This is a genomic window from Streptomyces boninensis (assembly GCF_048572725.1).
Taxonomy (GTDB): domain Bacteria; phylum Actinomycetota; class Actinomycetes; order Streptomycetales; family Streptomycetaceae; genus Streptomyces; species Streptomyces boninensis.
Genome location: NZ_CP183837.1, coordinates 8,562,212 through 9,011,376, shown reverse-complemented (window position 1 = coordinate 9,011,376; position 449,165 = coordinate 8,562,212). Strand labels below are relative to the sequence as shown.

At 71.6% G+C, this 449,165-nt stretch carries 397 protein-coding genes, 9 pseudogenes and 1 riboswitch (2 of these 407 running past the window's edge); of the genes and pseudogenes, 180 read left to right on the top strand and 226 right to left on the bottom strand.

The window, feature by feature from the left end:
- Nucleotides 1-166 carry the beginning of an N-acetyltransferase family protein gene (locus ACNNMR_RS40585; protein WP_419999746.1) on the bottom strand. 320 nt of this gene lie to the left of the window's left edge, so 166 of the gene's 486 nt are visible here — the first part of the coding sequence; it begins with the start codon at nucleotides 164-166; the stop codon falls past the left edge of the window.
- 105 nt (nucleotides 167-271) lie between these two features.
- Between ACNNMR_RS40585 and ACNNMR_RS40580 the strand changes: the two genes are divergently transcribed.
- Nucleotides 272-1,225, top strand: coding sequence for a M23 family metallopeptidase (locus ACNNMR_RS40580; protein ID WP_419999745.1), 954 nt, complete (start codon nucleotides 272-274; stop codon nucleotides 1,223-1,225).
- Nucleotides 1,226-1,383: 158 nt separating this feature from the next.
- Nucleotides 1,384-2,004, top strand: coding sequence for a class I SAM-dependent methyltransferase (locus tag ACNNMR_RS40575; protein WP_419999744.1), 621 nt, complete (start codon nucleotides 1,384-1,386; stop codon nucleotides 2,002-2,004).
- Here ACNNMR_RS40575 and ACNNMR_RS40570 read toward each other — a convergent pair.
- Nucleotides 2,001-2,906: a hypothetical protein gene (locus ACNNMR_RS40570; protein WP_419999743.1), complete on the bottom strand. Its 906-nt coding sequence runs from the start codon at nucleotides 2,904-2,906 to the stop codon at nucleotides 2,001-2,003. The two genes, ACNNMR_RS40575 and ACNNMR_RS40570, sit on opposite strands and share 4 nt — an antisense overlap.
- Before the next feature lie 162 nt (nucleotides 2,907-3,068).
- Between ACNNMR_RS40570 and ACNNMR_RS40565 the strand changes: the two genes are divergently transcribed.
- Entirely contained in the window at nucleotides 3,069-4,283 is a 1,215-nt protein-coding gene (locus ACNNMR_RS40565) for an ROK family protein (protein WP_419999742.1), read from the top strand.
- Nucleotides 4,280-7,150 carry a glycoside hydrolase family 2 TIM barrel-domain containing protein gene (locus tag ACNNMR_RS40560; protein WP_419999741.1) on the top strand — a complete coding sequence of 957 codons (2,871 nt, stop codon included), beginning with the start codon at nucleotides 4,280-4,282 and terminating at the stop codon, nucleotides 7,148-7,150. Before ACNNMR_RS40565 ends, ACNNMR_RS40560 begins: the two co-directional genes overlap by 4 nt.
- Here the strand turns inward: ACNNMR_RS40560 and ACNNMR_RS40555 are convergent.
- From ACNNMR_RS40555 to ACNNMR_RS40545, 3 genes are read right to left on the bottom strand one after another with little or no spacing between them, the layout of a single operon-like run.
- Entirely contained in the window at nucleotides 7,134-7,472 is a 339-nt protein-coding gene (locus ACNNMR_RS40555; protein ID WP_419999740.1) for an MmcQ/YjbR family DNA-binding protein, read from the bottom strand. The genes ACNNMR_RS40560 and ACNNMR_RS40555 overlap by 17 nt on opposite strands.
- Nucleotides 7,473-7,501: 29 nt before the next feature.
- A complete protein-coding gene (locus ACNNMR_RS40550) occupies nucleotides 7,502-8,362 on the bottom strand; it encodes a GNAT family N-acetyltransferase (protein ID WP_419999739.1) in 861 nt (286 codons plus the stop codon).
- A 46-nt stretch (nucleotides 8,363-8,408) separates the two neighbouring features.
- Nucleotides 8,409-9,050 (bottom strand): alpha-ketoglutarate-dependent dioxygenase AlkB family protein, encoded by a 642-nt coding sequence (locus ACNNMR_RS40545; RefSeq protein WP_419999738.1) that lies wholly within the window; start codon nucleotides 9,048-9,050, stop codon nucleotides 8,409-8,411.
- Between the two features lie 174 nt (nucleotides 9,051-9,224).
- Between ACNNMR_RS40545 and ACNNMR_RS40540 the strand changes: the two genes are divergently transcribed.
- Genes ACNNMR_RS40540 through ACNNMR_RS40510 form a run of 7 tightly spaced genes read left to right on the top strand, consistent with a single transcriptional unit; the run spans nucleotide 9,225 to nucleotide 16,254 of the window.
- Nucleotides 9,225-10,580: an aromatic prenyltransferase gene (locus ACNNMR_RS40540; protein ID WP_419999737.1), complete on the top strand. Its 1,356-nt coding sequence runs from the start codon at nucleotides 9,225-9,227 to the stop codon at nucleotides 10,578-10,580.
- Nucleotides 10,577-11,785 (top strand): 3-deoxy-7-phosphoheptulonate synthase, encoded by a 1,209-nt coding sequence (locus tag ACNNMR_RS40535; RefSeq protein ID WP_419999736.1) that lies wholly within the window; start codon nucleotides 10,577-10,579, stop codon nucleotides 11,783-11,785. Before ACNNMR_RS40540 ends, ACNNMR_RS40535 begins: the two co-directional genes overlap by 4 nt.
- A complete protein-coding gene (locus ACNNMR_RS40530) occupies nucleotides 11,782-12,405 on the top strand; it encodes an isochorismatase family protein (protein ID WP_419999735.1) in 624 nt (207 codons plus the stop codon). Before ACNNMR_RS40535 ends, ACNNMR_RS40530 begins: the two co-directional genes overlap by 4 nt.
- On the top strand, nucleotides 12,402-14,297 hold the full coding sequence (locus tag ACNNMR_RS40525) for an anthranilate synthase family protein (RefSeq protein WP_419999734.1): 1,896 nt from the start codon (nucleotides 12,402-12,404) through the stop codon (nucleotides 14,295-14,297). Before ACNNMR_RS40530 ends, ACNNMR_RS40525 begins: the two co-directional genes overlap by 4 nt.
- 13 nt (nucleotides 14,298-14,310) lie before the next feature.
- Nucleotides 14,311-15,150 (top strand): PhzF family phenazine biosynthesis protein, encoded by an 840-nt coding sequence (locus ACNNMR_RS40520; RefSeq protein ID WP_419999733.1) that lies wholly within the window; start codon nucleotides 14,311-14,313, stop codon nucleotides 15,148-15,150.
- Nucleotides 15,143-15,769: a phenazine biosynthesis FMN-dependent oxidase PhzG gene (gene phzG / locus ACNNMR_RS40515; protein ID WP_419999732.1), complete on the top strand. Its 627-nt coding sequence runs from the start codon at nucleotides 15,143-15,145 to the stop codon at nucleotides 15,767-15,769. The genes ACNNMR_RS40520 and phzG overlap by 8 nt, the downstream gene beginning before the upstream one ends.
- 29 nt (nucleotides 15,770-15,798) lie before the next feature.
- A complete protein-coding gene (locus tag ACNNMR_RS40510) occupies nucleotides 15,799-16,254 on the top strand; it encodes a PhzA/PhzB family protein (RefSeq protein ID WP_419999731.1) in 456 nt (151 codons plus the stop codon).
- Nucleotides 16,255-16,283: 29 nt separating this feature from the next.
- Here the strand turns inward: ACNNMR_RS40510 and ACNNMR_RS40505 are convergent, their stop codons facing one another.
- Entirely contained in the window at nucleotides 16,284-17,333 is a 1,050-nt protein-coding gene (locus ACNNMR_RS40505; RefSeq protein WP_419999730.1) for a methyltransferase, read from the bottom strand.
- 139 nt (nucleotides 17,334-17,472) lie between these two features.
- A riboswitch (cobalamin riboswitch) is annotated at nucleotides 17,473-17,601 on the top strand.
- Between the two features lie 62 nt (nucleotides 17,602-17,663).
- Here ACNNMR_RS40505 and ACNNMR_RS40500 point away from each other — a divergent pair.
- Genes ACNNMR_RS40500 through ACNNMR_RS40485 form a run of 4 tightly spaced genes read left to right on the top strand, consistent with a single transcriptional unit; the run spans nucleotide 17,664 to nucleotide 21,198 of the window.
- A complete protein-coding gene (locus tag ACNNMR_RS40500) occupies nucleotides 17,664-18,656 on the top strand; it encodes an ABC transporter substrate-binding protein (RefSeq protein ID WP_419999729.1) in 993 nt (330 codons plus the stop codon).
- A 37-nt stretch (nucleotides 18,657-18,693) separates the two neighbouring features.
- Nucleotides 18,694-19,734 (top strand): FecCD family ABC transporter permease, encoded by a 1,041-nt coding sequence (locus ACNNMR_RS40495; RefSeq protein WP_420000644.1) that lies wholly within the window; start codon nucleotides 18,694-18,696, stop codon nucleotides 19,732-19,734.
- Entirely contained in the window at nucleotides 19,731-20,528 is a 798-nt protein-coding gene (locus ACNNMR_RS40490; protein WP_419999728.1) for an ABC transporter ATP-binding protein, read from the top strand. Before ACNNMR_RS40495 ends, ACNNMR_RS40490 begins: the two co-directional genes overlap by 4 nt.
- Entirely contained in the window at nucleotides 20,521-21,198 is a 678-nt protein-coding gene (locus tag ACNNMR_RS40485) for a (2Fe-2S)-binding protein (protein ID WP_419999727.1), read from the top strand. The genes ACNNMR_RS40490 and ACNNMR_RS40485 overlap by 8 nt, the downstream gene beginning before the upstream one ends.
- Before the next feature lie 9 nt (nucleotides 21,199-21,207).
- On the opposite strand, the gene ACNNMR_RS40480 is transcribed toward ACNNMR_RS40485, so the two are convergent.
- Nucleotides 21,208-21,699: a DinB family protein gene (locus tag ACNNMR_RS40480; RefSeq protein ID WP_419999726.1), complete on the bottom strand. Its 492-nt coding sequence runs from the start codon at nucleotides 21,697-21,699 to the stop codon at nucleotides 21,208-21,210.
- A gap of 11 nt (nucleotides 21,700-21,710) precedes the next feature.
- Entirely contained in the window at nucleotides 21,711-22,340 is a 630-nt protein-coding gene (locus tag ACNNMR_RS40475; protein ID WP_419999725.1) for a class I SAM-dependent methyltransferase, read from the bottom strand.
- A 223-nt stretch (nucleotides 22,341-22,563) separates the two neighbouring features.
- Here ACNNMR_RS40475 and ACNNMR_RS40470 point away from each other — a divergent pair, with 223 nt between their 5' ends.
- Nucleotides 22,564-23,412: a calcium-binding protein gene (locus ACNNMR_RS40470; protein ID WP_419999724.1), complete on the top strand. Its 849-nt coding sequence runs from the start codon at nucleotides 22,564-22,566 to the stop codon at nucleotides 23,410-23,412.
- Here ACNNMR_RS40470 and ACNNMR_RS40465 read toward each other — a convergent pair whose 3' ends face one another.
- Both ACNNMR_RS40465 and ACNNMR_RS40460 read right to left on the bottom strand, forming a co-directional pair.
- Nucleotides 23,413-24,201, bottom strand: a complete 789-nt coding sequence (locus tag ACNNMR_RS40465; RefSeq protein WP_419999723.1) for a phosphotransferase enzyme family protein — start codon at nucleotides 24,199-24,201, stop codon at nucleotides 23,413-23,415.
- Nucleotides 24,201-25,058 (bottom strand): GNAT family N-acetyltransferase, encoded by an 858-nt coding sequence (locus ACNNMR_RS40460; protein ID WP_419999722.1) that lies wholly within the window; start codon nucleotides 25,056-25,058, stop codon nucleotides 24,201-24,203. Before ACNNMR_RS40460 ends, ACNNMR_RS40465 begins: the two co-directional genes overlap by 1 nt.
- Nucleotides 25,059-25,178: 120 nt before the next feature.
- Between ACNNMR_RS40460 and ACNNMR_RS40455 the strand changes: the two genes are divergently transcribed.
- Complete coding sequence (locus tag ACNNMR_RS40455) at nucleotides 25,179-26,282, top strand: epoxide hydrolase family protein (RefSeq protein ID WP_419999721.1); 1,104 nt, start codon at nucleotides 25,179-25,181, stop codon at nucleotides 26,280-26,282.
- 21 nt (nucleotides 26,283-26,303) lie between these two features.
- Here ACNNMR_RS40455 and ACNNMR_RS40450 read toward each other — a convergent pair whose 3' ends face one another.
- From ACNNMR_RS40450 to ACNNMR_RS40410, 9 genes are read right to left on the bottom strand one after another with little or no spacing between them, the layout of a single operon-like run.
- Entirely contained in the window at nucleotides 26,304-27,950 is a 1,647-nt protein-coding gene (locus ACNNMR_RS40450) for a PucR family transcriptional regulator (RefSeq protein ID WP_419999720.1), read from the bottom strand.
- A 49-nt stretch (nucleotides 27,951-27,999) separates the two neighbouring features.
- On the bottom strand, nucleotides 28,000-29,106 hold the full coding sequence (gene menC / locus ACNNMR_RS40445) for an o-succinylbenzoate synthase (RefSeq protein WP_419999719.1): 1,107 nt from the start codon (nucleotides 29,104-29,106) through the stop codon (nucleotides 28,000-28,002).
- Nucleotides 29,103-29,981, bottom strand: a complete 879-nt coding sequence (locus ACNNMR_RS40440; protein ID WP_419999718.1) for a GNAT family N-acetyltransferase — start codon at nucleotides 29,979-29,981, stop codon at nucleotides 29,103-29,105. Before ACNNMR_RS40440 ends, menC begins: the two co-directional genes overlap by 4 nt.
- A complete protein-coding gene (locus tag ACNNMR_RS40435) occupies nucleotides 29,978-31,105 on the bottom strand; it encodes a M20 family metallopeptidase (RefSeq protein WP_420000643.1) in 1,128 nt (375 codons plus the stop codon). The genes ACNNMR_RS40440 and ACNNMR_RS40435 overlap by 4 nt, the downstream gene beginning before the upstream one ends.
- Nucleotides 31,106-31,151: 46 nt before the next feature.
- A complete protein-coding gene (locus tag ACNNMR_RS40430) occupies nucleotides 31,152-34,451 on the bottom strand; it encodes a serine hydrolase (RefSeq protein ID WP_419999717.1) in 3,300 nt (1,099 codons plus the stop codon).
- A gap of 31 nt (nucleotides 34,452-34,482) precedes the next feature.
- On the bottom strand, nucleotides 34,483-35,235 hold the full coding sequence (locus ACNNMR_RS40425; RefSeq protein WP_419999716.1) for an ABC transporter ATP-binding protein: 753 nt from the start codon (nucleotides 35,233-35,235) through the stop codon (nucleotides 34,483-34,485).
- Nucleotides 35,232-37,166, bottom strand: coding sequence for a dipeptide/oligopeptide/nickel ABC transporter permease/ATP-binding protein (locus ACNNMR_RS40420; protein ID WP_419999715.1), 1,935 nt, complete (start codon nucleotides 37,164-37,166; stop codon nucleotides 35,232-35,234). Before ACNNMR_RS40420 ends, ACNNMR_RS40425 begins: the two co-directional genes overlap by 4 nt.
- A complete protein-coding gene (locus ACNNMR_RS40415; protein ID WP_419999714.1) occupies nucleotides 37,166-38,200 on the bottom strand; it encodes an ABC transporter permease in 1,035 nt (344 codons plus the stop codon). Before ACNNMR_RS40415 ends, ACNNMR_RS40420 begins: the two co-directional genes overlap by 1 nt.
- A gap of 12 nt (nucleotides 38,201-38,212) precedes the next feature.
- Nucleotides 38,213-39,778 (bottom strand): ABC transporter substrate-binding protein, encoded by a 1,566-nt coding sequence (locus ACNNMR_RS40410; RefSeq protein ID WP_419999713.1) that lies wholly within the window; start codon nucleotides 39,776-39,778, stop codon nucleotides 38,213-38,215.
- A 178-nt stretch (nucleotides 39,779-39,956) separates the two neighbouring features.
- Here ACNNMR_RS40410 and ACNNMR_RS40405 point away from each other — a divergent pair, with 178 nt between their 5' ends.
- On the top strand, nucleotides 39,957-40,565 hold the full coding sequence (locus tag ACNNMR_RS40405; RefSeq protein ID WP_419999712.1) for a response regulator transcription factor: 609 nt from the start codon (nucleotides 39,957-39,959) through the stop codon (nucleotides 40,563-40,565).
- A 22-nt stretch (nucleotides 40,566-40,587) separates the two neighbouring features.
- Here the strand turns inward: ACNNMR_RS40405 and ACNNMR_RS40400 are convergent, their stop codons facing one another.
- Entirely contained in the window at nucleotides 40,588-42,402 is a 1,815-nt protein-coding gene (locus ACNNMR_RS40400) for a sensor histidine kinase (protein ID WP_419999711.1), read from the bottom strand.
- Between the two features lie 115 nt (nucleotides 42,403-42,517).
- Between ACNNMR_RS40400 and ACNNMR_RS40395 the strand changes: the two genes are divergently transcribed.
- On the top strand, nucleotides 42,518-44,440 hold the full coding sequence (locus ACNNMR_RS40395; protein ID WP_419999710.1) for a serine hydrolase domain-containing protein: 1,923 nt from the start codon (nucleotides 42,518-42,520) through the stop codon (nucleotides 44,438-44,440).
- An 87-nt stretch (nucleotides 44,441-44,527) separates the two neighbouring features.
- The gene (locus ACNNMR_RS40390; protein WP_419999709.1) at nucleotides 44,528-44,995 is read left to right on the top strand and encodes a hypothetical protein; all 468 of its coding nucleotides are present in this window, start codon (nucleotides 44,528-44,530) and stop codon (nucleotides 44,993-44,995) included.
- Here ACNNMR_RS40390 and ACNNMR_RS40385 read toward each other — a convergent pair.
- Entirely contained in the window at nucleotides 44,940-45,557 is a 618-nt protein-coding gene (locus ACNNMR_RS40385; protein ID WP_419999708.1) for a TetR/AcrR family transcriptional regulator, read from the bottom strand. The two genes, ACNNMR_RS40390 and ACNNMR_RS40385, sit on opposite strands and share 56 nt — an antisense overlap.
- A gap of 80 nt (nucleotides 45,558-45,637) precedes the next feature.
- On the opposite strand from ACNNMR_RS40385, the gene ACNNMR_RS40380 reads away from it, so the two are divergent.
- Nucleotides 45,638-46,933 carry an MFS transporter gene (locus ACNNMR_RS40380; protein WP_419999707.1) on the top strand — a complete coding sequence of 432 codons (1,296 nt, stop codon included), beginning with the start codon at nucleotides 45,638-45,640 and terminating at the stop codon, nucleotides 46,931-46,933.
- A gap of 151 nt (nucleotides 46,934-47,084) precedes the next feature.
- On the top strand, nucleotides 47,085-47,468 hold the full coding sequence (locus ACNNMR_RS40375; protein WP_419999706.1) for a hypothetical protein: 384 nt from the start codon (nucleotides 47,085-47,087) through the stop codon (nucleotides 47,466-47,468).
- 54 nt (nucleotides 47,469-47,522) lie between these two features.
- Here the strand turns inward: ACNNMR_RS40375 and ACNNMR_RS40370 are convergent, their stop codons facing one another.
- The 9 genes from ACNNMR_RS40370 to ACNNMR_RS40330 all read right to left on the bottom strand — a co-directional run bounded on the left by ACNNMR_RS40370 (nucleotide 47,523) and on the right by ACNNMR_RS40330 (nucleotide 57,943).
- The gene (locus ACNNMR_RS40370) at nucleotides 47,523-48,677 is read right to left on the bottom strand and encodes a damage-control phosphatase ARMT1 family protein (protein WP_419999705.1); all 1,155 of its coding nucleotides are present in this window, start codon (nucleotides 48,675-48,677) and stop codon (nucleotides 47,523-47,525) included.
- Between the two features lie 48 nt (nucleotides 48,678-48,725).
- Nucleotides 48,726-50,567, bottom strand: a complete 1,842-nt coding sequence (locus ACNNMR_RS40365; RefSeq protein ID WP_419999704.1) for a glycoside hydrolase family 2 protein — start codon at nucleotides 50,565-50,567, stop codon at nucleotides 48,726-48,728.
- A gap of 46 nt (nucleotides 50,568-50,613) precedes the next feature.
- Entirely contained in the window at nucleotides 50,614-51,324 is a 711-nt protein-coding gene (locus tag ACNNMR_RS40360) for a cupin (RefSeq protein ID WP_420000642.1), read from the bottom strand.
- Between the two features lie 44 nt (nucleotides 51,325-51,368).
- A complete protein-coding gene (locus tag ACNNMR_RS40355; RefSeq protein WP_419999703.1) occupies nucleotides 51,369-52,307 on the bottom strand; it encodes a PmoA family protein in 939 nt (312 codons plus the stop codon).
- Entirely contained in the window at nucleotides 52,304-53,428 is a 1,125-nt protein-coding gene (locus ACNNMR_RS40350; RefSeq protein WP_419999702.1) for a Gfo/Idh/MocA family protein, read from the bottom strand. The genes ACNNMR_RS40355 and ACNNMR_RS40350 overlap by 4 nt, the downstream gene beginning before the upstream one ends.
- A 97-nt stretch (nucleotides 53,429-53,525) precedes the next feature.
- Nucleotides 53,526-54,863: an ABC transporter substrate-binding protein gene (locus ACNNMR_RS40345; protein ID WP_419999701.1), complete on the bottom strand. Its 1,338-nt coding sequence runs from the start codon at nucleotides 54,861-54,863 to the stop codon at nucleotides 53,526-53,528.
- Nucleotides 54,863-55,777, bottom strand: coding sequence for a carbohydrate ABC transporter permease (locus ACNNMR_RS40340; RefSeq protein WP_419999700.1), 915 nt, complete (start codon nucleotides 55,775-55,777; stop codon nucleotides 54,863-54,865). Before ACNNMR_RS40340 ends, ACNNMR_RS40345 begins: the two co-directional genes overlap by 1 nt.
- Nucleotides 55,770-56,693: a carbohydrate ABC transporter permease gene (locus tag ACNNMR_RS40335; protein WP_419999699.1), complete on the bottom strand. Its 924-nt coding sequence runs from the start codon at nucleotides 56,691-56,693 to the stop codon at nucleotides 55,770-55,772. The genes ACNNMR_RS40340 and ACNNMR_RS40335 overlap by 8 nt, the downstream gene beginning before the upstream one ends.
- A 209-nt stretch (nucleotides 56,694-56,902) precedes the next feature.
- Entirely contained in the window at nucleotides 56,903-57,943 is a 1,041-nt protein-coding gene (locus tag ACNNMR_RS40330) for a LacI family DNA-binding transcriptional regulator (RefSeq protein WP_419999698.1), read from the bottom strand.
- 134 nt (nucleotides 57,944-58,077) lie between these two features.
- Between ACNNMR_RS40330 and ACNNMR_RS40325 the strand changes: the two genes are divergently transcribed.
- Nucleotides 58,078-58,434, top strand: a complete 357-nt coding sequence (locus tag ACNNMR_RS40325) for a hypothetical protein (protein WP_419999697.1) — start codon at nucleotides 58,078-58,080, stop codon at nucleotides 58,432-58,434.
- Nucleotides 58,435-58,496: 62 nt separating this feature from the next.
- Nucleotides 58,497-60,041 (top strand): SulP family inorganic anion transporter, encoded by a 1,545-nt coding sequence (locus tag ACNNMR_RS40320; RefSeq protein WP_419999696.1) that lies wholly within the window; start codon nucleotides 58,497-58,499, stop codon nucleotides 60,039-60,041.
- Between the two features lie 27 nt (nucleotides 60,042-60,068).
- On the opposite strand, the gene ACNNMR_RS40315 is transcribed toward ACNNMR_RS40320, so the two are convergent.
- Complete coding sequence (locus ACNNMR_RS40315; RefSeq protein ID WP_419999695.1) at nucleotides 60,069-64,490, bottom strand: hypothetical protein; 4,422 nt, start codon at nucleotides 64,488-64,490, stop codon at nucleotides 60,069-60,071.
- A 138-nt stretch (nucleotides 64,491-64,628) separates the two neighbouring features.
- Here ACNNMR_RS40315 and ACNNMR_RS40310 point away from each other — a divergent pair, with 138 nt between their 5' ends.
- Together ACNNMR_RS40310 and ACNNMR_RS40305 are read left to right on the top strand one after the other, a co-directional pair.
- Complete coding sequence (locus ACNNMR_RS40310; RefSeq protein WP_419999694.1) at nucleotides 64,629-65,933, top strand: lipase/acyltransferase domain-containing protein; 1,305 nt, start codon at nucleotides 64,629-64,631, stop codon at nucleotides 65,931-65,933.
- A 45-nt stretch (nucleotides 65,934-65,978) separates the two neighbouring features.
- Nucleotides 65,979-66,875: an SDR family oxidoreductase gene (locus ACNNMR_RS40305; protein ID WP_419999693.1), complete on the top strand. Its 897-nt coding sequence runs from the start codon at nucleotides 65,979-65,981 to the stop codon at nucleotides 66,873-66,875.
- Between the two features lie 3 nt (nucleotides 66,876-66,878).
- Here the strand turns inward: ACNNMR_RS40305 and ACNNMR_RS40300 are convergent, their stop codons facing one another.
- Nucleotides 66,879-67,715, bottom strand: coding sequence for an enoyl-CoA hydratase/isomerase family protein (locus ACNNMR_RS40300; protein WP_419999692.1), 837 nt, complete (start codon nucleotides 67,713-67,715; stop codon nucleotides 66,879-66,881).
- Between the two features lie 137 nt (nucleotides 67,716-67,852).
- Here ACNNMR_RS40300 and ACNNMR_RS40295 point away from each other — a divergent pair.
- A pseudogene (locus tag ACNNMR_RS40295) lies at nucleotides 67,853-68,702 on the top strand (hypothetical protein).
- 31 nt (nucleotides 68,703-68,733) lie between these two features.
- Here the strand turns inward: ACNNMR_RS40295 and ACNNMR_RS40290 are convergent.
- Nucleotides 68,734-69,885 carry a magnesium and cobalt transport protein CorA gene (locus ACNNMR_RS40290; protein WP_419999691.1) on the bottom strand — a complete coding sequence of 384 codons (1,152 nt, stop codon included), beginning with the start codon at nucleotides 69,883-69,885 and terminating at the stop codon, nucleotides 68,734-68,736.
- Between the two features lie 120 nt (nucleotides 69,886-70,005).
- Between ACNNMR_RS40290 and ACNNMR_RS40285 the strand changes: the two genes are divergently transcribed.
- The 4 genes from ACNNMR_RS40285 to ACNNMR_RS40270 all read left to right on the top strand — a co-directional run bounded on the left by ACNNMR_RS40285 (nucleotide 70,006) and on the right by ACNNMR_RS40270 (nucleotide 75,391).
- A complete protein-coding gene (locus ACNNMR_RS40285; protein WP_419999690.1) occupies nucleotides 70,006-71,838 on the top strand; it encodes a KAP family P-loop NTPase fold protein in 1,833 nt (610 codons plus the stop codon).
- A gap of 143 nt (nucleotides 71,839-71,981) precedes the next feature.
- On the top strand, nucleotides 71,982-72,995 hold the full coding sequence (locus tag ACNNMR_RS40280; protein WP_419999689.1) for a superoxide dismutase: 1,014 nt from the start codon (nucleotides 71,982-71,984) through the stop codon (nucleotides 72,993-72,995).
- Complete coding sequence (locus tag ACNNMR_RS40275) at nucleotides 72,992-73,789, top strand: SAM-dependent methyltransferase (protein WP_419999688.1); 798 nt, start codon at nucleotides 72,992-72,994, stop codon at nucleotides 73,787-73,789. Before ACNNMR_RS40280 ends, ACNNMR_RS40275 begins: the two co-directional genes overlap by 4 nt.
- A 75-nt stretch (nucleotides 73,790-73,864) precedes the next feature.
- The gene (locus tag ACNNMR_RS40270) at nucleotides 73,865-75,391 is read left to right on the top strand and encodes a serine/threonine-protein kinase (RefSeq protein WP_419999687.1); all 1,527 of its coding nucleotides are present in this window, start codon (nucleotides 73,865-73,867) and stop codon (nucleotides 75,389-75,391) included.
- Between the two features lie 26 nt (nucleotides 75,392-75,417).
- Here ACNNMR_RS40270 and ACNNMR_RS40265 read toward each other — a convergent pair whose 3' ends face one another.
- The 6 genes from ACNNMR_RS40265 to ACNNMR_RS40240 all read right to left on the bottom strand — a co-directional run bounded on the left by ACNNMR_RS40265 (nucleotide 75,418) and on the right by ACNNMR_RS40240 (nucleotide 81,210).
- Entirely contained in the window at nucleotides 75,418-76,050 is a 633-nt protein-coding gene (locus tag ACNNMR_RS40265; protein WP_419999686.1) for an SMI1/KNR4 family protein, read from the bottom strand.
- An 18-nt stretch (nucleotides 76,051-76,068) separates the two neighbouring features.
- Nucleotides 76,069-76,581 (bottom strand): mycothiol transferase, encoded by a 513-nt coding sequence (locus ACNNMR_RS40260; RefSeq protein ID WP_419999685.1) that lies wholly within the window; start codon nucleotides 76,579-76,581, stop codon nucleotides 76,069-76,071.
- A 70-nt stretch (nucleotides 76,582-76,651) separates the two neighbouring features.
- Nucleotides 76,652-78,253, bottom strand: a complete 1,602-nt coding sequence (locus tag ACNNMR_RS40255) for a LuxR C-terminal-related transcriptional regulator (RefSeq protein ID WP_419999684.1) — start codon at nucleotides 78,251-78,253, stop codon at nucleotides 76,652-76,654.
- Nucleotides 78,254-78,335: 82 nt separating this feature from the next.
- Nucleotides 78,336-79,259, bottom strand: coding sequence for an alpha/beta hydrolase family protein (locus ACNNMR_RS40250; protein ID WP_419999683.1), 924 nt, complete (start codon nucleotides 79,257-79,259; stop codon nucleotides 78,336-78,338).
- A gap of 146 nt (nucleotides 79,260-79,405) precedes the next feature.
- Nucleotides 79,406-80,062 (bottom strand): response regulator, encoded by a 657-nt coding sequence (locus ACNNMR_RS40245; protein WP_419999682.1) that lies wholly within the window; start codon nucleotides 80,060-80,062, stop codon nucleotides 79,406-79,408.
- Nucleotides 80,059-81,210, bottom strand: coding sequence for a sensor histidine kinase (locus ACNNMR_RS40240; protein WP_419999681.1), 1,152 nt, complete (start codon nucleotides 81,208-81,210; stop codon nucleotides 80,059-80,061). The genes ACNNMR_RS40245 and ACNNMR_RS40240 overlap by 4 nt, the downstream gene beginning before the upstream one ends.
- Nucleotides 81,211-81,410: 200 nt before the next feature.
- Between ACNNMR_RS40240 and ACNNMR_RS40235 the strand changes: the two genes are divergently transcribed.
- Entirely contained in the window at nucleotides 81,411-82,304 is an 894-nt protein-coding gene (locus ACNNMR_RS40235) for an SDR family NAD(P)-dependent oxidoreductase (protein ID WP_419999680.1), read from the top strand.
- 232 nt (nucleotides 82,305-82,536) lie between these two features.
- Nucleotides 82,537-83,271, top strand: coding sequence for a hypothetical protein (locus ACNNMR_RS40230; RefSeq protein ID WP_419999679.1), 735 nt, complete (start codon nucleotides 82,537-82,539; stop codon nucleotides 83,269-83,271).
- A 3-nt stretch (nucleotides 83,272-83,274) separates the two neighbouring features.
- On the opposite strand, the gene ACNNMR_RS40225 is transcribed toward ACNNMR_RS40230, so the two are convergent.
- Nucleotides 83,275-84,921: a GAF domain-containing protein gene (locus tag ACNNMR_RS40225; RefSeq protein ID WP_420000641.1), complete on the bottom strand. Its 1,647-nt coding sequence runs from the start codon at nucleotides 84,919-84,921 to the stop codon at nucleotides 83,275-83,277.
- Nucleotides 84,922-84,963: 42 nt separating this feature from the next.
- Between ACNNMR_RS40225 and ACNNMR_RS40220 the strand changes: the two are divergent.
- Nucleotides 84,964-85,730 (top strand): annotated as a pseudogene (locus tag ACNNMR_RS40220) (SAM-dependent methyltransferase).
- Here ACNNMR_RS40220 and ACNNMR_RS40215 read toward each other — a convergent pair.
- Nucleotides 85,681-86,634: a DUF4436 family protein gene (locus tag ACNNMR_RS40215; RefSeq protein ID WP_419999678.1), complete on the bottom strand. Its 954-nt coding sequence runs from the start codon at nucleotides 86,632-86,634 to the stop codon at nucleotides 85,681-85,683. The pseudogene ACNNMR_RS40220 and the gene ACNNMR_RS40215 overlap by 50 nt on opposite strands.
- Before the next feature lie 125 nt (nucleotides 86,635-86,759).
- Between ACNNMR_RS40215 and ACNNMR_RS40210 the strand changes: the two genes are divergently transcribed.
- Entirely contained in the window at nucleotides 86,760-87,563 is an 804-nt protein-coding gene (locus ACNNMR_RS40210; RefSeq protein WP_419999677.1) for a VOC family protein, read from the top strand.
- Here ACNNMR_RS40210 and ACNNMR_RS40205 read toward each other — a convergent pair.
- Nucleotides 87,541-88,203, bottom strand: coding sequence for a phosphoribosyltransferase (locus ACNNMR_RS40205; RefSeq protein ID WP_419999676.1), 663 nt, complete (start codon nucleotides 88,201-88,203; stop codon nucleotides 87,541-87,543). The genes ACNNMR_RS40210 and ACNNMR_RS40205 overlap by 23 nt on opposite strands.
- A gap of 108 nt (nucleotides 88,204-88,311) precedes the next feature.
- Between ACNNMR_RS40205 and ACNNMR_RS40200 the strand changes: the two genes are divergently transcribed.
- Nucleotides 88,312-88,911 carry a carboxymuconolactone decarboxylase family protein gene (locus tag ACNNMR_RS40200; protein WP_419999675.1) on the top strand — a complete coding sequence of 200 codons (600 nt, stop codon included), beginning with the start codon at nucleotides 88,312-88,314 and terminating at the stop codon, nucleotides 88,909-88,911.
- On the opposite strand, the gene ACNNMR_RS40195 is transcribed toward ACNNMR_RS40200, so the two are convergent.
- Both ACNNMR_RS40195 and ACNNMR_RS40190 read right to left on the bottom strand, forming a co-directional pair.
- Complete coding sequence (locus ACNNMR_RS40195) at nucleotides 88,884-89,696, bottom strand: SGNH/GDSL hydrolase family protein (RefSeq protein ID WP_419999674.1); 813 nt, start codon at nucleotides 89,694-89,696, stop codon at nucleotides 88,884-88,886. The genes ACNNMR_RS40200 and ACNNMR_RS40195 overlap by 28 nt on opposite strands.
- Nucleotides 89,697-89,765: 69 nt before the next feature.
- Nucleotides 89,766-91,853: an alpha-galactosidase gene (locus ACNNMR_RS40190; protein WP_419999673.1), complete on the bottom strand. Its 2,088-nt coding sequence runs from the start codon at nucleotides 91,851-91,853 to the stop codon at nucleotides 89,766-89,768.
- Nucleotides 91,854-91,963: 110 nt separating this feature from the next.
- Between ACNNMR_RS40190 and ACNNMR_RS40185 the strand changes: the two genes are divergently transcribed.
- Nucleotides 91,964-92,752 carry a tyrosine-protein phosphatase gene (locus ACNNMR_RS40185; RefSeq protein WP_419999672.1) on the top strand — a complete coding sequence of 263 codons (789 nt, stop codon included), beginning with the start codon at nucleotides 91,964-91,966 and terminating at the stop codon, nucleotides 92,750-92,752.
- Here ACNNMR_RS40185 and ACNNMR_RS40180 read toward each other — a convergent pair.
- The 10 genes from ACNNMR_RS40180 to ACNNMR_RS40135 all read right to left on the bottom strand — a co-directional run bounded on the left by ACNNMR_RS40180 (nucleotide 92,749) and on the right by ACNNMR_RS40135 (nucleotide 105,323).
- Nucleotides 92,749-94,128, bottom strand: a complete 1,380-nt coding sequence (locus ACNNMR_RS40180) for an aspartate aminotransferase family protein (RefSeq protein ID WP_419999671.1) — start codon at nucleotides 94,126-94,128, stop codon at nucleotides 92,749-92,751. The genes ACNNMR_RS40185 and ACNNMR_RS40180 overlap by 4 nt on opposite strands.
- Nucleotides 94,125-96,011, bottom strand: coding sequence for a 1-deoxy-D-xylulose-5-phosphate synthase (gene dxs, locus ACNNMR_RS40175; RefSeq protein WP_419999670.1), 1,887 nt, complete (start codon nucleotides 96,009-96,011; stop codon nucleotides 94,125-94,127). The genes ACNNMR_RS40180 and dxs overlap by 4 nt, the downstream gene beginning before the upstream one ends.
- A gap of 24 nt (nucleotides 96,012-96,035) precedes the next feature.
- Complete coding sequence (gene hpnH / locus ACNNMR_RS40170; protein ID WP_419999669.1) at nucleotides 96,036-97,061, bottom strand: adenosyl-hopene transferase HpnH; 1,026 nt, start codon at nucleotides 97,059-97,061, stop codon at nucleotides 96,036-96,038.
- A gap of 6 nt (nucleotides 97,062-97,067) precedes the next feature.
- Nucleotides 97,068-97,736, bottom strand: a complete 669-nt coding sequence (locus tag ACNNMR_RS40165; protein WP_419999668.1) for a 1-hydroxy-2-methyl-2-butenyl 4-diphosphate reductase — start codon at nucleotides 97,734-97,736, stop codon at nucleotides 97,068-97,070.
- Complete coding sequence (shc, locus tag ACNNMR_RS40160; protein ID WP_419999667.1) at nucleotides 97,736-99,721, bottom strand: squalene--hopene cyclase; 1,986 nt, start codon at nucleotides 99,719-99,721, stop codon at nucleotides 97,736-97,738. The genes ACNNMR_RS40165 and shc overlap by 1 nt, the downstream gene beginning before the upstream one ends.
- Nucleotides 99,722-99,751: 30 nt before the next feature.
- Nucleotides 99,752-100,801, bottom strand: a complete 1,050-nt coding sequence (locus ACNNMR_RS40155) for a polyprenyl synthetase family protein (RefSeq protein WP_420000640.1) — start codon at nucleotides 100,799-100,801, stop codon at nucleotides 99,752-99,754.
- Nucleotides 100,802-100,857: 56 nt separating this feature from the next.
- Nucleotides 100,858-102,264 carry a hydroxysqualene dehydroxylase HpnE gene (hpnE, locus tag ACNNMR_RS40150; RefSeq protein ID WP_419999666.1) on the bottom strand — a complete coding sequence of 469 codons (1,407 nt, stop codon included), beginning with the start codon at nucleotides 102,262-102,264 and terminating at the stop codon, nucleotides 100,858-100,860.
- Nucleotides 102,265-102,418: 154 nt separating this feature from the next.
- Entirely contained in the window at nucleotides 102,419-103,360 is a 942-nt protein-coding gene (gene hpnD / locus ACNNMR_RS40145; protein ID WP_419999665.1) for a presqualene diphosphate synthase HpnD, read from the bottom strand.
- An 8-nt stretch (nucleotides 103,361-103,368) separates the two neighbouring features.
- Nucleotides 103,369-104,268: a squalene synthase HpnC gene (gene hpnC, locus ACNNMR_RS40140; protein WP_419999664.1), complete on the bottom strand. Its 900-nt coding sequence runs from the start codon at nucleotides 104,266-104,268 to the stop codon at nucleotides 103,369-103,371.
- Nucleotides 104,269-104,660: 392 nt separating this feature from the next.
- Nucleotides 104,661-105,323 (bottom strand): TetR/AcrR family transcriptional regulator, encoded by a 663-nt coding sequence (locus ACNNMR_RS40135; protein ID WP_419999663.1) that lies wholly within the window; start codon nucleotides 105,321-105,323, stop codon nucleotides 104,661-104,663.
- Nucleotides 105,324-105,408: 85 nt separating this feature from the next.
- Between ACNNMR_RS40135 and ACNNMR_RS40130 the strand changes: the two genes are divergently transcribed.
- Entirely contained in the window at nucleotides 105,409-107,592 is a 2,184-nt protein-coding gene (locus ACNNMR_RS40130) for an MMPL family transporter (RefSeq protein WP_419999662.1), read from the top strand.
- Between the two features lie 22 nt (nucleotides 107,593-107,614).
- Here ACNNMR_RS40130 and ACNNMR_RS40125 read toward each other — a convergent pair whose 3' ends face one another.
- Genes ACNNMR_RS40125 through ACNNMR_RS40095 form a run of 7 tightly spaced genes read right to left on the bottom strand, consistent with a single transcriptional unit; the run spans nucleotide 107,615 to nucleotide 114,643 of the window.
- Nucleotides 107,615-108,418, bottom strand: a complete 804-nt coding sequence (locus ACNNMR_RS40125) for an ABC transporter ATP-binding protein (RefSeq protein ID WP_419999661.1) — start codon at nucleotides 108,416-108,418, stop codon at nucleotides 107,615-107,617.
- Nucleotides 108,405-109,337 (bottom strand): ABC transporter permease, encoded by a 933-nt coding sequence (locus ACNNMR_RS40120; RefSeq protein ID WP_419999660.1) that lies wholly within the window; start codon nucleotides 109,335-109,337, stop codon nucleotides 108,405-108,407. Before ACNNMR_RS40120 ends, ACNNMR_RS40125 begins: the two co-directional genes overlap by 14 nt.
- A 58-nt stretch (nucleotides 109,338-109,395) precedes the next feature.
- Nucleotides 109,396-110,268 (bottom strand): glycosyltransferase family 2 protein, encoded by an 873-nt coding sequence (locus tag ACNNMR_RS40115; protein WP_420000639.1) that lies wholly within the window; start codon nucleotides 110,266-110,268, stop codon nucleotides 109,396-109,398.
- Nucleotides 110,269-110,288: 20 nt separating this feature from the next.
- Nucleotides 110,289-111,068, bottom strand: coding sequence for a CDP-alcohol phosphatidyltransferase family protein (locus ACNNMR_RS40110; protein WP_419999659.1), 780 nt, complete (start codon nucleotides 111,066-111,068; stop codon nucleotides 110,289-110,291).
- The gene (locus ACNNMR_RS40105) at nucleotides 111,046-112,110 is read right to left on the bottom strand and encodes an iron-containing alcohol dehydrogenase family protein (RefSeq protein WP_419999658.1); all 1,065 of its coding nucleotides are present in this window, start codon (nucleotides 112,108-112,110) and stop codon (nucleotides 111,046-111,048) included. Before ACNNMR_RS40105 ends, ACNNMR_RS40110 begins: the two co-directional genes overlap by 23 nt.
- Nucleotides 112,098-112,835 carry a sugar phosphate nucleotidyltransferase gene (locus ACNNMR_RS40100; protein ID WP_419999657.1) on the bottom strand — a complete coding sequence of 246 codons (738 nt, stop codon included), beginning with the start codon at nucleotides 112,833-112,835 and terminating at the stop codon, nucleotides 112,098-112,100. The genes ACNNMR_RS40105 and ACNNMR_RS40100 overlap by 13 nt, the downstream gene beginning before the upstream one ends.
- Nucleotides 112,832-114,643, bottom strand: coding sequence for a DUF5941 domain-containing protein (locus tag ACNNMR_RS40095; RefSeq protein ID WP_420000638.1), 1,812 nt, complete (start codon nucleotides 114,641-114,643; stop codon nucleotides 112,832-112,834). The genes ACNNMR_RS40100 and ACNNMR_RS40095 overlap by 4 nt, the downstream gene beginning before the upstream one ends.
- Before the next feature lie 312 nt (nucleotides 114,644-114,955).
- Here ACNNMR_RS40095 and galE point away from each other — a divergent pair, with 312 nt between their 5' ends.
- Nucleotides 114,956-115,948 carry a UDP-glucose 4-epimerase GalE gene (gene galE / locus ACNNMR_RS40090; protein WP_419999656.1) on the top strand — a complete coding sequence of 331 codons (993 nt, stop codon included), beginning with the start codon at nucleotides 114,956-114,958 and terminating at the stop codon, nucleotides 115,946-115,948.
- A gap of 168 nt (nucleotides 115,949-116,116) precedes the next feature.
- Nucleotides 116,117-117,061: a cation diffusion facilitator family transporter gene (locus ACNNMR_RS40085; RefSeq protein ID WP_419999655.1), complete on the top strand. Its 945-nt coding sequence runs from the start codon at nucleotides 116,117-116,119 to the stop codon at nucleotides 117,059-117,061.
- A 28-nt stretch (nucleotides 117,062-117,089) separates the two neighbouring features.
- Here the strand turns inward: ACNNMR_RS40085 and ACNNMR_RS40080 are convergent, their stop codons facing one another.
- Nucleotides 117,090-118,016: a phytanoyl-CoA dioxygenase family protein gene (locus ACNNMR_RS40080; protein ID WP_419999654.1), complete on the bottom strand. Its 927-nt coding sequence runs from the start codon at nucleotides 118,014-118,016 to the stop codon at nucleotides 117,090-117,092.
- A gap of 95 nt (nucleotides 118,017-118,111) precedes the next feature.
- Here ACNNMR_RS40080 and ACNNMR_RS40075 point away from each other — a divergent pair, with 95 nt between their 5' ends.
- Nucleotides 118,112-118,951, top strand: a complete 840-nt coding sequence (locus ACNNMR_RS40075; protein WP_419999653.1) for an AraC family transcriptional regulator — start codon at nucleotides 118,112-118,114, stop codon at nucleotides 118,949-118,951.
- Nucleotides 118,952-118,970: 19 nt separating this feature from the next.
- Here the strand turns inward: ACNNMR_RS40075 and ACNNMR_RS40070 are convergent, their stop codons facing one another.
- The gene (locus ACNNMR_RS40070) at nucleotides 118,971-120,395 is read right to left on the bottom strand and encodes a dihydrolipoyl dehydrogenase family protein (RefSeq protein WP_419999652.1); all 1,425 of its coding nucleotides are present in this window, start codon (nucleotides 120,393-120,395) and stop codon (nucleotides 118,971-118,973) included.
- 115 nt (nucleotides 120,396-120,510) lie between these two features.
- Here ACNNMR_RS40070 and trxA point away from each other — a divergent pair, with 115 nt between their 5' ends.
- Nucleotides 120,511-120,897 carry a thioredoxin gene (gene trxA / locus ACNNMR_RS40065; protein WP_419999651.1) on the top strand — a complete coding sequence of 129 codons (387 nt, stop codon included), beginning with the start codon at nucleotides 120,511-120,513 and terminating at the stop codon, nucleotides 120,895-120,897.
- Nucleotides 120,898-120,935: 38 nt separating this feature from the next.
- Here the strand turns inward: trxA and ACNNMR_RS40060 are convergent, their stop codons facing one another.
- Nucleotides 120,936-122,168 (bottom strand): lipase, encoded by a 1,233-nt coding sequence (locus tag ACNNMR_RS40060; RefSeq protein ID WP_419999650.1) that lies wholly within the window; start codon nucleotides 122,166-122,168, stop codon nucleotides 120,936-120,938.
- Between the two features lie 198 nt (nucleotides 122,169-122,366).
- Between ACNNMR_RS40060 and ACNNMR_RS40055 the strand changes: the two genes are divergently transcribed.
- Nucleotides 122,367-122,729 (top strand): 5-carboxymethyl-2-hydroxymuconate Delta-isomerase, encoded by a 363-nt coding sequence (locus ACNNMR_RS40055; RefSeq protein WP_419999649.1) that lies wholly within the window; start codon nucleotides 122,367-122,369, stop codon nucleotides 122,727-122,729.
- Here ACNNMR_RS40055 and ACNNMR_RS40050 read toward each other — a convergent pair whose 3' ends face one another.
- The gene (locus tag ACNNMR_RS40050; RefSeq protein WP_419999648.1) at nucleotides 122,730-123,278 is read right to left on the bottom strand and encodes a GNAT family N-acetyltransferase; all 549 of its coding nucleotides are present in this window, start codon (nucleotides 123,276-123,278) and stop codon (nucleotides 122,730-122,732) included. It lies immediately after the preceding gene.
- Between the two features lie 147 nt (nucleotides 123,279-123,425).
- Here ACNNMR_RS40050 and idi point away from each other — a divergent pair, with 147 nt between their 5' ends.
- Complete coding sequence (gene idi, locus ACNNMR_RS40045) at nucleotides 123,426-123,983, top strand: isopentenyl-diphosphate Delta-isomerase (protein ID WP_419999647.1); 558 nt, start codon at nucleotides 123,426-123,428, stop codon at nucleotides 123,981-123,983.
- Here idi and ACNNMR_RS40040 read toward each other — a convergent pair.
- Nucleotides 123,958-124,476: an ATP-binding protein gene (locus tag ACNNMR_RS40040; RefSeq protein ID WP_419999646.1), complete on the bottom strand. Its 519-nt coding sequence runs from the start codon at nucleotides 124,474-124,476 to the stop codon at nucleotides 123,958-123,960. The two genes, idi and ACNNMR_RS40040, sit on opposite strands and share 26 nt — an antisense overlap.
- 397 nt (nucleotides 124,477-124,873) lie before the next feature.
- On the opposite strand from ACNNMR_RS40040, the gene ACNNMR_RS40035 reads away from it, so the two are divergent.
- From ACNNMR_RS40035 to ACNNMR_RS40025, 3 genes are all read left to right on the top strand, one after another.
- Nucleotides 124,874-126,505 carry an ABC-F family ATP-binding cassette domain-containing protein gene (locus ACNNMR_RS40035; protein ID WP_419999645.1) on the top strand — a complete coding sequence of 544 codons (1,632 nt, stop codon included), beginning with the start codon at nucleotides 124,874-124,876 and terminating at the stop codon, nucleotides 126,503-126,505.
- A gap of 17 nt (nucleotides 126,506-126,522) precedes the next feature.
- On the top strand, nucleotides 126,523-127,287 hold the full coding sequence (locus tag ACNNMR_RS40030; protein WP_419999644.1) for an enoyl-CoA hydratase/isomerase family protein: 765 nt from the start codon (nucleotides 126,523-126,525) through the stop codon (nucleotides 127,285-127,287).
- A gap of 114 nt (nucleotides 127,288-127,401) precedes the next feature.
- Nucleotides 127,402-128,526, top strand: coding sequence for a DUF6528 family protein (locus ACNNMR_RS40025; RefSeq protein WP_419999643.1), 1,125 nt, complete (start codon nucleotides 127,402-127,404; stop codon nucleotides 128,524-128,526).
- An 18-nt stretch (nucleotides 128,527-128,544) separates the two neighbouring features.
- On the opposite strand, the gene ACNNMR_RS40020 is transcribed toward ACNNMR_RS40025, so the two are convergent.
- The gene (locus tag ACNNMR_RS40020; RefSeq protein ID WP_419999642.1) at nucleotides 128,545-129,174 is read right to left on the bottom strand and encodes a DJ-1/PfpI family protein; all 630 of its coding nucleotides are present in this window, start codon (nucleotides 129,172-129,174) and stop codon (nucleotides 128,545-128,547) included.
- Nucleotides 129,175-129,239: 65 nt separating this feature from the next.
- Here ACNNMR_RS40020 and ACNNMR_RS40015 point away from each other — a divergent pair, with 65 nt between their 5' ends.
- Nucleotides 129,240-130,112 carry an SCO6745 family protein gene (locus ACNNMR_RS40015; RefSeq protein ID WP_419999641.1) on the top strand — a complete coding sequence of 291 codons (873 nt, stop codon included), beginning with the start codon at nucleotides 129,240-129,242 and terminating at the stop codon, nucleotides 130,110-130,112.
- Between the two features lie 182 nt (nucleotides 130,113-130,294).
- Nucleotides 130,295-132,841 (top strand): Tex family protein, encoded by a 2,547-nt coding sequence (locus tag ACNNMR_RS40010; RefSeq protein WP_419999640.1) that lies wholly within the window; start codon nucleotides 130,295-130,297, stop codon nucleotides 132,839-132,841.
- 96 nt (nucleotides 132,842-132,937) lie between these two features.
- On the opposite strand, the gene ACNNMR_RS40005 is transcribed toward ACNNMR_RS40010, so the two are convergent.
- From ACNNMR_RS40005 to ACNNMR_RS39960, 10 genes are all read right to left on the bottom strand, one after another.
- Nucleotides 132,938-133,168, bottom strand: a complete 231-nt coding sequence (locus ACNNMR_RS40005) for a hypothetical protein (protein WP_419999639.1) — start codon at nucleotides 133,166-133,168, stop codon at nucleotides 132,938-132,940.
- A gap of 38 nt (nucleotides 133,169-133,206) precedes the next feature.
- Nucleotides 133,207-134,259 (bottom strand): prevent-host-death family protein, encoded by a 1,053-nt coding sequence (locus tag ACNNMR_RS40000; protein ID WP_419999638.1) that lies wholly within the window; start codon nucleotides 134,257-134,259, stop codon nucleotides 133,207-133,209.
- Between the two features lie 10 nt (nucleotides 134,260-134,269).
- A complete protein-coding gene (locus ACNNMR_RS39995) occupies nucleotides 134,270-135,031 on the bottom strand; it encodes a hypothetical protein (protein ID WP_419999637.1) in 762 nt (253 codons plus the stop codon).
- Nucleotides 135,032-135,036: 5 nt separating this feature from the next.
- The gene (locus ACNNMR_RS39990) at nucleotides 135,037-135,855 is read right to left on the bottom strand and encodes a carbohydrate ABC transporter permease (protein ID WP_419999636.1); all 819 of its coding nucleotides are present in this window, start codon (nucleotides 135,853-135,855) and stop codon (nucleotides 135,037-135,039) included.
- Entirely contained in the window at nucleotides 135,852-136,790 is a 939-nt protein-coding gene (locus tag ACNNMR_RS39985) for a carbohydrate ABC transporter permease (protein ID WP_419999635.1), read from the bottom strand. Before ACNNMR_RS39985 ends, ACNNMR_RS39990 begins: the two co-directional genes overlap by 4 nt.
- Entirely contained in the window at nucleotides 136,787-138,106 is a 1,320-nt protein-coding gene (locus ACNNMR_RS39980; protein ID WP_419999634.1) for an ABC transporter substrate-binding protein, read from the bottom strand. Before ACNNMR_RS39980 ends, ACNNMR_RS39985 begins: the two co-directional genes overlap by 4 nt.
- A gap of 37 nt (nucleotides 138,107-138,143) precedes the next feature.
- Nucleotides 138,144-140,597, bottom strand: coding sequence for a GH116 family glycosyl-hydrolase (locus ACNNMR_RS39975; protein ID WP_419999633.1), 2,454 nt, complete (start codon nucleotides 140,595-140,597; stop codon nucleotides 138,144-138,146).
- 182 nt (nucleotides 140,598-140,779) lie between these two features.
- A complete protein-coding gene (locus ACNNMR_RS39970; RefSeq protein WP_419999632.1) occupies nucleotides 140,780-141,505 on the bottom strand; it encodes a TSUP family transporter in 726 nt (241 codons plus the stop codon).
- Complete coding sequence (locus tag ACNNMR_RS39965; RefSeq protein ID WP_419999631.1) at nucleotides 141,502-142,080, bottom strand: TrmH family RNA methyltransferase; 579 nt, start codon at nucleotides 142,078-142,080, stop codon at nucleotides 141,502-141,504. The genes ACNNMR_RS39970 and ACNNMR_RS39965 overlap by 4 nt, the downstream gene beginning before the upstream one ends.
- A gap of 57 nt (nucleotides 142,081-142,137) precedes the next feature.
- Entirely contained in the window at nucleotides 142,138-142,551 is a 414-nt protein-coding gene (locus tag ACNNMR_RS39960; RefSeq protein WP_419999630.1) for a hypothetical protein, read from the bottom strand.
- A gap of 216 nt (nucleotides 142,552-142,767) precedes the next feature.
- On the opposite strand from ACNNMR_RS39960, the gene ACNNMR_RS39955 reads away from it, so the two are divergent.
- Nucleotides 142,768-144,429, top strand: coding sequence for a translation initiation factor 2 (locus tag ACNNMR_RS39955; protein ID WP_419999629.1), 1,662 nt, complete (start codon nucleotides 142,768-142,770; stop codon nucleotides 144,427-144,429).
- Between the two features lie 66 nt (nucleotides 144,430-144,495).
- Here ACNNMR_RS39955 and ACNNMR_RS39950 read toward each other — a convergent pair whose 3' ends face one another.
- Entirely contained in the window at nucleotides 144,496-146,628 is a 2,133-nt protein-coding gene (locus ACNNMR_RS39950; protein ID WP_419999628.1) for an NB-ARC domain-containing protein, read from the bottom strand.
- Nucleotides 146,629-146,823: 195 nt separating this feature from the next.
- On the opposite strand from ACNNMR_RS39950, the gene ACNNMR_RS39945 reads away from it, so the two are divergent.
- The 5 genes from ACNNMR_RS39945 to ACNNMR_RS39925 are packed head-to-tail and all read left to right on the top strand — an operon-like array spanning nucleotide 146,824 to nucleotide 150,448.
- Entirely contained in the window at nucleotides 146,824-148,419 is a 1,596-nt protein-coding gene (locus ACNNMR_RS39945; RefSeq protein WP_419999627.1) for a sensor histidine kinase, read from the top strand.
- Between the two features lie 44 nt (nucleotides 148,420-148,463).
- Nucleotides 148,464-148,895 carry a roadblock/LC7 domain-containing protein gene (locus ACNNMR_RS39940; protein ID WP_419999626.1) on the top strand — a complete coding sequence of 144 codons (432 nt, stop codon included), beginning with the start codon at nucleotides 148,464-148,466 and terminating at the stop codon, nucleotides 148,893-148,895.
- Nucleotides 148,896-148,897: 2 nt separating this feature from the next.
- Complete coding sequence (locus ACNNMR_RS39935; RefSeq protein ID WP_419999625.1) at nucleotides 148,898-149,272, top strand: DUF742 domain-containing protein; 375 nt, start codon at nucleotides 148,898-148,900, stop codon at nucleotides 149,270-149,272.
- Nucleotides 149,250-149,888 (top strand): GTP-binding protein, encoded by a 639-nt coding sequence (locus tag ACNNMR_RS39930; protein WP_419999624.1) that lies wholly within the window; start codon nucleotides 149,250-149,252, stop codon nucleotides 149,886-149,888. Before ACNNMR_RS39935 ends, ACNNMR_RS39930 begins: the two co-directional genes overlap by 23 nt.
- Nucleotides 149,885-150,448: a GAF domain-containing protein gene (locus tag ACNNMR_RS39925; protein ID WP_419999623.1), complete on the top strand. Its 564-nt coding sequence runs from the start codon at nucleotides 149,885-149,887 to the stop codon at nucleotides 150,446-150,448. Before ACNNMR_RS39930 ends, ACNNMR_RS39925 begins: the two co-directional genes overlap by 4 nt.
- A gap of 11 nt (nucleotides 150,449-150,459) precedes the next feature.
- Here ACNNMR_RS39925 and ACNNMR_RS39920 read toward each other — a convergent pair whose 3' ends face one another.
- Both ACNNMR_RS39920 and ACNNMR_RS39915 read right to left on the bottom strand, forming a co-directional pair.
- Nucleotides 150,460-151,644, bottom strand: a complete 1,185-nt coding sequence (locus ACNNMR_RS39920) for an acyl-CoA dehydrogenase family protein (protein WP_419999622.1) — start codon at nucleotides 151,642-151,644, stop codon at nucleotides 150,460-150,462.
- Between the two features lie 147 nt (nucleotides 151,645-151,791).
- Nucleotides 151,792-152,856, bottom strand: coding sequence for an oxidoreductase (locus ACNNMR_RS39915; protein WP_419999621.1), 1,065 nt, complete (start codon nucleotides 152,854-152,856; stop codon nucleotides 151,792-151,794).
- Between the two features lie 30 nt (nucleotides 152,857-152,886).
- Here ACNNMR_RS39915 and ACNNMR_RS39910 point away from each other — a divergent pair, with 30 nt between their 5' ends.
- Complete coding sequence (locus ACNNMR_RS39910) at nucleotides 152,887-153,840, top strand: FAD-dependent oxidoreductase (protein WP_419999620.1); 954 nt, start codon at nucleotides 152,887-152,889, stop codon at nucleotides 153,838-153,840.
- A gap of 49 nt (nucleotides 153,841-153,889) precedes the next feature.
- Here the strand turns inward: ACNNMR_RS39910 and ACNNMR_RS39905 are convergent, their stop codons facing one another.
- From ACNNMR_RS39905 to ACNNMR_RS39895, 3 genes are read right to left on the bottom strand one after another with little or no spacing between them, the layout of a single operon-like run.
- Nucleotides 153,890-155,947, bottom strand: coding sequence for a GTP-binding protein (locus tag ACNNMR_RS39905; RefSeq protein WP_419999619.1), 2,058 nt, complete (start codon nucleotides 155,945-155,947; stop codon nucleotides 153,890-153,892).
- Nucleotides 155,893-156,942 carry an EamA family transporter gene (locus tag ACNNMR_RS39900; RefSeq protein WP_419999618.1) on the bottom strand — a complete coding sequence of 350 codons (1,050 nt, stop codon included), beginning with the start codon at nucleotides 156,940-156,942 and terminating at the stop codon, nucleotides 155,893-155,895. Before ACNNMR_RS39900 ends, ACNNMR_RS39905 begins: the two co-directional genes overlap by 55 nt.
- The gene (locus ACNNMR_RS39895; RefSeq protein ID WP_419999617.1) at nucleotides 156,912-157,166 is read right to left on the bottom strand and encodes a hypothetical protein; all 255 of its coding nucleotides are present in this window, start codon (nucleotides 157,164-157,166) and stop codon (nucleotides 156,912-156,914) included. The genes ACNNMR_RS39900 and ACNNMR_RS39895 overlap by 31 nt, the downstream gene beginning before the upstream one ends.
- Before the next feature lie 74 nt (nucleotides 157,167-157,240).
- Here ACNNMR_RS39895 and ACNNMR_RS39890 point away from each other — a divergent pair, with 74 nt between their 5' ends.
- Nucleotides 157,241-158,170, top strand: a complete 930-nt coding sequence (locus tag ACNNMR_RS39890) for a LysR family transcriptional regulator (protein WP_419999616.1) — start codon at nucleotides 157,241-157,243, stop codon at nucleotides 158,168-158,170.
- On the opposite strand, the gene ACNNMR_RS39885 is transcribed toward ACNNMR_RS39890, so the two are convergent.
- From ACNNMR_RS39885 to ACNNMR_RS39820, 14 genes are all read right to left on the bottom strand, one after another.
- Nucleotides 158,142-159,425, bottom strand: a complete 1,284-nt coding sequence (locus ACNNMR_RS39885; protein WP_420000637.1) for a M14 family metallopeptidase — start codon at nucleotides 159,423-159,425, stop codon at nucleotides 158,142-158,144. The genes ACNNMR_RS39890 and ACNNMR_RS39885 overlap by 29 nt on opposite strands.
- Before the next feature lie 105 nt (nucleotides 159,426-159,530).
- On the bottom strand, nucleotides 159,531-160,754 hold the full coding sequence (locus tag ACNNMR_RS39880; protein WP_419999615.1) for an oxygenase MpaB family protein: 1,224 nt from the start codon (nucleotides 160,752-160,754) through the stop codon (nucleotides 159,531-159,533).
- 53 nt (nucleotides 160,755-160,807) lie between these two features.
- On the bottom strand, nucleotides 160,808-161,284 hold the full coding sequence (locus tag ACNNMR_RS39875) for a (2Fe-2S)-binding protein (RefSeq protein ID WP_419999614.1): 477 nt from the start codon (nucleotides 161,282-161,284) through the stop codon (nucleotides 160,808-160,810).
- 14 nt (nucleotides 161,285-161,298) lie between these two features.
- Nucleotides 161,299-163,584 carry a molybdopterin cofactor-binding domain-containing protein gene (locus ACNNMR_RS39870; RefSeq protein WP_419999613.1) on the bottom strand — a complete coding sequence of 762 codons (2,286 nt, stop codon included), beginning with the start codon at nucleotides 163,582-163,584 and terminating at the stop codon, nucleotides 161,299-161,301.
- Nucleotides 163,584-164,768 carry an oxygenase MpaB family protein gene (locus ACNNMR_RS39865; RefSeq protein ID WP_419999612.1) on the bottom strand — a complete coding sequence of 395 codons (1,185 nt, stop codon included), beginning with the start codon at nucleotides 164,766-164,768 and terminating at the stop codon, nucleotides 163,584-163,586. Before ACNNMR_RS39865 ends, ACNNMR_RS39870 begins: the two co-directional genes overlap by 1 nt.
- A 164-nt stretch (nucleotides 164,769-164,932) precedes the next feature.
- Nucleotides 164,933-166,375, bottom strand: a complete 1,443-nt coding sequence (locus ACNNMR_RS39860; RefSeq protein WP_419999611.1) for an aldehyde dehydrogenase family protein — start codon at nucleotides 166,373-166,375, stop codon at nucleotides 164,933-164,935.
- Between the two features lie 40 nt (nucleotides 166,376-166,415).
- A complete protein-coding gene (locus tag ACNNMR_RS39855) occupies nucleotides 166,416-167,189 on the bottom strand; it encodes an SDR family oxidoreductase (protein ID WP_419999610.1) in 774 nt (257 codons plus the stop codon).
- Complete coding sequence (locus tag ACNNMR_RS39850; RefSeq protein WP_419999609.1) at nucleotides 167,189-168,097, bottom strand: dihydrodipicolinate synthase family protein; 909 nt, start codon at nucleotides 168,095-168,097, stop codon at nucleotides 167,189-167,191. The genes ACNNMR_RS39855 and ACNNMR_RS39850 overlap by 1 nt, the downstream gene beginning before the upstream one ends.
- Nucleotides 168,098-168,108: 11 nt before the next feature.
- Nucleotides 168,109-168,900, bottom strand: coding sequence for an enoyl-CoA hydratase-related protein (locus ACNNMR_RS39845; protein WP_419999608.1), 792 nt, complete (start codon nucleotides 168,898-168,900; stop codon nucleotides 168,109-168,111).
- Nucleotides 168,897-170,084, bottom strand: a complete 1,188-nt coding sequence (locus ACNNMR_RS39840; protein ID WP_419999607.1) for a CaiB/BaiF CoA transferase family protein — start codon at nucleotides 170,082-170,084, stop codon at nucleotides 168,897-168,899. Before ACNNMR_RS39840 ends, ACNNMR_RS39845 begins: the two co-directional genes overlap by 4 nt.
- Nucleotides 170,081-171,442, bottom strand: a complete 1,362-nt coding sequence (locus tag ACNNMR_RS39835; RefSeq protein ID WP_419999606.1) for an FAD-dependent oxidoreductase — start codon at nucleotides 171,440-171,442, stop codon at nucleotides 170,081-170,083. Before ACNNMR_RS39835 ends, ACNNMR_RS39840 begins: the two co-directional genes overlap by 4 nt.
- A 13-nt stretch (nucleotides 171,443-171,455) precedes the next feature.
- Nucleotides 171,456-172,781 (bottom strand): MFS transporter, encoded by a 1,326-nt coding sequence (locus ACNNMR_RS39830; protein WP_419999605.1) that lies wholly within the window; start codon nucleotides 172,779-172,781, stop codon nucleotides 171,456-171,458.
- A gap of 104 nt (nucleotides 172,782-172,885) precedes the next feature.
- Complete coding sequence (locus ACNNMR_RS39825) at nucleotides 172,886-173,473, bottom strand: helix-turn-helix domain-containing protein (protein ID WP_419999604.1); 588 nt, start codon at nucleotides 173,471-173,473, stop codon at nucleotides 172,886-172,888.
- A gap of 89 nt (nucleotides 173,474-173,562) precedes the next feature.
- The gene (locus tag ACNNMR_RS39820) at nucleotides 173,563-174,810 is read right to left on the bottom strand and encodes an ROK family protein (RefSeq protein WP_419999603.1); all 1,248 of its coding nucleotides are present in this window, start codon (nucleotides 174,808-174,810) and stop codon (nucleotides 173,563-173,565) included.
- A gap of 44 nt (nucleotides 174,811-174,854) precedes the next feature.
- Here ACNNMR_RS39820 and ACNNMR_RS39815 point away from each other — a divergent pair, with 44 nt between their 5' ends.
- On the top strand, nucleotides 174,855-176,846 hold the full coding sequence (locus ACNNMR_RS39815) for a hypothetical protein (RefSeq protein ID WP_419999602.1): 1,992 nt from the start codon (nucleotides 174,855-174,857) through the stop codon (nucleotides 176,844-176,846).
- Here ACNNMR_RS39815 and ACNNMR_RS39810 read toward each other — a convergent pair.
- Nucleotides 176,843-177,451 carry a TetR/AcrR family transcriptional regulator gene (locus tag ACNNMR_RS39810; protein WP_419999601.1) on the bottom strand — a complete coding sequence of 203 codons (609 nt, stop codon included), beginning with the start codon at nucleotides 177,449-177,451 and terminating at the stop codon, nucleotides 176,843-176,845. The genes ACNNMR_RS39815 and ACNNMR_RS39810 overlap by 4 nt on opposite strands.
- A gap of 75 nt (nucleotides 177,452-177,526) precedes the next feature.
- Here ACNNMR_RS39810 and ACNNMR_RS39805 point away from each other — a divergent pair, with 75 nt between their 5' ends.
- The 4 genes from ACNNMR_RS39805 to ACNNMR_RS39790 all read left to right on the top strand — a co-directional run bounded on the left by ACNNMR_RS39805 (nucleotide 177,527) and on the right by ACNNMR_RS39790 (nucleotide 181,707).
- Nucleotides 177,527-178,183, top strand: a complete 657-nt coding sequence (locus ACNNMR_RS39805) for a CatB-related O-acetyltransferase (protein WP_419999600.1) — start codon at nucleotides 177,527-177,529, stop codon at nucleotides 178,181-178,183.
- Nucleotides 178,184-178,230: 47 nt separating this feature from the next.
- Nucleotides 178,231-179,415: a macrolide family glycosyltransferase gene (locus tag ACNNMR_RS39800; protein WP_419999599.1), complete on the top strand. Its 1,185-nt coding sequence runs from the start codon at nucleotides 178,231-178,233 to the stop codon at nucleotides 179,413-179,415.
- Between the two features lie 69 nt (nucleotides 179,416-179,484).
- A complete protein-coding gene (locus ACNNMR_RS39795) occupies nucleotides 179,485-180,108 on the top strand; it encodes a LysE family translocator (protein ID WP_419999598.1) in 624 nt (207 codons plus the stop codon).
- A gap of 117 nt (nucleotides 180,109-180,225) precedes the next feature.
- The gene (locus ACNNMR_RS39790) at nucleotides 180,226-181,707 is read left to right on the top strand and encodes a M1 family metallopeptidase (protein ID WP_419999597.1); all 1,482 of its coding nucleotides are present in this window, start codon (nucleotides 180,226-180,228) and stop codon (nucleotides 181,705-181,707) included.
- Here the strand turns inward: ACNNMR_RS39790 and ACNNMR_RS39785 are convergent.
- Nucleotides 181,704-182,747, bottom strand: coding sequence for a LacI family DNA-binding transcriptional regulator (locus ACNNMR_RS39785; protein ID WP_419999596.1), 1,044 nt, complete (start codon nucleotides 182,745-182,747; stop codon nucleotides 181,704-181,706). The genes ACNNMR_RS39790 and ACNNMR_RS39785 overlap by 4 nt on opposite strands.
- A 213-nt stretch (nucleotides 182,748-182,960) precedes the next feature.
- Here ACNNMR_RS39785 and ACNNMR_RS39780 point away from each other — a divergent pair, with 213 nt between their 5' ends.
- The 5 genes from ACNNMR_RS39780 to ACNNMR_RS39760 are packed head-to-tail and all read left to right on the top strand — an operon-like array spanning nucleotide 182,961 to nucleotide 187,396.
- Nucleotides 182,961-183,959 carry an ABC transporter substrate-binding protein gene (locus tag ACNNMR_RS39780; RefSeq protein ID WP_419999595.1) on the top strand — a complete coding sequence of 333 codons (999 nt, stop codon included), beginning with the start codon at nucleotides 182,961-182,963 and terminating at the stop codon, nucleotides 183,957-183,959.
- A complete protein-coding gene (locus ACNNMR_RS39775) occupies nucleotides 183,956-184,753 on the top strand; it encodes an ABC transporter permease (RefSeq protein ID WP_419999594.1) in 798 nt (265 codons plus the stop codon). The genes ACNNMR_RS39780 and ACNNMR_RS39775 overlap by 4 nt, the downstream gene beginning before the upstream one ends.
- Nucleotides 184,750-185,553, top strand: coding sequence for an ABC transporter ATP-binding protein (locus ACNNMR_RS39770; RefSeq protein ID WP_419999593.1), 804 nt, complete (start codon nucleotides 184,750-184,752; stop codon nucleotides 185,551-185,553). The genes ACNNMR_RS39775 and ACNNMR_RS39770 overlap by 4 nt, the downstream gene beginning before the upstream one ends.
- Nucleotides 185,550-186,314, top strand: a complete 765-nt coding sequence (locus ACNNMR_RS39765) for an ABC transporter permease (protein WP_419999592.1) — start codon at nucleotides 185,550-185,552, stop codon at nucleotides 186,312-186,314. The genes ACNNMR_RS39770 and ACNNMR_RS39765 overlap by 4 nt, the downstream gene beginning before the upstream one ends.
- Nucleotides 186,314-187,396, top strand: coding sequence for an amidohydrolase family protein (locus tag ACNNMR_RS39760; protein WP_419999591.1), 1,083 nt, complete (start codon nucleotides 186,314-186,316; stop codon nucleotides 187,394-187,396). Before ACNNMR_RS39765 ends, ACNNMR_RS39760 begins: the two co-directional genes overlap by 1 nt.
- Here the strand turns inward: ACNNMR_RS39760 and ACNNMR_RS39755 are convergent.
- Nucleotides 187,362-187,847, bottom strand: a complete 486-nt coding sequence (locus tag ACNNMR_RS39755; protein WP_419999590.1) for a hypothetical protein — start codon at nucleotides 187,845-187,847, stop codon at nucleotides 187,362-187,364. The genes ACNNMR_RS39760 and ACNNMR_RS39755 overlap by 35 nt on opposite strands.
- A 104-nt stretch (nucleotides 187,848-187,951) precedes the next feature.
- On the opposite strand from ACNNMR_RS39755, the gene ACNNMR_RS39750 reads away from it, so the two are divergent.
- The gene (locus ACNNMR_RS39750) at nucleotides 187,952-188,698 is read left to right on the top strand and encodes a MerR family transcriptional regulator (RefSeq protein ID WP_419999589.1); all 747 of its coding nucleotides are present in this window, start codon (nucleotides 187,952-187,954) and stop codon (nucleotides 188,696-188,698) included.
- Between the two features lie 9 nt (nucleotides 188,699-188,707).
- Here ACNNMR_RS39750 and ACNNMR_RS39745 read toward each other — a convergent pair whose 3' ends face one another.
- From ACNNMR_RS39745 to ACNNMR_RS39735, 3 genes are all read right to left on the bottom strand, one after another.
- On the bottom strand, nucleotides 188,708-190,180 hold the full coding sequence (locus ACNNMR_RS39745; protein ID WP_419999588.1) for a glycosyltransferase family 39 protein: 1,473 nt from the start codon (nucleotides 190,178-190,180) through the stop codon (nucleotides 188,708-188,710).
- Nucleotides 190,181-190,324: 144 nt separating this feature from the next.
- Nucleotides 190,325-190,999: a response regulator gene (locus tag ACNNMR_RS39740; protein ID WP_419999587.1), complete on the bottom strand. Its 675-nt coding sequence runs from the start codon at nucleotides 190,997-190,999 to the stop codon at nucleotides 190,325-190,327.
- On the bottom strand, nucleotides 190,996-192,375 hold the full coding sequence (locus tag ACNNMR_RS39735) for a sensor histidine kinase (protein ID WP_419999586.1): 1,380 nt from the start codon (nucleotides 192,373-192,375) through the stop codon (nucleotides 190,996-190,998). The genes ACNNMR_RS39740 and ACNNMR_RS39735 overlap by 4 nt, the downstream gene beginning before the upstream one ends.
- A 244-nt stretch (nucleotides 192,376-192,619) precedes the next feature.
- Between ACNNMR_RS39735 and ACNNMR_RS39730 the strand changes: the two genes are divergently transcribed.
- The 3 genes from ACNNMR_RS39730 to ACNNMR_RS39720 all read left to right on the top strand — a co-directional run bounded on the left by ACNNMR_RS39730 (nucleotide 192,620) and on the right by ACNNMR_RS39720 (nucleotide 194,216).
- Nucleotides 192,620-193,609: a peptidoglycan recognition protein gene (locus ACNNMR_RS39730; RefSeq protein WP_419999585.1), complete on the top strand. Its 990-nt coding sequence runs from the start codon at nucleotides 192,620-192,622 to the stop codon at nucleotides 193,607-193,609.
- Nucleotides 193,610-193,747: 138 nt separating this feature from the next.
- Nucleotides 193,748-193,951 (top strand): cold-shock protein, encoded by a 204-nt coding sequence (locus ACNNMR_RS39725; protein ID WP_419999584.1) that lies wholly within the window; start codon nucleotides 193,748-193,750, stop codon nucleotides 193,949-193,951.
- Nucleotides 193,952-193,994: 43 nt separating this feature from the next.
- Nucleotides 193,995-194,216: a hypothetical protein gene (locus tag ACNNMR_RS39720; protein WP_419999583.1), complete on the top strand. Its 222-nt coding sequence runs from the start codon at nucleotides 193,995-193,997 to the stop codon at nucleotides 194,214-194,216.
- 51 nt (nucleotides 194,217-194,267) lie between these two features.
- On the opposite strand, the gene ACNNMR_RS39715 is transcribed toward ACNNMR_RS39720, so the two are convergent.
- The 4 genes from ACNNMR_RS39715 to ACNNMR_RS39700 are packed head-to-tail and all read right to left on the bottom strand — an operon-like array spanning nucleotide 194,268 to nucleotide 199,981.
- A complete protein-coding gene (locus ACNNMR_RS39715; RefSeq protein ID WP_419999582.1) occupies nucleotides 194,268-196,439 on the bottom strand; it encodes a 3-hydroxyacyl-CoA dehydrogenase NAD-binding domain-containing protein in 2,172 nt (723 codons plus the stop codon).
- Nucleotides 196,440-196,475: 36 nt separating this feature from the next.
- A complete protein-coding gene (locus ACNNMR_RS39710; RefSeq protein WP_419999581.1) occupies nucleotides 196,476-197,690 on the bottom strand; it encodes an acetyl-CoA C-acetyltransferase in 1,215 nt (404 codons plus the stop codon).
- An 18-nt stretch (nucleotides 197,691-197,708) separates the two neighbouring features.
- The gene (locus tag ACNNMR_RS39705; protein ID WP_419999580.1) at nucleotides 197,709-198,851 is read right to left on the bottom strand and encodes an acyl-CoA dehydrogenase family protein; all 1,143 of its coding nucleotides are present in this window, start codon (nucleotides 198,849-198,851) and stop codon (nucleotides 197,709-197,711) included.
- Complete coding sequence (locus tag ACNNMR_RS39700; RefSeq protein WP_419999579.1) at nucleotides 198,848-199,981, bottom strand: CaiB/BaiF CoA transferase family protein; 1,134 nt, start codon at nucleotides 199,979-199,981, stop codon at nucleotides 198,848-198,850. The genes ACNNMR_RS39705 and ACNNMR_RS39700 overlap by 4 nt, the downstream gene beginning before the upstream one ends.
- Before the next feature lie 199 nt (nucleotides 199,982-200,180).
- On the opposite strand from ACNNMR_RS39700, the gene ACNNMR_RS39695 reads away from it, so the two are divergent.
- On the top strand, nucleotides 200,181-201,632 hold the full coding sequence (locus ACNNMR_RS39695; protein WP_419999578.1) for a sulfatase: 1,452 nt from the start codon (nucleotides 200,181-200,183) through the stop codon (nucleotides 201,630-201,632).
- Between the two features lie 39 nt (nucleotides 201,633-201,671).
- Here the strand turns inward: ACNNMR_RS39695 and ACNNMR_RS39690 are convergent, their stop codons facing one another.
- The gene (locus tag ACNNMR_RS39690) at nucleotides 201,672-202,634 is read right to left on the bottom strand and encodes an NAD(P)/FAD-dependent oxidoreductase (protein ID WP_419999577.1); all 963 of its coding nucleotides are present in this window, start codon (nucleotides 202,632-202,634) and stop codon (nucleotides 201,672-201,674) included.
- Between the two features lie 160 nt (nucleotides 202,635-202,794).
- On the opposite strand from ACNNMR_RS39690, the gene ACNNMR_RS39685 reads away from it, so the two are divergent.
- A complete protein-coding gene (locus tag ACNNMR_RS39685) occupies nucleotides 202,795-203,679 on the top strand; it encodes an NAD-dependent epimerase/dehydratase family protein (RefSeq protein ID WP_419999576.1) in 885 nt (294 codons plus the stop codon).
- On the opposite strand, the gene ACNNMR_RS39680 is transcribed toward ACNNMR_RS39685, so the two are convergent.
- From ACNNMR_RS39680 to ACNNMR_RS39670, 3 genes are read right to left on the bottom strand one after another with little or no spacing between them, the layout of a single operon-like run.
- Nucleotides 203,676-204,068, bottom strand: coding sequence for an MmcQ/YjbR family DNA-binding protein (locus ACNNMR_RS39680; protein ID WP_419999575.1), 393 nt, complete (start codon nucleotides 204,066-204,068; stop codon nucleotides 203,676-203,678). The two genes, ACNNMR_RS39685 and ACNNMR_RS39680, sit on opposite strands and share 4 nt — an antisense overlap.
- Nucleotides 204,055-205,560, bottom strand: a complete 1,506-nt coding sequence (locus tag ACNNMR_RS39675; RefSeq protein WP_419999574.1) for a sialate:H+ symport family MFS transporter — start codon at nucleotides 205,558-205,560, stop codon at nucleotides 204,055-204,057. Before ACNNMR_RS39675 ends, ACNNMR_RS39680 begins: the two co-directional genes overlap by 14 nt.
- Complete coding sequence (locus ACNNMR_RS39670; RefSeq protein ID WP_419999573.1) at nucleotides 205,557-206,495, bottom strand: dihydrodipicolinate synthase family protein; 939 nt, start codon at nucleotides 206,493-206,495, stop codon at nucleotides 205,557-205,559. Before ACNNMR_RS39670 ends, ACNNMR_RS39675 begins: the two co-directional genes overlap by 4 nt.
- A gap of 107 nt (nucleotides 206,496-206,602) precedes the next feature.
- Here ACNNMR_RS39670 and ACNNMR_RS39665 point away from each other — a divergent pair, with 107 nt between their 5' ends.
- Nucleotides 206,603-207,775 (top strand): saccharopine dehydrogenase family protein, encoded by a 1,173-nt coding sequence (locus ACNNMR_RS39665; protein ID WP_419999572.1) that lies wholly within the window; start codon nucleotides 206,603-206,605, stop codon nucleotides 207,773-207,775.
- A gap of 29 nt (nucleotides 207,776-207,804) precedes the next feature.
- Here the strand turns inward: ACNNMR_RS39665 and ACNNMR_RS39660 are convergent, their stop codons facing one another.
- The 4 genes from ACNNMR_RS39660 to ACNNMR_RS39645 are packed head-to-tail and all read right to left on the bottom strand — an operon-like array spanning nucleotide 207,805 to nucleotide 211,530.
- Nucleotides 207,805-208,104, bottom strand: a complete 300-nt coding sequence (locus ACNNMR_RS39660) for a YciI family protein (protein WP_419999571.1) — start codon at nucleotides 208,102-208,104, stop codon at nucleotides 207,805-207,807.
- A 26-nt stretch (nucleotides 208,105-208,130) separates the two neighbouring features.
- Complete coding sequence (locus tag ACNNMR_RS39655; RefSeq protein ID WP_419999570.1) at nucleotides 208,131-209,210, bottom strand: WD40/YVTN/BNR-like repeat-containing protein; 1,080 nt, start codon at nucleotides 209,208-209,210, stop codon at nucleotides 208,131-208,133.
- A 51-nt stretch (nucleotides 209,211-209,261) separates the two neighbouring features.
- Entirely contained in the window at nucleotides 209,262-210,167 is a 906-nt protein-coding gene (locus ACNNMR_RS39650; RefSeq protein WP_420000636.1) for a DMT family transporter, read from the bottom strand.
- Between the two features lie 37 nt (nucleotides 210,168-210,204).
- Complete coding sequence (locus ACNNMR_RS39645) at nucleotides 210,205-211,530, bottom strand: DUF4185 domain-containing protein (protein WP_419999569.1); 1,326 nt, start codon at nucleotides 211,528-211,530, stop codon at nucleotides 210,205-210,207.
- Between the two features lie 117 nt (nucleotides 211,531-211,647).
- On the opposite strand from ACNNMR_RS39645, the gene ACNNMR_RS39640 reads away from it, so the two are divergent.
- The 5 genes from ACNNMR_RS39640 (at nucleotide 211,648) to ACNNMR_RS39620 (ending at nucleotide 215,546) form a co-directional block, all read left to right on the top strand.
- Nucleotides 211,648-212,085: a GNAT family N-acetyltransferase gene (locus ACNNMR_RS39640; RefSeq protein WP_419999568.1), complete on the top strand. Its 438-nt coding sequence runs from the start codon at nucleotides 211,648-211,650 to the stop codon at nucleotides 212,083-212,085.
- Between the two features lie 2 nt (nucleotides 212,086-212,087).
- On the top strand, nucleotides 212,088-212,573 hold the full coding sequence (locus ACNNMR_RS39635; RefSeq protein ID WP_419999567.1) for a hypothetical protein: 486 nt from the start codon (nucleotides 212,088-212,090) through the stop codon (nucleotides 212,571-212,573).
- A 72-nt stretch (nucleotides 212,574-212,645) separates the two neighbouring features.
- On the top strand, nucleotides 212,646-214,184 hold the full coding sequence (locus ACNNMR_RS39630) for an amidase (RefSeq protein ID WP_419999566.1): 1,539 nt from the start codon (nucleotides 212,646-212,648) through the stop codon (nucleotides 214,182-214,184).
- Between the two features lie 9 nt (nucleotides 214,185-214,193).
- The gene (locus ACNNMR_RS39625; RefSeq protein WP_419999565.1) at nucleotides 214,194-214,487 is read left to right on the top strand and encodes a hypothetical protein; all 294 of its coding nucleotides are present in this window, start codon (nucleotides 214,194-214,196) and stop codon (nucleotides 214,485-214,487) included.
- 84 nt (nucleotides 214,488-214,571) lie between these two features.
- Nucleotides 214,572-215,546: a DUF3048 domain-containing protein gene (locus ACNNMR_RS39620; protein WP_419999564.1), complete on the top strand. Its 975-nt coding sequence runs from the start codon at nucleotides 214,572-214,574 to the stop codon at nucleotides 215,544-215,546.
- On the opposite strand, the pseudogene ACNNMR_RS39615 reads toward ACNNMR_RS39620, so the two are convergent.
- Nucleotides 215,543-216,454: pseudogene (locus tag ACNNMR_RS39615) on the bottom strand (IS5 family transposase). The gene ACNNMR_RS39620 and the pseudogene ACNNMR_RS39615 sit on opposite strands and share 4 nt — an antisense overlap.
- Nucleotides 216,455-216,490: 36 nt before the next feature.
- Between ACNNMR_RS39615 and ACNNMR_RS39610 the strand changes: the two are divergent.
- Both ACNNMR_RS39610 and ACNNMR_RS39605 read left to right on the top strand, forming a co-directional pair.
- Nucleotides 216,491-217,087: a class I SAM-dependent methyltransferase gene (locus tag ACNNMR_RS39610; RefSeq protein ID WP_419999563.1), complete on the top strand. Its 597-nt coding sequence runs from the start codon at nucleotides 216,491-216,493 to the stop codon at nucleotides 217,085-217,087.
- Between the two features lie 110 nt (nucleotides 217,088-217,197).
- Nucleotides 217,198-218,760 carry a serine/threonine-protein kinase gene (locus tag ACNNMR_RS39605; RefSeq protein ID WP_419999562.1) on the top strand — a complete coding sequence of 521 codons (1,563 nt, stop codon included), beginning with the start codon at nucleotides 217,198-217,200 and terminating at the stop codon, nucleotides 218,758-218,760.
- Nucleotides 218,761-218,794: 34 nt separating this feature from the next.
- Here the strand turns inward: ACNNMR_RS39605 and ACNNMR_RS39600 are convergent, their stop codons facing one another.
- Both ACNNMR_RS39600 and ACNNMR_RS39595 read right to left on the bottom strand, forming a co-directional pair.
- Nucleotides 218,795-219,817: a zinc-dependent alcohol dehydrogenase family protein gene (locus ACNNMR_RS39600; RefSeq protein WP_420000635.1), complete on the bottom strand. Its 1,023-nt coding sequence runs from the start codon at nucleotides 219,815-219,817 to the stop codon at nucleotides 218,795-218,797.
- Between the two features lie 62 nt (nucleotides 219,818-219,879).
- Nucleotides 219,880-221,400 carry a carboxylesterase/lipase family protein gene (locus ACNNMR_RS39595; protein ID WP_419999561.1) on the bottom strand — a complete coding sequence of 507 codons (1,521 nt, stop codon included), beginning with the start codon at nucleotides 221,398-221,400 and terminating at the stop codon, nucleotides 219,880-219,882.
- 95 nt (nucleotides 221,401-221,495) lie between these two features.
- Between ACNNMR_RS39595 and ACNNMR_RS39590 the strand changes: the two genes are divergently transcribed.
- Nucleotides 221,496-221,834 carry a hypothetical protein gene (locus ACNNMR_RS39590; protein WP_419999560.1) on the top strand — a complete coding sequence of 113 codons (339 nt, stop codon included), beginning with the start codon at nucleotides 221,496-221,498 and terminating at the stop codon, nucleotides 221,832-221,834.
- A gap of 39 nt (nucleotides 221,835-221,873) precedes the next feature.
- Here the strand turns inward: ACNNMR_RS39590 and ACNNMR_RS39585 are convergent, their stop codons facing one another.
- Together ACNNMR_RS39585 and ACNNMR_RS39580 are read right to left on the bottom strand one after the other, a co-directional pair.
- Nucleotides 221,874-222,860 carry a glutathione S-transferase family protein gene (locus ACNNMR_RS39585; RefSeq protein WP_419999559.1) on the bottom strand — a complete coding sequence of 329 codons (987 nt, stop codon included), beginning with the start codon at nucleotides 222,858-222,860 and terminating at the stop codon, nucleotides 221,874-221,876.
- Between the two features lie 91 nt (nucleotides 222,861-222,951).
- A pseudogene (locus tag ACNNMR_RS39580) lies at nucleotides 222,952-223,242 on the bottom strand (MFS transporter); the annotation flags it as partial.
- A 169-nt stretch (nucleotides 223,243-223,411) separates the two neighbouring features.
- Here ACNNMR_RS39580 and ACNNMR_RS39575 point away from each other — a divergent pair.
- Complete coding sequence (locus tag ACNNMR_RS39575) at nucleotides 223,412-224,068, top strand: class I SAM-dependent methyltransferase (RefSeq protein WP_419999558.1); 657 nt, start codon at nucleotides 223,412-223,414, stop codon at nucleotides 224,066-224,068.
- Here the strand turns inward: ACNNMR_RS39575 and ACNNMR_RS39570 are convergent.
- Complete coding sequence (locus ACNNMR_RS39570) at nucleotides 224,053-225,711, bottom strand: alpha-L-arabinofuranosidase C-terminal domain-containing protein (RefSeq protein ID WP_419999557.1); 1,659 nt, start codon at nucleotides 225,709-225,711, stop codon at nucleotides 224,053-224,055. The genes ACNNMR_RS39575 and ACNNMR_RS39570 overlap by 16 nt on opposite strands.
- A gap of 166 nt (nucleotides 225,712-225,877) precedes the next feature.
- Between ACNNMR_RS39570 and ACNNMR_RS39565 the strand changes: the two genes are divergently transcribed.
- From ACNNMR_RS39565 to ACNNMR_RS39540, 6 genes are read left to right on the top strand one after another with little or no spacing between them, the layout of a single operon-like run.
- Complete coding sequence (locus ACNNMR_RS39565; protein ID WP_419999556.1) at nucleotides 225,878-226,843, top strand: carbohydrate ABC transporter permease; 966 nt, start codon at nucleotides 225,878-225,880, stop codon at nucleotides 226,841-226,843.
- Nucleotides 226,840-227,745 (top strand): carbohydrate ABC transporter permease, encoded by a 906-nt coding sequence (locus tag ACNNMR_RS39560; protein WP_419999555.1) that lies wholly within the window; start codon nucleotides 226,840-226,842, stop codon nucleotides 227,743-227,745. The genes ACNNMR_RS39565 and ACNNMR_RS39560 overlap by 4 nt, the downstream gene beginning before the upstream one ends.
- On the top strand, nucleotides 227,742-229,205 hold the full coding sequence (locus tag ACNNMR_RS39555; RefSeq protein WP_419999554.1) for a sulfatase-like hydrolase/transferase: 1,464 nt from the start codon (nucleotides 227,742-227,744) through the stop codon (nucleotides 229,203-229,205). Before ACNNMR_RS39560 ends, ACNNMR_RS39555 begins: the two co-directional genes overlap by 4 nt.
- A gap of 43 nt (nucleotides 229,206-229,248) precedes the next feature.
- Nucleotides 229,249-231,141 (top strand): glycoside hydrolase family 2 protein, encoded by a 1,893-nt coding sequence (locus ACNNMR_RS39550; protein WP_419999553.1) that lies wholly within the window; start codon nucleotides 229,249-229,251, stop codon nucleotides 231,139-231,141.
- On the top strand, nucleotides 231,138-232,607 hold the full coding sequence (locus ACNNMR_RS39545) for a sulfatase-like hydrolase/transferase (protein ID WP_419999552.1): 1,470 nt from the start codon (nucleotides 231,138-231,140) through the stop codon (nucleotides 232,605-232,607). Before ACNNMR_RS39550 ends, ACNNMR_RS39545 begins: the two co-directional genes overlap by 4 nt.
- Nucleotides 232,608-232,621: 14 nt before the next feature.
- Entirely contained in the window at nucleotides 232,622-234,070 is a 1,449-nt protein-coding gene (locus tag ACNNMR_RS39540) for an ABC transporter substrate-binding protein (protein WP_419999551.1), read from the top strand.
- On the opposite strand, the gene ACNNMR_RS39535 is transcribed toward ACNNMR_RS39540, so the two are convergent.
- Both ACNNMR_RS39535 and ACNNMR_RS39530 read right to left on the bottom strand, forming a co-directional pair.
- A complete protein-coding gene (locus ACNNMR_RS39535; protein WP_419999550.1) occupies nucleotides 234,067-234,906 on the bottom strand; it encodes an alpha/beta fold hydrolase in 840 nt (279 codons plus the stop codon). The genes ACNNMR_RS39540 and ACNNMR_RS39535 overlap by 4 nt on opposite strands.
- Nucleotides 234,907-234,955: 49 nt before the next feature.
- A complete protein-coding gene (locus tag ACNNMR_RS39530; protein WP_419999549.1) occupies nucleotides 234,956-236,371 on the bottom strand; it encodes a sulfatase in 1,416 nt (471 codons plus the stop codon).
- A 118-nt stretch (nucleotides 236,372-236,489) separates the two neighbouring features.
- Between ACNNMR_RS39530 and ACNNMR_RS39525 the strand changes: the two genes are divergently transcribed.
- From ACNNMR_RS39525 to ACNNMR_RS39515, 3 genes and pseudogenes are all read left to right on the top strand, one after another.
- On the top strand, nucleotides 236,490-238,010 hold the full coding sequence (locus tag ACNNMR_RS39525; RefSeq protein ID WP_419999548.1) for a sulfatase: 1,521 nt from the start codon (nucleotides 236,490-236,492) through the stop codon (nucleotides 238,008-238,010).
- The gene (locus ACNNMR_RS39520) at nucleotides 238,007-239,470 is read left to right on the top strand and encodes an ABC transporter substrate-binding protein (protein WP_419999547.1); all 1,464 of its coding nucleotides are present in this window, start codon (nucleotides 238,007-238,009) and stop codon (nucleotides 239,468-239,470) included. The genes ACNNMR_RS39525 and ACNNMR_RS39520 overlap by 4 nt, the downstream gene beginning before the upstream one ends.
- Nucleotides 239,471-239,726: 256 nt before the next feature.
- Nucleotides 239,727-240,298, top strand: a pseudogene (locus ACNNMR_RS39515) (transposase); the annotation flags it as partial.
- A gap of 420 nt (nucleotides 240,299-240,718) precedes the next feature.
- Here the strand turns inward: ACNNMR_RS39515 and ACNNMR_RS39510 are convergent.
- The gene (locus ACNNMR_RS39510; protein ID WP_419999546.1) at nucleotides 240,719-240,934 is read right to left on the bottom strand and encodes a hypothetical protein; all 216 of its coding nucleotides are present in this window, start codon (nucleotides 240,932-240,934) and stop codon (nucleotides 240,719-240,721) included.
- Between the two features lie 202 nt (nucleotides 240,935-241,136).
- On the opposite strand from ACNNMR_RS39510, the pseudogene ACNNMR_RS39505 reads away from it, so the two are divergent.
- Together ACNNMR_RS39505 and ACNNMR_RS39500 are read left to right on the top strand one after the other, a co-directional pair.
- Nucleotides 241,137-241,415: pseudogene (locus ACNNMR_RS39505) on the top strand (PP2C family protein-serine/threonine phosphatase); the annotation flags it as partial.
- A 49-nt stretch (nucleotides 241,416-241,464) separates the two neighbouring features.
- Nucleotides 241,465-241,773, top strand: a complete 309-nt coding sequence (locus ACNNMR_RS39500; RefSeq protein ID WP_419999545.1) for a SpoIIE family protein phosphatase — start codon at nucleotides 241,465-241,467, stop codon at nucleotides 241,771-241,773.
- 16 nt (nucleotides 241,774-241,789) lie between these two features.
- Here ACNNMR_RS39500 and ACNNMR_RS39495 read toward each other — a convergent pair whose 3' ends face one another.
- On the bottom strand, nucleotides 241,790-243,205 hold the full coding sequence (locus tag ACNNMR_RS39495) for a sulfatase (protein WP_419999544.1): 1,416 nt from the start codon (nucleotides 243,203-243,205) through the stop codon (nucleotides 241,790-241,792).
- 116 nt (nucleotides 243,206-243,321) lie between these two features.
- On the opposite strand from ACNNMR_RS39495, the gene ACNNMR_RS39490 reads away from it, so the two are divergent.
- Entirely contained in the window at nucleotides 243,322-245,193 is a 1,872-nt protein-coding gene (locus ACNNMR_RS39490) for a hypothetical protein (protein ID WP_419999543.1), read from the top strand.
- Nucleotides 245,194-245,253: 60 nt separating this feature from the next.
- Entirely contained in the window at nucleotides 245,254-246,282 is a 1,029-nt protein-coding gene (locus ACNNMR_RS39485) for a LacI family DNA-binding transcriptional regulator (protein WP_419999542.1), read from the top strand.
- A 27-nt stretch (nucleotides 246,283-246,309) separates the two neighbouring features.
- Here the strand turns inward: ACNNMR_RS39485 and ACNNMR_RS39480 are convergent, their stop codons facing one another.
- A complete protein-coding gene (locus ACNNMR_RS39480) occupies nucleotides 246,310-247,782 on the bottom strand; it encodes a sulfatase (RefSeq protein WP_419999541.1) in 1,473 nt (490 codons plus the stop codon).
- A 143-nt stretch (nucleotides 247,783-247,925) separates the two neighbouring features.
- Here ACNNMR_RS39480 and ACNNMR_RS39475 point away from each other — a divergent pair, with 143 nt between their 5' ends.
- Together ACNNMR_RS39475 and ACNNMR_RS39470 are read left to right on the top strand one after the other, a co-directional pair.
- Entirely contained in the window at nucleotides 247,926-249,281 is a 1,356-nt protein-coding gene (locus tag ACNNMR_RS39475) for a M28 family metallopeptidase (protein WP_419999540.1), read from the top strand.
- A 21-nt stretch (nucleotides 249,282-249,302) separates the two neighbouring features.
- Nucleotides 249,303-249,572: a DUF1876 domain-containing protein gene (locus ACNNMR_RS39470; RefSeq protein ID WP_419999539.1), complete on the top strand. Its 270-nt coding sequence runs from the start codon at nucleotides 249,303-249,305 to the stop codon at nucleotides 249,570-249,572.
- Between the two features lie 18 nt (nucleotides 249,573-249,590).
- Here the strand turns inward: ACNNMR_RS39470 and ACNNMR_RS39465 are convergent, their stop codons facing one another.
- Nucleotides 249,591-250,475 carry a Gfo/Idh/MocA family protein gene (locus ACNNMR_RS39465; protein WP_419999538.1) on the bottom strand — a complete coding sequence of 295 codons (885 nt, stop codon included), beginning with the start codon at nucleotides 250,473-250,475 and terminating at the stop codon, nucleotides 249,591-249,593.
- Between the two features lie 31 nt (nucleotides 250,476-250,506).
- Entirely contained in the window at nucleotides 250,507-251,403 is an 897-nt protein-coding gene (locus ACNNMR_RS39460) for a LysR family transcriptional regulator (RefSeq protein ID WP_419999537.1), read from the bottom strand.
- Nucleotides 251,404-251,533: 130 nt separating this feature from the next.
- Here ACNNMR_RS39460 and ACNNMR_RS39455 point away from each other — a divergent pair, with 130 nt between their 5' ends.
- Nucleotides 251,534-252,847: an FAD-binding oxidoreductase gene (locus tag ACNNMR_RS39455; protein ID WP_419999536.1), complete on the top strand. Its 1,314-nt coding sequence runs from the start codon at nucleotides 251,534-251,536 to the stop codon at nucleotides 252,845-252,847.
- A gap of 37 nt (nucleotides 252,848-252,884) precedes the next feature.
- The gene (locus ACNNMR_RS39450; protein ID WP_419999535.1) at nucleotides 252,885-253,382 is read left to right on the top strand and encodes a nuclear transport factor 2 family protein; all 498 of its coding nucleotides are present in this window, start codon (nucleotides 252,885-252,887) and stop codon (nucleotides 253,380-253,382) included.
- A 59-nt stretch (nucleotides 253,383-253,441) separates the two neighbouring features.
- On the opposite strand, the gene ACNNMR_RS39445 is transcribed toward ACNNMR_RS39450, so the two are convergent.
- Together ACNNMR_RS39445 and ACNNMR_RS39440 are read right to left on the bottom strand one after the other, a co-directional pair.
- Nucleotides 253,442-254,914: an MFS transporter gene (locus ACNNMR_RS39445; RefSeq protein WP_419999534.1), complete on the bottom strand. Its 1,473-nt coding sequence runs from the start codon at nucleotides 254,912-254,914 to the stop codon at nucleotides 253,442-253,444.
- A gap of 195 nt (nucleotides 254,915-255,109) precedes the next feature.
- The gene (locus ACNNMR_RS39440) at nucleotides 255,110-255,949 is read right to left on the bottom strand and encodes a methyltransferase domain-containing protein (protein ID WP_420000634.1); all 840 of its coding nucleotides are present in this window, start codon (nucleotides 255,947-255,949) and stop codon (nucleotides 255,110-255,112) included.
- A 155-nt stretch (nucleotides 255,950-256,104) separates the two neighbouring features.
- Here ACNNMR_RS39440 and ACNNMR_RS39435 point away from each other — a divergent pair, with 155 nt between their 5' ends.
- Nucleotides 256,105-256,818, top strand: a complete 714-nt coding sequence (locus ACNNMR_RS39435) for an NPP1 family protein (protein ID WP_420000633.1) — start codon at nucleotides 256,105-256,107, stop codon at nucleotides 256,816-256,818.
- On the opposite strand, the gene ligD is transcribed toward ACNNMR_RS39435, so the two are convergent.
- Entirely contained in the window at nucleotides 256,819-257,829 is a 1,011-nt protein-coding gene (gene ligD, locus ACNNMR_RS39430) for a non-homologous end-joining DNA ligase (protein ID WP_419999533.1), read from the bottom strand.
- 47 nt (nucleotides 257,830-257,876) lie between these two features.
- Between ligD and ACNNMR_RS39425 the strand changes: the two genes are divergently transcribed.
- Nucleotides 257,877-258,953, top strand: coding sequence for an ATP-dependent DNA ligase (locus ACNNMR_RS39425; RefSeq protein ID WP_419999532.1), 1,077 nt, complete (start codon nucleotides 257,877-257,879; stop codon nucleotides 258,951-258,953).
- On the opposite strand, the gene ACNNMR_RS39420 is transcribed toward ACNNMR_RS39425, so the two are convergent.
- A complete protein-coding gene (locus ACNNMR_RS39420; RefSeq protein WP_419999531.1) occupies nucleotides 258,911-259,630 on the bottom strand; it encodes a TIGR03943 family putative permease subunit in 720 nt (239 codons plus the stop codon). The two genes, ACNNMR_RS39425 and ACNNMR_RS39420, sit on opposite strands and share 43 nt — an antisense overlap.
- Nucleotides 259,627-260,670 (bottom strand): permease, encoded by a 1,044-nt coding sequence (locus ACNNMR_RS39415; RefSeq protein ID WP_419999530.1) that lies wholly within the window; start codon nucleotides 260,668-260,670, stop codon nucleotides 259,627-259,629. The genes ACNNMR_RS39420 and ACNNMR_RS39415 overlap by 4 nt, the downstream gene beginning before the upstream one ends.
- Before the next feature lie 105 nt (nucleotides 260,671-260,775).
- Here ACNNMR_RS39415 and ACNNMR_RS39410 point away from each other — a divergent pair, with 105 nt between their 5' ends.
- Complete coding sequence (locus ACNNMR_RS39410; protein WP_419999529.1) at nucleotides 260,776-261,678, top strand: aminoglycoside phosphotransferase family protein; 903 nt, start codon at nucleotides 260,776-260,778, stop codon at nucleotides 261,676-261,678.
- Between the two features lie 17 nt (nucleotides 261,679-261,695).
- Here the strand turns inward: ACNNMR_RS39410 and ACNNMR_RS39405 are convergent, their stop codons facing one another.
- Nucleotides 261,696-262,097, bottom strand: coding sequence for a GNAT family N-acetyltransferase (locus ACNNMR_RS39405; RefSeq protein ID WP_419999528.1), 402 nt, complete (start codon nucleotides 262,095-262,097; stop codon nucleotides 261,696-261,698).
- Nucleotides 262,098-262,120: 23 nt separating this feature from the next.
- Here ACNNMR_RS39405 and ACNNMR_RS39400 point away from each other — a divergent pair, with 23 nt between their 5' ends.
- Together ACNNMR_RS39400 and ACNNMR_RS39395 are read left to right on the top strand one after the other, a co-directional pair.
- The gene (locus ACNNMR_RS39400; protein WP_419999527.1) at nucleotides 262,121-263,215 is read left to right on the top strand and encodes an enoyl-CoA hydratase/isomerase family protein; all 1,095 of its coding nucleotides are present in this window, start codon (nucleotides 262,121-262,123) and stop codon (nucleotides 263,213-263,215) included.
- Nucleotides 263,212-264,111, top strand: coding sequence for a hypothetical protein (locus ACNNMR_RS39395; protein ID WP_419999526.1), 900 nt, complete (start codon nucleotides 263,212-263,214; stop codon nucleotides 264,109-264,111). The genes ACNNMR_RS39400 and ACNNMR_RS39395 overlap by 4 nt, the downstream gene beginning before the upstream one ends.
- On the opposite strand, the gene ACNNMR_RS39390 is transcribed toward ACNNMR_RS39395, so the two are convergent.
- A complete protein-coding gene (locus ACNNMR_RS39390; RefSeq protein WP_419999525.1) occupies nucleotides 264,056-265,312 on the bottom strand; it encodes a cation:proton antiporter in 1,257 nt (418 codons plus the stop codon). The genes ACNNMR_RS39395 and ACNNMR_RS39390 overlap by 56 nt on opposite strands.
- 2 nt (nucleotides 265,313-265,314) lie before the next feature.
- The gene (locus tag ACNNMR_RS39385) at nucleotides 265,315-265,800 is read right to left on the bottom strand and encodes a cation:proton antiporter regulatory subunit (RefSeq protein WP_419999524.1); all 486 of its coding nucleotides are present in this window, start codon (nucleotides 265,798-265,800) and stop codon (nucleotides 265,315-265,317) included.
- 184 nt (nucleotides 265,801-265,984) lie between these two features.
- Here ACNNMR_RS39385 and ACNNMR_RS39380 point away from each other — a divergent pair, with 184 nt between their 5' ends.
- Complete coding sequence (locus ACNNMR_RS39380) at nucleotides 265,985-267,346, top strand: FAD-binding oxidoreductase (protein WP_419999523.1); 1,362 nt, start codon at nucleotides 265,985-265,987, stop codon at nucleotides 267,344-267,346.
- A 13-nt stretch (nucleotides 267,347-267,359) separates the two neighbouring features.
- On the opposite strand, the gene ACNNMR_RS39375 is transcribed toward ACNNMR_RS39380, so the two are convergent.
- Both ACNNMR_RS39375 and ACNNMR_RS39370 read right to left on the bottom strand, forming a co-directional pair.
- Nucleotides 267,360-267,821: a MarR family winged helix-turn-helix transcriptional regulator gene (locus tag ACNNMR_RS39375; protein ID WP_419999522.1), complete on the bottom strand. Its 462-nt coding sequence runs from the start codon at nucleotides 267,819-267,821 to the stop codon at nucleotides 267,360-267,362.
- Between the two features lie 350 nt (nucleotides 267,822-268,171).
- A complete protein-coding gene (locus ACNNMR_RS39370) occupies nucleotides 268,172-269,101 on the bottom strand; it encodes a LysR family transcriptional regulator (RefSeq protein WP_419999521.1) in 930 nt (309 codons plus the stop codon).
- A 70-nt stretch (nucleotides 269,102-269,171) separates the two neighbouring features.
- Between ACNNMR_RS39370 and ACNNMR_RS39365 the strand changes: the two genes are divergently transcribed.
- Both ACNNMR_RS39365 and ACNNMR_RS39360 read left to right on the top strand, forming a co-directional pair.
- Nucleotides 269,172-270,062 (top strand): SDR family NAD(P)-dependent oxidoreductase, encoded by an 891-nt coding sequence (locus ACNNMR_RS39365; RefSeq protein WP_419999520.1) that lies wholly within the window; start codon nucleotides 269,172-269,174, stop codon nucleotides 270,060-270,062.
- A 76-nt stretch (nucleotides 270,063-270,138) separates the two neighbouring features.
- The gene (locus ACNNMR_RS39360) at nucleotides 270,139-271,467 is read left to right on the top strand and encodes a family 43 glycosylhydrolase (protein WP_419999519.1); all 1,329 of its coding nucleotides are present in this window, start codon (nucleotides 270,139-270,141) and stop codon (nucleotides 271,465-271,467) included.
- A 1-nt stretch (nucleotide 271,468) separates the two neighbouring features.
- Here the strand turns inward: ACNNMR_RS39360 and ACNNMR_RS39355 are convergent, their stop codons facing one another.
- The 4 genes from ACNNMR_RS39355 to ACNNMR_RS39340 are packed head-to-tail and all read right to left on the bottom strand — an operon-like array spanning nucleotide 271,469 to nucleotide 274,465.
- On the bottom strand, nucleotides 271,469-272,281 hold the full coding sequence (locus ACNNMR_RS39355; protein WP_419999518.1) for a phytanoyl-CoA dioxygenase family protein: 813 nt from the start codon (nucleotides 272,279-272,281) through the stop codon (nucleotides 271,469-271,471).
- Nucleotides 272,282-272,315: 34 nt separating this feature from the next.
- Nucleotides 272,316-273,155 (bottom strand): alpha/beta fold hydrolase, encoded by an 840-nt coding sequence (locus ACNNMR_RS39350; RefSeq protein WP_419999517.1) that lies wholly within the window; start codon nucleotides 273,153-273,155, stop codon nucleotides 272,316-272,318.
- Between the two features lie 50 nt (nucleotides 273,156-273,205).
- Nucleotides 273,206-273,673 (bottom strand): MarR family winged helix-turn-helix transcriptional regulator, encoded by a 468-nt coding sequence (locus ACNNMR_RS39345; RefSeq protein WP_419999516.1) that lies wholly within the window; start codon nucleotides 273,671-273,673, stop codon nucleotides 273,206-273,208.
- 30 nt (nucleotides 273,674-273,703) lie between these two features.
- Nucleotides 273,704-274,465 (bottom strand): AraC family transcriptional regulator, encoded by a 762-nt coding sequence (locus tag ACNNMR_RS39340; protein WP_419999515.1) that lies wholly within the window; start codon nucleotides 274,463-274,465, stop codon nucleotides 273,704-273,706.
- Nucleotides 274,466-274,520: 55 nt separating this feature from the next.
- On the opposite strand from ACNNMR_RS39340, the gene ACNNMR_RS39335 reads away from it, so the two are divergent.
- The 7 genes from ACNNMR_RS39335 (at nucleotide 274,521) to urtE (ending at nucleotide 280,929) form a co-directional block, all read left to right on the top strand.
- Complete coding sequence (locus tag ACNNMR_RS39335; protein ID WP_419999514.1) at nucleotides 274,521-275,084, top strand: class I SAM-dependent methyltransferase; 564 nt, start codon at nucleotides 274,521-274,523, stop codon at nucleotides 275,082-275,084.
- 7 nt (nucleotides 275,085-275,091) lie between these two features.
- A complete protein-coding gene (locus ACNNMR_RS39330; protein WP_419999513.1) occupies nucleotides 275,092-276,183 on the top strand; it encodes a substrate-binding domain-containing protein in 1,092 nt (363 codons plus the stop codon).
- Nucleotides 276,184-276,266: 83 nt separating this feature from the next.
- Nucleotides 276,267-277,499, top strand: coding sequence for an urea ABC transporter substrate-binding protein (gene urtA, locus ACNNMR_RS39325; protein ID WP_419999512.1), 1,233 nt, complete (start codon nucleotides 276,267-276,269; stop codon nucleotides 277,497-277,499).
- Nucleotides 277,500-277,518: 19 nt separating this feature from the next.
- Nucleotides 277,519-278,406 (top strand): urea ABC transporter permease subunit UrtB, encoded by an 888-nt coding sequence (gene urtB, locus ACNNMR_RS39320; protein ID WP_419999511.1) that lies wholly within the window; start codon nucleotides 277,519-277,521, stop codon nucleotides 278,404-278,406.
- A 41-nt stretch (nucleotides 278,407-278,447) separates the two neighbouring features.
- On the top strand, nucleotides 278,448-279,494 hold the full coding sequence (gene urtC / locus ACNNMR_RS39315; protein ID WP_420000632.1) for an urea ABC transporter permease subunit UrtC: 1,047 nt from the start codon (nucleotides 278,448-278,450) through the stop codon (nucleotides 279,492-279,494).
- On the top strand, nucleotides 279,491-280,237 hold the full coding sequence (urtD, locus tag ACNNMR_RS39310) for an urea ABC transporter ATP-binding protein UrtD (protein WP_419999510.1): 747 nt from the start codon (nucleotides 279,491-279,493) through the stop codon (nucleotides 280,235-280,237). The genes urtC and urtD overlap by 4 nt, the downstream gene beginning before the upstream one ends.
- Nucleotides 280,237-280,929 (top strand): urea ABC transporter ATP-binding subunit UrtE, encoded by a 693-nt coding sequence (gene urtE / locus ACNNMR_RS39305; protein ID WP_419999509.1) that lies wholly within the window; start codon nucleotides 280,237-280,239, stop codon nucleotides 280,927-280,929. Before urtD ends, urtE begins: the two co-directional genes overlap by 1 nt.
- Before the next feature lie 13 nt (nucleotides 280,930-280,942).
- Here urtE and ACNNMR_RS39300 read toward each other — a convergent pair whose 3' ends face one another.
- Entirely contained in the window at nucleotides 280,943-281,506 is a 564-nt protein-coding gene (locus ACNNMR_RS39300) for a dihydrofolate reductase family protein (protein WP_419999508.1), read from the bottom strand.
- Nucleotides 281,507-281,569: 63 nt separating this feature from the next.
- On the opposite strand from ACNNMR_RS39300, the gene ACNNMR_RS39295 reads away from it, so the two are divergent.
- A complete protein-coding gene (locus ACNNMR_RS39295; RefSeq protein ID WP_419999507.1) occupies nucleotides 281,570-282,148 on the top strand; it encodes a disulfide bond formation protein DsbA in 579 nt (192 codons plus the stop codon).
- Between the two features lie 10 nt (nucleotides 282,149-282,158).
- Nucleotides 282,159-282,590, top strand: a complete 432-nt coding sequence (locus tag ACNNMR_RS39290) for a VOC family protein (RefSeq protein WP_419999506.1) — start codon at nucleotides 282,159-282,161, stop codon at nucleotides 282,588-282,590.
- A 7-nt stretch (nucleotides 282,591-282,597) separates the two neighbouring features.
- Here the strand turns inward: ACNNMR_RS39290 and ACNNMR_RS39285 are convergent, their stop codons facing one another.
- Both ACNNMR_RS39285 and ACNNMR_RS39280 read right to left on the bottom strand, forming a co-directional pair.
- On the bottom strand, nucleotides 282,598-283,557 hold the full coding sequence (locus ACNNMR_RS39285; protein ID WP_419999505.1) for a D-2-hydroxyacid dehydrogenase family protein: 960 nt from the start codon (nucleotides 283,555-283,557) through the stop codon (nucleotides 282,598-282,600).
- Nucleotides 283,558-283,575: 18 nt separating this feature from the next.
- A complete protein-coding gene (locus tag ACNNMR_RS39280; RefSeq protein ID WP_419999504.1) occupies nucleotides 283,576-284,481 on the bottom strand; it encodes an NADP-dependent oxidoreductase in 906 nt (301 codons plus the stop codon).
- 109 nt (nucleotides 284,482-284,590) lie between these two features.
- Here ACNNMR_RS39280 and ACNNMR_RS39275 point away from each other — a divergent pair, with 109 nt between their 5' ends.
- Complete coding sequence (locus ACNNMR_RS39275) at nucleotides 284,591-285,568, top strand: NAD(P)-dependent alcohol dehydrogenase (protein ID WP_419999503.1); 978 nt, start codon at nucleotides 284,591-284,593, stop codon at nucleotides 285,566-285,568.
- Here the strand turns inward: ACNNMR_RS39275 and ACNNMR_RS39270 are convergent.
- Nucleotides 285,558-286,526, bottom strand: coding sequence for a threo-3-hydroxy-L-aspartate ammonia-lyase (locus tag ACNNMR_RS39270; protein WP_419999502.1), 969 nt, complete (start codon nucleotides 286,524-286,526; stop codon nucleotides 285,558-285,560). The genes ACNNMR_RS39275 and ACNNMR_RS39270 overlap by 11 nt on opposite strands.
- 4 nt (nucleotides 286,527-286,530) lie before the next feature.
- Nucleotides 286,531-287,364 carry an ABC transporter substrate-binding protein gene (locus ACNNMR_RS39265; RefSeq protein WP_419999501.1) on the bottom strand — a complete coding sequence of 278 codons (834 nt, stop codon included), beginning with the start codon at nucleotides 287,362-287,364 and terminating at the stop codon, nucleotides 286,531-286,533.
- Nucleotides 287,365-287,486: 122 nt separating this feature from the next.
- On the opposite strand from ACNNMR_RS39265, the gene ACNNMR_RS39260 reads away from it, so the two are divergent.
- The gene (locus tag ACNNMR_RS39260; protein WP_419999500.1) at nucleotides 287,487-288,329 is read left to right on the top strand and encodes an alpha/beta fold hydrolase; all 843 of its coding nucleotides are present in this window, start codon (nucleotides 287,487-287,489) and stop codon (nucleotides 288,327-288,329) included.
- Nucleotides 288,330-288,360: 31 nt separating this feature from the next.
- Here the strand turns inward: ACNNMR_RS39260 and ACNNMR_RS39255 are convergent, their stop codons facing one another.
- The 8 genes from ACNNMR_RS39255 to ACNNMR_RS39220 all read right to left on the bottom strand — a co-directional run bounded on the left by ACNNMR_RS39255 (nucleotide 288,361) and on the right by ACNNMR_RS39220 (nucleotide 296,582).
- Nucleotides 288,361-289,098: an urease accessory protein UreD gene (locus tag ACNNMR_RS39255; protein ID WP_420000631.1), complete on the bottom strand. Its 738-nt coding sequence runs from the start codon at nucleotides 289,096-289,098 to the stop codon at nucleotides 288,361-288,363.
- Between the two features lie 347 nt (nucleotides 289,099-289,445).
- The gene (ureG, locus tag ACNNMR_RS39250; RefSeq protein WP_419999499.1) at nucleotides 289,446-290,201 is read right to left on the bottom strand and encodes an urease accessory protein UreG; all 756 of its coding nucleotides are present in this window, start codon (nucleotides 290,199-290,201) and stop codon (nucleotides 289,446-289,448) included.
- A 25-nt stretch (nucleotides 290,202-290,226) separates the two neighbouring features.
- On the bottom strand, nucleotides 290,227-290,949 hold the full coding sequence (locus tag ACNNMR_RS39245; protein ID WP_419999498.1) for an urease accessory protein UreF: 723 nt from the start codon (nucleotides 290,947-290,949) through the stop codon (nucleotides 290,227-290,229).
- A gap of 2 nt (nucleotides 290,950-290,951) precedes the next feature.
- Nucleotides 290,952-292,673 carry an urease subunit alpha gene (locus ACNNMR_RS39240; protein WP_419999497.1) on the bottom strand — a complete coding sequence of 574 codons (1,722 nt, stop codon included), beginning with the start codon at nucleotides 292,671-292,673 and terminating at the stop codon, nucleotides 290,952-290,954.
- Nucleotides 292,666-292,980 carry an urease subunit beta gene (locus ACNNMR_RS39235; RefSeq protein ID WP_419999496.1) on the bottom strand — a complete coding sequence of 105 codons (315 nt, stop codon included), beginning with the start codon at nucleotides 292,978-292,980 and terminating at the stop codon, nucleotides 292,666-292,668. Before ACNNMR_RS39235 ends, ACNNMR_RS39240 begins: the two co-directional genes overlap by 8 nt.
- Before the next feature lie 12 nt (nucleotides 292,981-292,992).
- On the bottom strand, nucleotides 292,993-293,295 hold the full coding sequence (locus tag ACNNMR_RS39230; protein WP_419999495.1) for an urease subunit gamma: 303 nt from the start codon (nucleotides 293,293-293,295) through the stop codon (nucleotides 292,993-292,995).
- Between the two features lie 142 nt (nucleotides 293,296-293,437).
- Nucleotides 293,438-294,223, bottom strand: a complete 786-nt coding sequence (locus ACNNMR_RS39225; protein WP_419999494.1) for a crotonase/enoyl-CoA hydratase family protein — start codon at nucleotides 294,221-294,223, stop codon at nucleotides 293,438-293,440.
- A gap of 16 nt (nucleotides 294,224-294,239) precedes the next feature.
- Nucleotides 294,240-296,582 (bottom strand): protein kinase domain-containing protein, encoded by a 2,343-nt coding sequence (locus ACNNMR_RS39220; RefSeq protein ID WP_419999493.1) that lies wholly within the window; start codon nucleotides 296,580-296,582, stop codon nucleotides 294,240-294,242.
- Between the two features lie 160 nt (nucleotides 296,583-296,742).
- On the opposite strand from ACNNMR_RS39220, the gene ACNNMR_RS39215 reads away from it, so the two are divergent.
- Both ACNNMR_RS39215 and ACNNMR_RS39210 read left to right on the top strand, forming a co-directional pair.
- The gene (locus ACNNMR_RS39215; protein ID WP_419999492.1) at nucleotides 296,743-297,138 is read left to right on the top strand and encodes a CU044_2847 family protein; all 396 of its coding nucleotides are present in this window, start codon (nucleotides 296,743-296,745) and stop codon (nucleotides 297,136-297,138) included.
- A 14-nt stretch (nucleotides 297,139-297,152) separates the two neighbouring features.
- A complete protein-coding gene (locus ACNNMR_RS39210; protein WP_419999491.1) occupies nucleotides 297,153-301,433 on the top strand; it encodes a trypsin-like peptidase domain-containing protein in 4,281 nt (1,426 codons plus the stop codon).
- A 22-nt stretch (nucleotides 301,434-301,455) separates the two neighbouring features.
- Here the strand turns inward: ACNNMR_RS39210 and ACNNMR_RS39205 are convergent, their stop codons facing one another.
- Nucleotides 301,456-303,477, bottom strand: a complete 2,022-nt coding sequence (locus ACNNMR_RS39205; RefSeq protein WP_419999490.1) for a beta-galactosidase — start codon at nucleotides 303,475-303,477, stop codon at nucleotides 301,456-301,458.
- A 145-nt stretch (nucleotides 303,478-303,622) separates the two neighbouring features.
- Here ACNNMR_RS39205 and ACNNMR_RS39200 point away from each other — a divergent pair, with 145 nt between their 5' ends.
- Genes ACNNMR_RS39200 through ACNNMR_RS39185 form a run of 4 tightly spaced genes read left to right on the top strand, consistent with a single transcriptional unit; the run spans nucleotide 303,623 to nucleotide 307,749 of the window.
- Nucleotides 303,623-304,918 carry an ABC transporter substrate-binding protein gene (locus ACNNMR_RS39200; protein ID WP_419999489.1) on the top strand — a complete coding sequence of 432 codons (1,296 nt, stop codon included), beginning with the start codon at nucleotides 303,623-303,625 and terminating at the stop codon, nucleotides 304,916-304,918.
- Complete coding sequence (locus ACNNMR_RS39195; RefSeq protein WP_419999488.1) at nucleotides 304,915-305,850, top strand: carbohydrate ABC transporter permease; 936 nt, start codon at nucleotides 304,915-304,917, stop codon at nucleotides 305,848-305,850. Before ACNNMR_RS39200 ends, ACNNMR_RS39195 begins: the two co-directional genes overlap by 4 nt.
- Entirely contained in the window at nucleotides 305,847-306,689 is an 843-nt protein-coding gene (locus tag ACNNMR_RS39190) for a carbohydrate ABC transporter permease (RefSeq protein ID WP_419999487.1), read from the top strand. The genes ACNNMR_RS39195 and ACNNMR_RS39190 overlap by 4 nt, the downstream gene beginning before the upstream one ends.
- 34 nt (nucleotides 306,690-306,723) lie before the next feature.
- The gene (locus ACNNMR_RS39185; protein WP_419999486.1) at nucleotides 306,724-307,749 is read left to right on the top strand and encodes a LacI family DNA-binding transcriptional regulator; all 1,026 of its coding nucleotides are present in this window, start codon (nucleotides 306,724-306,726) and stop codon (nucleotides 307,747-307,749) included.
- Nucleotides 307,750-307,785: 36 nt separating this feature from the next.
- Here ACNNMR_RS39185 and ACNNMR_RS39180 read toward each other — a convergent pair whose 3' ends face one another.
- From ACNNMR_RS39180 to ACNNMR_RS39150, 7 genes and pseudogenes are all read right to left on the bottom strand, one after another.
- Entirely contained in the window at nucleotides 307,786-308,823 is a 1,038-nt protein-coding gene (locus ACNNMR_RS39180; protein ID WP_419999485.1) for a rhamnogalacturonan acetylesterase, read from the bottom strand.
- Nucleotides 308,820-311,552, bottom strand: a complete 2,733-nt coding sequence (locus ACNNMR_RS39175; RefSeq protein WP_419999484.1) for a Tat pathway signal sequence domain protein — start codon at nucleotides 311,550-311,552, stop codon at nucleotides 308,820-308,822. Before ACNNMR_RS39175 ends, ACNNMR_RS39180 begins: the two co-directional genes overlap by 4 nt.
- A gap of 67 nt (nucleotides 311,553-311,619) precedes the next feature.
- The gene (locus tag ACNNMR_RS39170) at nucleotides 311,620-312,198 is read right to left on the bottom strand and encodes a hypothetical protein (protein ID WP_419999483.1); all 579 of its coding nucleotides are present in this window, start codon (nucleotides 312,196-312,198) and stop codon (nucleotides 311,620-311,622) included.
- 5 nt (nucleotides 312,199-312,203) lie between these two features.
- On the bottom strand, nucleotides 312,204-313,085 hold the full coding sequence (locus ACNNMR_RS39165) for a carbohydrate ABC transporter permease (RefSeq protein ID WP_419999482.1): 882 nt from the start codon (nucleotides 313,083-313,085) through the stop codon (nucleotides 312,204-312,206).
- Entirely contained in the window at nucleotides 313,082-314,083 is a 1,002-nt protein-coding gene (locus ACNNMR_RS39160) for a carbohydrate ABC transporter permease (RefSeq protein ID WP_419999481.1), read from the bottom strand. Before ACNNMR_RS39160 ends, ACNNMR_RS39165 begins: the two co-directional genes overlap by 4 nt.
- Nucleotides 314,083-315,393 (bottom strand): extracellular solute-binding protein, encoded by a 1,311-nt coding sequence (locus ACNNMR_RS39155; protein ID WP_419999480.1) that lies wholly within the window; start codon nucleotides 315,391-315,393, stop codon nucleotides 314,083-314,085. The genes ACNNMR_RS39160 and ACNNMR_RS39155 overlap by 1 nt, the downstream gene beginning before the upstream one ends.
- A 140-nt stretch (nucleotides 315,394-315,533) precedes the next feature.
- Nucleotides 315,534-316,571 (bottom strand): annotated as a pseudogene (locus ACNNMR_RS39150) (glycoside hydrolase family 43 protein); the annotation flags it as partial.
- 198 nt (nucleotides 316,572-316,769) lie between these two features.
- On the opposite strand from ACNNMR_RS39150, the gene ACNNMR_RS39145 reads away from it, so the two are divergent.
- From ACNNMR_RS39145 to ACNNMR_RS39105, 9 genes are all read left to right on the top strand, one after another.
- Nucleotides 316,770-318,704 (top strand): rhamnogalacturonan lyase, encoded by a 1,935-nt coding sequence (locus tag ACNNMR_RS39145; RefSeq protein ID WP_419999479.1) that lies wholly within the window; start codon nucleotides 316,770-316,772, stop codon nucleotides 318,702-318,704.
- 9 nt (nucleotides 318,705-318,713) lie between these two features.
- Nucleotides 318,714-319,802, top strand: a complete 1,089-nt coding sequence (locus tag ACNNMR_RS39140) for a family 43 glycosylhydrolase (protein ID WP_419999478.1) — start codon at nucleotides 318,714-318,716, stop codon at nucleotides 319,800-319,802.
- A 93-nt stretch (nucleotides 319,803-319,895) separates the two neighbouring features.
- The gene (locus ACNNMR_RS39135; RefSeq protein WP_419999477.1) at nucleotides 319,896-320,978 is read left to right on the top strand and encodes a glycoside hydrolase family 5 protein; all 1,083 of its coding nucleotides are present in this window, start codon (nucleotides 319,896-319,898) and stop codon (nucleotides 320,976-320,978) included.
- A gap of 125 nt (nucleotides 320,979-321,103) precedes the next feature.
- Nucleotides 321,104-321,598 (top strand): peptidoglycan-binding domain-containing protein, encoded by a 495-nt coding sequence (locus tag ACNNMR_RS39130; RefSeq protein ID WP_419999476.1) that lies wholly within the window; start codon nucleotides 321,104-321,106, stop codon nucleotides 321,596-321,598.
- 147 nt (nucleotides 321,599-321,745) lie between these two features.
- Entirely contained in the window at nucleotides 321,746-322,753 is a 1,008-nt protein-coding gene (locus ACNNMR_RS39125; protein WP_420000630.1) for a LacI family DNA-binding transcriptional regulator, read from the top strand.
- A gap of 126 nt (nucleotides 322,754-322,879) precedes the next feature.
- The gene (locus ACNNMR_RS39120; protein WP_419999475.1) at nucleotides 322,880-324,178 is read left to right on the top strand and encodes an extracellular solute-binding protein; all 1,299 of its coding nucleotides are present in this window, start codon (nucleotides 322,880-322,882) and stop codon (nucleotides 324,176-324,178) included.
- Between the two features lie 6 nt (nucleotides 324,179-324,184).
- Nucleotides 324,185-325,174, top strand: a complete 990-nt coding sequence (locus ACNNMR_RS39115; protein WP_419999474.1) for a carbohydrate ABC transporter permease — start codon at nucleotides 324,185-324,187, stop codon at nucleotides 325,172-325,174.
- Entirely contained in the window at nucleotides 325,171-326,007 is an 837-nt protein-coding gene (locus ACNNMR_RS39110) for a carbohydrate ABC transporter permease (RefSeq protein WP_419999473.1), read from the top strand. The genes ACNNMR_RS39115 and ACNNMR_RS39110 overlap by 4 nt, the downstream gene beginning before the upstream one ends.
- A 32-nt stretch (nucleotides 326,008-326,039) precedes the next feature.
- Complete coding sequence (locus ACNNMR_RS39105) at nucleotides 326,040-328,265, top strand: glycoside hydrolase family 3 N-terminal domain-containing protein (RefSeq protein WP_419999472.1); 2,226 nt, start codon at nucleotides 326,040-326,042, stop codon at nucleotides 328,263-328,265.
- Nucleotides 328,266-328,298: 33 nt separating this feature from the next.
- Here the strand turns inward: ACNNMR_RS39105 and ACNNMR_RS39100 are convergent, their stop codons facing one another.
- The 15 genes from ACNNMR_RS39100 to ACNNMR_RS39030 all read right to left on the bottom strand — a co-directional run bounded on the left by ACNNMR_RS39100 (nucleotide 328,299) and on the right by ACNNMR_RS39030 (nucleotide 346,785).
- A complete protein-coding gene (locus ACNNMR_RS39100; protein ID WP_419999471.1) occupies nucleotides 328,299-329,519 on the bottom strand; it encodes an alginate lyase family protein in 1,221 nt (406 codons plus the stop codon).
- Nucleotides 329,520-329,718: 199 nt separating this feature from the next.
- On the bottom strand, nucleotides 329,719-331,809 hold the full coding sequence (locus tag ACNNMR_RS39095) for a pectinesterase family protein (protein ID WP_419999470.1): 2,091 nt from the start codon (nucleotides 331,807-331,809) through the stop codon (nucleotides 329,719-329,721).
- A 107-nt stretch (nucleotides 331,810-331,916) separates the two neighbouring features.
- On the bottom strand, nucleotides 331,917-333,167 hold the full coding sequence (locus ACNNMR_RS39090; protein ID WP_419999469.1) for a right-handed parallel beta-helix repeat-containing protein: 1,251 nt from the start codon (nucleotides 333,165-333,167) through the stop codon (nucleotides 331,917-331,919).
- 81 nt (nucleotides 333,168-333,248) lie between these two features.
- Entirely contained in the window at nucleotides 333,249-334,556 is a 1,308-nt protein-coding gene (locus ACNNMR_RS39085; protein WP_419999468.1) for a pectate lyase family protein, read from the bottom strand.
- Between the two features lie 14 nt (nucleotides 334,557-334,570).
- Nucleotides 334,571-335,395 carry a rhamnogalacturonan acetylesterase gene (locus ACNNMR_RS39080; RefSeq protein ID WP_419999467.1) on the bottom strand — a complete coding sequence of 275 codons (825 nt, stop codon included), beginning with the start codon at nucleotides 335,393-335,395 and terminating at the stop codon, nucleotides 334,571-334,573.
- A gap of 100 nt (nucleotides 335,396-335,495) precedes the next feature.
- Nucleotides 335,496-336,845, bottom strand: a complete 1,350-nt coding sequence (locus ACNNMR_RS39075; RefSeq protein ID WP_419999466.1) for an ABC transporter substrate-binding protein — start codon at nucleotides 336,843-336,845, stop codon at nucleotides 335,496-335,498.
- Between the two features lie 109 nt (nucleotides 336,846-336,954).
- On the bottom strand, nucleotides 336,955-338,466 hold the full coding sequence (locus tag ACNNMR_RS39070; protein ID WP_419999465.1) for a family 43 glycosylhydrolase: 1,512 nt from the start codon (nucleotides 338,464-338,466) through the stop codon (nucleotides 336,955-336,957).
- Complete coding sequence (locus tag ACNNMR_RS39065; protein WP_420000629.1) at nucleotides 338,463-339,302, bottom strand: PmoA family protein; 840 nt, start codon at nucleotides 339,300-339,302, stop codon at nucleotides 338,463-338,465. Before ACNNMR_RS39065 ends, ACNNMR_RS39070 begins: the two co-directional genes overlap by 4 nt.
- 53 nt (nucleotides 339,303-339,355) lie before the next feature.
- Nucleotides 339,356-340,510: a Gfo/Idh/MocA family protein gene (locus ACNNMR_RS39060; protein ID WP_419999464.1), complete on the bottom strand. Its 1,155-nt coding sequence runs from the start codon at nucleotides 340,508-340,510 to the stop codon at nucleotides 339,356-339,358.
- A complete protein-coding gene (locus tag ACNNMR_RS39055; protein WP_419999463.1) occupies nucleotides 340,510-341,409 on the bottom strand; it encodes a carbohydrate ABC transporter permease in 900 nt (299 codons plus the stop codon). The genes ACNNMR_RS39060 and ACNNMR_RS39055 overlap by 1 nt, the downstream gene beginning before the upstream one ends.
- A complete protein-coding gene (locus ACNNMR_RS39050) occupies nucleotides 341,406-342,338 on the bottom strand; it encodes a carbohydrate ABC transporter permease (protein WP_419999462.1) in 933 nt (310 codons plus the stop codon). Before ACNNMR_RS39050 ends, ACNNMR_RS39055 begins: the two co-directional genes overlap by 4 nt.
- A gap of 103 nt (nucleotides 342,339-342,441) precedes the next feature.
- Complete coding sequence (araD, locus tag ACNNMR_RS39045) at nucleotides 342,442-344,157, bottom strand: L-arabinonate dehydratase (protein ID WP_419999461.1); 1,716 nt, start codon at nucleotides 344,155-344,157, stop codon at nucleotides 342,442-342,444.
- The gene (locus ACNNMR_RS39040; protein WP_419999460.1) at nucleotides 344,154-345,071 is read right to left on the bottom strand and encodes a dihydrodipicolinate synthase family protein; all 918 of its coding nucleotides are present in this window, start codon (nucleotides 345,069-345,071) and stop codon (nucleotides 344,154-344,156) included. Before ACNNMR_RS39040 ends, araD begins: the two co-directional genes overlap by 4 nt.
- Nucleotides 345,068-345,733, bottom strand: a complete 666-nt coding sequence (locus ACNNMR_RS39035) for a GntR family transcriptional regulator (protein WP_419999459.1) — start codon at nucleotides 345,731-345,733, stop codon at nucleotides 345,068-345,070. The genes ACNNMR_RS39040 and ACNNMR_RS39035 overlap by 4 nt, the downstream gene beginning before the upstream one ends.
- Nucleotides 345,734-345,951: 218 nt before the next feature.
- A complete protein-coding gene (locus ACNNMR_RS39030; RefSeq protein ID WP_419999458.1) occupies nucleotides 345,952-346,785 on the bottom strand; it encodes a pectate lyase in 834 nt (277 codons plus the stop codon).
- 152 nt (nucleotides 346,786-346,937) lie between these two features.
- On the opposite strand from ACNNMR_RS39030, the gene ACNNMR_RS39025 reads away from it, so the two are divergent.
- From ACNNMR_RS39025 to ACNNMR_RS39015, 3 genes and pseudogenes are all read left to right on the top strand, one after another.
- Nucleotides 346,938-347,957 carry a LacI family DNA-binding transcriptional regulator gene (locus ACNNMR_RS39025; protein WP_419999457.1) on the top strand — a complete coding sequence of 340 codons (1,020 nt, stop codon included), beginning with the start codon at nucleotides 346,938-346,940 and terminating at the stop codon, nucleotides 347,955-347,957.
- Between the two features lie 151 nt (nucleotides 347,958-348,108).
- Complete coding sequence (locus ACNNMR_RS39020) at nucleotides 348,109-348,765, top strand: glycoside hydrolase family 11 protein (protein ID WP_420000628.1); 657 nt, start codon at nucleotides 348,109-348,111, stop codon at nucleotides 348,763-348,765.
- Between the two features lie 49 nt (nucleotides 348,766-348,814).
- Nucleotides 348,815-349,201, top strand: a pseudogene (locus ACNNMR_RS39015) (polysaccharide deacetylase family protein); the annotation flags it as partial.
- A 41-nt stretch (nucleotides 349,202-349,242) separates the two neighbouring features.
- On the opposite strand, the gene ACNNMR_RS39010 reads toward ACNNMR_RS39015, so the two are convergent.
- The 3 genes from ACNNMR_RS39010 to ACNNMR_RS39000 form a co-directional block, all read right to left on the bottom strand.
- Nucleotides 349,243-350,262 (bottom strand): hypothetical protein, encoded by a 1,020-nt coding sequence (locus ACNNMR_RS39010; RefSeq protein WP_419999456.1) that lies wholly within the window; start codon nucleotides 350,260-350,262, stop codon nucleotides 349,243-349,245.
- Nucleotides 350,262-350,876 carry a SigE family RNA polymerase sigma factor gene (locus tag ACNNMR_RS39005; RefSeq protein ID WP_420000627.1) on the bottom strand — a complete coding sequence of 205 codons (615 nt, stop codon included), beginning with the start codon at nucleotides 350,874-350,876 and terminating at the stop codon, nucleotides 350,262-350,264. Before ACNNMR_RS39005 ends, ACNNMR_RS39010 begins: the two co-directional genes overlap by 1 nt.
- An 83-nt stretch (nucleotides 350,877-350,959) precedes the next feature.
- Nucleotides 350,960-353,851: a glycoside hydrolase family 3 C-terminal domain-containing protein gene (locus tag ACNNMR_RS39000; protein ID WP_419999455.1), complete on the bottom strand. Its 2,892-nt coding sequence runs from the start codon at nucleotides 353,849-353,851 to the stop codon at nucleotides 350,960-350,962.
- 199 nt (nucleotides 353,852-354,050) lie between these two features.
- Here ACNNMR_RS39000 and ACNNMR_RS38995 point away from each other — a divergent pair, with 199 nt between their 5' ends.
- From ACNNMR_RS38995 to ACNNMR_RS38975, 5 genes are read left to right on the top strand one after another with little or no spacing between them, the layout of a single operon-like run.
- On the top strand, nucleotides 354,051-355,733 hold the full coding sequence (locus ACNNMR_RS38995; protein ID WP_419999454.1) for a Tat pathway signal sequence domain protein: 1,683 nt from the start codon (nucleotides 354,051-354,053) through the stop codon (nucleotides 355,731-355,733).
- 6 nt (nucleotides 355,734-355,739) lie between these two features.
- Nucleotides 355,740-356,681: an ABC transporter permease gene (locus tag ACNNMR_RS38990; protein WP_419999453.1), complete on the top strand. Its 942-nt coding sequence runs from the start codon at nucleotides 355,740-355,742 to the stop codon at nucleotides 356,679-356,681.
- Nucleotides 356,678-357,655 (top strand): carbohydrate ABC transporter permease, encoded by a 978-nt coding sequence (locus tag ACNNMR_RS38985; RefSeq protein WP_419999452.1) that lies wholly within the window; start codon nucleotides 356,678-356,680, stop codon nucleotides 357,653-357,655. The genes ACNNMR_RS38990 and ACNNMR_RS38985 overlap by 4 nt, the downstream gene beginning before the upstream one ends.
- 19 nt (nucleotides 357,656-357,674) lie before the next feature.
- The gene (locus ACNNMR_RS38980; RefSeq protein ID WP_420000626.1) at nucleotides 357,675-359,681 is read left to right on the top strand and encodes a beta-galactosidase; all 2,007 of its coding nucleotides are present in this window, start codon (nucleotides 357,675-357,677) and stop codon (nucleotides 359,679-359,681) included.
- Entirely contained in the window at nucleotides 359,682-360,374 is a 693-nt protein-coding gene (locus ACNNMR_RS38975; protein ID WP_419999451.1) for a glycoside hydrolase family 12 protein, read from the top strand.
- Nucleotides 360,375-360,393: 19 nt separating this feature from the next.
- On the opposite strand, the gene ACNNMR_RS38970 is transcribed toward ACNNMR_RS38975, so the two are convergent.
- Together ACNNMR_RS38970 and ACNNMR_RS38965 are read right to left on the bottom strand one after the other, a co-directional pair.
- Complete coding sequence (locus tag ACNNMR_RS38970) at nucleotides 360,394-361,410, bottom strand: LacI family DNA-binding transcriptional regulator (protein WP_419999450.1); 1,017 nt, start codon at nucleotides 361,408-361,410, stop codon at nucleotides 360,394-360,396.
- A 642-nt stretch (nucleotides 361,411-362,052) separates the two neighbouring features.
- Nucleotides 362,053-363,486: an MFS transporter gene (locus ACNNMR_RS38965; protein WP_419999449.1), complete on the bottom strand. Its 1,434-nt coding sequence runs from the start codon at nucleotides 363,484-363,486 to the stop codon at nucleotides 362,053-362,055.
- 78 nt (nucleotides 363,487-363,564) lie between these two features.
- Between ACNNMR_RS38965 and ACNNMR_RS38960 the strand changes: the two genes are divergently transcribed.
- Together ACNNMR_RS38960 and ACNNMR_RS38955 are read left to right on the top strand one after the other, a co-directional pair.
- Entirely contained in the window at nucleotides 363,565-364,023 is a 459-nt protein-coding gene (locus ACNNMR_RS38960) for a MarR family winged helix-turn-helix transcriptional regulator (protein WP_419999448.1), read from the top strand.
- Nucleotides 364,024-364,153: 130 nt separating this feature from the next.
- Nucleotides 364,154-364,531: a hypothetical protein gene (locus ACNNMR_RS38955; RefSeq protein ID WP_419999447.1), complete on the top strand. Its 378-nt coding sequence runs from the start codon at nucleotides 364,154-364,156 to the stop codon at nucleotides 364,529-364,531.
- A 79-nt stretch (nucleotides 364,532-364,610) separates the two neighbouring features.
- Here the strand turns inward: ACNNMR_RS38955 and ACNNMR_RS38950 are convergent, their stop codons facing one another.
- Both ACNNMR_RS38950 and ACNNMR_RS38945 read right to left on the bottom strand, forming a co-directional pair.
- Nucleotides 364,611-365,129, bottom strand: coding sequence for a lytic polysaccharide monooxygenase auxiliary activity family 9 protein (locus ACNNMR_RS38950; protein WP_419999446.1), 519 nt, complete (start codon nucleotides 365,127-365,129; stop codon nucleotides 364,611-364,613).
- Between the two features lie 107 nt (nucleotides 365,130-365,236).
- A complete protein-coding gene (locus tag ACNNMR_RS38945) occupies nucleotides 365,237-365,668 on the bottom strand; it encodes a DUF3618 domain-containing protein (RefSeq protein ID WP_419999445.1) in 432 nt (143 codons plus the stop codon).
- 75 nt (nucleotides 365,669-365,743) lie between these two features.
- Here ACNNMR_RS38945 and ACNNMR_RS38940 point away from each other — a divergent pair, with 75 nt between their 5' ends.
- The 3 genes from ACNNMR_RS38940 (at nucleotide 365,744) to ACNNMR_RS38930 (ending at nucleotide 368,686) form a co-directional block, all read left to right on the top strand.
- Nucleotides 365,744-366,295, top strand: a complete 552-nt coding sequence (locus tag ACNNMR_RS38940; protein WP_419999444.1) for a MarR family winged helix-turn-helix transcriptional regulator — start codon at nucleotides 365,744-365,746, stop codon at nucleotides 366,293-366,295.
- Between the two features lie 149 nt (nucleotides 366,296-366,444).
- Nucleotides 366,445-367,245: a multidrug DMT transporter permease gene (locus tag ACNNMR_RS38935; RefSeq protein WP_419999443.1), complete on the top strand. Its 801-nt coding sequence runs from the start codon at nucleotides 366,445-366,447 to the stop codon at nucleotides 367,243-367,245.
- 277 nt (nucleotides 367,246-367,522) lie between these two features.
- Nucleotides 367,523-368,686 (top strand): hypothetical protein, encoded by a 1,164-nt coding sequence (locus ACNNMR_RS38930; protein WP_419999442.1) that lies wholly within the window; start codon nucleotides 367,523-367,525, stop codon nucleotides 368,684-368,686.
- Between the two features lie 139 nt (nucleotides 368,687-368,825).
- Here the strand turns inward: ACNNMR_RS38930 and ACNNMR_RS38925 are convergent, their stop codons facing one another.
- The 3 genes from ACNNMR_RS38925 to ACNNMR_RS38915 form a co-directional block, all read right to left on the bottom strand.
- Nucleotides 368,826-370,418 carry a bifunctional phosphatase PAP2/diacylglycerol kinase family protein gene (locus ACNNMR_RS38925; protein WP_419999441.1) on the bottom strand — a complete coding sequence of 531 codons (1,593 nt, stop codon included), beginning with the start codon at nucleotides 370,416-370,418 and terminating at the stop codon, nucleotides 368,826-368,828.
- An 18-nt stretch (nucleotides 370,419-370,436) separates the two neighbouring features.
- Nucleotides 370,437-370,892 carry a CBS domain-containing protein gene (locus ACNNMR_RS38920; RefSeq protein ID WP_419999440.1) on the bottom strand — a complete coding sequence of 152 codons (456 nt, stop codon included), beginning with the start codon at nucleotides 370,890-370,892 and terminating at the stop codon, nucleotides 370,437-370,439.
- A gap of 178 nt (nucleotides 370,893-371,070) precedes the next feature.
- On the bottom strand, nucleotides 371,071-371,910 hold the full coding sequence (locus ACNNMR_RS38915) for a PP2C family protein-serine/threonine phosphatase (protein WP_419999439.1): 840 nt from the start codon (nucleotides 371,908-371,910) through the stop codon (nucleotides 371,071-371,073).
- A gap of 412 nt (nucleotides 371,911-372,322) precedes the next feature.
- Between ACNNMR_RS38915 and ACNNMR_RS38910 the strand changes: the two genes are divergently transcribed.
- The 3 genes from ACNNMR_RS38910 to ACNNMR_RS38900 are packed head-to-tail and all read left to right on the top strand — an operon-like array spanning nucleotide 372,323 to nucleotide 374,218.
- Nucleotides 372,323-373,144: a SigB/SigF/SigG family RNA polymerase sigma factor gene (locus ACNNMR_RS38910; protein ID WP_419999438.1), complete on the top strand. Its 822-nt coding sequence runs from the start codon at nucleotides 372,323-372,325 to the stop codon at nucleotides 373,142-373,144.
- The gene (locus ACNNMR_RS38905; protein WP_419999437.1) at nucleotides 373,128-373,697 is read left to right on the top strand and encodes a DUF6328 family protein; all 570 of its coding nucleotides are present in this window, start codon (nucleotides 373,128-373,130) and stop codon (nucleotides 373,695-373,697) included. The genes ACNNMR_RS38910 and ACNNMR_RS38905 overlap by 17 nt, the downstream gene beginning before the upstream one ends.
- The gene (locus tag ACNNMR_RS38900) at nucleotides 373,646-374,218 is read left to right on the top strand and encodes a GNAT family N-acetyltransferase (RefSeq protein ID WP_419999436.1); all 573 of its coding nucleotides are present in this window, start codon (nucleotides 373,646-373,648) and stop codon (nucleotides 374,216-374,218) included. Before ACNNMR_RS38905 ends, ACNNMR_RS38900 begins: the two co-directional genes overlap by 52 nt.
- A 61-nt stretch (nucleotides 374,219-374,279) precedes the next feature.
- Here ACNNMR_RS38900 and ACNNMR_RS38895 read toward each other — a convergent pair whose 3' ends face one another.
- Nucleotides 374,280-374,831 carry a hypothetical protein gene (locus tag ACNNMR_RS38895; RefSeq protein WP_419999435.1) on the bottom strand — a complete coding sequence of 184 codons (552 nt, stop codon included), beginning with the start codon at nucleotides 374,829-374,831 and terminating at the stop codon, nucleotides 374,280-374,282.
- Nucleotides 374,832-375,165: 334 nt separating this feature from the next.
- On the opposite strand from ACNNMR_RS38895, the gene ACNNMR_RS38890 reads away from it, so the two are divergent.
- Nucleotides 375,166-375,402, top strand: coding sequence for a hypothetical protein (locus tag ACNNMR_RS38890; RefSeq protein ID WP_419999434.1), 237 nt, complete (start codon nucleotides 375,166-375,168; stop codon nucleotides 375,400-375,402).
- A 100-nt stretch (nucleotides 375,403-375,502) separates the two neighbouring features.
- Here the strand turns inward: ACNNMR_RS38890 and ACNNMR_RS38885 are convergent, their stop codons facing one another.
- The 4 genes from ACNNMR_RS38885 to ACNNMR_RS38870 form a co-directional block, all read right to left on the bottom strand.
- Entirely contained in the window at nucleotides 375,503-376,219 is a 717-nt protein-coding gene (locus tag ACNNMR_RS38885; protein WP_419999433.1) for an SIMPL domain-containing protein, read from the bottom strand.
- 117 nt (nucleotides 376,220-376,336) lie between these two features.
- Nucleotides 376,337-376,525, bottom strand: a complete 189-nt coding sequence (locus tag ACNNMR_RS38880) for a hypothetical protein (protein ID WP_419999432.1) — start codon at nucleotides 376,523-376,525, stop codon at nucleotides 376,337-376,339.
- Entirely contained in the window at nucleotides 376,522-379,104 is a 2,583-nt protein-coding gene (locus tag ACNNMR_RS38875; RefSeq protein ID WP_419999431.1) for an ATP-dependent Clp protease ATP-binding subunit, read from the bottom strand. Before ACNNMR_RS38875 ends, ACNNMR_RS38880 begins: the two co-directional genes overlap by 4 nt.
- A 54-nt stretch (nucleotides 379,105-379,158) precedes the next feature.
- On the bottom strand, nucleotides 379,159-379,908 hold the full coding sequence (locus ACNNMR_RS38870; protein WP_419999430.1) for a hypothetical protein: 750 nt from the start codon (nucleotides 379,906-379,908) through the stop codon (nucleotides 379,159-379,161).
- A gap of 105 nt (nucleotides 379,909-380,013) precedes the next feature.
- Here ACNNMR_RS38870 and ACNNMR_RS38865 point away from each other — a divergent pair, with 105 nt between their 5' ends.
- Complete coding sequence (locus tag ACNNMR_RS38865; protein WP_419999429.1) at nucleotides 380,014-380,433, top strand: CBS domain-containing protein; 420 nt, start codon at nucleotides 380,014-380,016, stop codon at nucleotides 380,431-380,433.
- Nucleotides 380,434-380,525: 92 nt separating this feature from the next.
- Here ACNNMR_RS38865 and snpA read toward each other — a convergent pair whose 3' ends face one another.
- A complete protein-coding gene (gene snpA, locus ACNNMR_RS38860) occupies nucleotides 380,526-381,197 on the bottom strand; it encodes a snapalysin (protein WP_419999428.1) in 672 nt (223 codons plus the stop codon).
- Nucleotides 381,198-381,325: 128 nt separating this feature from the next.
- Here snpA and ACNNMR_RS38855 point away from each other — a divergent pair, with 128 nt between their 5' ends.
- Nucleotides 381,326-382,273 carry a LysR substrate-binding domain-containing protein gene (locus tag ACNNMR_RS38855; protein ID WP_419999427.1) on the top strand — a complete coding sequence of 316 codons (948 nt, stop codon included), beginning with the start codon at nucleotides 381,326-381,328 and terminating at the stop codon, nucleotides 382,271-382,273.
- Between the two features lie 144 nt (nucleotides 382,274-382,417).
- Here the strand turns inward: ACNNMR_RS38855 and ACNNMR_RS38850 are convergent, their stop codons facing one another.
- On the bottom strand, nucleotides 382,418-382,927 hold the full coding sequence (locus tag ACNNMR_RS38850) for an ANTAR domain-containing protein (protein ID WP_419999426.1): 510 nt from the start codon (nucleotides 382,925-382,927) through the stop codon (nucleotides 382,418-382,420).
- A 77-nt stretch (nucleotides 382,928-383,004) separates the two neighbouring features.
- Between ACNNMR_RS38850 and ACNNMR_RS38845 the strand changes: the two genes are divergently transcribed.
- Nucleotides 383,005-383,589 carry a TetR/AcrR family transcriptional regulator gene (locus ACNNMR_RS38845; protein WP_419999425.1) on the top strand — a complete coding sequence of 195 codons (585 nt, stop codon included), beginning with the start codon at nucleotides 383,005-383,007 and terminating at the stop codon, nucleotides 383,587-383,589.
- A 21-nt stretch (nucleotides 383,590-383,610) separates the two neighbouring features.
- Here ACNNMR_RS38845 and ACNNMR_RS38840 read toward each other — a convergent pair whose 3' ends face one another.
- Nucleotides 383,611-384,771 carry a PAS domain-containing protein gene (locus ACNNMR_RS38840; RefSeq protein WP_419999424.1) on the bottom strand — a complete coding sequence of 387 codons (1,161 nt, stop codon included), beginning with the start codon at nucleotides 384,769-384,771 and terminating at the stop codon, nucleotides 383,611-383,613.
- A gap of 115 nt (nucleotides 384,772-384,886) precedes the next feature.
- Between ACNNMR_RS38840 and ACNNMR_RS38835 the strand changes: the two genes are divergently transcribed.
- Nucleotides 384,887-385,567, top strand: a complete 681-nt coding sequence (locus ACNNMR_RS38835) for an ANTAR domain-containing response regulator (protein ID WP_419999423.1) — start codon at nucleotides 384,887-384,889, stop codon at nucleotides 385,565-385,567.
- A 70-nt stretch (nucleotides 385,568-385,637) separates the two neighbouring features.
- The gene (locus tag ACNNMR_RS38830; RefSeq protein WP_419999422.1) at nucleotides 385,638-385,865 is read left to right on the top strand and encodes a DUF6458 family protein; all 228 of its coding nucleotides are present in this window, start codon (nucleotides 385,638-385,640) and stop codon (nucleotides 385,863-385,865) included.
- Nucleotides 385,866-385,961: 96 nt separating this feature from the next.
- Here the strand turns inward: ACNNMR_RS38830 and ACNNMR_RS38825 are convergent, their stop codons facing one another.
- Nucleotides 385,962-386,135: a hydrophobic protein gene (locus ACNNMR_RS38825; protein ID WP_419999421.1), complete on the bottom strand. Its 174-nt coding sequence runs from the start codon at nucleotides 386,133-386,135 to the stop codon at nucleotides 385,962-385,964.
- Nucleotides 386,136-386,170: 35 nt separating this feature from the next.
- Nucleotides 386,171-386,446 (bottom strand): WhiB family transcriptional regulator, encoded by a 276-nt coding sequence (locus ACNNMR_RS38820; protein ID WP_419999420.1) that lies wholly within the window; start codon nucleotides 386,444-386,446, stop codon nucleotides 386,171-386,173.
- 209 nt (nucleotides 386,447-386,655) lie between these two features.
- Here ACNNMR_RS38820 and ACNNMR_RS38815 point away from each other — a divergent pair, with 209 nt between their 5' ends.
- Both ACNNMR_RS38815 and ACNNMR_RS38810 read left to right on the top strand, forming a co-directional pair.
- Entirely contained in the window at nucleotides 386,656-388,047 is a 1,392-nt protein-coding gene (locus ACNNMR_RS38815; protein ID WP_419999419.1) for a peptidase C39 family protein, read from the top strand.
- Nucleotides 388,048-388,098: 51 nt separating this feature from the next.
- Entirely contained in the window at nucleotides 388,099-388,641 is a 543-nt protein-coding gene (locus tag ACNNMR_RS38810) for a GNAT family N-acetyltransferase (protein ID WP_419999418.1), read from the top strand.
- Here ACNNMR_RS38810 and ACNNMR_RS38805 read toward each other — a convergent pair.
- Complete coding sequence (locus ACNNMR_RS38805) at nucleotides 388,638-389,576, bottom strand: SDR family oxidoreductase (protein WP_419999417.1); 939 nt, start codon at nucleotides 389,574-389,576, stop codon at nucleotides 388,638-388,640. The two genes, ACNNMR_RS38810 and ACNNMR_RS38805, sit on opposite strands and share 4 nt — an antisense overlap.
- A gap of 132 nt (nucleotides 389,577-389,708) precedes the next feature.
- Between ACNNMR_RS38805 and ACNNMR_RS38800 the strand changes: the two genes are divergently transcribed.
- Nucleotides 389,709-390,596 carry a helix-turn-helix transcriptional regulator gene (locus ACNNMR_RS38800; protein ID WP_419999416.1) on the top strand — a complete coding sequence of 296 codons (888 nt, stop codon included), beginning with the start codon at nucleotides 389,709-389,711 and terminating at the stop codon, nucleotides 390,594-390,596.
- Here ACNNMR_RS38800 and ACNNMR_RS38795 read toward each other — a convergent pair.
- Nucleotides 390,539-391,402: a GNAT family N-acetyltransferase gene (locus ACNNMR_RS38795; protein ID WP_419999415.1), complete on the bottom strand. Its 864-nt coding sequence runs from the start codon at nucleotides 391,400-391,402 to the stop codon at nucleotides 390,539-390,541. The two genes, ACNNMR_RS38800 and ACNNMR_RS38795, sit on opposite strands and share 58 nt — an antisense overlap.
- Before the next feature lie 124 nt (nucleotides 391,403-391,526).
- Between ACNNMR_RS38795 and ACNNMR_RS38790 the strand changes: the two are divergent.
- Nucleotides 391,527-392,078 (top strand): annotated as a pseudogene (locus tag ACNNMR_RS38790) (glycoside hydrolase family 25 protein); the annotation flags it as partial.
- 336 nt (nucleotides 392,079-392,414) lie between these two features.
- Nucleotides 392,415-393,170 (top strand): 4'-phosphopantetheinyl transferase family protein, encoded by a 756-nt coding sequence (locus ACNNMR_RS38785; protein ID WP_420000625.1) that lies wholly within the window; start codon nucleotides 392,415-392,417, stop codon nucleotides 393,168-393,170.
- Here the strand turns inward: ACNNMR_RS38785 and ACNNMR_RS38780 are convergent.
- The gene (locus ACNNMR_RS38780; RefSeq protein ID WP_419999414.1) at nucleotides 393,158-393,397 is read right to left on the bottom strand and encodes a hypothetical protein; all 240 of its coding nucleotides are present in this window, start codon (nucleotides 393,395-393,397) and stop codon (nucleotides 393,158-393,160) included. The genes ACNNMR_RS38785 and ACNNMR_RS38780 overlap by 13 nt on opposite strands.
- An 88-nt stretch (nucleotides 393,398-393,485) precedes the next feature.
- Here ACNNMR_RS38780 and ACNNMR_RS38775 point away from each other — a divergent pair, with 88 nt between their 5' ends.
- The gene (locus ACNNMR_RS38775) at nucleotides 393,486-394,184 is read left to right on the top strand and encodes a hypothetical protein (RefSeq protein WP_419999413.1); all 699 of its coding nucleotides are present in this window, start codon (nucleotides 393,486-393,488) and stop codon (nucleotides 394,182-394,184) included.
- 146 nt (nucleotides 394,185-394,330) lie between these two features.
- Here ACNNMR_RS38775 and ACNNMR_RS38770 read toward each other — a convergent pair whose 3' ends face one another.
- A complete protein-coding gene (locus tag ACNNMR_RS38770) occupies nucleotides 394,331-395,185 on the bottom strand; it encodes a nitroreductase/quinone reductase family protein (RefSeq protein ID WP_419999412.1) in 855 nt (284 codons plus the stop codon).
- A 174-nt stretch (nucleotides 395,186-395,359) separates the two neighbouring features.
- Nucleotides 395,360-396,649, bottom strand: coding sequence for a LysR substrate-binding domain-containing protein (locus ACNNMR_RS38765; RefSeq protein ID WP_419999411.1), 1,290 nt, complete (start codon nucleotides 396,647-396,649; stop codon nucleotides 395,360-395,362).
- A gap of 74 nt (nucleotides 396,650-396,723) precedes the next feature.
- On the opposite strand from ACNNMR_RS38765, the gene ACNNMR_RS38760 reads away from it, so the two are divergent.
- From ACNNMR_RS38760 to sigJ, 3 genes are all read left to right on the top strand, one after another.
- Nucleotides 396,724-397,674: a DMT family transporter gene (locus ACNNMR_RS38760; RefSeq protein WP_419999410.1), complete on the top strand. Its 951-nt coding sequence runs from the start codon at nucleotides 396,724-396,726 to the stop codon at nucleotides 397,672-397,674.
- 68 nt (nucleotides 397,675-397,742) lie between these two features.
- A complete protein-coding gene (locus ACNNMR_RS38755) occupies nucleotides 397,743-400,160 on the top strand; it encodes a penicillin acylase family protein (protein ID WP_419999409.1) in 2,418 nt (805 codons plus the stop codon).
- 2 nt (nucleotides 400,161-400,162) lie between these two features.
- Nucleotides 400,163-401,071, top strand: coding sequence for an RNA polymerase sigma factor SigJ (gene sigJ, locus ACNNMR_RS38750; protein WP_419999408.1), 909 nt, complete (start codon nucleotides 400,163-400,165; stop codon nucleotides 401,069-401,071).
- A 101-nt stretch (nucleotides 401,072-401,172) separates the two neighbouring features.
- On the opposite strand, the gene ACNNMR_RS38745 is transcribed toward sigJ, so the two are convergent.
- From ACNNMR_RS38745 to ACNNMR_RS38730, 4 genes are all read right to left on the bottom strand, one after another.
- A complete protein-coding gene (locus ACNNMR_RS38745) occupies nucleotides 401,173-401,649 on the bottom strand; it encodes a carboxymuconolactone decarboxylase family protein (RefSeq protein ID WP_419999407.1) in 477 nt (158 codons plus the stop codon).
- A gap of 106 nt (nucleotides 401,650-401,755) precedes the next feature.
- Nucleotides 401,756-403,093: a carboxyl transferase domain-containing protein gene (locus ACNNMR_RS38740; protein ID WP_419999406.1), complete on the bottom strand. Its 1,338-nt coding sequence runs from the start codon at nucleotides 403,091-403,093 to the stop codon at nucleotides 401,756-401,758.
- Nucleotides 403,086-404,498: an acyl-CoA synthetase gene (locus ACNNMR_RS38735; RefSeq protein ID WP_419999405.1), complete on the bottom strand. Its 1,413-nt coding sequence runs from the start codon at nucleotides 404,496-404,498 to the stop codon at nucleotides 403,086-403,088. Before ACNNMR_RS38735 ends, ACNNMR_RS38740 begins: the two co-directional genes overlap by 8 nt.
- Before the next feature lie 103 nt (nucleotides 404,499-404,601).
- A complete protein-coding gene (locus tag ACNNMR_RS38730; RefSeq protein ID WP_419999404.1) occupies nucleotides 404,602-405,912 on the bottom strand; it encodes an SLC13 family permease in 1,311 nt (436 codons plus the stop codon).
- Nucleotides 405,913-406,081: 169 nt separating this feature from the next.
- Between ACNNMR_RS38730 and ACNNMR_RS38725 the strand changes: the two genes are divergently transcribed.
- On the top strand, nucleotides 406,082-406,798 hold the full coding sequence (locus ACNNMR_RS38725; protein ID WP_419999403.1) for a FadR/GntR family transcriptional regulator: 717 nt from the start codon (nucleotides 406,082-406,084) through the stop codon (nucleotides 406,796-406,798).
- 6 nt (nucleotides 406,799-406,804) lie between these two features.
- Here ACNNMR_RS38725 and ACNNMR_RS38720 read toward each other — a convergent pair whose 3' ends face one another.
- Both ACNNMR_RS38720 and ACNNMR_RS38715 read right to left on the bottom strand, forming a co-directional pair.
- Nucleotides 406,805-407,749: a M28 family metallopeptidase gene (locus ACNNMR_RS38720; RefSeq protein WP_419999402.1), complete on the bottom strand. Its 945-nt coding sequence runs from the start codon at nucleotides 407,747-407,749 to the stop codon at nucleotides 406,805-406,807.
- A gap of 112 nt (nucleotides 407,750-407,861) precedes the next feature.
- Nucleotides 407,862-408,335: a MarR family winged helix-turn-helix transcriptional regulator gene (locus ACNNMR_RS38715; RefSeq protein WP_419999401.1), complete on the bottom strand. Its 474-nt coding sequence runs from the start codon at nucleotides 408,333-408,335 to the stop codon at nucleotides 407,862-407,864.
- A 115-nt stretch (nucleotides 408,336-408,450) separates the two neighbouring features.
- Between ACNNMR_RS38715 and ACNNMR_RS38710 the strand changes: the two genes are divergently transcribed.
- The gene (locus ACNNMR_RS38710) at nucleotides 408,451-409,386 is read left to right on the top strand and encodes an NADP-dependent oxidoreductase (RefSeq protein WP_419999400.1); all 936 of its coding nucleotides are present in this window, start codon (nucleotides 408,451-408,453) and stop codon (nucleotides 409,384-409,386) included.
- A gap of 19 nt (nucleotides 409,387-409,405) precedes the next feature.
- On the opposite strand, the gene ACNNMR_RS38705 is transcribed toward ACNNMR_RS38710, so the two are convergent.
- From ACNNMR_RS38705 to ACNNMR_RS38680, 6 genes are all read right to left on the bottom strand, one after another.
- Nucleotides 409,406-410,476, bottom strand: coding sequence for a family 43 glycosylhydrolase (locus ACNNMR_RS38705; protein ID WP_419999399.1), 1,071 nt, complete (start codon nucleotides 410,474-410,476; stop codon nucleotides 409,406-409,408).
- Nucleotides 410,477-410,500: 24 nt separating this feature from the next.
- Nucleotides 410,501-410,668, bottom strand: a complete 168-nt coding sequence (locus ACNNMR_RS38700; RefSeq protein ID WP_419999398.1) for a hypothetical protein — start codon at nucleotides 410,666-410,668, stop codon at nucleotides 410,501-410,503.
- A gap of 139 nt (nucleotides 410,669-410,807) precedes the next feature.
- Nucleotides 410,808-412,181, bottom strand: a complete 1,374-nt coding sequence (locus ACNNMR_RS38695; protein WP_419999397.1) for a glycoside hydrolase family 6 protein — start codon at nucleotides 412,179-412,181, stop codon at nucleotides 410,808-410,810.
- A 68-nt stretch (nucleotides 412,182-412,249) separates the two neighbouring features.
- Nucleotides 412,250-414,100, bottom strand: a complete 1,851-nt coding sequence (locus tag ACNNMR_RS38690) for a rhamnogalacturonan lyase (protein WP_419999396.1) — start codon at nucleotides 414,098-414,100, stop codon at nucleotides 412,250-412,252.
- Nucleotides 414,101-414,179: 79 nt separating this feature from the next.
- Nucleotides 414,180-415,451: a pectate lyase family protein gene (locus tag ACNNMR_RS38685; RefSeq protein WP_419999395.1), complete on the bottom strand. Its 1,272-nt coding sequence runs from the start codon at nucleotides 415,449-415,451 to the stop codon at nucleotides 414,180-414,182.
- Between the two features lie 21 nt (nucleotides 415,452-415,472).
- Nucleotides 415,473-416,360 (bottom strand): hypothetical protein, encoded by an 888-nt coding sequence (locus ACNNMR_RS38680; RefSeq protein ID WP_419999394.1) that lies wholly within the window; start codon nucleotides 416,358-416,360, stop codon nucleotides 415,473-415,475.
- Between the two features lie 291 nt (nucleotides 416,361-416,651).
- On the opposite strand from ACNNMR_RS38680, the gene ACNNMR_RS38675 reads away from it, so the two are divergent.
- On the top strand, nucleotides 416,652-417,863 hold the full coding sequence (locus tag ACNNMR_RS38675; RefSeq protein ID WP_419999393.1) for a hypothetical protein: 1,212 nt from the start codon (nucleotides 416,652-416,654) through the stop codon (nucleotides 417,861-417,863).
- Between the two features lie 29 nt (nucleotides 417,864-417,892).
- Here ACNNMR_RS38675 and ACNNMR_RS38670 read toward each other — a convergent pair whose 3' ends face one another.
- Nucleotides 417,893-419,017, bottom strand: coding sequence for a M24 family metallopeptidase (locus ACNNMR_RS38670; protein WP_419999392.1), 1,125 nt, complete (start codon nucleotides 419,015-419,017; stop codon nucleotides 417,893-417,895).
- 251 nt (nucleotides 419,018-419,268) lie between these two features.
- Here ACNNMR_RS38670 and ACNNMR_RS38665 point away from each other — a divergent pair, with 251 nt between their 5' ends.
- Nucleotides 419,269-419,760, top strand: coding sequence for a hypothetical protein (locus ACNNMR_RS38665; RefSeq protein WP_419999391.1), 492 nt, complete (start codon nucleotides 419,269-419,271; stop codon nucleotides 419,758-419,760).
- A 240-nt stretch (nucleotides 419,761-420,000) separates the two neighbouring features.
- Here the strand turns inward: ACNNMR_RS38665 and ACNNMR_RS38660 are convergent, their stop codons facing one another.
- Nucleotides 420,001-420,144, bottom strand: coding sequence for an MFS transporter small subunit (locus ACNNMR_RS38660; RefSeq protein ID WP_419999390.1), 144 nt, complete (start codon nucleotides 420,142-420,144; stop codon nucleotides 420,001-420,003).
- Nucleotides 420,116-421,456, bottom strand: a complete 1,341-nt coding sequence (locus ACNNMR_RS38655; RefSeq protein WP_419999389.1) for an OFA family MFS transporter — start codon at nucleotides 421,454-421,456, stop codon at nucleotides 420,116-420,118. The genes ACNNMR_RS38660 and ACNNMR_RS38655 overlap by 29 nt, the downstream gene beginning before the upstream one ends.
- 130 nt (nucleotides 421,457-421,586) lie before the next feature.
- Between ACNNMR_RS38655 and ACNNMR_RS38650 the strand changes: the two genes are divergently transcribed.
- From ACNNMR_RS38650 to ACNNMR_RS38605, 10 genes are all read left to right on the top strand, one after another.
- Nucleotides 421,587-422,558 carry a 2-dehydropantoate 2-reductase gene (locus ACNNMR_RS38650; protein WP_419999388.1) on the top strand — a complete coding sequence of 324 codons (972 nt, stop codon included), beginning with the start codon at nucleotides 421,587-421,589 and terminating at the stop codon, nucleotides 422,556-422,558.
- A 183-nt stretch (nucleotides 422,559-422,741) separates the two neighbouring features.
- The gene (locus ACNNMR_RS38645; RefSeq protein ID WP_419999387.1) at nucleotides 422,742-425,492 is read left to right on the top strand and encodes a cellulosome protein; all 2,751 of its coding nucleotides are present in this window, start codon (nucleotides 422,742-422,744) and stop codon (nucleotides 425,490-425,492) included.
- The gene (locus ACNNMR_RS38640; RefSeq protein WP_419999386.1) at nucleotides 425,489-426,538 is read left to right on the top strand and encodes a LacI family DNA-binding transcriptional regulator; all 1,050 of its coding nucleotides are present in this window, start codon (nucleotides 425,489-425,491) and stop codon (nucleotides 426,536-426,538) included. Before ACNNMR_RS38645 ends, ACNNMR_RS38640 begins: the two co-directional genes overlap by 4 nt.
- Nucleotides 426,535-427,779, top strand: a complete 1,245-nt coding sequence (locus tag ACNNMR_RS38635) for a sugar ABC transporter substrate-binding protein (RefSeq protein WP_419999385.1) — start codon at nucleotides 426,535-426,537, stop codon at nucleotides 427,777-427,779. The genes ACNNMR_RS38640 and ACNNMR_RS38635 overlap by 4 nt, the downstream gene beginning before the upstream one ends.
- Nucleotides 427,776-428,747 (top strand): carbohydrate ABC transporter permease, encoded by a 972-nt coding sequence (locus ACNNMR_RS38630; protein ID WP_419999384.1) that lies wholly within the window; start codon nucleotides 427,776-427,778, stop codon nucleotides 428,745-428,747. The genes ACNNMR_RS38635 and ACNNMR_RS38630 overlap by 4 nt, the downstream gene beginning before the upstream one ends.
- Complete coding sequence (locus ACNNMR_RS38625) at nucleotides 428,744-429,574, top strand: carbohydrate ABC transporter permease (RefSeq protein WP_419999383.1); 831 nt, start codon at nucleotides 428,744-428,746, stop codon at nucleotides 429,572-429,574. Before ACNNMR_RS38630 ends, ACNNMR_RS38625 begins: the two co-directional genes overlap by 4 nt.
- An 18-nt stretch (nucleotides 429,575-429,592) precedes the next feature.
- On the top strand, nucleotides 429,593-431,545 hold the full coding sequence (locus ACNNMR_RS38620) for a glycoside hydrolase family 127 protein (protein WP_419999382.1): 1,953 nt from the start codon (nucleotides 429,593-429,595) through the stop codon (nucleotides 431,543-431,545).
- Between the two features lie 50 nt (nucleotides 431,546-431,595).
- Complete coding sequence (locus ACNNMR_RS38615) at nucleotides 431,596-432,678, top strand: LacI family DNA-binding transcriptional regulator (RefSeq protein ID WP_419999381.1); 1,083 nt, start codon at nucleotides 431,596-431,598, stop codon at nucleotides 432,676-432,678.
- 276 nt (nucleotides 432,679-432,954) lie between these two features.
- A complete protein-coding gene (locus ACNNMR_RS38610; RefSeq protein WP_419999380.1) occupies nucleotides 432,955-434,289 on the top strand; it encodes a proprotein convertase P-domain-containing protein in 1,335 nt (444 codons plus the stop codon).
- An 85-nt stretch (nucleotides 434,290-434,374) separates the two neighbouring features.
- Nucleotides 434,375-435,325 carry a helix-turn-helix domain-containing protein gene (locus ACNNMR_RS38605; protein ID WP_419999379.1) on the top strand — a complete coding sequence of 317 codons (951 nt, stop codon included), beginning with the start codon at nucleotides 434,375-434,377 and terminating at the stop codon, nucleotides 435,323-435,325.
- Between the two features lie 8 nt (nucleotides 435,326-435,333).
- Here the strand turns inward: ACNNMR_RS38605 and ACNNMR_RS38600 are convergent, their stop codons facing one another.
- Nucleotides 435,334-436,290, bottom strand: a complete 957-nt coding sequence (locus tag ACNNMR_RS38600; protein ID WP_419999378.1) for an NADP-dependent oxidoreductase — start codon at nucleotides 436,288-436,290, stop codon at nucleotides 435,334-435,336.
- A 71-nt stretch (nucleotides 436,291-436,361) separates the two neighbouring features.
- Here ACNNMR_RS38600 and ACNNMR_RS38595 point away from each other — a divergent pair, with 71 nt between their 5' ends.
- Nucleotides 436,362-437,357, top strand: coding sequence for a GlxA family transcriptional regulator (locus tag ACNNMR_RS38595; protein WP_419999377.1), 996 nt, complete (start codon nucleotides 436,362-436,364; stop codon nucleotides 437,355-437,357).
- Here ACNNMR_RS38595 and ACNNMR_RS38590 read toward each other — a convergent pair.
- The 7 genes from ACNNMR_RS38590 to ACNNMR_RS38560 all read right to left on the bottom strand — a co-directional run.
- Entirely contained in the window at nucleotides 437,336-438,343 is a 1,008-nt protein-coding gene (locus ACNNMR_RS38590) for a 1-aminocyclopropane-1-carboxylate deaminase (protein WP_419999376.1), read from the bottom strand. The genes ACNNMR_RS38595 and ACNNMR_RS38590 overlap by 22 nt on opposite strands.
- A 34-nt stretch (nucleotides 438,344-438,377) precedes the next feature.
- Entirely contained in the window at nucleotides 438,378-440,000 is a 1,623-nt protein-coding gene (locus ACNNMR_RS38585) for a hypothetical protein (RefSeq protein WP_419999375.1), read from the bottom strand.
- Nucleotides 440,001-440,002: 2 nt separating this feature from the next.
- Nucleotides 440,003-442,201, bottom strand: coding sequence for a hypothetical protein (locus tag ACNNMR_RS38580; protein ID WP_419999374.1), 2,199 nt, complete (start codon nucleotides 442,199-442,201; stop codon nucleotides 440,003-440,005).
- A 105-nt stretch (nucleotides 442,202-442,306) separates the two neighbouring features.
- Nucleotides 442,307-443,110: a xanthine dehydrogenase accessory protein XdhC gene (xdhC, locus tag ACNNMR_RS38575; RefSeq protein WP_419999373.1), complete on the bottom strand. Its 804-nt coding sequence runs from the start codon at nucleotides 443,108-443,110 to the stop codon at nucleotides 442,307-442,309.
- Between the two features lies 1 nt (nucleotide 443,111).
- On the bottom strand, nucleotides 443,112-445,487 hold the full coding sequence (gene xdhB / locus ACNNMR_RS38570; RefSeq protein WP_419999372.1) for a xanthine dehydrogenase molybdopterin binding subunit: 2,376 nt from the start codon (nucleotides 445,485-445,487) through the stop codon (nucleotides 443,112-443,114).
- Nucleotides 445,484-446,995 carry a xanthine dehydrogenase small subunit gene (locus ACNNMR_RS38565; protein WP_419999371.1) on the bottom strand — a complete coding sequence of 504 codons (1,512 nt, stop codon included), beginning with the start codon at nucleotides 446,993-446,995 and terminating at the stop codon, nucleotides 445,484-445,486. Before ACNNMR_RS38565 ends, xdhB begins: the two co-directional genes overlap by 4 nt.
- A gap of 354 nt (nucleotides 446,996-447,349) precedes the next feature.
- A protein-coding gene (locus ACNNMR_RS38560; protein ID WP_419999370.1) for an NACHT domain-containing protein crosses the window boundary here: on the bottom strand, nucleotides 447,350-449,165 show its 3' portion. It continues 1,721 nt past the right edge of the window; the window shows 1,816 of its 3,537 coding nt (coding positions 1,722-3,537); its start codon lies off the right edge, out of view; its stop codon occupies nucleotides 447,350-447,352.

The window sequence follows — 449,165 nt, the reverse complement described above, 5'->3', positions numbered from 1 at the left end:
AGGCGCCGAGGACGTACGACGCCCCGGCGGGCGGCAGCTCCGGCGGCCGGTCGCCGCGTTCACCCGGTTCGAGCAGCATAAATGCGCTCTCGGCGTCCAACGCAAGCTGCAGATCGAGCAGTTGAGCCGCGTCGGCGGCGGCCAGGGCGCGCACCGTGGCGGTCATGGGTACCTCTCAGCCGATTTCCTGAAGTCGCTTGTCGTATTGAATGCCCGCTCCTACATTTTCGCACCAGGCACCCCGCCACGGCCCCGGGAGAGGACCGCATCCATGCCGGACCGCAAGGCTCAAGGCCGCCATCGCCGCCCCCGCCCCAATACCGTGTCGCGGACCTCGCTGAAGGTGACCGCCGGCGGGGCCGGACTCGCGCTGCCGCTCATCGGCGGCGCCGTCGCGCACGCCGCCCCCGGCCAGCACGTCGGGGAGAGCAGCGAGGCGCGTACGCACACCCGCGGAGTGCCGCCGCTGCCCGCGCTGGTGCAGCGGCAGCAGGCGCCCGCGGAAGCCGCGCCGGCCGCCGCCCCGAAGGCCACGCCGCGCAGCACCAAGCCGTACGTGGTCGAGAGCGGCGACACCCTCTCCGGCATCGCCTCGGAGGAGAAGGTCCGCGGCGGCTGGACGGCGCTGTACGAGCGCAACCGCCGCACGATCGGGTCCGATCCCGACCTGATCATTCCCGGCCAGAAGCTCTCGGTCCGCGGCACCAGCCCGGCCGCCGAGCCGAAGCGCCCCGCGCCGAAGCCGGCGCCGCCCAAGGCGAAGCCCAAGCCCAAACCGGCGCAGGACAAGCCGGACTCCGGCGCGGCGCCGCAGGGTTCCGGCTATGCCGCCCCGATAGCGGGCGCCAAGATCGGCACCGGCTACGGCGTCCGCGGCAGCTCCTGGTCCTCCGGCTATCACACGGGCGCCGACTTCCCCGTCTCCATAGGCACCGGCGTGCGCGCGATCGGCGCCGGCAAGGTCGTCTCGGCCGGGTGGGGCGGGTCGTACGGCTACCAGGTCGTGATCCGGCACGCCGACGGCAAGTACAGCCAGTACGCACACCTGTCCGCGCTCAACGTCCGCGCGGGGCAGCAGGTGAACGCGGGCCAGCGGATCGCCCGTTCCGGCGCCACGGGCAATGTCACCGGCCCGCACCTGCACTTCGAGATCCGCACCGGTCCCGGCTACGGATCCGACATCAACCCCCTTGCCTACCTGCGCTCGAAGGGCGTCCGGATCTGAACACGCGTCCGTACCGGCGGGCAGATGCAGCGGACCCGGCCGCATCTCGGGCAGACGGGCACAGCTTGCCTGTTGGTCACAACGGTCTCCGCTCTCCAGGTGTGCGCTACCGCTCGTGCATCAGATAGGACGCGCCCGGGACCGGTTAGGTTTTCTCCATGGACGCATCCGCTTGGGACGACCGATATGCCGCCCACGATCTGGTGTGGGGCGGCGCCCCGAACCGCTGGGTCGCGCAGGAGACCGGCGAGCTGCCGATCGGCCGGGCGCTCGACCTCGCGGCGGGCGAGGGGCGCAACGCGATCTGGCTGGCGGAGCGCGGCTGGCGGGTCACCGCCGTCGACTTCTCCGCCGTCGCCCTCGACCGGGGCCGCAAGCTCGCCGCCGAGCGGCCCGCCGAGGTGGCGGCGCGGATCGCGTGGGTGCGCGAGGACGTGCTGTCGTACGAGCCGGCGCCCGGGTCGTACGACCTCGTGGTGCTCGCCTATCTGCAGCTGCCGGCCGATGAGCGGGAGCCGGTGTGGCGGCGGGCGGCCGCCGCGCTTGCGCCCGGGGGCAGCCTGCTGGTCGTCGGGCATGACTCGACGAATCTCACCGAGGGGATCGGCGGGCCGCAGGATGCGTCGGTGCTGTACACGCCCGCGGATGTGCTGGGCGCGGTCGCGGACGCGGGTCTGAAGACCGTACGCGCCGACCAGGTCCGCCGCCGGGTGGAGAAGGACGGCGTCGTGGCCGACGCGATCGATGTGCTGGTGCTGCTGCGGGCCGAGGCGAGCTAGGACAGAGGCTTGTAGAGCTTGCGGCCCTCGCCTGCGGTGAGGCTGCAGGTGATGGTCTCCATGCCGAGGCGGACGCCGCTGGCGCCGGGGAACTGGATCAGGGTGCCGCGGACGGTGCCGGACGGCTGCTGCCGGCCCTCGGCATTGAGCCGCGACTTGCAGAGCTTGTCGGCCTCCGCCTTGATCTCGCTGTCGGTGGTGGAGTCGCCGCTGAGCTTGGTCTTGTAGACGACCTCGGCGTCGTGGGCGCCGGTGCACGACTTCGGGTCGGCCTGGCCCTGCTTGCCGGAGGGGACGTTGAAGCAGTCGCCGACCTTGAGCATGTAGGCGGGGCGCGGGCCGGTCTTCGGGGTCGGCATGATCGACTCGAAGTTGGGGCTGGACGCGCCGTCGCTGGGCAGGTCGTCCGTGGGCGGGTCCTCGTCGCCGTAGGACAGGCTGTCGTCCGGCTCCGGCATCAGGCTCGTGGACGGCGAATCGGACGGGGTGGCGGTCTTGCTGCTGGACTGCTTCGCCTGTGGGTTCTTGCCGTCATCGTCGTCGCCGCCGAACGCGACGACGCCGCCGACGACGAGGCCCGCGGCCACCAGCGCGCCGATGACGACGCCGATGATCACCTTGCGGTTGCTGCCGCCGCCGGGTGGCGGGGGCGGCGGGAAGCCGGCCTGCTCAGGCGGGCCGAAGCCGCCGGATCCATAGCCGCCCTGTCCATAAGCGCCGCCCGGCTGGGCGGGCGGGGTGCCGTAGCCGCCGGGCTGGCCATAGCCGCCCTGCTGGCCGTAGCCACCGGGCTGCGGTGGCGGTGGCTGCTGACCGTATCCGCCCGGCTGTCCGTACCCTCCGGGCTGGCCATAGGGGTCCTGACCGGGCGGCGGCTGGTTGGGCGGCGGAGGAAACGTCATGAGTCAACCCTCCCCCGATCAGGCAATATTTCAAGCATCGTGACCGGACAGATACAGAACGCGAAGAGGACGGGCACATTCCTCTTTGTGGTGCTCAGGGCTTTCCACAAGGCTTTTGAAAGGGGTTGTGAAAAGGGTTGCGGCCTGCCTAGCGTGGTTTCCGTGATGCCCACCTCCCGGGACATCCGGGCCCGGAACCGGCGGCTCCTGCTGCAGCACATCGTCGCCCAACCCGCCGTCTCGCGACCCGCGTTGGCCGCCGCGACGGGCCTCAGCCATGCCACCGTCGGCACCCTCGCCGCCGAGCTGCTCGACCTCGGCCTGGTCGCCGAGTCCGGCCATGAGGAATCCGCGGGCGGCCGCCCCCGCGCGCTGCTCACCGCGGCCGGCGCGGACGGCCGGCTGATCGGCGTGGACGTCGCGGAGACCTACGTCCATGCCGAGCTCTTCGACCTCTCCCTCTCCGTGCGCGCCAGCGCCGCCGCCCCGCTGCAGCCCGCCGACCTCACCCCGGAGACCGTCGTCGACCGCATCGCGGCCGCCATCGATTCCGCCCTCGCCCGCGGCGGCGTGGAGCGCGGCTCGGTCCTCGGCGCGGGCGTCAGCATGCCCGGCCAGGTCGACCGCCCGGGCAGCGGCCTCGCCGCCATCGCCTATGCCGCCAACTGGGACTGGCAGGACGTCCCCCTGACCGCCCGCCTCGCCGCCCGGCTCCCGTACCCCGTCCACCTCGACAACCCGCTGCGCGCCTGCACCGCCGCCGAGCTCTGGTTCGGCGCCGCCCGCGGCCGCGCCGACGCCGTCGTGCTCAACCTGGGTACGGGCGTGGGCGCGGGCCTGGCCGTAGGCGGCGAGGTCTACCGGGGAGCGACCAACAGCGCGGGCGAGTGGGGCCACACCACGCTTGTCCTCGACGGCCGCCGCTGCCACTGCGGCGCCCGCGGCTGCGTCGAGGCGTATGTCGGCGCCGCCGGCATCATGCGTACGATCCGCGAACGCGCCCCGCGCTCCTTGCTCCTGAACCCGCACGACCAGACGGCCACCGTCGCCGCCCTGGGCCGCGCGGCCACCGCCGGCGACCCGGCCGCCGTGGACGTACTGTCCGAAACCGCCCGATATCTCGGCGCCGCCGCAGCGGACCTGGTCAACCTCCTCAACCCGGAGGTCGTCGTCCTCAGCAGCTGGGTGGCCGCCGCCCTCGGCGAGCCGCTGCTGCGCAAGGTGCGCACCGAGGTCCGCGCGCGGGCGCTCCCCCGCCCCGGCGGCGCCGCCGAGATCGTCCTGTCCCCCGTCCCGTCCAACCCCGTCAGCCTCGGCGCCGCCGCCTTCGCCCTGGAGGGCGCGCTGGCGCCGAAGTCCCGGAAAGGAACCCGATGACCGTCAGCTACTACGAGGACGTGTCCCCCGGCACCGGCGCGCTGCCGCCGCGCGCCTGGTCCCCCGGCTCGGACGCCGCCCGGCTCGACCTCGGCGGCGTGTGGGCCTTCCGCCTCTCCCCGGAGGCGGCGGGTACGGGCGAGGCGTTCCTCCGCGACGACTTCGACGCGGAGGGCTGGTACCGGATACGGGTGCCGGGCCACTGGGTGCTGCAGGGCCACGGATCGTACGGCTCCCCTGCGTACGCCAACGTCCGCTATCCCTTCCCGGTCGACCCGCCCCGCGTGCCGACCGAGAATCCGACCGGCGACCATCGCCACGTATTCGACCTGCCGGATGACTGGCCGGCGGCAGGCGACGCCGTGCTGCGCTTCGACGGCGTCGAGTCGTGCGCGCGGGTGTGGCTCAACGGGGAGGAGCTCGGCGTCTTCCAGGGCAGCCGGCTGCAGCACGAGTTCGCGGTCGGCGCGCTGCTGCGGCCGCGCGGGAACGTGCTCGCCGTGCGCGTCCACCAGTGGTCCGCGGGCAGCTACCTGGAAGACCAGGACATGTGGTGGCTGCCGGGCATCTTCCGCGAGGTGACGCTGCTGCACCGGCCGGCGGACGCGGTGCGCGATTTCGAGGTACGGGCCGACTACGAGCACGCGACCGGGACGGGCGTGCTGCGCGTCGACTGCGAGCCGGGCGGCCGGATCTCCGTACCGGAGCTGGGGATCGAGGCGGCGACAGCCGAGACGGTGCGGGTGCCGGTGGAGCCGTGGACGGCGGAGACGCCGCGGCTGTACGACGCGGTGCTGGCGACCGGCGGCGAGCGGGTGGCGCTGCGGGTCGGCTTCCGGACGGTGGCCGTCGAGGACGGCGTGCTGAAGGTCAACGGGCGTCGGATCCTCTTCCGCGGCGTGAACCGGCACGAGTTCCACCCGGAGACCGGCCGCACCCTCGACACCGAGACCATGCGCCGCGACCTGCTGCTCATGAAGCAGCACAACATCAACGCCGTCCGCACCAGCCACTGCCCGCCGCACCCCGCCTTCCTCGACCTCTGCGACGAGCTCGGCCTCTGGGTGATCGACGAGTGCGACCTGGAGACGCACGGCTTCGAGGAGGTCGGCTGGCGCCGCAACCCGGTCGACGACGACCGCTGGACGCCCGCGCTCCTCGACCGGGCCGAGCGGATGGTCGAGCGCGACAAGAACCACGCGTCGGTGGTGATGTGGTCGCTGGGCAACGAGTGCGGCAAGGGCCGCGGCCTCGCGGCGATGGCCGCGTGGATACGGGAACGCGACCCCTCGCGCCCGATCCACTACGAGGGCGACTGGTCGTGCGCGGACGTGGACGTGTACTCGCGGATGTACCCCGAGCACGCGGAGGTCGAGGCCATCGGGCAGCGCAAGGAGGCGCCGCTCGACGACCCGGAGCTGGACGCGCGGCGGCGGGCGATGCCGTTCATCATGTGCGAGTACGCGCATGCGATGGGCAATGGTCCTGGTGGGCTCCTGGAGTACCAGCAGCTCTTCGAGACGTACGAGCGCTGCCAGGGCGGCTTCGTCTGGGAGTGGATCGACCACGGCTTCGCGGACTCGCGCTACGGCTTCGCCTACGGCGGCGACTTCGGCGAGGAGCTGCACGACGGCAACTTCGTCTGCGACGGGCTGCTCTTCCCCGACCGGACGCCGTCGCCGGGGCTGCTGGAGTTCAAGAAGGTGATCGAGCCGGTGCGGATCGCCCCCGAGGGGGCGGGGGTGCGGATCACGAATCTGCATGACTTCGCCGGGCTCGGCCACCTGACGTTCGAGGTGGACGGCGGCGACGGCGAGACGCTGAAGGTGCCGGAACTGGCGCCCGGCGAGAGCGCGCTGGTGCCGCTGCCGGAGGCGGCCGCTGGGCTGCGGACCGTACGGGCGGTGCTGGCCGAGGATGCCGGCTGGGGCGAGCGCGGGCATGTGGTGGCTTGGGGACAGGTGCCTGTCGAATCCTCTCCGGCGACCGCGGTGTCTGAACCTGCCGCCACTGCCGTGCGCGATGGCGACCGGATCACACTCGGCCCGGGGCAGTTCGACGCCCGCACCGGCGCCCTGCTCCAGCTCGGCGACCTGCCGATCGTCTCCGCGCCGCGGCTGGACGTCTGGCGGGCGCCCACCGACAACGACGAGGGTCCGGTCTGGATGCCGGCGACCACGGCCGCCGGGCAGTGGCGGCAGCTCGGCCTCGACCGGGTGCAGCACCGCGTCGACGCGGTGGTCGCGGACGGGCCGGAGCTGACCGTACGCACCCGGGTGGCGCCGGCCGCCCGCGACGCCGGGCTCCAGGTCACGTACCGCTGGAGCGCGAGCGCGGCGGAGCTCCGGCTCGAGGTGGACGTCGAGCCGGACGGCACCTGGCCCTGCTCACTGCCGCGCCTCGGCATCCGTCTGGGCATCCCCGCCGCGTACGGCCACGCCTCCTGGTACGGCGGCGGGCCCGGCGAGGCCTACCCGGACACCCGGGCCGCCGCGATGACCGGACGCTGGGAGTCCACGGTGGACGACCTGCAGACGCCGTACGTCCGGCCGCAGGAGAACGGCGCCCGGATCGACGTCCGCGAGGCGGAGCTGCGGGCCGGAGCAGAGACCGAAGCAGGGGGCGGCCACGGTCTTCGTATCAAGGGCACCCCCTCCTTCTGGTTCACCGCCCGCCGCTGGACCAGCGAGCAGCTCGACGCCGCCGACCACCGCACGGACCTGACGCCGGGTGACACGGTCTGGATCAATCTGGACCACCGTCAGCACGGCATGGGCTCCCGCTCCTGCGGCCCGGGCGTGCTGCCGCAATACGAGCTCACGCCTGAGCCCGCCCGCTTCTCCTTCGCCTTCAGCCCTCTGCGCTGAGCAGCCGCGACGGCGCCGCCTGCTGCCACGAGTCGTAAAGGATCGTGCGCAGCTCGGCGGTGTCGTCCAGGGCGGATATCCGCACCCGGATCCAGGCGAAGCTCGCCTCATGCCCGGCGATCCAGAACTTCTCCGGCTCCGCCAGCACCAGCTCGTCCCGCTCCAGCTTGGGGCAGCGGACGGCGAAGGACGTCTCGTCCTCCGGGAGGGTGGCGAACATCTTCCCGGCGACCCGGAAGGTGGGCATGGACCAGGCGGTCTTCTCGGTGGTCTCCGGGAGGGAGAGGGCCACCTTCCGGACGTCGTCGGCGCTCAATGACATGAGAAAACGGTAACGTCCGCCACTGACAGTCACGCCGGTGCGGCCGTGAAGGTCAGGTTGAGGTGGTCCTCCACCGGCCGATAGCCGAGCCGCTGGTAGAGGGCGTTGCTGGTGGGATTGGCCAGGTCGGTGAAGAGCAGGACCTGGTCGACGCCGCGGTCCAGGGCGGCCTGTGTCACGGCCGCCGTGGCGGCGCCCGCGTAGCCGCGGCCGCGCAGCTCGCGCGGCGTGTAGACGGGTGCGACGCGCGCCATCCCGGCGACGGTGCGGGAGATGCCGCAGAGGGAGACGGGCTCGCCGTCGCGCTCCCAGAGCGTGTAACCGCCGTAGCCGATCCGGGAGTCGACGGCCCGCCCGGCCGTGGCCGTGCCCTCGACGCCGACGTTCTCGTTGAACGCCGCCACCCACTTCACCAGCAGCTCCCGGTCGCCCTCCCCGGCGACCCGCGCCCGCCCCTCGGGCATGGGGTCCGGCGGGACGAGCTCTCCGAGCCGGTAGAGCCGGTGCTTTTCGTGGACCGTCACCTCGTCCCCGGTGAGCTTGCCCCACGCGGCGCCGAAGGCCTCTGCGGCGGGACGGCCGGCGTTCACGCCGGTGACGGGGGTGCCGTCGGCGCGCAGCGCCTCGGCCAGCTCCGCCGCGGCCCGGTCCGGCATCCGCGACAGCACGGGCGGGTGCGGCAGCGTGTGCGCGTACGCCCCGGCGACCTCCCCGTCGTCGCCGTCGCGCCACCATCCGAAGCGGGGCGTCGCGTCCCCGAAGCGCCCGGGACTCTCGCGGACGGTCGCGGCGATCGTCAGCAGGATGGTGTGCGCGGCGGGGTGCGTACGCACATAGCCGCCGGCCTCGGCTTCGTAGGCATCGAGCTCTGTCGTCGTCGTCCAACCCATGACCAGATCTTGCTATGCGCGCCGCTGCCGCGCACCTCGATAACCGTCAATAACCGCTCACCCGCAAGGTGATGTTCAGCCGCCCGTCGAGCCCCAGGGCGGGCGGCGCGGTGCCGCGCCGGGTCCGTACGACCCCGTGATAGGCGAAGCGCGCCGCCTCGCCGAACACGAAGAGGTCCCCTGAGGCCAGCTCGACGTCCGTATACGGCTGCCCGCGCGACTCGGCGTTCCCGAACCGGAAGGTGCACGTGTCCCCGATGCTGAAGGACACGACGGGCGCATCCGTCTTCTCGTCGCTGTCCCGGTGCATGCCCATGTGGGCGCCGTCACCGTAGAAATTGATCAGCGCGATGTCGTACGCGGGCGCCCCCTCGAACCCCGCCGCGGCGACGGCCTCCCGCCCGAGGTCCCCGAGCCAGCCGGGGAACAGCTTGACGGCGGCCCCGTCCCCGTCGACGACGGTCCGCGCGTATCCGTACGGATACCAGTGCCACCCAAGACACACCTGCCGCGCCGTCATCACCCCACCACCGGGGAGCCGCACGGTGCGCAGCCCGGCGGGCGGCCGGGCCCAGTCGCGGCAGGCTGCCAGCAGGCGGGCCTGCGACTGCGGGCTCAGCCAGTCCGGGACGTGCAGCGCACCAGGCGCCACCTCGACGCGTTCCCGGGGGAACAGCCCGCCGTCCATGAGCGCCACCTCCACCGTCTCCGCGGCATTCTGCGGCCGCCATTGTGATCATGTCGAATGCGCCCGCGCCGCCCGCCGGCGCGGGCGGCGGCCGCGCGGCGGACCAGCGCCGCTCAAGCCTGCCCCTAGCCGGGGAAACCAGGATTCACCTGGAACCCACCGACACCTGGGGGCATGATGTCCGAACGGCCTGACCTTGCACGTCTGTACGCGGCCGCACAGGAAGCGGCCGAGCTGGTGGATGTCGCCTGCTCGCGCGACAAGCTGTGGCCGGTGCTGACCGCGTTCCAGGATGCGCACGGCTCCCCCGTTGTGTTCAATATGGTGGCCGGCGGGGGGCGTACCGGAGATCTGTCGTTCGACTTCATGGTGCCGCCGAGTGCCGGCGACCCGTATGCCATCGCGCTTGCGGCCGGCCTGGCCGAGGAAACGGATCACCCGGTCCGCGGCCTGTTCGCCGAGCTGCAGGAGCGGTTCTCCATATATGCCTTCGGCGTCGACTACGGCATCAATGACGGATTCAACAAGACGTACGCCTTCTTCCCCCTGGGTGAGCTGCAGGAACTGGCGGCGGTCGCCGAGGTCCCGGCCATGCCGCGCGGCTTGTCCGAGCAGGTGCCGGCCTTCGTCCGCTACGGGCTGGGCGACAAGGTGTCCGCCGTCGCGATCGACTATGCGCGCAGGACGTGGAACGTCTACTTCAACGGGCTCTCCCCCGAGCACGTGCGGCGCGATGCCGTCCGGGCCATGATGAGCGATTTCGGCCTCCCGGAGCCGAGTTCGCGATTACTCGACTTCGTCGAGACATCCTCGGCGCTGTACGCCACCTTCGGCTGGGACTCCGCCACGGTCGAGCGGCTCTGCTTTTCCGCACGGACCACGGATCCGGGCGCACTTCCCGCGCACCTCGAGCCGAAGCTCAAGAAGCTCGCCGCCGGCGCGCCGTACACCTATGAGGGCGATCGGGTGCTGGTCGTCGCCGGCGCCCGGTCGCGCAGCGAGGAGTACTACAAGGTGGCGGCCTATCACGAGATGTCGGCGGGTGCGCACGACAGGGTTCGCGCCGTGAGCACCGACGATGCCGCCGTGCGGCGCGCCAACCGCGCCATCGTCGAGCAGTACATGCACACCCTGGGCCAGGACCGGCTGCGCCGCCACGAGCTCTTCACCGAGGACGGCGTCGGCGGGCTGTGGACCACCGACACCGGCTCTCCCGTCGCCACCCACGGCCGGGACCGGCTCGCGGAGCACGCCGTCTGGTCCCTCAAGTGCTTCCCGGACTGGGAGTGGTACAACATCCGGGTCTTCGAGACGGACGACCCGAACCACTTCTGGGTGGAGTGCGACGGCCACGGCAAGATCCGCTTCGGGGACTATCCGGAGGGCTATTACGAGAATCACTTCCTGCACTCCTTCGAATTCGAGGACGGGAAGATAAAGCGGCAGCGCGAATTCATGAACGGGTTCCAGCAGTTGCGGGCGCTCGGCATACCGGTGCCCGAGATCAAGCGCACCGGAATCCCGACGTGAAGGACGTCATCCGCGACATCCGGATCCGCGGCGCGCAGCATCAGCCCGAATGGAGTGACCCGCTCCAGCTGAACCGGGTGGCCGAGGCGCTGGCCGCGCGCCCCGCCCTCGTACACCCCGACGACGTGGCCACCCTGCGCACGCTGCTCGGCACCGTGGCCCGCGGCGAGGCCCTGGTGGTGCAGTCCGGGGACTGCGCGGAGGATCCGCAGGAGTGCGGCCCGTACCACGTCGCCCGCAAGGTGGCGGTGCTGGACCTGCTCGCCGGGACGCTCGGGCTGATCACCGGGAAGCCCGTGCTGCGCGTGGGCCGGATCGCGGGCCAGTACGCCAAGCCGAGAACCAGCGCGACCGAGCTGGTCAGCGGCGTCGAACTCCCGTCGTTCCGCGGGCACATGGTCAACAGCCCGGAGCCGGACCACGAGAGCCGCCGGGCCGACCCGCTGCGCATCCTCACCGGCTACATGGCAGCCAGCGACGTGGTCGACCGGCTGGGCTGGCGGGAGCGCGGCGCGGGCCGCGATGTCGTGGGCCCGCGGGTCTGGACGAGCCACGAGGCGCTGCTTCTCGACTACGAGGTGCCGATGCTGCGGCTCGACGACGACGCCCGGCTGTTCCTCGGCTCCACGCACTGGCCGTGGATCGGCGAGCGCACCCGCCAGGTCGACGGCGCCCACGTGGCCATGCTCTCCCAGGTCGCCAACCCGGTGGCGTGCAAGGTCGGTCCCGCGATGGAACCCGACGAACTGGTGGCGCTCTGCGAGCGGCTCGACCCGTGGGGCGACCCCGGGAAGCTCACGCTCATCGCGCGGATGGGGGCCGACGGAGTGACCCGCCTGCTGCCGCGCCTGGTGCAGGCCGTACGCGCCGCGGGGCACTCGGCCATCTGGCTCACCGATCCGCTGCACGGCAACACCGTCACGGCGCCCAGCGGCGTCAAGACCCGCTTGGTGGACACCGTCGGCCTTGAGGTGTCCCGCTTTGTCGCCGCGGTACGGGACGCGGGCGGCATCCCCGGCGGACTGCACCTGGAGACGACCCCCGACGACGTCGCCGAATGCGCCGCCACCGAGACCGAACTCGCCTCGGTCGGCGAGCGCTACACCTCCTTCTGCGACCCCCGCCTCACCCCGACGCAGGCCATGTCCGTGGTCGCCTCCTGGCCCGCGGAACCGGCACTCACCGGGCAGGTGCCGATCCCATGACCGGCATCCCCGCCATCCTCGACTACCCGCTCCCCGGCGCGGCCGACCTGCCACCGTCCGCCGTGCCCTGGCAGGCCGAGCCCGCCAGGTCCGTGCTCCTGATCCACGACATGCAGCGCTACTTCCTCAAGCCGCTGCCCACCGGCCTGCGGCACAACCTGCTCCGCGGCGCCGCCCAGCTGCGCGGGCGCTGCGCCGCTCTCGGCGTCCCCGTGGCGTACACGGCTCAACCGGGCGGGATGTCCGACGAAGAGCGCGGGCTGCTCAAGGACTTCTGGGGCCCCGGCATGCGGACCACCGCCGAGGACCGCGAGGTCGACAGCGCCCTCGCGCCGGACGCCGCCGACTGGCTGCTCACCAAGTGGCGCTACAGCGCCTTCTTCAGGACCGATCTGCTGCAGCGGATGCGGGCCGCCGGCCGCGACCAGCTCATCCTGTGCGGCGTCTACGCCCACGTCGGCGTGCTGGCCACCGCCGTCGACGCCTTCACCCACGACATCCAGCCCTTCCTCATCGCGGACGCCACCGCTGACTTCTCCGCGGACTACCACCGCTCGGCACTGACCTACGCCGCCGAGCGCTGCGCCCGCGTCACCACGGTCAAGGAGGTGTTCGCATGACCGACCTGCTGGCCACGGCGCTGGACTCGCCATCGCGGCCGTACGCGCTTCTGCACCGGCCGGGCGCGGCCCCCGGGACCGTAGAAGTCCTCACGGGCGACGTGTCCCTGCCTGCCACCCTCGCCGGCATACCGCTGCCGGCCGCCGGCTCGGGCCCGCGGCACGAGGTCCTGGTCGTCGTGCCGTACCGGCAGCTCGCCGAACGCGGCTTCGCCTGCGCCGACGACGACGCCCCGCTGGTGGCGATGACCATCACGGACAGCCAGGAGCTGCCCCTGGCCGAGGCCCTCGACCGCATCCCCGACGTCCCGACCCCGCTGTCCGGCGGCGGCTTCGACATCGACGACGCGGCGTACGAGGACGTGGTGCGCCGGATCATCAGGGAGACGATCGGCAGCGGCGAGGGCGCGAACTTCGTGATCAAGCGGACCTTCGTCGCCGAGCTCACCGACTACGGACCGCGCCACGCCCCCGCCCTCTTCCGCCGCCTGCTGCGCCGGGAGTCCGGGGCGCACTGGACGTTCCTCATCCACACCGGCACCCGCACCCTCGTCGGCGCCTCGCCCGAGCGCCACATCAGCCTCCAGGGCGGCAAGGCCGTCATGAACCCCATCAGCGGCACCTACCGCTATCCGCCGTCGGGCCCCACCCTCGCGGGCGTGCTGCAGTTCCTCGGTGACCGCAAGGAGACGGACGAGCTGTACATGGTCCTCGACGAGGAACTGAAGATGATGGCCAGGATCTGCCCCGGCGGCGGCCGGGTGGTGGGCCCGTATCTCAAGGAGATGGCGAAGGTCGCGCACACCGAGTACTTCATCGAGGGGCACACCGGCCGCGACGTCCGCGACATCCTCCGCGAGACGATGTTCGCACCCACGGTCACCGGCAGCCCGCTGGAGAGCGCCTGCCGGATCATCCGGCGGTACGAGCCCGGCAGCCGCGGCTATTACAGCGGTGCGGCGGCGCTGATCGGGCGGGATGCCGGCGGCGGGCGGGTCATGGACTCGGCGATCCTCATCCGCACCGCCGACATCGACCCCGCGGGGCACCTCGGCATCGGCGTGGGCGCCACCATCGTGCGCCATTCCGAGCCGGCGTCCGAGGCCGCGGAGACCAGGGCGAAGGCCGCCGCCCTGGTCTCCGCTCTCGGCGGCGGGCAGGAGGCGGAGCGCTACGCCGACCATCCGGTCGTCCGGGAGGCCCTCGGCACCCGCAATGCCGCCATCGCCGGCTTCTGGCTCACCGACGCCGAAGTCCGCGCCGGGTCCCGCGCCGCGGCCCGGCCCGAGCTGGCCGGGCGCAGCGTGCTCGTCGTGGATGCCGAGGACACCTTCACCTCCATGCTCGATCAGCAGCTGCGGTCCCTGGGGCTGGCGGTGACGGTGCGCCGGTTCGATGAGCCGTATGCCTTCGAGGAGCACGACCTGGTCGTGCTGGGGCCCGGGCCCGGCGATCCGCGGGAGCTCGGGCACCCGAAGATGCGGCACCTGCACGCGGCGGTGGACCAACTTCTGCGCGAGCGCCGGCCGTTTCTCGCCGTCTGCCTCAGCCATCAGGTCCTCGGGCTGCGGCTGGGCCTGCCGCTGCGGCGCAGGGCGGTGCCCAATCAGGGCGTGCAGCGGGAGATCGATCTGTTCGGCGCGGCCGAGCACGTCGGTTTCTACAACACGTTCGCGCTGGTCGCCGCGGACGACTCGGTCGCCGTGGACGGCACCGGGCCGGTCCGGGTCGGCAGGGATCCGGCCACCGGCGAGGTGCACGCGCTCAGCGGTCCCGGCTTTGTGTCCCTGCAGTTCCACCCGGAGTCCGTGCTGACGCGAGGGGGGCCGCGCATCGTGGGCACACACCTGGCCGCGTTGCTCGCCCCCGCCCCGGTCGCCGGCCGGGCCTGAGGAGGAGACGAAGATGCACCCGTACGTCGTGGTTGACGCTTTCGCGCGGGAGCCGCTCTCAGGCAATCCGGTGGCGGTGTTCTTCGAGGCCGACGACCTGACCGCAGAGCAGATGCAGCGCATCGCGCGGGAGCTGAACCTGTCGGAGACCACCTTTGTGCTCAGGCCCCGGCAGCCCGGCACCGACGCCCACGTACGGATCTTCACGCCGGTCAACGAACTGCCCTTCGCCGGGCACCCGCTGCTCGGCACCGCCATCGCCCTCGGCGGCCGCGGCGAGGCCGGCCGGCTGCGGATCGAGACCGCCATGGGGATCATCCCGTTCACGCTCGACCGGGCGGACGGCCGCGTCGTCTCGGCCAGCATGCGGCAGCCCGTACCCCGCTGGCGGGCCTTCGACCGCGCCGACGAACTCCTGGCGGCCCTCGGCATCACCGCCTCGGCGCTCCCCGTGGACATCTACCACAACGGCCCCCGGCACGTCCTCGTCGGCCTGGAGAGCGTCGAGGCGCTGTCCAAGCTGGACCCCGACCACCGCGCGCTGGCCCGCTTCCCCGACATGGCGACCAACTGCTATGCGGGGCAAGGGCTTCGCTGGCGCAACCGCATGTTCTCGCCCGCATACGGGGTCGTCGAGGACGCGGCCACCGGCTCCGCCGCCGGGCCCATCGCCATCCATCTCGCCCGGCACGGCCTGATCGAGTACGGGCAGCGCATAGAGATCACGCAGGGCGTCGAGATCGGCCGCCCCTCCCCCATGGAGGCGCTGGTGCAGGGCGCGGGCGACGACGTCGCGTCCGTCACGGTCGCGGGTCCCGGCGTGACCGCCATCGAAGGGGTGCTTCATGTCTGAGACGACGGTCCAGGTGGCCTTTCCCGAGTTCCTCGTCCCCCCGGCGGAGCCGCTGGGGCTGCTGGTGTCCTGGCTCGACGCCGCCGTGGCCAACGGGGTGCGCGAGCCCCGGGCAATGGCGCTGGCCACCGCCGATGCGCGCGGCCGCCCCTCCTCGCGCACCGTTGCCTTCACCAAAGTGACCGACGCCGGGCTGGTGTTCATCACCCACGCCGACAGCCGCAAGGGCCGCGACCTCGCCGAGAACCCGTGGGCCTCCGGCGTCCTGTACTGGCGGGAGACCGGCCAGCAGATCACCCTGGCCGGGCCGGTGGTCCGGCTGTCCGACGCCGAGGCGGAGTCGCTCTGGTACGCGCGGCCGGTCTTCACGCATCCGATGACGACCGTCTCCCGGCAGAGCACGCCCCTGGACGGCCTCGACCACTTCGCGCGGCTGCGGGCGGAGGCGCTGCGGCTGGGCGAGCCGGAGCGGCCGCTGCCGCGGCCTGCCACCTTCGCCGGCTACCGGCTCGAACCGGCCGCCATCGAGTTCTGGGAGTACGGCACCGACCGGCTGCACGAGCGGCTGCGCTACGACCGCACCGACGGCGGCTGGGAGATCAGCAGGCTGCAGCCGTAATCCGCGATCCGCCTGGAGGCACGACCGCCATGTCACCCGCCCGCAATAGGCACGTCGTGGAGCGGTACCTGCGCTCCGACCGGGACAGCCGGCTCCGCCGGCACACCCTCTACACCGAGGACGGCACCACCGCCCTCTTCTACACCGACATCGGCCGGCCCATCGTCGTATCGGGCCGCGAGAATCTCAAGCGGCACGGCGAGCTGGCCCTTGAGGTGCTGCCCGACTGGCAGTGGTCCGATGTGCACCTGTACGAGACCCAGGACCCGTCGGTGATCTGGGTCGAGTGCGAAGGCGAGGGCACCATCCGCTTCCCCGGCTATACGGAGGGCCATTACCGCAACCACTTCATCCTCCGGTTCACGCTGCGCGACGGCCGCATCAGCAGCAGCCGCGAATACAGCAACCCGCTGGAGCACATGAAGTCGCTCGGCATCGCGACCCCGCGCATCCAGCGGGACTGGATCCCCTCCCAGCCCGCATAGCGGTGCGGGCTGGGAGGGGATCCAGCGGCTCAGGTCGCGGGCACCGCTTCGAGCACGCCCGCCTGCGGCGACGGCTCCGCGAAGCGCACGACCTCGAACCCGGCGGCCGTGAGCAGCTCCTCGTGCTCGGCGCGGGTGCGGTTCCGCCCGTTGAGTACGGTCATCATCAGCATGTCGACCGTCTTGCCCGGGTGCGGGTCGTTGCCGGCCGGGATCATCGGGTTGACCACCACGAGCCGCGCGTGCGCGGGCATCGCCTCGCGGCAGGTGCGCAGGATCCGTACGCACTGCTCGTCCGGCCAGCTGGCCAGCACGTGCTTGAGGAAGTACACGTCGGCTCCCGCCGGGACGGAGGTGAAGAAGTCACCCGCCTCGGTCTGCCAGCGGCCGGCCAGCTCCGGCACGTCGAGTACGTGCCCGGCCAGCACATTCTCCAGCTCGAACAGGGTCCCCGTCAGCTGCGGATTGCGCCGCAGCAGCGCGGCCAGCAGGCCGCCGCGCCCGCCGCCCACGTCGACGACGCTCTTGGCCTCCGAGACGTCCACCGCGCCGGCGACGTGATTGCTCAGCGCCTCGGAGACCGACGCCATGCTGGCGTTGAAGGCCTTGCCGAAGTCCGGGTGGGCGGCGACGTAGTCGTAGAACGGGATGCCGTGCTGGACCTCGAAGGCGGTGGTGCCGGTCCGTACGGCCTCGTGCAGGCGGCCCGCCGGCTCCCAGAAGGGGGGCTCCCCGTGCACGATGATGGTGTCGCGCAGCGACATCGGCACATCCGCGCGGAGCGGCTGGGCGAGCGTGGTGAGGTGGAAGCGGCCTTCGTCGTCCTCGCGGAAGACGCCCTTGGTGGCGAGGTAGCGCAGCAGCCGGTAGAGGTGCGGGGCGTGCACCTCGACGGCCTCGGCGAGGTCGGCCGCCGTGCGCGGGCCCGCCACCAGGTGGTCGGCGATGCCGAAGCGCGCGGCGGCGTTCAGGGCGGCCGAGTACACATAGCCATTCGCGAGTTCGAGCAGCGCGCCCGCCGCCTGCGCGGCGCCGGCCGCCGTCGGGGCTGCCGCGCCACCGGGTTCTGTGACTGCCATCGCTGGGTTCCTCTCTCGTGACGGGAGGTGCGCATCACAGCTTCCGCGGTACTCATCGCGTCCCACTTGAGCGCCAGGTGACCGGGGGCACGCGCCGTGGCCGCGGGCCGTATAGTGGCCCGCGACAAGGCGACGGCGGAACGAGGAAGCCGGTGTGAATCCGGCGCGGTCCCGCCACTGTGATCGGCGAGCTCAGCCCGAAACAGCCACTGCCCGCGCCGCGGGTGGGAAGGCCGGGTGCGGCTACGACCCGAGAGCCAGGAGACTCACGCGGTCGCCTCCTCACTGGAACTGGGGCGGATTTCCCCAGAGGAGGAAGGCATTTGCCGCATGACGGGCATACGCTCGCTCACCCTGCCGGCGGCCGCGACGGCCGCCGCCCTGCTGCTCTCCGCCTGCGGAAGCCCCGCCCCTGCGGGTGGCACCGCATCCGGCGCCCCCGCGAAGGGCTTTCCGGTCACGCAGACCAACTGCGGGGTGAAGACCACCTATCAGCGGCCGCCACAGCGCGCCGTCTCCATGAACCAGCACACCACCGAGATCATGCTGGCCCTCGGGCTGCAGAAGTCGATGGTCGGCACGGCCTATCTCGACGACAAGATCCTCCCCGGTTACCGGGACGCGTACCGCGGGATCAAGGTGCTGGCCGATGAGTATCCGTCGTACGAGACGGTGCTGGCGGCGGAACCCGACTTCGTCTACGGCGGTTTCAACTCCGCCTTCCACGAGGACGGCCGCTCCCGCGCGGCCCTGAAGAAGGCGGGCATCGCCAGCCGCCTCAATATCGAGGACTGCGCCGACGGACCGGTGACGATGACCACCATGGCGAAGGAGATCCGCGAGGTCGCCGAGGTCTTCGGCGTACGGGAGCGGGGCGAGCGGGAGCTGAAGAAGCTGAACGGCACCCTGAAGTCGGTGGCGGCGAAGGTCGACGGGGTGAAGCCGACGCGCGTCTTCGTCTACGACAGCGGCGACAAGACCGCCTTTACGGCGGGCGGCGCCGGGGTCGGCAACGACATGATCAAGCGGGCGGGCGGCGTGAATCTCTTCGCCGACCTGGACAAGTCCTTCGGCGATGTGTCGTTCGAGCAGGTCGCCGAGCGGGCGCCCGAGGTCATTGTGATCTACGACTACGGGGATCAGCCGGTCGCCGACAAGAAGAAGTTCCTGCTGGCGAACCCGGCGCTCAAGGACGTACCGGCCATCAAGCACAAGCGCTTCGCCGTGCTGCCGCTGTCCTCGACGCTGCTGGGCGTGCGCGCCCCGGCAGGCGTGGAGTCGCTCGCCCGGCAGCTGCATCCCGGGCGCTTCGACGGTGAGTGAGGCGACGCAGGCGCCGGTGGCCGCGGAGGTCCGTCCGGTGCCCGCGGGGCCGCGCCGCCGGGTCCTGCCGTACGCCGTCGTGCTGGCCGCGCTCGGCGGCCTCGTCGTCGTGGCGGCCACCGCGGGCCTGATGGTCGGCACGACCGGGCTGCCCGCCGGTGAGGTCTGGCGCATCCTGCTGCACCGGATCCATCCGGCGCTGGCCGACCCGGCGTGGACGCCGGTGCGGGAGACGATCGTCGTCGACGTACGGCTGCCGCGGGTGCTGATGTGCGCCGTGGTCGGGGCGGGCCTGTCGGTGGCGGGGATGGCGCTGCAGGCGCTGGTGCGCAATCCGCTCGCCGATCCGATGCTGCTGGGGGTGTCATCGGGGGCGACCGTCGGGGCCGTGCTGGTGCTGGTGCTGAACCTGACGTTCTTCGGCATGTTCTCGCTGCCGCTGGCGGCCTTCTGCGGTGCGCTGGCCGCGCTGATCGCCGTCTACTTCCTGGCCCGTTCCGGCGGGCGGATGACCACGGTGCGGCTGGTGCTCGCCGGGGTGGCCATGGCCGAGGTGCTGTCGGCCGTGGCCAGCTTCCTCGTCGTCACCTCCAACGACCCGCACAAGACGCAGTCGGCGCTGCGCTGGATGCTCGGCGGGCTGGCCGGCACCACCTGGACGATGGTGTGGATCCCGGCCGTGGCAGTGCTGGCCGGGACGGCGGTGCTGCTCGGCGTCAGCCGCCCGCTGAACCTGCTGCTGGCGGGCGAGGAGGCCGCCGCCGCCCTCGGTCTGGACGTGCACCGCTTCCGCGCGGCGATCTTCACCCTGGTCGCGCTGATGATCGGGGCGATCGTCGCGGTCAGCGGCCAGATCGGTTTCGTAGGCCTGATCCTGCCGCATGTGGTGCGGCTGCTGGTGGGCGCCGACCACCGGCGGGCGCTGCCCGCCGCCGCGCTGCTCGGCGCGGCCTTCCTGATCGCCGCCGACCTGGCGGCGCGGACGCTGATGAGCCCGGAGGAGATCCCGGTCGGGATCCTCACGGCGCTGGTCGGTGGCCCGTTCTTCCTGTGGCTGATGCGGCGGAGGGCAGCATGACGGTGGAGCCCGCGGTGCTGGAGATCGAAGGCGTGACGGTCGTGGTGAATGATCGTCCGCTGGTACGGGACGTGTCGCTGCGGGCCGCGCCCGGCGAGGTCATCGGCCTGGTCGGGCCCAACGGGGCGGGCAAGTCCACGCTCTTGCGCACGGTCTACCGTGCGCTGCGCCCGACCTCGGGCCGGGTGCTGCTGGACGGTGACGACGTGTGGCGGCTGCCCGCCAAGCACCTCGCCCGCCGCCTCTCCGCGGTCCTGCAGGAGACCGGCGGCGACTTCGAGCTCACGACGTACGACGTGGTGGCCATGGGCCGCACCCCGCACAAGCGCGCCTTCGCGGGCGACGACGCCGACGACCGCGCGATCATCCTCGCGTCGCTCGCGGAGCTGGACGCCGCCGACCTGGCGCGGGCGCCCTTCGACCGGCTGTCCGGCGGCGAGAAGCAGCGGGTGCTCATCGCGCGGGCGCTGGCGCAGCAGGCGGGGACGATGGTGCTGGACGAGCCGACGAACCACCTCGACCTGCGGCATCAGTTGGACGCCCTGCAGTTGGTCCGGCGGCTCGGCGTGACCACGCTCGTGGCGCTGCACGATCTCAACCTTGCGGCGGCGTTCTGCGATCGTGTGTGCGTGCTGAACGATGGCCGGTTGGTGGCGTCCGGGACGCCGGGCGAGGTGCTCACCGCGGAGCTGCTGGCGGCGGTCTACCGGGTGGCGGCCGAGGTCACGCCGCATCCGGACACCGGGGTCCCGCGGATCACGGCGCTCGGCGGATTGGACCGGGCCGATGCCTGAAGCGGACCGGGCAGCCGCCGCCGAAGCCCTCGCCGACATCGCGTCGTTGGGCCCGTTCTTCACCGTGGTCGTTGGTGGTGCGGCCGAAGGCTGGCACCCGGTGGCGGACACGTACCGGCGCGGCTTCACCGACCTGGTCGAGCGGACCGCCGCCCGCTACGAAACCGGGGAACTGCGCGTCGGCGCCTCCATCGTCCAGCTCGGCCACGCCGCCCGCCTCTGGTCGCCGGTGCTGGGCTGCGCCGTCGTGCACGGCATCGTGCCCGACCTGACGGGCCTGCAGCGCGCAGACAACGGTCCGGCGCTGCGGCTGCCGACGGCCGCCGGCTTCCCGGCGGCGACCGGGCCGGAGCTCGCGGCGCAGCTGTACGACGTGGTGCTCCGGCAGCACCTCGACCCGCTCGCCGCCGGCCTGCGGGTCAAGGTCGCGCCGCGGCTGCTGGCGGGGAACGCCGCCTCCGCGCTGGTCGGCTCGGCCCAGGCGCTCCTGGCTTCCCGCCCGGACCTCCGCACCCCGGTCACCGCCCTCACCACCGAACTGCTCAACACCGGCCAACTCCGCGGCACCGGCGACCTCCGCCCGTACGACCTGCGCTTCAAGCGCCGCAGCTGCTGCCTCTTCTATCGCACCCCCGGCGGCGGAAAGTGCGGCGACTGCTCGCTGCTCTGAGGAGGCTCATCAGCGGCCGGTCGCACCGTCGATGAGCTCGCGGAGGATGTCCGCGTGGCCCGCGTGCCGGCCGGTCTCCTCGATCATGTGGGTGAGGGCCCAGCGCGCGGTGGGCCCGGACTGGCGCCCGGGGACCGGCGCGCCGAGGTCGGTGCACTGGTCGAGTACGTCGTTGGCACGCTCGACGGCGTCCCGGTAGCGGGCGACGACATCGGCCACGCTGTCCTCCGGCGCGGCCCGGAAGGTCGCCGGCCAGCTGGTGACGTTGTCGCCGAGGAAGATCGCGCGCTCGACGCAGGTCAGGTGGTTGAGCAGGCCGAGGAGGTTCGTACCCGAAGGGACCGCGGCTGTGCGCACCTGCGGTTCGGGGGCGCCGTCGACCTTCGCGGCGATCGAGGTTCTGAGGTAGTCGAGGAATCCGCGCAGGACTTCGCTCTCGCTGCTTCCGGTACGGGGCGGCGGGGTGTCGCGGCGGCGGGTGCGGCGCGGGGTGCTGGGCATGGGGGGTCCTTTCAGGCGGTGCGGCGGATGAGGAGGACGTGGTCGGTGACCTCGGCGGTACTTCCGTCAGGGCCGGTCGCGGTCCGGCGGGGCGCGTCGGCGCGCTCGACTGTCCATGCCGCCGGGTCGAGGTCCATGTCCGCGGCGACGTCCTGCGGGCTCGGGTAGTGGGTGTCCGGGTCCTGGTTCCACGACCACGGCGCGGTCGAGCCGTGGTCGACGACCAGCAGCCGCCCGCCCGGGCGCAGGGCGTGTGCGGCCGAGCGCAGGACGGCCGCCCGGTCCATGTCGTAGGGGGTGTGCAGATAGTGGGCGGTGATCAGGTCGAAGGCGCCGGGCGGGAAGGACGCGTGCACATCGGCCCGTAGCGCGGTGACGCGATCGCCGAGGCCGTGCGTACGGGCCAGGGCGGCGAGCCGCTCGACCGCTACGGCCGAGATGTCGACGGCGGTGACCCGCCAGCCCTGGCGGGCGAGCCAGAGCGCGTCGCCGCCGGGGCCGCAGCCGAGGTCCAGCGCGTCGCCGCCGGGCGGCAGGGCCGGCACCGTCTCGGTGAGGCGGGCATTGGGCTGCGGACCGTCGGGCGCCGGTCGGGCCGCGTAGACGCCGTCCCAGAACGCGACCGCATCGTCGGTGCTCATCAAGACTCCTCACGTCGGGATGTGATCAGTCTTGGCAGGCACCCGTGGGCCTGGCACGGAATCTTGCGGTTTCGGCAAAAACGGCCTGACCGGCCAGGTTCCGGTAACCGGACCGCCGGACGATGTTCATCACCTGGCGCGCAACTGCGCTGTCGGCCCTCCTGTCTACATAAGTGAGCAAGAAGCAACACAAGCACACAGCCACCCGAAGGGTTACTTCCGTATGCGATTCCGTACCACCACCAGCACCATCGCCGCAGCTGCCGCCCTCGGCCTCGGCATGGCCGCCTTAGCGACGACGCCCGCCCACGCGGCCCCGGAGTCCACGGCCACCGTCGTGCACGAGGACAGCGAGCTCTGGTACAAGGCCGGCGCCGGCCAGCAGAACAAGCTGACGGTCGACGAAAAGACCGAGCAGCGCGGCGAGAACGAGTACTACTACATCCTCACCTTCCGCGACCAGCACGACATCGCCATCGACGCGAGCGCGGCGGAGGCGGACGAGTGCACGTATCCCACCGAGGGCGACCGCACCGCCGTGCAGTGCGCGGTGCTGATCCCGCAGAACTCCGATGACTCGGACAACTACGACATCGACCTCGGCGACATGGACGACACCGCCACGCTCGGCCCGGACAGCGACGCCTACGTCGGGGTCTACGGCGGCCCGGGCAACGACACCCTCACCGGCAACGCCGCGCCCACCTTCCACGGCGGCGACGGCGACGACAGCATCGACGGCGGCGGCGGAGTCTTCGGCTTCGGCTCGTACGGCGACGCCGGTGACGACACCCTCGTCAACTGCGCCCAGGACTGCTTCGGCGGCCCCGGCAACGACGAACTGACCGGCACCGACGAGGACAACACCCTCCACGGCGACGACGGCAACGATGTCATCCGCGGCGGCGGCGGCGCGGACGTCCTCTACGGCGGCAGGCACGACGACGAGCTGTACGGCGAGGACGGCGCCGACACCATCTGGGGCAACAGCGGCAACGACGTCCTGTGGGGCGGCGCGGGCACGGACACGCTGTCCGGCGGCCCGGGCCGCAATGAGGTCCACCAGGACTGATCAGCCGCCGAGCAAGGCGCGCGACCACTCATCCTCACGCGCCTCGATGTACTCGGCATCGCTGCGCCAGATGTCCCCGTGCCCCTCGCTCCACAGCCGCGTCCAGGGCTGCACGCCCAGGGCGCTCTGATCGCGCAGAAAGTCGTGCATGGAGCGGGTGCGGCGGCCCAGCAGCGGGACGAGACGGCGGCGTTCGGCTTCACCGAGGCCGTACGCGTCGGCGAAGACCCGCAGCCGGGCCGCCGCGTCGGGGCGCTGCCTGCCGGGATCCGCGGACAGCGGGATGAACCCGTGGATCGCGTACGCGACGTCCCACAGGCGGGTGCCAGGGCCCGCGGCGTCCCAGTCGATGAAGGCCCAGCGGTCCTCGCCGTCGGCCACCAGATTCCACGGGGCCAGGTCGTGGTGGGCGATGATGTCGCCGCCGTCGGGCGGGATGAGCACCTGCCATTGCGCGTCGGGCGGCGGCGTGAAGTCCTGGACGGCGTCGTGGAAGTCCCGGATCAGCCGGCCGATGCGAGCCAGTTGGTCAGCGGGATCCATCAGCTCGAAACGGTCCGGCCACACCATCTGCCCCGGCATGAAGGTGAGGACCTCGCGCCCCTGCTCGTCGATCCCCAACGGCCGGGGTGCCGCGGTGAATCCCGCCGCGTGCAGGTGGCCGAGCAGGGCGTGCACGGCGGGGGTCCAGGGGCCGCTCGGGCGGCGCACGGTGTCGCCGATACGGACGACGCCGTCGCTGACGTTGCCGCCGGACAGGGGCTGTTCGGCAGGTTGCGGCACGGACATCAGTTGATCGCGACCGACATGGGCAGATGCCACAGGTCCCGGTCGCCGGGCGGTGGTTGGGTCAGGAGCGCCATCGGGGTGATGTCGGCCTGCGGCCGGAGGCCATGCCCCGTGGCCCATTCGGCCAGGTGCGGGCGGTCGCCGTGGGCCTCCAGGCGGAAGGCGCCGCGGCTCGTGGCCGCGATGTCGTCCACGAGAGCGAGGGCTTCGGCGTTCCCCGTCGCGATGAGGGGGCCGATCACCAGCTTGTCCGAGCCGCGCCACGCACCGCCGTACGCGATGAGGCGGCCCTCGCTCTCGATCACCCGCAGCTGCTCGGCGTAGTCGAAGAGGCGCACCAGGAGCTGGGAGCGGTCGACTCCCATGGCCCGGGCGTCGAGTTCGAGGATGCCGGGCAGGTCGGCGGGCTCGGCCGGGCGGGAGCGGCCGGAGGCGGTCACGTCGGTGGGGTGGCCCACGTACATCGTGTTGGCGCCGGTCGCCGCGAAGCCGAGCTTTTCGTACAGCGGGCGGCCCGCACTCGTGGCGTACAGCGTCACCTGTCCCGAACCGGCCCGCTCCACCAGCCGCTCCATGACGCGCCGGGACAGGCCGCGGCCCTCGCAGCCGGGGTCGGTCATGACCATTCCGATCGCGGCCAGTTCCGCGCCGAAGCGGGTCAGCGCCCCGACCGAGAGCAGCTCGCCGCCCGGGGCGAACACGCCGTGCAGCTCGCCCACGTCGAAGAGCAGCCGCCAGGTGCGGTCCGGGTAGTACCAGTCCCTGCCGTACGCCAGATCCTGCACCGCGGCCAGCTCGGCGGTGGCCAGCCGACGGACGGGGAGCCGGGCCGGATCGGTGCTGCTCGGCAGGGGCATGCGGCGCTCCTTCGCTGACGGCGGCGTGGCATGGAGCGTAGCCGAACAGTTGACAGGGGTGCGGTGGAGGGCTTCGCTGTACGCCCGCATAATCGTGCGCATCGCAGCAGGGGGCAGCAGATGAGTGCAGAGATCGTGCCATATCGCGTCCACTTCCCGCAGGCCGAGCTGGATGGTCTGCGGGACAGGCTGGAGCAGACCCGCTGGCCGAGCCAGGTGCCGGACGTGGGCTGGGAGCGGGGTGTGCCCGTCGGGCATGCGCGGGAGTTGGTGGAGTGGTGGCTGGGCGGTTACGACTGGCGGGTCTGGGAGGAGCGGCTCAATCAGCACCCGCAGTTCACGACCGAGATCGACGGGCAGCGCATCCACTTCCTGCATGTGCGCTCGCCGCACGCGGACGCCTTCCCGCTGATTCTGCTGCACGGCTGGCCGGGCTCCGTGGTGGAGTTCCTCGATGTCATCGGGCCGCTGACCGAGGGCGGCTATGACCTGGTGATCCCGTCGCACCCGAACTTCGGCCTCACCGGCCCGGCGGGGGCGGGCTGGGACTCGCGCCGCATGGCCCTCGCGTACAAGGAGCTGATGGCGCGGCTGGGTTATGAGCGCTATGGCGCCCAGGGCGGCGACTTCGGCGCCTTCATCGCCCCTGACCTGGGGCGGGTGGATGCGGAGCATGTCGCGAGCGTGCATGTGAATGCGGCGACCGCGGGGTTCATTCCGCTCAGTGGGGTGCCGGAGGACGTCGAGCTCACCGAGGGTGAGCAGGTGCGGCTGGAGCGGATGAAGCGGTTCCTCAGCGACGGCAACGGCTACTTCCAGATCTCCGGCAGCAGGCCCCACACCCTGGGCTTCGGCCTGGCGGACTCGCCGGTCGGGCAGCTCGCCTGGATCGGGGAGAAGTTCCACGACTGGGCGCATCCGGCGGGCTCGATCGACGCCGAGAAGGTGATCACGCACGCGGCGCTGTACTGGCTCACCAACACCGGCGCCTCGTCGGCGCAGATGTACTACGAGAGCCTGCACTCCCAGAACTGGCCGACCCCGTCGAAGACCCCGACCGGCGTCGCCAACTTCGCCGAGGACATCGCGATCCGCCGGTTCGCCGAGTCGGTCAACACGATCGTCCACTGGGCGGAGTACGACGAGGGCGGTCACTTCGCCGCGCTGGAGGTCCCCGACGTCTTCACCGACGAGATCGGCGCCTTCTTCGCCAAGCACCGCTGAGCACGGCTGGGCCTCAGGGACTCACCCCGTACGGTCCCCGCCGAGCGGCAGCCGCAGCTGCAGCATCAGCGCGAAGCGGGACTCCGGGTCGCCGAGGTCGGTCTCCGCCACCTCGGCGGCGCGGCGGAGGCGGTAGCGGAAGGTGTTCTGGTGGACGTACATCGACGCCGCCGCGGTGGGCACGTCGCCGAAGGCGTTGAGCCAGGCGCGGAGGGTGTCCACCAGGTGCGCGTCGTGGTGGCGGTCGTATGCGAGGAGGCGGGCCAGCGGGCCGGTGGGCGGGTGGCCGCGTTCCGCGGAGAGGTCGGCCAGCTCCAGCAGGAGCGCCTCGATGTGGATGTCCGCCATGCGGGCCAGGCGGCGCGGGCCCGCGTTGGTGCGCAGCACGCGCAGCGCGCGGTCGGCGCCGTCGCGGGAGCGGGCCAGGCCCGCGCCGTCCTCGGCGGCCGGGCCGACGCCGATCAGCGGGTGCAGGCGGTCGCCGACGCGGGTGAGGAAGTCGGTGCCGACGCGGGCCGCGCGGTCCTCGGCGTCGGGGCGGCGGTGCGGGACCGGGAGGATGCCGTACGCGACGTCGCCGATGAGCGCCGTGGCGGCGCGCGGGTGGACGGCCGTGAGGTGCATGGCGAAGGCGTCGGCGAGGCGCTGGCGTTCGGCGGCGTGCTGGGCGTGCTCGGCGGCGGCGCCCTGTCGCGCGGGCGGGTCGGGGGCGGCCAGCGCGAGGACGACGCCGGCGTGCTCGGCGAGGCCGAGGCGGCCGAGGGCTTCGGCGGCGCCCGACCCGCCCTCCAGCGCGGTGGAGACGAGGTCGGCGCGCAGCCGGCGTTCGACATCGGCGCCCGCACGCAGCCGCAGCATGTGCAGCGCGACCAGCTTGGCCGCGTCGTGCAGCGCCTGGGTGCGCTGCCGGCTGAGCGGGGTGCGGACGGCGGCCCAGATGGAGCCGAGGATCTCGTCACCCGCCCGTACGGCGATGGCGGCCCGCGGGACGGAGAACTCGTCGGTCGGCACCGGGTCGATGAGCACCGGCCGGTCGTCGCGGTACAGGTCGCGGAAGACGCCGCGGCCCTCCAGGACGTGGGTGATGCGCTCGGGCACCTGCCGGCCGAGGATCGTCTCCACCCGGGAGCCGTCGGCCTCGTCCTGCCGGTTGGAGAAGGCGAGCACGCGGGAGCTGCGGTCCTCGATGGTGACGGGGGCGTCGAGGAGCGCGGCCACCGCGTTGGCGACGGCGAAGAGGTCGCCCGACGGGGTGCCGCCGAGCGTCTGCGGGCCGGCCTCGCCGATGTCGCCCTCGGCGAGCAGCGAGCGCAGCATGGCGGCGAGCTGGGTCCAGGACGCGCCGCGGGTGAGGGCGAGCAGCGCGACCCCTGCGCGTTCGGCGGCCGCGGTCACCTCGGCGGCGGTCGGCGCCGGCGCCCGTACGACCAGGGCCGCCGCATCGGCCGCGCCGAGCTCGGTGAGCAGCTTGGCGGTCTCGGCGGCGCCGTGCACGCCGACGCCGAGGACCAGCGCCTGCCGGGGCAGCACCGGCTCGTCGAGCGGATCGTGGATGACCACGCCGCCGATCGCGTCGGCCTGCTCCGGGTCGCCGTGGACGAGGTCGAGCAGCGTGGTGCCGAGGTCGTCCAGGACCCTTCCCAGGCTCGCGCGCGGTCGCTCGTACATCACCGGATTGTGGGGCTGCTCCATCAGCGGCGACAAGAGGTCAGCCGCATCACAGCGGGATCCACTCGGTGCTCGCGGTGACCTCGTCCAGCACGTCCTGACGCGGTACGACGCCCAGCCCGGGGCCGGTGGGGACCGTCAGATATCCCTCCTCGAGGACGAACGGATCGGTGATGTCCGTCCGGTAGTAGCGGTCGGATGCCGAGGTGTCGCCGGGCAGGGTGAAGCCCGGCAGCGCGGCGAGGGCGACATTCGCGGCCCGCCCGAGGCCCGTCTCGAGCATGCCGCCGCACCACACCGGCACCCCGTGCGCGGCGCACACGTCATGGATGCGGCGCGCCTCCAGATACCCGCCGACCCGGCCCGGCTTGACGTTCACCACGGAGCAGGCGCCGAGCGTGATGGCGGCCGCGGCGGCGCGCGCCGAGGTGATCGACTCGTCCAGGCAGACCGGCGTGGTCAGGGACTTGGCCAGCTGGGCGTGCCCAAGAATGTCCTCCTCGTCCAGCGGCTGCTCGATCAGCAGCAGGTCGTACGCGTCCAGGCGGGCCAGATGGCGGGCATCGGCCACGGTGTATGCGGCGTTGGCGTCGACCTGGAGCAGCAGGGCGTCGCCGAAGTGTTCGCGTACGGCCCGTACCGGATCGACATCCCAGCCGGGCTCGATCTTCAGCTTGATACGGACATAACCGGCGTCAAGATATCCGGCGACCACCTCCAGCAACGCGGGTACGGAATCCATGATGCCGACCGAAACCCCACACGGCACCCGCCTGTGGACAGCGCCCAGCTCCCGCGCGAGCGGCACGCCCCGGGCCCGCAGCTCGGCATCGAGAACGGCCATCTCCAGCGCTGCCTTCGCCATCCGGTGACCACGGAAAGGCGCCAGCGCGGGCGCGACGGCGGGGGCATCGAGATCCGGGCGCCCCGCGAGCGCCGGGATGAGGAAGCGGCGCAGCACGTCGGCGCAGGCCGCCGCGTACTCCGACGAGTAGCGCGGATCGACCATCGCCACGCACTCCCCCCAGCCCTCGCTCTCCGCACCCACCGCCCGCAGCAGCAGCGCCGTCCGCTCGCTCTGGCTGCCGAAAGAGGTGCGGAACGGCGCCACCAACGGCAGCCTGATCTCCCGGACTTCGACCCCGGTGAGCTTCACGGTGCGTCCTTTCGTACGAGGTGATACCAGCCGGCCCGATCGAAGCCGTCCACCCGCCAGCCCTCCGCGAGCAGCCCGCCGAGGACGTCCCGCAGGGCGGCCCGCCAGGCAGCCGCGCAGGCCGGGTCGGTGCGGCGCAGCCCCTCGATGTCCGCCGGGACGGCGACCAGGGCGCGCGGACCGACGGCGCTCCCCGGTGCCGGGCGGCCATCGGCCGTGATGCCGAGCGCGACCGCTGCCGGTCCGGTGTCGGATGTACGGTGCTCGCCATGGCAGGCCGCGACCACCGCCGGGTCGGCCAGCCGCCAGTCCACCAGCAGCCGGTCGGTGTCGTCGGCGCCGTTGATGCCGTCATCCATCCGCCCGTAGAAATTGGGCAGATACTCGGCCGGCACGGCCGCCAGCTTCCCGATGTTGAAGTAGGCATTGCGCCGGACCAGCGGATCAAACGTCCACGACACCTGCCCCGCCCCCCGCGCCAGCGCCCACGCGCGCTGGTGCGCCTTGAGCGCGAAGCCGACGCTGCGGCCGCGCATCCGGGCTGAGACGCCGGCGATGTGGCTGTGCAGGGTGCCGTGCGGCGGCGGGCCGAAGAAGCCGATGCAGGCGCCGACGAGCTCCTCGCCCTCGAAGGCGGCGGTGACGTAATTCCCGGCCTTGTCCATGGCGCGCAGCAGCTCCGTCGTCACCAGGCCGGCCTCGCCGCCCGGCTTCCAGATGCCGGAGAAGAGCTCGGCGACCGCCTCCAGGTGCGGCAGTGCGCTGATCGTACGGACGCCGCAGCCCGCCGCGGTGGCCGCCGCCTCGGCCGCTTCCACGGCGTCGGCCGCGAGCAGCGGGTCCGGGGCGGCGACCACGGTGGCGTCCCCCGTCATCGCCGGCCTCCGCCGGTCGCGGCGGCCTGCCCGGTGCGTACGGACGGTGCCGCCAGCAGGTCGTCGATCAGCGCCGCGACCAGGGCGGTACGGGGGGCGAGTTCGGCGACCAGGAGATGCTCGTCGTCGGCGTGCGCGCCGCCGCCCACCGCGCCGAGGCCGTCGAGTACGGGGGTGCCCACGCCCGCGGCGAAGTTGCCGTCCGAGGCGCCGCCGACGGCGGCCGAGGTGAGCGGCCCGATCCCGAGGCCGGCGGCCAGTTGCTGGGCGCGCAGGAAGAGGTCGGCCGAGGCATCCGCGGACATGGGCGGCCGGTTGGGCCCGCCCACCACCTCGACCTCCGCGCCGTCGAGTACGGGCCGCAGCCGCCGCATCGCGACGTCCACCCGCGCCTGCTCGGCGGCGTCCCAGACCCGTACGTCCACCGCGAACCGGCCCGCGGCCGGAACGGTGTTGGTGGTCGTACCGGCGCTCAGCAAGGTCGGAGTGACCGTCGTGCCCGCCGCCGGGTCGGCGAGGGCCGCGACCGCCTGGATCTGGTGCGCGGCCTCCATGCTCGCGTTCACGCCGCGCTCCGGCTCCAGGCCCGCGTGCGCGGCCCGGCCGCGGAGGTGCACGTCGTACCGGGAGATGCCCTTGCGCTGCGTCTTCAGCGCGCCGCCGTCGGCGGACGCCTCCAGCACCAGCGCCGCGGCGCACCCAGTCGCCTCGCCCTCGATCAGCTCCCGCGAGGACGGCGCGCCCAGCTCCTCGTCGCCGGTCACCAGCAGGGTCGCCCCGTCCGTGCTGGAGAGCGCGGCCAACGCGTGGAACGCCATCGCCAGACCCGACTTCATGTCGAAGCACCCCGGCCCGCGCATCACCCCGTCGCGCACCGCGAAGGGGTGCGTATCCAGCGACCCGATCGGCCACACCGTGTCGTGATGGGCAAGCACCAGGACCCGCCGCGGCCCGCCGCCCAGGCGCCAGCGCAGATGCGTACGGCCATCGAGGACCACCTGCTCAGGCGCGGCCCCCAGATGCGCCGTGCCCATCGCCGCGACCACCTCGGCGCTCCGCGCCACCGCCGCCCGGTCGGCCGACGGCGACTCGATGGTCACCAGCCGCTCGATGTCGGCGATCAGCGCGGGCAGCGCCTCCCGGAAGCGCCCGACCTCAAGGCCCGCCACGTCAGGACACCTTCGGGGTCGCGCGGACGCCATGGTGCAGATAGCGCTCGCCGGTGGACAGGGCGTAGAAGGTGACGGGCACCCAGGCATCGCTCCCTGGTGGCCGGACGAGATAGAGGTCATCCGTTACGGGCTCCATCACGAACTCCTGCACCGGCTCCGGCACCAGCTCGGCCAGCGGCCCGGTCGCGGTCTGCCGCAGCCGCGGGCCATCGGCGCCGTCGAGGACCTCCATCACGACGCTGGCCCGCTCGTACCGCCCCAGGTGCGGGCCCACCTCCACCTCGGGCCGCACGTCAGGCGGCTCGATCGGCGTCGGCATCGTGACCCCGGCGAGCTCGGCGAAGATCTCCCGGTACAGCTCCAGATGCAGATCCCGCGCGGCGCCCCCATTGGTGAGCAGAGTGACCGCAAGATCCGCCTCGGGCAGCACGCGCAGGAACGCCGACTGACCGAGGGTGTTGCCGTCGTGGCCGAGCAGCCGGTGTCCGTCCCACTCGAAGCGGATCCAGCCGAGCCCCCACGAGTCGCCGAGCGTGTGCTGGTCCGGCAGCTCGACCTGCTGCTCGGTCATCGCACGGGCGGCGTCCGCCGACAGCACCCGCGTGCCGTCGGGGGCCCGGCCGCCAGCGAGGTGCATGCGGGCGAAGGCCAGCACGTCGGCGGCGGTGGCGCTGATCAGGCCCGCGGGTCCGGCGGAACGAGGCAGGCCCCAGGCGGGGACCGGGCTCGGCTCCTCGTCGCCCGCGGCGTCGTGCCCCATGGCGGCGCGGAAGCGCAGCGCCTCCTCCGGGAGGGTGACCGTGTGCGCCAGGGCCAGCGGCGTGCACAGGCGGGCTTGCAGGGCGCGGTCCCAGCTGGTGCCGGTGAGCTTCTCGATGACGCGGCCGGCGAGGACGTAGCCCGAGTTGCAGTACGAGAAGGTGGCCCCCAGCGGGTGGTTCTGCGCGGCCTGGTCGAGCTCGGCCACGTATCGCTGCAGGCACTCGTCGCCGCGGCCGGTGTCGGTGAAGATGTCGCCGTCGATGCCGCTGGTGTGGGTGAGCAGGTGCCGCATGGTGACCTTCTGCGCGGCCCCCGCATCGGCGAGGCGCAGCTCGGGCAGCACGTCGGCTATGGGGGCGTCGAGGTCGAGGAGGCCTTCGTCGGCGAGTTGCAGGGCGAGGGTCGCCGTCCAGACCTTGGTGATGGAGCCGATCTGGAAGAGGGAGTCGGTGGTGGCCGGGACGCCGGTGTCCTTGTTGAGCACCCCGTATGCGACCTCGACCGTCTCGTCTCCCTGCTGGATGCCGAGGACCGCGCCGGGCACCCGGTAGCGGGCGGCCAGTGCGTCGAGCCTGGCCTGCCAGCGCGCGATGTCGAGGCGGGGACGGCCGCCGGTGTGGCGCTCCACCCAGTCGACGATGCGGCCGTTGAAGTCGGCGCGGTGGGACGGGGCGCCGTCGAGGAGGAAGAGGTGCGAGCCGCCCGGGTAGAGCACCATCTCGGCGGGGACGCCGCGCTCGCGCAGTGCGGTGAACCACTGCTCGGCCTGGCCGACCGGGCAGCGTTCGTCGGCGGCGCCGTGCAGGACGAGGGTGGGGGTGCGGACGTCCTCGACCCGGGCGTACGGGGAGAGGCCGGCGTAATGGGCGCGGTCCTGCCAGGGCGGGGCGCCGAGTTCGAATGCCGACAGGTAGTGGCCCGCGTCGGAGGTGCCGGCCATGCTGGTCAGGTCGCTCACCACGCCCCCGGCGACCGCGGCGGCGAAGCGGTCGTCGCGGCTGGTGAGATAGCAGGTCATGTAGCCGCCGTAGCTGTAGCCGGCGAGGGCGAGGCGGTCGGGGTCGGCGGTCTGCTCGGCGACCAGGGCGTCGAGCGGTTCGAGGAGGTCCTTGGCGTCCGCCGTGCCCCACTTGCCCTGGGCGGCGGTGTAGAAGGCCTCGCCGTAGCCGTCGCTGGCGCGCGGGTTGAGGGTCAGGACCGACCAGCCGCGGGCGACCAGCGCCTGGTGGTAGAGGTGGATGGGGTCGGCGGTGCCGTTCCAGGCGTTGTGAGGGCCGCCGTGGACGTCGAGCAGCAGCGGCGCGGGTCCGGTGGCGGCGGGGTCGCGGAGCAGCCAGCCGTGGACGGTGGTGCCGTCCGAGATGGTGAACTCGCGCTCCTGCGGGGTGAAGAGCTCGATGTCGAGGCCGTGTGCCGTGTGGACCTGCTCGCGGCCGGTCGCGAGATCGACGGTGGCGATCTCGCCGTACGAGGTCGGGGTCGCGAGGACGATCGCGGCGGTGTCGCCGACGGCGGACATGCCGGAGACGACCCGGCCGGCGCCGGAGACCAGCGCCCGCGGGTCGCCGCCGTCGGAAGCGGCCGCGTACAGGTGGGTGCAGCCCCGGTCGCGTACGCAATACAGGAGCCTGCCGCCGCTGACCGCGGGCAGCGCTCCGGGATAGCCGGGCCCGCCGGGCATCACATTGCGGTCGAGCCCGGCGGTCAGGTCGACGGTTGCGCCACCGTCCAGCGGCACCCGCAGCAGGCTCGCGTGCCCGAGTTCGGTGTCCGTACGGCCGACGACCAGCAGCGCGCCGCCGTCGGCGGTCCAGCCCGCGGTGGCGGCCATGCCCGCACCGCCGCCCACCAGCCGCGGCTCGTCCGCCCCGCCGACGCCGACGACGTACGCAGCAGACCGCCGCGTCAGATCGGCGTCCGCGTCACGCGCCGCCGTAAAGGCGAGGCTGCGGCCGTCCGTCGACCAGGCGGGCGCGCCCGCGTGCCAGTCGCCGCGGGTGAGCTGCCGGACTTCCCGGCCGTCGAGTTCCAGGACGTGCAGGTGGCTGCGGGCCGCGCCCAACCGGCCCGCGCCGTCCGCCTTGTGGTCGAGGCGCTCCGTCACCAGCGGCGGCTGCGGGCGGCCGGGAGCGGGCGGCCCCTCCCGGCCGTCCACCGGCGCGGTGAACGCGATCGCCGCCCCGTCCGGGCTCCACACCGGCGCGCCCGCGCCGAGGGGGAGGCTGGTCGCCTGCTCGGGCTCGCCGCCGTCGGCGGGCAGCAGCCACAGCTGGGCGGGACCGTCGCCGCCCCCGCGTACGAACGCCACCCAGCGCCCGTCGGGTGACCACGCGGGCGACGTATCCGCGGGCCCGCGGGTGAGCCGCCGCGCCGCTCCCCCGCCGGTCGGCACCGTCCACAACGCGCGCTCCGTCCGGTCGTGTTCGCGGTCCGCGGTACGCAGCACGTACACGATCCGCGTGCCGTCCGGCGACAGCGCGGGCTGCTCCGGCAGCGCGATGGCGTAGAGGTCGTCGATGCCCAGGCGTCGAGTCACGGTGTGCGGTCTCCTCGCGGATCGTCTTCGGTTACGGGAGGTCGGCGGGCTGCCGTCCAGGGACGGCGGCGAGCAGCTCGCGGGTGTATGGGTGCTGCGGGTCGGCGAGGACCAGGCCGGTGGGTCCCGCCTCCACGATCCTGCCCCGGTGCATGACGGCGACGTGGTCGCTCAAGTACCGGACCACGGCCAGGTTGTGGGAGATGAAGAGCATCGAGAGTGACAGCCGCCGCTGCACCTCGCGGACCAGGTTGAGCACGGCGCCCTGCACGGACACGTCGAGCGCCGAGGTGATCTCGTCGGCGATCACCACGTCCGGTTGTCCGGCCAGCGCGCGGGCGAGCGCGACCCGCTGCCGCTGCCCGCCGGACAGCTCCCCGGGCCGCGCTCCGGCCCGGTCCGGGTCCAGCTGCACCTGCTCCAGCAGCCGCGCGACTTCCGCGCGCCGCTCGGGGACGCCGCGCGGCATGGCCTCCGCGATGGAGTCGCCGATGCTCATCCGGGGGTCGAGCGAGGAGTACGGGTCCTGGAACACCATCTGCAGCGGCCGCCGCCGCCCGCGCCGCTGCCGCACGTCGGCGCCGTCCAGCAGAATGCGGCCGGCGGCGAGCGGCGCCAGGCCGACGGCGGCGCGGGCCAGCGTCGACTTCCCGGACCCCGACTCGCCGACCAGCCCGACCACCTGTCCGGACGGCACGGTCAGGTCGACGCCCGCGACGGCGGTGTGGCCGTGCCGCCGGTGCCCGTAATGCACGCTCACCCCGTCGAAGACGAGCTCGCTCATCCCGCACCTCCCGCAGCGCTCTCCTCCGCGACCCGGCCGGCCTTCTCGCGTACGGGATGCCAGCAGGCGACCCGGTGTTCCTTCCCGGCGAGGACCGGATCCGCACCGCGGCAGTGGTCGTCCGCGAAAGCGCACCGTGGTGCGAACGCACAGCCGGGCGGCATCCGTTCCGGCTCCGGCGGGCGGCCGGGGATCACGGCCAGCGGTCGGTCGCGGTCGGTCTCCAGGTCGGGTACGGCGGCCAGCAGGGCCCGCGTGTACGGATGCTGGGCGGCGGTGTGCAAGTCGGAGGCGGGCAGGTCCTCGACGATCCGGCCGGCGTACATGACCAGGATCCGGTCGCAGGTCTCCGCGACGACGGTGACGTCGTGGCTGATCAGCAGCAGGGCGGCCTGCTCCGCGGCGCGCACCTCGGCGAGCAGCTGGAGCACCTTCTGCTGCACGGTGACGTCGAGCGCGGTGGTCGGCTCGTCCGCGATGATCAGCCGCGGGTCGCCCATCAGCCCCATGCCGATCATGGCCCGCTGCCGCATGCCGCCGGAGAACTCGTGCGGATACTGCCGCGCCCGCCGCTCGGGCGCGGGCACCCGTACGGCGTCGAGCCGGTCCACCGCCCGCGCGAAGGCATCCTTGCGCGACAGGCCTTGGTGCTGCTCGGCGACCTCGGCCAGCTGGCGGCCGATGCTCCGTACGGGATTGAAGGAGGTCATCGGATCCTGGAAGACCATGGCGAGAGAGGTCCCCAGCAGCCCGCGCAGCTCCCGCTCAGGGGTGTCGAGCAGCGGCCTGCCCGCGAAGTCCAAGCGGTCGGCGGTGACCTCGCCGGGCCGCTCGACGAGCCGGGCGACGGCGAGCGCGGTGAGGCTCTTGCCGGAGCCGGACTCGCCGACGACGCCGACTGCCTCGCCGGGACGTAGGGCAAAGCTGACGCCGCGCACCGGGGTGGTCCAGCCGGACGGGCCCGGGAAGGAGACACGGAGATTCTCGACGGCGAGCACAGAGTCGTTGGTCTCCGTGTCGTGCGGTGCGGGTTGGGGCTCGGGGCGAGGGCCTGCGATGCGGCGCGAGAGGGTGCGTACGCCCAGCACCGCGGCCGCCGCTTCGCCGAAGAGATTGAACGCGAGGCCGGTGACCACCACTGCGACGCAAGGGGCGAGTGCGGGTGCGGGCGTCAGGTTGATCCGGTCGAGCCCCTCGCCCAGCAGCCGTCCCCAGTCGTAGTCGGGGGCCTGCACGCCCAGGCCCAGGAAGGAGAGTCCGGCGAAGGCCAGGAGGGCGCTGCCCGCGCCGATGGTGGCGTTGACGGCCAGGGGTTCGGCGATGTTGGGCAGGACGTGCCGTACTAGCAGGCGGAAGCGGCCGACCCCCGCGACGCGGGCCGCGGCGATGAAGTCCTTGCCCGCCACCGACGCGGCGAGGGTTTGGGTGAGGCGCGCGAAGGCGGGGGCGGTCGCGAGTCCGATGGCCAGCACCGCGCCCGTCGTCCCCACCCCGAAGATCACCGCGAAGAAGAGCGCCAGCAGCACCCCGGGGAACGCCACGGCGATATTTACGACCGACGTAATCATACGTCCGGCCCACCGTGGCAGCACCGACGGCGCGGCGCCGAGGACGATGCCGAGGCTCACGCCGATCGCCGTGGCGCCGACCGCGAGCAGCAAGGAGAGCCGGGTGGCGACCAGGACGCGGTAGAAGATGTCGCGGCCGAGGTTGTCCGTGCCCAGCAGATGCGCATCGGACGGCCCTTGCCCGATCGCGGCGGTGTCCACCGCGGACGCCTCGTCGCCCCACAGCAGCGGGGCCAGCACCGCGAGCACGACCACCGCGAGCAGCAGCACGGCGGCGCAGGCGCCGACGGGCGTACGGGCGACGGCGAGCCAGCGGGAGCGAGGACGGGCGCCCGGGCCAGGACCGGAGCGAGTCGCGGACATCAGCCCTCCCTGATCGTCGAGCGCGGGTCGAGCACCGCAAGCAGCACATCGACACCCAGGTTCACCGCCAGCACCCCGAGCCCGTAAACAAGAACCACGGTCTGCACCACCGGATAGTCCTTCTGCAGGATCGACTGCACGATGGTGGAGCCGAGCCCGGGCCAGGCAAAGACGTTCTCCACCAGCACCGTCCCCGCCACCAGCGCGGACAGCAGCAGCCCGCCAAGGGTGAGGGTGGCGGTGAGCGCGTTCGGCAGCGCATGCCGCAGATATACGAGCCGGGCGGGCAGCCGCTTGGCGCGGGCCGTACGCACATAGTCATTGCCGAGCACCGCCAGCATCTCCACCCGGCACAGCCGCGCCAGCACCGACGCCGGTCCGACGGACAGCGCCAGCACGGGCAGCACGTACGACGAGGGACCCCCGCGCCCGGCGACGGGAAACCACCCCAGCTGCACCGCGAAGACCCACGCCAGCACCACCGCCAGCAGAAACTCCGGGATCACCGCGAACAACACACTCACCGACGTGAACGCCAGCTCCCCACCCCGCCGCCGCCCGCCCCGGGTCAGCGCCGCCATGGCGACACCCACCGGGATCGCCACCACCAGCGCCGCCCCGAAGGCGAGCAGCGCCAGCTGCACCGTGTTGGGCAGCCGCTCGCCGATCGTCTGCGACACGGGCAGCCCGCTGATGGTGGAGGTCCCGAAATCACCGGTCAGCACGCCGCCGAGGAAGCGCAGATACTGCTCCCACAGCGGGTCGTTGAGCCCCAGCGCATCCCGCCGCGCCGCCACCAGCTCGGGCGACGCGGTCATCCCGAGCGCGGCCCGCACCGGATCACCCGGGATGAGATGGATCATCAGAAACGCCGCCGTCAGCAGCACCCACAGCGCCACCACCAGCCGGACAGCGCGCCGGACGCCGAAGCGCAGCCAGCGATTGCGGTGCCAGCCGGGCAGCGCGACGGGCGGGTCGGCGTCGGTGTCCGTGCCGGCGTCCGCGTCGGCCACGGGAGCCGTGAACGTCATCATGCGGCCGGCCCCCTACTCCGCCGCGTACATGCGGATCGAGGACGGCAGAATCGCCCCGTCGCTGAGCTCGAAGCGCGCCCCCTGCCCGAAGACGGGCGCGATGGAGTTGTAGAACGGCACCGCGTCAAGCCGCTTGATCAGCGCCGCCTCTGCCTGCTGCCACTGCGGACACCCGGCGGTGTCGACCTTCCCCGAGGCCTCCTTGACGAGCCCCTGGTACTCGGCGTTGTCGACCCCGGCGAAGTTCACGCCCTTGGGCGGCTTCGGCCCGGACATGAAAGGCACCAGCTGGGTAGGCGCGTTGACCCCGACCGGGCCCATGGTGACGTCCCAGTCGCCGCCGCCGAAGAGCGCGTTGTTGAGCGCGGGGCTGTCCACCGGCTTCAGCTTGACGTCGACGCCGAGGCTCTTCCAGGTCTTCTGGACCAGCTCCGCACCCGCGGCCATGGTCGGCCCGAGCTGGGTGCCGTAAATCAGCGTCACCTTCAGCTTCTTGCCGCGCAGCGCGGACTTGGCCGCCGCCTCATCGCGCTGCGGCAGCAGGCCGGCGACGGGCTTCCCCTCGCAGGGCATCGGATCCAGCGTGACCATGCCGCGGGACGGCTTCCCGGTGCCGCCGGTGAGCACCTTGCCGAGCCCGGACAGGTCGAGCGACTGGACCAGCGCCCGCCGCACCTTCTCGTCCGCGCCGGGACGGCCACCGTTCTGGTTGAAGAACAGCTCGCCGACCGGGGCCTCGACGTCCCTGTGGAACAGCTTCTTCGCCGCCAGCCGCTTCTGCTCGGGTCCGACCATCGCGGCGGCGTTGAGCTCGCCGGAGAGCAGCAGGTTGGCGGAGGTGGTTTCGTTGGAGACGATCCGGACCGTGACCTTCTCGGGCAGACCCTTCTGGTCCTTCTTGTACGAGCCCGGGCCCCACGCGTAATCCTTGCGCCGGGTCAGGGTGTAGTGGTCGCCGGTGACGGCCTCGCTCATGGTGAACATGCCGGTGCCGCTGCCCTTGCCGCCCTTGGCGAGGGCCTTGCGGTCCTTCAGGCCCGCCCCGCAGGCGATCGGCACCGACCCCGCATTGCGCAGCAGGAAGGCGTCGGGTGCGCCGCTGGTGAGGGTGACGGTGCGCTTGGCGTCATCGGCCTTGGCGGTGGTGCCCGGCTGGATCCGCACCCCGGCCAGCGGGGACTTGTTCTTCGGATCGCCGATGTAGTTGATGTTCGCGGCGACATCGGTCGCCGTCAGCGGCGAGCCGTCCGAGCACTTGACCCCCGGCCGCAGCGTGAAGGTCGCCTCCTTGGTGGTGGCCTCCCACTTCTGCGCGATGCCGGCGACCGGCTTGCCCTTGGCGTCGAGGTGGATCAGCGGGTCGTACAGGTACCGGTTGATGCCGATGGCGATCGACATCACCGTCTTGCCCGGGTCGAGCGTGCCCGGGTCGGACCCGTACGCCATGGTGAAGGTCTTGCCGTCGGCCAGCTCGCCCTTCCCCGTTCCGGTGCTGGTGCCTGACGTGCCGCCGCAGCCGGTCGCCACGAGCGTCGTGGCCACCGCCAGCACGGGCAGCACACTCCCGTATCTCCGCATGCGAACTCCCACCTCCGGGGCATCGAGAGCCGGTGATTCCGGGAAGGTAGGGCAGCGGGCGAGCACCCGGCTTCGTCGCGAATGCCAAGCCGGGCGGGTGCGGTTCGTCCGCGGCTACGAACGCCACCGGGCTGGGACCGCCAGGACGCCGCTCGTTACGATCTCGTCGGGAGGGATCGTGATCCGGATACTGCTGGCTGAGGACATGCACTTGATCCGTGGGGCGTTGGCGGCGCTGCTGGCGCTGGAGCCCGACATGGAGGTCGTGGGCGAGGTGGCCCGAGGGGATGCCGTCGTCCCCGCCGCGCTCGCGCACCGGCCCACGGTGGCCGTCGTGGATATTGAAATGCCCGGTACGGATGGGCTCACGGCCGCCCGGGAGCTGGGCGAGGCGCTGCCGGACTGCCGGATCCTCATCCTCACCGCTCTGGGTCGTCCCGAGGCCTTGCGGTCGGCGCTCGCCGCCAGGGTGGGCGGTTTCATGCTGAAGGACGCGCCGCCGGACCAACTCGCCGACGCCGTCCGCCGGGTGGCGGCGGGTGAGCATGTGATCGACCCGAAGCTGGCCGCTGCCGCGCTCACCGCCCAGGAGAGTCCGCTGACTGCGCGCGAGACGGACGTGCTGCGGCTGGCCGCGGATGGCGCCGAGCTCGATGAGATCGCCCGTGAGCTGCATTTGTCGCAGGGCACGGTGCGGAACTACCTGGGGGCGGCGGTCACCAAGCTCGATGCCCGCAACCGGCTGGATGCGGTGCGGATCGCCAGGGAGCAGGGCTGGCTCGCCTGACCTGGCTTGGCCCTGGCGGGGGTCATTCGCCGGCCGGTACGGGGGCGGGCCGCAGGGTCAGGGTCAGGACGTAGTGCCGGTCATCCGGAGCGGGGCCGGCCTCCAGGCGGGCCCCGTACGCGGCTGCGCGGTCGCGCAGGTTCCGCAGCCCGTTACCGCCCACGCCCGCGTCGCTGGTGTCCGCTCCTGCCGACACCGGCGCGGGCGCGGCCTGGCTGGTCACGCGCAGCAGCCCCGGGCCGAACTCGACCGCGCACCAGGGGCTCCCGGGCGCGTGCCGCAGGACGTTGGTCATGGCTTCCCTGAGCGCAGTGGCGAACAGCGGTCTCGCTTCCGCGGCGACCGCGTTCGCGTCGCCCCGTGCCCGTAACGTGATGCCTGCCGCGGCGAGGACGTCCCTGGCGGAGGCCAGCTCGTCGGTGAGGGTGAGTTCCGCGTGGTCGCCGGGGATCGTGCGGAGGTCGGCCAGGGCACGGCCCGCCTGGCGCGCCGCGTCGGCCAGGTGGCCGTCGGCTCGTCGCGGGTCGGGGTCGCGGGCGGCGAGCTCGCCTTGCAGCGCGATGGCGGAGAGCCCGTAGCCGAGCAGATCGTGTACGTCCCTGGCGATGCGGCGACGCTCTTGCGCCACGGCCTGGGCGGCCAGGGCCTCGTGGGCCTCGCGTACTTGGTGGACGAGGCCGGTGAGCAGGGCCAGGCCGTAGAAGACCAGGGCGATCACCACGATGTCCAGCACCACGACGGCGGTCGCGTGCACATCCGGCCGGTCCGGCCGGGCCAGATCCGCGGCCGCGGCCAGGGCGGTGAGCGCCGTCGCCGTCGTCCAGGCGAACCGTGCGGGGAGAAGGATCAGGACCGAAGCGGCGGCGAAAGCCACCAGCTGGGGGTAGGGGCCGTCGGGAACGGCCAGCATCCCCAGGGCGAGGGTGAGCTGAGTGCCGAGCGTCCAAGCCGCGTGGCGAGGGCGGTCGCCGAGCGGGCGGGGCAGGCAGTGGTACGCCTGCAGTGCGATGACGGCGACGAGCGCGGTCGCGTAGAGGGCGCCGCGCCAGCCCGGTATTTCCTCACCGAGGAGGAAGGCGACGCCTATGACCAGGTATTCGAGATGCGTGGCGATCACGATGGGCCAGGCGAGCCGGGGGGTCATCGCCCGCGCGGAGACGTCCGCCAGGCCGGCCGATTGCGTGGGCGATGCGGCCCGTACGCGCTCGGAGGCCTCCCGCGCCACCGCCACCAACTCCCGCGCGGCCTGCCGTCCGTGCCCGGCGAGACGGATGATCTCGGCCAGGGCGGCTCCCAGGACCCCGTCCAGATTCCGTCCCGTCCGCTCCCGCTCGGCGGCGACCCGGCCGGCGGCCAGGACGCCCTCGGTGGCGTGCAGTTCGGCATGGAGGTCGATGAGCTTGGTCAGCGCATAGATGATCAGGCCCTGGGCGAGGGCGTTGCCGATGCTGTTGAGCATGGCGAAGAGTCCCCCGTCGCCGGGGGCCAGCGGTCCGGCGGCCAGCACGACGAGGGTGAACAGGGCCCAGCGGATGCGGCGTTCGGTGGCGAGGAGCACGGAGGCGGCGAGGAAGCCGGGCAGGCCCGACCACGGTGCCAGCAGGATCTGCGCGGCGAGCGTCCAGGCCCCGCGCAGCCGTCGTGCCCAGGGGAGGCAGGTGATGAGCTGCACCGCCAGCATTAGGACCGCGGCCGGGCTTGGGAGGAGGTTGCCGGGCTCGATGGCGAAGCCGAACAGGATGACGGCGAGGATGACCGGGATGACCACCCGTCCTCGTACGGACTCCCCCGTCCCGCGCGCTCTGCTCCACCGCCGCATGCTCCCCCACCCGACCATGAGGTCACGTTAACCGCAGCGGTGTGCACCCCACCCACCGCACCCATGTGAAATACACATCCACCGGTGTGCCTCGCACTGCCGGAGCCCCCTGCCCGGGCGAGATCGTCAACGCATGAACACGAAGCCGATCCGAACCCTGTCCACGATGGCCGCCACGATCACGCTCGCCACAGCCGCGCTGCTCTCCGGCGCCACCCCCAGCGAGGCGGCCGCACCCGCCGACGTGGAGGCGCTTGTCGATGACGCGATTGCCGGCCACCTCAAGGACGACCGCATCCCGGGCGCGGCCGTCACCGTCGTCTCCGGTGGCAAGACGATCCTCAAGAAGGGCTACGGCGTCGCCGATGTCGACACCAAAGCCCCGGTCAACGCGGATCGCACCGGCTTCTTCCTCGGCTCCCTGGCCAAACTCTTCACCGCCCAGTCCGCCTCCCAACTCGTCGCCAAGGGCGACCTGGACGCCAAGACCGACGTGAACAAGTACCTGCGCAAGGTCGACGTCCCGAACACCTACCCAGGCCGCCCCGTCACCCTGAACCACCTGCTCACCCACACCGCGGGCTTCGACAGCGACCTCGTGGGCCGTAACAAGGCCGAAGCCGGCGATGTCGAATCGCTCGCCGACAGCCTGACCGAGCGGCGCCCGCCCCGGGTCCGCGCCCCGGGCAAGCTCACCGCGTACGACAACTACGGCTACGCCCTCGCCGGCCAACTGGTGGCCGACGCCTCCGGGCAGGACTTCCCCGGCTACGTCGACAAGCACATCCTGAAGCCGCTGGGCATGTCCAACTCCACCGTCACACAGCCGCAGCCGAAGCGGATCGCCACGCGCCTGGCCCGCGGCTACCGGCCCAGCGGCGACTCCGGCTGGACCGAGGACAAGGGCCAGTACGGCGCGTGGAGCCCGGCCGGGCCCGGAGCGGTGAGCACCGCCGCCGACATGGGCCGCTGGATGAAAGATCAACTCACCCGCGACTCGGCGGCCAACCGCCTGATGCAGCGGATGCACTACCGTCAGGACCCGCGCGTGCCCGGTCTCGGCTACGGCTTCGAGGAATGGCGGCGTGGCGCACACACCGGCTGGTTCAAGGACGGCGACATCACCGGCTTCCACTCCAACCTGCTTCTCCTCCCCAAGCAGGACCTGGGCATCTTCGTCGTCTTCAACGGCGACGGCACCGACGGACGGGCCAACTGGGACGGCAAGGACCTGATCAACAAGATCGTCGACGAACTCGCCCCGGGTGGCGCCGCGGCCGGAAGTCCGCACTCCACGGCCGCCGACCCCGACCTCTCCTCCTACACCGGCAGCTACCGCGCCGCCCGGGTCAGCCGCTCCAGCCTGATGGCGGTCGAGGGCCTCGTCGGAGCCGTCACCGTCGAGAAGGACGGCGACAAGGGCCTGCGCACCACCGGCCTTTCCCTCAACCCGGACCGCAGCGAGCAGCGGTGGACCGCACAGGGGAACGGCCTGTTCCGGGAAAAGGGCGGCGACGCCACGATCGCCTTCACTGAAGACGGCGACCTGGTCTCCTCCGCGATGCCCACCACGGCGTACGAAAAGCTCTCCTGGCGCCAGTCCCCGGCGCTGCACATGGGCCTGCTCGGGTCCGGCCTGGCGGTGCTGCTGGTGGGCGCGATCGCCTTCCCGGTGACGGCGGCGGTACGGCGCTTCCGCGGGCGGACGCCGCACCCCGTCACGGCACGGGCCGCACGGGCGACGGCGGCGATGACGGGCCTGCTGGCGGCGGCCTTCACCGCGGCGCTCATGGCGGTCGTCAGCGACGGCAACGCCATGATGGAGATGGTGCCGCTTGGTTCCCCGCTGTTGACCACCGTCACCGTCCTCGGGGCGGCCGTGGTGGCGGCGACCCTCGCCGTCGTAGCGGGCGCGGTCGCGGCCTGGCTGCGCGGCTGGTGGACCCTCACCGGCCGCATCCTGTTCACCCTCACAGCGGCCGGATCCCTCGCGGTGGCGAGCATGCTCCTCCAGTACCACCTGGTGGCCGGCGCCCTCGGCTGGCTCGCCGGCTGAGAGCTGCCGACTTCGGGCTATACACACCGTGTATAGTTCCCGTCGGGGATGCGATCGCACGGAGAACTGACCACTGACGGAGGACAGATGCCCCTGCCGCGCTTTCGAGTCGAACTGGCAAGCCCCGACGAAGGAATCCGCCGCACCACCCAGGTGCATGCGGACACCATCGAGGAGGCCCTGGTAAAGGCCCGGGAAACCGACGGATTGCGCGTGGTGGCGGCGGCCGAGGAGACCGCCGAGAGTGAGGCCCGGCTCGACAGAAACGCCCGCCGCCGCTACCTCAACACCATCGTCGAGTCCGGCCTCACGGCGCTCGGCAAGACCGTGCCCGAGCGCCCGACCGCAGAGTTCTCAGACGTCCTGTGCGACTTCTTCACCCGCGCCGTCGTCCTGCCCGGCCACTATCCCTTCGCCTCGGGAGACGGAGACGGAGACGGAGAGGACGGCCACCTGCTCGACCGGCACGACGATTCCGCCGTACTGGCCGAACTCCTCCTCAAGCATCTCGCCGGCCACGGCCTGGCCGTGACGCAGACGCGCGACTCTCGGTAATGCCCGGCGCCCGGCGGGCGGCGACCGCGTGGACGATCGCCGCCACGCCCGCGCGGTCGGTGGGCCGGGCGTCGACGGAGTTGTGGATGGAGAAGCCCTCCACGAGGGCGTCCAGGGCGCGGGCGGTCAGCGGGTCGAAGTGGCGGGCCAGGGAGCGGCGGCTGGCACCCATCCAGGAGCGCATCACCTCGCGCAGTTCGGGGTGCCGGGCGGCGAACGCGTACAGCTCGTAGCTGAGCAGCAGATTGCGGTCGGTGCCCCAGACCTTGCCGCAGATGATTTCTACGACAGCTTCCTCCGCGGCCTCCGGCGTGTGCGCCGCGTCGAGGAGAGCCCCGTAGCGCGATGAGACGGACTCGGCGAGGCGGGTGAACGCCGCCGTGAGCAGATGCTGCATGTCGTCGAAGTAGTACGTGAGCGAGCCGAGCGGCACGCCCGCCGCCTCCGCGATCTTGCGGTACGTCACCTTGATCGCACCATGCTCGGCGATGACGTCGAGGGCCGCGTCGAGAATGCGTTCACGCCGGTGCGGGTCGTTCGGGCCGCGGCTGGTGCCGGTCATCGCTGTCGTATGCCCCTTCTCTCCCCCGCACGCCACTGTGTACATTTGTACATTCTTCCGCACTCGCCTGGAGCCCGCTCGTGAACGACCGCGCCGTGCGCCGACGCCGTCAGGCCCTGTTCCTCTTCTTCTTCCTACCCGGCATCTCCATGTCGTCCTGGGTCACGCGCACCCCGGATGTCCGCGACCGGCTGGAGGTGAGCACCGGCCAGATGGGGCTGATCCTTTTCGGCCTGTCCGTCGGTTCCATGGCCGGCATCCTCTGCTCCGGCCGCCTCGTGTCGCGGTTCAGCACCCGGCCCGTGATCGCGCTGGGCACCGGGCTGATCGTCGCGAGCATGGTCGTCATAGCCGTCGGCAGCGCGGTGCCGTCCGCTCCGATGGTCGCCATAGGCCTGTGCCTGTTCGGGGCGGGCATGGGCGGCGGCGAGGTCGCGGTCAACGTGGACGGCGCCGACGTGGAACGCCTCACCGACACCACCGTTCTGCCCACCCTGCACGGCTGCTTCAGCCTCGGCACGGTCATCGGCGGACTGGCGGGCATGGCCGCCACGGCCGCCGCCGTACCCGTCGGCTGGCACCTCCTCGCGGTCGCCGTCATCGACACCGCCATCCTGGTCTACGCTCTGCGCTCCATCCCCGCCGGCATCGGGCTCAGCGAGGCCGGAGAGCCAGGCGAGGCCTCCCCGGCCGCGGGATCGGCGCAGCACTCCATGCACCAGGTCTGGCGGGACCGCAGGCTCCTCCTCATCGGCGGCATCATCCTCGCCATGGCGCTCGCCGAAGGCGCCGCCAACGACTGGCTGCCCCTGCTCATGGTCGACGGCCACGACCTCGACGCCGCCCTCGGCTCCCTCGTCTTCGTCGGCTTCGCCGCCGCCATGACCGTAGGGCGCTTCACCGGCACCTTCTTCCTCAACCGCTTCGGCAGGACGGCGGTCATCCGCGCCAGCGCCGCCTCCGGTGCCCTCGGGCTGACGCTCGTCATCTTCTCCGACAGCGCCGCCGTCGCCTCCGCCGCCGTCCTGTTCTGGGGCCTCGGCGCCTCGCTCGGCTTCCCCGTCGCCCTGTCCGCCGCAGGCGACTCGGGCCCCAACCCGACCGCCCGCGTCAGCCTCGTCGCCAGCATCGGCTACGTCGCCTTCCTGGTCGGGCCGCCGGCTCTCGGCTTCCTCGGCGACCACTACGGCCTGCGCTCCGCCATGGTGGTCGTCCTGGCCTTCGTCGCCACCGCCATCGCCCTCGCCCCCGCCGCCGGCGCCCGCAACACGGCCGTGCCCCAAGGTGGATCACCGCATGGCACACCTGCCCGGACGAGAGAGCCGGACGCCACGAATTCGGGCGGGGCAGTCAACGGCGACGCAGGGTCCGGGTGACGGCGATGCGGGTGAGCCAGCCAGTCCGGCGGTGAACAGCGTGATGCAGGGCCATGACGCCGGCTCGGGAGCATTCACCCGATCGGATGCGCGCGATCGTCCGAGCGTGCCGGGGAGGTAACACCAGCTTGAGCTGGTCGTTATCGCAGTCATGACCTCCTTCCGAAAGATCGTCACGGGTATTGCCACGATCGCCGTGGCCTTCGCCGGCATCATCACGACCGGACCTTCCGCAGTGGCCGACGGCAAGTGGTGCAACAACTCCGTCTGCGTCGAGACCTACGACTCCGGGACGTACCTGGGCAGGGCGGAGGTGTCGGTCACCAACACCAACCAGCCGAACCGCATCTCCGCACGGGTGTGGACCACTAATGGGTGGAGCGCCGACACCAAGGTCGAGGACGTCGCCAAGTTCCGCACCTACCGGGACCAGGTGTACCCCCAGCGCCACTTCCCGGCGGGCACCCGGCTGTGCGCGGAAGGCTTCCGGGGCGGATCGAGCGTCGGACTGCCCTGCGTGACGATCACCGACTGACCGACGCACACCGCGCCCCTGACCCATCCGGTGATCAGTCGGAGCAGGGCGCGGTCACGCCCGGACCTGCACCAAGGCATGGGTGCCGCTGGTTCGCCAGTCAGCTCCCGAGGCCTCGAGCTCGCCGAAGCGTTCGGCTATCACGCCGACGATGACGTCCGACTTCAGGGTGCGAAGCGCGGCTACCGGGCTGGGGAAGTACGCGGTCGTCCGGGAGAACGGCGTGACGGGGTCCCATGTTCGGTCCCCGACCAGGCGCCGGTAGTTGAGGTCGCCCTTGAGGATCGTCAGCGCGCAGCCGGCCAGGTCGTCGTGGAGCTCGGCGGGCATCTGGCTGAACTCCAGCGGCGCGCAGAAGAAGGGGTGAGCACGAACCCGGAGGAGGCCGGTCTCCACCGCAGTCCACAGTCGTTGTCCGACCTCGCCGGCTTCACCGGGTGCCGCGGCCAGACGGCGGATGTGCTCGAAGGTGTCGGGGGCGGTGGCATCGGAGACGTAGTACGGGTATGGCTTGACGTGCAGCACGACCCGCTCGGCGTGATAGCGCAGCAGGTGGTCGATGAGGACCAGGTCCGGGGTGAGTTCGCGGCCCACGTTGTCGGCCACTACGGCGATCGTCCCCGACGTGCCGACGGCGAGAAGGTGCCACAGGCGGGCACGGTCGTCGACGACCAGGCGCTCGTCACGAGGCTGCCCGGTGGGAGCGTCGCTGGAGACGGCGAAGCCGAGGTCGGCCTGGTTGCCCCAGAGCGACGACTGCAGCAATGCCGCTCCCAGGTCCTCCACCGGCTGTTCCTGCAGTTGATCGAGTGCCCGCAGCTCGGCGTCGACATCCTTGCCGTGCAGCTCCGCCTGCTTCGACGGAGCGAAGATGTCCACGCCGCGCCAAGGGCCGGGCTCGAAGTAGCCGGTGGCGGCAAGGAGCTTGCGGTAGAAGTACGACTCGGCCCACAGGAACGGCACCTCCAACCACGAGCGCCCGAGGTACTCCCGCGCCCAGGCCGCCCAAGTCTCGTGATCGTCCGCCTCATCGTCGAGCGGCGTGATCGCCCCTTGGGCGATCTCGGCCTCCAGACGGTCCAAAGCACGGTGCTGCCGCGGGCCGAGCGGGATAACGTCGCGGACCTGCTGAACGATCGCCGGGTGCCGCTTCGTCAGCACGCCCCGCGGGAAGGAACCTGGGACGCTACCGCTGATCTCAGCGGGCATTAGTCCCTCCGCCTGACGGCTAGAAGTCACCGGCGCCTCCAGTCGAGATTACGAACCCGGCGGCTGCTCGTACGCCGCGCTCCGCTGCTGCGCCGCCCGCACCCGGGTCACGTCGAGCTTAAGCGACCGGTCGAAGCGGTAGATGCCGTTCTCCTCCTGGAAGACGTCCGTGAGCTGGGTGTAGCAGTAGCCGAACATGTTCGGGTCGTCGAGCAGCACCCCCGTCAGGCCCGCGAAGCGCTCATGGAAGTCCTCCTCGTCGCGCGGCCGCTCCCCGTAGCCCCAGGAGACCTCGCGGTCTTCGCCGCGCGCCTCGGCCGCGGTGTCCGGATTCCACCAGATGCCGCCGAACTCGCTGCAGAAGTATGGCTGTCCGGCGTACGGAAAGGACCAGACGGCATCGTCCGGCCAGTCATCCATGTCCTGCGGATTGACCATCGGATCGTCCTTGTCGAGCCCGGCCATCAGCGCCCGGAAGGCCTCCGGGTCCTGCTCGTAGCAGTGCGAGTCGTAGACGTCGGTCTCCCGTACGCGATGGGCGTACCCCGAAGCGTCGATCACCGGGCGGGTGGCGTCGGCGGCCTTGGTGGCGCGGAAGAGCGCCTGCGTCACGTCATCCAGGACGCTCTGGCGGTCGCTCAGCACCTGCCGGGTCTCATTCAGCGGACACCAGCCGATGATCGACGGGTGCGAGTAGTCCCGCTCCAGCGCCTCCGCCCACTGCGCGACGAAGCCCGCCGTCGGCTGCTGATTGTCCTCGCCCACCGGCCCCACCGAGGCGCCCCAGTCGGCGAACTCGCCCCACACCAGATAGCCGAGCCGGTCGGCGTGGTGCAGGAAGCGCTCCTCGAAGACCTTCTGGTGCAGCCGCGCCCCGTTGAACCCGGCCGCTATGGACAGCTCGATGTCGCGGACGAGCGCCGTGTCGTCCGGCGCCGTCATCAGCCCGTCCGGATACCAGCCCTGGTCGAGGACGAGCCGCTGGAAGACCGGCTTCCCATTGATCAGGATCCGCTTCCCGTCGACCGCGACGGACCGCAGCCCGGCCGTGCACACGGCCCGGTCCACCACCGCCCCGGAGCCGTCGAGCACCTCCAGCTCCACCTCGTACAGATGCGGATCCTCCGGAGACCACGGCCGCCGCCGGTCCTCGGGTACGGACAGCACCAGCCGCGGCGCCAGGTCCAGATGCGCCGCCACCGACGCCTCGGCGACCGTGCCGCGCTGGTCGGTGAGGCGGGCGCGGATGCGGTGTCCCGCGCGATTCCCGGACAGCGGCAGCTCCAGGTGGAAGCAGCCGCCGGCGAGGTCAGGGGTGATGCGCGGGCGGCGCAGGTGGGTGGCGGCGACCGGCTCCAGCCAGACCGTCTGCCAGATGCCGGTGGTACGGGTGTAGAGGCAGCTGTAGTTGGCGTACCGGTCGGACTGCTTGCCGCGCGCCTGCGGGCCGCCCGCGGCATCCCTGGCCCGTACGACGATCACCGCCTCCTCCCCCGGCCGCGCCACCGCGCCGAGGTCCGCGGTGAACGGCGTGAAGCCGCCGCTGTGCCGGGCGACTTCGGTGCCGTTCACCCAGACGGTCGCGTCGTGGTCCACGGCGCCGAAGTGCAGCAGCGCCCCGCGCCCGGCCCACTCGGCGGGGATGGTGACGGTCCGCCGGTACCAGACCGCGTGCTGGAAGTCGGTGTCGCCGATCCCGGACAGCTCCGACTCCGGGCAGAACGGCACCGTGATCCGCTCCGGCAGCACCTCCCCCACCAGCCCCCGCTCCAGGCCGCTGTCGCCGGGGTCGCGGGCGAACTCCCAGGTGCCGTTGAGATTCAGCCAGTCCTCGCGGACAAAGCACGGCCGGGGGTACTCCGGGCGCGGCGGCTGCGGGGGTGCGGTCATGCGGTGTGCCTCCGGGTGGTGCGTTCGTCAGCGAGTGTTGCGTTCGTCAGCGAGTGGTTTCGTACGGGAGCGTGGCCCCCGGGATCTCGTATTCTTCGCGGCGGCCGCACATTCCGTAACCGCCGTGCCGCGAAGGACCCGACGTGTGGGCCGTGGAGTCGGCGAGATAGCCGGGATCGCCCGCCTCCAGTGCGTCCAGCTGCGCCCCCGTGCGCTGCGCGGTGGCCAGCGCGCCGGCCTCCCACAGCTCGCGGAAGCGCGGCACCTTGGCGCGGACGATCCGCGCCGCCGCCTGCTGGAATTCCCGGTACGGGCCGGCGTCCCCGGCCTGCAGCGACTCGCGCAGCGGCAGATAGCCCTCGATGGCGAGGTCGCGGCGCTTGCGGGCCGCGGCCGCCGTCTCGGGCCCGGTGCCTGCCGGGAGGCGGGCGGCGGCCGCGTACCGCTCGGGATCGGCGAGCACGTCGGCCGGGAAGGTGAAGACCGCGTCCCCCGCCTCCGGCAGCCCGCTGTTCTGCATCAGGACGGTGATCCGCAGGTCGCCGCCCTGCACCATGCGATGCACGGTGCCCGGCGTGAACCAGGCGACGGAGCCCGCCTCTAGGGGGATGTCGCGGTAGCCGTCGGGCGACAGCGTCTGAACGGCACCACGCCCGCCGGTGACGACGTAAGCCTCGGTGCACACGAGGTGCAGATGCGGGCTGCCGCCGCAGACCCCGTCGGCGGCCTCCCAGTCGTACGCGGACAGATGCGACATCCCGATCGCACCCGGCAGCGGGTTCGGGAGGCTTTGGCTGGGGGTCACCACGGGAGGCCCTTGAGGTGCGCGGCCGCCCGCTCGTGGTCCCAGGCGCCATCGGCGACCACGACCCGGTAGCGGTACGCGAACGACTCCCCCGGCGGCAGCGCGAACTCCTCGAAGAACGCCCACGAGAACGCCACCGACGGAATCGGCGTCGACCGCACGAACCAGTGCGAGGCGTGAATCGCCTCCGCATTCTCCGGCGCATGCTCGAAGAGCAGCGTGGAGTGCGCGTCCACGTCGTCGTGCTCGGCGGTGAAGCCAACCCACTGCGCGTCGGCGGCCGCCGTGCCCATGGTGTCCTGATCGCCGGCCGGGCCGTTGGGCGTGAGCACCTGCCCGCCGGTGAAGTCCCGCGCCCCGCGCCACTGCAGCCCGGTGTAACCCGCCATCTCCCGGCCCGCCGTGGTCGGCGACCCGAAGCGCAGCGGCTCGCCGTCGGCGCGGACGTTGGTGAGGTGGATCGACCAGTCGATCGCGTACGAACCGGCCTCCGCGTCCGCGGAGTGCACGGTGACCTCGCGCCGCTCGCGCGCCCACTCGGCGCCGCCGTTCTCCACCCAGGTGAGATCGGAGGCGAGCGCGACCCGGTCACCGGTGGCGTCGACGGCGCTGAAGCCGTCGTGCCGCATGGAGCCGACCCGCTCGGGGACGCGCTGATAGCCCTGCTCGGGGCCGAGGTAGCAGACGCCGCCCCAGAAGTTCTGCCCGGAGAGGTGGCTGGCGGTCATCTGCAGGCCCTTGTGCCAGCGGTGGTCGTTGGGGCGGTAGCCGGAGACCAGGTTGCCGGCGAGGGTGCGCAGGGGGTGGATGTAGGGCTTGCGGGCCTCGTACGGGTCGGGGTCGGGGCGGTAGACGTAGGAGAGGATCTCGGTGTCGCCTGCCGTGACGGTGACGCGGTCGCCGAGGGTGTGGACGGTACTGAGGGGCGCGGTCACTGCTGCTCCTTCTTCGGGGCCCAGTCGGGGTGGTCGCCGTGCATGGACGTGTAGTACGGGTCGCCGGGCGCGATCTCGCCCGCGTGCACCGGGCGGCCGGTGAAGGCCGACTTGTACAGGGCGGCGGCGAATTCGAGCGTACGGCGGGCGTCGGGGCCGCTGCCTGGTGGCCGGTCGCCGCGTTCGTACGCATCGAGGAGAGCGCCCAGTTGGGCGGCGTGGGAGCTGGGGACGTCGGCGGCCGGGGTGCGCCACTGTGCGACGCGTGGGTCGTCGGCCTCGATGCCGGGTCGGGGGGTGTAGGCCCAGCTGTCGTTCTTGTGACCGTAGAGGTGGGTCAGTTCGACGGTGGCGTCGGCGCAGTCGATGCGGATGCGGCTGACCTCGTCGGGCGACAGGACGCTGTTGACGACGGTGGCCATCGCGCCGCCGTCGAAGCGGACGAGCGCGGTCGAGACGTCCTCGCTCTCCACGTCGTGGACCAGCCGCCCGGCCATGGCGCGGATCTCGCTCCAGTCGCCGAGGAGATGGAGGAGGAGGTCGAACTGGTGGATCCCGTGGCCCATGGTGGGGCCGCCGCCCTCGGTCGCCCAGCGGCCGCGCCACGGCACGGCGTAGTAGTCGCGGTCGCGGTACCAGGTGGTCTGGCAGTGCGCGACCAGCGGATCGCCGAGCTCGCCGCCGCTGATCAACTGGCGGGCGTGCACGGCGCCTGATCCGTAACGGTGCTGGAAGAGGGCGGACGCGAAGCCGGGCGCGGCGTCCTCGGCGGCGGCGATCTCGTCGTATTCGGCGAGGGAGAGGGTGAGCGGCTTCTCGCAGAGCACCCAGGCGCCGGATTTGAGCGCGGCGATGGTCTGCTCGTGGTGGAGGGAGGGCGGGGTGCCTATGAGGACGAGGTCGGGGCGGGCGTCCTCGAGCATCGCGGCCAGGTCGGTGTAGCCGGTGACGCCCGGGCCTGCCGCCTCCTGGAAGGCGGCGAGGCGGGCGGGGTCGACGTCCACCGCCGCCACGAGTTCGGCGCGCTCGGAGTGGGCGCGCAGGGCGGGGAGATGGGCGCCGGTGACGATGCCGCCGGTGCCGACGGCGGCTACGCGGAGGCGGGAGGGGGTTGCTGGCATGTGGTGACTCCTTGCGCAGAAAGCGCTTGCTATCTCTGCGATCTTACGAGCAAGTGATCGATCACTCAAGGGGGTTTCAGGGCATTCCGGGTGCCGGTCAGCTGGCGGCTTCCACGGAGTCCCTGAGCTCGCCCACGAACGTCCTCGCCGCCTCGTCGGGGCCTGCCTCACCGGTCAGCACGCGCTGATATTGCCGCTTCAGCAGGGCGTCGATGTCGCTCGCACCCTTCGGCGTGAGCGGTGGCGTCTTGCCGACCTTGCCCGACATCTCGTCCGAGAAGGCGAGGAGCTCCTTGCCCGCCTTGTCCAGAGTGGGTTCGAGCGCCTTCCTCGCCTCGGGGTTGCCCGGTTCGCCTCGCTCCAGGCCGAATATCTTGGCGACTCGCGGATCGTTGGTAAGGAAGTCGATGAGGGTCGCCGCCTCCGCCGGGTGCTGAGTCCCCGACGATGCCGCCCAGTACATGGTGGGCTTGAGGTACTGGTAGCCCTTCGGCATTTCCGGGTCCCTGGGCCAGTCGGCCATCTCCAGGTCGAGCTTGGGCGCCGCCTCCTTGAAGGAGGTGAACTGGCCGGAGGGGATGAACCCCATGCCCTGCTTGTTGTTCACCAGGTTGCCCTGGTCCAGCGGGAGGCCGTCCATCTCGATGATGACCTTCGGCGGCGGTGCGGCATCGTTCTTGGTCCAGCCGAGGATGGTCTTCCAGTAGGACGCCAGCACGCTGGGCTTGAGGGTCACCTCACCCTTGGCGTCGAACAGCTGGTTTCCGCGCTGCCGGGCCCAGAGGTTGACGCTGAACGAGTCCGAGCCGGTGGGCCCGAAGCCGTAGGCCTTGCCCTTGGACGCCTTTCCCAGCCTGGCGGCCGCCTTGGTGAACTCGGCCCACGTCCAGTTGTCGGTGTCCGGGAGCTCGACCCCGTACTTCTTGAACAGCCCCTTGTTGATCAGAACGCTGTTGGTCGTGTTGCCGACCGGCACCGCATAGAGCTTCTTGTCGACCTGGCCCGACACCACCGCCTTGGGGTCCAGCTTCGAGGTGTCCAGGAACTTCTTCACCGTGGACAGGTCGAGCAGCGCACCGCGCTCGGCGTACGAGGAGAGATAGAGCTGATCGAACTGATTGACATCCGGCATGTCACCGCTGGCGGTGCTGGTGGCCAGCCGGTCCCAGTAACCGTTCCAGTCCGCGTACACCGGCTTGACGTTGATGTTCGGGTGTTCCTTCTCGAACAGCTTGATCGCCTTGAACGACGCCTGGTGCCGGGGGTCGGCGCCCCACCAGTTCCAGGTGATGGTCACCTTCCCCTTGGACAGCTTGGGGTTCTCCACCGGCTCCGCCGCCACGCCACAGGAGGCGAGTACCAGGCCGGCGACGGCCGCGGCGATGACGGTGCGGACGCCCTTGCGGAGTCGCGGGTTCACGGTCGTACCCCTCATCACTTGCCTCCCGTGGTCGCGATGCCGCGGAGCAGGAACCGCTGGCCGAACAGGAAGACCAGGAACACCGGGATCAGCGAGACGATGCTCATGGCGAACATGGCGCCGTAGTCCGAGGTGGTCGTCGCGTCGAGGAACGAGCGCAGCGCCACCGGCACGGTGTACTTGTCCGGTTCCGTGACGAAGACCAGTTGGGAGAAGAAGTCGTTCCAGGTCCACAGGAAGGTGAAGATGGCCGTGGTGGCCAGCGCCGGGACCATCAGCGGCAGCATGATCTGGGTGAAGATCCGGCCGTGTCCGGCGCCGTCGATCCGGGCCGCCTCGTCCAGCTCCTTCGGGATGCCGCGGATGAACTGGACCATCAGGAAGATGAAGAAGGCGTCCGTGGCCAGGAACTTCGGCACGATCAGCGGCAGGTAGGTGTTGATCCAGCCGAGCTGCGCGTACGCGACGTACTGCGGAATGATCAGCACGTGGATCGGCAGCATGATCGTGAGCAGCATGATCATGAAGGCCAGCTTGCGGCTGCGGAAGCGCAGCCGCGCGAAGGCGTAGGCGGCCATCGAGCAGGAGATCAGGTTCCCGATCACCGAACCGAGCACGACCAGGAAGGAGTTCATCAGGTACGTGCCGAAGGGGGTGCCGAGGGCGTCCCAGCCGTTCGGGTAGTTGTCCGTGTTGAAGGTGTCCACGAACAGCCCGAAGTTGCTGAATATCTCGTCCTTCGGGCGCAGCGAGCTGGCGACCATCCACAGCACCGGATAGAGCATCAGCAGGCAGACGGCGATCAGGGCCGTGTGCTTGAGCACGCTGCGGGTGCGCCGGCGGGCGGCGGACTCCTTGGGGCGTGCGGGCGCGGGCTCGGGCCGCGAGGCGGTGTCGGGCCTGCTGGAGATCTGCAGCGCGTCAGTCATTGTAGAAAACCCAATACTTCGAGGCCCAGAAGTTCAGGGCGGTGAAGGCGCCGATGATGAGCAGCAGCAGCCAGGCCAGGGCGGAGGCGTAGCCCATCCGGAAGCTGGTGAAGCCCTCCTGGTACAGGTAGAGCGAGAAGAACAGCGTCGAATCGCTGGGGCCACCCGTCGCATTGGAGACCACAAACGCCTGCGTGAAGGACTGGAAGCTGCCGATCAGGCCGAGCACGAGGTTGAAGAAGATGATCGGGCTGAGCAGCGGCAGGGTGATGGAGCGCAACTGCCGGAAGCGGGAGGCGCCGTCGGTCGAGGCGGCCTCGTACAGCTCGCGGGGCAGCTGGCGCAGGCCGGCCAGGAAGATCACCATCGGGGCGCCGAACGTCCAGACGTGCAGGATGATCAGCGTCCAGAGCGAGGTGTCCGGGTCGGCGATCCATCCGGCTCCCTCGTAGCCGAAGAGGCCCAGGAACTTGGTCACCATGCCTTCATTGCCGAAGATCAGCCGCCAGAGGATGGCGATGGCGACGCTGGCGCCGAGCAGCGAGGGCAAGTAGAGGATCGAGCGGTAGAGCGACAGGCCGCGGATGCCGCGGTCCAGCAGCAGCGCGATCGCGAGTGCGAAGGCCAGTTGCAGCGGCACGGACACGATCACGTACGTGAAGGTGACCTGGAGCGCCTGCGCCAGGCGCTCGTCCTCCAGCATCCGCTGGATGTTGTCCAAGCCGGTCCACTTGGGGTCCTGCAGCAGGTTGTAGTCCGTGAACGCCAGATACAGCGAGGCGATCATCGGCCCGATCGTGATGCCGACCAGGCCGATCAGCCACGGGGCGAGGAAGATCGCCGCGGCTTTGTTGTCCGGCGAGTCCTCGCGGGTACGCGACCGGCGCAGCGTACGGAACTCCCCCAGCGCGCTCATCCGGCACCTGCCGGGGCAGTCGAGCGGGGCACGTGTCCATGCATGCGGCTCTGCTCCTCCCTGAGGATCCAAGGGGCTCGAGGGGCGCGGCCCGTCTCCAGGGAAGTGAGGGGCCGGTTGACCGCGACACTAAGTTTGAGTGAACGATCACACAAGGGGTTGCGCGCAGATTTCCAACGTTGGAAGTAAGCGGTTGCTATTAGCGCCTATTAGGCGAGCCGCTCAGGCGCGGGACCGGTCGATTCGCGAAGAATGATCCGGCTCAGCTCCGCCGCCCTCACCGCCCCCTCCGGCGCCGCCACCCGCAGCCGCGCCAGCAGCCTGCGCACGGCCTGCCGCCCCTGCCGCTCCCGGTTCACGCTCACCGTGGTCAGGGTCGGCCGGAAGTACCGCCCGATCTCCCAGTCGTCCCAGCCGCAGACGCTGATGTCCCGCGGCACCTCGATCCCCATGCTCTGCAGCCCGGTGATGACCCCGAAGGCCATCTGGTCGGAGGCCGCGAACACGGCGGTGGCCCCGCAGTCCGCGATGACCCCCTTGGCCGCCTCCCACCCGGCGCGCATGCTCCAGTCCCCAGAGGCGATGGCGCGCGACTCAAGCCCGAGCCGGGCGAGCGTCTCCTCGTACACCGCCCGCCGCCCCGCCGCCGACGGCCACTCGTCGGGCCCGGCGACATGCGCGAAGCGGCGGTGGCCCAGGTCCGCGAGGTGCCGTATGAGATCGGCGGCGAGCGTCGCGTCGGCGAAGTCGCCGCGGGAGCGCATCTCGTCGTCGTAGACGCCGTCGATGACGATGGGCACGGTCTGCTCCGCGGGTGAGCGCTCGCCGAGCGAGGTGAAGGACAGCACCCCATCCGTCCCCTCGGGCTGCAGCAGTTCCTCCAGCCGCGCCGCCCGCGCCTCCGCATCGCCCTCCAGGCTGACGACATCCAGCAGATACCCGGCCTCATGCGCCTCCGCCGCCGCCCCCCGCAGCAGCTCCGGCGAGATCCGTTCGGTGCTGCCCGGCAGGATCAGCGTGAGCCGGTTCGAGCGGCGCGTGCGCATCGTGCGCGCGGCCTGGTTCGGCCGGTAGCCGAGCTCCTTGACCGCGGCCGCGACCTTGCGCGCCGTCTCCGGCCGTACGGTCGGATCCCCGCGCAGGAAGCGGGAGACGGTCTGGTGCGAGACGCCCGCGAGGCGGGCGACCTCCCAGATCGTCGGGCGCTTCTTGTCCTTGGCCCGCTGGGGCGCCGGCAGCTCCTCCGCCATGCGCGACACCTTTTCACGCCCGCCGTGCCACCGGAAGCCCCGCCCTCGATGCAATGTTCACTGTCGGGTAACTCCCCTTTCACGCATGCTGGTTAGCGTCAGACTTCCCGCCCGCACGCCACCAGGAGGGATTCATGGCACGCCGAGCAGCCGCGGCCCTCGTCCTCCTGTTCGCTTGCCTGTTCGCACCTGCGACGCTCGGGCACCTCGGGGCGATCCCCTCCTTCGCCGCCGAAGCCGCCCCCGGCGCCGAGTCGATGCCCGCACCCAAGCCCGCCCCCGCGGCGGCCGCGCTGACGGGCACCGCCGCCAGGACCGCCTCCTCCGGTACGGGCCCGGACGCCGCCGCGCCCCCGCCCGCCGCTCCGCTCACCGTCGAGCCCCGGAAGCCGCGCCCGCGCCCCGACCTGTCCAGAACGGCGAGAGAGGCAAGCCGCCCGACCGCCGGCGCCACGCCCACCCCCGCCACCCTGCAGACCTTCCGCCACTGATCCTTTCGCTCCCGCCCGGAACGCCCACCCGGAACCTGCACCACCGCGAGCGAAAGAGCACCATGCCCGCTGCAAAGCCGTCCTTCCGCCATGCCCTCCGCACCGACTTCCTCCCCTCCCTCGCCGTCTTCCTGGTCGCCGTCCCCCTCTGCGTGGGCGTGGCCGTCGCCTCCGGCGTCCCCGCCGAACTCGGCCTGGTCACCGGCATCGTCGGCGGCCTCCTCACCGGCCTGCTCCCGGGCAGCAGCCTGCAGGTCAGCGGCCCGGCCGCGGGCCTGACCGCGCTGGTCTTCGAGGCCGTCCAGGAGTACGGGCTGCCCGCTCTCGGCGCCATCGTCCTCGCCGCCGGCGCCCTGCAACTGCTCCTCGGCGCCCTACGCCTCGGCCGCCTCTTCCGGGCCATCTCGATATCCGTCGTCGAGGGCATGCTCGCGGGCATCGGCCTCATCCTGATCGCCGGGCAGCTGTACGCGATGGCCGACGCCGAGGCCCCGGCTGCCGGGCTGGCGAAGTTCACCGGCCTGCCCGGCCTGGCCGCCGACCTGGCCGGCTCGCCCCAGGCCCTGACCACCTTCGCGCTGGGCGCCGCAGCGATCGCTCTCATGGCCATCTGGCCCTCGCTCCCCGCCCGGATCCGGCTCCTCCCCAGCGCCCTCGCCGCCGTCCTCCTGACCTCCACCGCGGCCTTCGCCCTCGACCTACCGGCCCGTACGGTCGAGGTCAGCGGCCTCCTGAAGGTCATCCAGCCACCGGACGCCGCCGCCTTCGGCGCGCTCACCGGGGCGGCGGGCACGGTCATCGCCTTCACCCTCATCGCCTCGGCCGAGAGCCTCTTCAGTGCGGCGGCGGTGGACCGGATGCACGACGGACCGCGGACCTCGTACGACAAGGAGCTGATGGCGCAGGGCGCGGGCAACACGGTCTGCGGCCTGCTCGGCGCGCTGCCGATGACCGCGGTCATCGTGCGCAGCGCCGCCAACGTCCAGGCCGGCGCACAGACCAAGCTCTCCCACGTCCTGCACGGCGGCTGGCTGCTGCTCTTCGCCGCGCTGCTGCCCGCCGTCCTCGGCCTCATCCCGCTCGCCGCGCTCGCGGGCGTGCTGGTGTACTCGGGCTTCAAGCTGCTGCCGCTGGCGCACCTGCGCGTCCTGTGGCGCGAACACCGCGGCGAGGTCGTGGTGCTGGTGGCCACCGCGGCCGCCATCGTCCTGGTCAACATGTTCGAGGGCGTGCTGATCGGCCTGGCCATCGCGGTGGTGAAGACGGCCTGGGACAGCTCGCACGTCCACACGACCGTCGACCGCTCCGGCAACGGGCCGATCACCGTGCGCCCCGCCGGACACGCCACCTTCCTCCGGCTGCCGAAGCTGCTCGACACCCTGGAGTCACTGCCGACTGACCGCCCCATCATCCTGGAGCTCTCGGAGCTGCACCACGTCGACCACGCCTGCGGCGCCGCCCTGTCGACCTGGGTGGAACGGCACCACGCGGGCGGCGGCGAACCGGTCCGCCTCGTCACCACGCCTCGTACGCATGGGGTGGTGCCGGTGTCGGCCCAGCCACCCCCGCCGCCGGAGCCGGCCAAGGCCGACACGGGGCACAGTTGACGGCCTATGCAGCGGGGCCGGGGCGGCTCACGCGTCGAGGCCGTGCACCCGCAGGGCGATCCAGTGCTCCCGGATCAGCACGAGCACCATGTCGGGTGACTCCACCGCCAGTTCGGCGGGCTGCCCCGGGAGGGGTACGACGAGTGGCCGGTCCGGTCTGGCGGACCGGACGTCCCAGATGCGCAGCGCGCCGTCGTCGCAGGCCCCGACAATCAGGTCGGGGCCGTCGGCCCGGCTGAGCACGGCCCAGTGCTCGATGTCCCCGCGGTGCCCGCTGGGGATCGTGGTGCTGCGACGTCGGCGGCCGTAGAGCTGGGCGAGTACGATCTGCGTCTCCGCGATGCCGCCGCCCTCGCCCATGCTGTCCGGTCGCACGGCCACGGCGAGTTCGTACTCGCCCCGAGGTCCCATCACCGGCAGCGGCGGAGCAACCCGGATGCCCGTCGGGTAAGTAAGGGTGGCTGCCGCTCGCCTTCTGCGGCCGCGCAGCGTATGCAGGACGACGGTGCCGTTGGCGGTGGGCTCCGCGATCAGGATGTCGCCGTGGCGGGTGGCCAGCGGCACAGCGTCATCGCTCTGGTCACCGGGGCACGGAACGACGAAGTGGAACGTCTCCTGCCGGTGGTTTGCTCCTTCGGCACGCTGCCAGGCCCATACATGCGTGTACCCGTCCTGGTTGAGCGCCAGGACCGCCGCATTCCCAGGGGCGACGTGGGATCGCAGCAACGCCGGCTCCGCGTGCCACCGCAGCGGGTCGCCCAGCGACGGCCGCGCCGTGCCTATCGCCAGCTTCGGTCCCTCGAGGATCGTTCCGGTGTCCACGCGCATCAACAGTGGCCTCGCGGATCGCCCCTCCACCACTGCCACGTGAGGCGCCCCGTCGGGAGTGCGGAACGCCGTGAGTGCGGCCACCGGGAGGAACCCCTCCAGCAGCACCGTCTCCCCGCCGCCGAGGACATCGATGACGGACACGCCACTGCCCCCAGTGGCGGTGACTAGGTGCGGCCGCTCGCCGATGCCGCCCGGCAGCGGGGCGATGTGCCGCGCCCGCCGCTTGCCGTAGTCGGGCTGATCCGCCGGTCCCAGCCTGGCCGGATCCCAGAGCCGCACCATGCCGTCCCATCCCACCGATGCGAGGCAGACGCTGCCCGCCGAGGTGAGCGAGGCGAGCGCGTAGGACGTCCCGAGTTCCTCGGCCGGCTCAGTGGGGCCGCGTTTCCCCGGCTCCGGGTTCACCGCGATCTGCCTGCCGGAGCCGAGCTTGGGAACGCTCAGATCCTGGTCGCGGACTTCCTCCGACCTGTTGTTGAAGATCCCCCGCACCGCAAGGGCCAGCGGGTCGCTGACGCTGAGCCGCGCGTGGGTGCCTGCGGCCCCGAGCCACGCGGGCTCCCCGCCGCTGCCGGTGAACGCCGTCATCCCGCGGATCCGGCCGACCCGGCCGGGATAGGCCCCGTAGGCCGTGCGTTTGCTCAGATCCCAGACGCGGATCTCCCCGTCATTCGCGCCGGTCGCGGCGAAGTGGCTGCCATCCCGGGTCCCGAGGTGCACCGCCGTTTCCACGGGTCCGGTATGTCCGTACAGCGTGTCGATCTGCTCCAACGCGTCCAGATCCCACATCCGCACGGTGCAGTCCGCACCGGCGGACACCAGGACCCGGGGCCCGTCAGGCAGGGCCCGGGCCGCGAGCGCCGCGACGGGCCCGAAGTGGCCGGTGAGCTCCGACTGCGACCAGATGTCGGCCTGCCATACCCGGATGACCCGGTCCTCCCCCGACGAGACGAGGACCGGGCTGCCACCGCTGTCGCACGCCGTCAGGCACAGGACTCTGCCGCTGTGCCCGTGCAGCACGGTCAGCAGCCTGCCTTCGGGCACATCCCATACGTAGATCTCCTGCTCCACGCCCGCCGCCAGCAGGCGGCGCCCGCCGGTATCAGTCAGCGTGGCCAGGGCCGTCACCGTCGCCGGTGTGTCGGTGAGGACGAGTCGCGTCTCCCCGTTGTCGGGGTCCCAGACTCGGATCGTGCCGTCGCCACCGGCCGACGCCAGCAGCTCGCGGCCGTCCGGCCAGCCGACGGTGGTGATCGCCGTCACCGGACCGGAATGGCCGCGCAGGCTCAGGCTGAAGTCGTCGGACGGCGCCGAGGCCGCCACCACCCGTGCGGGTATCGGAGCCCGGCCGTCGAACAGCGCGAGCGCCTCGGGCTCGTCCAGCCATGCCGTCATGTGCAGCTTGCGCAGGCGCTCTTCCGCGGAGAGGTCGGCAAGCCGGTGCCACACGCGCAGGTAGAGGCGCGCCGCAGGGAGCGTGAAACGCTCCGGAACGGCCAGCAGGGCGGCCGCCGTGCGCGACGGATGGGTATGGGCGAGAAAGCCGCTGTCCTGGACCATGTCCGGCAGCGTTCCCGAGGCCCGGCCGTGAGCGGCCAAGTGGAGGCGGAGATACGGGTTGACCTGCGCCCACGCGGCGGATCCGCCGCCGTCGGCGGTCTTCAGCAGGGCGCGCGTGACGCGCAGTTGGGCATCGAGCGGGGACCGGCTGCGGAAGTAGTCGATGAGTGCCTGGTGGTACAGCCGGTAGACCGTCTGCCCGGCCTCGCCGGACTCCACCAGATAGAAACCCGCGTGTTCGAGAATCCAGGCGATGTCGCGGTCGGTGTAGCGCCGGCCGCTGCCCGCCAGCGCCGTGGCCAGCAGCGGCCACACCTCGCGGCGCGGCAGTCCCGCGCCCTCCGCCCATGCCAGCGGATACAGCAATTCCCGCACCCGCTCGGGGTCCGGGAACCGGCCGAGTTCCTGGTCGAGGACGTCACTGAGGCTGCCGGCCAGCGACGAGATCCGCGGCCCCGCGCCGACTCCGTCGGGGCTGTTCAGTACCGCCCGCGCGGCCACCCGGGCGTAAAGGAAGACACCGCCGCTCGCCTCCGCGATCCGGTCCGCCCAGGAGCGGGCCAGGCGCTCCTGGGCGCGCAGGGGCGACCCCGGCGCCTCCAGCAGCCGCCGGTACGCGTATGCCTCCAGGTCCCGGACGCGCTCCGGCTCGTCGTCCAGGATGGCGATCTCATCGGCCTTCAGCGGCCGCAGCAACGGGCCGTCGTTACGGGCCCGGGCCGCCGCGTCTCCGGCGCGCTCAGGCCGGGTGCCGACGATCACGCGTACTCCCGGGAGATCGGCCAGCGGACGAAGCAGGTCCGCAGCGATCGAGATGGCCTCGGAGACCGTGGCCTCGTCGAGACCGTCCACGACGACGGCTACCCGCCGACCCAGTTCGCCGACCTCCCGGACGACATCGACAGCGCGCCGCCGCTCCTCTTCCAGCGGCAGGTCCAGGCCGTCGGCGATCGCCCGCAGGCAGTCGTCCAGCGTCTTGTTCCGGCAGGACAGCGCCACATCGATGGAGTCCGGCTCGGGCAGCGCCGTCTCCGGCGTGCCGGTGAGCGCACCCTCCGACTCGGCGATGGCCCGCAGCTCGGGCACGGACAGGGTGGCGATCCGGCCCAGGATCGCCGACTTGCCGGTGCCGGGCGAGCCCGTCACCACGAACAGCCCTCGCTCGGCCCGTTTCAACCAGCCGACCAGCCGCTCGATCAACTGCTCACGGCCGCAGAAGAACCAACCGGTCTCACCGACCTCGATGCCACGCGCGGACAGCACGAGGTGCTGGTCGAGGTCGCCGGCGCGCAGCCGTCGCAGCCGCTTGGTCTCCACATCCTCGTCGGGGATGGACGCGCTCGGGTGCAGCGGATTGCGCAGTGCGGGTACGGGCGCGCCCACGGCCCGGTAGTCCGTCGCACCGTCCCGCGCCTCGAGCTCGTCGTGCAGCACGGCCGCCAGCGCATCAGAATGGATCAAGACGTCGTGCTCGGTCCACCTCCGGTCCTCGGGGCCGTGCCGGACCACCCGCTCCAAGGTCTCGGCGAAGACCCCGTCCTCGGCGCTGTCGTATCCGCTCGCCGAAGAGATCACCGCAAATCGGCGCCGGGGCCCGGCCCGGGTGGTGTGGTCCATCACCGAAGCGATCTCGGCGGCGATCCGCGTGGCGGCGGCGCCGCTCGCGCAGCAGTCGATCAGCACCAGCACTTCTTCGTAGTCGCGCTGGGCCAGGATCCGGCCCAGTCCCTCGGTGGGGAACGCGTTCACATGACTCAGCCCACCGCTGTCCGGGGAGTCCTCGGTGATCAGGAAGTGCTTGTCCGCATCAATGCGACCGTGCCCCGTCCAATAGAGCACCAGGCTCCGGCCGGAGCCGCGCCACTCGCCGAGCTGCTCGTTGATCCACGTGCACTTTCCGCCTCCGGCGAGCCCGTCCAGCTCCTGCTCGTATCCGAGGGCGCTCAGCAGGGCCCGGATACGCTCCACGCTTCCCGGGACATGGTCCAGCTTCATCCAGCCGGTTTCGCGGTAACCGCCCATCCCGACCGTCACGAAGTGCGCCTTGTGCTGCCTCAACTACGCCCCCGCTGTTGCCGGATCCCGGCTGTGCCAGAATCACCGTCGAGCTAGTCGCATCCTAGATCTCAGGGGGGATTGGTGGCACCTGGGCATACCGGGGACTTGGTCGTAGTACTGCCCGGCATCATGGGAAGCGTGCTGGCGCGAGACGGTCGGGAGGTGTGGAATGCCACCCTGGCGGTCGCCGGACGGCATGCCCTCGGCCGGCTCAAGGACCTGGACGGTCTTGCCCTGCCGCCCGGAATCGGGGACGAGGACCCGCGAGACGGCGTTGAAGCCGTGGCGGTGCTGCGGGGTCTGCATGTTCTGCCCGGCGTTTCCGCGGTCGACGGCTATGCGGCGTTGTTTACGTTTCTGCGCCGTAGGCTGGATTTCTCCGCCGGCAATCTGTGTGAATTCGCTTATGACTGGCGGGTTTCGGTCCGGCTCAACGCCGCACGTATGGGCCGCCGCGTGGAGGCGATGCTCGAGGAGTGGCGCCGACGCAGCGGCAACCCCGAGGCCGAAGTGGTCTTCATTGCCCACTCGATGGGCGGCCTGATCGCCCGCTATTACGTCGATGTGCTGGGCGGCAGCGCCATTACCCGGCGCCTCATCACGATTGGCACGCCCTACCGCGGCTCCATCAACGCACTCTCGACCCTCCAGTCCGGCGTCGCCCCCCGGCTCGGGCCGCTGTCCCGCCCCTTCACCCGACTCGCTCGATCCCTGCCGTCCCTTCATCAATTGCTGCCCACCTGGCCTTGCGTGGTGGCTCCGGACGGCAGCAGAACTGCGCTGGCGCCGGCGGATCTTCTCGCCGCGGACGCAGGGCATCTCGCCAGTGCCCAGCGCCTCCACCAGGAACTGGAACAGGCGGCCCCCCGGAACGCGCGCTACGAACTGCATATCTTCGGCGGCAGCCGGCAGCCGACCGCGCAGTCGGCGGTGCGGGACAAAGCCGACGAGTCCTTCCGGATCAGCCGCGCCCTCGACGGCGAGGACCACCGCGGAGACGGCACCGTGCCGCGCTTCTCCTGCTTCCCGCCGGATTTCACCGACGACACCGGGGTCCGCTACTTCGCACAGAAACACGGTGCCCTGCAGAACGAGCGCGCACTGCTGAACCAGATCGAGGCGATCCTGACGGCTCGCTCCCCGCGGTCCTTCCTCGACGGCAGGCTGGAACTCGGCATCGACACACCGGAAGTGGTCGAGGCCGGGGTATGCCCCGTCACCCTCGACGCCGACGCCGATGACCTGGCGCTTTCCGCCACGGCCCAGGACGCGGAATCGGGCGAGACCACCCGCGCGTACGCCCTCCGCAATCGCGGCGCCGGCCGCTACGACGCCCGCCTCGAACTGCCCGCCCCCGGAGCCTGGCGCATCACCGTGGGAGACGCCGCTCCCACCGGCGGCCGGGTCCACCCCGTCACATCCATCGTCCTCGCCGCACCTTGAAGTCGACTATGGAGGTTTACGGGCGGGTCAGGTATCGATGCGGCCATGACGGACGACGGCGCGACTCCCCCACCCGGCCTGCCCGCACCTCCCCCTGAAGGCACCGGCGCGCTGCCGCCGGGGACGTACGACGGTCACGTCGTCCTCGTGACCGGCGGCGGCACCGGGCTCGGCAAGGCGATCGCGGCCGAGTTCGGGCGGCTGGGGGCGGATCTGGTCGTGGCGAGCCGGAAGGACGAGCATCTCAAGGCCGCGGAGGCGGCGCTTGGGGCGCTTGGGGCACGGGTGCTGACGGTCGCCTGCGATATCCGGGATCCGGAGCGGATAGCCGAGGTCTACGACACGGCGGAGCGGGAGCTCGGGCTGCCGGACGTGCTCGTGAACAACGCGGCGGCGAACTTCCCGGTCCCGGCGGAGGACATGTCGCCGAATGCCTGGCGCTCGGTCGTCGACATCACGCTGAACGGGACGTACTTCATGGCGCGGGAGTTCGCGCGCCGGCACTTGGCGGCCAGGGCTTCCGGCTCGATCGTCAACGTCGGCGCCTCGTACGCCTGGACCGGCGGCCCCGGCTACGCCCACAGCGCCGCAGCGAAAGCCGGGGTGAAGAACCTGGTCGAGACGCTCGCCGTGGAGTGGGGGCCGTACGGGATCCAGGTCAACGGCCTTGTGCCTGGGCTGATGCCGCACGATGACATGACCGCGGACATCCGCGCGAATCTGGACCGGGTCCGGGATGCCGACGCCCGGCAACCCGCGCTGCGCGTGGGTGCGCCGCGCGAGCTCGGCTGGGCGGCGACCTTCCTCGCCTCGCCGTACGCGCGCTTCATCAGCGGGCACACACTGGTGGTGGACGGCGCGAACTGGCAGCGGCGGGATCTGGTGACGCCGCAGGTCGTGCCGATACGGGAGCAGTTGGGGCGGGGGCCGTTCGGTAGTTGAAATCTACCTTCCTTCGAAGTCCGGCGGCCGCCGTTCCCCCTTCGCCATGAAGCCCTCCCGTGAGTCCTCCGAGGTCAGGGTGACCGCCGCGGCGAAGGCGGAGTGCTCGAGCGCGGCGGCGAGACCCGCGTCCGCAAAGGCGTCGATATCGCGCTTGATGCCCTGCACCGCAAGCGGCGCATTGGCGGCGATCTCGACGGCCGCACCCCGCGCGGCCTTCTGCAGCTCATCGACCGCCGTCACTTCCTGCACAAGATGCAGCCGCTCAGCAGTAGCGGCATCGATACGACGTCCGGTAAGCGCCAGATACTTCGCCCACCCCGCCCCCGCCTCCCGCGCAATCCGCAGATCCCCACCAGCGTCGACAGCAACCCCCAACTGCGCCTCCGGCAACGCGAAGACGGCATCCTCGCCGGCGATCCGCACATCCGCCATCAGCGCCAGCTCAAAACCAAACCCCAGACAATACCCCTGCACCGCAGCCACGACCGGCTGCGGCAGCCCGGCAAAGAGCCGCATCCGCTCATGCGCCCAGCGAATCCCCTCGTGATAGTTGCGCGTACGCTCCGACCCCGACCTCCCGGCAATACCCCCGCCAGGCGCCCCGACGTCGATCCCCGCACAGAACGCCCGCCCCTCCGCCCGCAGCAGCACGACCCGTATCCGATCATCAAACCGAATCCGATCAGCCATCAACCCAAGCTGCCGAGTGGACTCCCAACTCCAAGCATTGAGCTTCCGCGGCCGACAGAGCGTAAGCACCCCAACCCCACCCTCCTCAACCTCCAGCCGCAGCCGCTCCTCCCCCTCATCGATGTCGGTACGGATGGTGTCGATCATCGGCGCCCTCCCCTCAAATCTGACGTACCGTCAGGTTAGCTTGCCTACTCCCTGTCGGCACCAGCAGACGGAGCTCCTTCTCTCTTCGGGATCTGGTTGACTCATCGATATGTGTCGAATCGGGTGGGGAGCGCGAGATGCCGCTGGAGTTCGGGCTGTGGCGGGTGGACGACAAGCCGGTGCGACTGGCTCAGCGGCCCATGCCACTTGAGTCGAGGCCAGCCGGACCGCACTCCGCGCGAGGTCGTGGCGCAGCTTCTCGACCACGGCTCGTGGGTTCAGGACCTCACCAATGAGCAAGTGAGGGGGATCTACGCGGCGTACGCCCGCAGCCGGGACCTGCCGGAGGAACTGGATGAGGCATATGCGCTGCGATTCGGCGGCAGCACCCCGGAAGCGTTGAACAGCACCCACGCCCTCACCGTGGTCGCGAGTGAGATGGACGCCGCCACTGAGCGGATCGTCACCTACCTGGCGACCGGATACGGGGTCCCCATCAACGTCCTGTTCTTCCGCTATTTCGTGGACGAGGGGCGCTCCTACCTGGCGCGTACCTGGCTACTTGACGACGTCGAGGACTCGGCACCGTCCCCGGGAAAGAAGGGGCGGGAGAAGCAGGAGCCATGGAATGGCACGGACTGGTTCTCTCGAACGCTCCGTTCGCTGCCGGTGGGAGCGCGGATCTTCACCCACATTCCCAAGGCGGGATACGTGGGCGTGGGCACGGTGTCCGGCGAGGCACAGCCCTTCGAGGACGCCGCCCTCACCGTTGACGGCGAGAGCCGGCAGATGACCGGCCTCACCCTGAAAGGCACCTACCGAGCCCACGACGGTGCGGCGGACGCGGAAGGCGGTCAGGACCGTCGCGAGTGGATCGTGCCCGTCGACTGGGCAAAAGCCGTGCCGCGCGAGCAAGCGTTGTGGCGGACCGGCTTCTTCGCTAATCAGAACTCCGCCTGCAAGCTGCGCGCCCACGGCATCGGCTGACAGCGTGGGATGCCGGACCGGCCCGGCCCGCCTACAACCAGTCACGCCGCTTGAAGATCAGATAGAGCACCACGCACACCACGGCCATCAGAAAGATCGAGAAGGGATATCCGGCCAGCCAGTGCGTCTCCGGCATGTGATCGAAGTTCATGCCGTAGACGGAGGCGATGAGGGTCGGGGCGAAGAGGATGGCCGCCCAGCTGGAAGCCTTCTTCAGTTCGTCGTTCTGGCGGTTGCTGGCTTCGGCCAAGGCCTTCATTTCCTCGTTCTGGGACTGGTTCACCAGGGTGGCGTTCACCGTCAGGATGTCGGTCAGGGCCTGGCGGAAGCCGTCCACGCGCTCGGCGACCGTCGTGGCGTGGTCGGCGACGTCGCGGAGGTAGCGCTGCAGTTCCTCGTCCGTGGCGTACTTTTCGAAGCCGGCCTGCAGGCCGCGGAGCATGCCGAGCAGCGGGCGGGTGGCGCGCTGGAATTCGACTACCTCGCGGGAGAGTTCGTAGGTGCGGCGGGAGGCGTTGGGGTCGCCGCCGAAGACCTGGGTCTCGATCTCGTCGATGTCGTTCTGGAGGCCGGCCACCACCGGGGCGTAGCCGTCCACGACGGCGTCGAGTATCGCGTACAGGACCGCCTCCGGGCCCAGCCGCAGCAGCTCCGGGTCGTCCTCCAGGCGGCGGCGGACCCGGCCGACGTCCGGGGACTGGCCGTGGCGGACGGTCAGGACGAAGCCGGGGCCGACGAAGAGGTGCAGCTCGCCGAAGTCGACCTCCTCGGAGTCGTCGAGGTAGCGGGCGGCGCGCAGCACGACGAAGAGGGTGTCGCCGTAACGTTCCAGCTTGGGCCGCTGATGCGCGACCACCGCGTCCTCCACCGCCAGCTCGTGCAGCCCGAACGCCTCGGCGGCGGCGTGCAGCTGCACCTCGGAGGGGCGGTAGAGGCCGATCCAGGCCATCGTGCCGTCGCCCTGCGGCAGCTGCTCGTACGCCTCCGTGAGGGTGGCGGGGGTACGGGTGCGGCGGCCGTCGCGGTAGACCGCGGCGTCGACCACGGACTTCTCCACCGGCGGCGGCTGGGTCGGGAAACGCGTCTCCATGGTGGTCTCGGGCGCCAGGTCCGCGGCGCCCTCCTGCTGGATCCGGGCGAAGCGCCGGCCGGGGCGCAGCGCACGGGGGAGCCGGTCGGCCATGGCGGGTTCCCTCCTGGGGTGGTACGGGCGGGCTGGGCGCGACGATAGCGGGTGTACGGGTGCCCGCGATGCGGCTGGAATGCGCATACGTGCGGGCCGGCTGCTCAATAGGCTGGTCCCATGGACCGCAGCGCGCCTCGCAGCACCAACTTGCCGTTCCGGCTCCTCAACGACGAGCCGGTCTACGACGCCCGGCACTCGGCCGGAGACCTGCTGGGCACCCGCCGGCGCGCCGGCGAGCTCGCCTCGCTGATCCTGCGCTCGGCCTGGACCACCCCGTTCACCATCGCCGTGGACGCCGACTGGGGCATGGGCAAGTCGAGCCTGATGCACCGGGTCAAGGCCGACCTCGAGTCGCAGCCGGGGGTGGAGTGCGTCTGGTTCAACGCCTGGACGTCGCACGGGGACGACGCCCTTGAGGCGCTCATCAAGTCGGTCCTGGAGCGCTTCGACCGCAGCGCGCTGCGTCGCGCGGCGCGCCGGGTGGGGCGCCAGGGCCGGGTGCTGGCGGCGGTGCGTGGGGCGCTGCGGGCGGTGCTGGAGCTGGTGCAGATGGGCTCCGCGGCGGACGACCTGTGGACCGCCTTCGCCGGCGACGCCAAGTCCCGCAATGACCTGCGGCAGGTCATCAAGTCCCTGGCCGCCGACTGGGTCGCCACGCCCGTACCCGAGACTGGGCGGCGGCCCATGCTGGTGGTCTTCGTCGATGACCTGGACCGCTGCGGCGATGAGACCGTGCAGGCGGTGTGCGAGGCCGTGAAGGTGTATCTGGATGTGCCGGGGCTGGTGTTCGTGCTCGGCTGTGACCAGGCGCGGCTGGCGTCCGCGGGGCAGGCGGGGGGCGGCAGTTACGGGGCCGTCGACTACCTCGAGAAGATCATCCAGAGCAGCTACCGGATTCCGGTGCCGACCGGGGAGGAGGCGCGCGTCCTGATCCAGGCGTACACCACGGAATCCGCCACGGACGCGGTGATCAGGGGCCCGCTGCTCGATGTGCTCGCGGAGCGTACGGGCCGGAATCCGCGGCGGATCAAGCGGCTGATCAACAGCTTTGTGCTGGAGTATCAGCTGGCGCCGCAATGGTGGGGGTTCGGGCCTGAGGCGCTGATTCATGTGGTGCTGCTGCAGCATCTGTATCCGGACTTCTACCGGGCGGCGGCGCGGCCCGGGGGCCGGGATATGGTGTCGGACTTTCTGGCGTACCGGCAGGCGCGGTCGGTGCTGCGGGGGGTGGCGGACATCGGCGCCGTCTCGTCGGTGGCCGAGGGCGACGCTCCGTCGCCGCACAACCCCGTCACCGAGCTCTTCAGCAGCCTTGAGCTGGCCGTACCGGCAATTAGCCCGGGCGCGGACTTGACGGATCACCTGTCCGAGCTCGAGGAAGCGCTACCGCCGGCCTTCACGCAACTGGTCACGGACGACGACTTCGTGACGGTGCTCACCGACATCGAGTCCATGGAGCAGGCGAACCAGCTGTGGCAGCACGTCCGCAGCACCGGCGCCGCACCGGCGGCTGGCCCGCCCATCTCACCGCCACCCTCTGCCCTCGACTCCGTGCAATGGGGCAGCGAAATCTGGCGGGCGGAGCGAGCCTGCCCCAATGGGCACCCGGTGACGGTCGAGGACGAGTGGTGTCCGGTATGCGCGTACCGGGTGGAGCAGGCGCCTGTGCCCCTTCCGAATCCGTACATCCCGGCCGGGACGACCACGCCGCAGGTCGGGTCGGGAAGTCCTTGGGACCCGTACGGCCAAGGTGAGACCGGCACGTACCCCGTTCCACAACAGCAGCCGCAGCCGGCAAGCGCCTACACCTACCCGGAGCCCGCGTCCTCGGCACCGGCGGACGAGGAGTCCGACACCCGAAAGAAGAAGAAGCCGCGCCGCAGCCCCAGTCCGCCCAGCCCGCCCCAGCAGCAAGACCCGTACGGCTACCCGGAGAAGCCCTCCTCCTGACGCCGGCCGGTCGGCCGGTCGGGTTGGGCGCAATCGGGCGAGCCCCAGCGACTGGCCGAAACCATACGCTGCCCACGGTGCCCCGGTGTGCTGGGGTGGTGGCTGACCGCAGCTGCGGAGTTTCCGGATGGAGGAATACGGCTGTGAGACCCACCGACGCCCCATCGCCCATCACCCGCCGCCGACTGCTCGCCGCCGGCGCCCTCGCCGCCGGAGCGGCCGCCTTGCCCGGGACCGCCGCGGCGGCCGCCCGTCCCCGGACCGCCACGGCGGCCACCCACGGCGACCGCCCCTGGCCCACCACCCTGCAGCTGCCGAACGGCTTCCGCCCCGAGGGCATCGCCATCGGCCCAGGCCCGTACGCCTACTTCGGCTCGCTCGCGGACGGCGCGATCTACCGGGTCGACCTGGCCACCGGGCGCGGGAAGGTGATCGGTCCGGCACCGGGCGCCCCGACCGTCGGCCTGAAGACGGACCGGCACGGCCGGATCTTCGAGAGCGGTGGCCCCAGCGGCCAGCTGCGTGTGGCTTCCGCGGCCGACGGCACCGTACTGAAGACGTACCAGGCGGGCAGCCCCGACGAGAACTTCGTCAACGACGTGGTCCTGACCCCCGACGCGGCCTGGTTCACCAACTCTTTTCAGCCGCTCCTGTACGGACTCCGCCTCGGCCGCCGCGGCGGGCTGCCGGACGACTTCGAGACGGTGGCACTCAAAGGCGACTGGAAGCAGGCGCCCGCGGGCGAGTTCACCTCGAACGGCCTCACCCGCACCCCGGACGGCCGCGGCCTCCTGCTCGTCAACCAATACCTGGACGGCGGCAGCCTGATGCGCGTCAACCCGGCGACCGGCATCGCCCGCCGCGTCGACCTGGGCGCGGCGCGGCTCCCGAACGGCGACGGCATGCTGCTGCTCGGCCGCGCCCTGTACGTCGCCCAGAACCGGCAGAACGCCGTCGACGTCATCGTCCTCGACCACGCGGCCCGCACCGGCAAGCTGGTCGACCGCATCACGGACCCGGGCTTCGACATCCCCACCACCCTGGACCGCTACCGCGACCGCCTCTACCTCCCCAACGCCCGCTTCTCGACACCGCCGACGCCGGACACGCCATACACAGCGGTGGCCGTCCGGCTGCCGTCGAAAGGGTCGTTGTGAGCGGCACCGAGGTTCCCGGGATAGATCCATCGACGCCGCATGCCGCGCGCATCTGGAATTACTGGATGGGCGGGAAGGACAACTACGCGGCGGACCGGGCAGCCGGTGACGCCGTCGCCGAGGTGTATCCGGACATCGTCACGATGGCGGTGCAGTCGCGGCAGTTCCTGATCCAGGTGGTACGGCATCTCGCCGGCACGGCGGGCATCCGGCAGTTCCTGGACATCGGCACCGGCCTGCCCACGATGCAGAACACCCACGAGGTGGCACAGCAGATCGCCCCCGAGTCGAAGATCGTGTATGTCGACAACGACCCGATGGTGCTCGCCCACGCCCACGCACTGCTGACCAACACCACGGCCGAAGGCGTCACCACGTACGTCCACGCCGACTATCACGACCCGGACGTCATCGTCCGCGAGGCAGCCAAGACGCTGGACTTCAACGAGCCCGTGGCCGTGATGTTCATGGGCGTGCTCGGGTACGAGCAGGACCTCGCCGTGCTGCGCTCCATCGTCGGCACGGTGATGGCGGCGGTGCCGTCCGGCAGCCACCTCGTGCTGTGGGACGGGACCGACACCGGTGAGGCCGTGGTCGAGGGCGGCGAGAAGCTGGCGGAGTCGGGCGGGGTGCCGTACGTGCTGCGGAGTCCGGCGCAGCTGGGCGAGTGCTTCGCGGGGCTTGAGCTGGTCGAGCCGGGGATGGTGCCGATCACGCTGTGGCGGCCGGAGGCCGGTGACGTCGGGGCGGCGGAGGCGATCGACGCGTACGGGGCGGTGGGGCGCAAGCCCTGAGCAGTGCGTCACAAGACCTGAGCGGTACGGGCACTTTGGGGCGCCTTGTCGGCCGCCACCGCTAGTCTCTTTGGCATGCACGGGGACCGGGGGCGATTGATCGACGGGCGGTTCGAGCTGCTCGAACGGCTGGGCAGCGGTGGCATGGGCACGGTGTGGCGGGCGCGCGACACCGCGCTGCGGCGCGAGGTCGCGCTCAAGGAGGTGCGGGCCGCCGATCCGGCGCTCGCCGCGGCCGACCCCGAGACCCAGCGGATGCTCAGGGAGCGGGTGTTACGGGAGGCGCGGGCGCTCGCGCGGCTCAGCCACCCGAACGTCGTCACCATCCACCACATCGTCGACGCCGACCCGCATCCGTGGCTGGTCATGGAGCTGGTGCCGGGCGGCAGCCTGCAGGACCGGCTGGCCGCCCGCGGTCCGCTGGACGAGGCTACGGCGGCGCGGATCGGCCTGGACGTCCTCGCCGCGCTGCGCGCCGCGCACGCCGCCGGGATCCACCACCGCGATGTGAAGCCGGGAAATGTGCTGCTGCGGGCGGACGGCAGCGCCGTACTCACCGACTTCGGGATCGCCGCGCTGCAGGGCTCGGACGCGCTGACCCGGCCCGGCGATGTGATCGGCTCCCCCGAATACATCGCCCCGGAGCGCATCCGCGGCGCCCCCGACCACCCGGCCGCGGACCTGTGGTCGCTGGGCATGCTGCTGTACGTCCTGGTGGAGGGCATCAGCCCCCTGCGCCGCGAGAACACCCTCGCCACCCTCGCCGCCGTCCTCGACGCCCCACTCCCGCCCCCGCAGCGCGCCGGCGCACTCGCCCCGGTGCTGCAGGCACTGCTCGTACGAGACCCGGCGCTCCGGCCGGACGCGGAGCGGCTGGCGGGCATGCTGCGCTCCGCCGTCGCGACGGCGGACGGCAGCGGCGCACGCGCCACTCCCCCGGCATACACCCCAACCGCACTCGACAGCCCCCGCCCCGCGCCGCCCGGCGGTCCGCGGCAGCGCACGGCGCTACTCGTGGCCGCGATCGCGCTGGCGATGGTGCTGCTCGGTGCCATGGCGGCTGGCTTCGTACTGTGGGCGGGCGGTAACGATGGCGGCAACGGGAGCGGCGACGACGCCAAGGGCAGCAACTCCCAACAGCCACGCGGCAAGGAGCCGCAGGACTCGAAACAGCAGACCACCCCGGCAGGCGATCAGCCCGACAAGTCCACACCACCGCCGAAGCCGAGCGACACCGAGCCAAGCGGCACCGGGCCCAGCGAGCCCTCACCCACCCGCACCGATTCCGACTCCCGCGGCTGGATCGCCGTACTCGACAGCGAGAAGAGCAAATCGGTCGCCGACAGCCAGCTGGCAAAGATCCGCAGCAGCGTGCCCGACGCCCGGCTGCTGCACAGCGACAACTACGCCTCCCTCAACCCCGGCAACTGGGTCGTCTACTCCCCCGGCACCTTCCCCGACGGCCACGCCGTCACCGCATACTGCAAAAAGATCAACCGCCCCTCCACCAGCCTCTGCTACGGCCGCTACCTCAGCAACAACAGCGCCGACCGCAACCTCTACTGCCCACCCGAGGGCGGCGGCATCTGCACCCGCCCCTGAGCCGCTGAGCTCGAGATTTGAGTGGGTTACGGCTCGTCGCGGAAGCTTGTGTACTCGTCGTTCATCAGGTCCCAGAAAGACCGGTAGCGGACCGCGCCTGGCAGCCAGTGGGCGAGATACCAGGCCTCCCACTCACCGGCTGGGGTGACAACGCTTGGATTGAGGAGGTATACGTCCGTGGCGTCCGGCGTATGACTGATTTTCAAGGTGTGGGGCAGGTACTCGGGTCGGATCGAGGCCGGGTCCTGGGCTTCGCCGTAGACAAAGTACTGGTCGTCATCGACCCGGAGGTCGGCATCGCCGTATCCGCTGGTCCAGCCGGCGATGAGGCCGGAATCGAGGTCCCGGGTCCATCCCACCTCCTGCGCTGCCAGAATTCTGTCTATGCCGTGAGTGGTGTTGAGCCAGCCGTTGCTCGTCAGCAGGAACTGTCGGTAGCTCATGGGCAGCCTGGCACCGAGGCGGTCCTCGAGTGCGTCGACTTCCTCGCTGGTGGCCCCCGCGGCACCCAGCCAGCGGGCCTTGCGTACCTCGTGGGGGAACGGTTCTGTGCGTTCTTGCTCATGCAGCACCGGATCGAGCCACTCGTCACTCCAGCGCTGCAGCAGATTCCGCCACGCGAAGGAGGGCCCATCGTCCTGGCCTTGTATCTCGCCCACGGCGGAAGGCTAGGGGTTCTAACGCCGCTCCAGCACCCCCCGGATGAACGCCGCCTGCCCCACATGCTCCAGATCGTCGCCGATCACGCTCACCAGGCGCACCCCCAGCGTGACCGCCGGCGTCCAGTTCTTGTCGACGACCCGGTCGAGGTCGTCGTCGGTGAGGCCGCGGACATAGGCCAGGGTCTGGTCGTGCACCGCACCGTGGTAACCAGCCAGCTGCTTGGCCGTCACGCCCCGCACCGCCGCGACCTCGTCCGGGTCGTGCCCGTAGCCCGTCGCCTCCGGCGCGAAGGGCAGGCCGAACTTCTCCTGCCAGCCCTTCGCCGTCCATGCCTGCTCCACCCCCGCGACCTCCGCGATGTGGTCGTCCTGCACCCGGGTCAGGTGCCAGACCAGCCACGCGATGGAGTTGGCACCGTCGTCGAGCCGGGCCTCGAGCTGCTCTGGGCCGAGGCCCGAGAGCACGGCGTCGACCTCTTCCTGGATCCGGTTGAAGTGGTCGACGAGCATGTCTGCGTTGGTGGCCATGGTGGCGACTCCTTGCACGTATGGCACGAGCTGTCCGGTACTCCCCCATCGTGCACCCCGCCACTGACAGTCACCCCGCATCCTCCTCCGCGCGCGCCACCAGCCGCGACAGCTCCACCCGCGAGCGGACCCCGAGGGCGGCGAAGACGTTCCGCAGGTGGTGATCCACCGTGCGCGGGCTCACCGACAGCAGCCGGGCGACCTCGCGGTTGGTGGCCCCCTCCGCCACCTGCCGGGCGATCCGCAGCTGCTGCGGCGTCAGCTGCGCCAGAACGGGCGGCAGGTCGGACCCGCCGTCTCCGGAGGCCCCGGACCGGCCGGAAGCCCCGGACACCCCGGCGGCCCCGCCCGCCGACGCCGATGTCGACACCGCCGCCCCCGTAGCCCGCAGCGCCCCCTCCGCCTGCCCGGCCCACACCCCCGCCCCGCACCGCTCGAACGCCACATGCGCATCCCGCAGCGCCTCCCGCGCCTGCCCGGGCCGCCGCTGCCGCCGCAGCCACTGCCCGTACTGCAGCGCGGTCCGGGCCCGCTCGAACTCCCCGTCCAAGTCCTCATGCCGGGCCAGCGCCTGCGCGAAATACGCCTCCGCCGCCGCATCCTCGCCGGCGTCCGCCGCCAGCAGCGCCCGGCACCGCAACAGCTGCGCCGACGCCTGCGGGTCGGGCCCCAGCTCGGCCCACACCGCGTAACCCGCCAGCGCGTCCGCCGCCTCCTCCCGGTCCGCGCCCCCGTCCGCGCCGGAGCTCAGCGCCGCCTCCACGAAGCACGGCACCGCCATCATCCGCACCGCGAAGTGCCCGCCCCGCGGGCCCGTACGCACCAGCGGCCGCAGCCGCGCCGCCGCCTCCGGCGCCCGGCCACGCGCCAGGTCGCCGCGCGCGAGCGCCCATTGCGTCAGCGTCCTGGCCTGCGCAAGCCCGTGCCGTACGGCGGTGGCGTCCGCCGCGGCGGCGAAGGCCGCGACCGCCTCGGCGTCGTCGTCCAGGGAGGCGACGAGAGCGAGGACGGCATGGTGGTGCGCGAGGAGGTTGGTCTCGCCCGCCTCCCGGGCGGCGTGGACCCCTTCCTCGGCGTGCGCCCGCGCGCGGACGTGCCGCCCTAGGCGAAGCTCCGCGTAGGCGAGGACCTCAAGGGCGCGCGGGACAAGGTCCGTACGGTTATGGGCCCGGGCGATCGCAAGAGCGCGCCCGCCCAGCTCACCCGCCGCCGCCAGATCGCCGAGCACCAGAGCCGCCGCGCCCGCAGGCAGCAGCCGCTCCGGATCGTCCTCCGACGACGACGCCGCCGACGCCGACACCGCCTCCTCCACGACGCCGCGTAACTCCCCGAACCCGGTACGGAAGTCCGGGCCGGGCCCCCCGACCACGGCCGTCATCCCGCGCAAATAGCGCTCCAGCAGCCCACCGCGCGCAGATCCCGGACGACCAAGCACCTCCCGATACGCGGCCGCATCCCCCATCGCCCAACACGCCTCCGCGGCCGCCAGCCGGGCCCGTAACGCCCCCTCGTGATCCCCGTCCTCCTCCAGCAGCCGCGCCGCCAGCAACAGCGAAGCCCGCGCATCCGCGACCGGCCCGGTGCGCAGCGCCAGCAGCCCATGCCCCAGCGCGGACCGCCCGCGCGCGGGGTCCGCGGGCCGCGGCGAGGACGCGCCGTTCGCTCGGGTCACGTCCGTCACGCTACGACCGCGGCCCACACCGCGCCAGGCCCGCGCGTCGGTGCGCGGGCCCGGCACCGTACTAAGGCGGAACTCAGCCCTCATGCGGGCAGTTGCCCCGGTACTCCTGGATCGTGGTGCTCCGCTGCGGGAGCGGGCACAGGAACTGCTCGTAGCGGGTGTCGTTGTCGATGAAGCGCTTCAGCCACGAGATGGAGTACTTCGCGATGGTGGTGTTGGAGGTGTTCGGCGTGAAGTGGCTGGCGCCGTTCAGCTCCAGGTAGGCCCGGTCGAGGCTCGACGGCAGGCTGGTGTAGAAGGGCTCGGAGTGCGAGGACACGGGGGCGATGGTGTCGCCGTCCGCGCCCACGACGAGCGTCGGGGTCTTGAGCTCCGGCCAGCTCTTGTCGGTGTTCCAGCCGGTGAGCGGGATCGCCGCCTGCAGGTTCGTACGGGACTTGGCGGCCTCCAGCGTGCCGCCGCCGCCCATCGAGTGGCCCATCACGCCGAGCCGCGAGGTGTCGATGCGGCTGCGGACGCTGCTGCGCTGGGTGAGGTAGTCGAGGGCGGAGAGCAGCTGCCGGCCGCGGCTGGCGGGCTGGTCGGCGGTGGTGTTGGTGTCGATCGTGAAGACGACGAAGCCCTGCGAGGCCAGCCGCGGGCCGAGCCAGGCGATCGACGACTGCAGCGCGGTGAAGCCGGGCGAGATGGCGATCGCGCCGAAGGTGCCGTCGGACGTCGACGTCGGGTAGTAGATCGTGCCGCCGCCGAAGCCGGTGACGCTCACGCGGGAGACCGTCGTCTGCGAGGTGGCGTAGTGGCCGCGCGGCGCCTCGATGCTGGAGGTGGTGGGGTCGGGGCCGCGTTCGTACGGATTCTCCGCGGACTCGGCGCCGAGTGCCTGGCTGGTGATCACGCCGCCGGTGGTCAGGAGCACGGCAAGGCCGGCGCCGATGAGGCGCCTGGTGCGGCGGCGCGCCCGGCGGCGGTGACTCGGGGTGGGGGTGGTGTGCTGCACGACGAGGTTTCCTCTCCTCGGGAGCGCAGCCGCGCAGGGGGACCGCGCGGCTCCGCTTCGGTCGCTGACAGCGGCAACCATGGCCCCGCTCCCGGTGCCCGCACATCGGCGAAATCACCGGTGTCGTACGCAGCGGTAACCTCCAACTACCCCGCCCCACCGGGCCGCAGATCCCGCGCCACGATGGCCGCCTGCACCCGGTTCGACACCCCCAGCTCGGTGAGGATCCGGCTCACATGCGCCTTCACCGTCGATTCCCGTAGCCGCAACTGCTTCCCGATCTCCGCGTTCGTCAGCCCGTCCGCCACCCGCTCCAGCACCTGCCGCTCGCGCGCGGTGAGCCGTCCCACGGCCTCCTGGGCGGCTCTCGTACGGGCCGAGTCCGGGCGGTGGAAGCGGCTGATGACCGTACGGGTGACGGCGGGCGAGAGCATCGCCGCGCCGCCGGCGACCACCCGCACCGCGCGCAGGATCTCGTCCGGCGGCGTGGACTTGAGCAGGAATCCGGCCGCGCCGGCGGCCAGCGCCCCGTACACGTACTCGTCCAGGTCGAAGGTCGTCAGCACCGCCACCGCGGGCGGCGAAGGCAGCGCCCGCAGCGCGCTGGTGGCCGCGATCCCGTCCATCACCGGCATCCGGATGTCCACCAGCGCCACGTCCGTGCGGCGGCCGCGGGCCAGCTCCACCGCCTCCCTGCCGTCGGCCGCCTCGCCGACCAGCTCGAGGCCGTCGTCGGTGGCTACGAGGTCGGTGAGTCCGGCTCGTACGAAGGCGTCGTCGTCGACGATCATCACCTTGATCAACGGGACACCGCCCCAGCCGCCGCCAGACCCGCTTCGGCGTCCTGCGGATGCGTGGGTACGGGCAGTTCCGCGCGCAGCTCGAAGCGGCCGTCCGCGCGGCGGTGGCTGAGCCGCCCGTGCAGCGCGGCCACCCGCTCGGCGATGCCGATGAGCCCGTAGCCGCGGTGGCCGGGTTCCGGGTCGGCGTCGGGCGCGGGGTTGGTGACGCGGATGGTCACCCGCGCTCGGTCCACGGCCACCGCCAAAGACACCGGCCGCCCAGGCGCATGCTTGCGCGCGTTGGTGAGCGCCTCCTGCACGATCCGATGCGCCGCGAGCCGCACCGCGGCCGGGAGCGGGGCGAGTTCGCCGAGCTCGGCCTCGACCGGCGTGCCCGCGGCCCGCGCGGCGGCGACCAGCGCGGGCAGGTCGTCGGCGGTCGGGGTGAGGGGTGCCGGTCCGTCCTCGTCGCGCAGCGCGCCGAGCAGGTCGCGCAGGTCGTCGAGGGCGTGCGCGCCGGTTTCGCGGAGCTGGCCGAGGCGTTCGCGTACGGGCTCGGGGACCTCGGTGGCGCGGCGCTGGAGCACGCCGGTGTGCAGCACCAAGAGGCTCAGCCGGTGGGCGAGGACGTCGTGCATCTCGCGGGCGATACGGGCCCGTTCCGCCAGTCGCACGCGGTCGTCGCGGAGCCGGTTCGCGGCTTCGAGGTGGTCGAGCTCGGCGGCGAGGGAGCGGGCGAGGTCGCGGTGGCTGCGGGCGGCGAGGCCGAACGCGACCGGCACGATCAGCACCGCGCACGGCAGATACGTCACCAAGGGCATGTTCACCAGCTCGCGGAACGGCCCGTACCAGGCCGGCACGAACGCCGCCGCGGTCAGCGCGATCGCGTACCGGGGCGGCTGCCGCACGGTCACCGCGTACAGCGCCACCAGCACCGGCCACACCTGACTCTCCAGCAGGAACCCGGCGAGCGCCATCGCCGCAACGGTCAGCGGCAGCCGGCGGCTGAGCAGCAGCGCGGCGCACAGCGCCACGGCCACGACGGTGCTGCCCGCCGGTCCCGATATCAGCCCGGCGTCCTCGGTGAGCGCCTCGCGCACCGACTTGTACGTCACGAAGACGAGCCCTGCGGCCTCCAGCAGGCGGCGCTTGCGCGGCGTCAGTGTCATGCCCCGCATCGTAAGCGGCCGGTGGGCGGCGGACATTCGACGAAAGTCGGGGGTCCGAGGCGGCGGGCCCGACCTTCGTCGGTGCGGTGGGGGCGACGTCCGGCGGATCCGGGCGGACGCCGGTCGCCGGAGGGTGAGGTGGACCGAGCGAACAACACGAGAGAGGTCCAGCAATGGCAAGAAACCGTTCCAGTGCGTCGATGTCCCGGCGGAGCATGCTCGGCGGCACGGCTGCGGCGGCGGCCGCGGCTGCCGCCGGTCCGGTCTTCGGTGGCACCGCGGCAGCGGCCGCGGACAAGCCGGGCGCCTCCGGCCGCCGTTACGCCGGGAAGACCGTGCTGGTCACCGGCGCGACCTCGGGCATCGGCCGGGCGGCGGCCATCGCCTTTGCCCGCGAGGGGGCCAAGGTCGGGTTCTGCGGGCGCAGGGAGCGGCTCGGCCGCGAGGTGGAGCGGGAGATCCGGGCGGCCGGTGGCGAGGCCACGTACTTCAAGGCGGATGTGCGCCGCCCGAAGGAGGTCGAGGCCTTCGTCGACCGGGTGGTGCGCACGTACGACGGCCTCGACATCGCGCTGAACAACGCGGGCATCCAGAAGCCGTTCACCGACCTGCACGAAGTCTCCGTCGAGGAGTGGGACGACGTCACGCTCACCAACACCCGCGGCGTCTTCCTCGCCATGAAGTACGAGATCCCGCACCTGCGGCGGCGCGGTGGCGGGGTGATCCTGGTGACCGGCTCCTCGAACCAGTTCCAGACCCGGGCCGGCCTCGGCTCGTACACGGCGAGCAAGAACAGCGTCACCGGCCTGGTGCAGGCCGCCGCGATCGAGAACGGCAAGCACGGCATCCGGGTGGTCTCCCTCGCCCCCGGCACCACGGACACGCCGATGCTGGAGGTGCACCGGCCCGACGGGCTCTCGGACGCGGACTGGGAGAAGGCGAAGGCGCAGATCGCGCAGGGGGTCGACGCGTTCAAGCGGATGGCGAAGCCGGAGGAGATGGCGACCGCCGCGCTTGCCCTGGCCTCTGCTGACCTCGGCTTCCAGACCGGCGCGACGGTGCTGGTCGACGGCGGGCAGCTGGCGGGCCTGTGACCGCGGAGTGGAGGGTGGCGCGGACCCGGTAGACGGTGGCTCGGAAGGCGTTCATGGGTTCAGCCTTTACGGCCGGTGTGAAGGCGGGATGAAGAGCCTCTGAAGAGTCCGGCAAAAGGGGCGAGGGGCCGGGCGGCCCGGGACGGGGGCCGGATGGCACTCGCCGCGGGGCGGGCAGGGAATGGAGCCTGGAACCAGCCCGACGATTTGCGACCAGCCGGTGAGGACGCTCATGCAAGCGACACTCGACGCGGCCGCTCTGGAGAAGCTCGTCTCCGCTGCCATGGCCGCGCCTCCGCCGCCCGGCGCGCCACGCGTGGCGGGGGCGCCCAGTGCTCCCGCCACGCCCGCCGGCGGCCGGCGGCAGCTGCGCCAGCCGTGGCGCTTCCGGCTCGACCCGGAGCCCGCCACGGTGCAGGTACGGGCCGTGCAGCCGCCGCTGCCCGGCGACCGGCCGCTGCATCTGTGCGTCGGCGCCGCCCTGTTCAACCTCCGCGTGGCCATCGCGCACCTCGGCTGGGAGCCGGTGGTGCGGCTGCTCCCGGCGCCCGCGCACCCGGACCTGCTCGCCACCGTCCGGCTCGCGGGCCCGGTGCGGCCCGGCACCCGCAACCGCCCCGACCTCTACGCCAGCGTCTGGCGGCGGCACTCCAGCGTCCTCCCGCTGTCCCGCTACCGCCGCCCGCCGTCGGCGGTCGTGGCGGAGCTGCGCGAGGCCGCGTGGGCGGAAGGCGCGGCGCTGTCCTTCGCGCCGGTGGGCGCTCCGCTGATCGCCGTGCTGGCCACCGACCAGGACGACCCCGCCGGCTGGCTGCGGGCCGGTCAGGCGCTGCAGCACGTGCTGCTCACCGCGACGGCCAACGGGGTGCGGGTCGCGCCGCTGGAGGCCCCGGGCCCCTGGCGCATGAGCGTGCCGGCGGCGGCCCGGCATCCGCTGGTGGCGCTGCGGCTGGGGTACGGGCCGTAACCCTCACTCCTCGTCCGCAGGCAGCGGCACCGACCACCTCAGCCGCGTCCCGCCCCCCGGCGGCCTCCCGATGACCATGTCGCCGCCCAGCTGCCGGGCCCGCTCCGCGAGATTGCGCAGGCCGCTGCGGCGGCCCCGGTCCGCGATGCCGATGCCGTCGTCGATCACGGTGAGGGTCAGCGAGCCGCCGTCCGACACCAGCGACACGTCCGCGGCGGAGGCCTCGGCGTGCCGGGCGACGTTGGTGAGCGCCTCCTTGAGGACCGCGACCGCGTGGTCGGCCACCGCGGCCGGCACGTCCGTGTCCACCAGGCCCTCGGTGCGCAGCGCGGGGGTGAAGGTCAGGGCCGGCACGGCCTCCTCGATCACCCGGGCGGTACGCACCCGCAGCCCGTGCAGCCCCGTCCCGGTGGGCTGCACCCGCAGCCCGAAGACCGTAGACCGAATGATCTTGATCGTCTCGTCCAGGTCATCGGCCGCCCGCAGCAGCCGCTCGTTGGCCTCGGGACGGTCCACGAACCGCACCAGGCTCTGCAGCGTCATCCCGGTGGCGAACAGCCGCTGGATCGCCAGGTCGTGCAGGTCCCGCGCGATCCGGTCGCGGTCGGCGAGCACGGCGAGCTGCTCGGCGTCGCCCCGCCGGTCGGCGAGCTCCATGGCGATGGCGGCCTGGCCGGCGAAGGTGAGCAGCGGCTCGATCTCGTACTCCCGGAAGACGGCGATCCGGTCGCGCCTGGCCAGCGCCAGCACGCCGCGGACGCCCGCGGTGGAGTTGAGCGGCACGGCGACGGCCGGGCCCATGCCCGTACTGGCGAGCGGGCCGTGGGCGCTGCGCGGGTCGGCGGCGAGGTCGGGGGTGCTGACCGGGATGCCGGCGGAGGCGGCCGCGCCGAGGAACGTGCCCTCTCTGGGGACGACTTCGGCCGGCGGGTCCGCCTCGTGCTCGGGGCCGCGCGCGTCCTTGACGATCGCCACTCTGAGTTCGCCGGAGTCCTCGTCGGGCACGGCGAGGACGGCGTGGTCGGCGTGCAGGATGCGGCTGGCGTGGTGGACGATCTGCTCCAGGACGCTGTGCTCGGCGGCGCCGGAGAGCAGCGCGGAGACGATCTCGGCATGCGCCTCCAGCCACTGCTGCCGGTCGCGGGACTGCTCGTACATGCGGGCGTTCTCGATGGCCACGCCCGCGGCCACTGCGAGGGTGGACAGCACCGCCTCGTCCTCGCCGTCGAACTCCTTGGCGCCGCGCTTCTGCGTCAGATAGAGATTGCCGAAAACCACCTCGCGCACTCTGATGGGCACGCCGAGGAAGGAGTGCATCGGGGGGTGGCCCGGCGGGAAGCCGTACGAGGACGGGTGCGCGCTGATCTCCTCCAGGCGCAGCGGCTCCGGGTGCCGGATCAGCTCGCCGAGGATTCCGTGGCCTTCAGGGAACTTCCCGATCGTCGCGATCTGCTCCTGGTCCATGCCCACGGGAAGGAACTGGGCGAGCCGCTCCTGCCCGCCCACCACGCCGAGCGCGCCGTATTCGGCGTCCACCAGCACCACCGCCGCCTCCACGATGCGGCGCAGCACCTGCGGCAGCTCCAGGCCGCGGCCGACCGACATCACGGCTTCCAGCAGCGTGTGTACGCGGTCCCGCGCACCCCGCATGTCGTCGATGCGTGACTGGAGTTCCTCGAGCAACTGATCCAGTTGCAGCCGAGGCAGCCGTGCCTCGCCGCCACTGCCCTCCACTTCATCACCCCCTCCGCGTGTTTTACGTTATCCGCCGCAAGTCGACTTAGGGCAAGGGAGATTGCAGTCGCATCCGATACCCTGCAGGTCGATCCAGCCGCCGTCCCCCAGGCTGAGGAGCTCTCATGCCCCGCCCGCGCGTACGACGTCGTCCTCGGCGGCAAGGACAACTATGAGGCAGACCGCGCTTTCGCCGCGAAGCTGCGGGAGACCATGCCGCAGATAGACCACCTGGCCACGCTCAATCGGCGGCTGTGGCCCAGGGCGTCAGCCCGGGCGCCCGCGTCGTATACGTGGACATTGACCCGATCGTGCTGGCGCACGGCCAGGCGCTGCTGGAACACCCCACCACCCGCGAGCTGATCGACCGCGGCCGCCCGGTGGCGGTGCTGCTGATCGGCCTGCTGCACCACCTGCACGACGACGAGGCTCCGCAGGGCATCGTGGACGCGTACCTGGACGCGGTGCCGGCCGGCAGCCATCTGGCGATATCGCACTTCTGCGATGTGGGGCCGGAAGCGCGGGAGCTGCAGGAGACGTTCCTGACGTTCCTCGGTACGGGCCGCTTCCGCACGATCGCGGAGATCTCCGGGTACTTCCGGGGGCTTGAAATGGCCGAGCCCGGCGTGGTGCCGCTGCCGGCGTGGCGGCCTGATGGCAGCCCGCCCGGGGAGCTCACGCTGGTGGACCGTCTGATGGCGGCGGGGGTGGCCCGGAAGCCGTAACGGGCTCGGAGTCGTCCGGGCCGTCGGGGGTGGCCTCCTGCTCGAGCGCGTGGCGCTCCTGCCAGATGCCGCTCAGTACGACGTACACCACGCAGGCGGCGATGATCCCCTCGGCCCAGAAGAACGCCGCGTAGTCCATCACCGAGCCGATCGGCGGCGACCCGGGGGCGGCGTTACGGAGCCCGACCAGGGCGAAGAGGCTGGTGGCCATCCAGCTGAGCGCCGCCCAGTTCATGCCGCCCTTGCGGCCGACGACGACCCAGGCGCCGCCGAGCACGGCCAGGGCGATCGCCCACATGGCGATCATCATGAACCAGGCGAGGATGAGAGTGCTGCGGCTGCGGGTGACTTCGGCTTCCATGAGCAGGATGTCGTCGCTGGTCCGCACGTTCTTCTGGTGCACCTCGAAGAACGGATCGGTCTCATGGAACGTGACCCGCAGCGGCACCCGCCGGTCCCCGTCCTCCACCAGAATGCCGAACCTGAACTGATAGCGATCGAAGGGATAGTCGGTGACCGTGCCGCGGCGGACCGGGAACGGCAGCCGGATCGTCCCGACGGGCTTGTCGGCCGGGAGTACGACCTCAGGATGCTCGGCCGCCGATGTGGTGATCACCAGCCGCCGCTTGGGACCGAGGTCGTTCTTCTTGGACTCCAGCTCGCTGCCCTCGGGGATCACCGGCGCGATCGACACCGTCATCACCCGGGTGGTGGGGTCGACGCGCTGCCCCGATACGTCGAACCAGATCGGGACGGTCTTCCCCCGCTCCCCGAGCACCCGCTCCACCTGTCGGCTGTCCCGCTCGTTGAAGTACAGCAGGATCCCGGCGGTGCAGAGCGCCGCGATCAGCGCCAGCACGCCGACGTGGACGGCGGTGCGGCGGCGGAGTGCGCGGCGGAGCATCCCCTCAGGATGATCGCGCGGGCCGCGGTCCCGGCGGACAACACGCCGATCGTCCGAGGCCCGCTGTCAGTGGCCGGTGCAATGCTGTGCAGGGTCAGGGAGGGCAATCCCGAGAGGGGACCCAGATGATCACCACAGACTTCTTACCGGGCGCGCCGAACTGGGTGGATCTCACCACCAGCGATGTCGACGCCGCCAAGGACTTCTATCGCGCCGTGTTCGGCTGGGAGTTCGTCTCCGCCGGCGCCGAGGCCGGGGGCTACGGGTTCTTCCAGCTCGGCGGCCGCACCGTCGCCGCAGTGGGGCCGTTCTATCCCGAGCAGAAGGCCGGCGAGCTGCCGCACTGGACGGTCTATTTCCGCACCGCCGACGTGGACGCCGCCGTCAAGGCGGTCGAGCAGGGCGGCGGCCGGATCCGGCAGGCGCCGTACGACGTCTTCAGCCTGGGCCGGCAGGCGGATGTCAGCGACCCGGCCGGCGCGGACTTCTCGCTGTGGCAGCCGCGCGACAAGATCGGCCTCGATGCGGTGAACGAGCACGGCATGTTCGCGTGGGCCGAGCTCGCCACCACGGACCGGCCGGCCGCGATGGACTTCTATCGCACCGTCCTCGACTGGCGCACGAGTGACTATGACATGCCCCCGATCGGCACGTACACGACGGTCGCCGCCGCCGGCGCCGCCGCCGAGGGGGGCGACCACGGCGGCATCATGGAGCTGCCGGAGGAGGCCCGGCGCGGCGGCGCCACGCCGGAGTGGCACCCGTATTTCGAGGTGCGCGACTGCGACGCCGCCTTCAGCCGGGCCTTGGAGCTGGGGGCCACCGAAATGATGGCCCCGAGCGACGTGGAGATGGCCGGACGGATAGCCATGATCAAGGACCCGGCCGGCGCCGTGCTCGCGATCATCACGTCGGCCCCGGCCCCGTAGCCGCCGCGTTCAGTACGGCGATGACGTCGGCGTCGGTCAGCTGCGCGAAGTCGTCGTAGTAGAAGCCGACGGCGCCGAAGCCGGGCGGCCGGTGCGGGCATTCGACGTCGTCGGCATCCGCGCGCAGCCGTGCCACGCCCTCGGGCGAGCCCACCGGCACGGCCAGCGTGACGTGCGCGGGGCGGCGCTCGCGCAGCGCCCGTACGGCCGCGCGTGCGGTCGAGCCGGTGGCCAGGCCGTCGTCCACGACCAGCACCCAGCGGCCGGCCACGTCCGGCGCCGGACGGCCCTGCCGGTACGTGTCCTCGCGGCGGCGCACCTCGCGCACCGCCCGCTCGGCCTCGGGCGCGAGGTCCGCGGGGGTGTATCCGGCGGCTGCCAGCGCCTGCGGGTCGTATACGGGCGGGCCGCCGCCGGCGACGGCGCCGAGGGCGTATTCCTCGCGGCCCGGCATGCCGATCTTGCGGGCCACGAGCACATCGAGCGGGGCGCCGAGCGCCCGGGCGATCTCGTCCGCCACCGGCACCCCGCCGCGCGGCAGCGCGAGCACCAGCGGTACGGGCAGGTCGTCCCGGCTCCGGCGCTCGTGCAGGCGCTGCGCGAGGTCCCGGCCTGCCTCCCTGCGATCGTGATAGCGCATGGACATGCCCTCCGAGTGACCCGCTTCACATGAGCTGATGTCACATTCCACCCTGCGGCATCCGTCGAAGGGGTGTCAGAACGAAGAACCACCTGGATGGAGGGGGCCATGGCCCGCATCTCGCTCACCCCGCCGCGCACCCTGTTTTTCCGCGCCATGGAGTGGTACTCCAAGCGGACCTACGGCAAGGTGCTGGACCCGGGCAAGGCCCTGGCCCACAACCGCAAGGTGCTGATCACCGACGCGAAGCTGGAGCGCTCCGCGGCCAAGTGGGACGCACTCGACCCGGAGCTCAAGGCGCTCGCCGTGATGGCCTCGTCGGCCGCCATCGGATGCAGCTGGTGCATGGACTTCGGCTACTGGGAGTCGCATGAGCAGGGCATGGATCCGGCCAAGCTCCGGGACGTGCCGATGTGGCGCGAAAGCTCCCTCTACACGCCGCTGGAGCGCGACGTCCTGGAGTACTCGGAGGCCATGACCGCCACCCCGCCCGAGGTCGACGACACCCTCGCCCAGACGCTGCTGGACGAGCTCGGCGAGGCCGCGTTCGTGGAGCTCACCGCGATGGTGGCGCTGGAGAACCTGCGCTCGCGCATCAACTCGGCGCTGGGGCTCACCAGCCAAGGCTTCAAGGATTCCTGCGAGGTGCCGAACGCGGCCGCGCAAGCGCCCCCGGCCGCTCAGTCCTCGGGCCCCGCCAGCGAGTGACCCGGCTGTTCCAGCGGCGTCAGGTCCGGCCGCTTCGGCCGGACCCCGTCACCGGAGGACTCCCCGCGCAGCCGCCGCCCGATCCACGGCACCAGGTGCTCGCGCGCCCAGTGGATGTCGTCGCGGCGCGTCTCGTACGTGCCGCGCGGCGGCTGCGGCGGCCACGGCTGGTCCGGGTCGCAGGGCACGTCGAGCCCGATCACCTGCGCGGCCCGCAGCGCGACCCGGGTGTGCCCGTCGGGTGACAGGTGCAGCCGGTCGCCGTCCCAGGCCCGCCGGTCCTGTACGGACTTGAGCGACCACAGGTCGAGCACCGGGCAGTCGTAGCGGTCGGCGATGGCGCGGATGTGCGCCGTGTACGTGGCGACCTTCCCGCGCAGATGCCGCAGCACCGGCACCCCGCGGGTGTCGAAGCCGGTGGTGACCATGACGGTCGGCACGACGCCGGTGAGCCGGGCGACGGCGGCCTCGAAGCGCTCGGCGATATCGTCCGGGTCGGTGCCCGGCCGGATCACGTCATTGCCCCCGGCGCAGAAGCTCACCAGGTCGGGCCGGAGCTCGATGGCGCGCGGCACCTGCTCGGCGACGATCTGGTCGAGGACGCGGCCGCGGATCGCGAGGTTGGCGTACTGGAGGCCGCCGTCGGCCGAGCCGCGCGCCAGCAGCGTCGCGAAGCGGTCGGCCCAGCCGATGAACTGCCCGTCGGGGCCCGGGTCTCCGACTCCTTCGGTGAAGCTGTCACCGATCGCCACGTAGGACTGCGGGGATATCACTGCGTCTGCCACGTCGGTCCATGTTCCGCCTCGCCTGCCCACCTACGCCACCGTAGAAAGGCCATCCCGCCGTGATCTCGATCACCCGTGCCGCAGCCGCAGGTGCACCACCGCCGCGTCCAGATCCCCGCGCAGCGGCAGCACCAGCCCCCGGTGCGCGAGGACGGCGCCGCGGTGCACGGTCCCGCTCGCCACGTCCTCGTACTCCGCGGCCGGGTCGATCCCGCGCAGCCGCAGCGGCGGCACCGCCTCGGCGTAGCGCTGCGCCTGCAGCCAGCCGAGCACCGCGGTCTCGCCGCCGTCGCGCGCCACGTACTGCACGGCGGTCAGCCCCTCCTGCGGCGCCCGCAGCCGGTGCAGCTCGCCGTGCTGCACCAGCGGCCTGATCCGCTGGTACGCCGCCACCCACTCGGCCGCCTCGGCCAGCTCCGCCTCGCTCCACCGCGCCAGGTCGCCGCCGATGCCGAGGACCCCCGCCATGGCGCTGACGAAGCGGTAGCGGAGCGACGAAGTGCGGCTCTGCATCTGATCGTTGGGGCTGTCGGTGACCCAGGCCGCCATCACCCGCGCCGGGTGCAGCTGGCTGAAGCCGTGCTGGATCGGCAGCCGGTCGAGCGGGTCGGTGTTGTCGGAGGTCCACACCTGGTCCGTACGGGCGAGGATGCCGAGGTCGACCCGCCCGCCGCCGCCTGAGCAGGACTCGAAGGCGACGTGCGGGTGGGCGGCGCGCAGCCGGTCGAGGAGCGCGTAGAGCCCGTCGACGTGTCCGGGGCCAGTGTGGTGCGCCTCGCTGAAGGACCGGTTGAAGTCCCACTTCACGTAGTCGATCGCGGCCGACCGCAGCAGCGCGTCCAGCCGCTCCCACAGGTGCTCGCGCACGTCCTCGCGCCCGAGGTCGAGGACCAGCTGATTGCGGAACTCGGTGCGCCACCGGCCCTCCCGCCGCTGCACCCAGTCGGGATGGGCCCGGTAGAGATCGCTGTCGGGATTCACCATCTCCGGCTCGACCCAGATCCCGAACTGCATCCCGAGCGCGTGCACATCATCCGCGAGCGGCTTGAGCCCATCAGGAAAGCGGTCCGGATTCGGCGTCCAGTCCCCCAGCCCGGTCCGGTCATTGGTCCGTTTCCCGAACCAGCCGTCATCCACCACGAACAACTCGACGCCCATCGCCGCGGCCCGCCGCGCGAGTTCCCGCTGATGCCCGATCTCGACGTCGAAGGTGGTGGCCTCCCATGAGTTGTAGAGCACCGGCCGTGCGCTGCCGGCGTCCGGGATGACATGCGCGAGCTGCCAGGCGTGCCAGGCCCGCGAGGCGGCGCCGAAGCCGCCGGCGGCGTAGAGCCCGGCGAAGACCGGGGTCGTGTACGTATCGCCGGGCGCGAGCCGCACCAGGCCGCTGTCGTCGTGCCCGGCCCCGCCGCCGGCCTGCACCGCCCCGCCCGGCTGCTGCTCGACGGCGATCCGCCACGACCCGGACCAGGCCAGCGCGGCCCCGTACACCTCCCCGTGCTCCTCCCCCGCGTCGCCCGCGTCGAGGGCGATCCAGGGCAGCAGCGTGTGCGAGGTGTGCCCGCGGCGGCTGCCGAGCTCCTTGATGCCGGGGGTGACGTCGGCCCGTACGAGCCGGGACTCCGCGCCCCACCGCCCGTGCAGGTGCGACAGCCGCCAGTGGTCGCGTACGGGCAGGGTCCAGGTCGCGGCGTCGGCGCGGAGGACTTCGAGGGGCCCGGTGGCTCCGGTGTGGTGCAGGGTGACCCAGCGCTCCAGGACGTCGCTGTCGTCCCGTATCCGGTAGTGCAGCCGGATGTCCAGGCCGTGCAGCGCGTCGTGGAAGCGCAGCCGCAGCTGGTCGCCGTCCGCGTCCGCACCCTGGAATTCCCACTCCGTGCCGCGGGCGGCGGGGTCCCCCTCGGCCCGGACGATCAGCGCGGGCCTGGCGAACCGCGGCCCGCCCTCGACCGGGTACTCCTCCCGCCCGTCGAGCCGCGACTCGAAGCCGCGCTCCCGCGGCAGCGGCTCCACGTGCAGCGCCTCCGCGTCGGCCAGGGCCAGCCGCGGGCCCCAGTAGAGGTGCCGCAGCTCATCGCCCGCTCCGAGCCGCAGCGCATAGCTGCTGGCCGGGCCGGAGAGCAGCCAGAACCGCCCATTGCCACCGCTTTCAATCACCGTAAACCCCCACTGTCGCGCACGTCCGCACATCATCGCCCGCCGGTGATCGCTCTGGCCAGGGGGTCGGTGTCGTATGGTCGGAAGGCCCCGAGCCTCAGGAGAGCCGCATGACGCAGACGACCGAGCCAGAGCTGACCGGCATACGCAACTTCCGGGATGTCGGCGGCCTGCCCACGGTGGACGGCCGATGTATCGCCCCGGGCCGCCTCTACCGCAGCGGGCACCTCGCGCACGCCACCCCCGAGGACGCCGCCTTCCTCGCCTCGCTCGGTCTGCACACGGTCTTCGACTTCCGCAATGCCGCCGACATCCGCCTCGAGGGCCCCGACGTCGAGCTCCCGGGCGTACGCAACCTCAACCTGCCGCTGAACGACCCGGCGGAGGGCAAGGAATTCTGGCTGATGGTCCGCAACGGCGACCTGGCCCAGCTGCGCTCGATCCTCGGCGACGGCCAGGCCGCGGGTCGCATGGAGGACTCGTATCGCGCCATGATCCGCGACCGCAACGCCGAGCACTCCCGCGTCCTGCACGCCCTCGCGGACGACAGCGTGCCGGCGCTGATGCACTGCGCGGCGGGCAAGGACCGCGCGGGCCTGACGGTCGCGATCACGCTGCTGGCCGTCGGCGTCGAGCGCGACGCCATCGAGAAGGACTACCTCGAGTCGAACGCCAAGCACCGCCGCTACAAGATCAAGCGCGACGAGAACGCGGGCGACGGCATGTCCCCCGAGGTCATGGACCTCCTCAGCCCGCTCTTCGACGCCCGCGCCTCGTATCTGGCGGCCGCGCTGGAGGCGATGACCGACCAGTGGGGCTCCACCGAGAACTACCTGACGGCGGGCCTCGGCCTCTCGGCCGAGACCCGGGACCGGCTGAAGGAGAAGCTGGTCGGCTAGCGGTTTGCCACCGCCTGCTTGACGAGGGTCTTGCCGAAGTCCCACATCAGACCGCCGCCGCCGTGGGCGTCGTCCATCACCGCCGTGAAGGCGTCCACGAAGCGGTCGACGTCCTTCTCCTCCACCACCAGCGGCGGGATCAGCTTGATGACCTCCAGGTGATCCCCTGAGACCTGGGTGAGGATGCGGTGCCGCTGGAGCAGCGGGACGACGACCATCTGTGCGAAGAGACCCTTGCGGGCCGCCTGCAGCATGGTCCATTTACTGCGCAGACCAAGGGACTTCGGTCGGCCGAACTCGATGCCGATCATCAGCCCGCGGCCCCTGATCTCCTTCAGCAGCTCGTACTTCGGCACCAGCGCTTCCAGCCGGGACCGCAGCAGATCTCCCGTATGCCGGGCATTGGCGACCAGCTGCTCGTCCTCCATCACGGCGAGGGTCGCAAGACCCGCCGCCATCGCCTGCGCGTTGGTGGCGAAGCTCGCGGAGTGGACCAGGACGCGGTCCATGGACGAGTAGACCTTCTTGAAGATCCAGTCCTTGCCGAGGGTGGCCCCGACCGGCACATAGCCGCCAGACAGCGCCTTCGCCACGCACACCAGATCCGGTTCGACGCCGTCCTCGTGCTGGTACGCGAAGAAGTCGCCGGTGCGGCCGATGCCGGTCTGCACCTCGTCGGCGATGAGCAGCGCCTTGTGCTTGTGCAGCAACTCCTGGGCGGCGCGCAGGAACCCCGGCGGGGACGCCAGCACCCCCTTGCCCTGGATGGGCTCCACGATGAGGCCCGCCACATCGCCCTTCTTCAGCTCCCGCTCCAGCGCCGCCAGGTCGCCCAGTTCGATCGCGGTGTCCGGCAGCAGCGGCGCGAAGCCGTCGCGGAAGCCCGCCTCGCCGTTGACCGACAGCGAGCCGGTCGTCAGCCCGTGGAAGGCGTGGTCGCAGTAGAGCACCCGCGGCTTGCCCGTCGCGTACCGGGCGAACTTCAGGGCCGTCTCCACCGCCTCCGTGCCGCTGTTGCCGAAGAAGACCCGGTCCAGGTGCGGGGCGTACGTCAGGAGCTTCTCGGCGAGCAGCCCCGGCAGCGGCTGGCAGTCGAAGCGGGTCAGGTCCGCCAGCGACGCGTCCAGCACGTCGTGCAGCGCCTTGCGCACCACCGGATGGTGGCGGCCGATGCCCATCACGCCGAAGCCCGCGAGCATGTCGAGGTAGTCGTTGCCTTCTTCGTCGAAGAAGTACGCCCCTTCGGCCCGCTCGTAGACCTTGTCGAAGCCGATGGTGTGCAGCATGCGCGGCAGCTGGTGGTTCAGGTGCTGCGCATGCAGCTCGTAGCGCTCCTTGCCGCGGGCGGCGAGCAGCTCGCCGAGGTCGAAGCTCATCCGTCGTCCTTCTCCTTACGGGCCGCCAGCACGCCGCCGACCGCACCCGCGATCTCCGCCGGGGTCAGCCCGAGCTCGGCGAGCACCTCGCCGCGTTTGCCGTGCGGGATGAACTGCTGCGGCAGGCCGAAGCAGCGCACCTGCAGGTCCACCTCTGCGTCCCGCAGCGCCCGCTCGACGGCGGATCCGACGCCGCTGGAACGGGAGTTGTCCTCCACCACCGCCACCATCCGGTGCCGGGCGGCGAGCGGCGGCAGCTCCTCGTCCACGGGCTTCACCCAGCGCGGGTCGACGACGGTGCAGCCGATCCCGCGCCCGGCGAGCAGCTCGGCGACCTGCACGCAGGTCTCCCCCATCGTCCCTACGGCGACCAGCAGCACGTCCTCCGTATCGCCGCGGGCGAGAACATCCATGCCGCCGATCCGGTCCACGGCCGGCACCGGATCGCCGACCGATCCGCGCGCGAAGCGCACCACGGTCGGCGCGTCGTCCACCTCGACCGCCTCCCGCAGCTGCAGCCGCAGCTGCTCGGCGTCGCGCGGCGCGGCGATCCGCAACCCCGGCACCACCTGGAGGATCGACATGTCCCACATTCCGTGGTGGGAGGCGCCGTCCGGGCCCGTGATCCCCGCCCGGTCGAGTACGAAGGTGACCCCGCAGCGATGCAGCGCCACATCCATCAGCACCTGGTCGAAGGCCCGGTTGAGGAAGGTCGCATAGATCGCCACCACCGGATGCAGCCCGCCGGTGGCGAGCCCGGCCGCCGACACCGCGGCATGCTGCTCGGCGATGCCGACGTCCCACACCCGGTCCGGATACGCCTTCGCGAACGGCGCGAGACCGACCGGGTTCAGCATCGCCGCGGTCACCGCGACGATGTCGTCCCGCTCGGCCCCGAGCCGTACCATCTCCTCGCTGAAGACCGACGTCCACGACGGCGGCCCGGGCGCGGTCACCGGCTCGCAGGTCAGTGGGTCCATCTGGCCGACCGTGTGGAAGCGGTCCGCCTCGTCCATCAGCGCCGGCTCGTAGCCTCGCCCTTTCTCGGTCAGGCAGTGCACCAGCACCGGCCCGTGAAACCGCTTGGCCCGGGTCAGCGCCGACTCGACCGCGGCCATGTCGTGCCCGTCGATCGGGCCCATGTATTTCAGGCCCAGGTCCTCGAACATGCCCTGCGGAGCGAAGGCGTCCTTGAAGCCCTTCTTCGCGCCGTGCAGCGATTCGTACAGCGTCTTGCCGACCACCGGCATGTCCTGCACGACCTTCTTGCCCCAGGCGAGGAACTGCTCATAGCCGTCCGTCGTCCGCAGCGTCGCCAGGTGGTTGGCGAGGCCGCCTATGGTCGGGGCGTAGGACCGCTCGTTGTCGTTGACCACGATGATGAGCGGGCGGTCCTTCGCCGCCGCGATGTTGTTGAGCGCCTCCCAGGCCATGCCGCCGGTGAGCGCCCCGTCGCCGATGACCGCGACGACGTGGTCGGCCTTCCCCCGCACCTCGTTCGCCTTGGCCAGGCCGTCGGCCCAGCCGAGGACGGTCGAGGCGTGGCTGTTCTCGATGATGTCGTGCTCGGACTCCTCCCGCGACGGGTAGCCGGAGAGGCCGCCCTTGCCGCGCAGCTTGGAGAAGTCCTGCCGGCCGGTCACCAGCTTGTGGACGTAACTCTGGTGGCCGGTGTCCCACAGGATGCGGTCCGCCGGGGAGTCGAAGACCCGGTGCAGGGCGATGGTCAGCTCGACCACGCCGAGGTTCGGGCCCAGGTGGCCGCCGGTGCGGGCGACCGCGTGGATGAGGAACTGGCGGATCTCCTCCGCCAGTTCGTCCAGGTGCTCCTCCGGCAGCGCCTTCAGGTCCTGCGGTCCGCGGATGTTCTCGAGCAAGGCCATGTCCCGCCCCCTCATCTCATGCCGTCAGTTCCGGTTCCCGGCGACACTCTCCTTCGCCGCTCGGATGGACTCCTTGAGCGAACCCATGGTGGCCAGCACGGCAGTTGGCTCATAGCCGCAGTGCGCCATGCAGTTGGCGCAGCGCGGGTCCTTGCCGCGGCCGTACTTGTCCCAGTCGGTGTCCTCGATGAGTTCCTTGTACGTGGTGACGTAACCGTCGCTCATCAGATAGCAGGGGCGCTGCCAGCCGAAGAGGGAGTAGTTCGGGATCGCCCACGCGGTGCACGGGAAGTCGACCTTGCCCTCGAGGAAGTCGAGGAAGAGCGGGCTGTGGTTGAGGCGCCAGCGGCGGCGGTTGCCGCCCGCGAAGGCCTTCTTGAACAGCTCGCGGGTCTGCTCGACGCCCAGGAAGTGCTCCTGGTCGGGCGCCTTTTCATAGGCGTAGGCGGGCGAGAGCATCATCTCGTCGACCTTGAGGTCGTCGTTGAGGTAGTTGAGCACCTCGATGATGGTCTGCGGGGTGTCGGTGTTGAAGAAGGTGGAGTTGGTGGTCACCCGGAAGCCGCGGCGCTTGGCCTCCTTGATGGCCTCGACCGCCTCGTCGAAGACGCCTTCCTTCGCCACCGACTCGTCGTGCCGCTCCCGCATGCCGTCGATGTGCACGGCGAAGGCGAAGTACGGGGACGGGGTGAACTTGTCCATCTTCTTGCGCAGCAGCATGGCGTTGGTGCAGAGGAAGACGTACTTCTTCCTGGCCACCAGCTGGCGCACGATCTCATCGATCTTCGGGTGCATCAGCGGCTCGCCGCCCGCGATGGACACCATGGGCGCCCCGGACTCCAGCACCGCGCCGACCGCCTGCTGCACCGGCATCCGCTGCTTGAGCACCCCGGCGGGGTGCTGGATCTTCCCGCAGCCCTCACACGCGAGATTGCAGGCGTAGAGCGGCTCCAGCTCGACGATCAGCGGGAACTTCTCATTCCTGCGGATGACCTTCTGCTCGAAGAGATAGGTCGCGACCTTGATGGACTGGCGCAGCGGCATGGCCATCTGGGCTCACCTCCTGGGGAGCGGCGGCAACGTACGGTGCCATTCGTAAAAGGCGGGAAGGACAGAGCTGAGCACGCGGCAGGCCGTGATGCCGCCCCGGACCGTCCCGATTCGGATGAGTTCATGCTCGGGCGCGTCGACGATCACCCGGACGGCGGCGACGGGGCGCGGGCCCGCCTTGACGGCGGTGCGGAGCGTGGCCGCGGACTCCATGTCGGTCGCGGCGGCGCCCGCGGCCCGCAGCCGGGTCCGCTCGGCGCCGCGTACGACATGGTCGGAGCCGGTCAGCAGCCCCGTGTGGACGGTTATGCCGAGGAGCTCCAGCGCCTCGGCAAGCGGCTCCCGTCCGATGCATTCGACGCGGCCGTGCGCGTCCTCGGTGGCCCCGGCGACGAAGACGTCACCGGGCCGCATGCCGGGTACGAGCCCGGCGCAGAAGCCGGTGGCGATCACCGGCGAGTCGGCGAAGGTGTCCTGGCCGAGCTCCTCGGCGACCACGCGCTCGGCGGCCGCCGGCCCCATGCCGGTGCGTACGAGGGCGACCGGGCCGGCCGCCCCCCGGGCCTCCGGCGAGCCCACTCGGGCCGGCCGGGCCCCGCGCATGCCCGACCGCAGCGCGCGCTGCTCGATACCCAGCGCGCAAGCGATCAGCAGGGGCACGGGGCCGTTCCCCATCAGATGGCGCCCCCTTCTGCGGCGTCAGCCGCCCCCGTGTCGCCCACATACCGGCCGAGGGCGGTGAGCGGGAACACCTGGCGATACAGGTGGTAGTTGATGGAGAAGTCCCAGGGGAAGCCGGTACCCGTGAAGTACGGCTCGTCCCAGGACCCGTCCTCGTTCTGCGTACGGGCGAGGAATTCGACGCCGCGCTCGGTGGCCTTCGAGTCCCGCTCCCCGGCCGCGAGCAGGGCAAGCAGCGCCCAGGCGGTCTGGGAGGCGGTGGACTCGCCGCGGCCGCACCACTCCTTGGCGTACTTGTAGGAGCGCAGGTCCTCGCCCCAGCCGCCGTCGTCGTTCTGTACGGACTCCAGCCAGCCGACCGCCCGGCGGATCGCCGGATGCTTCGCCGGCAGCCCGGCCTCGATCAGGGCCGGGACGACGGATCCGGTGCCGTAGACGTAGTTGACGCCCCAGCGGCCGAACCAGGCCCCGGACTCCTCCTGCTCGGCGAGCAGCCAGGCGATGCCGCGGCGGGCGTGCGGGTCATTGGCCAGGCCTTCGCGGGCCAGCATCTCCACCACATGCGCGGTGACGTCGGCGGACGGCGGGTCGATGACCTCGCCGAAGTCGCAGAACGGCAGTTTGGTCGGCAGCACCGAGGTGTTGTCGGCGTCGAAGGCGCCCCAGGCCCCGTTCTTGGACTGCATGCCCGCCGTCCAGCGGACCCCCTTCTCCACGGCGGAGTCGACCCGCGCCTGGTCGGGATGGTGCACCCGGCGCAGCGCGAGGATCACTTCGGCGGAGTCGTCGGTGTCCGGGTACGTGTCGTTCTCGAACTCGAACGCCCAGCCGCCGGAGGCCAGCCCGGGACGGCGCACCGACCAGTCGCCGCCGGGCTTGGTGACCTGCTCGTCGAGCATCCAGTCGGCGGCCCGTACGAGCGCCTCGTGGTCGGCGGGCAGGCCCGCGTCGGCGAGCGCGATGGTGGCGAGGCAGGTGTCCCAGACCGGGGACTGACACGCCTCGATCATGCGGGTGTCCTCGTCGGGCCAGATCGCGAAGTCGTCCAGCGAGCGCAGGCCCGCCTTGATGACGGGGTGGTCGAGGTCGTATCCGAGGAGGTGCAGCGCGATGATCGAATAGACGGCGGGGGGCTGGATGCCGCCGAAGCAGCCGTCGGCCTCCTGCCGCTCCACGATCCAGGCCGCGGCCTTCTTCAGCGCGGATTTACGGAGCGGGCGGAAGGCGACCTTGTGGTACTGGTGCAGCGCCCGGTCGAGCCGCTGGAAGAAGCCGTCCCAGGTGTTGACCGGGGCGAACGGCTGCGGCGGGTTCGGGTGGGCGGCGTCCGCGTGCAGCTCGTCGATGGGGAACGGGCCCTGCCGCACCGGGCGCTTGGCGGAGACGACGGTGAGGGGCACGATGGTCTGCCGGGCCCAGCTGCCGAACTGGTAGATGTTCAGCGGGAACCACGGCGGCAGATACATGACCTCGGGCGGCAGCTCGGGGAGGTCGTCCCACTTCCACCAGCCGAAGAGCGCCAGCCAGATACGGGTGAAGACGCGGCTCTTGGCCACGCCACCGTGCTCGCGCACCCACTGTGCGGCCGCGGACATGTGGGGCGCGTCGGGGTCGTCGCCCGCCAGCTTCAGGGCTACGTACGCCTCGATGGTGGTGGACAGGTCGCCGGGGCCGCCGTGGAAGGTGTTCCAGGTGCCGTCCTCGAGCTGCTGGGAGCGGATCCATCTGGCCGCGGCGGCGAGCGTGCGGTCGTCGCCGATGCCCAGGAACTGGCGGAGCAGCAGGTCCTCGGCGTCCATGGTGACGTTGGTCTCCAGGTCGCCCTTCCACCAGCCCGCCGCGTTCTGGCGGGAGAGGAGGTGGCCGACGGCGCGCTCTTTCGCCGCAGCAGCGGCCATTAAGACCGAAGGGGCGTCCTTTCCGGCGACCGCGGCCTCGGGGCGGGCTGGTCCATTGCTTCCCTGTGTCGTGGCGGTCAAATTCACTCCCTACGCTTACGCGGTTGTCCGTCAGCGCCGGCGTACGACTACGAAGTCGGCGAGGGCGGTGAGCTGTTCGCGGATGCTGTCGGGCATGTGCACTCCCTCCAGGGCGGCGAGCGCGGTGGTGTACTGCCGCTTCGCCTCCTCGGAGGTCCACTCGCGGCCTCCGGCCTGTTCGATCAACGCGGCCCGGGTCGCGAATTCTTCCTCGTCGAAGGTCACGGTTTCCTCTTCTTTTTCACCGGCACCAAGCTTGGCGTCGGCGGCGAGGAGCCCCGCGAGCTTGTCCGAGGCGGGCCCGCCGGCCTGCAGCGCGGCGCACACCGGCAGCGACTTCTTGCGCTGCCTGAGGTCGCTCCACGCCTGCTTGCCGGTCTCGGCCGGCTCGCCCCAGATGCCGAGGAGATCGTCCACGGCCTGGAAGGCGAGCCCGAGGTGGTGGCCGTAACGCTCCAGGGCGTCGGCGGTCTTGTCGTCCGCGCCGCCGAGGACGGCGCCGATGGAGACGGCGCAGGCCAGCAGCGCGCCGGTCTTGTTGCCCTCCATCTCCAGGCATTCGTCGACCGAGACCCGCTCGCGGTGCTCGAACGACATGTCCTGCGCCTGGCCGTCGATCAGCTTGCGGGTGGCGACGGCGAGCCGCCGGGTGGCGCGCCCGGCCTCGACGGTGCCGAGCTCGAGCAGCACCTCGTTGGCGAGCGCGAAGAGCGCGTCGCCGACGAGGATGGCCTGCGCGGGGCCGTGCACCTTCCAGACGGTGTCGCGGTGCCGGCGCTGCTCGTCCCCGTCCATCAGGTCGTCGTGCAGCAGCGAGAAGTTGTGCACCAGCTCGACGGCGACCGCGCCCGGCACGCCCTTCTCCGGCGGCGCGCCCGCGGCCTCGGCGGAGATCAGAGCGAGGGCGGGGCGTACGGCCTTGCCGCCGTCGCCCGCCGCCGGCTTGCCGGCCGCGTCGATCCAGCCGAAGTGGTAGGCGGCGACGGTGTCCATGGGCGGCGCGAGGCGGTCGACGACCTCGCGGAGCAGCGGGGTGGAGAGCTCCCGGCCGCGCTCCAGCAAAGCGAGCACGTCCACCATGCTCGATGGGTTCGACTCCAGACTGGTCACGCTCTCTCCTTGATATCCGGTGGTGCTCATGCCGCCTCGAGCGTGGCGGGCAGTCCTGCGGTTTCGTACGGGCGGCCGAGACCGGTCAAGGTCGTATGGGCGGCTTTGATGCCGCTGAGCACGGCGCTTTCCATGGTCGCGGGCCAGCCGGTGGCGGTCCACGCGCCGGCGAGCGCGAGGCCCGGCGCGTTGGTGCGCTGCGGCGGGCGGAGCGCGCCGACGCCCGGGGTCGGCGCGAAGGTCGCGGTGCGCTCGCGGGTGACGAAGAAGTCGCGCACCTCGGCGCCGCGGGCGGCCGGCAGCAGCCGCGCCAGCTCCGGCAGATAACGCTCGCGCAGCTCGCTGACGGGCCGGTCGATGTCCTGGTGGACGGCGGACTGGGAGACGGCGAGGTATTGCCCGCCGTCGCCCAGGCCGCTGGTGTCCGTACGATCGAAGACCCACTGCACGGGGGTGCCGAGCGCGGCGAAGAAGGGCCGCTTGAGCACCTTACGGTCGTAGATGACGTGGAGGTTGAGGATCGGCGATGTGCCGATCTTCAGCAGCGCTTCCTTGTCGTCGAGGGCGTCGTCGGGCAGCAGGCCGTGGGCTTCCTTCTGCGGTACGGCAAGGACCACCGCATCCGCCTCGATGCGCTCGTCCTCGCCGGGACCGGTGCCGGCGGTGACGGCCCAGCCACCCTTCTCCAGCGCCTCCAACGACCCGACGCGGGCCCGGAGTTCGGTCCGTACCCCCGCCTCGGCCAGCTCCTTGCGGGCGAGGGTGTCATGCAGCTCGCCGAGCGGGACCTGGGCGATGCCGATGTCGGCGGCGCCGCGGTCGGTGAGCAGCCCGGTCTTGAAGACCATGGCGGCGAGGCCGAGCGAGGACTGCCCGGCGGTGGCGTTGAGGGTGGCGACGCCGACCAGGTCCCACAGCGCCCGGACGGCCCGCTCGGACTGGCCGTGCCGGCCGAGCCAGGTGGCGAAGTCCTCGCGGTCCAGGGCCGGGTCTGCGAGGTCGAGGCCCTTGAGGGCGAGCGCGGCGCGGCCGACCCCGGCCCGCTCGGCGAGCGACAGGTGCGGGTAGCGGAGCAGGCTGGCGGCCAGGTGCAGCGGTACGGGCAGATTGCCGCGCTGCAGCCGCCCCAGCTTCCGCGTCTCGGCATGCAGCACGGGCACGTCGAGCCGGTCCTGCAGCGGCGCCAGATGCCGGCCCTTCACACGGTCGAGGAACCACTGGTAGGCGGCGCAGCAGCGCAGATAGACATGCTGGCCGTTGTCGATGGTGAGCGGTCCGGCGGCCGAGTCGCGGGCGAAGGAGAAGGCAAGACCGCCCAGCCGCGGCCGCGACTCCAGCAGCGTGACGCGCACGCCGGCGTCGGCGAGGGTCAGCGCCGCGGTGGTGCCGGCGAGGCCGCCGCCGACGACCACCGCGGTGGGTGCCTCGGTCATGAGCCCCCCTTGGTCATCACGGCGAAAGACGCGGTCGGCGAGGCGGAGGGTTGCCCGCCGCTTGCGGGAAATTGGGCGGTGGTACTGGCGGTGATACGGGCGGTAACGGTGGCAGCACGCTCCATCCCTGGCCCGCCGGGGGCGCGGTCACACATCACATCCGCCTCCGGGCGACCTGCCGCGCGTCCAGGCCGCTGAGCCCGCGCACCGCGACATAGGCCTTCTCCCGGCCGGGCAGCGACACCCGGCCGCGCAGCACGGCCTCCGGGTCTGCGGCGATCCGGTCGAGAAGTCTGCGGTAGATGCCGGCCATGGCGGCGACGCAGGCGCCGCTGCGCCGGTCCAGCATCGGCAGCAGCCGGAACCCCTCGGCGAACAGGGCGCGGGCGCGCCGCACTTCGAAGTGCACCAGACCGGCGAAGTCGGAGCCGGGCGGCGGCGTGGCCGAGCCGAAGCCGGCCGAGCAGCCGAACTTGGCGAGGTCCTCGGACGGCAGGTAGGTGCGCCCGTTCTCGGCGTCCTCGCGCACGTCGCGCAGGATGTTCGTCAGCTGCAGGGCGAGCCCGAGCGTATCGGCGTACTCGGGGGCGCGATCCGCCCCGCGCGCGCCGGGCACGGTGCCGAAGACGCCCAGCGAGAGCCGGCCGATGGCCCCGGCGACACACCGGCAATACGCCTTGAGGTCGTCCCAGGTCTCGTACTCCTCGCCGCGGACGTCCATCAGCACCCCGTCGATGAGCTCGTCGAGCCCGCCGAGCGGGATGGGGAACTGCCGCGCGGCATGCGCGAGCGCGACGGCCACCGGGTCGGTGTCGTCCTCGTCGATCTCCCCGTCTCTGATCTGCCGCAGCAGCAGCCGGGTGTCCTCCAGGCGCGCGAGCTTCGCGTCGTCAGGAAGCGGCCCGTCGCCGATGTCGTCGACCCGGCGCGAGAAGGCGTAGAGGGCGGACATCGCATAGCGCTTGGGCGCGGGCAGCAGCCGGATGCCGTAGGCGAAGTTACGGGCCTGGGTGCCGGTGATGGCCTCGCAATAGCCGTACGCGGCGAGGACCTGCCCGGATGCGTACGGGGCGTGCGTGCGGGCTGCTCCAGTCATGATGCGCCTCACCCTTTCCGTCGCAGAGTGGCGCCCACCTCGCGCAGCAGCAGCGGCTTGGTGGGCTTGGGAGGGCCGGGGAGGGTGTCGTAATCCGCTGCCGCGATCGCCTTGAGTGCGGCGCGCCCCCCGGCCACGAACCCAGCGAGCAGCAGTCGGAGCCGGCCGCTGACGCTGCCCACGAGCGGGGCGCCCTCGTCCAGCAGGCGTGCGGCGCGCTCGGCCTCGAAGGCGATCAGCGCGCGCACATGGTCATCGGCGGTCGGCATCGACAGGTCGCGCTCGCTGACGCCGAAGCGCTTCATGTCCTGGGACGGGAGGTAGATCCGGTCGCGGGTGAAGTCCTCGGCGACGTCCTGCAGGTGCTCCACGATCTGCAGCGCCGTGCAGATCGCGTCGGAGTGGCGGATCCGCTCCGGCGAGGTGACATGGGCGAGCTCCAGCACCATCCGGCCGACCGGGTTGGCGGACAGCTCGCAATAGCCGAGCAGGTCGTCGTACGTGTCGTAGCGCCGGATCAGCTGATCCTGCCGGTTGGCCTCGATGAGGCCGAGGAACGGCTCCCGGCTCATCGCATGGCGCCGGACGGTGGGCTGCAGGGTTTTGAGGAGCGGGTGCCTCGGGGTGCCGTCGAAGACCCGGTGGGTGTCGTCCTCGAAGGCCTTGAGCAGCCCGAGCCGGTCGCCCTCCCAGTGCGGCCCGAGGCCGAGGAACGCCGCGTCGGCGCCGCCCGGCGCCAGGTCGCCGTCGCCGATGTCGTCGACGAGGCGGGCGAAGCCGTAGACGGCCATCAGGTCGGCCCGCCAGGCGCGCGGCAGGAAGAACGGCGCCACCGGGAAATTCTCGGTGGCTGCCTGGTCCAGCACGGCGCGCTCGCCCTTGTCGGGCCCGCGCCTGTCCCCCTTCACTCTGGCGGAGACGGCGTTTCGCACCTTTTGGTTGCCGCCGCTCACCGCTTGCTGCCCGAGCGTGACCCTGGAGCGGGTGCGGAGTCGGTGGGACAGAGGCCGCGGGCACCTCGACGCCTGTTGTCTCGAGTTGCCAATGCCGTCACGCCTCCCGTTCTACACCGATCCCTCAGACCAATCTATTTCGGACACGCCGCACAGGGGTATACGCCCGCTGAGCTGCGTCGCTGCCGGTCGGTGGGGCCGTTTTGGACCGGCTTGCCACTGATCGGCACGGTGCACAGCGTACGCCGTACATCTGACATGCGTGAGCCAGGGTGTACAGCTTGCTGCGACAACAGATCACGATCGCCGAAACTTCCCGTTACGCGTGGGACTTGACCGTTCTTTGACTACGAGGCGTCCGCCGGGAGCGTCAGCCCGGCGACCACGGTCCCGATCGTCCGCTCGATCACCGCGTCCCGGACCGGCTCCGGAAGCTTGGACAGCGGCCCGTCCAGAATCAGCATCACAAGCCCGTGGACGGCCGACCACGCCGCGAACTCCGCCCCCTCGCGGACGCCCGGCCGCATCACGCCGGCCGCCTCCAGCCCGTCCAGGGTCTCCACGAGCATGTCGAAGGACCGGAACTCGTCGCCCTCCCCTGGCTGCCCGCCGTCCCACGGGTGGTCGCCGACGTGCGGGATCCGGCAGAAGGCCGCCCGGTAGAGGCCCGGCTCGGCCAGGGCGAAGCGCACATAGCCGCGGCCGATCGACCACAGCCGCTCCCGCGCGGCCTGCGCCTTGTCGCCGCCGTCCGGGATCGCCGCCACGCCGCGCTGCATGGAGTCGGCGAGCTCCCGCTGCCCGCGGACCTTCACGGCCTGCAGCAGGTCGGCCTGGTTCGCGAAGTGCCGGTACGCGGCCGTGGCCGACACCCCGACCCGCCGCGCCGCCTCCCGTAGCACCACGGCCTCGGGTCCGGCGCCGCGCGCGAGCTCGGTCGCCGCCTCAACCAGCGCGTTCTGCAGGTCCCCGTGGTGATAGGCCGAGCGGCCGCCCTTACTCGCACTCATGGTCGCATCATGCCCGATGTTGACAGCATTAACATCCCCTGGGACAGTCCATGTTGACATCGTTAACTTCCCCAGGGGGGACCGCATGTTGCTACGCATCGCCAATCTGGCCGTACGGAGAGCAAAGCTCCTCACCGCCCTGTCGGTGGTCGCCGTCGTCGCCATGGCCGCGCTCGGCTTCGGCGCGTTCGGCAAGCTCAGCTCCGGCGGCTTCGACGATCCGAATGCGCCGTCGACCAAGGCCGCGGACCGCATCGAGGACAAGTTCGGCGGCGATACGAACCTCGTCCTGCTGGTCCGCTCCACCAGCGGCGGCCTCGACGCCCCGGCCGCCACCGCCCGCGGCAAGGCGATCACCGCCGGGCTGAAGGACGAGGCGACGGTCGGCGGCGTGCTGTCCTACTGGGACCGCGGCGGCAAGGACCTGCTCTCCCGCGACGGCACCCAGGCCCTGGTCCTCGCCCATGTGAAGGGCGGCGACAAGGAGCAGGACACCAATGCCGAGAAGCTCATCGACAAGTACGGCGGCGAGCGGGACGGCGTGCGCGTGCAGGCGGGCGGCAACACCGCCGTCGGCAAGGACGTCTCCGCCCAGGTCGGCAAGGACCTCGCCGTCGCCGAGACGATCGCCGTACCCATCACCCTGATCCTGCTGGTGCTCGCCTTCGGCAGCCTGATCGCCGCGCTGCTGCCGCTGGTCATCGGCCTGATCGCGATCCTCGGCACCTTCGCCGAGCTCTATCTCATCGGCAGCGTCACCGACGTCTCGATCTTCGCCCTGAACGTCACCACCGCCCTGGGCCTCGGCCTCGGCATCGACTACGGCCTGCTCCTGGTCAGCCGCTTCCGCGAGCAGCTCGCCCACGGCGACGACGTCGCCGACGCGATCCGCCGCACCGTCACCACCGCGGGCCGCACCATCGCCTTCTCGTCGGCGACGATCATCGCGGCGCTGGCGGCGCTGCTGCTCTTCCCGATGTTCTTCCTGCGCACCTTCGCGTACGCGGGCATCGGCGTGGTCGCGATCGCCGCGATCAGCGCGCTCTTCGTCGTACCCGCGCTGCTGATGCTCCTCGGCCACCGCGTCAACAAGGGCCGGCTGCCCGGCTCCCGCGCCGTCCGCCGCCCCGACTCCGCCTTCTGGGGCCGGCTCGCGAGCACGGTCATGCGCCGCCCGGCGCTCACCGCGCTCCCGGTGCTCGCGGTGCTGCTCGCGGCGGCGAGCCCGCTGCTCGGGATCTCGTTCGGCACCCCTGACGAGCGGGTGCTGCCGGAGAGCGCGGAGAGCCGGCAGGTGGCGACGGCGATGCGGGCCGGCTTCGACGCGAACGACGACTCGGCCATTCAGGTGGTGACCACCAGGGGCGTGAGCGACGCCGAGCTCGACCCGTACGCGGAGAAGCTCTCCCGGCTGCCCGGCGTGGTCCAGGTGAACGCGAGCACCGGCACGTACCACGACGGCGCGGCGGAGCCCGCGGGGCCGGCGGCCGCGACGATGACGCGGCCGGACGCGCAGCGCCTCACCCTCACGCACGACCTCCAGCCGCGCTCGGACCGGGCGCAGGATCTGGTGACGGCGGTACGGGACGTGCCCGCCCCCGCGCAGGCCCTGGTCGGCGGGACCGACGCGCGGCTGGTCGACGCCAAGGACTCGATCGGCGACCGGCTGCCCCTCGCCATCGCGTGGGTGGCGGTGACGACCTTCGTGCTGCTGTTCCTCTTCACGGGGAGCGTGGTGCAGCCGCTGCGCGCGCTCGTGCTCAACACGATCAGCCTCACGGCCGCCATGGGCGCGATGGTGTGGATCTTCCAGGACGGCCATCTGAGCGGGCTGCTGGGCTTCACCGCGCAGCCGATGGATACGGCGATGACGGTGCTGATGTTCGTCATCGTCTTCGGTCTTTCGATGGACTACGAGGTGTTCCTGACGAGCCGCATCAAGGAGCTGCACGACGCGGGCGCGGAGCCCGCGGAGGCGGTGACGACGGGGCTTTCCCGTACCGGCCGGATCGTGACGATGGCGGCTGGGCTGCTGGCGGTGTCCTTCTTCGCCTTCGGCACCAGCTCGGTCAGCTTCATCCAGATGTTCGGCCTGGGCAGCGGCCTGGCGATCCTGATCGACGCGGTGGCCGTACGGGGCGTCCTCGTGCCCGCCGCGATGCGGATCCTGGGGCGGACGGCCTGGTACGCCCCGGCGTGGCTGCGCCGCGTACACGGCAAGGTCGGCGTAAGCGAAACACCGGAGCCGAAAGCTCCGGTGAACGCCTGACTCCGGCTGAGAAGGGGGCGGGCTACTTGCCCGTCTCCTTCTCGTACGCCTTGAGGACCTCGTCCGTCGGGCCGTCCATCTGCAGGACGCCCTTCTCCAGCCACAGCACCCGGTCGCAGGTGTCCCTGATCGACTTGTTGTTGTGGCTGACGAGGAAGACCGTGCCGGCTTCCTTCCGGAGCTCGCGGATGCGGGCTTCGGAGCGCTTCTGGAACTTCTTGTCGCCGGTGGCGAGGGCCTCGTCGATCATCAGCACATCGTGGTCCTTCGCCGCGGCGATGGAGAACCGCAGCCGGGCCGCCATGCCGGAGGAGTACGTGCGCATCGGAAGGGTGATGAAGTCGCCCTTCTCGTTGATCCCGGAGAAGTCGACGATCTGCTGGTAGCGCTCGCGGATCTGCTCCCTGGACATGCCCATCGCGAGGCCGCCGAGGATGACATTGCGCTCGCCGGTGAGGTCGTTCATCAGCGCCGCGTTCACGCCGAGGAGCGACGGCTGGCCGTCGGTGTAGACCTTGCCGCTCTCGGCCGGCAGCAGCCCCGCCACCGCCTTGAGCAGCGTGGACTTGCCGGAGCCGTTCGAGCCGATGAGGCCGATGGCCTCGCCGCGGTACGCCGTGAAGGACACGCCGCGCACCGCGTGCACCTCGCGCAGCCGCGGGGACGGCTGGCGCTTGATGATCCGGTTCAGGGCCGCGGTGGCGCTGCCGCGCCCGCCGCCGCCCATCACGCGGTAGACGATGTGCAGGTCGTCGCAGATGACCGTGGGGACATGGCTGTCCGCCGGCTTGCTGTCCTCGATCGCTCCCTGCTCAGCCACGGCCATACCGCTCCTCAGCCTTCCAGAAGTACACGAATCCCAGCACGCCGAAGAGGACCGCCCAGCCCAGCGCCAGCCACCACGCATGCGGCGCGATGTCGTGGATCGAATAGTCACTGATCAGCGAGAAGCGCATCAGATCCATGTAGACCGACACCGGGTTCGCCTGCAACACGTCGGCCACCCAGGTCGGGGCGGTCGTGTTCTTCTCCAGCATCGCGTGCAGCGGGAACATCACGCCGGACGCGTACATCAGGGTCCGCAGCACGAACGGCATCAGCTGCGCCAGGTCGGGCGTCTTGCTTCCCATCCGCGCGAAGATCATCGCAAGGCCGATGTTGAACGTGAACTGCAGGGCCAGCGCCGGCAGCACCAGGAACCAGCGCCACGTGGGCCACTCCTGGAAGCCGAGCAGGATGATCAGCAGCACGATCATCGAGAACAGCAGCTGCTGGAGCTGCTGCAGCGAGAACGAGATCGGCAGCGAGGCGCGCGGGAAGTGCAGCGCCCGCACCAGGCCGAGGTTCCCGGTGATCGAGCGCACGCCGGTCATCACGGACTGCTGCGTGAACGTGAAGATGAAGACGCCGATCACCAGGAACGGTACGTAGTTGTGCTTGCCGCCGGGGACGCCGTCCCGCGCCCCCAGGATGATCCCGAAGATGATGAAGTACACGCAGGCGTTCAGCAGCGGGGTGGCGACCTGCCACAGCTGCCCGAGCTTCGCCTGGCTGTACTGCGCCGTCAGCTTGGCCTGGGAAAAGGCCAGGATGAAGTGCCGCCGGGCCCACAGCTGCCGCACGTAACCGGGCAGCGTTGGCCGGGCTCCGCTCTGCGTCAGACCGTACTTGGCGGCCAGCTGGGCAGGAGGCAGACCCTCGTCCGGCGAATAGCCCGGCGGGGCACCCGTAGCCGTATCGCTCACTGTCTTCGCGTCTTCCCGTTCTCGAGTGCGTATCGCGCTGAGTGCTTGTACGAGCGTGTCAGATAACCGGCGGGCGTCCCAGCCGGGTCAGCCGCCATACCGTACGCCACTTCATGGGGCGCCTTGGACCGCAGGGGGTGCTCCAGCCCTCTTTGAAGCCACCGAGCCACGCCTTCAGCGCGGACGCGGACGGCTTCCGCAGCACCGTGAGGGCGAACCAGATCCCGAGGTAGAGCGGGATCAGGAGGGCCGGGAGGTTGCGCCGGGCGAGCCAGACGCGGTTGCGGGCGACGTTGTGGTGGTACGTGGCGTGCCGCGACGGGGGCATGGTCGGGTGGTGCAGGACCATGTCGGCGCGGTAGTCGATGTGCCAGCCGGCGTCGAGGGCCCGCCAGGCGAGGTCGGTCTCCTCGTGGGCGTACCAGAACTCCGCCGGCAGGTCGCCGACCTCGGCGAAGACCTTCGTACGGACGGCGTTGGCGCCGCCGAGGAAGGTCGTCACCCGGGAAGACCGGAGCGGGTCCGCGGCCCGCAGCCGCGGGACGTGCCGGCGCTGGGTGGCGCCGGTGTCCGGGTCGGCGATGCGGAAGCTGACGATGCCGAGTTCCTGGTCGCCGGCGAAGGCCTCGCGGATCAGCTCGCCGGTGTCCTGGCGCGGGAGCAGGCCGTCGTCGTCGAGGAAGAGCAGCACGTCGACGTCCTGGCCGTGCTCGCCGAAGGCGTCGATGCCGACGTTGCGGCCGCCGGGGATGCCGAGGTTCTCCGGCAGCGGCACGGCCCGTACGCCCTCGGGAAGGGCGGTGGGCTCCGAGCCCTGGAAGACCACGACGGACTCGATCGGGGCGCCGTCCTGCTTGGCGACCGAGTCGAGCAGCGCGCCGAGCTCCTCGGGGCGGGTGCCCATGGTGATGATCACGGCGCCGAGCTTCAGCTGTTCATCCGGCATTGAGGTCACCGCAATCTGCTTGAGGCCAGGATGCTCACCAGGTGCAGGACCGTCTGCAGGACCGCGATTGCGGCCAGCACGGCGACACCGAGGCGCGTGAAGAAGAGGTCACCCCGGATCATGTCCAGGACCGACAAGGCGAGGATCAGCAGCGTGGCCTCGATGCCGAGGATGAGCCGGTGGAACTTCAGCGCCGCGGCGGCCTTGCGGGCCAGCGCCATGCCGGAGGAGCGCTGCTCGGCGGCGGACTCCTTGACGACCGGCAGACCCTGCTGATGGCGGGCCACGCCGACCAGGTCGGTCTCGGCCTTGATCATGATGGCGCCGAGCGCGGCCAGGGTGCCGAGGAAGGCCCACAGCCAGTCGATCCGGCCCTCGCCCCAGATGTCCGCGGCGCGCAGGCCGAAGCCGAGCAGCACGGCGGCGTCGAGGAAGTACGCGGCGACCCGGTCCAGGTAGACGCCGGTCATCGAGTACTGCTTCTTCCAGCGGGCGAGCTCGCCGTCGACGCAGTCGAAGAGCAGGTAGAGCTGCGCCATGAGGACGCCGAGCAGCGCCCCCGCCACCCCGGGCACCAGCAGCGCCGGGGCGGCGAGGACGGATGCGACCGTCATCACGTAGGTCACCTGGTTGGGCGTGACCTTGGTGTTCACCAGGTGCCGGTCGATGCGCAGCGAGATCTCGCGCATGTAGAGCCGGCCGCCCCAGTGCTCACCGCTCCGCCGGTCCTTCACCCCGGCGGGGTGAACCACGGGGCGGAGTTCAGCTACTGACGGCTTTTGCATAGTCGGCGTACGCGTCCCTGATCTGGTCGGCGGAAAGGTCGAGATGCTCGAGGATGGTGTAGCGGCCGGGGCGGGTCTGCGGCGCGAAGAGGATCGCGTCGACCAGGTCCTGGTCGCTGTAGCCCATCTCGCTGGCCAGCACCGGCAGGCCGTGCCGGCGCAGGGTGGCAGCCATCTCCTTGGCCGTGTCGACGTCGCCGCGCAGGAACGTGGCGAAGGTGCCGCCGAATCCGCACTGGTCCCCGTGCGGCGAGTTGCGCTTGGGGAAGAGCAGGTCGAAGGCGTGGCAGATCTCGTGGCAGGCGCCGGACGCGGGCCGCGAGTCGCCGGCCACGGACATGGCGAGGCCGCACATCACGAGGCTCTCGGCGAGCACGCTGAGGAACTCGTCGTCGCCGATGCCGCCGGGGTGCCGCAGCACCGCGTGCGCGGACTGCCGGGCCATGGCGGCGGCCAGGCCGTCGACCGCCTCGCCGTTGACCTTCTGGGACAGCTCCCAGTCGGCCACGGCGGAGATCTTGCAGATCACGTCGCCGATGCCGGCCCGTACGAACGCGGCCGGGGCGTCCCGGATCACGTCCAGGTCGATGACCACGCCGATCGGGCTCGGCACGCCGTACGAGCCGCGGCCCGCGTCGTTGTCGAGCGTGGCGACCGGGGAGCACAGGCCGTCGTGGGCGAGGTTCGTCGCCACGGCGACGAGCGGCAGGCCCACCCGGGCCGCGGCGTACTTCGCGCAGTCGACGACCTTGCCGCCGCCGAGCGAGACGACCGCGTCGAAGCGGCCGGCCCGCCTTATCGACTCGGCCAGCTTGACGGCGCCGTCAATGGTGCCGTCGGCGTCGTCGAACCAGTCGGCGCCGGGGAAGGACGGCGCGAAGCGCTCCTTGAGCGCCTGGCCCGAGCCGCCGCTGATGGCGAAGGCGAGCTTGCCGGTGGGGGCGATGCGCTGGTCGCTGAGGATCGTGGCCAGGTCGTCCAGCGCGCCGGCCCGGATGTCTACGACAACCGGGCTCGGCATCAGCCGGGTCAGTACTGGCACGCGATCTCCCTGCCCTTGGCGAGGTCGTCGTGGTTGTCGATCTCGACCCACTTGACGTCGCCGATCGGCTCCACGTCGATCTTGAAGCCGCGGTTGACGAGCTCCTGGTAGCCGTCCTCGTAGTACAGGTCGGGGTCGCGCTCGAAGGTGGTCTTCAGCGCGTCGGCGAGCTGGTCGGCCGCGTCGCCCTCGATGAGGGTGACGCCGATGTACTCGCCGGTGGCCTCGGCCGGGTCCATCAGCTTGGTGATCTTCTGGACGCCCTTCTCGGGGTCCGCGACGACCTTCATCTCCTCGTCGGCGAGGTTCTTCACCGTGTCGAGGGCGAGGATGATCTTCTTGCCGCCGCCCTGGGCGGCGAGGAGGGTCTTCTCTACGGAGACGGGGTGCACGGTGTCGCCATTGGCGAGGATCACGGTGTGCTTGATCGCGTCGCGGCCGCACCAGAGGGAGTAGGCGTTGTTCCACTCCTCGGCCTTGTCGTTGTCGATCAGCGTGAGCTTGAGACCGTACTTCTGCTCCAGGGCCTCCTTGCGCTCGTACACCGCCTCCTTCTTGTAGCCGACGATGATGGCTACCTCGGTGAGGCCGATCTCGGCGAAGTTGCCGAGGGTGAGGTCGAGGATGGTGGTGTCACCGTCGACCGGCACCAGGGCCTTGGGGAGGGTGTCGGTGTAGGGGCGCAGTCGCCGTCCGGCGCCTGCCGCCAGCACGAGGCCGATCATGCGGGTTCTCCTGATTCGTCGTGTACAGCGGGTGCTCCGGAAGAGACCCAGAAACGGATGCTCTCTGCGAGCACCACTAGTGCCAGGGCCACGGCCAGCGCCGTGAGCGCGATCGTGAACCCTGAATCGTTCAGCAGGGCAGCCGCCGCTACCACCAGCAGCGTCCGTCCGTCGTGCCCGCCGATCGCCCGCACCAGCCAGTGCGGAGGTGCGCCGGTGCCGCCGCGGATGCGGTACACCGTGTCGTAATGATGGTAGGCGACCGCGGCCACCAGCCCGAAAGCCGCGGGCAGGGCGCCGGGGGCGTCCGACTTGGCGGCCAGGACCAGGATCGTGGAGTATTCCGCCGCGCGGAAGATGGGCGGCACCAGCCAGTCGAGCGCGCCCTTGAGGGGCGCGGCGACGGCCAGGCCAGCGAAGATCACGTAGAGGACCGCGCCCGCGAAGGTCACCCAGGAACCGCCGGTGATCAGCGCGTCCGCCAGCAGGTTTACGGCGCCGATCCCGGCAAAGACGGGCGCCAGGTAGCCGCCGGCCTTTCGCTTACGGGCCGTGCCCCGGGCCACGCCCTCGGCGAGCGGGCCGGTGTCGGCGAGCGAGGCCAGCGCCTCGGCGGCGCGGTCGGTGCGCTCGGCCCTGCGGGTGAGCGACCTGAGCACGCGCCCGGCCGTGGTGTAGCAGGCGGCCAGGGCGCAGCCGATGAGGAGCGCGTAGAAGACGATCCGGGGTGTGGTCAGCGCCGTCAGCACGGCGATCATCGCCCAGCGCTCACCGATGGGCAGCACAATCATGCGCCGCAGCCATACGGTCCAGCCGACGCTGTCGAGCTTGTCGGAGAGGGCCGCGGTGGGGCTCGTATTGCCCTGGGCGTCGTGGTTCGCCTCGTTGAAGGAGAAGTCGACGACATGGCGGGCGGTCTGCAGGATCATCGCGCCCAGCGCGAGCGCCCACACGTCGTCGCCGTCCGCATTGGCCGCGCCCAGCGCGAGGCCCGCGTAGTACGCGTACTCCTTGGCGCGGTCGAAGGTGGCGTCGAGCCAGGCGCCCATCGTCGAGTACTGCAGCGAGTAGCGGGCCAGCTGGCCGTCGGTGCAGTCCAGGACGAAGGAGAACAGCAGCAGCACGCCGGCGGCGACGAAGCCGGGGCGGGTGCCGGTGGCGGCGAGCCCGGCCGCGATGACGGCGGTGATGAGGCTCGCGGTGGTGACCTGGTTCGGGGTGAGGCCGCGGCGGGCGCACCAGCGCGCGATGTACTTGGAGTACGGGCTGATGAAGAAGGTGGTGAAGAAGCCGTCGCGGGCCTTCACGATCGAGTTGAGCCGCGCCTTCTCCTCGTTGACGGCCGCGACCGAGTCCTCGGCCTTGGCGCGGTCGGTGAGGTTCTGCGGGGTGGCGGCGACCAGGACGCCCAGCTCGGGGCGGGTCAGCGCGAGGCCGTCCGCCTCCAGCTGGGTGGCGAGCTGGTCGGCTACGCCTCCTATCGACTGGCTGCGCATGGCGGCGCGGGAGAGCGCGGCGCGCGCCTCGGGCTGCGCCGTTACGGCGCCTTCGATGGCGGCGGCGGGCCAGCGCGGGTCCGTAAGGGCGAGGCGGAGGCTGTGGCGGTGGCCGACAAAGCGGCTGTCGACGAGCGCGATGCGGCTCGCGTGCGGCTGGGTCCCGGCCTCGGCCTCTGGGAGAAGGGCGAGCACCGTGGCGGCGTCGGCAATGTCCGCCGCTGTCTGGATGTCGTCGAAGCCCAGCGCCCTGAGGTCGCCGTCGAGGGGCGAATCGGGCACGGGCGGGCCGATGACGATTGCGGTCCGCAGTCGAACTCACTCCTTGACAGCACAGCGGCAGGGCAGGGGCACCGCCCCGTCCCCCAACCGGCCGGCGGCATGTCGGCAGAGGTTAGCGGATCCCCGTGCGGATGGGTTCGCCGCCCAGCCAACCAGGAGGGGCTCGAATGCGATCATCATGGTGCATCGCCGCTGCGCGGTACAAGCTGAGCACGCGTGGCGCGGGCTTGACCTGGACGGATCCGGCCATCGCGGGCGGGTGCCGGGCAGGTGTCGGCGCGCATGTCACAGGTTGTCCACAGGCCTCGCCCGAGGGTGCCGGTGCCCGGATACGCTGCAGGCATGACTTGGCTGATCACAGGCGGCGCCGGCTTCATCGGCGCACATGTTGTACGGGCGCTGCAGGCCGCGGGCGAGGGCGTGGTGGTGCTGGACGACGTGTCGGCCGGCTTCCCCGAGCGCCTCCCGGCGGACGTCCCGCTGGTCCGCGGCTCGGTGACGGACCGCGCCGCCGTTGACCGCGTCATCGCGGACCACGGCATCACGGGTGTGATCCACACCGCGGCCAAGAAGCAGGTCGGCGAATCGGTCGAGCAGCCGCTGATGTACTACCGCGAGAACATGCTGGGCCTGACCACCCTGCTGGAGGCGGTGGCAGCGGCCGGCGTGCGGCGCTTCGTCTTCTCCTCCTCAGCCGCGGTGTACGGGTCGGTGGATGTGGAGCTGGTCACCGAGGAGACCCCCTGCCACCCGCTCTCTCCGTACGGGGAGACGAAGCTGGCCGGCGAATGGCTGGTACGCGCGGCGGGCAATGCCCACGGCATCGCGACGGCGTGCCTGCGCTATTTCAACATCGCCGGGTGCGCGACCCCGCAGCTGGCCGATACGGGGGTGTTCAACGTCATCCCGATCTATTTCGACCGGCTGACGCGCGGGGAGGCGCCGCTGATCTACGGAGATGATTACGACACACCTGACGGCACCTGCATCCGCGACTACATCCATGTGGTCGATCTCGCCGACGCCCACCTTGCGGCGGCGCGCTATGTCTCCCGGCCCGACGCCGTCGACGCCGGCGACATCACGGTGAATCTGGGCAGCGGCACCGGCGTGTCCGTACGCGAAATGGCCGATGTGATCGCCGACGTCACGGGCCGCCACGAGCCGGCCGCCCGGGTCGTGGAGCGCCGCCCCGGCGACCCCGCCAAGGTCGTGGCGTCGTACGAGCGGGCGGAGAAGGAGCTCGGCTGGACCCCGCGGCGCGATGTCCGCGACATGGTCACCTCGGCGTGGGAGGGCTGGTGCCTGCACCACCCGGAGGCACGTGTCCGCTGATGGCAGCTTCGGGAGCGTTTCCGCAGGTCAGACGATGACAACGGTGTTCAGCTTCGTGTTGCTCCTTACCCCCACCCCGTAGTTCACTGGCCCCGTAAGACGGCGGTTACGGACCGCTACCGGACCGATGGATCCACCGGATCCGCTGGGACTACGGAAGGCTGCGCCATGGGGGCAGGGCACGACCACGGGCATTCCCACGGGCCACCACCGGGCGCCTCGGGTACCGCGGCGGCGGCATACCGGGGGCGGCTGCGCATCGCCCTGGGCCTGACCACGACGGTCCTGGTAGCGGAGATCATCGGCGGCGCCCTGACCGGCTCCCTGGCCCTGATCGCGGACGCGGGCCACATGGCCACGGACGTCATCGGCCTCTCCATGGCCTTGATGGCCATCCACTTCGCCAACCGCCCATCAGCCGAACGCCGCACCTTCGGCCTGGCCCGCGCCGAAATCCTGGCGGCCCTCGCGAACTGCCTGCTCCTCTTCGGCGTAGGCGGCTACATCCTCTACGAGGCCATCAAGCGCTTCGTAGAACCCACAGAAATCGACGGCGGCCTAACCCTGATCTTCGGCTCCATCGGCCTGGTAGCCAACCTGATCTCCCTCTCCCTCCTGATGGCAGGCCAACGCGAAAGCCTGAACGTCCGCGGCGCCTTCCTGGAGGTCGCCGCAGACGCCCTGGGCTCGGTCGCCGTCCTGGTCTCCGCCTTGATCATCATGCTCACGGGCTGGCGCTACGCGGACCCGATCGCCTCGATCGTCATCGGCGCCATGATCATCCCCCGCACCTTCAAACTCCTCCGCGAAGCCATCGACGTCCTCCTGGAAACGGCCCCCAAGGACGTAGACATCGCAGAGGTCCGCCAACACATCCTCGACCTCCCCGGCGTGGAGGACCTCCACGACCTCCACGTCTGGACGATCACCTCAGGCATGCCGGTCCTCTCGGCCCACGTGGTGGTGAGCAAGGAAATGCTCGACGCCGTGGGCCACGAAAAGCTCCTCCACGACCTGCAGGAATGCCTGGGAGATCACTTCGACGTCGAGCACTGCACCTTCCAGCTGGAGCCCGTGGGGCACGCGGACCACGAGGTCAAGCTCTGTCACTGAACAGGGATGTCGCCGTAAGGAGCCCGCGCTACAGGCCGTCCCGGTCGTGCCAGTGGTGCTGCCACCGTCCGTCGACCGGTTCGTCGGACGGCTGGTGGCGGATGTCGGTCGAGAGGCGGATGGCTCCGTCCGGGTCCCGGTTGTCCAGGGACGCGTGGATGATGCGGGCGTCGTGGATCATCAGGTCCCCGGCGGCGAAGCCGGTGACCAGCCAGCGGGCGTCGTAGGCGTCGGCGAGGGCGGGCAGGTCGGCGGTGATCGACGCGGCGGGGCGCTTGCGGGTGCCGGCCGCCTCCTCTGCCCGTATGGCGTGGTGGCTGCCCTCCAGATAGATCAGCGGCCCCCGTTCGAGCGGGCAGTCGCCCAGCGGGATCCAGGAGGAGACGATGCGGTCGGTTCCTTCGCGCAGGTAGACGAGGTCGTAGTGGGCCTGCGTCGCGGTGCCGATGCCGGTCTCGCCGGGGCCGACGTGCCGGATGATCTTCCGGCGGTGCAGGTGCACCCGCTCCGTCCCCAGGAACCACCGGTGGAACGCGACCAGCCGCGGCTCCCGGCACAGCCGGTCGTACGCCTCGCCGGGGACGATGTCCCGGAACAAGGTGTGCCGCAGCCGGGCCCGGTCGATTCCCTCCGGGGCTCCCGCGATGCCGCGTACCGGATCCGAGCCCTCGCGGATGAGTCCGCTGGCCGCCAGCCGCGTGAAGTAATGCCGCCGGAACTCCAGCACCGTGGCCGCGTCGAAGAACCCCGGCAGATACAGATATCCATCGCGGTCGAACCGGGCCCGCAGCCGGGAGAGTTCGGCACGCTCCGCGTCCGGTACGGGCTCCAGCGGTCCGAGCCGTCGCGGGCTCGGGTCGAGAGCGTAGCCGTTGGAGGTCAGGGCTTCTTTCGGAGTCAGGGCTTCTTTGGGAGTCAGGACTTCTGTCGATTCCGGGGACGGATACGGTGTCATGCCGATGATGGTGCTCGACTGCTCGAGCAAGGTGTCAGGTACAGATTCGGCCTGGCACTTGGACTTCTGTCGATAAGGAACGCCAAGGAACGCCGGTGACCAGATCCACCGCCTACTACCCCACGCCGCCAACCGGCCTGCGTGACCTCGGGCTTACCGTCAGCGGTGTCGGCCTCATCCTCGATCAGGACACCTGGCGCGCCGACCGCACCCTGCCCTGCCACGCGGGCATTCTGGTGACGGCCGGATCCGGGCAGCTGACCCGGCAGGATCGGGCCGGGCGGTTCCCGGTGCGCGCAGGCACGTTCTTCTGGCTGCCGGCCGGTGTCACGCACGGGTACGGGCCTGACCCCGGTGGCTGGTCGGAGTACTGGGTGCTGTTCGACGGCCCGGCCGCCGGCTGCTACTCCGGCCTCGGATACCTCGGCGGCGGGCCGCCCGCACTCGAACCCGAGCGCCCCGGGGAGGTCAGGGAGCTGCTGCTGCGGCTGCTGCGGCTGGGCGGGCAGCCCGAGTCGCTGTCCCACCACGTCGCCGCCGCAGGCACGATGCACGCGCTGATCAGCGCCGTCGGCACGCGTGGCGCGGCCGACGACCCGGCCGAGCCCGGCCGCCTGGCCATTGGCCGCCGCGCTCTCGAACTCCTCACCCGCGCCGTCGAGGAGCCCGTCAGCATCGGCGCGGTCGCCCGCCGTCTCGGCGTGTCCCGGGACACCCTGTCCGTGGCGGTCCGGGAGCTGACCGGGTCCACCCCCAGCGACTATCTGACCCGCCGACGGCTGGACCGCGCGAAGGCGCTGCTCGCGGAGACGGACCGGCCCGTGGCGGCGGTGGCCCGGAGCGTGGGCTATCCGGACCCCGCCTACTTCACCAGGGTGTTCACCCGGAAGACCGGCGTGCCCCCGTCGGTCTTCCGGCAGCAGCAGAAGTCCTGACCGCGGTGCCGCTCACGCCTCAGCCGCGGTACGTCTCCAGCAGCCGGAGCCAGATCTCGCTGATCGTCGGGTAGGACGGGACCGCGTGCCACAGCCGCTCGATGGGGACCTCGCCGGCGATGGCGATGGCGGCTGACTGGATGAGTTCGCCTACTGCTGGGCCTACGAAGGTGACGCCCAAGAGGATCTCGCGGTCGAGGTCCACGATCATGCGGGCGCGGCCCGTGTAGCCGTCCGCGTACAGGCCGGAGCCCGCCACGCCCGCAAGGTCGTAGTCGACGGCCCGTACCCGGTGGCCTGCCGCTTCCGCCTCGGCCAGCGTCAAGCCCGCGCTTGCCGCCTCCGGGTCCGTGAAGACGACCTGGGTGACCGCGGCGTGGTCGGCGGTGGCGGCGTGGGCGCCCCAGCGGTCGGTTTCCAGGAGCGGGACGCCTTCCGCGCGGGCGGTGATGGCGGCGCCGGCGATTCGAGCCTGGTATTTGCCCTGGTGGGTGAGGAGCGCGCGGTGGTTCGCGTCGCCGACCGCGTAGAGCCAGTCGCTGCCCTGGACGCGGAGGGTCTCTTCGACGTCCAGCCAGGAGCCCGGCTCCAGGCCCACCGTCTCCAGGCCGATGTCCGACGTACGCGGGGCGCGGCCGGTCGCGAAGAGGATTTCGTCGGCGTCCAGCGTGGAGCCGTCGTCGAGGGTCACCGTGACCGTGTCGCCCGCACGGGCCACCCCCGCCACCCCGACGCCGGTGCGTACGTCCACGCCTGCCTCGGCGAGCGCCGCAGCCACCAGCTCGCCCGCGAACGGCTCCATGCGAGCGAGCAGCCCTGATCCTCGTACGAGCATCGTGACCTGGGAGCCGAGGGCCTGGAAGACCGTGGCCATCTCGGTGGCCACCACTCCCCCGCCGACCACGACCAGGCGACCGGGTACGTGGTCCGCGCTGGTCGCCTCCCGGCTGGTCCACGGCTTGACCTCGGCCAGGCCCGGCAGGTCGGGGAGGGCCGCGCCGGTGCCCGTGCAGACGGCGACGGCGTGGCGGGCAGTCAGGGTGGTAACCGTGCCGTCGGCCGCGGTGACCGTGACCGTACGGGGCCCGGCCAGCCGGCCGTGGCCGCGGTGCAGGTCCACGCCGATGGATTCGACCCACTTGACCTGGCCGTCGTCCTTCCAGTGGCTGGTGTAGTCGTCGCGGTGCGCGAACACGGCGGCCGGGTCCAGCGGGCCCTGCACCGACTGGCGCAGCCCCGGCACCTTGCGGGCGTCGGCGCGGGCGATCACCGGGCGCAGCAGCGCCTTACTGGGCATGCACGCCCAATAGGAGCACTCGCCGCCGACCAGTTCGCTCTCCACGATGGCCGCGCTCAGCCCGCCGGCCCTGGCCCGCTCGGCCACGTTCTCCCCCACCGGGCCGGCGCCGAGCACCACTACGTCGTAAGTCTTGGCTTGCGTCATAGCCCCTAGTGTTGTCACAAGAGCAGCGCGCGGCCACGTTGGCACGGCCTCGGAATGTGTACGGCTTGCGGGCGGTTGTCGAGAAGGACACACCAGACAGAGAAGAGGGCAGGCAATGAGCGGCACCACCGTGGAGCTCACCAAGGAGAACTTCGACCAGACGGTCAGCGAGAACGAATTCGTGCTGCTCGACTTCTGGGCGTCGTGGTGCGGCCCCTGCCGGCAGTTCGCCCCGGTCTACGAGAAGGCCGCCGAGGCCAACCCCGACCTGGTCTTCGGCAAGATCGACACGGAGGCGCAGCCCGAGCTGGCCGCCGCGTTCGGCATCCAGTCGATCCCGACGCTGATGATCGTCCGCGACCAGGTGGCCGTCTTCGCGCAGCCGGGCGCGCTCCCGCAGGAGGCGCTCGACGACGTGATCGGCCAGGCCCGCAAGCTGGACATGGACGAGGTCCGCAAGTCGGTAGCCGAGCAGCAGGCCCAGGAGTCCCAGGAGGGCTGAGCCTGCCGGCCGGGCACAAGGGCACAAGGGCACAAGGGTCACCGCCGCAGCTCCGCGAACCACCGGATGATCTCCGGCGTCGCCGCCGCATTCGACCCCAGGTGCCGCGAGCCCTGATAGTCGGCGGCACCGAGGTCGATGACCGGCGCACGCACACCGTTCTTCCGCAGCGCCCCCGCGCAGTGGTCGGTATTGGCGGTGGCGGCCTGCTCGTCACCGCCCGCCATGTACAGCCGCAAAGGCGCCCGCGGCGCCCAGTCGGTGCACACCGCATCGGTCGCGCGCAGCCCCTCCGCCAGCCCGCCCGTCGGCTGCGCGAGCAGTCGGCGGCCGGCTGGGGTCAACAGCTCATCGATCGTGTCAGGCGTGCCCCGCATCAGCTGTTCACCCGTGTGGGCGCCGTCGAAAAGCGCCTCGATCCTGCTGTCGTACGGGGCCTGGAAGACCTCGCCGGGCCGGTCGTAGACGTGGTGCACGCGGTTGAAGGCCACCAGCGTGTACGCCGCGTACAGCACGCTCGACTTCGGCTCCAGCTCCCCCGCCAGCAGCGCGGGCAGCTCGGCGCCCCCGAAGTCGTACGCGCCGCTCACCGGCGCCAGCGCGCCCAGCCGGAACCACCGGTCCTCCCCCGCCTGCAGCGCCCTGCCGAGCCCCAGCGCCGCCGACGCACCCTGCGAGAAGCCGGTCGCCAGGACATCGCGGTCCAGCACATGCCCGGTACGGGCCGCGAAGGCGCGGGCCGCCCGCAGCATGTCCAGGGATGCCGTGGTCTCCGAGGGGACGTCCATCCAGGGGTGCAGGCCCGGGCCCGTACCCAGGCCGAGATAGTCGGGCGCGACCGCGGCGGCGCCGGCGGCGGCGTGCGCGATCACGGGTGCGGCGTGGAAGTGGGCGCGCTGCATGGACGGCGCGTCGCTCTTGTGGCTGCCGGTGCCGTGTCCGTAGGAGACGGTCGGCAGGCGCTTCGCGCTCTTGAGCGGCAGCGCGAAGAGGCCGCTGGCGGTGGTGGGTCTGCCGTGTGCGTCGATGGTCCGGTATTCGAGGCGGTACGCGGCTACGCCGTGCCGGACGGTGTCGGCGTCGAAGCCCGCTTCGGCGAGCTCGGCGGCCACGGACCGGGTCGTCGTGAGCGTATAGAGCTTCTCGGCGGAGACGAGAGTGCCCCGGCCGTGCGACTCCTGCTCCTCCTGGGCGTGGGCGGCGGGCTCCGCGGCGGCGGCCGCGGCAAGGCCCGGCCCGCTCAGGAGCAGGCCGCAGCAGAGCGCTGCCACGCCCACCCGGGTTGCGGTGCGTGTTGACGATGCGGCGAAGGTGGCCACGATAGTCCTCCAATTCCGGTTTGATTACGGCCACTTCAGCCTCGCGCGGCACGCCCGGGCGCACACTGGTGCCACCCCCAGAAGATCATCGGGTGCCTTCCCCCGTCCCCCGCCGCGATCAGCATTGATCAACGCTGACAAGATGCCGTCATGCCTCACATCACGGTTGACTACTCCGCCTCGCTCTCCGGCACCTTCGACGAGCGCGCCTTCGCCGCCGAGCTGCACCCGCTGACCGTCAAGGTCATCGACACCGCGATCGGGAACTGCAAGACACACTTCCGGTGCCTCACCAACTCCGTGGTGGGCGACGGCGGCCCCGACCAGGCCGTGGTGCACGTGGAGTTCGGGATCCTCGCGGGCCGCTCCAAGGAGAAGAAGGCGGAGCTGACCGAGGCCGTGCTGGACCTGGTTATCGCGCACACGGCCGGGGCCGAAGGGCTGACCGTGCACTCCTCGGTCGACGTGCACGAGACGAGCGAGGCCTACCGCAAGCACACCGCCACCCGGTAGCTACGCCCCCGCCGCAGGGCGGTCGACGCGGTACAGATGGTGGGTCCAGTCATCGACCGGATTGTCCGGCTTCAGCTCCCCCGTGCCCACCCGCGTGAAGCCGGACTTCTCCAGCGCCCGCCAGGAGGCCGGGTTAGCCGCGACCACCGGCACCAGGATCGCCGGCACGGCCGGGTGATCGGTCCAGATGTGATGGACCGCCGACCGGATCATGGCCGTGCCGCGGCCCTTGCCGGTCTCTTTCTGATCGCCGATCAGGTAGTCGATGGTCATCGCGCCATCAGGCACGGCCACCAGCGCCCCCAACTCCGCCGCGTACTCCGGATAGTCACGCAGATAGCAGCGCTGCAGCAGCCCCAGCGGGCGATCGTCCACCAGCGCCAGCAGATCCTCCGACGGCTCCTCCCCGCCCGCCGCCGGACCGAAGTCCCGCTCCACCGCCTCCGGCGTCGTGTCGTGATACCACCAGCGCTGCACGTGCGGCTGCTCGAGCCACCCCCGCAGCAGCGCGAAGTCGCTCCGCTCCAGCCTGCGCCACGTAATCCCCACGGGCCCACGCTAGCGCCCCGCACACACGCGCGGTGGACACGGACGAGCGACGCCGGCAGCCCGGCACGGGCCGGCCGCGCCCGTACGGCAAACTGGACAGCCGCAGCTAACACCTAGTCAGCCACGACGCACCACAGAGGACGGGTCATGCCGACGTCTACGGAACAGATCATGCTGGAGCTCGTCGACAAGGACGGGCGGACGATCGGCACGGCGGAGAAGCTCGCCGCGCATCAGCCTCCGGGGCAGCTGCACCGCGCCTTCTCGGTCTTTCTCTTCGACGACGCCGGGCGGCTGCTGCTGCAGCAGCGGGCGCTGGGGAAGTACCACTCCCCCGGCGTGTGGTCGAACACCTGCTGCGGGCACCCGTACCCGAACGAGTCGCCGTTCGCCGCGGCCGCCCGCCGGACGTACGAGGAGCTGGGCATCTCGCCGTTCCTGCTGCGCGAGGCCGGGACGGTTACGTACAACCACCCGGACCCGGCGTCCGGGCTGGTCGAGCAGGAGTACAACCACCTCTTCGCCGGCTGGGTGCGCGGCGCCCCGCAGCCCGATGCCGAGGAGGTCGGCGACACCGTCTTCGTCACGCCGGAGGAGCTGGCGAAGCGGCATGCGCAGGGGCCGTTCTCGGCGTGGTTCATGACGGTGCTGGATGCGGCGCGCCCGGCGATCCGGGAGCTCACCGGGGCTGCGGCAGGCTGGTAGGCGCCAGCGCGTCCACGGGGGCCGGGGACAGCGGCAGCGACGCCCAGATGATCTTTCCGCCGACCTCGGTGTGCTGCACGTCGCAGACCCCGCCCGCCTCCGCCGCGATCGACTTGACCAGCAGCAGCCCGCGCCCGCCGGTCTCGTCGTCGTCGGCCAGCAGCGCCTTCGGCCGGTACGGGTGCTGGTCCTCGACCGAGACCCGCACCCAGTCCGCGCCGATCGCGACCTCGACGCCGATCTCGGGCGAGAGCAGGGCGGCGTGCCGGACGGCGTTGGTGACCAGCTCGGAGACGATCAGCAGCAGCCCGTGGATCAGGTCGTCGGCGACCGGGACCCCCTGCTTGTGCAGGAGGTCCCGGACGGCATGCCGGGACTGCGGCACCGACGAGTCCAGGGCCGGTGCGGTGAATCTCCACACTCCTTCGTACGGTGCCGGAGCAACCTGACCCGTCGGGTCGGGCGAAGGCGGGGAAGTCCCGCGGTCAGTCATCACCGGCACCTACCTTTGCGACCACTCACACCACGAGTGTTGGTATACGGAGCAGTCCCGCGCGCCAAGGTGTAGAAGTTGCCCAGGATTGGACATCTTCCGATCGGGTTCGCATATGCCAGGGAGGACTGCGAGCGAATAAATGCGTTGCGGGTCCTGTCCGCGATGTCGTACCTTCTTATTGGCCCTGCAGTCGTCGATAGGAGAGGCCGTTGCTCGCCTGAGGTCTTGAGACACCGTGCCCGCGGTCACCACACCGCGCGCGGCACGTGCGACCTCCGGCTTGAGCGCCGCCCCCTGTCCACTGCAGGGTTTTGTCGTACGTCATCGCGCCCGTCGCACGGAGTCTCGTACGCGCAGTAATCAGTCACTTACCAAGCGCGCACGGGAGGCCCCCATGTCCACCCCCCATTCATCCACCTCCGTCGTCATCACCGGGCTCGGCTTCGCCTGGGCCGACGGCACCCCCGTCTTCGACGGCTTCGACCTGGCCCTCGGCCCGGGCCGCACCGGCCTCATCGGCCTGAACGGCTCCGGCAAGTCCACGCTGCTGCGGATCATCGCGGGGGAGCTGGCCCCGGCCAGCGGCACCGTCCGCGTCGAAGGCCTGGTCGGCTACCTGCCGCAGACCCTCACCCTCGACACCGAGGCGCGGGTCGACGAGGCCCTCGGCATCGCCGAGACCCGGCGGGCGCTGCACGCCATCGAGGCAGGCGAGGCGACCGAGGAGAACTTCACCATCGTCGGCGACGACTGGGACGTTGAGGAGCGCGCCCGCGCCACCCTCGACGGCCTCGGCCTCGAGCTCATCGGCCTCGACCGCACCGTCGGCGAGGTCTCCGGCGGCGAGTCCGTCCTGCTGCGGCTGGCCGCGCTGCTCCTGCAGCGGCCGGACGTACTGCTGCTGGACGAGCCGACCAACAACCTCGACAGGGAGGCACGCAAGCACCTCTACGCGGCGGTGCAGTCCTGGCCGGGCGTCATGGTCGTGGTCAGCCACGACCGTGAGCTGCTCGACCTGGTCGACCGGATCGCGGACCTGCGCGGCGGCGAAGTCCACCACTACGGCGGCAACTTCACCGAATACGCGGAGGCCCTCGCCGTGGAACAGGAGGCGGCGGAGCGGACCGTACGCGCCGCCAAGGCCGACGTGAAGCGGCAGAAGCGCGATCTCATCGAGGCGCACGAAAAGATCGCCGGGCGCCAGGCCCGCGGCCAGCGGGCCCAGGACGCCGGCGGCATCCCGAAGATCGTCGCCGGCGGGAAAAAGCGCGCCGCCCAAGTGTCGGCGGGCAAGCACCGCATGATGCACGAGGACCGGCTGCAGGACGCGAAGGACCGGCTCGACGACGCCGAGCAGGCGGTACGGGACGACAAGGTGATCCGCATCGACCTCCCGGCCACGGCCGTACCCGCGGGGCGCACCGTGCTCTCCCTGCGCGAGCTGGAGCTGCAGCACGGCGCGCACATCGAGGCCTTCGATGTGCGCGGCCCGGAGCGGATCGCACTGACCGGGCGCAATGGCGCGGGCAAGTCCACGCTGCTGCGCACAATCGCGGGCGAGCTGCCCGCGGTGGCGGGGACGGCCGGGACGCATGTGCCGCTGCGCTATCTCCCGCAGCGGCTCGACATCCTCGACCCGGACCTGACCATCGTCGAGAACGTGGCCCTGCTCGCCCCGACCACCACGCAGCAGCAGATCCGCAACCGGCTCGCCCGCTTCCTCTTCCGCGGACAGCGCGCGAACCAGATCGCCGGCACCCTCTCCGGCGGCGAGCGCTTCCGCGCCTCCCTCGCGGCGCTGATGCTCGCGGAGCCCGCGCCGCAGCTGCTGATGCTGGACGAGCCGACCAACAACCTCGACATGGCGAGCGTGAAGCAGCTGGTGGCGGCGCTGGCGTCGTTCGAGGGGGCGCTGATCGTGGCGAGCCACGACCTGCGGTTCCTGGAGGAGATCGGCATCACCCGCTGGGTGGAGCTGGACGGCGAGCTGCGGGAGGGGGCGGCGCCCGAGCCGGCATCGGCCTGACCCATTACGCTCACCGCATGCCCACGCCCTCGCCCGCCGGCGAACTGCGCCTGTCCACGGACGGCGCCGTCGCCACGCTCGTCATCGACCACCCCGCCAAGCGCAATGCGATGACGGCGGACATGTGGCGAGCACTGCCCGCACTGCTCGACCGGCTGGCCGCCGACCGAGCGGTGCGGGCGGTGGTGCTCACGGGGGCCGGGGAGACCTTCTGCGCGGGCGCCGACATCTCGTCGCTGCGCGAGCAGGGCGGCAGCACGCAGGGACTGGCGGTCGCGGCCGAGGAGGCCCTCGCCGCCTTCCCGAAGCCGACGCTCGCCGCCGTCCGCGGCCACTGCGTCGGCGGCGGCTGCCAGCTCGCCGCGGCCTGCGATCTGCGCTTCGCCGCCGACGGCGCCACCTTCGGCATCACCCCGGCGAAGCTCGGCATCGTCTACGCGCCCGGCTCGACGCAGCGGCTCGTCCGGCTGGTCGGCCCGGCGACGGCCAAGTACCTGCTCTTCTCCGGCGAGCTGATCGACTCGGCGCGGGCGCTGCGTACGGGACTGGTCGACGAGGTGCTGGCGGAGGCGGAACTGGACAAGCGGGTGGCGGAGTTCACCGCCGTGCTGGCCGCCAGGTCGCAGCTGACGCAGGCGGCGGCGAAGGAGTACGCGGCGGGGCCGGCGGCGGCGGACCGTATCGCGCACTGGGAGGCGCAGGCGCGCGACGCGGGCGAGGCCGCGGAGGGGGTCGCGGCCTTCCTGGAGCGCCGGGAGCCGCGCTTCACCTGGTCGGTGTGACCGGCGCGGCGCATTGTCACTCTCGCGTCACAAGCGCCCGGCGGCGCTGCCGAATCCATCCGTCCGATGAGATTGTTCGGTCGAATGCGGCGGGACTGCGGGGGGACTTGAGGCATGAGACGACGTATCTGGGCCGGGGTGGCGGGTGCCGCGGCGGCCGCGCTGCTGGCAAGCGGGTGCGGGCAGGGGGACGCGGGCGGGGACTCCGGCGGTGACTCCGACGGCGACGGCAAGCACGGCCGTACGGGAATCGCGGCACAGGCCGCGCGGCAGAACGCCGCCGTGCTGCCGAGCCCGGTGGCCCTCGCCTCGACCAAGGTCTTCGTCATGGACCCGGCGAAGGCCAACTGGGACGTCGGCGCCGACCCGGCCGCCGTGAAGTGGTCGTTCGACCCGCGCAAGGACGCGGGCTGGGGCGACCTGGACCCGAACCGCACCTGGACCGGCGCCAACGAGGCCAAGTTCTACCGGCTCGGCGGCAAGACCTACCTGGCCACGGTCTCCGGGCGCGGCCTGGCGGCGGTCGTCGAATACGGGCCCGGCAAGCAGCGCTTCTGGGGCACCAGCATCCTGACGCAGCCGGACAGCCCGAACGCGTACAACCCGCACAGCATCGAACTCCTGCCCACCGGCGAGGTCGCCGTGGCCTCCTCCGGTGACGACAAGAAGGGCGGCGTGGCGTACAAGGACCGCAATGTCTGCCTCTTCCCGCGCGGCGTGAAGACCGCGTCGAGCTGCCAGAAGCTGTATTCCGCGCACGGCGTGCACTGGGACCCGGCCCGCAAGCGACTGTGGGCCATCGGCCAGCGCAACAGCACCAGCCCGTACAAGCCGAGCCTGGTGGCGTACCGGATCGACCGGTCGATCGCCGGGCAGCCGAAGCTGATCGAGGACACCGCGCTGAGCATGGGCGCGCCGCACGGCGCGCTGCACGACCTGACGCCGGTGCCCGGCAGCGACAAGGTGTGGGTGGCCAGCGGCACGCCGGTATACCAGGTCGACCTGGGCGCGAAGTCCTGGGACGAGGTGGACGCCGGGATCAGCGTGCAGGGCACGAAGGCCGTGTCCACCGATCCGGCGTCCGGGCGGGTGCTGTCCAATGTCACCTTCGGCGGGTCGACCCAGATGTCCGATACGGCGCGTTTTCACGGGCCGTACGAGACGCGGACGCTGAAGAACAATGGGGCCGCGTATCCCTTCTACAAGGCGCGGTGGGTGACGCCGCGGGCGTTGGACTGAGCGGGGGCTGCTTAGGCATCAGCCCGACCACTGGGCGAGTAGCGCCTCCTTCGCCGCCGCCGGGGCCTTGTCCGGGGAACCGGCGTCGTAGGGCGGCTGCGGGTCGTATTCGATGGCGAGCTGGGCGGCCTGGGCGGCGGTGTCGCCGTGCAGGCGGCCGGCGAGGGTGAGGGCGAAGTCGATGCCCGCGGAGACGCCGGCGGCGGTGACGTACTTGCCGTCGAAGACGACCCGCTCGCCGACGGCGTGCTCGGCGCCGTGCCCGGCGAGGAAGTCGACCGCGAGCCAGTGCGACGTGGCCCGCCGCCCCTTCAGCAGGCCCGCGACGCCGAGGGCGAGGGAGCCGGTGCAGACCGAGGTCATCCAGGTGGCGGTCGGGTCGACGGCGCGCAGCCAGGCGTGCAGCGCTCCGGGCTCGGAGTGCGCCGGGCCGAGCGGGCCGCCGGGGACCACGACGATGTCGGGGCTGCGGACGTCGTCGAAGGACGCGCCCGCGACGATGTCCATGGTGTCGGCGTCGTTACGGACCGGGCCCGCGGTCTCGGCGACGAAGACGACCTCTGTGTCCGGGAGTTGCGCCAGCACGTCGTGCGGCCCGATGGCGTCGAGGGCGGTGAAGCGGGGGTAGAGCGCGATGGCTACCTGCATGGTTTCTCCCATTGATGGTGGAGCCCCTCTTCCTGACTAAGCGCCCGCTCAGTACGCTCCGGGGTATGACGATCACCCTCCCGGCGCGTGCCGGCCGCCGCTGTCACAACGTTCTCAACCCGCTGCACTCTTCGCTGTACTTCTCCGCCGAGTTCCTGGAGGAGTCGGAGAAGATCGGCTTCACCGACTGGAACGGCGCCTATCTGGCCGCCCGCTCCGCGGCGCTGGGCGCGCCCGCGGCCGGCACGGTCACCGCGACGTTCTACAACTTCAGCCCCGAACTGGTCGCCGAGCGCATCCCGGCGGCCTGGGAGACCGCGACGCCCGCCACCGTCCTCGACACCCGGCTGCGCGCGGTCGACCGGGTGCTGCGACGGCTGCTCGGCGACGAGTCGGTGGCCTCGAAGGAGATGGCGGAGGCCGCGGAGCTCGCGACACGCGCGACCGAGGGGTGCATCATCTCCGGGCGGCCGCTGTACGCCGCGGAGTCCGGGCTGCCGGTCCCGGACGCCCCGCACCTGGCGCTCTGGCACGCGGCGACGCGGCTGCGCGAGCACCGCGGCGACGGCCACATCGCGCTGCTGACGCATGCGCAGCTGACGGGGCTTGAGGCCCTGGTCACGCACACCGCGTCGGGGAGGGGCTTCACGCCGGACTTCGCCCGCTCGTCGCGCGGCTGGAGCTCGGAGGCGTGGTCCGCGGCGGAGGAGCGGCTGCGCGAGCGCGGCCTGCTGGCGGGGGACGGCACGCTGACGGAGGCGGGTGTCGCGCTGCGCAAGGGGCTGGAGGACGAGACGGACCGGGTGGACGCGTCCCCGTACGAGCACCTGGGCGCGGCGGGCGTGGAGCGGCTGACGGAGCTGGCGGGCGGGTTTACGGGGGCGGCGCTGGGGGCGGGGGCGTTTCCGGCGGAGATCTTCGGGGCGGGCAGGCGGTAGGTGCCCTTCGCGGCGGGCAGGCGGTAACCGCCCGGCCCTCAGGGCGTGGCGTAATCACCCGCTCCTCAGTGCGTGGTCCCGGTCACACCGGCCCCCGTCTCCTCAGGTCGCGCGACATCCGGGCCTCCGACCCTGCACAATGTGCAGGCTCACGCACATCCAGAAGGCGAGTCGGATTCACTGTGACCGAGACTGCGACGACCTCGACGACCCCCTCGATCAGCACTGCCGGAATCGAAGGCAGGATCGCCGAGGAGCTCGGCGTGCGGGAAGGGCAGGTCAAGGCCGCCGTCGAGCTGCTCGACGGCGGCAGCACCGTGCCGTTCATCGCCCGCTACCGCAAGGAGGCGACCGGCACCCTCGACGACGCGCAGCTGCGCACGGTCGAGGAGCGGCTGCGCTACCTGCGCGAACTCGAGGAGCGGCGCGCCGCGATCCTGGAGTCCATCGAGGGCCAGGGCAAGCTGGACGATGCGCTCAAGGCGCAGATCCTGGCGGCCGATTCCAAGGCGCGGCTTGAGGACATTTACCTCCCGTACAAGCCCAAGCGCCGCACCAAGGCGCAAATCGCCCGCGAGGCGGGCCTGGAGCCGCTGGCCGACGGGCTGCTGAACGACCCGTCCGTCGAGCCGCAGGCCGCCGCCGCGGCGTTCGTCGACGCCGAGAAGGGCTTCGCCGACCCGGCCGCCGCGCTGGAGGGCGCCCGCGCCATCCTCGCCGAGCGGTTCAGCGAGGACGCGGACCTGATCGGCGAGGTGCGCGAGCGGATGTGGACGCACGGGCGGCTGGCCGCGAAGGTGCGGGAGGGGAAGGAGGAGCAGGGCGCGAAGTTCGCGGACTACTTCGACTTCGCCGAGCCGTTCACCGCGCTGCCGTCGCACCGGACCCTCGCCATGCTCCGCGGCGAGAAGGAGGAGGTCCTCGACCTCACCCTGGAGCCGGACGCGGACGCGCCTTCCGACGGGCCGAGCTTCTACGAGCAGGCCATCGCGTCGAAGTTCGGCGTCACCGACCGCGGCCGGCCCGCCGACAAGTGGCTGCAGGACACCGTCCGGTGGGCCTGGCGCACCCGGATCCTCGTGCACCTCGGCATTGACCTACGGCTGCGGCTGCGTACCGCCGCCGAGGACGAGGCGGTGCAGGTCTTCGCGGGCAACCTCCGCGACCTGCTGCTCGCCGCCCCGGCGGGTACGCGAGCGACCATGGGCCTGGACCCCGGGTTCCGTACGGGCGTGAAGGTGGCGGTCGTCGACGCGACCGGCAAGGTGGCGGCTACGGAGACCATCTACCCGCATGTGCCGCAGCAGAAGTGGGACGAGGCGCTCGCGAAGCTGGCGGTGCTGGCGCGCGAGCACCAGGTCGATCTCATCGCGATCGGCAATGGCACGGCGTCGCGGGAGACCGACAAGCTCGCGGCCGACCTGATCGCCGCGCAGCCGGAGCTGAAGCTGACGAAGGTGATGGTGTCGGAGGCCGGCGCGTCCGTGTACTCGGCGTCCGCCTTCGCCTCGGCCGAGCTGCCGGGCATGGATGTGTCGCTGCGCGGCGCGGTGTCGATCGCGCGGCGGCTGCAGGATCCGCTGGCCGAGCTGGTGAAGATCGATCCGAAGTCGATCGGGGTCGGGCAGTATCAGCACGACCTGTCCGAGGTGAAGCTGTCGCGTTCGCTGGACGCCGTGGTCGAGGACTGCGTGAACGGCGTCGGCGTGGACCTCAACACGGCCTCGGCGCCGCTGCTGGCGCGGGTGTCGGGCATCGGGTCGGGGCTGGCGGAGAACATCGTCGCGCACCGCGACGCCAACGGCCCGTTCCGCAGCCGCGTCGCGCTGAAGGATGTGGCCCGGCTCGGACCGAAGGCCTTCGAGCAGTGCGCGGGCTTCCTGCGCATCCGCGAGGGCGACGACCCGCTGGACGCGTCCGCCGTGCACCCGGAGGCCTACCCGGTGGTGCGGCGCATGGGCGAGTCCGCGGGCGGCGAGGTCGCGACGCTGGTCGGCAACGCACAGGCGCTGCGCGCCCTGAAGCCGCAGGACTTCGTCGACGACAGCTTCGGCCTGCCAACGGTCACGGACATCCTGAAGGAGCTGGAGAAGCCAGGCCGCGACCCGCGCCCGGCCTTCAAGACGGCCACCTTCAAGGAGGGCGTCGAGAAGCTCGGCGACTTGGCGCCCGGGATGGTCCTGGAGGGCGTCGTCACGAATGTGGCCGCCTTCGGCGCCTTCGTCGACGTCGGCGTCCACCAGGACGGCCTGGTCCACGTCTCGGCGATGTCGAAGCAGTTCGTGAAGGACCCGCGCGATGTCGCCAAGCCCGGCGACATCGTGAAGGTGAAGGTCCTGGACGTGGACGCCCCGCGCAAGCGGATCTCGCTGACGCTGCGGCTGGACGACGAGCCGGGCGGCGGCCGCACGTCGGGCGCGGGCGGCGGCGAACGCGGCGACCGGGGCGAACGCAGCCAGGGCGGCGGCCGCCCCCCGCGCCAGCGCCAGGGCGGCGGCCAGGGCCAACGAGGCCAGGGCGGCCAGCGCCAAGGCCAAGGCGGCCAGGGTCAAGGCGGTCAGGGCCAGCGCAACCAGGGCGGCCAGGGCCAGGGCGGCAACCGCCGTCAGGGCGCCAACCAGGGCGCCCGCGGCCGCCGCGACCAACAGCCCCAGAACAGCGAAATGGCCGACGCCCTCCGCCGCGCCGGCCTCCTCGGCGGCAACGACAGGGACAAGCGCAAGCGCTGAGCTTGTACGCACCCACCGCGGGCGCCCGGCCCACCACCGGGCGCCCGCGGCTCGCTCACGAGCTCACAAGCCGACCAGGCTCAAGCGCTCGGTCCCTCACGTCTCCAGCAGCGCGAAGCCCCCGCCATTGCACACCCCGCATATCGCGTTCTCCTCCCACCCACTGCCATGGCAGCCGTGGCACAGCGCGTCATGCCACACCGTGCCGTCGATGGCGGCGTGCGGGTGCGGATAGTGGGTGTCCGGCAGATAGCACTCCACCTGGGTTATGGCCTGGCGACGGCCACACAGGTCCGTCCCGGGCTGATTACGTCGCCGATCCTCCATGCCTCCAAGGCTAGGAGGCGCCACTGACAATCCGACGTTCAGCGAGGCGCCGGCCGGGCGCAGCGCACCTCCCCCGAGGTGAGCTCGTCGCGAGGCAAGGACAGGCCGAAGGCGCGTTCCAGGCCGGCGAAGAACAGGGCGATGCCGTCCGTATGGCCGGTGTTGTCCTCCGCGCGGCGAATGTGTGGATTGAGGAAGGCCAGCGGCGCCTCCGGGGAGAACGGCGGCTCCCCCGGCTCGTACCAGATGAGCTCATATATGTCCCGCTGGTCGCCGGCCTCCTCGTCCAGCGGGACGGGGTTCTGGTACTCCCCGTCCCTGTGATAGCTGAACGTGTAGATGGCCTTGGCCATCGTGGCGGTTAGGGTGATCTGCTCCGCGGGCGGCGGGTCGAGCGGGAACGCGAATCCGCCGCCGAACTCGTGGTAGCCCAGCCAGCTCCACTCCCCCGCTTCGCCGTACGCGAGCACGTCCCAGGCCGTGTTCGTGCCGTCCCGCGCGTCGCGCTCCCGCACCTGGTCCAGGCGCAGCCCGTCGGCGATGTCCTGGGGGTCGGCCCCGTAGGCGAGGGCCGCGTCTTCGGGGGGCACGCCCTTGATGAACTCCAGCACCGTGAAGGGCTGCTGCTCCCGCCAGCCGGCGGCGAGCCATGCGATGCCGTCGCCGACCGGCGGCTGGCGGGCCAGGAACTCCTCGAACGCCGCCGCCTGCTTCGGGGACATATAGCCCTGGCGGCCCATGCGGGCGCGCTCCTCCAGCCAGTCGAACTCGGCGGCGGAGCGAACCTCGGCGACGACAGCGCGGCCCCGGGCGAAGGTCATCCGGACCCCGTCGGCATGTATGTACCGCACGTACGGGCCCTGTTGCTCCGCGCCGAGCGGGCCGCGTTGCCCGGCGTACGGGCGGGGTCTGCGGCCGGCGTGGCCGCCGCGTTGTGCGAAGTGTTCCAGCTCGGCCAGGTCGGCGGCCGGCAGCAGCACCGCCGCTCGCTGTCCGCCGTCGGCGAGGTCCGTTCGCTCGCCGGTCTCCTCGATACGGGACAGCGCCCGGGCGGGGTCCGCCATGAGATCGCTCAGCTCCATGGTGTTCATGGCCCGGACGCTACCCGGGGTCTCCCCCGGGGTGGCCAGGCCTGGCGCCCAGGACAGCGTCATCCCCGGCCTGCGCCGCCTCCGCCGCCACGGAGCTCCACACCGCCGCCACCGCCACCAGCACCGCCGGCCCCGGTACGAGCAGCAGCAGCGACGCCGTCCAGTGGACCGCGGCCCATACCCCGAGCGCCGCCACCGCCGGTCCCGCCAGGAAGCGGAGTGGGCGGCGGGCGACCAGGTACACGCTGCACAGCCAGAGGTGCCGGCCGCGCAGATCCGGGCGGCGGGCGCCCAGGGGCAGCAGGGCGCCGAGGGCGAGCACCGCGACCGCCGATGCCGCGCCGCTCACGCCGAGCGAAGGGAGTGCCCAGGCGCTTCCCGTCGCGCGCCACACTTCCAGCGCCACCAGGAACGCCGCCACCGGCAGCCCTGCGAGCAGCCCGTGCCCGGCCCCGTAGCCGAACAAGCGGCGCAGTTCGCGCCACCAGCCCCGGATCCGCGCCTCGCCCTCCTCGGAGAGGGAGTTGGCGACGGCGGCGAGCGCCGCCACCGCCGGAGTCACCAGCACCGAGGCCAGCAGCGCCGATAGTGGCGTCACCCCCGGCGTGAGCAGCACGACGAGCACCGCCGCCGCGCACACCGCGGCGGAGCCGCACAGCAGCGCGGGCAGGCCGGGCCATGCGCCGCGCAGGGTACGGACCAGGGCCCGGTGTTCGGCGGCCGACAACTCGCGTACTGCCAACGCCTCCCGTACAACCGAAGCCGAAGCCACGCCCCTCACCCCCTCAATCCCGCCGAAGCGATCGACGCCACAAAGCTCCGCTGGAAGATCACAAACACCGCCAGCACCGGAACCACCACCGCCGTGATCGCCGCGAAGACCACCACCGACGACCCGCCCTGCCCGTTCTGCAGCGTCACCAGCCCGATCGGCAGCGTCATGTTCTCCGGCGTGCTCAAGAAGATCAGCGGGCCGAAGTAGTTGTTCCACGACAGCTCGAAGGTCAGGATCGTCATCGCCGCGATCGCCGGGCCCGACAGCGGCACGATCATCCGGAACAGGATCCACAGGTGCCCGGCGCCGTCGATCCGCGCCGCCTCGTCCAGCTCCCGCGGGATCGTGTTGAAGTACTGGCGGAAGAAGAAGATCGAGAAGACATTGATCAGGGCGGGGAGCCACAGCGCCGGGAGGCTGTCCACCAGCCCCAGATTGCGCATCAGCACAAACACCGGGATCACCGTCATCTGCACCGGCACCATCAGCGCCGACAGCATCAGCGCGAAGATGCCGTCCCGGCCGCGGAAGCTCAGCCGCGAGAAGGCGTACGCCGCGAGCACGCTCACCAGCAGCGAGCCGGCGGTCGAGATGACCGCCACCTGGAGGCTGTTCCAGGCCATCCGGCCGAAGGGGATCAGCCCGGGCACATCCCCGAAGTTGTCCAGCGTGAACGGCGACGGCACCCACCCGGGCGGCAGCTCGAAGGCCGACTTCTCGGCGGTCAGGCTCTGGCTGATCAGCCACACCAGCGGCGCCACCATCAGCAGGCCGACCACCAGCAGCACCCCGTACAGCGCCGTCTTTCCAGTCCTCGTCACTGCTGATGCACCCACTTCCTGGAACCCCAGAACTGCAGCATCGTGACGGCCATCATCACGACGAAGACAAGGATCGAGACGGCGGAGGCGTAGCCGACCTGGAAGGACTCGAAACCCTTCTGGTACAGGTACATCACCACCGTCACCGTCGAGTCGTCGGGACCGCCCTGCGGCGTGATGATCTGCACCGGGTCGAAGATCTGGAAGGCGCCGATGAAGGTGATCACCGACGCGAAGAAGATCGTCGGCGACATCATCGGGATCGTCACGTACCAGAAGATCTGCCGCCCGCTCGCGCCGTCCACCTTCGCCGCCTCCACCAGCTGCCGCGGCACCGTCTGCAGCCCGGCGAGCATGATGACGAAGGTGAAGCCGATGGTGTGCCACCAGTCGATCCCGATGATCGCGGGCAGCGCCCACGCCGGGTCGGTGAACCAACCCGGCGCCGTGAAGCCGATCTTGTCGAAGTAGTACGTGAAGATCCCGAAGGTCGGGTCGAGTACGTACTTCCACAGCAGCGCGACCGCCGCCCACGAGATCACGAAGGGGAAGAACAGCGCCGTCCGCACGAAGTACGACAGCGCCCGGCTCATCACCTTGTTCACCGCGAGCGCCAGCAGCAGGCCACCAGCCACATGGCTCACCACCGACGCCAGCGCGAAGATGAAGGTGTTCGCCAGGGCCTTGTACAGCAGCGGGTCGGAGAACATCTCCGTGAAGTTCCCGACGCCGTTGAAGGTCGCGGGCGTCAGCATGTCCCAGCTGAAGAAGCTCAGCACGATCGCCGCAACGAACGGGCCCAGGATGAAGACCAGGAAGAGCAGCAGCGCCGGGCTGAGGAAGGCATAGCCCGCCCAGTCCCGCCGTTTCGTACGCCCAGCGGCCGCCGCCACACCGGCCGCGGCCGGTGCCCGTACCGGAGCGGTCGTGGTCACAGCAGCCCGCTCAGCTCGGTGTTCGCCGCCTTGAGCGCCTCCGCTACGGGCTTGGTGCCGGTGATCGCCTCCTGCCAGCCCTGCATGATGGCGGCCTGCACCCGGGCGCCCTGGTTGGGCGAGGGGATGGGCGTGCCGTACGAGATGGCCTTCGGCAGCTCCTCCGTGCCCTTCGGTGAGTCGGCGGTGAAGCTGGCGCCGGCGGCGACGGACTTGCGGGCCGGGACGGTGGTGCCGCCGATCTTCGCGTAGAAGTCCGAGGCGTCCTTGGTCATCAGCCACTTGAGGAAGGTCCAGGCGGCCTCCTTCTTCTTGGACGCCTTGAGGATCGGCCAGCCGTCCCAGCCGACCGGCGAGCCCTGGGCCTTCTTCACCGGCCAGCTGACGATGCGGGTCTTGTCGGTCATCTTGACCCGGCGCATGTCGACCGTCGTCCAGCGGCCGCCGGCGACCGCCGCGAGCTTGCCCTTGGCGTACTGGCCGGGGCCGTCGAAGGCGCCGCCCGGCTTGGGCGAGAGGCCGTCGGCGAGGAAGCTCTTGACGAATTCGGCCGCCTCCGCGGCCTCCGGGGAGTCGAGCGTGCCCTTGTCCCATTCGGCGTTGAGGGTGCTGGCGCCATTGGTGAGCAGCCAGGGCATGACGTCCAGGAAGGGGTTCACGTAGTTGACCGGCAGCATGAAGGCGCCGGTCTTGTCCTTGATGCGCAGGCCGGCGCGCCGGAAGTCGTCCCAGGTCCAGTCGTCGGACGGCAGGTCGACACCAGCCTTGGCGAAGACCTCCGTGTTGAGGTACATGCAGCAGGTGTTGTAGCCGCCGGGCACGTAGTACGTCCGGCCGTCGCCGGTGGAGCCGTACTTGTCGGTCCACCGCTTCAGCTTGGGGTCGACGTCCGCGAAGTAGGCGTCCACCGTCTTCTTGTCGCGCTTCAGATACGGGTCGAGCGGCGTGAGCAGCCCCTTCGACGCGAAGAGCCGCTGGCCCTCCGTCGCCACCTGCACGATGTCGGGCACCTTGCCGCCGGCTATCTGGGTGGAGACGGTGTTGGCGAAGGTGGCCCAGTCCTTGGCGGCGATCCCGCGCGCCTTGATCTGGATCTTCGGGTGCGCCTGGTTGAACTGCTCGAAGAGGGCGTTGAAGGACTTCTGCTGGGTGGCGTCGCCGAGGTAGACCAGGCTCAGCTCACCGGTGGCCGCCCCGCCGCCGGTGTCGTCCGAGCCGCCGCAGGCCGCAAGGGCCGAGGCCGCCGGTATGGCGGCGGCCGCCGCGGCGGTCATGCGCAGCGCGCGGCGCCGCGAGAATGTCGTGTACGTATCCATGGCTTCCGTCTCCGTCTCGTCCCTGAGGGTTGCTGGTTCAGCTCGCGCGCAGCACGACGGCGTACGGCTCGCCGTCCTGCCGCCCGATGAAGTCCGCCCGGCCGCCGGCCACCTCCACGACCCCGCTCAGCCCGCCCGCGATCACCGGCCAGCGGCCCGGCAGGAGGTCGAGGGTGATGGTGCGGGCGCCCGCGTCGACGACCGTCCGCGGCCAGGCGTGGGCGAGGCCGAAGGAGGCCATGGAGCGGACGTAGTGGTTGCCGCACTCGACCTCGTTGAAGGGGTTGCGGGCGCGGCCGGTGTAGCGGCCCCGTACGTCCTCGACCAGGTGCGCGGCCGTCTCCCGGTCGCCGTGCGCGGCGAGGGCGACGGCGGCGGTGTATTCGAGGCCCGTCCACACCTCGTTGCAGTACGGGAAGGGGCGGTCGGGGCGGCCGCCATGTGGGTAGGTGCAGTTGAGCAGCCCGTGTTCGTCGCCGAGCGCGTACGTACGCAGGTGGTTGAAGTGGGAGTGGAATTCCTCGCGGTGGTTGTGCCGCACGATGCTGCGCAGGGCGGCGGCGACGTTGCCCGTGTCGAGGCGGTCGTCGAGGCCGCAGAGCAGGGCGAGGGCGTGTCCGGCGAGCTGGTCGCTCATGCAGCCGGGGCCGATCTGCAGGTCGGGGTCGACGAGGTCGTCGGAGCCGACGTCGGGGTTGTCGCCTTCGTAGCGGATCCGCAGCCCCTCGGCGATCCGGGAGGCGTCGCCCGGCGGGAGCACCTGCTGGCCGTAGAACTCGCCGTTGAACAGCACCGCGTCGGTCTTCGCCGCCCCGCTGGCGAGGACGTCGGCGCAGGTCTTGGCGAAGCCGTCGTCGCCGACCGCGGCCGCCATCTCGGCGCAGGCGGCGAGCGCGGCGAGATACCAGGACTGATTGATGCCGCTCGGCCCGTAATACTCCACGTCCGAGGTGCTGTGCTGGCAGCCCTCCATCAGCCCGTCCCGGTCGGCGTCCCAGCCGTCCGGTATCCAGGCGAACTCCAGCGCCCGCCGGGCCCCTTCCCAGCGCGCGGCCAGCAGGTCGTCGCGGCCGGTCAGCCGCCAGGTGCGGTGCAGGCGTACCAGCGCGCCCATCTGCCCGTCGGCGGCGGCGATGCGCCAGCCGGTGCCCTCGGTGGCGAGCGGCAGCCCGGCGCGGAAGCTCATCAGCCCGCGCTCGTCGAGGGAGTGCACGAACTCGACCTCGCGCATCGTCCAGGCGAGGTCGGGGAAGAGCTGCTCCAGCGCGTACTGGTAGTTCCACACGTGCGTGCAGCTGCCGTGGCAGGAGCCGTGGTCGGTGTTGCCGCCCTCCCAGGCCAGGAAGGTGCCGTCGGCGATGCGGAAGCAGGTCGGGGACTTCAGGACGGCGGCGTTGGAGAGGACGGCGTCCTGGACGGCGGCGGGCAGGTCGCTGGAGGTGATCGTCTCGACGTAGGCGCGGGTGCGCTGTTCGTACGAGGCGAGCCTTGGCGCTGCCTGCCGTACGACATCGGCGGCGTCTTCGTACCGGGTGGCGTAGTGATTGCCGACGACCGGGCCGCCGTGGCCGTAGTCGGGGGCGGCGGCGTGGTGGTGGGTCCAGGCGCGGCGGTTGGGGAAGTGCCAGGCGATGAGGAAGGTGAAGTCCGCCTCGGCGCCGGGCGCGAGCGCCTTGGTGACGACGAGCGAGCCGGTGGGCACGCGGGCGCCCTCGTCGGGGTGGCCGAGCACGCCGTCCGTGCTGAAGTCGTCCCAGAAGTCGAGCAGCGAGTCGCCCCAGGAGCGGCGGGCCCAGGTGAGCCGGTGGCTGTCGACCGGGTCGCCGAGGGCGGCGAGGGCGAGGGTGCCGTACGACTCGGCGTCGGCGGGGACCTCGCTGGTGCCGCCGGCGAGCATGGTGAGCCCGTCCGCGCGCAGGAGCGCGAAGGAATTGCCCGCCGGAAGGGTGCCGTCGAGGCCGCGCCCGGCCACATGCTGGAGGTTGCCGCAGACGCTGACCTGCAGCGTCTCCGCGGAGGTGTTACGGATCCGGGTGCGGTGCACGAGCAGCGGCAGGCCGCTGGCGTCGGCGTCGCCGGGGATGAGCGGGTTGTACGCGGACACGGCCGCCGTGATCGGCAGCGCGGGGTCGCTGAGCAGCGCCTGCCCGAAGGGGTAGGCGGCGGCGAACTCGCCGTGGCGGAAGCGCGGCAGCCCGTGCAGCGCCGAGGGACTGCCGTGCGGGCCCGCGTACTCGTCCTCCAGCAAGGCCGCTTCGAGGACCCGGGTGGCGACCGTCCCGGACTCCCCCGCGACCCGTACGGCGAAGAACGAATCCGGGTCGAAGCCCTTGGCTGGCCGGTTGAACAGCTCCCAGTCCCGCAGCTGGCCGCGCCCGCCCAGGCTGATGCAGCCGGTGCCGATGCCGCCGACCGGCAGCGCGACTTGGGCGCGCTCCGCGCCTCGGTAGCGCCGCAGGACGGGCCAGTCTTCGTTTCCGGGTGCGTTCAAGGCCAACTCCTGCGTGGCGGGTGGGGTACCTGGCAAGAAATCGATTTCGCGCGATGCGGACTAGACCAGTCGTACGACATGGGGGAATCGACTACGGCTCAGGTCTGGCTTGGGGTGGATGCTCCCCCAGGGTTGCAATCGATTTCAAGACCTCGTCACGAACTGCTTCGTTCGTGACCTGTTCACCCCAGCCCGGCGAGCCCCTTGCCGAGGGTGGCGAGGCCGCCGGCGAGCGCGAGCATCAGCAGCAGCCGGCGGGCGGGCGCCTCCGGAATGCGCTTCTCGAGCCGCCGCCCGATCAAGCCACCGATGGCGACCCCCGCTCCGGCGAGCAGCCATGCGGGGGCGGCCAGCCGCGGCGGACCTTTGGTGAGGACGGAAAGGCCGTTGACGAGGAAGAGGAAGAAGAGCGAGTTGGGGAGGAACTGCTTGGCCGTCCAGCCGGCGTTGAGCGCCCAGAGGGATACGGCGGGGCCGCCGACGCCGGCGGTGGCGTTCATGAACCCGCTGACGGCGCCGGCGGTCACCGCACCCTTCCGGCCGTGCAGCGCGGATACGCGGGCGCCGCGGATCACCAGCAGCACGGCGACGGTGACCGCGGCGCCCATCCCGGTCAGCAGCAGCGGCGCGGGCAGGTGATGCGCCACCCAGGCGCCGGCCGGCACGGTGCAGGCCGCCGCAGCGGCGAGCGGCAGCATCGTCCGTACCTGCACCTCGCGCCACACGGCGAGCAGACTGAAGGCGCTCAGCACGGACGACGCGGAGTTGGACAGCGACACCCCGTCGAGCGGCCCGAGCAACATCACCAGCGGCGGCACACACACCAGCCCGATCCCGAGGCCCGCCACCCGCTGCACGAGCGCCCCGACGAGCAACAGCCCGGCGACGACGACCTCGACCCAGGTCACAGCAGCCCCGCGAGCTTGTACAGCACGAGTGACCCGGCGACGGCGACATTGAGGCTGCCGCCGCTGCCGACCATGGGGATCTCGACGGCCTCGTCGAGGAGGTCGAGGGCTTCGGGCGGGATGCCGTATTGCTCGTGGCCGAGGACCATGACCGTACGGCCGCGGGCGGCGGGCAGGTCGCCGAGGCGGGTGGCGTTTTCGGCGAGTTCGACGCCGATGATGCGGGTGGGGGCTTCGCCGTGCTCGCGCTCGCGCTCACGGCCGCGGTCGCGCTGTCGCTGCAGCCAGCCGGTCGGGTCGCCGGTCCAGTGGACGCAGGCGGGGCGGCGGAGGGTGTTCCCGCGGGCGAGGGCCTCGGGGACCCAGGGGAAGCGGGGGACGGTGAGGCAGGCGCCTACTGCGTCACAGGTGCGGAGGAGGGTGCCCAGGTTGGCGCCGTGGAGGGGCCAGAGGGGGGCGGCGTAGAGGTGGTCCCAGCAGGGGTGGGAGCGGGGGCGGCGGGTGCGGCGGATTTCGGCTGGGGTGCGGGTGCGGACGGCGAGGTCCGCGCGGGGTGCGCCGTGGCGGCCCCTCATGCGCGCGGGGAGGTGGCCTCCCGGGCACGGCGGGACTTCGTTGTATACGTCATACAGTCATCGTACGGGTGGGGGCGGCCCGTTGAAAGTGATATCGCCGCCCGCCTGGAAGACGTGGCCGCTGACCTGTGCGTTTCCCGCGACGATGTTGCGTACGGGCTGCGCGGGCGGGTGCTCGCGCGCCCAGGCCTCCAGCGCGCGCTGGAACTCCGGGTCGGCGGCGGCCCGTTCGGCGATGCGCTGGGCGAGGGTGCGTACGGCGGCGGGGTCGCCGGGGTCGACGATCTCGGCTTCGAGGGGCTCGGCCTCGACGGCGTCGGCTTCGCGGGCCTCGCCTTCGCGGACCTCCGCACCACCGCCCGCGCCCCGCCGGAACAGGCCGACGAGCGACTCCCACGCCCGCCTCCCGGCCTCGGTGGCGGCGCCTGAGGCGGCGGCGGTGACCAGGGGTGCGATGGCTGCCGGGTCCATGAGGGGAGGCTAGCGGGGCGGGTACGATCGCCGCCAGACCGTCCGGAGAGCTGGCGAATCGGTGGCGGTTCAGCGGAAATCGAGGTGGCGCATACCGGCCGAAAGTAGGATGGATGGTGGGTAGGAGCCGGGAGCCGGGAGCCGGGAGCCGGGAGCCGGGAGCCGGGAGCCGGGAGCCGGGAGCCGGGAGCCGGAAGGGCGGCTGGTGCGCGGCGGGTGCTGTTCGTTGTGCGTAACGCCGCCACGCTGCACCGCCTCCTCGACGTCCTCCCCGCCTTCGCGGGCGACCCGCGCATAACCCCGCTCTTCACCCTCGCCCCGGGCTCCGACTACGACACCGGAGTCCTCGCCCGCCTCGACCGCGAAGGCGCGCGCACCGTCCCGTGGCCACCAGCACGCAAGTCGTACGACCTCGCCATCTCGGCCAGCCGCAATGGCCCGTTGCACGAACTCGACGCCCCACTCGCCCTGCTCCCCCATGGCGCGGGCTTCAATAAGCGCGTGCCGGGCGCGGCGGACACCGCACGCAGCTGCGCCGCGCCCGACGCCCCGGCCCCCGTCCATGCCATCGCCCACCCCTACCAACGCCGCCACCTCCCCGCCGCATCCGCCGACCGCGCCCGCGTCGTGGGCGACCCCACGCTCGACCGGCTCCTGGCGTCACGCCACCGCCGCGACGCGTATCGCGACCGCTGGGCCACGGGCGGCCGCCGGCTGCTCGCGGTGACCTCCACCTGGGGCCCCGAGTCGCTGCTCACCCGCCGCCCGCACCTCCTGGAGCGGCTCCTCGCCGAGCTCCCCTACGACGGCTGGCAACTCGCCCTCATCGCCCACCCCAACTGGTACGCCGACCTCGGCCGCCTCGGCATGACCCGCCAGCTCCTCGTCGAACCGCTGCGCGCGGGGCTGGTGCTTCCCGATCCGTACGAGGAGTGGGGCGCGGCGCTGGTGGCGGCGGACGTGGTCGTGACGGACCACGGGTCGACCGCGCTGTACGCAGCCGCCCTGGGGCGGCCGTTGCTCGGGGCGTACGACGGCGGCGCCGAGCTGGTCCCGGACTCCCCGATGGCCGCGCTGCTGGCGACCGTGCCGCACCTGGAGGAGACGCGGCCGTACGTGCCGCAGCTGGCGGCGGGGGCCGCCGACCGTGCGGCGGGGGCCGCTGAGCGCGCGGCCATGGCCGCGTTTGCCGAGCGCGGGCGATCGCTGGAGCTGCTGCGCGGGTGGCTGTACGAGCTGTTGGACCTGCGCTCCCCGGCACCGGCCCCGCGCCCGGAGGTGCTGCCCCTCCCCCGCGCCGCAGCGGCGCAGGTCCCCGCATTCCGCGTGCCGACGGTGGTGTACGGGGCGACCGTCCGGCTCGCCCGCACGCCGGATCGCCCGGCGCCAGACGCCCTGGCGCCCGGCCCGCACGCCGGTCCCGGGGCAGTCCATGCCGCGCACCTCGCCGCCGAGGCAGACGTGGCAGCCGCAGGCGACGTGGACAGCGCCGAAGTCATCTTCCGGCGGCGGCGCGCGACGCGGCAGCCGGAGCCCCGGCAGGACACCGCGTGGCAGACGGGTGCATGGTGCGCGCACGCGCTCGACGCCCACCCCGGCTGCCGGACCGCGGCGGTCGTGCTGGACCGCGCCCGCGTGGTGCTGTGCCACGGTGGTGGCCCGCCGTTGGAGATACGGATCGAGCCCGAGGCAGCGCCGGCCACGGCACCGGTGCACTGGCCGGACCCGGCGGCGGCGCTGTCGGCCGTGCACGCCTGGCTCATGGCGGGAGGCGCCGCCCGCCCGCTCCCGGCGACGCTCCGGGCCGAGTTGGGTGGCGTGACCGTGCGCGTGCGGATAGCCGCGGCCGGTGCGGCGGCGCTTGCGGAGGAGATCTAAAGAAGCAGCGCGTGGGGCCGGTCTCAAGTGACTGCGTGGAGGCGGTCGTTGCGCACCGCTCGCCGCTCATCCCTCCCCGCTCAACCCCGCCCGCCCATAGATCTCCCGCGCCGCCCCCTCATACTCCGCCGCAGCCTCCTCCGCCCCCGACTCGCGCGCCAACCCCGCAAGCCGCCGCAGCACCAGCGCCTCGTCCGCCGCGTCGCCCCGGCCACCGGAGATCTCCAGCGCCAGCCCGTACAGCCGCCCGGCCTCCTCCGCATGTCCCTGACGCTGTCGCACCCGGCCCAGCTCCGCCGCCGTCCGCCCCGCCATGCGGTCCTTGCCCAGGCGCCGGGCGGCGGCGTGCGCCTGCTCGAGAAGCCCTGCCGCCCGGTCCATGTCCTCCTGCGCCAGCGCAACCTGACCCAGGTGGTGCCGCTGCAGCAGCACCCCGTACGCGTTCCCCAGCTCCTCATTCACCCGCAGCGACTCCGCAAAAAGCTCCCCCGCCGTCGCCGCCTCCCCCCGCGCCAGGAGCACCTTCCCCCGGAACTCCAGCGCCGACGCCGTCAGCCGCGCATGCCCGCTCGTCCGCGCCGCCGCCACCGCCCGCCGCATCAGCTCGTCCGCCTCGTCCAGCCGGCCGAGCTCCCACAGCGGGCGCGCCAGTTGGCTGCGCATGCGGACCTGGGCCGGGAGGTGTTCCGCGCGTTCGGCGTCCTTGACGCCGATACCAAAGGCCGTCTGCGCCGCCGCATGGTCGCGCTCGCTCATGTACGCCACCCACAGCGGCTCGCACAGCGCCCAGGCCTCGCCGACCAGGCCCGACTCGTGCGCCAGCCGTACGCATCCGTGCAGTGCCGCGCGCTCCGTCCGAAGCCACGCCCGCGCGCCGGCCTTGTCCGCGGACTCCACGGACTCCACGGACTCGCCGGCCTCCACGGACTCGCCGGACGCCGCGAACTCCGCGAACTCCACATCCGGCGCGTACTCCAGCCGCCCCACCGCCTCCGCCAGCCGCAGCCGGCTCGCCCCCTCCGCGCACCGGTCCGCCCGCTCGGCCTGGCGCCGGTACCAGCGCACCAGCCGCTCACACCCCGCCCGCGCCTCCCCTTCCGCGCCGTCCGCCCGCGCCCGCCGGTCCGCATGCCGGCGCAGCAGATCGTGCAGCGCATAGCGGTCGGGCTCCGGCGTCGTGAGCAGCAGACCCGCCCGTACGAGATCGTCCAGCGCATCATCCCCGGCATCGGGCCCACGGCCGAGCAGCGCCGTCGCGGCAGCCGCCGACACCTGCCGCGCCGGGTGCAGCGACAGCAGCCGGTAGAGCTCGGCCGCGGGCGGCGGCAGCTCGCGGTACGCCGCGTCCCACACCGCCTCCACCACCGGCACGCCCTCGGCGTTCAGCGTCCGTACGAGCCGGGCCACGGTCAGCCGCTGCCTGCTGCGCAGCCGGGTGCCCGCCACCCGTAACGCCATGGGCAAGCCCGCGCAGTAGCGGGAGAGTTCCGTCAGCGCGGCGGGGTCGGCGGCCAGCCTGCCTGGCCCCGCGAGCGCGCCCAGCAGCTCCGCCGCGTGGGCGTCCGCCAGCGGGTCGAGGGGTACGTGGTGGCCGCCGCCCCGGTCCGCCAGTTCGGGCAACCGGAAGTGGCTGGTCACGATCACCAGGCTCGCGGCGGAGGCGGGGAGCAGCTGCTCGACCGTGGCCGCCTGGTCCACGTCGTCGAGCACCACGATCAGCCGCTTGCCGTGGGTCAGCGTGCGGTACTGGCCGGCGCGGGCGGCAGGCGTTCCGGCGCGTACCGACGTCTCGCCCGTCAGCGCCGCGATCATCCTGCCGAGCGCGTCCGACACCGCCGGGCGCGCGCCGCCGTGCAGGAAGCCGAGGTTCTCGTGCAGCGTGCCGTCCGGATACTCCTGCTCCAGCCGGTGGCCCAGGCGGTGGGCCAGCGCGGTCTTGCCGATGCCGCTGGGGCCGGAGAGCACCAGCACCGCGGGGCGCTGGGTGCCCGCCGCGGCGTCGCGGGCGGCGAGCAGGGCCGCGAGTTCGGCGGCGCGGTCGACCAGGGCGGACTGCTCCGGGGGTAACTGCCGCGGGACCGGCGGCGGTGGGTGCTGGTGGATCACCTGGCCGATGTAGCCCGCCTGGAAGACATTGCCGATGATGTGCGCGTCGCCGCTGATCTCGTTACGGACGCCGCCCCCAGTCTCCTCCGTCACGCGCCAACTCTAGGGCGCTGCAGGGTCGTTGCGCACCGGCGCGACCCGGCGCCGGCTTCGCACGTGCTTGCCAACTCGGGAACACCTGTCCGACCTGCGATTTGGTGGATTCCGTGCGCCATCATGGCAGAGCGCAATGCCGTAGTGCGGGCTTTGTCAATTGCCCACTGCACATGAGGCGTTGGTGGCTAACGTGTGGCTCCGTCACTCGCTGCGAGGCGCACCCGTACACCGAGTCACCCGAGGACGCTGATGTCTCAGCCTTTCTCCCCGTTACGCCGTCAGATGCTGTGCGCCGCGGTCCTTCCGGCCGCCGTGGTGCTCCTCTGCGCGATAGCCGCCGTCTCGTTCACGCTGCGGTCGGCTGCCGAAACGCCCTCACGCGAGGCGTGGGCCGTGCTGGCCGGGGCCGTGGTCGCCGCCGCGCTGGCCATGGGCGGCGGCGCCACGGTCGCCGACCGGCAGGCCAGGGCCGTCGAGGACCGGCTCGCCGGCCTCCGCCGCACCGCTGAGCACAGCCAGGCGGAGCTGTACCGCATGGCGGAGCGGCTGCGCCGGGGCGACGGCGCCGCGGGCGGGGGCAGCGAGCAGAAGGTCGAGGTCTTCGTGAACCTCGCGCGCCGGCTGCAGTCGCTCGTCCACCGCGAGATCCAGTTGCTCGACGAGCTGGAGAACGAGGTGGAGGACCCCGAGCTGCTCAAGGGGCTGTTCCAGGTGGACCACCTCGCCACCCGGATCCGGCGGCATGCCGAGAACCTCGCCGTGCTCGGCGGGGCGATATCGCGGCGGCAGTGGTCCCATCCGGTCACGCTGACCGAGGTGCTGCGGTCCTCCATCGCCGAGGTCGAGCAGTACTCACGGGTCAAGCTGGTGCCGCCGACCGACAGCACGCTCCGCGGCCACGCCGTCGCCGACATCATCCATCTGCTCGCCGAACTCGTGGAGAACGCCTCGGTGTTCTCCGCCCCCGACACCCAGGTCCTGCTGCGCACCAGCCAGGTGACCGCCGGCCTCGCGATCGAGGTGGAGGACCGCGGCCTCGGCATGCCCGTCACCGAGCAGAACCACCTGAACAGCCTGCTCGCCGACCCCGATCAGGTCGACGTCGCGCGGCTGCTCTCGGACGGCCGGATCGGGCTCTTTGTCGTCTCCGCGCTGTCGCGGCGGCATGGGATCGCGGTGCGGCTGCAGACCAATATTTACGGGGGGATTCAGGCGGTCATCGTGCTGCCGCGGGGGCTGCTCGGGGATGACGCGCAGGGTGGAGTGCGGGGCGGAGTGCGGGGCGGAGTCCAGGGTGGTGCGCAGGTCGCGCCGCAGGTCACGCGGCAGGCCGACCCGCAGACCGTCCCGCACTCCGGTACGGCCGCCGCACCCGCCGCCCGTACCGCCGAGGCACCCGCGCTGACCCTGCACACCGCCACCCACACCGAGGTCGCCCACGTGCCGCGGCAGGCCTCGCCCGAAGCACCGCCTGCCCCCGCCGCAACCGCTCCCACCGCCGAGCATGCCGACTCCGCCGACCCCGACGACCGCCCCCAACTCCCCCAGCGCCGCGCCCAGCAGCACCTCGTCCCGCAGCTCCGCGACGCACCCGCGCCGCGCCATGCCCGCGGCCGCGGCGCCGATACGGATCCCGAAGCGGCCCACGACCCGGGCCTGATGGCCGCCTTCCAGTTCGGCATCGGCCGCGCTGAGACGAAGGGCGAGGACTCGGAGAACGGCGACTCCCCGCCCGCCCCCGGCGCCCAAGACCGCGCCCATGACCGCCCCCAGGACGCCGCCGAGTGACCCGCCCGCACACCCCCGTACCACCTCCAAGGAGTCGATCCCGCATGGCGAGCGAACTGCCGACCGGAAAGGTTTCCGACCTCGACTGGCTGCTCGGCGGCTTGGTGCAGCGCGTGCCGCACTCCCGCAGTGCGGTCCTGCTCTCGTCCGACGGGCTGGTCAAGTCGGTCCACGGGCTGGAGCAGGACAGCGCGGACCACCTGGCGGCGCTGGCCTCCGGCCTGTACTCGCTCGGCAGAAGCGCCGGCGCCCGGTTCGGCGACGGCGGTGATGTCCGCCAGGTGGTGGTCGAGCTGGCGCACACGCTGCTGTTCGTGTCCACGGCGGGCTCCGGCGCCTGCCTCGCCGTGCTCGCCGACCGCGAGGCGGACGCGGCCGTGCTCGGGTACGAGATGGGGATGCTGGTGAAGAGCGTGCGGCCGTACCTGGTCACGCCCGCGCGCCAGCCCGGCACGCCGACGGCGACGGGGCACTGAGCGTGGCGGCGCCGCAGGACGGGCCGTGGCTCGACGACGCGGCCGGCCGGCTGATCCGCCCGTACGCGGTGAGCAACGGCAGGACCAGGCCGACCGCCCCGCTCGACCTGCTCTCGCTGCTGGTGCCCACGGGCACGGCGCCCGCGGGCCAGCTCGGCCCCGAACACAACCAGGCCCTCGGCCTCTGCGACGCCGGCCCGACCTCGGTCGCCGAGATCGCGGCCCAGCTGCGACTCCCCGCCGTAGTGACCAAGGTGCTCCTGTCGGACCTCGTCGACTGGGGCGTGCTCACCGCCAGGGCACCCGCCTTCCATTACGCCCCCGCGGACCGGTCCCTGCTGGAGGAGGTGCTCGATGGTCTACGCCGACGGCTCTGAAGCGCCCCGCGGAGCACCCGACGGAGCCCCGGACGAAGCCCCCGCCCCCTTCCCCGAAGCCGTGAAGATCCTGGTCGCCGGCGGCTTCGGAGTCGGCAAGACCACCTTCGTCGGCGCCGTCAGCGAGATCGACCCGCTCTGCACCGAGGAGTTGCTCACCACCGTAAGCGCCGCCACCGACAATCTGGACGGCATCGCCGACAAGACCACTACCACCGTGGCCATGGACTTCGGCCGGCTCACCCTCGGCCAGCGGCACATCCTCTATCTCTTCGGCGCTCCCGGGCAGGAGCGGTTCTGGTTCATGTGGGACGAGCTGTCCGACGGGGCGCTGGGCGCCGTCGTGCTCGCCGATACCCGGCGGCTGCAGGACTGCTTCTCCGCGGTTGACTTCTTCGAGCGGCGCGGCATCCGGTTCGTCGTCGCGGTCAATGAATTCGACGGCGGCTTCCGTTACGAGCCGGCCGAGGTGCGGGCCGCCCTCGACCTGAAGTCCGAGGTCCCGGTGGTGCTGTGCGACGCGCGGCTGTGCAGCTCCGGCGTGCACACGCTGGTGGCCCTCGTCCAGCACCTGCTCAGCCACACCCCCATCCCGAGCTACGGAGGGACCCCATGACATACGACCCGACCGGGCATCTGCTGCTGACTCCCGTCGACACGGAGGCGCCGAGCCGCGTGCAGCGGCTGCGGCGGCTCGGCCTGGGCGAGCGGCCCGATCCGGCCTTCGACGCGTTCGCGGACCGGCTCGCGCAGGTGACCGGCGCGCCCTTCTCGATGGTCAACTTCATCGATGAGCACCGGCAGTTCTTCGCTGGCCTGCACACCCCGCAGGGCAGCCACGGGGGCACGGACGCCGGGGCGCAGGACGGCGGCGTGAGCCGCTACATGGACCGCGATCACGGATATTGCCCGCACGTCGTGGTGCGGCGGAAGGCGCTGGTCCTGGAGGACGTCTGCGACTATCCGCGGTTCGCCGGGAACCCGGTGGTCGACGAGATCGGCATCCGCTCGTATCTCGGCGCGCCGCTCATCGACCGTACGGGCATGGCGCTCGGCACGATCTGCGTGGTCGACACCGAGCCCCGCCCGTGGGGGCGGGCGGGGCTCGCGACGATCAAGTCGCTGGCGGCCGAGCTGATCGAGCAGATCCACCGGAGGGAGGACGGCGGCATCTGAGACCGCCGGCCTCAGCCGCTGACGAGACCGGAAAAGCGTTCCGACCAGCTGCCCTTGGCGGTGCCGAGCGCCACCTCCGCCAGCCGCAGCAGCTGGATGTCCGATGTGCCCGCGGGCGCGAAGATATGGTGCGCGTCCCGCAGAAAGCGCTCGATCGGCCGGTCCGTGAAGAGCCCCGCCGCCGCGTGGATCTCCATGGCGTTACGGGCCGAGTCCAGCGCCGACTCCACGTTCACCAGCTTCGCGTTCATCAGCTCCGCGTCGCAGGACGCGCCTTGGTCGAGCAGCCCCACCGCGTGGTAGGCCGCGAGCCGCGCGGTCATCACGCGTGACTGCATCTGGCCGAGCTTCAGCTTGATGTTGGCGAGCCCGTGCAGCGGCTTGCCGTAGCGGTGCCGCTCGGCGCAGAAGCGGGTGGTCTCCTCCAGGAGCGCCTGGTGGATGCCCAGCGAGACGGCGGTGAGGTTGGCGCGGCCGTACAGGACGCTGGAGGAGTACGCGACCGCGAGGCCGTCGCCCTCCTCTCCGAGGCGGTTGCCGACCGGGACCCGGCAGTCGTCGAAGCGCAGCTCGCCGAAGCTGAAGCCGTGCAGGCCCATCGTGGCCTGCTGCTCGCCGAGCGAGAAGCCGGGCCGGCCGGACTCGACGAGGAAGGCGGTGAGGCCCTTGGAGCCGGGCCCGGTGCGTACGACCACGCCGTGCAGGTCGCCGACGTGGCTGTTGCCGACGTACACCTTGCGGCCGTTGAGAACGTAGTCGTCCCCGTCCGGGGTCGCGGACGCCGTCATGCCGAGGACGTGCCCGCCGGACTCCGGCTCGGTGACCGCGATGGTCGGCAGGCAGTCGCCCGCGGCCACGGCGGGCAGCCAGGTCTTCTTCTGCACGTCGCTGCCGAAGTGCAGGATCTTGGCGACGCCGAGCTGCGACGCCTGCGCCATGGCCCCCATGGCGGCGCTCACCCGGGAGAGCTCCTCGACGATGATGGTCTTCGCGAGATGTCCCGCGGCCATGCCGCCGTGTTCCCTGCCGATGGTGACGCCGATCCATCCCTGCCGGGCGATGAGCCGCGACAGGTCGTGCTGCACGGCGCGGGCCGCCTCCATTTCCGGTATTCGCGGCCTGATGTGCCGTTCCGCGAATCCGCGCACGTGTGTGCGGAGTTGGTGGTGGCGCCGACTGATGACGTAGCCGTCCATCGCGAGCCTCCTGAACCTCCTCGGTGGCCCCGTCCCGACCGCCCCGGTCGGTCCACCTCCCGGGGATTCCCCTCGGCCACCCGCCCGTCACATGCCAACGGCAAAGAGATGACGACATATGGCGTAGCAGCGCGCGCGGGGGGCGCGTCAGCGCAGACTGGCGCCTCCCGCGGGCACCACCTGGACCCCACTGGTCGTACGGGCCACCACGAATGACTCGCCGCGGGCGGTCCGCGCGTCCAGCGGACAGCGGTGCTCCCCCGCGTCCAGCTGTTCGTCTAGCAGCGGCACGGTGCGGGTGCGGTAGAGGCGGTCCAGGCGGTACGCGGTGAGCTGGACCGCGGCCGGCTCCGCGAGCCGGAAGGTGACCTCGCCGCTCCGGGCGGTCAGGCCGGTGAGCCGGCGGTGGGTGGGCGGGGTGCGGTCGAGAGCCTGCTCGATCTGGGCCACCAGGACCGGGATAACCGGCGCCATGCCCGTCACGAAGGTGGTGTCCGCGTGCGCGGCGGCGAAGGCGGTCCGTACCGCCGTGCGCTGCGCCTCCGGCACCGCCCGGCCGAAGGCGACCGCGCCGTAGGTGCGCAGCTCGGCGGCGTCCGTGCCCGCGATGTCGGCGGTGATGTCCGCGCCGATGCCGACCTGGCGGAGCGCGGAGGCCAATCGATTCAGCACGGCGGCGCGCCTGCCGAGCAGCAGCACCCGGCGGCGCTCACTGGTGAGCGGCGCGGCCAGCACCCCCTCCAGCGCGGCCCGGTAGTCGGCGCCGCGGAAGCGGAACGGGCCGATCCCCGGATAGCCGTTGAGCCCGGGATCCGCCCGCTCATCCGTCTGCCAGACGAAGTCGCGCCATATGAAGTCGTCCCCGGACCGCTCCACCACCGCGGTCACCGCGCCGCAGGCCAGGTCCTCGCACTCGGGGCAGCCGTAGAGGAGCTGCCGGCCGCCGCCGACCGGCGGCGCGGGCGTGTCCTCCAGCAGGAGCCTGCGTACGTGCGCGGTGAAGATGGACGGGGCGACGTCGGCGGCGAGCGGCGAGACCGCGTCCACGTCGTCGAGGAGCTGCAGCAGCGGGCGGCCGTCTATGAGGTAGTCGAGGAAGTCGCGGTGCGACTGCAGCGCCCCGCGTGGCAGCACGCCGCCCGCGCGGATGGCGGGGGCCAGGGCGAATGTGACGTAGTCGACGGACCGGTCCGGATGTTCCGCGGCTGACATGCTCTGGAGTATTCCCGCAGACTGCTGCCCATGGAACATGAAGTGATCGTCATCGGCAGCGGCGTCATCGGCCTCACCACAGCGGTGCGGCTCGCGGAGTCCGGTCGGCGGGTGGCGGTGTGGACGCGCGACCCGGCCGAGCGGACCACGTCGGCAGTGTCGGGCGGCCTGTGGTGGCCGTACCGGATCGAGCCGATGGCGAAGGTGTCGGACTGGGCGCTGCGTTCGTACGACGTCTATGCGGAGCTCGCGGCGGCCGACCCGGCGGCGACCGGCGTGCGGATGGTGTCCGGCGTGCAGGCGGGGGTGCGCAGGAGCGAGCTGGGGGCGTGGGCGGACAAGTTCGACGGGGCCGAGCTGCGGGTGCTGGCGCCTGATGAGGTGCCGGCGGGGTACGACGCCGGGCTGCGGATGCATGTGCCGGTGATCGACATGCCGACGCATCTGCGGTATCTGCGCGGCCGGCTGGAAGCGGCCGGCGGCCGCGTCGAGCAGCGCGAGGTGCACGCGCTCGCGGAGGTCCCGGCCGCCACGGTCGTGCACTGCTCCGGGCTCGGGGCCCGCGAGCTGGCCGGGGACGAGACGATGCGGCCGCTGCAGGGCCAGCTGGTGCTGGTGGACGCGCCCGAGGTGACGGAGTGGTTCGTGGGCGCGGACTGGTCGGCGGCGGACACGATGTACGCGCTGCCGCAGCCTTACGGGCTGGTGCTCGGCGGCACAGCGCGGGACGGCGAGTGGGGGCTCGAGCCCGACCCGGCCGTCGCGCGCGCGATCGTCGAGCGATGCGCGGAGCGCGTTCCGGCGGTGCGCGACGCCCGCGTGCTCGACCACCGGGTGGGGCTGCGCCCGTGGCGGCCCAGCGTCCGGCTGGAGACCGAGCCGCTGCCCGGCGGCCGCCTGTGCGTGCACAACTACGGGCACGGCGGCGCCGGCGTCACGGTGGCGTGGGGCTGCGCGGAGGAGGCGGCCGGGCTGGTGCCCTGACCGCCTCGCCCGCTCTTGTACGGGTCAGACCTGGCTGATCTCTTACGGGTCAGACTTGGCTGAGCCCGCGGCGCAGCACCCGCAGCCGGTACTCCTTCCGGTCGAGCGGGTTGAGGCCCGTGCGCTGCCGGGTGGGCGGTGGCCCCGGCACCGGCGCGTAGTGGTCGAAGGCGGCGTCGAGCATGCCCTCGCCCCGGGTGAGGCCGGGGAGTTGCTGCTCCAGGGCGTGGACCTGGGCCGCCGGGATGTCGCCCTCGAGTTCGTACGCGCCGCCGCGGTCCGTGGTGGTCAGCGGCACCGCGCGGTGGCGGGCGAGGGCGGAGAGGACCGCGCCGAGGGTGTCGGCGGGGATCTCCAGGTGGAAGCGGTGCAGCGGCTCGTGCACCACCGTGCCCGCCCGCTGGAGCGCCGCCATCAGCACGAGCGGGGTCTGGTTGCGGAAGTCCCCGCCGGTGGACGACATGGCCTTGTCGAAGGTGGCGTGGGAGTGGCTCTGCCGCGGGTTGTAGCCGGAGTGCGTCATGGTGACGATCACGTCGGGCACCTCCCAGCCGTAGAGACCCTGGCGCAGCGTCGCGTACACGGTGTCCTCGACCGCCCGGAAGAAGGCGTACGGCATCGAGCCGAGCTCCACCTCCAGGCGGAAGTCCACGCCGCTGCCAGGCGGCGCCGGTTCGACCCGCAGCCCGACCGTGGCCAGGAACTGGCTCGTGTCGTCGTCCTCCTTGAACTCCACCGCCGCGCCCGTGCCCGCCGGGCGTTCGATGTTGATGGTGGTGGTCTCGCGGAAGCCGACGTCGAGGCCCAACTCGTCGGCGAGGGTGGCCTGGATGACCTCCTTCTGGACCTCTCCGTACAGCGACAGGGAGAGCTCCTGCCGGACGTCGTCCTGCCGCAGGTTGATCAGCGGGTCCTGCTCGGCAAGGAGGGTGAGGGCGGTGTGCAGGGGCACCTTGTCGGACGGGTCGGCCGGGACCACGACGGTCTCCAGCGTGGGCGGCGCGAAGTGGCCGCCGGCGCCCGGCTGTCCGGTCGCGTCGCCGATCGTGTCGCCGATGCGGATGCCGGGCAGGCCCGACAGCTTGGCGATGCGGCCGGCGGATACGCAGCGGCGCGGGTCGGTGCCGCCCTCGTCGAAGACGCTGATGGCGGTGACCTTGGCCTCATGGCCCACTCTTGCGGTGCCGAAGCGGACCACCTCGCGGGTGCGCAGCGTGCCCGCGCGCATCCGTACATACGCGACCTTCTCACCTGCCGGGCCGCGCTCCACCTTGAACACCTCACCCGCGGGCGGGCCTTCGGCGTCACTGACAGCCGCGGGCAGCAGCTCGCGGATGCCGCCGATCAGCTCCGGCAGGCCGGCGCCGGTGGCGGCGGAACCGTAATAGACCGGGTGCACCAGCGCCCGCCCGGTCTGCTCGGCGAGCGCGGCGCGCAGCCTTTCGTACGGGACGCCTTCGGCGTTGTGGACGTACGAGGCGAGCAGCGCGTCGTCGTGGTCGGCGAGCGCCTCGACCAGCCGGTCGGTGAACTCGGCCTGCCCGGGCCCGTACGCGCTGAAGTGCGCCTCGCGGGTGCCGAGCGCCGTGGCCGTGCCCATCGGGACGACCGCGGGTGAGAGGCGGTCGGTGATGCCGCGGAGGGTGGCGGCGTAGTCGGCGCCGCGGCGGTCGATCTTGTTGACGAAGATCAGGGTGGGGATGCGCAGGCGCTTGAGGGTACGCATCAGGACCCGGGTCTGCGCCTGCACGCCCTCGACGGCGGAGACGACGAGCACGACGCCGTCGAGCACGCTGAGCACTCGCTCCACCTCGGCGATGAAGTCGGGGTGGCCGGGGGTGTCGATGAGGTTGACGGTCAGGTCGTCGGCCGGTTGGGCGGCCAGTTCGTTGGCCAGGGTGAAGGAGACGACGGCGGACTTGATGGTGATGCCGCGGGCGCGCTCCAGCGCCAGGGAGTCGGTCTGCGTGCTGCCGTCGTCGACGCTGCCGGGGCGGTCGATGACGCCGGCGGCGTGCAGCAGCCGCTCGGTGAGGGTGGTCTTTCCGGCGTCTACATGCGCCAGGATTCCGAGGTTGAGCCCTTTGAACGGGTGCCGTGATTGCACGGAGTGTCATGTCCTTGGGGGTAGGCGACGTTTCCAGCTGAGGTGGACACGTGCGTTCCCCGCATGATCAACTCCTGGGTCGTTTCCTCGGACTGGTTCAGTGCAGCAGACGGGCGGCGGGCGGGCAACGGATTTTTGCCGCCCGCGACAGCGCCACCCGACGCCGCACCGATGAGCGCGATGGCGCACCACTGGAGGGACGACAGCTGCTCGCCCAGGATCACCAGTCCGGCGAGCCCGGCGGCTACGGGCTCGAGGCTCTGCAGCACCCCGACGACGCGGGGCGGCAGGCGGCGCAGGGCGGTGAGTTCGAGCGAGTACGGGAGCGCCGCCGACAGCAGCGCCACGGCGAGGCCGGCGGCGAGGGCGTGCGGCTGTACGAGCAGGGTGCCGCTCTGGGCGAGGCCGAAGGGGAGGCTGAGCAGCCCGGCCCACAGCACGGCGAGCGCGAGCGGCCCGCCGCCCTTGAGGCGGCTTCCCGTACGGGCGCTGAGCAGCAGGTAGCCGCCCATGGACACGGCGGAGCCGACGGCGAAGGCCAGGCCGGTGAGCGGCAGCGGTCCGCCGCCGGAGCCGGGGAGCAGGAAGCAGGCGAGGCCGGCGGCGGCCAGCAGGCCCCAGAGGGCGTCCGTGGCCCGGCGCGAGGTCAGCAGCGATACGGCCAGGGGGCCGGTGAGTTGGATACCCATGGCGACGCCCAGGGGCATGCGCTCCAGCGCGGGATAGATGAGGTTCATCCCGGCGATGGCGGTGCCGAGGGCGCCGATCAGCCACCGGTCCCGCCAGTCCGCGGGCAGCCGCGGCCGCCAGAGCGCGAGCAGCATGAGGGCAGCGAGCAGCAGCCGGAGCGTGACGGCTCCCAGGGGACCGCCGACCGTGTCGAAGAGCCCCTTGCCGAGCGCCTGCCCGGTCTGCACGCTGACGACGGCCCCGAGCACGAGCGCCGGGGCGGGCAGCTGCCGCCTCATCGCCCGCGCGCCGAGGGGTCGCGCCACGCCGCGTCACGGGTCGCCTGACACCGGCCGGCGACGACCAGCCGCGCCGGCTCAGCGGCGCTACCCGCCGCCTCGTGCCACACCCGCAGCAGCCCGCACACGCAGTGCGCGTACACGATCGTGCCGTCGGAGACGGGATGCCGGGACACGACGGTCTCCGCCTCGCCCGCGGGCCAGCCGCAGGAGGGACAGCTGCTGCGGCGGTGCCGCTCGAGTTCGGTCATGCACCCCATGCTGGGGACCCGCGACCGTGCGCGTCCATCACAAATTGCGGCACGTGACCGTACGATCTCATTGCATGGTTGACCTCGCTCTCCTGCAGACCTTTCGCGTGCTCCACGACCAGGGCACCGTCACCGCCGCCGCGCACGCCCTGAACCTCTCGCCCTCCGCCGTCTCCCACCAACTCCGCCAGCTCTCCCGCCAGGCCGGCGCGGAGCTGCTCGAGCCGGACGGCCGTCGCGTACGCCTGACGGCGGCGGGGCGCGCGCTGCTGCGGCACGCGGACCGGCTCTGCGCGCAGTGGGAAGAAGCGCGCGCCGAGGTGGCGCAGCAGGGCGCTGCCGGGCAGCGCACCGTGCGGTTCGGCGGCCTCGCCACCAGCATCGCCCCGCTGCTCGCGCCCGTCGCGGAGGAGCTGCGCGGCGGGGAGGCGCCGACGCACGTCACCGTCGAGGAGACGGACACCAGCCCCAGCTACCGCGACCTGCTCGCCGACCGCCTCGACATCGCGCTGGTGACCCCGGTGCCCGACAGCCCACCGGCCGACGACGCCCGCTTCCACCAGGAGCCGCTCCTGGACGACGTGCTCGACCTGGTCGTGCCCGCCCGGCATCGGCTAGCGGCGGCCGGCCCCGTCGACCTGGCCGAAACCGCCCACGAGGACTGGATCGCCCCGCACGGCGACCAGCGCCGCCTCACCCACGCGCTGTGCACCGCGGCCGGCTTCACCCCGCGCACACTCCACCAAGCCGACTACTGGCACGCGGTGCTGGCCCTCATCGACCACGGCCTCGGCGTCTGCCTGGTCCCGCGCCTGGTCGCCCTCGCCTCCTTTCCGCGACTGGTCCGCGTGCCCGTACGCACCGACCCGCCACCGGCCCGGCGCATCATCGCCTCCGCCCGCAAGGGCAGCGAGCGTCAGGAGGCCATCGCGGAGGGGCTACGCCTCCTCAGGGAGCGAGCCGCGGCGCTCACCATCAACAGCTCTCCACCGGCCGCCCATTGACGATGTGATAGGTAGCCCGCTCATCCAACAGCAGCGGTATCAACGCCCGCTGCTCCTGCCGCAGCGGCACCAGCGCCGATCCAGATGCCTCCCGGGACATCTGCACCCCATGCAGCTTCAGCTCGTCCCCGACCTCCTCCGCCTGCGCGGCATTCAGCGCGTACGCACACGGCGGGTCGGCTATCGTCTGCTCGCTCGTCGGCGGCTCATTGTCCGCCCCGCCCAGATACACCGGACCCGAGTCCGCCAGCCCGCGCGCCCGCGACGCCGCCGTGGCCTTCTCCAGCGCCCGCCGGTGGTCGCCGACATACCCGAACGCACCGCTCAACGCCGCCCGTTGCGCAGACACCCGCTGCCGGTTGAACGCCGCCGGGTCGCTCTTCTCATCATCCGTCAGCGGCGTCTGCCGGGTCTCCAGCAGCAGGCCCGCGGCGTGCTTCACGCCCGCCGTGTTCCGCAGGATGCGCTCCTGGCCGTCGCCGGCGACCTGTTTCACCGGGTCGCCGGTGACCGGGTCGGTCCAGATCCCGTACACGCCGCTGGTGAAGCCCACCTTCTCGACCTTGGGCCTGATGTACGCCTCCGACAGGGTCTTGGCCTCGCCGTGGACGGCGTCCGCGACGTTGAGGTTGCGCGGCCACAGGGACAGCACGTCCTTCACGTAATACGGCGGCTCGGCGCCGAACTCGTGCAGGTCGTAGATGATGTCCGGCTTGTGGTCGCGGATGACCGCGGCCATCGCACGGCCCTCGTTCGTGGCGAGGGCTATGTGGTCGCGGTTGATGTCCACCCCGTCCGCGTTCCCCCGGGTGTCGGCTACGCGGCCGTCGGGGTTGGCGGTCGGGATGACCAGGACCGTGGTCCGCGCGAGGAAGCTGCGGGTGCGGTGGTCCTTGGCGAGCGCGAGGTCGCGCACCGCCGACAGGCAGGCCTCGCGGCCCGAGGGCTCATCGCCATGCTGCGAGCAGGTCAGCAGCATGACATTGGCATGCTGCCGGCCGATCGTGACCAGCCGCAGCGGCCGGTCCTGCCGGGTGGTGCCGATCTCCTCGACGGCTATCCGGTCGCTGCGCTGCACGAGCTTCCCGAGGAACTCCGCCTCCTCTTCCTGCGTGGTCCACCGCGCGCCGCCGGACTCCTCGAATCCGGTACGCGGCTGGGCCGACGCATACGCCGGTGCGCTCGCGACCGGAAACGCGAGCGCCACGGCGATGGCGAACAGGGCGAAGGCGATGGTGCGTGGTCGCCGGAGCAACGGCAGCACGGGCGCTCCTCCTCAGACTTGGCAGCGATTGGTGGTGAGAAGGTAGCGCAGGGTGACGCCGTGACGACAGAGCCTGTGGAAAACGTGCTCAGCCCGTCAGGAAGGCCGGTTCCCCACCGGAATCTCAATGCTGATCGGCCGCGCCTCCGACAAGAACAGCAGCGCCGCCTTCCGCAGGAACTCATCGAACGTCCAGTACACATCCGACGCCCCAGGCAGCGGCAGCAGCCCCTCCCGTATCGCGACGAACGGCTTCCAGCTCACCCGCAGCAGCGGATCCCACAGCGGCTCCCGCTCAATATGCAGCCACTGCGCGATCTTGTCCCCGAGCATGTAGCGCGTGAAAGCCCCCAGTACATCCTCCCCGACCAGCCCCCCATCCACCTCGGAGCCCAGATTCAGCAGGATGTCGGCGAGCTTGATCCCCTCCTCCGTAGGCGCCAGCACCGGATCCAGCACCTGCTTCCCCTGCGCCTCCGCCTCGTCCCAAGACGCCGGGATGTACTCGTCCTTGACCCCGAGCAGATGCGCCCCCAGCTGCCACGAGTGCAGGAATGCCGCCGACTCGTCCGCCGGTATCGGCACCTTCCACTCCCGCAGCTTGCGCATCACGGTCGTCGGCAGGCTGTGCCAGGTGACCATGATGTCGCGCTGGCTGATCGGGATCTCCTCGTCGGCGACCTTGTCCCAGGCCGGCGACTGGGGCAGCAGATGCCGTACGGCAGCGTGCACCAGCCGCGTCTTCACGGCCGTCACGACCATCTCGCCGTCCGGCTGATACGCGTTCCGGGAGCCGATGTCGTACCCGAGCTTCGCGGTCTTGGAGATGCGGTCCTTCATGTCCGCACCACCCTTGGAGTAGTAGACCGCCCGCGCCTCCTTGGGGATGACCGTGCTCATCATCCCGCTGGCCAGCCCGTACAGCACTCCGAGGTACAGCCCGCGCTTCTCGTTGAAGTCGACCGCCTTCGCCAGCTTGCCCTGGTCCACCCAGGAGGGCATCTTGCGCGCCTCCTCCATGAAGTCGCGCAGTTCGGCGGGCAGTCCGTCCGGCAGTGCCTGGCCGTTCTTCTTCCAGGTCCGCAGCAGCGAGTTCACCTTGGGCACCTCGCCGCGGTCGAGCAGCCCCGCGACCAGCTGGTCGGCCTCCGGGTCCCACACCCACCGCGGGTCCGCCCCCGCCCCCGCACCGGCCACCGACCCCTTGGGCGACCACGTCCACGGCGTACGGGCGTACGCCGGCGCTGCGGCCGACACCGCGCCGATCGCTCCCAACGCCCCGCCCGCCATTAACAGCTTGCGTCTGCTCGGATTCTCCATGTGCGGTACACCTCCAGATACGGTGAAACACATCTCGCGTCCGCGTACCAAGCTCACATCTTCTTCGCGCCCGTCCTGATCGCCTCCCGGATCCGGCTGTACGTGCCGCACCGGCAGATGTTGCGGATCCCGTCGAGATCCGCGTCCGTGATCTCACGCCCCTCCGCGGTTACCCGCTTCACCAGGTCGACGGCCGCCATGATCTGACCCGGCTGGCAGTAGCCGCACTGCACGACGTCGTGGTCGAGCCAGGCCTGCTGCATGGGGTGCAGTTCCTCGTCGACCGTGTCGGCGAGGCCCTCGATGGTGGTGACCTCGTCGCCCGGGTCGAGCGCCGATACGGGGACCGAGCAGGGGCGCACGGCGCGGCCGTTCACATGGCTGGTGCACGCCTTACAGACGTTGATGCCGCAGCCGTACTTCGGTCCGGTGATCCCGAGGATGTCGCGCAGCACCCACAGCAGGCGCACGTCGTCGGCGACGTCGACGGTGACCTGCTCGCCGTTGACGCGGAAGGTGTGCTCAGGCACGTATGGCTCCTGTCTCAGCGGGCGTCGCCCAGGCCGTCGGTGGGGGATTGCGGGATGGGCGGGATCGTCGGCTTCGGCGTAAAGGACAGCTCGTCGTGGTTGATCGGGAAGCGCGTCGGCATCGTCCCCATCGCCCTCCCGTACGCGCACGCCACCGCCGACACGGACGCGGCCACCGCCAGCTCGCCCGCGCCGCCCGGCTCATCCGACGTATCCGGCATCACGATGATCTTCAGCTCGGGCGGGACATTCCACTGCCGGGTGTAGAAGTAGTTGTCCCAGCTGGCCTCGAGGAAATACCCGTCCTTCAGATGCAGGCTGGACGTCAGCGCGAGCGCGATGCCGTCCATGATCCCGCCCATCATCTGGGCCTCAAGACCGCGCGGGTTGACCGCGAGCCCCACATCCACGGCGAAGACCGCCTTGGTGATGCGCGGCCCGCCCACGCCGTCCCGGATCTTCCGGTTCACCGTCTCCGGTCGGCAGTCGATCTCCACCAGCGCCGCGCTGACCGACTTGTACTCGGCGTGGAAGGCGATCCCCTGGGCCGTACCGTCAGGCATCGACCGCCCCCACTCCCCCACCTCCGCGACCTTGTCGAGCACCGCCCGCGAGCGGTCGTTGCGCAGGAATTCCTGCCGGAAGCGGTACGGGTCCTTGTCCATCTTCGCCGCGAGCCGGTCGACGATGAGCTCGCGGGCGCAGGTGACGTCGGGCGAGTAGACGTTGCGCATGCTGCCCGTGTTGAAGCCCTTGTCGGTCTCGTTGAGCAGTCGGCTGTACGCCCCGAAGTCGTACGACATCGTCTGGCTGAGCTGGAAGAAGGTCTCCGCGAAGCCGATGTCGCCGACCGGCAGCTTCGCTGCCATCGCCGTGATGATCTCGCCGAGGCCGTGGCCCAGGTCGGTGGCCACGGACGTGTGCCGCTGGCGGAAGCTGAGCACCTTCCCGGCCGCGTACGTGGCCCGGATCCGGGAGGTCGCCATCGGGTGCGCCCGACCCTGCCGCGAGTCGTCCGCGCGGTGCCACATCAGCTTGACCGGCTTGCCCATCTTCTGCGACGCCTCGGCGGCCTCCAGCGCCGCGTCGAAGAAGAGCTTGCGGCCGAACGAGCCGCCGCCCTCGGTGACATGCACCTTCACCTTGCTCTGCGGCAGGCCGAGCTTGGCGGCGATGGACTGCTTGGCGACGATCGGGGACTTCAGGGACGCCCAGATCTCCGCGCTGCCGTCCCGCACATCGGCGACAGCGCAGTTGGTCTCGAGCGCGCTGTTGCTGCGGAAGTAGAAGGTGAACTTCTCCTCCACGGACTGCACCAGCGGCGGCTTCGGCCCGAGCGGGATCTCCGCCCCCGCCAGCTCCTTCAGTACGGAATCGTCCGACTTCCCCGCCGCCGTGCCCGGCTTCCAGCTCACCTCCAGGGTCCGTACGGCATCGATGCACTGCCCGAAGGTGGCGGCGCGCACCGCGACCCCGGTGTCGATGACGGCGACGTCGGTGACGCCCGGCATGGCGAGCACCGCGGCGGTGTTGGCGACCGAGCCGACCTTGCCGTTCAGGGTCGGCGGGCGGCACACCATGGTCGGCTTGGCGTCGGCCACATCCAGGTCCATCGCGAACTTCTTGCGCCCGGTCACCGCCGCCCGCGCGTCGATCCGGTTCTGCGGCTTTCCGATGACGGCGAAGTCCGCGCGCTTGGTGAGCTCGACGGAGACCTCGCGGTTCCGGTCGCTTGCGGCCTTCTCGGCGACGTCGCCGATCGAGAGGCGGGCGCCGGACGGGGCCGTGATCATGCCGTCCTTCAGCCGCATCTCGCCAGCCGTGGCGCCGAGCTCCATCGCCGCCGCCCCCAGCAGCCGCTGCCGGGCGATCGCAGCGGCGACCCGGATCGGCGTGTACGTGGAGATCGTCGTATTCGAGCCACCCGTGAGCTGGTTGAAGAGCAGCTCCGACCGCGCGTCGGCCAGCGTGATCCGTACCCGCTCGACGGGCACCGACAGCTCCTCGGCGATCAGCATCGCCGTCGACGTGGTGATGCCCTGCCCCACCTCGGCCCGCGGCAGTGCGAAGGAGACCGTGCCGTCCTTGGCGACCTCCACCGTGATCAGCGCGGAGGTGGGCAGCGCGGCGACGGTCATCATGTCGTTGAGGTCGAGGATCTCGGTGATCTCCGGCGACGGGATGCCCTCGCCGGCCGCCTTACGCGCGCCGGGGGCGAGCTCGGCGGCGGCCACCAGCGTGGGGGCGGCCAGCACGTAGCCGAGGAAGCGACGCCGGTCGAATCCCTGTGACTTTCCCATCAGGCGGCACGCTCCGGGCGGTTCATCGTCGGGATCTCGATCTTCGTCTCCTTGCCCTTGGTCAGGTAAAAGAGGATGTATTGCCGGGCCGCCTCATCGATCAGCCACGCGGCCTCCGGCACCAGCGGCCGCGGGATCAGCCCCTCGCGGAACTTCACCAGCAGCGGCCAGGCGGCCTGGACCGCCGGATCCCAGAGCGGCTCGCGCGGGATCCGGTCCCAGTCGGCGACCTTCTTGCCGACGAGCATGCGGGCGAGGGCGTTGCAGAGCGGCCGGCTGATGCCCGTACCGAGGCTGGTCTGGTCGGCGAGCTGCCCGAGCAGGATGTCGGTCAGCTCGACGCCCTCGCGCGTCGGCCCCATGGCGGGCGGCAGCACCTGGTCGGACTGGGCGTTGGCCGCGGCCCACGTGTCCGGGATGAACTCGTCCCGGATGCCGAGCAGATGCGCGGTCACCTGCCACACATGCAGATACGCCTCCGCGTCCGCGTCCGGGATCTCGATCTCCCAGTCGCGCATCCGGCGCATGGCGAAGGTGGGGAGGGTGTGCCAGGTGACGAGCATGTCGTTCTGGCTGATCGGGATCTCGTCGGGCCAGTGCGGCGACTGCTGCAGGAGGTGCCGTACGGCCGCATGCACCAGCCGCGTCTTCACCGCATTGACGATGCAGTCGCCCTCTGGCCGGTACGCGACCGGGTGGCCGACGGAGAAGCCGAGGAGGCTGGTCTTGGCGACCCGGTCCTCCATGTCGGCGCCGCCCTTGGAGTAGTAGACGGCCTGCGCCTCCTTGGGGATGGCGGTGCTGAGCATGCCGCCGCCGACGCCGTTGAGGAGATTGAGGTACAGCCCCCGCGTCTTGTTGAACTCGGCCGCCGTCTCCAGCTTCCCCCGCTCCGCCCACGACGGCAGCTTGCGCGCCTTCTCCATGAAGTCCCGCAGGTCGGCGGGGAGTCCGTCCGGCAGCGGCTGGTCGTTGCGCTTCCAGTCCCACAGCAGCTCATTGACCTTGGGTACGTCCCCCCGGTCGAGCAGCGCCGCGACGAGCGGGTCCGCCTCGTCGTCCCACACCCACCGCGGGTCGGCCGCCGCCGCCCGCGCCTGGGCGGGCAGCGCGACGGCCAGCGCGCCGACGGCGCCGAGCGCACCGCCCGCCTTCAGCACTCTGCGCCTGCTCGGCTTGTCCATTTCTGCGCGCCTCCTTGCTGGGGGACGGGAGTGCACCTTGCTGATACGTTGAAACAAGAACTGCTAAGGCGTATCAGAAGTAGCACGGCGCAAGGAGCGTGCCAAGAGGTCGCGCAGTGAAGGAAGTTGGCGGATCCGGGGACGGCGGCGGGGCGTAGGCGGGGTCAGTCCCAGCCCATGTAGACCGACTTCGACCACGTGTAGAAGTCCACCGCGCTCGCGCCCTGCTCGCGGAAGGTGTTGCTGGAGGAGTCCTTGACGCCGCCGAACGGGACGTTGAGGTCGAGGCCCGTGGTGGGCCGGTTGACCTTGATGACGCCGGCGTGGGCGCGGGCGGCGAAGTGGTGGGCGGCGGCCAGGTCGCGGGTGCAGATGGCGGCGGCGAGGCCGTAGCGGGAGTCGTTGACCTGGTCGATGGCCGCGTCCAGGTCGTCGGCCCGCAGCACCGCTATCACCGGGCCGAAGATCTCGTCGCGGGCGGCGGAGTGGTCGGGGCGGACGTCGGTGAGGACGGCGGGCGCGAGGTACTGGCCGTCCGCCTCGGCCGCGCCGGTGGCGAGCGTCGCGCCGTCCGCTTCCGCGCGGCGGAGGGCGTCGAGGTCGGTGGCGAGCTGGGCCTCGCTGACGACCGGGCCCATGAGGGTGCCTTCGGCGAGGCCGTTCCCCGGCCGGTAGCGCGCGGCCTCCTTCAGCAGCGCGGCCACGAAGGCGTCATGGATGCCAGGCGTGCAGATCACGCGCGAGGAGGCGGTGCAGGCCTGCCCGGTGAGGGCGAAGCCGCCGGCGGCGGCGATACGGGCCGCCTGCTCCGGGTCCGCGTCGTCGAGGACGACGAGCGCGTTCTTGCCGCCCATCTCGACCTGGACGCGGCCGCGCCGCTCGTGCAGGGCGCGCTCGATGCCCTTGCCTACGGCGGTCGAGCCGGTGAAGGAGACCGCCGCGACCCGCTCATCTGCAGTGAGGGCGGGGCCCACCACCGCGCCGCGGCCGTGTACGACGTTCAGCACCCCGGCCGGGAGGCCCGCCTCCGTGAGCGCGTCCGTGAGGTGGCGGGCGGAGAGCGGGGTGAGCTCGGCAGGCTTCAGGACGACGGCGTTGCCGCTGATCAGGGCGGGGGCGATCTTCCAGGCCGGGATGGCGATGGGGAAGTTCCAGGGGGTGATCACCCCTGCGACGCCGAGGGGCTCGCGGCGGGTGTAGACCTGGGTGTCCGGCTGCGCGCTGGGCAGCGTCTCGCCGCCGGACCGCCAGCCGGCCGCGCCGAAGTAGCGCAGCACGTCGATGGCGCGGCGCACTTCGCCGAAGGCCTCGGCGTATGTCTTGCCCTCCTCGCGCACGAGATCGCGGGCGACGGCGGCGTGCCGGGCGCGCAGCTTCTCGGCGGCGTCCAGCAGCACGGCGCCGCGCGCGGGCGCGGGCTTGGCGGCCCAGCCGCGCTGCGCCTCGACGGCGGCCTCGACGGCGGCGGTCGCGGCGTCGGCGCCGGAGGCGGGGGTTACGGCGACGACCTCGGACGGGTCGGCGGGATTGCGGCGCTCGACGTCGTCGCCCGGCAGCCGCTCTCCGGCGATGAGGTTGCCGATGCGGGCGGGGGTGGGAGTGCTCATGCCTGCTTCCTTACTGAACTCATTGAGGTGGTCTCTCGCGTCACAGCGCCCGCACCAGGCCGCCGTCGCAGCGCAGCGCCGTCCCGGTGACGTACGAGGCGCCCGCGGAGCACAGGAACGCCGCCACCGCCCCGAACTCGGCCGGCTCGCCGTACCGCCCCGCCGGAATCGTCGCCCGCGACGCCGCGGCCTCCTCCTCGGGCGTACGGCCATGCCGCTCCGCCCGCGCCCGGTCGAGGGCGGCGACCCGGTCGGTGGCGATGCGGCCCGGGAGCAGCAGATTGACGGTGACGCCGTCGCCCGCTACCTCGGCGGCGAGGGTCTTCAAGTACGCGGCCAGCGCGGCCCGTCCGGCGTTGGACGCGGCCAGGTCGGGCAGCGGCGCCGCGACGCCACTGGAGCCGACCGCGAGGATCCGCCCCCAGCCGCGCTCGCGCATCCCGGGCAGCGTGGCCGCGACGAGCCGCTGCTGCGCGAGCAGCAGCGGGCCGAGGCCGTCGGCGAGCGCGTCGGTGGCCAAAGCCGCCGCCTGGCCAGGCTTGGGCCCGGGCCCGTTGAGCACGAGGATGTCCGGATCGCCGTATGCCTCCCGAGCCGCCGCCACCAGCCGCTCGGGCCCGTCCGCCGCCGTCAGGTCGACCTCGACGCCGACCGCCTCCGGCAGCCCAGCCGCGATCTCCCGCGCGAGCCCGCCGCGCCGCCCGGCCACCACGACCCGGGCGCCCTCGGCCGCGAGGGCTTCGGCGACGGCGCGGCCGAGGCCGCTGGTGGAGGCGGCGACCAGGGCCGTACGCCCGCGAATGCCGAGATCCATCAGCGCACCTCCCGCAGCAGCGCGCCCGGCGTGGCGGCGAGATGCCGCTCCAGCTGCGGGGTCAGCGCGTCCGGCAGCGAGCGGGCGGGTGGCCGCACATGGGACTCCATGATGAGGCCGCGGCGCCGGATCGCCTCCTTGCGCACCGCGAGCCCGATGCCCGCCTGCGCCTCGAAGTTGACCAGCGGCAGATACGGCAGATACGCCTCCCGCGCCGCCTCGTAACCGCCCTTCTCCCAGGCCTCCACGCACGCGATCAGGCCCTCGGGGCACGAGAACCCGGTCATCGCCCCGGCCGCCCCGCACGCCAGCTCGTCGATCAGCCCGAGCCCGCCGAGGCCGCCGAAGACGGGCACGTCGAGCGCGCCGGTGAGCGCGGCGACGGCCGGCGGGGTGGGCGGCGCCTCCGCCTTGACGGCGGCGACGCCCGGGGTTGCCCGCAGGGCCCGTACGAGATCGGGGGTGCGGATGGTGACCTTGCTGGTCTCCGGGTAGTCCTGGACGACGATCGGCGCGCCCGAGGCCGCGTGCACGGCGGTCAGGTGGTCGGTGAGGACGTGCGGGTCGGGCGAGTTGACCTGCACCATGAGCGCGGCGAGGCGGTCGCCGAGCGCGTCGGTGACCAGCTCCGCCTCCTCGATGACGGGCGCGGTGGCCAGGCCGGTCACCCCCGCGACGAGCGGCAGGTCGACGGCATCGGCGACGACCTCCAGCACCGTGCGGCGCTCCTCACTGGAGAGCCGTACCGCCTCGCCGAAGACGCCGAGGACGGTGAGCCCGGTGGCGCCGATCCGCTCGTAATGCTCGGCCAGCCGGGCCAGGCCGGTCTCGTCGACATCGAGGGAGCTGCCCAGGAAGGGGGTGGCGACGACGCCCCAGACTCCCGGGGCGAGTTGTTCTGCAGACACGTGGGTTCCTTTCAGCGTCCGGGCCACTCGGGCCTGCGCTTGTCCTGGAAGGCGCGCACCCCTTCCACGGCGTCCTCGCTGTCGAGGGCCGCGACGAGGGCCGGGGTGCGCAGGGCATGGGCCTGGCGCGGGGTGAGGCCGTCCGAGGCGCGGGCCATCTGCTTGATGGCCCGCAATGAGGTTGGCGCGCAGGCCAGCACGGAGTCCAGCCAGCGCTCTACGGCCGCGTCCAGCTCCTCCGCCGGCACCACCTCATTGACCAGGCCCATACCCGACAGCTCCGCCGCGGGCGCCCGGCGGCCCGTGAGCAGCAGCCCCATCGCCTGTGGATGCGGCAGCCTGCGCACCAGCTGGAAGACGCCGCCGTCCAGCGGGATGCGGCCGACGCGCGGCTCGGTGAGGCCGAATTGCGCATGCTGCGCGGCGATGACGAGGTCGCAGCCGAGGACGAGCTCCATGCCGCCGCCGAGCGCGTAACCATTCACCCGGGCGATCACGGGGACGTCCAGGGTGGTGCGGAGCGTCAGCCCACCGAAGCCGTTCGGATCCAGGTCGGCCCAGTACTCCAGGCCGGTCTTGTCGACGGCCCCCGCGGACATGTCGGCGCCGGTGCAGAACGCCCGCTCGCCGCCGCCGGTCAGCACGACCGCGCGGATGTCGCGGTCGGCCTCGATCTCGTCCCAGATCTCATTCAGCCGGGCGTTCGTCTTGGCGTCCACGGCGTTGAGCACCCGCGGCCGGTCGATGGTCACCCGGGCGACATACCCGTCCCGCTCGAAGCGCACCTCGTCGACGGCGTTCACCGCAGCACCCCCTTCTCGCGCAGCACCGCGACCTCCTCCGGCCCGTACCCGAGCTCGGCCAGCACCTCGTCGCCGTGCTCGCCGAGCCGCGGCGGGACCCGGCGGACGGTGGCGGGGCCCGCGGAGAGCCCGATGGGCGCGTTGAGAGCGCGGATCTTCCCGGCGGTCGGGTGGTCCATCTCCAGGATCATCCCGTTGACCGCGGTCTGTTCGTCGGCGAGTGCCTGCTCCAGGCTGTGTACCGGGGCACACAGCACGTCCTGCTCCTCCAGTCGCTTGATCCAGTACGCGGTGGAGTTGACCGCCAGCCGCTCGGCGAAGATCCGCTGCAGCTGCGGCCGGGCCGCGAACTGCGCCTCCAGCGTGGCGAACTCCGGCCGCTCCCCCAGGTCCTCGTCCAGCTCAAGGGCGAGGCTCAGCGCCCGCAGCGGATCCTTGGTGAAGCCGCCGACCAGGCACACCGCGCCATCGGTGGTGCGGAAGACGCCGGTGAGCGGCATCGCCGCCCAGTTGATCTCGCTGCCGCGCATCAGCTGCTGGCAGGCCTCCTGCATCTGCAGGTGCAGCATCGAGTCGTACATGCTGACCTCGACCCGCTGCCCCTCCCCCGTCTGCTCCCGCTGCAGCAGCGCCAGCAGCACGCCCTGGAGGAGGTGCTGGCCGGTGATGTAGTCGCAGAGGGTGGTCGGGTAGACGGCCAGGGGTTCGTCGTCGGAGACCCGCCGCCACATCACGCCGCTGTAGGCCTGCGCGATCGCGTCCTGCCCGCCCTTGTGCGCGTACGGGCCCGACGTGCCGAAGCCGGTCCCCGAGGCCCACACGGCGCGCGGGTTGAGCTCGCGCACCGCGTCGTAGCCGAGGCCGAGGCGCTCCATGACGCCGGCGCGGAAGTTGCTGACCACGACGTCCGCGCCGCGCACCAGGTCGTGGACGACGGCCCGGCCCTCGTCCGTACGCGTGTCGACGGCGACGCTGCGCTTGTTGCGGTTGATGGAGAGGAAGATCGGGTTGTCGAGGCCCGCCTCGTCCGGGATGGACGTACGGGAAATGTCGCCGGTCCCCGGCCGCTCCACCTTGATCACGTCGGCCCCGTAATCCCCGAGCAGCTGGGTGCACGACGGGCCCATGAAGACCTGCGTGAAGTCGACGACGGTGATGCCGCTCAGCGGCTGCGGGGTGCTCATATCGCCTCTCCGGCAGGCTCGTCGATGGTGGCGTTCGGCGCCGGTACGTCGCCGGGGTCGGCGCCCTGCGCGCGCATCCGCTTCTGGATGACGGCCGGGTCCACCTCCCGTACGGTCACGCCCTGCTCGATCGCGGTGGCGGCGGCGATGCCCGCGGCCTGGCCCTGCGCCATGCACGGCGGGATCTCGCGGGAGATGCGCTGCGCGTCGGGGGTGGCCGAGTAGTGCCGCCCGGCGACCAGCAGCTGGTCGACGCCGCGTGGCAGCAGCGCGCGGTACGGGGTGTAGTAGTCGCGGCCGCGGGCGACGCTGTCGGCGAAGTGCCTGCGGGTGGTGACGTCCTCCTTGGTGACGACGTACTCGCCCTGCAGCAGCCGGGTCTGGCGCACGCCCATCTGCTCGGCCACGTCCAGGAGATACGCGTCGGCGAAGCCGGGCAGCTCCTGGCGTACGTACTCGAGCGCCGCCCCCATGCGCGCCCGCGCCTCGAACTCGGCGTCGGTGAGGGAGGCCGGGTCGACGCCGTCGAAGCCGGTCAGGTGCGGGCAGTTGCACCACACCACCCCCGGCACCGGGGTCTTCAGCCACCACAGCTCCCAGGCGCCGCCGAGCATGCGCTTGACCTTGCGGTTGATCGCGCGGGCCTCGCGAGGGTTCTCCTGCTCGAAGCGCTCCGCTGCCGCCGTATCGACGCCGCCGAGGCGGAAGACGAGCGTGACGAGGTAGCGGTCGTGGGCGAAGTCGGCGCCGGCCCGGGAGGCCACGTCGATGTCGCCGGTCGTGTCCACGACGACATCGCCCATCACCGCCTGCGGACCCGACTTGGTCTCGACGATCACACCCTTCACCGCACCGTCCTGCACCACCGGCCGCGAGAACCAGCTGTGCAGCCGCAGGTTGACCCCGCTCTCCCGCACCAGGTCATTGGAGACCCGCTTCCAGCCGTCGGGGTCGAAGGCCACGGCGTAGCAGATCGGCTTGGGGTTGGTGTGCTGGTGGAAGTCGTACGCGCCGTAGCGGCCCCAGCGGGCCCAGGTCTCCGCCGACGAATAGCGGTCCTCCGGTGGCGGATAGACGGCGAGTCCGAGCTTCGCCAGCCGCTCCACGTACTCGTCCACGACGCCGGTGACCGTCACCTCCTGGCCGTTGACCATGTCGTCCAGGACCAGCACCATCCCGCCGGCGGCGAGCCCGCCGAGGGCGGCGTACCGCTCCAGCAGGGTCACCGAGGCGCCGGTGCGGGCCGCGGCGACGGCGGCGCTGACGCCGGCCGGGCCGCCGCCGACCACGACCACGTCGGCGCGCTGGACCACGGGCGCCTCGACGGCGTCGAGGGGAATCATGAGGGGGGCTGCCACAGTGGATCTCCTTTCAGCTCCCGACGCGGACGGCGCCGCGACGGAAGGCGAGGGTGTACAGCAGCACGCTGAGCAGGCACAGCAGCGCGACGTAGACGGGGAAGGCCCAGGACGCGCCGTGGTCCTTGAGCCAGAGGAGGAGGTACGGGGCCGTGCCCCCGAAGCCCGCCACGCCGACCGCGTAGCCGAGGCCCACGCCGGTGACCCGGCAGCTCATCGGCATGAGGGTGGCGGACACCGTGTTGTACAGGCCCATCGTGAAGGCCAGCAGCGGCGCGCCGAGGAGCATCACGACGGTGAACATCGTCATGCCGGGCGCCTGGTAGAGCAGAACGATGAAGACCAGTGGGACGACGGCGAGCCGGGCGGCAAGGAAGGTGCGCGAGATGCGGCGGCGGTCGGCGATCCGGCCGACCAGGGGGTAGAGGACGGCGATGCAGAGGCCGCTGATGGTGCTGACCGCGAAGACCGCGGTGGGGTTCTCGTCGTACGAGGTGCGGGCCAGGTTCGGGAGGCCGGTCGCCCAGGTGTAGTTGAGGACCTGCGCACCGGCGACGACGAAGATGATGGCGACGAGGGCGAGCTTGTTGCGGCCGACCTCGGCCCAGACCTGCGAGGTGCGCTCCTTGGAGGCGGCGGGCTTGCCGGGGGTGGGCTGGTCCTTGCCGGTGGGCTCGTCCTCGAGCGTCTCCGGCAGATTCCGCCGCAGCCACAGGAAGACCAGACCGCCGACGGCGCCCACGACGAACGGGATGCGCCAGCCCCACGACTCCATCGCGTCGTCGCCGAGCGCCGCGCTGGAGAGGAAGGCGACCAGCGAGGCGGCGATGATGCCGGCCTGGACGTAGATGCTGATGATCCCGCCGTAGCGGGCGGTCTGCCCCTCGGGCGCCAGCTCCACCACGTACGTGGAGTTGAGCGGCGCCTCGATGCCGGTGGACAGGCCCTGCAGAATGCGGGCGAGGACCAGGATGACTCCGGCCCAGGCGCCGATGGTCTCGTGGGTGGGCAGCACCGCGATGACGGCGGTGCTCAGCACCATGCAGCCGATGGAGAGCAGCATGATGCGGCGGCGGCCGATGAGGTCGGCGAGGGTGCCGAAGACGAGGGCGCCGATCGGGCGGGCCGCGAAGCCGACGGCGAAGACGGCGAGCGCGTCCAGGGTGGAGGACACGGAGCTGTCGGTCGGGAAGAACTGCGGGCCGAGATACGAGGCCAGCAGCCCGTAGACCATCCAGTCGAACCACTCGACGGCATTGCCGCCGCCGAGCGCGAGCAGCGCCTTCCGGTGCGCGATGGGAGTTTGTGGTGCACGGGGACGTCTGGTGAGCAATGCCATGGGAAGGCACCTCGCAGAAGGGGTGGGCGGAAGGGGATCCGGCCGTGCAGGACCTGCACCCTGGCGGCGTGCTCGCCGGGGTGCGGGTTATGAAGTGCGGGTTGTTACCAGGTGGGTGGGGTGATCACCCAGATCGACGTGGCTGGCTCGTCGCCCGGATTGGCGTACCAGTGCGGGATGTCGCAGGAGTACGTGATGGAGTCGCCCGGGCCGAGGCGGTGCCGGACGCCGTCGAGGAAGACGTCCTTGGTGCCGGACAGGACGAGGCCGAACTCCTCGCCGGTGTGCCGGAAGGGCGTCTTGCTCGTGTCGTGTCCTGGCTCGGTCACGACCCAGATGGCCTCGAGCGCGCCGTTGAGGCTCGGGGTCAGCAACTCGTAGCTCGCGTCGGCCTCGTCGCCCGCCTCGCCGTGAAAGTCGAGGCTGCGCCGCTCGCCGGCCCGTACCACGGGACTGAGCTGCTCGGTCAGCGGGAAGAGCCGGCCGACGGGGACGTCGAGGCCGTGGGCGAGCTGCGCCATGGTCGCGAAGGACGGGTTGCCCTTCCCCCGCTCCACCTGGCTGATCAGGCCGGTGGAGACGCCGCAGCGGCGGCTTAGCTCGTCGAGCGTGAGACCGCGCTGCTTGCGCAGGGCCTTGATCTGCAGGCCGACGGAGGCAACCAGCGCCTCGATGCCCAGGGTTTCGCTCACGCTCTTGGACCTGCCTTCAGTTGACCGAACGAACTCCCCATAGTGAAGACCTTCAGCGAAATGAAGACAACCCCCCGGAGTGAAGAAATTCAGGAAAGTGAAGAGCGGTGGCTTCCGGCCGGGTCCTCGTACACGGCATCCAGCGCCAGGAAGGCGCCCCCGCGGGCGGCGGCGGTGAACCCCAGCGTGGACAGCACCACTTCGCAGCCGCCGGCCTCCGGCGCGATCACCCGGCCGCGGACGACCTCGCGGACGCGCTCCAGCATCAGGTCGCCGATGTGCGTGAAGTAGCCGCCGAGGACCACGACTCGCGGGTTGAGCACGTCCGTCAGCAAGGCGATGCCGAGGCCCAGGTCGTCGGCTACGCGGGCCAGCGCGCGCCGGGTCCGCTCATCGCCGCGCTCCGCACGGCGGTGCAGCAGGGCGAAGCGCTCCTCCAGCGGACGCGTGGCGTCACGGACCTCGTCACCAGGATCGGCCGCCAGCTCCATGATCGCGTCGAGACCGACCATCGCCTCCCAGCAGCCCGCCCGGCCGCACACGCACGGCCGCCGCTCCGGGTCGAGGGGCATGTGGCCGACCTCGCCGGCGAAGTTGGTGGCACCGCGCACCATCCGGCCGGCGCTGATGATGCCCGCGGCGATGCCCCGCTCCCCCGTCAGGCACACCATGTCGTGCACGTCCGGGTCCGCGACCAGGCGGTATTCCGTGAGCGCGGACAGCTTCGCGTCGTTCTCGAGCGCGATCGGGGGCGCGTCACGGCCGAGCCGCGAGCGCAGCCCGTCGACGACGGCGACGTCGCGCCAGCCGATCCCGGGCGCATAACCGGCGACACCCGCCGCCACGTCCACGACGCCCGGCACGGCGAGCGTGATGCCCACGGGCCGTACGCCATCGCGCCCGAGCTCGGCGCCGCAGGCACGGATCGCGTGGGCGGCCAGGTCCAGGACCTCATCCGCGTCCCGCTCGGCGACGGCCACCTCGGTACGGCGCTCGAAGACCGGCTCGCCGCCGAGATCGAGCGCCAGCACCTGTACGTAACTGGTGCTGATCTCCACGCCAATGCCGCAAATGTCCCGCCCGTCGAGCTCGACCAGCGTGCCGGGCCGCCCGACCGACCCCTCCCGCTGCGCCGACCCCTCCCGCAGCAGTCCGAGGCCGACCAACTCGCCGACGAGGCTGGTGACGGTCGGCTTGGGCAGGCCGGTCTCGGCGGCGATACGGGCCCGGGAGCGCGGGCCGCCGCGCAGCAGGCGCAGCACGCTGCCCAGGTTGGTACGCCGCAACGAGCCGCGGTCGCGGGGCTGGTCGGCGTGATCAGTCTTGACACTCACCATAATAGTTCGGATTCTAGTCGAACTAATTCCAAGGAGGCCCGCACGTGCCAGTCCGCTATCACCTGCGCTTTCAGCTCCACCCCGACGACGCCGTCCGGCAGGCCGCGGAACTGGCCAAGTTCTGCCACGACGCCACCATCGGCGAGGTGGTGCTGCTGCTCGCGGCCGAGGAGTTCTACGACGGCCACCCGGCAGGCGCGGCGGAGGACCGGCTGTACGCGACGACCGCCGAGGCCGTCGCGGTGCTGCGGGAGTCGGGCCTGGAGGTGAGCCTCAACCCGTGGGTGACCTCGGGCCACGGCGACCGCGGCCGCCAGGGCCGGCACGGCTTCGCGCCCATGGTCGGCCCCGACGGCTCCACCGCCACCGACCAGGCGTCCTTCGCCTGCCCGCGCTGGCGCTCCTGGGTCACCGCGCACTACGGCCGCTTCGCGCAGCTCGGCTTCCGCGTGCTGTGGCTGGAGGACGACTTCCGCTATCACAATCACGCGCCGCTGACCTGGGGCGGCGGCTTCGAGCCGCTGATGCTGGAGCGGTTCGCGGAGCTGGCGGGCGAGCCGGTCACCCGCGAGCGGCTCGTCGCGGCCATCACCGCGCCGGGGACGCCGCATCCGTGGCGCGCGCTGCTCCAGCAGGTGTGGCGTACGGCCCAGCTGGAGGTCGCCGGGCAGCTCGCGGCGGCGGTCGCGGAGGGCTCCGGCGGCCGCTCCCGGCTCGGGCTGATGAGCTCGCGCCCCGGCACGCACTCCGTCGAGGGCCGCGACTGGACCGCGCTCTTCGAGGCGCTCGCGATCGACGGCGAGGCGTATCACCGGCCGCACTTCGCCGCGTACAGCGATACCCCTGGCCGCACCCTCAGCCGCTCGGTCTGGATGCTCGAGACGCAGCGGGCGCTGCGGCCCGCGTGGGCGCGCAACGAGCCGGAGATCGAGAACTGGACCCACACCTCCTGGTCCAAGTCCGACACCCAGACCTGGTCGGAGATGGCCGCGGCCCAACTGGGCGGCGCGGACGCCCAGTTCCTGAATGTGCTGCCCATGCACTGCGGCCGCGCCGACCGCCACCCCCGCGTCGGGGAGCTGCTGCGCCGGTCGCGGCCGGCGCTCGACTTCCTCGCGGACCTGCCGCCCGCCACCGGCACGCTGGGGGTCGGGCTGCCCGTACGGGAGGATCAGGCCGCCCACGTCCGTACGACCACCGGCAGCCTCGCGGGCCTCGAGGCCGACCCGGGTCCGGCGGCGGACTTCCTGCTGCGGTATGGAGTGCCGGTGACGGCGGGGGACGACGCGCCGGTACGGGTGCTGTTCGGGCAGTTGGCGTGGGCGTACGACGACGAAGAGGTGCGCCGGATGCTCGGCGGCGGGCTGCTGCTGGACGGTGTGGCGGCGCGCATCCTCACCGAGCGCGGGTTCGCGGAGCTGATGGGCGTCAGCGCCACCGCCGTTGAGGGCCGGGGTGCGCTCACGGAGCCGGGTCCGTACGCCGTCGAGCAGGTGCTGCCGGGCATCGGCTTCGACGGCCTCGACGACTACCTGAGCGTCAATGTGCAGCCCGCGCTGGCCCGCTTGCGGCCCGCGGACGGGGCGCGGGTGTGGACTCAGGTGCTCACCGCCGGCCTTGAGCCGTGGGGTGCCGGGCGCTGCGTCTTCACCAACAGCCTCGGCGGCCGCGTCGGCGTGCTCGCCGCGACTGCCCCGGAGCAGCTCCCGTACAGCGACGACGGGCAGGCCGTGCTGCACGCCATGATCCGCTACCTGGAAGGCGACTCCCCCGCCTTCCCGCTGATCACCGGCGGCCCGCACCTCATCCCGCACCTCGCCCGCACGCCGACCGGCTGGCAGCTGGCCGTCGCCAACGGCAGCCCGGACCCGGCGCAGCCGCGCGTCGACCTCCCGTCCGGCGCGGGCGCGGCGCACGCGACGCTGCTGGCCCCGCTGCAGCCGCCGGCCGCCGCCGCGCTCACCGCGGCGGCGGGGGGCATCGCCGCGGACGAGCCGCTCCCCTACCGGGGTTGGCTGGTGATCGAGGGCGCTTAGGCAGCGAAGGCGCCCGCTGCAGCCGCCAGAACCGCCGCCTCCGCGGCCTGCGCCGGGAGGTGCGGGTCCGGGGCGGTGCGCAGGAGCACCAGCTGGTGGTAGAGCGGTGCCGTGGCTGCGATCAGCAGGCTCCGCGCGTCCGGGTGCGGTGCGGGGAGTTCGCCGCGGTCGATGGCGCGCTCTACGAGGAGCTCGCACTGGGCGTAGCGGTCCGCCCAGAGCTGCGTCTGGGCGCGCGCGGCCTGTTCGGAGTGGAAGGAGGCGGCCATCAGGGCGAGGGCGAGCGACGGCCGTACGACCAGGGAGTCCTGGATCTCCTGGTTGAGGGCCGTCAGGTCGCCGCGCAGGGAGCCGGTGTCCGGCGGCTGCCAGTCGGTCTCACCGGCGGCGGTGATGACGTCCACCAGCAGGCCGCCTACGTCGCGCCAGCGCCGGTAGACCGTGGCGCGGTGCACTCCCGCCCGGGTCGCGACAGCCTCGATCGTGAGTCCTTCGTGGCCGCCTTCGGCGAGTTCGGCGCGTACGGCATCGAGGACCTGGGCGCGGATGCGGGCGGTGCGGCCGCCCGGGCGGCGGTCGGCTGGCGGGTCCTGCGGGTCTGTCATCGTGCCATCATCTTAATGCGACACTTGTCGCTCTAGGTTCGTCAGGTCAGGTTTATGAGAGGAACCGCATCCACGATGCCGCCCGTTCCCGCCGATCCCACCGTGCTCCACCCGATGCCCGAGCACCCGCGCGTCGTCCTGCTCAAGCCGCTGGTCAAGTCGCCGCTGATCGAGGTCGGTGACTTCTCGTACTACGACGATCCGGACGCTCCGACCGCCTTCGAGACGCGCAACGTGCTCTACCACTACGGTCCCGAGCGGCTCGTCGTCGGCAAGTACTGCGCGCTGGGGACGGGCACCCGCTTCATCATGAACGGCGCCAACCACCGCATGGACGGCCCGTCCACCTTTCCCTTCCCCACCATGGGCGGCTCCTGGGCCGAGCACTTCGACCTGATCACCGGGCTGCCCGGGCGGGGGGACACGGTTGTCGGCAATGACGTGTGGTTCGGGCACGGCGCCACGGTCATGCCCGGAGTACGCATCGGCCACGGCGCGATCATCGCCGCCGGAGCCGTGGTCACGGGCGATGTGCCCGACTACGGCATCGTTGGCGGCAATCCGGCCCGGCTGATCCGCACCCGATACGACGCGGAGGATGTCACCAGGCTGCTCGCCGTGGCGTGGTGGGACTGGCCAGTGGAGCAGATCATCGAGCACGTACGGACGATCATGTCGGGTACGGTCGCAGAGCTGGAGGCCGCCGCCGCGCAGAGCCCTGACACCGCCTGATACCGCATCCCGGCAACACCACCCGCGCCAGAATCGAGTGATCGCCCATGCCCAGTCGCCCCGCCCACATCGCGATGGTCGGCGTCCCCGCCGTCAGCCACGTCCTCCCCAGCCTCGCGGTCATCCGCGAGCTCGTGGCCCGCGGGCACCGGGTCACCTACGCCAACGACCCGTTCGTGGCCGACCGGATCGAGCCCACCGGCGCGGAGCTGGTGACCTGCACCTCCACGCTGCCCGTCGTGGACAACGCCTGGCCCGCCGATCCCATCGCCGCGAGCAGCCTCTTCCTCGACGACGCCATCCAGGCGCTCCCGCAGCTGCACGCTGCCTACGACGACGACCCGGCCGACCTGTACCTCTACGACATCGGCGCCTACGCCGCGCGCGCCCTCGCCGAGGCGCAGGGCCGTCCGCTCATGCAGCTGTCCCCGACCTTCGTTGCCTGGGACGGCTACGAAGAAGAAGTAGCGGCGCAGCTGCGCAAGCTGCCGGGGGCCGACGCGTACCAGGAGCGATTCGCGCGCTGGCTCGCCGAGTGCGGAGCCACCACCACCGACGTGGATGCCTTCTCCGGACCGCCCGGCCGGGCCCTCGCCCTGATCCCGCGGGCGATGCAGCCGCACGGCGACCGGGTCGACACCGACACGGTGACCTTCGTCGGCCCCTGCTTCGACGCCCGTACGGACGCGGACGGCTGGACCCGCCCGGACGGCGCCGACCGAGTGCTGCTGATCTCACTGGGTTCCGCGTACACCCGGCAGCCGGAGTTCTACCGCCAGTGCCTCGCCGCCTTCGGCAACCTGCCCGGCTGGCACGTCGTACTCCAGATCGGCAGGCACACCGACCCGGACGAACTCGGCGCCATCCCGCCCAACGTCGAAGTGCACTCCTGGGTCCCGCAGCGGGCGATCCTGGAGCAGGCCGACGCCTTCGTCACCCACGCCGGCATGGGCGGCTGCGGCGAAGGCCTCCTCGCCGGCGTCCCCATGATCGCCGTGCCCCAGGGCGCCGAGCAGTTCATGAATGCCGACCGGCTCGTGGAACTCGGCATCGCCCGCCGCGTGGACACCGCCGACGCCACCGCCGAGAGTCTGCGCGCGGCGCTGAACGACCTGGTCACCGACCCGGAACGGATCGAGCGGTCCAAGCAGCTGCAGACCGCCGCCCGGGCCGAGGGCGGCACCCTGCGCGCCGCCGACCTGATCGAGAGGATGCTGGCCCCCGCAACCTGACATTGGCGCCTCCCCCCGTGCCAAGCTGGGGCACCCTGCCCGCCCGCCCCGCACCTGGAGCCCGCCGACATGCCCGAGCCCGCCCGTCTCGCCGCCTTCGCCGTGGCCGCGCTCGCCCTGGTGCTGGTGCCGGGGCCGAACCTCATCTACATCCTCACCCGTAGCGTCGCCCAGGGCCGCCGCGCCGGGCTGTTCTCGGCGCTCGGCGTCGAGACCGGCACGCTGGTGCACGTCAGCGCCGCCGTCGTCGGGGTCTCCGCGGTCATCGCCCACTCCGAGGTGGCCTTCGCCGTGCTGAAGTACACCGGCGCCGGCTATCTGCTCTACCTCGGCATCCGCGCGCTCTTCAGCCGCTCCGCGGCCCTCGCCCCCGGCGAGGCCGAGCCCGTGCCGCTCACCCGGGTCTACTGGGACGCGGTTCTCGTACAGGTGCTCAACCCCAAGGTGATCCTCTTCTTCCTCGCCTTCCTCCCGCAGTTCGTCACCCCGGGCGCGGGCCCGGCCGCCACCCGCAGCCAGCTGCTCGTCCTCGGCCTGACGCTGAGCGCGATCGGCTTCAGCGTCAACTGCCTGGTCACGTACGCGGGCGGCAGCCTCAGCAGCCGGCTCGCGAACCGCCCGAAGGCGCTGCGCCGCCAGCGCTACGCGGTCGGCGGCGTCTACCTGGGGCTCGGGACGTACGCAGCGGTGTGACACCGCCATGGCAATCGCATGACGGAAAACGCCATGGACACGTCTGCCCGCCGGGGAGTACATACCTTCGCGTGTGTGTCCGTGCCCAGCGGACGCACCCGACGAGTTGGAGGATTCGTGCACCGCAGACTCATCGTCCCGGGCTCGGCCGTCGCCGCCCTGGTCATGCTGGCGATCCCGGCATCCGCGGCCGACTTCGAGCCCGGCGCCCCGGGCATCGGCGATCCCTATTACCCGGATTACGGCAATGGCGGCTACGACGTCTCGCACTACGACCTGCGCCTGAAGTACGAGCCCGGCACCGACCGCCTCGACGGCACCGCCACCCTCCTCGCGAAGGCCACCCAGAATCTGTCCCGCTTCAACCTCGACTTCGCGCTCGACGTGAAGGAGATCCTGATCGGCGGCAAGCGCGCCCAGTTCAAGGCCACCGGCGCGCACGAGGTCGAGGTGACCCCGCCCGCGGGGATCGAGAAGGGCAGGTCCTTCACCGTCGTGGTCCGCTACGGCGGCACCCCGAGCAAGGTCGAGGTCTCCGGCTTCACCTCCTGGCTGCGCACCCCGGACGGCGGCGTGGCCGCCAACGAGCCGGAGTCCGCGTGGTGGTGGTTCCCGTCGAACGACCACCCCACCGACAAGGCCACCTACGACGTGAACGTCGCCGTGCCCGACGGCACCCAGGCGATCAGCAACGGCACCCTGCAGTCGGAGCGGTCGCAGGCCGGCTGGACCCGCTTCGCCTGGCGCTCCAACAAGCCGCAGGCGACGTATCTGGCCACCCTCGCGGTCGGAAAGTTCGAGGTCACCAAGGACACCACGGCGAACGGCCTCCCCGTCATCAACGCCTACAGCAAGGACCTCGGCGACAACGAGGGCGCGGCGAAGGCGAGCATCGAGCGCACCGCGGAGGTCACCGAGTACCTGGAGACGGTCTTCGGCCCGTACCCGTACAACTCCCTGGGCGGCTACGTCCCGAACGTCACCACCGGCTACGCGCTGGAGACCCAGACCCGCCCCTTCTACAGCCCGCGGCAGTTCGCGAACGGCTCGAACGTCTCCGTCGTCGTGCACGAGATGGCCCACCAGTGGTACGGCGACAGCGTGTCGGTCAAGGGCTGGAAGGACATCTGGGTCAACGAGGGCTTCGCCCGCTACTCGCAGTGGCTGTGGTCGGAGAAGGAGGGCGAGGGCACGGCGCAGGAGCTGGCGGATTACGTCTACGCCTCGCACCCGGCCGACGACGCCTTCTGGAAGGTCGCGCCGGGCGATCCCGGCCCGGAGAACCAGTTCCACCTCGCCGTCTACGACCGCGGCGCGGCCACCCTGCAGGCGCTGCGCAACGAGATCGGCGACAAGGCCTTCTTCGAGCTGCTGAAGACCTGGCCGAAGGAGCGCGCGCACGGCAACGGCTCGAACGCGGACCTGATCGCGCTGGCGGAGAAGATCTCCGGCAAGGACCTGGACGCGCTGTTCAAGACCTGGCTGTACACCCCGGAGAAGCCCGCGGCCCCGGCGTCCGTCAAGCGGTCCGCGGCGGCGCCGGAGCAGCCCAAGTCGTGGAAGAAGATCGCGGCTACGAACGGCGTGCACTCGCACTAAGAGGCGGCTTTACGGGCCACCGTGTCGCGTACGGCGATGCGGTGGCTGAGCACCGTCGCTGAAGCTGACGCCTCCCCGGCCCCGGGTGCCTTGCCCACACCCGGGGCCGTCGCGTCGACGATGTGCCGGGCGGCGAGGGAGCCCATCTCGTACAAGGGGAGGCTCACCGTCGTCAGTCCCGTGAATTCGGCGATCCGCAGGTCGTCCATGCCCGCCACGGAGATCTCGCGCGGCACGTCGAGGCCGGCCTGGCGCAGGGCGCGGAGCGCGCCGAGGGCGACCTCGTCGTTGGCGCCGAGGACGGCGTCGGGGAGGGGGCGGCGGGCGAGGATGCGCAGCGCGGTGGCGTGGCCCGCGTCGTAGTCGAAGCCGCCGGGGTGGAGGTCGGCCGCGGCCTCCAGTCCGGCCGTACGCATGGCGGCGAGGAAGCCCTCGCGGCGGTGCCGGCTGACGGTCATGCCCTCCGGGCCCTCGATGAAGGCGATGCGGCGGTGGCCGCGGGCGATGAGGTGGTCGGTGATGTCGTGGGCCACGGCGCGGTTGTCGACCGTGAAGGCCGGGCAGCCGAGGTCGCGGGCGGCCAGGGTTACGGACCTGACGCCCTGCTCGCGGGCCCGCTTGACGGCGTCGGTGAGCGCGGCGGCCTGGGGGTCGTCGACGAAGCCGCTGCCGGCGAAGACGACGCCCGCGGCGCGGTAGTCGCGCATGGCCTGGAGGCGGTTGATCTCGGTGGTGGTGCGGCGGTCGACGTTGGAGAGCATGGTGACGTAACCCGCCTTTGTCGCGACGTCGTCCACGCCGCGGGCGATGACTGAGAAGTACGGGTTGTCGATGTCGCTGACCAGCACGCCGATGAGGCGGCTGTGCGGGGAGACCATGGCGCGGGCCAGGGCGCTGGGCGAGTAGTGCAGCCGCTCGGCGGCGGCGATCACCCGGTCGCGGGTGCGCTGCGAGATCGGATGATCGGAGCCGCTCAGCACGCGCGACGCGGTGGACACCGCGACACCGGCCTCGCGGGCGACTTCCACCAGTGAGCTCACGGCCACCTTCCGCGGGAAACGTTTGCCTGCTGCCTGGCTCAACATGGCACAGGTCAGGGCGGCTTCGCAACCGCTCCGACCTCAACTACCCGCCTTTCACGCGGCGTTACACCCTTGACTTACCCGGGGCACCTCCACCTAGCATCCCGGCAAGGCATACGTTTGCCTAACCGCTGACCTCGGCATACCGAGGAAGCAACGAAGGGGGAATCCATGCGCATCCGCAAGCAGCGGCTTATCGTCGGCGCGCTCTTAGGCGCCCTGACAGCCGCCGCCGTGCCGGCCTGCGGCACCGACACGGGCACCCGATCGCTGGCCGACGGGAAGCTCTCCTTCACCGTCGCGGTCACCGAGCGGGACATCACCGCCGTGCCGGTCCTCGCCGCCGCCGACGCCGTCCGCCGCCAGGGCCACGACGTGAAGATCGTCGAACTCGCCGAGCCGGAGCTGGCCATCGAGGGCCTCGCCCAGGGCGACTACGCCATCTCCGCCGAGGCCACCGGACCGGCCCTCAGCGCCATCGAGCAGGGCGCCCCCATCAAGATCATCGCCGACGTAGTCGCCAACCAGTGGGCCGTCTACGGCAAGCCGGGCACCGGCTCCTGCGCCGACCTCCGCGGCCGCCCCTTCGGCATCTTCAGCGAGGGCGCCGTCGCCACCGCCATGTCCAAGGACTGGGTACGCTCCGAATGCCGCGCCGGCGCCACCCCCGACTACCTCACCATCGGCGGCTCCGATGTCCGCGCCCAGGCCCTGGCGGCCGGCGAGATCGACGCCACGCCGCTGGAGATCTCCGACGCGGTCGCCCTCGAGTCGGCGGGCGGCGCCGACCGCATCACCAAGATCGCCGACTTCGCCAAGTCACTCCCGGATGTGCACCCCCAGACGGTGTACGCGAACGCCGACTTCCTCACGCGACACCGCGCGGTCTCCCAGGCGTTCGTCAGGGCGCTGGTCCGCGAGCACGCCCGCATCAATGCTCGCCCGGGCCACCTGGTCGACCTGGTGCACCGCCACCTCCCCGACGAGGACCCCGAGGACGTCCCCCGCATCGCCCGCCGCTACCAGGCCCGCAAGCTCTTCAACGCGGCCGCCCTCACCCCGCACAACGTCCAGCGCACCATCGACTTCTTCGCCCGCGCCGGAGTCGTCGGCGATGACCTGACGGCGAAGGAAGCGGCCGACCTCAGCTTCATCCGGGCGGCGTCATGAAGGCCGCCCGGCTCACCGCGAGGCGGACCGCCGCGACCCCCGCCCGCCTCCCGTACCAGCTCCTCACCTTCGCCCTCTTCGCCGCCACCTGGGAGCTCTACGCCCGCGCCCGCGGCGGCCTCCTCGTCCCCGGCTTCTTCGAGACGGTACGCGCCACCGCCGGCCTGCTCGCGGAGCCCGAGCTCTGGCGGGCGCTCTACGTCAGCAACCAGGCGCTCGCCCTGGGCTTCGCCATCGCGCTCGCCCTGGGCATCCCGCTCGGCATCCTCCTGGGCCGCTTCCGCACGCTGGAGCGCTTCACGGACGTCTACCTCAACATCCTCCTGGTCACGCCGATGGCCGCCATCATCCCGCTGCTGGTCATGTGGACCGGCATCGGCCTCACCTCGCGCACCGCCCTGGTCACCGTCTTCTCGATCGTCATGGTGATCGTGAACAGCCGCGCGGGGGTACGGCAGGTGGACCCCTCGCTGATCGAGATGGCCCGCTCCTTCGGCGCCCGCGAACGCGAGATCTTCACCCGCATCCTCCTGCCCGGCGCCCTCCCTGCCGTCATGACCGGCGTACGCCTCGGCCTCGGCCGCGCGGTCACCGGCATGGTCATCGTCGAGCTGCTGATGATCTCCGACGGCGTCGGCGGCCTGATCCTCGAATACCGCGGCCTGCTCAAGGCCCCGCCCCTCTACGCCACCATCGTGATCATCCTGGCCGAGGCGCTGCTGCTGATCTCCGCCGCCCGCTGGTGCGAACGCCGCCTCACCCGATGGGCCCACACCGCAAGGAGCCCCAAATGATCGAGATCCAAGGCCTGTCCAAGACCTTCACCGACCGCCGCGGCGACACCGTCACCGCCATCGAGGACGCCGGACTCAGCGTCGCCGAGAACGAGTTCCTCACCCTCCTCGGCCCCAGCGGCTGCGGCAAGACCACGCTGCTGAAGTGCATCGCGGGCCTGGTCCCGTACGACTCCGGCACGATCGAGGTCGACGGCCGCCCGGTGCACGGCCCGGGGCCCGACCGGGCGATGGTCTTCCAGAACTTCGCCCTCCTCCCCTGGGCCTCCGTCGTCGACAACGTCGCCTTCGGGCTGCGGATGCGCGGCGTCGCCCGCGCCGAGCGCGAGGAGCGCGCCCGCGAACTGATCACCACCGTGGGCCTCGCGGGCTTCGAGAAGAAGCTCCCCGGCGAGCTGTCGGGCGGCATGCAGCAGCGCGTCGGCATCGCCCGGGCACTGGCCGTAAATCCGCAGGTGCTGCTCATGGACGAGCCGTTCGGCGCCGTGGACGAGCAGACCCGGCGGCTGTTGCAGGAGGAGCTCCTCGCGCTGTGGGAGGAGCAGCGGCCGACGGTCGTCTTCGTCACCCACAGCATGGAGGAGGCGGTGCTGCTCGGCGACCGCGTCGCGCTGATGAGCGCCCGGCCCGGCCGGGTCGCCGAGCTGGTGCCGGTGGACCTGCCGCGCCCGCGCGCCGCCCGCGGCGGGGCCGGGCCTGAGCGGTCGGGGGTGTATGCGGAGCTGACCGCGTATCTGTGGGACCGGCTGCGCGAGATGCACGAGGAGCACCGTCCGGTACGGACCGGGGCCGCGGCATGAGTGCCTTGAGCCGGCTCCCCGCCGCGCCCCTCAGCCTCGCCGCCGGCGCCGCCGCCTGGGAGGCGGTCGGCCGCGCCGCCGACGCGTCCTTCTTCCCGCCGCTGAGCACCGTGCTCGACCGGCTCGGCGAGATGGCGGCCGACGGCGAGCTGCTCGCCAGCGTCCGCGACAGCCTGCTCAACCTCCTCCTCGGCACGGCCATTTCCCTCGTCGCGGGGCTCCTCATCGGCATCGCCATGGGCCGCTCCCGCCGCGTCGAGGCGGCGCTCGGCGTGTACGTATACGCGCTGCTGACCGCCCCGTCGCTCGTCTTCGCGCCCGTCTTCTTCTCGCTCTTCGGCGCGGGCCGCGGCGCGGTGGTGGCGGTGATCGTGATTTACGCCGTGTTCGTCGTGATCGTCAACACCGCCGCGGCTGTCCAGGCCGTGCCCGGCCACCTTGAGGAGATGGCGCGCTCCTACGGCGCCGGGGAAGCGCAGCTGCTGCTCCGCGTCGTCCTGCCCGCCGCCACCCCCATGATCATGGCGGGCGTGCGGCTCGGCGTAGGCCGCGCGGTCACCGGAATGCTCAACGGCGAGATGTTCATCGCCGTGGTCGGCCTCGGCCACATCGTCACCGAGGCCGGCGGCAGCTTCGACAGCGCGAGCGTGCTGGCCGTGCTGCTCATCGTCATCGCGGTCGCCCTGGTGGCCATCGCGCTCGTCCAGGCCGCGGATCGGCGGCTCACCCGCTGGGTGCCGCAGACCGCAAAGGGAGACTGATGAAGGTCGACGCGTACAGCCACATCCTGCCCGCCCCCTACTTCGCCCGGATGCGCGAACTGGCCGCGGGATCCGGCGACCTGAGGCGCTGGCTGGAGCTGGAGGCGCTCCACGATGTGGACGCCAGGCTGCGCATGATGGACGAGTTCGGCGCCGACTATCAGCAGGTGCTTACGCTGTCCTCGCCGCCGATCGAGCTGCTGGCGGGCCCGGCCGACTCCCCCGCCCTCGCCCGCCTCGCCAACGACTCCCTCCGCGACCTCTGCGACCGCTACCCGGACCGCTTCCCCGCCTGGGTCGCCGCGCTCCCCCTCAACAACCCGGACGCGGCCCTGGCCGAACTCGCGTACGCCATCGACGACCTCGGCGCCGGCGGCGTCCAGCTCTTCACCAACGTCGGCGGCAAGCCGCTCGACGACCCGTCCTTCCGCGCCGTCTTCGCCGAGATGGCCCGCCGCGACCTGCCGATCTGGCTGCATCCCACCCGCGGCCCCGGCTTCCCGGACTACGCCACGGAGGACCGGTCGCGGTACGAGATCTGGTGGGCGCTCGGCTGGCCGTACGAGACGAGCGCGGCCATGGCGCGGCTGGTCTTCGCCGGGGTGCTGGAGCGGCACCCGGAACTGAAGATCATCACGCATCACCTGGGCGCGATGATCCCGTATCTGGAGGGCCGGATCGGCCTCGGCTGGAGCGACCAGCTCGGCAGCCGCACCTCGGGCGCGGACCTGGAACGGCTGCGGCAGGAGGCGCTGCCGCGGCCGCTCATCGAGTACTTCCGCCGCTTCTACGCCGACACCGCACTGTCGGGGTCCGCCATCGGCATCCGCTGCGGGCTCGAGTTCTTCGGGGCGGACCGGGTGCTCTTCGGCACCGACTGCCCCTTCGACCCGGAGGGCGGCCCGGCGTACATCCGGGAGACGATCAAGGTGCTGGACGCCCTCGACATAGAGGAGGACGCCCGGGCACGGATCTATTCGGGCAACATCAACCGGCTGCTGCGCGGCAGCGGCGGTGTCAGCGGCAGTGGCAGCGGCAGCGGCAGTGTCAGGAGCGCTTCGACGCCACCGGCTCGCCGATGATCCGCTCGGCGAGCTCCTCGGCGAGGAGGTGCACATTCGGGCGCAGGGCGGCCTCGGCCGCCTCGCGCTCGGCGGCGATCTGGGTGTGGGCGTCGGCGACCATGGCGTCGCGCTCGGTGGTCCCCTCGGCGCGGGCGGCGGCGATCAGGGCGGCGCCCTCCTCGGTCGCCTCCTGGCGGATGCGGTTGGCCTCGTGCCGCGCGTCGGCCATCACGGCCTCGTACTGCGCCCGCACCTCGTCCGCCTCGACCTGCAGCGCCTCCGCCTGCTCGAAGCGGCCGGTCGTGGCGCCCTCGCGCTTCTCGAGCGTCGCGTTGATGCGCGGCAGCAGCCACTTCCCGAGCGCCAGCGCCAGGATCGCGAAGCCCACCAGCCCGATGAGGAGCGACCACACCTCGACCCGCAGCGGGCCGAACTTCTCGGGGCCGAACCAGAGCGCGGCGATGTTCATTCGGCGTCCTTCCCATCCGTTTTGTACGGACAGGGTAGCCGCTCCGTGGCCTGGGTCACGCACCGGGTGTCGCAATGCCGGTGAGACAGCAATACTGTTGAACCATGGCCGCACAGGGAGGACAGCAGGTACAGGCGCCGGGGCTCACGGTCGACGAGCTCGCCGCGCGCGCGGGCGTCACCGTGCGCACGATCCGTTTCTACGGCACCCGCGGCCTGCTCCCGCCGCCCGTGATCGGCCCGCGCCGGGTGGGCCGTTACGGCGATGAGCACCTGGCCAGGCTGGCGCTGATCGAGGAGCTGCAGCACCAGGGCCTGACTCTTGCCGCGATCGAGCGCTATGTCCGCCAGCTCCCCGAGGACCTCAGCCCCGAGGACTTGGCCCTGCACCGCGCCCTGGTGTCGAGCTGGGCGCCCGACGCGCCTGCCGACTTCACCCGGGAGCAGCTGGAGCGCCGGGTGGGCCGCACCTTGACCGGCTCCGACATCGACCGCCTCGAAGCCATGGATGTCCTCCAGCCGCTCGGCGAGGACGGCGACACCTTCCGCGTCGACCCGGCGGTGCTGCACGTGGGCGTGCGCCTGCTGGATGTGCCGATCGGCCTGGAGACGCTGCTGGCGTCGCGCGCGGTGGTGCTCGACCACACCCGGTCGATGGCGCGGGAGCTGACCCGCCTGTTCCGCGACGAGGTCTGGGAGCCGTATCAGGAGGGCGATCCGGACCCGGAGCAGGTCGAGACGATGAAGTCGCTGTCCGCGCACATGCAGCCGATGGTGGTGCAGGCGCTGGTGACGGCCTTCCAGAAGTCGCTGCGGGCGGAGCTGAAGGACTCCTTCCCGCGGGAGGAGTGAGCGGCGGGGTCAGCAAGCACCGGGGCGCGCGTAGACGGTCACGCGCCCGCCCTGCGCCTCCGTGCTCGCGCACACCTCGAAGTGGGCACGCAGCGCGGCCCGCTTGACGCGTTCACCCGCGCCGCGGCTGAGCGAGCTGCCCGCCGGGTCGTGCAGCACCAGGATGCGGCGGGCCGCGAGGATACGGGCCCGGATAGCCTGCGGCGGCAGCTCGGTGCCGTACAGGGAGTGCGACGCGCTCGGGTCTGCGTCCTGGGCCAGGTCGGTGAGGCCGTCGTACGCGGGCGCCTCCGGCCGCATCCATATCCGGCGGCTCGCCGGCGTGAAGAGCACCCCATCGCCCGGCTCCGCGTGCGCGCGCACGGCGGCGGCGATCGAGGCCAGGTCGTCCACCCGCCTCTCCGGCGCGCAGACGTGCTGCCGCACCGGCCCCACGAGGACGACCGCCGCGACCACCCCGGCCACGGCCGCGTACCACCGGACCGGCCCGCGCCGCCGCCAGAGCGCCTGCGCCGCGGCACCCAGCAGCAGCGCCAATGCGGAGTAGGAGTAGAGCACATACCGCTCCACATAGAGCGGCTTGACCGCCGACAGCAGGAGCAGCGCCGCCTTCGGCACGAGCAGCAGCGGCAACGCCACCGGCGCGACCGGCCGCCCAGCGACGGCGGCACAGCCGAGGCCGAGCCCCGCGACCGCGGCGAGGCCCATGTAGGTCCCCGCTCCCGGGCCGCCGATCCAGTCCACCAGCTTCGCCTGCCCGATGCTGATCACCGCCAGCGGCGCGAGGCCTGCACCCACGCAGCCGGCCGCGACGCCCCAGGCGCGCAGGACGCCGCGCCGCACCCGGGCGGCGAGCAGCCCGACCCCGTGAGCCAGTACGGCCAGCACGGCGAACTCATGCAGCAGGCACACGCCGAGCGCGACGGCGGCGTATGCCGCCCAGGCGCCGGTCCGCCGCGCCTCGACCGCCCGCAGGAGCAGCAGCGTCGCCCACACCACCCCGGCGCACACCAGGGCGTACGACCGACCCTCCTGCGCATACCTCTGCACGTCCGGCAGCAGCGGGAAGACCATCCCGGCCGCGAGCCCCGCACCCGGACCCGCCAGCCGCCGCCCCAGCAGGGCCACCCCTGCCGCGGCGGCCGCGGTCGCCAGGACGGACGGCATCCGCAGCGCCACGACACCGTCGCCGAACGCCGCGAACACCCCGTGCATCAGCACGTAGTACAGCCCGTGCACGACGTCGTAGTCCGCCACAGTGCGCAGCAGCCCGGGCAGGCTCCGATGGGCCATCTCGTACGTGGCTGCCTCGTCCCGCCACATCCCGCCCTGCCTGCGCAGGCCCCACAGCCCGAGGGCAAGGGCCAGCGCGACCGGGAGCAGGACGACGACGGCGAGCGGGGGCCGTGTGGCGGCGGGCGCGCCGCGGCGGGTGGCGGCGGGCCGGGGTGCGATCGTGCGCGGCCGCTCGGCGACGGGCATGGCTGGCCTCCGGTTTTCGGCATGGGTCGGGTAGGGAAGCGGCCGTTGATCGGCTCGAGAGAGATGCGGAGTGGTGAGGGAGGAGTGGGAAGTGAGCGGAGAGGAGTGAGGAGGGCGGAGCCTTGCCGCGGACCCGCGGCTACCTCACGGCGCCGGAGTCACCAGCCGCGCCTCGTACGCGAAGACCGCCGCCTGCGTGCGGTCGCGGAGGCCGAGCTTCTCCAGGACCTTGCCGACATGGGTCTTGACAGTCGATTCGGCGACGACGAGCCCTGCGGCGATCTCGCCGTTGGAGAGCCCGCGGGCGATGAGCCGCAGCACCTCCGTCTCGCGGTCGGTCAGCTCGCCCACCCGGGTGCGGGGCGACAGCGCGTCGTCCACGTCGGCGGCGCCCGAGCGCGCGAAGGTCCGCAGCAGGCGCTTGGTGACGGTCGGCGCCAGCAGCGCCTCGCCGGCGGCGACGATCCGTACGCCGTCGGCGAGCTGCTGGGCGGAGGCGTCCTTGAGGAGGAAGCCGGACGCGCCTGCGCGCAGCGCCTGGTAGACGTACTCGTCCTGGTCGAAGGTGGTCAGCACCAGGACGCGGGCGTCCGAGTCGGCGGCGATGATCCGGCGGGTGGCTTCCAGGCCGTTGAGCTTCGGCATCCGGATGTCCATGAGGACGACATCGGGCCGCAGCTCCTTCACCTGCAGCACCGCCTGCGCGCCGTCGCTCGCCTCGCCCACTACCTCGATGTCCGGCTGCGCGCCGAGCAGGACGGAGAAGCCCTCGCGGACCATCGCCTGGTCGTCGACGATCAGCACCCTGATGTAGCTCACGCGGGCTCCTCGGCTGCCTGCGCCGCGGGCGCGGCCGGCGCCGCGGGCGCGGGCAGGAAGGCGACGACCTCATAGCCGCCGTCATCCGTCTCCCCGGACGTCAGCTCGCCGTCCAGCATCGCCACCCGCTCGCGCATCCCGGTGAGCCCGTGCCCGAGGCCGCCGGTCGCCACGGCCTCGGCTCCCGGCACCTCATCGGCGATCACGGGCCCGTTGACGATGCGAACGCCCAGGCCGACCGGCACATACGCAAGCTCCACCCGGGCGTCAGCCCCGGATGCGTGCCGCAGGACATTGCTGAGCGCCTCCTGGATGATCCGGAACGCCGACAGCTCGACCCCCTGCGGCAGTTCCCTGCGCGCCCCGGTCACCACCTTCTCCACCGGCAGGCCGGCCTCCCGCACGTTGGCGAGGAGCCCGTCGAGCGCGTCGAGGGTCGGCTGCGGCGCTTCGGGGGCGTCGTACGTCTCGTAGTCACCGACGCGGATGACGCCGAGGACGCGGCGCAGCTCGGCGAGGGCGGCGACGGCGTTCTCCCTGATGGTGGCGAAGGACTTCACCAGCTCGGGCGGCGGATCCGTTACCCGGTACGGGGCGGCCTCCGCCTGGATGGCGACGACGGACATGTGGTGCGCGACGACGTCGTGCAGCTCGCGGGCGATGGTGGTGCGCTCTTCGAGGACGGTGCGCTTGCCGCGCTCGATGACGGTGAGCTCGTCCTTGGCGACGACCTCGCGCAGCGCGGCGAGCCAGCCGCTCATGGCGACCGCGAGGATGAGCGCCAAGCCGGACCAGGCGGCGAAGACGAACACGTTGTTCACCGACAAGTAGTCGTCACGCGGGTGGTACAGCTCCACCGCCGCCCAGCCCGCGACCACCGTGATCAGCCACATCGCCGCGGCAACGACCGGACGGCTGCGCAGCACCACCATGACCATCACCAGGAGATGCGACGCGAAGGTCGTCTCCGCGAACGGCCACGGATCGGACGCCAGCGCCGCCGCCGCCGTGAAGGTGCCGATGAGCGACAGCCACCAGGCCGCTATCGGGCGCAGCATGGTGAGGATCAGCGGCATCGCAGCCGCCAGCCCGAGCAGCAGGCTCGGCCCCGGCCGCGACGCGTACGAATAGCCCTCACTCACGAACGCCGTGGATCCGTACAGCTGCCAGCTGAACACGAAGAGCACTCCCGCGCAGCCCACCAGCACCGCATGCGGCAGCCAGCGCAGCACATTCCGCACCCGCTCGGGCAGCACCGCGAGCCCGCCGCGGTCCGTCCGCAGCGGCGGCAGCGGCCGCGCCGCGGCGGCATTGCCGATCAGCTCCCGCCGCAGGGTGTGCAGCTCCTGGGTCAGCTTTCCCGTGGTCTCGTTCACGCCAGGAACCGTATGTCCGCCGCCCCCACCTGCACGTCCCCCTGCGTAGGGATATCTCCGTCTCCCCCTCAGGTACTACATGTCCGACGCTTTGCCGGGCATCCATAACTGTGGTCGAAGTGACAAGGGTTGGCGAATGTTTCACCCGGTCCAGCTAACTGATCGGAGGCCCTCTTGCAGGCGCGCAGCATCGGTTGTCATGCTCCTGAGAAGTGTCCGAATAGCGACGAACGGGGGGACTGAGATGCGCCTTCGCAAGCGCGCCGTCGCCGCACTGCCCGCACTCCTGGTCTGCGCGGGCCTGTCCGTGCCGGGCTCCAGCGCCTCGGCCGAACCCGCCCAGAACGCAGGGAAGTTCAGCCTGGCAGGCGTCTCCTGGCCCAGCGCCCAGCAGCCCGCGGGCGCCGTGCAGTTACGGACCCGCGCCGCCGGAACCGGCGCCTGGTCACCGTGGCACACGCTCGACGTGACCCCGCGGCAGACCGAGTCGGGGGCCCGTACGACCACCGAGCCAAGGTGGACGGGACCGGCCGTCAGCGCCCAGGCGAGAGTCGTACGGGCCGACGGCTCCAGCACCCCACTGCCGCGCGGGGCGCGGATCGAGAAGGTGCGGGATCAGCCCGCCGAGGCGGCGCCCCAGCTGCTCGCGGGCAAGGGCGTCATCAAGACCCGCAAGCAATGGGGAGCCAATGAGTCGTGGCGCGGCGACCCCCCGGAGTACGGCAGCCGCGTCAAGGCGGTGCTCGTGCACCACACCGTCGACAGCAACAGCTACTCCTGCTCGGACGCCCCATCGATCATCCGCGCCATCTACCGCTACCACGTGAAGACCAACGGCTGGAACGACATCGGCTACAACTTCCTGGTGGACCGCTGCGGCCGGATCTACGAGGGCCGCTACGGCGGCGGCTCCAAGCCGGTGGTCGGCGCGCACTCCATGGGCTTCAACAACAACACCAGCGGCGTCGCCGTCATCGGCGACTACCGCAGCAAGGCCGTCCCGTCGAAGGTGACCGCGATCCTCGCCCGCTTCGCCCGCTGGAAGCTGAAGATCGCGGGCTACAACGCCGGCCAGAAGGTCACCCTGGAGGCCGGGGTCAGCAACGGAAAGTACGACAAGGGCGACAAGGTCCGCGTCAGCCGCGTCGCCGCCCACCGCAATGTCTTCGCCACCTCGTGCCCGGGCGCCAAGCTGTACGCCAAGCTCGGCGCGATCCGCCGGGCCGCGGACTGACGGATGGTCCGCTGCGGAGCGTCACCTATGTGCTAGCTTGGGCCGCGTTGCAGCTTTGGTACCACATGGGATTTATGAGTGCGCCTGACGGTATGTAGCCATCGGGCGCACTTCTGTTTTCCCGGCGAGGAGATTGTTATGGCATCGGGAACCGTGAAGTGGTTCAACTCGGAAAAGGGCTTCGGCTTCATCGAGCAGGACGGCGGCGGCGCCGACGTCTTCGCTCACTACTCGAACATCGCAGCTCAGGGCTTCCGTGAGCTGCAGGAGGGGCAGAAGGTGTCCTTCGACGTCGTGCAGGGCCAGAAGGGTCTGCAGGCGGAGAACATCGTCCAGGCCTGACATCGCGGCGTCCTTCTCGCTCCCAGGGTCCATACTGGGGGCAATGAAGAAATCATCCGCGTCCCGTCGCCACCTGCCCAGCAGCCCTTTCGCGGCCCCCGTCGAACCGGTCGTGAAGGAGTTCGCCGTCGGCGACCGGGTCATGCATGACGAATACGGCCTCGGCAGGGTGGTCAGCGTCGAGGCTGGGCTTGCGCTGCTCGTCGACTTCGGCTCGCAGCAGGCACGGATCGTCAGCCCGTATTCCCGTATGGACAAGCTCTGAGCGCGGTGGCCAGTCCCCCGGCGGGACTGGCCACCCACTCAGGACCTTGACTCAGTCCGTGAAGGTCTCCCCCTTCTCCGCCTTCGCCACCAGCAGCGCCGGCGGCTCGAACCGCTCTCCGTACGCGGCGGCCAGCTCGCGCGCCCGCGCCACGAAGCCGGGCAGCCCGCCGGCGTAGCCGTTGACGTACTGCAGCACGCCCCCGGTCCACGCCGGGAAGCCGATGCCGAAGATGGAGCCGATGTTGGCGTCCGCGATGGACGTCAGCACGCCCTCCTCCAGCAGCCGGACGGTGTCCAGCGCCTCGGAGAACAGCATCCGCTCCTGCATGTCCCGCATCGGCATCGAGGCGCTCGGCGTCCCGAAGTGCTCGCGCAGCCCCGGCCACAGCCCGGCCCGCTTGCCGTTCTCGTCGTAGTCGTAGAAGCCCGCGCCGCCGGAGCGCCCGGGGCGCTCGAACTCGTCCACCATCCGGTCGATGACCGCCTCCGCCGGATGCACCGCCCAGGTGCCGCCCTCGGCCTCGACGGCCTTGCGGGTCTCGTTGCGGATCTTCCGCGGCAGCGTCAGCGTCAGCTCGTCCATGAGCGACAGCACCTTCGCCGGGTAGCCGGCCTGGGCCGCGGCCTGCTCGACGGACGCGGGCTCGACGCCCTCGCCGACCATGGCGACGCCCTCGTTGATGAAGTGGCCGATGACCCGCGAGGTGAAGAAGCCGCGGGAGTCGTTCACCACGATCGGCGTCTTGCTGATCTGCCGGACCAGGTCGAAGGCGCGGGCGATGGCCTCGTCGCCGGTCCGCTCGCCCTTGATGATCTCCACCAGGGGCATCTTGTCGACCGGCGAGAAGAAGTGCAGCCCGATGAAGTCCTGCTGCCGCTGCACGCCCTCGGAGAGCAGGGTGATGGGCAGCGTGGAGGTGTTGGAGCACAGCAGGGCGTCGGGGGCGATGACGTCCTCGATCTCCTGGAAGACCTTGTGCTTCAGCGCCGGGTCCTCGAAGACCGCCTCGATGACGGCGTCGCAGCCGGCCGCGTCGGCCGGGTCGGCGGTCGGCGTGATCCGGGCGAGCAGCGCGTCGGCCTTCTCCTGGGTCGTACGGCCCTTGGCGACGGCCTTGGCGCACAGCTTCTCGGAGTAGGCCTTGCCCTTGGCGGCCGCCTCGGCGGAGACGTCCTTCAGTACGACCTCGATGCCGGCGCGGGCGCAGGAGTAGGCGATGCCCGCGCCCATCATCCCGGCGCCGAGGACGACGGCCTTGCGGACCTTGCGCTCCTCGAAGCCCTGCGGGCGGGAGCGGCCGGCGTTGACGGCGTTCAGGTCGAAGAAGAACGCCTGGATCATGTTCTTGGAGATCTGGCCGGTGACCAGCTCGGTGAAGTAGCGCGCCTCGATGACCTGGGCCGTCTCGAAGTCGACCTGGGAGCCCTCGACGGCGGCCGCGAGGATGTTGCGCGGGGCCGGGAAGGGGGCGCCGGAGGTCTGCTTCTTCAGATTCGCCGGGAAGGCGGGCAGGTTCGCGGCGAACTTCGGGTTCGCCGGGGTGCCGCCCGGGATCCGGTAGCCGGGCACGTCCCAGGGCTGCGCGGACTCCGGGTGCGCGTCAATGAAGGCGACGGCCTTGGTACGCAGCTCGTCGGCGTCCGCGGCCAGCTCGTGGATCAGGCCGTTCTCCAGCGCCCGCTTCGGGTTGTACTGGGTGCCCTGCAGCAGCACCTTCAGCAGCGCGTCGGTGATGCCCAGGAGGCGGACCGTACGGGTGACGCCGCCGCCCGCCGGGAGCAGGCCGAGGGTGACCTCGGGCAAGCCGATCTTGTAGCCGGAGGCGTCGAGGGCGACACGGTGGTGCGAGGCCAGCGCGATCTCGTAACCACCGCCGAGCGCCGCGCCATTGATGGCGGCGACGACCGGCTTCCCGAGGGTCTCGATCTTCCGCAGCGCGCGCTTGACGCGCATGCCGGTCTCGAAGACGGCCGCGGCGTCCTCGGGGCGGGCCTGGACCATGTCCTTGAGGTCGCCGCCGGCGAAGAAGGTCTTCTTGGCGGAGGCGTAGACGATGCCGCGGACCGAGTCCTTCTCCTCCTCCAGGCGGTTCGCGGTGGCCTCGATGGAGGCGATGAAGTCGGCGTTCATGGTGTTCGCCGACTGGTTGGGGTCGTCCAGGACGAGGGTGACGATGCCGGTGTCGTCCTGCTCCCAGCGGATGGTGTTGGTGTGGCTCATGCTGCTGCTGGCTCCGTAATGAGAGGTGGACGAGGGTCAGAGGCGCTCGATGACGGTGGCGATGCCCATGCCGCCGCCCACGCACAGCGTGGCCAGGCCGTAGCGCTTGTCCTGGCGCTCCAGCTCGTCGATGAGGGTGCCGAGGATCATGGCGCCGGTGGCGCCGAGGGGGTGGCCCATGGCGATGGCGCCGCCGTTGACGTTGATCTTCTCCATGGGGATGTCGAGGTCGCGGGCGAAGCGCAGCACGACGGCGGCGAAGGCCTCGTTGATCTCGACCAGGTCGATGTCGTCGATCGACAGCCCGGCTTTCGACAGCGCCTTACGGGACGCCGGGGCCGGGCCGGTCAGCATGATCGTCGGTTCCGAGCCGGAGACCGCCGCGCCGATGATCCGGGCGCGCGGGGTCAGCCCGTAGCGCTCGCCGACCGCGCCGCTGCCGATGGCGACGAGGGCCGCGCCGTCCACGATGCCGGAGGAGTTGCCCGCGTGGTGGACGTGGTCGATCTGCTCCACCCAGTGGTACTTCTGCAGCGCCACCGCGTCGAAGCCGCCCAGGTCGCCGATGTCCTTGAAGGACGGCTTGAGCTTGGCCAGCGAGTCGGCGGTGGTGCCGGGGCGCATGTGCTCGTCGTGGTCGAGGACGGTGAGCCCGCTGCGGTCCTTGACCGGCACCACCGAGCGCTCGAAGCGGCCGTCCTTCCAGGCCTCGGCCGCGCGCTCCTGGGACAGCGCGGCGTACTCGTCGACGTCCCGGCGGGAGAAGCCCTCCATGGTCGCGATGAGGTCGGCGCCGATGCCCTGCGGGACGAAGCCGGTCTCGTAGTTGGTCATCGGGTCGGCGAACCAGGCGCCGCCGTCGGAGCCCATCGCGACCCGCGACATGGATTCGACGCCGCCGGCGAGGATCAGGTCCTCCCAGCCGGACCGGACCTTCGCCGCCGCCATGTTGACCGCTTCGAGCCCGGAGGCGCAGAAGCGGTTCTCCTGTACGCCGGCGACCGTATCCGGCAGTCCGGCGGCCATGGCGGCGATACGGGCGATGTCGGAGCCCTGGTCGCCGACCGGGCCGACGACGCCCAGCACGATGTCGTCCACCGCTGCCGGGTCGAGGTCCGGGAAGCGGCGGCGGACCTCGTGGATGAGGCCGACGACCAGGTCGATGGGCTTGGTGCCGTGCAGGGCTCCGTTCGCCTTGCCGCGGCCGCGGGGGGTGCGGATGGCGTCGTATACGAACGCTTCGGTGCTCACGGTGTTTTTGCCAGCCTCTCAGGAGAGCAGGGAGCGGCCGATGATCTCTTTCATGATCTCGGTGGTGCCGCCGTAGATGGTCTGGATGCGGCTGTCGGTGAAGGCCCGCGCCACGGGGAATTCGGTCATGTAGCCATAGCCGCCGTGCAGTTGCAGGCAGCGGTCGGCGACGCGCTTCTGGAGCTCGGTGGCCCACCACTTCGCCATGGAGGCGTGCACGGCGTCGAGCGCGCCTTCATTGTGCTCCTCGATGCAGCGGTCGATGAAGGCGCGGGTGACGGCGCACTCGGTCGCCATTTCGGCGATCTCGAAGCGGATGTGCTGGAACTTCGCGATCGGCCGGCCGAAGGCCTCGCGCTCCTTGACGTACGTCTTGGTGATCTCCACCAGGTTCTCCGCCGTGGCGATCGCGGCGACCGCGATGCACATCCGCTCCTGGGCGAGGTTCGTCATCAGGTGGATGAACGCGCCGTCCAGCTCGCCGAGCAGGTTCTCCTTGGGGACCTTGACGTCGTTGAAGAACAGCTCGGCCGTGTCCTGCGCGTGCTGCCCGATCTTCTCGAGGTTACGGCCGCGCTCGAAGCCCTCCATGCCACGCTCGACGACGAGGAGGCTGAGGCCCTTCGCGCCGCCCTCGGGGGTCGTCTTCGCGACGACGATGACGAGGTCGGCGAGGATGCCGTTGGAGATGAAGGTCTTGGCGCCGTTGACCACCCAGTGGTCGCCGGCGTCGGTGGCGGTGGTCCTGATGCCCTGGAGGTCGGAGCCGGCGCCGGGCTCGGTCATGGCGATGGCGGTGATCAGCTCGCCGCTGCAGAAGCCGGGGAGCCAGCGGCGCTTCTGCTCATCGGTGCCGAGGTTGTAGAGGTACGGCCCGATGACGTCGTTGTGCAGCCCGACTGCGAGGCCGGGCGCGCCGGCGCGGGTGAACTCCTCGGCGAGTGCCACGGCGTACCGGAAGTCCGGCTCGCCGCCGCCCCCGTACTCCTCGGGCACGGCGATGCCGAGCAGCCCCTGCTTGCCGGCGGCTCGCCAGGCGTCGCGGGAGACGATGCCGTCCTGGTTCCACTGCTCGTAGTGGGGGGCGACCTCGCGCTCGAGGAAGGTGCGGACCGTGTCGCGGAACGCGTCGTGTTCGGGGGTGAAGAGAGTCCTCTTCACAGCTGCTCCTCCTTGTTCAGCGCCGGTACGTCCCAGTCCGCCGCGACTTCGGCGGCGTGTGCGCCCGGCTGGGCGGGTGGGCGGCGGACCGCGCCGGGGGTGGCCGAGAACCTGGGGGCCGGGGCGGGCTGGGTGAGGCCGCCGTCCTCGGTGAAGGTGCCACGGGCGGCCAGGTGGGGGTGGGCGGGGGCCTCCCGCAGGGAGAGGACCGGGGCGACGCAGGCGTCCGAGCCGGCGAAGACCGCCGTCCACTCCTCCCGGGTGCGCTCCTTGAAGCGCGCCGCGACGCGCTCGCGCAGCTCGCCCCAGCGGGCGAAGTCGCGCTGTTCCGGGGGGTCTTCGCCCAGGTCGAGGAGGCGTACGAACTCGGCGAAGAACTGCCGCTCCAGCGCGCCGACCGCCATATAGCCGCCGTCGGCCGTCTCGTACACGCCGTAGAAGGGCGCACCCCCGTCGAGGAGGTTCGCCCCGCGCCGGTCCTGCCAGCCGCCCGCCGCGACCATCCCGTGGATCATCGCGGTGAGGTGCGCGGTGCCGTCCACGATCGCGGCGTCGACGACCTGCCCCTCCCCCGCGGTACGGGCGTGCTGCAGGGCGGCGAGGATGCCGACCACCAGGTAGAGGGAGCCGCCCGCGTAGTCGCCGACGATGTTGGCGGGGACCGAAGGCGGGCCTTCGGGCGGGCCGATCATGCCGAGGGCGCCGGTGATGGCGATGTAGCCGATGTCGTGGCCTGCGGTGCTGGCGAGCGGGCCGTCCTGGCCCCAGCCGGTCATCCGGCCGTAGACGAGGCGGGGGTTACGGGCCAGGCAGTCGTCCGGCCCGACACCGAGGCGCTCGGCGACCCCCGGCCGGTAGCCCTCGATGAGGACGTCGGCGCGCTCGACGAGGTCGAGCACCGCGGCCGCGCCCTCCGCGTCCTTGAGGTCCACGATCACCGACCGCTTGTTGCGGTTGGTGATGTCGAAGTCGGGGTTGATCGCCAGCCCGGTGCCGCCGGGCCGGTCCACCCGTACGACATCGGCTCCGAGGTCCGCGAGCAGCATCGTGGCGAACGGGCCGGGCCCGATGCCCGCGAGCTCGACGACGCGAATGCCGTGCAACGGACCGCCGTTCACCGTGCTCTCCATCGAGCCCCCTTGAGTGTGACACCAACTGTGTAACACCAATGATGGTAAGAACACGTTCCACTTCGCACAAGGGGCGCAAGCCGACCGGCCTAGTCGCGTCTGCCGGCAATCATGTTTCCGCGGGGCAGTTGGGGGCACGCTCGCACTGGCCGTGTTCAACGTTGTACACGGCGGATGGCGACCTGAATGGAGGCCCGCGTTGAGCGGCAGGAACCCTGGCGACCACGACATACGCAGGCGCACGATGCTCACCGGGATCACCGGTGTCACCGGTGCGCTGGCACTGGGCACACCGGCCCGGGCGACGCAGAGCGAGCCGGACCCGCCGGTCAACATCCTCTTCGCGATCGCGGACGACTGGGGCTACCCGGACGCCGGCGCGTACGGCTCCCGCGCCGCGAGGACGCCCACCTTCGACCGGCTCGCCCGCGAAGGCGCGCTGTTCACGCGCGCCTTCACCGCGGCCCCCTCCTGCACTGCGTCACGGAACGCGATCCTCACCGGCCAGGCGCCACACCGCCTCGGGGCGGGGGCGAATCTCTGGTCCGAGCTCCCGGCCACATTCGATGTCTATCCGACGCTCCTCGGGCAGGCGGGATACCGTGTCGGCCGGATGCGCAAGGGCTATGGCCCCGGCCCGTTCCCGCAGTGGCCGCACGACCCGGCGGGCCCGGGCTTCACGTCGTTCGCCGAGTTCCTGCAGGGGCAGCAGGACCGGACGCCGTTCTGCTTCTGGCTCGGCTCCTCCGATCCGCACCGGCCGTACGACCCCGAGTTCGGCAAGCAGTCCGGCATCGACCCGGCCGACGTGGACATCCCGCCGTACCTCCCGGACACGCCCGAGATCCGGGACGACGCCGTCAACTACCTGGCCGAAGTGCAGCGCTTCGACCGCGAGATCGGCGATGCCCTGCGGCTCCTGGAAGAGCGCGGGCTCGCCGAGAACACGATCGTGGTGATGACCGGCGACCACGGCTGGCCCTGGCCCCGGGCCAAGACCAACACGTACGACGCCGGCTCCCACGTGCCGCTCGCGGTCCGCTGGCCGGGCCGGGTCGCCCCCGGCACGGTGGTCGACCGCCTGACGGTGCTGAGCGATCTCGCCCCCACCTTCCTCGACGCCGCCGGGCTGCCCGTGCCCGGGGCGATGACCGGTCAGTCGCTGCTGCCGGCCCTCTCGGGCAGGGCCGCCCCGCGCGAGTTCGTCGTCATCGAGCGCGAGCGGCACTCCTACGCCCGGGAGGGGAACCTCGCGTACCCGGTCCGCGCGCTGCGGTCGGACCGGTGGCTGTACATCCGCAACTTCTTCCCGGAACGCTGGCCCGCCGGCGACCCGGAGCCGCCCGCGCCCGACCGGGGGGCCTTCGCCGATATCGACGCGGGACCCACCAAGACGCAGTTCCTCGAGAACCGGGACGAGCCGGGATTCTCCTGGGCGTTTCAGCTGGCCGCCGGCAAGCGGCCGGAGGAGGAGCTCTACGACCTCGACGCCGACCCGCACAGCCTGAAGAACCTCGCGGACGATCCGCGCCGGGCCGCGGTGAAGGCCCGGCTCCGCGGGCAGCTGCGGAGCTGGATGATCCGGACCCGCGATCCGCGTGCCAAAGACCCACGGACCGATTTCTGGGACAAGGTCGAATACTTCGGCTGACGCCCTGTCCTGGCCCCGCCCCAACTCCCCGTCCTGGCGCTACGCTCCGCGCCGCTCGGCCACCGCCCGCGCCACCTCCGCGTCCACCAGGTCGTGGTTGAGCGCGAAGGCCGCCGCCGCGCCCTTGCCCGCGGCCGAGATGACCAGGGCGCGGGGGTCGCCGGCGTTGCCGACCGCCCAGATGCCCGGGACGCTGGTGCGCCCGGCGTCGTCGGTGGCCACGAAGCCGGCCGGGGTGCGGTCGCAGCCGAGGCCGTCCAGGACGCCGTCGTTGGGCACCATCCGCGGGAAGACGAAGGCCACCTCGCACGGCACCACGCGGCCGTCCGCCAGCTCCACGCCGCGCAGGCGGTCGGCCGCGGTCGCCACGCCCTTGATCGCACCGGCCGGGGCGATGCGTACGCCACGGGCCGCAAGCCGATCCCGGTCGTCGTCGGCGAGCGGCAGCTCGCCGGGGACGTACACGACATCGTCGGACCACTGCCGCACCAGCAGCGCCTGACTGACGGAGACCGGGTGCGTGCCGAGCACCGCGAAGGCCCGGTCGCGGACCTCGTAGCCGTGGCAGTACGGGCAGTGCAGCACGTCCCGGCCCCAGCGCTCCCGCAGGCCCGGTATCTCCGGCAGCTCGTCGCGCAGCCCGGTCGCCATGACCACGTGCCGGGCGTGCAGCACGGGGCCGCCGGCCAGGCGGACGGTGAAGCCATCGTCGGCGCCCGCGACCTCGTCGGCCTTCCCCGCGACCAAGTCGACCCCGTATCCGGCCACTTCGGCCCGCCCCACCTCGAGCAGCGCGGCCGGCGACATGCCATCGCGGGAGAGGAAGCCCTGCATGTGCGCGGCGGGGGCATTGCGCGGCTCCCCGGCGTCGATCACCGCCACCTTGCGGCGGGCCCGGCCGAGCACCAGGGCGGTGCTGAGGCCCGCGGCCCCGCCGCCGATGATCACGGCGTCGTACGAATCCTGCGGGGCCTCGCGCCCGTTGTCCTGTGCATCGCTCACGGCGATCACCTCCGGGACTCACTCTGCGGGGAGGCGGCCGAGTCGGACCAATAACGTTGCCGTTTCCGGGACGACCTGCGCCGGGCACGGTGAATGGCCCAGCAAGACAGCAAGGGAGTGGCCCAACTGTCTGGGCCGGATGCGGACTAGCCTCGCTGTCATGCGGATCTTCCTCGCCGGCGCCACCGGCGCCATCGGACAGCAGCTCATCCCCCAGCTCCGCGCCGCGGGACACGAGGTCACCGGCACCTCGCGCACCCCCGCGGGCCTGGCCCGGATACGCGCCCAGGGCGCTGCCGCGGTCCAGGCCGACGCTCTCGACGCCGCACGCCTTCGCGCCGCCGTCGCCGAGGCGGCACCGGACGCCGTCATCCACCAGCTCACCGACCTCGCCTCCGCCGACGGCGCGGCCAACGGCCGGCTCCGCCGCGAGGGCACCCGTAATCTCGTCGCGGCCGCCCGGGCCGCGGGCGTCTCGCGGATCGTCGCCCAGTCCGTCTCCTGGGCCTACGCACCGGGCGAGAACCCGGCCGCCGAAACCGTCGCGCTCGACACCGCAGCCCCGGCCCCGCGCGCCGCCATGGTCGGCGCCATCCAGGCGCTGGAGGAGACGGCCGCGGAGCTGGAGACGGCAGTGATACTGCGCTACGGCATCCTCTACGGCCCCGGCACCTGGTACGCGCCGGGCGGCGCGGTCGCCGCCGCCCTCGCGGGCGAGCCGGGCGCCCCCTTCCTCGGCAGCCCCCGCGCCGACGACGCCGTCAGCTCCTTCGTGCACGTGACGGACGCGGCAGCCGCCGCCGTCGCCGCGCTGACCTGGCCATCGGGCCCGGTCAACGTGGTCGACGACGAACCGGCCCCCGGCCGCGACTGGCTCCCCGTACTGGCGAAGGCCCTGGACGCCCCCGCCCCGGACCCGGCGCCCGGCCGCGAGGGCTGGCAGCGCGGCGCCGACGGCACCCTGGCCCACGAGCGCGGCTGGCGCCCGGCCTACCCGACCTGGCGCACGGGCTTTGCGGCGCAGCTCCAAGCCGAACAGCTCTAAGCCGACCGCTCGTCCAATTCCGCAATCAGCTTCTTGGGCGCGATCGCCCGATAGCTCTCCCCGACCCACTCCGCCAGCAGCTCCGCCCCCGGCGCCCCCTCCGGCGCCAACGGGATGCTCACCCACCCCGCCTTGCCGAGGCCATACCCCGCGGGCTCCGCGTCCGGCGCGCTCAGCGCATGCTCATGGACCTCCGGGTCCTTGAGCTTCACGGTCAGGCCAGGCGGATAGCTGCCGTCGTCGACGCCGAGGAAGACGAAGACCTTCTTGTTCACCTTGATGACCGACTCGCCCCACGGGAATTCCTCGTACGCCCCCGGCAGTCCGAGGGCGTACGAGCGGACCTGCTCCCGCACGGCAAGCGCGGCGCTTTCCTTACGCTTCGCCATGCGTCGCAGCGTACTTGCGGCCACTGACAGCGGCCGCCGCACGCGGCGCGGGATCCTCCATGAGCTGGTCGTCCGGGGTGTCCGGGTCGATCAGCCGGTTCAGGCGGCGCGGCACGTCGAAGCCGACGAGCAGGATGACCACCAGGGTCAGCGAGAAGGCCAGCACCGCCAGCGCGCGGCCCAGCGACATCCCGCCCGCCAGGTGCGCGCCGAGCACCGGCGCCACCGCGCCGCCGAGCGCGCCCACGTTGTAGACGAAGCCCAGCGAGGCCGCGCGCTTGGCGACCGGGAAGTGTCCGGCGATGTACTTCGGCAGGATGCCTGAAATGCCCTGGCTCAGCGCCAGCATGCAGAACAGCAGCACGCCGAGGCCGAACATGCTGTCCTTCATCGCGAACACCGGGAAGATGAAGGCGAGCGAGGCCAGCAGCGTGACGGCGTACGCCTTCCGCGTCCCGAGCCAGTCGCCGACGAAGCCGGCCAGGCAGGAGCCGAGCATCGTGCCGAAGCCCGCGTAGTACATGACGTCGGTGACCTGGTCGGGGCTGTAGCCGAGCTCGGTCTTCAGATACGTCGGCAGCAGCGCCTGTATCGGCCAGCTGTACAGGAAGGCCGCGAAGACCGTGACCATCAGCGTCACGTACAGCACCCACGCCTTCCGGCCGCCGAGCTGCGCCGCGAAGGCGATCAGGCACCCCGCCGTCAGCAGCGCGAGCGGCAGCACCGCCCCGGTTCCGTACGGCGTGAAGATGAGGAAGAGCGCCACCGACGCCGCCGCCGCGAGCACCGTGTTCACCACGGCCTTGCGCCGCTCGTCGAACAGCGGCCGGAAAGGGTTCGGCCGCTCCTGCTCCTCCCCCGTACCGCCGCCGCCGACCTGCTCCGCCCAGTCCTCCGCCTCCGGCAGCACCCGCCGCAGCCACAGCGCGGCCGCGATCGGCAGGATGCCGATGAAGAACATCCAGCGCCAGCCGAGGTTCGGCACCACCCACTTGTAGACCTCGGCGGCCAGCACCGAGCCGAAGGCGAAGCCGGAGATCAGGAAGCCGGAGGCGCGGTTGCGCATCCGCTTCGGCCAGGACTCCAGGACGTACGTGGCCGAGGCGCTGTACTCCCCCGCCATGCCCGCGCCGATCAGCAGCCTCGCCGCGAAGAGGCTCAGGTAGTTCCAGGCGAGCCCGGAGGCGAAGGTGCCTACGGAGAACAGCACGATGGACGTGACCATCGCCATCTTCCGCCCGTACCGGTCGCCCATCGCGCCCAGCAGCGCGCCGCCGATCCAGCGGGTGATGAACGCCGCCGAGACCAGGCTCGCCGCCTCCACGGTGCTCAGCCCGAACTCGTCCGAGATCTCGGTGAGCACCAGCGTGATCAGCACGAAGTCGAAGCCGTCGAGGACGTATCCGATCCAGGACGCCGCCATCGCCTTCCACTGCTGCCGGCTCAGCTGCCGGTACCAGCGGACGTTCTGCACCGCCCCCGCCGCGCTCACAGCAGGCCGGCCTTCTCGAGCAGGCCGCGGATGTCCTTCACGTGCTCGTCGGAGAGCGGCAGCTGCGGGGCGGCGGTCGCCGGGGAGGCGATGACGCCGCGGAGGTGCAGCGCGGCCTTGAAGGCGCCGAGGGCGGAGGCGCTGCGGCTCATGGAGCCGTCGGCGTCGCCGAAGTCGGTGATCGCGAAGAGGGCGGCGAGGCGGTCCTGCGCGGCGGCGGCCTCGGCCCACTTGCCGTCGCGGCACAGCCCGTACAGCTCCACACAGCCCGCCGGGTCGACATTGCCGAGGCCCGGCACCACGCCGTGCGCGCCGGCGAGCAGCGCGCCGTCCACGACCATCTCGGCGCCGGTGAGCACCGAGAAGCGCTCCAGCAGGCCGCGCTCGCGCAGCCGCACCATGAGCCGGCGCAGCGAGGCGTCGTCGCCGCTGGAGTCCTTGAGCCCGGCGAGGGTGCCGTCCGCGGCGAGGGCGAGGACGGTGTCGCGGGAGAGCTTGGAGTGGACCGAGACCGGGATGTCGTACGCGAAGAGCGGCAGGTCCACGGCGGCGCGGATGCGGCGGAAGTGGTTCGCGATCTCGGCCGGGTGGGTCAGCGTGTAGAAGGGCGCGGTGGCGACGAGCGCGTCGGCGCCGGCCTCCCGCGCCATCCGGGCCTGGTCGATCACCCGCGCCGTCGTCATGTCGATCACACCGGCGAGCACCGGCACCCGCCCGTCGGCCGCGGCCACGGCGGCCTCCAGGGCGGTACGGCGCTGCGCGTCGCTCAGGTACGCGGTCTCGCCGCTGGAGCCGAGCAGGAACAGGCCGTCCACGCCGGCGCCGACGAGGTGCTCGGCGAGGGAGCGCATCGACTCCGTGTCCACCTCGCCCTCGGCGGTCAGCGGGGTGCAGAGGGGCGGCACGACGCCCGTGAAGGGGGCGGGGAACGACATTGGTCTCTCCTGAGAAAACGATCGGACATTGGACGTCCCATGTCCGATTCAGAATCTCTCCTACGGACCGCATCGACGTCAAGGGCCCAGCGCCCTAAGCTGCGGCAATGGCCAGCACAGCCCGCTCATACGACCTTGTCCTGTTCGGCGCCACCGGCTTCGCCGGGCGCCTTACCGCGGAGTATCTCGCCGCCTACTCCCCAGAGGACTTCCGCTGGGCGGTGGCAGGACGCAGCCGCACCAAGCTCGAAAAGCTCCGCGCCGAGCTCGCCAAGCCGGACCTGCCCCTCCTCGAAGCGGACGCCGCCGATCCCGCCGCGCTGCGCACCCTCGCCGCCGACACCCGCGTGCTCGCGACGACGGTCGGCCCGTACCTGAAGTACGGCGAGCCGCTCGTCGCCGCCTGCGCCGCCGAGGGCACGGACTATCTCGACCTGTGCGGCGAGCCGGAGTTCGTCGACCGGATGTATCTGCAGCACGACGCCGCCGCCCGCGAGTCGGGCGCCCGGCTGATCCACGCGGCGGGCTTCGACTCGGTGCCGCACGACCTCGGCGCGTACTTCACCGTCAAGCAGCTCCCGGAGCGGGTGCCGCTGACGGTGGACGGTTTCGTACGGGCCGGGGGCATGATCTCCGGCGGCACCCTCGCCTCGGCGATGAACGCCATGTCCCGCCCCGGCGCCATGGCCCGCACCGCCCGCGAACGCCGCCACGCCGAGCCCCGCCCCGCCGGCGGCCGCCGGGTCCGCGCACCCCTGGGCGTCCCGCGCCGCGCCGCCGACGTGCACGCCTGGGCGGTGCCGCTGCCCTTCATCGACGCCCAGATCGTGGCCCGCTCCGCCGCGGCCCTGGACCGCTACGGGCCCGACTTCCGCTACCGCCACTCCGCCGCGATCAAGCACCTCCCGATCGCGGCCGGCGGCATCGCGGGCTTCGCCGCCTTCACGGCGGCCGCGCAGCTGTCCCCGGTCCGCCGCTTTCTCTCCTCCAGGCTGGCGCCCGGCACCGGGCCTTCGCCGGAGAAGCGCGCCCGCAGCTGGTTCAAGGTCCGCTTCGTCGGCGAGGGCGGCGGCCGCAAGGTCATCACCGAGGTCGCGGGCGGCGACCCGGGGTACGGCGAGACGGCGAAGATCCTCGCGGAGTCGGCGCTGTGCCTGGCGTACGACAAGCTGCCGGAGACCGCCGGCCAGGTCACGACGGCGGCGGCGATGGGCGATGCGCTGATCGAGCGCCTCACCGCGAAGGGCATCACCTTCCGGGTGGTGCACGCCTCGCCGTGAGCCCGGCCGACGCGGGCCAGTGAGCCGCCTCAGCCGGGAAGCTGCTGCCGGTACTGGGCCAGCGCCGGGGCGGTCTTCGTCGCCAGGAACTCCGTGATCCGGTACTCGCACACCCCGGCCGTCACGAACGGGTCGGTGGCGGCGAGCGCCTCCGCCTCCGCGCGGTCCTTGGCCGCGGCGATGATGATGCCGCCGTCGCGGGGCTGCTTGCGGCCGGAGGCGAGGGCGATGCCGTCCTCGTAGAGTCGCTCCAGCCACGTGACGTGGTCGGCGAGGGCGGCGTCGACCTTGTCGACGGGGGCGGTGTAGGTGAGCTCCATAACGAACATGGAGCTCACCTTAAAGCCCCTGGTCATCACCCCAGCCGGGCCACCCGCCCCTTCTCCCCGGCCGCCCAGCACCCGCGGTCCTGCGCGCAGTCGACCGTGTCGAACGAGCCGTCGTCGAAGGCGTGCCACGTGCGCCCCGCGTCGACCGTGATGTCCGTGCCGGTCGGGCCGACCGCCAGGGCCATCGTGCGGGTGCGCGGCAGCCACGCGACGCCCGAGCGGTACGCGGGTGGCGGCTCCGCGGCGGCCGTCCAGTTCGCGCCCGCGTCTCTCGTACGGGCCGCGGCCTGCGGGGACGCCTGGTCCGGGCGGTAGTCGCCGCCGACCGCGAGGCCGTGGCCCGCGTCGCGGAAGGCGAGCGCGAAGACGCCGCGGGCCGGGTCGCCGGCCGGGATGGACGTCTCCGTCACCGACCACGTACGGCCCCGGTCCGCGGTGTGGAAGACCCGCCCGACCTTGCCGCCGCCGGTGGCGAACCAGGCGTCCCGGGCGCCGGACGCGACCAGGCACTGCCCGCTCGCCGCGAAGCCCGCCTCGCCCTCCAGCGCGGGCGGCATGCCGTCGGACGGCAGCACCCGCCACGAGCGGCCGCCGTCGTCGGTGGCCAGGATGCGATACTTGCCGTCGACCGGGTCGCTCATCGCCAGCCCGTGCCGGCCGCCCGCGAAGAAGTCGAGGCAGTCGTAGAAGGCCTTGGGGTCGTCGTTACGGAACGTCTCCCGCCACGACTCCCCGCCATTGTCGGTCCGGTACACCCGCGAGTCGCCGCCCTCGCCGATCGACAGCGCCACCGCCCGCCGGGCGTCAAAGGCCTCGATGTCGCGGAACTCCAGCTCGCCCGTCCCCGGCGGCCCCACGCTGCGCCAACTGCCGCCGCCGTCGGTGGTGCGCAGCACCGTCCCGCCGGATCCGGAGGCCCACGCCACGTCGCGGCTCACCGCGGACAGGCCGCGCAGCCGGGCGTCGCTGCCGGTGTCCTTCAGCTGCCAGCCGGGGAGCGAGGCCGACGGCGCCGCGGCCTGGGCCGGGGTGATGGGCCCGGTCGCGAGCGCCGCTGCCAGCAGACCAAGTGCGGTCCGCCGCAGGAGAGTTCGGTGGGGTGTCATGAGCAGGGAAACTAGCAGGGGCGAAGGCCGCTGAGGAGACCCATTCCTTGATCAGACTCTGGCCTGTTCCGCCCGCCCCGCCCGCTGCACGCGCTCCGCCGCGCACGCCGACGGCAGCGCCGGATGCCGCCCCAGCAGCACCACGCCAGCGACGATCGCCGCAAGCCCTGCCGCCTGCCAGGCCAGCGCCCCCGGATCCATCCGCACCCGGTCGCCGAGGAATCCGACCCCGCAAGCGATCCCGGCAAGCGGCTGCGCCGCCGTCAGCGCGGGCAGCGACATCCGCAGCGGCGCCATCTCGAAGGCGCTCTGCACCAGCACCAGCGCGGTGACCCCGATTCCGACGATGGCGTACGGCTGCCAGTGCACGAGCAGCACCGCGACGCCGTGTTCCGCGGCGAGTTGGCCGGAGGTGCGGGTCAGGGCGTCCTGCAGCCCGTAGAGCAGCCCGGCCGCCAGGGACAGCACCGCCGCCTCCACCGTGGGCCGCGATCGCTTGGCCGCCGCGACCAGCACCACGGCGAGGCCGACCACGACCCCGACCACCGTCCAGTGCCGCAGCGCACCGGCGTGCGGGCCGCCGCCGGACGGCTGCCCGGCGACGATGAACGCCGTCACCCCCAGCGCCAGCAGCGCCGCCCCCGACCAGCCGTGCCACCCGAGCCGCTGCCCGCCGAGCCGCCGGGAGACGGCCAGCGCGAAAAGCAGGTTGGTCGCGGTCAGCGGCTCGACCAGGGAGATCTCGCCGTGCGCGAGCGCGAGGGCGCTGAGGACCATGCCCGTCACCATCAGCGCGATGCCCAGCCGCCACTGCGGCATCCGCATCAGGTCGAGCAGCAGACGGAAGGAGAGGAAATCGGCGAGCGGCGCACGCTGCGCGGCGCGCTGCTGGAGCACGAAACCGGCCCCCAGGCAGCCCGCGGCACCCACCGCTAAGAGGATGACGGCCACGCCCATAAACATACCGGCGCCCTGGCGCCCCTGATGCCCGCTCTTAGCCCGGATCGGGGGCGGGGCCCAGCCTCAGCCGGAGGAAAGCGGGGCGGTAGAGGGCGACGTTGCGGTTGACGTTGGTAGAGACGGCGGACGCGGAGGCGTCCAGCCAGTTGACGTCGTAGCTGAGGAGCAGCCGCCCGCCCTTGCTCAGCTCGGGGTGGACCTGCGGGTTGTAGACGGCGGCGCCGTCGCGGGGCGCGGTGTCACGGGGCAGCGGGGCCTCGATCGAGCGGGTGGGGCCGTGCCAGGGGCCGGTGGCCGAGCACGACCAATAGGACGTGATGTGGCTGAGGCCCTTCCGGCCGCCGTCGCCCGCGTCCATGGTGAACAGCACCCAGGTACCGTCCTGCCGTACGACGCTGAAGGCGCTGCCCACGCCGCGCTTGCCGCGGTCGCCGAGCACGGGCGCGGCCTTGGCCGGGTCCGTACGCCATGCGTCGCCGTCCCAGTAGCGCCAGGCGCCGCGGTCGGCGAGCCGGCCGGCGGGTACGCGGGCGACGTAGGCGCTGGAGGTGCCCTTCTCCGCCTGGGCGTTGCGGCCGTCGCTGCCGCCGAAGACGTACGTGTGGCCGCCGTGCGTCACGCTCCCGGCCCCGTACAGGACCCGCTTGTCCGGGTTCTTGACCCCGGACTGGTCGCTGACCTGCTCGACCGACTGGACGCGGAGGTCGGGGAGGGAGAGCGTGGCCACCTCGGTGCCGAGGGGCACGCCGTAGATCCAGGGCGCCTGCGCCTGCTGCCGCTTCCAGAGCAGCACGCGGACGACCTTCTTGTCGGCGCCCGGCCGCTCCGGCTCCACGACGGCCTGCACCGGCCAGCGCCACTGGGTGACGGGGGCGCTGGGGTCGGGGAAGAGCGGGGTGGGGGTGCCGCCCGGACCCTGGCCGAGGATGGTGCGCTCCAGGCGTCCGTCCGCCGACATCACCATGGCGGCGTTGCGCACCCACGAGGGCGTACGGCCGAGGGAGGTGTCGCGCCACGGATAAAGCTGACCCTGCTGGTTCGGCGGCCGCTTGACCGTGTCGAGATACGGATCGGAGGCAAGCCACAGCGTCCGCCCGTCGGGCAGCCGCACCGAATGATTGCCGTCGCCCCCGGTCCAGTCGTCGGCGCGCCCGGTGTCGTCCCCGTACCGGACGAACTCCTCGGTCATCCCCCGGTCCTTCGCCCACCGCGAGATCTGGAGGGGTCTGCAGGCCTGACCCTCGCCGTCGTCGTCCTCGTCGCGGTCGGCGTACACGATGACCGCGGCGGCGAGCAGCACGAGCAGCACGACGCCCATGCCCGTCCGCCGGGCGCCGTCGGGCCGTTGACCATTGCTCATCGCCCGCACGGTAGTTGGTTGGCGGGGATGTTCCCACCCACCCGCCCTATCGCTCCGCGCGGGAGGCGTGGTGGCGCGGCTGCCGGGCGGCGTGGGCGACGGGCTAGGGTCGAGCACATGAGCATCGTGGTGTACGAGGTTGGTGAGGCCGACGACGAGGTCGTACGCGCCGTGCGGCGGCTCCTCCCCCAGCTGTCCAGCGCGACCCCGCCGGATGCCCCCGCCCTGGCGGAGATGCTCGGCCACGACTCGAGCACGCTCTTCCTCGCGCGGTCCGGGCAGGACATCCTCGGCATGCTCACCCTCGTCACCTTCCCCCTCGCCACCGGCCTCCGCGCCCGTATCGAGGACGTCGTCGTGGACGAGGCCGCCCGCGGCAAAGGCGTCGGCGCCGAGCTCACCCGCGCCGCCCTCCGGGCCGCCGCCGCGGCAGGCGCCCGCACCGTCGATCTCACCTCCCGCCCCGACCGCGAGTCCGCCAACCGCCTCTACCGGCGGCTCGGCTTCGAGGCTCGTGACTCCGTCGTCTACCGGCACCTGCCGAAGGCGGACTGACCATGGCTGCCGACCGTCCCCTGGCCGTCTTCGACCTCGACGGCACGCTCACCGACACCCGCCACCGCCTGCATTACGTCGAGTCCACCCCCAAGGACTGGAGCGCTTTCTTCCGCGCCGCCGGTGAGGATCCGCCGCTGGCGCAGGGGGTGGCCCTGGCGCTGGAGCTGGGCAAGGAGTGCGAGATCGGGTACGTGACCGGGCGGCCCGAGTATCTGCGGAAGACCACGCTGGCCTGGCTCGCCGAGCACGGCCTGCCCGAGGGGCCCCTGTGGATGCGGCGCGCCAACGACCGCCGCCCCGCCCGCGTGACCAAGCCGCAGCTCCTGCGCGGCCTCGCCGCCGAGCGCCAGGTGGCCGCCGTCGTGGACGACGACGAGCAGGTCTGCGCAGCGTACGAAGCCGCCGGCTTCCGGGTCGTACGGGCGGACTGGATGCCCGCCGCGGAGGCGCTGCACGAGGCGCAGGAGGATGAGGGGCGGACCTGAGGCCCGCGTTCCGGATGCGCGGATTCGTGCAAACTTCTTCCGGCGGGGCGGCATTGCCGGTGGGGTGAGCGCATGCGGAAAACCAACCGGCCGAGCATCGCCATCCTGATCGCCGCCATCGTTGTGGGCTCGCTCTGCGCGGGCGCCCCAGGTGCGCGCGCCCACAAAGCCGCCGACACCTTCGACCTCGATACGGTCACCATCCCGGAGATGCAGGCCCGCAGGTCCGCGGGGAAGCTGACCTCCGCCCAGCTCACCAGCGCCTACCTGCGCCGGATCAAGGCCATCGACCCGAAACTCAACTCCGTACTGCAGCAGAACCCGTCCGCCCTCCGCCAGGCCGCCGCCAGCGACGCCCGGCAGCGCCGCGGCCACCTCCGCGGCCCGCTCGACGGCATCCCGGTCCTGCTCAAGGACAACATCGACACCCGCGACCTCCCGACGACGGCCGGCTCCCTCGCCCTCGCCGGCACCCCGCCCGCCGACGACGCCGCCCTCGTCACCCGGCTCCGCGACGCCGGCGCCGTCATCCTCGGCAAGGCCAACCTCTCCGAGTGGGCCAACTTCCGCGCCGCGAAGCCCACCTCGGGCTGGTCGGCCGTGGGCGGCCAGACCAACAACCCGTACGTGCTGGACCGCAACCCGTGCGGCTCCTCCTCCGGCTCCGCCGCCGCGCTCGCCGCCTCGCTGACGCAGGTCGCGATCGGCACCGAGACGGACGGGTCCGTGGTGTGCCCGGCGGGGATGACGGGCGTGGTCGGGCATAAGCCGAGCCTGGGGCTGGTCAGCCAGGACGGGGTCGTACCCATCTCGGCGGAGCAGGACACCGCCGGTCCGATGGCCCGGAATGTGACCGATGCCGCCCTGACCTTCGGGGTCATCAGCGGCACCGACACCGCCGCGGCCGCGCACGGCGGCCTGCGCGGCAAGCGCATCGGCCTGTGGCGGCTGCCCTCCCTCGGCAAGGACGTCGACGCCCTGATGTCCCGTACGGCGAAGAAGCTGCGCGCCGCCGGGGCGACCGTCGTCGAGGTGGAGATGCCGTATCAGAAGCGGCTCGGGGAGCTGGAGTTCCCGGCGCTGCTCAGCGAGTTCCACCGGGACATCGACGCCTATCTCGCGACCCGCAAGGGGCCCCGTGATCTGGCCGGGCTGGTCGAGTTCAACCGGACCCATCCGGAGGAGCAGACCTGCTTCGCGGGCCAGGAGCTCTTCGAGCAGGCGCTCGCCGCCCCGCCCACCACGGATCCCGGGTACCGGGCGATGCGCGCCGAACTGAACGACCTCTCCCGCCGCTCCATCGACGAGACGATGGCCGCCCACGACCTCGACGCCATCGCCTCACCCACGAACCCGCCCGCCTGGACCACGGACTGCGAGCGCGGCGACAACGATGTGATCCCGTCCTCGACCCCGGCGGCAGTCGCCGGCTACCCCTCCCTCTCCGTGCCCGCCGGCTTCGTGGGCGAGCTGCCCGTAGGCGTGCTCCTGATGGCGGGCGACCGGCAGGACGCGAGCCTGCTCTCGCTCGGCGCCGCGGTCGAGCAGCGGCTGCACGCCTGGCGCGCTCCCCGCTACCTCCCATCGATCGGTGGCGACACCACCCGGTAACCTCCCGGCATGTCGTCTCTCGGGCCCACCTTCCGCCGCCTCACGACCCAGCGGCTCACCCCCCGCCAGGCCCGCCGGGTACGGGCGATAACCGCGGCCGCGGCCATGGTCATCGTGGCCGCGGCCATGGCCGTGCAACTCAACGCCTCGCCCTCCCTGGTGACCCTCGCCCTGTACGGGTGCGCGCTGACGTTCTCCGGCACCGCGATCATGCTGAGCCACCTGGGCCGTACCCGGGTCGCGATGGCGGTGGTGGCGGGCGCGGTCGCGCTCGTGGCCGCGGTGGATCCGCTGCTGCGCTGACCATCTGCAGGCGCCGTTGGGGAACTGTCGTTCCCATTGCCTCGTCAAGAGAGTAGGCGGACAGGCGGCGGAGGGTGGGGTTCGGTGGCACGAAGATGGGTGGCGGCGGCCGGGACGGTGGCCATAGCGCTCGCGGCGGTGGCGGTTTTCACGTACGTGAGCGACCATCGCCCGCTGCGGGCCGACAGCCGCGATCAGCCGGCCCCCTCCCATTCCGGCGGCTCCCCCACCCCGACCCAGCAGGCCAAGCCGGCCCGACCGGGACCGGTGCTGGCGGTGAAGATAGACAATGCCGCGGCCGCCCGCCCGCAGACGGGCATCGACCAGGCCGACGTCCTCTACGTCGAGCGCGTCGAAGCCGGCATCACCCGCTTCTGCGCCGTCTTCTCCTCGCACCTCCCCGACGCGATCGGCCCGGTGCGCAGCGCCCGCGAGACGGACCTCGACCTCCTGCGCCAGTACGAGAATCCGGTGCTCGCCTACTCCGGCGCCCAGGGCAAGCTCAAGCCGTACATCCGCAAGGCCCCCCTCCGCCCGATGCCCCCGGAGAAGCTCTCCGGCTATTTCCGCGGCGGCAACCGCCCCGCCCCGCACAACCTCTACCTCCGCACCGCCGACGCACTGAAGGAAGCCCCCGAGATAGGCACCCCCCAGGACCTCGGCTTCGACCGCGGCCCGGCCCCGGCGGGCGGCAAGGCGACGCCTTCCCGTACGGTCCGCTTCCCGGCCGCGCGCTACGCCTTCGACTGGAAGTCCGGCGGCTGGCAGGTCTCGATGGACGGCACCCCGTCCTCGACGGCGGCCGGCAAGCGCCTCGCCCCGCCGAATGTGGTGATCCAGGAGGTCGACATCCGCAAGGGCGGCTTCGGCGACCGCTGGGGCAACAACTCCCCGTACACGGAGACCGTCGGCGAGGGCGACGCGACGGTGCTGCGCGACGGCAAGGCGTATCCGGTGCGCTGGGAGCGGCCGGAGGCGGACGCGATCACGAAGTACGAGACGGCCGACGGCAAGCCGATGCGCTTCGCGGAGGGCCAGGTCTGGGTGGTCTACGTCTAGAGCCTGTCTGACAAATGATCACCTGGCCGCTTCACGAAGCCAGAGGATCAGGGAGGCGAGGACGACTCCCGCGCGGTAGCGGTCCGCGAGCTTGTCGAACCTGGTTGCGATCGCGCGGAACTGCTTGAGGCGGGCGAAGCATCGTTCGACCACGTTGCGGTCGCGGTAGCTCTCCGTGTCGAAGATGGGTGGCCGACCACCGCGGCGCCCCCGGCGTCGGCGGTTGGCCACCTGGTCGCGGCGCTCGGGGATCGTGGCGGCGATGCCCCGGCGCCGCAGTAGGTGACGGATTGCCCTGCTGGAGTAGGCCTTGTCACCCAGCACACGGTCCGGTGTCGTGCGCGGGCGGCCCGTGCCGGCACGCGGGGTGCGGATCCCGTCGAAGACGTCGGCGAACGCGGTGGCGTCGTTGGCGTTACCGGGTGTGAGCACGATCGACAGCGGCAGGCCCCGGCCGTCGACGGCCAGGTGGACCTTGGTGGTCAATCCGCCCCGGGACCGGCCGAGGGCCTGGCACGCCTGCGAGCGGCCCGGATCTTCCACTTCGTCCCCGTCCGCGTCCCCCTTTTACGGGCGCTTGCAGCGTGCTGGTGGGCCCTGCTGACCGTGGAGTCGACGGCAACGGTCCACTCCACCCGGCCCACCGCGTCGTCACGGACCTGGACGTGCTTCAGCAGCTTCGCCCACGTGCCATCGCCGTCCCAGCGGGCGAACCGCTCGTAGACGGTCTGCCACGGCCCGTACCGCTCGGGTAGGTCGCGCCAAGGAGCCCCGGTCCGCAGCCGCCACAGCACCCCGTTGACCACCTGCCGGTGATCACGCCACGGACGGCCGCGTCCATTCACCTGCGGCAACAGGGGCTCTATATGCCCCCACGCCGCATCCGTCAACTCACCTCGACCTGCCACAAGATCAATTATCAGACCGGCTATAGAGTCCCTCCCGTGGCGAATCATCAGGACGAGACCAGGGCGGCCTACGACGGAGTCGTCGAGCTGTACGCATCACTGTTCGCAGACCGGCTGGAGACACAGCCGTTCGCCCGGGCCATGATCGGCACCTTCGCCGAACTGGTGCGCGCTACGGGCAACCTGCGGGCAGCGGACGTCGGGTGCGGGCCCGGACATCTGACGGCCATGCTGCACGAACTGGGCCTGAATGCCTTGGGACTCGATCTCTCCCCCGGCATGGTCGACCACGCCCAGCGGGCCCATCCGGCGCTGCACTTCCAGGAGGCACGGATGGAATCCCTGCCGATCGAGGACGGCGCGCTCGGTGGCGTACTGGCCCACTACTCGATGATCCACACCCCTCCGGAGGAGCTGCCGGAGCTGCTCGCCGAGCAGGGACGCGTCCTGGCGCCGGATGGCCTGCTCCTGGTTTCCACGATCCGGCCTCCGAACGGGGCTTTCTCGACGCCCACTGCTTACCCGCCGCTCGTAGGTCCTGCCCGGCAATACCTGCCAGATGTCGGCGCACCTCCGGACTGCCAGCTCGGCGGACGCGCGCTGATCCGACGGGAATTGTCAGACACCGCCTAGACGGGGTCGACTAACGCCCTTCTGTGGCGTGCGAGTCGTGGCAGAGTCGACCCAGGCTCCTCAATGAACAAGGCAGTGGCCTCGGGCCTCACACGAAGGAGGTGTAGCCGGTGCACGACCAGCTCCTCGGAGGCCGCTACCGGTTGGTGCGACAGCTCGGCGAGGGCGGGATGGGCCAAGTCTGGGAGGGGCAGGACGAGTCGCTGGGCCGGCCCGTCGCGGTCAAGGTGATCTCCCTGCTCGCCGGTGGCGGCAACCGCGGCGACGAGATGCGCGCCAGGTTCCTTCGCGAGGCCCGTATCACCGCCCGTCTGCAGCACCCCAACATCGTGACCGTCCACGACCATGGCGAGACCGGAACAGCGGAAAGCAGAGTCCCGTTCCTGGTCATGGAGCTGCTCCAGGGCGAGGGGCTCGACGCGAAACTCCGACGCGGTGCCGCCGCGCTGCCAGACGCTGCCCGATGGGGCGCGCAGATCTGCGACGCGCTCGCTGACGCGCACGGCGCCGGAGTCACGCACAGAGACATCAAACCGTCCAACGTCCTCATCACGCCGTCCGGCAACGTAAAGGTGCTCGACTTCGGAATCGCTCGGGCGGCCGACCCCTCCGCGACCGCAGGCCACCTCACCCAGACCGGCTTCATCGTGGGCACACCGCCGTACATGGCGCCCGAACAGGCACGCGGCGCCCCGGAACCGCGAAGCGACCTGTATGCGCTCGGCTGCCTCATCTTCGAGATGCTTACGGGCCGGCTGCCGTTCCAGGCCCCCGACACCGTGGGCTACCTCACCGCACACCTCACCCAGGAACCCCCCGCCCCCAGCTCCGTGTCCGCGGGCATCTCCTCCGCCTGGGACGACCTCGTGCTGACCTTGCTGCACAAAGACCCCGACCAGCGCTACCCGAACGCCACCGCCCTCGCCCAGGCGCTGCGACAACTCGATCGCACCCACATTCCCGAGGTATCACTCCAGAGCACCGCGGCGCAGCCGCCGCCACCGCGCACGCTCCCCATGGACAGAACACGGCAGCAATCCCGCCCTGACGAGCCCTTCACCTTGTCATGGACTGGAGAAGAGCCGCTGGACGCCTACACATCGTGGAAAGGCAACCGTGGCCTGACCATCGGGTACACGATCGCGTTCGCCATACTACTGATCGGTTTCCTCATCATGCTTGTGCTGGCACCCGGCGACCCGTTCAGGGCCGACCACGGGGAAAGCAACTGGTGGGTCGGCACGATGAGCGGATTCGCAATACTCGGGGCGTACTGCCTCATTGGACTTGCAGGGGTCGGCTGGCTCGGGCTGAGTACGGGAAACTCCCCCTGGTCCCTGCAGATCGGGCCACCGGGTATCAGAACCATCAAGGGTACCGACAGGCGGGAGTACGAGTGGAGCCAGGTGCAGACGTTCTCCACCGAAGAGGTCTTGGGAGAGGGTGGTGATCGAGCTGCCGGCGGACTCCACATCAAGTTCATGGAGGGTGACGACGGCAATGCTTCATCGAAGTCCCATCCGCCGGGATGGCCGTTCTTCTCAGGTGTACCCAAGCGCAACGGAATGGTGCCCGTCTGCGTCCTGGGACCGATGACGAACCAGCAGCAAACCGCACTGCGCGAAGCCCTCGCCCGATACGGGCAGGGCAAGGCCGACCCCTGGGGTGAATGAACATCCGCGAGGCAACCGACTTCGGAAGCCGGCATCACGGGCGTGAACGCCCAGAGCTCCTCTCAGCAGCAGGCTGAAGCACCGCGACCCCGCGGACCTTCCCCGCCGCCAGGTCGTCGAGGGCGGTGTCGGCGTGGTCGAAGGGGTACGGGGTGACGGTGGCGCGGATGCCGTGTTCGGCTGCCGCGTGGAGGAAGGCGCGGCCGTCGGCGCGGGTGTTGGCGGTGACGCTGCGGAGGGTGCGTTCGCGGAAGAGGTGGCGGTCGTAGTCGAGGGCGGGGATCTCGGTGACGTGGATGCCGGCGACGCTGAGGGTGCCGCCGGCGTCGAGGGCTTCGAGGGCGACGGGGACGAGGGCGCCGGCGGGGGCGAAGAGGAGGGCGGCGTCGAGGGAGCCGGCGGGGGCGCTCGCGGGTGGGCCCGCGGAGGCGGCGCCCAGGGTGCGGGCCAGCTCCTGTGCCGCGGTGGAGCGGGTGAAGACGTGCACCTCCGCGCCCTGGGCGATGGCCAGTTGCGCGGTGAGATGCGCGGAGCCGCCGAAGCCGTACACGCCCAGGCGTCCGCCCTCCGGGAGCTCGGCGAGGCGGAGGGCGCGGTAGCCGATGATGCCGGCGCAGAGGAGCGGGGCGAGCTCGGCGTCGCTGGGGCCGTCCGGGAGCTCGTACGCGAAGTCGGCGGGCACGGTGGCGTACTGGGCGTAGCCGCCGTCGGCGTCCCAGCCCGTGTAGCGGGAGTCGGGGCAGAGGTTCTCCTGGCCGCGGGTGCAGTAGCGGCAGGTGCCGCCGCAGGTGCGGCGGAGCCAGGCGATGCCGACGCGGGTGCCGGCGGGCGGCGCGGCGGGGGTGCCGGGCCCAGCGGCGATCACCTCGCCTACGACCTCGTGCCCGGGCACGACGGCGGGCCGGTGCGGGGGCAGGTCGCGGTCGCGCACGTGCAGGTCGGTGCGGCAGACCCCGCAGGCCCGGACGCGGACGAGCAGCTCACCGGCGGCGGGCTCGGGTACGGGCAGCGAGGCGGCGTCGAGGCGCCCGGGGCGGCGTACGGTCCAGGCCCGCATGGCCGGGGGTGGAGGGGTGCCCATGGACCGCATCCTGCCATCCGCCCGGCCGCGGTCCCGGGCTATTGCGCCGTCAGCGGCAGGGCGGTGAAGACGTGTCGCTCCCAGAGGCGGCGGGAGGCCTCCTCGGGGTACGGGGCGACGGTGGGTTCGGTGTCGAGGAGTTGTACGGGGCGGTGGCCGGTGTCGTACGCGGGCCAGCCCGGGGCGCCGGTCGCGGCGAAGGCCGTCCAGGCGTCGCGGAGGTGGGCGGAGACGGTCTCGGCTTCGGGCGCCTCGTCGCGGGAGATCAGCAGCGCGCCGAGGCCGTCGTCGATGGCGCCGAAGGCCAGCGGCACGTCGAGGCCGTGGCAGGCGCCCAGGGAAACGTCGTCGGCCGGGGCGGGCCAGGTGAGCTCGTAGACGTACGCGCGGCCCCCGCCGGCCACGTGGGCGTCGGCCAGGTGCAGGGTGGGCATGCGGAACAGCCAGTCGGACTGGACGAATTCCAGCAGCCGCTCGGGTGAGGCGCCGGGGAAGGCAGCGCGGTAGGCGTCCTCGGCGTGTGCCGTCGGCCCGAAGATGCTGAGCGCCTGCGCCGCCATCGCCTCATCGACCTGGCCGAGCCGCCCGTCGAGCAGCAGGAAGAGGCGGTACTCGTCGCGGTTGTGCCCGACGATGAGGTCGACGTCGCGGCCCGCGCCCGAGGCCAGGGCCTCCCAGGGGGCGGAGGGCAGCACGTCCCCGTCGACCACGGGCGAGTAGGGCGTCAGCGTGTGCGCGACCGCGCCCCACCGGTCGGCGTACTCCGACATCCGGGCGCTGAACGCCGCGCCCGCCTCAGGCAGCTTGCGCGGATCCACCGCGGCCAGGTCGGCGACCGTGGGACGCAGCCCGATGCCGCTGGTCAGAGCCTCGGCGATGTCCGCCGCAAGGGCGCCGTCGAAGTACGTACCCGGCACGCTCTGCGCGATCGCGCGCCGGAACAGGCCCCGGGCCCGCGGCATGACCAGCAGCGCGGCTATGGACCCGGCGCCCGCGGACTCGCCGAAGACGGTGACGCGGTCGGGGTCGCCGCCGAAGGAGGCGATGTTCTCCCGCACCCACTCCAGGGCGGCGATCTGGTCGAGCAGGCCGCGGTTGGCGGGTGCCCCGTCGAGCTGCAGGAAGCCCTCGACGCCGAGCCGGTAGTTGAGGGTGACGACCACGACCTCGCCCTCGCGGGCCAGCCGGGCGCCGTCGTGGGTGATGTCATCGGCGGAGCCGAGCTTGTACGCGCCGCCGTGGATCCACACCAGCACCGGGAGCCGCGCCGCCGGGTCGGCGTCCGGGGTCCAGACGTTGACGGTCAGCCAGTCGTCGCCGGCCTGCGGCGGTACGACGGGCGGCGCGGGCTCGGGGCCCAGCGCTTCCTGTGGCGCCTGCGGCCCGTACGAGAAGGCCTCCCGCACGCCGTCCCACCCGTCCGGCCGCCGCGGCGCCGCGAACCGGGCCGCGCCGACCGGTGGTTGCGCGTACGGGATGCCGCGGAAGACGGCGGTCCCGCCTTCCCGCCGCCCGCGCACCGTGCCCGACGCTGTGCCGACCTCCGGAAGCTCACCCATGCGGTGACCAAAGCCGAAGGAGCCAGGGATTGCAAGGGCCTGTTCGGTAACCTCCCACCTCGACCGGCCGAAGGCCCGAGAAGTAAGGAGACGTCATGAGTACGCCCGTGACCGACGAACAGATCAAGGCCCTGGCCGCGACGGCGAAGCCCTTCAGCCTGGCGCTCCTTCAGTGGGGGCCGGAGCGGACCATGGACGGCGCGGACGCGATCGAACTGGAGCACCAGCGGCGCATGGTGTCGCTGCGTGCTGAGGGGGTGATCGCGGTCCTGTGCCCGGTCGCCTCCGACACCGTGGCCGGCGTCGCAATCATGACCGTGCCGGCCGAGGAAGCCGCAGTGATCATGGAAGGAGACCCCTGCGTACAGGCCGGGATGATGCGCTGCGAGGTTCACCCGTGCCACGGCTTCCCCGGAGACGCCCTCCCCGCATGAACGATCCCGGCCAGGACAATCAGCCCCTGGCCTCGTGGCTCAGCCGAGCGCGGGCACCCGCTCCGCCTCCGGCGGCGGGCCCGGCGGCGTGCCGTCGCCGAACGGCCGGCCGCCGAGGTCCTCGCGGCCGTGCGCGGTGAGCCAGCCGCTGGGGTCGGGGCCGAGCGGGACGATGCCGGTCGGGTTGATGTTGCGGTGCACGCCGTAGTAGTGCTGCTTGGTCTGCTCGAAGTCGATCGTGTCGCCGAAGCCGGGGGTCTGGAAGAGATCCCGTGCGTACGCCCAGAGCGCCGGCATGTCGGCCAGCCGCTGCCGGTTGCACTTGAAGTGGCCGTGGTAGACCGCGTCGAAGCGCACCAGGGTCGGCCAGAGCCGGACGTCGGCCTCGGTGATGGTGTCGCCGACAAGGTAGCGGCGGGTGCGCAGGCGCTCCTCCAGCGCGTCGAGCCGGTCCCACAGCTGCCCGTAGGCCGTGTCGTACGCCTCCTGGGTGCCGGCGAAACCGCACTTGTAGACGCCGTTGTTGAGGTCGCGGAAGACGCCGGCGGCGACCTCGTCGATCTCGTCGCGCAGCTTCTCCGGGTACAGGTCGGGGGCGCCGTCCCGCTGGAGGCCGGCCCACTCCTGCCCCAGGTCGAGGGTGATCTGCGCGAAGTCGTTGGTGACGACCTGGCCGGTGGGGATGTCGACGATGGCCGGGACGGTGATGCCGCGCGGATACTCCGGATCGCGCCGGAAGAAGGCCTCTTGCAGGCGCTCGATGCCGAGCACGGGGTCCTTGCCGTCCGGGTCGAGGTCGAAGGACCAGCTCCGCTCGTCGTGCAGCGGCCCGGCGATGCCCATCGACAGCACGTCTTCGAGACCCATCAGCCGCCGCACGATCGCCGCCCGGTTCGCCCAGGGGCAGGCGCGGGCGATGACCAGGCGATAGCGGCCTTCGGCTACGGGATATCCGTCCCGCCCGTCGGCGGTGATGCGCGTCGTGATGTAGTTCTGGTCCCGCCGAAACTCTCCGTCACCAGCCATGCCATCGACCCTAACTCGGCTCGCCCAGGAAGGCGGTCACCTCCGTCAGGAGTTGTGCGCGCCCGGCTGCCGCGCGCTCCAGGTGTACGTAGGCAGCGGCCAGGAAGTTGGCGGCGGCGAGCAGGAGCATGAAGGTGCACAGCATCCGGCGGCGGTCGATGCGCGCGGTCGTCACCGTCACGACGGGCGCGGCGACCGCCGCCAGCAGGCCGGGCATCGTCATCATCAGCCCGGACATGCCGTCGGAGATCGTGAACGAAGCTCCGATCTTGGTGAGCATCCCGATGGGCAGGATCTCGGTCGCAACGATCGAGAAGATCCCGAGCATGATGGAGACGACGGCCGGCCAGCCGAGCGCGGAAGATCTTTCGGTACGGATCATGTGATCCACCCAAGCGAGACCCCGGAGCCGGAGCTGGCGGAGATCCGCCGTGAACAGCCGGGCCGCCGCCCGCAGCGCACGCCTTGCCGATTCGGCAAGATTTCGTGCTCCCACGGGCCGCGACGTGCACGATCGCTACGAAGAGGGACCACCGAAGGGAACGTGCCCGATGGCTGATCACGAGCAGATGTCCGAGGAAGAAGCGGCCGCCATGTTCGAGCCGCCGGCGTGGGAGGAGCGGTATGCCGGTGAGGAGGTGTTCTGGAGCGGGAAGCCCAATCCGCAGCTCGTGGCCGTGGCCGCCGAGCTGACCCCCGGCACCGCCCTGGACGTCGGCTGCGGTGAGGGCGGTGACGTGATCTGGCTGGCGCGGCAGGGCTGGAAGGTCACCGGCGCCGACTTCTCCGCCAACGGCATGGCCCGCGCCGCCAAGCACGCCGCCCAGGCGGACGTCGCCGACCGCGTCGACTGGTGGCAGGTCGACGCCCGCACCTTCGCGGCGGAGGGCCGCTCGTACGACCTGGTGACCACCCACTACCTGCACGCGCCCGACGGCGGCATGGTCGACGTCACCCGCCGCCTCGCCGAGGCCGTCGCCCCCGGCGGCCACCTGCTCGTCGTGGGCCACGCGCCGTCCGGGCACTTCGGCGAGATGACCGAGAGCCATCGCAAGGCCATGTTCCGCGCCGAGCAGCTGCTGCCGGCCCTCCCGGCGGACTTCGAGGCCGTGGTGGCCGAGCAGCGGAACCGGACCCTCGACCGCGGCGGCGAGCAGGTCCACGCCGAGGACGCGATGCTGCTCGCCCGCCGTCAGCCCAGGTCGTAGGCGAGCACCGTGACCGAGTGCGCCGGGAAGGTGTAGCACCCGTCCGGCGTCTCCACCGCCCCGCGCTCCCGCACGGCGACCCGCTCGGGTTCGCTGAGGCTGTTGGCCGCCAGCACGTCGGCGACGTCCGCGCCCAGGTCCCGGACCTGCGCCACGGCCGGCAGCCCGCTGCCGCCCGCGCCGTCGCGGACGATACGGGCCGTCAGCGCCGCGTCCCGGTGCCGGTTGACCACGGCCACGTACAGCCGCCGCCCGTCGGCCGACTGCGACGCGCTCGCGTCCAGGTGCGGCACGACCCCGGGGCGGGTGCTGAACTCGCCCCCCGCCTCGCGGTTGTCGCCCTGCCGGACGGCCGCGCTGCGGGCCGGGCCCTCGACCGTGGTCGGCAGCGCCACCTGCCCGGTGTGGTTCTGGTACAGGTCCCACACGTGGTACGACGCCGACTTGACCGCGCCGCCGGGGCGGGCGACGACGAGGCCGTTGGCGTTGACCAGGTTGACCGTATTGGCCATCGTCACCGGCGCGGGCAGTGCGGCGGTGCGGTGCAGGGTGTGGAAGACGCCCGCGTAGAACAGGGCGTCGGCGAGGGTGCGGGGGCTGTAGCGGTTCACCCGCCAGCCGTCCTGGTGGCCGTCGGCAGCCGGCTCCGGCAGCTCCCGCACCGCCGTCCCCCCGTCCGCCCCCGGCTCCGGTTCCGGCCAGGCCGCCGGCTCCACATGCCGGATGTTCCACTCGTCGAGGGCCAGCGCCGGCGGCCGCTCCAGGCCCGCCTCCGCCGAGAGCTCGGCGACCAGGTGGGCGTAATCCTGGATCTGCCGCTCGAAATACAGCGGCTGCGCGACGGTCGCCTCGTAGTCGTCGCCCGCGCCGTCGCGGCGGGCCGCGCCGTACAGGTGCAGTGAGATGTAGTCGATCAGCCGCCCCGCCTCCTTCAGCACCGGCCGCGTCCACTCCTCCTGCTGCCAGGGGCTGCCGCAGGCGATCAGCTTGAGGTCCGGGTCGACCAGGCGCATGAAGCGGGCGTGCTCGCGGGCCGCGGCGGCGTACTCGGCGGCCGGGCGGTAGCCCATCTGCCAGGGGCCGTACGGCTCGTTGCCGATGCCCCAGAAGCGGACACGGTACGGGTCGGGGTGGCCGTTGTCCTTACGGCGGCGGGTGTAGGCGGTGTCGCCCGCGTAGTTGGTGTACTCGACCCAGCGCACCGCGTCGTCCACGCTCCGGCAGCCGTGCACCAGGAATGGCTCGGCGCCCACGTCCGCGCACCAGGCCAGGAATTCGTCGGTGCCGAAGCGATTGGACTCCTCGCTCCCCCACGCCAGCTCCAGCCGCCGCGGGCGGGCGTCCCGGTCGCCGATGCCGTCCTCCCAGTGGTACGGGGAGGTGAAGTTGCCGCCGGGCCAGCGGACGTTGGGAATGCCCAGCTCACGGCAGAGGTCGAGGACATCGCGGCGGAAGCCCGCCCGTACGCCTGGCCCCGCCTCCGCATGCGGCGAGCCCTCGTCGAAAACGCCGCCGTCGATGTTGCCGAAGAAGGCCGACTCCAGGAAGTGGCCGTAGATGTCGCGCTCGATCCGGCCCGTCGGATGCCGCGTGTCGACCTCGATCACGGCCTGCACGGGATGGGTCTCCTGGATTCGGCTCACGCGCCGACCGCCTTTCATCGGGTCCGCTCATCAGGTCTGCCGCAGGGGCTTGTACAACGTAGTAGACAACGTGATACTTGCTCCCCGCGGACGTCAACCCCCGTGGACTCCCCTGTGGTTGGCACCGGCGCCGGACGTCGAGGACGAGACACCCCCTGGAGCGCCCATGAGCATCGCGTCACTGAGCCGTCAGAAAGCCCCGCCACCAGGCACGACGGAGGAGCCGCCCCGATCCCGGCGGCGCCCCAATGTCACCCTGTGGATCTGGGGCTTTCTCACGCCGACGATCGTGCTGTACGGCCTTTACACCGTTTACCCGGTGGTGGCCAGCTACTGGTACTCGCTGGTCGAGTGGAACGGCTTTGAAGGCGAGCAGACCTTCGTCGGACTGCAGAACTACAGCGACGTCTTCGCCGACCCGCTGTTCTGGAACTCCTTCAAGATCACGATGCTGTTCATGCTCGTGGTCGTGCCGCTGAAGGTCTTCCTGACCCTGCTCGCCGCGATCATGCTCAACTCCCCGAAGATGCCGATGCGCACGCTCTTCCGCACCGCGCTCTTCCTCCCCGTCGTCACCACGACGGCGATCGTCGGCGTCGTCATGCAATTCATCTTCGACCCGGCCAGCGGGCCGGTGAACGAGGTGCTGCGCAAGCTGGGCCTCGCCGAAGGGATCAACTTCCTCGGCGACTCCTCCACCTCCCTCTGGACGGTGAGCCTGGTCTACGTCTGGAAGTGGTTCGGGATCACCCTGATCTACTGGCTGGCCGCCCTGCAGACCATCCCCGACGACGTGCTGGAGGCCGCCCGCATCGACGGCTGCGGGCCCCGGCAGCTGCTGCGCCACATCACACTCCCGCTGCTCAAGCCCTTCCTGATCATCATCACCCTGCTGTCGCTCGAGTCCGCGCTGAAGGTCTTCGACCTGATGCAGACGATGACCGGCGGCGGCCCGTACTACTCCTCCGAGGTCGTCGAGATCTACATCTACCGCTGGGCCTTCGCCGCCACCGTCCCGCAGCTCGGCTTCGCCTCCGCGGCCGCCGTGATCTTCGGGCTGTTCGTGTGCGTGGTCGGCGCCCTCCAACTCGTCGGCGTCCGGGCGGCGCAGAAGGCGCGAGGTGCGCAGTGACCCTGACCAGTGAACGTACCGCCGCCACCGAAGCCACCGCGGTCGTCCGCAACAACCGCTGGACCTGGCCCCGGGTCGCCCGCCGGCTGCCCTGGTGGATCGCCGCGCTGCTGATGGCGGGCGGCTGCCTGCTGTGGGTCTATCCCTTCGCCTGGATGATCGCCGCCTCGCTCAAGTCCCAGCTGGAGATCTTCGGCTCCGGCCTCTCCCTCATTCCCGACTCCCCGGCCTGGGAGAACTACGGCCGGGCGTGGAACGACGCCGGCTTCGGCCGCTACATGCTGAACACGGTGATCGTCACCTTCGCCACGGTCATCCTCGTGGTGCTGCGCTGCGCCACCGCCGGATACGTCCTGGGCCGCTACTCCTTCCGCGGCCGCAAGGTCATCATGGCGATCCTGCTGATCACCCTGGTCGCCCCGACCGGCTACACGATCATCCCCGTCGTCGACATCTCCATGAAGCTCGGCCTGCTCAACTCCCTCACCGGCATGGTCGTCGCGCTCAGCGGCAGCGCGCACGTGGTCGGCGTGCTGCTGTACGCCGGCTACTTCCGGTCGATCCCCAAGGAACTGCACGAGGCGGCGGTCCTCGACGGCGCCGGATTCTTCACCATCTTCTTCAAGGTGATGCTCCCGATGGCCCGCCCGGTCACCGCCACCGTCATCCTCACCACCTTCCTGGCCACCTGGAACGCCTACTTCCTGCCGCTGGTCTTCACCTTCTCCCGGCCCGAGCTGCGCACCCTCAGCGTCGGCATGACGGCGTTCGTCGGCGAGAACTCCACCGACTGGTCGGGCATGGCGGCCGCCGCGACCATCTCGCTGCTGCCTGTGGTGATCCTCTTCATCCTCATGCAGCGCCAGTTCATCGACGGAATCGCAGGAGCTGTGAAATCGTGAGCGCCCGCCCGGCACCCGCCGCCCCCAACATCCTCCTGATCTGCACCGACCAGCAGCGCTTCGACGCCGTCCAGGCGTACGGCAACCCCGAGATCCACACCCCCAACCTCGACCGGCTGGCCACCCAGGGCGTGCTCTTCGAGAACTGCTACGTACAGAGCCCGGTCTGCGGCCCGTCCCGCGGTTCGCTGATGTCCGGCCGGTACGTGCACGCCCACGGCGAGTGGGCCAACGGCGTCCAACTCCCCAACCATGAGCGCCTCTTCACCCGCGAACTCGCCGACGCCGGCTACGACTGCGGCCTGGTTGGCAAGCTCCACCTCGCGGCCTGCTTCGGCGGCCGCACCGAGCCGCGTCTCGACGACGGCCTGCGGGTCTTCCGCTGGGCCCACGACCCGTACCCGGGCTCGTCCGAGAACGCCTATCACCGCTGGCTGCGCGCCCGCCACCCCGGCCTGTACGAGGCGGCGGCCGACAAGGACTCCGACGTCACCTTCGACTCGATGCCCACCGAGGCGCACTACAGCCACTGGATCGGCGAGGAGACGGTGGAGTTCCTGCGCACCGGCCGGGAGCGGGACAAGCCGTTCTGCTTCATCGCCAACTTCTTCGACCCGCACCACGGCTTCGGCGCCCCGGAGGAATACCTGGCGCGTTACGAACCCGACGCCCTGTCGCGCCCGGTCACCACCCCGGACGAGCTCGCGTCCAAGCCGCCGATCTACACCGAGGCCTCGAAGGAGTCCTACGGCGGCCACGCCAAGGGCTATGTCGCGTACACCCCCGAGGAGCTGCAGCAGACCAAGGCCGCCTACTACGCCATGGTCACGCTCGTCGACGACGAGGTCGGCCGGATCCTCGACACCCTCGACGAGGAAGGCCTGGCCGAGAACACCCTCGTCGTCTTCACCAGCGACCACGGCGAGATGCTCGGCGACCACCAGCTGATGCTCAAGGGCCCGATGATGTACGAGTGCGCCATCCGGGTGCCGCTCCTCATGCGGCTGCCCGGCACCCTCCCGGCAGGCGTCCGCCGCCAGGAGCTGGTGCAGTGGATCGACCTGACCGCCACCCTCGTCGACGCCGCCGGGCTGCCGCCGCTCCCCCGCGGCCAGGGCGCGAGCCTGCTGCCGCTGGCCCGCGACGACGCCGGCGCCGCCACCGGCTGGCGGGACTGGGCGCTGTGCGAGTACCGCAACAGCGGCCACCCGTACGACCCGCCGGTGCACACCACGATGCTCCGCCGCGGCCACCTCAAGCTCGTCGTCCACCACGGCGACCCGGCCTCCGACCGGGCCCGCACCGGCGAGCTGTACGACCTGCGGTCCGATCCGCAGGAGCTCACGAATCTGTGGAGCGAGCCCCAGCACGCCCAGCTGCGGGCCGCGATGCAGGAGCGGCTGCTGGACGTCCTGGTCGCGACCGAGGACAGGACCCAGCCGCGCGATGCGTTCTGGTGACCCCGCAAGCCACTCCCGTAACACCCCTCACCGAAAGGACACCGTGACCGACGCACCCTCGCCCACGCCCGCCGTCCTGCACCCCCGGCCGCAGTTCCGGCGCGACAACTGGACGGACCTGGGCGGCATCTGGCGCTTCGCCTTCGACGACGACGACCGCGGACTCGGGCAGCGCTGGTACGACCGGGCCGCCGGCCACCCCGACCCGTACGACCGCACGATCGTCGTCCCGTACCCGCCGGAGTCGAAGCTCAGCGGGGTGCACGAGCCCGGCTTCCACCTGGTGGTCTGGTACGAGCGCGCCGTCGAGGTGGCAGCACCCGCCACGGGGGAGCGGGTGCTGCTGCACTTCGGCGCCGTCGACTACCGCGCCACGGTGTGGGTGAACGGCCGCCGTCGCGGTGAACACGAGGGCGGGCAGAGCCCGTTCACGCTCGACATCACCGACGACCTCGACCCCGGACGGGCGGCCCAGTCCATCGTTGTACGAGCCGAGGACCAGCCGCGCGACCTGACGCAGCCGCGCGGCAAGCAGACCTGGAAGGCCGAGCCGCACGCCATCTTCTACGACCGCACCACCGGCATCTGGCAGCCGGTGTGGCTGGAGCGGGTGCCCGCGGTCCACCTGGCCCGGCTGGCGTGGACACCGGACCTGGGCGCCGGCGCCGTGCTGCTCGACGTGGAGCTGAACCGGATGCCGGAGACGCCGCGCACGGTGCGGGTGCGGCTGACCGGCCCCGATGGCGCGGTCCTGGCCGAGCGGACCGGGCGCGTCGAGCGGGACACGGCCCGGATGACGGTGGAGATACCGGCGCTGGCGTCGCTGGACGGCGCCGGGCTGCTGTGGTCCCCGGAGACCCCGACGCTCCTCGACGCCGAGGTGGTGCTGGAGGAGGTGCCCGACGCGGCCGCGGACGTGGTGTCCGGCTACGTGGGCCTGCGCAGCACCGGCTACCGCGACGGCTTCTTCCTCCTCAACGGCCGCCCGTACTACCTGCGGATGGCCCTGGAGCAGGGCTTCTGGCCGGAGTCGCACCTGGCGGCGCCGAGCGAGGAGGCGCTGCGCCGGGAGGTGGAGCTGATCAAGGAGCTCGGCTTCACCGGCGTCCGGATCCACCAGAAGGCCGAGGACCCGCGGTTCCTGTACTGGTGCGACCGGCTCGGGCTGCTGGTGTGGGGCGAGATGGCGAACGCCTTCGAGTTCTCCGAGCGGGCCGTGACCCGGCTGACCACCGAGTGGCAGCAGCTGATGCGCCGCGACCACAGCCACCCGTGCATCGTCACCTGGGTACCGATGAACGAGAGCTGGGGCGTCCCGAACCTGATGGAGTCCGCGCAGCAGCGCGCGTACATCTCCGCGCTGTACTGGATGACCAAGGCCCTCGACCCGAGCCGCCCGGCGCTGTCCAACGAGGGCTGGGAGCACACGGTCAGCGACATCTGGGGCGTGCACGACTACACCCCGGACCCCGACAGCCTCACCCGCCGCTACGGGGACGCCGACGCGCTCGCGGAGACGCTGCACGAGGCGGGGCCGGGCCGTCGCAAGGTGTTCGCGGAGGCGGCGGAGCGGGCCGGGCAGCCGGTGGTGATCACCGAGTTCGGCGGCCTGTCTTATCTCCCCGAAGCGGGCCAGAAATGGTTCGGGTACGGCATCGTCGGCGACCAGGATGACTTGCGCGACCAGTTCACGGGGCTGGTCGACGCGATCCTCGACGCACCGGGCGTGTCCGGCTTCTGCTACACCCAGCTCACCGACACCCGGCAGGAGAAGAACGGCCTGCTCACGGAGGACCGCAGCCCGAAGCTGCCGCCGGAGACGATCCACGCGATCGTGACCAGGCCGAGCCGCGCGCTGGCGACGGAGGCCGTGGACGCGCAGCGCCGCTCGGCGGCCCGCGCGGCGGACGGCGGGCGGGAGGGCGGCCCGCGATGAGCGACCGGCCGCCCCCGAACATCGTGCTGGTGATGACGGACCAGCACCGCGCCGGCCTCACCGCGGGCGAGGGCTTCGGGCTGGACACGATGCCGTTCCTGGACGCGCTGGCGGCGGACGGGATGCGGCTGCGGCGCGCGTACACGACCGCACCCGCGTGCGTCCCCGCGCGGACCAGCCTCCTGACGGGGCGGTGGCCGAGCGCCCATCGCGTACGGCAGAACTCCACGCCCAAGGCGGCGGTGCGCGGTGACGACCTGCTGGATGTGCTGGGGGCGGCCGGCTATCAGACCTTCTTCGCGGGAAAGCCGCACATGTACCGGGGGACGGCGGACTTCGACGCCTTCGCCGGTCCGTACGGGCATGAGAGCGGCCCGGACGGGACGGCCGAGGAGCGGGCCTTCTCCGAGTGGCTGAAGTCCATCGATCACGGGCCGACGGACGAGGCGACACCGTTCCCGGCGGAGCTGCAGTTCGCGCACCGGATCGTCTCCGACGCGATCGGGCAGATCGACGCGCGGGACACGGCGAAGCCGTTCTTCTCCTGGGTGTCGATGCCCGAGCCGCACAACCCGTACCAGGCGCCGGAGCCGTATTTCTCGCTCTTCGGCGAGGACGAGGTCCCGGAGCGGGCGTGCGGGCCGGAGGCGGCGGAGGCCAAGGGCGGCGCGTACAAGTGGCTGCGCGATCTGGTCGAGGAGAAGCGGCCGGGCTACGACGAGGGCTGGCGCCACTACCGCGCCACGTACTGCGGCATGCTCCGCCTGATAGACGACCAGCTGCGCCGCCTCGTCGAGCATCTGAAGGAGCAGGATCTCTGGCAGAACACCGTCCTGGTGTTCCTCGCCGACCACGGCGATTACGTCGGCGACTACGGCCTGCAGCGCAAGGGCGCGGGGATGCCGGAAGCCCTTGCGCGCATCCCCATGGTCGTGACCGGGCCCGGCATCCCGGCCCGCGACAACACCCGGGACTTCGTCTCGATCGCCGACCTGCTGCCCACCGTGTGCGAAGCGGTGGGACGCTCCATCCCGCTCGGCGTCCAGGGCCGCAGCCTCTGGCCGATGCTCACCGGTCGCGACTATCCGGCGGCGGAGTTCGCCGACGTCGTCGCCGAACGGGGCTACGGCGGCCTGCCGTACCCGGAGGACGCCCGCCCGGAGCTGCATTTCCCGTACGAGGGCACCACGTACGACGCCCTCAACACGGTCACCCAGAGCGGCTCGTCGCGGATGCTGCGCCACGACCGCTACAAGCTCTACTCCCACGTCGACGGCACGGGCGAGCTCTACGACCTCGACGCCGACCCGATGGAGCTGGACAACCGCTGGGACGACCCGAGCCTGCGGCCGATCCGCTCCGAGCTGATGGAGCGCTGGCAGCGCTGGTCGCTCCGCCTCACCGACGACCTGCCGCAAGGCAATTACCACCCGAACCTCCCCCGGCACAACTGGCACCGGACCTGACGGAGGGACCGACGATGACAGGATCAACACGCCGCGAGTTCTTTGCGGCCACGGGCGCGATGGGCGCCGCGGCGCTGCTCGCCGCCTGCAGCACCGCCCCAGGCGGCGGCGCCCGGGCAAAGGGCAAGAATGCCCCGCTGACCTGGTGGGATCACACGCCGAATCTGCAGCCGGCGAACAAGCGCAGCTTCAAGTGGTTCGAGAAGGCGACCGGACGGCCGGTCGAGTACACCCTCCAGCAGACGGCCAAGATGGGGCAGGCCCTGCAACTGGCCAAGCAGAGCAAACAATTGCCCGACGTGCACTCCAACGCCGGCCTGCTCCTGTCGCCCGGCCGGCTGGTCGCCGACGGCTGGTTCCAGCCCATCGACATCGGGGACGAGGCCCTTGGCAGGCTCCCGAAGGACTCCCTGGTGGACGGCCTGCACCGATTCGGCGGCAAGGTCTACACGGTGCCGGTGTTCAACTCGCGCCAATACTGGTCGCCGCTGTGGTTCAACAAGGAGCTGCTGGACAAGGCCGGGGTGGAACCACCGCGAACCTACGACGAGTTCCGCGCCGCCGCACGGAAGGTCCAGGACAGCGCAGGCGACGACACATACGGCTGGATCTTCAACCTCTCCCAGCCGGAGCGGCTGGCCGAGATCGTCAATTCGCTGGCGCAGGGGGCAGGACTGCAGGGCCTGGAAGGGAGGATCTTCAAGACCGGCGAGTTCGGGTACGACGACGACGCGTACCTGACGGTGCTGGAGTTCATGCTGTCGCTGAAGAAGGACAAGCTGCTCTTCCCCGGCTCCTCGGCGCTCGATGACAAGGCGGGCCGGGTGAAGTGGGCGGCCGGTGCGGCCGGCTTCTTCTTCGACGGACCGTGGTGCCCGGGAACGCTCTCGGAGGACGCCCCGGACTTCCTGGAGAAGCTCGACGTCGCGCCGATGCTGACGCCGGAGCCGGGCGCGAAGATCCAGGCGTATCGGACCGCTCAGAACGGCATGTTCTGGCTGTCCAAGGAATGTCAGATCGCCGATGACGCGAACAAGCTGCTCGCCCGGCAGACGACCGAGCAGTACTACATCGACATAGCCAACGGCATGGCACAGCCGCCGGCCAATCTGGACGCGATCGACAAAGCGGATGTCCATCCGGCCTGGAAGAAGCTCATCGGCTGGTACCAGGAGCAGGCGTTCATCGCCCCGCACCCGGTGCAGAAGAACCCGGAGATCGACAAGGTCAATGCCGAGGACAAAGGCATCAGCCCGGACCTGGGCCAGGTCATCCAGGGCCTGTTCAGCGGCGACCTGGACAACCCGCGCAAGGCCCTGAAGGACCTGACCGACCGCGCGCAGAAGAACCGCGAAAAGAGCCTCGCAGCGGCGAAGAAGAAGGGCGCGAAGGTAGAGCCGGACGACTACGCCTTTCCCGACTGGCAGCCGGGAAAGGACTACACGAAGGAGATGTACGGCTAGTCGCCGGCCCGCAGGAAGGTGAGCAGCGCGGTGGCGAGTTCGGCCGGTGCGTCCTCGGGGAGCAAATGGCCGGCCCTCTGCATCATCCGGAGTGCGGCCCCCGGGATGCGGGCGGCGAGCTCCCGGCCCCGGTCCGCGGGGACCCAGGCGTCGTCCTCGCCCCAGCAGACCAGGGCCGGCAGCTCGATCGCGCCGTACTTGTCCTGCATCTCGTCGGTGTAGCGCTGGTCGTCGAGGCGCTGCGTGAGCTGGCGGTAGAAGGCGGCGCGCCCGTCCTCGCCGAGCCATGGTTCGACCAGCGCGTCGAGGACGGCCGGGTGCAGTCCGGGACTGCTGGCGGAGTTCACGTATTCACGGACGAGGGCGCGGTGCACCGGCAGCGGCAACTGCTCGAAGACCTGGGCGTGCTCGCCGACCAATTGCGAGAACGGGCTACCCCATGGCGGCAGGGAGACGGCGTCGACCAGGGCGAGCCGGCGGTAGCGCGCGCCGTGCAGCACGTGGGCGCCCAGGGCGACGGCGCCGCCCGAATCGTGCGCCGCCACCAGGGGTTCGTCCAGCCCCCAGTGCTCCAGAAGATCGGTGAAGATCCGCCCCATCGCGGCGAGGGAGAGGTCCTGTCCCGCGCGCTTCTCCGATGCGCCGTAGCCAGGCATGTCCCAGACGAAGACCCGGTAGTGACCGGCCAGCGAGCGTCCGATGTGGCGCCAGACGTACGAGGAGAACGGGGTGCCGTGCAGCAGGACGAGGGGTTCGCTTCCCGGCTCACCGAGGTGCTCCCAGCGGACCTCCCCGGAGGTGGTCGCGTACGTCTTGGACAGCTGCCACGGATCCATGGGGCTCGATGGTAGGGGCCTTCGGCGCGGCGCCGCGCGCCGACATGCCCTAGGGGAGCGTGGTGCGCAGGAGGGCGTTGAGGGTCGCGGCCTGGAGGTCGCGCTGGGGCTCGGCGGCTTCCGGACGGCCGGCGAGGTTCTCGGTTTCGTATGGGTCCGTCGCGGTGTCGTGCAGTTCGGTGTACGTGCTGCCCTCGACCTGGGCGGTGGTCAGCTTGTGACGGCCGTCGGTGACGGTCGTGAAGCCCTCGCCTTCCGCGAAGACGTGCGGGTGCCCGGCGGCGTCCATCGGCCGGCCGTCGCACTCCGCGTCCACCGGCAGCCCGGTGGCGGCCAGCAGCGTCGGATGGACGTCGACCAGGCTGGTGAGGCGGTCGCTTCGCGCCCCCGCGCCGACGCCGCCGGGGCGGCGGACGATGAGTGGCACCCGCAGCACGTCGTCGTGATAGCAGCGGTTCTTGCCCCAGAAGCCGTGGTTGCCGAGCATCTCGCCGTGGTCGCAGCTGAAGACGACCACCAGGTTGTCGCCGAAGCGCTCCTCGGCGGCCGCGATCACCGCACCCACCTGGTCGTCGATCAGCGCCACGTTCGCGGCGTAGTGGCGGCGCAGCTGCCGCCAGTACGCCGGGTCGTTGTGCCGGTCGCCGCCGCCTTCCACCCGTCCCTGGGAGGGGCCGTGGAAGCTGCGGTAGTGCAGCCGGGCGGGGTCGGTCCATTCGGCCGGGTCGATCCGCGGCTCACCCAGCTGCTCCTCGTCCACGCGCGCCAGGTACTCCGCGGGCGGATCGAACGGGAAGTGCGGTCCGCTGAAGGAGATCCAGCCGAACAGCGGCGCGTTCGCGTCCAGTGGCGAGGTGAGCCACTCCACCGCCTTGCGGCCCACCCAGCTGTCCGGGTGCCACTCCGCCGGGCCGGGGAAGGTGAAGACCTTGCGCGCGTCGCGGTCCCACACGGCGTCCCGGTACGCCTCCAGGTGCCCGGCCGCGTCCAGCTCGTCGGCGTAGTCGTCGCGGAACCAGACGGACACCTGCTTGTCGTCCTGCAGCGCCAAGTGGTCGATGCCGAGGGCTAGATAGTGCTTGCGGAAGGCGTCGTACGGCAGCGTCGCGTCGGGGCGGGTGGCGCCGTACGGGACCGGTGCGAAGTGGCACTTGCCGATGTGCCCGACGGAGTAACCGGCGTCGCCGAAGGCCCGGTAGAGGTTCGGCAGCCGCGGCGACAGCCAGGCTTCGTCGCGGAAATTGCTGTACGCGCCGTGGTTGCGCGGATAGCGGCCGGTCAGCAGGGAGCTGCGGCTCGGCAGGCACCACGGGCTCGCCGTGTACGCCCGGTCGTACGTCGTCCCCTCCCCCGCCAGCCGGTCCAGGTGCGGCGTCGGCACCGCCCGGCCTCCGTAACACCCCAGCGCATCGCGGCGCAGCTGGTCGGCCGTGATCAGCAACACCGCGGGACGGTCTCCGGGCATGGGGCCACCTCCAGGGCAGGCGCGGGCAGTTGGGGCGGGTGGTGCGTGCCGTTGGTCTTGTCAGCCGTTCTATAACGTTGTACACATCGCTGTAAATACCGCATGCCTGAGGAGCTGTATGACGGCAGCAGCGCCGCGCACGCACCCCAATGTGCTGATTCTGATGAGCGACGAGCAGCGCTGGGATTCCCTCGGCCACACCGGGAATCCCGCCGCGCACACCCCCCATCTGGATGCTCTCGCCGGGGAGTCCACATCGTTCGACGCCTGCTATACGCCCTTCCCGCTGTGCTGCCCGTCCCGCGCCAGCCTCTGGACCGGACGCATGCCACGCCATCACCACGTACTCGGCAACTGGCAGGCCATCCGGCCGGACCTCGCCGAGGCCGGGCTCGCCCGGGCCTTCCGCGAGGCCGGCTATCACACGCTCTACTGCGGCAAGTGGCACGTCCCCGGCACCACCCCACACCGGATGGGCTTCACCGACACCGCCGCGATCCCCGCGGTGCTGGGCGGCAAGGACCGCGGCCGGTACATCGAGCCGTATCGCGCGCATGTCTCGGAGCTGGGCTACGAGTTGCTCCCGGACCACATCGAGAACCTCACCCCGCCCGATGCCGCGGCGCTCCGCGACGCCCCGCACCGCGGCACCGCGCGCATCCCGTACGAGCACTTCCTCGAGCCGTGGCAGACCGGCGAGTTCCTGGCGGCGCTGGACCGGCGGCCCGCGGACCGGCCCTGGCTCGCGGTCTGCTCGTACAACGCGCCGCACTTCCCAATGATCGTCCCCGAGCCGTACGACCGGATCATCGACCGGGACCGCATCCGGCTCCCACCCGGCCTCCGCGGCACCCGCGCCGCCGGCAAGCCGCGCGAGGTCGCCGAGTCCGAGTTTGCGCACAAGTACGCCGGGCTCGACGAGGACGGCTGGACCGAGCTGATCGCCCATTACCTCGGGCTGTGCGCCCTGGTCGACGCCCAGGTCGGCGCCGTTCTGGAGCGGCTGCGGCAGACGGGCGAGCTCGACAACACCATCGTCGTCTTCACCTCCGACCACGGCGACATGATGGGCACCCACGGCCTGATGGAGAAGGGACATCTGCTCCATTACGAAGAGGCGCTGCGCGTCCCGCTGCTGATCCGCCACCCCGACACGGCCGGCGGCGTCCGCACCCGCAACCCCGTCTCCGTCGTGGACATCGCCGCCACCGTCGCCGAGCTCGCGGGCGTGGCTTGGGACGAGGAGAGCGACGGCATCTCCGCGGCCGCCATGGTCGGCGCGCCGCACGCCGCCGCCACCCGCGGCCATGTGACGGCGGAATCCGTGCTGTACGGGATGTCGGCCGACGCCGCCGGCCAGTACCGGGACCCGGCGTCCTGGGACACCGCCACCGACGCCCTCAACCTCTCCGTACGGACCCGGGAGCTGCGCTACATCTACCGCTCCCGCGACACCGACGAGCTATACGACCACACCGACGACCCGCACGAGCAGCACAACCGTGCCACCGACCCGCAGTACGCGCAGCAGCGGGCCGAGCTGCGCGTACTGCTCGCCAGGGAGGTCGCGGACGTCTTCGGGACGGTCGCCGCCGACCTCAACCCCCGGAACACGACTTATCAGCTGGAGGAGCGATGACCACACTGAGCCGCCGCGCCCTGCTCGGCGCCATCGGCGCCGCGGGAGCCACCGCCGCCCTGGGGGCCTGCAGCACGGCCCCGTCCGCCGGCAAGAGCTCCGGCGGCGGGAAGGGACTGAAGTGGTGGGACCACTTCAACCCGCTGCAGGACCTGCACAAGGAGGTCTTCGCCGAGTTCCAGAAGGACACCGGGATTCCGGTGGAGTACACCCCGCAGCAGACCGGGAAGATGGGCCAGGCGCTGCAGCTGGCGCGGCAGAGCCATCAGCTGCCGGATGTGTTCACCAATGCCGGGCTGCAGCTGCCGCCGCAGGCGCTGGTCAAGGCGGGCTGGTTCCAGCCGATGGAGCTCAGCGAGAAGGCGCTCTCCCGGCTGCCCGACGACGCGCTCGTGGACGGCATCAATGTCATCGACGGCAAGGTGTACAACTTTCCGCTCTTCCACCTCCGCCAGTACTGGGCCGCCACCTGGTTCAACAAGGAGCTGGTGGAGAAGGCCGGACTGGACCCTGACAGCCCGCCCGAGACGTACGACGAGTTCCGCAAGGCCGCCCTGGCCGTACGGAAGAAGGGCGGCGGGGACGCGTACGCCTGGATGCTGGCGCTCGGCCAGCCGCCGCGGCTGCGCGAGCAGATCGGCTTCCTGGCCCAGGCGGGCGGCTTCGAGGGGCACGCCATGGACGGGGTGCGCTACAAGACGGGCGAGATCGCCTTCCATGACGACGCATACGTGCACGCCATCGAGTTCTGGCTGTCGCTGAAGAAGGACAAGCTGCTGGTGCCCGGCACCGAGTCGTTCGTCGACAAGGACGCCCGGGCGCGCTGGGCGGCGGGCACCGCGGCCTTCTACTTCGACGGCCCGTGGTGCGCCGGCGTGGTCTCGCGGGATCTGAAGCAGTTCGCGGACAAGCTCGGCGTCGGGCCGATGCTGGTGGCCGAGAAGGGCGCGCCGGTGACCGCGTACCGGCCGCCGTCGGAGGGTCCGTTCTGGATCTCGGGCGAGTCCAAGAAGCAGAAGGACGCGAGCCGGCTGCTGGAGTACTTCACCAGGCCGGAGCACTATGTGAAGCTCGCGGCGAAGATGGACCAGCCGCCGCTCGACCTGGACGCGATCGACAAGGCCGATGTGCATCCGACGTACAAGCAGGTCGTCGCGCTCTTCCAGGACGCCGTCTTCAAGGCCCCGGCACCGGCGAAGAAGAACCCGGACGTGGCGAAGGTGCAGGCGGAACAGAAGAGTCCGCAGCCGCAGCTGGGCGAGGTCGTCCAGGGCCTGTTCAGCGGGGACCTGACGTCGGTGCGCGGCGAGCTGAAGAAGCTCAGCGACCGGAACGCGAAGGACCGCGAGCAGGCGATGGCGAAGGCGAAGAAGAAGGGCGCCAAGGTGGACGTGGACTCCTGGGCCTTCCCCAACTGGGAGCCGCGCAAGGACTACACGGCGGACATGTACAAGGCATAGGCCCGACGCACCGGTGCCGCCGTAAGTGAGTGTTTGTCGGCCCTGGCGGGACAAGGAGTCGCGGGATTCCGTCACGGTGACGTCGTAGCCGAACGCTGCTGCCGTACCAGGTGACGCACCCGTTTGGCATCGGCGTCGGCCAGCGCCGGCGCTGCGGGCGACCTGGTCCGCGTCGCGCTGATGGAAGCACACCCGACCTGCGTCCACGTGACCCTGTCCCAGCTCGCCAAGTGACGCCGGGACCAGTCTGATCTCCTTGACCGCCCGGAGCCGCCGCTGCCCCTCCGACACCACGGCCGCGGAGTGGGCTCTGCTCGAACCGCTCCTTCCCCTGCCGGCCTGCCGGACCAAGACCGGCGGCCGGCCGGAGAAGTGGCACCGGCGCGAGATCGTCGACGCCATCCGCTACGTCGTCGACAACGGGATCAAGTGGCGGGCCCTGCCCGCAGGGCTACGACGCGGCCAAGAAGGTCAACGGGCGCAAGAGGCACCTCGCGGTCGACACCCTCGGACTCCCCGTGATGATCACGGTGACGCCCGCCGACACCACCGACCGCGACGCCGCCCGCGAACGCCTCTGGCGCCTTCGCGTCGCTGAGGACGGTCTCCCGGCCCCGCGGCGCGAAGGGCTTCGTCGTCCTCCCGCGGCCCTCCGATGCGCATCTGACCTGGGCACTCATCACTCTGATGCCCCGCAGGCCTACCCGGCGAGGACCCCGCCCGGACTGGTCGAAGAAGCCTCCGTCCAGATCGTTCATCCTTCCGCCCCCGGACACCGATGAGGCCGTCCACCTGCAACCGCCGAAGGGCCGCCACCTGGGTGAAGCCAGGCCGCAGGACGTTCTTGTGCCGTGAACCTGTGCGCTGGCGGCACGTAGGTTGGCGGGCACGAAGCAGTGGATAGCCAAGTTTTGCCGTCGTGGAATGGCATTTGGGTCGTGCTTCGGACACCGATGGGAGCGCGCTTCCCACCGGGGTCCGCAGTTCGGCTTCGTGACGTGCTGTTCGCTCCGGGGCATGCCCCGGCCTTCGCTGGATTCAGCAGGCGGACCGTTTCGCCGACGGTGTGTGCCCGAGGCACCCGCCATCAGGACACCCGGAGGACCACATGGGGAGGATCGCCGCCCGCCCGGCACTAGGTACGGTCCAGTCCACCGCCCCGTTGCAGTCGGATCCCGGGCGGCTTGCGTACCTGCTTCCTGTGTTTCTGATCGTTTTCGGAAGCGCCTTCCAGCTCTTCAAGCCCGCTCACCTGAACGGCTCGCCGTTCTTCATGTCCGCCCCGCTGATGGCCGCGCCGCTGTTCAGTAAGGGGAAGACCGTCGCCGTCGGCGCCGTGGCGCTCGTTGTGGCCGCGACCTTCCAGGTGGTCGAGGAAACCGCGTGGGGGCGCTTCGACCCGGAGAGCACGACGCGCCAGCTCACCACGATCGCCTTCGCCGCCGCCCTAGCCGTACTGCTCAATGCCATCGTGCACCGGGGGCGTCAGCAACTTGCCTCGGCACGCGAGGTGGCCGAAGCTGCCCAGCGCGCCGTACTGCCCCGCCCTGCTGGGCGGGTGGCCAACCTCCAGGTGGCCGCCCGCTACGAAGCGGCCCGGCACGACGCGCTCATCGGCGGCGACCTCTACGGCGCACGGTCGACCCCGCACGGCGTACGACTGGTCATGGGCGATGTCCGCGGCAAGGGAATCACCGCGATCGAGACCGTCGCCGTCGTCCTGGGCGCTTTTCGGGAAGCCTCGGAACACGAGAAGACCCTGCCCGACGTGGCGCGGCGCCTGGAAGCAGCACTGGCCCGGGACCAGACGGACCGGGGCGGCGCCTCTGCCGCGGAAGACTTCGTCACCTGCGTCCTGGTGGAGATCCCCGCGGACCACGGCGTCGTCCGCGTCTCCAACTGCGGCCACCCCGCCCCGCTGCTGCTCGACGGCCAGGGGGGCATCACCACCCTCACTCCCCGCGAGTTCGGGCTGCCACTGGGCCTGTCCGGGCTTGCTCCGACGCCCCACCAACTGGACACCTGGAGACTCCCCGGGCGGGACACTGCTGCTGTACACCGACGGCCTCTCCGAAGCCAGGGACGCCTCCGGCACCTTCTACGACCCGGCCGCCGAGTTGGCGGGCCGAACCTTTCCGTCCCCCGCCCGACTGCTGAGCACACTCGTGAAGGATGTGCACTGCTTCTCCGGCGGCCCCACCGCCGACGACATGGCACTGCTCGCCGTGCACCGCCCCCGTACCCATGCCGACCCGGGGCCGGTGACCGGCCCGGACCTCGCTGCTACCGGGCTCCCAGCATGAACACCCAAGCACTCACTCAGGGGAGGGCGGTGCGGAGGAGGGCGTCGAGCGCCGCGGCCTGGAGGTCGCGCTGGGGCTCGGCGGCCTCCGGCCGGCCGGCGAGGTTCGTCGTCTCGTACGGGTCGGCGGCGGTGTCGTGCAGCTCCGTGTACGTCATGCCGTCGGCATGGGCGAGGGTGAGCTTGTGCCGGCCGTCGGTGACGGTCGTATAGCGCTCGCCCTCCGCGAAGACATGCGGGTGCCCGGCGTCGCCCAGGGGCTTGCCGTCGCAGCCGGGGTCGGGCGTCTGGCCGGCGGCGCGGAGCAGGGTGGGGCAGACGTCGACGAGGCTGGTGAGCCGGTCGCTGCGGGTGCCGGCGTCCGGGAGACCCGGGCGGCGGATGATGAGCGGGACGCGGAGGACGTCGTCGTAGTAGCAGCGGTTCTTGCCCCAGAAGCCGTGGTTGCCGAGCATCTCGCCGTGGTCGCAGCTGAAGACCACCACCAGGTCGTCGCCGAAGCGCTCTCGTGCCGCGGCCAGGATGCAGCCGACCTGGTCGTCGATCAGCGCCACGTTCGCCGCGTAGTGCCGGCGCAGCCGCCGCCAGTACTCCGGGTCATTGTGCCGGTCCCCGCCGCCCTCCACCCGGCCCTGGGACGGGCCGTGGAAGCTGCGGTAGTGCAGTCGGTCCGGATCAGTCCACTCCCCCGCATCGATCCGCGGCTCCCCCAACTCGCCCTCGTCCACCCGCTCCAGATACTCCTCCGGCGGATCGAACGGAAAATGCGGCCCGCTGAAGGAGATCCACGCGAAGAACGGCTGCCCGCCGTCCCCGTGCGAGCGGATGAGGTCGACCGATTTCTCGCCGACCCAGCTGTCGGGATGCCATTCCGCGGGCCCCGGGAAGGTGAAAACCTTCCGAGCCTCGCGGTCCCACACCGCGTCCCGGTACGCCTCCAGATGCCCGGCCGCCTCCAGTTCCGCCGCGTAGTCGTCGCGGAACCACACCGACACCTGCTTTCCGTCCTGCAGCGCCAGATGGTCGATGCCGAGCGCGCGGTAGTGCTCGCGGAAGTCGCTGTACGGCAGCGTCGCGTCCGGCCGCGTGCGGCCGTACGGCACCGGCGCGAAGTGGCACTTGCCCACGTGCCCGACCGCATATCCGGCCTGCCCCATGCCCTGGTACAGGTTCGGCACCTCCGGCGACAGCCAGGCCCCGTCCCGGAAGTTGCTGTACGCGCCGTGGTTGCGCGGATACCGCCCCGTCAGCAGCGAGCTCCGGCTCGGCAGGCACCACGGGCTCGCCGTATACGCCCGGTCGTAGACCGTCCCCTCCCCCGCCAGCCCGTCCAGATGCGGCGTCGCCACCGCCCGGCCCCCGTAGCACCCCAGCGCATCACGCCGCAGCTGATCCGCCGTGATCAACAACACCGCGGGACGGTCGGTCGCCATCGAATCACCTCTCAGGCCGTCTCAAGACGGCCGCGGGGTTGGCAAGTTGTCTATTACGTTGTACACAGCGTTGTACATGTAACGTCAGTGGCACCGCCATCCCGAAGGGGACATTGATGCACCGACGCACCACGTTCACGGCAGCACTGGGCGGCGGCTTGCTCGTACTCACCGCCATCACGCAGGCCGCACCGGCCGCCCCCGCCACCGGCCCCGAGGCGGCGGCCGTCACCATCTCGGTCGGCACCGAGGCGACCGCGAGGCCCGTGCCCGACCAGATCGTCGGCGCCAACCACCGCTGGCCGCGCGGCGGCCTCGGCATGTGGGACACCGGCACGGACCAGCCCTCCGCCCTCATGGTCGAGCTGGCCAAGAAGACGAACCTGAAGCTGGTCCGCTATCCCGGCGGCACCGTGGCCAACCTCTTCGACTGGAAGAAGTCGATTGGCCCGCAGGACCAGCGCGGCTGCCAAGTCGGCGGCGGCTTCGTCGGCGGCGCCGAGCCGATGGACAGCGCGTACGGGCCCGACGAGAACGAGCGCTTCGTCGACGCCATCGGCGCCCGCACCACCATCATGACCAATGGCACCACCCAGACCCCGCGGGACGCCGCCGACTACGTCGAGTACATGAACGCCAAGCCCGGCGCCAACCCCAACGGCGGCACCGACTGGGCCAAGGTCCGCGCGGCGAACGGCCACCCCGACCCGTACGACATCGACGTCTGGGAAGTCGGCAATGAGCTCTACCTCCCCAACCAGGCCTACTGGCGCGCCAAGGACCTCGACACACGGCTCCGGCAGTTCGCCTTCGGCGGCACCCAGCGGCAGCAGGACCAGCCGCTCGGCACCGCCTGCGACCACCGGCCGGAGGCCGGGGTGAGCGACGGCAGCGCCGGGCAGCGGTTCCAGGTCTGGTATCCGCCAGTGGTGCCGGGCTCCGCGACCGTACGGGTCGGGGGCGAGGCCTGGCGCCAGGTCGGCGATCTCGGTGCCGCCGGGCCCGATGCCGCCGTCTACCAGCTGGACGCCAAGACCGGCCGCGTCACCTTCGGCGACGGCGTCCACGGCCGTATCCCGCCCGCGGACGCCGCCGTCAAGGCGGACTACGACTCGGGGCCGCACGCGGGTTTTACCGACTTCTACGCGGCGATGAAGAAGGCCGATCCGTCCATCTCGGTCTGCTCTCCCTGGGAGAAGCCGGAGTTCGTCAAGCTGATGGGCCGCGAGCACCGCTACGACTGCATCGGGCCGCACCTGTACCTGAACCGCGAGGTGCAGGGCACCGCCGCCGAGGTTCACGACACGACCGTCCCCGAGGCGGATCAGGTGGTGGACCGGGAGCTGGACGCGCTGGAGGCGGCGATCGACGCGTACGGGCCGGGGGCGGGGAAGCGGCCGTTCCTCGAAGTGAGCGAGTACGGGACGATCGTCGCCGGCGCCCCGGAGGGGTGGGGCGGTTCGCTGACGAACGTGCTCATCCAGGGCGGTCACGTCATCGGCATGATCAACCACGGAGTGCCGCTGGCCATCTCCTCCAACCTCAATACCGACAAGCCGGCAGCCGGCGAGCTCTTCGGCGGCGCCCCGGAGTTCACCGACACCGGCCGCGCCCGGATGCTCGGGCTGGTGAGCAAGCTGGCCGGCTCCACGCCCGTACGGCAGGAGGTCACCGGCAACCCGGACGCCACCGGCGGCGGCTACCCGGCGCTGCGCGTGCTCAGCACCCGCGCCGACAACGGCACGGTGCGGGTGTTCGTACTCAACCGGGACCGCGAGCAGGATGTGCACGCCGGAGTCGCGCTGCCGCCGGGTACGGGCGGCACGGCGCGCGTGCACACCTTGAACGGAGCCGGCATCTCCAGCTACAACAGCGCCACGCAGCCCGACGCGCTCAAGGTGACGACCACGGAGCAGGACGCCGGGGACGGCCGCCTCGATCACACCTTCCCCGCGCACTCGGTCACGCTGATCGAGGTACCGGGGTGACCCTGCCGGAGGGCGTGGGGTGAGAATGATGCGGTCGGCGGGGTGCGGAGGAGAGCGGGAATGGGCGCAACGATCAAAGACGTGGCCAAGCTGGCCGGCGTCTCCATGAAGACGGTCTCCAATGTCCTCAACGGATATCCGCATCTCACCCCCGAGACCAAGGGGAAGGTCGAGCGGGCGCTGGTCGAGCTGGACTACCGGCCCAACATCTCGGCCCGCAATCTGCGCAGCGGCCGTACCGGGCTGATCGCGCTGGCGGTCCCCACGACCATAAACCCGTACTTCGGTGAGCTCGGGCATCTGATCGTCAAGGAGGCCCAGGACCGCGGCCTCACCGTGCTGATCGACTGTACGGAGGGCGATCTGGCGCGGGAGCAGCATGTCGCGGACGGCTTCCGCAGCCAGATGCTGGACGGCATGATCCTGCAGCCGTGGTTGCTGCCCGCGTCGTATCTGCGCAACCGCGCCGACCGTACGCCGCTGGTGCTGCTCGGCGAGCGCAAGGTGCGCTCGGCGGACAGCGTGGCCATCGACAGCAAGGCCGCAGCCGCCGCGGCTATCGCCCACCTGGTGGCGCTCGGGCGGCGCCGGATCGGGCTGATCGGCCCACGGCTGACGCGGAAGGCGAACACCCCGCCTGAGCCGCGCCGCCGCCACGACGGCTACCTGGCCGCCCTGACCGCCGCGGGCCTCGACCCGGACCCGGAGCTGGAGGTGCACCACCGGGTGAGCGCCCCGCAGGACGTCGGCGAGGCCGTGGACCATCTCCTCGGCCTCCCCGACCCGGCGGACGCCATCTTCTGCTTCAACGACCGCACGGCCCTGGCCACGCTGCGCGCGCTGACCTCGCGGGGCGTCCGGGTGCCGGCCGACATCGCCGTCATCGGCGTGGACGACGTCGAGGGCGCCCGCCTGTCCACCCCGTCCCTGTCCAGCATCGCCCCGGACAAGCACACCATCGCCCGCACCGCGGTCGCCATGCTCGTGGAGCGCATCGAGGGCACCGACCGCCCGGCCCGCCAGGTCGTCGCCCCCTTCACGCTGATCGCGCGGGAGAGCACGGTGGGGGTGGACGCGGGGGCGCGGTGAGGGCCTGTCTCAGGTCCAGAGCCGGTCTCACGTCCGATGCCAGTTGTGCCGGGGTAGCCGCGGGTTGTAGTTGCCGTCAGGCAGGTCGTCGGTGAGGCGCAGCGACCAGCGCTGCCAGCGCTCCATCAGGTCGGTGCGGACCTGCCGCAGCTTGGGGTCCTCCCATCGGTTGTCCAGTTCCATCGGGTCGGCGTCGAGGTCGTACAGCTCGTGCGTGCCGTCGACATGGCAGTACACCTTGTAGCGGTCGTGCCGCAGCGCCCGCGAAGTGCCGCTCTGGGTCACGGTGTTCAGCTCGTCGTAGCGGGTCCCCTCGTACGGGAAGTGCAGCTCGGGCCGGGCGTCGTCCGGGTACGGCAGGCCCCCGTACCCCCGCTCGATCACGATGTCGGCGAACTCCGCCGCCGGGTAGTCGGCGCCGGTCAGCAGCTGCCACAGGCTGCGCCCCTGCACCCCTAGCGGAATCGGCCGCCCGAGCGCCTCACAGACCGTGGGCAGGAGGTCGGCGAGCGAGACGAAATCCTTCTTGTTGTCGCTCTTCCCGACCCCGCAGCCGGCGAACACCATCGGGATCCGGGCCAGCGCCTCCGGCATCCCCGCACCCTTGCGCTGCAGGCCGTAGTCGCCGACGTAGTCGCCGTGGTCGGCGAGGAAGACCAGCAGGGTGCTGTCCCAGAGGTCCTGCTCCTTCAAGTGGGTGACCAGGCGGCGCAGCTGGTCGTCGATCAGGCGGAGCATGCCGCAATACGTGGCCCGGTAGCGCCGCCACAGCTTGTCGTAGCCGGGGCGCTTCTCCTCGACCAGGTCGCGCAGCCACTTGTACGCCCCGCCCTTGGCCTCCGCCGCCTCCGGGCCGCACTCGCGCTCCGGGACCTCGTCCTCGCCGAAGAGCGAGAAGTACGGCTCGGGGGCCTGGTAGGGGTTGTGCGGCTCGGGCATCGACACCCACGAGAAGAACGGCTTCGCCGGGTCGCGGGCATCGATCTGCCCGATCGCGTCGGAGACGATCCGGTGCGCGAACTGCAGCTCCACCGGAAACGGCGTCGGCTCCTTCGCCGGACCGTGGTCGATGGACTTCAGCCACTGCGCGAACGCGCGCTGCTCGGTGGTCTCGTCCGGGCCCGACTCATGCCCGTACGGCCCGGCGAAGGCGTCGAAGTCCTCCTTGCTGCCGCGGTACATGTGCGTCTTCCCGGCGTAAAACCGCTGGTAGCCGGCCGCACCCAGCACATCCAGGAGGTCGTCGCCGCGGACGGCCTCCTCCGGCGTGGAGTTCTGCCGTACGCGATGGGTGCTCGGCCACCGCCCGGTCAGCAGGCTGGTGCGCGCGGGGACACACGCCGGGGCTGTGGTGTACGCCCGCCGCAGCCGGGTGCCGTCCGCGGCCAGCGCGTCGAGGAACGGCATCGTGTCCAGCGGGAATCCCTCGCCCGCGGTGAAGCCGGCGCGGTGCTGGTCCGTCATGACGAACACGATGTTCGGAGAGGTCGGGCAACTCACTGTGTCAGCATGCTGACCCGCTCCGAATTTCGTCAACAGGTCGGATAATTAATCCGGACCGTCCGATACCCGAACCCGGCACTGGCTGTCGCGATAGCCTGCGCGCAGCGCAACCGGTGGCGAGCACAACGAGGGGGCGCACGATGAGCAGCGGTCAAGCGTGGCCGGAGACCCAGGAGTTGCTGGACTGGATCGGCACCATCACGGAACAGGGCATCCGCCGCCCCGGCTACCCGGCCGACTCCTGGACCGAGGACTGGGCGGCCGGCATGTTCCGCTCCTTCGGCCTTGAGGCCCGCCTCGAGACCGTGCCCGTGCCGCGCTGGAACCCCGGCGCCGCCGCCCTCACCGTGCACGGCGGCCCCGGCGACCTGCATCTCGAAGGCTTCCAGCTCCCGTTCAGCGCGGCGGCCCCCACCGGCTATACGGCGCCGCTCGTGCGCCTCGGCCCCGGCCACGTACCGCCGGGCGCCATCGCCATCGACGAACTCGCCCTGACCGAACTCCCGCAGCCCGACGCCCGTGAGCTCGCCACCGCCGAGTACGACCCGGAGAAGGCCTTCGATCACATCGCCCAGACCCTCCCCTTCGGCCCCCGGCTCCAGGAGGTCGCCGAGCCCGCCATCGCCGCGGGCGCGGGCGGCTACGTCGGCGCACTGACCGGATTCCCGTGGGAGACCAGCTCCTACTACGTTCCGTACGACGCCGTGCAGCGACCGGTCCCCGGGCTATGGCTGTCCCGCACCAACTCCCTTCGCGTACTCGACCGGCTGGCCGCCGGCCCCTGCACCGCCACCCTCCTCACCGAGGGCACCACCACCCCCGCCACCAGCCGCAATGTCATGGCCACCCTCCCCGGCGCCGGCGACCGCTGGGTGATCATCGCCTCGCATCACGACGCCCCGTGGGCCTCCGCCGTCGAGGACGGCACCGGCATCGCGCTCGTCCTGGCCGCCGCCCGCCACTGGGCGCAGGTGCCGCGCGAAGAGCGGCCGCACAATCTCCTCTTCCTGCTGACGGCCGGGCACATGGCGCACGCCGCGGGCACCCGCGCGTTCATCGACCGGCACCGCGACCTGCTGCGCGATGTCGTGCTTGAGCTGCACCTGGAACACGCCGCGCTGCGCTGCGACTTCAAGGACGGGCTGCTGAAGCCGACCGCCGACCCCGAGGTCCGCTGGTGGTTCACCAGCCGCGATCAGCCCCTGGAACACCTGGTGCTGGACGCGCTCAGCTCGGAGCGGCTGCGCCGCTCGCTGGTGCTGCCGCCGGACGCGTTCTCGCCGCTGCCGCCGACCGACGGCGCCTTCTTCCACGAGGCGGGCGTACGCCTTGTGCACTTCCTCTCCGCGCCGCCGTACCTCTTCGACCCCGCCGACACCCTCGACAAGGTGGACGCGGAGGGCCTGCTGCCGCTCTCCCGCGCCGCCGCGCGGATCGTCGCGGGGACTTCCGGCTGGGATCCCCTGCCGCCGCGGGCGCCCCAGGGTGCACCCTAGAAAGCGCGGGAGGTGATGGCCATGCGCAATATCGCGGGCTGGGACATCGAGATGGACTTCCTCGAGGACGACGTCCACACCCGGTCCACTGCACTGCTGCGCCTGAGCGACGGCACCGAACTCGAGGCCCACGGCGAGGCGAAGCGCCACCCGAGCGACCCCGGGCAGCGCCTCGTGGGCGAGGAGATCGCGGCCGCCCGGGCGCTCAACGACCTTGCCAGGCAGTTGCTCGACAAGGCCGCGCGCGAGATCCAGAAGGTGACGCACCAGGCGGCGCAATTACCCAACTGAAGACATTCGACACAGGCCCTAGGCGAGGCGCTCCTCCGCCGCCGCGAGGATCTCCGTCACGCGCTGTCCGAAACGCACGTCGCAGGCGTGCGGGACGCCGCTGCGCGCCGATTCGAGCAGCGCGTCGATGGCGCGGCCGTACGGCGGCACGGGGCCGCGGTCGTCGCGCTCCGGCACGACCGTGACGCCCGGCGCCCCGCGCAGCTCGACGGTGACGCCCGCCGCGGCCTGCGGCACGGTGTGGCTGAGGGTGCAGGTGCTCAGCGCGCCGCCCGCATGCCGCAGCGTCAGGTGCACGGTGTCGCCGGGCCCGGCCGCCGCCCGTACCGCGTCCAGGTCCACATCGCCCAGCGCGGGCAGCAGCATCGACAGCACATGCGGCCCGACGTCCCACAGCGCCCCCTTCTCCGCGCGCCAGGGCGAGGCGGCGTACGGGCTGCCGGAGTCGGCGAAGACGGGCGAGAGCCAGTCGGCGCGCCCGACCAGCCACCCGTCCTTCCCCTGCTGCTCGGCCAGCCAGTCGGCGCTGACATCGGCGAACCGCATGGTGAAGAAGACGACCGAGGCGACCCCCGCCCGCGCCACCGCCTCGGCGACCTGTCGCGCCCCGGCCGCCGTGGTCGCCACCGGCTTGTCGAGCAGCAGGTGCTTCCCGGCCTCGGCGGCCCGTACGGCGAGCGGCGCCTGCACATCGGGCGGCAGCGCGACGGCGATCGCGTCGCAGTCGGCGAAGAGGGCATGCACGTCCTCGTACGGCCGGGTGCCGAAGCTCTCGGCGACGGCCTTCGCGGCCTCGGGGCGGCGCCCCCACACGCCGGTGAATTCCACGCCGGGGTGGGTCTGGAGGGCGGGGGCGTGAGCCTTCTCCGCCCAGGGTCCGGTGCCGAGCAGTCCAATGCGCATACCGGACATCGTACGGATCAGGCCACGCTGGTCAGGCGGCGGCCTCGACCACGTCGTGGGTGGTGCGGACGAAGGCGCGGACGCGCGCGCAGTCGTCGTTGGTACGCCACACCAGCACCCACTCGAGCGGCGGCGCGTCGCTGAAGGGGACGTAGGCGACGTCCGGGCGGGGGTAGTAGCGGCGGACCTGGGCGCCCACCGGGAAGACGCCGCGCCCGGCGCCGACGAGGGTGAGGACCTCGTTGAACGTGTGCGCCGTGGGCCCCGGCTCGATCGGGCGCCCCGCCGGGGTGGTGGCCGGCGAGCGGTGGGCACGGAGGGCGGCGGGAAGGTTGTCAGGCAGCTGGATCATCGGGGCGCGGGCCAGGTCTTCGAGGCCGACGGCGGTGCGCCGCGCGAAGGGGTGGTCGGCGGCCACCGCGAGCAGCCGGGCCTCGGAGATCAGCACCGTCCCCTCGGTCAGCCCGTCGCCGCCGACGGGGCGGGAGGCGATGCCGAGGTCGACGGTGCCGTCCCGCAGCCAGTCCACGATCTCCACCATCTGCGCCTCGCGCAGCACCACCTCGCACTCGGGATACCGCCCGCGGAACGCGTCGGCCGCCCCCGCGAGGAGCTGCCCGCCGGCGGCGCCGACGAAGGCGACGGTGATCCGTCCGTCGAGGCCGCGCCCGGCCGCGACGGCCCGCTCGACGGCGGCGCCGACCTGCTCCCAGGCGGGCCGCAGGTCGTCGCGGAGCTGCCGCCCGACGTGGGTCAGCTCCACGCGCCGGCTGGTGCGATTGAACAGCGCGACGCCGACGCGGCGCTCCAGCTTGGCGACGGTCTGGCTGACGCGGGCCGTGGACACGTGCAGCCGCTCGGCGGTGCGCCCGAAGTGCAGCTCCTCCGCGAGCGTCAGAAACACCTCGGCCTCGTGCCGCTCCAGCATGCCGCCCACCACCTCGCCTCCGTCGTTAAGCCAGGGTTATCGATCGTTGCACAGTCGCACATTGATACGAAACCCCGGCCGCCGGAAGGTAGTGATCACACCCGCCCTTCCGGACGACGAGAGGCCGATCATGAGCGACACCCACACAGAGCTACGCTCCGCCGTCCGCGGCCGGGTGCTGCTCCCCGGCGACGACGGCTTCGCCGCGGCCACCCGCCCCTGGAACCTCGCCGTGGACCAGCAGGTCCCGGCGGTGGTGGAGCCCGCCGACGCCGACGACGTGGCAGCCCTGGTCCGCTACGCCGCCCGCGCCGGCGTCCCGGTGACGGCACAGCCGAGCGGCCACGGCGCCACCGCCGCACTGGCCGGCGCGATCCTGCTGCGCCCGGCCCGCCTCGACGAGCTGACCGTCGACCCGGCGACCCGCACCGCGCGCATCGGCGCGGGCGTGCGCTGGGAGCGGGTGCAGGCGGAGGCGGCCCGGCACGGGCTGACCGGCCTGCCGGGCAGCTCGCCGGTGGTGACCGTGACCGGCTACACGCTCGGCGGCGGGCTGAGCTGGTTCGGCCGGGCGCACGGGTGGGCGGCGGACAGCGTCCTCGCCTTCGAGGTGGTGGGCGCGGATGGCGTACGTGCCCGGGTGACGGCGGCCGACGACCCGGAGCTGTTCTGGGCGCTGCGCGGCGGTGGCGGCGACTTCGCGCTGGTCACGGCGCTGGAGCTGCGCCTGCACCCGGCGCCGGAGCTGTACGGCGGCAGGCGGCTGTGGCCGGCACGGCAGGCGGCAGAGGTGCTGGCGGCGTTCCGTACGATCACGGCGACCGCTCCCCGCGAACTCACCGTCTGGGCCGACCTGCTGAGCTTCCCCGGCGCCCCGCCGATGGTCGCGATCGACGCGACCTACCTGGGCGCGGCGGCGGAGGCCCGCGACCTGCTGGCGCCCCTGGACGCGATCGGCGACGCCATCTCGGACACCCGCGGCCCACTGCCCCTCCCGGAGCTGGGCTCCATCACGGCGGAGCCGACGACGCCGGGGCCGGGTTCCTCGCGCGGCGAACTCCTCACGGAGGTGGATGACTTCACGGTGAAGACGCTCCTGTCGGAGCCGATCGATCCGCTGCTGAGTGTGCAGCTGCGCCACTTGGGCGGCGCCTTCGCGGACGCGTCCGACAGCCCGCACGGCGCGCTGGCGGAGCCGTACGCCCTGTATCTCTTCGGCGTCCCGGACACGGAGGGGAAGGCCACTGCGATACGGGCCCGCCAGCAGTCGCTGGTGACGTCCCTCGGCGACCGCGTCACCGGCCGCAAGCCCTTCACGTACCTCACCGCGGGCGAAACCCCGGGGGCGGCCTTCACGCCCGAGGTCCTCGACCGCTTGCGGGCGCTGAAGCGGGACCGGGATCCGCAGGGGGTGATCCGGAGCAACTTCCCGGTGTCCAGCTGACCTTCGTTTCATCACATCTCACCACCAAGGAACTCTCATGCCGCACCACGCCCTCACCGCCCCGTCCGCCACCCCCGACGCGGTCGTCCGCGAGCTCCGCGACCGCGCCGAGATCGCCGACGCGCTGTACCGCTTCGGCCTCGGCCAGGACCTCAAGGACCGCGACCTCTTCGCCTCCGCCTTCGCCGCCGACGCGGAACTCGACTTCGCGCCCGCGGCGGCCAAGTGGGGCGCGAAGCCGCCGCTGATGGTGGGCCGGGAGACGATCGTCACGTCCATCCTGGCGCTGTTCACGGGCCGGGTGGACACCACGCATCAGGTCACGAATGTCCGTATCGCGGTCGACGGCGATGTGGCGCGCCTGACGGCTCTGGTCGAGGCCCAGCACCTGCTGACCGCGGATCATGCGACGCACGCGCTGCTGAAGAACCCGTACACGGTCGACCTGGCCCGGGACGGCGAGCGGTGGGTGATCACCCGTATGACCATCGAGAACACGTGGTACACGGGTGACCCCACCGCGATCTTCGGCTGACACGGAGCGGGCGTCTTCGACTGACGCCGACCTGCCGTCTTCGACTGACGCCCGCCGGCTCAGCCCTCGCCGCCAGGGCCGCCGACCGGATGCAGCGCCTCATCAGGGCGCGAGCCGCCGGCCGGCGGCCCTGCGTCTGGGCCGCCCTCGCCCTGCCGCGCCCGCGGCATCAGCAGCGCCGCGACCACCAGCGCGGCGAAGCCGCCCACCGCCGCCGCCAGGAAGGCATCGTGGTTCGCCGCCTCCTGCGCCGCGACCACCAGGCGCGGATCGCCGCCCGCCGCCGCCAGATCCCCGGCGAGACCGTGGTACGCGATGGTCGTGATGACCGCGAGCCCCAGCGCTCCACCGGCCTCCTGACTCGTATTGATCAGCCCGGCCCCGACCCCCGCCTCCGCCTCGCTCACCCCGGTGAACGCGGCGATCTGCAGCGTCACATAGACCATCCCGCAGCCGAGCCCCAGCAGCACGAACGGCGTCAGCAGGTCCACCGCGTACGAACCGCCCGCAGGCGCCCGCCACATCAGCAGCAGCCCGGCCACCGATGTCGCCAGCCCGGCGATCAACACCGTCCGCGCCGCCACCTTCGCGATCAGCCCGGAGGCGATCCCCGCGCCCAGCGCGACGGCAACCGCCAGCGGCAGGTACGCGAACCCGGCCTTCAGCGGCGAATACCCGTACACCTGCTGCATGAAGATGCTGGCGAAGAAGAACAGCGCCGAGAAGGTGCCGAAGACCAGCACCGCCGCGATGTTCGCCGTCCGCATGGTGCGCTTCCGTACGAACCCGAGCGGCATGATCGGCGCGGCCGCCCGCGACTCGACGACAAGGAACACCGCCAGCAGCACGCCGGCCCCCACCAGACCCCCGACCGTACGACCGGCCGACCAGCCGATCCGGGTCGCCTCCCCCAGCGTGAAGATGAGCAGCAGCAGCCCGCCGGTCAGCGTGACCGCGCCGGCGGTGTCGAACCGGCGCCGCACCGTCGCGCCCGGCTCGCCCGTCTCCCCCCGGCTCTCCGGCACGATCCGCGGGGCGATGAGCGCGGCACCAAGGCCGATCGGCACATTCAGATAGAAGATCCACTCCCATCCGGGGCCGTCGGCCAGCAACCCGCCGACGATGACGCCCACGATCGAGGCGATCCCGGCCAGCGAGCCCCACACGCCGAGCGCCTTGTTGCGCTGCGGCCCCTCGGGAAAAGCGCTGGTCAGCAGCGACAGCGCGGACGGCGCAATCATCGCGGAGCCGAGCCCCTGCAGGCCGCGGGCGGCGATCAGCATCGGCCCGCTCACCGCGAGTCCCGCGACGAGCGAGGCCAGCGCAAAGACCACAAACCCGGCCCGCAGCAGCCGACGCCGCCCAAACGTATCCCCCAACCGCCCGCCCAGCAGCAGGAACCCGCCCAGCACCGTCCCGTAGGCGGTGACGATGTACTCCTGGCTGACCTCGGACATCTCCAGCCCCTCGCGGATCGAGGGCAGCGCCAGATTCACGATCGAAATATCCAGGAAGACCATGAACTGCCCCATGCACAAGAAGGCAAGGATCGCTCCTGGACCAGATCGCTTCGCGGCTGTCATCAACATCTCCTCAGTGCTCGTCGACAATCCCGAGGCGCCCTTCGGGCCGCCCTCATCGCACTGACGGATCGCGCGGAGCGGGTGTGACCGCGGCGGCGGGTGGGTTGCCGAAGGCGCAGCAGGTGCGGGTCAAAGGGGCGGCCCCTATGACATCGGCCGGGCGGGCGCGGAAGCCGCGGCTGCGAAGAAAGGGATGGCGATCAGGAGGCGGTCGGTCTCGGCGCGGTTGCGCTGTTCTGCCAGCCAGGCGTCGGCCACATCGCGGGCAATGGCGCCGCTTGCGGACGCCTGCTCGGCGAGCCTGATCAGCAGGGGGAGCATCGTGGCGGCCGTGAAGACGCTCGTGTGCGCCTCGGCCGTGACGTCCGTAAAGCCGCCGTCCAGGAGGAGATTGCGGTACTGGCGGCCCGCCCGCGGCGCGCCGAGGAGGTCGGCTCGGGCGTGCACGATGGCGCGGGTGAGGGGCGGGTCGTACGAATCGATCATGATGGCGTCCCAGTCCTGCCCGAGCAGGACAATGCGGCCGCCGGGACAGAGCACGCGCCGCGCCTCCGCCACGGCCCGCGCCGGCTCCGCCAGCACGTGCAGGACCTTGTCCGCCCGATAGCCGCGCACGCTGCCGTCGGCGAAGGGCAGTTCCTCCGCCCCCGCCTCCCGGAAGTCCCCCGCCGGCCACCGCTCCCGCGCCGCCGCCAGCATCCGCGTGTCGGGGTCCACGCCCACGGCCCGCACCCCGCGTCCGCCGAGCTCGGCGACAGCGCGGCCGGCGCCGCAGCCGACGTCCACGACGGTCGAGTCGGGGGCGAGCGCGAGCAGTTCGTACGAGCGCTCCCGCAGCCGCTTCGCATCCGGCAGCGCGTCCGCCGCGTCGAGTACGGCGAGCAGGGCCTCGGTGTCGCGGTGGGCCGTGGCCGGGGATGCCGCGTCGCGGTGGGCCGTGGCCGGGGATGACGCCGCTTGCTGGTTCTCGGACATGGACCCCAGGCTGCGACTTAATGTCGACCTGAAGTCAAGACGCCGACGGCAGCACGACGACCACCTCCGCCCCCTTGTGGGTGGCGTGCCCATGTCACCACACTCGTGCCGTGAAGACGAAGAGGCTCGTCCGCAGCACATCCGTCATCGCCGGCGCCTGCGCCATGGTCCTCGCCTTCGCGGGACCCGCACTCGCCGCACCGCCCCCGGCCCTCCCCGCCAACGCCGACGGCACCGAGCAGACCTACCAGCCGGCGTACGACTACGACACCGACGGCTGCTACCCGACCCCCGCCATCGGCCCGGACGGCACGGTCAGCCCCGGCCTCAACCCCGGCGGCACCGTCAGCGGCGGCTGCCACGACGCCGCCGACCTCGCCAACACCAATGGCTACTCCCGCGCCAAGTGCAACAACGGCTGGTGCGCCATCCTCTACGGCCTCTACTTCGAGAAGGACCAGGCCGTCTGGGGCAGCGGCCTCGGCGGCCACAAGCACGACTGGGAACACGTCGTCGTCTGGGTCAAGGACGGCGGCACCGCCGAATACGTGGCCACCTCCGCACACGGCGACTTCACCATCCACCCCCGCGACCAGATCCGCTGGGACGGCACCCACCCCAAGGTCGTCTACCACAAGGACGGCATCGGCACCCACGCCTTCCGCCGCGCGAACGCCAACGACGAGCCGCCGGAAAACCACCGCGGCACCTGGCAGTTCCCGGCCCTCATCGGCTGGAACGGCTACCCGCCTGGCCTCCGCGACAAGCTCGCCGCCCACGACTTCGGCAGCGCCCACTTCGGCCTGAAGGACGGCAGCTTCGCCGGCCACCTCACAAAGGCAAAGCCGGCGGCCATTCCCTTCGACCCGAACGGATAGCTAAGACTCCTTCTTCGCCCGGCTCGGCTGCACCCGCTTGGGCTCCCCCGCCATCTTCGGATGGTCCGGCGGATACGGCAGGTCGCCGAGGCCGCGCTCCGACTCGTCCATGTCCGCCCACTCCAGCAGCGTCTCCAGGCCGTAGCGCTCGGCGTCCATGTCCGCGTGGACGTCGCCGACCTCGGCATAGCGCTTCGGCATCGTGGCGAGGTCGAAGTCGCGCGGCTCCGCGTCGTCCACCTCGTCCCAGCGGAGGGGGGCCGAGACCGGGGCGTGGGGCTGGGGGCGTACGGAATAGGCGGAGGCGATGGTGCGGTCGCGGGCGGTCTGGTTGTAGTCGACGAAGACGCGTTCGCCGCGCTCCTCCTTCCACCAGGCCATCGTCACGTGCTCCGGCATCCGCCGCTCCAGCTCGCGGCCGGCGGCGATGGCGGCGCGGCGGACCTGGATGAAGTTCCACTTCGGCTCGATGGGGATGAAGACGTGCAGGCCGCGGCCGCCGGAGGTCTTCGGGAAGCCGGTGAGGCCCGCGTCCGCCAGAACGCCGCGCAGCTCGTGCGCCGCCCGTGCCGCGTCCTTGAAGTCCGTGCCCGGCTGCGGGTCGAGGTCGAGGCGCAGCTCGTCGGGGTGGTCGGTGTGGTCGGCGCGGACCGGCCAGGGGTGGAAGGTGAAGGTGCCGAACTGGGCCGCCCAGATGACGGCGGCCAGTTCGGAGGGGCAGATCTCGTCGGCTTTCCGGCCGCTGGGGAAGGTGATCCGGGCCGTCGGGATCCAGTCGGGCGTGTTCTTCGGAGCGCGCTTCTGGAAGAAGGACTCGCCTGTTACCCCGTCCGGATAACGTTCGAGGGTGGTGGGACGGTTCCTTAGCGCGCGCAGGATTCCGTCGCCGACCGCGAGGTAGTAGTTCGCGAGGTCGAGCTTGGTGTAGCCCTTCTCCGGGAAGTAGATCTTGTCCGGGCTGGACAGCCGGACCTTGCGTTCGCCCACTTGGAGCTCCATCGCGGCACCCATGCGGAAACGTTAAGACGTGCGGGCCGGATCCGCTCCATAATCGGCGCATGGATCTGCCGGTGATGCCCCCCGTGAAGCCCATGCTCGCCAAGCCCGCGAAGAAGATCCCGCCCGGAATGCAGTACGAGGCCAAGTGGGACGGCTTCCGGGCGATCGTCTTCCGGGACGGGGACGAGATCGAGATCGGCAGCCGGACCGGAAAGTCGCTGGTGCGCTATCTGCCGGAGCTGGTGGAGGCGCTGAAGGCGAATCTGCCGGAGCGGTGCGTCGTGGACGGCGAGATCGTCATCGTCCGTAACGGCCGCCTCGACTTCGACGCCATAACGGAACGCATCCACCCCGCCGCCTCCCGGGTGAAGCTGCTGGCCGGCACCACCCCGGCGTCCTTCGTCGCCTTCGACCTGCTGGCGCTCGGCGACGACTCGCTGGCCGACACGCCGCTGGTCGAGCGGCGGGCCACGCTGGAGAAGGCCCTCGCCAAGGCCGCGCCCCCCATCCACCTCGCCCCCGCGACTACGGACGCGAAGGTCGCGCAGGAGTGGTTCAAGCAGTACGAGGGCGCGGGCCTCGACGGCGTCATCGCGAAGCCGCTGGACAGCCCGTACCGGCAGAACGAGCGGCTGATGACCAAGGTGAAGCACGAGCGCACCGCGGATGTGGTGCTGGCCGGCTTCCGCTGGCACAAGAGCGGCCCGGTGGTCGGCTCGCTGCTGCTGGGCATCAACGACTCGGACGGGCGGCTGCAGCACGTCGGCGTGTGCGCCGCCTTCTCGATGAAGCGCCGGGAGGAGCTGGTCGAGGAGCTGGAGCCGCTGCGGATGGAGTCGGTCGCCGGTCACCCCTGGGCCGACTGGGCGAACGAGGAAGCCCACGAGTCCGCCCGGCTGCCCGGTGCGCCGAGCCGCTGGTCCGGGCAGAAGGACCTGTCGTGGGTGCCGCTGCGGCCCGAGCGGGTGCTGGAGGTCGCGTACGACCACATGGAGAACGGGCAGCGCTTCCGGCACACCGCGCAGTGGCGGCGGTGGCGGCCGGACCGGACGCCGGAGAGCTGCACCTTCGAGCAGCTGGAGGAGCCGCTGAGCTATGACCTCGGGGAGGTGCTGGGCGGGACGGCGTCCATGTAGGGGTTGGGGGGCTGGCTGATGCGCTTGAGGTCGGTGACCTTGAGCGCGCCCGACTTCCCCGCTGTGCCGACGACCGTCACCCACTGGTCGGCGGGCGGTGCGGGTGCGCCGCGGACCCGTACCTTCAGCGACTGCGAGTCGGCGGCGCAGCAGCTGACGACGAGGCGGGTGAGCTCCCAGCCGCGGCGGTCCGGCGTGGCGAATCCGGTCATGGTGACGGTACGGCCGCGGAGGCCGGCGGGGTCGCCGCCGGAGCGCTCGAGGTATTCGGTGAGCGTCATGGGGACGGGGCCGTGCGACTTCGGGAGGGGGGCGAAGCGCGGCTTGGTGCCGGGGGATTCCGCGGAGGTGCGCTTGGCGGACTCCCGTTGCGCGGTGTACGAGCCGAGGGCGGGCGGGGCGAAGGCGAGCATGGCCAGGGCGGGCGGGACGAGGAGCCAGGCGACTCGGGGGGCGGAGCTGTGGTCGTGGCCGTGGTGGTCGTCGTGTTCCGCGTGCGCCGGTGCCCGGTCCCGTAGCCCGGCCAGTGCCGTCAGCACCAGCAGCACCCCGGCGGAAATGAGGAAGGGCCGCAGCCCCTCCTTCACGTACCGCAGATAGAGGTCGCCGAAGAGCGTGATCCGCAGCACGCCGACGCCCACCAGCAGCAGCACCAGCGCCTGCACCCGCCCCCTCACAGCAGCCACCACCCGGTGACGAAGGTGGCGGCCACCGCGACCACCACCGTCGCCGCGGAGAAGCGCAGCGCGAAGGAGCGGCCGAAGGTGCCCGCCTGCAGGGCGATCAGTTTTACGTCCACCATCGGCCCGACCACCATGAACGCCAGCCGTGCCGTCGGCGAGAAGCCGGTCAGCGAGGCGGCGACGAAGGCGTCCGCCTCCGAGCAGACGGCGAGGAGGATGGCGAGTCCGGCGAGGAAGAGTACGGACAGCCAGGTGTGGTCGGCGAAGGTCTGCAGGACCGAATCCGGCACGGCGACGTTGAAGGTGGCGGCGGCCATCGCGCCCAGCACCAGGAAGCCGCCCGCGTGCAGGAAGTCGTGCTGGAAGCCGCGGCGGAACTCGCTCACGCGGCTCTCCCCTTCGCGGTGGCCGGTGTGCCGCGCCGGCATCCGCAGCCACCGCTCCCGCCCGAAGCGCAGCCACAGCCAGCCCATCGCGGCGGCGGTGGCGAGCGAAGCGACGAGGCGGGCGGCGACCATCTCGGGCGCGGCCGGGAAGGCGACGGCGGTCGCGACCAGCACGACGGGGTTCACGGCGGGCGCGGAGAGCAGGAAGGCGAAGGCCGCCGCCGGCGTCACCCCGCGCCGGATCAGCGACCCGGCCACCGGCACCGACGCGCACTCGCACCCCGGCAGCACCACTCCGGCGGCGCTGGCCACGGGCACCGCGAGGGCGGGTTTGCGGGGCAGGAGGCGGCTGAAGACGTGGGCGGGGACGAAGGCGTTGATGGCGCCCGAGACGAGGGTGCCGAGCACGAGGAAGGGGAGCGCCTGGACAGCGATGGCGACGCATACGGTCTGCCAGGCGCGGAAGGCGGGGGGGGTGAGCCACTCCCCTGCCCCCAGCGCCCAGGCGACGCCGACGGCCGCGGCGGCGCTGAGCGCGCCGGAGATGACGGCGGCCGCCGACAGAGTGGGGCGCGGGGTGCGCTCGGCTGTCGGCGGCGGCTGCGCCGTGCTGGTTAAGCCCTCGGTTGAGCCCTGGGTGGATTCCACCCAAGCACCTTAACCAGACAATCCGCCTAAACCGGCGCATCCCCGGTGCGACCCGAGTGTGCGTTTCGGGTGCGCGTTTCGGGTGTCCGATGTGAGACTTCGGGAGTGATCGAAGTACCGGATGCCGTACGCAACATGGTTCGCGCCGCCGGAGCCGAAGACTGGCTCGAGCGCCTGCCCGCGCTGATCACGACCCTCGAGGCTGACTGGTCGATCAGCGTGGGGCGCCCGTACACGGGCGGGTCCGGGGCCTACGTGGCCGAAGCGACGCGGGCCGACGGGGCCTCGGCGATTCTCAAGGTGCTGGTGCCGGGCTTGGGGAACGAATCCTCCAACGAGGCGACGGTGCTCCGCATTGTTGGAGGCGAAGGATGCCCGGCGCTCTACCGACATGACGCCGACCGGGGCGCCCTGCTCATGGAGCGACTGGGGCAGCCGATGTTCGAGCTCGGCCTGCCGCTCTCGCGTCGCCTGGAGATTCTCTGCGATACCGCAGCCGGCATCTGGCGGCCGGCACCGGACTGCGGGCTGCCCACCGGTGCCGAGAAGGCCCGGTCGCTGGCCGACTTCATTGTGAGGTTGTGGGAGGAACTCGATCACCCCTGCTCCGAGGAGGCGATCGAGCACGCCCTGGTCTCCGCAGGACGGCGGGAGCGAGCGCACCGCGACGAGAAGGCGGTATTGGTCCACGGCGACGTGCACCAACTCAACGCGCTGCAGAGCGATGGCGGCTTCAAGCTCATCGATCCGCACGGTCTCCTCGCGGAGGCCGAGTACGACCTGGGTGTCCTGATGCGTGGAGACCCGGTCGAGCTGATCGCTGGTGACCCCTTGGAGCGGGCCCGTTGGCTGGCCGCCCGGACGGGGCTCGATCCCGTGGCCACCTGGGAGTGGGGCGTGGTCGAGCGGGTGAAGACGGCACTGCTCTGCACGCAGATCCACCTCCAGCCGCTCGGCAGGGACACGCTCCGGGCGGCGGAGGCCGTGGCTGGCGTTTCCATGCCGTAGGTGCGCCCCCACCCGCCCTACAACGCGATCAACCCCGCCGCCGTAGGCCTGAAGCCGCACCCCTCCAAGTAGAAGTCGCGCAGCTCATCATCGAAGTCGACATGCAGCCACTCGCACCCAGCGGCGCGGGCCTCCCGCACCGCCGTCTCGATCAGGCGTACGCCGACGCCTGAGCGCCGCTCGCCCGCGGCGACGACCGTATCGAGGATGAAGGCATGCGCGCCGCCGTCCCACGCGACATTGACGAAGCCCACCAGCGCGCCCTCGCCGGAGCGCGCGCACACCCACCCCAGGCTGTGCCACCGCAGCCGGCCCTCCCAGTCCGTATCGGGCAACGGCTCGTGGCCGAAGCCCTCCGCATGCAGCGCCTCGATCTCCCCGCTCGTGATGGTGCCGCGCCACGCGTACGAGATCGTCATGCGCGTGATCGTAGTGTGGGGCCATGAACGACACGCACGTACTGGCCAGCCGCGAGGGGCGCTTGGGGCGCATCACCCTCAATCGCCCCAAGGCGCTCAATGCTCTCGACCTGGGCATGGTCCGCGGTGTCCACACCGCCCTGACCGACTGGGCCGACGACCCGGGCATCGACGCCGTCCTCCTCGACGGCGCCGGCGAGCGCGCCTTCTGCGCCGGCGGCGACATCGCGCTCATGCGCGAATCCGCCCTCGGCGACCATGGCATCGCGCAGCAGTTCTGGCGCGAGGAGTACGCCCTCGACGCGCTGATCGCGAACTACCCCGTGCCGGTCGTCGGCATCATGGACGGCATCACCATGGGCGGCGGCATCGGCCTCACCGGGCATGCCGCGGTACGGATCGTCACCGAGCGATCGGTCCTCGCGATGCCCGAGGTCGCCATCGGCCTCGCGCCCGACGTCGGCGGCGCGCTGCTCCTCACGCGGGCGCCGGGCGAGCTGGGTACGCACATGGCGCTGACCGCCGCCCGGATCGGCGCCCGTGATGCGATCGGCTGCGGCTTCGCCGACCATTACGTCCCCGCCGCCCGCCTCCCGGAGCTGGCCGAGGCGCTTCGGGCGCCCGGCGGCGACAAGCCGGACCACGTCGCCGCCGCCTTCGCCGAGCAGCCGCCCGAGGGTCCGGATGGCCTCCTCGCCCAGCGCGCCTGGATCGACGCCTGTTACGCGGCCGACAGCGCCGAGGAGATCCTCGCCCGCCTGCGCGCCCGTCCCGAGCCGGCCGCCTCCGCCGCGGCCGAGGCGCTGCTCGCCGGCTCCCCCACCTCCGTCAAGGTGACGCTGCGCGCTCTGCGCAACGCCCGCGCCATGGCCACCGTCGAGGAGTGCCTCGCCCAGGACTTCCGGCTGTGCTCCCGCTTCCTGGACAGCCACGACCTTCCCGAGGGCGTCCGCGCCATGGTCATCGACAAGGACCGCAGCCCGCGCTGGTCCCCCGACCGGTTCGAGGACGTCCCGGCCGCCGCGGTCGACGCGTACTTCGCCCCACTCCCGGCAGGCGAGCTCGGCCTCCACCCGCCCATGGGCGGTGGCAATCTCCCACCCAGGACCGCGCCGTGATACGCCGCGCCCGCCCCCTGGTCGGCGTCACGGCGGTCATCGTGGCCCTCGCCGGACTGGCCGGCTTCATCGTCACCGTGGGCGCCTTCGCGTTCGCGTGGCCGTACTTCACGGACATGCGCGCCGACTACCTCTTCGCCAAGGAGGCGGAGGAGCCGGTCTCCGCCGAAGAAGGGCCGGTCATCGGCGCCTTCCTCGGCACCTTCCCCGCCCTCCTCGTCGTCCTCGCCCTCGCCGGCGCCGCGCTCCACCTCGCCGTCGCCCACGCGCCGGGCACGTCCGCGCGCGAGTTGTGGGTACGGGCCCGGGCCCGGCTCGGGCCCGTCGTCGGCGTCCACCTGCTGCGCGGCGTCGCCGTGGCCGCGGCCGCCATGCTCAGCCTCCTGGCCTGCGCGGCCGCCGCGTACGCCTACTACGCCATCGCCGGTGGCGAGCGCCCCCTCCGCGGCGGCGGCCCCTTCGACCGGTTGAACAGCACCGCGATGATGGTCGCGCCCGCCGTGTTCGCCGTCCGGATCAGCTTCGCGCTGGCGCCTTCCGCCGCCGCCGTCGACGGGCTGGCGCCCATGGCGGCGCTCCGCCACTCGTGGTCAGTGGTGTGGAGCCGCCGCACCTGGGCGGCGGTGGGCGGCGTGCTGCTGGCGGCGGCAGCGGGCTTCATGGTGCTCTTCTACGTGCTGCTCCGACTCGCCAACCCCCTTGAGGAGCCGGTCGACGCGGCGGTACTCGCCCACATCTCCCCCAACACCTACGTGGGCTACGTCGCCGCCCAACTCACCCCGTACGCCATCGCGATCCTCCTCGCCGCCGCCGTGGTCGTGTCGCCGGCGCAGGCGGCGCTCACCGCCCTTTACCGGCGCCTGCGTCCGCATCCCGGGCAACCGGCCCATCCATAGCTCCACCGGATGCCCCGGCCGCCTCCGCGGCGGCCGCGGCCGCCGCGGCCCGCCGCTCGCCGACCCGCCGCATCACCGGCTCCGTGAACCGAGCGGTCAACGGCCCCGCGATCACCAGAATCAGCACATAAGCCGTGGCCAACGGCCCAATCCGCGGCTCGGTCCCCACCGCAAGCCCGGCGATGACGATGGAGAACTCCCCCCGCGCCACCAGCGCACCCCCCGCCCGCCACCGCCCGGCGGGCTTGATCCCGGCGCGCCGCGCCGCGTACCACCCGGTGGCCACCTTCGTCGCCGCGGTGACGATCGCCAGCGCCAGCGCGGGCAGCAGCACCGGCGGAATCTCGGCCGGGTCCGTATGCAGGCCGAAGAAGACGAAGAAGACCGCGGCGAAGAGGTCCCGCAGCGGCACCAGCAGATTGTGAGCGCCCTCCGCCACCTCCCCGGACAGCGCGATTCCGACGAGGAAGGCGCCCACCGCGGCCGACACCTGCAACTGCTGGGCGAGCCCGGCCACCAGGAGCGCGAGGCCGAGGACGACGAGGAGCAGCATCTCCGGGTTCTCGGACGAGACGGCGCGGCTGATCAGCCGGCCGTGCCGCAGCGCCACGTACAGCACCGCGCCGACCGTGCCGAGCGAGATCAGCAGCGTCAGGCTCGCGCCGCCCAGGCTCAGCCCGGCGACGAGCGCCGTCAGGATCGGCAGGTAGATCGCCATCGCCAGGTCTTCCATCACCAGCACACCGAGGATGACGGGCGTTTCCCGGTTGCCGAGCCGGCCGAGGTCGCCGAGGACCTTCGCGATGACCCCGGACGACGAGATCCACGTGACGCCGCCGAGCGCCACCGCCGCCACCGGCCCCCAGCCGAGCAGCAGCGCGGCGGCCGCACCCGGCAGCGCATTGAGGGTGAAGTCGACGGCACCCGAGGGGTATTGCGTCTTCAGGCTGGAGACCAGATCAGACGCCGCGTACTCCAGGCCGAGCAGAAGCAGCAGCAGGATGACGCCGATCTCGGCGCCGGTGGCGATGAACTCCTCGCTGGCGCCCAGCGGCAGCACTCCCCCGCTGCCGAAGGCGAGTCCCGCCAGCAGGTAGAGGGGTATCGGCGAGAAGCCGATCCGGCCCGCGAAGCGGCCGAGGAGGCCGAGGCCGAGGATGATCGCGCCGAGTTCGATGAGCAGTGCGGTGGTGTCGTGCATGCTCAGCCCTCGTCGATCAGGTCGGCGACGGCGTTCACGCCCTCGCGGGTGCCGACGACGATGAGCACGTCGCCGATCGCGAAGCGGAAGTCGGGCGCGGGCGAGGGGTGCGCGTCGGTGCGGCGCAGCACGGCGACGATGGAGGCGCCGGTACGGGTGCGGGCCTGGGTCGCGCCGAGGGTGCGGCCCGCGTACGGGGAGCGCTTGGTGATCGGTATGTGCTCGGTGACCAGGTCGATCTCGAAGTGCTGGTGGAGGTGCCCGACCGGGTCGGGGGTGAGCAGCTTCGCCAGCGCGGCGGCCTCGGGCGGGGCGAGCGACACGGACTCGCGGCAGACGTCCTCGTCGTCCTTGTCGTGCACGGCGAGGATGCGGCGGCCGTCCTGGTGCGCGACGACGGAGAGGTGGCGGCCGGTCCCGGTGTCGAGGTCGTACCGGATGCCGACTCCCGGCAGCGGCGTCTTCCTGGCGTGGGCGGCGGACTCCATGCGATCTCCCGGGTTACATACGGCGTTGCTGTCACTGACAGGCAGAGCAGCCGCGCACTCCCGGACCGCCCCCCGGCGCACCACCTTAACCGGTGCAGACCACACCTACCGGATGCCGGAGATGGCCTCGGCCGCGCAAGAATCAAGAAGCCGGATGTCAGACCCGGGCGGCAGACTCGGTGTCATGAGTGAGATCGACAACGAGACCGGCGACCGCTCCGCGCTGCCCGCCCTGCGCCCCGGCGACGAGGATTACGACGCGGCGAGCACCGGATTCCAGCTGCGCTCCCCGCACCGCCCCGACCTGATCGTCACCGCGTCGGGTCCCGACGACGTCCGCGCCGCCGTCGCGCACGCCCGCGACCGCGGCCTGCCCGTCGCCGTGCAGTCGACCGGGCACGGGCGGGCCGCGGCGCTCGACGGCGGGGTGCTGGTGAGCACGCGCGGGATGGACGGCGTGCGGATCGACGCGGCCGCCCGGTCCGCGTACATCGAGGCTGGGGCCACCTGGGGCCAGGTGATCGAGGCCGCCGCGCCGCATGGTCTCGCGCCGCTCAGCGGCAGCGCGCCGTCCGTGGGTGCGGTCGGGTATGCGCTGGGTGGCGGGCTCGGTGCGCTCGCGCGGCAGTACGGGTATGCGGCCGACCATGTCACCGCGCTCGACGTCGTCACCGCGGACGGTGAGCCGCGGCAGGTCACGGCGGCGTCGGATCCGGATCTCTTCTGGGCGCTGCGGGGAGGGCGCGGCGAGTTCGGGATCGTCACCGGGATGGAGATCGGCCTGGTCCCGCATCCGGAGATCTACGGCGGCATTCTCGCCTTCGGCGCGGAGGTGGTCGATGAGGCGCTGGGGGCGTATCTGGAGTGGACGCGCGGGCTGCCGGAAGAACTGACGTCGTCGGTGTCGGTGATGTCGTATCCCGAACTCCCCTTTGTGCGGGACGAATTCCGTGGGCAGTACGTGCTTCAGATCCGGGTCGCGTATACGGGCCCGGCCGAGGAGGGCGAGCGCCTCGTCGCGCCGCTGCGGGCGCTGGGGCCGCGGCTGGTGGATGACCTGCGCGTGCTGCCGTACACGGAATCGCACACGATCTTCAATGACCCGCCGTTTGCGCACGGCTATGCCGGGGACGGGCTGCTGCTGGATGCGGGGCTGGACGCCGGGACGCTGCGCGAGCTGGCGAAGCTCACCGGTCCGGAGGCGCCCACGATGGCCGTCACCCAGCTCAACCATCTCGGCGGCGCCCTGACGCGGCCGCCGGCCGTGCCGAGCGCGGTGGGCGGCAGGGGTGCCGGGTATCTGCTGCGGGTGGTGCTGCCGACGGATGGGGTGGCGGACGAGACGCTGGGCAAGGTGCTGGCCGATGTCCGGGAGGCGGCGGAACCGCTGACGGTTGGCCGGTCGCTGAACTTCGTTTTCGGTGAGCTGACGGAGGAGGAGTTGGCGGCGGCGTATGAGGCGGCGGACTTCCGGCGGCTGAAGCGGCTGAAGGCGGAGCTCGACCCGGTGGGCATCTTTAGCTCGGGGCAGCCGCTGCGGGCGTAGCTGCGGTGCGGCGTCAGTCCGCGAGCCGGAGCTGGTGCTCGAGGACGCGGGTGAGGAGGGCAGTGAGCTGCTTGCGTTCGGCGTCGTTCAGGGGCGCGAGCAGCTGCTCCTGGACGGCGCCGAGCGCCTTGTCCAGCTTGGCGAGGCGGCGCTTGCCCGCGGCGGTGAGGGTGATGGTGTTGCGCCGCCGGTCCGCCGGGTCGGGGGTGCGCTCGACGAGGTCGCGCTCGACGAGGTCGTTGACGGCCGCGACCACGTCGCTGCGATCGATGCCGCAGCGCCGCCCCAGCGCGGCCTGGCTGGAGGGGCCGAACTCGGCGAGCGCCGCCATCAACGCGTACTGATAGTGCCGGGCCCCGTTGGCAGCAAAGGCCTCCTGAACGAGGCGGAAGGCGTGCACCGAAGTGTGCGTAATGAGCCAGCTAGGCATCCCGGCCAGCCGCGCGGGCGTCTCATACGACGGCGTCGTCTCCATGCGCGGCACCTTAGCGGGTGCGGGCGATGGCCGTTACGGTGCGTCCTGGTCGGACGCGGTGTGGACGGCGCGCGACGCGGCTCGGCCCCCGCCTGCGGGACAGGCGCCGCGAGGTGCGTCTCGGGCCCTGCCCGCGGTCACCCGCCCGCAATGCGCCGCCCGCGCACCGGTGCCCCCGACCGGCTGCGCGCGGAGCGCTCCCGCTGGGCGCGGCTCGTGGCCCCTGCTCGCTGCTGGTGGGGCGGCACCGCTGCCCCTCCGGGCGCCCCGCGTCGGTGCTGCCGCTCCGGGCGCCCCGCCGTCGGTGCTGCTCATGCGCCCCGCTCCGCGCCCGCCCCCCCTGCCCGCCGTCACGGCGACTCCGCGTCCAGTGCCACCGCCACATCCCGCACCACCTCCGCGACCCGCGACACCGCCTCCCCCGCCCGACCGGGCAGCCGGGCCAGCGACAACCGGCGCAGCTCCTGCGGGCCGCCCCGTACGGGGAGAATGCGCACCCCCGCCGGGGCGGCCGGTGCGAGCGTCGCCGCTGCCGTCGTAATACCGCAGCCCGCCGCGACCAGTTGCAGCTTGGCCAGCCAGTCGCGGGCGACGTGGGCGATCTCGGGGCGTTCGTCCAGGCCCGGCCACACGCCCATCAGGCCGGCGTCCGCGGCCGCCGTCGAGCCGGCGATCCAGCGCCGGCCGCGGAGGTCGGCCACGTCGACGTACGCGCCCCGCGCCAGCGGATGCCCGGCCGGCACCGCCAGGCGCAGCGGGCGCTCCGTCAGGGTCCGCAGCGCCAGCGGAGGCGACTCCGTGTCCGGCGCGCGGAATGGTGGCGCCGACGCCAGCAGCGCCAGGTCCAGCGATCCTGCCCGCAGCGCTCGCGCCAGCGCCGGAGTGGTCCCCTCCCGGGTGACCACCTCCACCCCGGGCGCGATGCGGCGCAGCTCCGCGAGGACGCGCGGCAGCAGCACCGCGCCCACGACCGGCAGCCACCCCAGCCGTACGGTCGCCGTCTCGTCCGGCAGCCCGGACAGCTCGCGCGCCGCCGCGTCGATCTGGTCCACGACCAGCGTCGCCCGGCGCAGCACCACCCGCCCGGCCCCCGTCAGCCGCACCCCGTCACGCCGCCGCTCCAGCAGCCGCGCCCCCGCCGCCCGCTCGACCGCCGCGATCTGCCGGGACACCGCGGACTGGGTATAGCCGAGCGACGCCGCGGCCGCGGTGAAGGTGCCCTCGTCGGCCACGGCGCGGAAGACCCGCAGGGCGGTGAGCGAGACATCTGAGAAGTCCATGATGTTTACGCATACTACGCATGCCAAAGTTTCGTTGGACGCATACTTACCCCCGAACTACCTTCGAGCCATGACCACTTCACGACGCATCGCCCTCGTCACCGGCGCCAACCAGGGCCTCGGCCGCGCCCTCGTCGAAGGCCTCGCCACCCGCCTCGGCCCGGACGACCTCGTCCTCCTCACCGGCCGCAACCCCGAGCGCGTCGCCACCGCCGCCCGCGAGGTCGCCGCGCTCCCCGGCACCCGCAGCCGCGTCGAAGGCCGGGTCCTGGACGTCACCGACACCGCCGCCATAGCCGCCCTCGCCGACGAACTCCGCACCGCACACGGCGGCGTCGACATCGTCATCTCCAACGCCATCGCCCGCGTCCTCCCCGACGACTCCCAGTCGCAGCACGCCGACGAGTTCATCGCCGTCTCCAACACCGCCACCCACGCCGTCCTCCGCACCTTCACCCCGATCCTGCGCCCCGGCGGCCGACTGCTCGTCGTCGCCAGCGCCCTCGGCACCCTCGGCCACCTCGACCCGCGGCTGCACCCGCTGTTCGACGGCGCCACCCTCGACCAGGTCGAGTACGCGGTGGAGTCCTGGCGCACCGCGATCCACAACGGCACGGCGCAGGAGGCGGGCTGGCCGCTCTGGCTGAACGTCCCCTCCAAGGTCGCCCAGGTCGCCGCCGTCCGCGCCATCGCGGCCGAGCGCCGCACCCGCGACCTGGCCGCCGGCACCCTGATCGCCTCGGTGTGCCCCGGCATGGTGGACACGGCCACCTCGCGCCCGTGGTTCGAGGACTACAGCGGCGCCCAGTCCCCCGCCGACGCGGCGACGGCCGTGCTGGACCTGGTGACGGCCGCCGGCGCGGACCCCGCCCACTACGGCGAACTGGTTCAGTTCGGCAAGGCCTTGGACTGGCACGGCGGCACGCCTCCCACGGCACAGGACGCGATCGTCAAGCCGTAACGCAGGCGTCCCGGTTCCGTCTTGGATTTTTCCGGGGTGTTGACCAAAAAATACGGGGCTTCGCATGCTGTTCCCCATGACCTCAGCATCCTCCGAAGAATCCGCCGAGAGCTCGCCCCGCGGCTGGCGCCCCGGCCGCCGCACCCTCCTGGCCGGTGCCGCCGGCGCGCTGGGGGTGGCGGCGCTGCCGCAGGTCGTCGCCCGAGGCGCGAAGCGCGAGTACCCCGCGAACTGGCCGGACCCCGCCCCGTACGGACTCGCCGACACCCGCAAGGACCTGTGGCCGCGCCCCGACAACTCGCGCATCCTCCCGCTGGAGCTCCGCCCCCGCGACGAGGAACTCGGGCGGGTGTGGATGCGCGACACGTACGTCAACTGCTTCGTCGTCAACGGCAAGCCGCTGTACGTCGCCATGGGCACCACCCGCACCCCGGGGTCGTCGGGCGCCTGGAACGACGGCCTCTTCGTCTGGACGGCGCCGGCCCTGCGCGGCCCGTGGAAGCTCGCCGACACCACCGGCATCCGCCCGGACGCCGAGAAGGGCAAGGTCTGGTCGCCGGAGTTCGTCGGCGAGAACCGGCCCGGGCGAACCGTCGTCGCGCCCTGGCAGGAGTACTGGGAGGACGACGGCCAATTCGGCAAGCGCGGCAACGTCTGGGCGCCGGAGCTGCACCGCTTCCGCGGCAAGTGGTACATCGTCGCCTGCATGGGCGACCACTCCCAGAAGGTCGGCACCTTCATGCTGGTCAGCGAGGGCGGGGTGGCGGGCCCGTACCGGCTCGTCGAGGGCAGCCTGGAGAAGCCCTTCGGCGAGGCCCTCAAGAGCGGCCCGCCGATCGTCGCGCCCGGCGCCTACTTCCACATCGACGGCGGCATGTACACCGAGGACGACGACGCCTGGCTGGTGCTGCACAACAACCTGTACGCGAAGTTCCGGGACGACATGGAGGACATCGTCCCGACGACCAACCTCCCCGCCTTCCAGCAGCAGCCCTACTCGCCCGAGCCGTATCTCGAGGGCGCGTACGTCTTCAAGTACCGCGGCAAGTACCACCTCGTGCACGCCGCCTGGGACCGCAAGTCAACGAACGCCGACGGCAGCACGCGGTACGCGTACGACCCGCCGGGCACCGGCCGCAGCCAGCTCCACTACGACGCGATCGTCGCCGTCGCGGACCGCTTCGAGGGCCCGTACACCAAGCGCTACACGGCGGGCGTCGGCGCCGGGCACAACAACTTCTTCGAGGACCACGAGGGCGGCCTGTGGGCCACCTTCTTCCGCAACCCGGCGCACGGCTACTGGGCCGACCCGGCACGCATCGACGATGCCGCGGTGGCCGGCGTCGTACGCCTGGAGTGGACGGGGCCGGAGGGCAACCGGCTGTACGTCAGGCGGCGCACCTGACCTACCCGCCCTCGCCCACCACTCCCAGCAGCCGCAGCCGCTCCACCGCCACCTGGCGGGAGGGGCGGCTGTCGGCCCCCTCGGCCCATTCCTGCCATACGGGCCAGGCGGCGGTGTCGAAGCCGTGGTCGGTGTAGTCGGCGGCGTCGGTGATGAGGTCGCGTACGGTGCGCATCCGGTCCGGTGCGCCCATGCCCGGCCATTCCAGGTACTCCGTACGCCAGGCGAGCCGTCGTTCGCCGCCTGCCGAGGAGTGCAGGAGATGGACGTCAAAGGCGAGTACGTCTCCCGGCTCGGTTTCCAGGACGGTGGCGGGCAGGGGCCAGCCCTCGAAGCCCTGGTTTCCCGGATCGTGGCCGAGGTAGGCCTGGACCCGGCGGGCGAAGGACGGCTCGTGCGAGCCCGGTACGACGCGCAGCGCGCCCGTCGCCGCGGTGCGCGGCTGCAGGTGGGCCAGGAAGGTCACGCCCGCCACGTCGGGGCCGATGTCGGTGTGCCAGCCGAAGTTGTGCCCGAAGCACACCGCCTCCGGCGCCGCGGGCACGGTCGCGCTGCCGAGCAGCTCCGTGGAGCCCTGGAAGAGCCGCGGGTCGTCGGCGATGAGCGACTGGCTGAACGGGGTCCGGTCGGCGGTCAGCGGCAGATAATCGGAGCCGTCGTCGCCGAGGCCCGGCCCGTACGCCGCGCGCAGCGACTCGCTCACCTCCGCGGTGAGGCGCGCGGCCTCGTCCGCGTCGAGGAGGCCGCGGAGCACGAGGAAGCCGAAGGTGCGGAAGTGCTGGACCTGCTGGTGGGTGAGCTCCAGTTCGGACATGCGTAATCCCCCCATCACGCCAGGCTAGTGCGCCTCAGTGCGCCTGGTGCAGGAAGTCGTGCAGCACCGCCGTCAGTTCGGCCGGGGCGTCCTCCTGGACGAGGTGGCCGGCGCCCTCGATGAGCTCCAGCCGGGCGCCGGGGATCATCCCCGCCAGCTCGTGCGCCTTGGCCACCGGGATCCAGGTGTCCTCGGTGCCCCAGCAGACCAGCACGGGCAGGTCGAGGTCGCCGTAGCGGCTCTGGATCTCGTCGGTGTAGCGCTGGTCGGCCTTGGCGATCTGGCGGTAGAAGGCCGGTTGGCCGGCCTCGCCGAGCCAGGGGGCGGTCAGCGCGTCCAGCACGGCCGGGTGCAGCCCGGGACCGCCGGTCGTGGTGATGTACTCGCGCACCAGCGCGGCGTGCAGCCGCGGCGGCAGCTGCTCGAAGACGTCCGCCTGGTCCCGTACGAGCCGGAAGAACGGCGACCCCCACGGCGCCAGCGCGACGGGGTCGACGACGGCGAGCGCCCGGTACGCGGCGCCGTGCAGCAGCCGCGCGCGCAGCGCGACCGCGCCGCCGAAGTCGTGCGCGACGACCAGCGGCCGCTCCAGACCCCAGTGCGCGAGCAGCGCCGCGAAGATGCGGCCCTGGGCGGCGAGGGACACGTCCTGCCCGGCGTGCTTCGCCGACTGGCCGTATCCGGGCATGTCCCATACGTAGACCGGCCGCCGCCGCGCCAGCCCGCGGGCGATGGCCCGCCACGTATACGACGACCAGGGGGTGCCGTGCAGCAGCACGACAGGCGCGTCGCCGCCGTCCCCGTCGCCGAGGACGGTCCAGCGGACCTCCCCGGATTCGCTGTCGAAGGTCTTGTCCAAGGACCAGTCACTCAAGGTCGATCGTCCTCCGGTCGGTGGGCCTAGGGCGGCCGAACGTGGCCAACCTAGTGCGACTGATCAACCGGAAGCACGCCCATTTGCCCGGCCAGCCCCTCCGCCAGCCGCCCCAGCAGCGGTGCCAGCAGGTCGGCGTCCGGCAGCACCCCCGCCCGCGCCCACTCCTCGCCGAGCCGGGCGTCGACCTCCGCCCACAGCTCCCGCCCCCGCGGGGTCGGATACGCCAGAATCCGGCGCCGGTCCAGCGGATCCACCCTGCGGTGCACCAGCCCCTGGTCGACCAGCTGATCCATCAGCTTCGTCAGCGACGCCGGGGGCAGGAAGACGCAGTCCGCGACCGCCGTCATCCGGTGCCCCGCGCCGTCCGACAGCAGCGCCAGCACCCGCCAGCCGTCCACCGAAAGGCCGCTGCCCGTACTCGACAGCACCTGCTGCAGCCTGCGGACCGCAAGCCGTTCCGCCCGGGTCAGCAACTGCAGCAAATCCTGGGGCTCGGCCCCCCTCATGGCGCTCATTACGCTCCTCGGCGCGACAGTCGGCCCATCCTAATCCGCGGGCGGCGGGCGGAAGTAGGCCCCCGGTGTGGTGCCGGTCTCGCGCCGGAAGGCCGCGACGAAGGCGCTGACGGTCTCGTAACCCACCTTCCTGGCCACCCGGTTGAGCGGCTCACCGGCCGCCAGGGCGGGCAGCGCGGCCTGAAGGCGGATGAGGGTGCGCCAGCGGCCGAAGGTCATGCCGGTGCCGGCCAGGAAGAGGCGGGCGAGCGTACGGCCCGAGGTGCCGACGCGGCGGCCCCACGCGTCGATCGACAGGTCGCGGGCGGGCGCGGACAGGAGCGCCTGCGCGACTTCGCGGGCGCGCGGGTCGGCGGGCAGCGGGGCGTCGAGGGCGGTGACCGCGACGGGCCGGAGCAGGTCGAGGAGGAGCGCCTCGCCGCGCGCCCGGCGGTCGGCGGCCAGGTCCGCGTCGTCCAGATAGCCGATCAGCTCCGCGAGCAGCCGAGGCACGTCGACCGGCCGGACCGCGCTCCACGACTCCGGCTCCGTACGCGGCACTTCGTGCAGATAGAGCGACCGCATCGTCGTACGGCTCGCCGCCACCACCTCATGCGGCACCCCGGCCGGTATCCAGAGCGCCCGCGTCGTCGGCAGCACCCACCGCCGGGCCTCCGCGTCGACCGTGAGCGTGCCGCTGGCGGCCCAGGCCAGCTGGTGTACGGGGTGGCGGTGCCGGGCGAAGCGCGTGCCCGCGGGCATCGGGAAGGTCCCGATGAGGGCGAGGGCGCTCCCGTGTCTGTTTCCCGACATCACATGGAAGCGTACGGCCTAGGAGACGCGGTCGCCGCTCCCTAGCGTGGCCGCCATGAACAAAGAACACGACGAATTGTGTGCAAGTCCCGAGTGGGCCGCCGTCCTTCAGGACAAGGTGCTGCCGCTCGCCGTCGACCGCGCCGACCTCGGGAAGGAGCTGCTGGAAGTCGGCCCGGGGCCCGGGGCCGCCACCGACTGGCTGCGTACCAGGGTCGAGCGCCTGGTCGCCGTCGAGATCGACGCCGAGGCGGTGGCGCGGCTCGCGGACCGCTTCGCCGATACGAACGTGGACGTCCGGCAGGGCAACGCAAGCGGCTCGCTGGACTTCCCCGACGACTCCTTCGACTCCGCGGCGTCCTTCACCATGCTTCACCACGTGCCGACCGTCGCGGAGCAGAACCGCCTGCTGGCGGAGATCCTGCGCGTCCTGCGCCCCGGCGGCGTGCTGGTCGGCGCGGACAGCCTGCCGAGCCATGCGCTGCACGAATTCCACCAGGGCGACATCTACAACCCGGTGGAGCCGGCCGCCTTCCTCACCCGCCTGCAGACGCTCGGCTACGTCAACCTCACGATCGGGGTGACCGACGGACTGACGTTCTCGGCGCATAAGCCATGATGGCCCAATGCCCGCACGGCACCCCGACTCCCTCGGCATCGCGCTGGTCGTCCCCCTGCGCGGACCCGCCGGGATCTTCGGCCCGGCCTGCGAGCTCTGCGCCCGCCTCGCCGCCGACGAGGTGAACGCCGCGGGCGGCGTGCTCGGCCGGGAGCTGCGGCTGGTGCCCGTGGACGGCGGCGCGCCGCCGCGCGAGATCGCCGCCGAGGTGGAGCGGCTCGTCGCCGCCGGGGCCGTGCACGGCGTGACGGGCTGGCACATATCGTCCGTACGGCAGGCGCTCGCGCCACGCATCGCCGGGCGGGTGCCGTACGTATACACCGCGCTCTACGAGGGCGGCGAGCACACCGAGGGCGTCTATCTCACCAGCGAGACCCCCGATGCCCAGTTGCGGCCCGCCATCGAGCTGCTCGCCCGCGAGCACCGCATCCGCCGCTGGTTCGTCGTCGGCAACGACTACGTCTGGCCACGCCGCACCGCCCGCGCCGCCGCCGGCTACGCCCGCGCGACCGGCGGCCGGGTCACCGGCGCCGCCTTCCTGCCGCTCGGCACCCACGACTTCGGCCCGACGCTGGGGCGGATCGAGCGCTCGGACGCCGACGCGGTGCTCATGCTGATGGTCGGCAGCGACGCGGTGCGCTTCAATCGCGCGTACGCCGCCGCGGGGCTCGACGCCCGCGCGCCGCGGCTGTCCACGCTCATGGACGAGAACATGCTCGCGGCCGGCGGCCCCGACGCCCACCGCGGCCTCTTCGCGACCGCGGGCTTCTTCGCCCGGCTCGCCGGGCAGGACGCGATGGACTTCCACGGGGCGTACGCGCACGCCTTCGGCGTGACCGCGCCGCAGCCCGGCAGCCTCGGCGAGTCGTGCTACGAGGGCGTGCGGCTGCTGGCCGCGCTCATCGACCGGGCCGGATCCCTCGACGTCCCGGTGATCGAGCGCGCCACCGGCGCGGGCGCTGTCAGCTACGAAGGGCCGCGCGGCCATCTGCGCATCGCGCCCGACCGGCATGTGCGGCAGCGAATTTACCTGGCCCGTGCGACTGGGATGGACTTCGACGTGGTGGCGGAGCTCGATCAGCAGCATTACTTCCCGTAGGAAGTATTAACCGCCGCGAAATTCCATGGAAACAGCGCCCTTTGAGGCTGTGGCGTGCCCACAGCAAGGAGGGACTTGCCCCTATGAATCGCATGCTCGCGAGCGCCGCCGCGCTGGCAGCGCTCGTGTCGCTGTCCGCCTGCGGGGCCAAGGCCGGCAGCGAGCGCAGCGCCAGCGCCGCCGTCAAGCCGGTCGTCTCCGCCGACGCCGTCAAGGTCGGCCTGCTCAACTCGCTCTCCGGCACGATGGCGATCAGCGAGGTGACCGTACGCAACTCCCTCAGGCTCGCCATCGACGAGATCAACGCCGACGGCGGCGTCCTCGGCCGCAAGATCGTCCCGGTCAGCGAGGACGGCGCCTCCGACTGGCCGACCTTCGCCGAGAAGGCGCAGAAGCTGGTGCGCAAGGACCGGGTCGCGGCCACCTTCGGCTGCTGGACCTCGGCCTCCCGGAAGGCGGTGAAGCCGGTCTTCGAGAAGTACCGATCGCCGCTGTTCTATCCCGTCCAGTACGAGGGCATGGAGCAGTCCCCGTACATCTTCTACGCGGGCGCCACCACCAACCAGCAGATCATCCCCGCCCTCGACTACCTGAAGAAGGAGGGCGTGAAGTCGCTGTATCTGGTCGGCAGCGACTATGTCTTCCCGCGTACGGCCAACAAGGAGATCAGGGCGTACGCGAAGGCCAAGGGCATCGAGATAGCCGGGGAGGACTACGCGCCGCTGGGCTCCACGGAGTTCGCCACCATCACCAACAAGGTGAAGACCTCCGGCGCCGACGCCGTCTTCAACACCCTCAACGGGGACAGCAACGTCTCCTTCTTCAAGGAGTACAAGTCCGCCGAGCTGGACCCGAAGGACCTCCCGGTCGTCTCCGTCTCGATCGCCGAGGAGGAGGTCAAGGGCATCGGCGCCCAGTACCTCAAGGGCCAGCTGACCTCCTGGAACTACTACCAGACGACGCCGTCTACGAAGAACAAGAGCTTCGTCACCACGTACAAAAAGCGCTACGGCGCCGATAAGCCGACCTCCGACCCCATGGAGGCCGCCTACACCTCCGTCTACCTCTGGAAGGCGATGGTCGAGAAGGCCGGCTCCTTCGACGTCGAGAAGGTGCGCAAGGCGGCGGACGGCGTCACGTACGACGCGCCCGAGGGCAAGGTCACCGTCGACGGCAAGACCCAGCACATCGAGAAGACCGCGCGCATCGGCCGCATCCGCGGCGACGGCCTCATCGAGGAGGTCTGGAACTCCGGCGGACCAATAAAGCCGGACCCCTTCCTCAAGTCCTACGACTGGGCCTCCGGCCTGTCCTGACCCTCGGGGGACCATCACCATGACGTTGCTCTTCACCCAAGGCTTCACCGGCGTCTCCATCGGCGCCGTCCTCCTCCTCATCGCGCTCGGCCTCTCCCTCACCTTCGGGCAGATGGGTGTGATCAACATGGCGCACGGCGAGTTCATCATGACCGGCGCGTACACCGTCTATGTCGTCCAGAAGGGCGTCAGCGGCGCCGGCGCCTCGCTCTTCCTCGCGCTGCCGGTCGCCTTCCTGGTCGCCGGGGCGATGGGTGTGCTGCTCGAATGGGCGCTGATCAAGCGGCTGTACGCGCGGCCGCTCGACACGCTCCTCGTCACCTGGGGCGTCTCGCTGGTGCTGCAGCAGCTCGCCCGGGACATCTTCGGCGCGCCCAATGTGCAGACGGCGGCGCCCGGCTGGCTGACCGGCGCGGTGCCGCTCGGCGGCGACCTGTCCGTACCGGCCAGCCGCCTCTTCATCCTCACCCTCGCTTTGGCCGCCATCGCCGCGCTCGCCGCCACCATGCGGCTGACGCCGCTGGGCCGCCGCATCCGTGCGGTGGTCCAGAACCGGGACCTGGCCAAGGTCTCCGGCATCCCGACGGCGACCGTGGACCGGCTGACGTTCTTCATCGGCTCGGGCCTCGCGGGCGTGGCCGGTGTGGCGCTGACGCTGGTCGGCCCGATCGGCCCGGCCATGGGCACGAACCTGATCATCGACGCCTTCCTCGTCGTCGTCGCCGGCGGCATCGGCCGGCTGCGCGGCGCGGTCATCACCGCCTTCGCGCTCGGCCTGCTGCAGGCGGTCTTCGAGTACGCGACGACCGTCAGCACCGCGAAGGTGCTGGTGCTGGCGGGTGTCGTGGTCTATCTCCAGTGGCGGCCCCAGGGCCTGTTCACCCTGCGTACCAGGAGCCTCGCGTGAATATCTCCCCCCGCCTGCGCGCGCCCGCCGGCTTCGCCGCGATGGCCGCGGCGCTCTTCCTCGCGGCGCCGCTGATCCTGTCGGACTTCCGCCTCGGCCTGCTCGCCAAATATCTGTGCTTCGCGATCGTCGCCCTCGGCATCGGCCTCGCCTGGGGCCGCGGCGGGATGCTGACGCTCGGCCAGGGCCTGTTCTTCGGCCTTGGTGGTTATGCGATGGCCATGCACCTCAAGCTCGCCGACGCGGGCGACGGCAAGCTACCGGACTTCATGACGCTGTACGGCTCCGGCACCGAACTCCCGTGGTGGTGGGAGCCGTTCCGCAATCCCGTCTTCGCACTCGCGATGGTGCTGGTGGTGCCGATGGCGGTGGCCGCGGTGATCGGCCTGGCGGTCTTCCGGCGGCGGGTGCGCGGCGCGTACTTCGCGATCCTGTCGCAGGCGCTGTGCGCGGCCTTCGCGATCTGGCTGGTCGGCCAGCAGACCTCGACCGGCGGCACGAACGGCCTCACCGACATCCAGGGCTTCTTCGGCTACGACCTGGGCGACCCGGCCAATCAGCGGATGGTGTACTTCATCATCGCGGCCGTGCTGCTCGCACTGATGATCGGCGTCCGGCAGCTGTATGTATCGCGGTACGGCGAACTCCTCGTGGCCGTGCGGGACTCGGAGGAGCGGGTGCGCTTCCTCGGCTACGACCCGGCGCTGGTGAAGCTCGGCGCGTATGTGCTGGCGGCCGGGATGGCGGGGACCGCGGGCGCGCTGTTCGTGCCGGCCGTCGGGATCATGTCCCCGGCCCTGATCGGGGTCGTCCCGTCGATCGAGTTCCTGATCGGCGCCGCCATCGGCGGGCGGGCCAGCCTGCCCGGTGTCGTGCTCGGCGCGGTCGCGGTGGCGTGGGCGCGCAGCTCGCTGTCGGAACAGTTTCCCTCCGGGTGGACGTACGTGCAGGGGCTGATCTTCATCGTGGCGATTGCCTTCCTGCCGGGCGGTCTTGCGTCGCTGAAGAAGTACGTGGTCAGGCGCCCCGCCGCGGTGAAAGCCCCGGAGCCCGCCCGTAAGCCCGCTGCCGAGGAGGTCACGGCATGAGCACTCTCTCCCTGCGCGACCTGAGCGTCGCCTTTGACGGCACGCCGGTGCTGAACGGTGTCGACCTGGATGTGGAGCCGGGCGACCTGCGCTTCCTCATCGGGCCCAACGGCGCCGGGAAAACCACGCTCGTGGACGCCGTCACCGGCCTGGCGCCCGCCACCGGCAAGGCGCGCTTCGGCGCCCACGACCTGCTCGGGCGGAGCGTGCACAAGATCGCCCGGCTGGGCATCGGCCGCACCTTCCAGACCGCCACCGTCTTCGAGGAGCTGACGGTGACGCAGAACCTGGACATCGCGGCGGGGGCGGGGAGATCCGTACCGACGCTGCTGCGCCGCCGCACGAAGCTCCCCGCGTCGGTCGCGGAGGCGCTGGAGACCACCGGCCTCGCGGACGCCGCGGACCGCCGGGCGGGCGAGCTGGCGCACGGGCAGAAGCAGTGGCTGGAGATCGGCATGCTGCTGGTGCAGGACGTACAGCTGATGCTCCTCGACGAGCCGGTGGCCGGCATGAGCCACGACGAGCGGCAGGCGACCGGCGAGCTGCTGCGCCGCATCGGCGCCGACCGCACGCTCGTCGTCATCGAGCACGACATGGACTTCGTCCGCTCCTTCGCCCGCAGCGTGACCGTGCTGCACGCCGGCCAGGTGCTCAGCGAGGGCACCGTCGAGCAGGTGCAGGCGGACCCGCAGGTGCAGGAGGTCTACCTCGGCCGTACGACCGCCATTCCCCAGGAGGCGTGATGCTGACCATCGAGAACCTGGTCGCGGGCTACGACCGCAGCCCCGTCCTGCACGACGTGTCCCTGACGGTCCCCGCGGAGGGTGTGGCGACCGTCCTCGGCCACAACGGCGCCGGGAAGTCGACCCTGTTGCGGGTGGCGGCGGGCCTGCTGAAGCCGTCCCGCGGCACGGTCCGCTTCGACGGCGAGGACATCACCCGCCTCGCCGCGCACCGGCGGGTGGCCCGCGGCATGGCGTACGTACCGCAGGGCCAGCAGTGCTTCCCGCACCTCACCGCGCAGGAGAACCTCCAGCTGGTCGCGGACGGGCGCCGCGACGGCCGGGCGGCGCTGGACGAGGCGCTCGACCTCTTCCCTGCGGTACGGGAGGTGCTGGAGCGGCGCGCCGGGCTGCTGTCCGGCGGACAGCGCCAGCAACTGGCCATCGCGCGGGCACTGATCACGCGTCCCCGCGTGCTCCTCCTGGACGAGCCGACGGAGGGCATCCAGCCGTCGGTGGTCGCCGAGATCGAGTCCCGGATCATGGAGCTGGCCGCGCGCGGTGGCCTGTCGGTGCTCCTGGTGGAGCAGCACATCGGCTTCGCGCTGCGGGCCGCGGAGCAGTACTACGTGCTGGAGGCGGGGCGGGTCACGTCGGAGGGGGCGGGCGACGGGGCCGCGGAGGGTGCGGTGCGGGAGGCGCTCAGCGTCTAGACCTGGCGCGGGGTTAGCGCTTCTTCGGGCGGTAGACCCGTCCGAAGCTGCGCGGGCTGTCGTCATAGATCTCGACCAGCTCCCAGTCGATGCGGCGCCCGCCGGGAACGTCGAAGATGCGGACGCCGTCGCCCAGGAACACCGGCGCGACGAACACCTGCAGCTCGTCGATGAGGTCGTGCTCAAGTGCCTGCCGGGCGATGTCGGCGCTGATGATCTGCACGTCCCTGTCGCCGGCGATCTCCTGAGCGCGACGAATCGCCTCCGCGACATCACAGTTCAACGGGACGATCGCCGGATCGTCGGCGAGCTCTTCCGGGCGGTGGGTCAGGATGAACTCGGTCCCCGACCACGCGCCGGCGTAGGCCTGCGAGGTCACCTCGTCGCGCTCGTCCTGCTGGGCCTTCGCCGCGTCGTAGCCGTCCCGGCCGGAGATGATGACCGCGACCTCGCCCGCCATCCGCTCCGTGGTGCCCTCGGCCAGCGGTTCCGCCGCCGACATCCAGCTCATGTCGTGCCCCGGCCCGGCGATGAAGCCGTCGATCGAGCACGTGAATCCCCACGCCACCTTGCCCATGCCGCCTCCTTGCCGACCGACGCCCCGCGGCGCCCGCTCGCCACACCACCCTAAACTGGCGGGATGATCGCCGACTTCTGGTTCGATCCGTCCTGCCCGTACACCTGGGTCACCTCCCGGTGGGTGGTGGAGGCGGCGCGGGTGCGGCCGATTGAGCCGCGGTGGCGGGTGCTGAGCCTGTGGGCGCTGAACGAGGGGCGCGACGACGATCCCGAGAACGACCCCGAGGGCTATCTCCGCTACCCGGCGCGGGTCTGCGCCGCGATCGCGGACCGGCATGGCCAGGAGGCGCTCGGGCGCTTCTACACCGAGTTCGGCACCCGGACTCAACGCGATGGCGAGTGGGGCGGCTTCGAGGACTCCCTCGTCGCCGCCGGCCTCCCGGCCGACCTGGCGCGCGCGGCGGAGTCGGAGGCGTACGACGACGCCATCCGCGCGTCCACCGCCGAGGGCATCGCGAAGGTCGGCCCGCACATCGGCACGCCGGTCATCGCCGTCGGCGAGGTGGCGTTCTTCGGCCCGGTCATCTCACGCATCCCGCGCGGCGAGGCCGCCGGGCGGCTGTGGGACGGTGCCCTGCTGGTCGCCGGAACGCCAGGTTTCCACGAGCTGAAGGGCGCTCCGCACGCCGATCCGGAATAGTTTGTCCCCTATGGAATACACCATCGAGGTCATCACGGTCCCGGTCACCGATATCGACAGCGCGAAGGACTTCTACGGAAACAAGTGCGGCTTCAAGGTCGACCTCGACCAGGAGGTCGCCCCCGGCACCCGGATCATCCAGATCACCCCGCCGGGCTCGCGCTGCTCGATCGCGCTCACCTCCGGCATGCCGCCCGCGCCCGGCATCGGGGAGATGGCGCCGGGCACCCTGCAGGGCGTGCAGGTCTGTGTCACCGACATCGCCGCGGCCCGCGAGGACCTGGCGGCGCGCGGCGTGGACATCTCGGAGGTTCAGCACGTCGGCGCGGGCGGCTGGGAGCCGGGCGAGGGCGAGACCTGGAATTCCTTCGCCTTCTTCAAGGACCCGGACGGCAACAGCTGGATCCTGCAGCAGGCCCCGGCACCCCTGTCGGAGCGCTAGAGGCCGCTTAGAGCAGCCGGACCGGAGTGCCGTCCAGGTACGCCTCGATGTCCTCGACGGCCTCCGGGAAGAAGCGCTCGGCGTAGTTGCCGCGGGTGACGTAGCCGAGGTGCGGGAGGCCGAGGAGGTTCGGGGCGGTGCGGAGGGGGTCGTCGGCGGGGAGCGGCTCGTGCTCGAAGACGTCGACTCCGGCGCCGGCGATACGGCCCTGGACCAGCGCGTCGACCATGGCGCGCTGGTCGACGATCGCGGCGCGCGAGGTGTTGATCACGTACGCGCTCGGTTGCATCAGGCTCAGCTCGCGCTCGCCGAGCAGCCCGCGGGTGCGGTCGCTGAGCTGGAGGTGGACGGAGACGAAGTCGCTGGTGCGCAGGAGCTGATCGAGGGATTCCGCGCGCTCGGCGCCCACCTCGGCGGCGCGCTCGGCGGTGAGGTTCTGGCTCCAGGCCGCCACCTCCATCCCGAAGGCCCGCCCGATCGCGGCCATCCGCCCGCCGATCTTCCCGAGCCCGAGCAGCCCGAGCCGGGCGCCGTGCAGGTCGGCGCCGATGGTGGACTGCCAGGGGCCGCCGGTGCGCAGGGCGTTCGCCTCGGGGACGATGTTACGGGCGAGGCCGAGGAGCAGCGCCCAGGTGAGCTCCGTGGGCGGGGCGGGGCTGGAGGCCGTACCGCAGACGGTGACGCCCTGGCGGGCGGCGGCCCCCCGGTCCACGGAGGCGTTGCGCATCCCGGACGTGATCAGCAGCCGCAGCTTCGGCAGGCGGTCGAGCAGCGATGCGGGGAAGGGCGTGCGCTCCCGCATGATGACGACGATCTCGCAGTCGGCGATGGCCGCGGCCACGGCGTCCTCGCTGCCGAGGTGCTCGCGGAAGGACCGGACCTCGACGCGGTCATCGAGGCGGGCCCAGTCCGCCATGCTGAGGGCGACGCCCTGGAAGTCGTCGAGTATGGCGCAGCGGAGCTTCATGACTGAAGATCCTATTCGTCAGCCGGGCAGCAGCACGAGCTTGCCGTGTACGTGCCCGTGCTCCCCGGCGCGATGCGCCGCCGCGATGTCGGCGAGCGGGAACGTCTGCGCGACCGGGAGGGAGAAGCGGCCGGTCTCGATCAGGCCGCCGACCTCGTCGATGGCATGCAGCGCACGACCGGCGTCACCGCGGCTGAAGGTCACCCCGTACGCCTCCGCGCCCGCGAAGTCGGCGACCGTCACGACCCGCTTCGGGTCGCCGCCCGCGAGCCCGATGAGCTCGGGGAGGACGCCGCTCCCGGCGATGTCGAGGGCCAGGTCGACGCCGTCGGGGGCGAGGGTGCGCACCCGGTCGGCGAGGCCTTCGCCGTAGGCGACGGGCTCGGCGCCGAGGGTGCGGAGGTAGTCGTGGTTGCGCGGACTTGCGGTGCCGATCACGCGGGCGCCGCGGGCCGCGGCGAGCTGGACGGCGGCGCTGCCGACGCTGCCGGAGGCGCCGTTGATGAGCAGCGTGCCGCCGCCGGTGACGCCGAGTTGGTCGAGGGCGCGGGTGGCCGTCTCGACGGCGGCGGGCAGCGCGGCCGCGGCGGCGAAGTCGAGCGACGGCGGGACGGGCGCGTAATACGAGAGCACCGCGAGCTCGGCCTGGGCCGCGCCTTCGGTGTTGAAGCCGAAGACGCGGTCGCCGACCACGACGTCCGTCACCCCCGCGCCGAGCTCGTCCACGACACCCGCCGCCTCGTAGCCGAGCGTCTGCGGGAGCTCGTCGTCCATCAGGCCCTGGCGCTTCTTCCAGTCGCTCGGGTTGACGCCGGCCGCGCGTACCGCGATCCGGACCTCGCCCGGGCCCGGATGCGGGTCGGGAAGATCCACGATTTCGAGGACCTCCGGACCCCCGAAGCGGCTAAAGCGGGCTGCCCTCATGCGTCACTCCGATCGTGCTGACGGCGTTTGCCATGATCACCATACGTCGCCGCATTCCCGGACAGTCCTCACCCTTCTAGGCTCCAGGGTGACAAGAGGGGGGAAATCCATGAAGGCTGTGCTGCAGGACCGCTACTGCTCGGCGGACGAGCTGGAGTTCCGGGAGGTGGAGCGGCCGGTGCCGGGGCCCGAGCAGGTGCTGGTCCGGGTGCGGGCGGCGTCCGTCAATGCCAAGGACTGGCATCTCATGCACGGCGATCCGAAGCTGATGCGGCTCTCCATGGGGCTGCGCGGGCCCAAGGTGAAGGTCCGCGGGCAGGACTTCGCCGGGCAGGTCGAGGCCGTCGGCGGCGCGGTCAAGGGGCTGCATCCGGGTGATGCGGTGTTCGGCGAGACGGACGGGACGTTCGCCGAGTACGCCTGCCCCCGCGCCGTGACGGTGGCGCCGAAGCCGCCGGGACTCAGCTTCGAGCAGGCGGCGGCGATCCCGGTGGCGGGTTGCACCGCGCTCATGGGCCTGCGCGACGTGGCCCGCGTACGGTCAGGGCAGTCCCTCCTCGTCAACGGCGCCTCCGGCGGCGTCGGCACCTTCGCGGTGCAGCTCGCGAAGGCGTACGGCCTGGACGTGACCGCGGTGTGCAGCGCCCGCAATGTGGATTTGCTCCGCTCCCTTGGCGCGGATCACGTCATCGACTACGGCGCGGAGGACTTCACCCGGAGCGGCCGCCGGTACGACGTGGTGCTCGACCTGGTGGGCAACAGGTCGCTCGGCGAGTTCCGCCGCCTGCTCACCCCCGCCGGGACCCTGGTGCTGTCCGGCGGTGGGACCTCCTCCGAGGGCGGCAGCTTCTTCGGGCCGATGAGCCTGTTCTTCCAGGGGCGGGCCGTGAGCAAGTTCGTACGTCACCGGGTGGTGGAGCTCCCGGCGGAGGTGACGACGGAGTATCTGATGGTGCTGGGCGAGCTGGCCGAGTCCGGGAAGGTCGTCCCCGCCATCGACCGCACCTTTCCCTTCGCCGAGACGCGGGAGGCGATCCGCTATCTGGAGGTGGAGCACGCGCGGGCGAAGGTCGTGATCACGATGTGAGCTCGGCGAAGCGCTCGGCGTCGACGTTGCCCCCGGAGAGGATCACGCCGACCCGCCGCGGTTCGGCGCCCGCACGGCCGGTGAGCAGCACGGCCAGCGGCGTCGCCCCGCTCGGCTCGACCACGATCTTCAGCCGCTCGAAGGCGAACCGCATCGCATCCCTGATCTCGTCGTCACCGACCAGCACGATCTCATCGACCAGCCGCCGGTTCACGGAGAAGGTCAGCTCCCCGGGCGTAGGCAGCGCCTGCCCGTCGGCGATGGTGCGGGGCACCGGGACGCTCACCAGCCGCCCCGCGTCCATGGACCGCTTGGTATCGTCCCCGGCCTCCGGCTCGACGCCGATCATGCGAATGCCGGGGTGCAGCCCCTTGGCGACGGTCGCGCTCCCCGCCATGAGCCCGCCGCCACCGACCGGGACCACCAGCGCGTCCAATGCCCCGACCTCTTCGAGGAGTTCGAGCGCCGCCGTCCCCTGCCCCGCGATGACGTCCCGGTGCTCGTAAGGCGGGATCAGGGCCAGCCCCCGCTCGGCGGCCAGCGCCTCGCCGATCGCGGTTCGGTCGCCGGTGTAGCGGTCGTACGTCACGACCTCGGCGCCGTATCCCGCGGTCGCGGCCATCTTCGCGCGCGGGGCGTCCTCCGGCATGAGGATCACCGCGGAGGTGCCCAGCTCGCGGGCGGCCAGCGCCACGGCCTGCGCGTGATTGCCGGAGGAGTACGCGGCGATGCCCCGGGCGAGCTGCTCGGGGCCGAGCCGGGACGCCGCGTGGTAGGCGCCGCGGAACTTGAAGGCGCCCACCCGCTGGAAGTTCTCGCACTTGAGGAAGACCTCGGCGCCGACGGCCGCATCCAGCGTCCGCGACCGCAGCACCGGCGTGCGGTGCACAACGCCCTCGATCCGGGCGGCGGCGGCCCGGACCGCGTCGAGGGTGACCGGCGGGCTGGTGGTGGTCACGCGCTCAGCCCGCCAGCGCCGCCGCGACCCGGCGCAGGAAGGCGGCGTACGCCACCGGGCTGCACGGCTCCTCCGGGTTCCACGGCAGCCGGGTGCGCGCGGTGGCGTCGGGCACCGCGGCCGCGTGCCGGCGGCTGTCGTACAGCACCACGTCAGGGCGCAGCTCGGCGGCGGCCGCCCATGTGGTCGTCGCCCAGTTCCGGCCCGCGTCCGGCTCCGGGTCGAGGACGTTGAGGCCGAGTTCGGTGAGCCGGTGCAGGTCGGGCCAGGTCTCCGGGCGGGCGAGGTAGACCTGTTCGGCGTCGGCGCCGGAGAGCGCCAGCACCCGCGCGGGCCGCTTCCCGGCCAGCTCGCGCAGCTCCCGCTCGGCGGCGTCGAGGCTCCGCTCGCCGTCCGGGTCGCGGGGCGCGGCGCCGAGCGCGGCGGCCAGTTCGGCGAAGCGGTCCAGGATCGTACGCAACGGGGCCCCGCCGCCCACCGCGAGCGCCACCACGGGCACGCCGAAGCGCCGGGCGGCGTCGCTGTCGATGGCGTAGGTGCCCTTCCCGTCGTACGTCACATCGACGATGAGGTCGGGCCGCTCGGCCGCGAACCACTCGGCGTCGAGATCCCCGCCGGGCCCCACGTAGGGCACCTGCCCGCCGGCTATCCGCCCCGCCTTCACGGGGTCGACCTCACGGCCGTCGTGCCCGGATCCGTACACCGCCGCCGGCGTCACCCCGAGGTCCCACAGCGAGGCCCCGGCCCGCAAATACGTCACCACCCGCTCCGGCCGCCGCCCCACCTCGACCGTCACTCCGGTGTCATCCCCGAACCGCCACGCCGCGTCCCCGGCCATCCGCCGCCTCCCCACGCCTCGTTCACTCCGATCTTCACCCACCCTCCGCCGGGTGCGGACGACGCACAAGAGCGCCTCTCGGCCAGACGTCCGGATCAGGGAATTCCGGCTACGGTGCTCAGATGACCACAGTCACCGCAAATGGCATCGCCCTCGGCATCGAGTCCTTCGGTCCCGAGTCCGCACCGCTCGTCCTCCTAGCGGGCGGGACGACGATGCTCTCCTGGCCCGACGCGCTCTGCGAGCGGCTCGCCGCCGGCGGGCGGCGCGTGGTCCGCTACGACCTGCGCGACAGCGGCGAGTCGACGACGGCGGACCCGGACGCGCCCGCGTACACGCTGCGCGATCTCGCGGCCGACGCGGCGGCCCTCGCCGGGGTGCTCGGCGGCGGGCCCGCGCACCTCGCGGGGATCGGCGTCGGCGGGATGGTCGCCCAGGTGGCCGCGCTCGACCATCCCGGCGCGTTCTCGGCGCTCACCCTGGCGGGCACGCGCGCGGTCGCGCCCGGGCCGGTGGACGACGATCTCCCGGACCACGACGCGGCGGCGATGGAGCAGATGTTCGCGCAGCCGCTGCCCGACTGGGCGGACCGCGCAGCGGTGGCGGACTTCGCGGCCGGTGGGGCGGAGGTGCTCGGCGACGACCCCGGCGTGGCGCGGGAGACGGCCGCGCGCATCTGGGACCGTACGCCCGGCACCGCACCCGCGGTCCAGATGGCCAACCAGCTGGGCATGGTCTTCTCCAAGCTCGACTGCAAGCCGCGGTGGCGGGAGCGGCTGCCCGGGCTCGCGCTCCCCACGCTCGTCGTGCACGGCGGTCGGGACCCGTTCTTCCCCGTCGGCAACGGCGAGGCGCTCGCGCGGGAGATCCCCGGGGCGCGGCTGCTGGTGCTGGAGGAGGCGGGCACCGCGATTCCGGAGGCGGCGGTGGGGGAAGTCGCGGAGGCGATGCTCGCGGTCGGGTAGCGCGGGCGGCTGCTCAGGCAGGCACGGAAGGCTAGGGCTGAGGGGTGGACAGAGCCGCTGCGTCCAGGTGGCGGCGGAGGGCCAGGCCGTGGGGGGCCAGTGCGGTGGTCAGGGTGGTGTTGGGGGCGGCGAGGGCGAGGGTGACGGACTCGCCCGGGGTGTGAGGGTCCGGGGCGGCACCCGTTTCTCTGCCGTCCGGCGCCACGCTGAGCAGTTGGCCCGACGCGCGATAGCCCGCCAGTAGCGCGGGGCCGTCCCAGGCGGGGGCGCCGGGGCCGAAGGCCGTCTCCTGGTCGAGGAGCGGCGTGTCGGCGATGCGTGCGGTCAGGCGGGAGGTGAGGTGGCCCGGTTCCTCGCCCGCGCGGCCGAGGATCTGTTCCTCGCGGAGGACGAGGCGAGCGGTGGGCGCCAGGTGCACGCGGGTGGTCATGTGGAGGTTGCTGCCCGCGGCGGCGATCAGCGGCTCCGGGAGCCAGTGGAGTTCGGCGTCGTCGGCGACCGTGAGGCGGACGTCGTACGTCGCGGGCACGCCCGGGCGGCTGCCCGGGAGGGCGACGGTGGCGGCGGCGGAGGTGATGTGCAGCGCGGCGCCGGGCTGGACCTCGACCTCGATGCGGAGGGCGTCGCCGCCGAGGGGCGCGCTCATCGCGCCGATGACGCAGACCCGGGCGGCTGGGCCGGGACCGCTGACGCGGCGGAGGGCGAGGGGGCCTTCGCCCTCCAGGACGGGGAGGGTGGTGACGCCGCGGGCGTCGAGGACGGCGGTGATGCGTGCGGTGGCGGTGACGGCGGCGGTGACGGCGGCGGGGGTGCGGCGGGCGGTGGCCTTGACCGCCGCCGGGGGCGAGGCGGACGCCGCGGGCGAGGCGGACGCCGGGGGCCGGCTCGCCCCCACGGCCAAGGCGGGCGGAACGGGTGCCGGGGATGGGGCGGCCGCCGCGAGCGAGGCGGATGTCGGAGACGAGGCCGCCGCCGCGGGCGAGGCGGGCGCCGCGGCCACGCCGGACGCCGCGGCCACGCCGGACGCCGGGGGCCGGCCAGCCCCCACGGCCAAGGCGGGCGGAACGGGTGCCGGGGATGGGGCGACTTCGGGATCGGGCGGGGCGGCGGCCGGGGTCATGCTCGTACCGCCGCCGCGCCGGAACCCGCAGGCGCGACCGCGCCGGAACCCGCAGGCGCGGCCGCGCGCCACGCCGCGAGCCTCTCGCGGACCCAGTCCGCCACCGGCCGTACGCCCTCATCCGCGCGCAGCGACTGGAAGATCACCGGGAGATCGCCGCGCTGCGTCCGCGCGTCCGAGGCCATCCGGGCCAGGTCCGAGCCCACGTGCGGGGCCAGGTCCGTCTTGTTCACCACCAGCAGGTCCGCCGTCGTCACACCCGGCCCGCCCTTGCGCGGGATGTCGTCGCCGCCCGCCACATCGATGACGAAGAGCTGCGCGTCGACCAGGCCGCGGGAGAAGGTGGCCGTCAGGTTGTCGCCGCCCGACTCGATCAGGATCAGGTCGAGGTCGCCCAACTCCTCCTCCAGCTCCTCCACCGCCTCCAGGTTCGCGGAGATGTCGTCGCGGATCGCGGTGTGCGGGCAGGCGCCGGTCTCCACGGCGGTGATCCGCGATGGCGGCAGGACCGCCTGCTTCAGCAGGAATTCGGCGTCCTCGCGGGTGTAGATGTCGTTGGTGACGACGGCGATCGAGTGGTCGTCGCGGAGGGCCCGGCAGAGCGCCGCGACCGTCGCGGTCTTGCCGGAGCCGACCGGGCCGCCGAGCCCGATACGCAGGGCGCGGCGGCGGCCGTTCGGGAGCCAGGCGTCCGTCGCGCTGTGGGTGTGGCGCTCCGGGAAGGAGGCGTCGAGGTCGTGGTCCAGGTGCATGTCAGCTCCGCTGTGGTGGTGCCGGTCAGGAGGCGAAGAGGCGTACGGGCCAGCCCGCGTGCCGCTCGGCCGTGATGTCGAGCAGCGGGGAGGAGGCGGCGGGCAGGGCGCCGAGGCCTTCCGTACGGGCTCGCTCCGCGGCGGCGGTGGCGCGGGCGGCGATCTCGTCCATCTCGGGGGCGAGGCGGGCGAGTACGGCGGTGGCGTCGAAGGGGTCGAGGGAAAGCAGCCGCACGGCGGCGGTGGCGGGGCCGGAGACGCATTCGTACGCGGCGGCGTGGGCGGCGTCGTGGGGGTGCAATCCCGCTGCGCGGGCCGCGAGGCCGAGGACGATGGGCTGGTGCGTGCCCTTGGGGAACGTGCGGGCCAGGGCGTCCAGTTCGGGGCCCGGCCACGCGGCGCGGGCGGCGCGCAGCATTTGGCGGCCGAGCTTGCGGGCTGCGGTCCGGAGGGCCGGTGAGGGCGTACGGGCGTCGGCGGCCGTGTCCAGTTCGTACGGGTCGCCTCCCCCGCAGGCCGCTGCCGCCAGCGCCGCCGCCGTGAGGCCGGTCGTGTGCAGCCTGCCGCGGCAGTACGCCGCGAGGGTCGCCGCGTCCCGTACGCGGCCGGCCTTCACCGCGGCCTCCGCGCCGCCGGAGTGGGCGTGGCCGCCCGCGGGGAACCTGCCGTCGGCCAGTACCAGCAGCGCTGCCGCGCCTGCGACGCGGGGGTGTTCCCGCCCGCCCGCCCGCTCAACTCGCTCCGTCATCATCAGAAGAGGAAGTAGCGCTGCGTCATCGGCAGCTCCGCCGCCGGTGCCGGCTCGATGACATCGCCATCCACCCGCACCGTGAACGAATCCGGGTCCACCTCCACCCGCGGCCGCGCATCGTTCTCGCGCATGTCCGCCTTCGTCACGCCCCGCGTCGACGCCGACGCGACAAAGGCCTTCCCCAGGCCCAGCCGCTCCGGCAGCCCATCCGCCAGCGCCGCCTCCGTCACGAAGTTCACCGAGTTACGCGAAGGCGCAGCCCCCAGCGCCCCGTACATCGGCCGCGGCAGCACCGGCTGCGGCGTGGGAATCGACGCATTCGAGTCGCCCATCTGCGCGTACGCGATCTGCCCGCCCTTGAGCACCAGCAGCGGCTTCACCCCGAAGAACGCCGGATCCCACAGCACCAGATCCGCCAGCTTGCCCGGCTCCACCGAACCGATCTCCGCCGCCAGACCCTGCGCCACCGCCGGGTTGATGGTGTATTTGGCGACGTATCGACGCGCCCGCCGGTTGTCCGCCGGACCGTCGCCCGGCAGCGCGCCCCGCCGCCGCTTCATCACATGCGCGGTCTGCCACGTACGCAGCACGACCTCCCCCACACGCCCCATCGCCTGCGAGTCCGACGAGATGATCGAGATCGCGCCGAGGTCGTGCAGCACGTCCTCCGCCGCGATCGTCGTCGGGCGGATGCGCGACTCCGCGAAGGCCAGGTCCTCGGGAATCCGCGGGTTCAGGTGGTGGCACACCATCAGCATGTCGAGGTGTTCCTCGACCGTGTTGACCGTGTGCGGGCGGGTCGGGTTGGTGGACGACGGCAGCACATTCGGCTCGGACACCACTGTGATGATGTCCGGCGCATGCCCGCCGCCCGCGCCCTCCGTGTGGTACGCGTGCAGCGTACGGCCCGCGACCGCGGCCAGCGTATCGCCGACGAAGCCCGCCTCGTTCAGCGTGTCGGTGTGGATGGCCAGTTGCGCGCCCGTCTCGTCGCATACGCCCAGACACGCGTCGATCGCCGCCGGCGTCGCGCCCCAGTCCTCATGGATCTTGAAGGCGAGCGCACCGCCGCGCAGCTGCGCGCGCATCGAGTCCGCCGAGACCGTGTTGCCCTTCCCCAGCAGCCCGATGTTGACCGGGTACTGCTCCAGCGCCGCGAACATCCGCTCCAGGTGCCACGACCCCGGCGTGATCGTCGTCGCCTTGGTGCCCTCGGCCGGGCCCGTACCGCCGCCGATCAGCGTCGTGATGCCGGAGGCCAGCGCCTCGTCCACGATGCCCGGCGAGATGAAGTGCACATGTGCGTCGATCGCCCCGGCCGTCAGGATGCGGCCGTTCCCCGCGATGATCTCCGTCTCCGGGCCGATCGCGAGGTCCGGCTGGACGCCGTCCATCGTGTCCGGATTGCCCGCCTTCCCGAGCGCGACGATGCGGCCGTCCCGCAGACCCACATCCGCCTTCACCACACCCCAGTGGTCGAGGACCACGACGCCCGTGATGACCGTGTCCGGCGCGCCTTCCGCCCGTGTCGTACGGGACTGGCCCATCGACTCGCGGATCACCTTCCCACCGCCGAAGACCGCCTCCTCGCCCGCGAGTCCGGGGCCGCCGGAGCGGTCCTCCTCGACCTCGACCAGCAGGTCGGTGTCGGCGAGACGGATGCGGTCGCCGGTCGTCGGGCCGAAGAGCGACGCGTACGCGGCGCGGCTGAGCTCAGCCATCGAGGGCACCTCCGGTCTCGCCGCGCAGGCCGGCGATGTGGCGCGCGCCCGCGATCGGCACCAGCTCGACCTCGACCGGGATGCCCGGCTCGAAGCGCACGGATGTGCCCGCGGCGACGCCGAGGCGCTTGCCGCGGGCGGCGGTGCGGTCGAAGTCGAGGCCGGGGTTGGCCTCGGCGAAGTGGTAGTGGGAGCCGACCTGTACGGGGCGGTCGGCGGCGTTGAGGACGGTGAGGCGGGTGATGGGGCGGCCCTCGTTGAGGGGGACGGGCGGTGCGTCGGCGGGGATGATCTCTCCGGGGATCACGATGCGGGCCCTTCAGGCGATGGGTTCGTGGACGGTGACGAGCTTCGTGCCGTCCGGGAAGGTCGCCTCGACCTGCACGTCGTGGATCAGCTCGGGGATGCCTTCCATGACGTCGTCGCGGGTGAGCACCTTGCGGCCGGAGTTCATCAGCTCCGCGACCGTACGGCCGTCGCGGGCGCCCTCGAGGATGTGCACGGTGATCAGCGCCACGGCCTCGGGGTGATTGAGCTTGACCCCGCGGGCCCTGCGCTTCTCGGCCACGTCGGCGGCTACGTGGATGAGCAGTCGTTCCTGCTCATGAGGGGTCAGCTGCACGGCACTCACCTCGGGTCATCGGATCTTCCGTGCCGATCTTGGTAGGTCGGCAGGATGCTGGGGAACGCTAGCCCGGTTGTTTTTCCGGCGCGTTAACTGGAGCTTTGCCCGCGCTTGGCGATCATCGGCCAAGACCTTTGCGCTACCCCTCGAAAGCCGCAAAGCTCCCGTGCCGCCCGGCGCCGTCCGCGAACCGCGCGGCACCCTCCAGCGCCTCGCCGAGCGCCTCGGCGCCGTATCGCAGCTCGGCGGCCATGGCCTCGGCTTCCGTCATGCCGTGCTGGCCGCGGGCGGAGGCGCGATCGCCGCGCAGACAGGTCTGCGGGAAACGGGCGATTTGGGCGGCCAGTTCCTCCGCGGCGGCCCGCGCCTGCCCCGGCGGCACGAGCCGATTCGCCAGCCCCATTGCATACGCCTCGGGGCCCGGCACCGGCCGTCCGGTGAGGATCATGTCCATCGCCCGGCTCTCCCCGATGAGCCGCGGCAGCCGCACCGTACCGCCGTCGATCAGCGGCACACCCCAGCGGCGACAGAACACCCCGAACACGGCATCCTCCTCCGCCACCCGCATATCACACCAAAGCGCCAATTCCAGGCCGCCGGCCACGGCGTGCCCGCTGACCCCGGCGATGACGGGCTTCGACAGCCGCATGCGACTGGGCCCCATCGGCCCGTCGCCCTCGGGGGACACCTGGTTGCCGCGCGAGGTGCCGATCGCCTTGAGGTCCGCACCGGCGCAGAACGTGCCGTCCTCCCCCCACAACACGGCCACGCTCGCCGCCTGATCCGCCTCGAACTCCCGGAACGCCTCCGCGAGCGCCGCCGCGGTGGGCCCGTCGACGGCGTTGCGCACCTCGGGGCGGGAGAGGATCACGGTGGTGACGGGGCCGTCGCGCTCGACGCGTACGGCGCCGCGAGAGCTGGGCACGGGCAGGGACCTCCTGCTACGGAATCGGCGGCTGCTCAGGCAGGCTACCGCCGGAGCGGCACATCACCGCCTCGGTCAACTTGTGGTTCCGCCCCAGGGCGCGGCCGGCGTCACGGAGCAGCGCCTTCCACAGCTTGGCCGCCTCCTTTCCCCGCCCCACGTGCTCGGTGGCGTGGGCCTGCGCGTAGCGGCCGCGCAGCGTCAGTTCGTCGTCCGGGCCATGTCGCTCGATGCGGGGCTGCAGCACCGCGTCGAACAGCGGCAGCGCGGCGGCCGGGTTGGCGGACTCGGCGGTGTAGAGGGCCAGGTGGAAGCGGGCCTCGACGGACAGCTGGTGGTCCTCACCCAGCACCCGGGCCACGTCCTCGGTGAACTCGTGCCAGTACGGCAGGGCGCGGATCGGGTCCTCGTAATGCGCGGCGAGCTGCAGGATCTGGAAGCGGGTGGCGAGGACGAGCTGGTCGTCCGCGTTGAGCAGCTCCAGCAGATCCGGCAGCAGCGCGCGGAAGTGGTGGAGCGCGGTGGCCGGCTCGCCGGCGGCGGCGGACTGTTCGGCAAGGCGGTACCGGGTGCGCAGGGTGAGCAGATGGTGGTCGCCGAGCCTCTTGGCCATGTCCATGATGAGCACCCTCAGCGCCGGCAGTGCCTCGTGGGCAGCTCCGGTCGCGGCGATCCAGTCCACCAGGACGAAGCGCGCGCCGAGCACATGCTCATCGCCGCTGCCGAGCAGGCTGCCCATCGCCGGAATGGACTCCCGCAGCCGCCGGGGCACGTTCGGGTCGTGCATCTGCAGGATGCTGCGGGCGAGTTCGGTGCGGGCCGCGGCGATTGGCGTCCCGGACACGCCTGCGCCCGAGCCGTGCTCCTCCAGCTCCCGCAGCAGCGGCATCAGCAACTGGATGGCCTTGCCTGCGTCCCCGGCCCGACGCTGCTGCACCGCCTCCTGGAAAGCCGCGCTCTGCGTCAGCGGATCGCCCTCGCCAAGAGCGCGCCGCAAATCGGGGACGAGCTCTCCGTACAGCCGGGCCGCCTCGACATAATCGCCCGCCTCCGCCTGGAACCAGGGCAGCAGGCTGCGCGCGTAGAGCGTGCGGCGATCGAACGGGCCGTTCTCCCGGGCGATCGCGGGCAGCAGCTGGGCGAGCATCCACGAGGCGTTCTGCGGACTGCCGTCTCTGGCCACCGCGCAGGCGAGGTCGAAGTCGAAGTCGAGGAGCTGCGGATCCTGGCCGCCGAGCAGCCGCTTGGCCTCCGCTCGTACGCGGCGCAGCTGAAGCACTGCGTCCCAGGACGCGGTCGCCTCCAGTGCCTCGTCGCGGCGGCGCCGCAGCTCCTCGCGTACGGGCAGCAGGTCGTCGTCGGGATCCGTGACGATCTCGACGACGACCTCCCTGATGCTCTCGGTGTCGAACAGCTCGCTCTCGTGCTCGCTCTGCGGACCGGCGGCTGCCTGGCGCGCGGGCGGCGGGAGTTGCGGCGGGGTCGCGTCCCCTTGCGCGATCAGGTCGATGGCGCGCAGCCGGTCGACCACGGAGCCGGCGTCGGGCGGTCGGCGTGCCGGGTCCTTCTCCAGGAGCGACAGCACCAGATCGTCGAGCTCGGGCGGCACCGCGGCGGCGCCGCGCAGCGCGCTGGGCGGCTTCGGCGCATCGTGCACCTGCTGGTACATCACCTGCAGCAGTCCACGATCCTTGGGGAACGGCGGCTGCCCGGTCAGCATCGCGAACAGCAGGCAGCCCAGCGCGTACAGGTCGGTCCGCCCGTCGACCGGCCGGGCCAGGCACTGCTCGGGCGCCATGTACGAGGGGGTGCCGACCATGCGGGCGCCGGTGAGCTTTGAGTGCTGGGTGTCGTTCTCCTCCATGAAGCGGGCGATGCCGAAGTCGAGGAGCTTCACCAGGCCGCCGGGCGTGATCATGACGTTGCCGGGTTTGAGGTCGCGGTGCACCACGCCGACCTCGGGATCGTGCGCCGCCTCCAGCGCCAGGGCGATCTGCGTGGCCCACTCCAGCGCCCGCGGCACCGGCGGCAGCCGGTCGTGCAGCTCCCGGGCGAGCGACCGGCCCTGCACCAGCTCCATGACGATGTAGACGAGCGGCATGTCGTCCCGCTCGATGCTGTTGTAGTCGTATACGGCCACGATGTGCGGGTGCGCTAGCCGGCCCGCCGCAGTCGCCTCGCGGCCGAGCCGGGAGACCAGCTCCGCCACGACTGCCGGGTCCGCCTCCTCGCGAATCAGCTTCAGCGCCACGCGACGCCGGATGCGCCGGTCCGTACCCTCCCAGACCTCGCCCATGCCTCCGGCCTCAAGCCGTCGCACCAACTCGTACCGGCCATCGAGCACATCACCAGCCTGCATCCACGCCCCCTCGCAGCTGCGGCGAGACCCTAGCGCAAGCGATTGTGGGCCGGAACGGGTACGGAAGGCTTCGGGGCGGCATGGAGGAACCAGATCGAACCGAAGGTCCAGGCAGCCGTCGCCACTTGACGTTGCTACGCTCCCGGACATCAACTGAGCGATGAGCGACAACGGCGAGGAAGCCCTGATGAGCGACAGGTCCGTCCGTACGGTCGAGGTGCCGCTTGGCGGCCAGGGCGACGGCGTCGTCCGGGTCCAGGTCAGGGAAGTGGACGAGAGCCTGGTGCGGGTCAGTCGCGGCAGCCGGGCGGTGGCGCGGGCCGGGCAGTCCTTCGACCAGATCCTGGACACGGTGCGTCCAGTGGCAGAGCGGTTCGTCGGGCGAATGCGAGACATGGCTCAGGCACCGGACGAGGTGACGCTGGAGTTCGGCGTATCCCTGTCCGCCGAGGCAGACGTGGTGATCGCCAGCACCGCGACCGCCGCCAACTTCGGGGTGACGCTGACGTGGCGCAATGATGACACCGGTGGAGACGAGCCGGCGGAGGCCGGATGAGGGCGGCGTAACCGATGAGCTCCGGGAAGCCGTCCGCACTCCCCATCCCCAACGAGTCCGTTCTCCGGGCATACGTCCACATCCATAGTGCGGATCGACACCGCTGCGGGGCGGGGTTCCTCTTCGCCTCGGGACTGGTGCTGACCTGCGCCCATGTGGTGCAGGACGCACTTGGGCTGGACCGCCGGCAGCCGGTGGATCCCGGAGCGGGCCCGGTCCTGATAGCCCTTGCCGTGGATGGCACGCAATCCGTGCGCGCCACGGTCGAGAAGTGCATCGAGCTTCGCGACGACCAGTCAGGGGACGTCGCGGTGCTCTGCCTGGATGAGCCGTTGCCAGGCGCCGCGCCGGTCTCGCTGAGCGAGGATGATGGCCTGACCCAGCGTTCCGTCCTCGTGCCGGGCCCGCTGGACAACCCTGCCCGTGGTCCCTGGCACGAGGGCAAGCTGTTGGGGAAGACCATGTGGGGGGCCTGGCAGATGACCCCGTCGGGCGGCATGGCCATCAATTACGGGTCCAGCGGGAGCCCCGCCTGGGATGCGGACAGCGGCGGCGTGGCCGGCATGGTCGTGGCGGCCACGCTCAGCGGCGATAGGCAGGCGTACGTCATTCCGGTCGACACCCTGGTCAAAGAATTGCCGCACAGGGCAGACCTCTTACGGCCGCCGTGCCCGTTCCTCGGCCTGGACACCTTTCAGGAACACGACAGCGGGAAGTTCTACGGCCGTACGGACGACGTCAAGGCCGTCGAGTGTCTGACCGACGAGCACCGGTACGTCACCGTCTTGGGTCCGTCAGGTTCCGGCAAGTCCTCCCTGGTGCGCGCTGGCGTCGTCCCCGCGCTCACGGCGCAGGGGCGTGCCCCCCTGGTGCTCACACCGGGTGGCCCCTCGGCGGATGCACACCCGACGAGATGGTCCGACCTGCTCCGGCAGGAGCAGAATGCGGGGGCCGAACCGAGGCGGGACGGCGCCCAGAAGCGCACGGTGATCGTGCTCGATCAGGCCGAGCAGCTCCTCGAAGCAGACGCGAGCACGGATAGTTATCGCGCCCTCAAGTGCCTCCTCGACAACGACCGCGCCAACGGGCCTCGAGTCCTGATGACCCTGCGCTCCGACTTCCTGTCCCATGCCCAGGAACACCCGCTGCTCGGCCGAATCCTGCTGCACCGCACCCATGGCACCTACCTGCTGCCGTCGATGAGCAAGGAAAAGCTGGTGCAGGTGATGCGCGCACCGCTGGAGCACGCGCCGGGGGTTGTGTACGAGGAAGGGCTCGTCGAGCGCATCCTGGAAGAAGTCGGGACCGGATTCGATGCCCTGCCGCTGCTCTCCTTCACTTTGAAGCAGCTCTGGGAGAAGCGGCAGTCCGGCGTGCTGCGGTACTCGGCAGACGGCGCCCCGGGCAGCGTACGGAAGGCCATCGGCGAGGAAGCCGAGAAGATCTGGAACGAGTGTGTAGGCAACGGAGCCGATCGCCTTCGGCGTGAGGCCGCGGCAAAGTCCCTGCTGACCGCCCTCATCCAGGATCCGACCGGGGAGGGTGCCCCGCTGATCCGGCGCCCCATCGCACGAAGTGACCTCGCGGACGTCCGCCAGCAGGAGATGGCCGAGCAATTCGCGGCCAGGCGCCTTCTGGTCATCGGCCGGGATGGGGAAGACAAGGAGAGCCCCAACGACCGGATCTCGCTGATCCACGACGCGCTGATCACGGAGTGGCCCCGACTGCGTGAACTCGCAGCGGCCGATCGAGAGTTCCTGCGTACCCGAACCCGGCTGAGCAACGGTCCACCGCCTCGCGGCCGGGAACTCGCCGCCATCGACCAGGCGGTGCACGATCGTGAACTGGAACTGTCCGCCGCGGAAGGTACCGCCCTGCGCCGCGCCAGGACCGCCCGCCGTGGCCGCCGCGCCGCGCTCCTGACCGGCTTGGTGGCCGCTGTCGCGGCACTCACCGTCATCGCGGTGCAGTCCGTGGTCAGCACCCAGCGTCAGGACGACTCCCGCTCCCGAGAACTTGCCAACCTGTCCGAGGAACTGAATCGTCAGGACCCAGGGCTGGCGGCACTCGCGGCCACCGCGGCGTACGACCTGTCACCGACGCCCGAGGCGCGTACCGCGCTGCAGCGCCGATACGACGAGGCCAAGGACTTCGCCTGGCGCATGACCGGCGTGCCGGCGCCGATTGACGCGGCCGACATGAGCACCGACGGGGCGGTCACACTGGTAACAACCACCCTCGGCCGGGCCACGCTGTTCGTACGCACCTCCGCGGAGCGCGGCGGACCGGAGCGAGTGCGCCGGTATGACCTGCCGCTCGCCCGCAACGCCGTCACCCCGCTCGTGAGCCGCGACGGTCGCCGCATCGCCTACTCGGCCGACGGCGGAACGCTCATCTGGCATGAGGTGAACCGGGACGCCGCAGCGGGAGAGCCGCTACTCGGCGCTGAGCACCGAATATCCGGTGGCGAAGACCTGGGTGGTGAGAAGGGGAGCCTGGAGTACCCCCTGGATCTGGCCGACTTCTCCCCGGACGGCAGCCGAGCGGTCACCGTATCCCCGGGAGAGCGACCCCGGATCTGGGATCTTGAAGGAAACCGCAGCTTCCGGCCGCCGAAAAAGGCACCGGTGTTGGACCACGTCTGGTTCGGTTCCGACAGCAAGACCCTGATCGGGACCGCTACTCCTGACCCGTACGACTCCGGGGACTCCATCGATCTCACCTCGGGCCGGGCCGTCCTCACGGTGGACATACCGTCCGGCAAGGAACATGTTGTCACCACCGGGATGGTGACCTCCGACGTCTCCGGCGATGGAGGTGTGGTGACCGTATGCGAGGAGCCGTCCCGCCGAAGTGTGGTGTACCGGTCCGTCCGCACCTCGGACGGCAAGGAGACCGGACGCATGTCGGGTTCCGACCGCATCTGTCCCGAGCTCACCCTCGACGAGGCGGGCGAGCGCTTCGCCGCGAAGGACGGTGGGATCGACGCATACGCCTGGCGGCTGATGCCGACCGACGGGAAACCCGGCAAGGCAACGGTGGCGCTCGGCCCGGCCGAACTGGCCACGGGCGCCGAACCGACGCCGCTGCTCCAGTTGACAGGCAGCGAAGACGCCCCGGTGATCGCGGCCATGGAACGTCGAGCTGTGTCCGGCTTACAGCTGGACACCGGCCTGGGGCAGACCCTGGACCGGGCCCACATGTACTCCGTCAACGGGGAGACGCGCATCGCCGCCCGTCTCGACGGTGGTGCCGAGCTCGGTCTCCTGGACGTTTCCGACCAGGGCCGGCTGCGGCGGCTCGTATCCACAGATCGGCCGGATTCCGCTGTCGCAGTGGAGGAGGAGAGCTTGGACGGCAGCTCGCTGCCGTTCGCTGCCAGCGTTTCCCAGGGACTGATCGCCGACGCGGTCGGCCCGGATCGCGTTCAGATCCGGCGGTTCAGCACGCTGTCCAAGGTGACAGAGATCCGGCCACCCGAACCTCCGGTCGACGACGAGGGGAACTACTCCGATCCGGTGCTCTTCTTCCACGGTGACGTGTTGATCACGCTCTCCGGCAGCCGCGTCGATCGATGGAACCCCCGTACCGGCAAGCGGGTGGGCAAAGCCGTGGACCTCTCCAGAGGGAAGCTCGCCGCCGGTGAGCCAACCCCTGCCGACGGCTACTGGATCGCCCCTGGAGAGAAGCCCGGCGAACTGATCGCCAGAGTGCCGGGCAAGGCCGTTTTCCGCTCGATCACCTTGAGCGACTCAGGCACCTTCCATGAGGACAAGCAGCGCCGCATCCGCTTCGGCCCGGACGCTCGGGCGGTGATCTTCTCACCGACCCGTGGGCACGCCGCCGTACAGACCCTGGGCGGACTGGTCGAACTCTGGAAGGTAGGACCCGGTCGCCGGACCGAGCGCATCCACGGCCCGACCGGGCCCCTGGGTCAGAATGACGCGACCTACCAAGGCGGCTTCGCGCAGACCTACGTGGCCGACAGCGACACCTTCGCCCTGGCCAATGGCAACTCCGTGCGCTTCCATCCCCCGGACAACCCGGCCGGTGGCGATCGATACGCCTTCAGCAAGGACCAGAAGTTCCTCGGAATCTCCGATGACGGGAAACTGCTGGTGCGCGCACGGTCGGATCTACTCGACAAGTACCACCACGCAGACCTGTTCCGCATCGATCCCGCCGAGTGGAAGGAGCACCTCTGCCACGTCCTGGACCACCGCGCTCTGACGGAGGCAGAGCACGGCAGTCAGCTGCCCGGGTACGTTCCCCGCGAGATCTGCTCTCAGGGCTGAGACTGAACGACGAGCCACCGGTTCAATCGAGGCGCACCACCCGCACGCTGCCCGCAGGAAGGGCGAGATGGCACTCAGTGCGTTCGCCCGTGAGGAGTTCGGTGCCGGAGCCGTCGAGGGGGATCTTGGCCTCGTCCGTGGTGTGGTTGATGGCGAAGACGTAACCGCGCCCGTCGGCGCTGCGGCGCACCACCTCGACGTCCCGCGGCAGGCCGGCGCGGTCGGGCAGCCGGGCGTCGGTGCCCGCCGGGGCCAGCACCGCGTCGAGCGCCGCGGCGTCGAGGCGGGTGGAGACGTACCAGGCGGTGCCCGCGCCGAGCCGGTGCCGGGTGATCGCGGGGCGGCCCGCGGCGGGTCCTTCGGCGTACGACCACATCGTCTCGGCGTCGCGCGGCACCACGAATTCGGTCCAGACGTCGCCGGTGAGGGACTCCTCGCCGCCCTGCCCCGACAGCCGCACCCGCTCCCCCGGAAGCAGCGGCGACCACTCCTCGACAGTCAGGCCGAGGACGTCGCGCAGCGCGCCCGGGTAGGCGCCCGGGTGCACGCCGTCGTGTTCGTCGACGATGCCGGAGAAGTACGACACGACGAGCGTGCCGCCGCCCTCCACATACGCGCGCAGATTGTGCCCCGCCGCCTCCGACGTCAGGTAGAGCGCGGGGACGACGACCATGCGGTACGCCGAGAGATCCGCCTCCGGGTGCCGGAAGTCCACCGTCAAGTGCCGGTCGTAGAGGGCCTCGTAGAAGACGTCGAGCCGCTCGCGCGCGTCGGCGTCCTCGCTGGGCCGCCACTCCAGGCGCTGGGCCCACCACGACTCCCAGTCCCACAGCACGGCGACATCCGCCTCCGTACGAGACCCACGGATCTCGCCCAGCCGGTCCAGGTGCGCACCCAGCGCGCACACCTCCCGCCACACCCGACTCTCCGTCCCCGCGTGCGGCAGCATCGCCGAGTGGTACTTCTCCGCGCCGCGGCGGGAGGCCCGCCACTGGAAGAACATCGCGCCGTCGGAGCCGCGGGCCACGTGGGCGAGGGAGTTGCGGGCCATTTCGCCGGGCGCCTTGGCCGGGTTGTGGGGCTGCCAGCTGACGCCGGAGGTGGAGTGTTCGAGCAGCAGCCAGGGGGCGCCGGCGGCGAGGGAGCGGGTGAGGTCGGCGGCGAGGGCGAGGCCGACGTGGGTGCGGCGGCCGTCGGTGATCAGGTAGTGGTCGTTGGTGACCAGGTCGACCTCGGGGGCGAAGGACCAGTAGTCCATGGAGTCGCATTGGGCGGGGGCCGTCATGAAGTTGGTGGTGACCGGGACGTCGGGGCTCAGGGCGCGGAGGATGTCGCGCTCGGCGGTGAAGTTGGCGCGCAGCTGGTGGTTCGCGAAGCGCTGGTAGTCGAGCTGTTGCGCCGGGTTGGCGGTCGTGGGGGTGGTACGGGGCGGGTTGACCTGGTCGAAGCCGCCGTAGCGCTGGCTCCAGAAGGCGGTGCCCCAGGCGTCGTTGAGGGCGGCCACGGTCTCGTATCGCTGCCGCAGCCAGACCCGGAAGGCGGTGGCGCACGTGTCGCAGTAGCAGGCGGAGACCGGGACGCCGTACTCGTTGTGGACGTGCCAGAGGGCGAGCGCCGGGTGGTCGCCGTAGCGGCGGCCGAGCTGGGAGGTGATGGCGCGGGCGGCCTCGCGGTACGCCGGTGAGCTGTGGCAGATCGCGCCGCGGGAGCCGAACTCGTACCGCATCCCGGAGGCGGTGACCGGCAGCGCCTCGGGGTGGGCGCGGTAGAACCAGGCGGGCGGGGAGACGGTGGGGGTGCCGAGGTCGACGGCGATGCCGTTCTCGTGCAGCAGGGTGATCAGCCGGTCGAGCCAGCCGAAGTCGTAGCGGCCCGGCTCCGGCTCCAGCAGCGCCCAGGAGAAGATGCCGACGCTGACCATGGTCACGCCGGCCTCGCGCATCAGCGCCACGTCCTCCGCCCAGACCTCCTCCGGCCACTGCTCGGGGTTGTAGTCCCCGCCGAAGGCAAGCCGGGTCAGGCCCTTCGGGGCGTGCTGCGGCATGGGCGCGCTCCTTGCGTGTTCGAGATTTCGTGTGCACGTGCACAGCTTCGATATCTCCTAGATAACCGCAGCACTTCGACCATTGACAAGAGTCATCTGTGTTTCTCTACTGTGAACGTTCACAGACCAGGAGAGGGACACTCCCATGAGAAAGCACTTCGCTGCCCTGGGCACGGCTGCCGTCATGGCGGCGACCGGGGCGCTCGCCACCGGCTGCGGCTCCGGCGACGACTCAGCCGGCTCCGACGGACCGGTCGAGCTCACCTACTGGGCCTGGGCCCCCGGCCTGGACAAGGCGGTCGCCACCTGGAACAAGAAGAACCCCGACATCAAGGTCACCGTCCAGAAGCAGGCCTCCGGCGACGACCTGGTGACGAAGATCCTCACCGCCGCGAAGGCGAACAAGGCCCCGGACCTGATCCAGGCCGAGTACCAGGCGCTGCCCACTCTGATCAGCAATGACGTGGTGGCGGATATATCAGGCGAGGCCGGTGACCTGAAGAGCAAGTTCCCCGCCGGCATCTGGCAGCAGGTCACCCTCGGCTCCGACGCCCTTTACGCACTGCCGCAGGACTCGGGCCCGATGATGTTCTTCTACCGCAAGGACCTCTTCAAGAAGTACGGCCTTGAGGTCCCGGCCACCTGGGACGATTTCGCCGAACAGGCGCGCGACCTGAAGAAGCAGGCCCCGGACATCTCCCTGACCACCTTCGCCGCCAGCGAGGCCGGCCAGTTCGCGGGCCTCGCCCAGCAGGCCGGCGCCAAGTGGTGGACCGCAAAGGGCGAGAAGTGGAACGTCGCCATCGACGCCCCGCCCGCCCAGAAGGTCGCCGACTTCTGGGGCGGTCTGGTGAAGGAAGGCGCGGTCGACAACAAGCCGATGTACACCCCGGCCTGGAACAAAGCCCTCAACACCGGCAAGCAGATCTCCTGGGTCAGCGCCGTCTGGGCGCCGGGCGTACTCTCCTCCGTAGCCCCCGACACCAAGGGCAAGTGGGCCATGGCCCCGCTGCCGCAGTGGTCCAAGGGCGATACGGCCACCGGCAGCTGGGGCGGCTCCTCCACCGGCGTCACCAACGACGCCGAGAACAAGGAGGCCGCGACCGAGTTCGCCACCTGGCTGAACACCGACCCGGAGGCCCTGGCCGTACTCAACAAGGAAGGCGGTCTCTACCCCGCCGCCACCGCGGCCCAGAAGGCGCTGAAGACCCCGCCGGCCTTCTTCGCCGACCAGACCGACTTCTACCCCACGGCCACGAAGATCGCCCAGCAGACCGCGCCCGGCAACTGGGGCCCGAACGTCAACGTCGCCTACCAGTCCTTCAAGGACGGCTTCAGCAAGGCCGCCAAGTCCAAGGGAGACTTCGGCACCCCGCTGACCGCGATGCAGAGCGCCACGGTCAAGGACCTGAAGAAGCTGGGCTTCGAGGTCTCGGAGTGACTCCCCTCATCAAGGCACGCCGGAAGGCGTACGGGCCGCCGCGCCGCGCGCCGTACGCCTTCCTCCTCCCCGCCGGCGCGCTGTTCCTGCTCTTCTTCGCCCTGCCGATCGGTTACGCGGTCTACCTCAGCCTCCGCAAAGTGGAGGTCAAGGGCCTCGGCCTCGGCAAGGGCGCCCGCGAGGAGACCTGGGCGGGCGTCAGCAACTACACCGCCGCCTTCACCGACTCCGAGCTGCTGCACGGGGCGCTGCGGGTGCTCGGGTACGGGCTGATCGTGGTCCCGGTGATGCTGGGCCTTGCGCTGCTGTTCGCGCTGCTGCTGGACACCGAGCGAGTACGGGCTTCCGCCTTCAGCCGCCTGACGATCTTCCTGCCGTACGCGGTCCCCGGCGTCGTCGCGGCGATGCTGTGGGGCTTCCTCTACCTCCCGGACGTCAGCCCCTTCCACTGGCTGTTCGGCGAACTCGGCCTCCCCGAACCCGACCTGCTGGACGGCGCCCCGCTCTTCGGCGCTCTCGCGAACATCGCCGTATGGGGCGGCACCGGCTTCAACATGATCGTGATCTACACGTCCCTGCGCGCCCTCCCCGCCGAGGTCTTCGAGGCGGCGAAGATCGACGGCTGCTCGCCGATGCAGATCGCGCTCCGTATCAAGATCCCGATGGTGGCCCCCTCGCTCGTCCTCACCTTCTTCTTCTCGGTGATCGCGACCCTGCAGGTCTTCAGCGAGCCGACCACCCTCAAGCCGCTCACCAACGCCATGTCCACCACCTGGAGCCCGCTGATGAAGGTCTACCAGGACGCCTTCGTGAACGGCGACATCTACGCCGCGGCCGCCACCGCCGTGCTGATCGCCCTGGTCACGCTGGTGCTGTCCTTCGGCTTCCTGAAGACGGTGGGCACGCGCACGAACCAGAGGGAAGCCCGATGACCGTACGCGTCCGCCGCATCGCCCTGACCCCGACCATCGTGCTGGCGCTGGGCGCGCTCTACTGCCTGATCCCCGTGGCGTGGGTGGTGATGGCCGCGACCAAGTCGAGCGGCGAGCTGTTCTCGACCTTCACCTTCCTCCCCGGCAGCGGCCTTACGGACAACATCGCCGACCTCTCGTCGTACCGCGACGGCATCTACTGGCGCTGGCTGGGCAACTCCGCACTCTACGCGGGCGGCGGCGCGCTGCTGTCCACGGCGGTGTCGGCGATGGCGGGCTACGCCCTCGCCATCTACCGCTTCCGCGGCCGGGAAAGCATCTTCAACGTCCTCCTCGCCGGCGTGCTGATGCCCCCGATCATCCTCGCCGTGCCGCAGTACCTGCTGCTGGCGAAGGCCGACATGACCGACTCGTACCTGTCGGTCCTGCTGCCGTCGATCCTCTCCCCGTACAGCATCTACCTCGCCCGGATCTACGCGGCCGCCGCCGTCCCCGCCGAGATCGTCGAGGCGGGGCGGATGGACGGGGCGAGCGAGTGGCGGATCTTTACGCGGGTGGCGCTGCCGATGCTGCGGCCGGGGCTCGTGACCGTATTCCTGTTCCAGTTCATCGCGATCTGGAACAACTTCCTGCTGCCGTACATCATGCTCGGCGACGACGAGCGCTTCCCGGTGACGCTGGGGCTGTTCACGCTGCTGCGGCAGGGCGCGGGCACCCCCGCGCTCTACACCCTGGTGATCACGGGCGCGCTGCTCGCGATCGTCCCGCTGATCGCGCTGTTCCTGTCGATTCAGCGCTTCTGGAGTCTGGATCTGCTGTCCGGGGCCGTAAAGTCCTGACCAGCGGGCGCAACGAGAAGGAAGATCTGCAGACATGGCGACGGACCGGCGCAAGGCGAAGGCGCCCACCATCCATGATGTGGCCCGGGTGGCGGGCGTCTCCCGGGGCACGGTCTCCCGGGTGCTGCAGGGCGGGCAGAACGTCAGCCCCGCCGCGCTCGAGGCGGTGAAGTCCGCCATCAAGAAGACCGGCTACGTGGTCAACCGGGCCGCCCGCCAGATGGTCACCGGCCGTTCGGGATCGGTCGCCTTCCTGCTCACCGAGCCGCAGGAGAAGCTCTTCCACGACCCCAACTTCGGCGTGTTGCTGCGCGCCTGCACCGCGGAGCTGGCGGCGCACGACATCCCGCTGCTGCTGATGATCGCGGGGACCGAGGACGAGCGCCGCCGCAACATGCGCTACATCACCGCGGGCCACGTCGACGGCGTGCTGCTGATCTCCAGCCACCACGGCGACCCGGTGACGGCGGAGCTGCACGCCGCCGGGGTGCAGCTGGTGGTGTGCGGCAAGCCGCTCGACCAGAGCGCGAAGTTCGCGCACGTCGCGGCGGACGACCGGGACGGGGCACGGGAGATGGTGCGCTATCTGTACGGGTCGGGGCGCCGCCGCATCGCCACGGTGACGGGACCGCTGGACACCCCGGGCGGCGTGGACCGGCTCGCCGGATACCGCGAGGCACTCGCCGAGTACGGGCTGCCCGCGGACGACGCGCTGATCGCCACCGGCGACTACAGCCGCAGCAGCGGCGCCGCGGCCGCCCAGCAGCTCCTGGAACGGGCCCCGGACCTGGACGCGGTCTTCGTCGCCTCCGACCTGATGGCGCAGGGCGTGCTCGCCGTACTGGAGCGGACCGGCCGCCGAGTGCCGGAGGACGTCGCGGTCGGCGGTTTCGACGACTCCCAGGCGGCCCTCGAATCCCGCCCGGCGCTGACGACCATGCGTCAGCCGTACGACCGGATCAGCGCGGAGATGATCCGCCTGCTGCTGGCCCGGATAGATGGCGAGGACCCGGCCGCGGTGATCCTGCCGACGGAGCTGGTGGTGCGGGACTCGGCATGACGGGACGGGATGCGGCGTAATCCCGACCGCCGCGGGTCAGCTGACGTCCCGTTCCCGCAGCAGCCCTTGACGTTGCAGCTCGTCGCGCACCATCGCCGCATACTCCGTCGCGCCGCGCTTCGAGGTGTGGGTGTTGTCGCGCTTCTCGTCGTAGAGGTAGAGGGGCTTGGAGCCCTCGACGCCCAGACCCTCCACCCGGGCCTTGGTCAGGGCGGTCAGGTCGATGAGCGGGGTGTCGAGGGCGACGGCGACGCCGCGGACCTCGGCTGGGTGGTTCACGCCGAGGCCGTTGACCAGCAGGGCGGTGTCGTTGTTGAGGGTGCCGTCCGGGCTGAACCAGCGGCGGACGATCGGCGTGAGCAGGACCGGGTCACCGCCCTCGGCGCGTACGCCCTCGACGAGGGTGGTGAGGTTCTCGCGGTAGGTGGCGGCGTCGGTCTCCTTGTCGTTGTGGGCGAGCTGGATGAGGACCAGGTCGCCCGTCCGGATCTGCGGGCGGACCGCCGCGAACAGGGCCGGGTTGTCCAGCCAGGTGACCGTGGACTCCCCCGAGTCGGCGTAGTTGGCCACGGAGATGCCGCGGCCCAGAAACTGCGGCAGCTGCTGGCCCCAGCCGGCGTACGGGGCGTTCTGCTGGTCACACGCCGTCGAGTCGCCGATCACAAGCAGCCGCGGGGTCTTCGCCGGCGTGACCCGTACGGCGCCGAGCCTGGGCGCCGCGCCCGTGAAGGTGAGGTCGAGGCCCGGGTTCCCGGGTGGGCCGAGCGGCTCGCCCTCCGGGTTGCGGACGTCGACGGTGAAGCTGCGGTTGAGCCGCTCCCCAGCGCCGGTCGCCGTCTCGGGCAGCATCGCGCGGCGGGTCTCCGCCATGACCGCGGTGCTGCCCGGGGTGTCACCACCGAGCTCGGCAGTGACGGTGTACGTGCCCGGCGGGACGTCGAAGTGGCAGACGACCGGGGCGGTGCCGGTGCAGTTCTCCAGGCCTGGCCCGCGGTCCGAGGACGCGGCGACGGGATACGCCGCCGCGCCCAGGACCGTGGCCGTCGCGAGCGCGACGGTGAGCGAACGTCTCACCGCGCGCCGCCCGGAATCTTGTCGCCGACCAGCGCCAGGTTCTGGATGGCCGCGAGGCCGTAGAGCGCCGTGGTGTTGGTGGAGATCTCCGGGTTCTCGTAGCCGGGCTCGAGGACCTGCGGGCCGGTGAGCTCGGTCTTGCTCCAGTCCATCGACTCCAGATAGCCGTCGGAGCGGTAGAACTTCTCCCACGCCCGCGCGGCCAGCTTGTCGTCCTTCGCCTTCACCGCAGCGTAGGCGTCCAGCCGCGAGTGGCCCTGGAACAGCAGCATCGGACCGAAGTCCTTGCCGTAGCGCTCCTTCTGCTCGGCCTTGGTCGCGTTGAAGTAGCGGCAGTAGTCCAGCCAGGCCTCGGTGAACTCCGGCATGTCGATCAGGTCGATGACCTCGGCGCACATCTCGACGAGCCCGAACATGGCGGACAGGTGCGACACATCGACCTTGGGCTCCTTGCCGACCGCGTACTTCCCCGTGTCCAGGTCGTACAGCCCCGAGCCCTGCACAAAGCCGTTGGGCTGCGCTCCGATGGTCTCCATCGTCGCGCGCAGCCGCGCCTCCGCCTTCTCCGCCTTGGGGCCCTTGCGCTCCCACTCGGTCAGCCAGGCGGCGGCCAGCCCGCTCCAGGACGTACCGAAGCCGATGTCCAGCGCGTGCGGATCGGGCTCGTACGGCTCCTCGCGGATCTTGCGGATCGGGTCGATGACGAGGAAGGTTTCGTCCGAGTCGACGAGAGCGTGCATCAGGTCGCCGGTGCGCTCGTCGGCGGTGAGGAAGTAGTACGCGCGGCGATAGACGGCCGTCGAGATGCGCTGCTGCTTGGCACTGTCGGCGAAGTGCTGCACGCCGTGCCGGGTGCCCAGGCCCGCCCACTCGCCCAGGTGGTAGACGTCGACCTCGCCGGTGTGGCGGGTCATGGCCTCGGCAAAGCGGAAGATGTCCGCGCGGCCGGAGCGCAGGTAGGCGAACCACAGCCACAGGTCGGGCGAGAGTTCGGAGTTGTCCCAGGCGTAGCCGCCGACGTCATAGCGCCACTGGTGCCGGTCGTGGTCGTACGAGTGCATGACGTCGCCGTAGTCCCAGAAGCCGTACCAGCGGCGCTGTTCCCGCTGGTCCTTGTAGTAGGCGAAGAGGTAGTCGAGGTGGTCCTCGATCTTCGCCTTCGCCGCGTCGCTGCGGTCGACCGGGGCGAAGAGGCCGCCGAATACCCCGGCGCGGGTGAGGGATGCGGGCGAGGCGGCGAGCTGGGGCGGGGTACGGACGGCGGCGGCCTGGTCGACGAGGGTGGCCGCGGACGGGGTGGCGGCGTTGGCCCAGAACATCAGCTCGCTGGTGCGGGCGATGCCGTACGGGATGCCGAACTTGGGCTCGTAGTCCTCGTAGGTGATCTCAAGGCCTTCGAGCTGCTCAGGGTAGGTGTCCTGGCCCATGCCGTCGTGGTACGTCCGCAGGTCCATGGGCTGCGCCTCGGGCGAGTACAGCCAGAGGGTGACGGTGGCGGTGTCCGTGTGGGCGCCGCGGATGTCGAGCTGGGCGGGGTGCTTCTGCCAGAAGTCGCGGAGGCCGAAGGAGAGTCCCCCGGAGGCGCCGCCCACGTAGCCGAAGCCGGTGGCGCGGCCGCCGCCGCCGGCGGGGATCCAGGCGTGACCTGACTTGGTGCGTTTGCGGAGGGTGAAGCCGTCGGCGGAGAGCTGGGAGAGGGTGTAGTCGCCCCAGTGCGGGACGTATTGGAGGCGGGTGGTGACGCGCTGGTCCCAGGTGGTGGGGTCGGGGAGTTTCTCGCCCTTGATCTGGGCGGTGCGGACCGTCGCGCCCGGGTCGCGGCGGAGGCCGGTGATGCCCTGGACCGCCTCAGTGAGGAAGCCGTCGTTCTGGCCGGCTATGCGGATGTGGCGGTCGTACGCCTTGTCGCGCATGGGGATGTCGAAGCGGACGCCCAGGCCGCGGATGAAGTCTTTGTTCTGATCGCCGTCGTACGTGATGGTGTGCACCATGCGGAACGAGTCGGCGCCCGCGTAGAAGTACAGGCGGATGGAGAAGGGGAGCCAGGCGTGGCCGTGGCGGCGGTGCTTGCCGTCGATGCGGATGACGGCGCGGAGGGGGCCGTCCTGTTCGATCTTGGCTTCGCGGATGTCGCTTTCGTAGGCGTGATAGGCGGCGCCCGGGTTGTCGATGTCGGGCTGGCGGTGGAGGACCAGGCGGCCATTGCGGGCGATCTGTGTGCTGCCGCGGGTGATGGAGCGGACGAGTTCGGAGCCGTCGGTGCCGAGCGTGGCGGTGATGACGCCCGTGGATACGGTGATGGTGCGGCCGCTCTTCTTGACCGCGATCTTCTTGGCGGGGGCGGGGCCGGTGGCGCCGGGCTTGAGGGTGAACTCGTCGGCCTTGGCGTCGCGGGTGGTGGCGTGGGCGGTCCATTTGAGGGTGCCGTCGGGCCAGTAGGCGGTGGGCCAGGTCTGGACGGGGACCTCGGCGCCGTCGCCGGCGGTGAGGGCGAAGGTCTCGTCGGCCTTGAGGGCGCCCTTGGGCCAGGCGACGCCGAAGGTGGTGCCTGGGGCGGCGCCTGGGCCGCCCTTCTCGAGCCATGCGATACGGGCGGGCTCGGCGGCTCGCGGCTTTGCGGCAGCGGCAGCCGGGCTCGCGGCGCCGGCGGTGCCGGTTCCGCCCAGATGCGTCACCAGGCCGGTGGCGGCCGCGGCCTTGAGCAGGAACCTGCGGTCGATCGGAGACATGGGGGGTCAGCCCTTTCCAGGTGATGGAACAGGAGAATGTGCATCGGTGCTGATCAGCGGCCGGGCGTCAGCCCGGCGACTCGCGTCGGCGCTCGACCGCGATCGCCGCGGCCACCGCCATGCCGAGCGCGGGCGCCACCAGCGGCAGCGACAGCGCCGCCGACACTCCTACGACCAGCGGCGCCGACAGCAGCAGACACGAACCCACCGGGTCGGCCACCGTCCGGCGGATCGCGGCGGCGAACAGTGCGCGCCACGAGGCGTCCGGCTCCCAGCGCACCGCTGCCCGTAGCACCACGACCGTGAGGGCCAGGAGGCCGAGGCCGCCCACCGCTCCGGCCAGTTGTGCCCCCGGCACCCCGGCCCGGGCGGCGGCGATGTCGGCGGTCAGCAGCGCGGCCGCGAGCACGCACCCGCAGCCGGCCGCCAGCCCCCGCCGCGCCGCCGCGCGGAAGTCCGCTGCGTACTGCCGGAGCCCGGTCTGCTCGTACGCGAGGAGGCGGTGCAGGTGCCGGGCGCCGGCGGCGAGCGCGGCGGGGAGTGTGAGGAGCGGGAGGGCGGCGACGGCGATCCAGATGCCGGTGAGGAGGCATTCGGCGAAGATCGCGAAGCGGTCGCGCGGGCGGACCTCCGCGGCTGCGGACATCGTCGTCACCCCTTCAGTCCCGAGGTCGCCATGCCGTCGATCAGATAGCGCTGGAAGACGAGGAAGAAGGCCAGAACCGGCAGGAGCGCCACCATCGACATCGCGATCATGCCGCCGTAGTTGGCGAGGCCCTCCTGGTCGACGAACATCTTCAGGCCCATCGAGACCGTGTAGTTCTCGGGGGTGTTGAGGTAGATCAGCGGGCCCATGAAGTCGTTCCAGGCGTTGATGAACGTGAAGATCGCGCTGGTGATCAAGGCGGGGCGGCACAGCGGCAGCACGATCGACAGGAAGATGCGCCCGTGGCCGCAGCCGTCGATGCGGGCGGCCTCGTCCAGCTCCTTCGGCAGCGAGCGGATGAACTGCACCATCAGGAAGACGAAGAAGGCGTCCACCGCCAGGTACTTGCCGATCAGCAGCGGGGTCAGGGTGTCGACCCAGCCGAGCTTCTGGAAGATCACGTACTGCGGGATGAGGAGGACGTGATACGGGAGCAGCAGGGTCCCGATCATGAGGGTGAAGAGGACATTGCGGCCCGCGAAGCGGATCCGGGCGAAGGCGTACGCCGTCAGCGAGCTGGAGATCAGGACGCCGATGACCGAACCGACTGCCAGGACCAGGGAGTTCGTGAAGAAGGTCGCGATCGAGATGTCCGCGATGCCTTCCTTCAGGCCCGTGTAGTTGCTCGCGATCGGGTCCGTGGGCAGCAGGTCCAGGCTGCCGATGATGTCTTCGCTCGGCTTGAAGGAGCCGCCGATCAGCCACACCACCGGGTACAGCACGACCATCAGCACGGCCAGCGCCGCGACATGCCAGGCCAGGCTGGCACGGCTCCTGCGGGACCGGTCCTTGCGGCCGGCGGCGGTCAGGGTGGTCAGGGTGCTCATCGCGCGCCCTCCTCGTAGTGCACCCAGCGCCGCTGGGACCAGAACAGCACGGCGGTGACCAGGCCCACGGCCAGCAGCAGCATCCAGGCCATGGCGGAGGCCAGGCCCATGCGGCTGTTCTCGAAGCCCTGGACGTAGAGGTAGCAGGTGTAAACCAGGGAACCGTCCGCCGGGCCGCAGGCGTTGCCGCCCGCGCCGCCGCCGACGATGTAGGCGGAGGCGAAGATCTGGAAGGAGTGGATGGTTTCCAGGAGGACGTTGAAGAAGAGGACCGGGGAGATCATCGGGAGGGTGATGTTCCAGAAGCGGCGCCAGGTGCCGGCGCCGTCCATCTCGGCGGCCTCGTAGAGCTCCACCGGGACCTGCTTCAGGCCCGCCAGGAAGATGACCATGGGGGCGCCGAACTGCCAGACGGTGAGGGCGACGAGGCTGTAGAGCACCCAGTCGGGGTCGCCGATCCAGCCGCCCACGTCCACGCCGAACAGCGCCTTCTGGGCGCGGTCGACGAGGGCGTCGTCGGAGAAGACCGCCTTCCATACGATGGCGATCGACACGCTCGCGCCGACCAGCGAGGGCGCGTAGAAAGCCGCCCGGTAGAAGGCCTGGCCCCGGCGTTTCTGGGCCAGCAGCAGCGCGACGCCCAGCGCGGCGGCGAGCTTCAGCGGGGTGCCGAGCACCACGTACATCAGCGTGACCTTGACCGACTTCTGCCAGCGCGGGTCGGCGAACATCTCGCTGAAGTTGCCGAAGCCGATCCACTTCGGGGTGTCGAAGAGGTTGAAGTCGGTGAAGGCGAGGTAGAGCGAGGCCGCCATCGGGCCGGCGGTCAGCAGCAGGAAGCCGGCCAGCCACGGGGACATGAACAGGTAGCCGGCCAGGTTCTCCCGCCGCCGGCGGGCGCGCAGTCCGGCGGGGCGGGAGGGCCGGCCGCCCGGCCCTGCGGCGGGGGCAGGCGCCGCAGGGCCGGAGTTCTTGAGGGAGGGCAGGGCCGTGGACATCAGGCGCCGAGTGCCGTCTTCGCTTCGGTGAAGAAGGCCTTCACCGCGTCGTCCGTGGAGCGCTTGCCGAGCGACATCTCCTCGGCGATGCGGAGGAAGGCCGCCTCGACGACGTCCGCGCCCGCCGGGTGCGGGGTGATGGGGCCGAGGACCTTCGCCTTGACGAGGGATTCCTCGTACGCGGCGATGTCGGAGTTCACCTTCTTCAGGACCGGGTCCTTGTCCTTGGCCGGGTCGTACGCCTCGTACTGGGCGGTGGTCGTCGGCACGCCGCGGTCGTAGCCCATGATCCGGGCCACCTCCGGGTCGTGGACCATGAAGTTGATGAAGGTGGCGACTTCCTTCGGGTGCTTGGTGCGCTTGTAGCCGCTGAGCATCAGGGAGCCCAGGTATTGGCCGGTCTTCTTGCCGTCGGTGGTCGGGATGGGGGCGAGGCCGTACGTGCTGTCGCCCTCGGCCGTGTAGCGGACGGTGAAGTTGTCCCAGGTGAACTCGCTGGCCGCGAGGCCGTCCGCGGTCGGCGACTTGGGCTTGATCTGGACGGCCTTCTTGGCGTCCGCGGTCAGGCCGGACTTCACCTGCGCGAGCCCGTCGGCCCACCATTCGCGCAGGTCGGACTCGGTGAAGCCTAGGCCCTTCTCGGTGAAGAAGGCCTTGCCCTGCTGGCGGAGGTACGGATCGTAGAGGTACATGATCCCGAAGGAGCCGCCGTCGCCCGCCCGCTTCTGGGTGTCGCGGATCTTGCGCAGGGCGGTGTGGTAGTCGTCCCAGGTCCAGCCCATTTCCGGGGCGACGCCGGCCTTGTCGAAGACCTTCTTGTCGATGACCAGCGCCATGGAGTTGCTGCCGACCGGGACGCCGAGGAGCTTGCCGTCGACCTCGCCGAACTTCTCCAGACCGGCGCGGAAGCCGTCCAGCTTCAGATCGCCGCCCTTGGCGTGGGCGTTGAGGTCGAGGAGGACATTGCGGGTGTCGTACTTGCGGAGGAAGCCGATGGCGTTCTGGAAGACGTCGGGGGCGCCGCCGCCGGACGCCTGGGTGTTGAACTTCTTCCAGAAGTCCAGGTACGGCTGGAAGTCGGTCTTCACCTTGATCTTCGGATGCTTCTTCTCGAAGAGGGCGACGCACTTGTTGATGCGCTTCGCCCGGTCCTCGGCGCCCCACCACGCGTAGCGGATGGTGACGGTTCCGCCGGCGCCGGAACCGCCGCCTCCGCAGGCGCCGGCGGCACCCGCTACACCCAGCGCCGCAAGTGAGCCACCGGCGGCCTTGAGCAGGCTGCGTCGCCCAACATCCCTACTTGTGGCCATGGTTGACTCCTAGAGAGGGTGAGTGAATCGTTTCAGGTAAGCGGTTGCCGGGACAACGTAGGCGGGACGTTTCCACGCCGTCAATGGAAGTGACGAGAATTTGTTGAAGCGCTTCGACACCGATCAGTCGGCGATCAGCCGAAGGCGGCGTCGAGCCGCGTGTATTCGGCGGCCGTCACCGGCAGCACCGTCCCGTGCCGCGGACTGGCGGGCAGTTGGTGCCCGGCGACCAGCTTCCAGTCGGCCGCCGCGAGGTCGGTGGTCTCGAAGGGCAGGTAGCCGCGGCCGCCGTACTCGTCGATGAACAGGTACCACTTCTCCTCGGTGTTCGACTTGAACACCAGCGGGCCTTCCCCCCGCTCCATGGCCCCGTACCCGATCCCCTCGCGCACCGGCTGCCAGGACGTGGAGGTCAGCTTGGAGCTGCGCTCCTGGAAGACGAATTTGCCGTACGGATTGGACGCGTCGGCGCTCCGCTCATCCTTGGAGATGCGGTGGTACGTGCCCTCGTGCCGGATCACGGTCGAGTCGATGACGGACCAGCCGCGATCGATCCAGACCCGGGCATCGGTGAAGGTACGGAAGTCCTTCGTGGTGGCGTAGAGCATGCGGTTGTACGTGTCGCCTGTGTGGCCCGCGTTGTCGTAGAGCTTCGACGCCCAGTACACGACATAGGCACCGAGCGCCGGGTCGTACGTGGCCTCCGGCGCCCAGGTGTTGCCCGCCGCCTCCGGGGCGACCCGGGCCAGCCGAGGCGCGGACCAGCGGACCAGGTCGGCGGACTCCCACACGACGATCGAGCGGCTGCCGTGCCGCTGCGCGCCATCCCAGTCGCCGCTGCCGTAGATCCGCAGGTCGGTGGCTATTTGATAGAAGCGGCGGCCGTTCGAGGAGCGCAGGATGAACGGGTCGCGCACCCCCCGCTCCCCCACCCCGGAGACCAGGACGGGCGCGCCGCCGTTCAGCTCGCGCCAGTGCAGCGGGTCGTTGCCGTCGCTCAGGGCGAAGCGGATCTGTTCGCCGTCGGCGGTGCCTTCGCCGGTGAAGTACGTGAAGAGGTAGCCGGCGTACGGGGCACGGCGGCCGGCGGCGTGGGCGGTCGTGGTCCCGGTCGCCGGTAGGGCGGCCAGGGCGCCTGCGGCGACGGCGGACCTGAGGAGGGTTCTGCGGCTCTGCATCCGGTGCTGCCTTCCGGGGTGGGGGCGGGCCTGAAGGGGAGATTCCGTCCGTTCGAAATCCCGTACAACGGTTGTGATTTCGCACGGTGAACGTAAGGTCGCGGGTCGGCCGCGTCAACCAGCAGGTCACACGGCGGCAACCTTTCCCGGATCCACGGCGACCAGAGAGCACTTCCGTCCCCGACCGATGAGGCCCCGATGCCCGCTCTCCCCCCACGCGCCAGGCGCCGCCGCCGCGGCACCCGGCGCCCGATGGCCGCGCTGGTCACGCTCGCGCTGCTCGGCACCGGCGGCGCCTTCGCCGCCACCCAGCTCGCCCAGGCGGACGAGACGGTCCCCCGGCCGGCCAACAGCGCCGCCAAGGCGCTCGCCGCCGCCCGCGTCGCCGAGCAGCTCGACCGCGGCCCGGTCGCCGTGCCCGCCAAGGGCGGCATCCTGATCACCTGGCGGATGCTGGGCGACGACCCGGAAGACGTGTCCTTCCGGCTCTACCGCGGCGACAAGCTGATCGAGGAGACCCAGACGACCAACTTCCTCGACCCCGACGGCACCGCCGACTCCGCGTACGAGGTGCGCGCCGTGGTCAACGGCGCGGAACAGCCCGGCGAGAAGGCGGGCGTCTGGGGGTCAGGACGCCTGGACATCCCCCTCGACAAGCCGGCGGGCGGCAAGACCCGCGACGGCGTGTCGTATACGTACGCCGCGAATGACGCCTCGGTCGGCGACCTAGACGGCGACGGCGCGTACGAGCTGGTGCTGAAGTGGGTGCCCTCGAACGCCACCGACGTCGCCAACTCCGGCACCTGCACCGGACCGACGCTCTATGACGCGTACGAGCTGAGCGGCAAGCGGCTGTGGCGGATCAATCTGGGCACCAATATCCGCAGCGGCTCGCACTACGACTCGTTCCAGGTCTACGACTACGACGGCGACGGCAAGGCCGAGATCGCGGCGCGTACATCGGACGGCAGCAAGGACGCCGCCGGCAAGGTCATCGGCGACGCGAGCGCCTCGCATCTGGCGGACAACTGCGCGGTGCTGAGCGGGCCCGAGTTCCTGTCCGTCTTCAATGGCGCGTCCGGGAAGGTCATGGACTCCGTCCCCTTCGAGCCCGCCCGCGGGAAGGTCTCCGACTGGGGCGATACGTGGGGTAACCGCGAGGGGCGGCTGCTGTCGGCGACCGCGTATCTGAGCGGGTCGAAGCCCTCGATGGTCTTCACCCGGGGGATCTACGAGCGGGTGGCGCTGGCGGCGTACGACTGGAACGGCACGTCACTGACCCGGCGCTGGAAATTCGACAGCAACAGCTCCACCAATGCCGGCAAGGGCTACAACCAGCAGGGCAATCACAACCTCGCGGTCGCCGATCTGGACGGCGACGGCAAGGACGAGGTCGTATACGGCGCGATGGCCGTCGACGACAACGGCAGCGGGCTGTGGACCACCAAGCTGGGGCACGGCGACGCGCTGCACGTCGGCGATCTCGATCCGGCGCGAGCCGGGCTTGAATCGTTCAATGTGCATGAGCACACGGACTCCGCGTACGGCTACGAGATGCACGACGCGAAGACCGGCAAGGTCCTCTGGGGCAGCAGGACCGGCACCGACGTGGGCCGCGGCCTCTGCGCCGACCTGACGAAGCAGCACGCGGGCGCGGAGTGCTGGTCGAGCGGCGGCGGGCTGTACACGGCCGCCGGGAAGAAGATCAGCGACGCGGTGCCGTCCTTCGGCGGCGGCGCCTCGTACAACTCGGCGCTCTGGTGGGACAGCGACGCCAACCGCGAGCTGCTCGACCACCGCTGGTCGGGCTCGGCGGGCACGGGCTATGCGCAGGTCCTGAAGTACACCGGCACCACCGAGCTCTCCCGCATCTGGTCCGACCAGGACGCCAAGTCCAACAACTGGACCAAGGGCAACCCGTCGCTCTCCGCCGACCTGCTCGGCGACTGGCGCGAGGAGATGGTCTGGCGCAACGCGGACTCGACGGCCCTGCGCCTGTACACCACCCCGCACCCGACGGACTACCGCCTCCCGACCCTGATGCACGACCCGGTCTACCGGACGGGCATCGCCTGGCAGAACACCGGCTACAACCAGCCGCCGCAGGTCAGTTACTACCTGGGCACGAAGTAGGAGCCATCCATGACCCCCACACTCAAAACCCGTGCGCGCACCCGTCGGCCGGCGCCGCTGCTGGCCGCCGCCGCGCTCCTCCCCGGCGCGCTGCTGCTGGCGCAGCAGAGCCAGGCGGCGCCCGAGGCCGAGGATGCGGCCGCGCCGAAGGCCGCGTTCACCAACCCCGTGGTGACCGAGAACGGCGCCGACCCGTCGATCGTCCAGCACCAGGGCACGTACTACCACCTCGGCACCACCTGGAAATCGCACCTGGAAATCCGCAAGGCGACCACCCTCGGCGGCCTGAAGTCCGCCAAGCCGACGACCGTCTATACGGAGAAGGAGCCCTCGCGCTGCTGCAACATGTGGGCGCCCGAACTGCACCAGCTCGACGGGCCCAACGGCAAGCGGTGGTACATCACGTACAGCGCGGGTGTCGCGGCGAACATCGATCACCAGCAGGTGCATGTGCTGGAGAGCGCGGGCACCGACCCGTCCGGCCCGTACCACTACGCGGGCAAGGTCGATCCATACGGCGACAACCGCTGGATGATCGACAGCACCTATCTGACCAGGGGCGGGGCGCTGTTCATGCTGTACTCCTTCTGGGAGGGCGGCACGCAGAACCTCTACATCGCGCAGATGAAGAATCCCTGGACCCCGGCGGGTGCGGGCCGGCGCATCGCGACGCCGACGCACGCGTGGGAGAAGTCGGGCGGCTCGGTCAATGAGGGCCCGTACGTCCTGAAGCACGACGGCCGGATCTTCCTCACCTTCTCGGCGTCGCACTGCAATACGCCCGACTACAAGCTCGGGCTGATGGAGCTGACCGGGAAGAACCCGCTGGATGCGGGGTCGTGGAAGAAGTTCGAGAAGCCGGTCTTTGAACGTAATGACAAGGCGGGTGTCTACGGGCCCGGGCACAACAGCTTCTTCACGTCGCCGGACGGGAAGGAGACGTGGATCGCGTATCACGCGAACGCGAAGGCGACGGACGGGTGCAGCGGCACGCGGACCACGCGGGCGCAGAAGGTGTCGTGGAAGGCGGACGGGACGCCGGACTTCGGCGCGCCGGTGGGGGCGGGGGTCTCGCTCCCGGGGCCGTCCGGGGAGTAGGGAGGCCGCGGCAACCTTCCGGCGCGGCGGTGGCGACTACGCGGTGACTCTTTCCCCTGTCCCCCACGAGGAAGCAATCCCCCCATGCGTCCCATGCGTTCACACCGCCGTAGCCGCCGCCTCCACGCCGCCGCCGCGGCCGCCGTCGCCACCGCCGCGCTGGCAGCGGGCACCTACGCGATGGCAGGCACCGACGACAGCCCGGCGCCCGAGCAGCGCGGCGCGGCGTCCTCCCCGGCGGACACCGCGGCGGCCCCGGCCCCGTACGGAAAGCTCGAGGTCTGCGGCAATCAGCTCTGCGGCGCCGACGGCAAGCCGGTCCAGCTCCGCGGCATGTCCTCCCACGGCATGCAGTGGTACGCGCAGTGCGTCACCGACGCCTCGCTCGGCGCGCTGGCTTCCGACTGGAAGGGCAACACGGTCCGGATCTCCACCTACGTGCAGGAAAACGGCTACGAGACCGACCCGGCGAAGTTCACCAAGCTCGCCATGGACGCCATCGACGCGGCCACCGCCAAGGGCCTCTACGTGATCGTCGACTGGCACATCCTCAACCCCGGCGACCCGGCGCACAACACGGAGCGGGCGAAGACCTTCTTCTCCGCCCTCGCCGAGAAGTACGCGGGCTCGGAGAACGTCATCTACGAGATCGCCAACGAGCCGCACGGCGTGTCCTGGCAGTCCATCAAGGACTACGCCGAGACCATCATCCCGGTGATCCGGGAGCGGGACGCGGACTCGGTGGTCCTGGTCGGCACCCGCGGCTGGTCCTCCATGGGGCTGGCGGAGGGCGCGACCGAGCAGGAGATCGTGGACAGCCCGGTGGCCGCGAAGAACATCATGTACACCTTCCACTTCTACGCGGCCACGCACCGCGACAACTACCTCCAGACCCTGGAGCGCGCCGCCGGCAAGCTGCCGGTGTTCGTCTCGGAGTTCGGCCTCGACGAGGCCTCCGGCGACGGCGGCAACGACCTGACGATGGGCGCCAAGTACCTCGACCTGATGGCAGAGAAGAAGATCGGCTGGACCGCCTGGAACTACTCCGACGACGCCCAGTCCAGCGCCGTCTTCAAGCCGGGCACCTGCGCCTCGGGCGACTACGCGGGCGCCGGCGCGCTGAAGGAGTCGGGCACCTTCCTGCGCGAGCGGATGCGCGCCGGGGGCGAGGGCTGACGGACGGCGGCGGCCCGGGCATGATGCGAGGCCGGAATTGAGCGATGACAGAGGGTGATCGTTGCGGTTGACTGACCCTCGCGACATGGGCGGACCGAGGGGGGACGCTGGACATGTTCAATTCCATGACCAAGGCGAAGAGAGCGATCGCGGCGATCTGCGCGGCCGTCGCGCTGACGGCCACCGGGCTGACCTCCTCGGCTGCGCAGGCGGCCACGGACACCGACAGCGGCACGCTCGCCACCCAGCACTGCAACGACTACCGCCGGTTCACCAACTCCGGCAGGGTGCTCGGCCTCCCGGTCTACGCCCTCTTCGCCAACTACACGAAGGACTGCCTCCTCACCTGGGGTGACGGAAGCGGCAGCAGTGGGCCGGGCCGCGGCACCGGAACCAGCCAAGCTGTGTGGTATCTGCAGTTCTCACTGAAGTACTGCAACAACGCCTCGATCGCCCTGGACGGCTACTACCGGGACGACACCCGGGACGTGGTGACGTGGATCCAGGCCGCGAACGGCATTACCGCTGACGGCAAGTACGGCCCGAAGACCCGCACCGTCATATGGTGGGCCTTCGTCAACCTCGACACCGGAGCGTATACCTGCGGTCGCATCGCCTAGTGATCCGGGCCACGTTAGCGCCTGAGAACTTTCGGTCGACTTCCGGTAACGTCACCGAGGAGTGAACCCGCTGACCAGTGGCGGGGATTGACTTTCCGGAAGCTTCCGGTGGAGGTGGGGCACGTGGCCGACGACGGGGCCGACGGAATGACCGGCAAGGTCACCATCACCGACATAGCGAGGGAGGCGGGGCTCTCCGTACCGACGGTGTCCCGGGTCGTCAACGGGCGGTCCGACGTCTCACCCGCCACCAGGGCGCGGGTCGAGGACCTCCTGGACCGGCACGGCTACCGGCGCCGCACCTCGCCGGGCGGCCGGGCGGGCCTGCTCGACCTGGTCTTCACCGACCTCGACAGCCCCTGGGCCGTGGAGATCATCCGCGGCGTCGAGGAGGTCGCGCACGAGGCGGGCGTCGGCACCGTGGTCTCCGCGATCCACGACCGGGCGGGCGCCGCGCAGCAGTGGCTGACCAATCTGCGGGCGCGCGCCTCCGACGGGGTGATCCTGGTGACGTCGGCGCTGACCCCGGGGATACACGACGAGTTGCGGCGGCTCGGGGTGCCGTTGGTGGTGGTCGACCCGGCGGGGTCGCCGTCCACCGAGGCGCCGACGGTGGGCGCCGCCAACTGGGCGGGCGGCATGGCCGCCACCGAGCACCTGCTCGAACTCGGGCACCGGCGCATCGGGTTCATCGCGGGCCTGCCGCGGCTGCTGTGCTCCCGGGCCCGCCTCGACGGCTACCGGGCCGCCCTGGACGCCGCGGGCGTGCCGGCCGACGACGCGCTGGTCGTGCCCGGAGACTTCTACCACGCGTCCGGGTTCGCGGGCGCGGAGCTGCTCCTCGATCTCGCGGAGCCGCCGACCGGGATCTTCGCCGCGAGCGACCAGATGGCGCTCGGCGCGATCGAGGCGCTGCGCCGCCGCGGCCTGCGGGTGCCGGAGGACATGAGCATCGTCGGCTTCGACGACCTGCCGGAGGTGCGGTGGTCGGCGCCGCCGCTGACCACGGTGCGGCAGCCGCTCGCCGATATGGGCAAGCTGGCCGCACGCTCGGTGCTCGATCTCGCGCGGGAGATCCAGCCGGCTTCGCCGCGGGTCGAGCTGGCGACGGAACTCGTGGTCAGGGCCAGTACGGCGGCGCTGCACCCGGCATAGCGGGCGGCTCCTCCCTTGGGGGTGTCAACGACCTTATTTGTTAAGGCCGTTGACACCCCCTTCGCGTGTCCGTAACTTCTGACGCCACTTCTCGATAATTCTCGGCATTCTTCCGGAAGGGGTGCCATGGCAGCCTCCGATTTCTCCCGCCGTCGCTTCGTGGGGGCCGCTTCCGCGGCCGGTCTCGGGGCGGCCGGGCTCTCCGCATGCGGCGGCTCCGACGGCGGCAGCGGCACGGACAGCAAGGGCCGCACCGTGATCGAGTGGTGGCACATCATCACCTCCGACCCCGGCAAGAGCGTGTTCGCCGAGCAGGCCAAGGCGTTCGAGAAGGCGCACCCCGACGTGCGGATCAAGATCGTCATCTTGGAGAACGAGGCGTTCAAGGCGAAGCTGACCACCCTGACCAGCTCGGGCAAGCTGCCCGAGCTCTACACCACCTGGGGTGGCGGCGTACTGAAGCAGCAGGTCGACGCCGGGCTCGTCGAGGACCTCACGGCGCAGGTCAAGCCCTGGATCGGCGACCTGGTGCCCGCCTCCCGCAAGGCATACGAGTTCGACGGCAAGATCTACGCCGTCCCGCACGACATCGGCTGCGTCGGCTTCTGGTACAACAAGGCGCTCTTCAAGAAGGCCAAGATCACCGAACCGCCCGCCACCTGGGCCGACTTACTCGACACGGTCAAGAAGCTCAAGGCCGCCGGGATCACCCCCATCGCCCTGGCCGGCAAGGAGAAGTGGCCCGGCATGTACTACTGGGCGTACCTGGCGATGCGCCTGGCCGGAATCGGCGGGATGCAGAAGGCCGCCGATGCCAAGGACTTCACCGGCGACGCCTTCGTCAAGGCCGGCGAGCACCTCAAGGAGCTCGTCGACCTCAAGCCCTTCCAGAAGGGCTTCCTCGGCGCCCCCTACTCCACCCCCAGCGGGATGGCCGCCCTGATGGGCAACGGCAAGGCCGGGATGGACCTGATGGGCCAGTGGGATCCGACGACGCAGGAGACCGAGGGCAAGGGCCTGGGGGACGACCTCGGCTTCGTCCCCTTCCCGACCGTGGCGGGCGGCCCGGGCAAGATCACCGACGTGTTCGGCGGCGGTGGCGGCTACGCCGTGCGCAAGGGCGCCCCCAAGGAGGCGGTCGAGTTCCTGAAGTTCTTCGTCGGCGCCGCTTCCGACCGCAAGCTGGTCAAGGAGGCCAATGCGATGCCGGTGCACAAGGAGGCCGTAAGCGCGCTCACCAGCCCCCAGCTCAAGGCCGTCTCCGATTTGCTCAACAAGTCCACCGGCTTCCAGCTCTACCTCGATCAGGCATATCCGCCCGCCCTCGGCCAGGAGATCAACGACTCGGTGGCGGCGCTGATCGCCGGGTCCAAGTCGCCTGAGCAGGTCACCCGTTCCATCACTCAGGTCGCCAAGAGCGCCTAGCCGACGATGTCTTCGACTCATGTGCGCGCCGAGCGGCTCGCACTCGCCAAGGAAACGGATCCGCCCGAGCAGAACCGGCGGCCGCTGGCCCGCCGGGTCCGGGACTGGCTGACCGCCTTCGCCTTCACCACGCCCGCGCTGGTGCTGTTCCTGCTGTTCGTGATGCTGCCCATCGTGTACGCGCTCTACGTGAGCTTCTTCAACTGGGGTGGCATCGGAGCGCCTTCGGACTTCGTGGGCACGGACAACTTCACCCGCCTGCTCGACGACCCGGTCTTCCTCGGCGACCTGTGGCGCGGTCTGCTCCTCGTCGTCTTCTCCGTCGTGCTGCAACTCCCGTTCGCACTCGCCATGGCCGTGCTCCTGAACCAGAAGCTGCGCGGCCGGGCCTTCTACCGGATGCTGTTTTTCGCCCCGTTCGTGCTGTCCGAGGTCATCACCGGAGTCCTGTTCAGCATGATCTTCAGTCCTGATGACGGGCTCGCGGACAAGGTGCTCGGCTCGATCGGGCTGGACGGGGTGGGCGGACTGTGGTTCGCCGGGCAGAACACCGTGCTGCCGACCCTCTTCCTGGTCATGACGTGGAAGTTCTTCGGCTTCCACATGATGCTCTACCTGGCCGGGCTGCAGGGCATCCCGGCCGAGTTGCACGAGGCCGCGCGGATCGACGGCGCGAGTGCCTGGCGGCGTTTCTGGCACATCACGCTGCCGCTGCTCGGCCCCACCCTGCGGATGTCCGTGTTCCTGTCCATCATCGGCGCCATCCAGCTCTTCGACCTGGTGTGGGTGGTGACGCAGGGCGGTCCCGACCACCATTCGGAGACGATGGCGGTCACGCTCTTCCAGTACGGCTTCAAGCGCTACCAGGTCGGCTACGCCAGCGCGATCAGCATCGCCATGTTCCTGATCAGCCTCGTCTTCGCCCTCGGCTACCAGCGCTACGTGCTGCGCCGCGACACCGAAGGAGCCATCACCACCATGCGAGCGAACCGATGACCGCGGCGCTGTGGCGCCGGCTGCGCTCCGTACCGCTGTACGTGGCGGTGTGGCTGGTCGGGATCGTGATGGTGACGCCGCTGCTGTATGCCCTGCTCTCCGGCTTCAAGTCGACCGACCAGCTGTCGGGGAACCAGTTCGGGCTGCCGTCGCCGTGGGTGACGGAGAACTACACCGGCATCCTCGGGGACAGCGCCTTCTGGCGCTCGATCGGCTCGTCCACGCTGATCGCGGTGGCCACCACACTGCTCACCGTCGGCACCGCCGCCCTCGCCGCGTATGCGCTGGCCCGGTTCGCGTTCCGGGGCCGGGAGACGCTGTACATGCTGTTCACCGTGGGGCTGATGTTCCCGTTCGCGGTGGCGATCCTGCCGCTGTTCATCCTGCTGCGCACCTTCGGACTGCTCGACAACCCGTGGGGGGTGATCCTGCCGCAGGCCGCGTTCGGGCTGCCCGTGACCATCGTCGTACTGCGGGCCTTCTTCCGGCAGATCCCCGGCGAGCTGGAGGAGGCGGCGACCATCGACGGCTGCTCGGCGTACGGCTTCTTCTGGCGGATTCTGCTGCCCATGGCGCGCCCGGCGCTCGGCACGGTCTCCGTCCTCGCCATCGTGGGCAGCTGGAACAACTTCCTGCTGCCGCTGCTCGTCTTCACCGACCCGACGTGGTGGACGATCCCCGTCGGCGTCCAGCAGTTCCAGGGCCAGTACGCCTCCGACATCGCCCGCATCTTCGCCTACCTCGTCCTCGCCATGGCGCCCGCCCTCGCCTTCTACGCCGTCGCGGAACGGCAGCTGATCGGCGGCATCACGCTGGGCGCGACCAAGGGCTGAGGCTGCCGGCCCCACACTTCGCTAGGAGATACATGCTGAAGCCCTGGCAGGACCCGGCCCTGCCCGCCTCCGTACGCGCCGCCGACCTGCTCGCCCGCATGACCAGCGGCGAGAAGACCGCGCAGCTGGCCGGCGTCTGGCTGGGCGGGAAGAACGCCGACGGCGCCGAGGTCGCCCCCGGCCAGGAGGAGTACGCCGACCGCGGCCCCACCCTCGACGAGTTGCTGCCGTACGGGCTCGGCCACCTCACCCGCCCGTACGGCACTACCCCCTTCGAGCCCGCCGATGGCGCGGCCCGGCTGGCGGCGCTGCAGCGGCAGATCAGGGCCGGCAACCGGTTCGCACTGCCGGCCATCGCGCACGAGGAGTGCCTCACGGGATTCGCCGCCTGGCAGGCGACCATCCTGCCCACCCCGCTCGCCTGGGGCGCCACCTTCGACCCCGACCTCGTCGCCGAGGCGGCCGAGGCGATCGGCGCCACGCTGCGCGCGGCCGGGATCCATCAGGGCCTCGCCCCGGTGCTCGATGTCGTACGGGACCCGCGCTGGGGCCGCACCGAGGAGGCCATCGGCGAGGACCCGTATCTCGTGGCCACCATCGGCACCGCCTACGTCCGGGGCCTGGAGGCGACCGGCATCGTCGCCACCCTCAAGCATTTCGCCGGCTACGCGGCCTCCCGCGGCGCCCGCAACCACGCCCCCGCCCCGCTCGGCCCGCGCGAGCTGGCGGATGTGGTCCTGCCGCCGTTCGAGATGGCGCTGCGCGACGGCGGCGCCCGCTCCGTGATGCCCGCGTACAACGACATCGACGCGCTGCCCGCACACGCTCACACCGAGCTGCTGACGCACCTGCTGCGGGAGGAGTGGGGCTTCGCCGGGACGGTCGTCTCGGACTACTTCGCCGTCTCGTTCCTGCAGTCCGCGCACCAGGTCGCCGACTCCCCCGCGGCCGCCGCCGAACTCGCCCTGTCGGCGGGCGTGGACGTCGAGCTGCCGGCGGCCCGCTGCGTAACGCCCGGCACCCGGCTGCCGGAGGAGCTGCTCGACCGGGCCGCGCTGCGAGTGCTCACCCAGAAGGCCGAGCTGGGCCTGCTCGACCCGGACTGGGTGCCGGACGGCGATGCGGACCCCGACCTCAACCCGCCGCAACTGCGGGACCTCGCCCGCACGATGGCGGAAGAGTCGGTGGTGCTGCTGGCCAACGAGTCCGGCCTGCTGCCGCTCCCCCGCGGCCGCCTGCGCATCGCCCTCGTCGGTCCGCTCGCGCACGAACAGGCCGCCATGCTCGGCTGCTACACCTTCCCCCGGCACGTCGGCCCCCGCCACCCCGGCCTGCCCACCGGCGTCGAGGTGCCGACGCTCGCTCAAGCACTGCGGGCCGAGTGGCCGGACGCGGAGGTCACCCACGACCCCGCGCGGGCCGACGTGTGCCTCGCCGTCGTCGGCGACCGCTCGGGGCTCTTCGGGCGCGGCTCCTCGGGCGAGGGCTGCGACGCGGAGGACCTGCGGCTGCCGTACGGGCAGGAGGAGCTGCTCGACAAGACCCTCGCCGACGGGACGCCGACGGTCATCGTCGTGCTCAGCGGGCGGCCGTACGCCCTCGGCCGCTGGGCGGACCGGGCCGCGGCCGTGGTGCAGGCGTTCTTCTCCGGGCAGGAGGGCGGCGGCGCGGTCGCGGGCGTGCTGTCCGGGCGGGTCGAGCCGTCCGGGCGGCTGCCGGTCGGCGTGCCGCGGACGCCCGGCGGGCAGCCGGCGCCGTATCTCGCGCCGCCGCTGGGGCACCGCGGGGCGCTCAGCGCGGTGGATCCCACGCCGTGTTATCCGTTCGGGCACGGGCTGTCGTACACGTCGTTCGCCTGGGACGAGCCGCGGTGCGACCGGGCGGAGATGGCCACCGACGGGGAGGCCGAGGTGCGGCTGACGGTCCGTAACACGGGCGACCGTCCCGGGACCGAGGTCGTGCAGCTCTATCTCCACGACCCCGTCGGCAGCGTCGCCCGCCCGGTGATGCGCCTCGTCGGCTACGCCCGGGTCCCGCTCGACGCCGGGGCGTCCGCCGAGGTGCACGCCGTCTTCCCGGCGGACGTCGCGGCGTACACCGCGGCGGACGGCCGCCGCGTCGTCGAACCCGGGGCGCTGGAGCTGCGGTTCGCCGCCTCCAGCGCCGACGTCCGGCACACCGTGCCGCTCACCCTGACCGGGCCGGTGCGGGCGGTGGGGCATGAGCGGAGGCTGCGCTGCGAGCTGCGGGTGAAGTGACCGGCCGCGCGCACATCCACCGCCCCGCCGCCGTCACTTGGCGTACATGAGCGTCCCGAAGCCCAGCTGGTCGTAGCCGCCGCTGTTGGGCCCGTAGTCACCGCCGCCGCCCTCCGGGCGGGTCTTCTCCGCCATGGCGGTGATGTACGGGACCGACAGCTTGCGCCGCTTCGCGTAGTGGTAGTGCAGCAGGTCCCACACCGGCCGCGCCTGGCCGCGGCCCGCCTCGGAGATGACGGTCTGCTCGCGCTGCGCGCAACTCTGGCCCGTTCCCCAGGTGTACTTCGTGAACGGCACGTCCTCGCCGAGGTTGTACTTGGCGACGTACTGGGCGGCCTTCAGGAACCGGTTGTCATCGTAGCCGTAGAGGTCGTCGCCCTGGTTCCAGGCCATCTCGCAGATGGCGCCCATCTGGCCCATGCCCATCATGGTGTGGCCCTGGTCGCGGCCGGACTCCTGCCACTGGCCGAGGTCGCCGTGGAGGAAGGGGACGGCCTTCTTGATGACGCCGTTGCCCTCGCCGTTCTTGAAGTAGTCGACGGCCTGGTCGTACTTGGCGGCGTCGTCGTTGAGGATGCCGATGGACATGACCGAGGCCATGCTGCACAGGTCCCAGTTCGCCCAGTAGTTGGTGATGCAGGCGCCGTTGTGCTCCTTCAGAAACTGGTTGTTCAGCGGGTAGAAGACGTCGGTCAGCATCTTCTGGAAGCGGGCCAGCTCGAAGCCTTCGTAGCCGCGGATGAGCTCGGCCGCATTGGCGAACTGCCAGCCGTAGAGGCCGGCGGCCAGGAAGCGGTCGGCGTTGCCGGTGACCGTCTTCAGGGTGCCGGACCAGGCGTTGAGGATGTCGCGGGCGCAGTCGCCGTGGGCCTTGTCGCCGGTGACGTGGTAGCGCAGGGCGTTCTGGTACGCGGCGTGGATGTCGCGGTACAGCTGCACGTAGTTCTGGCCGTCGCCGCCACGCACGACGGTCTCCAGCGGGCGCGGGGCCCAGGTGGCGGCGGCGTGCGGGTTGGCGGCCAGGCGCTGGTAGCCGCCCGCCCACGGCTCGGTGCCGGCGGCGACGCGGACCTTGGCGCGGTTCAGGTCGCCCGCGTTGTGCAGCGCGCCCGGGTGGGCGAAGGCGGCGGGGGCGGCCTTCGCCTTGTCGCCGCCACCGGTGACGTACGCGGTGACGGTGCCTGCCGCGCCGACGGCGGCCGCGGCGCCGGCCATTCTGATGACGGAACGGCGGGAGAGTCTGTGGCGGGCCATGTGGGGTGGCTCCTTATGAATGGGGGACGTTGTTCGCGATACCGAACGTGATCCGATATCCCAACCCGCGGGAGTGTAGGGCAGCCCGCCCTCCGTGGAAACCGGTTGGCACAGATCGGCCGAGGGGTGCCGGGCGGTTGCCCGGCGCCCCTCGGCCTCACTGTCGGCAGGTCCCCACCTGCCACCGGGTGCTGCACCCTCAGACGGCACCCGGAGTCCAGTCGCCGAGCCAGTCGGCGATCTCTTGCTGCGCGGCCTGAGCGTCGCTCAGGATCGGCCGGTCCTCGCTCGCCTTGCCCGCGCCGTCGCCCGAGTTCTGGTACTCGGCGAAGCGGTCGTCCTTCCAGGAGAACCCGGACATGTCGGTCCACGGCGCGTCCTTGATGGCGCCGCTGAGCGTCGAATCGCGGACCGTGGTCTGCGGGTCGAGCGCCGCGTCGCCGCCGGCGTGCCAGGGGCGGCCGAGGTGGAAGGAGTCCCCGGAGACGTCGCCGTTGACCGTGGAACGGCTGATCAGGATGCCGTTGCGGCCCGCCGCGGTGCTCGGTGCGGTGACGTAGCCGCCCGAGTCGCCGTTCCAGCGCTTCTTCAGCGTGATCACCGAGCGGTCGACGACGGCGGTGGCGCGGCCGAAGATGAAGTCGACATTGCCGGTGATGGTGGACCCGGTGATGTAGACGCGGGAGCGGACGTCCTTGGACGGCGAGTCCATCAGGAGGGTGTCCTGGTCGCCGCTGATCAGCGCGTCCACGATCTGGATGCGGTCGCCGATGGTGCGCAGCGCGACCGCCTGCTGGTCCTTGATGACGCCCTGGTTCTTCTTCTCGTCGAAGTCGTTCGAGACGGTGAGGTTCTGCAGCCGTACGTCATTGGCCTCGACGTGCATCGTGGCGCTGCCCGAGGTGCCGTAGTTGCCGGAGCCGTCGGGCTTCGGGGTGCCGGAGGCGTTGTTGTAGACGATCACCGCGTCCTTGTTGCTCTCGCCGGTGCCCTGGACGGTGATGTTCGGCTTGTTGGACGGGATCTTCACGAGCTCGCGGTACGTGCCGGGAGCCACGGCGATGGTGATCTGGTCCTTGTTGCCCGCGGGCACGGCGTCGATGGCCTTCTGCACGCTCTCGTACTGGCCGCTGCCGTCCTTCGCCACGGTCAGCGTCTTCTCCGCGGCGACCGCCTTCGTGTCGGCGGTGACGCCCTTGGCCGTGGTGCCCGTCGTGGTGCCGATGGAGCCCTGCGGGCCCGACTCGGTGGCCAGCAGCGCCGGGAGGCCGTCGGCGGGGTCGAGTTCGTAGTCGTAGAAGTCCTTCGGGTCGAAGGCGCTGCCGCCCTTCTCATTGCGGCCCGAGGTGTCCTTGAAGACATTGCCGCGCTGGACGATCTCCGCGCCCTCGTCCTTGGTGACGGGGTCGGTGAAGCCCTGGAAGTAGCTGTTCTCCAGCACCATCTTGGTGGCGCCGCGGGAGTAGTTGCCGTACGAGGACGAGATCTCGGTGCCCGGGTCGTCCTGCAGGTAGTTGTTGTAGAGGTGGGCGTGCTCGGCGTTGTCGGTGGACGGGTTGCGCTGCTCGGTCTCGCGGATCCAGTTGTGGTGGATCGTCAGGTCCGCCGTGACGTTCTCGGTCCAGCCGATGCCGAAGGCCTTGTTGTTGGTGGACAACCGGTTGTAGGACACGGTCACATTGGTGGTGTCCTTGCGGCTGTCGATCAGGCCGTCGGCCATGTGCCGCAGGTCGTTGTGGTCGATCCACACGTGGTGCGCGCCGTCCATCTGGATGGCGTCGAAGTCGTGCTCCTTGTCGTTCCAGGTGCCCTGGTACGAGTCGCGGATCGTCAGGTTGCGGATGATGACGTTGTGCACGCCCTCGCCGAGGAAGAAGCCGCCGCCGACGATGTGGCCCTCGGTGCCGGCGCCGACGATGGTCTTGTCGGAGGCGACCTTGATCTCCTTGCCGACCGGATCCATATCGATCTTGCCGGCCACGATGATGGTGTACGGCTCCTCGGCGATGGCGTACTTCTCCAGTTCGGCGAGCGTCTTCACGGTGACGGTCTTGCCGTCGCGGCCGCCGTACGTGCCCTTCTGACCCTCGGCCTCGACCGAGGCGAAGCCGTCAGCGGTGTCGTCCGCCCAGGCGGCCACCGCGGCCTTGGCCCCGGGCTCCGTACCGGAGTCGTCGGCGGCGGCGAAGCCGTAGGTCAGCCCGCCCGCGGTGATGACCGCCAGCGGGATGGCGACATTACGGAGCGTCCTCAGCCGGCGGTTCCGGTGCTTTCTGCGCGGGTCACTCACGTCTGGTCCGTTCGTAGTGGGGGGACAGTGATCAGGTGGCAGTCGCCGCCGGGGAGGAGAAGGTTGCCGCCCCGGCGGCGAAAGACCTGATGGATCGCCGGCCGGGCTCAGCCGAAGGTGACCTTCAGGCTGCCGTCGGAGGCAAAGGACCACTTCAGGGCGCCGCTGTAGGCGCCGCACCGGGAGCCGTTGGTGCCGGTCCAGAACTGGTTCGAGCTGTCCGCGCTGCCGACGGTCTTGTCGTTCGACCCGTCGACGGAGAAGCGGCAGGAGGTGTTGTCGCGGTACACCGAGGTGCCCTTGTCGAACGAGAAGTTGCGCTCCTCGTTGTCGATGCTGACGTTGCCGCTGATCGTCATCTTCCCGGGGTTGCTGTTGTACGTGAACCCGTGCTTGCCGTTCTTGTACGCGATCGAGCTCTTGACGATGTGATCGACGGCGATGTCGTCGCCGCCGAGCTTGTAGCCGTTGCGGTCGCCGTTGCCGGCCTGGGAGCCGTCGCTGAGGGTGCCGTTGCCGTACGCGAGGGAGTTCTCGATGGTCACCGGGCCGATCGCGCCGGTCTCTGACTTGGTGTAGAGGTCCCAGCCGTCGTCGATGTTGTTGTGGGCGACGTCATTGCGGAAGACGTTCCCGGTGCCGGTGGTGAGCTTCGCCGCGAAGCCGTCCGCGTCCTCGCCGTCGGAGTCGGCGTTGTCGTGCGACTCCGCGCTGACGATGAGATTGCCGGCCGGCCACTGGCTCTTCGGGGTGGTGGAGGTGATCCGGCCCAGCTGCAGCCCGGTGTCCCGGTTGAAGCGGGTGACGGTGCCCTCGACGACGTTGTGGCTGCCGCCGACGAAGATGCCGTTGTCGCCCGCGCGCTGCACGGCGAGGCCCTTGATGTGCCAGTACGAGGCGTTGAGCTGCAGCCCGCGGTTCGACGAGCTCTCGCTCTGGGCGGAGAAGTCCAGCACCGGCTTCTCGCTCGGGTAGGCGGTCAGGGTCGTACGGGCGCTGGATGTGCCGTCGCGGCCGACGGGGACGGTGACGGTGGCGCTGTACTTGTAGGTGCCGGCCCGCATGTAGATGGTGCCGCCCGCGGTGACCTTGCCGATCGCGGTCTTCAGCGTGGTCGGGTCGGACTGGGTGCCGGACGCCCCGTCGGTGCCGCCGGGCGCGACGTACAGCGCGTCGGCGGCGAGGGCGGTGGCCTTGGTCTCCGACGCCTTGATCTCCGACGCCTTGATCTCCGACGCCTTGGCCGCCGGCGCCGTGGACTCCTGCCCGGTGACGTCGGCCAGTGCGTACCCGCCCGAAACGGCGGCGAGCCCGCCGGCGAGCAGGCCGGCGCAGACCGCGGCTGTTCTCCGTTGCATGGATCTTCCCTTCGTCCAGTGGAAGTGGTGCGGTGCGCGAGGGAGCGGTGAGCGGCTGTGCGGGTGGGGACTGGCCGGGGCTCAGCGCAGCTTTCCGGCCCCTGCGCGGGCGGCCAGCAGGTGCGGCAGCACGCGCGGGTGGTCCACCCGCGTGCGCAGCGACGGCGTCCAGCCGGCGTCGGCGCGCAGCGGCGCCTCCGGGTACTGCGCGTTGTGCGCGGCGATCAGGTCGGTCGGCCTGCCGTTGACGTAGTTGCGCTCAGCGGTGACCGGAGCGTCCGACCAGCGCTTGAGGATCTGCCCGGCGCCGATGCCGTCGGGGAGCGTGACGGCGTTTTTCTCCGCGTACAGCCGGGACTCGTAGCCGATGCCGAAGACGTAGCCGAACTTCTGCTCCGGCTTGATGTCGAAGTGGTTGTTGTACGCGTCGACCTGGCCGAAGCGGACCCGCGGGGCGCGCTCGACGATGCCGGAGAACCGGTTGTGGTGCAGGGTGACCTTCAGCTTTCCGGCGTCGGTGGCGGCGGCCTTGTCGCTGTTGCCGAAGAGCAGGGTCTTGTCGTGGTCCTCGAAGGAGTTCCAGGAGGCGGTGACGAGGTTGGCGCCGCGGACGATGTCCAGCTCGCCGTCGTGCTGCTGGTACAGGGCGCCGAAGTACACCGGGAGCGAGCTGTCCGGGCGGCGGCCGTCGGTGAAGGTGTTGTGGTCCACCCACACGTTGGTGGCGCCGTCGATCACCAGCTGGTCGTACTCGGAGTTCCACTCCCCCTCGTTGGTGCCGTCCCACTGCGGGAAGCAGTCGTAGGCGTCCTCGAAGGTGAGGTTGCGGACGATGACGTTGTGCGCGTCCCGTACGGACAGGGTGGCGCCGAGCAGCCGGGGGTCGGAACCGGCGCCGACGATGGTGGTGTTGGAGCCCACGCTGAGCTTCACCCGCTCCGCCTGCCTGGCGGCGGAGGCGAGGCGGGCGTCCTCCATGGGGCCCGAGGGCATCTCCTTGCCCCAGGTGGCCGGGTCGTACGCCTTGAGGTAGCCCTCCCGCGTATAGCCGTCGGTGGCGTAGTCGTCGCAGGTGAGCGGCTTGCCCTGGGTGTCGGTGTTGGCGTCGATGACGCCCTTCACCTTGATGATCTTGGGGGCGTCCCCGCCTTCCCTGAGCGCGGCGGCCAGCTCCTCGCGGGTACGGACCGTGAACACCTGCTCCTTGGCGGCAGCGGAGCCGCCGGTGACCCCGGGCCCGTACGCGCCCCAGCCGTCACCACGCGGCAGCGTCTCGCGGGCCGTGTCGGGGCGGTGCGCCCCGGACTCGGCGGCGCCCGCCCCCGGCGCGAGGACGGCTACGGTCGCGAGGCAGAAGATTCCTACGATGGCACGTGCATGACATCTCATGATTCCGCGACTCCTCAACGGTCGGCGGCCGCGGCGGGCGGCCAGGTGATCCACGATGTGGGTATGTCGTCCTCGAGCCGGCGCAGCTGCCTCTCGGCCAGCACGCCGGTGCGCAGCAATCCGGCGGCGACCAGGCGGGCCACGGCGATGGCGCCCGGCGGGTTGAAATGGGTGTTGTCCTGTTCGGCCGGCGTCCAGTTGAAGTACTTCTTGGTCTCCTCCGGGCCGAGCCGCTGCCACAGCGCCAGCGACTGCGCCAGCGACTGCGCCTGGGTATCGAGCAGCGGCACGTCCTCGGCCTTCGCGAGCGCCCGCATGGCGTCCGGGTATGCGCCGTGCGACGGCAGCGCCTGCCCGGCATCGTCGAAGCGGCGCCGCTCCACCGGCGTGGCCAGCACCGGGCGGGCGCCGCGGTCCCGGGCTCCCGCGACGTACCGGCGCAGATAGTCCTGGTACGTCGACCAGGGCTCCGTATAGCGGGTGGGATCCTCGGCCTTCTCGTCGTTGTGGGCGAACTGGATCAGCAGCAGGTCGCCCGGGGCGATCGCCGCGAGGATGACGTCCAGCCGCCCCTCGTCGGCGAAGCTCTTCGAACTGCGGCCATTGACCGCGTGGTTGGCGACCCGGATGCCTGCATGGAGGAAGAAAGGCAGCGCCATCCCCCAGCCGGTCTCCGGGGCCGCGTCCGCGTATTTCTGGGCTGCGGTGGAGTCGCCCGCGAAGTAGACGGCGGGCTGCCGCCGGCCGTCCGCGGCAGCCCGGCCGGTGGCGGCGGGGAGGGCCGCGCCGGCCGCGGCCAGCACACCGGCCGTGGTGAGCCGCGTTCGGGTCAGGGACACGTCGTCGTGCCTTTCCGTACGGGAATCCGTGCAGGGGAGGTGGGCGGGCCGGCGGCTGTCAGGAGACCGCCGGCCCGCGGTCATAGGAGGTGCGGTTTGCTTACTTCTTCTGCTCGTCCCACTCCGCCTGCGCCTTGTTGAGCTGCTCGGCGAGGGTGTCGAGGAAGTCCTTGGCGCTCATCTTTCCGAGGAGCACCTTCTGGAAGTTGGGCTCGTTGTCGGCCTTGCTGATGGTGTTCCAGTCGGGGAGGTAGTACGGCAGCTCGACGATCTTGATCTTGCCGTCGTTCAGCGCCTTCGCCGCGAGATCGGTGGACTCGGACTTCTTGATCCAGGCGTCCTTCGCCGCATCGACGTTGGCCGGAATGGCGCCCGCGGACTCATTCCACCGGCTGTTCGCCTTGTGCGAGGCGGCGAACTCGATGAAATTCCAGGCGGCCTTCTTCTTCTTGCTCGCCTTGAAGAGCCCGAGGCCGTCGATCGGGTTCGACACCTGCACGCGGGTGCCGTCCGCGAGCGTCGGGTTGGGAATGCCGCGGAACTTCTCCGGGCCGCCCAGCGCCTTCACATGGTCCTGATGCGAGCCCAGGTTGTGGCTGAGCATGCCGATCTGGCCGCTGTCCCACTGGGCGACCATCTTCTTGAAGTCGTTGTTGACGTCCGCGGACGGGGTGGTCTTCTTGTAGAGGCCGACGTAGCGCTGCAGCGCGGCCACGTTCTTGGGGTCATTGACGGTGGTCTTGTCGCCGTTCCAGAAGGACGTGATCCCCGATTGCCCGTACATGGCGTCGAGCGCCTGGGCAATGGACCCCTCGCCACCGCGAATGGTGTAACCGAACTTGTTGCTGCCCTTGTCGGTGAGCTTCTCTGCGGCGGTGTAGAACTTCGGCCAGCTGGTCGGGGCGTCCAGGCCCGCCTTCTTGAAGAGGTCGGTGCGGTACCAGAGCGTGCCGTTGTTGGCGGAGGTCGGCACGGTGTACATGTGCTCGCCGCCGCCGGACGACTTGACGCTCTTGGTCATGACCTCGCTGAGCTTGCCCTGCAGCGAGCTGCCCGCGATCCGCCCGTCGAGCGGTTCGAGGGCGTCCTGCGCGGCGATGCCCGCGAGCATCGCGCCGCCGACGCCGCCGACGTCGGGCAGGCCGCCGCCCTGGATGGCGGTGTCGTACTTGGACTGGACGCTCTCGGCGGGGATCCCGACGTACTTGACCTTGATGTCGGGGTACTTCTTCTGGAAGTCGTTGATGATGACTCGCCAGACGTCGGTGCGGACGCCCCCGTTGTTGTCCCAGAAGGTGATCTCGCCTGCGGCCTTGCCCTCCTCGCCGCCTCCCCCGGTGCCGGAGCCGTCGTCCCCGCAGGCGGCGACGGTCAGCGCGAGGGCGGCGGTGAGGGTGATGGCGGAGGTGGCGCGGCGGTGTCGGCCGGAGCGGTGCTGGCTGGTGAACATGGGCGGCTCTCTTTTCTGGGGTTGTGGATAACTTCGGGATGTCTGGGTGGGCGGGATAGCCTGGAAGGGGCGTGGCCCCCGGGAGGGCGGGGACTGTGCGGGTCCGCCGTCAGTCGCGGATACGGAACCGGGTGAAGACCGCTCCCCCAGCCCGCCCCTCCCCCGGCGGCGCGACCGCGAAGAGACCGAGCAGGGCGCCGACCCACCTCCAGGGACGGGCGGTGAAGACCGGGCCGGCTTCCCGGAAGCCGTCGCCGGTGTCGGCATAGAAGCGGCAGCGGCCGTGTTCCTCCGCCTCGATGCGCAGGCGGGCCCGGCCGTCGGGGGCGGGGCGCGGGTGGGCCGCTTCGCGCTCCTTGACGCTTGTCTCCTCCGCGAAGTGGTGGACCAGCAGGGCCCGGCCGTCGGCGGCGCGCTCCAGGCCGACCCAGCGGTACGCGTCGCCCAGCAGCACCAGCCCGGCGCGGGCACCGGCCACCACGGACGACAGCTCCAGCTCGACCTCGACGGTGACCGGCTCGCCCGGGAGCCGCTGGGTGAGGACGTGCGGGACGGCGCGGAGGTCGTCGCCCGGCGCGTCCGCCGTCCCGCGGACGCAGGTGAGGTGCAGGCCGCTGCCGGGCTTGCGGGTGTGCCAGTCAGACCCCGGGTTGGCGATCCACGACCACTGATGCCCGAAGTCCCCGCCCGCGAAGTCGTCGTCGGTCGCCGGCGCGGCGCGCCGCTGCGGCGGCAGGTCCGGCTTGCGGTGCTCGGCGACCGGGGCGCCGCCATCGCCCATCACCGGCCAGCCGCCGGCGTCGAATGCCATCGGCTGCAGGTGCACCACCCGCCCGTACGCCCCGCGCTGCTGGAAGTGCAGGAACCAGTCCTCGCCCTCCCCCGTGCGCACCCAGCCGCCCTGATGCGGCCCGTTGACGTCGGTGTTCCCCTGCTCCAGGACGATGCGCTGCTCGTACGGGCCGAAGAAGTCCCGCGCCCGGAAAGCGCCCTGCCAGCCCGTCTCAACGCTCCCGGCCGGGGCGAAGATCCAGAACCAGCCATCCTGCCGGTACGCCTTCGGCCCCTCGATCGTGAACCAGCCGGGGATCGTATCGCCGTCGACGATCACCTTGCCGTCATCCAGCAGGCCGGTGCCGTCCGGGCGCATGCGATGCCCGGTGAGCCGGTTCTTGATCCCGGAGCGGGAGCGCGCCCACGCATGCACGAGGTACGCGTCCCCCGTCTCCGCGTCCCACAGCGGGCACGGGTCGATCAGGCCCTTCCCCGCCTTCACCAGGTACGGACGCGTCCACGGGCCGGTCGCGGCCGGAGCGTTGACCTGGTAGATCCCGAAGTCCGGGTCACCCCAGAAGATCCACAGCCGCCCGTCGTGATGCCGGATCGACGGCGCCCACACCCCCGAGTCATGCCGCGGGACGCTGAAGTGCTCCTCCGGCTCCAGGCGTTCCAGCGCGTGGCCGACGAAGGTCCAGTTGACCAGGTCCTTGGAGTGCAGCAGCGGCAGCCCCGGGGCGCGGCCGAAGGTGGAGGCGGTGAGGTAGTAGTTGTCGCCGACGCGCACCACGTCCGGGTCGGAGAAGTCGGCGTTGAGGATGGGATTGCGGTACGTGCTCGTCACAGGCTCACCGCCTTGCGCGCGAGCGTCGCCGCCTCGCCCCGGGACAGGGTCCCGTCCGCGACGACCGTGACCACGCGCCGTACGAGCGTCTCCCCCGCCTCCAGCGGCAGCCGCCGCTCGGCCGCCAGCGACGACCCCACGCCCGGATAGTCCGCGGCCCGTACGAACCAGGGATCGCGTCGCGTCTCCTCGGTGGCGCCCGCGAAGACCAGCGTCCAGCCGACGCCGCCGAGCGCCAGCCAGTCGGCACACGCACCGTGCACCGCCGCCTCGCCCTCCGCCGCCGCGGTGAAGACCCGCGGCGCGACCTGCTCCTTCGGCGCCCGCCAGAAGAAGCCGCCATAAGCGGCGCCCGGGCGCCCATTCGTCTGCGGACTGCCGATGGACAGCGACGACGAGGTCGCATTCGTAAGGCAGAAGGTGAAGTCCAGTGCCCAAGCCGAGTCCGTCAGCTCGGCCGCCGCCACCGTCCGCCGCTCGCGCAGCAGCGGGCGGCCGCCGGCCGTCCAGCCGAGCTCGGCGACGAAGCCGTCCGCATCGCGCAGCGGGAAGCCGGTGTGCCGCTGCTCGCCGTGGTTGTCGAGCTCGGTCGGCCCCTGGTCGCGGACGAAGGTGCGGCCGCCCCAGAAGTTGTGCCCCTCGACGTCGGGTACGGCAACACCGACGCCGAGGTGGTGTGGGTGGTCTGCGGGGAGTTCCTCGGTGACCGGGGTGCCGGTGAGGGTCCAGACCGGGTGGAAGTACGGGCGCGGGGCGTGGCCCGCGGGCAGTTCGGTGCGCAGCCAGTAGCGGGCCACGGGCCGGCCCGAGCAGTGCAGGAGGTGGCTGTCGCTCATCGGGTCGTCGGGCCCTTCGGCCAGTGCGGAAAGGTTGAAGCCTGCGTGGAGGGTCATCGCGCGGCTGCCTCCTCGGTGCGCGCCCAGTCGGCGCCCAGTTCGGAATAGAGGGAGAGGGTTTCCGCGGCGGCGGCGACCAGGCCGTCGATGCCGCGGACGACGCGCCGCGGCGCCGCCTCGCCGGGCACGGTGCGCCAGGCGGTGCGGGGCAGCGGCCGGGGGTCGGGGGCGGTGCGGACCGCCTCCATGCAGCGCATGAACGCCGCGGTCGCGGCGGCAGGGACCAGCAGGTCGGTGCCGTGCGTCAGGTGCCGGGCGAGGTTCTCGAGCAGGTCGGTGCGCCCGTACGAAACATCCTCCGGCGGGGCGTCGGCGCGCTGCACCAGCACCCGGTCCTGCTTGTACCAGAAGGTGATCCGGCCGGTGGCGCCGTGCACCATCACGTACGGCTCGTCAGGGCGCTCGGCGCAGAGCGTCGCGGCCACCGTGACCATGCGGCCCGCCGCGGTGGTGCAGCGGATGCAGGAGGTGTCGTCGGCCTCGATGTCGTTGGCGCGGAAGAGCTCGGTCTCGATGCCGGTGAGGTCCGCGTAGCCGGTGCTGCCGTCCACGGCGAGGGCGGTGGCGAGGGCGTGCGCGAGGGGGTTGGTGAGCACGCCGTCGACCACGTCGGCGCCTGCCAGCCGCCGGTGCCCGGCCCAGGGGGCGCGCCGGTAGTACGCCTCGTCCCGCGCCCACGCCCCTGCCGCGCCCAGGCCGTGCACCTCGCCGATGGCGCCCGAGGCGATCAACGAGCGGATCGCGGGGAGCGCGTGCGAGCCGAGCGACTGGAAGCCGATCTGGAGCGCGGTGCCGGCCTCGGCGGCGGCCTGCTGGATGCGCTGGAAGTCGCCGTACGAGGGCGCGGGCGGCTTCTCCAGCAGCAGGTGCACGCCGCGGGCGGCGGCGCACTCCGCGAGCTCCCGATGCGTGGGGATCGGAGTGCAGACGACGGCGATACGGGCCCCGGTGCGCTCCAGCAGCCCGGCGAAGTCCGCGGACTGCTCGGGGGCACCGAATCCGTCGAGCTCCTCCGCGCTCAGCGGATTGAGCTCGCAGATCCCCGCGAGCCGCACCAGACCCGCGTCGGCCAGCCGCCGGATGTTGCGCAGATGCCAGCGTCCGTGCCCGCGGGCCCCGGCCAGCACCACCGGAATCGCGCCCGTCATCAGCCCTTCACCGCCCCGGAGCTGAAGCCGGTGATCAGCCACTTCTGGATGAAGCCGAAGACGATCACGACCGGCACGGCCGCGATGATGCCGCCCGCGGCGAGCGCGCCCAGATCGACGCTGTCCGCGCTCATCAGGGTGTTGAGGCCGACCGGGATGGTCTGCTTGTCCTGCTGGCTGAGGAACATCAGCGCGAAGAGGAAGTGGTTCCACGCGTGCACGAAGGCGAAGGAGCCGACCGCGATCAGCCCGGGCCGCAGCAGCGGCAGCACGATCATGCAGAAGGCGCGGAAGCGGGTGCAGCCGTCCACCCAGGCGGCCTCTTCCAGCGAGTACGGCACGTTACGTATGAAGCCGCTGATCAGGATCATCGACAGCGGCAGCTGGAAGACGGTCTCCGCGATCACCACGCTCGCCAGCGAGTTGATCATCTGGAGGTTCGCGAAGATCTGGAAGAGCGGCACCAGCAGCAGCGCACCCGGCACGAACTGCGAGCACAGCAGCGCCAGCATGAAGCCCTTCTTCGCCCGGAAGTTGAAGCGGGCGAGGGCATAGCCGCCGACCAGCGCGACCAGCGTGGTCATCAGCAGCGAGGCCACACCCGTGATGACGCTGTTCTGGAAGTACAGCCCGAAGCTGCGCTCGGTCCACACCTTCTCGAAGTGCTCGCCGGTCATCGGCCACGGGACCAGCGACGTCGAGCCGGAGGGGCGCAGAGCGAAGAGCAGGATCCAGTAGAAGGGGATGAGGGTGAAGAGGAGATAGATCGACAGCGGCAGATAGATCTGCCAGCGCGGCGCCTCGTCCCAGGCGCGGCGGCGAGGCCTCTTGCGCGACGTACGGGCCCGGTCGGCCGCGGCGCCGGGAGAGGGGGCGGCGGGAGCGTCTTGCGTGATCACTTGTCGTCACTCCCGAACTTGCTGAGCCGCAGATAGACGATGGAGAAGAAGAGCAGGATCACGAAGGCGACGGTGGTCAGCGCGGACGCGTAGCCGAAGTTGTGGCCGTCGACGCTGGTGTTGGCGACGTACAGCGGCAGCGTGGTCGTCGCCCCTGCCGGACCGCCGCCGGTGAGGGTGTAGAGCAGGTCGACGTTGTTGAACTCCCACACCGCGCGCAGCAGCGTGGACAGCACGATCGCGTTCTTCAGGTGCGGCAGCGTGATGTGGAAGAACTGCTTGATCCTGCTGGCCCCGTCGACCTCCGCGGCCTCGTACAGATCCTTAGACACGGACTGCAGGTCGGCGAGGATGAGGATCGCGAAGAACGGCACCCCGCGCCACAGGTCGGCGACGATCGCGGCCGGGAAGACGGTCGCGGTGTCGGAGAGCCAGGACGTGCCGTACGAGCCGATGCCCGCGTCGGCGAGATAGCGGGTGATGCCGGTCTGGGAGTTGTAGAGCAGCACCCAGATCACCGAGGTCAGCACGCCGGAGACGGCCCAGGGCGAGAAGACCAGGGCGCGGCCGAGGCTGCGGCCGACGAAGGTCTGGTTGACGATGAGCGCGAGGGCGAGGCCGAAGAGCAGTTGCAGCCCGACCTCGACGATCACCCACTTGGCGCTGAACTGCAGGGTGTCCCAGAACATCGGGTCGTTGGTGAAGGCCTGGGTGAAGTTCTCGAAGCCCGCGAAGCCGTTCCGCCACGGCTTGGTGGGGTTGTAGTGCTGCAGGCTGTAGTAGAAGACGCTGATGACGGGGTAGGCGATGAAGCCCAGCATCAGCAGCCCGGCCGGGGCGATGAGCAGGTACGGCAGCCGGCGCGGGTAGAGCGCGCGCCGGCGCCGGGGTGGCGGCTTAGGCTTCGCCACGGCTGCGGCGTGGGCCATGAGTTGGTTCTCCGTTCTGAGGGTTCACTGTCGTCCGGATCGAATCGCTTCGCGGACGTCGTTCGGTATGGCGGACAAGGCTCGGCCCGATGGCGGACAGAGCTCAGCCCGCGTACGGCTCCGGCACTTCTCCCGGCCGGGCCAGGAAGCCGAAGTCGCAGCCGACGTCGGCCTGGGTGATGTGTTCCGAGTACAGGGCCCCGTAGCCGCGCCCGTAGCGTTCCGGCGGCGGGGTCCACTCGCCGCGGCGGCGCTCCAGCTCGGCCTCGTCGACGTCGAGGGTGAGCGTGCGCGCCGGTACGTCGAGGGTGATCGGGTCGCCGGTACGGACCAGGGCGAGCGGCCCGCCGACATGCGACTCGGGCGCGATGTGCAGCACGCACGCCCCGTACGAGGTGCCGCTCATCCGGGCATCGGAGATCCGCACCATGTCGCGCACCCCGCGCTTGAGGAGGTGCTCCGGGATGGGCAGCATCCCGTACTCCGGCATGCCCGGGCCGCCCTTGGGGCCGGAGCCGCGCAGCACCAGGACGTGGTCCTCGGTGATGCCGAGGTCCGGGTCGTTGATGGTGCGCTGCAGGGTGCGGTAGTCGTCGAAGACGACCGCGGGTCCGGTGTGCTTGAGCAGCCGGGGCTCGGCGGCGATGTGCTTGATGACGGCGCCGTCGGGGCAGAGGTTGCCGCGCAGCACCGCCACGCCGCCTTCGCTCGCGACCGGGCGGGAGCGGGGGCGGATGACATCGTCGTTGTGGACGAGGGCGCCGTCGAGCTGCTCGCGCAGCGAGTCGTACGCGACGGTCGGGCGGTCCAGGTGCAGCAGGTCCGTGATCCGGGCGAGGAAGCCGGGCAGGCCGCCGGCGAAGTGGAAGTCCTCCATCAGGTACGGGCCGCCGGAGGGCCGCACGTTGGCGAGCAGCGGGACGGCGCGGGCGAGGCGGTCGAAGTCGTCCAGGGTGAGGGCGACGTCGGCCCGGCCGGCCATGGCGATGAGGTGGATGACGGCGTTGGTGGAGCCGCCGAGGCCGAGGACGGTGGTGACGGCGTCCTCGAAGGCCTCCTGGGTGAGGATGGCCGAGAGGCGGCGGTCCTCCCGTATCAGCTCGACTATGCGCAGCCCCGCCGCCGCCGACATCCGCTCGTGCCCGGAGTCGACGGCCGGGATGGACGAGGCGCCGGGCATGGTCACGCCGAGCGCCTCGGCGGCGGCGGTGAGGGTGGCGGCGGTGCCCATGGTCATGCAGGTGCCGGGTGAGCGGGCGAGGCCGTTCTCGAGCTCGCCGAGCTCGCAGTCGCCGAGCAGGCCCGCGCGGTGGTCGTCCCAGTACTTCCACATGTCGGTGCCGGAGCCGAGGACTTCGCCGCGCCAGTGGCCGGGGAGCATCGGCCCGGCGGGCACGAAGACGGTGGGCAGGTCGGCGGAGGCGGCGCCCATGAGCAGCGCGGGGGTGGTCTTGTCGCAGCCGCCGAGGAGGACGGCGCCGTCGACCGGGTAGGAGCGGAGCAGCTCTTCCGTCTCCATGGAGAGGAGGTTGCGGTAGAGCATCGGGGTCGGCTTCTGGAAGGTCTCCGAGAGGGTGGCGACCGGGAATTCGAGCGGGAAGCCGCCCGCCTGCCAGACGCCGCGCTTGACGGCCTGGGCGCGGTCGCGGAGGTGGGAGTGGCAGGGGTTGATGTCGGACCAGGTGTTGAGGATGGCGACCACCGGCTTGCCCAGGTGCTCCTCGGGGAGGTAGCCCAGCTGCCGGGTGCGGGCGCGGTGGCTGAAGGAGCGGACGCCGCCCGCGTCGTACCACTGTCTGCTGCGCAGGTCGCCGCTCATGTCGGCCACCCGGCCACGAGGAGGGCGACCTCGTCGCGCTCCGCGGCCGACAGCGCGCTGCTGGGCGGGCGGACGTCGGCGCGGCAGAGGCCGAGGGAGGCGAGGGCCTCCTTGACGACGGTGACGTTGTGCGCGGAGCCGTCGGCGGCGCGCAGCTCCTCGAAGCGGCGGATCTGCTCCCACACCTTCATCGCCGCCGCGTAGTCGGCGATTCGAAGCGCTTCGATCATGGCCAGCGAAAGACCCGGGGCGACGTTCACCAGACCCGAGGTGAAGCCGGTGGCGCCCGCGGAGAAGTAGGAGGGGGCGTACGGCTCGGCCAGCCCGGCCACCCACACGAAGCGGTCGAGGCCCGCGTCCCGGGCGAAGACTGCGAAGCGGGTGGCGTCGGGGACGGCGTACTTCACGCCGACGACGTTCGGGCACTCCTGCCCGAGCTCGGCGAGCCGCGCACCCGGCAGCTGGGCGTTGCGGATGTATGGGACGACGCCGAGCTCGGGGACGGCCTCGGCGATGGCGCGGTGGTAGCCGACCCAGCCGGACTCGGAGACGTACGGGTGCACGGGCTGGTGCACCATGACCAGTTGCGCGCCCGCGTCCCGGGCGTGCCGGGCCGCGGCGACCGCGTTGGGAACGTCGAGGCCGACGCCCGCCACCACGGCCGGCCGCTCGCCGGCCTCGGCGGCCGCCACCTCCGCGGTCAGCTCGACGACGGTCTGCCGCTCGGCTTCGGAAAGCGCGTAGTACTCGCCGGTGTTGCCGCCGGGCGTCAGGGTGCGTACGCCCGCGGCGAGCAGCCGCCGCAGCAGCGCGCGGTAGGCGCGGGCGTCGACGGTCCCGGCCGCGGTGAACGGGGTGACGGGGATGGCCACCACCTGCGCGAGCGCCGCCCGCTGGGTCATGAAGTCAGTCATCTCCGCCCCTCCTCGCCACGCCCGGCGGCCGCCGGAAAGGCGCGTCGTACGAACTCGGCGATATGCGCGTGCAGCGCGCCCGCCGCGCCGTCGGCGTCGCCGGCCAGCGCCAGCCGCAGGATCTCCTGGTGCTCGGCGGCCTCCTTCTCCCACGACGGCTGCGCGGCCCAGGCGACGGCGGAGACCAGGGCGGCCTGGTCGCGGACCTCGTCGAGCATCCGGGCGAGCAGCGGGTTGCCGCAGGGGAGGTACAGGGCGCGGTGGAACTCCCGGTTGGCGAGGCTGCGTTCGGCCGCGTCGTCGGCGCCGGCCGCCGTGCGCAGCGCGCCCGCCGCCTGGTCGAAGGCGTCGCCGCGGGCGATGCTGCGGCGCAGCGCCTCGGGCTCCAGCAGCAGCCGCACGTCGTAGACCTCGTGGGCCATCTGCGCGTCGACCATCCGCACCGTCGCGCCCTTGTACTGGCTCATCACCACAAGACCGGTCCCGGCCAGGGTCTTCAGCGCCTCCCGCACCGGGGTCTTCGACACCCCGAACTGCGCGGCGAGTTCGGTCTCCACCAGGGCCTGGCCCGGGATCAGCCGGCCGGTGAGGATCGCGCGCTTGACCGCCTCCAGCACGACTTGCGTGCGGGACGGGATGGGGCTCGGTGCTGCGAAGGTCATGACATCTCGACTCTCGGCATATGGCGTCTCATATATGAGATACGAAGCAAGGTGAGGTGAAATTAGAACCACTCGCGGCACGCGTCAATGGGTTGGACAGAAATCGCTTACTTCCAGTCCTGGAGCGGGAGTTGAGGGTTTCGTACGCGGGCATGACCCGGCCCCCGCCGCGCCGGATGCGCGACGGGGGACGGGGTGGGGGGTAGCCCGCGGGGGACTCAGTCGTACGTGATGTCCGACTCCTGGTAGAGGCAGGTCTTGCCGTCGGGGCCGCTGCCGATCTCGCTCGGCTCGTCACCCGAGTCGTTGCCCTCGTAGCGGACGCACGGTTCGATCTTCTTGTCCGAGTCGCCGTGGATACGGACCTTGGTGAGCTTCGCCGTGTCGCCGTAGTTGGCGTTGACGCCCACGAGGGACTTGCCGGGGGCGGTGATGTCCACGTCGTTGATGACGATGTGCCGCTCGTGCTGCGTGGAGCAGTTGCCGCAGGAGCGGACCAGCTTGCCGAAGTCCTCGACCTGGAAGCCCGAGACGTTCAGCGTGCCGGCGCCGTTGAACTGCAGCACCTTGTCGTCGGCCTTGCGGGCGCCGCCGCCGATCACGTTGTACTCCGAGTCCGCGGACTCGCCCTTGAAGGACGCCGCGTCCTCGCCGACGTCCTCCCACCACACGTTCTCGATCGTGCAGCTGCCGGAGCAGTGGACGCCGTCGGCTGCCGGGCTGCCCAGGACGACGTTCTTCAGCACGGCACCGTCGGCCAGCTTGAAGATCGGGTCCTGGCCCTCGTCCTGGCCGTCGCCACCGAGGTCGCCCTCGCCGAAGAAGCGCTTCAGCTCGCCGTCGTACGTGCCGTCGACCTCGATGGTCTTGGACACGCCCTGCTCACCGGAGGGGTCCGGCCAGGCAGGGGCCTCGGCGCTGGCGGTCCCCATCAGCGAGGTAACGCCTATCCCGGCGGCCGTGAGCGCGAGCGCCCCGGCCCCGGCGATGGCCGCCGTCCGCTTGCCGATGCGGCGGCGGCGATGGCCGCGCTGTTCCTGTCGTGTACTCATGTCACTTCCTAAGTGGGGGGTGACGGGTTACGCCAGGTTGTTGCCGCTGGTGGAGGTGAGGTTGCCGGGGCGGCAGAAATTTTCCGGCGACCCTGCACGCGGCGAAACTTTTCCGGTTCCAGCGCGACTTGGTCGTCGCCTATGCTCCTGACATGCGCGATGACGAGGGATTGGGCCGCATCACCCTGGCGAAGGTGGCCCAGCAGGCGGGCGTCTCCATATCGACAGTTTCGAAGGTGCTCAACGGGCGGCAGGACGTGGCCGCGCCCACCCGCGTCAAGGTGGAGCGCGTGCTGGACGAGAACGCGTACCGCCGCATGCCCCGGGTCGCCGGTGAGGCACCCCTGATCGAGATCGTGTTTCACGAGTTGGAGAGCGTCTGGGCGCTGGAGCTCATCCGCGGCGTGGAGAAGGTGGCCAAGGCGGAGGGCGCCAGCGTGGTCCTCACCGAGAGCGGCACCCGCCAGGCCCCGGGCCCCGAGTGGGTCGAGGGCGTGCTGCAGCGCAGGCCGCGCGGCGTGGTCCTGGTCTTCTCGACGCTGCCCGCCGATGTGAAGCGGCGGCTGCGGTCGCGTTCCATCCCGTTCGTCGTCATCGACCCGGCCGGCGACCCCGACCCGGACGTGCCCTCGGTGGGCTCGGCGAACTGGAGCGGCGGCCTGGCCGCCACCCGGCATCTGGTCGAGCTCGGCCACCGGCGCATCGGCATCATCACCGGCCCCTCGGACATGCTCTGCTCGCTGGCCCGACTCGACGGCTATCGCTCGGCGCTCAGCATGGCCGGACTGCCGTCCGACCCCGAACTCGTGCGGTACGGCGACTTCCACGTCGAAGGCGGCCGCGAGCGGGCGGCCGAACTGCTCGACCTGGCCGAGCCGCCGACCGCGATCTTCGCGGGCAGCGACCTGCAGGCCCTCGGCGTACTGGAGGCGGCCCGGCTGCGTGACCTGCGCGTCCCGCACGACCTGTCCGTGGTCGGCTACGACGACGTGCCCCTCGCCAAGTGGTCGAGCCCCGCGCTGACGACGGTCCACCAGCCGCTGATGAAGATGGCCGAGGCGGCAGCGCAGATGCTCCTGCGGCTGCGCTCGGAGGAGCCGGTGACGACCCGGCTCGAACTGGCGACGAGTCTGGTGGTCCGCCAGAGCACGGTGGCGCCTGAGCCGTCCTGAGGCGCCTCAGTAGCTGAAAAAGTTTCGAGACATTCCTCGAAACTCTCATTGACATCACCTGCCGCTCGCAGGAACCTACCGGCGTCGACACGCACGCACGTCAATGCAGCACTCCCAGGCCCCACCAGGAGGAAGCATGAACACGAGCGACATGAGCCGCCGCAGCTTAATCGGCGCCGCGGGCGCCGCGGTGATCGGCGCCACCACGCTGGCGCTGCCGGGCACGGCGCACGCGGACACGACCATCACGACCAACCAGACCGGCACCAACAACGGCTACTACTACTCGTTCTGGACCGACGCCCAGGGCACGGTCTCCATGACCCTGTCCGCCGGCGGCCGGTACAGCACGTCGTGGCGTAATACCGGGAATTTCGTGGCCGGCAAGGGCTGGGCCAACGGCTCCCGCAGGACGGTGTCCTACTCGGGCTCGTTCAACCCGTCCGGCAACGCCTACCTCACCCTCTACGGCTGGACGTCGAACCCGCTGGTCGAGTACTACATCGTCGACAACTGGGGCACCTACCGGCCCACCGGCGCGTACAAGGGCACCGTCAGCAGCGACGGCGGCACGTACGACATCTACCGGACCACCCGCTACAACGCCCCGTCCGTCGAGGGCACCCGCACCTTCGACCAGTACTGGAGCGTCCGCCAGTCGAAGCGCACGGGCGGCAGCATCACCACCGGCAACCACTTCGACGCATGGGGCCGGGCCGGGATGCAGCTGGGCAGCTTCAGGTACTACATGATCATGGCGACCGAGGGCTACCAGAGCAGCGGCAACTCCAGCATCACGGTGAGCTGATGAGCACCCGGACCTCGATACTGGCCGTCCTCGCGACGGCCGGCGCCTGCACCCGCACCTGCCCCAGCTCAGCCAGGCGCAGATCGACTCCGAGATCTCCCGCACCCAGCAGGCCATCGCCAATGCGGGCGGCGGCACACCCCGGTTGTTCCGCCCGCCGTACGGCGAGACCAACGCGACCGTGAAGTCGGCGGCGGCCAAGTACGGTCTCACCGAGATCATCTGGGACGTCGACTCGAAGGACTGGAACGGCGCCACCACCGATGCCATCGTGCAGGCCGCGGCCCGGCTCACCAAAGGCCAGACCATCCTCATGCACGACTGGGCCGCGAACACCCGCGCCGCGATCCCGCGGATCGCGCAGGGCCTGGCGGCCCGCGGCCTGTGCGCCGGCATGATCTCCCCGCAGACCGGCCGCGCGGTGGCCCCGTCCTGACGGCGCCCGGGCACGGGCTCGACGGCGCCCGTGCCCGGGCGTCAGTCCTCGTCGCGGGGGTAGAAGTCGCCCGTGACGGACAACTCGTCGTCACCGGGGGCCACCCCGGTGGCGGCGTAGTCGTCCTTGCCCGCGTCGCGCGGGCCTTCGGCGTGGTCGTACTGACCCGCGAAGACGTGGTCGCCGGGCGGAATGCTGCGGCCGTCCTTCAGGGTCCAGCGGTAGACCAGGTAGCCGCCCTGCTCCTTGACCTCGATGGTGAAGTCGTCCCCCGGGCGGGTCTGCCAGGAGCCGGTGGACGCGAGGCCTTCGGTGCGGGCGACGCGCAGCTCGACGGTGACCTTCGAGAGGGTGCGGCGGGTCTTGAGGGTGATGTCGCTCTGCGACCAGTAGTCGCTGCTGTGCGGGTTGATCGAGCCATCGGTCCACAGCGGGCCGTCGGCGTACGCCTTGCCGGAACGCTTCGTCTCCGACGGCGAGTTCGACGGCTTCCCCGCGGAGCGGCTGGGGTCGGCGGAGGTGGCGGGCGGGGCCGGCGGCACCGAGCGCCGGTCGGTCTCGGCCGGTGTCGGTACGGACGACGGGGACGGCGACTCGGGCGCGGAGGTCGCGGCCGAGGGGTGCTGCGGCCCGTCGTCCTGGCGCAGCGCGGCCGTCGCCGAAACCCCGGCGGCGGCCAGCACCCCGGCCACCGCGACCGCGGCACCGACCGGCCGCAGCCAGGTACGGGCCCGGTGCCGCGCGGTGGGCGTGATGTCGACGGAGCCGGGGTCCGCCATGCCGCGCTCGACGCGGGCGCGGATGCGGACGGTGTCGGGCTGGTACTCGGCGGCGGCGGCGCGGAGCTGCTGGCGCAGGTCGTCGGGGTGGTGCTGGTCCGCGTCGCGCCCCGCCGGGTTGTGCTCGTCCCGGCGCGGATCGTCGTGGCGGAGCTCGTCCCGGAGGGACTCGTCCCGGCGGAGCTCGTCCCCGCGGAGCTCGTCCCCGCGGAGCTCGTCCCGGCGCGGATCATCCCCGCGAGGCTCGCCCCCGTGGTGCTCGTTCCGGTGGTGCTCGGGCATCAGCGTCCGCCCTCCGCGGCCGCGGACCGGGATCCGGTGCCGGCCCGCGGGCCGGGGATGCGCCCGTGCGCGCCGCCCTCTCCTGCCGCTGCCCGCAGCATCCGCTCCCCCGCCTCCTCCGGCCCGAGCAGGCGCTGCAGCTCGGCCATTCCCTTCGACGTCTGGCTTTTCACCGTACCCACTGAGACGCCGAGTGCGAGCGCCGTCTCCCGTTCCGAAAGATCCATCGCATGCCGCAGCACCACACACACCCGCTTGCGGAACGGCAGCTGCTTCAGCGCGCGCCGCACATCCACCATCGCCGCCACGTCCGGATCCGCGGTCTCCTCGGACCGCCCCGACCAGTACAGCGCGATCCGCCGCCGCTCGCGCACCGCACTGCGGATCCGGCTGCGCGCCATGTTCGCGACGACCCCGCGTGCGTACGCCGCCGGGAACTCGGCCGCGCGCACCCGGTCCCAGCGGTCCCAGACGGCGAGCAGCGCGTCCGCCGCGATGTCGTCCGCGGCCTCGTGCTCGCCCGTAAGCAAGTGCGCAAACCGGGCCAACTCGGCGTGATGACTCTCGAAGAAGGTGTGGAACTCGGCCGCAGCCTGATCGGCGGATATGCCCACGGCTGCGCCTCCTTCCCTGGTCAGGGCGCCGTCGCCCGTCCTCTTCTTCGCCTGCGGGGCGGTGAGCATAGCAACCACACCTGTCAGCCGTCGTCGGGCCGGTCCCGGAAGGAGAGCTCCGCGATACGCACCGGCCCGGCGATGCGCATCCGCAGATCGTGCACCCCGTTCACGGCGAGCGCGGCGGCGGTGCGCACGTAGTCGTACGGGCCGCCGGTCGCCGCGACCGGGACCGTCACCTCCGCGCCGCCGGCCCGCAGCGACACCGCGCCGGGGCCGGTCGCGGCGGCGGTGATCTCCAGCCCGCGCACGCCGTCGCCGCCGAAGTCGCAGTCGCGGAAGAGCACGTCGCCCGCCCGGTCTCCGGCGGGCGCGACCGCGTCACCGGCCGCCCGGCTCCGGTCGACCAGCACGGTGCCGCGCTGCTCGTCGTAGTCCGCGGCCCGCAGCGACCGCCCGCGCACCGGCCGCGGCCGCGGCTCGGGACCGCCGACGTCGAGCGGGACGCGCAGCCGGACATCCGCGCTGGATGCGCCCGCCTGGATCTCGTACGGACCGGGGTCGACGGTCCACCGCCCATGCCCGACGTCGTAGTGCCCCAGCTCCGCGAGCGGCCTCCGGAAACGGAACTCGGCCCGCTCCCCCGCCCCGATCCGGCGCCGCTCGAAGGCGAGCAGCGCGCGGTGCGGGCGAGGCACCCGCGGGTCGATGGCGGCGCCGTAGATCTGCACCACTTCGTCCACGTCCCGGTCGCCGGTGTTGGTGACGGCGACCGTCACCTCGATGGCCTCGGCGATGCGCCGGACGGTCAGGTCCTCGTAGCGGAAGGCGGCGTAGCTCAGCCCATGCCCAAAGGGATAAAGCGGGCTGCCGTCGAAATAGAGGTACGTCTGCCGCGAGCCGATGATGTCGTAGTCGAGCAGGTCGGGGAGATCGGCATCGTCCGCGTACCACGTCTGCGGCAGCCGCCCGCCCGGCGATACGTCCCCGGCCAGCACCCGCGCGAGGCCTGTCCCGGCCGCCTGGCCGCCGTGCGCGGACCACAGCAGCGCGGGCAGGGCGGCGTGCGCGCCGGGTACGGCGTACGGATACGACGAGGTCAGGGCCAGGATCGTGCGGGGGTTGACGGCGTGCGCGGCCCGCCAGAGCGCGTCCTGCTGCGGTGGCAGGGCGAGGGTGGTGCGGTCCTCGGTCTCGCGGCCCGCGATGTGCGGGTCGTTGCCCGCGATCACGACGACCGCGTCGGCGCCGGCGGCGGCCCGGGCGACGGCGTCGGTGCCGCGCTCGGCGTACTCGAGGTGGAAGACCCCGGCTTCATCCTCCGCGGCAACCTTCAGCCCGTCGGCGGCAACCGAGACGTAGCGACCCGTCCCGAGATGCCGCAGGAGGTGACCGGCCCCGTGCCGTACCAGCCGGAAGGTCTCCTGAACCACCCAGCCGCCGGGCTGGTCGGCGGAGGCGCGTACATACCCGTCCTCGGCGACCGACAGATAGTGCCCGTCCGGCGCGCGCAGGGTGACCGTTCCCCGGTCCCAGTCGACGAGCGCGAGTTCGGTGGCGTCGTCACGCGCGGCATCGCAGGTCAGCGGAGGCAGATCGGTGCGTCCCGGCAGCAGCGCGGGGTCCAGAGCGGCCGCGTCCGCCGCGTCCCCGTCCGCAGCGCCCTCCGCCGCCGGACCCACACCCGCCCGGGCGTCGGCGGCGCCGAAGGGCACCTTCACCCACCCGTCCTCGCACCGCAGCCGCACCCGGTCGCACCCCTCGGCGTACGTCACCGCGTCCGTGCCGAAGCGCTCGCGCAGCGCGGCCAGCGGCGTGGCGCGGCGGAGCAGCGCGCCGCTGTACCAGTCGAGCTTGCACTCGTCGGCGAGCAGCCCGACGACAGCGATCCGGGCGCCGGGAGCGAGCGGCAGCAGCCCGTCGTTCTTGAGCAGCACCACCGCCTGCTCAGCCGCCTCCGCCGCCAGCTCGCGATGGCGAGGCGAGTCGAATTCAGCCTCCTCCGCATACGGATCCGGCCCGAACTCCCCCAGTGCAAACCGCATCGTCAGCAGCCGCCGCACCGCCCGATCGACGTCCTCATCCCCGATCAGACCCTTGTCATACGCCGCCCGCAGCCGCCCGACGGTCACCGCCGAGTCCTGCCCATGGTCCGTAAAACTGTCCACTCCGGCCTTCAGCGACGCGGCCAGCGCCTCCTCATGCGTGCCGAAGTAGTGCTCGGAGTCCACCAGATTCGACGGCGCCCCCGCATCCGAGCACACCGCCAGCTCCCGATGCGGCGCCCACGCCCGCAGCTCGCTCGACAGATACGGCGACACATGGTTCGGCCGCCCGTTGACCAGGTTGTACGCGGGCATGACGCCCACCGCCGCACCGCTCTCGATCGTGCCGCGGAAGGCCGGCAGGTCGTACTCGTGCAGCACCCGCGCCCGTACCGACGACGAGCTGGTGTCCCGCTCGGTCTCGTTGTTGTGCGCCAGCCAGTGCTTCAGGATCGGCGCGGTACGCAGCTGCACCGGGTGATCACCGCGCAGCCCGCGGGTATACGCCGTCGCGATCGCCGACGTCAGCCACGGGTCCTCGCTATAGCCCTCCTCCCCGCGGCCCCACAGCGGATGGCGGAGCAGATTCACCGTCGGCGACCAGACATTCAGCCCCACCCGCTCATCCCGTACGCGCATCGCCCGCACCTCGCGCCCGACCGCCTCGCCGATGCGCCGCACCAGCCCCGCGTTCCAGGTGGCGCCGAGCCCGACCGCCTGCGGGAACACCGTCGCCGGGCCCATCCACGCCACGCCGTGCAGCGCCTCCTGTCCCGTACGGAACGCGCCGAGCCCCAGCCGCTCCACCGCCGGAGCGAACTGGTGCAGCATCGCGATCCGCTCGTCGACGGTGAGCCTGCCGAGCAGGTCCGCCACCCGTTCGGGGAGCGGCAGTTGCGGGTCGCGGTACGGCGGCTCGGGCGCGGTCACGGGGCTCCTCGGTGCGGAAGTGCGGTGGCGTTCGATGCGATCGTTGAAGCGCTTCGATGGTCATTTCGACGCCCCGACTTGTCAACCCCCGCAACTAGTCAGCCTCTTGTCGGATCCGGAAACCTTCACTTAATGTCCCTGCATTGTCGAAGCGTTTCAACAACGCTGGGTTTCCACCTCACAGACAAGGTCTGAGCCGATGACTCCGCCTCCGCACTCCCCGAGCTCCCCGACCTCCCCGAGCCGCAGAAGCTTCCTGGCCTCCACCGTCGTGGCCGCGGCCGCGGTGTCCGGCGGCCTGCCCCTGCTCACCGCCTGCGGCAGCTCCGACAGCGGCTCAAAAGAGGGCACCACCTCGGGGAAGGCGGCGGAGAAGATCCTCCCCGCGTACGCCGGGAAGCACATGCTGACCCCGGACCTGCCGTCCAAGAACGGCTCGTCCGCCGCCTTTACGCAGAAGATCGAGCTGGGCGAGCTGAAGCAGGCGGTGCCGGAGAAGCTCGGCAAGGGCAGCAAGTTCACGGTCATGGCGCCCTTCTGGGGCACCCCGCCCAAGGGCGACTGCGCGTACTACACGGCCATGAACGAGGCCATCGGCATCAAGGCCACCTGGCGCAATCAGGACGGCAACACGTACGACGAGAAGCTCGGCGCGGTGCTCGCCTCCAGCGACATACCCGACGTGGTGGTCGTGCCCGGCTGGAACCTGAACGGGAAGATCCCGGGCGCCGTCATCTCGAAGTTCGAGGACCTGGGCCCGTACCTCTCCGGCGACAAGGTGAAGAAGTACCCGAACCTGGCCGCGATCCCCAGCGACGCCTGGCAGCGCTCCATCTTCGGCGGCGCGCTGCGCGGCCTGCCGATGCCCAGCTCGTACGTGACGAACATCGTGCCCTTCTACCGCAAGGACATCTTCGACAAGCGGGGCTACGAGCTGCCGAAATCGGCCGCTCAGTGGCTCGACCTGCTCAAGGAGATCAACGACCCCAAGGGTAAGTCGTGGGCCACCGGCGACCTGAAGTGGGCGGCGCTGCGGATGTTCGGCGTGTTCTCCGGCGACGAGAAGGCGCTCGGCTGGATGGAGGTGGACGGCAAGCTCACCTACCGCATCGAGACCGACGCCTATCTGGAGGCCCTGGAGTGGACCCGCAAGGTCTACGCCGCGGACCTGGTCCACCCGGATTCCAAGGCCGTCAAGGGCGACGAACGCATCCGCTTCGCCGCCGGCGACCACCTCTTCTTCTGCGCGGACATCACGGCCTGGTACCAGATGACCGCCGAGCAGGCGAACGCCAAGGGCGACTTCGAGGTCGGCGGCATGGACTACTTCAACCACGACGGCGGCGACCCGACGCTGTGGGCCACCCAGCCCGCGAACCTCTGGGCGTTCATCCGCAAGGGCACCTCGAAGGCGGTGATCCGCGACGTCCTCGCCACCGCCAACTTCACCGCCGCGCCGTTCGGCAGCAAGGAGCGGATGCTCACCAAGTACGGCGTCGAGGGCACCCACTACGAGGTCAAGGACGGCGTCCCGGTCAAGAACGACAAGGGCAACACCGAAGTGCTGGGCGCCTTCGACTACACCGGCGCCCCGCAGTCCTACCTCGCCCAGCCCGACCTCCCCGACGTCACCCGCGAGCAGGCCAAGTGGCAGCAGCGCATGGGCGCCTTCACCAAGAAGTCGACGTTCTACGGCCTGACGATCGCCGAGCCCAACCGCTACACCAACCTCTCCAACGACTTCGAGCAGCTCGAGGACGACATCGTCCGCGGCCGCAAGAAGATCAGCGACATGCAGCAGGCCGTCTCCGACTGGAAGCGCAAGGGCGGCGACAAGCTCCGCGACTGGTACACCGAGCTGCACGAGAAGCAGGGCAGCTGACGAGAAGTGGCCAAGGAACTCAAGGTCCCGCTGCGCATCCGGCTGCGCCGCGACCGCACCCTCATCCTGATGACGCTGCCGGCGCTGCTGCTGGTGCTGCTCTTCGCGTACGTCCCGCTGCTCGGCAATGTCGTCGCGTTCCAGGAGTACGACCCGTTCGTCAGCAGCAATGGCTTCACCGCGATCCTGCACAGCCCGTGGGTCGCGGTGGAGCAGTTCGAGCGGGTGCTCACCGACCCCGCCTTCTGGCGGGCGGTCGAGAACACGATGGTGCTGTTCATCCTCCAGCTGGTGCTCTTCTTCCCCATCCCGATCGCGCTCGCGCTGCTCATCAACAGCGTCCTGCGCCCCCGGGTCCGCGCCATCGCCCAGGCGATCCTCTACCTGCCGCACTTCTTCTCGTGGGTGCTGGTGGTGATGGTCTTCCAGCAGATCTTCGGCGGCGCGGGTGTGATCGCGGGCTTCCTGCGCGACCACGGCCAGAAGGGCTTCGACCTGATGACGGACCCGGGCCTCTTCAAGGTCCTGGTCACCGCGCAGACGGTATGGAAGGACGCGGGCTGGGGGATCATCGTCTTCCTCGCCGCGCTGGCGGCCGTCAACCCCGACCTGTACGAGGCGTCGGCGATGGACGGCGCGAACCGCTGGCGCCGGATGTGGCACGTCACCCTCCCTGCCCTCCGTCCCGTCATCGCGCTGCTGCTGGTGCTACGGGTCGGGGACGCGCTCACCGTCGGCTTCGAGCAGTTCCTGCTGCAGCGCGACAACGTCGGCCTCGACGCCGCCGAGGTGCTGGACACCTTCGTGTGGTGGAACGGCATCCGCGGCCAGGACTTCAGCTACGCGGCCGCCGCCGGAATCATCAAGGGCGTCGTGGGCCTGGCCCTCGTGCTCGCCGCCAACAAGGCCGCTCATCTGCTGGGCGAGCAGGGGGTGTACAAGAAGTGACCGCGACCGATGCCCCGCCCGTACGCCGGACCCCCGGGCGGCGCCCCGTACCCCGCACGACCGGGCAGCGCCGCAGCCCCTGGGCCGCACCGAACCGTCCGGTCTGGGAGGAGCCGCCTTCGCGGGCGGGCCTGGCGGCGAAGGGCGTGGTGCTGGGCGGCGCCTGCCTCGCCGTCCTCGGCCCGCTCTGGATCATCGTCGTCACCAGCCTCGCCACCCGCGACGCCATCAACGACGCCGGCGGCCTGGTGCTGTGGCCCCGCGACATCACCTTCGTCGCGTACGCCGAACTGCTCAGCGGCGGCCAGGTGCAGCGGGCCGCGCTGATCAGCGTCGGGGTGACGGTGGCCGGGACGCTGTTCTCGATGGTGGTGTCGGTGCTCTGCGCGTACGGGCTGTCCCGGCCCGGGTCCGTGGGGCACCGCTGGATGCTGATGCTGCTGCTGGCGACGATGTTCTTCGGGGCCGGGCTGATCCCGACGTATCTGCTGGTGCAGTCGCTGGGCCTGACCGACTCCTATCTGGCGCTGATCCTTCCGACCTCCGTGAATGTCTTCAATCTCCTGGTCCTGCGCGCCTTCTTCATGAACATCTCGCCGGAGCTGATCGACAGCGCCCGCATCGACGGCGCCGGGGACTGGCGGATCCTCTGGCAGATCGTGCTGCCGCTGTCCCGCGCGGTCCTCGCGGTGATCGCCCTCTTCTACGCGGTCGCGTACTGGAGCGCCTGGTTCAACGCCTCCATCTACCTCAGCGACCAGGACATGATGCCGCTGCAGAACGTCATGATCCAGCTGGTCCAGAAGCAGGAGCCGCCGACCGGCCTCGGCCAGTCCATCAAGACCGGCCAGCTGTCGCCGCTGGCCGTGCAGATGGCGGTCATGGTGCTGGCGCTGCTGCCGGTCGCCGTCCTGTCGCCCTTCGTCCAGCGGCACTTCAAGAAGGGAATGCTCACCGGTGCGATCAAGGGCTGAAGCCCAAGACGGACAAACGATTCCTGGGGGCTTCGCCCCCAGACCCCCGTCCGGGCAACGCATCTTCTTCGGCGGCGACTACAACCCGGAGCAGTGGCCGGAGGACACCTGGCCGGAGGACATCGAGCTGATGCGCGCGGCCGGGGTCAACTCCGCCACCGTAGGCGTCTTCTCCTGGTCCCGCCTCGAACCGCGCCCCGGCCGCTACGACTTCGGCTGGCTCGACCGGCTGCTCGGCCTGCTCCACGACGGCGGTGTGGGGGGCATCCTGGCCACCCCGACCGCCGCTCCCCCGCCGTGGCTCGGCGCCCGGCACCCGGAGTCGCTGCCGCGCGACGAGCACGGCCAGACCGTCTGGTACGGCTCCCGCCAGCACTTCTGCGCCTCCAGCCGGGCCTACCGGACGTACGCGGGCGCGATCACCGAGCGGCTCGCGGACCGCTACGGCGACCACCCGGCGGTGCGGATGTGGCACGTCAACAACGAGTACTGCACCTTCTGCTACTGCGACGCCACCGCCCGGCACTTCCGCCGCTGGCTGCGCTCGCGGTACGGGGAGCTGCCCGCGCTCAACGACGCCTGGGGTACCGCCTTCTGGAGCCAGGCCTACTCCTCCTGGAACGAGATCCTGCCGCCGCGCCGCACCCAGTACCTGAAGAACCCCACCCAGATGCTGGACTTCCGCCGCTTCACGTCCGACGCGCTGCTGGAGTGCTTCACGGCGGAGCGGGATCTCATCCGGGCCCGGACCCGCGCCCCCGTCACCACCAACTTCATGCCGATGTGGGTCGGCCAGGACGCCTGGCGCTGGGCGGCCGAGGAGGACGTTGTCTCCGTCGACGTCTACCCGGACCCGGCGGACCCGCTCGGCGGCCAGTACAACGCGCTGATCGCCGACATGACCCGCGGCCAGGCGGGCGGCGCGCCATGGATGGTGATGGAGCAGGCGGCGGGCCCGGTCAACTTCCGCGGCGTCAACCACCCCAAGCCGCGCGGCCTCAACCGGTTGCTGTCGTGGCAGACGGTCGCCCGCGGCGCCGACGCCGTGTGCTTCTTCCAGTGGCGGCAGTCAAGGCAGGGCGCGGAGAAGTTCCACTCGGGAATGGTCTCCCACGCCGGGCCCGAGGGCCGTACGTACCAGGAGGTCAAGCAGCTCGGCGCCGAGCTCGCCCGGCTCGGCCCGCGGGTCGCGGGCAGCCGCGTCGATCCGGCACCGGTCGCCATCGTGCACGACTGGCAGTCCTGGTGGGCCGGGCTGCAGGACGGCCGCCCGTCGGACCGCGTCCACTACCCCGACGTGCTGCGCGCCTGGCACCGCGCGCTGTGGGAGGCGGGCCTGCAGGCGGACTTCGTCCAGCCCGGTACGGAACTGACGCCATACCGCCTGGCCGTCGTCCCGCAGCTCTACGCCATGACCGACGCCGCCATCGACACCCTCCGCATCTTCGCCCTCGCCGGCGGACACGTGGCCGCCGGCTTCCTCACCGGCATCGCCGACGCCGACGACCGGATCCGCGAGGGCGGCATGGACGGCCGGCTGCGCGACCTCTTCGGCATTCGCGTACTGCACGAGTGGTGGCCGCTCGACGAGGGCGAACACGCCGCCACCGACGCCTTCGACTGCGAGCTGTGGACCGAGGAGCTGGAGCCGGTTTCCGGCGCCGAAATCGTGACGGCGTACGCGGGCGGCGAACTCGACGGCCTCCCCGCCGTCCTGCGCAACGGCCGCGCCTGGTACGTCTCCACCCTCCCCCGCCCCGCCGCGCTGCGCGACCTGTGCGCGCGGATCGCCGCGGAGGCGGGCGTACGGCCGGTGCTCGCCGAGCTGCCCGCGGGCGTCGAGGCGGTACGCCGCGGCGACCTGCTCTTCGTCCTCAACCACGGCCGCGATCCGGTGTCCGTCGACCTGCCGGACGGGCGCCACCACGAACTGCTCGACGATGTCACCCTCTCCGGCCCCCTGAAGCTGGGCCGCTATGGCGTCGCCGTGCTGCACCCAACCCCCCACAAGAAGAAGGAAACGTAGATGAGATCCGTGAAGATACTGATCGCCCCCGTGCTGGCCCTCGCCGCCGCCGGCGCCTGGATCGCCGCCCCGGCGCAGGCCGCCACCTGGGAGTCCTGCGACCAGTGGGGCAACACCGAGCTCGACGGCTACACGCTCTACAACAACATCTGGGGCTCCGGCGCCGGCAGCCAGTGCATCAGCGCCGAGTCGGCCGCCGACTGGAGCGTCAAGGCCGACCACCCCAACACGGGCGGCATCAAGTCCTACCCCAACGCCAAGAAGGTGGTGAACAAGCCGCTCTCGGAGCTGAAGTCACTGAGCAGCAAATACGACGTCACGGTTCCGGACTCGGGCGCGTACAACACCTCGTACGACATCTGGGACACGGACCACGACTACGAGATCATGCTCTGGACGAACTACACCGGCGCGGTCGGCCCGATCGGCACTCCGGAGGGCAAGGTCACGCTCGGCGGCCACTCCTGGGATGTCTACAAGGGCAGTAACGGCGCCAACGAGGTGTTCTCGTTCCTCCGCACGTCCGACTCATCGGCTGGTGAGGTGGACATCCTGCCGATCCTGAAGTGGATCGAGGAGAAGGGCTGGTGGAGCGGCGAGACCATCGGCGACGTCCAGTTCGGCTACGAGATCACGTCGTCGGCCGGCGGCCTGGACTTCCGTACCAACGACATCAGTGTGTCCTCGAGCTGAGAGTCCTCGAGCTGACGGCTCAGCTACCCGGCGCGGCAGCCGCCCCCGTGCTGCCGCGCTGGGTCAGCACCGGCTCCAGCAGATCGAGCTGCTCGCACTCGCGCGCGGTCAGCCGGTCCATCACCCGCTCCACGGCCCGCTGCCCCAGCTCATGCGCGGGCAGCGCCACGGACGTCAGCCGGACCGAGGCGTGCAGCGCGGCCTGCTCCGGGCAGACGGCGACCACCGACACATCTTCCGGTACGGCCATGCCCCGCTGCCGCAGCAGGCTCAGCAGCGGCTCGATGGCGGACTCGTTCTGCACGATGAAGCCGGTGGTGCCGGGACGCTCGTCGAAGACCCGGGCGAGCTGCGCGGCCACGGCGTCGTACGAGGCCTCGGTCGGGCGGTGCAGCATCCGCACGCCCAGCTTGGCGGCCTCGCCGCGGGCGCCCGCCAGCGTCCGCTCGGCGAACCCGGTGTGCCGCTCGTACACCGCGGGCGCCTCGCCGATCAGCGCGATCTCGCGATGGCCGAGCCCGGCGAGGTGGGCGACGCACTCGGCGCCCGCGGCGGCGAAGTCCAGGTCCACGCAGATCAGTCCGGCCGGGTCGGCGGGCCGGCCGATCAGCACCACCGGCTGCGCGGCGTCGCGCAGCAGTGGCAGCCGCTCGTCGTCGAGCTCGACGTCCATCAGGATCATGGCGTCGGCGCGGGAGCTGCCGTGGATCCGGCGGACCGCTTCCGCGCCCTCCTCGCCGGTGAGCAGCAGGACGTCGTATCCGTGCTCGCGGGCGGTGGTGGCGACGGCGACGGCTATCTCCATCATCACGGGCAGATACATGTCGGTGCGCAGCGGCATCATCAGCGCGACGACGTTCGACCGACTGCTGGCGAGGGCACGGGCACCGGCGTTGGGGTGATAGCCGAGCTCCTTGATGCTGGCCTCGACGCGGCTGCGGGTCTCGGAGGAGATGGACCGCTTCCCGCTGAGCACGTAACTCACCGTGCTCGGCGAGACGCCGGCCCGGCGGGCGACTTCCGCGATCGTGACCATACGCCCCCGCCCTCCAGGAAGCGATTCGATGATGCGCTTCCATTTCCGATGATCCTTGCGGGTCGCCAGTCTATGTACTGGGCAGATGAACGTCTAGGGTGCGTCGAAGCGCTTCGACCGGCGGTGCTGAGCGGGAAGTTGGGCCCTGCACAGCGTACGCGCCCGTCCGGCCGGCCGAACAGCGCGATCGCGTCGGCCCGCTCGTCCTCGGCCTGGGCATCGCGGCCGCCCTCATCATCGCCGGACTCAGGAGCCGGGGCCGGGAAGACGAATCCGGCGGCGGATCCCGGGCGTGAGTGGGCGTGGCGTCGCGGGCACCCGCGGGGTAGCACGTAGGGAGGAAACCATGCAGATCCAGATCTCGCCGGAGCCGGACCCGGTGCCATCGCCGGACCCGGTGCCGTCACCGAACCCGCCGCCCGTACCCGGCCCACCACCCGTACCCGGCCCACCGCCCGTACCACCGGGCCCGGCTCCCGACCCAGTGCCGAAGCCGCCGGGCCCCGACCCCGTACCCGACCCAGACCCCGGCCCCAAGCCGCGCTCTGGGTAACCCCCCACCCACCCGCCCGCCTCTGCCGCTCAATGCAGCCGGCAGGCGGGCGGGGCCCACGCGCACCGGCACGGACTGCTGAGCACGGATCAGCCCGTCTGGGACACCGGCTCCGTCGAGGGCTTCGGCTCCGGCGTCGCAGACTTGCGTACCGGGATGGCGATCGCGACCGCCGACGCCACCACGCCCATCGCGCAGCCGATCAGCATCGCGACCCGGAAGCCCGACTCCGACGGCAGCGCATGGCCGCCCAGCGACGTGGTCATGTTGGCGAGGACGACGCCGATCACCGCTGCCGAGACCGAGGTGCCGATGGAGCGCATCAGGGTGTTGAAGCTGTTGGCGGAGGCGGTCTCGGACTGCGGCACCGCGCCCATGATGAGCGCGGGCATCGCCCCGTACGCGAGGCCGACCCCCGTACTGCACAGAATCGTGACGACCAGCAGCCCGAGCGTCGAGCCCATCAGCGGCAGCGACGACGCGTAGCCGGCCGCGATCACCAGGCTGCCGACCGCCAGCGTGACCTTCGGCCCGCGCGCCGCCGAGAGCTTCGCGCCGAGCGGCGACAGCGCCATCATCATCAGCCCGCCGGGCGCCATCCACAGCCCCGCCGCGAGCATCGACTGGCCGAGCCCATAGCCGGTCGCCTCCGGCAGCTGCAGCAGCTGCGGCACCACCAGCGACTGGGCGTACATCGCGAAACCCACCAGGATCGAGGCCGCATTGGTCATCAGGACCGTCGGCCCCGCGGTCACCCGCAGATCCACGAGCGGGTCCTGAATACGCAGCTCCCACCACCCCCACAGCGGCAGAATCACCACAGCGGCGCCGAAGAGCCCGAGCGTCGTCCCGCTCCCCCAGCCCCAGTCCGCGCCCTTGGAGACCGCGAGCAGCAGGCAGATCAGCGCGCCGCCCAGGCCCAGCGCGCCAAGTCCGTCGAAGCGCGCCGACGCCGCCCCGACCGCGCCCGCCGGCACCACGGTCCGCACCAGCGCGGCAACCACCACGCTCAGACCCGCGACCACCCAGAACAACGTGCGCCAGCTGGCATTCTCGGCGATGCCCGCGGAGAACGGCAGCCCGAGCGCGCCGCCCACGCCCATCGACGCGCTCATCACGGCGATCGCGGAGCCGAGCCGCTCAGCAGGGACCACGTCCCGCATCAGGCTGACGCCGAGCGGTACGACGCCCATGCCCATGCCCTGGAGCGCGCGCCCGGCGACCATCGGCGCGAGCGACGACGACAGAGCGCAGACGACCGAGCCGGCTATGAGCGGGACGATCGACAGCAGCAGGATGCGCCGCTTGCCGTACATGTCGCCGAGCCGGCCGGCCACGGGCGTGGAGACCGCGGCGGAGAGCAGCGTGGCGGTGACCACCCAGGAGGCGTTGGACGCGGAGGTGTCCAGCATCCGCGGGAGCTCGCCGATCAGGGGGACCACGAGGGTCTGGGTAAGCGCGGCGAGGATGCCCGCGAGGGCGAGCACTCCCACGATGGTGCCGGGGCGGCGGGTTGCATTCATGGATGTGCATCGTACACCTACTGTGCATTATGCACATCCGCTGCATCGTGGAGCGCTCCAGGTGCTATATCTGGCCTTATGGAGAGGTCGACCCGGCAGATCGAGTTCGAGACGATGCTGCTCATGCGGCACGGGGTGCTGGCACAGCCGCGCGCGAAGAGCGCCGGCGGCGAGCGGCTGGACCGCAGCGCGTACGTCCTCCTCAGCCGGCTCCAGCTGGACGGGCCGATGTCGATCGGCCAGCTCCGCGAGGCCTTCGGCCTGGACGCCTCCACCCTCAACCGGCAGACGGCGGGCATGCTGCGCGCCGGGCTGGTCGAGCGGATCCCGGACCCGGACGGGGGGATCGCGCGGAAGTTCCGGGTCACCGAGGAGGGTGAGCGGCGGCTGGCCGCGGATCGTACGGCGAATGTCGCCGGCCTCGGGAAGGTGCTGAAGGGGTGGTCGGCCGAGGAGGCCGCCCAGTTCGCGGCGATGCTGCACCGCTTCAACGAGGACATCGAGCGGCTTGAGGGCCGCCCTTGGCCGCGGCCCTGACAGCTATGGCAGTAGGCCGCGCGAACGGTCGTCCCCGCGGCCAGGAAACCAGCTCCGTAGCGGCCGTCGGCGTTAGAGCCGCCCCGGGCTGGCTACTCGTCGGCCGTACGGAAAGGAGGCGGCGCTTCTCATGGATACCTCAACCGCTGAGGCCGACCGCCAGACGCTGGTCCGCTTCATCGAGGAAGCCTTCGTCTGCGCCCAGGCGTGCGAGCGGTGCGCGGCCGCGTGCCTGCCCGCGATCGGCCCGGACGAGCCGGAGCAGTGGAGCCGCGTCGACGTCAGGTGCGCGGAGATCTGCGAGCGCACCGCGCGCATGCTCAGCCGGCATCCCGGCTTTGCCGCGCCTGAGCTGTACGCCCAGGTGGAAATGTGCGCCAACGCCTGCGCCGAGCAGGTGGACCGGCTGGCGCCGTACGTCGGCTCGGAGGGACGCGCCACGCTGCAGGCCAACGCCTGCGCGGAGTGCGAAAAGCACTGCCGCGACCTGCTCGGCTCGCTGGCCTGACCGGCTGGCCCCGCGGACCGCAATCGCCCGCCCGCTGCCGGCTGCAAGGACAACGGGCGGGCGAGCGGCAGCGGCTTGACTAGCCGATGTTGACGTCGATGCAGGCGTAGAAGGCGTTGGACGTGTCGGCGATGTTCCAGATGGCGAGGATCTTCTGCTTGCCAGAGAAGCCGCCGAGGCTGACGGTGTGCGTCGTGGTCTCGCCCGGCTGGGCGTTGTTGCCGTCGATGTCCGCGACCTTGGTGCCGCCGACGTAGTACTCCCAGTTGGTGGTGGCGTGCCGCGCGGTGTTCTTCCAGGTGAACTCCTGCGAGTTCCCGACGTTCGTCACCGCCCAGCCCTTGGAGTCGTCATCGAGCTCGGCGAAGCGCGAGTTGCCGCCGCTACAGCTCTTCAGGCCCTTCGGTCCCTCGACACTCTGCGGCTCGTACTTGATGTCCCCGCAGGGGACCGTGCCGGCCGCGCACTGCGCCTGCCGGCTGGGCGGGGAGGAGACGTAGCCGTGCGCGCTCGCCTGGGACGAGGGAAGGGCCAGTACGAGAAGCGGTGCTATGCCGGCACCGATGACGGCCGCACGCTTCTTCCTGCTGATCCGCATGCCTGCTCCTTGGAGGTGGGGGGTCCAGACATTGGTCTAGACTTACACCTCTTGTCAGAACACCGTCAAGGATTGGTGCAGACCTTTGTTCAGAGGAACCGCCGCCGTCACTTGGCGTTCCGGCGGCGCAGCGCCACGTACGCCAGGCCGATGGCCAGCACCGTGGCGGTGAGGCCGAGGGGTACCGGCTGGCGGCGGCCCGCCTCGGCCGCGCGGCCCGCGGCGGTGCGCACCTGCTCGGGCGTCTTGTCGCGCGCCACGTCCTTCAGCTCGGCGGCCTTCTCCTGCGCGCGGTGCTTCACATCGGCCTTCGCGGCCAGTTCCTCGACGGTGTCGCCGAGGCGCTCACGCGCGGTCGACACCTGCTCGCGCAGCTTGTCGTGCGTGCTGTGGGTGCTGGTCATGGGGTCCTGCCCTCTTCCTTGCGTACGAGGCCGGCCGGCTCCGGTGTAGAGCCGGGCGGTGCGGGGGCGCGGCGGGCTGGTCAGCTCGCGCCGCAGCTCGTCCCGGACCACCGGATACGTGCCTTTCTCAGTCACGGCGGCCGAGTACCCGGGCGGGCAGGCAGGTAACGCATCCGCATGAATGACCCGGACTACGGGTATGCATGAGTCATGCATACGAACCAGCGAACCGCGAATCTCCTCGGTGCCACCGCGCTCGCGGTGACGGACGAGCTGGTCAGCGGCCCGGTGGCCGCCTCGGCCGCGAGCCCGAGCGGCGCGGCCGCGCTCATCGCGCTGCATGCCGACCCCGGCGTCAGCGTCACCGAGCTCGGCCGCCGCGTCGGGCTCACCCAGTCCGCCGCCGTACGCATGGTCGACGCGCTGGAGCGCTCGGCCATGGTGGAGCGCCGTCGCACCGCCAACAAGTTCACCTGGATCTACCCGACGGAGAAGGGCCGCAGCGCCGCCGAGGTCCTGCTCCACGGCCGCCAGGCGCGCCTCACCGCCGCGCTCGCCGGCCTCGGCGAGGACGAGGCCCGTACGCTCGGCGCCCTCCTGGAAAAGGTCCTCGACGGCCTGTACGCGACCTCCCGCGCAGGCCCCGACCCGGACGCCGCCCACCACCGCATCTGCCGCCTCTGCGACCGCACGGCGTGCACCCGCGACGCACACTGCCCGGTCGGCGAGGCGGAGAAGGCGGCGCGCGGCGCGAGTGCGTGAGCCATGGGTACGGCACCCGTGGGCGAGGCGCTGGCGCTGGTCTCGGCGCTGTGCTTCGGCGCGACGCACTTCCTGAGCGGGCTGGTGGCGCGGCGCCGTCACGGTGTGACGGTGGCGTTGTACGCGCAGTGCGCGGGGTTGGTGGTCGCGTGCGTGGCGCCGCTTTCCGGGGCGCCGAGTCCCCCTCCCCCGCCGCGCTCGGGTGGGGGGCGGTGTCGGGGGTCGGCACCGGTGCCGGGGTGGCGCTGCTGTACGTGGCGATGAACTCCGGCGCGATGAGCGTGGTGGTGCCGGTCAGCGACGTGATCGCGATGGGCTTGCCGGTGGTGGTGGGGCTCGCGCTACTGGGCGATCGCGCGTCGCCGGCGGCGCTGGTGGGGATCGCCGTTGCGCTGCCGTCGATCTGGCTGGTGTCGCGTGGCGGGGACGGTGGAGAGGACGGGGGTGCGCGCGGGGACGGCGGTTCGGGCGGGGGCACGCGCGGCGGCGGGCCCGGGGCGCGCCGCCGCGGGCCGGGCGGCCGCATCGGGGGTACGGGCGGGTCCGCGGGGGTGCGGGCGGCGCTGGCCGCGGGTGTGGGGTTCGCCCTGCACTTCCTGGCGCTGGCCCGGATCCCGGAGGGGGCGGGGCTGTGGCCGATCGCGGTCAGCCGGGCCGTGTCGATCGTGGTGATCGCCGTACCGGCCGTGGCCGCGGGGCTGCCGCTGCGGCTTCCCGCCCGGGCCCTGCTCGTGGTGACCGTCGCGGGTGCGCTCGGCACCGCCGCCACGACGCTGTACTGGCTGGCCACGACCCTCCAGCCGGCCGCACTCGCCGTGGTCCTGGCGGCGCTCTATCCGGCGGTTCCGGTGCTGCTCGCGCTGGCGTTCCTCGGCGAGCGCTGCGGCCGGCGGCAGACGCTGGGGCTGGTGGGCGCGGGCTGCGCGATCGCGCTGATCGCGCTGGGTTGAGCGAGCGAGGGGCTACGAACGCGAGGGCTTGCGCGCTGAGGTTCCGCGCGCGGCTGCGGCGAAGTCCCGCGGAAGCGCGGGCGGGTGGCTTCGGGTGCGGGGTCCCTGAAGCCCCGCACCCGAAGCCCTCCCCCCTACCTTCCCCCCGAGTGGCCGCTCGACCAACGCCCGCGAGTGCCCGCGCCCCCGCCCGCCTAAACCACACCGGTACGGCCCGGTCAAACCACACCGGTACGGCCCGTGTCGGCCCCCCGGCGCCCGGGTACCCGCGCGCCTCATGAAGCTCGGATTCCTCGACCCACTGCTGCACACCCCCGGCCCCTGGGCCTCGGTGTACTTCGGCACCACCCGTACCACCGAAGACGCGGCCGCCCGGCAAGCACTCCACGCCCGCGCCGCCTGCGAGCGCCTCACGGCGCAGGGCGCGGACAATGCCACCTGCCAGGCGCTCTACGCCGAACTCACCACCCCCACCCCGCAACTCCCCGGCCGCGCCCTCTTCGCGGCGGACGGCGCGGTGCGGCTCGACGTGCCACTCGCCACCCCGCCCGCGCAGCCGGAGAGCTGCTGGACGTGGCTGCCGCACACCGGACCGCTGCTGGACTACGCCGGGCCCGACCCGTCCTGCCTGGTCGCCTATGTGGACCACACCGGCGCCGGGCTGGAGCTGTACGACGCCCAGGGCCGGCGCACCGCGGGCGAGGTCAGGGGCGAGGACCGGCCGGTGCAGCGCACGGCGTCGTCCGTCCGGCCGGAGCGGCGCTCGCAGCTCGCCGTAGAGAACACCTGGGAGGAGAACGCCGCCCGCACCGCCGAGTCCGTGGCCGCCAAGGCCGCGGAGACCGGAGCGGAGTTCGTGGTGCTGGCGGGTGACCCGCGCGAGCGCCGTGCCGTACGCGACAGGCTGCCGCGGCGGCTGCGCGCGGCCGCCGTCGAGACCAGCCGTGCCGCCCGGGCGGCGGGCGCGGAAGCCGGGCGCCGGATGCCGCACGCGGAGCTGGACGAGTTGCGCGCCGAGCAGGCCCACGCCCGCGCCGAGGAGGCCCTGCAGCGCTTCCGCGCCGGGCGCGTCCCGACCGGGGGCCGGATCGACGCCGCCGAAGGCGTCCCGGCGCTGATCGACGCCGCCCGCGAACACCGCATCGAGGCCCTTCTGGTCCGCTCCGGCGGCTCCGACCTGCACCGCGACGTCTGGGTCGGCCCCGCCCCTGACCAGCTCGCGTTGCGCCGCACGGATGCCCAATACCTCGGCGAACCCCGCCCCTCGACCGCCCGCGCCGACGACGCCCTCATCCGCTCCGCCACCGCCACCGGCGCCGACGTGATCCCGCTCCCCGAGCCGGACGGCCGCGGCGCCGCCCCGGTCGGCGGCCTGGGCGCGCTGCTGCGCTGGCCGTACAAGGGCGGGCTGCCGGGGGGCGGCCGGCCGCGGGAGGTCTAGTCCCCACGGGGGATGGGCGGGGGGGGGCTGAGCCGGCGGCGCGGGCGACAGCCGGGGCTTCGGCGGCGGCCGAGCACCGCCACCAGCCCGTCCGGCGCTTGAGGACGAGCGCCGCCAGGCGCGATCTGCCCGGAGCGGGTCAGCTTGGCGGCAGGGGGCGGTACGCCGTCAGGGCCTCATTCACCTTGCGTAGCGTCAGCTCTCCCGGCGCAGCCGTCACCTCCCCGTCGTACGCGACCGGGGCATCCCCCGGAACCCCGGAAATCCGGAGCCGGCGCAGCCGCGCGGCCGCGTGCAGCGGCGACCCGCGCAGCGGGCCCGTGAGCGCGGCGCCCAGCAGCCGGGCCCGGGGCAGCCGGCCCGCGGGGACGACTCGGACGTCGAGCAACCCGTCCGCCAGGTCGAAGCGCCGCACGGGCATCGCGCCGAGGCCGCGATAGGTGCAGTTCCCGGCGAACAGGACCCACAACGCCCGTCGCTTCCCGCCGAGTTCCACCTCGACCGGCCGTGCCGCGCGCAGCACCTCCAGCGCGGCGAGCACCCCGGCGGGCCACGCGCCGATCCGCCGGGACCAGCGCTCGCGGACGCGGACCAGGTCCGGATACGAGCCGAGGCTGAAGGTGTTCACGAACACCTCGTCGCCGAAGCGGCCGACGTCGACTCCTACGGCTTCGCCGCGATGCACCGCCATGGCGGTGTCGCGGATGGTCTCCAGACCCAGGTCGTACGCGAAGTGGTTCCGGGTGCCGCCCGGAAAGACGGCCAGCGGCACGCTGTGCCGGAGGGCGGCACGGGCGGCGGCGTTGATGGTGCCGTCGCCGCCGTAGGCGCCCAGAGCGCCGCCGATGCGCGCGGCTTGCGCTGCGGCTTCGTCGAGCAGATCCGCGAGGTCCGGCACTGGTTCATCGCGCCTGACGGCGCTCGTCCTCAAGCGCCGGACGGGCTTGATATTCGCGTCCGGCAGCGCCGATGCCGGCCGCCGGACGAGCTTGATATTCGCCTCCGGCAGCGCCGCTGCCAGCTGTTGCGCCGGGTCCGGGGCGTGCGTGTTGCCGCCCCCGGCTGCGCCGTTCACCACCACCACCAATCCGCGGCCCTCCCGCAGCACCGGCGCATCCGCCCGCGGCCGCGCCGGTGGGGCCAGCTGGGCGCGCGTGGGGACCAGCCCCCTTACCGCATACGCCGCTCCCGCGCCGAGCGCCATCCCCGCCAGCACATCGCTCGGGTAATGCCCGCCCGTATAGACCCGCGAGAACGCCACCGACCCCGCCACCGGCGCGACCACCGCACCCCACCGCCGCGACTCCAGCGCCGCGCCGACGGCGAAGGCCGCCGCCGACGCCGCGTGCCCGGACGGGAATGACGTCGTGAACGGCTGCCGGTGCAGCTGCCGCACTACGGGGACCGCGTCGAGGAGCGGGCGGTGCCGGCGCACCGAGCGCTTCGCGACCGTGTTGACGGTCGCCGACGCCGCCGCCAGCGACGCCGCCCCGCGCAGGGCCGCGCGGCGCGCCGGGCGGCCGCCCGCGGCGGCCATCGTGGTCGCCAGGGCGAACCAGAGCACGCCGTGGTTGGCGCTCCTGCTGAGCTTGGGCAGGACGCGTTCGGCGCCCGGCCAGTGCTGCCGGGCGACGCGGTGGAACAGTTCCAGGTCCCACGCCGCGAAGGCGCCGGCGAGGCCGGGCCGGCCCTTGCCTGCCCGGTCGCCGCCTGAAGTCGCCGGAGTGGTCAAGGCGTCAGCACGCCCGGGCTATCCGGCGCGACGGGCCCGGCCCGCCGTGCCCGGCCCGCTGTCCGGTGTCGCGCGGCTGATGTCCGCGAGGGCGGAGGCGGGGTCGCGTTCGACCGCCAGGTCGCCGATGGAGACCATGCCGATGGCGGTGCCGTCCTCGGTCACCGGCAGCCGCCGGATCGCGTGCGTACGCATCAGGTCCACCGCCAGGTCGACCGGGTCACCGGGGGCGACGCACACCGGCTCCGGCGTGCAGATCGCCTGGCAGCTGACCGTCAGCGGGTCGACGCCGTCGGCGACGGCCCGCAGCGCGATATCCCGGTCGGTGACGACGCCGAGCAGCGTTTCGTCCCGCATCACGAGGACGTCGCCGATGTCCTGCGCCCGCATCAGCTGGGCGGCCTCCACCAGTGACGCGTCGGGCCGCACCGCGGTCACGGCCGGCGTCATCACTTCCCTCACCATCTGTGCCATGACTGCTCACTCTTCCGAACGAACCTACTGGGCTCGTGCCGCAGTACCCGGTCTCCGGCGGGCTATTCACCCGCTTCGCCCGCCGCCGGCATCGGCACCGGAATTCGGGCCGGTGGCTGGAATGTGCACCTCCGCGGTCGGGCCGGGGACCGGTGTCACGCCCCGCCGTGAGCCCGCTTCAAGCGGCCGCGGCCACCACCGGCTCCGGCTCTATCAGCACCAGCGCGATGTCATCGCTGTCGCGGCCGCGGGCGGTGTGCCGCCCCAGCGCGGAGAGGACGGTGTCGAGGGCGTCGTCGAGGTCCGGCAGGGCGCAGGCGGGCGCGACGGACTGCAGGTCGAGCATGGTGCCGCGGCGGTCGCGGGCCTCGGTGAGGCCGTCCGTGTAGAACAGCACCCGGTCGCCGGGGGCGAGCTTGACCTGCTGGACGCAGGGTGTGGGGTCGAGGCCGAAGGGCGTCGCCGGCTCGTCGGGCGTCAGTAAGGCGGGCGGACCGCCGGCCGGGAGGTGCAGCGGAGGCGGGTGGCCGCAGTTGGCGAGCTTGAGCCGGCCCGGAGCGAACTCGGCGAGGACCGCGGTGACGAAGTCCTCCGAGGCCAGGTTCCCGGCCATCCGCTGCTCCATCTCCGCTACCACGCCGGTCAGTTCGCGGTGGCCATGGGCGCAGTCGCGAAAGCAGTCGATGGCGGCGGCGGACTGCGCGGCGGCCGCCATCCCCTTTCCGCGTACGTCCCCGATCAGCAGTCGCAGCCCCGCGCCGGTGTCGGCGAAGGCGTACAGGTCACCGCCGATGACGTCGTGTGCGCCGGCCGGACGGTAGCGGGTGGAGATGGCGGCGCCCGCGAGCTGGAAGGTGCCCGGGCGCAGTATCGCCCGCTGGGCGACGCCGACCGCGGCGGCCAGGCGGCGTTCCCTGGCGGCTATGCGGCCCGAGGCCCAGATCGCGTAGCCGACGGCGGCAACCAGCACCACCGGGTACGGGAGCAGCAGCCACACATATGCCGTGACTGTGCCCATCGCGTCCCCTTCATCCGCGGGCCGCCCCGACCGCGGTTACTGTCCGTATATGATCGTAAGTGATCGTCACTTGGCTGCACTTGCCCCATACGCTGGCCTACCCATCCCTGGCCAGGGGGAACCCGTCCTAGCCGATACATGTCAGCCTTGGCCGATAACCATCGCTCGCACCCAGATAACTACCCTGCGTGACCGGCGAGTTGGGTGTGTCGACGCAGTCCGGCACGAACCTGCCTGCGGCCCGGCGGCCGCACCGGCCAGGCCCCCGTTTAGCGCCGCCGCTGCCGGGCAGGCGCTTTACGTGCTTCGGACTGCAGGCACGCTCGCGGAGGCCGCGAGTGCTGTCGGCCGTCCTGGCCGGGTGCCAAGGCCTCCGTGGTGACGACTGTCCCACCGACGAGGGAGGCCACACATGCCCCCGACGACGGCGATACGCAAGCACAACCGCAAACGCCATCCGCATGATGACGCCCCCGACACCCGGGGAGCCTTCGAGCGGGTGTCGAAACTGCCGCCGGGACCCGAGCGCGACCAGCTCCGCCAGGAGATCGTCTGCGCCTGGATGCCGATGGCGGCCCGCCTCGCCCGGCAGTTCCGCGGGCGCGGCGAGAACCTCGAGGATCTCGAACAGGTCGCGCATCTCGGTCTGGTCAAGGCCGTCCTGCGGTACGACCCGGAGTACGGCACCGCCTTCGAGAGTTACGCGGTGCCGACGATCCTCGGCGAGATCAAGCGCCACTTCCGCGACCACATGTGGGGCCTGCACGTGCCCCGCCGGGTGCAGGAGCTGCGCAACCGCGTCCGCGCCGCGGACCACGAGGTGAACCACTCGCTCGACAACCGGCGCGCCGGCGTGGACGAGCTCGCCGAGCGCACCAACCTGACGCCGGCGGAGGTCCGTACCGGCATGGAGGCCATCGACAGCTACGCCATGCTGTCCCTGGACGCCGCCATGGCCGGCGACTCCGACGACGGCTACTCGCTCATCGACACTCTCGGCGGCCGCGAGCAGGGCTACGAGCTCGCGCTGGCGCGGGAGGCGGTCCGCGACGGGCTGCGGGAGCTGCCCGAGCGGGAGAAGCACATACTGTACCTGCGCTTCTTCCGCGATCTGACCCAGCGCCGGATCGCCGATGAGCTGGGCATCTCGCAGATGCACGTCTCCCGCCTGCTCAACCGCACCTGCAGCAGGCTGCGCGAGCGGGCCGAGACCGGCCGTGCCGCAGCCGCCTGAGCCGGCCGGCGGCCACCGGGTGAGCAGCACCGGACACCACCGCAACGAGACACAGCTGGAGCGCGACGACCGTAATTTCCAGGAGCTGCTGCAGGAGTTACGGGTGACCCAGACCGGGGTGCAGATCCTGTTCGCGTTCCTGCTGTCGCTCGCCTTCATGCCGCGGTTCCCGAGTCTGGATTCGGTGCAGCGCGGGGTGTACGTCACCACGCTGCTGCTGGCGGCGGTCGCGGCGGTGCTCTTCACCGCCCCGGCCGCGCTGCACCGGACGCTGTTCCGGCGGGGCGCGAAGCGGCTCGTGGTGGACGTCTCGGCGCGGCTGGCGGCGGCCGGGCTCGTGGTGCTGATGCTCGCCTTCGGCGGGGCGCTGCTGCTGGTCGTGGACGTGGTGCTGGGCCGGGCCGCGGGCATCGCGGCGTGCTCGGGCGCGGTGGCGCTGTGCGCCGCGCTGTGGGGCGCGATGCCGCAGGTGCTGCGGCGGCGCCATGGCAGAGTGAGCGCATGGCCATCGAAGTACGACCGGCTACGGTCTTCGAGGACGTCCGCGCGGTGATCGGCCCGAAGAAGCCGACCTCCAACGTCTGCTTCTGCCTCAGCTACCGGATCCCGTCCAAGCTCAACAACGAGCTCCGCGGCCAGGCCCGCGCCGACTACGTCGCCGGCCTGGTCCGCGAAGACCCGCCCCCCGGCGTGCTGGCCTACGACGGCGACGAGCCGGTCGGCTGGGCCGCGGTGGCGCCGCGCGAGTCCACCACCTTCGCCCGTAACCGAAAGATCCCGCACGTCGACGACCTGCCGGTCTGGTCGCTGTGGTGCATCCGCGTCCGCCCCGGCCACCGCAAACAAGGCATCTCACACGCGCTCATCGAGGGCGCGGTCGCGTTCGCGCGGGAGCGGGGTGCGCCGGCGGTGGAGGCGTATCCGCTGGACAACGGCGGTGCCAGGGTCGACCTGACGATGGCCTACGCCGGGCTGCGCAAGAACTTCGAGCGCGCGGGCTTCGTCCACGCCGCCGATACGACGTCGGTGCTGGCCGGTCATCCGCGCGTTCTGCTGCGCCGCACGCTGCGCTGATCCCGTCCGTGCCCGGCCCGGATGCTGCTGCTGCGGGGATCTTCGGATGGGTGCTGTGACGTCAGCAGGTGGCCTGATACCCCGCGCTACGGACCGCGCGCACTGCGCTTTTGCCGTCCCCGCCCTTGCTCGCCACCTCCGCCTGCGCCTGCCACGCATGCGCACACGACGCGCGGAGCTCCGCCTGCCCGGCCGGCGCGGTCCACGCCGCCTCGCGGATGCGGGTCAGGCGGTTGGCGGAGCCGTCGGGGTTCAGGGCGGGCGGAGTTGCGCTGCGGGGTGGCGCCGGTACGGGCGTGAGGACGCACGCGTCCAGGGTGGCGGCGGGCCGCTTCACGCCCGGGTCCTGGCGTACGGCACACCAGGCGCACAGCCCGAGCAGCCGCCCGTCGCTGAAGCGGGCCCGCACCTGCACGTCGATCATCGCCCCGCCTGGGACGGATGGCACCGCCGGGGTCGAGGTGTCGACGGTCTTCCACACGTCGCTGTCGCGGCAGGCCGGCGGCGGCACGGCCCGCACCGGCCCGGCCGCATGCGGCCGGCCGGCCTCGCCCTGCCCCTCCCCCAGCGACCCGACGAACCCACCACCGGCGAAGCCGACGATGAGCGTCATGGCGATCGGGCCGCCGAAGCGACAGATCCTCGACCACAGCCGGTGCGGCAACGCATCACGCCGACCGCCGATGCGTGTGCTCCGCTGTCGCGGCGCCCGCGTGCTTTCGAGCACGTCATCGCAGCCGAAATCCCCCATGCGCCCTCCCGAGTTCCCCCGCAGTCCTGCGGGAAAGGCCAGGCTGCTTTCCTACCACCGCACGGGCAGGTGTCCGACTGATTGCATATTTCAGCAATTCACCGCCTGGGCGAAGCCGGGTGGGTTTCAGGGGCCGCTGCCGGGCTACCGGGAGTGGGACCGCTACCGGCCGGATTCTTACGGAGGGAAGCACCCCATGACCCAGACCCCGGAGACGGGTCACATCACGGGCACGAAGGACAAGGACTACAACCTCGTCTGGTACGTCGAGGCCTGTCTGAGCAATGCGCTGCGGCTGGAGACCTACGTCAAAGACGCGGAGCGCGACGGCGACACCGAGGCCGCCGAGCTCTTCACCAAGGCGCAGGCCGACAGCCGCAAGGGCGCGGAGCTGGGCAAGCAGCTGCTCCTCACCCGCCTCGGCAAGGCCTGATCGCCACCAACCGCCCATCACGCCGCCGCCCCACCCCCGGGGCGGCGGCGTCGGAACGGGGAGAGAACGGGGCGTGGAGCGGCCCGCCGGGTGAACCGGGTCAGTCCAGCCGGTATTCGGCGCTCACCGTCACATCCGAGGTGATCTCGCCTTCCGGGACCTCGAGCTTTGACGCGTCTGCGGCCTCCGGGGCCGCCACGCCGATCGACTGCGGGGAACCGCCGCCGCCCTCCTTCAGACTGACCAGCGGGCCGAGTTCGTTGCCGCTCAGGGCGGCGTACTGCTCGGCCTTCGCCTGGGCGGTGCGGTAGGCGTCCTCGCGGGCCTCCGCCTCGATCTGGTCGTGGTCGGCTGCGTCGAAGCTGACGCTGTTCACGCGGGCCGCGTCGCCGGCGGCGTCGGTCGCGGCCTGCACGACCTCGCCGGTGGTGTCGATGTCGCGGACCCGGACGGTGAACGTCTGCCCGGCTTCGTACCCGATGACCTTCGAGTCGCCGCTCTTTTCGTCGTACACGGCCCGCAGCGAAAGCCCCTGCGACTGCACGTCCTTCTTCGCCACGCCCTCGTCGCGTACGGCCGCCAGCAGCTCGCTCGAAGCCTTGGCCATCGCCTCCTCGGCCTGCTTCGCGGTGTCCCCGCGCGACTCCACGCCGATGCTCAGGATGGCGAGGTCGGGCTTGGCGGTGGCGGTGCCGTTGCCGGTGACGGAGATGGTGGCGGGGTCGGGAGCCACGGCGGCGGCCGGGGTGGCGGCGGTGAGGGCGGTAGCCGCCACGAGAGCGGCGGCGGCGGTGATTCCACGGACTCGAAGGAGCATGCGGTCATCGCAGCACGCCCCCGCCAGGTCACCCGCCTGCCACTCCGCACCCCACCCGGCCACTCCCCCGCCTGGCGGCGGCCTTTCCCGCCCCCCACGTGGCGGCTGCCCTCTCCCCTACGCCGGTTCCGGCTCCGGCGGCACCGGCGCCGGCTCCGGCGGCACCGGAGGCCGGCTCGGGTCAGGGCCCGGCGCGGGCTCAGGCACCGGCTTCGGTACGGGCGGGCCCGGCGCCGGGTCCGGGTGGCCGGGGCCGGGGACCGGTGGGGTGGGTTCCGGGGGTACGGGGATGGGGGGCTCGGTCACGGTGCCTCCTCCTGTGGAGCGGGGTCGGTGGTCTCGAAGTCGAGGCTGTCATCGCGGGCGTCCACCCGCACCCGCGCGCCCGCCCTGATGGAGCCTTCCAGGAGGAGCCGGGACAGCGGATTGCCGACCTCGCGCTGGATGGTGCGGCGCAGCGGGCGAGCGCCGTATTCCGGCTGGTAGCCGCGGGCCGCGAGCCAGTCGATCGCGGCGGGGGTGAACTCGACCGTCACGTCCTGGGCGTGGAGGCGGCGGCGGGGGTCTTCCAGGAGGAGGTCGGTGATGCGGCGGAGCTGCTCCTGGGTGAGCTGGCGGAAGACGACGATCTCGTCGATGCGGTTGAGGAATTCGGGGCGGAAGTGGTCGCGCAGCGGCCGCAGGATGCGCTCGCGGCGGGCCGCCTCGTCGGCCTCCGTATCGGACGGGCCGAAGCCCAGCGCGCTGCGCCCGGTGACCGCCTCGGAGCCGAGGTTGCTGGTCATCACGACGACGGCGTTCGTGAAGTCGACCGTACGGCCCTGGGCGTCGGTCAGCCGGCCGTCGTCCAGGACCTGGAGCAGGATGTTGAAGACGTCCGGGTGCGCCTTCTCCACCTCATCGAGGAGCAGGAGGCTGTACGGGTGCCGGCGCACCGCCTCGGTGAGCTGCCCGGCCTCCTCGTGCCCGACGTAGCCCGGCGGCGCCCCGACCAGGCGGCTGACGGTGTGCCGCTCCTGGTACTCGCTCATGTCGAGGCGCACCATCCGCTCCTCCGCCCCGAACAGCGCCTCCGCGAGCGCCCGCCCCAGCTCGGTCTTGCCGACGCCGGTCGGCCCGAGGAAGAGGAAGCTGCCGATCGGCCGGTCGCCGCCGGCCAGGCCCGCGCGGGAGCGCAGCACGGCCTCGGCGACGGCGTCGACGGCCTCGTCCTGGCCGATCACCCGCTGGTGCAGATGCCCGGCGAGGCCGAGCAGCCGCTCCTTCTCCTCCTGGGTGAGGCTGGCGACGGGGATGCCGGTCTGCCGCGAGACGACCTCGGCGATGTCCTCGGTGGTGACGGTGGCGTGGCCGTCGCCGGGCTCGCGCTCCTGGGTGCGGCCGTCCTCGATGCGGGCGCGTACGTCCGCGATCCGGTCGCGCAGCTCGGTGGCGCGCTCGTACCGCTCGTCGGCCACCGCCTGGTCCTTGTCGCGGGTGAGCTGCTCCAGCTCGCGCTCCAGGGCCCGGACGTCGGTGCCGCGGGTGTGCGAGCGCAGCCGGACGCGCGCGCCTGCCTGGTCCATCAGGTCGATGGCTTTGTCGGGGAGGAAGCGATCGGTGAGGTAGCGGTCGGAGAGTTCGACGGCGGCGAGCAGCGCCTCGTCGGCGTAGCGGACCTGGTGGTGGGCCTCGTAGCGGTCGCGGAGGCCGCGGAGGATCTCGGCGGCGTCGGCGGGCGACGGCTCGGGGACGAGGATGGGCTGGAAGCGGCGGGCGAGGGCGGCGTCGCGCTCGATGTGCCGGCGGTGTTCGTCGACCGTGGTGGCGCCGATGACGTGCAGTTCGCCGCGGGCGAGGGCGGGCTTGAGCATGTTGGACGCGTCCATCGAGCCGCCGTCGGAGCCGCCGCCCGCGCCGACGACCGTGTGCAGCTCGTCCAGGAAGACGACGAGTTCACCGGTGTGCTCGCGGATCTCGGTGATGATGGTGTTCAGCCGCTCCTCGAAGTCGCCGCGATAGCGGGTGCCGGCGACCACGCCCGCCAGGTCGAGGGCGATGACGCGGCGGCCGAGGAGGATGTCCGGTACGTCGCCGCCCTCGATCCGCTGGGCGAGGCCCTCGACGATCGCGGTCTTGCCGACGCCGGCGTCGCCGATCAGCACGGGGTTGTTCTTGCCGCGGCGGGAGAGGATCTCGACGGCCTGCTCGATCTCGTCGCCGCGGCCGATGACCGGGTCGATGCGGCCTTCGCGGGCCAGGTCCGTAAGGTCGCTGGAGAACTTGTCGAGGATGGGGGTGCCGCGATCGCGCGGGGTGTCCGTGGCCGGCGGTGCGCCTGTGGCGCGCTGCGGCATGAAGGCTTCCGGCCGGTCGGCGGCGCCGTGCCGCGGCGGCCCGAAGTGGGCGGCAGCCAGAATGCGGCCCGCGGCCGAGTCGGGGTTGGCGGCCAGCGCCGCGAGTACGTGCTCGGGGCCGATGTACGTGTCGCCGGCGGCGCGGGCCAGCTCCGCGGAGTCCAGCAGCGCGCGCTTCACGGCCGGGGTGACGGAGAGCGCTCTGCGGCTGGGCGCCCGCGCTTCACCGGCGTCCTTGGCCCCCCTCCGTTCATCGATCTCGGCGGCGATCGCATCGGGATCGGCGCCGGCGTCCGTCAGCAGCGAGCGGGTCGGCTCCTGGGCGAGGGCGGCACGCAGCAGATGCTCGGTGTCGAGGTCGCCGAAGCCGCGGTTGGAGGCGTACGTGATGGCGCCGGACACCAGCTGCCGCGCCGGCTCGCTCATGAGCCGCGTGATGTCGACCTGCCGCGGCCCACGCGCGGCCGCCTGCCCACCGCCGCCGAGCAGTCGGGCCAGGAAGTCGCCGAAGGGGTCGGAGGAGCCAGAGGGGCCGAACGGATACGTCATGCCTGCCGGGTAGCCCGCCCGGAAGGCACTGAATCACCTCACTACAAGGCGCGATCACACCGCCCGGCACAGCACCGGCATAGCCCCGGTCCGGTTGGCCAGCAGATTGCCCATCACGAAGCTGCGGAAGCTGGGCTGGGCGAACTGGCGCAGGGCGTAGTACGGCAGCGGGCCCCTCAGGCGGGCGTGGTTGACGAAGGCGAAGTCGGCCTCGCCCGGCTCCAGCGGCTCCAGGACCGTGGAGTTGTCGACCCCGGCGTGGTCGATGAACCAGGTCGCAAGGTGGTCCCACAGCTCCAGCGCGATGGCCGGGTCCTCGGCGACGAAGTGGTTGAAGAGGAACAGACCCGGCAGCGACTTGTCGACGTCCGCGACCGCCTTCGCGCAGCGCGCCGGCGTCTCGCGCACGTCCGTGGCGGCCGAGCTGAGGATGTTCGACACCTCTTTGTACGGGCCGCTGTCCCGCACCGCGGGCAGGTCGCCCGGACTGCCCGCCTCCACCAGCACCGCGACGTCGAAGCGGGCCGGCTTCACGCCGGGCGCGGCCGCGAAGTCGCGCGGCGGGGGTGCGACGACGGTCCGGTAGACGGTCGCCCGCTGGACCGGGCCGAGGCGGCGCAGCTCCCGTACCGCCTCCTTGACGTGGGTCAGCACCCGCGGGCGCTCCTGGGACCTGGCCGGCACCGGGCGGCGGCCCGACGGCGGGGCGATGCTCGCGGTGAGGTAGAGGTAGCCGTACGGAGGCGGCGTGACCAGGGGTGCGGGGCGGTGTTTCGGGCCGGCGTTGACGATCTGCAGGTCCATGACGGGCCTCCTTGGCAGCCGTGGTTGTGCGGCGCGTACCCGCCGCGCGCGCGGGTACTCGGCCGGTGCCCGGAGATACGCCGTTTCCAGAAGGGAGCCACCGCCATGGAGCAGCAGGTCCGCTCCGTCATGACCAGCGTCCCCGTCGCCGTGGGCGCCCTGACCGCCGTGACCGAGGTCGCGCACCGGATGCGGGCGGAGGACATCGGTGCCGTGCTCGTCATGGACGGCGGGGAGTTGCGAGGGGTCGTCACCGACCGCGATCTCGTCGTCCGTGTCATCGCCGAGGGCATGGACCCCGGTGAGACGACGGTGATGTCCGCGTGCAGCGCGGATCTTGTCACCGTGGGTCCCGACGAGCCCGCCGCCCATGCCGTCCGGCTGATGCGCGAGCACGCGCTGCGCCGGCTGCCGGTGGTGCACGGCGGCGAGGTGGTCGGCATCGTCGCGCTGGGCGACCTGGCCGTGGGCCGGGACCCGGAGTCCGCGCTCGGCGCGATCAGCGCGGCCGCGCCCAACCGCTGAGGGAAGCGGAGCTGATGCCGGCGAGCAGTGCTGCCGGCGTCCCGTGCGTAGCGTGGGAGGCCCGGGACGCCGGCGGTAATTGGGGGAAGGGGTCAGGCGGCCTTGGTCACGCCGTCCTTGAAGCGGTCGAGGGCGGCGCCGAAGCCGTTGACCCAGAGCTGCTCGACGCGGGCGCGTTCGTTGGCGTCCGGCTGGGAGTTGGTGCAGGACGGGCCGGGGCCGCCGCCGGACATGAGCTCGCTGCAGGGGCCCTCGTAGTGGTCCGGGAGGCCGAGGACGTGGCCCGTTTCGTGGGTGGTGACGCGCGTCGAGTCGTACTCCTGGTTCTGCGCGTAGTCGAGGAAGATGTAGCCGCTGCCGTGGCCGTCCGTGGAGGCGTACGAGCCGCGCGGGTCGTTGCCCTCCCGGTAGCTGAAGTCACCGCCGGAGCCCGCCTGCAGCTGCACGTTCTGCACGGAGCTGTTCCATATCTGGGCGCTGCGGTCTATCTGCGCCTTGAAGGTGGGCGCGGCGGACGCGTCGTACGTGATGGTGACGGCCTGCGCGTCCGGGTGCGCGGCGCGCTTCTTCGCCACCTGCTTCCAGACGGCCTCGAAGAACGCCTTGTTGGCCTTGGCGTTCTCCTTGGACTTCTCGTACGTGATGTACGACGGGGTGGCGCCGGCGTCCGTGATGGGGGCCGCGGAGGCCGATACCGTACCTACCGCGGAGACGGCCAGGCCGAGGCCGAGGGCCGCCGCGAGGGCGGACTTGGTGACTCTCATGTGGACTCCTACTCGTGTGGGGCGAGCGGTCATCCGTGAGTGTGGAGGAAGCAGAGCCTGATGTGATGATGGCAACTGGCGATAACTCCGGGCTATCAGCATCGTGTTGACCGTTCTACGCTGCCCGCATGGAGCTTGAGGTGAGGCACCTCCGCGCCGTGTGCGCCATCGCCGACACCGGCAGCATGCACAAGGCGGCCCGCCAGCTCGGCATGAGCCAGCCGTCGCTGACCACCCAGCTCCGCCGCATCGAGGACAGCCTCGGCGGCCGCCTCTTCGCCCGCGAACGCACCGGCTGCCGCCCCACCCCGCTCGGCCGGGTGCTGCTCAGCCGGGCCCGGCCGCTGGTCGCCGAGATGCGGGAGCTGGTGGCGGAGGCACGCGCGGCGGCATGGCGCGAGAACGGCGGCGCGGAGCTGCGGATCGGCGCCACCGCCAGCCGCGCGATCGCCGGCTGGCTGCGGCGGCTGCGGCTGCGCCGCGCGCCCGCGCAGACCTCGCTGCAGATGGATGTGTCGGCGAGCGCGCTGCTGCGGCTGGTCCAGGACGGGCAGTTGGACGTGGCGTTCGTACACGAGGTGGAGGGCTGCCCGCTGCGGGTCCCGGACGGGCTGCGGTTCCGGGAGCTGCTGTCGCGGGAGCCGCAGTTCGTGGCCGTCGCGGCGGACCATCCGGCGGCGGTACGGCCCGCGGTGCGGCTCGCGGAGCTGGCGGGCGACACATGGATGGTGGACCCGACGGTGGAGGGCGAGCGGGAGGGGCTGCTGCGGGTGCTGCGCGCCGCCGGGCTACAGCCGCGCGTCCTGCACGGCGACTACCTCACGGCCTTCAACCTGGTCGCGACCGGCGAGGTGGTCACGGTCTGCCAGCCCAGCGCCCAGCCCCGCCCGAACGTGGCGATCCGCCCCCTCGAAGGCGACCCGCTGGGCGTCCGGCTGCTGCTGGCGGCGCGCTCGGAGGCGGAGCTGGACGAGGTGTACGCGGACCTGGAGGCGGCGTACTGGGAGGCGGCCCGCGAATCGTCCGTGTACTGGTCGCTGGCCGCGGGTGCCGCGGCGCTTCCGCAGGGACACTGAGCGGAAAGGCCCCTGAGCAGAGCCGGGGCCCGGCTTCGTACCGCAACCCGATCGTGAGGTTTAACGGCATCCCGGGCAGGCCACCCGTGCGGCGAGGCCCTCCCGCTCGAGGGCGCCCGGAGGGCCAGGCGCCGGACGGTTGAGTCAACAGCCCCCGGCGCCGTCGCTCGTCCGCTGCCGTGCGATGGCGTCCTTCAGCGCGCGGCCGATCGGCTCCGGCATCGGCTCGCCGCCGGTGGTCGCCACGACGGCCTCGGCGATCCAGTGCAGTTTGATGTTGGAGTGCTGGGAGGCCTCGCGCAGGATCTCCCAGGCCACGTCGGCCGTGCAGGACTCGGCCGCCATCAGCACGCCGCGCGCCTGATCGATCACCGGGCGCCGCCGCAGCGCCTCCCGCAACTGCTCCACCTGCGTCGCCAGCGGCGGATCCGCGCTGTCGGCCGCGCCCTCGTCTGGGGGCCCGAGTTCCGTCATGTCGAGAACGACATGGTCGACCTGACGCGGTAACGCAGCGATCGCCTGGGACAGGACCTCGCCGGTGCCGTGGCCGAGCTCGCCGGACAGGGCCAGCACCGCCTTGCGGCCGTTGATCTCGCTCTCAACTCTCAAGGCGGGCCCGTTCGATGAGTTCGACAGGTCTGTCTTGGAGGACATGCGCATACGATGCCAGCGGACAGACAGGTCTGTCTACCGCCTGTTACGGACAGTCCCGCGCCCCTAAGCTGGCGTTCATGCGTTCAGAAGCACCCGCCCTCCAGGCCCGCCAGGAGCCGCGGGAAAGGATCCTGGACACGGCCTACGAGCTCTTCTCGCACCGGGGGATTCGCGGCGTCGGCGTGGACGAGGTGATCATGAAGTCCGGCGTGGCCAAGGCCACGCTGTACCGTCACTTCGCCACGAAGGACGATCTAGTGCTCGCCTTCCTGGACCGGCGTGAGCAGCTGTGGACCCGCGACATGGTCGAGGCCGGCGCCCGGGGCCGGGCCGAGAGACCGGAGGAGCAACTCCTCGCGATCTTCGACATCTTCGACGAGTGGTTCCAGCGGGACGACTTCGACGCCTGCAAATTCACCAGCGTGCTGCTGGAGATGGGCGCGGAGCACCCCCTGGGGCAGGCCAGCATCCGTCACCTGCAGAACCTCCGTCGCCTGGTGCGCACCATGGCCGAGGAGGCCGGGCTGCGGGACGTCGAGGACTTCGCCTGGTCGTGGCTCACGCTGATGAAGGGGTCGATCGTCTCAGCGGCCGGCGGCGACCGCCGGGCGGCGCGGCGCGCGCAGACCATGGCGCGCGGACTGCTCGAGCAGCACCGCTGACCCGCGGCAGCGGGACCGTCCCTACGACACGTGCAGCGCCAGCGCGATGTGCCGGGATATTCGGTCCAGGGCGCCCGCCTCGGCCAGTTCGAAGGCGCGGCGGGGCCCGCAGCGGAGCAGGGTGAGCGCGCCTCGTACGGTGCCCGAGGGCAGCGGCAGCGGGACGCACAGCAGGGAGGTGGCGCCGGTCAGCGCCAGGACGGCCGTGCCGTCCGCGATCCGGCCGAGGGCGTCCACGTCCTCCGGACGCACCTGGAGCGCGGAGGCCCCGGCCCGGGCCGCCTCGGCGATCAGCGGGACGGTCTCCGGATCCTGGGCGGCCAGGGGCGCGGTGTCGGCGTCGGCGGTGCCGAGGACGGTGACGCGTTCCAGGGTGCGGCCGCCCGGGGTGACGTAGTCGGCGATGACCCAGTCGGCGAAGCGGCCGTGCAGCGCCTCGGCGGCGCGCGCGAGGCGGGCCTGCGGGCCGGCGGCCGCCGCCCGGAGCAGCACGGTGGCCACGTCGTCGACGAGGTCGAGCTGTTCGGCGTGCCGGCTCACCTCGGCCAGATCGGGGCGCGGACGCCGCTCCGTGCGGCCGCCTTGCGCGGCGGCCGCGGCGGCGCCGTCGTCCAGCGGCAGGAACGCGGCCATCACCACGGCCTCCGGCTCCCCCGGCGTCCGCAGCCCGGTCAGCGTGGCCCGCAGCGCGCCCGCGCCGCCCGGGCCCTGCCCCTCGGGGGTGCCCATCGCGTGTACGACCAGGCTGCGGTCGCCCTCACCGCGGGACACGGCCGCAAGCTGACTGCGCAGCGGCGCTCGGCTCTCATGCGCGAGGGAGCCGGTGAGGGTACGCCCGGTGGCGTAGCCGGAGCGCATGCCGAACAGCTTGGCGGCGGCGAAGTTGACCCGCCGGATGACCCCGTCCTTGTCGAGCAGCACCACGGCGAACGGCAGCCTCTGGTACACGCCGCGCAGCAGCGGCAGCTCCCGCGCATCACTGCTGCCCTTGCGCTTGCGCCGACCCGCGGCCAGCTCCTCGTAGCGCGGCCACAGCACGTCGGCGGCGTACCGCAGCTCGACGAGGGCGGCATCCAGAGTGGACGGCCGGGCGCCGTCGGGGAGGGAACGCGCGGCCAGCAACTCCTCCACTCTTTTACGGAAGTCGTGGAGCTCGACGCCGTACTCTTCCGCCTCGGCCATGGCTGCACCGTAACCCCCGCAAGTCCGGAGCGCTGCACTCCGGTAGATACTCCGGCCGCCCGTATCCGCCGGTGGCGGGACGTTTCCGGACGGCCTCGGCGGGAAGCCGTACGGCATGCCTGATGAGCTTCTGACAGGCACCTTGGTCGCGCTCGCGGAGCGGGCCGCGGCCTGTACGCCCGACTGCTGCGGAGCCGCGGCCACGGCCGCCGTCCCGGACGCCGGATCGGGCCCGCCGCCCACCGCCGTCACGCATCCCGATCTGACGGCGCTGGTGGCGGTGCAGTGGGAGAGCGGCGAGGGACCGATCCCGGCCGCGGTCGACTCCGGTGCCGTCGTCGGCGCCGACGACCTGCTCAGCGACCCGCGCTGGCCCGCCTTTCGTACGGTGGCGCTGGACGCCGGGGTCCGCTCTTCGGTGACGATGCCGTTCCGGCAGGACGACCTGGCGGTCACCCTCACCGTGTGCGGCTTCCGCCCCGGCCTGCTGACCAGCGTCCCCCGCCAGGCCACCACCCAGCTCGGCGACATGGCGACCCACGCCCTCGCCCAGGACCACCGCTACGAGCGGGCGGTCGCCGAGGCCGGCCAGCTCGACGAGGCGATGCGCACCCGGCCCGCGGTGGACCAGGCCTGCGGAATTCTGATGCACGTGCTGGGCTGCGACGCGGATGCCGCGTTCGCGGCGCTGCGCTCGCTGTCGCAGCGGACGAACAGCAAGCTGACCGACCTGGCGCAGGGGGTCGTACGGACGCGGGGCCGGGGCATCGAGACGGAGCTGCGCAAGTTGCGGTGATTCCGGCCGGTGCCCTGGGTACTCGGGCAGCGCCCGGAAAGCCCACCGATCGCAGGGGAGGCAACTACCCATGGGCATGGGCGCAAGCATCTTCATGCTCGCCATCGGCGCGATCCTCGCGCTCGCCGTCGACTGGCAGGTGAAAGGAGTCAACCTCGATATCGTCGGCCTGATCATGATGGCCGTGGGCATCATCGGCATCTGCGCGTACGTGAGCATCTTCAAGCGCCGCCGCATGCAGGCACCGCCGCCGGCCGCCCCGGTCATCGAGGAAGAGCACCACCGCTATTACGACTGAGGGCTGAGGCGCTGAAGATGCGGCCGGCCGGCGGCCGCCCGGGCGGGCTCTTCGTAAGAGCCCGCCCGCACGCGGTCGTGGTCGGCCGACTGCGAATTACCAGCGATACCACCGGGCTCGCCTGCCGCCTCGGGTCGGTGTCGCGCGCATCACGAATCCGAGCAGCCATACGGCGAGCACGACAATTGCCACGATCCACAGCGCCTTTAGCGCGAATCCGGCGCCGAAGAGCAGCAGTGCGAGGAGCAGTACCAGCAGAATTGCGGCCATTTGCCACACCTCCTATGCGCACCGAGTTCCCCGGATTAGCTTCCACAAGCCGCCTGTTGTGCATTCTCGGCCGCGGGATACCGCGCCCGCCGCCGCCGCAGTTGCCGCCGCTCGTCCTCGCCCAGGCCGCCCCACACACCGGACTCGGTGCCGGTGCGCAGCGCCCACTCCAGGCATTCCTCGGTCACCGGGCATTGCTCGCATACGGCCTTGGCCTGCACGTACTGTTCGGCGCCCGGGCCGGTCGAGCCGACCGGGAAGAACAGGTCGGGTTCCACGCCGACGCAGGCGGCGGACCTCCACCACTCCATCGCTGCCTCTCTTCGCGCACTCGCATCGTGCGCATCGGGTGCCGCGCCCGGGTACCCCCGCACGGGCCGCGGGAACCCGCCTCGCGGCCGCCTTCATTGGCGCGCCCAATATCGGTTTGTGCGACGCGCCGCGAACCGCTGGTTAATCCGGGCCGCGGCCAGGCATAGTCGTGCAGTGTCGTGCACCTGACGCCACGGAGGCCCCCACCATGTCCGTGACCCCCACGCGCAGAACTGTCCTCGCCGCCGCGGTAGCCGCCGCCGCGGGCTCCGCCTTCTCCTCGTCCGCCTCGGCCTCGGTCACCGCGCGGCCGCGCGGCGGGACAGCGGCCGCCGCGGCGCCCATCGACTTCCGCGGCTGGCACACGGCCGAGCACTGGGCGGAGGGCGCGGCCGACGGCGTGAAGGCGGTCGGCTCAGAACGCCCCGGCATCGCGATCGACAAGCCGGCGGGCACGCTGGAGTACAAGGACCCGCACGCGAAGAAGGCGGCGAAGGGCGCCAAGGCGGCCACCACCTGGGAGTACGCCACCTGGACCGCCCCCGCCCACACCTTCACCACCCCGGCCACCGAGGCCATCGCCTCCTGGAACGCCGACACCCCCGCCGGCACCTGGGTCCAGATCGAGCTGCAGGGCACGTACTCCGACGACACGCAGACCCCGTGGTACGTCATGGGCCGCTGGACGGCAGGCGACGCGGCCGCCGACATCCACCGCACCTCGCTCGACGACCAGTCCGACGACAAGTCCGCCATCTCGACCGACACCTTCGCCATCTCGGACCCGGCGAGCGGCCTCCGCCTGACCAAAGCCCAGCTCCGCCTGACCCTCTGCCGCACCCCCGGCACGACCGCGACCCCGACGGTCTGGCGTACGGGCGTCATGGGCTCGGCCATCCCGGACCGCTTCACGGTCCCGGCGTCGGAGCCGGGCGCGGCCGCGGGCAAGGAGCTGCAGGTCCCCCGCTACTCGCAGGAGATCCATAGGGGCCAGTACCCGGAGTACGACGGCGGCGGCGAGGCCTGGTGCTCCCCCACCTCCTCGACGATGATCCTGGAGTCCTGGGACCGCAAGCCCACCCCCGAGGATCTCTCCTGGGTCAACCCCGACTACGCCGACCCGCAGGTCTGCCACGCGGCGCGCTACGTCTACGACTACCAGTACGAGGGCTGCGGCAACTGGCCCTTCAACGCGGCGTACGCGGCCACCTACACCGGCATGAACGCCGCGATCACCCGCCTCGCCACGCTCACCGACATCGAAACCCTGGTGGCGGCAGGCATCCCGCCCATCGTCTCGATGTCCTTCTTGGCAAAGGAACTGGACGGCGCCGGCTACGGCACCGCGGGCCACATCATGACGGTGATCGGCTTCACCGCATCCGGCGACGTCATCGCCAACGACCCGGCGAGCCCGGACAACGCGTCAGTCCGCCACGTCTACAAGCGCGCTCAATTCGAAACGATCTGGCTCCGCACCAAGCGCAAGAACGACAAGGGCGAGACGGTCTCGGGCCCGGGCGGCGTCACGTACGTCTACTGGCCGACGGACGTCACCGCCGCGCAAAGGTCCGCCCTGGAGGCCGTCGGCGTCATGTGAGCAGCCCGAACAGGGTTGCCAGCGGCGCCTCCGGGCGGATAGGAAGCTCGCATGCTGCGTGGTGCCAAGATCGGGCTCAGGGCCCGGCACGAGGATGACATCCCGATTCTGCGGGCCGAGCTCTACGACGACGTGGTCAATTCCGCGCGGGCCGAAGGGGCGCCCTGGCGGCCGATGACGCCCGGGTCGAAGGATCCGCGGCTGGTGGTGGACGACAAGGAGCAGGGGCGGGTGCCGTTCTCCGTGGTGGAGCTGGAGGGCGGCACGCTCGTCGGCACGGCGACGCTGTGGGACATCGACACCCACCACCGGTCCGCGCACATAGGCCTCGGCCTGCTGCCCGCCACCCGCGGCAAGGGTTACGGCAGCGATGTCGTCGCGGTGCTCTGTCACTACGGCTTTGTCGTCCGCAGCCTGCACCGCCTGCAGATCGAGACGCTGGCCGACAACTTCGCGATGCTCCGGGCCGCCGAGCGCAACGGCTTCACGCGCGAGGGGCAGCGGCGCTCCTCGGCGTGGGTGATGGGCGAGTTCCTCGACGAGGTGATCCTGGGGCTCCTCGTCCAGGAGTGGAAGCCGGACGCGAACGGCTAGCCGACCTTGGCTCCCACCAGATCCTCCGAGATCTGCCACATGCGCTGCGCGTCCTGGGTGCTGCGCAGCCGGTCGTAGAGCTTCTGCTCGGCCGGGGCGCCGCCCATGTGCCCCGGCCCGCGCGGCCCGTAGAACCCCCCGCCCGTGGCCTCGGCGGAGGTCGCGGCGTACAGCGCTGGCAACTGCGCCGTCCGCACCGTGCCGACGATGATGCCGCGGGCGGACAGCGCCCGGATCAGGCGTACGCCCAGGGTGTCCTTCGCGCGGCCGACCTCGGGACGGGCGGCGAGCAGGCTCGTCGGGGCGACCCCCGGGTGGGAGAGGTTGCTGGTGATGCCCCAGCCCGCCGCCTTGCTGCGGCGGTCGAGTTCGAGGCCGAAGAGGCCGAAGGCGATCTTCGACTGGCTGTAGGCGCGCATGCCGTTGTACGAGCGTTCCCAGTTCAGGTCGTACCAGTTGATGGCGTTGCGGTTCGCCGCGACGCTGATCTGGGACGTCACCCGCGCCTGCCCGGCCCGTAGCAGCGGCAGCAGGTGCGTCACCAGCCCGAAGTGGCCCAGGTGGTTGGTGCCGAATTGCAGCTCGAAGCCGTCGGCGGTGGTCTGCCGGTCCGGCGGGGTCATGACCCCGGCGTTGTTGATCAGCAGGTGGATGGGGCGGTCCTCGTCCAGCAGTGTCCTGCCGAGCTCCGCGACGGAGGCGAGCGAGGAGAGGTCGAGGGCGCGCAGCGACACCTCCGCGCCGGGGACGCGCTCGCGGATCCCGGCGGCCGCGGCCTCGCCCTTGCGCGGATTCCGTACGGGCATGACGACCTCCGCCCCCGCGGCGGCCAGGCGCGTCGCGATGCCCAGCCCGATCCCGTCGCTGGCCCCGGTGACGACGGCGCGCTTCCCGGTCAGGTCGGGAACGGTGATGTCGATGTCCTGGCGTGGCATGTCTGCACTCCTCGGCGCGATGTCCTTGCCCCCACCGTGGCCCCGGCCGACAGTCTTATCCAGGACCTCTTGATCCGTGGCTAAGCGCGCCCGCGCACGCTAGAAAGGATCAGCACGAAAGGGAGCCATCGCATGGAGATCGACCGGCCCGCCCTCGCGGCGTTCCTGCGCCGCCGCCGGGAGCTCCTGCAGCCCGAGGACGTCGGCCTCCCCCGCGGCCGCCGCCGCCGGACCAGCGGGCTGCGCCGCGAGGAGGTCGCCGAGCTCTGCCACATGTCGGCCGACTACTACGCCCGCCTGGAGCGCGAGCGCGGCCCGCAGCCGTCCGAGCCGATGATCGCCTCGATCGCGCAGGGCCTGCACCTCTCCCTCGACGAGCGGGACCACCTGTTCCGGCTGGCGGGTCACCCCGCGCCCGCCCGAGGCGGGCGCGCCTTCAGCGAGCACATCAGCCCCGGCCTGCTGCGCATCCTCGACCGGCTGGGCGACACGCCCGCGGAGGTCGTCACCGAGCTCGGGGAGACGCTGCGGCAGACCCCGCTCGGCATCGCCCTCACCGGCGATACGACGCACTACACCGGCCCGGCGCGCTCCATCGGCTACCGCTGGTTCACCGACCCGGCCAGCCGCGAGCTGTACGCGACCACGGATCACGCCTTCCTCTCCCGGATGTTCGCGTCAGGCCTGCGCGAGGTGACCGCGCTGCGCGGCCCCGGCTCCCGGGCGGCCCACTACGCCGAGCTGCTGCGCACCCGCAGCGCCGAATTCCGCACGCTGTGGGACAAGCAGGAGGTCGGCATCCGCCCGCAGCACATCAAGCGCTTCACCCACCCGGAGGCCGGCCCCCTCGAACTGCACTGCCAGACCCTCCTCGACCCGGACCAGTCGCACCTCCTGCTCGTCTACACCGCGGTCCCGGGCAGCGAGAGCCACGACCGGCTGCGCCTCCTCGCGGCCGCGGATCAGCGGCGGCAGAGGTCCCGGTCCGCCGGCAAGGAGGTGAGTCCCGCCGCGCGATAGGCGGCGACGGCAGGCGTGTTGGAGCTCGGCGTGCACACCGTCACGCTGGACGATCCCATGTCCCGCAGCGCGCCGGCCGCGGCGTGCGTGATGGCCTTGCCGTAGCCGCGACGACGCTGGTCCCGGTGGACGCCCATCGGCTCGATCAGCCCTGGCCTGCCGGGACCCGCCGACCACACCGCCACCGCCGCGACCGCCTCGCCCTCCTCGTTACGGGCGAGCAGGCTGCGCGCGTCGGCGTACGGCGGCTCCGCCGCCATCGCGTGCCAGCGGTCTGCGGAGAAGGTCGACCCGTTGAACGCCGACCGCACGACCGCGGCCCACTCCTCCGCCTGCTCAGGCCCGGCCACCTCGATGCGTACGCCGGGATCCGGCACCGCGCCGCCGAGGTCACCCCGGAAGGGCGCCCACGGCTCGTCGCGCTCCCAGCCGCGTTCGAGCAGCAGCTCCGGTACGAGCTCGCCCGCCCGCACCTCGACGCACACCTTGCCCTCGCCGAACACGCCGTGCTCGGGCGCCACCACATCCGCCACCACCTGCCGCGCCAGTGCCGCATCCCCCACGGCCGCCGGCGCGATCGCCATCCGCAGCACATCCGCCCCGTCCAGCAGCCCGACCGCCAGCACCTCCCCGCCCCGGCCCCAGGTCCGCAGCGCCGCCGCCGCCCGCTCCGGCCCGTACCGGCAGAACCACCCCACATCCCCGGGGTGCAGCTGCACGGGCCCGCCCTCCTCCTGCCACTCCCCCAACGACCGGACCACACCACCGAGTTCGCCGGCCCCCGGCACCCGCATCACGATGCTCATCCACCGATCCTAATCAGGACACTTCGCAGCTCCGAACGGATGATCGCAGGACATTCACACGCTCCGGCGGATAGCCCGCGGGCCCCACGGGGCACGTACTGGGGGCAGACGAAAGGGGGACTGCATGGCCATCAAGGGCGTAGACGTCAGTTCGCACCAGTCCAGCAACTTCACCACCAGCGGCATGTCCTTCGCAATCATCAAGGCGACGGAGGGCCGCTCCTACATCAGCCCGAAGCAGGAGGCGCAGGCCAGGCATGCGCGCGAGCATGAGCTGGTCGTCGGGTTCTACCACTTCCTGTGGCCGGGGAACATCAAGGCGCAGGCGGCCTACTTCGTGCGGGAGTGCGCGTCCAAGGAGGGCGACATTCTGGCCTGCGACTGGGAGAGCACCACGTCGGGCACGGCCGCGACCGGCGCCGAGAAGGACGCGTTTCTGCGCGAGGTGAAGCGGCTGCGGCCCGGCCACCGGGTGATCCTGTACTGCAACGTCAACTTCTGGAAGAACCGGGACACCACGTCGTACGCCGGCGACGGCCTGTGGATCGCGCACTACAACGGCAAGCCCGGGAAGCCGGGCATCGAGGCGAAGTGGCGGTTCCACCAGTACACCTCGACACCGATCGACACGAACATCGGCGCCTTCGACTCCAAGGCGGCGCTGCGCACCTGGGCGGACGGCGGCACCAGCGGCCCCGGCCCCGACCCGGAGCCGGAGATATCGCTCGCGAAGCTGATCAAGGCGGCGAAGAGCGACCCGGGGAAGGACGGCAGGCCGGTGTCGTACGCGGGAACCAAGACCGTCGAGAAGGCCCTGGTCGCTGAGCGGCTGCTGGACGACTCGCTCGCCGACGGCCACTTCGGCACCGCCACGGTGAAGGCGTACGCCGCCTGGCAGCGCAAGCTCGGCTATTCGGGGCCCGACGCGGACGGCATCCCGGGCGAGGCGAGCCTGGAGCGGCTGGGCTCGAAGCACGGCTTCACGGTGACCGCGTAGCCTGCACCTGTGTCGATGACTGGGAGTCCTGGCGGGCCCGTACGGATATGGCTGCTGCCCGCCGACGCGGGCGAGCTGGCGGCGGCCGAGGGGCTTGCCGGGGTGCTCGATGAAGAGGAGCGCGAGCGGGCCGGGCGCTTCGTCTTCGCCGCCGACCGGGAGATTTATCTCCTCGCGCACGTCGGGCTCCGAGTGCTGCTCGGCTCCAGCCTGGGCTGCCACCCGCGCGAGGTGGTGCTCGACCGGGCCCCGTGCCCGGGCTGCGGCGGCCCGCACGGCCGGCCGGTGCCGGACGCGGCGCGGCACGGCACGGGCCTGCACTTCTCGCTGACCCACACCCGCGGCCTCGCGGTCTGCGCGGTCGCCGGGACCGAGGTGGGGGTGGACGCCGAGACCGCGAACGGGCGGGCGGCGGCGGACGAGGTGCTGCCGCTGCTGCACCCCGCCGAACGCCGGGTGATCGAGGCGCAGCCGGGTCCCGTGGAACGGGCGGCCGCCTTCCGGCAGGCCTGGGTGCGCAAGGAGGCGTACCTCAAAGGCACCGGCATCGGCATCGCCGCCCCGCTGCACGCGGACCACACCGGCGTCGGCCCGCCGTACGAGCCGGCCCCGGGCCCGGCCCCGGCGGGGTGGGGCATCACCGCGAGGACGACCGCGGCGGGCGCGGCGTGGGCGGTCGCGGTGCGGGATACGGCGGGCGAGCCGGACCTGCGGGTGCGCGACGGGGGGCTGCCGGTGGCGGGGGTGCGGCTGGCGGGTCAGGGCAGCTGATGCTGCTGCTCCGCCTGGAACATCCAGCAGTGCTTCGCCGGCTTCGCCGTCAGGCCGAGGAGGACGTCCTGCGAGACGAGGTCGGTCTCGTCGGTGAGGTCGATGCGGGCGGGCATGCGGCTGACCGCGTTCGCCAGGCAGCGGGTCAGCAGGTCGAGTGCGCCCTGCGGCGCCTCGCCGGTGACCGTGCGCTGGTGCTCCGGCAGCGGGCTCTCGATGCCGGTCATGGGGGTCTCCTCTCCCCTGGCGGTGTCCCGTACGGGTCCCGGCCTGCGTGCTCTTGATGCACGGCCCGGCGCGGGCGATGGTGGTCACGTGGCACGCAGGCCGACCCTGACCGCGGCGGGCCGCCGGGCGGTGCTGGGCGCCGAGACCGGTAGCGGGCTCCTGCACGCCCCCGCGCAGGTGCTCGCCCGGCTGGTCGCGCAGGGCCTCGCCGCCCGCCACCCGCGCCCTCCGCACCGGCACTACCTCACCCCGACGGGCCAGGAATTGCGCCGCGAGCTCGCCCGTACGGCCCCGGAGCCGGGCGATCCGGCGCCGCGGCAGCGGGCGGAGGCGGGCCCGTTCGCCGCGCTGACCGGCGACCAGCCGGCGCCGCCCGGCGACCCGGCGGCGCGCGCCCGCGAGGTCCGTACCGCCTTCGACGGCCTGCGCGAGCTGCGCCGCATGACCGGCAAGGACGGCAGCACGGAGCTGCCCTGCCCGTGGGAACGCTCGCACCTGGTCCCCGCGGCGGCGCTGGCCCTGGAGGCCGCGGGCCTGCGCCCCGGCGCGGTGGACGAGGCCGGGCGTCGCGTCTCGACCGGCTACCGCGTCACCCTGGCGGAGCACCAGCCGGAGGCGGTACGCATCGCCTGGCCCCCCGCCCCCGGGGACGAGCCCGCACCGGGCACGGCCCTGCGCGAACTCGTCCGCTGCGCGGCGGCGTTGGAGCGCTCCGGCTGGCAGGTGTCGGAGCATCCACAGCGGGACGGCACGCTGTACCTGCTGGCGTCGCCGCGCCGGGCGTAGGCGGCTCCGCCGCGATCACGGAAGAAGGAACCCTGGGGGCTTCGCCCCCCAGACCCCCGCACCGCGCCGCGCGCAGGCGACTCCCCCGCGGTCGCCAAAGGGGGATCCTGGGGCCTCGCCCCAGACCCCCGCGCCGGGCCGGACCCTCAGCCGGCCACCGGCGGCCACGGGATCTCCGCCAGCGCCGGGAGCAATTGCTCCTCCTCGTACGCCAGATGCGCGTCCAGCTCGGCCGCCATCCGCCGCGCCTCGGCCCGGAAGCGCTCCGGGTCCGCCCCCGCCAGGTCGCCGAGCAGGGCTTCCAGCTCGCCGCGGATCCGTTCGACCGTGACGTGCTCCGCACGCAGTCGCGTCAGCGCCCCGACAAGGTCCGGGTGGGACTGCTCCAGCGCCGGGAAGACCGCCATCTCCTCGCCGGTGTGGTGGAAGTGCAGACCCTCGCAGAAAGCCAGGCAGTGCTGCCGGATCTGCAGCCCGAGCCCCGCGCCGCGGTCGCCCGCGAAGTACGCGTCGGCCTCCGCCTCGACCCGCGCGAGCTGGTGGCGCAGCCAGGCGTGGCCTTGGAGGAGCTTGTCGGCGAGGTTCGTCGCCTCCTCGGGGGCGCCTTCGGCCTCGATCCGCTCAAGGGCGACGACCGGCAGCTGCCGCCCGGCCTTCGCCTCATAGTCGGCATAGCCGGGCGCGGCCCGTACGACCAGGGCGAAGAGGCGGTCGCGGTCGGCGCCCTCGGCGGGCACGGCGACGGCGGGGAAGGTCTCGGCGCCGAGCTCGACTTCGACCACCGGGTGGGCGAGCAGGTTGTGGTACCAGTCGGGGTGGCGGGGCGCGCCGCCCGCGGAGCCGGTGACGAGGGGGCGGCCGCGCTCGTCACGGACGTAGCCGAGCGGGGTGGTGTGCCGCTTTCCGGAGCGGGCTCCGGTGGTGGTCAGCAACAGCAGGTCGCTGGTTTCTGGCAGGGGGAAGGACAAGCGGGATCTCCTTGATCGCCTGAATGAAGGCATGGCTGTGCCATGGGAGGAAGAGAAAAGTGATCAGCCGGGGCCTGCGCGCAATTACCGCGCGGCGGGGCTCAGATCAGGGGCGCGTGTGTACTCACGATGCACTCCCGGGAATGGTCCGGTGCCTCCATGCGATCACCGTCCACCAGGCGTCTGCACGCGACACGGCCCCCGAATTTAGGTCAATTCCTGCAGCTCCGCAAGGAGTACGGCCGCGTGGCTGTGCCCGACGTCCTTCGACGCGGTCAGCAGCGTGGCGGGCCCCTTGGCGACGAGTTCGCGCAGCGCGGCCAGCGCGTCGGCGGCCTCGCCCTCCGCGAGCTCCGCGCGATAGCGGCGGGCGAATTCCTCGTACGTGCCCTCGCCCGCGTGATACCACTTCCGCAGCTCGGTCGACGGCGTCACCGCCTTCGGCCACTCGTCCACGTGCGCGTCCGCCTTGGCGACGCCCCGCGGCCAGAGCCGGTCGACGAGGATGCGGGTGCCGTCGCCGGGGTCGGGGGCGTCATAGATACGGCGGACGCGGAGGTCGGGAGCTCGCTTGGCCACGGCCCCACCAGAGCACTCCGCGCCCCCCGGTGCAACCACGGCCTGCAGCGCCGCCAGGCACTCGAGCACCGCCGGACTCGCCGCCCGGGTCCGCCAGGCGGCCTGCACGGTGCGCGTCAGCGGCGGCCGCAGCGGCACGAAGCGCACCCCTGGCGGGCACGGCTGCTGCGCCATTTCGGGTACGAGCGCGGCGCACAGCCCGCCGCGGACGAACGCCAGCTGGGTGGCGTACTCGGTCACCGGATAGCGCACCTCCGGCTCCAGGCCGACGCCGCGCAGCGCCTGGGTGAGGGCCTCGTACGGCTCCGTACCGACCGGGCAGCTGGCCCAGACGAGGCCGCCGAGCTCGGTGAGGTCCAGCGCGGCGCGGGCGGCGAGGGGGTGCCCTGCGGCGAGCGCGACCTGGACGTCTTCGACGGCGAGGGTGCGCACGCCGAGGCCCGGCGGGAGGACGAGCGGGCGGGGGTCCCAGCTCTCGGAGAGGAGCAGGTCGATGTTGCCGGCGATCAGCTGCGGCACCAGGTCGACGGCCTCGCCGTCTATCACCGTCGGGGTCAGACGCGGGTGTTCGGCGGTGAGGCGGACGAGGACGTCCGGGAGCAGGGCGCGCAGCGAGCTGCCGACGCCGCCGAGGCGGAGCGGGCCGAGGATCTCGTCGCCGAGCGCGGCCAGCTCGGCCTCGGCGGCCGCGGCCTGGGCGCAGACCCGCGCGGCGTGCTCGGCCAGCACCCGTCCCGCGTGGGTGAGGCGGACGCTGCGGCCGTACGGCTCGAGGAGGCGGTGGCCCGACTCGCGCTCCAGCTTGGCCAGCTGCTGGGAGACTCCGGAGGCGGTGATGTGCAGCGCGTCGGCCGCACGGGCGATGGAGCCGTGGGTCCTGACGGCGTCGAGGGCGCGGAGGCGGTCGAGACCGAACACGACAGTGATGCTAATGCTTTTCCGGAAGAAATCGTCGCTTTTTCTTTTGGGATGGCGGGGGCAGGGTGGGAGGCATGCCCCCTGTGTTGCTGGTGATCGGCGGTTCCGCCTGCATTTCCGTGTCGGCCATGTTCGTGAAGCTCTCCGGCGTGGGCGCGGGGACGGCCGCGTTTCTGCGGTGCCTGATGGCGCTGATCGCGCTGGTGCCGCTGGCGGTCTTCGAGGTGCGTCGGCGCGGGTGGCGGCCGCGGCGGCTGGTGGCGTACGACCTGGCGGCGGGGCTGCTGCTCGGCATCGACTTCGTCTTCTGGGCGGCGGCCATCCGCGACGTCGGCGCCTCCATCACCACCGTCCTGCTGAATGTCCAGGTCATCGTCTTCCCGGTGCTGGCGCGGGTGTTCACGGGCGCGCCGCTGGCCACCCGCTTCTACGTCACCGCGCCGGTGCTGCTCGGCGGCGTCGCCCTCGCGAGCGGGGCGATCGGCGAGTCCGAGCCGGGCAGCAGTCCGGTGACCGGGGTGCTGTACGGGAGCGCGGCGGGGGTGGCTTTCGCCGGCTATCTGCTGCTCACCCGGGAGGGCGGGCGGACCAAACCGGACGACGCCCCCAGCAGCGGCGGCGGGCACATCGCCGTGCCGGTGGCTACGGCCTCCGCGTCCGCCGCCGTCTCGTCCGGGATCTTCGGCGCGCTGTGGACCGGCATCGATCTGACGCCGGGCGCGGCGGCGTTCGGCTGGCTGGGGCTGACGACGCTGTTCGGGCAGGTGCTCGCGCTGCTGCTGATCACGCCGGCGCTGCCGCGGCTCGCCCCCGCCACCGGCGCCGCGCTGCTGCTGCTCCAGCCGGTGGGGGCGATCGCGGCGGGGCTGATCTTCCTGGACGAGCGGCCGACGGTGACGCAGTACGCGGGGTGCGCGCTGGTGCTGGTGAGCGTATGGCTGGCGGCGCGCGGCCCGGCGGCGGCCGCCGCCGATCGGCCCGTGGCCCGCACCCGGGCGGTGACGCGTGAGCGGCAGGAGCATTGACGCTTACAGCGGCTTCTGCTGAGGTCAGCGTCAACAATCGTTTGTTACCGCTGAGTTGGAGGCCCACGGTGTCCTTCCGCGCGCGTACCAGGAAATATGCCCTCATCGGACTGGCTATGCTCACCGGCGCCGCGGGCCTCCCGCCCGCGGCGGCGCAGGCGCAGGCGGAACGCGGCGGGGGTCTCTCCGCCGAGATCCGGTACACGGCCTACGGCATCCCGCACATCAAGGCGAAGGACTACGCGGGCCTCGGCTTCGGCACCGGATACGCGCAGGCGCAGGACATGGTCTGCACCCTGGCCGACGGGTTCGTGACGCTACGCGGGGAGCGCTCGCGCTACTTCGGCGCCGACGGCCGTACCGACGACGCGCTGTCGGACGCGTCCACCAACCTGAGCAGCGACCTGTACTTCCGCGGGATCCGGGACTCCGGCACGGTCGAGCGGCTGCTGGACGTGAAGCCGCCGGAGGGTCCGCCGCGCGAGATCAAGGAGCTGACCCGCGGCTGGACGGCGGGCTACAACACGTGGCTGAAGCGGCACAAGGTCACCGACCCGGCGTGCAAGGGCGCCGCCTGGGTCCGCCCCGTCACCGAGCTCGACGTGGCGTCGCGGGCGTACGCGCTCGCCGTCCTCGGCGGGCAGGGGATGAGCGTCGACGGCATCACGGCGGCGGCGCCACCTGGGTCGACGGCGGCCAAGTCCCTCCGTAAGAAGTCCGCAGACCCCAAGGCCACCGCCCGCGCCGCCCGTAACCTCTTCGACCGCTCCGACGCCGCGATGGGCTCCAACGCCGTCGCGTTCAGCGGCAAGACCACCGCGAACGGCCGCGGCCTGCTGCTCGGCAACCCGCACTACCCGTGGGCCGGCGGCCGCCGCTTCTGGCAGTCGCAGCAGACCATCCCGGGCAAGCTCAACGCCGCCGGCAGCTCGCTCCTCGGCTCCCCCACGATCTCCATCGGCCACAACGACCGCATCGCCTGGAGCCACACGGTCGCCACCGGCGTCCCGGCCAACCTCCACGAGCTGAAGCTCGACCCGGCCGACCCGAAGGCGTACCTCGTGGACGGCAAGCCGGAGCGGATGTGGCCCCGCCCGGTGACGGTGGAGACCAAGCAGGGCAAGGTCACCAAAACGCAGTGGTGGACGCGTTACGGGCCCGTCACCACGTCGCTCGGCGGCCGGATCGACCTCCCGTGGACCGCGACGACGGCGTACGCGCTGAACGACCCCAACGCGTCGAACCTCCGCGCCACCGCCACCGGTCTCGGCTTCAGCAAGGCCCGCTCCATCGCGGGCATCAAGAAAGCCCTCGCCGACACCCAGGGCCTCCCCTGGGTGAACACCATCGCCGCCGACGCGAGCGGCCACACCCTCTTCACCCAGAACCAGGTCCTCCCCCGCATCACCAACGACCTCGCCGAGCGCTGCTCCACCCCGCTCGGCAAGCTCACCTACCCCGTCGCGGGCCTCGCGATCCTGGACGGCTCCCGTACGGACTGCGCCCTGGGCAAGGACGACGACGCGGTGCAGCCGGGCATCTTCGGCCCGTCCCGGATGCCGACGCTGACCGATGCTCCGTACGCGGAAAATTCCAACGACTCGGCCTGGCTCGCCAATGCCGACACCCCCGTCACCGGCTACGAGCGGATCTTCGGCGACCTCGGCACCGAGCGGTCGATGCGCACGCGTGGGGCGGTCGAGGATGTGTCGGCGATGGCAGGCAAGGGCGGGCTGAAGGTGTCCGACCTGCAGAAACAGCAGTTCGGGACCGGGAACAGGGTGCCCGCCGGCGAGCTCGCCGCCGAGGATCTCGCGAAGTTCTGTGCCGGGCTGCCCGGCGGCACCGCGACCGGGACCGGCGGGCGTGCGGTGGACGTGTCCGGCGCGTGCGGGGTGCTGCACGACTGGGACCGTACGATGCGCAGCTCCAGCCGCGGCGCGCTGCTCTTCGACCGCTTCTGGCGCAAGGCCGAGGCCGGGGTGCCGGCCGGGCAGCTGTGGAAGGTGCCGTTCGATGCGGCGTCCCCGGTCCGTACGCCCCACACCCTCAACACCGCCGCGCCCGGCGTGGCCGTCGCGCTCGCCGACGCGGTGGCGGAGCTGAAGGACGCCGGGATCGCGCTGGACGCGCCGCTGGGCAAGCACCAGTACGTGAAGCGCGGCGGAAAGCGGCTGCCGATCCCCGGCGGCACGGAGGGGCTCGGCGTGTGGAACAAGACCGAGCCGGTCTGGAACGCGGCCGGCGGCGGCTACACCGACGTCTCGACGGGCTCCAGCTACATCCAGGCGGTCGGCTGGGACGGCTCCCGCTGCCCGCAGGCGCGCACGCTGCTCACGTACTCGCAGTCCTCGAACGCCGCCTCGCCGCACTATGCGGATCAGACGCGGCTGTACTCGCGCGGCCGGTGGGTGACGCCGCCGTTCTGCGAGAAGGACATCAGGGCCGGCACGCGTCACATCGTGGAGCTCAGATCCGTCAGGTAGGCATGGAAGACAACGGCAGGATCGACGAAGACTTTCTGGCGGAGCAGTTCGAGGCGCACCGCGGGCAGCTGCGCGCGGTCGCGTACCGGATGCTGGGGTCGCTCGCCGAGGCGGAGGACGCCGTGCAGGAGGCATGGCTGCGGCTCAGCCGGGCGGACACCAGCGAGGTGCGCAACCTCGGCGGCTGGCTGACCACCGTCGTCGGGCGGGTCAGCCTGGACATGCTGCGCTCGCGGGCCTCCCGCCGCGAGGATCCGCTGGAGGTCTCCCGGCTCCCCGATCCGGTCGTGACGCCCGCTCCGGCGGACGGCATGGACCCCGAGCAGGAGGTCCTGATCGCCGACTCGGTCGGCCTCGCGCTGCTCGTGGTGCTGGAGTCGCTCACCCCTGCCGAGCGGCTGGCGTTCGTGCTGCATGACATGTTCGCGGTGCCGTACGACGAGATCGCGCCGATCGTCGGCCGCAATCCCGCTGCCGCGCGGCAGCTTGCGAGTCGGGCGCGGCGGCGGGTGCAGGGCTCCGTGCCGGAGCCCGAGCCTGACCTGGGCAAGCAGCGGGAGGTGGTGGATGCCTTCCTGGCCGCCGCGCGGGAGGGGGACTTCGAGGCGCTGGTGTCCGTCCTCGACCCGGATGTCGTGCTGCGCGCCGACCGCGGGCCGTCCCGTACGGGCGGGCTGACCCGGATCGTCGGCGCGCAGGCTGTCGCCGGTGGCGCGCTGACCTTCCAGCGGGTGGCGGCGCATGTGCGGCCGGCGCTGGTGAATGGGGCTGCGGGGCTGGTCAGCGTGCTGAACGGGCGGCCGTGGTCGGTGGTGAGCTTCACGGTCGCGGACGGGAAGGTGCGGGAGGTGAACATCCTGTCCGATCCGGAGCGGGTGGCGCGGCTGGATCTGACGGTGCTGGAGGGCTGAGCGGGCGGGGCCCGGGCTGCTGCCCCGGTCGGCCGTGTCAGCCGGTCAGCAGCAAGGTTCAGCAGGCCCAGCTGGAGGCGGGGCAGCGGTGGGTTGCGAGTTCAACCCGCCTGCCCCGGCTGGTAGTCGCCGCCTGGCATGCGCGTGATCACGCCCATCCGGTTGGCGGCGTTGATCAGGGAGATGATCAAGGTCAGCGCGGCCAGCTCCTCCTCGTCGTAATGCTTGGCGGCGTTCTCCCACGCCTCGTCGGTGACGCCGCCCGCACCGTCGGCTATGCGGGTGCCCTGCTCGGTCAGCTCCAGCGCGGCGCGCTCGGCGTCGGTGAAGACGGTGGACTCGCGCCAGGCGGCGACGAGGTTGATGCGTACGGACGGCTCGCCGCTGTGGGCGAGGTCCTTGCTGTGCATGTCGGTGCAGTAGCCGCAGCCGTTGAGCTGACTGGCGCGGAGCATGACCAGGTCCTGGGTGGCCTTCGGGAGGGTGGTTCCCTGCATGAGCGCGAGGCTGGCGGCGTAGAAGTGCCGGCTGACCTTGGCGCCGAGCGGGCTGGCGGGGAGGTTGATACGAGGGGCCATGGGTTCGTCCTCACTGTGTGGTGCCGGTGATTACGAACATGGAGATGCCGGGCGGGCGATCTTTGTGACGATGGGCCGGTGTGACGTGGGTCACGCGAGGCTTCGGTCAGTCGCCGATCACGCCTTCCGCCAAGCCGAGTTCGACGATGTCCTGCGGGCGGAGGTGGAGGTCGTTGGCGGTGGCTTCGGTGGCGGAGGGTGGGCGCTTCAGGATGGCGGTCGCCAGCTCGGGCGCGATGACGGAGAAGTAGCTGTCCGAGGCGAGCCAGGTGCGGCCGGGGGCGGTGAGGGCGAGGGCGCCGCCCGAACCGCCTTCGCCGATCACGAGGGTGGTGATCGGGACGGGGGATTCGGCTACGGCGGCGAAGACGTCGGCGATGGCGGGGCCGGCGCCCTGGCGCTCGGCTTCGGCGTCGTTTGCTGCGCCGGGGGTGTCTACGAGGGTGAGGGCCGGGATCTGGAGCCGGGCGGCCAGGCGGAGGAGGCGGGCGATGGTGCGGTAGCCCTCCGGGCGGGTGGGGGTTCCCAGCTGGGCCGCGTACGCGATGGTGCCCTGGGTGGGGTGGTGGCCGAAGCCGCAGGTGACGCCGTCGGTGGTGCCGCTGGTGATCGTCGTGCGGTGGGTGAAGTATGTGTCCAGGTACGCGTGCGCGCGCGGACGGTCCTCGGCACGGGCGCGGGCCACCGCGTCCCAGCCGGTGGTGGGCCGGGGCCGGGGTTCCGGCGGGCGGCCTGCGGGGAGTGCGTGGGGAGGTTGGGCGGGTTCCCGGCTTGGGTTGGTCAGCAGGCTCAGCCAGTGGCCCAGTGTCTCCGGGAGGTCGGCCTCGGGGACGATCTCGTCCACGTGGCCGTGGGCGTGCTGGTCCTCGGCCGTGTACGCGGTCGGGTCCGTGTCGCGGGGGCGGACGCGGGAGCCGGCGAAGCCGATCTGGGCGCCCGGTACGGCCAGGGTGATGTCTGCGCCGGCGCCCAGGGTCGCCCAGCCGCCGCCTGTCGTCGGGTCGAATGCCACCGCCAGTTGGGGGAGGCCGGCGGCGCGGGTGCGGGCGGACTGTTCGGCGATGCGGCGGAGTTGGATCAGGGCGCGCATGCCCTCTTGCATGCGGCTGCCGCCCGTGGCGATGAGGGAGACGACCGGGGTGTGCCGCTCGCGGGCGTGGGTGAAGGCGGCTTCGAGGCGGTTGCCCGTTCGCTCCCCCAGCGAGCCGCCCAGGAAGCCGAACTCGAAGGCGATGAGGGTGGTCCGTACGCCGCCGATGCGCGCGGTGCCGCAGACCACCGATTCGGTCTCGCCGGTGCGCTCCGTCGCGCGGGCGCGCTGGGCGTCGTAGCCGGTCCAGGCGAGGGGGCCGTCGGGGGGCTGGGGTGCGGCCGGGACGGTGTGTTCCGTGAAGTCCTCGGCGACGGCGGCGATCAGGTCGCGGGCGGTGGGGTGGTCAGCCATGCAGGGCCCGCTTCATGACCTTGCCCATGTCGTTACGGGGCAGGGTGTCGAGGAAGTGGACCTTGCGGGGGCGTTTGTGGGGGGCGAGTTGGCGGGCCACGTGGTCCGCGAGTTCCTCGGTGGTGGGGGGTTCGCCCGCCGGGACGACCCAGGCCACGATGCGTTCGCCGAGGTCGTCGTCCGGTTCGCCGGTGACCGCGGCCTCGGCTACGGCGGGGTGTTCGAGGAGGGCGTTCTCGATCTCGCCCGCGCCGATCTTGTAGCCGCCGGACTTGATCAGGTCGGTGGCGCGGCGGCCGACGATGCGGAAGCGGCCCGCCTCGTCCCGTACGGCCATGTCGCCGGTGCGGAACCAGCCGTCGCGGAAGGCGGCGGCGGTGGCGTCCGGGCGGTTGAGGTAGCCGGTGAAGAGGTGCGGGCCGCGGACCTCGATCTCGCCTGCTTCGTCGGCCTCTTCGTCCTTGGCGAGGCGGGCCTCGACGGATGGGAGCGGGACCCCGACCGTGCCTGCCGCGCCCGTGTCGCCGGGCAGGACGCTGGTGTTCATGAGGGTCTCGGTCATGCCGTAGCGCTCGATGACATGGCGCCCGGTGGCCGCGGTGATCCGGCGGTGGTCGTGCAGCGGGAGCGCGGCCGAGCCGGAGACCAGGAGGCGGGCGTCCGTCAGGGACTTGGCCAGGTCGGGGTCGTTCGGGAGCTCCTCGGCCAGGCGGTGGTACATCGTCGGCACGCCGAAAAGCATCGTGCCGCCGGCGGCGAGCGCCGCCGCGATCGCGCGGGGGTTGAAGCGGCCTACGTGGTGGACGGTGCCGCCGCGGCGCAGTGGGCCGAGGACGCCGAGGATCAGGCCGTGGACGTGGAAGAGCGGGAGGGCGTGGACGACCGTGTCGGCTTCGGTCCAGGACCACATGCCCGCCAGGTCGTCGAGGTTGGCGGCGAGGGCGCGGCGGGGCAGGACGACGCCCTTGGGCGGGCCTGTGGTGCCGGATGTATAGACGATCAGGGCCGGGGTTTCCGGGTCGGCGGGCTCGGGTGGCGCCTCCGCGGGCTCGGCGTGCAGGGACACGTCGTGGCGGGGCAGGGCGGCGAGCGGGCCCGGCAGGTCGTCGCCGTCCGCGGCCAGTACGAGCCCGGGCTCGCTGTCGGCGAGGATGTGCGCCAGCTCGCGTTCGCCGATGCGCGGGTTGAGGGGCACGGCGGCCACCCCGGCGAGCAGCGCGCCCGTCACCGCGACCGCCGTCCTGGGCGTCGGCGTGGCCCACACCGCCACCCGGCGCACGCCGTCGAGCCGGTGCGCCACGGCGGCCGCCGCAGCGGCCAGTTCGGCGTAGGTGAGGGTGGTGTCGCCGAAGCGGAGGGCGGTGCGCGGGCCCGCGGCCTGGAGGGCGGGGAGAATCGCGTTCACGTAAGAGAACTCCTCGGTCGTCGTGCAGGGGCGGCACCCGGGGGTCTGGGGGCGGAGCCCACAGGATTCCATTCCCGCGGCACCTCAGCGGAGCGCATTCGTGTCAGCCCCAGCCGGGGACTACGAAAGCGAGCCACACCACAGCGGGGGCCAGGACGACCACCACGCCGCCGTAGATCATCAGCTGGCGGAAGAAGCGGTCGCGGTCCACGTCCTCGGCGTTCGCGAGGACCAGGGCACCGTTGGTGGAGAAGGGGCTCACGTCGACCACCGTCGCAGACACCGCTAGCGCCGCGATCATCCCGACCGCGCCGACGTCGCCCGCGGCCAGGAAGGGCACGGCGAGGGGGATCAGCGCGCCCATGATGCCGACGGAGGAGGCGAAGGCGGAGACGATCGCGCCGATGTAGCAGAGGAGGAGGGCGGCGAGGAGCGGGATGCCGATGTCGCTGACCGCTTCGCCTGCCCACTCGATGGTGCCCATCTCGTCGAGCACGGCGACGTAGGTGAGCACGCCGCAGATCAGGAAGACCGTGGACCAGGAGATCTCGGAGACGGCCGCCTTGGAGGTGTCCGGCCAGATCGCGCCCAGGATGACGGCGATGGTGATGGCGGTCAGGCCGACGTCGAGGTCCCAGACGAGGGCGCCGGTGACCAGGGCGATCAGGCCGACGAGGGTGGCGATGCGGGGCGGGTCGAGGCGCGGGGCCTCGGGCATGGCGCTGCCGCCATCTCCCGCGTCTCCCGTGCTTGTTACGGATCCGGCGCCGCCCACCGCGACCTTCTCGCGCTCGCGGGCGCCCGCTGTCCCGGAGCGGGTGCGGCGGGTGATCACCACGTACACGATCCCCGCGATGACCGTGTTCACGACCAGGCTGGCGAGGAAGAGCATGCCCTCGTTGCCGGGGAGGTGCTCGCGGTCGACGATGCTGTTGACCGTGGAGCCGTACACGCTGGTCGGGGAGAAGCCGCCGGCCTGGGCGCCGTGGACGACCATGATGCCCATCAGCAGCGGGCTGATGCCGTACTGCGCGGCGAAGCCGAGGGCGAGCGGCGCGACGATCGCGACCGCGCCGGGGCTGACCGCGCCGATGGCGGTGAGCGCGCCGGTGACCGCGAACATCACCCACGGGATCAGCGCCACCCGGCCGCGGACGAGGCGTACGGAGGCGTGCACCAGCCAGTCGGTGGTGCCATTGGCGCGGGCGATGGCGAACAGGTAGGTGACCCCGGCGAGCACGACGAAAAGGTCGCCGGGGAAGCCTTTGAACACCCCGTCCGCATCGAGGTCGGCGGCCAGCGTGCCGACGCCGAAAGCGGCGGCGAAGGACAGCGCGCCCATGTTGATGGAGCGGGTGGTAGCGATGACGAACACCGCCACCAGCACGAGGATCGAGATCATTTCTGCGGACACGAGGGGCTCCCGTCGTCGGCCGCCGCGACTAGAATTGGACGAGTGGCTGAGCCACTTTCCACCGCTGGCGGGAACGCGTCAATACATGGCGCAGAACAACTGCCTCCGGATGCCCCGCTGTTAGGCTCAACCGCAGGTCAGCCGCCGACCAGAGAGGACGCCAGCCGCAGTGTCCGACAACGACTCCCTGCGTCCCCTCCCCCGCCCGCGCCTGCACGAGCAGGTGCTGGAGCGGATCCGCGCGTACGCCCTGGAGTCCGGGCTGCACGCCGGTGACCGGCTGCCGGCGGAGCGCGAGCTGGCGCAGCGGCTGGGGGTCAGCCGGGCGTCGGTGAAGCAGGCCGTGGTGGTCCTGGAGGTGCAGGGGCTGGTCGAGGCGCGGCATGGCGGCGGGGTGTATCTGCTGCGGGACACCCTTGAGGCCGAGCCGGTGGCCACGCTGGTGCGCCGCCGCCAGGTGCTGCCCGACGTACTGGACGCGCGGGAGGCCCTGGAGTCAAAGCTCGCGGACCTCGCGGCGCGGCGGCGTACGGACGATGACCTGGCAGCGATGGAGCATGCGCTGGCGACGATGCGCGCCGAGATCGGCGATGGTGCGCACGGCGTGGAGGGCGACCGGTTGTTCCACACCGCGGTGACGGCGGCGGCGCGGAGCGCGCTGCTGGCGGAGTTCATGCGGGAGATCTCGGCGCAGATCGCGGAAAGCCGCAATGAGTCGCTGCGGCAGCCGGGCCGCCCTGACCGGTCGCTCGGCCAGCACCAGCGCATCCTGGACGCGATCCGCGCCGCCGATCCCGACGAGGCAGCCGCGGCCATGCGCGACCATGTGCGTACGGTCGCGCAGGTGCGGCTGCTGTCGTGGGATCCGGCGGAGATGGAGACCTGAGGCCGCTTAGCTGCTCAGGGTCCAGATCGCGTGGGCGATGGCGTCGCTGTTGCGGTCAAGTCCCGTGTCGTTGATGTTCGATGTCGTGTCGCACGACGAGTGATAGCAGGGGTCGAAGGCCTCCCCCGCGGTGCCGCCCCATGCCTCGGCCTGGGCGGCGGTCTTGCTGGTTTCCGCGCCCGTGAACAGGCCGCCGACCGGGATTCCCGCGGCCTTGAAGGAGGCGTGGTCGGAGCGGCCGTCGCCCTCGGTCTCGATCTCGGTCGGGACGTCGATGCCGGTGAAGTAGTCCTTGAAGACCTTCTCCAGGGCCGGGTCGTCGTCGTAGACGAAATAGCCCGGGTTCGGGGAGCCGATCATGTCGAAGTTCAGATAGCCGGAGATCTTGTCGCGGTCGGCGCCGGAGAGTTCGCCCACGTAGTGGTCCGAGCCGACCATGCCCAGCTCCTCCGCGCCCCACCAGGCGAAGCGCAGGTGCTTGGCGGGCTTCAGGTCGGCGCTCGCGACCGCGAGGGCGGTCTCCAGGATGGCGGCTGAGCCGGAGCCGTTGTCGTTGATGCCGGGGCCCGAGCCGACCGAGTCGAGGTGCGCGCCGGCCATCAGGACCTGGTTCTCATCGCCGCCCGGCCAGTCGGCTATGAGGTTGTAGCCGGTGCCGCCGCCGGCCGTGAACTCCTGGATGGAGGTGGTGAATCCGGCGGCGTCCAGCTTGCCCTTCACGTAGTCGAGAGAGGCCTTGTAGCCGGCGCGGCCGTGGGCGCGGTTGCCGCCGTTGGCGCTCGCTATGGACTGCAGCTCGGAGAGGTGGGCCTTCACACTGGCCACGGGAATGTCGGGCGCCTCGGCGGCGGGACGGGGAGCGGCTGCGCCGGAGGGCATCGTCAGCACCACGGTCAGGCCGGCCACGGTGGTGGCGGTGGCCAGGAGCGTACGCGTGCGACTGAGCAGCATCGGGACTCCTTGTGGGGGTCGTGGGGGGAGAGTTGCGGTAGGGGGAGGCTACGGGCCGACCACCCCCGCCCGATAGACCACGAACCCGCCACCGACGACGCCCCGCGGGCCCTCAGCTGCCCTCGAGTTCCTCTCGTACGGTGGCCGCCACCCGCGTGAGCGCGACTCCGAGGTGGCGGCGCTGCGTCGGGGTGAGCGGGTCGAAGACGAGCTTCTTCACCTGGGCGACGTGGTCCGGCGCGCTCTCGGTGAGTTTGCGGCGGCCGGCGTCGGCCAGGGTCGCCAGGGTGTAGCGGCCGTCGCCCGGGTCGGGGCGGCGGGCGACCCAGTCGCGGGCCTCGAAGCGGTCCATCAGCTTGGACAGGCGGGGCTGGGTGCTGTCACAGAGCCGGGCCAGATCGCTGAGGCGCATGGTGGCGTCCTCGGCCATGGCGAGCCGGGCCAGCACCCCGTATTCGAAGTTGGAGATGCCCGCGCTCCGCTGCAGTTGCCGGTCCAGGGCGGCGGGGAGGGCGATGACGACCGTGAGCAGCGCTTGCCACAGCTCCTGCTGGTCGTCGTCGAGCCACGGTGACTGGGTTTCCATGCGCCAGATCCTACTTGCCCAGGCAACCACGATGACTTGCCTGGGCAAGTCATCGTGCCGTACCTTTCACTTGCCTAGGCAAGTCAATGCAGTAGCTCATCCTGAAGGAAGTGCCATGAAGGCAATGCGTTTCCACGAGTTCGGCGGCAGCGACGTGCTGCGCTACGAGGACATCGACCGCCCGGTCCCCGGCGCCGGGCAGGTGCTGGTGCGGGTGGCTGCCACCTCGTTCAACCCGGTCGACGATCACATCCGCGCCGGAGTCCTGGCCGAAATGATCCCGATCACCCTTCCGTACGTTCCGGGGATCGACCTCGCGGGCACCGTGACCGAGACCGGCGCGGGCGTGACCGGCTACCGGGCGGGCGACCGGGTGGTGGCCATGCTCCCCCTCGAATCCGCCGGCGGCGCCGCCGAGTACGTACTCGTGCAGGCGGAATCCCTGGCTCCGGCCCCCCGTACGACCGAACTGGTCGACGCCGCGGCGCTGCCGCTGACCGGGCTGGCGGCGTGGCAGACGGCATTCGAGCTCGCCGAGCTGAAGCCCGGTCAGTCCGTGCTGGTCAACGGGGCAGGGGGCGCGGTGGGTAGCCTCGTGGTGCAGCTCGCCGTGGACGCGGGGGCGCAGGTGACCGCGGTGGACGCGCCCGAGCACGCCGACCGGCTTCGCGGTTACGGCGCGGCGCGGGTCGTCGGCCCGCTCGGCCTGGCGGCGGGGCCGACCGCGGTGGGTGGCCCGTTCCAGGTCGTGGTCAACCATGTGCGCTGCTCTCCGGAGGAGCTCGCGCTGCTGACGCCGTATGTCGCCGACGGCGGGGTCGCCGCCAGCACCGCGGGCCCGATTCCCGAGGACTCCGCCCGGGGAGTGCGCAGCGCGAACCTGTGGGTGCGCAGCGACGGAACCCAACTGGCCGAGCTGGTCGCCAAGGTGGACGCCGGCAAGCTGCGCCTCCACGTCGCCGCCCGCCGCCCCATCGCCGAGCTGCCCGACGTCCACGAGGATGCCGGCGCCGGACGGCTGAGCGGCAAGACGGTCCTGCCGGCCTCCTGAGGACGCCTCGGCTCAGCGGTCAGCGGCTGTCGGCCACCGGCACCCCGAAGTCCGGGGTGCCGTCCGGCTTCCAGCGGAGGGGCTGGACGCGGGTGTGGCGGTTGGGGTCGTCGAGGGGGTCGCCGACGATGTCCTTGTACTGGCGGGCGTGGTAGACGAGGACGTCGGTGCGGCCGTCCTCGGCGATGGTGAAGGAGTTGTGGCCCGGGCCGTACTGGCTGTTCTTCTCGCTGCTGGTGAAGACCGGGCGCGGGGACTTCGACCACGACGCCGGGTCCATCAGGTCGCTGTCGGCGGCCGCGGTGAGGAGGCCCATGCAGTAGTTGTGGTCGGTGGCGCTTGCCGAGTAGGTCATGAAGAGGCGGCCGTTGCGGGCGATCACCGATGGGCCCTCGTTGACCTTGAAGCCGATCCGCTCCCAGTCGTACTCGGGGGTCGTCAGCCGGATCTGCGGGCCCTTCAGGGTCCACGGGTTCGCCATCTTCGACAGGAAGACGCCGGTGTTGTTGTCCATGCCCGGCTCGTGCTGCGCCCAGGAGAGATAGCGGTCGCCGCGGTGGGTGAAGGTGGTGGCGTCGAGCGCGAAGGTCTCCCAGGCGGTGACCAGCTGGCCCTTCTCGGTCCAGGTGCCCTTGAACGGGTCGGCGCTCGCGTTCTCCAGCACCCAGATCCGTATCGCCCAGACGTCCTCGGCCGGGGCGGCGGCGAAGTAGACGTACCACTTGCCGTCGATGTGATGCAGCTCAGGCGCCCAGATGTGCGCGCCCATGGCGCCGGTGGCGTGCTTGCGCCAGATGACGGCCTCGTCCGCCGTGGCCAGGCCCTGGATCGTACGGGAGCGGCGCAGGATGATCCGGTCGTACTCGGGGGCGGTGGCGGTGAAGTAGTAGCGGCCGTCGGTGTGGCGGTGGATGTGCGGGTCGGCGCGGTTCAGGACCAGCGGGTTGCGGTACGGGCGGGCGGCGGCGACCGGCTCGGCGGCGTGCGCGGTGGCCGCGCCGGCCGCTCCGTAGGCCGCCGTCAGGGCGCCCGCGGCGAGGGCGCCTTTGACGACCGTGCGGCGGTTCAGCGGTGCTTCGTGGCGGCTCATGCGTGATCCTTTCGGAGGCGGGGACTAGCCGCCGAGCGGCGTCGGCAGCAGTTCGCGCGGAACGTCCTGGAAGACGACGGGGACCTGGAAGCGGCGCACCGACTCGGTCCCGACCGAGGTGTGCGCGGCGCTGGTGGTGGCGGGCCAGGGGCCGCCGTGGTGCACGACGCGGTTGACGGCGACGCCGGTCATCACTCCAGCTTGTTCGGTATTTCGGACTTCGATCGTGACTTCGAACAGGAACCTAGACCGAGCCCGTGATCGCGTCAATGCAATGAGGTGCCCCGGCCGCCCGTCGGCAAAGGCGGCCGGGGCACCTTCAGTCCACCCGCTACAGCGCCGGGTGGGCGTTCTTCAGCAGCTCCTGGAACTGCGCCGGGAACCACTTCCCGGAAATCGGCGCGTCCTTCAGCGCGCCCGAGGGGTTGTTGCCGTTGCGCACATTGCCCTCGTAGGTCGGGTCACACATGCGGTCGAAGCCCTTGCCCTCGTCGTTGTCGATCTCCTTGCTCGACCCGTCCGACTCCCCCGGCGGCTTGATCCACACGTACGCGTCGATCCCCGCCTCGGGGGCGGCCTGCGGGCGCTCGCCGAGGCCGGCGCCCGACTGGTTGCACCAGTTGCCGAGGTGAATACGGCGGTCGTAGCGACCGCCGTCGACGTACGCGTTCACGTCCGTCTCGGGGCCGGGCCCGGTGGGCCGGTCGGCGCCGCCCCAGCCGTTGCGGGAGGTGTCGATCAGCATGCCGACGTCGGAGTTGAAGCCGGCCGAGACGAGCTGCTTGCGGAAGGCCTGGGCGAAGGAGAGCTCGTCGGTGTAGCGGTTGTAGTCGACCCACTTCGACTCGCGTACGGACTTGCCGCCGACCGTGTCGTCGATCGCGAAGTTGTCCTCCTTCAGGGCGCTGTAGTTGGCGGTGTTGGTGATGAAGCCGGCGACGTTGTCGACCGTGCTGCCCTCGGCGGTGGCGGCCTCGTGCAGCACCTCGGCGGACGCGTTGAAGTTGTCGTCCCAGCCGATCCAGCCGTGGTGGCCCGCATCGACGTAGTTGTAGACGTTCGGCACGGCCCCGAGCTTGTTGAGCGCGTAGCCGACACCCTTCACGTAGTTGCCGTTGGCCTTCATCACGTCGCACTCCGGGGTCGCGGTGGGGCGGCCGCCGGTGTTGGTGACGAGGTTGGGCAGCGAGTCGATCTCGACCGTGTTGACGATGCGCAGCTTCGCGTACTTCTCGTCGGCCATGATCTTGGCGATCGGGTCGATGTAGTCGCTCTTGTACTTCGCGATCTCGGTCGGCCCGAGCTCGCCGTTGGACGCCAGCGCCGCGCAGTCGCGGCCGGGGAGGTTGTAGATCACCACCTGGACGACGTCCGCGCCCTGCTCCAGTGCCGTATCGAGGTGCTCGCGCAGGCCCATCGCGTCCGCCGTGCCCTCGATGGCGGCGGTCCGGTCCATCCAGACGCCGGTGGGCTGCTTGGCGATCTTGTCGCCGCCGGGCTCGGCGGCGGCCTTCTTCGACCAGTCGGGATTGACGTAGACCTTTGCACCCGCATACGGGTTGTCGACCCGCTCGGCGGCCTGCGCGCCGTCACCGTCGTTGACGATGACGGCGGTGCCGGTCGCGGCGGCCAGCGCCGTGCAGACGGCGAGGAGCAGGGAGCGGGGTCTGCGGTGTCTGGCGCGGGGACGTGCGGTGCGGCTCATGACGGAGTGCCTCTCGGTGGGGGGTGGGTTGAGAGGGTGGGGGCGTACGGGGAAAAGGGGAAGCCGGGTCAGGGCGTGCTCACCGACGGCCGCGGCGCGGCCTTCATCCCCGCGCCGATGTAGAAGCTCGGGTGCGGCGGCTGGTTGTAGGCGGTGTTCTGCCAGGTCAGCGCCGTCCGGTACATCGGGTCGTGCAGCAGGGTGGTGATGCGGCGGTCGGTCTCGTACGGGGTGGAGTAGATCCGCAGCGCCTTGCTGTCGGACGTACGCCACACCACCTCCTCGCGCCAGTCGCCGAGGATGTCGCCGGAGAGCGCCGGGGTGGACTTGGTGCCGTTGTTGCCGGCCACGCCCGCGCCGCTGAGCAGGCGCTGGTCGCCGTCCTTCCCGTATTTGTCGATCCGGGTGCCGTCCAGGAGCTCGCGGGTCGGGTCGCCGTCCCACCAGTTCAGGAAGTTGATGCTGGACGGCTCCCGGCCGGCCGAGGCGCCGGAGGGCGTGCGGAGCGTCGAGTCGGCGGCCGACCAGGATTCGGCGCCCGGCGAGGACGCGTCCACGTCGCCGCTGACGCCGCGGCCGTTGTCGCTGCCGGAGGCCGTCTTCCAGAGGATCTTTCCGGTACGGGCCTCGGCGAACCAGGAGCCGGGGCTGGACGAGTTCTCCGACACCTTGAAGTACTCGAGCCCCTCGCGCGACGGGTCCAGGTCGCCGACGTGCCCGGCGTCGCCGTGGCCGAGCTTGGTGGTCCACAGGCCGTGTCCGTTGTCGTCGACCGCCATGGCGCCGTAGACGATCTCGTCCTTGCCGTCGGCGTCGACGTCCGCGATGGACAGGCTGTGGTTGCCCTGGCCGTCGTAGCCCTTGCCCGTGTTGGTGGAGGAGTTGGTGTCGAAGGTCCAGCGGCGGGTGAAGGAGCCGTCGCGGAAGTCCCAGGCGGCGATGACGGAGCGGGTGTAGTAGCCGCGGGCCATGATCAGGGAGGGGCGGGCGCCGTCGAGGTAGGCCGTACCCGCGAGGAAGCGGTCGACGCGGTTGCCGTAGCTGTCGCCCCAGGAGGCGACATTGCCGCGCCCCGGCACGTAGTCGACGGAGTCCATCGCCGCGCCGGTCTTCCCGTTGAACATGGTCAGGAACTCGGGCCCGGACAGCACATAGCCGCCGGAGTTGCGGTGATCGGCGGAGGCGCTGCCGATGACTTTGCCCGCCCCGTCGACCGTGCCGTCGGAGGTCTTCATGGCGACCTCGGCCTGGCCGTCGCCGTCGTAGTCGTACACCTGGAACTGGGTGTAGTGCGCGCCCGACCGGATATTGCGGCCCAGGTCGATGCGCCACAGGCGCTTGCCCTCCATCGTGACGCCGTCGACGATCGTGTTGCCGGTGACGCCGGACTGGGAGTTGTCCTTGGCGTTGGTGGGCTGCCACTTCAGTACGAAGTCGAGGTCGCCGTCGCCGTCCAGGTCGCCGATGGAGGCGTCGTTCGCCTCGTACGTATAGCCGCTGCCGCCGGAGGGCGGGGTGATGGGCACGTCGAGGTGGCCGTCGGCGAACTTCTTGGCGGGCCCGGACTTCGGCTGCTCCTCGCCGCTCGTCACGGCGGCGATGGTGTATTCGGCGCCGGCCGCGGCGCCTTTGTCGGCGAAGTTGGTGGACTTGGTGACCGGCGTGTCGGTGACGCGCTTGCCGTCGCGGTAGACATGGAAGCCGACGTCGTCCGGGTCGGTGGCCAGCCAGCGCCAGCTGACCAGGTTCCCGTCGCCGGTCGCGACGCTCACCGCGCCGCGGTCCAGGGCCTCGACCTGGGCGGTGGGCGCGGCCTTGGACGTATCAGGGAGCGCCACCAGGGTGCCGGCGGCGAGGGCGCCGGCGACCGTGGTGGTGAGCAGCGCGCGGTGGAGCGTGCGTCTGCGGGTCCTGTGCATGGGGGGCACTCCTGTGGGGAGATAGGTCGGTGCGTTTCCCGTCAGTCGCCGCCGGGGGTGCGGAGGTTGCCCTTGAATCTCAGCCCCCGTCGGGACCGGCGTGGGCGAGGACATGGCGCCGTACCGCTGCCGCGCTCTTCAGCGCGTCGTAGTCGTACGCGTCGGCGGGCCGCCAGCCGGTGTCGTGGGAGAAGTCGCCGGGGGCCTCGGCGGCGGCGAGGGCGTTGAGGTCGACGTGGCGGCCGTTGAACCAGGAGCCGGTGTCGTTGAAGCGGTCGCCGCCGAGGTTGGCCGTCGTCACGGCGGGGTCGGTGGCCTCGTCGTAATCGAAGACATTGCGCTCGGACTCGATGGCCGATTCGAGGCCGATGCCGAGGGCGTACTCGGCGCCGCTGCCCCGGTAGACGTTGTTCACGGCGTGCACCTGGCCGTAACGGACACGTGGCGCGCGCTGCACGATGTCGGTGAAGAGGTTGCGCAGGAAGGTGACCTTCAGGTGCCCGCGGTCGCTCGCCGAGTCGCCGTCGCCTGAGCCGATGAGGAGCGCCTTGTCGTGGTCGGTGAAGCGGCTGTCGGAGACGGTGACGTGGTCGGAGCCGTCCTCGATGTCGAGGAGGCCGTCGTGGCGCTGCACGGGCTCGCCGTGGAAGCCGTCGGGGGCGTCGCGGTCCGGGTAGCGGCCGTCGGTGAAGGTGCAGTGGTCGATCCAGATGTTACGGCCGGTGACCAGGGACATCGCGTCGAGGCGGGCGTTCCAGCTGCCATCCTCGCCGTCGCCTGGCGACCAGGTGGTGAAGTGGTCGACGGGGGCTTCGATTTCGAGGTTGCGGACGATGATGTTGCGGCCGGTGTTGACGGACAGCATGACGCCGAGGAGGCGGGCGTCCTTGCCGATGCCTTCGAGGGTGGTGTTGCTGGGGATGGTGAGCTGGACCTGCCGCTTTTCGGCGTCTGAGCCCTTCTGGCGGAGGGCGCGCTGCTCCTTGCAGTACGGGTGGCGGGTGTCGGACCATTCGGCGCCGTCCGCGCCGAAGCAGGACATGTAGCGGGCGAGGTCGTAGCCGGGGGCGTAGTCCTGCTCGCCGAGGTGGGTGCCGTCGGCGGCCTGGTGGCCGTCGATGTCGCCTTCGACGCGGATGCGCTTCGGGGAGGTGGGGGCGCCGTGGTTGCCGAGGGCGCGGGCGAGGTCGGCGCGGGTGCGTACGGTCCAGACGGACGCGTCGTCGGCACCGGCGCCGCCGGTGGTGCCGCCGGCGGCGGAGGCCCAGCCGGGGGCGTGGGGTGGGGGGTCGGCCTGGGCGGTGGGGAGGGCGATGAGGAGTGCGGCTGCTGTGACGGTTGCTGCGGTCATACGTTGCACGCCGGCTCCCCCTCACACGTCGTAACGGCTCTTCATGTGCCGCCAGAAGTCCCGCAGCATCCACTGGTCGAATTCGGTGATCTCCTGGGCGCTGCCCGCCTTCATGAGAAAGCCCTCGACGCCGGTGGGGGTCCAGTCGTAGAAGTCGTCGAGGCCCCAGGTGTGGCCCATTTCGTGCAGCAGCACGTGGATGTTTTCCTGATCCTTGGCGACCGCGTCCATGAAGTAACCGCGCCCGATCCGCTGACCCCAGTCGCCGCCCGCGCCACCCTGGAAGTCGTCGGTGAGCCACAGCGATTGATCGTAGTGCCGCTCCTCCTTGCCCGGGCACTGCGAATAATCGCCGTCCTGGTGGAAGAAGCGACCGCAGTCGGGCGCGCATTGCGGCGCGCCATCGGAGTCGAGCTCACCGGCGTAGACGTCGACGGAGTCGTCGCTCCACTGCAGCGTCTTGCGGTCCTTGACGGCCCAGCCGACGACATTCACCTCGACCTTCTCGTACGGGAATCCGTCGAAGCCGGCGACCTTGTCGATCCACTTGTTGTACTGCTTTTCGAGGGAGGCGTGCACATTGTCCCGCTGGGTGGCGGTGACCGGGGTGTCGGATTCCCAGCGGACGCAGTAGTTGATGGTCCCGTTGCCATTGGCCATCAGCTGGTCCCAGCCGTAGTTCTTGAAGCCATTGAGGTCGGTGTAGGTGTCCTCCATGTGCGTCCACACCTCGTCGAGCGGCTTCACGAGATTGGCGGGAGGATTCCACTCGGCGGCGGCTTCCCTGGACTCCTCGCCGGAGGCGGGGGCGAGGATGACGACGGAGGCGCCTACGGCGGTGGCGGTCGCGGCGGCGAGGAGGAGGCGGCGGAGCCGGCGGCGCGGGGCAGGGACTCGGTACTCGGTCATGGCGGAAGCCTTCCGCTGGGGGTGGGGGGCACGAGGTAGTTGCCGCCGACCCCGCGAAGGTTTCCGCCCCGGGCAAGGCTCACCAGATGACAAACACCGGGAGTCATCTTCCGCACTTCGGTGATAGCTTTCGGCGCGGCAGGGCCCGTACAACTGCATCCATATTGACCCCGTATGCAGCCCCAGGTACGTTCCGCAGTCGTTTGGTGCCGAGATTCCTTCCCGCCCCACACGGCCGCAATGGGGGCCGCCGCGAGGGGCACGGAGCCGCGCCGGGAGGAGACGCGCCTGATGAGCCGAGATGACGAGGAGTCCACGGGCGGGGCTGGTGAAGAGCCGGAGCGCCCGGCGATACCGGCGACGCCGCTGGCTGCCTACCGGGCTGCCGCCGCGAGCCTGAGCGAGACGCATCCCGAATGCGGGCTGCCCTGGGAACTGTTGGCCGCCATCGGCATGGTCGAGTCCGGCCACGCCTGGGGCGGCGCGGTGGACCCGGACGGCACGATGCTTGAGCCGGTCACCGGGGAGCGGCGGGGCGCGGAGACCGTCGGTCCGATGCAGCTCAGCACCGCCGTATGGGCGCTCTGGGCAGCGGGCGGCACCCCCGACGCGGAGCCCGACCCGCAGAACATCCACGACGCCGCCCTCACCGCCGGCCGCTTCCTCTGCGCCCCCGGCCGCGACCTCACCCGCGACGCGGACCTGCACCAGGCGATCCGCAGCTTCCACAACGCGCCTATGTACGTACGGGCGGTGCTGTCCTGGATGGCGGACTACCGGGAGGGCGTACGGGAGATTCCCGACCGCACCGAGGTGGGCTGGAGCAGCATCGCGGCCGACATGGTGAATCATGCGTGGGCGGATGTGGAGGAGGTCACCGGGGGGAAGCCGGAGGGCGAGGAGTCCGAGCCGGAGGCGGCGGCAGCGGCGGCACCAGAGGCAGCGGCAGAGACAGAGACAGACGCGGAAGGGAGCGACCCCGCACCCGCCGAAAGCTCACCCGCCGCTGAGCCGTCCCGCCCCACTTCGCCCCGCCCCTCCCGCGCCACCGCCGGCATCGTCGCGATCGACGCCGCCCCCGAGCCCCGTCGCTGGCTGGTCCGCGGTGCCGTGGGCGCGGCGCTCACCGCCGTGGCGCTGTTCAGCTTCCCCGGGCCGCAGATCGCCGACCTCTTCGAGGACAAGGGCCCGAGCACGTCCGAGCGCGCCGGCACGCCGCCCCGTACGCAGCCGTCCGCCACCCCCTCGGCCCCGCCGTCCGCCGCCCAGCAGAAGCCGAAGCCGGCGGACCCGACCCCCGAGCCCTCGCGTACCAAGAACAAGGCGTCCGCCACCCCCGACGACGAGAAGGACGCCGACTCGAACCAGCACCGCACCGCGGAAGAGGACTCGACCGCCACCAACTCCGGCGGCTCCACCCCTAAGCCCCAGCCCGCGCCCACCAAGACGGTCCCCGGCGGCAAGTTCTACGACTGGTCGATCTGGCTGCCGCGCGGCCGCTGAACCGCCCGCAGCACAATCCGCCGCACGGCTCAGCCCACCACAGCGAGCTCGTGCGGCGTGTTGTTGAGCCGCCGCCCGCCGTCCTCCGTACACGTCACGATGTCCTCGATCCGCACCCCGAAGCGCCCCGGCAGGTAGATCCCGGGCTCGATGGAGAAGCACATCCCCGGCACCAGGGGCTGCTCCTCCCCCGCCACCATGTACGGCGGCTCGTGCGTGGTGACGCCGATGCCGTGCCCGGTGCGGTGGATGAAGTACTCGCCATACCCGGCGTCCTCGATCACGGCCCGCGCCGCCCGGTCGATGTCCTGGCAGGCCACCCCGGGGCGTACCGCCGCGAAGGCCGTCTGCTGCGCCGTCCGTACGATGTCGTGGACCCGCCGCGCCTCCTCGGTCGGCTCGCCGACCGCCACCGTGCGGGTGGTGTCCGAGCCGTAACCGGCCTTGAGCCCGCCGAAGTCGAGCACCACCATGTCGCCGGTCGCGATGGTCCGCTCCCCCGCCTCGTGGTGCGGGTTGGCGCCGTTGGGGCCTGAGCCGACGACCGTGAAGTCGACCTGGCTGTGGCCGTGCTCGCGCAGCAGCCGGGCCAGGTCGGCGGCCACGTCGGTCTCCTTGCGGCCCGCGAAGGGGAGGGCAAGGATGTCGCGGTACGTGGCGTCCGCCGCCTCCCCCGCGGCCGCGAGCCGGGTCACCTCGGCGGCGTCCTTCACCGCCCGCAGCATCGGCAGCGCGTCGGTCAGCGCGCGGTACGAGCCGCCGGGCAGCGTCCGCTGGATGCCGAGCAGGTGCAGGGCCCAGGCGTTGTCGGAGACGCCGTAGCGGCCGCCGGCGCTGAGCAGCCAGGCGGCCGTGGCGAACGGGTCGGTGCCGTCCTTCCAGTCGGTCATTCGCAGCGCGCCCGCGCCGGGGGCGGCTTCGGCGTCGGGGCGTTCGAGGGCCGGGACGATGAGGTGGGGTTCGGCGTCCGCGGACAGCACCAGCAGGGTGAGGCGCTCGGTGATCGCGGTCGGCTGGTAGCCGCACAGCCAGACCATGTCGGGTCCGGGGGTGATCAGCAGCCCGGCGAGGCCGGCGTCGTGGGCGGCCTGGGCGGCGCGCGCCATCCGGTCGCTGTAGTCCTGCTCGGTGAAGGCCTGTGCGGTGCCCGTCATGCTCCCTGCCTCGTCCGCGTAGTCGCGTCGCTCCTGGCTGCCAGTCTGCCCCAGGTGCCGCGCGGAGCCGCGGATCCGGGGCGGCACGGCCCGAGGAGCCGTCCCGTAACTTGGCCGAAACATGACAACCCAATCGCCCGACCTCTCTTGCCTCTTCAAGACCCCGGTGCCTCAATAAGCAACAGCGCGCCGACCTGACTAACCGTCAGACAACCCGCGCGAAAATCCCCCCAACAAGGAAGCGGGACGCCATGAGGCCACAAGCCAAACACAGAAGCAGCACCCGCCGAGCAGCCATAGCCACCCTCGCGGGCGCCGCCGCGCTCACCACCGGCGCCCTGGTGACGGCGCCGACGGCGGTCGCGGTCGAACCCACCACAGCCACCATCGACTTCGACTGCGGCAGTTACGGCTCCGGCTCCGCCACGCTCACGGCCACCCAGGACGGCACCGCCGCGACCATCACGGTCTCGACATCGGCGATCACGGCGCCGATCGACATCGGCGCGAACTCGGTCAACTCCACCCTCACCCTCACCAAGAACGGCTCCGACACAACCACCTTCACCGGCAGCGCCAACCCGGCGATCCCCTCCGGCAGCCCGGTCTCCACCGGCCCGCTCGACGGCACGGTCGCCGCGGGCGACAGCCTGGAAGCCAAGTCCCTGGAGGTCACGGTGCTCGGCGTGACCGCGACGTGCAACGCGACGTCGGCACAAGCCCCGGGTCCCTTCAAGTTCTGAGCCGCTCAAGGCGTCGGCCCCACACTGCCGTCCGGTTTGTACGGTTGCCCGCGGGCCGCGGGTAACGGCAGCGTGGGGCCGGACGTCCTCGGAGGGGAACTCGGAGGGGGAACGATGACCGGCCTCGCCGCGCTCGACGCCTGGCAGCGCGATCCGTATCCGCACTACGAACGCGCCCGTGAGGCACCGGGGCTCACCTTCGTCCCCGAGGCGCTGCACCTGCGGTGGTGACGGCTTCGCCTAGCCGGTGAACAGCTGCGTGGCCTTCTGCACCAGCTCGTACACCCCGTACCCGAGCGGCGCCCCGACCCACAGCCAGGCGAAGAGGATCAGGCCGCGGCGCCGCGTCGGCGGGTCATGCGGTGCGGGCTGCGATGTCGTCATCGGGCGCCTTTCGCTGGTCGGGTACGTGGTGGCGGGTGTGGACGGGGCGGATCAGTTCGTTGGCCACGAAGCCGACCAGCAGCAGGCCGATCATGATGCCGAGCGAGAGGCCGTACAGGCTCGATCCGCTCTTGCCCGCGTCCTTCTGGGAGTCGGCCACCCAGTTCACGATCAGCGGGCCGAGTACCCCCGCCGTCGACCAGGCGGTGAGCAGGCGGCCGTGGATGGCGCCGACCTGGTACGTGCCGAAGAGGTCCTTCAGGTACGCGGGGATGGTGGCGAAGCCGCCGCCGTAGAAGGAGAGGATCACCAGGGCGCAGCAGATGAAGAGCGGCTTCGAGGAGTTGCCCCAGGCCGCGATCAGCAGATACATCAGCGCGCCGGCGCCCAGGTACAGCCGGTAGACGTTCTTGCGGCCGATCAGGTCGGACGTCGAGGACCAGCCGATCCGGCCCGCCATATTGGCCGCGGAGAGCAGCGCCACGAAGCCGGCCGCGGCGGAGGCGGAGACCGGGGTGGAGGTGTCCGCGAAGAAGTCCGTGATCATCGGGGCGGCCTTCTCCAGGATGCCGATGCCCGCGGTCACGTTCATGCACAGGACGATCCACAGGAACCAGAACTGCGGGGTGCGTACGGCGGCGTTGGCGGAGACCTGCGGACCGGCGGGAACGGCCGGCTCGGCGGTGGCCGTCGGCGCGGCCTGTCCGCCCGGCCGCGGCACCCGCACCAGCAGCACCCCCAGCGACATGAACACCGCATACGTGAGCCCATGCACCAGGAACGCCGCCGCAATCCCCCCGCTGTCCGCCCCGAACGAATCCAGCATCTGCGCCGACCACGGCGAGGCGATCAGCGCCCCGCCCCCAAAGCCCATGATCGCGATGCCGGTCGCCATCCCCGGCCGGTCGGGGAACCACTTGATGAGCGTCGACACCGGCGAGATATAGCCGATGCCGAGTCCGATGCCGCCGACGAAGCCGTAGCCGAAGACGATCAGCCAGTACTGCTCGGTCCAGGCGCCGAGCGCGGCGAGCAGGAAGCCGGAGGAGAAGCAGCACAGCGCCACGGACATCGCCCAGCGCGGGCCTCTTCGTTCCACGAGCGTGCCGCCGAAGGCCGCGGAGAGGCCGAGCATCACGATGCCGAGCTGGAAGGGCAGGGCGCTCTGGGTGCCGGAGAGGTCGAGGGCGGCCTCGAGCGGGGGCTTGAAGACGCTCCAGGCATAGGCCTGGCCGATGGACAGGTGCACAGACAGCGCGGCCGGCGGGACCAGCCAGCGACTCCACCCGGGTGGGGCGAGGGGGAGGGACATGTTCCGCAACTGTAAGGAGGTCAGGCCCTCTTGAACAGGCCCTCGACATACTGTAGACAATATATTGTCGACACACTGTCGCCTTCCCTCTCATCCCCTCGGTAAGCCCTCAACCGATCGGAGAGCCACCATGAAAGTCGCAGTTGTCGGCGCCGGAGCGATCGGCGCCTACGTCGGGGCCGCCCTGCACCGCGCGGGCGCCGACGTCCATCTCCTGGCCCGCGGTCCCCACTTGGCGGCGATGCGGCAGCACGGCGTACGGGTCCTGAGCCCCCGCGGCGACTGGACCGCACCCGTCCCCGCGACCGACCAGCCGAAGGAGATCGGCCCGGTCGACCACGTCTTCCTCGGCCTGAAGGCCAATTCGTACGCGGCCTGCGGCCCCCTGGTCGAGCCGCTCCTCGGCCGGCACACCTCGGTGATCGCCGCGCAGAACGGCATCCCCTGGTGGTACTTCCACGGCCACGGCGGCCCGCACGACGGCACCCGCATCGAGAGCGTCGACCCGGGCGGCGAGGTCAGCGCCGTACTCCCGCCCGAGCGCGCGATCGGATGCGTGGTCTACGCGGCCACCGAGCTCGAAGGCCCGGGCGTCGTACGCCACCTCGAAGGCACCCGCTTCTCGATCGGCGAGCCGGACCGCTCGCTCTCCGCCCGCTGCCTGGAGTTCAGCGCGGCGATGCAGCAGGGCGGGCTGAAGTGCCCGGTCGAGCCGGACCTCCGCAACGACATCTGGATCAAGCTGCTCGGCAACATCTCCTTCAACCCGATCAGCGCCCTCACCCGCGCCACCATGCGCCAGATGTGCCTGCACGACTCCACCCGCGGCGTCATCGAGCTGATGATGACCGAGACCCTCGAGGTCGCGGCCGCCCTCGGCTGCCGCCCCGACATCTCCATCGAGCGCCGGCTCGCGGGCGCGGAACGCGTCGGCGACCACCGCACCTCCACTCTCCAGGACCTGGAGAAGGGCAAGCCCCTCGAGCTCGATGTGCTGCTGGCGGCCGTGATCGAGCTGGCCGGCATCACCGGCGTCCCGGTACCCACCCTCCGTACGGTCGACGCCATCTCCGATCTTCTCGCCCAGGGCGTCGCTGCCTGACTTTGCGGCGTGACCGCTGAGCGCCCGCGCGCTTGGCGGTCACGACGTGGTCCGATATCTCGAACGCCGTACGGGAATTCGTGCACGGGTATTGCCCGCGGCTCTCGCGCGCCTCCAGAATGACGCACCGACGCTGTCGAACCGGTTCGACACCCCTCGGGACAACCTCAGGAGCAGCAAACGATGGTGCCACCAAGAGCACGACCGGCCAGGACCCTGCGGATACGCGCAGCGCTCACCTTCGCGCTCGGCGCCCTCCTGCTGACCTCCGCCCTCTCCACGCCCGCCGCGGGCGACGACGCCGACGCCGGCGATGCCGCCGCCGATGGCACCCTCCAGGTCGACCTCGGCGCGGACACCGGCGAGTTCCACGGCGGCGCCTCCGGCACCCTCTACGGCCTCTACGGCCCGGACGTGCCGACGAACAACCTCATCGAGGGCATGAACCTGCGCACCGTATCGACCAAGGCGCAGGACGGCCCGCAGCACCCGGGCGCCGACGCCCTCGAGGTCGTGAAGCCGCTCGCCGACTCCACCGACGGCGACACGTACATCTACATGACCGACATCCACCGCGGCTTCCCGTACCAGTGGCCGGGCAAGACGCCCGCGGAGAAGCTCGGCACGTACCGCGAGAAGGTCGGCAAGCAGGTCGACCAGGTGCTGAAGCTGCCGGAGCGGTATCAGGACAACGTCGTCTTCGTGCCGTTCAACGAGCCCGAGGGCAACATGTTCGGGACCGGTGAGTGGAGTTACGACAAGGTCAGCTGGCTCGACGACCCGAAGGCCTACTTCGCCGCCTGGGACGACTTCTACCGGCTGATCAAGCAGAAGATGCCGGCCGCGCGCATCGCCGGGCCCAACACCAGCGTGCTCTACGACCAGGTCAAGGGCTTCATGGAGCACGCCATAAAGGCGGGCACGATCCCGGACGTCGTCACCTGGCACGAGCTCAGCCACCCGGAGAAGGTGCGGGAATCGGTCAGGAAGTACCGCGGCTGGGAGAAGGACGTCTTCAAGGGCACCTCGTACGAGGGCAAGGAACTGCCCGTCAACATCAACGAGTACGCCTTCAACTACCACACCTCCGTCCCCGGCCAGATGATCCAGTGGGTCTCCGCGATCGAGGAGTCGAAGGTCGACGCGGACATCGCGTACTGGAACATCGACGGCAATCTGTCGGACTCGGCGGTCCAGTCGAATCGCGCCAACGGCCAGTGGTGGCTGCTCAACGCGTACGGCAGCATGACCGGCAACACGGTCAAGGTGACCCCGCCCTCCCCCGGCGAGAACTACACGATGCAGGGCGTCGCCACCCTCGACCGCGCGAAGCGGCAGTCGCGGACGATCTTCGGGGGCTCGTCGGGCGCGGGACATGTCGAGTTCGGGAATGTGCCGAAGGATGTCTTCGGCGAAACCGGCAGCGTCAAGGCCCGCATCCGCGAAATCCCCTGGTCCGGCCAGGTCGGCGACTCGGGCCCGCCGCGCACCATCGCCGAGCGCCCCGTCCAGGTGCGCGACGGCAAGGCGGTCCTCGACTTCGGCAGCGGCGGCCTGCCCGCGCTGAAGGAGTCCTCCGCGTACGAGATCATCCTCACCCCCGCGACCAAGGCCGACGCCAAGTCCGTCCCGTCCGCGCTCTGGAAGGGCTCGTACGAGGCCGAGGACGCGGCGCATTCCGGCAGCGGCTACAGCAAGAACGGGCCCGAGGGCTCGCCTGACGAGGTGTCGAAGTTCTACACGTCCGGCGGCTACAACGTCGGCGGGCTGCGCACCGGCTCCGACGTGAAGCTCGACTTCACCGTGGACGTGCCGGAGGACGGCACGTACGACCTGAGCGTCTTCGCCAACTCGCTCAACACGTACGACCTGGTCAAGGAGAACGGCCCCACCAACGTCTTCCTCACCGTCGACGGCAAGGACGAGCAGGAGCTGAAGCTCCCGCTCGGCTACAAGTGGGTGGTCTGGGACCACGCCGACACGAAGGTCAAGCTGACCAAGGGCAAGCACACCCTCTCCCTCGCCGCCCGCAGCCTCGACGGCAAGGGCGTCACCAAGGGCGACGCGATCGTCGACCGCCTCACCCTTGCCCTGCCGCACCCGGACGCCGGTAAGGCCGTCTACGAGGGCGAGCTCGCGACGCTCGCGAAGGGCGCCAAGGCCGTGTACCCGACCGACGGCGCGGGCGCGGCCGAGCTCGGCAAGGGCGCCACCGCGACCTTCTGGGTCTACTCGCCGCGCGACGGCGAGTCGACGCTGACACTGAAGACCGGCGGCAGCGGCAAGGCGCGGCTGGCGGTCAACGGCCGGGATGTGGGTGCGAGCAAGACCGCCGTCTCCCTCTCCGGCGGCATCAACAAGGTCACCGTCACCGGCGCCTCCGGCACCACCCTCGTCGACCGCCTCACCGTCGAGCAGACGGCCGGGACCCTGACCCCGATGACGTACCAGGCGGAGGACGCCGACCTCGCCGGGACGGCCACGGTCGCCGCGCTCTCCGGCGCGACCGGCGGCAAGGCCGTCCGCGGCATCGGCGGCAAGCCGGGCAACGGCAACACCGCCACCTTCAAGGTCGACGCCCCGAAGGCGGGCACGTACGCGATGCGGGTGCGCTACTCCAACCCGGAGCAGGCCGAGGCCACCCACTACAACCCCGACCCGCTGGTCCGGCACGCGGACGTCTCCGTCAACGGCGGCGCCGCCAAGCGCGTGACCTTCCCGCACTCCTTCCACGAGAACAACTTCTGGGAGCTCACGGTGCCGGTGGAGCTGAAGCAGGGCGGCAACACGGTCGGCTTCCGCTCCGAGGAGCTGCCCAACTTCGACGGCACGTCGTACGCGTCCGACACCTGGCCCGGCATCCTGCTGCGGTCGCCGAACGCGCCCGTCCTGGACCGCATCACCCTCGCCCCGTACGCGGCGGTGCGGCCGTGACCCAAGGCACCGTCACCATCGGCGACATAGCCCGCGCCGCCGGCGTCTCCCGCAGCACCGCCTCGTACGCCCTGTCGGGCAAGCGGGCGATCTCCGCGGCGGTACGCCAGCGGGTCGCCGACGCGGCCCGGGAGCTCGGCTACACGCCCAACGCCGGGGCCCGTGCGCTCGCCACCGCGCAGACGAAGGTGATCGGGCTGCTGGCGCAGTTCCACGAGGACGAGTTCGCCCCGGCGATGCTGCAGTACATCCTCGGCGTCTCCGACACCGCCCGCGAGCTCGGCTACGACACCCTGCTCGTCAGCGAGGCGGACGGGGCGCGGGCGCTGGCCCGGATCACCAGCTCCCGGATGGTCGACGGGGTCGTGCTGCTGAACGTGGCGCAGGACGACCCCCGGCTGCCGCTGCTGCGCGCCGCCGGGCAGCCCGGCGCGCTCGTCGGGCTGCCCGGGGACTGCGACGGCGTCGACGTCTTCGACCTCGACTTCGAGGCGGCTGGCCGGCTGATGGTCGACCACATGCACGCGCTGGGTCACCGTGAGCTGATCCTCGTCTCGCAGCCGGAGCATGTGGTGGAGCGGGGCGGCGCGTACGTCTGGCGGCTGCAGGACTCCGTGGTGCAGCAGGCCGAGGCCCGCGGGATCCGGCTGCACGCGGTCTTCGGCCCGTCCGGGCAGCCGGAGGTGGGCGAGGCACTGCACCGGCTGCTGGACACGCACCCCGACGCGACCGGCCTGCTGCTCAACAACGAGGCCGCGGCCGCCGCCCTCCCGTCCGTGCTGCACCAGCGCGGGCTGGAGGCGCCGCGCGACCTGTCGGTGATCGGGCGCTACTCGGACGAGTTCGCCCGCATGTTCTCGCTGCCGTACTCGGCCGTGGAGAGCGCCGCGCACCGCCTGGGGGAGCTGGCCGTACGGCAGCTGGTCGGCCGCATCACGTCGGCCGAGGCCCGGAAGGACCCGTACGCCGTCCAGCTCCTCGCCCCCGAACTCACCGACCGGGGCAGCACCGGCCGCCCCGCACCCTCCCCAGGAGAGGCACCATGATCCGACCCGTGCGCACCGTGGGCGTACTCTGCGCGGTACTCCTCGCGGCGACAGCCTGCTCCTCCAACACCAATGGCACCGCCGGCGGCGGCAAGTCCGAGGGCACCTACACCTGGTGGGACCCGTATCCGCAGCACAAGAAGTCCTCGGACTGGGAGAAGCGGGTCGCCGCCTGCGGCAAGGAGGCGGACGTCAAGATCAAGCGCACCGCCTACGACACCACCCAGCTCACCAACCAGGCGCTGCTGGCCGCCCAGGAGGGCACCGCCCCCGACATCATCCTGCTCGACAACCCGGCGGTCTCCACGCTCGCCGACACCGGCATGCTGACGACGACGAAGGAGCTCGGCCTCGACACCGCCGGCATCGACAAGAACCTCCTGGCGGCGGGCGTGGTCGACGACAAGACGTACGGCGTGCCCATCGGCGCCAACACCCTTGCCCTCTACTACAACAAGAAGATCCTCGACGACGCCGGCGTCGACCCGGCGGGCATCAAGGACTGGAAGGCGCTGACCGCCGCGCTGAAGAAGGTGAAGGGCGCGGGCGCGAAGGGCATCACCTTCGCCGGGATCGGCACCGAGGAGGGGTCCTTCCAGTTCCTGCCGTGGTTCTGGGGCGGCGGCGCGAAGCTGACCGACCTGGACTCGCCGCAGGCGGTGGCGGCGCTGGAGCTGTGGACGGGCTGGCTGAAGGCGGGCTATGCGCCCGACTCCATCAAGACCAACTCGCAGAACACCACCTGGGAGGAGTTCCTGACCGGCGACTTCGCCTTCGGCGTCAACGGCACCTGGCAGGTGAACAGCGCCAAGAAGGCGGACTTCGACACCGGGATCATCCAGATACCGGGGAAGTCGGGCGGGGCCGCGCCCACCCCCACCGGCGGCGAGTTCATCACGGCGCCCGCGCAGAAGGACACCAAGCGCTACGACACCACCAAGAAGATCGTCGACTGCATGACGACCCCCAAGGGCATGGTCGAGACGGCCAACACCTTCGCGTACTACATCCCGCCCACGGAGGCAGGCCAGCAGCAGCTGCTGAAGGAGCACGACGACCTGAAGCCCTGGGTGGACGCCGTGCACACGGCGAAGGGGCGGACGAGCGACAACCTCGGCACCAAGTACCCGAAGATCTCCGAGCCGCTGTGGACGGCGGTCCAGAAGGCCCTCGCCGGCTCGCTCAGCCCGGCAGAGGCCCTGAAGAAGGCCCAGTCGACCGCGGAGGCGGAGACGCGATGAAGGTTGTCTCCCGCCCGGACGCCGCGCCCGAGGCGCGCACCGGCGGGGCCCGGCCGGCCGCGGGTGCGCGGCCGGCCGGCAGGCGCGAGGGTTCCACCCGCTGGGCGGCGCTCGCCTTCCTCGCCCCGCTGCTGGTCTATTTGCTGGCCTTCTACGCGTACCCGCTCTTCCGCAATATCGAGCTGAGCCTGCACGACTACACCGTCCGGTCCTTCGTGCAGGGCGACGCCGCCTTCACGGGCCTCGCCAACTACCGCGACGTGCTCGGCTCGGACGCCTTCGGCCCGGCACTCCGCAACACGCTCCTCTTCACCTTCGTCTCCATCGCCTTCCAGTACGCCATCGGGCTCGCGCTCGCCGTCTTCTTCCGCGACGGTTTCCGGCTGTCGGGGCTGCTACGGGCGATGTTCCTGGTGCCGTGGCTGCTGCCGCTGATCGTGTCGGGTTCGGCCTGGTCATGGATGCTCAACAGCGACAACGGCATCGTGAACGCGGCAATGGAGGCCTTCGGCCTCGGCCAGATCAACTGGCTGACCTCGCCGGACTGGGCGCTGACGGCCGTCATCATCGCGAATATCTGGCTCGGCGTCCCGTTCAACCTGGTCCTGCTGCACGCCGGGCTGCAGAACATCCCGGACGAGCTGTACGAGGCCGCCGCCCTGGACGGCGCGGGCGCCTGGCAGCGCTTCTGGCGGGTCACCTTCCCGCTGCTGCGGCCGGTGTCGGCGATCACGCTGCTGCTGGGGCTGGTGTACACGCTGAAGGTCGTGGACGTCATCTGGATCATGACTACAGGCGGCCCCGGCGACTCGTCCACGACGCTGGCGGTGTGGTCGTACCGGGAGGCCTTCGGCACCGGACTGCCCGACTTCTCACCGGCCGCCACCATCGGCAACCTGCTCATCGTCATCGCGCTGGCCTTCGGCCTGCTCTATCTCCGGCTCCAGCGCCGGCAGGAGAACTCATGACGGCGTATACGAAGCGGGCCCGGCCGCGCTGGAAGACGTACACCGGGATCGTCTTGACGGCAGTGATGCTCTTCCCGGTCTACTGGATCTTCAATGTCTCCCTCACCCGGACCAAGGACATGCGGTCCGACCCACCGCACTGGTTCCCCTGGGACCCCACCCTCGACGGCTACGCGGACGTCTTCCGCGACCAGCTCCCGGCCCTCACCACCAGCCTCGGCATCGGCCTCGGCTGCGTGGCGCTGACGCTCACCATCTCCGCCCCCGCGGCCTTCGCGCTGGCGAAGCTGCGGCCGCGCGGCGCGGGGGCGCTGGGGTTTGTGCTGCTGGTCGCGCAGATGATCCCGAGCGTGGTGATGGCCATCGGCTTTTACGCGATCTACGTGCGGCTCGGCTGGCTCAACACCATATGGGGCCTCATCCTCGCGGACTCGACCATCGCCGTCCCCTTCGGCGTGATGGTGCTGACGGCCTTCATGTCGGGCATCCCGCGGGAGCTGCTGCAGGCGGCGACGATCGACGGCGCCGGCATCTGGCGCACCTTCCGCTCGGTGGTGCTCCCGCTGAGCCGCAACTCGCTGCTGACCGTCTCCCTCTTCGCCTTCCTCTGGGCCTGGTCCGACTTCATCTTCGCCTCCACCCTCAGCCGCACCGCGGAAGCGATCCCGGTGACCCTCGGCATCTACTCCTACATCGGCAACAACACCACCTCCTGGAACTCGATCATGGCAACCGCCGCCGTCGCGTCCGTCCCCGCGGCCGTGCTGCTGGTGATCGCCCAGCGCTTTGTCGCCGGCGGGGTCACCGCGGGCGCGGTAAAGGACTGAAGACGAGGAAGGCACAGCGTGACCGCACAGCACAAAAGGCAGCAGTACGGCCGGCCGGTGGTACCCGTGCGAGGGGAGGCGCGCCCGCTGGGGCTGGCCGAGATCGCCCTCACCGGCGGCTTCTGGGCCAAGCTGCAGCAGACCAACGCCGCCGCGACGCTCGCCCATTGCGAGGAGTGGATGGAGCGTCTCGGGTGGCTGGGGAACTTCGACCGGGTGGCGGAGGGGACGACCGGGCCTGACCGGCCGGGCTGGTCCTTCTCGGACTCGGAGGTCTACAAGCTGCTCGAAGCGCTCGCCTGGGAGTACGGCCGCACCGCCGATCCGGTGCACGGCGCGGCGGTGCGGCGGCTGACGGCGCGTATCGCCCGCGCTCAGGAGTCGGACGGGTACGTGAACACGGCGTTCGGCCACCCGGGGCGGCCTGCGCGCTACAGCGACCTGGAGTTCGGGCATGAGCTGTACTGCACCGGGCATTTGCTGCAGGCGGCGGTGGCGCGGCTGCGCACGTATGGCGAGGACGAGCTGACGGCGGTGGCGCGGCGGGCGGCGGATCATGTGTGCGAGGCCTTCGGAGCCTCGGGGCGGCAGGACATCTGCGGGCATCCGGAGATCGAGGCGGGGCTGGCGGAGCTGGGCCGGGCGCTGGGTGAGCCGCGGTACGTGGAGCAGGCGCGGGTCTTTGTCGAGCGGCGGGGGCACGGGCGGCTGACGGAGGTCCCGTTCGGGATCGGCGGCGCCGCGTACTTCCAGGACGACGAGCCGGTGCGGGAGTCGGGCAGTTGGCGCGGCCATGTCGTACGCCAGCTGTACCTGGCCGCCGCGGCGGTGGACGTGGCGGTGGAGACGGGCGACGAGGAGCTGCTGGCGGCGGTGGCGGCCCAGTGGTCGCACGCGGTGTCCCGCCGCACATACCTCACCGGCGGCATGGGCTCCCGCCACCAGGGCGAGGCCTTCGGCGACGACTGGGAGCTGCCGTCGGACCGCGCGTACTGCGAGACGTGCGCGGGGGTGGCATCGGTGATGGTGTCGTGGCGGCTGTATCTGGCGACGGGCGACCTGAAATACGCGGACCTGATGGAGCGCACCTTCTACAACGTCATCGCCACCTCACCGCGCTCGGACGGCCGGGCGTTCTTCTACGCCAACCCGCTGCAGCAGCGCGCGCCGGGACCGGCGGCAGACGACGGGGAGGTGAGCCGGCGGGCGGAGGGCGGCACGCGGGCGGCGTGGTTCGACGTGTCCTGCTGCCCGACGAACGTGGCGCGGACGCTGGCGACTTGGCATACGTATCTGGCCACGACGTCCGGCGACCGGGAGCTGACTCTGCTGCAGTACGCGGACGCCAGTATCGACACGAGGCTGGGCGATGGCAGCACGCTGGCCCTCGACGTGGAGACGGCGTATCCGGACGACGGCTTGATCACGGTACGTATCCAGGAGGCGCCCGCCGGTCCGGTGCGGCTGCGGCTGCGCGTACCGGCGTGGGCGGCGGAGGGCGCCTGGCTGGAGGAGGGCGGCCGGCGCCACCCAGCTGCCCCTGGCGCGGCGACCGTGGACCGGCCGCTGGTGGTCGGCGAGGAACTCCGCCTCCACCTCCCCATATCCCCGCGCTACACCTGGCCCGACCCCCGCATCGACGCCCTCCGCGGCTGTGTGGCGGTGGAACGCGGCCCGTTGGTCCTGTGCGCGGAGTCCGTCGACCTGCCGTCCGGCCGTACCTTGGACGCCCTCGAGGTCGACACGACCACACCCCCGCGGGACGACGCGGGCGGCACGGTCATCCGCGCGACGACGCCTGCCCCCACCGCGGCGGATGCCGACTGGCCGTACGGCACCGACCACCCGGCCGGAAAGGCGGCGGCAGGCCACACTGACCTCCCCCTGGTCCCGTACCACCACTGGGCAGAACGCGGCCCCTCAGCCATGCGCATCTGGCTCCCGGCCTTGCGCGGCACGGACGCCTGTTAGCCTCCCGCGCAGGGAACCGCTTCCCGGAACGAAGGGGAGTCACCTCGCATATGGCCCGCAAGAACACCCGGCCCGACGGCCGGCACACCATCCGCGACGTCGCGGCCCGCGCGGGGGTCTCGCCCTCGACCGTCTCGCGGGTGCTCGGCGGCGAGTACCCGGTCAGCGAGGACACCCGTAGCCGGGTGATGCGCGCGGTGTCCGCCCTCGATTACGTCGCGGACGCCCGTGCCAAGGCGGTCGCGGGCGCGGGCACCCCCACCCTCGCCTTCGTCCTGGACGACATCACCGGCCCGTCCTTCGCGCTGATGGCGCAGGGCGTGGAGCGGGAGGCCAAGCGCCTGGGCCACCTGTGCCTGGTCTGCAGCACGGACGGCGACGACGCGCAGCAGCTGGCCTTCGTCGACATGATGCGGGCGCAGCGGGCGGCGGCCGTGATCCTGGTCGGCGGTGCGGGCGATACGCCGTCGCACCATGCACGCATGGCGAAGATGGCGCATGCGCTGCAAGGGGCCGGGTCGCGGCTGGTGCTGTGCGGCCGCCCGCCGCTGGAGGGACAGGACGCGCCGCCGGTGACCGTCATCGAATACGACAACGAGAGCGGCGCCCACGCCCTCACCACCCACCTGCTGGCCAAGGGCCACCGCCGCATCCTGCTGCTGGGCGGCGCCCCGGACAACGCCACCCAGCGCGGCCGCGAGCGCGGCTACCTCGCGGCGCACGAGGCATACGGCGTCACCCCGGACCCGGCGCTGCGGCTTCAGGGCGACTTCACCCGGGACAGCGGCTACGGCCTGATGCGGCGCGCGCTGGAGGGAGACGGCCGCCCCGGCTTCACGGCGGTCTTCGCGGCGACGGACATGGTCGCTTCAGGCGCCCTGACCGCGCTGCGCGAGGCCGGGCTGTCCGTACCGGACGACGTCTCCCTCGTCGGCTACGACGACATCCCGCTGGCCCGCGACCTCCACCCGACGCTGACCACGGTCCACGTCCCGTACCAGGAGCTCGGCCGCCTCGCGGTCGACACGGCGATCAACCGCTCCCCGGACGCGCCGGACGAGCACCTGCTGGTCGGGACGCATGTGGTGGTACGGAACTCGGTGGCGGCGCCGCGGAGCGGGGGGCGGGGCTAACTCCGCTCTAGAAACCGGTTGTTGCGGGATGCCGGAGAGCAGCCGTCGTGAGCGGGACTGGAAATTCAGTTGGCCGGCGGTCCGCGGCAGGCCCGGTCGTCCGCGCCGGCGCACCGCCTCCCCCGCCCACCGCCCCGACCGGCTTTTCAGCGTTTAGCAGCCGGATTTCAGGCTTTGCCGCCACCCCTCCTGCCCCACCTTGCTCCGCTCCCGCGCTCGGCGGACAGTGCCCGCCAGCCCCACCTCACGCCACCCCTCCCGGTGAAGGAGCGAACCGTGAAGAGACGCATCCGGACCGTCCTGACGGCCCTCGGCGCGGCGGTCGCCGTCGTCTGCGCCGTGCTCCCGGCAGGCAGCGCAGGCGCCGCACCCGCGGATGACCGGAAGCCCGGCCTCGCCGAACTCGTTCGCGGCGCCATGGAGCAGCAGCACGGCGCCCAGGCGCGGCAGAGCTACGGGCAGCCCGCCGCCGCGCGGCTCAAGGTCCTGGTCGAGCCGCAGCGCTGGTCCGCCGACCGGGCGTGGACCTTCGGGAGTTCGGCCTTCCTGATCCCCCGCGGCGTCGAGGGCTCCCCCGTGGTCTCGCTCTTCGTGGCCCGGCGTACCGACACCGGCGGCTGGCAGGTCGGCCTGCAGGGCACCCCGGCCTTCGCCGCCCTCTCGCACGACGCCCCCACCGCCGTGGTCAAGAATTCCGAGCGCGCCCCCTTCGCCCGCACCACCGCCCCCCGCCCGGCATCCGCCGCCACCGGCCTCTCCCTCCCCTGGCAGCAGAACAAGGGCTGGGCCCACTGGGGCGTGCACGGCAACAGCGGCTCGTCCCGCCCGTACAACTCGATCGACTTCTACGGCGGCGACGGCAACGTCCGCGCCTCCCGCGCCGGGACGATGTACCGGCACTGCGCGAGCGGCGGCAGCTGGCCGTACCTCACGGTGATGCACGACAACGGCTACACGACCGGCTACTACCACCTGCGCGACACCACCAATAAGCCCTCCGGCAGCGCGGTCGCGCACGGCGAATACCTCGGCCGGATAGCCGAGGAGCTGCCCTGTGGCGGCTCGGCCAATGGCGACCACACCCACTGGACCCTGTGGTCCGGCGCGAGCGGCAACACGCCGGTCGCCGTGCAGGGCAAGGAGATCGGCGGCTGGACCTGGTGGGAGGGCGCGTCCGCCTATGCGGGTTACGCGCAGCGCGGCAGCACGCGCATCTACCGCAACGCCTGCTGCAACCTGGTCAATTACGGGGGCGGCGGCACCCCGGGCAAGATCTTCGAGAACGCGGACAACGTCAGCATCCCCGACCAGGGCACGGCCGAGTCGGCCATCACGGTCAGCGGCATCTCCGGCAATGCGCCCAAGTCCCTCTCCGTCTTCCAGGACATCCACCACACCTGGCGCGGCGACCTGGAGCTCGACCTCCTCGGCCCGAGCGGCCGCGCCTACCGGCTGCGCGCCGCCGACCCCGACGACGACGGCGACGTGATCCACGAGACGGACGCGGTGGACGCGTCATCGGAGACCGCGAATGGTGTGTGGAAGCTGCGGGCGCGGGACACCTCCGTGAACGACAGCGGCAATATCGACGCGTGGAGCCTCACCTTCTGACGCGCCCTCGACTGCGTCCGCGCCCCCGGGTACCTTCGTCCTGGTCCCGGGGGCGCCGACGTATGCCGTCAGGAGGAACCCCGCCATGGTGACCCGCACGCCCCCCGCACCCCGCCCCGGACGCCCCGACGCCCACGCCCACGCGCTCCAATCCGGCTCCTTCGCCGATGCCTTACGCGCCGCCATCAGGGCCCGCGGCCTCAGCCTCGACCGGCTGCACGCCCGGCTCGCCGAGCGCGGCCTCCACGTCAGCCTGGCCAGCCTCTCCAACTGGCAGCGCGGCCGCTGCCGCCCGGAGCGCGCCCAGTCGCTGCACGCCGTGCGCGCCCTGGAGCAGATCCTCGACCTGCCGCCCGACTCCCTGGTCGCGCTGCTCGGCCCGCCGCGGCCGCGCGGCCGGTGGGTGCGTACGGTCCCGGGGGCGCTGTCGTACGACGACGTCTCCCCGGTGCCCGAGAGCGTCGGCCGGCTGCTCGGCCAGATCGAGAACACCGCGGACGGCCAGCTGGAGTGGCTGAGCTGCCACGAGCGCTTCCAGGCCGGGCCCGACCGCGCCGAACGCAGCATCCACACCCGCCTGGTCTTCCGCGCCAGGACCGACGGCGTCGACCGCCACGTGGCGGTCCACCACAACGAGCTCGGCCGCCTCCCCGACCTGCACCACTCCTCGTACTGCCGCACCGGCCGCATGCGCACGGACCCGGACGCCGGCGTCACCGCCGTGGAGCTGCTCTTCGAGCGGCCGCTGCGGCGCGGGGAGACGCATGTCGTGGAGTACGAGTTCGGCTACGAGGCGGGCGGGCCGCAGGCCACGTACTACCACCGCTGGTTCCGCTTCCCGGCCCACGAGTACGTGCTCCAGGTCCAGTTCGACCCGGCGGCCCTCCCCACCCGCTGCTACCGCGCCTGGCAGCCCAACACCACCGCCCCGGCCACCGACGTCGAGGAGCTGCGGCTGACGGGCTGGGATCAGGTGCACTTGGCGGAGGTGGAGGTCCGGCCCGGCGTGCACGGCATCCGGTGGGAGTGGGACTAGCGCGGCCGTCACCGCACCTTGAGCACCAGCTTTCCGGTCGTCCTGCCGGTCTCGCCGAGTTCGTGGGCCTTGGCCGCGTCGGCCAGGTCGAAGGTGCCGGCGATCTCGGCGCGGAGCTTTCCGTCGGCGGCCAGGCCGGCGATCGCCGTCATGCCGGCGTGGTCGTCCTCGACGATCATGACCGCGACCCGTACGCCCAGCCGGTCCGCCTCCTCCAGCAGGGCCGCATTGCCCTCGTCGCGGCGGAGGGAGATCAGGGTGCCGCCCGGGCGGATGCTGCGGAGGGAGCGGCGGGCGTGCTCGCTGCCCTGGGCGTCCACGATGATGTCGGCGTCGCGGACGGCCTCGGCGGGGTCGGTGGTGCGGTAGTCGATGACCTCGTCGGCGCCCAGGCCGCGTACGAAATCGTGCTTGGGGGCGCTGGCGGTGCCGATGACGTAGGCGCCGTGGGCCTTCGCGATCTGTACGGCGAGGTGGCCGACGCCGCCCGCCGCCGCGTGGATCAGGACGCGCCGGCCCGCGGTGACCCCGGCCGTGTCGACGAGTGCCTGCCAGGCGGTCAGCGCGGCCAGCGGGAGCGCGCCCGCCTGTACGTGGTCGAGGGCGGCCGGCTTGGGCGCGAAGGAGCGGGCTGGGCCCGTCACGTACTCGGCGTGCGAGCCGGCTCCGTGCGGGTACGGGAGCATGCCGAAGACCTCGTCGCCCGGCTTGAAGAGGGTGACGCCGACGCCGACCGCCTCGACCACGCCGGAGACGTCCCAGCCGAGCACGAAGGGTGGCTCGGGGAGGAAGAGTCCGGGGATGCCGCGGTGCTTCCAGTCGGTGGGGTTGACCCCGGCGGCGTGCACCTGGACCAGGACTTCGCCGACCGTGGGCGTGGGGCGCGGGAGCCGGACCTCCTTGAGCACCTCGGGGCCGCCGAGGGCGTCCTGGCTGATTGCGCGCATGGTGATGGTGTCGTTCATGGGTACCAGGCTGCCTCCCGCCGGCCCGGAGCGGCAGTGGCACGAATGCCATTCACCGATATGATCGTGCCATGCGCCATCGTGCCCTGCGTCATCGTGTCGTCGTCCTCGCCCTCGACGGGGTCTATCCCTTCGAGCTCGGCATCCCCAAGCGCGTCTTCGGCAGCGCGGAGGAGCACTACGAGGTGGTCACCTGCAGCGCCGACGGCGGCCCGGTCCGCACCACCGCGGACTTCTCGGTCACTGTCGCGCACGGCCCGGAGGCGCTGCGGACCGCCGACACGGTCGTCATCCCGCCGTACGAGTCCGAGCCGGCCTCGGCCGACCTCCCGGCGCCGGTCAGGGACGCGCTGGCGGAGATCCGGCCCGGCGCCCGCATCGTGTCGATCTGCACCGCCGCCTTCGCGATCGCCGCGGCCGGGCTGCTGGACGGGCGGCCCGCCACCACGCACTGGGTGAAGGCGGCCCGGTTCCGGGAGCTGTTTCCGCAGGTGCGGCTGGACGCGGACGTGCTCTTCATCGATGACGGCGACATCCTCACCTCGGCCGGGGCCGCGTCCGGCGTCGACGTCTGCCTGCACCTGATCCGCAAGGACCACGGCAGCGAGGTCGCGAACCACGTCGCCCGCCGCTGCGTGGTGCCGCCGTGGCGGGACGGCGGGCAGGCGCAGTACATCGAGCGGCCGGTGCCGGAGCCGGAGGCGGCCGGGACCGCGGCGACCAGGGAGTGGGCGCTCGGGCGGCTGGACACGGCGCTGACGCTGACCGATCTCGCCGGCCACGCCCGGATGAGCCTGCGGACGTTCGCCCGCCGCTTCAATGACGAGGTCGGGATGAGCCCCGGCCGGTGGCTGATCCAGCAACGGGTGTCACGGGCGCAGCAGTTGCTGGAGGCCAGCGACCTGCCGGTGGAGCAGATCGCGGGCCGGGTGGGCTTTGCCACCGCCGCGTCGCTGCGCCAGCACCTGCATGCGGCGATCGGGGTCTCGCCGCAGGCGTACCGGCGGACGTTCCAGGCCGCGGGCGCCGTCGACGGCCGGAGCACTCACCCGAAAGCGCCGCTGTAGGCATTGAGCGCCGGCTGCCCGCCGAGATGCGCGTACAGGACGTTCGAGCCGCGCGGGATGTCCCCGGAGCGTACGAGGTCGACGAGGGCGGCCATCGACTTGCCCTCGTACACGGGGTCCAGGATCACGCCCTCCAGGCGGCCGACGAGCTCGATCGCCGCGATAGTGGATTCGACGGGGATTCCGTACGCGTCACCGGCCCAGCCCTCCAGCAGGACGATCTCGTCGTCGGTCAATTCCCGGTCGACGCCGATGAGTTCGGCGGTATTGCGGGCGATCTTCGCCACCTGCGACCGGGTCTCCGGGAGCTTGGCCGACCCGTCGATGCCCAGGATCCGGCGCGGGCGCTGCTGGGCGGCGAAGCCCGCAATCATGCCGGCCTGGGTGCTGCCGGTGACGCTGCAGACGACGATGGTGTCGAAGAAGATGCCGAGTTCGGCCTCCTGCCGCTCCACCTCCGCCGCCCAGTTCGCGAAGCCGAGGCCGCCCAGCGGGTGGTCGGAGGCGCCGGCCGGGATGGCGTACGGGGTGCCACCGGCGGCGCGCACGTCCTCCAGGGCCTGCTGCCAGCTGTCCTTGATGCCGATGCCGAAGCCGGCCTGCACCAGGCGCACGTCGGCGCCCATGATGCGGGACAGCAGGATGTTGCCGACCTTGTCGTTCACCGGGTCCGGCCAGTCGACCCAGCTCTCCTGGACCAGGACGGCGCGCAGGCCGGCGCGGGCGGCGACGGCGGCCACCTGACGGGTGTGATTGGACTGCACGCCGCCGATGCTGACCAGGGTGTCGGCGCCCTGGGCGAGGGCGTCGGGCAGCAGGTACTCCAGTTTGCGGGTCTTGTTGCCGCCATAGGCGAGGCCGCTGTTGCAGTCCTCCCGTTTGGCCCAGATCCGGGCACCGCCGAGGTGGCCGGTGAGCCGGTCGAGCGGATGGACGGGGCTGGGTCCGAAGAGCAAGGGGTATCGGTCGAAGTCGTCAAGCGGCATCTGCGGCTGGCTCCTCTGCTCTTCTTGTCGGTTATCAGTCCGCCCTCCCCCGGCATTCCTCCTTGGGGGCGCCCGCGGGCCAGACCAGCTTCTTGAACCTGATGCCCCTTTCCTCGAGGTCCAGCCGGGCGACGACGATCGCCTTATTGATCGGCAGCCCGTCATTGTCCAGGCAGATCCAGCCGCTGGCTCCGGGCACCGGATGCTTGCCGTGGAGACGCTTCCAGGCGTCCCTGACCTCATCCGCGGAGGGGATCTCCTCGCCGGTGGTGCGGATGCCTTCGATGGCGGTGAGCGCGGAGTCGTAGATCGTGATGGTGCGCCCGTCGTCCAGGCTGGTCGGGCCGATGTTCTCGGTCTTGACCCTGCCGTCCACCAGCTTCTCGAGGTTGTCGAAATCCCGCGGGGAGCCTCCGTACGGCGGCGGCTTTCGGCCCGCTCCGTCCTTCCAGGCGTTCTTGTGGGCGACGGTGGTGTACTCGACGGCTACGTTGGCGCGCTGCAGCTCTTCCCATTTTATGGCGCCCTCGACAGAGGTGAGGGTCGATGCGCCCGAGACCGAGATGACGGTGATGTGGCGCTCGCTGCAGGTCCGGCCGATGAGCGCGTTGAGGAGGTAGGAGAGCTGCCGCGGGCGCCCGGCGAAGAACACGGTGTCCGCCGCCACCGGCTTGGCGCCTTCCGTACGAGCACCGCACAGCTCGGTCACCATGCGCGTGAAGTCACCCTCGTCCGCATTGCCGCCGTCGAACTCCTCGGGAGGGTATGGCGTCCCTTTGGTCACCTTCTCGTACGCCGCGATCAGGTCCCTCGCGTAGATGTCCTTTGCCGCGGTGTCCACCATCCTGAAGGCGGTCTCCGGCTTCACGCCGTGCTCCTTCTTGATGGCCATCGCCTGTTCCAGGTTGTCAGGGGTGATCTTCACCAGCCCCGGAAAGCGGCCCTTCTTGTATCTGTTGGAGAGGGTGTCAGCCGTGATGGGGCCGCCGACCACGGGAAGGCGCTTGTCGTTGGTCAGATAGTCGATCGTCTCTTCGGTGCGCTTCACGCTCAGGTTGAATCCGAAGACGGCGCGCAGATTGTGCTTCTTGTCGCCCTCCCATTTATCGAGGTCGTTGGACACGTCCTCCCAATGAGCCATCTCGCGACCGGGGTTGGCCAGCGCCAGCCGGATCAAGGTCTTGCTCCCGGTTCTCGGCTTGTCCGCGCCCTTCTCCTGGAGATCATTCGCATTGCGCACCGCGAGATACGCGCCCTGCACTTCCCGCAGGACCTGGCGCGGGGTCAGGTTGGGGTCGTCTTCGGCCGGCACCATGGGAATCATCAGAGCGATGGTGACGTACGACCGGCCGTCGTCCTCCACCGCTTGATTCAGCTCCTCCACCTGCCGCATGACGGGCTGGAGTTCCTCGATGAACGGCTTGTCATCCGCCCCGGCGGTGACGCCGTAGCACTCGCTGGTCTCCGCGTCCCATGAGAGCCCGGCCGCGCAGCGCGGCTCGTCCTCCAGCAGGTTCGAGATCCCCCAGCCCGCCAAGGCGAGCAGCCCCGCACCCAGCGCAGCCGCCAGCGCGACCAGCCGCTTCTTGATGTACGGCGGCTTCCTCCGCCACCACCGGCGCAGTCGCTCGCGTCTGCCGATTCGGTCACCGGCCATGGCTATCGTCCTCCGTCGTGGACGGGCAGGTCCGGTGCCTGCTTCCCGTGCACCAGGGCGTTCTCCCAGCCGCTCTTGGCATGGCTGTACGCGTTGATCATGCTGGTGTGCTGCCGGTCCGCGCTGACGCCCGACGCCAGGGTGTGCAGCAGCCTGCGCAGCAGGTCTGTCTCGGTCGAACCACGGGTCGGTTTGGGGGCCAGCGGCGACGAGAGCTCTCGCACGCACTCCACCAGTGTGCGCAGGGCATCATGCACCTCCCGCGTCCCGTGGTCCTTGCACTCCGCACACTGCGGGCCGGGGCCGGGCGGGCGCGGCGCCGGGGTCGAAGGGCCGTCGGGTGCGGCCGCGATGATGTTGATCTCGCGCAGCACCTGCGCCGGCGGACGCTTCGCGTAAAGCCGGTGCAGCGCCGGCATCACGGTCGAATCGAGCTCCCCGCGGGCGAGCGCGTGGTGGAGCCGGAACGCATGGGGTGAGACCGCGAGGGGCGGTGCGGGGGTCAGGCCCGCGTCCGCGTCGTAGTGGCCGCCCAATACGTCGTGGATGTTGTGCCAGACTTGACTCCCTGCACCCCTCAGCCGGTGCAGCAAAACCGTGCGCAGCGCCCGGTCCGTGATCAGCGGCCCACGCCCCAGCTCCTTCGGCCAGGGTGCGCGGCGCCAGTGGTCCCGCCGTAACGCCGCGATCCGGACCTCCGGCGCGGCCGCGTCCGCGCCTCTCTCGTGGGGTGCCCGGCCCAGCAGCAGCCACGTGGCGGCCGATTCGTCGAGGGCCGCGGCGGCCTGTGGCGCCAGCTCGCGCAGCGCCGGGTCCGGCAGCAGGTCGAGCAGCAACTGCTCGGCCACGGTCGGGACATCGTCGCCCCGGGCACCCGGGGCCGGCAGATCCAGCAGCCGACCGGGAAGCTCGTCTGCGGGCAACCCGTCGGCCAGCCATCCCGCTGCCGCCGCCGCGAGGACGAGGGCGTTTCCCGTACGTCCCCCCGACAGCCGGCCGATGAGGGTCTTGAGCCGGGCGGTGATCACCTCGGCGGCCCGGTCCGCGGTGGTGTCGTAGCCGTGGTCGCGCAGCATGTTCTCGATGTCGTCGGCGGACACCGCCGGTATTCCGAACCGCAGCAGCCAGGTTACGGGCGGCGCGAGATCCGGGCTCCGCCACGGCTCGGTGCGGGTCGCCGGGGTCAGGGAGCCGGCGCTGCCGCTGCCGAGCGAGGTGGCCAGCACCGTGGGGTTCATCGTCCGCCGCCGCCCGTGCTGCGTGCCGAAGAGGCCGGAGCAGGGCCGCAGCCAGCGCTTGCGCAGCTCGTCGTCGATGTTGTCCAGCAGGATCAGCGGCGGGTGCCTGCTCTTCCGCAGTCGTCGGCCGTACGCGGCGTCGATGTCGGCGAGGAACGCCGCGATCAAGTGGTGTTCCGCTGCTTCCCGCTGGTCACCCACACTGCGGAACTGCTGCGCGAGGTCAAAGAGTTTCCTGATCGGCGGGTCGAGTCCGGGCAGCCTTTCGCCCCACCATTTGTGGTCGTCGCCGCCCTTTCCCGCGGACCAGGCCCGTAAGGTCTGCTGCGCGGCGGTGAGGATGTCGCCGACGGCGGGCACCGGCACAATATGGCCGAGGATCTGCCCGGCGGCAGCGAGCCAGGCATCCACCGCGGCACGGACGAGTTCGTCGCGCTCGCTCACCGTGCCTTCCCGGAGCAGGCGTAATTTCTGCTGGAGTTCGGCTTCCGCTTCGATGAGCTGGTCCGGAAGCTCGAAATCGGCCTCGTCCTCGTCCGCCTCCGAGCGGCGCCAGGCGCTGACGACGTAAAGCGCGGTCGACACCCGGCGGAACTCCAGGGTCTGTCCGCCCCTCCCCTGCCGCGCGAGCTGCTGACCGTCGAGTCGGCGTATCAGCGCGTAGAGGACGTTCGTGACCGGGGAGGAATGCCGCTGGTCCAGGCGCTCGCGTTCCTCGAGTTCGGACGCGCTGTACGGGGCCTGGCCGAGATCTGCGTACACGGTGGGCACCAGGTCGCGGTATGCCTCGTGCAGCATGCGCAACAGCCGGGTTTTGCCGCTCGCCCGGTCACCGGTCAGCTCGACGACCGGATTGCCGGCGGGAAAAGGCGAATCCACCCAGGCCTCGTCCTCCGCCTCCAGCCCGATCAGGGAAGGTGCGAGCGTACGGTGCACATAGTCGAGGTTGTACAACGCCGTCACAGGTGACCCCCGTTGGCCGTTGACACGACGCAAAGACTGGCACAGCGGCGTCTCGACCGTACATACCGTTATGCGCCAGCCCTGGACGACGGCTGACGCCGCCCGTTACTGCTCGAAGGCCCTGAGCAGGTCCGCCGCCACGCTCACCGCGATCGTGGCCGGCTCCTTGCCGGTGATCTCCGGCAGGCCGATCGGGGTCTTGATCCGGTCGATCGTGGCGTCGTCATGACCGCCCTCGGTGGCCAGCCGCTTGCGGAAGCGGGTCCACTTGGCCGCCGAGCCGATCAGGCCGATCGAGCCGAGACCTTCCGTACGCAGCGCCGCATCGCACAGCGCCGCGTCCTCCGCGTGGTCGTGCGTCATGATCAGGACGTGGGTGCCGGGGGCCAGCTCCTCCAGCACCTGCTCCGGGAGGAGGCGCGTGCGGTGGACGTGGACCTCTGCCACCGTATCCGCCGTGAGCACGCCGAGGCGCTCGTCGGTGAGCATGTCGGGGCGGGTGTCGATCAGGTGCAGGTCGAGCTCGTGGCGGGACAGGATGCGGGCCAGCTCCAGGCCCACGTGCCCGACGCCGAAGATCGCCACCGCCGGGACCACGGGCAGCGGTTCGAGCAGTACGGTGACGACGCCGCCGCAGCATTGCACGCCGTGCTCGTTGTTGACCTTGTCGTTGAGCGCGAACTCCATCAGCTCCGGCTCCGCGTCCGGCGTGCCGATCAGCTCGCGGGCCCGGTCGATGGCGACGGCCTCGATGTTGCCGCCGCCTATGGAGCCCCACGCCTCGGCCTGGCCCACGACGAGCTTGGCGCCGGCCTTGCGGGGCGCGTGGCCGCGCACGGCCGCGACGGTCACGAGCACGCCGGTCTCCCGGCGGGCCCGCAACCGCGCGACCGCGGCTACCCACGTCATGTCAGGCATTGCTCAATGCGCTTGCGTCCGCAGGCGCCCCCGCGCCCGCCCGGCGAGCCGCGTCGAGGGCCCAGAACACCGCCTCCGGCGTCGCCGGGGACGCCAGGTCCACGCTCACACCGGCCGGGCCGAACTCCGCGGCGGCCTGCCGCAGCGCCTCCCGTACCGAGAACGCCAGCATCAGCGGCGGCTCGCCGACCGCCTTGGAGCCGTAGACCGCGCCCTCTTCGGTGGCGTTCTCCAGCAGCGTGACGTTGAACTCCTCGGGCATCTCCGAGAAGCTCGGCAGCTTGTACGTGGACGCCGCCTGCGTCTGCAGCCGGCCGCGGTTCGGGCCGTCGCTGGTGTCCCAGCGCAGGTCCTCCAGCGTCAGCCAGCCGGCGCCCTGCACGAAGCCGCCCTCGACCTGGCCGATGTCGATCATCGGGGAGAGGCTGTCGCCGACGTCGTGCACGATGTCGACGCGGCGGATGCGGTACGCGCCGGTGAAGCCGTCCACCTCGACCTCGGTCGCGGCGGCGCCGTAGGCGAAGTACTTGAACGGCGAGCCGTGGAAGGACTTGGCATCCCAGTGCAGCCCTTCCGTGCGGTAGTAGCCCGCCGCCGACAGCTGGACGCGCTGGAAGTACGCGGTGCGCACCAGGTCGTCCCAGGCGAGCTCCTTGTCGGAGCCGAGGGAGCGGGCGACGCCCTCGACGATGCGTACGTCCGAGGCATTCGAGCCCAGCTGCGAGGCGGCCACCTGCAGCAGCCGGCCGCGCAGCTGCTCGCAGGCGTTCTTGATGGCGCCGCCGTTGAGGTCGGCGCCCGAGCTGGCCGCCGTCGCCGAGGTGTTGGGGACCTTGTCCGTACGGGTCGGGGCGAGGCGGACCTTCTCCAGCGGGATGCCGAGGGTGGTCGCGGCGACCTGCAGCATCTTGGTGTGCAGGCCCTGGCCCATCTCCGTACCGCCGTGGTTGATCAGGACGGAGCCGTCCTTGTAGATCAGCACCAGGGCGCCGCCCTGGTTGAAGGCGGTGAGGTTGAAGGAGATGCCGAACTTGATGCCGGTGATCGCGATCGCGCGCTTGGTGTTCGGGTGGGCGGCGTTGAAGGCCGCGATCTCGCGCTTGCGGTCGGCGATGCCGCCGTTCTCCTCCACCTGCTGCCAGGTGACGGCGATCCGCTCGGGGTGGTTGACGGGCTGGCCGTACGGGGTCTCCTGGCCCTGGCCCGGCTGGTAGAAGTTGCGCTTGCGCAGCTCCGCCGGGTCGAGGCCGAGCTTCGGTGCGACCTGGCCGAGGATGTCCTCGATCACCAGCATGCCCTGGGGGCCGCCGAAGCCGCGGAAGGCGGTGTTGGAGACCGTGTTGGTCTTGGCGATCCGGCCGGCGACGCGGGCGTTGGGGATCCAGTACGTGTTGTCGATGTGGCACAGGGCGCGGGCCAGCACCGGCTCGGACAGGTCGAGGCTCCAGCCGCCGTCGGCGGTGAGGGTGGCGTCGAGGGCCTGGATGCGGCCTTCGGCGTCGAAGCCGATCTTCCAGGTGGCGTTGAAGCCGTGCCGCTTGCCGGACATCGTCAGGTCCTGGGTCCGGGTGAGCCGGAAGCGGACCGGGCGGCCGGTGAGCTTGGCGCCGAGCGCGGCGATGGCGGCGAAGCCGTGCGGCTGCATCTCCTTGCCGCCGAAGCCGCCGCCCATGCGCAGGCACTGCACGGTGACCTCGTGCGAAGGAACGCCGAGGACGTGCGCGACGATCTCCTGGGTCTCCGAGGGGTGCTGGGTGCTGCTCTGGATGAAGAGCTGCCCGTTCTCGTCGACCTGGGCGAGCGCGGCGTGCGTCTCCAGGTAGAAGTGCTCCTGCCCGGCGAAGGTGAAGTCGCCGGTGAAGACGTGCGCGGAGTCGGCGAAGCCGGCGTCGATGTCGCCGGTGGTCATCAGCGGCTTGGCGCCGTGGTAGCTCTCGGCGGCGATCGCGTCCTGCAGGGTGATGAGGGACGGCTGCTCGTCCAGCTCGACCTCGACGGCGGCGGCGCCGATACGGGCCGCCTCGATCGTCTCGCCGAGCACCCAGGCGACCGCGTGGCCGTGGAACATGACCTCGTCGGGGAAGAGCGGCTCGTCGTGCTTCATGCCGGCGTCGTTGAGGCCGGGCACGTCGGCGCCGGTGAGGACGCGGACGACGCCGTCGATCGCGAGCGCGGGCTCGGTGTTGAGCTTGGTGATCCGGCCGTGCGCCTTCATCACCTGGACCGGGTAGGCGTGCAGCACGTCCTTGGTGCGCTGCACCAGGTCGTCGGTGTACAGCGCGTGGCCGGTGACGTGCAGATTGGCAGCCTCGTGCGGGAGCGGGAGGCCTACGACCGGCTTCTCGGGGATCTCGGACAGATGGCTCATGACGGCACCGCCTCGGTGGTCTGCGCGTACAGCTTGAGCAGGCTCTGGCCGAGCATCGCGGAGCGGTACTCGGAGCTGGCCCGGTGGTCGTTCATCGGCGTGCCCTGGGCCTGGAGCACCTGGGCCGCGGCCTCGACGTTCTCGGCCGTCCAGGCCTTGCCCTCCAGGGCCTCCTCGACGGCGAGGGCGCGGATCGGGGTGGCGGCCACGCCGCCGAGGCCGATGCGGGCCTTCCGTACGACACCGTCCTGGATGTCGAGCGCGAAGCCGACCGCGACGCTGGAGATGTCGTCGAAGCGCCGCTTGGCGATCTTGTGGAAGGCGACCGTCTGCGACAGCGGCAGCGGGATCCGTACGGCACGGATCAGCTCGTCCGGGCGGCGGACGCTCTGCCGGTAGCCGGTGAAGTAGTCGGCGAGGGGGACCTCGCGCTCGCCGTCGGCGTCCGCGAGGAGCAGCGACGCCTCCAGGGCGAGGAGCACGGGCGGGGTGTCGCCGATGGGCGAGCCGGTGCCGAGGTTGCCGCCGATGGTGGCGCCGTTGCGGATCAGCCGGGACGCGAACTGCGGGAACAGCTCGGCCAGCAGCGGCACGCTGCCGTCCAGCTTGCGCTCGATCTCGGTGAGGGTGACGGCCGCGCCGATCTCGATGTGGTCGTCCCCGACGCGCAGCTCGCGCAGCTCGGGCAGCCGGTCGATGGCGACGACGAGGTCGTCGCGGCGGGAGCGGATGTTGACCTCGACGCCGTAGTCGGTGCTGCCGGCGACGAGGACCGCCTCGGGGCGGTCGCGGAGCAGCTGCGTGGCCTCGGCGAGGGTGGCGGGGCGGACGAAGGTGCGCTCGCCCTGGGTGTAGTCGGTGGCGACGGGCTCGGGGGCGGCCTGCTCGCGGCGCTGGGCGAGGGGGTCGTCCTCAGCGGGGGCGCCGACGGCGAAGGCGGCGTCGCGGATCGGGCGGTAGCCGGTGCAGCGGCACAGGTTTCCGCTGAGGGAGTGGAGGTCGAAGCCGTTGGGGCCGTGCTCGGCGTCGGCGTGGGCGTCGGTGCCCTCGGTCGCGGCGTCCGCGTGGCCGTTGGACTCGGCCTTCGACGAGCCACAGGGCCCGCACCGATCCGACCGGTAGTACTCGGAGGCCATGGAACAGATGAAGCCCGGCGTGCAGTAGCCGCACTGCGAGCCACCGCGGACCGCCATCTCCGCCTGCACCGGGTGCAGCGTCGGCGCCGTACCGTCCGCGCCAGGCGTGGCGAGGCCCTCGGAGGTGATGACCTCCTGGCCGTCCAGCGCCGCGGCCGGGACCAGGCAGGCGTTGACCGCGACCCAGTCGGTGGGCTTGTCCACGCCGGGCCGGGCCACCAGGACCGAACAGGCGCCGCACTCACCCTCGGCGCAGCCCTCCTTCGTCCCGGTCAGGCCGCGGTCGCGGAGGAAGTCCAGCACCGTCGTGTGGGGAGCGGCCGGAGCAATCGGCGTCTCTTTCCCGTTCACCGTGATACGCGCCGTAGTCATGGCAAATCCCCATTTCGGTGCGCGGTCGTCATGATTACCCTAGTCGCCATTTTTCGGGAGCTTTCTACTTCGGTGGCGCGGCTCGATGCCACAGGCAGTGGCAGAGATCAGGAGAGAGACCGGGGCCATCGGCGGCTCACCCGGAGAAATCGGCTGCTCAGCAGCCCAGCGCTAGGCGCCGTGCGCTACACGACCCGGAACCCAGGCTGTCGCATGCACGAGGCGATTCAGGTCGGAGAAGATCGACATCCGACTACGCCTCCTTTGGCAGCTCCTGGGTACGGGTTCGCTCGAAAGTACGTCCCTGCGGCCCCGCCGGTCAAGACCTGGCGGTGGGTAGCGGGGGGCTTACGGTCAGTGATCCGGGATCTCCCGGTTTCCGCCGGTCTGCGTGAAGACGTCGTTCACGACCTTCTGGGCCAGCGACGCCTTGCCCTTCGCGGTCTCGGCCCGGGCCCAGAGCAGGTACTGGTGCGGGGTGCCGTCGTCGGCCTGGTAGCCGAAACTGCGCCAGAGGAACATCTCGTACCGTCGGCCCTTCTCGCCCTTCTCGGTCTTCTCCGCGTACTTCGACACCCGATCCCCCTTCCGCCACACCAGACCCCGCGAAGACGACCTGCGCTCACCCCGGAGCACAATGTCCGCCTCCTTGTCGCTGCAGCTGCGGCCGCAGTAGAGCAGGGTGAGGTCCACCCGCAGATCGGGCGGGGTGCCCCCGATGTCCTTGGCCTCTTCTCGCGGCTCGCATTCGCGTACGGACAGCTCGTCGACCTCGTCGTCCGCCTCGCTGCCGCCGTATAGGCAATCGAGCTGCTTCGGCGCGCGGAAGGCGAACGGGAAGCCCGTCAGATGCCAGAGGTGTGAGCGCTCACTGCCTTTCCAAGTGGCGCCGCGCAGCGCTTCCCGCCAATTGCGCTGGTAATAGGCGAACCGGTGGTCGCCATCCTTGGGGATACGGGTCGCGGGCAGTTCTGCGATGGCCGCTTCAGCAGGCGGCTCGGGCGCCGGGGACAGCTTCGGCAGGGCCTTGTGCACCGCTTTGCGCGCAAGGATGTCGGTGACCGCGGAGACCCGCCCCTTCGCGGCGAACTCCTCGTCGTAGGTGACGGCCACCAGGGCATTCTCGCGCCGTACGGTGATCTGGCCCTGCCAGGACGGGACGTCCATGAACGTGCTGGGGGCCGCGGACCGCCGGAGCACCACATAGGCGTCGTCGCCGAGGCCGCGCAGGGACCGCCGCTCGACCCCTTTGGCCTTCCCCCACTCACGGAATTGCTGGTCGAACGAGCGCTGCGCCCACTGCCTTCCGTTCCACTCGCCGTACGAGCTGAATCGGGTCGTGAAGACGCCGAGCTGCACGTCGCGGTGGAACGGCGATTGTTCACCGGCGACGCAGGTCTCGGAATGCCTGGCGCCGTTCTCGGACGTATTGCCGTACGAACTCCTGAAGCCATCGTCCATAAGCCGCTCCATATCCCGCTCCGAGAGCAGCGAGCACGCCGCGGGCAGGGACTGCACCGGCATGATGGGCTGCATTGCCATGATCCCGCTGCCGAGCAGCGGGACGAAGGCGAACCAGACCCCGGCCATCGCCCCGACGAGCCTGCCCGCGCGCCCCGCGGCGGTCCTCGGCCCGCCCCCCGCCCGCGGCTCATCCGCGGCCACGTGGTCCTCGGCCAGGCGGTCGCGCAGCTCGGGGTGGCGGAACTCGTACACGCCGCCCGACTGCCGCAGCACCCCGCGCGGCTCGTGCGCATCCTCCAGGAACGCCATGAACTGCCGGGGTATCGCCCCGGTCACGGCGAGCCAGAGCCGCGCCACCGAGTAGCGGCCCCACGCCGAGACCCCCACGGAGTACAGCACCCAGCTCAGCAGGCAACCGGTCGCCGTGACCACCCAGTCGTAGCCGGACACATGGTGGCGGCCGGCCATGGAGAGCTGCCACCACAGCAGCAGCACCGGTGGCAGCAGGAGCAGGAGGAAGGGGTCGTCCCCCTCAGGCCGCTTCCGCAGCGGCTCAAGGAGCCCCGCGCACAGCGCCGCACGCCGGTCGGAACGCAACAGGGCGGCCGGGGACGCGGCCAGCGCGGTGTCGGCGGGCTGCCACACGGCGCGCACCAGCCGTCTCCCGACCCAGAACAGCACCAGCGCACTCACCGCCGCCATGGAC

Excerpts from the sequence above, each read along its gene's own strand:
- ACNNMR_RS38820 (WP_419999420.1), bottom strand. The coding sequence starts at position 386,446 with ATGGAGTGGTGGAGGTCCGCCGCCTGCGTCGGCGTGGAACCCGACCTG.
- ACNNMR_RS38635 (WP_419999385.1), top strand. The coding sequence starts at position 426,535 with ATGATCCGACCCGTGCGCACCGTGGGCGTACTCTGCGCGGTACTCCTC.
- ACNNMR_RS39190 (WP_419999487.1), top strand. The coding sequence starts at position 305,847 with ATGACCGTACGCGTCCGCCGCATCGCCCTGACCCCGACCATCGTGCTG.
- ACNNMR_RS39450 (WP_419999535.1), top strand. The coding sequence starts at position 252,885 with ATGCCGCACCACGCCCTCACCGCCCCGTCCGCCACCCCCGACGCGGTC.
- ACNNMR_RS38970 (WP_419999450.1), bottom strand. The coding sequence starts at position 361,410 with ATGGTCACGATCGCGGAAGTCGCCCGCCGGGCCGGCGTCTCGCCGAGC.
- ACNNMR_RS39775 (WP_419999594.1), top strand. The coding sequence starts at position 183,956 with ATGAAGGCCGCCCGGCTCACCGCGAGGCGGACCGCCGCGACCCCCGCC.
- ACNNMR_RS38910 (WP_419999438.1), top strand. The coding sequence starts at position 372,323 with ATGCCCCCGACGACGGCGATACGCAAGCACAACCGCAAACGCCATCCG.
- ACNNMR_RS39765 (WP_419999592.1), top strand. The coding sequence starts at position 185,550 with ATGAGTGCCTTGAGCCGGCTCCCCGCCGCGCCCCTCAGCCTCGCCGCC.
- ACNNMR_RS40410 (WP_419999713.1), bottom strand. The coding sequence starts at position 39,778 with ATGCGGAGATACGGGAGTGTGCTGCCCGTGCTGGCGGTGGCCACGACG.
- ACNNMR_RS38885 (WP_419999433.1), bottom strand. The coding sequence starts at position 376,219 with ATGCTCCTTCGAGTCCGTGGAATCACCGCCGCCGCCGCTCTCGTGGCG.
- ACNNMR_RS40325 (WP_419999697.1), top strand. The coding sequence starts at position 58,078 with ATGGCACGCCGAGCAGCCGCGGCCCTCGTCCTCCTGTTCGCTTGCCTG.
- ACNNMR_RS39475 (WP_419999540.1), top strand. The coding sequence starts at position 247,926 with ATGAGCAGCGGTCAAGCGTGGCCGGAGACCCAGGAGTTGCTGGACTGG.
- ACNNMR_RS39810 (WP_419999601.1), bottom strand. The coding sequence starts at position 177,451 with ATGACAGACCCGCAGGACCCGCCAGCCGACCGCCGCCCGGGCGGCCGC.
- ACNNMR_RS40215 (WP_419999678.1), bottom strand. The coding sequence starts at position 86,634 with ATGCTCCGCCGCGCACTCCGCCGCCGCACCGCCGTCCACGTCGGCGTG.
- ACNNMR_RS39075 (WP_419999466.1), bottom strand. The coding sequence starts at position 336,845 with ATGTTCACCAGCCAGCACCGCTCCGGCCGACACCGCCGCGCCACCTCC.
- ACNNMR_RS38785 (WP_420000625.1), top strand. The coding sequence starts at position 392,415 with ATGACTGGGAGTCCTGGCGGGCCCGTACGGATATGGCTGCTGCCCGCC.
- ACNNMR_RS39220 (WP_419999493.1), bottom strand. The coding sequence starts at position 296,582 with ATGCAGGCTGGTGATGTGCTCGATGGCCGGTACGAGTTGGTGCGACGG.
- ACNNMR_RS39240 (WP_419999497.1), bottom strand. The coding sequence starts at position 292,673 with ATGGCTGAGCTCAGCCGCGCCGCGTACGCGTCGCTCTTCGGCCCGACG.
- ACNNMR_RS40210 (WP_419999677.1), top strand. The coding sequence starts at position 86,760 with ATGATCACCACAGACTTCTTACCGGGCGCGCCGAACTGGGTGGATCTC.
- ACNNMR_RS39025 (WP_419999457.1), top strand. The coding sequence starts at position 346,938 with ATGCGCGATGACGAGGGATTGGGCCGCATCACCCTGGCGAAGGTGGCC.
- ACNNMR_RS38690 (WP_419999396.1), bottom strand. The coding sequence starts at position 414,100 with ATGCACAGGACCCGCAGACGCACGCTCCACCGCGCGCTGCTCACCACC.
- ACNNMR_RS39820 (WP_419999603.1), bottom strand. The coding sequence starts at position 174,810 with ATGGTGAGTGTCAAGACTGATCACGCCGACCAGCCCCGCGACCGCGGC.
- ACNNMR_RS39760 (WP_419999591.1), top strand. The coding sequence starts at position 186,314 with ATGAAGGTCGACGCGTACAGCCACATCCTGCCCGCCCCCTACTTCGCC.
- ACNNMR_RS40350 (WP_419999702.1), bottom strand. The coding sequence starts at position 53,428 with ATGCCAGCAACCCCCTCCCGCCTCCGCGTAGCCGCCGTCGGCACCGGC.
- ACNNMR_RS39160 (WP_419999481.1), bottom strand. The coding sequence starts at position 314,083 with ATGTCCACGGCCCTGCCCTCCCTCAAGAACTCCGGCCCTGCGGCGCCT.
- ACNNMR_RS40270 (WP_419999687.1), top strand. The coding sequence starts at position 73,865 with ATGCACGGGGACCGGGGGCGATTGATCGACGGGCGGTTCGAGCTGCTC.
- ACNNMR_RS40040 (WP_419999646.1), bottom strand. The coding sequence starts at position 124,476 with ATGACTGACCGCGGGACTTCCCCGCCTTCGCCCGACCCGACGGGTCAG.
- ACNNMR_RS38650 (WP_419999388.1), top strand. The coding sequence starts at position 421,587 with ATGAAAGTCGCAGTTGTCGGCGCCGGAGCGATCGGCGCCTACGTCGGG.
- ACNNMR_RS38865 (WP_419999429.1), top strand. The coding sequence starts at position 380,014 with ATGGAGCAGCAGGTCCGCTCCGTCATGACCAGCGTCCCCGTCGCCGTG.
- ACNNMR_RS39520 (WP_419999547.1), top strand. The coding sequence starts at position 238,007 with ATGACCACACTGAGCCGCCGCGCCCTGCTCGGCGCCATCGGCGCCGCG.
- ACNNMR_RS39245 (WP_419999498.1), bottom strand. The coding sequence starts at position 290,949 with ATGACGGAGCGAGTTGAGCGGGCGGGCGGGCGGGAACACCCCCGCGTC.
- ACNNMR_RS40525 (WP_419999734.1), top strand. The coding sequence starts at position 12,402 with ATGACCGACCTGCTGGCCACGGCGCTGGACTCGCCATCGCGGCCGTAC.
- ACNNMR_RS40005 (WP_419999639.1), bottom strand. The coding sequence starts at position 133,168 with ATGGAGGATCGGCGACGTAATCAGCCCGGGACGGACCTGTGTGGCCGT.
- ACNNMR_RS40080 (WP_419999654.1), bottom strand. The coding sequence starts at position 118,016 with ATGACACCGTATCCGTCCCCGGAATCGACAGAAGTCCTGACTCCCAAA.
- sigJ (WP_419999408.1), top strand. The coding sequence starts at position 400,163 with ATGGAAGACAACGGCAGGATCGACGAAGACTTTCTGGCGGAGCAGTTC.
- ACNNMR_RS39485 (WP_419999542.1), top strand. The coding sequence starts at position 245,254 with ATGGGCGCAACGATCAAAGACGTGGCCAAGCTGGCCGGCGTCTCCATG.
- ACNNMR_RS40505 (WP_419999730.1), bottom strand. The coding sequence starts at position 17,333 with ATGGCAGTCACAGAACCCGGTGGCGCGGCAGCCCCGACGGCGGCCGGC.
- ACNNMR_RS39345 (WP_419999516.1), bottom strand. The coding sequence starts at position 273,673 with ATGAGCGCCATGAGGGGGGCCGAGCCCCAGGATTTGCTGCAGTTGCTG.
- ACNNMR_RS38565 (WP_419999371.1), bottom strand. The coding sequence starts at position 446,995 with ATGACTACGGCGCGTATCACGGTGAACGGGAAAGAGACGCCGATTGCT.
- ACNNMR_RS39940 (WP_419999626.1), top strand. The coding sequence starts at position 148,464 with ATGGCGAGCGAACTGCCGACCGGAAAGGTTTCCGACCTCGACTGGCTG.
- ACNNMR_RS40015 (WP_419999641.1), top strand. The coding sequence starts at position 129,240 with ATGACGATCACCCTCCCGGCGCGTGCCGGCCGCCGCTGTCACAACGTT.
- hpnD (WP_419999665.1), bottom strand. The coding sequence starts at position 103,360 with ATGACTGGAGCAGCCCGCACGCACGCCCCGTACGCATCCGGGCAGGTC.
- ACNNMR_RS40055 (WP_419999649.1), top strand. The coding sequence starts at position 122,367 with ATGCCTCACATCACGGTTGACTACTCCGCCTCGCTCTCCGGCACCTTC.
- ACNNMR_RS39670 (WP_419999573.1), bottom strand. The coding sequence starts at position 206,495 with ATGTCGTTCCCCGCCCCCTTCACGGGCGTCGTGCCGCCCCTCTGCACC.
- ACNNMR_RS38995 (WP_419999454.1), top strand. The coding sequence starts at position 354,051 with ATGACTCCGCCTCCGCACTCCCCGAGCTCCCCGACCTCCCCGAGCCGC.
- ACNNMR_RS40330 (WP_419999698.1), bottom strand. The coding sequence starts at position 57,943 with ATGGCGGAGGAGCTGCCGGCGCCCCAGCGGGCCAAGGACAAGAAGCGC.
- ACNNMR_RS40425 (WP_419999716.1), bottom strand. The coding sequence starts at position 35,235 with ATGAGCGAGCTCGTCTTCGACGGGGTGAGCGTGCATTACGGGCACCGG.
- ACNNMR_RS38875 (WP_419999431.1), bottom strand. The coding sequence starts at position 379,104 with ATGACGTATCCGTTCGGCCCCTCTGGCTCCTCCGACCCCTTCGGCGAC.
- ACNNMR_RS39700 (WP_419999579.1), bottom strand. The coding sequence starts at position 199,981 with ATGGAGAGCACGGTGAACGGCGGTCCGTTGCACGGCATTCGCGTCGTC.
- ACNNMR_RS39425 (WP_419999532.1), top strand. The coding sequence starts at position 257,877 with ATGGATCTGCCGGTGATGCCCCCCGTGAAGCCCATGCTCGCCAAGCCC.
- ACNNMR_RS38600 (WP_419999378.1), bottom strand. The coding sequence starts at position 436,290 with ATGAACGACACCATCACCATGCGCGCAATCAGCCAGGACGCCCTCGGC.
- ACNNMR_RS39490 (WP_419999543.1), top strand. The coding sequence starts at position 243,322 with ATGCACCGACGCACCACGTTCACGGCAGCACTGGGCGGCGGCTTGCTC.
- ACNNMR_RS40400 (WP_419999711.1), bottom strand. The coding sequence starts at position 42,402 with ATGGTCGGGTGGGGGAGCATGCGGCGGTGGAGCAGAGCGCGCGGGACG.
- ACNNMR_RS39035 (WP_419999459.1), bottom strand. The coding sequence starts at position 345,733 with ATGACCTTCGCAGCACCGAGCCCCATCCCGTCCCGCACGCAAGTCGTG.
- galE (WP_419999656.1), top strand. The coding sequence starts at position 114,956 with ATGACTTGGCTGATCACAGGCGGCGCCGGCTTCATCGGCGCACATGTT.
- ACNNMR_RS40455 (WP_419999721.1), top strand. The coding sequence starts at position 25,179 with ATGAGTGCAGAGATCGTGCCATATCGCGTCCACTTCCCGCAGGCCGAG.
- ACNNMR_RS39800 (WP_419999599.1), top strand. The coding sequence starts at position 178,231 with ATGCCCAGTCGCCCCGCCCACATCGCGATGGTCGGCGTCCCCGCCGTC.
- urtB (WP_419999511.1), top strand. The coding sequence starts at position 277,519 with ATGACGTTGCTCTTCACCCAAGGCTTCACCGGCGTCTCCATCGGCGCC.
- ACNNMR_RS39210 (WP_419999491.1), top strand. The coding sequence starts at position 297,153 with ATGAGCTCCGGGAAGCCGTCCGCACTCCCCATCCCCAACGAGTCCGTT.
- ACNNMR_RS40085 (WP_419999655.1), top strand. The coding sequence starts at position 116,117 with ATGGGGGCAGGGCACGACCACGGGCATTCCCACGGGCCACCACCGGGC.
- ACNNMR_RS39525 (WP_419999548.1), top strand. The coding sequence starts at position 236,490 with ATGACGGCAGCAGCGCCGCGCACGCACCCCAATGTGCTGATTCTGATG.
- ACNNMR_RS39030 (WP_419999458.1), bottom strand. The coding sequence starts at position 346,785 with ATGAGTACACGACAGGAACAGCGCGGCCATCGCCGCCGCCGCATCGGC.
- ACNNMR_RS39575 (WP_419999558.1), top strand. The coding sequence starts at position 223,412 with ATGGCTGATCACGAGCAGATGTCCGAGGAAGAAGCGGCCGCCATGTTC.
- ACNNMR_RS38890 (WP_419999434.1), top strand. The coding sequence starts at position 375,166 with ATGACCCAGACCCCGGAGACGGGTCACATCACGGGCACGAAGGACAAG.
- ACNNMR_RS39780 (WP_419999595.1), top strand. The coding sequence starts at position 182,961 with ATGCGCATCCGCAAGCAGCGGCTTATCGTCGGCGCGCTCTTAGGCGCC.
- ACNNMR_RS39680 (WP_419999575.1), bottom strand. The coding sequence starts at position 204,068 with ATGGCGAAGCGTAAGGAAAGCGCCGCGCTTGCCGTGCGGGAGCAGGTC.
- ACNNMR_RS39355 (WP_419999518.1), bottom strand. The coding sequence starts at position 272,281 with ATGTCCGAACTGGAGCTCACCCACCAGCAGGTCCAGCACTTCCGCACC.
- ACNNMR_RS38895 (WP_419999435.1), bottom strand. The coding sequence starts at position 374,831 with ATGACGCTCATCGTCGGCTTCGCCGGTGGTGGGTTCGTCGGGTCGCTG.
- ACNNMR_RS38915 (WP_419999439.1), bottom strand. The coding sequence starts at position 371,910 with ATGGGCACAGTCACGGCATATGTGTGGCTGCTGCTCCCGTACCCGGTG.
- ACNNMR_RS39895 (WP_419999617.1), bottom strand. The coding sequence starts at position 157,166 with ATGACCGAACTCGAGCGGCACCGCCGCAGCAGCTGTCCCTCCTGCGGC.
- ACNNMR_RS40345 (WP_419999701.1), bottom strand. The coding sequence starts at position 54,863 with ATGAGGGGTACGACCGTGAACCCGCGACTCCGCAAGGGCGTCCGCACC.
- ACNNMR_RS39435 (WP_420000633.1), top strand. The coding sequence starts at position 256,105 with ATGGTCCTCGCCTTCGCGGGACCCGCACTCGCCGCACCGCCCCCGGCC.
- trxA (WP_419999651.1), top strand. The coding sequence starts at position 120,511 with ATGAGCGGCACCACCGTGGAGCTCACCAAGGAGAACTTCGACCAGACG.
- ACNNMR_RS38705 (WP_419999399.1), bottom strand. The coding sequence starts at position 410,476 with ATGAGCCGCCACGAAGCACCGCTGAACCGCCGCACGGTCGTCAAAGGC.
- ACNNMR_RS38660 (WP_419999390.1), bottom strand. The coding sequence starts at position 420,144 with ATGACGACATCGCAGCCCGCACCGCATGACCCGCCGACGCGGCGCCGC.
- ACNNMR_RS38795 (WP_419999415.1), bottom strand. The coding sequence starts at position 391,402 with ATGAGCATCGTGATGCGGGTGCCGGGGGCCGGCGAACTCGGTGGTGTG.
- hpnE (WP_419999666.1), bottom strand. The coding sequence starts at position 102,264 with ATGACCGAGGCACCCACCGCGGTGGTCGTCGGCGGCGGCCTCGCCGGC.
- ACNNMR_RS38840 (WP_419999424.1), bottom strand. The coding sequence starts at position 384,771 with ATGGCCGAGGCGGAAGAGTACGGCGTCGAGCTCCACGACTTCCGTAAA.
- ACNNMR_RS40460 (WP_419999722.1), bottom strand. The coding sequence starts at position 25,058 with ATGCCCCTGCCGAGCAGCACCGATCCGGCCCGGCTCCCCGTCCGTCGG.
- ACNNMR_RS39050 (WP_419999462.1), bottom strand. The coding sequence starts at position 342,338 with ATGGCCCACGCCGCAGCCGTGGCGAAGCCTAAGCCGCCACCCCGGCGC.
- ACNNMR_RS40530 (WP_419999735.1), top strand. The coding sequence starts at position 11,782 with ATGACCGGCATCCCCGCCATCCTCGACTACCCGCTCCCCGGCGCGGCC.
- ACNNMR_RS40550 (WP_419999739.1), bottom strand. The coding sequence starts at position 8,362 with ATGGGTTGGACGACGACGACAGAGCTCGATGCCTACGAAGCCGAGGCC.
- ACNNMR_RS40520 (WP_419999733.1), top strand. The coding sequence starts at position 14,311 with ATGCACCCGTACGTCGTGGTTGACGCTTTCGCGCGGGAGCCGCTCTCA.
- ligD (WP_419999533.1), bottom strand. The coding sequence starts at position 257,829 with ATGGGTGCCGCGATGGAGCTCCAAGTGGGCGAACGCAAGGTCCGGCTG.
- ACNNMR_RS39925 (WP_419999623.1), top strand. The coding sequence starts at position 149,885 with ATGACATACGACCCGACCGGGCATCTGCTGCTGACTCCCGTCGACACG.
- ACNNMR_RS39365 (WP_419999520.1), top strand. The coding sequence starts at position 269,172 with ATGACCACTTCACGACGCATCGCCCTCGTCACCGGCGCCAACCAGGGC.
- idi (WP_419999647.1), top strand. The coding sequence starts at position 123,426 with ATGCCGACGTCTACGGAACAGATCATGCTGGAGCTCGTCGACAAGGAC.
- ACNNMR_RS40185 (WP_419999672.1), top strand. The coding sequence starts at position 91,964 with ATGACGCAGACGACCGAGCCAGAGCTGACCGGCATACGCAACTTCCGG.
- ACNNMR_RS39260 (WP_419999500.1), top strand. The coding sequence starts at position 287,487 with ATGACCACAGTCACCGCAAATGGCATCGCCCTCGGCATCGAGTCCTTC.
- ACNNMR_RS38805 (WP_419999417.1), bottom strand. The coding sequence starts at position 389,576 with ATGCCACGCCAGGACATCGACATCACCGTTCCCGACCTGACCGGGAAG.
- ACNNMR_RS39020 (WP_420000628.1), top strand. The coding sequence starts at position 348,109 with ATGAGCCGCCGCAGCTTAATCGGCGCCGCGGGCGCCGCGGTGATCGGC.
- ACNNMR_RS39465 (WP_419999538.1), bottom strand. The coding sequence starts at position 250,475 with ATGCGCATTGGACTGCTCGGCACCGGACCCTGGGCGGAGAAGGCTCAC.
- ACNNMR_RS40375 (WP_419999706.1), top strand. The coding sequence starts at position 47,085 with ATGACCTCCTTCCGAAAGATCGTCACGGGTATTGCCACGATCGCCGTG.
- ACNNMR_RS40385 (WP_419999708.1), bottom strand. The coding sequence starts at position 45,557 with ATGACCGGCACCAGCCGCGGCCCGAACGACCCGCACCGGCGTGAACGC.
- ACNNMR_RS38665 (WP_419999391.1), top strand. The coding sequence starts at position 419,269 with ATGAGGCCACAAGCCAAACACAGAAGCAGCACCCGCCGAGCAGCCATA.
- ACNNMR_RS39380 (WP_419999523.1), top strand. The coding sequence starts at position 265,985 with ATGAGTGAGATCGACAACGAGACCGGCGACCGCTCCGCGCTGCCCGCC.
- ACNNMR_RS40155 (WP_420000640.1), bottom strand. The coding sequence starts at position 100,801 with ATGGTGGACGTGCTCGCTTTGCTGGAGCGCGGCCGGGAGCTCTCCACC.
- ACNNMR_RS40555 (WP_419999740.1), bottom strand. The coding sequence starts at position 7,472 with ATGTCATTGAGCGCCGACGACGTCCGGAAGGTGGCCCTCTCCCTCCCG.
- ACNNMR_RS38930 (WP_419999442.1), top strand. The coding sequence starts at position 367,523 with ATGAAGCTCGGATTCCTCGACCCACTGCTGCACACCCCCGGCCCCTGG.
- ACNNMR_RS40235 (WP_419999680.1), top strand. The coding sequence starts at position 81,411 with ATGTCCCGGCGGAGCATGCTCGGCGGCACGGCTGCGGCGGCGGCCGCG.
- ACNNMR_RS39545 (WP_419999552.1), top strand. The coding sequence starts at position 231,138 with ATGAGCGACCGGCCGCCCCCGAACATCGTGCTGGTGATGACGGACCAG.
- ACNNMR_RS39040 (WP_419999460.1), bottom strand. The coding sequence starts at position 345,071 with ATGACTGACTTCATGACCCAGCGGGCGGCGCTCGCGCAGGTGGTGGCC.
- ACNNMR_RS39205 (WP_419999490.1), bottom strand. The coding sequence starts at position 303,477 with ATGCCGCAGCACGCCCCGAAGGGCCTGACCCGGCTTGCCTTCGGCGGG.
- ACNNMR_RS38625 (WP_419999383.1), top strand. The coding sequence starts at position 428,744 with ATGACGGCGTATACGAAGCGGGCCCGGCCGCGCTGGAAGACGTACACC.
- ACNNMR_RS39685 (WP_419999576.1), top strand. The coding sequence starts at position 202,795 with ATGCGGATCTTCCTCGCCGGCGCCACCGGCGCCATCGGACAGCAGCTC.
- ACNNMR_RS39770 (WP_419999593.1), top strand. The coding sequence starts at position 184,750 with ATGATCGAGATCCAAGGCCTGTCCAAGACCTTCACCGACCGCCGCGGC.
- dxs (WP_419999670.1), bottom strand. The coding sequence starts at position 96,011 with ATGGCCTTGCTCGAGAACATCCGCGGACCGCAGGACCTGAAGGCGCTG.
- ACNNMR_RS39645 (WP_419999569.1), bottom strand. The coding sequence starts at position 211,530 with ATGAGCAATGGTCAACGGCCCGACGGCGCCCGGCGGACGGGCATGGGC.
- ACNNMR_RS39090 (WP_419999469.1), bottom strand. The coding sequence starts at position 333,167 with ATGCAACGGAGAACAGCCGCGGTCTGCGCCGGCCTGCTCGCCGGCGGG.
- ACNNMR_RS38830 (WP_419999422.1), top strand. The coding sequence starts at position 385,638 with ATGGGCATGGGCGCAAGCATCTTCATGCTCGCCATCGGCGCGATCCTC.
- ACNNMR_RS40240 (WP_419999681.1), bottom strand. The coding sequence starts at position 81,210 with ATGACACTGACGCCGCGCAAGCGCCGCCTGCTGGAGGCCGCAGGGCTC.
- ACNNMR_RS38585 (WP_419999375.1), bottom strand. The coding sequence starts at position 440,000 with ATGGCCGGTGACCGAATCGGCAGACGCGAGCGACTGCGCCGGTGGTGG.
- ACNNMR_RS40205 (WP_419999676.1), bottom strand. The coding sequence starts at position 88,203 with ATGCGCTATCACGATCGCAGGGAGGCAGGCCGGGACCTCGCGCAGCGC.
- ACNNMR_RS39460 (WP_419999537.1), bottom strand. The coding sequence starts at position 251,403 with ATGCTGGAGCGGCACGAGGCCGAGGTGTTTCTGACGCTCGCGGAGGAG.
- ACNNMR_RS39855 (WP_419999610.1), bottom strand. The coding sequence starts at position 167,189 with ATGGATCTCGGCATTCGCGGGCGTACGGCCCTGGTCGCCGCCTCCACC.
- ACNNMR_RS39275 (WP_419999503.1), top strand. The coding sequence starts at position 284,591 with ATGAAGGCTGTGCTGCAGGACCGCTACTGCTCGGCGGACGAGCTGGAG.
- snpA (WP_419999428.1), bottom strand. The coding sequence starts at position 381,197 with ATGAGAGTCACCAAGTCCGCCCTCGCGGCGGCCCTCGGCCTCGGCCTG.
- ACNNMR_RS39830 (WP_419999605.1), bottom strand. The coding sequence starts at position 172,781 with ATGGCATTGCTCACCAGACGTCCCCGTGCACCACAAACTCCCATCGCG.
- ACNNMR_RS39495 (WP_419999544.1), bottom strand. The coding sequence starts at position 243,205 with ATGGCGACCGACCGTCCCGCGGTGTTGTTGATCACGGCGGATCAGCTG.
- ACNNMR_RS40135 (WP_419999663.1), bottom strand. The coding sequence starts at position 105,323 with ATGAGTGCGAGTAAGGGCGGCCGCTCGGCCTATCACCACGGGGACCTG.
- ACNNMR_RS38710 (WP_419999400.1), top strand. The coding sequence starts at position 408,451 with ATGAAGGCAATGCGTTTCCACGAGTTCGGCGGCAGCGACGTGCTGCGC.
- ACNNMR_RS39175 (WP_419999484.1), bottom strand. The coding sequence starts at position 311,552 with ATGTCTCCGATCGACCGCAGGTTCCTGCTCAAGGCCGCGGCCGCCACC.
- ACNNMR_RS38670 (WP_419999392.1), bottom strand. The coding sequence starts at position 419,017 with ATGACGGGCACCGCACAGGCCTTCACCGAGCAGGACTACAGCGACCGG.
- ACNNMR_RS38815 (WP_419999419.1), top strand. The coding sequence starts at position 386,656 with ATGTCCGTGACCCCCACGCGCAGAACTGTCCTCGCCGCCGCGGTAGCC.
- ACNNMR_RS39105 (WP_419999472.1), top strand. The coding sequence starts at position 326,040 with ATGCTGAAGCCCTGGCAGGACCCGGCCCTGCCCGCCTCCGTACGCGCC.
- ACNNMR_RS38955 (WP_419999447.1), top strand. The coding sequence starts at position 364,154 with ATGGATACCTCAACCGCTGAGGCCGACCGCCAGACGCTGGTCCGCTTC.
- ACNNMR_RS38770 (WP_419999412.1), bottom strand. The coding sequence starts at position 395,185 with ATGCCTTCATTCAGGCGATCAAGGAGATCCCGCTTGTCCTTCCCCCTG.
- ACNNMR_RS40340 (WP_419999700.1), bottom strand. The coding sequence starts at position 55,777 with ATGACTGACGCGCTGCAGATCTCCAGCAGGCCCGACACCGCCTCGCGG.
- ACNNMR_RS39655 (WP_419999570.1), bottom strand. The coding sequence starts at position 209,210 with ATGACACCCCACCGAACTCTCCTGCGGCGGACCGCACTTGGTCTGCTG.
- ACNNMR_RS40035 (WP_419999645.1), top strand. The coding sequence starts at position 124,874 with ATGTCCACCCCCCATTCATCCACCTCCGTCGTCATCACCGGGCTCGGC.
- ACNNMR_RS40335 (WP_419999699.1), bottom strand. The coding sequence starts at position 56,693 with ATGAGCGCGCTGGGGGAGTTCCGTACGCTGCGCCGGTCGCGTACCCGC.
- ACNNMR_RS39930 (WP_419999624.1), top strand. The coding sequence starts at position 149,250 with ATGGTCTACGCCGACGGCTCTGAAGCGCCCCGCGGAGCACCCGACGGA.
- ACNNMR_RS39330 (WP_419999513.1), top strand. The coding sequence starts at position 275,092 with ATGCCCGCACGGCACCCCGACTCCCTCGGCATCGCGCTGGTCGTCCCC.
- ACNNMR_RS38960 (WP_419999448.1), top strand. The coding sequence starts at position 363,565 with ATGGAGAGGTCGACCCGGCAGATCGAGTTCGAGACGATGCTGCTCATG.
- ACNNMR_RS39135 (WP_419999477.1), top strand. The coding sequence starts at position 319,896 with ATGCGTTCACACCGCCGTAGCCGCCGCCTCCACGCCGCCGCCGCGGCC.
- ACNNMR_RS38800 (WP_419999416.1), top strand. The coding sequence starts at position 389,709 with ATGGAGATCGACCGGCCCGCCCTCGCGGCGTTCCTGCGCCGCCGCCGG.
- ACNNMR_RS39405 (WP_419999528.1), bottom strand. The coding sequence starts at position 262,097 with ATGACGATCTCGTACGCGTGGCGCGGCACCATCACGAGCGGGGAGATC.
- ACNNMR_RS39165 (WP_419999482.1), bottom strand. The coding sequence starts at position 313,085 with ATGAGCACCCTGACCACCCTGACCGCCGCCGGCCGCAAGGACCGGTCC.
- ACNNMR_RS39470 (WP_419999539.1), top strand. The coding sequence starts at position 249,303 with ATGCGCAATATCGCGGGCTGGGACATCGAGATGGACTTCCTCGAGGAC.
- ACNNMR_RS38715 (WP_419999401.1), bottom strand. The coding sequence starts at position 408,335 with ATGGAAACCCAGTCACCGTGGCTCGACGACGACCAGCAGGAGCTGTGG.
- urtC (WP_420000632.1), top strand. The coding sequence starts at position 278,448 with ATGGCCGCGGCGCTCTTCCTCGCGGCGCCGCTGATCCTGTCGGACTTC.
- ACNNMR_RS39660 (WP_419999571.1), bottom strand. The coding sequence starts at position 208,104 with ATGTTCGTTATGGAGCTCACCTACACCGCCCCCGTCGACAAGGTCGAC.
- ACNNMR_RS39335 (WP_419999514.1), top strand. The coding sequence starts at position 274,521 with ATGAACAAAGAACACGACGAATTGTGTGCAAGTCCCGAGTGGGCCGCC.
- ACNNMR_RS40450 (WP_419999720.1), bottom strand. The coding sequence starts at position 27,950 with ATGTACGAGCGACCGCGCGCGAGCCTGGGAAGGGTCCTGGACGACCTC.
- ACNNMR_RS40580 (WP_419999745.1), top strand. The coding sequence starts at position 272 with ATGCCGGACCGCAAGGCTCAAGGCCGCCATCGCCGCCCCCGCCCCAAT.
- ACNNMR_RS38680 (WP_419999394.1), bottom strand. The coding sequence starts at position 416,360 with ATGACCGAGTACCGAGTCCCTGCCCCGCGCCGCCGGCTCCGCCGCCTC.
- ACNNMR_RS39155 (WP_419999480.1), bottom strand. The coding sequence starts at position 315,393 with ATGGCCACAAGTAGGGATGTTGGGCGACGCAGCCTGCTCAAGGCCGCC.
- ACNNMR_RS39375 (WP_419999522.1), bottom strand. The coding sequence starts at position 267,821 with ATGGAGACGACGCCGTCGTATGAGACGCCCGCGCGGCTGGCCGGGATG.
- ACNNMR_RS39385 (WP_419999524.1), bottom strand. The coding sequence starts at position 265,800 with ATGGAGTCCGCCGCCCACGCCAGGAAGACGCCGCTGCCGGGAGTCGGC.
- ACNNMR_RS39215 (WP_419999492.1), top strand. The coding sequence starts at position 296,743 with ATGAGCGACAACGGCGAGGAAGCCCTGATGAGCGACAGGTCCGTCCGT.
- ACNNMR_RS39865 (WP_419999612.1), bottom strand. The coding sequence starts at position 164,768 with ATGGACAAGCCGAGCAGGCGCAGAGTGCTGAAGGCGGGCGGTGCGCTC.
- ACNNMR_RS40390 (WP_419999709.1), top strand. The coding sequence starts at position 44,528 with ATGCCCCTGCCGCGCTTTCGAGTCGAACTGGCAAGCCCCGACGAAGGA.
- ACNNMR_RS38655 (WP_419999389.1), bottom strand. The coding sequence starts at position 421,456 with ATGTCCCTCCCCCTCGCCCCACCCGGGTGGAGTCGCTGGCTGGTCCCG.
- ACNNMR_RS39890 (WP_419999616.1), top strand. The coding sequence starts at position 157,241 with ATGGTTGACCTCGCTCTCCTGCAGACCTTTCGCGTGCTCCACGACCAG.
- ACNNMR_RS39185 (WP_419999486.1), top strand. The coding sequence starts at position 306,724 with ATGGCGACGGACCGGCGCAAGGCGAAGGCGCCCACCATCCATGATGTG.
- ACNNMR_RS38845 (WP_419999425.1), top strand. The coding sequence starts at position 383,005 with ATGCGTTCAGAAGCACCCGCCCTCCAGGCCCGCCAGGAGCCGCGGGAA.
- ACNNMR_RS40415 (WP_419999714.1), bottom strand. The coding sequence starts at position 38,200 with ATGATGACGTTCACGGCTCCCGTGGCCGACGCGGACGCCGGCACGGAC.
- ACNNMR_RS40475 (WP_419999725.1), bottom strand. The coding sequence starts at position 22,340 with ATGAGCACCGACGATGCGGTCGCGTTCTGGGACGGCGTCTACGCGGCC.
- ACNNMR_RS40420 (WP_419999715.1), bottom strand. The coding sequence starts at position 37,166 with ATGTCCGCGACTCGCTCCGGTCCTGGCCCGGGCGCCCGTCCTCGCTCC.
- ACNNMR_RS39960 (WP_419999630.1), bottom strand. The coding sequence starts at position 142,551 with ATGGACCCGGCAGCCATCGCACCCCTGGTCACCGCCGCCGCCTCAGGC.
- ACNNMR_RS39170 (WP_419999483.1), bottom strand. The coding sequence starts at position 312,198 with ATGTCCGCAGCCGCGGAGGTCCGCCCGCGCGACCGCTTCGCGATCTTC.
- urtA (WP_419999512.1), top strand. The coding sequence starts at position 276,267 with ATGAATCGCATGCTCGCGAGCGCCGCCGCGCTGGCAGCGCTCGTGTCG.
- ACNNMR_RS39290 (WP_419999506.1), top strand. The coding sequence starts at position 282,159 with ATGGAATACACCATCGAGGTCATCACGGTCCCGGTCACCGATATCGAC.
- ureG (WP_419999499.1), bottom strand. The coding sequence starts at position 290,201 with ATGCACCTGGACCACGACCTCGACGCCTCCTTCCCGGAGCGCCACACC.
- ACNNMR_RS40440 (WP_419999718.1), bottom strand. The coding sequence starts at position 29,981 with ATGACGGGGGACGCCACCGTGGTCGCCGCCCCGGACCCGCTGCTCGCG.
- ACNNMR_RS39745 (WP_419999588.1), bottom strand. The coding sequence starts at position 190,180 with ATGCCCGTCGCCGAGCGGCCGCGCACGATCGCACCCCGGCCCGCCGCC.
- ACNNMR_RS38675 (WP_419999393.1), top strand. The coding sequence starts at position 416,652 with ATGAGCCGAGATGACGAGGAGTCCACGGGCGGGGCTGGTGAAGAGCCG.
- ACNNMR_RS40070 (WP_419999652.1), bottom strand. The coding sequence starts at position 120,395 with ATGACGCAAGCCAAGACTTACGACGTAGTGGTGCTCGGCGCCGGCCCG.
- ACNNMR_RS40365 (WP_419999704.1), bottom strand. The coding sequence starts at position 50,567 with ATGACCGCACCCCCGCAGCCGCCGCGCCCGGAGTACCCCCGGCCGTGC.
- ACNNMR_RS40540 (WP_419999737.1), top strand. The coding sequence starts at position 9,225 with ATGATGTCCGAACGGCCTGACCTTGCACGTCTGTACGCGGCCGCACAG.
- ACNNMR_RS40570 (WP_419999743.1), bottom strand. The coding sequence starts at position 2,906 with ATGACGTTTCCTCCGCCGCCCAACCAGCCGCCGCCCGGTCAGGACCCC.
- ACNNMR_RS39635 (WP_419999567.1), top strand. The coding sequence starts at position 212,088 with ATGGCTGCCGACCGTCCCCTGGCCGTCTTCGACCTCGACGGCACGCTC.
- ACNNMR_RS39720 (WP_419999583.1), top strand. The coding sequence starts at position 193,995 with ATGAAGAAATCATCCGCGTCCCGTCGCCACCTGCCCAGCAGCCCTTTC.
- ACNNMR_RS40545 (WP_419999738.1), bottom strand. The coding sequence starts at position 9,050 with ATGGACGGCGGGCTGTTCCCCCGGGAACGCGTCGAGGTGGCGCCTGGT.
- ACNNMR_RS40100 (WP_419999657.1), bottom strand. The coding sequence starts at position 112,835 with ATGATCGGCCTCGTGCTGGCGGCAGGCGCCGGACGGCGACTGCGCCCC.
- ACNNMR_RS39130 (WP_419999476.1), top strand. The coding sequence starts at position 321,104 with ATGACCAAGGCGAAGAGAGCGATCGCGGCGATCTGCGCGGCCGTCGCG.
- ACNNMR_RS38695 (WP_419999397.1), bottom strand. The coding sequence starts at position 412,181 with ATGAGCCGCACCGCACGTCCCCGCGCCAGACACCGCAGACCCCGCTCC.
- ACNNMR_RS39595 (WP_419999561.1), bottom strand. The coding sequence starts at position 221,400 with ATGGGTGAGCTTCCGGAGGTCGGCACAGCGTCGGGCACGGTGCGCGGG.
- ACNNMR_RS38760 (WP_419999410.1), top strand. The coding sequence starts at position 396,724 with ATGCCCCCTGTGTTGCTGGTGATCGGCGGTTCCGCCTGCATTTCCGTG.
- ACNNMR_RS39065 (WP_420000629.1), bottom strand. The coding sequence starts at position 339,302 with ATGAGCGACAGCCACCTCCTGCACTGCTCGGGCCGGCCCGTGGCCCGC.
- ACNNMR_RS39910 (WP_419999620.1), top strand. The coding sequence starts at position 152,887 with ATGGAACATGAAGTGATCGTCATCGGCAGCGGCGTCATCGGCCTCACC.
- ACNNMR_RS40130 (WP_419999662.1), top strand. The coding sequence starts at position 105,409 with ATGTTGCTACGCATCGCCAATCTGGCCGTACGGAGAGCAAAGCTCCTC.
- ACNNMR_RS39755 (WP_419999590.1), bottom strand. The coding sequence starts at position 187,847 with ATGAACATCGCCGCGCTCTGGTTCGGCCCCGAGAAGTTCGGCCCGCTG.
- ACNNMR_RS40125 (WP_419999661.1), bottom strand. The coding sequence starts at position 108,418 with ATGGCCGTGGCTGAGCAGGGAGCGATCGAGGACAGCAAGCCGGCGGAC.
- ACNNMR_RS39445 (WP_419999534.1), bottom strand. The coding sequence starts at position 254,914 with ATGGGGCAGTTCATGGTCTTCCTGGATATTTCGATCGTGAATCTGGCG.
- ACNNMR_RS40560 (WP_419999741.1), top strand. The coding sequence starts at position 4,280 with ATGACCGTCAGCTACTACGAGGACGTGTCCCCCGGCACCGGCGCGCTG.
- ACNNMR_RS39140 (WP_419999478.1), top strand. The coding sequence starts at position 318,714 with ATGACCCCCACACTCAAAACCCGTGCGCGCACCCGTCGGCCGGCGCCG.
- ACNNMR_RS39285 (WP_419999505.1), bottom strand. The coding sequence starts at position 283,557 with ATGAAGCTCCGCTGCGCCATACTCGACGACTTCCAGGGCGTCGCCCTC.
- ACNNMR_RS39915 (WP_419999621.1), bottom strand. The coding sequence starts at position 152,856 with ATGTCAGCCGCGGAACATCCGGACCGGTCCGTCGACTACGTCACATTC.
- ACNNMR_RS40110 (WP_419999659.1), bottom strand. The coding sequence starts at position 111,068 with ATGCAAAAGCCGTCAGTAGCTGAACTCCGCCCCGTGGTTCACCCCGCC.
- ACNNMR_RS38855 (WP_419999427.1), top strand. The coding sequence starts at position 381,326 with ATGGAGCTTGAGGTGAGGCACCTCCGCGCCGTGTGCGCCATCGCCGAC.
- ACNNMR_RS39390 (WP_419999525.1), bottom strand. The coding sequence starts at position 265,312 with ATGCACGACACCACCGCACTGCTCATCGAACTCGGCGCGATCATCCTC.
- ACNNMR_RS39650 (WP_420000636.1), bottom strand. The coding sequence starts at position 210,167 with ATGGGCGTGGCCGTCATCCTCTTAGCGGTGGGTGCCGCGGGCTGCCTG.
- ACNNMR_RS39565 (WP_419999556.1), top strand. The coding sequence starts at position 225,878 with ATGAGCATCGCGTCACTGAGCCGTCAGAAAGCCCCGCCACCAGGCACG.
- ACNNMR_RS39340 (WP_419999515.1), bottom strand. The coding sequence starts at position 274,465 with ATGTCGGGAAACAGACACGGGAGCGCCCTCGCCCTCATCGGGACCTTC.
- ACNNMR_RS39730 (WP_419999585.1), top strand. The coding sequence starts at position 192,620 with ATGCGCCTTCGCAAGCGCGCCGTCGCCGCACTGCCCGCACTCCTGGTC.
- hpnH (WP_419999669.1), bottom strand. The coding sequence starts at position 97,061 with ATGGCCATGCCGCTGCGCCAGTCCATCAAGGTCGCGACCTATCTCTTC.
- ACNNMR_RS39965 (WP_419999631.1), bottom strand. The coding sequence starts at position 142,080 with ATGAGGGGCCGCCACGGCGCACCCCGCGCGGACCTCGCCGTCCGCACC.
- ACNNMR_RS40260 (WP_419999685.1), bottom strand. The coding sequence starts at position 76,581 with ATGGCCACCAACGCAGACATGCTCGTCGACCACTTCAACCGGATCCAG.
- ACNNMR_RS38615 (WP_419999381.1), top strand. The coding sequence starts at position 431,596 with ATGGCCCGCAAGAACACCCGGCCCGACGGCCGGCACACCATCCGCGAC.
- ACNNMR_RS39300 (WP_419999508.1), bottom strand. The coding sequence starts at position 281,506 with ATGGGCAAGGTGGCGTGGGGATTCACGTGCTCGATCGACGGCTTCATC.
- ACNNMR_RS39625 (WP_419999565.1), top strand. The coding sequence starts at position 214,194 with ATGTCGTCTCTCGGGCCCACCTTCCGCCGCCTCACGACCCAGCGGCTC.
- ACNNMR_RS39600 (WP_420000635.1), bottom strand. The coding sequence starts at position 219,817 with ATGCGGGCCTGGACCGTACGCCGCCCCGGGCGCCTCGACGCCGCCTCG.
- ACNNMR_RS39590 (WP_419999560.1), top strand. The coding sequence starts at position 221,496 with ATGAGTACGCCCGTGACCGACGAACAGATCAAGGCCCTGGCCGCGACG.
- ACNNMR_RS39530 (WP_419999549.1), bottom strand. The coding sequence starts at position 236,371 with ATGCCCGGAGACCGTCCCGCGGTGTTGCTGATCACGGCCGACCAGCTG.
- ACNNMR_RS39120 (WP_419999475.1), top strand. The coding sequence starts at position 322,880 with ATGGCAGCCTCCGATTTCTCCCGCCGTCGCTTCGTGGGGGCCGCTTCC.
- ACNNMR_RS38900 (WP_419999436.1), top strand. The coding sequence starts at position 373,646 with ATGGCCATCGAAGTACGACCGGCTACGGTCTTCGAGGACGTCCGCGCG.
- ACNNMR_RS39920 (WP_419999622.1), bottom strand. The coding sequence starts at position 151,644 with ATGGACGGCTACGTCATCAGTCGGCGCCACCACCAACTCCGCACACAC.
- ACNNMR_RS39585 (WP_419999559.1), bottom strand. The coding sequence starts at position 222,860 with ATGGCTGGTGACGGAGAGTTTCGGCGGGACCAGAACTACATCACGACG.
- ACNNMR_RS39125 (WP_420000630.1), top strand. The coding sequence starts at position 321,746 with ATGACCGGCAAGGTCACCATCACCGACATAGCGAGGGAGGCGGGGCTC.
- ACNNMR_RS39370 (WP_419999521.1), bottom strand. The coding sequence starts at position 269,101 with ATGGACTTCTCAGATGTCTCGCTCACCGCCCTGCGGGTCTTCCGCGCC.
- ACNNMR_RS40490 (WP_419999728.1), top strand. The coding sequence starts at position 19,731 with ATGACGGTGGAGCCCGCGGTGCTGGAGATCGAAGGCGTGACGGTCGTG.
- ACNNMR_RS39145 (WP_419999479.1), top strand. The coding sequence starts at position 316,770 with ATGCCCGCTCTCCCCCCACGCGCCAGGCGCCGCCGCCGCGGCACCCGG.
- urtD (WP_419999510.1), top strand. The coding sequence starts at position 279,491 with ATGAGCACTCTCTCCCTGCGCGACCTGAGCGTCGCCTTTGACGGCACG.
- ACNNMR_RS40300 (WP_419999692.1), bottom strand. The coding sequence starts at position 67,715 with ATGATCGACACCATCCGTACCGACATCGATGAGGGGGAGGAGCGGCTG.
- ACNNMR_RS38940 (WP_419999444.1), top strand. The coding sequence starts at position 365,744 with ATGCATACGAACCAGCGAACCGCGAATCTCCTCGGTGCCACCGCGCTC.
- ACNNMR_RS39640 (WP_419999568.1), top strand. The coding sequence starts at position 211,648 with ATGAGCATCGTGGTGTACGAGGTTGGTGAGGCCGACGACGAGGTCGTA.
- ACNNMR_RS38645 (WP_419999387.1), top strand. The coding sequence starts at position 422,742 with ATGGTGCCACCAAGAGCACGACCGGCCAGGACCCTGCGGATACGCGCA.
- ACNNMR_RS40470 (WP_419999724.1), top strand. The coding sequence starts at position 22,564 with ATGCGATTCCGTACCACCACCAGCACCATCGCCGCAGCTGCCGCCCTC.
- ACNNMR_RS38700 (WP_419999398.1), bottom strand. The coding sequence starts at position 410,668 with ATGACCGGCGTCGCCGTCAACCGCGTCGTGCACCACGGCGGCCCCTGG.
- ACNNMR_RS39010 (WP_419999456.1), bottom strand. The coding sequence starts at position 350,262 with ATGCCCGAGCACCACCGGAACGAGCACCACGGGGGCGAGCCTCGCGGG.
- ACNNMR_RS40000 (WP_419999638.1), bottom strand. The coding sequence starts at position 134,259 with ATGAACACCATGGAGCTGAGCGATCTCATGGCGGACCCCGCCCGGGCG.
- ACNNMR_RS38870 (WP_419999430.1), bottom strand. The coding sequence starts at position 379,908 with ATGGACCTGCAGATCGTCAACGCCGGCCCGAAACACCGCCCCGCACCC.
- ACNNMR_RS39805 (WP_419999600.1), top strand. The coding sequence starts at position 177,527 with ATGCCGCCCGTTCCCGCCGATCCCACCGTGCTCCACCCGATGCCCGAG.
- ACNNMR_RS39535 (WP_419999550.1), bottom strand. The coding sequence starts at position 234,906 with ATGGATCCGTGGCAGCTGTCCAAGACGTACGCGACCACCTCCGGGGAG.
- ACNNMR_RS39200 (WP_419999489.1), top strand. The coding sequence starts at position 303,623 with ATGAGAAAGCACTTCGCTGCCCTGGGCACGGCTGCCGTCATGGCGGCG.
- ACNNMR_RS38720 (WP_419999402.1), bottom strand. The coding sequence starts at position 407,749 with ATGCTGCTCAGTCGCACGCGTACGCTCCTGGCCACCGCCACCACCGTG.
- ACNNMR_RS40165 (WP_419999668.1), bottom strand. The coding sequence starts at position 97,736 with ATGGGGAACGGCCCCGTGCCCCTGCTGATCGCTTGCGCGCTGGGTATC.
- ACNNMR_RS39880 (WP_419999615.1), bottom strand. The coding sequence starts at position 160,754 with ATGGAGAATCCGAGCAGACGCAAGCTGTTAATGGCGGGCGGGGCGTTG.
- xdhB (WP_419999372.1), bottom strand. The coding sequence starts at position 445,487 with ATGAGCCATCTGTCCGAGATCCCCGAGAAGCCGGTCGTAGGCCTCCCG.
- ACNNMR_RS39540 (WP_419999551.1), top strand. The coding sequence starts at position 232,622 with ATGACAGGATCAACACGCCGCGAGTTCTTTGCGGCCACGGGCGCGATG.
- ACNNMR_RS40230 (WP_419999679.1), top strand. The coding sequence starts at position 82,537 with ATGCAAGCGACACTCGACGCGGCCGCTCTGGAGAAGCTCGTCTCCGCT.
- ACNNMR_RS39750 (WP_419999589.1), top strand. The coding sequence starts at position 187,952 with ATGGCCGCACAGGGAGGACAGCAGGTACAGGCGCCGGGGCTCACGGTC.
- ACNNMR_RS38975 (WP_419999451.1), top strand. The coding sequence starts at position 359,682 with ATGAGATCCGTGAAGATACTGATCGCCCCCGTGCTGGCCCTCGCCGCC.
- ACNNMR_RS39715 (WP_419999582.1), bottom strand. The coding sequence starts at position 196,439 with ATGAGCCACACCAACACCATCCGCTGGGAGCAGGACGACACCGGCATC.
- ACNNMR_RS39980 (WP_419999634.1), bottom strand. The coding sequence starts at position 138,106 with ATGGATACGTACACGACATTCTCGCGGCGCCGCGCGCTGCGCATGACC.
- ACNNMR_RS39860 (WP_419999611.1), bottom strand. The coding sequence starts at position 166,375 with ATGAGCACTCCCACCCCCGCCCGCATCGGCAACCTCATCGCCGGAGAG.
- ACNNMR_RS38920 (WP_419999440.1), bottom strand. The coding sequence starts at position 370,892 with ATGGCACAGATGGTGAGGGAAGTGATGACGCCGGCCGTGACCGCGGTG.
- xdhC (WP_419999373.1), bottom strand. The coding sequence starts at position 443,110 with ATGACGTGGGTAGCCGCGGTCGCGCGGTTGCGGGCCCGCCGGGAGACC.
- ACNNMR_RS38745 (WP_419999407.1), bottom strand. The coding sequence starts at position 401,649 with ATGGCCCCTCGTATCAACCTCCCCGCCAGCCCGCTCGGCGCCAAGGTC.
- ACNNMR_RS39665 (WP_419999572.1), top strand. The coding sequence starts at position 206,603 with ATGGCCAGCACAGCCCGCTCATACGACCTTGTCCTGTTCGGCGCCACC.
- ACNNMR_RS39110 (WP_419999473.1), top strand. The coding sequence starts at position 325,171 with ATGACCGCGGCGCTGTGGCGCCGGCTGCGCTCCGTACCGCTGTACGTG.
- ACNNMR_RS38810 (WP_419999418.1), top strand. The coding sequence starts at position 388,099 with ATGCTGCGTGGTGCCAAGATCGGGCTCAGGGCCCGGCACGAGGATGAC.
- ACNNMR_RS40180 (WP_419999671.1), bottom strand. The coding sequence starts at position 94,128 with ATGAGCTTCGACCTCGGCGAGCTGCTCGCCGCCCGCGGCAAGGAGCGC.
- ACNNMR_RS39100 (WP_419999471.1), bottom strand. The coding sequence starts at position 329,519 with ATGGCCCGCCACAGACTCTCCCGCCGTTCCGTCATCAGAATGGCCGGC.
- ACNNMR_RS38590 (WP_419999376.1), bottom strand. The coding sequence starts at position 438,343 with ATGCCGCTTGACGACTTCGACCGATACCCCTTGCTCTTCGGACCCAGC.
- ACNNMR_RS40480 (WP_419999726.1), bottom strand. The coding sequence starts at position 21,699 with ATGCCCAGCACCCCGCGCCGCACCCGCCGCCGCGACACCCCGCCGCCC.
- ACNNMR_RS39060 (WP_419999464.1), bottom strand. The coding sequence starts at position 340,510 with ATGACGGGCGCGATTCCGGTGGTGCTGGCCGGGGCCCGCGGGCACGGA.
- ACNNMR_RS39280 (WP_419999504.1), bottom strand. The coding sequence starts at position 284,481 with ATGAGGGCAGCCCGCTTTAGCCGCTTCGGGGGTCCGGAGGTCCTCGAA.
- ACNNMR_RS39725 (WP_419999584.1), top strand. The coding sequence starts at position 193,748 with ATGGCATCGGGAACCGTGAAGTGGTTCAACTCGGAAAAGGGCTTCGGC.
- ACNNMR_RS40320 (WP_419999696.1), top strand. The coding sequence starts at position 58,497 with ATGCCCGCTGCAAAGCCGTCCTTCCGCCATGCCCTCCGCACCGACTTC.
- ACNNMR_RS39870 (WP_419999613.1), bottom strand. The coding sequence starts at position 163,584 with ATGGGAAAGTCACAGGGATTCGACCGGCGTCGCTTCCTCGGCTACGTG.
- ACNNMR_RS40305 (WP_419999693.1), top strand. The coding sequence starts at position 65,979 with ATGACGGACGACGGCGCGACTCCCCCACCCGGCCTGCCCGCACCTCCC.
- ACNNMR_RS39360 (WP_419999519.1), top strand. The coding sequence starts at position 270,139 with ATGACCTCAGCATCCTCCGAAGAATCCGCCGAGAGCTCGCCCCGCGGC.
- ACNNMR_RS38825 (WP_419999421.1), bottom strand. The coding sequence starts at position 386,135 with ATGGCCGCAATTCTGCTGGTACTGCTCCTCGCACTGCTGCTCTTCGGC.
- ACNNMR_RS40200 (WP_419999675.1), top strand. The coding sequence starts at position 88,312 with ATGGCCCGCATCTCGCTCACCCCGCCGCGCACCCTGTTTTTCCGCGCC.
- ACNNMR_RS39795 (WP_419999598.1), top strand. The coding sequence starts at position 179,485 with ATGCCCGAGCCCGCCCGTCTCGCCGCCTTCGCCGTGGCCGCGCTCGCC.
- ACNNMR_RS40225 (WP_420000641.1), bottom strand. The coding sequence starts at position 84,921 with ATGCGGGGTGCGCGGGACCGCGTACACACGCTGCTGGAAGCCGTGATG.
- ACNNMR_RS39295 (WP_419999507.1), top strand. The coding sequence starts at position 281,570 with ATGATCGCCGACTTCTGGTTCGATCCGTCCTGCCCGTACACCTGGGTC.
- ACNNMR_RS40575 (WP_419999744.1), top strand. The coding sequence starts at position 1,384 with ATGGACGCATCCGCTTGGGACGACCGATATGCCGCCCACGATCTGGTG.
- ACNNMR_RS39115 (WP_419999474.1), top strand. The coding sequence starts at position 324,185 with ATGTCTTCGACTCATGTGCGCGCCGAGCGGCTCGCACTCGCCAAGGAA.
- ACNNMR_RS38780 (WP_419999414.1), bottom strand. The coding sequence starts at position 393,397 with ATGACCGGCATCGAGAGCCCGCTGCCGGAGCACCAGCGCACGGTCACC.
- ACNNMR_RS38595 (WP_419999377.1), top strand. The coding sequence starts at position 436,362 with ATGCGCCATCGTGCCCTGCGTCATCGTGTCGTCGTCCTCGCCCTCGAC.
- ACNNMR_RS38605 (WP_419999379.1), top strand. The coding sequence starts at position 434,375 with ATGGTGACCCGCACGCCCCCCGCACCCCGCCCCGGACGCCCCGACGCC.
- ACNNMR_RS39085 (WP_419999468.1), bottom strand. The coding sequence starts at position 334,556 with ATGAGATGTCATGCACGTGCCATCGTAGGAATCTTCTGCCTCGCGACC.
- ACNNMR_RS39840 (WP_419999607.1), bottom strand. The coding sequence starts at position 170,084 with ATGAGCACCCCGCAGCCGCTGAGCGGCATCACCGTCGTCGACTTCACG.
- ACNNMR_RS40465 (WP_419999723.1), bottom strand. The coding sequence starts at position 24,201 with ATGTCCGTGCCGCAACCTGCCGAACAGCCCCTGTCCGGCGGCAACGTC.
- ACNNMR_RS38950 (WP_419999446.1), bottom strand. The coding sequence starts at position 365,129 with ATGCGGATCAGCAGGAAGAAGCGTGCGGCCGTCATCGGTGCCGGCATA.
- ACNNMR_RS39455 (WP_419999536.1), top strand. The coding sequence starts at position 251,534 with ATGAGCGACACCCACACAGAGCTACGCTCCGCCGTCCGCGGCCGGGTG.
- ACNNMR_RS38740 (WP_419999406.1), bottom strand. The coding sequence starts at position 403,093 with ATGGCTGACCACCCCACCGCCCGCGACCTGATCGCCGCCGTCGCCGAG.
- ACNNMR_RS40025 (WP_419999643.1), top strand. The coding sequence starts at position 127,402 with ATGAGACGACGTATCTGGGCCGGGGTGGCGGGTGCCGCGGCGGCCGCG.
- ACNNMR_RS40370 (WP_419999705.1), bottom strand. The coding sequence starts at position 48,677 with ATGCCCGCTGAGATCAGCGGTAGCGTCCCAGGTTCCTTCCCGCGGGGC.
- ACNNMR_RS38630 (WP_419999384.1), top strand. The coding sequence starts at position 427,776 with ATGAAGGTTGTCTCCCGCCCGGACGCCGCGCCCGAGGCGCGCACCGGC.
- ACNNMR_RS38965 (WP_419999449.1), bottom strand. The coding sequence starts at position 363,486 with ATGAATGCAACCCGCCGCCCCGGCACCATCGTGGGAGTGCTCGCCCTC.
- urtE (WP_419999509.1), top strand. The coding sequence starts at position 280,237 with ATGCTGACCATCGAGAACCTGGTCGCGGGCTACGACCGCAGCCCCGTC.
- araD (WP_419999461.1), bottom strand. The coding sequence starts at position 344,157 with ATGAGCGGCGACCTGCGCAGCAGACAGTGGTACGACGCGGGCGGCGTC.
- ACNNMR_RS38685 (WP_419999395.1), bottom strand. The coding sequence starts at position 415,451 with ATGACCGCAGCAACCGTCACAGCAGCCGCACTCCTCATCGCCCTCCCC.
- ACNNMR_RS40510 (WP_419999731.1), top strand. The coding sequence starts at position 15,799 with ATGTCACCCGCCCGCAATAGGCACGTCGTGGAGCGGTACCTGCGCTCC.
- ACNNMR_RS40020 (WP_419999642.1), bottom strand. The coding sequence starts at position 129,174 with ATGCAGGTAGCCATCGCGCTCTACCCCCGCTTCACCGCCCTCGACGCC.
- ACNNMR_RS38835 (WP_419999423.1), top strand. The coding sequence starts at position 384,887 with ATGCCTGATGAGCTTCTGACAGGCACCTTGGTCGCGCTCGCGGAGCGG.
- ACNNMR_RS40360 (WP_420000642.1), bottom strand. The coding sequence starts at position 51,324 with ATGTCGCATCTGTCCGCGTACGACTGGGAGGCCGCCGACGGGGTCTGC.
- ACNNMR_RS40030 (WP_419999644.1), top strand. The coding sequence starts at position 126,523 with ATGCCCACGCCCTCGCCCGCCGGCGAACTGCGCCTGTCCACGGACGGC.
- ACNNMR_RS40500 (WP_419999729.1), top strand. The coding sequence starts at position 17,664 with ATGACGGGCATACGCTCGCTCACCCTGCCGGCGGCCGCGACGGCCGCC.
- ACNNMR_RS40485 (WP_419999727.1), top strand. The coding sequence starts at position 20,521 with ATGCCTGAAGCGGACCGGGCAGCCGCCGCCGAAGCCCTCGCCGACATC.
- ACNNMR_RS40395 (WP_419999710.1), top strand. The coding sequence starts at position 42,518 with ATGAACACGAAGCCGATCCGAACCCTGTCCACGATGGCCGCCACGATC.
- ACNNMR_RS40290 (WP_419999691.1), bottom strand. The coding sequence starts at position 69,885 with ATGGCCGACCGGCTCCCCCGTGCGCTGCGCCCCGGCCGGCGCTTCGCC.
- ACNNMR_RS38850 (WP_419999426.1), bottom strand. The coding sequence starts at position 382,927 with ATGTCCTCCAAGACAGACCTGTCGAACTCATCGAACGGGCCCGCCTTG.
- ACNNMR_RS39265 (WP_419999501.1), bottom strand. The coding sequence starts at position 287,364 with ATGGCCGGGGACGCGGCGTGGCGGTTCGGGGATGACACCGGAGTGACG.
- ACNNMR_RS39400 (WP_419999527.1), top strand. The coding sequence starts at position 262,121 with ATGAACGACACGCACGTACTGGCCAGCCGCGAGGGGCGCTTGGGGCGC.
- phzG (WP_419999732.1), top strand. The coding sequence starts at position 15,143 with ATGTCTGAGACGACGGTCCAGGTGGCCTTTCCCGAGTTCCTCGTCCCC.
- ACNNMR_RS39630 (WP_419999566.1), top strand. The coding sequence starts at position 212,646 with ATGCGGAAAACCAACCGGCCGAGCATCGCCATCCTGATCGCCGCCATC.
- ACNNMR_RS40285 (WP_419999690.1), top strand. The coding sequence starts at position 70,006 with ATGGACCGCAGCGCGCCTCGCAGCACCAACTTGCCGTTCCGGCTCCTC.